The organism is Corynebacterium choanae (genome assembly GCF_003813965.1).
Taxonomy (GTDB): Bacteria; Actinomycetota; Actinomycetes; order Mycobacteriales; family Mycobacteriaceae; genus Corynebacterium; species Corynebacterium choanae.
Window position 1 is genome coordinate 2,595,221 of sequence record NZ_CP033896.1, and the last position, 391,553, is coordinate 2,986,773.

Genomic DNA, 391,553 nt, shown 5'->3' on the forward strand with positions numbered 1-391,553 from the left:
GACCGCGGACATGCCTCGCTGCACCAGCATTGGGGTGTTGGGCATGACCCGCACAATTGCGGTGCCGGCACTGACCACATCTTCCAGTGTCGCTAACGGAATACCGGCTGCCATCGACACCACCACAGTGTCTTGATCATTGTCGTCGAGAGTTTCCGCGATCTCTGCGAGCACCTCTGCTGTCGCATAGGGTTTCACACACAAAAACACGACGTCAGCGTCGGTCACCGCCTGCTTGTTGTCGGTCAGTGCGGTCACCCCGTAGGTGTCGCTAAGCGTCTCGTTGCGGTCTTCCCGCCGATTCGTGACGCGAATCGTTGCCGGGTCTGTGTCACCGGCAATAAGTCCGGCGAGGAGTGCTTCGCCGATTTTTCCGCCACCAATAATCGCAACTGTGTTTGTCATGCGCCCCACCTTGCCAGACATCTGCGGCAATCGCACCCTAGATGGCATTGCACCGCCGGGTTTTGTTGCCTTTCTCACCGTGGCCGCCGCAGGTGCGAGATTGTCACCGAGGCGGCGAGTTCGCAAAAACGGAGTGTAGACACTCCACTAGTCGCACACGGGGCAGGGTGTTTTGGTGGTGTGTAAAGCTGTCCGCAGCGTGGGGTCTGCGACGACGTGTGTAAGGTGGTGGATTTTTTATCTCGTGCCGGCGGAAACCAAGCCTCATAAGGTAGCTTCCGCGCAGGTTGTGTGCACCGGCAGCAAGGAGTTAGCCCGACGATGGGCGGCGAAAGGTGTGTTCCGCTGTCGGTGAAGACACCACCACCCCGTGGGGCGATGCTGCATCATCTAGGTGTCGTCAACATCTAGCAACGGGTGCTACACGGGGTGGGCGGGTGAGGCTGCTGCGGTGGTGTGGCGAGTTAAAGTCCTACGACCGCAAGGGGACCGAAGGTAACTGCCAGACCGGCAAGTGCGGCCAACACCATGGAGACGGAGTCTTTCTCGGTGCGCAGTGCATGCACACTGCCCACTACACCACTGGTGACTGCCACTGCGAGCAGTCCGGTGATCCACGTTGGGAAGATCTGCCAGAGCAGCTCGAAACCCTTGAAAATCGCGACTGCAAGCACCAGGGCAATAACTACCATGAGCAGCACCGAGCCGATGGAGATCTTCCGCTCAGCGGCGTCGTCTTCTCCTTCGACGGCTGCCGGATCTGTAGCCGGGGCTACAGCGGTATCGGTAGCCTGCGCTACGGCGTTGTGCTGATCGGTTTTGGGGGTGATGGCACTCTTGAGCTGTTCTGGGGTGACTGCCGGGAACTCACCGGTGGTGAGCTTGGCTGGTGCTGCAGCATCTACGAGTTCCACTGGAGTACCGGCCGGGGTGGTTGTGGTGCGGTTAGATGCACTGCCCGCAGGGGTTGCGTCACCAGCTGGTGTGGTCGCCTTGCCGGCTGCGGTGGCAGGAGTTGTACCAGGTGATGCTACTGTTTGCGCAGCGGTGGATGCAGCTGCCGCCGGAGTGTTGGTATCCTTGCTCGCTGCAGGTTTGCTGCTGCCAGCTGCTGATGCTTGCTTCTCGGCGCTGGTAGACGGCGCAACCTTCGGTGCCGGAATAGTGCCGGAGATTGGGGCTGCTGGCTGCTTGTTTGCGGCGGCAGCATCCTTGGAATCGGCTGCGTTACCACTCTTTGGTGCCGACGTTGCAGGTTTTGCAGCAGGCGTTGCAGGTTTTGCCGCTGGTGTTGCAGCAGCAGATTGTGCTGCTGCCGCCGGCACTGCGCCAGGTGTGGTAGCGGTTTTCGCGCTGTCGTTGCTGCTGCCTGGTTTCGGCGCCAGTGTGGCCGATCCAGGTTGAGTTGTCTCGGATTTTGCCGAGGTTGCCGATCCGGCAGGTTTGCTTGCCGCAGCCGGCTTGGTCTTGTTGTCACCGGCAGCGGTTGACTGTTGTGCCGCCGGTGCCGCTGTGGATTTGTGGCCTACCGGCTGAGCGTCGGCCGCCTTGGACTCTGCTGGCTTAGGCGTAGCTGCCTTGCTGTCTGCCGGCGTATTTGCAGGGGTGCTCGTAGCCTTGGGCTCTGCTGGCTTAGCAGGGGTTGTCTTGGCAGGGTTTTTGGCCGATGCAACCTTGCCGGTGGTGGTCTCATCCGCCGCTGCTGCGGTGGTGCCTGCCGACTGGGGTGTTTTGGTGGCTGCTGCTGCGGCAGCAGGTTGGTTCGCCGGGGCTTCGTTTGCTGCGGGTTGTGCTGCCGCAGGTTTGCCGGCGGTAGCGTTTGCCGTGGCGGTTTTCCCGCTAGCAGCAGTGTTGGAGGCAGGTTGCGCCCCGTTTGGGGTCGGTGCGGCCTTCCCACGGTCGGCGGATTCGGTGTTCGCGGCCGCTGGCTGTTTCGTCCCCGCAGCGGCTGCCGCCTGCTGTTTTTGTGCCGCTAGTGTGCGGGCGGTGACTTTCGGTGTCTGCTTGTCGTCGTCAATTGGTTCCGCGGTATGTTTGGCATCCTCTGGTGCGGCGGTGACCGCCGGCATCGAGCCGGTGAGTTCCGCCACAGAGATACCGCCCTCTTCCAGCGACCGGCGGCGGCGCCGTCGCGGCGCAGCCGCTTCACCACCATCCTCACTCGCGGCACGGGCCAAGAGTTCCGCGACGGTGAGTTTCTTCTCGCTCATGTACGCGTTCCTTTCCTATGACCTAAAAGTTAACCACGGCGGGACGCCAATTGGTTATCGATACGCCGCAAAATCACACCTTCGCGCAACGCCCAGGGACAAATCTGGAGCTGTTCAATCTGCAATGCACGCATCGCGGCCTCTGCGACGAGGGCACCGGCGACAATCTGTTCCGACCGGTGGGCAGACACACCTTCAAGTTCTGCCCGGTCTGCAGTTGTCATTCTAGAGATAAAAGCAATGAGTTGCCGTATTCCGGGGGCGGTGACGGTGCGTGGCACACGGGCACCAGCCGATGAAGGGGCTGCACCTGTGAGCCTAGCAAGTGTGCGGAATGTCTTCGATGTGCCGACCGCTTTTTCCGCAGAACCGAAGCGACGAAACTCGTCAGCGATCGGGGCAAGCTCGGCATCAATATAGTCCCGCAGCAGCGCAATAGTTTTCTTCTCCGGTGGATCGGTATGGATCCAATCGTGGGTAAGCCGGTTTGCCCCCAAGTCCACACTGCGGGCAAGATCAGGGACTTCATCGGTGCCGGTCGATAATTCCAACGAGCCGCCACCAATATCAAGATTGGTGATTCTGCCCGCCGACCAGCCATACCAGCGGCGCACTGCAAGGAAGGTGAGTTCGGCTTCTTTCTGGCCACTTAACACCTGCAGCTGTACCCCGGTGGCGGCCGCAACTTCGGCAATCACCGAATCGCCGTTGCCGGCGGAACGAATCGCCGAGGTGGCAATCGCAAGCATTTCGTCGCAGCGCAGCTTTGTCGCTAAATCCATCGCTTCCGCAGCAGCGGCAAGCAGTTTTTTGCGGCCTTTTTTCGTAATGTTGCCGTCATCATCTAAATATTCGACCAGCCGCAGTGGGGTTTTCCAGTCACTCATCGGCGTCGGATGGCCACCATGGTGGGCATCGACGACGATGAGATGAACGGTATTACTGCCGACGTCTAATACACCTAATCGCACAGCTATAACCATAGCTGTACTACTTTTCCCGCCATAGCTGGTCTACATTTAGCTACTGTGACTGAGCAACGCCCGCGCCGCGTAGCCCTTGGCTATCCGGCATCCTCCCCTGCTGCAGCGTCCATTACCGCCGGGGCTGAACTCCCCCCGCCGGCTGCCCGCGCCTGGCTGGAGATCACTAACCCGGAAGATGATCACCACCTGTTCAAACTCGACCTCACTTGGCTGGAGTCCCACTACCGGTGTGCCTTCGGCACCAGTGCATGCCGAGGGATCGAGGCGCAAACCCCAGCAGTCGGCTGCTGTAACCATGGGGCGTATCTCACCGACGAAACCGATCGGGAACAGCTCCTTGATGCGGTGCGTCGCATGGATCGGAAACGATTTTTTCAGCTCGCCCCCGCGGCGACGGAACACTATCTCAGCAACGCCGAAACCAACCCGGAGGTTGTGGAACCGTGGCTGGTGTGGGATGAGTTAGCAAACGACGACGGGGAGCTGGAACCGGCGCTAAAAACCGCCATCGTCGACGGGGCATGTGTGTTTGCCAACCGTCCCGGTTGGCCAACCGGTCCCGGCTGTGCACTGCACCAATGGGCACTTGCGGCCGGGGAAGATCTCACCGTGGTGAAACCAGAAGTGTGCTGGCAGCTGCCCTTGCGGCGGCTGGAAGCCTGGGAGGACCGCGGCGACGGCGAAGAAATCCTGGTGACAACCATCACCGAATATGCCCGCTACGGATGGGGCAATGGTGGGGAAGATTTCGACTGGTATTGCACCACTGCGCCTGCCTGCCACAGCGGCGGGGTGCCGCTGTATATCACTGCGAAACAAGAACTCATTGCGCTAATCGGTGAGCCGGCCTATCAACTCTTGGCGGATCATTGTGCCGCCCGGATGAAAACTCGGCAGCAGCTTGAAGCACCCGTCGCCGACCAGCTACTCCTCACCCACCCGGCTACCAGCAGTGCCACCGCCACCGACCAACCCAACGGGGATACGACCGACTAAGTAATCACCACACCAGTAAGTAATCACCACACCAGCGGGCTTATCCCTGCACCCTCCCGGTGTGGCGACTGTCCCAGGCAGGCTAAGGTTCGAAACGATAACCCAATCCCCGAACGGTGACCAGATGCACCGGCGACGATGGTTCTTCCTCGATTTTGTTACGCAGCCGTTTCACATGCACGTCGAGGGTTTTCGTGTCCCCCACATAGTCGGCACCCCACACCCGGTCAATGAGTTGACTGCGGGTAAGCACTCGGCCGGCGTTGCGCAGAAGATACTCCAACAGGTCAAATTCTTTCAGCGGCAGATTCACCAGCTCACCGGCAACGGTAACCGTATGCCGGTCAATATCCATCCGCACCCGGCCGCCGGTCAGAATCGTGTTGTGCGGCTCATCTTCCCCATAGCTGTCCGCCATCTCCCCGCCGCGACGCAGTACCGCCCGGATACGGGCAATAAGTTCCCGGGAAGAATACGGCTTCGTCACATAGTCATCAGCCCCCAGCTCCAGGCCGACAACCTTATCGATCTCACTGTCGCGTGCGGTCACCATGATTACCGGCACACTGCTGATGGTGCGCAGGCGGCGACACACCTCAGTGCCGGACATGCCAGGCAGCATCAAATCGAGCAGCACAATATCGAAAGCCTGGGCGGAAAACAGCTGTAACGCTTGCTGCCCGTCACCCGCAATTGTGACGGTGAACCCCTCCTTGCGCAGCAAAAATGCGAGCGGTTCAGCGAGTGAGGCTTCGTCTTCAACCACGAGAATGTGGGTCATTTGCGCATACTCCTTGCAGCAGTGGCACCACAGACACCAGCGTCGTTGCACGCGTTTCCCTATTTTGCCCTTCTCTCACAGGCCCCGAATCGGGGTGCACCGCAGCGAAGAAAGCAGGGAGACAGCAACGAAAACTAGGACGCATCATGCGGCGATAGGCGACGGTTCGACGCGGATCGTTCCCCTGCAACGATAGTCGGTGCGGTAGCGTTCTGCGGCGCAATCGGCAGGACAATAGTAAATGTTGAACCTGTGCCCGGCCGCGACCACACCGTAATCGTGCCGCCATGATTTGCCACCACATGTTTGACAATGGCTAGCCCCAGCCCAGTGCCACCGGTTGCCCGGGAGCGGGCTTTATCAACCCGAAAGAACCGTTCAAACACCCGCTGCTGGTCGGCTTTCGCAATCCCAATTCCCCTATCCGTCACCCGGATAGCAACCCGCTGGGTTTGCGGATCATCCTCACTTGCCACAATCGCCTGCGAGATCGACACGACGGTGTGCGGCGGCGAATAATGTATCGCGTTACTAACCAGGTTCGATACGGCGGTGATCAGCAGTTGCCGATCCCCTAGCACGATCTGTCCCCGATCCGCGTCGCTGGTCAATGTAATATCCACCGCATCTGCAGCTACCTGGTTGCGTTGCAACGCCGCCGCAATAATGTCATCGACCACAATCGGTGCTGCCTCAGGGAGACGTTCGGCACCTTGCAGTTTCGATAAACTAATGAGCTCATTGACCATTGACGACAGCCGGTGTGCCTCCGTGGTGAGCTGCTGCGCAAAGTGAGTGACCTGTGCGGGATCATCTGCGGCTTCCACCATCGCCTCGCTGAGCAGCGCCATTCCCCCCACCGGGGTTTTCAACTCGTGGGAGACGTTGGCGACAAAATCGCGACGCGCCTGCTCCATTCGCTGCTGCTCACTTTCATCTGTGGCATAGATCGCCACCAGATGACCACTGGCCGTACCGAGCCATTGCACATGGGCGCGAACTGCCGTGACCCGACTTGGCCCGCCCGGGCCGGCAAAGGTGATCACCGTATCCTCGTGGGTGGTGTGGACTTGATGTACTGCTGCTGCAAGCTCGGGACTTAATTGATTGCCGCGGGTTATTCCATAGCGATCGCTGAGCACATTAGAAACCACGACCCGCATGTCCACGTCAACCACACACATTCCGGAGGGGGCGCCTTGCAGTACCAGGTGCAGCATCTGTGTGATATCTGTAACTGCAGGAATTGTGGCAGCGATTGCCTCACGTTGTCCCCGGAACCGGGCAAGAAGCCGCAGCCACAGTGGTGCGCTCACACCTGCCAGCACTACTCCGGTGACTAACCATCCTGCCGCAAATACCGGATCCACCCATTCACCTTCTCATCATGTCGTCGCTGTGGTTCACGATAGCGGAGATTGAAAGAATGAAAACGAAAACATCAAAACCCGCAAGCCGCACCTGTGCCTCGAAAATAATCAGCATCGGACAATCAAGATCCCACCGCAGCTGCAACGGCATAGGTGAAATGCGAAGTGGCGGTAGGCAGTGAAACATCAAATTCACTACCTACCGCCACATGCTCTTCGCCAAATGGCTCCCTGTGCCGGCGTGGTCTCGCTGCCAGTTTTTCGCTCAGTACTGGCAGGTTTCGCCGCCTAGATCAGCTAGTTGCGCTTGCGGCGACGACCACCAAACAGCAGCGCTGCACCGGCGGCAAATGCCATGGCAGCCAAGCTCAACAGATAATCCAAACCACCAACACCGGTAACTGCAAGAACCGGCTGCTGACCATGGTGTGCACGATCAACCGCAGGGTCTTTCACCACGTCACTTGGTGCCGGTTCGGGTGCAACATCCACAGGTGCAGGTGCCACCGCCGGAGCGGTTGGCGCTGCACTGGACAAGGCAGGTAGCAGAGTTGCGACAGCCGGGATGGCCAGCAGCGGAATTACTGCCAGTGGAAGCAGAGAGCTACCACTGTCAGAAGAGTTCTTGCCGCTGCTTGCGCTGCTGCCATCTGTGCCTTCAGCATCTGGCTTCGGCTTCACTACGCCGTCACCGGACACTGTCACCGTCACCGTATCAATGATCTTGCCATCGCTATCAGTGACCACCACAACAACCTTATCCCCCGGCTTCGCATCACCATCCGGTGTCACCGTAATCACACCAGTATCAGGATCCAACTCCGCAGAACCATTCTTACTAGGAACCGTCACCGACGTCCCAGGGACAACCTTCCCACCATCATTCGGCAGATCAACCGGTTTCCCAGCAGGCGTAGATGCATCATTCCAATCCGGATTCACAACCGACGCCTCAGGTGCGGTGATGGTGATCGTCGCGGTAATGGTGTCCTGTGATCCATCCGGATAGGTGACAACGACCGGAACCTTCACGTCACCGGTAAAGCCACCAGGAACCTGAGCAGTGATGGAACCATCAGAATTCACAGTCACCCACTCCGGAATGTCTGCAGTCTCATCCTTAGCGTAGGTCGAACCTGCTGGCGGCGTAACCTTTGCGGGATTCGTTGGAGTCGAAATAGTAACCTCCGACCCTGGGGTTCCCTTACCCGTTTCGTAGACAAATCCCTTGTCAAAAGGAGTCACCGTCACCGTCGAGGTAATTGTCCGTGGCGCCTCACCAGGCACAGTGACAGTAATCTTCACCGGATAATCGCCAACCGGCACGTCAAAGCCTGGCTTGGCAGTAATGGAACCATCATCATTGACCGTAATCCACCCGGGAAGATCCTCAGCAGGAGCAAAGATCGTTCCATCAGGCAACGAGCCACCACCATCTACTTTCGGAGCAGGAATAGTCAGCTCCCCACCCTGCTTCACCTCACCACTATCAACAGACGGGCCAGGATTCGCGGTGATGGTGATCGTCGCGGTAATGGTGTCCTGTGATCCATCCGGATAGGTGACAACGACCGGAACCTTCACGTCACCGGTAAAGCCACCAGGAACCTGAGCAGTAATGGAACCATCAGAATTCACAGTCACCCACTCCGGAATGTCTGCAGTCTCATCCTTAGCGTAGGTCGAACCTGCTGGCGGCGTAACCTTTGCGGGATTCTCTGGAGTCGAAATAGTAACCTTCGACCCTGGGGTTCCCTTGCCCGTTTCGTAGACAAATCCCTTGTCGAAAGGAGTCACCGTCACCGTCGAGGTAATTGTCCGTGGCGCTTCACCAGGCACAGTGACAGTAATCTTCACCGGATACGTGTTGGTTGGCACATCGTAGCCTGGGGTTACGTTGATCGAGCCATCACTGTTGACCGTGATCCACGAAGGGAGATCCTTTGCAGGGGTAAAGGTCGTACCTGGAGCTAACGGCTGACCATTTTCCCCGGTTGGTGCGGGGATTGTTGCATTGCCACCTTGTTGCACCTTGGCGCTTTCATAGGTGGGCGCTTTGTTGTCAATTACGCTCACCTTGGCGATGGTCGTCGCCTGGGTACCATCCGGATAGGTAACAACTACCGGCAGTTCAACCGGCGAGTCAGTCGGCTCAACGTTGTAGCCGGGACGGACGGTGATTGCACCAGTTGTGGTGTCAATATCTGCCCACGATGGCCAGCCGTCACCTTTCGCGAAGGTTGTGCCGTCCGGCAGGCGATTACCGCTGCCGTCAGTCGGTGCATTACCGGTCTTTTTCTCACCCTGGCGGACGTTCACGTCCTCATAAGTGGGGGTCAGCGTAGCTTTTTCGACTTCCACAGTAACGGTGAATTGCTGCGTCGTCTTCCCATCGGGATAGGTGACCGTCACAGCAACGGGGTAGCTCCCCTCCGGAACGGTAAAGCCAGGCTTAGCAGTGATAACCCCTGTTGCTTCATCAAAGGTCATCCAGTCTTTCAGCTGTGCCGGATCGTTGAGCGCAAACCTCGACCCGTCAGGCAGGCTCTCATCGTCGACACTCGTCGGTTTCTTACTGCTTACTGCGTTGTCGCTACCCTGCACAACCTGAATCGTCTGGTCCTGCGGCACATACGGGTTAGTGACGGTGATCGTGGCCTTGACCGAGTGGGTTTCCTCGTCAGGGTGTGTCACCAATACGGTGATCTCACGCGGCCCTGGATTCTCAGAGGAAGGGGCGGTGACGGTCAGTTCACCGCTGTTCTTATTAATCCTGATCCACGGATATTGTTGCGCATCTTGCTCACTGAGTGCATACCGGGTCCCCTCAGGTTCCTTCGCTGTGGGGGGAATTGTTACCTTCGTATTCCACGGTGCATCTGTTGGCTCATATTTGGTCACGAACGGTGCTGGGGTGACTTCAACGTTCAGCCGCAGCTTCGATGTCACACCCCGGTTGGTATAAGTGATACCGATTGGAATGGTGTACTCACCTGCCGGAATATCAAAGCCGGGCTTCACGGTAACTTCGCCGGTAGGGGACACGCTTTCCACCCAGTCGGGAGTACCGTCAATCTTGGTAAATATTGCCGGGATAGCGGCAAGATCCAGCGGTTGGCCACCCTTGCGTGGCGACTCGCTAGTAATCGTATCCCCCTGCTGCACTCTCACCGGCTCATAGCACAGCCGGTTCGCCGTGATCTTGGCGCTCGTGATGGGCCGAACCTTATCGAGATTCAGCGGCCCGTTATCCGGTGAGTTCAACGAGAATTGTGCCAGGGTAAACGACCGGGCTGGCAGGAAATCGAGCGTTAACTCAGCCTTCGGTTCGTTGACATGCACCGTTGAGACTTGCCAGTTGTAAAAGTCAGCCTCTGGACCTTCGACAATATGCCGCGGCACTTTATAGGGTTCACCACTGGCGTCAAGCGGCTTGTAGCCCTGCACAAAGAGCACTCCCTGCTGCGCATCGGTGGCAAGCCGTGGCTCGATTTTGTAGGTTTCGCTGGCGGTAAATTCCAGCTTTAAGTCGAACAGATCTTCCCCGGTGGACAGTGGAATGCGCGCGTACATGGTTTTGCTATTTGCCCAGTGCTGCATCTGACTCGACACCTGCGTGCCATTCGAATCAGAGCCCGGTGCGCCCACCTGATAGAGGAATCCGTTCACTGACCAGGACAGCGGCCCACCCCCGCGGTAGTTCTCGATGGTAAGAAAGGGATCATTCGCCGCAGAGATAAACCATTCCAGATCGCAGGCTTCAGCCGAGTTATTGCTGGAGTCGCCATTTTTCGACTGCAGCACACCGTTGACTACGTCGTAGGTTTCCCCGCCGATTTCATAGGTTCCGGTGTAGTCATTCGCAATAGCGCCCGCCTGAGGTGCCAGCACAACAGGGGTCACTGTGGACAGCCCAAGCATGATGGCTGCGGACAGCGACACCTGGCGTTTCGCCTGATTGCCGCGTTGTTCGTGTTTCATGTATCTCTCTTCCAGGTCTCGTGATGGACATAGGCTCCCAGAAACATTATTGCGAATAATGAGCCTTACGCCTAGGCGGCAGCAGCACTTTCTCGGGCACAGCCTCGCTTATCTAACCCTAGCGAGAAACACATCTGGTTCTTTGACTGGATTCAGGATGTACCAAACCGGGGCAGGCGTTTGTCGACTAGGAGTTTTCCTGAATGGGGAAAAGTGTTAGCCCACCATTACAACGAAAGTGTGATCTTCACCACAGCTACACACTTCATGGGGTGATTCCAGCACTTTTGCTGCCCTGTCCGTAGTGCCGATTGGAAGCCCGAAGGTGCGATCGCCCGCCCCTCGTTCTTTGCCTGCGTTTGTGCCAACGAACCATTACTTCCAATGGCGCTAACCCCCTCGGCTCTCCGCGCGCACCAGCTGGCGCGCGCACGCTCGCCGGCGAGCACACCCCGCGGTAAAGCGATAATGAACCTTTCCTCACAGCCGAAAAAACCCAACCTGCCAGGAGATTTCCCGAGCAGGTTGGGTGTTTCAAGAAGGTGACCGGTGCCTACAACACCGGAACGAATTAACTACTTAGAGCCTTGGTTGGCCACTGCAGCAGCACCAGCGGCAGCAGCTTCCGGATCCAGGTAGGTACCACCTGGGTTCTTCACGGAACCGTCAGCGGCGATTTCGTAAACGAGCGGGATACCGGTTGGGATATTGAGCTCTGCGATGTCCGCATCGGAGATGCCGTCCAAGTGCTTGACCAGGGCGCGCAGCGAGTTACCGTGGGCTGCGATGAGCACGGTTTCACCGCGCTTTGCCCGCGGCAGGATTTCTTCTTCGAAGTAGGGCACGAACCGCTCGACAACATCCTTCAAGCATTCGGTGGCCGGAACTTCGTCAAGGTTGCTGTAGCGCGGATCGTTGGCTTGCGAATACTCGGAGTCGCTGGCCAGCTCTGGTGGTGGAGTGTCGTAGGAACGACGCCATGCCATGAACTGGTCGTCGCCATACTTTTCTTTGGTTTCGGCCTTGTTCAGACCCTGCAGCGCACCATAGTGGCGCTCGTTGAGACGCCAGTCACGAATGACTGGAATCCACAGCCGATCAGCGGCATCCAGTGCCAGATGGGCGGTGCAGATTGCCCGCCGCAGCAGGGAGGTGTACAGCACGTCCGGCAGCACACCTTGTTCTTTCAGCAGTTCGCCACCGCGACGAGCTTCTTGCTCACCTTGTTCGGTCAGCGCCACATCAACCCAGCCGGTGAACTGGTTGGAGGCGTTCCACTGGCTTTGGCCGTGGCGAAGCAGAATCAGTTTTCCTTCACTCATGTCACCAATTGTGACACACAACAGCAATCTTTGCTGATGTGGCGCGTCACGACAGCAACAGTGCTGTGCCGGTTTTTCACTCCGCAGGATCGACCGGTGTGGCTCGCAATAAACATTGCTCTACCTGCTGTTTAGATCATCTTGCAGGGCAGATTTCTCGGCCGGCGTTGCGGCATACGCCGCCGTTTTATTGCCGTTTCACGGTGCCACACATGGTAAGCATCACAACAACACCACTGCCAGTGGTTGGCAGATTGTGCAGCGTTTCCCTGCACAACACGCACAATCACACAACAAGGACTTGTGGCGACACTTCTCCATTCACCCTCGTTGCCGCGCGCCGCGTTTCACATCCAGATAGTCACCGCACAGGCGAGAAATCCTTCGCCTGTGCGCGCTGCACCAACTGCTGCTCGTCTATTCTTCGCCGCGGCACTGTTTGTTGACCCCTTGGAGAGGACAATTAACTGCACCATTGCCGCCCCGCGGTGAGCCAGGGAGTTTGGGTGCAACCTTAAGCAACTGGTGGATCCTTGAAAAGCTTGCCCAAGGGATCAATCCCAAGGCCAGGTTTCTAGGCCCGGTTTATGGTGTTTCCAGCAGCTTTTCATACCAGTCGACCGACTCCTGTGCCGTGTTATGCCAGGAGAGTTCTTGTGCCCGCATAACCGCCGCTTGACCCATCTGTGCCCGCCGCTCATCGTCAGTGAGAATATCGGCTAAAACTGCTGCCCATTCATCCGGATGGTGACTGTCCACCAGCAGCCCAGTTTCCCCGTCGCGCACCACAATCGGTAAACCACCCACATTGGCGGCCACCACCGGGGTGCCGGTTGCTTGCGCCTCTACTGCCACCAGCCCAAAGGACTCGTTATAGGAAGGTACAGCCACCACATCAGCTGCCCGGTAGAGATCTACCAGTTCTTCCGGTGGACGGGGCTGCAAAAACCGAATCACATGCGACACCCCTTGTTTCGCGGCATACTGCCGATAGGTTTCCGCCGTAGCGTCCGGCCCGGAAGGTCCGCCACACATGATGACCCGCAGCGGCAAATCAGGATGATGTTCAGCCAATTGCGCCACCGCATCAATGAGCACATGTGGTCCTTTAAATTTTTGCAACCTGCCCACAAACAACACCAGACGGGCATGTAAGGGTACTCCAAGTTCGCGCCGGCACCGTTCAGTTGCCCGGTCACTACCAGGGGAAAACAGCTCCGTGTCAGCGCCCGGTGAGATTACTGCAATACGTTCGATTGGGGCATCGTAGTGCCGCTGCAGGTTGCGCTGTTCCTCCACTGTGTTGACGACAAGCAGCTCCGCATTATCGACGATCTGCTGTTCACAGATTCGTCGAGCTTCGCTTTCTTCGGCATCATCGGCTGGTTTTGCCAAGTTTTTCACCGCTGCAAGTGTGTGCGCAGTATGCACCCACGGCAGATCCAACACGTCACTGACGAGCCATCCAACTTGGCCGGCCAGCCAATAGTGGGTGTGCACAATGTCATAGCTGAGATTGTTGTGTCGAATGTGAGCAAGCATGCCGCGGGAAAACGCCGCAAGCTGTGTGGCGAGATCTTCCTTCGCGATCCCGTCATAGGGGCCGGCCACAATATTGATCACCCGATAGCCGGGGGTGACGGTGATGATTTCCCCGGCACAGCGGGAGGTTGCCCGGGTGTACACATCTACTTGGTGGCCAAGTGCTGCGACGTTGCGTGCCAGGGCGGCGACATACACGTTCAGGCCGCCTGCGTCGCCGGCTCCTGGCTGGGTCAGCGGAGAAGTGTGCATCGAAATCATCGCAATACGCATAGGTGTCACTATATGACGCGATACAGACGCAACACAGTTTTCTTTGTGTCTCGTTGTTTTCTTTGTGTCTCTTTGTGAACTTCCCACCCGTAGCTTGGTGGTGTTCCCACCCGCAGCAGTGACAACACGATCGCCACCGTAACCACCCCTTGGTCGAGATACGGCAAAGCCACCCGTCGCCGGGGTGCATCGCACAGTGCACTCAATGAGAATGGGGCTGGCGCCGGTTGATGACAGGTGAAACGAGTAGGTGCAACGAGTAGGTGAAGCTCGAAGGTGAAACTAGAAGGTAGCTGTTTTGAGAAGGATCGTTGCCGGAACAGCTGCACGAGGTGACGCGCGCCGCGGGCAAGCTGACCGACGCTTAAGGTGGATGGCGGTTACACTTGAACCCCGATAACCGAACATCCACCAGCCAGCGCACGGCTGCCTCCCCCCTCGGGGGATTGTCCCTGATACGTCAGTGCAGCAACAACCGTGGCAATACTGCCACAGTGGGCAACAGCCTATGCGCTAGCCACTTGCTTTTTACTGCTGGCTGGTGTGACCTGGTCGAAGCTATTGCAGCACGCATCCAAGGAGACCCTGATGACCGCATCCACCCCCACCGAGCAGGATCCGATTTGGTTGGATTCCTTTGCCGAATGGACACCTGCCCATTTGGAGTATGGCGACCGCACACTGCTCGATATCTACGCTGAGAATCTCGCCCGCAATGCGGAAAAACCAGCCTTGTATTTCTTTGGCCGGGTCACCACCTATTTGGAGATGGATATTCAGATTCGGCGTGCCGCAGCCGGGTTGAAAGCCTTCGGTGTACGCCCCGGTGACAAGGTGGCGCTGGTGATGCCGAACTGTCCACAGCATGTCATCGCGTTTTGGGCAGTGTTGAAACTTGGTGCCACTGTGGTGGAACACAATCCGCTCTACACCGCCCACGAACTCACCCACCCGTTTAATGATCACGGTGCCCGAATCGCGATCTGCTGGGATAAGTCGGCGCCGACCCTCGAAGAGCTGCGGGAAACCACCCCCCTGGAAACCATTATTGCCGTCAATATGGTTGAGGCGATGCCACGCAGTATGCGGCTGGCCTTAAAACTGCCGATCCCTGGGGTAAAGAAGAAGCTAGAAAAGCTGACCGGCGCAGCCCCGAACACGGTGCCGTGGGAGGCGCTGGTGGGTAACGCTATCGGTGGCGACGGGCATGATTTCCAGGATGCGGAAGGGATCACCACTGATTCGGTGGCGTTGATTCTCTACACCTCAGGCACCACCGGTAATCCGAAGGGCGCCCAGCTCACCCACGGCAATCTGGTCGCCAATATTATCCAGGGACGTTCGTGGGTGCCGGGTCTGGGCGAAGAAGATGAGATTCTGCTGGCCGCCCTGCCAATGTTCCACGCCTACGGGATGACGATGAATATCACCCTTGGCATGCTGATCGGCGGGGAGATTGTGCTGCTGCCAGCCCCCGACTTGAAACTCATCATGCAGGTGATGAAGAAACACACCCCCACCTGGCTGCCGGGTGTGCCGACCTTGTACGAGAAAATTATTGACACCGCCCAAGAGGTTGGCCTCAACATCGACGGGGTAACCAATAGTTTCTGTGGCGCATCGTCGCTGCCGCCGCGGACTGTCGAACGGTGGGAAACCCACACCGGGGGGCTGCTCGTGGAGGGCTATGGTCTCACCGAGACCGGACCGGTGATCGTCGGTAACCCGATGGACGGTAACCGGCGTCCCGGCTATGTGGGGATTCCTTTCCCCGACACCTATGTGCGGATCGCGGATCCTGATGATTTGGACAAGACGCAACCCTACGGCACCGAAGGGGAAATCCTGGTCAAAGGCCCGCAGGTGTTTAAAGGCTATCTCAACCAGCCGGAGGCCACAGCAGCCTCCTTCCACAAGGGCTGGTATCGCACCGGCGATGTTGGGGTGATGGAAGAAGATGGCTTCATTAAAATTGTTGCCCGCATCAAGGAAGTGATTATCACTGGCGGATTTAACGTCTACCCCGCAGAGGTGGAAGAAGCCCTGCTCACCCATCCCGATATTGAAGCCGCCACGGTCGTCGGTATGCCGCGGGAAGACGGCAGTGAGAACGTTGTTGCGGCGGTCACCTTAACTGAAGGTGCAGCGATGGATCCCGATGGATTGAAAGCCCACTGCCGGGAGCTGCTCACCCGGTATAAGGTGCCGCGCACCTTCTATCACTTTGATGAAATGCCCACCGATCAAATCGGGAAGGTTCGCCGCCGCGAAGTGCGTGACCAGCTCATCGAACGCTATGGCTCCGACGAAGATAAAGCCCGCCTGGCTGCCCGGCGCGCCAAAGAGCAGGGCTAACAGGACTGGGAGCGGTGGCCGGCGGTCTGGTGTCTGTTGTGGGCAGCTACAGCTGCCCGCAACAGACCCAGTGTGCCGCTGATGTGGCTGATTGTTCCTAGGTTTTACTCCACCCCATACGCATCGCCTGGTACAACGCCTCAAGCTACACGCTGCAAGCTCTAAGCTGTTTGTCGTAGCAGGCGTTTCTCAGAACCTATGTGGGCGGATGCGATGGGGTGGTGATGCATGTGTACTTCAGGAACAGTATTGGTGCTGTTCCCGGATCGTCGGCGACGACGCTTGCCGGGTTCGGCGATAGGCTGCGTTGGTGTTGTTTAACCAAGCGGCAGTGGTGCAAGTCCCACCCACACCGGTTCCGGGATGAGGGTCACCTGAAAGGTGTCATGCACGCCTTGTTGAATCGTTGCGGCAAGCGCCACAATGTCGGCGGCAGTTGCCCCGGCATGGTTGGTAAGCGCCAGGGTGTGTTTGCTTGATAGGCGAGCTGCACCGGTGCCGGGATAGCCTTTCTTGAAGCCTGCTTGGTCAATGAGCCAGGCGGCAGATAGTTTCACCCGTCCATCCGCGAGCGGCCAGTGTGGGATGGAAGCAATCAGGTCGGCTTGCGACTGGTCCGTGTCCGGTGCCGGATGGGGCTGCCGTTGCCGGATGACTGTTTGCACATGGGCGAACTGTGCTGTGGAGACTTGTGGATTGGTGAAAAACGATCCCGCTGATGCGGTATCAGGATCGGCGGGATCAACGACCATCCCTTTACCGCGGCGTAACGCGAGTACCGCGTCCCGCACTGCTTGCACGGGGAAGCGTCGCACCGTGGCTGAATCGTCGTCGGTCGCCCCCAGGGTGCGGGCAAGTTCCCCGTAGCGCAGCGGTGCACTGAGTCCGTCTGTGGTCAGCTGCATGGCGATTGCGAGAACGACTGCCCGGCCGGTGAATTTTAGATTGGAGTAGCGGTAGGCCAGCTCGAGGGATTGTGCCTCAACCCATTCGATGGCGCCGGTGTGCCGGTTGTAGAGCTGTACTTTCGTCAATACGTCAGCGATTTCGGCACCGTAGGCTCCCACATTTTGTACTGGTGTTGCCCCGGCACTGCCCGGGATACCGGATAATGCTTCAATTCCTCCCAGCCCGGCTTCGACCGTGGCTTGTACAACCGTGTCCCAGGTTGCCCCTGCGGCAGCAACAACTTCCCCTGTTGTCGTGTCGATGGTGACCGTGTCTGCTTGGCAGATGACGGCGACCAGTGGCAGTGGTTCATCGCTGATCACTAGGTTGGAGCCGCCTCCCACTACCAGCACCGGCTGGTTGAAGCGGTCACAGGCGGCAACACAGTCGGCGATCGCGGCAGTAGAGTGCGCGGCAACCGCTAGTAGCGGTTCGCCACCGACCCGCAGGGTGGTGACGTCAGCAAACCGGAAGTGTGGAAGGACTTCCACATCGGCAAGCGTCGCTAATGCGGCAACCAATTGGGGATCCAGGGTTACTGTTGATGATGGTTGCATGGCCGGGGCGGCTGCTGCTTTATCCTTGCTGTGGTCGGTCATCGCTGTCACATATCCTTCACCGTTGATCACCAGGAAACACCATCACACGTTGGCTGCAGCGCCCTGGGTTGCGTCACCAGCGCCTGAGGGCGGTAGGGTAGTTGCCATGTCGAATCGTACCGAAACAACCGTAACTCTTGCGTTCCCACCGGCTAAAGTTGCCGAAGCGCTCACCAGCGAAGCGTATTGGAAATATAATGTAGCCAATCTTTCTAGCGAACCAGGTGAAGTGCACCAGTTCACCACCAGTGAGGGCGGCTGTGAGGCCGTGCTGTATGAAGTGATGCCAATGGAGCTGCTCCCAGAGGCGGTGCGCGCTATGGTCAGCCAGTCGTTGAAGATTAAGCGGGTGGTCACCTGGAATTATTTGGACACCCCTGCCCCGACCGGTAATTACACCGCTGATGTGAAGGGGGCTCCTGTCGATTTCGCCGCTGAAATGTCGCTCACCGGTGACGACAACACCACCACCATCACCTATCAGAATGTGGTCAACGTCAACATTCCATTCATGGGTTCTGCGATTGAGCCGAAGGTCTCTGAGGCGCTCGACGAATTGACCGCGAACGAAGCACGCCTGACCGAAACTTGGATCAAGGAAAACCTGGCCTAGCACTATCAGACCGTTCCCGTTGCTCACGCACACGCTGTGCGGCGGCGCACCATCGGTGCCCTGTCCTACAGCGACTGTGCACCGCAAGGGTTTTCTTCCTTGACCGCTTACCGCCCCAGGAAACAGTGTTGCGCTGAAGCATTGTTTCCTGGGGCGGTGGCGTGCGCTTGAGTCTGAGCTACGACAGTATCGGGGCATTCGGCGTTACGCGCAGCGGAGCGCCGCCGTGACAGACACACATCCTTTCTTTCACACATCGATTCTTTCTGCACTCGCAGGGAATGCCCGGGACTTCCAGCCGAAGATGTGTGCCGCCGTTGCTGATTTCGCGACTTCGTGACTCAACGGCGCACTGGTTGTCTTAAGTGCCAAATTTTTCCTTTTCGCTATATCATCACCGTTGCGCAGCATCAGTGCATACCCCAGCCGTTAAGGAGGGCACCGTGGCATATCATGGCCATAACCAGCGGGCATCGTTTGCCACCCGTGGCCCGATAGGTGCCATCACCCGCGGCACGACCAACAGTAATCGGCTGCGGCGCTGCGACAGGTGGATGCGCTACAACCTTGAGATTCAACAGCTGCTGCTGCACGCTGACGCGCCGCTTGCCATCGATGTGGGCTATGGGGCGTCACACACCACAACCTGTCAATGGGCCAGGTGGCTGCGCCAAATCCGTCCCGATATTGCGGTGCTTGGGTTAGAGATCCATCCCGATCGGGTCCTACCACCCCGCGACGGTGTCGAATTTGCGCTTGGCGGCTTTGAGCTGGCCGGCCACCGGCCGCACCTTGTCCGTGCCTGGAATGTGCTGCGGCAATATGATGTCGCCCAAGTTGAACAAGCCTGGGCGACTGTAACCCGCAATATGGCCGATGGTGGCCGGTTTATCGAAGGGACCTGCGACGAACTCGGGCGTCGTGCCACCTGGATTACGTTAACTCAAGACGGGCCTGAAACCTTGACCTTGGCGTGGGATCCACAGACTCTTGCCCGGCCAAGTGATATTGCTGAACGACTGCCGAAGGCGTTAATTCACTGCAATACGGAAGGCTTCGCAATCCATGCGGTGCTTAAGCAGCTCGACCAAGCGTGGCTAGCTGCTGCGGCAACTGCCCCATTTGGGCCACGGTTTCGCTGGCAGGCAACGTTACAACTGCTCGCCGAGCAAGGTCTGCCTTTTCGTCATCCGCGTCGGGCAATCCGGGATAACCTCATCACCTTGGACTGGTCTTTGGTCAATGGCCGCATTAGCGGCTAGCAGACCGGCTGGATAACGGGTGCTGAGATGTAAGGTGCCACAAGTATTTCGCAAAAGGTGACACGAGGGCGACGATAAGCATCCACTCGCACACGACCCACCCGGTGAAGCAGCGCCTTAACCCAGGGCAACGGGCACCAAGGGCAGTCGGTGACGGTTGGTCATTGCATCGTCGCCCAAAGATGACAGCGTGAACAATGTAGGGAAGACTGGTACGCACTATGAAACGATCTACTTCTTCAATTGTGTGGACAGTGTTGCTGGTTATTGTGCTGCTGCTAATCGGCGGTGTGGTTGCCGGCGAATTTATCGCCCGGAATGCGGTAACCAACCAGGTAAAGCAACAGTTTTACGCACAGCAGCCGGCGATCGCCGGCGGGGAGCAAGCGCCGGAACCTACCGTTGAGCTCAGCAACACGCCGCTGTTGTGGTCACTGGTAACTAAGGAACTTCCGCATTTGGCGATCACCACCCCAGAGACCTTGGCGATCACCTACCCCGATGGGGAAGACGGCCTTCCCCAAATCGCTGGTTTGCCAGCATCCCAGGTCACTATCGATGATCTTGATCTGCACAATATGAATGATCCGGTTGCCGGCCATATTACGGTCACCACGGCGGTGCCAGATTCCATGCTGTTGGCGCAGGCTAAACAAGAAATGGAAGCCCAATATCGGCAAGCGGGTGATGGGCTGGCCGGAAAATTACTCCGCAAGGTGGTGCGGGTCACTGATGTGGATGGCAATCCACAAACCGAGACGCTCGACATTGTATTTACCGATGGGGCTGCTACGTTGGGGCTGCGGCCGGTAGTCGCGCAAGGACAGTTGACCTTTGTCGCCGATAAGGCACGGCTACTCGGGTTTGATATTCCGGCACAGATCACTGATGCACTCACCGAAACAATGGCGCAGCAGGCGGCAGGGTTTTCTGTGGACGGACTACGTTTCCAGGCCGTCGATGTTACCGATGATGCGATGCAGCTGACGTTAGAGGGCAGCAATATTCCCCTACGGAGTATCAACGCCGAGTTGTAGGCGACATACCACTGGCGACTGCGCGGCGTCGATGCGGATGAAACAGCTGTATCGACGCCGCGCTGTTGGTTTTACAGCACACCTTGTGCCGATTGGGGCTGCACTGCGAAAGCGACGATGCTGCATAACCTGCCTGATGCGGTATGGCACAGAACATCTCCTGTGACCTACTGTGGTGCGGTGTGATGCGCTGCGGTGCGGTGCAATACGGTGCGATTCGGTGCGGTGCGGTGCCGGCATCACATCTTTCGCACAGCGTCTGCGCACGCTGCAAAGGCAAGCAGTGCCACCGGATTGGATGGTACGTAAACTGTCGCCTCTTGCCTTGCGGGTTTTGCGCACTGCACCGCATGTGGCTGCCAAGGCAGGGTGACGCACCTCCCCTGTTGTATTAAATGGAACGATACAAGCCGGTAACGCCCGCCATCGCGAGCATATCGCTACTTAACGTCTTCGCTTCCTGCTCATCAACAATCAGCGCCACCCCACTGCCCCGCACCTGTGCTGCCGCCGTGAACGCCGAGCGCCCATCGCTCGTTGCTAACTCGCCAAACAACCAAATACCTTGCACCCCTGCCTGCAATGCCTGATGCAGGGCATGGTTGAGTTGGTCGGCAGTGAGTCTTGCCGGGGCAAACAGAATTGCAAGCGGCAACGGCTCCGGCACTGCTTCCCGCAGCGTCACCAATTCCGAGAGTTGCCGATTCCACTCCTCGCCCACAATGACCGAATGTTGGGCGACAGCCACAATACCTGTCGCCCCGCCAGCCAAACACAACCGTGCTTCAGCGGCTTTGACTAACTCATCCTGACATCCTGCCGGGTAGCCAACTACTGCCAGGGTTGCCGCATATTGCGGCAGCTGTGCCGCCACAGCCTGATGGGTGAGCAGCGGAGGAAGACACACCACCGCCGGTTGCACTATCTCCTCTGGGGCATTGGCGTTGGTTGTCACTTGCTGCAGTTCAGGACTCCTCATCACCTGCGCCAAGGAGGTTGCCACCGCAGCCGGGGCAGCAAAGGGATCCTTGGTCAGCACATAGCGAAGTGGTGGGGTTTTCGGAAGCGTAGGAATATTCGGAAGCACGCCCCCAATCGTAGCGTGACCAAACCGCTGCAGTTCCAAGGAAAGAACACTGTCACACGCACGGCACCCCAACCCGACCAAGCACATCAAACCTGCCGGCAGGGTGTGCCCACGGCGCACAGCACACCAGCGCAATGCAAATGTTCACGCGCCCGCCATATTGCCAAATACTGTAACGAGGCTGCGATAGCAGGCGACTGGTAGTGCAGACCAACAGGGTGACATGCTCTTGCGGCACAGTAGTTGCTGAACAGGCAGAAGCGGCACGCCACAGCCCTGTCGATCCCCGCAGCGAGCCGCAGCAACGTACAATTTGAAAACTAGACGGCGGCAGACCATGTCGTCACTTACCGCATTGTTACCGACGAGATCATCGACGATTGTTAAAAAAGGGAGAACAACCATGGCTGTGCACAATCGCGCCGAAACCGAGGCACGACTCGTCGATGCCGCTCGACGAGTCATCATCGAAGCCGGGTTTGAAGGCTGCACCCTAGAGCGGATCTGTTCAGCGGCAGGATTTACCCGGGGCGCGTTCTATTCGAACTTCTCCGACAAAGAAGCATTGTTCACCATGCTGGTGGTTGACGAATACAGCCAGATTATTGAGCGAGTGAACGAAGTTGCCCGGGATTGGGACGCCAACCAGCATGACGCCGGCGCCGAAGAGCTCCTCAATCTTGCCGCCACCGATGACGTCCAGGCACAAATGGCGGTGTATTTGGCAGAGATTCGCCAACGGGTAGGTATGGATCGCAACTTCCTGATCCTGCACAACGAACTGCTTGCCCGCGCTGCCCGGGAGCCGAAGTGGGCACTGCAGTTCATGGAGATCAACCGGGAGTTTGTCGTTGGCATCGGTAAAATTTTAGAGATGATGCTTGCCGAAGTTGGTCGTGTCGCCACCAAACGCAGCGAAACCCTCGCCCAGGCTGTCATCGGGATTGCTATGCGCTACACCGGGGTGAGCGTGTGGAAAGACCATCTGCAAGACCTCAACCCTGAACATGAGGTGCGGGGCACCCTCCTGGAGCTTTCCGATGTTCTTGAGATGACTGTGACGCTGCTGCACGCATCTTCGAAACCCTTAGATGCCGCAAGCTAGCCTGTAGCGCCTCCCCCAGCGTCTTCACCAACGCTGCTCTGCTGCACCTGGTGATGGAAGTGTTGTTTCCATCGCCAGGTGCAGTGTTTTTTATCCCTACTGCCCCACACCCGTGGTTTTCTGCGGCACATATGTGCCACCTGCTTGGTGTCACCCGTTTAATCCAACGCACGCTGAAGTGGGCATATCAACTACCAGACTGCCGGGTTATGCGAGTTTGGGGAGTGCGATCTGCGACTGTCTTATACGACGGCAGCGCAGCACCACCGCCGGGCGGGCAAGATAGCGAACACACTGAGGCCTCGTATGGGGGCGCGGTTCCCGCATGTTCCACCGCTGTGAACGATCGCCGTAGCCCGCGAACGGCAGCCAATCCACCAACCCCAGAATTGTGTTCTTGGTCACATAAGACCGGCTGGCAAGCCTGAGACGCGAGCCCACCCCACGCTATGGATACATATTCGTATCAATTTGCCTACACCCTCCCGCTGGTAATACAAAACAGTTTCGTATCATCCCGATACAAAATCGTTGCGGCATACATTTTCGTATGCCAGCAGGCAGCAGTAAGCAAATATTACCTACATACATGTATGCATCCATTATGAGTCACAAAATGGCTTACTACCTGGCCTTATGCAATGACAGCTAAGGGGGTTCGCTCAGCAAAATAATGCTTGAGGATACAATTTTGTATGGAAATTGTTACCCAATTTTCAATACTGTTTCGTATTGGACGAAATAGCTTCGTTACTTTTACCATTCCCCGGTAACTTCCACAGCTGTCACAGTGCGCTGTGTCTGGCCGCCCATTCGGGTGCGCGCAGCTGTGGAATCCCGGCGCCATCTTTATTCCGGTTGTCTTAACCAACCATCCGATGGCGCCCAGCAACGTTTATCGACATCGATCAACAATATTCGCCAGGAGAACGGTTCAATCGTGACTATCGGTACCCAGACAAGCCCAGCCAACAAAGTCGGTGCAGTTCCACTGCTGAGTTTTACTGCCCCCGGAGTGCTCTTTGCCGGGCAAGCATCCCAATGGGTCGAAGCACTCGCCGACTGTGCCAGCGACGTGGCAACAGTCGCCTTCCTTAACGAGGTGCTGTCGCAGGCACGGGCTAGGATCGCCCCCGTGGCGCGGCATCTTGCAGTTGCTGTTCCCGGCGCGCAGGAACGCCTCAGCGCCCTCGTGGGGGGCACCGCCACCACCCGGACAGCGATCGATTCACAACCAGCTGTTTCAATCGCCGGAATTACTTTGTCGCAGGTGGCGATCGTGCATCAGCTGCAGGGGCTGGGTTTGGATATTCACAACACCCGCTTCGCCGGTCATTCGCAAGGCTGCCTCGGGGTGGCTGCCGCCCGGGCGCTCCGGGACGATGATCTGCAAGGGCTCGTGGATGTGGTGGCGTTTGCTCTCATTATGGGTGCAGCCACTTCTGTGGAGGCTCGCCGGTTAGGGTACGGCGCCACCGAGGAAGCCATGGTGTCGATCAAAGGATTTGATCGGGCAACCATTGATGCTGCCCTTGCCGAACTTGGCGGCTCCGAGGTGGAGGTTGCCTTGCGCAATGCGGCAAAACATTTTGTGCTCTCCGGACGGCATGCCCATCTGCAGCAGGTTGTCGCAGTGTTGGAAGAAGCCGCAGCGAAGGAAAATAAGGCTGTTGAGGCGAAGGAGCGGGGCGGGGCGCTGGTGTCACCACAGTTCACTTGGCTAGCGGTTGCTGCCCCCTTCCACCACAGTTCGATGAGTAACGCCGTTGCGCAGACTTTGGCGTGGGCTGACGCTTGTGGTTTGGATGTGCCCGAGGCGGAGGCGTTGGCTCGCTATATTCTTGTTGATCATCACGACTGGACTGCGGAAATCAACGGCTATCCGAAACAGTGCAGTCATCTCATCACTACCGATCCGGGTGGATCGTTGTGGCGGCTAACCGAACCGCTGATCGCCGGCCTTGGGGTGCAGCTGGTTGATGGGGCAACGGTTGCTGCCCGGGAAAAGCTGGCCACTGCTGGCACTGCGGTGGATCAAGCCCCTGACTGGTCACAATTCGCCCCGCGACTGATCACCCTGCCGACCGGGGAGACGAAGGTGGCCACCAAATTCACCGCGCTCACCGGCTATTCACCAGTACTGCTGCCGGGTATGACCCCGACTACGGTAGATCCCGATATTGTGGCGGCGGCAGCAAACGCCGGCTATTGGGCAGAAATGGCCGGTGGCGGCCAATATTCCGAAGAAGTGTTCACCGAAAACCGGGAAGGGCTAGTCAAACAGCTGCAGCCGGGGCGGGCAGCCCAGTTTAACTCGATGTTCTTTGACCGCTACATGTGGAATCTGCAGTTCGGGGCGCAGCGCATCGTGTCGAAGGCGCGTGCCGCCGGGGTGGCAATTAACGGGGTGACGGTGTCTGCCGGTATCCCGGAGGTGGAAGAAGCAACCGAGTTGATCGCTTCCCTGTCCGGGGAAGGTTTTCCCTATATTTGTTTCAAACCGGGCACTGTCGAGCAGATTCGCAGCTGTTTGGCGATTGCGGACGCAAACCCAGACTTCCCGCTGATTATTCAGGTGGAAGATGGGCATGCCGGTGGTCACCATTCGTGGGTGAATTTGGATGATCTGCTGCTGGCAACCTATGGTGCAATCCGGCAGCGGGACAATGTGGTGTTGTGTGTCGGTGGCGGTATCGGCACCCCGGAGAAAGCTGCCCGCTGGATGCTGGGCACCTGGGCGCATGATCATGGATTGCCGGCAATGCCAGTCGATGGGGTGCTCATTGGTACAGCCACCATGACCGCCCGAGAAGCGAAAACCTCCCCGCAGGTCAAACAGCTGTTGGTCGATACCCCCGGGGTGGAATTAGACGATGCCGGCGGCTGGGTTGGCCGGGGTGCTGCCCGCGGCGGGGTGACCTCCGGGTTGAGCCATCTGCACGCAGACATGTACGAGGTGTATAACGATTCGGCGCGCTGCTCTGAGCTGTTAGCTTCCCTGGATACGTCCTCCCAAGAGGCGGTTGATGCCCGCCGGGAGGAGATTATTGCCGCCTTAAACAAGACAGCAAAGCCCTATTTCGGTGATCTCACCACCATGACCTATGCCGAAGTGTTGGAGAAGTTCGTTGCTTTGGCGCATCCTTTCCAGGATCCCACCTGGACGGATCGGTTCCTTGATTTGGTGCACCGCGTTGAGGCACGCTTACATCCTGCCGATCACGGGCAGATCGAAACTGACTTCCCCGATGTGGACAGTGTGGAAGACGGTCCGGCCGTGGTGGCGGCACTGCTTGCCCGCTACCCGGAGGCCGCCGAGATCACTGTGGGTGCGCGCGATGCGAAATGGTTTGTCGGGTTGATGCGCAAGCATCACAAACCGATGCCGTGGGTGCCGGCGATTGATACTGATGTTGCCCGCTGGTGGGGCATGGATTCGCTGTGGCAGTCCCACGACGAGCGCTATGCTGCTTCCGCGGTGCGGGTGATTCCGGGGCCTGTGTCCGTTGCCGGTATCACCACCGTGGATGAGCCGGTAGCCGATATTCTTGGCCGTTTTGAACAGGCCTGTGTTGCGGCACTCGCAGCAGAACACACCCCGCCGCAGGCGGTGTATTCCCGCCTGGGGAATGTGGAAGATGCGGAAACCTTCCTGCGCACTACTCCACATATTGTGTGGCACGGGCATTTAATCGATAACCCGGCGGCGGTTCTCGACGAGTCCGCCTTCGAACTCATTGCGCCTGACAGCGATGAGCAACCGTGGATCATCCGGATTCTGTGTGATTCCTATTGGGACAATCTGCCGGGGGATCATCCCTATGTGGTGCAGCAAGTTGATATCCCTGTGGAGCTGTCCGCCGACTGTGCAACGGGCGCTTCCCCACTGGTTAGCCACGAGCATCTGCCGGCAGCCGTCTATCAGCTGTTAGCTGGTGTTGCCGGTGTTGGTTCGGTGTCGGCGGGCGGCGACGAGATCACCGCAGTGCCAGAAGTCCACGATGATCCGGACACTGTGTTCGGGGTGGTGAAAGACTCCTTCACTTTGCGTGCCCAGCTGTTTGAGGCGCATACCGGGGTAACCGGGGCAGCACTACCAGGGGTGACCACCGCCGCCGGCTGTGCCGATGCACTCGTCGGCCCCTGCTGGCCGGCGATCTATGCGGCACTGGGTTCCGGGAAGCTGGCCGACGGCTATCCGGTGATTGAAGGGCTGCTCAACGCGGTGCATCTTGACCATGTCACTGATCTGCAAGTGCCAGTGGCAACGTTGATGGATGACACGGTGCGCACCATCGCCGTAGAGGCCCGCACCCGGGCGTTTGACGAGTCCGCCTCGGGGCGGATTGTCACCGTGGATCTGGTGCTCACCGACACCGCCACCGGTGAGGTGATTGCCACCATGATCGAACGCTTCGCCATCCGTGGACGGGTGACCTCCGCGAAGCAGGCACCACTTGCCCCCAGCTTCGGGAACACCGGGGCCACCGTCGTAGACACCCCGCGCAGCTTTATTCGCCGTACTACCGTGACCGCACCGGCCGATATGACCCCATTTGCGATGGTCTCTGGGGATTACAATCCGATTCACACCTCCAGCAACGCGGCAAAACTCGTCGGTTTGCAAGCCCCCCTGGTGCACGGCATGTGGCTTTCCGCCACCGCCCAGCATTTTGCCTGTGCAGCAGACAACACCGATCGTCCTGCCGCACTGCTCGGCTGGACGTATTCGATGTATGGCATGGTCCAGCTCAACGACGAAGTCGAAATCACTGTTGAACGAGTAGGCCGGGTAGGCGTCAACCCGGCCGTCGAGGTCACCTGCCGGATCGCCGGCCAGGTGGTTTCCCGTGGCCAAGCGATTCTTGCCGCCCCCACCACAGCCTATGTTTATCCTGGTCAAGGCATTCAAGAAGCGGGCATGGGGGCTGCCGACCGGCAGCGGTCTGCAGCCACCCGGGAAGTGTGGCAGCGTGCCGATGCACACACCCGTGCCACCTTAGGTTTCAGCATTATCGACGTGGTCGATAACAATCCGACCGAGCTGACAGTGGGCGATACCACCTTCCGTCACCCCGCCGGCGTGCTGTATTTAACCCAGTTCACCCAGGTGGCTTTGGCCGTGGTCGCCTATGGGCAAACTGCCCGCTTAAGCGCGGAAGACGCACTGGTACCGGGAGCCATGTATGCCGGACACTCCCTGGGCGAATACACTGCCCTCGCATCAACCGCCGGCATTTTCGAACTCGAAGGGGTCATCGATGTGGTGTACTCCCGCGGGTCAGCGATGCATTCCCTGGTTCCCCGCGATGAGCAGGGGCGCAGTAACTATGCGCTGGCGGCGCTGCGGCCAAACCAATTCGGTATGGCTGATGCGGAAATCACCGACTATGTTGCCGGGATTGCCGAATCCACCGGCGAATTTTTGCAAATCGTCAACTTCAATGTTGCCGGACAACAATATGCCGTCGCCGGCACCTTGGCTGGGCTGGCCGCCCTGCGTGAGGATGCGGAAGCCCGGGCTGCCGCCCACGGCGGCAGGCGCGCCTATATTCAAATCCCCGGCATCGATGTGCCTTTCCACTCTGCGGTGCTGCGCCCCGGTGTGGCGGCGTTCGCCGAAAAACTCGATGCGCTGCTGCCAGCAGAACTCGACGTGGACGCGCTCGTTGACCGCTACATCCCGAACCTCGTCGCCCGCCCCTTTGCGTTGACTCGGGACTTCGCCGAATCCATCCTTGCCGTCGTGCCGGCAACCCCGGTGGAAACCCTGCTGGCTACCCCCGGCGAATTTGAACAGCGTGTTGCGCGTGAACCCGGCAAGGTTGCCCGGATTTTGGTGATTGAACTTCTCGCCTGGCAGTTCGCCTCCCCGGTGCGGTGGATTGAAACACAAAACCTACTCATCGGCGACGATGGGGTTGACCGGGTGGTGGAAGTCGGATTGGCGAAATCCCCCACCTTGGCGAACCTGCTGGCACGCACCCTGGAACTGCCTGAGCATCGCGCCCACCAGGTGGAGGTTTATAACGTCGAACGTGACGAGCAGATCATCTACTTCCTGGATGCGAAAGAAGCCCCCCAGGCAACCCTTGACGACGCTGCTACTAGCCCCGGGGAGACGGCAGCCGGCGAGCACACTGCCGCTGACGAAGTACCTCGCGTTGGTACCGATGCCACCCCGATAGCACCGGCGGCTGACGCTGCAGCCGGTGACAGGATCGACCCCGATTCGCCGGTGGCCGGTGCCGCTGTGGCGGGTGCCGCCCCGGCGGCCACCCCCAGCCAGCCGCAGGGCGCCCCGGCGGCAGGCCCTGCCCCCGAGTTGAAGTTTGACGCCGCCGATGCGATCTGTGCCCTGGTGGCGGCGCAAAACAAAATCCGTCTTGACCAGATCACCGACCAAGACACCACCGAATCGCTCACCAACGGGGTGTCTTCCCGCCGCAATCAGCTGCTGATGGACATGGCCGGTGAACTTGGGGTACCCACTATTGACGGTGCCGCGGAAGCAGACATTGCCACCCTGCGCGGCCGCGTCGTGCAGGCCGCCCCTGGCTATAGTGCCTTTGGACCCGTGCTCGGCGAACTGGTCACCAGCCGGCTGCGAACCCTTGCCGCCCAGGCCGGGGTGAAACCCAACCGGATCGCTGATCGTCTGGCAACTACCTGGGCACTACCTGCCTCGTGGACTGCCCCAGTTGAGGTGGAAATCGTCCTGGGTCTGCGGGGGGAAGAATCGGTGCGCGGCGGCGAACTGGCCACCATCGCAGCCGGGGAACCCTCCAACGCCACCGAATTTGATGCCGTCATCGATGCGGCGGTGAACAATGTGGCAGCGGCAAACGGTACAGCTGTGCAGCAGGCCAGTGCCGGTGGTGCCGCCAACGGCGGCGGCGTGGTCGACTCGGCCGCACTTGCCGCATTCGCGGAAGAAGTCACCGGCGAAGAAGGGGTGCTGGCCACCACCGCCCGCACCATGCTGCAAGCTTTAGGGTTAGCCACCACCCCAGCAGTCACCCAAGCCGAAACAGACACTGCTCTGCTGCAGGCGGTGGAAGCCGAACTGGGTGCCGGCTGGCTGGCCAGTGTCACCCCAGTGTTTGACGCCACCAAAGCAGTGCTCTTCGACGACCAGTGGGCTCTTGCCCGGGAGGCGATTGCCCGCATCGGTGCCGGCGCCACCACCGGGGAAGCCCTGGCCGCTGTTGATCCTTCCCGCTTTGCGGGTCTTGGTTCTGTGGCTGCTGGACAAGCCCGCTGGTGGGCTGCCCGCTGTGACAACACCACAGCCGCCACCCTGCTGGGCGACATTGCGGATGCCTGCGAAGACACTGCTGCCGCCGACCAGCTAGCCTTCGCCGACGATGTGGCGCTGGTTACCGGTGCTGCCCCTGGTTCGATTGCGGGTTCACTGGTGGCGAAACTTCTCCGCGGCGGGGCGACGGTGGTGATGACCGCCTCAAATGTGGGGCAAGCCCGCAAAGAATACGCCCGCACCCTGTTCCGTGACCATGCGGCCGGTGGCGCGAAACTGTGGCTGGTTCCAGCTAACCTCACCTCTTACCGGGATATTGATGCGCTGATCGCGTGGATTGCGCAAGAGCAGAAAACCACCGTCGGCGAAAACACTATTGTCACCAAACCGGCACTGGTGCCCACCTTGGCGTTCCCATTTGCTGCGCCGAGCGTGTCCGGCACGTTAGCGGATGCCGGCGGCAACACCGAAACCCAGGCGCGACTGCTGCTGTGGTCAGTGGAACGCACCATCGCCGGACTGGCGGACACGGTGGCGAACTCCCGCAGCAACACCCGGGTCCATATTGTGCTGCCGGGTTCCCCGAACCGGGGCACCTTCGGTGGCGATGGCGCCTATGGTGAAGTGAAAGCCGCCTTTGATGCGATGCTTGCCAAGTGGCAGGCAGAAACCGGCTGGCCGGCATTCGTCACCTTGGCACAAGCCCGCATCGGCTGGGTGCAGGGCACCAACCTTATGGGTGGCAATGATGCGATCGTGCCAGCGGCGAAAGAGGCCGGTATTCACGTCTACACCCCGGAAGAGATCACCGATCATCTCCTCGGGTTGGCGAGTGCCCAATCCCGCGCCGAAGCGGCACAGGCACCGTTGGATGCGGACTTCACCGGCGGCCTTGCCGACTTGGAAGTGTCCTTAAGCGAGCTGGCGCGCACCGCACAGGCTGCGGCCGCAGCCAACACCAGCAACAGCAGCGACACTGCAGCACAGGTCACGATTGCTGCACTGCCGAATCCGCCGCGTCCCACCCAGCCGCAGCCGGTGGAATTGGGGCAAGTCACCGCATCACTCGATGACATGATTGTGATCTGTGGTGTGGGCGAAGTGTCCTCGTGGGGTTCGGGTCGTACCCGGCGCGAAGCCGAATACGGTATTCGCCGCGACGGGACGGTGGATCTCACCGCCGCCGGGGTAATGGAACTTGCCTGGATGATGGGGCTGATCACCTGGAGCGATGAAACCAATCCAGGCTGGTACAACGCGGAGGGCCAACGGGTGGCGGAAGAAGATATCTACGACACCTACCGCGATGAGGTGGTTGCCCGCAGCGGTATCCGCACCTTTGTCGACGACTTCACCCTCGTCAACCAGGGGTCGATTGATGTCGAGTCGGTGTATCTTGACCGGGATATCACTTTCACTGTCCCCACCGAGGCAGCTGCCCGTGACTATGTGGCTGCTGATGAGAAAACCACCGAAATCCAGCAGACCGCCGACGGTGAATGGTTGGTCACGAAACGAAAAGGTGCTAAGGCACGCATTCCGAAACGGGCATGTTTGACGCGCACTGTGGGTGGCCAAATGCCGACCGGGTTTGATCCGGCAAAGTGGGGAATCCCGGCGACCATGGTGGATGGTCTTGACCGGATTGCCTGCTGGAATCTGGTCACCGCCGTCGATGCGTATCTCACCCAAGGGTTTAGCCCCGCCGAATTGCTGCAAGCTGTCCATCCGGCCAATATTGCCTCCACACAGGGCACCGGTATTGGCGGTATGGAATCACTGCACAAGGTGTTTGTCAGCCGTTTCCTCGGGGAGGAGCGCCCCAGCGATATTCTGCAGGAAGCCCTGCCGAATGTGGTTGCCGCCCATGTGATGCAGTCCTTTGTGGGCGGCTACGGGTCGATGATTCACCCGGTGGCAGCGTGTGCCACCGCTGCCGTGTCGGTGGAAGAAGGCGTCGATAAGATCAAACTGGGGAAAGCCGACATTGTGGTGGCCGGCGGTATTGACGATATCTCGGTGGAATCGTTGACTGGTTTCGGCGACATGAATGCCACCGCCAAGTCGCAAGACATGGCCGATAAGGGTATTGATGAGCGGTTCTATTCGCGGGCGAATGATCGCCGCCGCGGCGGTTTCGTCGAGGCGGAAGGGGGCGGCACGGTCGTGCTCGCCCGGGCACGAGTGGCCGCCGAATTGGGGCTGCCAGTCTTGGCTGTTGTTGCCCACGCCCAGTCGTATGCGGACGGCACCCACACCTCGATCCCAGCCCCTGGTCTCGGCGCACTGGCGGCTGCCCGCGGTGGAATCCATTCCACGTTGGCGAAGTCGCTGCACACCCTCGGCCTCACCCCGGATGATGTGCGGGTGGTGTCAAAGCATGACACCTCCACGAACGCAAATGATCCAAACGAGTCGGAGCTGCATTCGCTGCTGTGGCAGGCGGTTGGTCGCGACGAACACAATCCGCTGTTTGTTGTTTCGCAGAAAACGTTAACTGGCCACGCCAAAGGTGGTGCCGCCCTCTTCCAGATCGGTGGACTCACCCACATTCTGGCGACCGGTGAACTGCCTGCGAACGCCGCACTTGACTGTGTTGATCCCGCTATTGAGCCGAAGGCAACCAACCTGGTGTGGCTGCGAGAAAACCTCAACTTAGGGGCGGGTCAAGTGAAAGCTGGGGTGCTTACCTCGCTGGGCTTCGGTCACGTGGCGGCTGTGGTTGTTTTGGCGCACCCATCCTGTTTCGAACAGGCTGCAGCCAATGCTGGCGTCGACGTCGACCAGTGGCGCCGGCGAGCCACCGCCCGCCTGCAGGCAGGTGCCCGTCACCTGGAGGCTGGCATGATCGGTGCCCGCACCCTGTACGAGGTACCCAATGCCCGTCGTCTCCCGGAGAAGGGTGCGCACGAAGCAGAGATCAATCTGCTCCTCAACGAGGATGCTCGCCTGCAAGACGATGGAGTGTTCCCGGCTGCGACAAGCTAGCCAGTAACACTGGCGCCGACGATCGCCCACACCACAGGCTCGGTATCGACACTTTGATGGTGTGCCAACTACTCGCGCGGCGCCCACAGCATCGAATAATTGCATAAGACCTAGCTGCCCTTCAGTGATTCCCCACTGGAGGGCAGCTGCCGTTTTGTCACCGACTGCCGCAAACCAGTAACCAGTGTCGTCACCGCACTGCAGCACCACACTCCGCACCAGTGCCATCGTCTAGCGGCGACACCACACTCCGCACCCCTTGCCCGCTAGATCCCTGCGGCAGTTGTAGTGAAACAAATCCGACCATTGCCCGAATAGTGAACCATTGCTCGAATAGTGGTTGGTTTATGAGCGTTCGCACATCATCTCTCCCGGAAGGTAGGATCAATGCCCATGACTGCACAGGTTCCTGCTTCTGTTTCCCCGCTCGCCGACCGCCAACTCGTGGTCACTCTCGGCTGTCCTGACAACACCGGGATTATTGCGAAACTCGCTGGATTTGTCGCCTCTGTCGGCGGCAGCATTGTGGAGGCACACTATTTCTCTGATCCAGCATCTGGCTGGTTCTTCACCCGGCAAGCAATCCGTGCCGAGTCGTTGAGTGTCTCGGTGGAAGCATTCACCGAAAGTCTGCAAGAGCTCGCTGAAGAAATCAGCCCACAAGCCCGCTGGCGGGTGTGGGATACGGCGAAACCAAAGAAAGCAGTGATTCTGGTTTCCAAGGAAGGCCACTGCCTGCATGATCTGCTTGGCCGGGTGGCGCAGAACGAATATCCAATGGAAGTCGCGGCAGTGATCGGCAACCACGATGATCTGCGCAGCATCGCGGAAGCCCACAATGTGCCATTTCATCATGTGCCATTTCCGAAGGATGCAGTCGGCAAACGGCAGTCCTTTGACAAGGTTGCAGCAATTGTCAATGAGCACGATCCCGACGCGGTGGTGCTTGCCCGCTTCATGCAGATCCTTCCGCCTGACTTGTGTGAAATGTGGGAAGGCAAAGCGATTAACATCCACCATTCCTTCCTTCCATCGTTTATGGGGGCGCGCCCGTATCACCAGGCATATCAGCGTGGTGTGAAGCTCATCGGCGCTACCTGTCACTATGCGACGAGCGATTTGGATGACGGTCCGATTATTGAACAAGACGTTATCCGGATCACCCACCGGGAAACCCCCACCGATATGCAGCGGCTTGGTCGTGACGCAGAGAAAATTGTGCTGGCTCGTGGTCTGCGCTTCCATTTGGAAGATCGAGTGCAGGTCTATGGCAATCGCACGGTGATTTTCGACTAGTACACAGCGAATAATTTCATCCATGACACACCCCGAGCACCCGTAGCGCACCCCAGCGCCGCCTGCTCGGGGTGTGCGCATTCCCTGCGGCGCAGGAGCCTCCGGCAGGATCTCATCGATGCAGCAGGCACGGTAGTGTGGAGGCCATGACTGAAAAGATGAACGTCGAATCCTTTAATCTTGACCATCGCACTGTTATTGCACCCTATGTGCGCATCGCCGATCGGAAAGCGCTGCCGGGCGGTGACGTGCTGATCAAATACGATGTACGGTTCACCCAGCCGAATACTGATCATCTCGAGACGAAAACGGTACATGCCCTTGAGCACATGGCCGCCGAGTTTATGCGCAATCACACTGACAAACTCATCGACTTCTCCCCCATGGGCTGCCGCACTGGTTTCTATGCCATTACCTTAGGTGTGGAACCAGAGGACTTCTTCCCCATCCTGGAGAAAACCTTCGTCGATATCACCGAGGCCACGGAAGTCCCTGCCGCCAATGAGATTCAATGCGGTTGGGGCGCCCACCACGATTTGGAAGGGGCGAAGGCTCAGGCAAGGCGAATGTTGGCGGAAAAAGATTCCTGGTCGATTGTCACTGCCCAATAAAAGTAGCCACGACGAGCTGTGAAGCCAGCACCAAAACCCAGGTGCTGGCTTATTCACGTCAATACAGCAACAAGGTGTTTGCAATCGCTGACACAACTAGCATGCATACCTACCACCTACTACCAGCAGCGAGTATCCGGCACAGTGCACGCAATGGCCGCTCTGGCAACGTGAGTAGGATTACATCAACGCGGTGACGGTGAGCGAACTTACGCCTCAACGCCGGCCAGATTGGCGAGGCACAGCACAATCCACCTGCCATTTGCTACCCATCAAACCTGCACATTGCGCATCATTCCCCCACCTCAGCACCACTATTGCACGGTTGCCCTGATGCAGAGAAGTCCATCTTCAGGCCAGCAACCCCAGCATGTGCTGCACTGTGACGAAATCCTTACCGACGGGACGACTCGGAAAATTCAGCAATGCTGCGATGACTGCCCGAAATCTGACTACCGCTGCGGCAATTCACAGGCTACTATTGCGCAAGGCCTATCAAAGATACGGCCATTGTTAGTATCATCTTTTTACCGTAAGGGATCTCTGTGCTTAAAGGCTTCAAAGACTTCATCATGCGCGGCAATGTCATTGACCTGGCTGTTGCTGTCGTTATCGGTGCTGCATTCACCAGCATCGTCACCGCTTTCACCGAAAACTTGGTGAACCCAATTATCGCCTCTTTCGGTTCCGTGGAACTCGGGGGACTTGGAGTCCAGCTGCGCGAAGGTAACTCAAATACGTTCATCGACCTTGGTGCCATCATCACCGCCGCGATTAACTTCCTCATCGTCGCCGCAATTATCTACTTCATCTTTGTGATGCCGATGAACAAGGTCAAGGAACGCCAGGCAGCCCGCCAGGGTGTCGCCGAAGACGAAGAAGAAAAGGCACCAGTTGAGGTTGAGCTCCTCACCGAGATCCGCGACCTGCTGCGCACCCGTCAGCTGTAACTATGCTCGTGCGGACAGTGTGACGTTGTTTTTTCGCCGAACTTCACAACCAAAACCCTAGTTTGCCACCAAGGCAACCTGGGGTTTTGTCGTATCACGGGATCAATAATTTTCCCCCAAACTGCCACTTCCCGCAGACCACGTTGACCGAAATGAAAAGGCTCGTGGATTTTTGCAAAGCCGTCACTTGTCAGCATCCCCCGAGGCTTTGCCATTAGCTGCCGCCAGCTTTTCAGCGCCGAGCAGCCGTTACCGGTTCCCCTAGTCGTCAATAGCTAGGAACAAATCAGCATTTCACATGCTTGCACCGCGTGCGCAGCACTCGTGTAGCGACATTTTGGATAGGACACTCAGCAACAGCCACCAAGGGACGGTTCAGCGATAGACCACGCCGTATCCCACCACGCAGGTTGTAGATGAAGATATCGCTAAACTCGTTCTGCCAGGTCAGGCGCAGGCCGTCGGCAGTGTTGTCATCAACGAAAGAAGAGTCCGAGATGAAGGCGATCACGCCTTCATCTCGGATGCGATCGGTAGCCCAGCGGATAGCGCGGAAGTATGAGTCGCACAAGCTGTTTTTGTTGGTGCCGGTGGAACGCTCCACATACGTGGACTCGATGCGCTTATCGAGTACTGGGTATTTGTGGTTCTAATTATTGTCGTCCGCACTCGACTGCCGAGCACTATAGGGCGGATTCCACGTTCGGTGAGCGTTGATACGATCTAACGATGCACCCAGTTTGCTCCTGGGGTGGGTGCATACGGTTGTTCGGCTAGATTTCGCCGTTATCAAGGTACTCGCCTAAGTACTTGCCATCTTTGTCGCGCCAGAACACGCGAGCGTTCGCACTGTTGCCCTTGACAAACTCACCGGCCTTGTTCGGGGACGGGAGCGCAATATCAGCGACAGTCACATCACCGATGACAGATTTGGAGTGGCAGTCACGTAACTTGGCCGCATGATCTGCTTTGACACGGCCTAGCCAACTGCCTTTTTTCAACACCCACTCACCACCACTTTTGACAAGAACTGCTCGTTTTTCTTCTCGGCGGTGAGAGTAAAACTCCGGACTCACTTCCCTGATAGGAGCGCGGGATTGGACTGGGTCATCTTCACTTTCTCCCAGAGTGACATCAGGTTGCGTTGCTGTGGGAACATGCGGTTCAAGAACCATGATGCCCATGGTGGCCAGCATAAGGCGGGTGTTAGACACGATCATGCCAATGCGGTTCTTCAGGTGCTCATGGACTTTGCCCGCGTGAGCCCCAGTCCCATTAGCCATGTTGGTTCGCCCCGCTTCACGAGCCAACGTAATGAATGTGTCCTCAAGCATCCCTAATTCGGTAGCTGAGAAGTCTTCGGGTGGTGCAACGAGCAGGACGGCTTTACGGCAAAATCGGTGCTTACCGTTGCGCATGTTTTCCAGCACATGCTTAATGGTGCCGTCATTGTTTTTACGCACCGCAGCTTTACCGATGTAGAGGTTTTCTTCCTCACCCGTCAGATCGCCTAGAACGAAGTAGATACCGGCCAGGTTCATCTTTTTGTGGCTGCGGTACGCCTCTAACGAGGTCACTGGCAGGATGTATAGGTCGTATTTCGTGTCAGGGATCTGGACGTGGATCGGCCCGTCTGCCCGACCCTCAAGGAGAAGAAGGTCAATCCCTAACTGTTGATGCGCACTGTGCACGGCAAACCTGGTCCTTGAAAATAAAGAGAAGCTTCCTGCTAACTATTGTGACAGGAAGACTTCTGCTTTTCTCCCAAACAACCCGAGGGCGAAACGCTGCGTTTCCCCTTGTGACCTCAGGATCGATGGCGGTGATTTCTACCGGTTGGGTGAAGTAGTGGTGAGGGTGTGGAGTACCTCGAGAGTCTTTTTCGCGGTGGCTTTGGCTGACCCTGGGTTTTGCCCAGTAACCAGACGCCCATCGACTTGGGTGTAGGAGGCAAACGGCACCAGCCCCTTGGAATAGTTGGCACCTAAGTCTTTCATCCGCTGCTCAACGTTATAAGGCACCAGTTTCGCCACCCCTGCTAGGACTTCCTCACGCCAGGAAAAACCAGTGATGCTTCGATCTTTGACCAGTGGGGTGCCATCAGACAAGGTGGTTTCCAACAGGCCGCAATAGCCGTGGCAGACGGCTGCTACCACGCCACCTTGCTCGTAAATGTCGCGAGTGAGTTGCTGCAGGCCTTCACTGCCAGGAAAGTCATACATGACAGCGTGGCCGCCGGTAAAGAAGATCGCATCAACATCAGCAGCATCCACCTCATCTGGGTTCTTCGTGTGCTCGAGCAGTGCCATGCGGGTTGGATCGTTCAGCCAAGCTTTAGCTGAAGCATCCAGATTAGGGAATTTAAGTGAGCGTGGTTCAAGTGGCGACTTGCCACCCCGGGGGCTGACAATTATCTGCTCAAAGCCGGCCTGCTCGAAAACCTCGTAGGAGTGGGTGAGCTCGGACAGCCATAGGCCCGTGGCATGTTTGGGATCAGATTCATAGGCATCAACATTGGTGACAACCTGCAAAATTCGCCTCGTTGTATGCATATCGTCCATATTCTCCAATTCTTTCCTGCTGTGCATGTGTGTTTAGCGCCCGGCGTTTCGGCGCTGTAGCCAGGTGCCATAGTTGCGGTTGGCTTTTTTCGTTCCCAGTTGGCTCAGGGCCAGTGTGATGCGCGGATCCATCCACAAGATGGGTTGTTTATTTTTCGACAGTCGTTTCATTTGCCAGCGCACCCACGCCATGGAAGCAGCCGAGGCAATCGCTTTGTTAGCGATCCGCGTGCGAGGAATAGCGGGGCTGGCCTGAGGGTCTGTGTTCCAAGTGTTGACCAGGTTGGGGTCAGCAGCCAGCGCGGTGCCCATCCCCACCAGGGTCACACCCGATTCAAGGACCTGGTTGGCGACACTTTGACGCACTACTCCGCCGGTGACCATCAGCGGCAACGGTGAGGTTTCAAGCAGCTGCTGGGCCATGTCAAGGAAGTAGGCTTCACGTGCCTGGGTTCGCTCATCGGCAGAGTTACCAGTCATGGCTGGGCTCTCATAAGAGCCGCCAGAAAGTTCCACTAGATCTGCCCCGGCCTGGGCCAGGATGTCAATGACCTGCCTAGCATCATCCACACTGAACCCACCACGCTGAAAATCGGAGGAGTTGAGCTTTACCGCCACCACGAAATCCTTTGGCACCCGCCGGCGAATCCCAGTAACAATCCGATCGAGCATTCGGGCGCGATTCTCAAGAGTGCCACCCCACTCGTCATCGCGCTCATTAACCAGTGGCGACAGAAACTGCGACAAAAGGTAACCGTGCGCCGCATGTACCTCAACTCCATCAAATCCTGCCTGAAAAGCCAACGTGGCTGTGGTGATGAACATGTCGATTACTTGCTCAATCTGCTCACCGGTCATTTTGGCAGCTGGGGCAAACTTTGCACGCGCAGAGCCCACATCAACCTGACTGGTACTTGGCGACCACACCACCCCAGGCTGACCCGACAAGACCTGACGGCCTGGGTGGTTAATCTGCATCCAAATCTTGGCTCCGCCCTCATGAGCAACCTGCGCCCAGCGTTTGAACGGCGCTAACGGCTGGCGCTCATCAAGCACAATCGCTTGAGGGCCAGTTAGCGCCGCATCGTGAACCATCACGTTGCCGGTAATCAAGGTTCCTGTTCCCCCACGCGCCCAGGTGCGATAGAGGGTAAACACCGCATCGCCTGGCACATGAGCGCCAGCGCCTAAAGACTCTTCCATTGCGGCCTTGACTAAACGGTTAGGTACACGTGCACCTGAGGCAAACACATACGGGCTGAGTAGTTTGCTCGACATTCGAATCCCCATCTACTAAAGTTTACGCTGTAAACATACAGGGTAGAACGGGATGTGTACAGTGTCAACATTAGGGCGTGGTTCTTACCATCACGGCGACCTTCGAGCAGCGCTGCTATCACAAGCGCGTTCCATGCTCGCTCAATCGTCAACGTTGTCTTTGCGTGCTCTAGCCAAGGAAACTGGCGTTACACCTACAGCGGTTTACCGCCATTTCGCAGACAAGCAAGCCCTTGAATCGGCGCTTGCTGCTCAAGGCTATGGCGAACTGTTGCAGTGCTTGAAAACCGAGCATGAAACCAACGTTGACGCCCGCGAGGATATGTGGCGACTTGCCTGGGCTTACATCATCTGGGCACGTGACAACGAGCCTTTGTTTTCCCTGATGTTCACCACCCAGTGCGACCCCACTGCCCCTGAACGAGTCGAAGCCGTCAAAGACTTGACCGCCTTCTTATCCAGCCAAGTCCACCACTGGTATCCCCATCACGCTACCGACACGTTCCTAACCGCACTGTGGGGATTCGTCCATGGCATCACCACGTTGTATCTGCAAGGCAAAATCCTCACCAGCGCCACCACAGCTGGAGCCCAAGACGTTGACCTAGAAGAACAAGTCCACTGCCTGTGGTTAGCCTTTATCAGCCCGCTCCCGCTCGATCACTAGCGGCCCGATGGTGATGCCGGCTTTGAAGATGAACTCGATACGCCAATCTGGGTAGATGGTGGCGTGTACGATGAGGGTGAACCATAGGGCGTGGGTGAACGTGAGCGCTCCCAGGGCCAGGGATACGAGGTTGTCGAGGTAGTTCTGGGCTAGGGCGAGTGGCTGTTAGGCCTGGGCAATCTGGTCGGCCTGCGGGTGAGGCATTTGCTCTGGGTGCTTGCGCGTGTCTTTGTTATTGCACTGCGAGATGGTGCGCCGATAGGGGGCGTTGGAGTGCCAAGTCTTAGACCCCGTCAATCCCGCCGCACACTGTGCACTTGCGTGTCGCGGTGAAGGGGGTGGGAAGCGCAACGCCCCTTCCTGGCATCCATGATGAGTTAGACCAATTGCCAGGTGTCCGGGTCGATGATGGCTGGGTGGGAACCTGACACGTAGTACTGGGGAATCTTGCCCTTGGTTTTTCATCTGCTCCTTGGCCAGGAAGTCTTCCACATAGGATTGTGGCAAGAGGGCGTCGCCCTGGTACTTCTCGTTGGTCAAAGTCGAGAGGATGCCGCTGTAGGCCCATTTGCCCTGGGTTTTCTTGCCCCCGGCCCTTTCCGGGTTAGGGATTCACACTTCGGTCAGCTGCTTGGCGATAGACCCACACGTCATTCCGGGCAAAGAGGCTCACTGGCCCTGAAGTCGATGGTGGGTGGGGTGTGTGGGGTGAGAGCAGTCGTGGTCATGACAAGAATCCTTAAGAATCAGAGGGCGTAAAACGGGAAGATCTCCACCAACACGGGTGGAGATCAAAGAGAGAAGCGACGAAAGCGGAGCCGGCTTGGTTAGCGGTTCTGCAAGAGTCGTTCCATCGGGTCTGATGGCAGGGGTGTGGAGCCGGTGGCGCAGTTGGCTTTAACGATGTCGAAAATCTCGTATCACAACGCATTCGTCTGCTTCTGATAACTCTGGCTCATGGCCACAAACGGGCTGGCGATAGCAGCCCCAGTTGTTGGAGGTTTACCCAGCAGGTCGAAGTCACTGATGGCTTTTTCGCATGAGATGAAGCGGGCGAAAGACTGCGCATACGCTTCAAGGAGGCGTTTGGAGATGAACTCTGGATGCAGCCCTTATCGGCCAGCCACGCCCTCGTCTCACGGTAAAACGCATCAGCCCCAAGCGGGCTACCATCCTGCTGTTGTGCCGCAAGGTATGCGGAGGGCTCTGGCATGTCCACGCCCGCCAGGAGTGCACCTTCGTGCGTGTCGGTGCCGGTGAAGTCCTATGGCTCCGGCGGACCATCAACGCTCTAGATGCGTCCGGTGCGGCCATTGGTCAGGAGGTCTGTGAGGGGGTCGGGGTTGGTGCCTGCACGGATGCGGCGTCCGCCCCTGTTCGTACCATCACGAGCCATCAGGTCATTTACTTCCTACTAGGAGGATGGCGAGCAAAAGTGGACAATAATGAGACAAATAGTTGTGGTTTGGGAGGAAGACTTTCCCTATGAGCCAGAACAAATTTGGAAGGTAGTCACAGATTTAGCAAGCTGGCAATGGCGTAGCGATCTGGCTGACTGCAAGGTCATTGACGAGCGCAGATGCATCGAGATTCCAAAGAAGGGCAAACCTGTCCACTTCCTTGTTGTTGTCGCAGCTCTATCCCACTCCGTTGTAAAGCGAGACACCCATGCAGCACAGCACAACTAGTGCGACACGAGTTGCCGAGTGACGTTGGCGCAAAGCACAGCACAGGATCCGCTCCCCCGTTGTTGTTTCACCAGCTGGAGCAGCAGTCTTTAAGGGGGGGAAATGGCCAAAGCCTGGAACGTGTTCGGGCGAAGAAGATCGTTGCGCAAACAGCTCCAGGCTTTGTGGCCTGCCGGGCACCGGTAGGTGATAAATCGGTAAGACCTCATCATCTGCCGAAGGTGCCCGGCATCTGTATTGAGTTATTGCTTAACCAGGCAGCTTCCTGCCACCCGGATGGTCACTACTGCTGTGTTTTCCGCCGCCGGGAAGCAACCAGCATGAGCGCGAACCCACCAACAACTGCCAGCAGGCTGACCAGCGCAAGTGTTTCCACATTGGCACCGGTGCGCGCCAACAGATGCTGCCCCGGATCGTGAACTGGCTGCTCTACCGGTTGCTGCGGTGCAGTGTCGGCTGCCGGCTGCTCACTTGGTACAGCTGGTGGTGCAGTAGGTACCGACGGTGCCGGCAGTGAAGGAATCACCGATGGCAGTAGTGGCAGCACAGCCAGTGGTGGGATCAACCAGGTCCACCACGGCAGCTCACTCGAGGAGGACTCGCCTGGTTCCTCATCAGGCTTCGGCTTCACTACGGACGGCTCCTCCGGCTCACCAGGTTCCTCTGGGGTAGTCGTTGGCTCCTCCGGCTCCGGAGTGGTTTCTTCATCCGGGTTTGGTTTCGTGTGCGTTTCCTTCTGGTAGCCGAAGTTCACATCAGTGCTGGTGTTGCCTTCAGTGACGGTTACGGTAAAGGATTCGCTGAGTGCACCGTTATCCGGATCGGCGGATTGCACCATTCCGTCTGGGGTTTGCACCACGACCACATAGTCACCGGCAGGAAGCGTATCGAAGTGATAGTAGCCGTCCTGATCAGTGGTGGTGGTAGCGATCACTTTGCCGTCAGCGTCGTGCAGTTCCACGGTGACATCGGCAATGCCTGAATCCTGCGGATCAAGGCTGCCGATAGTTTCCCGATCTTCGAAGATCGTGCCGCTAATCGCACCAGGTTGGGGTGCTTTCACCGCAGTGTAGAACGCATCAGCAGCGGTGAGCGGCTGGTTGCTATCGCTGTTGACACCGGTGACGGAGAGACCATGGTTGATCACACCGTCGGCACGACCATCAATAGTGACTGTGGCAGACAATTCCTGTCTTGGTAGCAGCACCAGTGGGAGCAGGGTTTCGTCGCTGGAGAACACGATCTCCCCCTCCGGGGTGACCCGCAGGATCATTCCTGGCTGCGGGGTACCGGTAGTTGGGGTCGCATCGCCGGCGAGGGTGAATCCTGCAATTGCTGCCGGATTAACACCGTCGACTGCCACGGTGACACCGGCCAGTGGTGACTTACCAGTGTTTGCAATGGTGATCGCGGCCGTGATGGGGGTGTTCGCATCGACGAGCACTGCTTCCTTAGCGGTTTGCCCATCACCGAAGGTCTCCCCGGTGGTGGCCTCGGCGTTGTCGGCGAAAATCTTGACACTCAAGCCGGCTTCACGGGGAGCCAACGGCACCTTCACCGAGGCGGTGGCTTCATCAGACTCCACCCCACGGAAGCTACCGCGGGCGGTTGCCGTGTTGGTAAGCGAATCTTGTTTTATCTGCTGCTGAGTGACGGTTTCTTCGCCGACACAGGTGATCTTCTCACCGGCGGCCAGACGACCCTGGCCGGTGGTGAACCCTGGCCGCGGACAGGTCAGCGAGCCGCCGCGTTCCGCCAGATCCTTGTCGGCCACGGTGATCTTCTCCACGGGGATGGTGCCAGGGTTGGTCACCACAATCTCATAGCGGATCACTTCACCGACCTGATAGGACCGTGACTCGGTCACCGTCTTACTGATCGTCAACGCGGGGCGTGCAGTATTCACTGTCGCCGTCGACTCTTGTGAGGTCACCACACTGCTGTCCACGGCGATGGTCGCATCCTCATTGGATACTTCCCGCAGCGGCACAGTCGCACTCACAGTTGCCACATTGTTGATCACACCTGCTTCGACATCGGCGTCAGTGACCGACAGCTTCGCGGAACGACAGATGGTGGTTTCCCCTGGCGCCAGCTGAGTTGCGGCACAGGTGATCGCCACCTGCCGGTCAGTGAGCAGTTGATCGTTGATCACCAAACCGTCAACGGTGACATCGCCTTCATTGGTCACCGTGAACCGGTAGGAAACCTCGTCGCCGGCAACATAGTAGTCCTGCGGCTCGTCGACTTCCTTAACCAGTGAGATCTTCGGATCGTGGCCGAGGTTGCGGTGCACAGTCGCTGTCACCGGGTCGATTGTTTTCGTCCCGAAGCTTGCCTGCGCTGCAGCGGTATTGCTCAACCCGGCATAGCGGTCAACATCCTTTTGGCTGATGGTGTAGCGGTAGGTGCACGATGTGTCATCCCCGATAGCGAGTCCAGCAGTACCGTTGAGCACTGCTTGATCTTCACAGGTGACATCAGATACCTGTGGGCTGTCCAACATGGCATCAACGAGCTTCACGTTTTCAGCCGGGGTGGTGCCCACGTTGCTGATCGTCACCGTGTAGGTGATCACATCACCGGCGTGGAGGGCAGCCTCCGGGGCAACATCACTGGTTTTCGTGATCGCCAAGGCTGGTACACCGGTGGCGAACTCGACCGTGTCTTCATCCCGGACCCGGAATTCGAAGGGGGTGTCATCGGCCATCTTCGGGGTAAGCCCGGTGACGGTGGCGGTGTTGCTCACCTTCCCGGCGGCAGCCTCATCAGCGGTCACCACATGATCTTGGGTGCCGCATTCCACGATTTGCCCCGGTTTCACCGTCGCCGGTTCACAGGTGAACACGGCTTCGCCGAACTTCGGATCGATCACCTTCACATTGTGCAGGGTGACCTTGCCGGTGTTCGTTGCGGTAAACCGGTAGGTGACCGTGTCCCCTTCGATGTATTGCTTCCGCTGGTTGTCGATGGTTTTTTCCAGCTGCAGGGCAGCATCCTCAACCACGGTGATGGTGGCGGTGGCGGTGTCGTCTACCGGCACCCGGTTGGTGGTCTCCTCGGGGGATGATTCACCGTCGGCAGCAATACCAGTGGTGTAGGCGTCCACCCGGGCAGTGTTGACCAATGCATCTTGGGCATCGACTTCGTCCTGGGTGATGGTCTTCTTCCCCCGACAGGTCACCGAATCACCCTGTTTTTCCAAGGTGACCCCGGTGGTGGCGGCTGCCGGCTGGTCGCACTCCAAGGATTCGGGGCTAAACCACGGATCCTTGATCACCACACCAGCAAGTGGGGTGGTGCCCGTGTTGGTGGCCGTGAGGGTGAAGGTCACTTCATCATCGGCAGCCCAATCACTGGAACGGTCAGCTTCCTTGGTGAGCTGAATCGACGGCCGACCAACAGGAACTGTTACCTCCGCATCACTACCCACACTGCCACCGGTCGGGATTTCCGTCCCGTCCTCGGTGGTGAGGTTGCTGCGATCTGCTGGGGTTACGGCAGTCACCGTGGCCACATTGAGCAGTTCACCGGAGTCGGCGGCTGCTTCCGCAGCGGTGACCCGGTGCGGCGGGGTGACACATTCCATCTGTTGGCCGGGGGCAAGAGTGGCCTCCGGGCAGGTGATCGGATCGTCGCCGAACATCGGGTCGGTGACAACAATGTTGTCCAATGTCACCGTGCCAGTGTTGGTCACTGTCAAGGTGTAGACCACCTCGTCGCCTTCCACATACTGCTGCTTGGCCGTGTCCGCACTCACCGCTTTGGCCAAGGTGATCCCAGCCAAGGTGGCGGTTGGCACAGTTGCAGTCGCCTCCGGGGAGGTAACGGTTTGCGGGGTGTCGTCGCCACTGCCGTGCACATTCCGGGTGACTGTCGCCGTGTTGATCACCGAATCGCTGGCATCCACTTCTCTTTGGGTGACAGTGGTGATCGCAAAACAGGTGACCGTGTCGCCGGCGGCAACAGTGTCAATTGCCTGCGGTGCAATCCCGTCCGCCTCTGGGCGAATATAGCGTGCTTGCGTTGCCGCATCAGCGGTAGCATCCCCTGCGGCTTGCGCCGGCAGGTTCGGATAGCAGGCAATATCGCTGGCATCAGCGAACCGTGGATCGTTGATCACCACGCCCTCAGCGGGGGCGTTACCACTGTTGGTGACAGTGATCGCCCACTCGATCCGGGAACCGGCACTGACTTGGTCATCTCGGACTGGGTCCGCCGCAGATCCATCATCTTCAGCGCTGCTGCTTGCCGCATCCGATTCGAGAATGCGGGAAGTTTTCGCAATGGTCAACGACGGGGTACCGGTAGCGACAACAGCTTGCGCCGCATTGCTATCTACCGTGTTATCCTCCGGATCAACACCATGGGCGGTAGCAGTGTTCACCAATTCGTTGGTTTGTGCACCGGTGGCAGCATCCTCATCGGTGATGACATAGTCACCATGGCAGGTCACCGTCTCACCTGCGGCAAGACCATCTTGCAGGACTGTCTCATCACAAACAATGTCGACACCAGCTTGAGCGAGCATCGGATCGTCAATGGTGAGATCCTTGATGGTGCGCTGGCCGGTGTTTTCCACCGTGAACTCATAGCGGACAGTATCGCCCGCCTGGTAGAGCCCCTGCTTGTCCGCAACCTGTTTCTTCAAGGTCAGCCCAGTGTCTTGCCGCAACGTTGCTGCAGCGGTCGCCTGGTCTTTCACCACCGGCGCCTTGCGGGTGCGACCCTCCACGGATGCGGTGTTGTCAATGCTTGCCCCGCCGTCAACATCGGCCTGGGTGACAGTTAATGCTGCGCTACATTTCACCGCCGCACCCTTGGCGAGCGTCCCACCGTCAGCGCTGGTCAATGCCGGATTCTCAGCACATTCCACAGCGGTGGCGGAATTGTCACCGCGTCGCACCCGTTCATCGATGAGCGCGTCGACAAGCTTGACATTCGTCAAGTCCGTTTCGCCGGTGTTGCGCACGGTGAGCTCGTAGGCGATGGTGTCGCCAACGGCATAGTTTTCCTGCTTATCGGTGATGGTCTTGTCCACCGCAATACCAGGAGCAACCACGTTGTCGCTGACCGTATTCGACTCGCCGGTTGGCGCATCGATATTAAAGGACTGGCTTGGCAGCATGCTGGTGTAGCTGGCGGTATTGGTCAGTACCCCAACGTCTGCTGGCTGCACCGTGTACTCCTGCGAGGTGCAGGTGTAGTGCTCACCGGGTGCCAGTGTCTGCGGAGTGCAGTCAAGCGTTACGCCACGGTTGGTCAGCATCTCATCGGTGATAGTGACATCACGCAGGGTGACATCACCGGTGTTGGTGACGGTAAAGGTGTAGGTCACCGTGTCGCCTGCGACAAGATCACCGTCCGCATTCGAGCTTTTCGCCAGGGTGAGACCCGCATGTTCTAGGGTTTCCACAGCGGCCGTGGCGGTCGCGTCGGGCACAGCTTTGCCGTTGGCATCGCTGCCTTTAGCCACCACCGTATTACTGATGGTGACGGAAGCATCAACATCTTCTTGGGTGATGTCGATAGTCGCAGCACAGGTAACCACTGTTTGCGGATCCAATGCTGGCAAGCCGTCGAATCCGTTGAAAGTGTCCTCTTGACCCGGGATTTGGCATTCCAGGTTGGTGACGCCACGACTCTTGAGCATGTCGTCAACGATCGTGCCGCCGGTTAAGGTGGCAGTGCCGTTGTTGGTGACCTGAATCTGATAGGTCACCTGGTCACCAGCCCGAAGCTTATTCAGATCCGCGCCACCCACACCAATCGGGGTTTTGGTCACGGTCAGATTCGGCGCCCCCGTCGGCAGGGTCACTGCGGCCTCGTTAGAGGTCACCGGAGTTCCGGTGATTGTCTGGCCACTAGCGGTTGCAGTGTTCACCAAGCTGGATGCCACTGTTGCCGAAACATCGCCTTCGGTGACCGTATAGGTTCCCGAGCAGGTGATTTGTTGCCCAACGGCAAGATTCGCAGCACCATCCGCAGGACAGGTGACATCCTTCAGCTTTTTATCTTCGATGGTGATCTGGCGGATCGTGGTGTTTCCGGTGTTGGTGACATCGAAGTAGTAGGTCACTTTATCACCGACCAGCAACGGCTGACGTGTGTCTTCCGCGGCGCGCTTTACCAGCAGCAATTCCGGCTTCGCGGCCGGTGGGGTCACTGTTGCAACATTGTCTTTGTCGCTGACCGCACCTTCGTTAAGTACCGGATTACCGTCCTCGTTCATGACGAGGACATCACCGGTGACGTCAACCGTGTTGACCAAATCGACCTGCCGGTCGAGATCTTCTTGCGTATAGGTCAACGGCACAAGACAGTACACTGTTTGACCTGCGGCAAGGGTAAACCCATTGTCCGCAGCAATCTCCTGGCCTGTGGCTTGATCGGTGCAAGTTCCTGCCGCGAGCGTCTCTTCTTGTGCCCGGCCGCGCAGCGTGTCGGCAATGGTGATGTTGCGAACTGCCACGTTGCCGGTGTTTTTCACCGTAATCCGATAGGTGAGTGCACCTTGGTTTTCCAGGGTGCCATCAACCTGCGCGGAGAAGGCTTTCCCATCCAGGGACACTTCCTTGGTGGCGCTAATCGCCGGTTCGGCCACCACTGGGCGCACCACAGCATTGTCTGTGGCCGTGAGTGTTTCTTCGCTCACCGTGTCATCAGCTTGACGCACAAGGGCTGTTGCCGTCACGGAGACCGTGTTGGTTTGTGCCTGCTGCGCATCAAGGAACGCCTGATCAGCGGTGAATTCGGTAACACATTCGAGTTGCTCATCAGGGGCAAGAGTCAGCATCGTCCGGGTGGACTCAGTGGCATCGTCGGCATTCAACGGGGTGGCATCTGGCCCACAGACCAGCTTCATCGGCTGTGTTGAACCCCCGGCGACGGTCATCACATCAGCAATGCCCACATTTTTCAATGTCACATTGCCGGTGTTGCGCACTGTGATAGTAAACCGTCCCGTTTCGTTAAGACCGAGTGTCGCCGACTTTTCCTCATTGACCGTCTTGGTGACTTCCAATGCTGGTTTCGCCGCAACCACCGGATAGGTTGCCGTGTCCTCAGCGGTCACTTCCTCCCCGGCTTGTTCACCGCGAATCGAGGCAGTGTTGTTCAGCAGTTGCTGATTATTCACATCCTCTTGGGTGGCGGTAAAGGTCACCGTGCAGCGATAGGTGTCGCCCACTGCCAGCGTCGCACCATCTTCACTATTCAGATCGCCGCGGAGGTTCGTAACATCCTCACCAGTAGCGCTGGTAATCGTGCATGCAACAGTGGCGTTGCGTGAGGCGATCCACGGCTCAGTGAGCTGAACCTTGCTCAAATCCACATTGCCAGTGTTGCCACCGGTAAGGGTGAACGTCGCCGTCTTATCAACGGCAAGCTCCGCTGTGGAATCGGCAGTCTTGCTCAAGCTAATGCCGCGGCGAACCTCGCGCATCGCAAAGTCCACATTGGGCACGCTGCGATATTCAGCTGGATTGAGCTGTCCTTCGCTGTCGCGGCCAGCAACAGTAAACCTAGGGGTGGTTGCAACCGTATCGTTCGACGCTGGCGCACCACCGTCAATAATGTGCTCAGCGCTGATGGAAGCTGCAGTGGTGTCGGCAGGTGCCCACACATACTTTTGCTGTACCCGCTTTGCCGCAGCTTCATCGTCACTGATGCTCAGGCGAACCTGATAGTCACCAGGGACAACCTTCGGGAAACGATAGCTGCCATCGGCATTCACCGGCACGGTGAGGATTTCCCCATCTTCTTTTGGCAATCCCGTCGCCGGATCAACACGCACCGGTTCACCATTTGCGTCTAGCAAGGTAGCAACCAAATCGCCCGTTTCCAGCCCGGTCACCCGCGGGGTTTCAGCATCAAGTGCCGTTTCCTCCCCCAGGTCAAACACCGAACCACTAATGGATGGGGCAATAGTTAACTGTTGTGCGTCACAGCCCAACACGGAACCAATGTCGGTTTTCGTGCCACGCGAAGAACCTTCAGCAGCTACCTGGTCAGCAGTCTTCGGCTCACAATTCGGCGAATTCGAATGGGTAACCGTTCCACCAACAGCAGTGTTGGTGACGGTACCGACCACACCGTCGGTGATCCGCAGTTTCATCGTCACCACCGCGGGTCTTACTGAACCGTTGTTCTCATGCACGCCTTGATCATTGAGCGGACCTGGCTGCCACACCACAGTGGAGGACGGGTTGAGGCGCTTCTGATCTTCCGCGGAAAGCGTATTGCCGTGATCCTCATAGTCGGTGAGCACCTGGCCAACCGTATGTTCTGGCACCGTTGACACATATTCCAACCCTTGCGGAATAAAGTCCCGAATCACCGGGGAGGCAATGAGCGCCGTATTCGGGGTGCTGACCGAAATCTGGAAATAGACTTCGTCCCCCACACCCAAAAGATGATCTTCTTCCGGATTGTCACCATCGTGCAGGTGGGCTTTCGCCTCTTCATACGACTGGCCCTTAGCCGGAATAATCATCGCCTTATTCACCGCCAGCTCTGGCACATAGGCCACCCGGGCAACAGCAGGTTCTACCGTGCCCAGGTCGCTGCCGGTCACCGAATCGGTGGCACGGGTTGCCACCCGGTTAACAGCAATATCCCAGTCTTCAATGCCATTTCCGTCAGTGGAATTTTCCGGCATGGTCATACGCACTGGCAGATCAAACGTGCCCAGCAGCGCTGTTGTGAACTCAACACGCAGATACTTCACCTGCGAATAGTCGAAATCGGCGCCGAGTTCTTCAGCAGTCTTCCATTCACCATGAGCGTTGAACTCAGTACAGCCACTGCCGGCAGGGAATTCTTTCCCGTTGCGGGACATCTCTGGACGGCACGGGTTATCGCTGGTGGAGTAGAACACTTCAGCAGGCATGGGTGCTTCCACCCATTTCTTTTTCTGCTCGTCAAAATACCGATAATTAGGCAGCTCTAGCGGACCTGCCAACAGTGGCACGAGATCGGTGCCATTGGCGACATTCTCCCGAGAGACCGCACCATTTGCGTCGTACTCGGTATGGGTTCCAGCCATGGTGGCCTGATCGCGGCTCAACTCGTTGAGCGGAATCCAAGATGCTGCCGGAAGCGCGTCGTAGAGCACATAGTCCTTGACCGGGATTGACCCAGCTGAACCCACGTTGAGGAAGAACGTCGCATCGTGCGTAGCATATGAGGTCTCCCCCAACTCGTCATTGCCGGGACGAAATGCTGTCCACCGCTCCTCGACCGGGTCGAGCGACGAAGCTACCTGCACAGTAGTGCTGTTGTCGCCTTCAACATCGCTATTATCGAGCACCGAATTTGGAACGGTCGGATCTGTGGAATCAGGCGCCGGTTTCGGATTGATCACCGGAGTTTTCCCAGAGGAAGAGGTGCTCCCCCCAGGATCGACTTCTTGCCCAACATTGTCATCAACTTCGGCTGCAGGGACGCCATCCTTATCGCCTTCAGCATATTTCTTCACGTTTGCTGTGGCATAGGACTGCACAGAAGCACTCACTGTTACCTGATTCCACCGAACGCTGGAAGCTTTGCACAGCTTCCCGTCCCGGCCGCAGCCCAGCTTATAGTCGGAGTTGTCGGTGTACGTCCGGGTTTTGTCTGACAGCGATATAGGGGAATCCGGATCGGCGATCGTGATAAGGCTGGCGATCTTTGGAAATTCGGATGCAAGATTTTCACTGTTGTAGTCACCAGCTTTGGCGCCTTCCGCCCACAGCTTGCCCACTACCTGACAATTATTGTCATTGGAATTAGCGGGCAACACCATGTTTTCTGGTACGGTCCATGACCACACTTCCCCACCACCGGGGGAGACTTCGCTGAGTCGATACCAATACACAGCTCGTGGGTCGAAAGGTACTTTCCCTTCCGCATCGCCCAGCAGTTCGGTGTTTTTCTGCACGCAGCGTTGTGCCTGATTTTCATTTGGCTGCTTCGGGACGAAACGGAAACCGTGTGGAAACGCGAGTACGCCATACGGGCGATAGTATGAGTCCTGTAATTGCGCAGCGTTGACTGGCCGAATATTCAACGTTGTGGTGTCAAGCACTCCATTGTTGGGTGAACCAAAACGACTGTCGCCAATAGTCACCACATGCAACGGTTCAGGCAGGCTTTGCCGTACAGGCATAATCGCTGTCTTGTTTGCGGTTATCCGCTTATCTTCAGTCTGCTGGTATTCGCCCACCAAATCGTTGGCAATATACACCAGCGGATGCATCCCGGTGCCGTCATCTTTAGCGAAGAGTCCCGCCGGAACCACGGTCTTGCCGAACACGCGTAAGATGACCTGCTCCTGAGAAAGAACCTCTGGATATTCCACTTCCATCTTCGCAACAACGAAATCCTCTGGCAGCGAAACGTTCCACCGATAGGTAGCCGAAGTCTCAATCGGACCGATGTTGACTACTTCAGTTCGGCCGTCACTGGCAGTAAACGTCACCGTGTGCGGCGGAATACCTTTCACTGCCTGACGAGTGGTTTCATCGAGATAAACCAGTGATGGCTCAATAATATGCTGCGGGCGGAAATAATAGCCCTGATCCGCATCTTTATCGGCGATCTCGCATTCCGCATTGCCCGCCACATTGTTGGCATACTTCACGCAGTATTGGGGTCGGAAAGTATCGGTGAGCTTCAGCGGACCGGTTTCGCCATTACGCACCGCAATGTTGAAGTATCCAGAATCCGAATAGTTCAACACACCCTCAATGTTATTGACCTGATCCAGTGTCATACCGTAGGCGGCTTTACCGACATTGCCGGCTGAACCGTCAGATTTCTTCACCGACCTGGTCACCTCCGGCGCAATGTCGCTCGAGTCTGCCCGTTTCCCATCCAAATAGGTGACAGTGTCGTTTTGCCACTTGAACGTGTTATCCCAAGTCGATCCGTTAGCAGGCTCGCCGACGATTTTCAGCGTGTACCGCACACTCAGACGGTGCTGGGGATCCTGTCGGAGCGCATTGTCCAGATTTTTATCAACGGTAATCCGAATTTCTCGTGTGTTTTTATCACATGTCCCGTTGTCACAGCTGACATAGGTTTTCGAGAGCAACGACAGTTGGTTGCGGTCAACGATTTGGGAAACGTTTCGCACATCTCCTGAGACCGGGTCAATTTCTGGTGTCACCTCAGGAAGGGTAGCGATACTGACTAACTCCATGCCTGCTGGAATCGTATCGACGAGCGTGCCCAGCAGACCGGTGTTGCCCTTACGATCCATTTTCAGCTCGTAGGAGACATAACCGTTTATCGCTTGCTTCGTTTTGCTGGTCTCTTTCATCACCGTGTTTTTAGGGGTACCGGTGATGGTGACGTGCGATTGCGAAGACAGTGTGGTCTCCCCGTGAGTCATTGACCATGCAATATCAGACTCACCGGGGTAGGCCGGGTTATCCCCCACAACCCAAGAAAAACTCAGCTTATTTTGGGAACCAAGGCCGCTCACCGTAATTGTCGGGTTTGGCCCTCTCGCGTCTTTGATGGAAAACGACCCAGGAGCACTCACCTGAAGCTCCGCATCCGGGTCGACGTTCTTTGGCCGTTCAATGCTAAAAGTAACTGCGTCACTGCAGTCTACCGAGGCACAGTTCACCGTCGCATTGAGCGTCAGCACCGAGTCCGTACCCGTGGTTGCTGTCGCATCAGCGAAGCTGACAGTTATCCCCCCACCGGACATGGTGGACGTAGCCGCGGCTGCCTCACCAGCAGCAATAATCTGCACACTGGTGAGTGTGAGCACAATGGTAAAGAGCGTCGCTGCGAGTGTTCGCAGCCGCTGCCATCGGCTTTTGTTCAAGATTGTTAAAGGTTCGTGCATGGTCACCTCTCGTGGGTCAGCCGGCCTATTCACTTAAGGATCCAGCTGAAGGCAAAGTCTCCCCACGATAGCAAGTGCTGTAGCCAGGCTCAATACGAGAAAGTATCCACATCTGGGTATTTTTATTGTTCTTTTAGGCTCCTTATATTGGCCTTATGTAGCGGATTTACGTCCCGCCCCTGTCCTGCATTAATAAGGGAACTTAACCACTGTGGTAGCACTTGCTGAGAATGCCGGGTGATGAATTTCACGCACAGGATTCTTGTTGTGTCACAGCACAGGAATGCTGCTGATTGTGGCCTGTTTCGTCCGTGATCCTCCCGGAGCACAAACACCAAAACCCTGCCCAGATTCCTGGACAGGGTGTTTGCTATTGCGTCACAGTGTGCTTTAGTAGGCGCTGTTGCCGGAGAGCAAATCTTTGATCTGCGGGCGGACATCAAAATAGTAGATCCCAATAATGACGACGCCAACGATTGACAGCAGCCAAATCTGGGATACCACTGCCAACGTGGAGAGCGCCACCATGGCGAACCATTGCCATTTCGGTTTCCGGTCAGCAGCAGTAAATGCATCATCGCGGGTGAACGCAATTTGGGTGGCGCCAACAATACCGGCAAGGGTGATTGCTAAATGCAACGCCAGGATGATAAGGCCAAGCGGACCTATTGCCTGCAGCCAGGAGATCATCGGCGACCATATCCTTTCAACGGTGTGTCTCGCGGTGTACTGCCCCACTGCGGCGTGCACCTACTTTGTAAAGCTGTGAACTGGTGCCAGCGGGCAGCGCTCGGGATGTTGTTGGCGGTGACCACACAGTGCACCGCATCCGGTAGCTTAACGATGTTGTTGCTTCTCGTCGACCTCAACGACATAGGTGTCAACAATATCGCCGTCATCGCTAGTGGCAGTTTGCTGCGCGCCACCGGGAAGATCCAGACCAGGAAGCGCCACCCCCGCTTCGCGGAGTTTCCCACCAACAAAGTCCCCTGCCCGATAGGCCAGTGATGGGCCATGCTGCAAATCGTCGACAGTGGCTTTCGTGCTGGCCACCAGCTGTTGTACCTTCGCAACCGGTGCAGTGTGGGCAAGGGAAGACTGGCTGATTTTCTCTGCTGCCGCACCAGCGACACTACTTGCTATGAGTCGGGATTTGTCAGCGGCTTTACGAACCGTGCGCTTTGCTGAGAACGCCATAGGATCTCCTGATGACTAGAAAAACCGCACCGCGGCCAGTAAGCATGCGGCTGTGTTGCATGTGGAACTAGCGTAGCGCATGGGTTCCATCTGTTGGCAATTATGGCATCAACCACGTTCCACCACGGTTTGGCGGGATCTCACGCAGCCACCGGGATGAATAACCCGATGTGCCGGCAGGCTACTCGCAGCAATACCCCAACGGGGTAAACACAATGGTGCTACAAAAACAGGAAGTGGCTCACGGTATAGATCGCCAAACCGGCCAGGGAGCCGACGATGGTGCCGTTGAGACGAATATATTGCAGGTCTTTGCCGACCATCAGCTCGATTTTGTCGCTTGCCTCATCCGCATCCCAGCGGGCAATGGTCTCAGAGATAATGCTGGTGATGTCCTCGGCATAGTTGTCGGCGAGGAAGGCAGCCGCGCCAGTGACCCGCTTGTCCAAAGATTCCCGCAGATCGGCGTCGTCGAGCAGATTCCCACCCCAGGAAAGGGCAAGCTCTTGCAGTTTTACCCGCAGCACACTGTGCGGGTTTTCCGCGGCAGCGATCAGCCCTGTGCTGGTTGCCCGCCATATTGCTGCCGCAGCACCAGTCACCGGGGTGGAACCCATAATGTCGTGTTTGATCTCTTCCACCCGCGCCATGGTGGTGGGGTCTTCCTGCAGATCACGGCTGAGTTTACGCAGGAATTTCCGCATTGATTCGCGGGCAGGGTGATGGGTGTCGTGGGCGACCGCCCGGGTAAAGGTAACCAATTCCCGATACACCTTGTCGCCAACCATTTCGTTGAGAATTTTCGGCGCCCACGCTGGGCGACGCTCATCAAGCACCCGAATGATCAGCGCTTCGCTGGCCAGCGCCCGCCGATGCAGCCAATCTGCCAGCTCATCAACCACCGGTTCGGTTTTTCCTTCGTCGATAAGCTGCGCCAGCAGCCGCCCGGCGGGCGGACCCCACTGGGGGGTGAACGCCCGCGCAATCAGCTGCGAATCAATCACCTGGGCGGCCTCGTGCGGATCGATGGCCCGCACAATATTCGCGGTGAGTTTCCCAGCTTCCAGCGACACTTTGTCAGCGTTTGCAGGAGTAGCCAGCCAGCGGCCAAGTTTCTCAGGGACACCTGCCGCCCGGACTTTTTCGGTGATCAATGTGGCGTTAAGGAAGTTTTCCCCGACAAACCCCGACAGGGAATCCCCGATCTGGTCTTTCTTATTCTTCACGATCGCCGTATGTGGAATCGGTAATCCGAGTGGACGGCGAAACAGTGCAGTGACCGCAAACCAGTCCGCCAAGCCACCGACCATGCCCGCTTCGGCGGCGGCACGCACAAACCCCACCCAGGTGGGCAGCGGATCAGCGGTCGCTTCAATCCACCGGCATCCTAAATAGATCGCTGCTGCAACCAGCAGCAGGGAAGTGGCCAACGCCTTGTAGCGGCGCAACGATTTGCGCCGGGCAGCTTCCGCCGCCGGAGATGGTCCAGGCACCGCCAATGGCGACAACGCCGGTTGTTCCTTGGCACTATGCGCCCCCATAACCATCCTTTACTGTTGCAGACAAAGCAGTAACGCCAAACTCGTGGAAAACACACCGGGCGCACCGGTGAGCGATGCTGGTCAACAACCCGTTCACCATCCCTTGGCAGCAAGATCAATAACCAACGCTGCCAAGGAGTGTACTTACCAGCAAGCACCTGCCCGCCGGGTAAGGCGGAACACTGAAAAACGTGACGGGCAACACCACGGTGCGTGACGGCCAGAAGTGCAGCAAAGCCATTCCGGGCTGATCTATCCGGTGACAGCCAACAATTGTGCCCCGCGACTGATAAACGTCAACGCAATGAGCACCGTGAGAATAGCCGAAAGCACCAGCGCAATGATTCGATATTTATCCACGTCACTAACCTAGTGGAAGATAGCAAAACAAGCACCCCGTGACAATGAGGGGAACACCATGAAAGCTGCAAGTTGCACAACTTTCGTGAAGGAATTTCCCATCATCAGCCACGGGGTGTGTGGAGGTGACAAGACTTGCAATAGCGGGTGAACGTGGTTCACCCCGTAGCCGGCACAGCGGCAGCTATCGCAGTATTGCGGAATATACGCCAGGTACTAGTGGCGACCGGTACGAGCCTTGTACTCGCGGTCACCCTTGCGGCCAGAGTAAATCAGGGCTGCGCCACCGATCCACAGTGCCAGCATGAGCACCACACCGATGATGACGAAGGTCATGCCATTGTCAGCCATGATGCCGTCACGTTGCACCCCAAGGCCGAACACCCAGGTGCCGATGCCGATCACGGAGCTCAAGATCATTCCCATCCCGATCCAGGTGGAGCTGCGCAGCAGCGCGGAGTGGGGGGCATCGTAAGAGCTCGGGACGTAACCTTCAACATAGTATGGTTCGCCATCGAAGGAACGGGCCGGCGCTAAGCGGGAATCTGCAGGTACATGGGAGGACATAGCTGCCTCTCGCCTTTCGTGTGGTGGTAAGTATGGAAAAAACTCAGTAGTGTGCACTCCCCCACCATCATCACTATTACCTTAGATGAGGTTGGCGGGGAGAAATTTGCCCTGCACACCGTGCTGCCATGATGCCGCGGCCACCAGCTGTGGTGGACGTGGCGTGTGTCTACACGGGTGCACTCTAGGGTTGCACTTTGAGTACACACGATATCACCCATATTCAGCACAACAGGTGAGCAATATAACGCAACGGACTCCCCTTTTCGGGTGAGTGTGCGCCGCTGTTGCGATCGCTGTCCTGCCGAACGGCGGGTGGTGGGTGAGTGGGGTTTATCCACCGTCGGGAATGTGTCGGCGTGCACCGTGCGGATCCACGCCATATTTCCGACGGTGGGAAAACCACCGGTGATGCGGTTTAGTTGTCCTTACCGCGGAACGCTGCACGGGCACGTTCCTTGTTGATGGCTGCAACCGCAGTGAGCGGAATAGCAGCTGGGCACACATCGGCACATTCACCGTAGAGCGAGCAAGGACCGAAGTTGGTTTCCAACTCGTCGATCATCTTGCGGGCACGCTTGCCGCGCTCTTCCTTACCCAGCGGCATGAGCGACAGATGTACCAGTTTCGCACCGGTGAACAGGTGTGCTGCACCATTCGGGCAGGCTGCCACACAGGCACCACAGCCGATACATGCGGCGTGGTCGAGGGCGAGCTCAGCGGTCTCGTGGTTCATGTGCAGGGTGTCGGCATCCGGGGCGGTACCGGCGTTGACGGAGACGTAACCACCCTGCTGCATCACCCGGTCAAGGGCGGAACGGTCAACGACCATGTCCTTGATGACCGGATAGGCGTTGGAGCGGAACGGCTCCAGCTTGATGGTGTCACCGTCGGAGAAGTTGTACAGACGCTGCTGGCAGGCAGGCTTGTTCTTCTCCGGGCCGTGGGGGCGGCCATTGACATACAGGCCACAGGTACCGCAGATACCTTCGCGGCAGTCAGAGGCAAACGCGAACGGCTCTTTCCCAGCTTCGATCAACCCCTCATTGACGTGGTCGAGCAGCTCCAGAATGGACATCTGGGCAACAGCGTCGTCAACGTCGTGGCTTACGAAGTGTCCTTCGTCGTTCGGTCCTGCCTGACGCCAGATCTCAAGATGGAGTTTCATTACTTGTAGTTCCTTGTCATAAGTGGGATCGAGTCGAAGACGAGGGGTTCAGCGTGGCGGATGAAGGTGCCGTTTGCGCCTGGTTCCCAAGCAGAAACGAAGCACCAGTTGTCGTCGTCACGCTCGGCCTCGCCGTCGTCGGACAGGTGATCGTCGCGGAAGTGAGCACCACAGGACTCGTCGCGGTCGAGTGCGTCGACGCACATCAGCTCGCCCAAGTCGATGTAGTCCGCAACCCGGTTGGCGTATTCGAGCACCTGGTTCATGGTGTTCTTATCGCCCGGGATGTAGAGGTTTGCCCAGAACTCTTCACGCAGTGCGCGAATATCTTGGATACCCTTAGCGAGATCTTCCACGTTGCGGGCAACGCCACAAGAGAAGTAGAGGATATCGCCGAGCTTGCGGTGGAAGTATTCCGGACCGTGGGTGCCGTTGATGCTCATCAGGCGATCCAGGCGAGCCTGTGCCCGCTGGATGGATGCCTGTGCAGCCGGTGAATCTTCCGGCAGCCGCTCGGAGCCGAGCTGGCCGGCCAGATAGTTCGGAACCGAGAACGGCAGGGTGAACCAGCCGTCAACCGAGGCCGAAAGCAGCGAGTTAGCACCGAGACGGTTGGCGCCGTGATAGGTCCAGCCCGACTCACCACCGGCAAACAGACCCTTGATGGAGGTCATCATGTTGAAGTCGCTCCACAGGCCACCCATGGTGAAGTGGCAGGTCGGAGCAATACGCATCGGGGTCTCGTAAGGGTTCTCGCCGATGGTCTCTTCATACATTTGGAAGAGGTTCGAGTAACGCTCTTTGATGGTGTCCTTGCCAAGACGCTGGATAGCGTCCCGGAAGTCAAGATATGCCGAGTTGTGCATAGGACCGACACCAAGGCCAGCGTTGATCTGCTGAGAGATCGCACGCGAGGCCACGTCACGCGGCACGAGGTTACCGAATGCCGGGTAGCGGCGCTCGAGGAAGTAGTCGCGATCTTCTTCTGGAATGGTGTTCGGATCCCGATCATCCTTTGGCGTCTTCGGCGACCAGACACGGCCGTCGTTACGCAGCGACTCGGACATGAGGATGGTCTTCGACTGCCATTCGGAGTTCACCGGGAGACCGGTTGGGTGGAACTGGATGAACGACGGGGAGGCGAAGTATGCACCGTGCTCGTAGGCACGCATAATCGCCGAAGCGTTCGAGTTCTTCGCCAGCGTCGACATGTAGTAAACGTTGCCGTAGCCACCGGTACACAGGATGACGGCGTGGCCGGTGTGGGCGGTGAGTTCGCCGGTGATGAGGTTGCGCATAATCGCACCCTTACACACCTTTTCACCGTTTTCTTCCACCACGATGAGATCAACCATCTCGTTGTGGGTGAAGATTTCCACGGTTCCTTCGTGGATTTGGCGCTGCAGGGCGGCAGCAGCCGACAGCTGCAGCTGCTGGCCTGTTTGGCCACGGGTGTAGTAGGTGCGGGAGACCTGCACACCACCGAAGGAACGGGTTGCCAGGGTACCGCCGTATTCGCGGGCGAATGGGGCACCGATAGCGTTCATGTGGTCGATAACGCGAACCGACTCGTAGGCCAGACGCCAGCAGTCAGTTTCGCGGCAACGATAGTCGCCACCCTTAACAGTGTCTTTGGTGTGGCGGTAGGCGCCGTCGTTGTCGACCTTCTTGCCGCGGGCAGAGTTCACGCCACCCTGGGCTGCGATCGAGTGTGCACGACGTGGCGCGTCGTGATAGGTGAAGGCTTTCACGTCGTAGCCAAGTTCACCCAGTGCTGCCGCAGCACCTGCACCGGACAGACCGGTGCCGATAACAATAATGCGGAACTTGCGACGGTTCAGCGGGCTGACCAGCTCATAGTGAGCCTTCTGCCAATCCCAAGCTTCTTTCATCGGCACATGCTTTGGCGCATGGTCATTGAGCACAGAGCCGATTTGAACCTCAGGGAGGACACTGCGCGGGGCGACGAAACCCTGCGGAGTGAAGTCAACAGCAGATGCGTGGTTGCTCATAGTATTCCTCTCTATCCCTTATCTTTAGCTGATCAAGCCGGTGGCGATAGCCAACGGGATCGAGATGTTGCCCACCATGACTGCCGCTGGCACCAGGTAGGAGATGAACAGAAGCACCGCACGCCAACGGTGACCGGTGATACCCAGGTCACTGACAGCGGTGAACAGGCCGTGGGACAGGTGCAGGAACAGCACCACCATTGCCAGGATGTACCAGATAGCCACACCTGGGCGGCTGAAGCTGGCGATCATGTTGGCGTGAATTGCGCCTTCTTCGAAGCCTGCTGGGGCAGCTGGCTGCACGCCCATGGTGAGATCCAGGATGTGGAAGATGATGAACAGCAGCAGCACAACGCCGGTGACGATCATCGTCCGGGCGGTAAAGGAGTTCAGGCCACCCATCAGGTTCTTGCGAGCAAACTTGCCGCGGGATACGCGAGCCCGGCCGTGCAGTGCGAAGGCGCACCAAATGTGCAGCACAATGGCGACGAGCAAGGTAATACGGAAGATCCACAGCACAGTTTCTTCTGGCAGGATCGGCGCACCCATAGTGCGCAGGAAGTGGCCGTATTCGTCAATGTGATATTTGAATTCGCCACCATCAGTGATCTCCGGCATGAAGATCTTCAGGTTACCGATCATATGGACCAGTACGAAGCCGCCGAAGATGATGCCCGTGATGGCCATGGTGAGTTTCATGGCCCAGGTCGGGAATCCCGGCTTTTCGCGGAGCGGCTTCTCAGTAATTTTGCCGTGACGGATTGAGTCACGATCGATATCTTTTACAGTCATGGCACCTCCAGTGTCGCTATAACCTTAACAGTCCTGCAGGGGGTGTGAACCACTCAAAAAAGTGTCAGGTGACGCACGACACATCTGGATTTTCACCCCCGTTCCGGGGAACAAAGGTAAGCCTAAACTGCTATTTCCTTTTCCGGCCGCCCATATTCCCCGCTCAGCCGGGGTTAAGAAAAGACGCTTCGATAGGTTCCTTTTCGTAACTTCCTGCACTGTGCTCACAAATTGCACCTTTGACTTACCCCAGGTGTAGTCATACAAAAGTTTTAAGCAGTGACGTGATACCGCCCACGTTGGCGGCAAGTGACAAGGACAGTTACCCGCCCGCGACTAACGATTGCAACGGTTGAGCCCAATCCCTTGACAGGCAGCAATCCTGCGGCAGCCCCCCTCATGCAAAGCCACTGCCTTTGCGTGGAGTGACACAACACAACACCGCCGCCTTGCCTCTCGTCGACACGGAGGTAAGGCGGCGGTGTTAGTGCCCTGCGGCAACCCTCGAACTTGGCCCGATAGCCCTGCACACTCCCCCGGGTTTCCACCGGTTGACGCAGGGCTACTAGGGCTGCAAGTTACAGGTTGATCATGTGGCCAGCGATGCCTTCACACGCTTCCTTCATTGCTTCAGACAGCGTCGGGTGGGTGTGCACATTGCGGCCGATCTCTTCTGCGGTGAGATCAAATCGCTGGGCGAGGGTGAGTTCCGGCAGCAGCTCGGACACATTGGAGCCGACCATGTGTGCCCCGAGCAGTTCCCCGAATTCAGCATCGGCCACGACCTTGACGAAGCCGGCCGGCTCCCCCAGACCTTGTGCTTTGCCGTTAGCCGAATATGGGAAGGTCGCCACCTTGATCTCGCGACCCTGCTCCTTGGCGATCTCGCGGGCCTTCTCTTCGGTGTAGCCGAAGGAGGCCACCTGCGGGTTGCAGAAGGTAGCCCGCGGCATCATCATATAGTCGCCGAGTTCCATGGTTTCTGCACCAGCGATCGTTTCCGCAGCAACCACACCCTGCGCTTCCGCAACGTGCGCCAGTTGCAGCTTCGCGGTCACGTCCCCGATAGCGTAAATATGGTCGACGTTGGTGCGCATCCGCTCGTCGATGTCGATCGCGCCACGCTCGGTCAGCTTCACACCGGTGTTTTCCAGGCCGTAGCCCTCCACCCGTGGTGCGAAGCCGATCGAAACCATCACCCGGTCACAGGTGATCGTTTCCTTGTTCTTGCCATCCTTGGACTCGACATCAACTTCCACCGAGTCGCCATTGTCGCGAACCGCCGTGGTCTTGTGACCGGTCAGCAGTTTCACACCAAGCTTCTTGTATTGCTTGGCGATCTCCTTAGAGACGTCGGCATCCTCGTTTGGCAGCACTCGATCCATGAACTCGACGATGGTGACATCCACCCCGTAGTTGGACAGCACATAGGCAAACTCCATGCCGATAGCACCGGCGCCAACGATCACCATGGACTTGGGCAGCTCTTCGCTGAGGATCTGCTCTTCATAGGACACCACATTTCCGCCAAGTTCCACACCAGGCAGGGAACGCACTACCGAACCGGTGGCAATAATGCAGTTGTCGAAGGTGATCTTCTTGCCCTTGTCGCCACCTTCAACGACCTCAATGGTGTGGTCGTCCACGAAGGAGCCAAGACCGTCGATCTCGGTGATCTTGTTCTTCTTCATGAGATAGTGCACGCCCTTAACGATCCCGGAAGATACCTTGCGGGAACGCTGGTGGGCGGTGGCGAAGTTGAAGGTCACGTCACCTTCAATGCCGAAGAGTTTCGCCTCATGATTGAACGTGTGGGCAAGTTCTGCGTTCTTCAGCAGCGCCTTGGACGGGATACAGCCCACGTTGAGGCACACCCCACCCCAGTACTGCTTTTCAACAACAGCTACTTTTTTCCCAAGCTGGGAGGCACGAATTGCGGCCACATAGCCACCAGGGCCTGCGCCGAGTACTACTACGTCATAATGATCAGTCACAAGCAACAAGGATACGGCCTTTAGCGCGCACATGTCGCTAGCGGGGCACTCATCCCTTCCAAGACCACCCAAACAATCCGCCATTGTCGCAGCTCATGACACGTTACGTGGCCTATTGTGCAGGGTTGTTTCACTGTGCCACCGATAACCATCCCCCTGTTGTGGGGGTGCTCGGTGGGGTCAGCAAGTGGCACACCTTGCGGCCAGCAAAATCCTGTATCCCCGCCCAGCATGGGGGTATATCAGTGCGCAACGTCAAGATCATCAAAGGATCCTGTCCGCATCCGACAATAAACCAGCCAAGCTGCAATGCAGGCCAATGTATCGGTTGTGGGGGCGCAAACTTCCCGGCAAAACCGGCGATCAGATGGTCGCCGACACACAGAAAGCCTGCAGGCAGCACAGATGGCTGGCCTGCAGGCTGGGCAACATAGGCAGTCTCGGCGACTGCAGGATTTAGAACAGATTCAGCCCCACAGAGAACGTGCTCACCATAGAGGAACCTGCGTTAATGAGGGTGCCGAGGACCGTGTTGATTTGGATGATGATGGGTTCTAATGCCTGCATGGTGAAGCTTTCTCTTGACGGAATATAAAAAACTGGAATGCGTGCCGCGCAAGGCGCGTATTGGATACAGCTCAACAACGGGTTGAAACGTTACATTGCCGGCGAGCAATGTTGCGTTCCCGAAGGGCAGCAGTATGCCGGCTGCGGGTGTGTTTCTACACCATTGTGCGGCGCGCCTCGTTGCGTCCTGATACCTACCAGGTACCGTAGATAACAATAGTCACAATTTTCACAACAGCCACAGTGGGGCGGGTTGGTGAGTATCCTGCACCCCCACTGAAGGTTGCATTCTTCCGTAACACTACCGGCCGGCACAGCGACAATCCCGCTAGGTAACAGCAATCGTCTGGCATCAGCAGTGCAGCATTCGCCGCAGCCACGAAACCCGGTATATTACGGAAACAATACTGCTGTAGCAGGCAAGCATTCCGGTTGCCCGGTTGCCCGCAGCACAGGGACAATGTTGCGCCACAACATCCCCTGCCGGACGAGACACAACACAACTTTTCAAAAAAGAAACGCGGTTAACTCATGAGACTTTTCTCCCGAATTGCAGTCCCCGTTGGTGCCACCATGCTGGCATTGGGCTGTGTCACAGTTCCCGCCGCGCAAGCAGGCACCCCTGCTGCTGTGGTCGCCGGGGACACGAAGCTGGCAACAGTCACCGATGCAATCGACCTCGCCGGCACCGGCCGCCCAGTGAGCAGCACCCCCGGCTGGGTGCGGGACAATTTAGGGAGGAAAACCGATCCTCGACTGCAGGAACGGTGGGCATATTCCCCATCGATGGACCGCCAGATTCCGCTGTTCGTTATGGCACCGAAAGACAACTCGGTACCCCGCCCAATCATCTATGTGCTCAACGGTGGTGACGGCGGCGAAGGACGCGCAAACTGGCTGTATCAAACCGATATCATCGAGTTTTACCGCAATAAAAACGTATGGATCGTCATGCCAATGGCCGGCGCGTTCTCCTACTATTCCGACTGGGTAAACGAATCGCCTGCCCTCGGCGGCAAACAGAACTGGGAAACCTTTATGACCAAGGAACTCCCCGGGGCGATGGAAGCCAAACTGGGCGCATCCGACAAGCGTGGCATTATCGGCATGTCGATGACCGGCACCACCACCCTGTTGTATGCCGAACACCAGCCGGGATTCTATGACGCAGTCGGCTCGTTCTCCGGCTGTGCAGAAACCTCCCGTGGTTTGCCGCTGGAATACTTGCGGATCACCGTCAACCGGGGACAAGGCAACCCAACCCAGATGTGGGGTCCGGTCGATGGGGAAACCTTCCGATATAACGACGCACTCCTCAACGCTGCCCGCCTCAAGTCGGACACTCAGGTGTATGTGTCCTCCGGAACCGGGCTGGCCGGCCCATATGACCTGTGGAACACGAAGTTCACCGAGGCCGATTCCGGCTCTGTGTTTATTCACGTTTTCAACGGCGGCATTATCGAAGCAGCCACCAACAAGTGTGCCCACGATCTGAAGGCAAAAACTGACGCAATCGGGGCAACCAACATTGAATACAATCTGCGGCCGGTCGGCACCCACTCGTGGGGCTATTGGCAGCTAGACCTGCGGGATTCGTGGCCGACTTTTGCTCGTGCCTTCAATATGGATCCGGGTGCGCCAGTGCCGATGAACACCACCGACGTTCCAGCCGTAACTCAAGAGGCCATCACAGAGATCTGGCAAGCAACCTTAGGTGGCGATCCACGTCTTGCACAGCGTGACACACTGCCGCTGTCACCTGCCGATGGGGGCGAGGTTGCTCCACTGCCGCAACCTGCACAACCGACTGCACCACAACCGGCTGCACCAGCGGATGACCCTGCCCCACAAGTCGATGCACCAGCACCTGCCGCAGTTGAAACTCCTGCAACCGATGAGTCCAATGAGGTAGTTCCGGCTGAACCGGCGACGGCACCGACCCAGCCGGCCACAGCTACCGCCTAATGGCACCGCGCATCTCTCAGCGCAACAGGTGATGACACTTCGTTGCAGGTGTAACGATATGCCGGCCAATATCGTCCAACGTGATACGACGTAGTGCCGGCGCATCGTTTCATCACCTCTGAGAAATGCGCAACAGCCTCCAAGCAGCCCACCCCGATTATCACCACCAGCCCTGTGATCGTGAACGGAAACAATTCCGCCGAGCGGTGCACACCCTTATCTGAAACAAAGAAACGGTTAGATTAGCGACGATGAAGTTGACAACCCGCCTCGCCAGCACCCTGAGCGCTGCCGCCATGATTGCAGCCTCGTTCACCGGAATACCTGCTGCCAACGCCGGCACACCGGCCGCCTCGGTGGCCGGTGACACGCCCCGTGCAGTTGTGACCCAAGGTGAAAAAGAATTATGGGGATGGCAGCCCCGCTGGCGCGATATTATCGCCACAAACCCGGAACGTCTCCACGAAGTGTGGGCATATTCCCCGTCGATGAACCGGGATGTGCCGCTGTTTGTGATTAGCCCTCGGGATAATTCGGTGCCCCGCCCAATCGTCTATGTGCTCAACGGCGGCGACGGCGGCGAAGGCAACGCCAACTGGGTGAAACAAACTGACATTGTCGACTTCTATGCCGACAAAGACGTGTGGGTGGTCATCCCGATGGCCGGAAAGTTCTCCTACTACACCGACTGGGTGCAGGATTCCCCATTCCTTGGCGGGAAGCAGAACTGGGAAACGTTTATGACAAAGGAACTCCCGGAACCGCTGGAACGGGCACTGGGCGCTAATGGTCAGCGCGCTATTTTGGGCATGTCCATGTCGGCGACCACTACCCTGCTTTACGCTGAGCATCAGCCGGGGTTCTACGACATGATCGGGTCGTTTAGTGGCTGTGCACAAACCAGTGCCGGTGCACCACTGGAGTATCTCCGGCTGACCCTCAACCGCGGCAAATCCACCCCAGAGATGATGTGGGGACCAGTTGGCGGTCCAACCTTCGCCTACAATGATGCGCTGCTTAATGCGGAAAAACTCCGCGGCCAGCAAATGTATATTTCGGCAGGTACCGGCACTGCCGGCCCGCACGATCTGTGGTCGACGCCCTACACCCAATACGGTGATTCCCTGCAGGTTGGGGTGCATGTGATCAACGGCGGCATTATTGAAGCGGCCGTGAATCGCTGCACCCACGATTTGAAGGCGAAACTCGACAAGGCTGGTATTGGGGCGGATTGGAACCTGCGCCCTGTCGGTACGCACTCGTGGGGCTACTGGCAGGATGATCTGCGCCTATCCTGGCCGGTGATTGCCCGCTCGTTTGGCTGGCAGCAGTAACCATCACTAGCGGCGGCGGGATGCCCACGGTGACTCAACCGGGGCTGGTTTGACGCAGGAATTCTCGCACCGCCGCAAAGTAGCGCACTGTTTTGACGGGGCTATTTGCCGAAATCTTGACGCAGCATAATGTGATGCACAGCGGCTGCGCTGGGTTTTCCGGCGAGTGGCCCCGTTTGCTGTTTGCTTATTACCCGTCGCTCATGCAGTTGTGGTTATCAGTTCAGCTGGCCGTTTGCCCCCAAGTCATGGTCAAAAGGTTTTGATGTGCCGCCGATATCGGTGTTACGCTGCGGGTTTGTTGATTTTATAGGGTTGTTCCTGGCCGGAAAGGAGGCATGCGTGCGTGCGTTATCGGTTGCAACCGTGGTGGCTGCGCTGAGTGGTTTCTTTATTTTGTTTGCCGCCACCTGGACGTTGTCGGCAACGGATGCGAGTGTGTTTCTTGCATATTGGGGGCTGTTTTTTGCGTTGACTGGCTGTATCGATGGGGTGATGCAGGAAACTACCCGTGCCGTGTCGGCGAAAGAGTCCAAGCCCGGATTCCAGCGTGCCCGGCACGGGGCACGACCGATACTGGTTGGGGCAGGTATTGGGCTGGTGATTGCCGCTGTGGTGCTGGTTACGGCACCGTTGTGGATGGGAGCGATGACCGGTGATTTTGTCACCGGTGCGACCATGTTGTTTGCTGCTGGCCTTGCCAGCTATGCGGTGCAGGCGGTGGTTGCTGGTGCGGTGAGCGGCACCAAGGCTTGGCTGCCGTTTGCGTGGCTTGTTGCAGTGGATTCACTGATCCGGGTGGTTGTGGTGGTGGCCGCCTGGTGGGCGGGCTGGGGTGTGCATGTGTTTTTCATTGCCACCGTGATTGGGGCATTTACCTGGCTGGGGTTGGTGGCGGGTTCCCCGGCGACACGTGCCGCACTGCGGCGACGAGCCGATGTCACCGTGCCGATGTTTCTGCGGCAAACGGTCACAGCTATGGCTGCCACCGGGGCAACTGCCCTGCTCATCACCGGGTTTCCGGCGTTCATGAAAGCCACCGCTGATGAATCGATTATTGTGCTGCCTTCCAGTGTTGCCGGCGGTGAACACACCGTCACTTTAGCCGCGCTCATGTTGGCGGTGATGCTGACAAGGGCTCCTATTTTGGTGCCGCTGCAACGATTCCAACCTGCCCTTATTGTGCGGTTTGTGGAAGGCCAGCAGGTACGCCGGGTACTGCTGAAACCGGCGCTCATCTTGGGGGCTGTCACCGCAGTGGGTGCTGCTGCAGCATGGCTGGTCGGACCGTGGATTCTTCGCCTCGTATTCGCCCCGGAGATGTTTGTGCCAGGTGCGGTGCTTGCCATGCTTACGATTGCGGCTGGCGCAACTGGCATGGTGATGATCACCGGCTGTTTCGCCCTCGCCACCGGGCAGCATCGGCGCTATGTTGCCGGGTGGGCGGTAGCATCGGCGGTGGCTTTTGGCTGTTTAGCGCTACCGATAAATCTGGTGGCCACCACTGTCCTTGCCCTCATCACAGGCCCTGTGGCAGGTATTGCAACGCATCTGCTCGCCCTGCCATCACCCCGCCACACCAAAAGCCGTTTCACCCCGGCAGGACAACAAGCGCAACCCGCCCCCTAACCGCACACACCTCAGTGTTTGCGGCTGTTGCAAGTGTGCGGCAGCGTCCAAGCGACACGATCCTTCGCTACACTTACACCCCATGAGCCCCCGGCATGACGATGCGGAACACGCACAGGCAGCCCACCCCGACGCCGCAGAACCGACGGTGAGTGTGCTGCTGACGGTGTATCACGGCAATACTGCCAGCCAGCTTGGGCAGGCGTTGGATTCGCTGCGGCGACAAACCCGTCCCGCCGATGAGATCATCATCGTCATCGATGGTCCGATCGGCCAGGATCTGCAGCAGGTCATTGCCACCTTCACCCGGCAGGTTCCGGTCGCAACAGTGTTGTCGAGGGGAAAAAACGAGGGTGCCGGCATTGCCTCAAACGCAGGGTTAGCACAGGTGAGCAGCATGTGGCTTGCCCGCCTTGATGCCGACGACATCGCCTATCCGGCGCGGCTGGAAAAACAGTTGCGCTATCTTGCAGCCCATCCCGATATTGATGTGCTTGGCACCGCCATGGAAGAGTTCACCGGGGATGTCAACAATGTGGCCGGGGTGCGTCGCCTCCCGGAGACACACGCTGACCTTGCCCGCTATATTCGGATAAATTCACCGATCAATAATCCTTCGGTGATGATGCGCACCGCTGCGGTGCGGGCTGTCGGCGGCTATCGGAATGTGCCAAAGATGGAAGACTATGACCTGTATGCACGGCTTATGGCGGCCGGCTACCGCTTCCACAATCTGTATGAGCCGCTCACCTATTTTCGGCTGGATCCGGCCGTGTTTACCCGGCGCACCGGCACCGATGTGCTGCGCAGCGAAGTGTCGATGCAGCGCACGCTCGCCCAGTTAGGGCTGGTGTCGTGGCCGCGGGCAATCGCTAATCTCATTGCCCGGACAGGCTACCGGCTGCTGCCGAAACGTCCCCTGCAGCGCATCTACAGTCGGCTTTTTCACCGCTAGCTGGCATCCTCATCCCGCCGGCCGCACACTGGCATCACTGATTCTTCGCCCATAAGAAACATCGGGCTGAAGCCAGCGTTGCCGATGGAGCGGCTCTGCTTGGAAGACTGGTGTTGCCCAGTTTTTCGCCGCCACCCCGTGGGGCATTGCCCGGATACGGCGGTGCGCCGACTATGCTTAGACTCCATCATGACTGCGCATCCTTCCACTTTCCCGGACACGTGGCTGATCATTCCCTGCTACAACGAAGGCACAGTGATCGGTGATGTTGTCGCCCATGCGCGAAGCGTATTTCCCAACATTGTTGTTGTCGACGACGGTAGCGCCGACGGCTCCGGGCAGATTGCGCACCGTGCCGGGGCGCATCTGGTACAGCATCCGGTGAATCTGGGGCAAGGTGCAGCAATCCAAACCGGGATTGAATATGCCAGACGCCAGCCTGGGGCGCAGTATTTTTGCACCTTCGACGCCGACGGGCAGCATCAATGTGCAGATGTGGTGGCAATGCGCGCCGCGCTAATCGAGCGGGGGTTAGACATTATTGTGGGCACCCGCTTTGGTGATCACCACCGGGAGGTTGACGAAGTCCCGTGGCTAAAGAAGCTGGTGTTAAAAACAGTGGTGGCGTTTTCCCCGAAGACTCGCCGGCTGGGGTTGACGGATGCCCACAACGGGCTGCGGGTGTTGAACCGGACTGTGGCTGATGCGATCAATATTCGGATGAATGGCATGTCGCATGCCAGTGAGATCATCAGCCTGATTGATGCCCATGGTTGGCGTGTCGGGGAGCATCCGGTGACGATTCTTTACACTGAATATTCCAAGAGTAAAGGCCAGTCGCTGATCAACGGTGTCAATATTTTGGCCGACGGCATTGTTGCCCGCCGGCTATAACAACCCCGGTGCGTCACCTGCTGCTGCCCCGGCGGTGGTAGACCTGGGCGCGGTTTCCCGGTTCGGTTGTTGTTGAAAGTTCACAGGATTTTTCGTTCACACCAGTGGGGTGGGAGTTTATGGGACAGCTTGCGATTCAATTGTTGCTGCTGGCAGCGACCACAATGCTGGTGCTGTATTTTCTGTCGAATCGCCGCAAAGCCCGGGCGAAAGCCGGGGTGAAGCTGGGATTTGTTGTCTTTGTCGTGGTGGCGTTGTGGGCAGTGATCCGCCCCGATGATTTGACGGTGGTGGCGCGCCTGGTTGGTGTGCAGCGGGGCACTGATTTGCTGCTGTATGGGGTGACTGTGGCGTTTATGTTTACCACATTGTCTTCGTGGATCCGGTTCCGGGAACAGGATTTACGCTACGCGCAGCTTGCCCGGGCAGTGGCGCTGCAAAACGCTATTACCCCGGATGAGCCGTATTCGATGCGCTAAACCCGACCCGGCTGGCGGCCATGGAACATTTGTGCCTGCCGTGGCCCCACAAGCACCACAGCTGCGCGCACAGCATTCTGTGATGATGTGCGCCGCCTGCGGCAGGGATTGTATCCACCAACAACAGCCGACCGATGGGGGTTGATGGTGGCCTCGCCATCGCCGGCCGGTAGGGTGGGGATCGTTCCCCGGTGTGATGCCGACCAGTGTTACTGCTGTCCACCGGCGGCCGGTGGCGTGCTGCTACCGGGCCAGGGAATGCTACTGCTGATTTACCAAGGAGCCGTACGAAGCGATGACGACCGAAGTTGAAGCTGCAACAACCACCAGTGAGGAAAGCAAACGCCCTGTGGGGGCGATCATCATTGCGGTGATCGCAGCGATTGTGGCATTAGGGATTTTCCTCGACGGAAGAATCCCCTTAACCCCCAGCTATGCGGCAACACCACTGGCTGATGGCACCTATGACGCCGAAATGTGGGGCCCACAAGCACCGCCCGCAACCGCGGAACAGATCAGCCTCTTGGCACGCCGCGACCCGACTGATCCCTTCGCATTAGGGGCAGTCGACGCACCAGTCGTACTCGTGGAATATTCCGATTTTGAATGCCCGTTCTGTGCAAACTGGGCAAACACCATTGAGCCGACGCTCATCGCCGACTATGTCAACACCGGCAAGCTGCGGATTGAATGGAATGATTTCCCTGTCAACGGTGCCGCCGCAGTCGCGGCAGCGAAAGCTGGCCGTGCTGCCGCTGAGCAGGGAAAGTTCAACGAGTTTAAAGCAGCACTCTATGCTGCCTCAGCCGATGTTTCCGGCCACCCCAACAACGACATTGACGACTTTGTTTCCTTCGCAGCGACCGCCGGTGTACCGGATTTGGCGAAGTTCCGGGAGGATGCCACCAGTGACAAATACGATGATGCAGTAACTGCCGCCCGGAACTTTGCAATCATGATCGGAATCCAGGGCACCCCCACCTTCCTCATCGGAGACACGCCTTTTGGAAACACTGATGATGTAGAAGCAGTAAAAGAAGTCATTGATGCCCAGCTGGCAGCGATCGAATCGGGTAAGAAAACCCCCACCGAGGTTGGGGACACTGATGGCCGCGACTATCCGGAGCTGGTCGCCCCACCGGTGGCAGTCACCACCGAGGATGCCCCTGCTGATCAACCTGCTACCGAAGCCAAGTAGCACCGAAAAGTTGGCAGCAAACACCAACCAGCAAGGCATAAACAACTGCAGGTAACAGTCCTGCCCGGTAACCCACACCCCACGGCGACGATGATGGCACCCCACGCCACCCGTCCAACCCGTGGGGTGTTTGTTGTGGGATAGCCGCGACCCACCGCAAAGCTGGAACTGTGCACACCCGGTAGCCACCAGCCGACGAGGGAAACTGATCCACGCAACCCAAAACGCCAGCAACAGTATGTGTCAGTGCAAATTGCACCACTTTGCACCCCCTCTGACCTGCGAAAACACCACCCCCATTTGAGATACCCACCCGCATTATCCCGTCCCGCCCACCTTTACGGGAACCTAAGACATGCCGGCTAAGCCCCCAACAATGCACGCATCATCATCACCTCTTCCCCACCCGGCAACGCCATCAACCGGGCGCGACCCCCATCGCCAATACGACATCCAAACCCCAATACGAACCAACCCGTTGACACCAAACAACCAACGCAGCAGCGCGCAACCAAGGGCCACCAACCAACTAGGGTGGGCAGCCCTAGTCAACCCCCGCCAGCCTGGAAGTAAGCACCGCCCATCACACCAAAACGCCAGCAACAGTATGTGTCAGTGCAATTTGCACCACTTTGCACCCCCTCTGAACTGCGAAAACACCAACCCAATTTGAGATACCTACCCGCATTATTCCGTCCTGCCCACCTTTACGGAAACCACCGACATGCCAGCTAGGGCCCCAACAAAGCACGCATCAAAATCACCACTTCCCCACCCGGCAACGCCATCAACCGGGCGCGACCCCTCGCCAATACGACACCCACACCCCAACACGAACCAACCCGTTGACACGAAACAACCAACGCAGCAGCGCCCAACCAGAAGCCACCAACCAATCAAGATGGGCAGCCCCAGTTGGCCCCCAGCCTAAAAGTAAACACCGCCCATCACACCAAAACGCCAGCAACAGTATGTGTCCGTGCAATTTGCACCACTTTGCACCGCCGCTGACCTGCGAAAACACCACCCCCATTTGAGATAACCACCCGCATTATCCCATCCTACCCACCTTTTCGGGAATCTAAGACATGCCGACTAAGCCCCCAACTTTCACCTTTGACCCCTCCACTGGGTCCGACTTCCATACCCAAAAAAACGCCATATCCGAGCAAGCCGGGCGCGCCAATCTCCGCAATCTTGGTGCAGCCGGAATGACCACTAGCCGATGAGCTTGTGTCACCGCCACCTCCTCCTAAAACATCAGCGCCGGATCGCCGCCAAACGCATCAAATCGGCAGCAAAAGTATGTGTCCGTGCAATTTGCACCACTTTACACCCCCTCTGAACTGCGGAAACACCACCCAAATTTGAGATAATCACCCTTATTATCTTGTTATGCCAACTTCACAGCCACCCGCTGAATACGCCCTGAAATCAGCCCGCCCCGCGCCCAATAGCAGTCAATCCGGGGGTATATAAAACCTGCCCGGCAGAACACGGTCAACAATCCCCCACCAGCCGGATGCCGCGACCGCAGTGGACCTGTTTTGAGTCACAGAACGAACCAGCGCTGCACGGAAAATGGTTGCAAAGTATGTGTCGGTGCAAATTGCACCACTTCGCACCCCCTCTGACCTGCGAAAACAATACCCCCTTTTGTGATAGATACCCGCATTATTCCCTTAATTAGGCAACCGCGACAACTGTTACATACCAGTTCAGCGGCCAACACCAAACCCCTCGCACCCGGATCAACACCAAGCAACCCACCCAGTGAAAAGCTGGTGAGGGGCAACCGATATCCGGCACCCCCGAATGGCAGCCGCTGGGGAACTTGGTACCTCCCCACCGCCGAAAGAACACACTTAAACCACCGAAGCTGTGCCGTGGTTTACGGGCTAGATCAACCAGGCAATCGGATGCGCCGAGCGGGCTTGTTTATCAAATCACAACACCGGCTGTGGGAGCTATGACCACTGCAGCAAGTCCTTGCCACAGCAGCACCCCACAGCCGGTGTTGCGCTTCAATCAGTTACCCAAAACTCTTAGACGGCGCTCACATCGCCGGTCACGACCGTGCCCCGAGCAACCTCTTCCTCATAGACCTTTTCCAGGGAAGTGGTCATCCGGGAAGCAACAAACGCAAACGCCACTAATCCGGCGATCGTGGCTACCAGCCCAGCCACAGAGCTTCCACTGAGTGCCAACACAATGTAGCCGATGAGTGCTGCGCCGCCGCCGATCAATGCGTATGGCAGCTGGGTGGCAACGTGCACAATGTGAGAACAGCCGGCACCGGTCGACAACAAAATTGTGGTGTCAGAGATCGGTGAACAGTGATCACCAAGCACAGCACCAGCCAATACGGCACCGATAGCCGGAACGAGATGGTCAGGAGCCTGCAATGCCACCATTACCTCACCGGCGATTGGGATCAGCAGCCCGAAAGAACCCCACGAGGTGCCAGTGGAAAACGCCATAAACCCGGCGATGAGGAACATCAACGGAATCAGCCAGTTCACGCTCACATTCGCACCAGTGACCAGGCCTGCTAAATATTCGCCAGTGCCAAGCTCCCCGATGAGTGTGCCCAATGTCCAGGCAAGCAACAAAATAGCGATGGCCGGCACCATCGACTTGGCGCCGTCTAGTGAGCCTTTCACCATCACTTGGCTGGTAAATTCCGGGTTGGCTTTCGTCGCCGCCAAATAGCACACCACAGCGGCGATAAATCCGGCCGTACCACCGATAATGAGCGATTCGTTGACAAGCGTATTGGCGAACACGTCGAGCAGCGACCAGGAGTCGCCGGTAATCCCGCCGGTGATAATCATCGAGCCGATCACGCCCACAACGAGCACAATAAACGGAATGATCAACGCCCGAATCTGACCCGGATTATGCACGGGCAGATCTTCGCTCAACTCCCCGGGAATATCATCGTCCGCTGAGAACGTCTCCCCTTTGGCAACAGCCCGGTGTTCCTCGCGACGCATCGCCCCTAGATCAAGATGGAAGAACACCACCAGCAGCACCAAGACGACCGCCCCGATCGCATAATAGTTTGTTGCCGCCGCCCCGAGGAATGCTTGCATCGGGCTGCCGGTGTAGGCGGACGCCACAACCACTGGGGCAAGGAGGCCAATAATGGATGCACCCCATGACGAGAATGGTGCAAGTACCGCAATCGGCGCCGAAGTCGAGTCGATAATATAGGCGAGTTTCGCACGAGCTACCCGATATTTGTCGGTGACAGGTTTCGCGATCTGACCGACGGCAAGTGCATTGAAATAGTCATCGATAAAGATGGCAATCCCCAGCAGCACTGCCAGGGTTTGGGCGCCGCGCCGGCCAGTGATTTTCTGTGCCGCCCACTGGGAGAACGCAGCAGAACCGCCACTCATCAGAATCAGGGCTGTGATCGCACCGAGGAGCAGCAGGAAGATGATGATGTACAGCGAGCCGGTGTTGATCGCACCGTCTTGGTAAAAATTGCCGGCGAACGCCACCCAAATATTGCTCAGCGATGCGACCGGGGCAAAGTTTGCCAGCAGAAAACCCGCCACCACAATGCCCAGCCCGAGGCTGAGCAGCACCTTGCGGGTTAAGATCGCCAAGGTAATCGCCAGAATTGGCGGCAGAATCGTCAACACTGGATAGTGCTCGACCATCGAGACTCCTTATTCATCTTCACAGTTTGTTACTTCACCAGTCGCACAGGTATCCGGTGCCCACCAAGGGAACGTGCAGCTTGCGGCCATTGCCGAACAATCACCGCCCTTTTTGCCCGCTGGTAGCTGTGCAACATCCCTTCACAGACGGCAAGTCCTGCGTCGCCGCACGCGACACTGCCTCTTCGCGAAGGTCATACGATACTGCACAGATCGTACCGGGCATCACCGAAGATGTATATTTACTTAAAAAGGGTGAAGAATTGGTTTACTGGCCGGGGGCTTTATTGCGGCGGCACAGTTCAGCAGAAAACCGAACCAGCAGTCAGCGACAGTGTTGTCTGCGAATCCGCTATCCATACCGTGGCTCGCGCACTGAGCGACCCTCACAACGTCACCGGAACCGTCTGACTGTGCACAGTGGGGTATTGGTTCCCGGCGCGCCTATCATCCCTGCACTAGAGCGACATGCCGAACCTGGGAAACACTGCGTACCAAATTCGGTGTGGCTGCCGCTTGGGGCTTGCGTTGTGGGTTATTTGTTGTTGGGTTGTTTGGTGACGATGAGGATGGCCACCATTGAGGCTACGGCGACGACACAGCCCACGCCAAGCATGACTGGGTAGGGGAAATAGATGCCGAGTTTTGTTAATACTGCCGGAAACAGCATGCCGGTGTAGGTGAGACAGTAGAAAATGCCGGTGAGTGCTGCGAGTTCGTCCGCCGGGGCGATACGCTGGACGAAACTTAAACCCGTAAACAGGCACACGCCGTAGGAGAGACCTAGGACGATGCTGGTGAGGGCATGCAGTCCGATCATTGGGGTGACTGATGCGTAGGCCGATAAGGCCATGCCGATGGTTACTAGGGTGAGTGCGATGAGCGGTCCGCGGCGGAGCCCGTCGCCGATGACTTGGGGGCCGATTTGTTGAATGGCGAATCCGGTGCCGAGGGTGAGTGCGGTTGCGATCGCAGTGTAGGCGATGGGGAATTCGACATGTTCTTGCATGCGGGCGGGCAGGATGGCGTTGGCGGTAAACGCTGCCCCGAATACCCATGGTGCTAGTGGGGCGACGATAAATGCGAAGGTGCGGTGGAACACGGTGCGGGTGGCCAGGTCGGCAAGAATGGAGCCGTTGCCGTGCAGGCGGGCGGTTTCGGGGATGTGGCGCATCTGTACGATCCACAGCACAGACAGTATCCAGTGCAGCACGAATGGGGTTTTCCCCGGATATGGCCCCCATTGGGCGAGGAGTCCGGCGGCCAGCGGCCCCATGGCGAATCCGGCGGTCAACGCCATGGCTGCCCGTTTCGCCCCGGCACTGGGGGCAACCCCTGGTTCAAAGGTTGGGGTGGACAGTTCTTTGATCCATGATCCGCCGGCGGTCATGGCCATGCCGACTGCTAAACCGGAGAGCATTCTGCCGACTGTCATCAGCAGTGCCGAGTGTTCCCCGAGGAAGATTGCGAGCGACCCGGCCATCGCGACTAGGGGCGCGGGCATCATCACTGCCCGCCGGCCGTAGCGGTCGGAGGTAGGTCCTGCCCCGAGCAGCCCGCAGGCCACCCCGCAGGCGTAGCTGACCAGCATAAGGTCGACGAAAAAGTCGCTAAAGTCGCCGCTTTGCCGGTAGAGCACTAGCAGTGGGGTGAATTCGTTGCCGCCCCATGCGGCGGTAAACATTGCCAGCGCAATCGGCAGCCAAAGATGGTTGCCGGTGGTCGCGGTGTGGGGGGCAGCAGTCACCCTGCACGGTTCCTTTCCTCCAGGTGGGTACCACAGCACTTGGGTTTTCGATTCGGTAATCCACCGCTGGGGGACTGTCGCGCTCGATGGTGACAGTCACGTTCGGACGGGTGGGTACGGTGCAGTGGGCACATCGTGGTGTGTGCAGATTGTGCGAAAGAGTGTAGTGCACACTCCCCTGGTCTGCGGGATAGTTCGCCTGCCCACTGTGGTGTTTTTCTTGCTTTCCTCCCCAAGATGGAGGGAATATGCGTATGGTTTCCATCCTCCTGCGGGGAAGATGCAGCGGTCGCATCTGCCCTATCTCACGGCGCGGCGTGCAGGGGAGCCGAATCAGCGGGTTGCCGCGCCCACCAGCACTGGGATGGTTACAAGCTGTGTGCTGGCACAAACTCTACAAAGACAGCACTGCAGATATCTTCTTCGTCATAGCCCACCAGGCAGGGATAACACCCATCCCCAAATCCGCTGGTGGTGAGCACCATCGTCGCGGTGTCGGCGGTATTCGGCACCGTCCAACGCAACCAGTCGCCATAGCTGCTGTGCATCCGCGGCTGGGTTACAGCCTGGTGCCGAAGCGGCTCCGCAAATAGCTCGTCGTAGCGGTGAAAAGTGGGCGACGACGCTTGCAACCGTTCACAGTGCGCAAGATAGTGCCGCAGGGTTGCCGCATCCGCCAGAGCCGCCATTCCCGCATCGACGCAGCAGGATATCGACTCGAAGGTGTGTCCATCCGCCGTGCCCCGGGCAGGGGCAAGGCGGATAATAGGCCTGGGCGTGATCGTCACTTTCGCGGCAAGATAACAAGGATCATCAGGAACACCACTCACCGCCAACGTGACCGGATATGTCCCAACAGGCACCGTGATACCAGGAACAGCAGCACGATCACGCACCACCATCGGATCAAAGACCATCAACGACCCGCTTGGACAGGGCAACAATCCTGCATCGACAAGCGTGACAGGTTGCGGCAATGTTTCCGGTGCTGCAAAAACTGTGGCGACAGAATGCATAACGCTCCCAAACTCGTGCAAGCAGTGCTGGACACGGCAAGCCTAGGCCGATCAAACCGCCCCGGCTACCGTGCACGCGAGAACATCACTCCAGCACACGACGTGGACTGCTGCATCAACCACCTGCTATTTCGTGGGATAGGCATCCAAATCAACCTGCGGGGTTGGTTGTAGCTGCGCGGTTGGGGTGTTCTCCACTGTCGGATGATGGAAATCAACATGGGTATCGTCTGCGGTTTCCACATACGGGATTTTCCCGTCGAGCACATCATGCACCCGCTGCTTGTCTACAGTGCCAGTCCATCGACCAACCAGCAGTGTTGCCACCGCATTCCCGGAGAAGTTCGTCAACGCCCGAGCCTCCGACATAAACCGGTCGATACCGACAATCACACCGACGCCATCCAACAGTTCGGGGCGGTGGGCTTGCAAACCAGCTGCCAGAGTTGCCAACCCAGCACCGGTAACACCAGCTGCCCCCTTGGAGGCGATGATCATAAAAATCAGCAGCGAGATCTGTTCGGCCATGCTCATCGGATTATTCATCGCGTCAGAGATAAAGATCGCGGCCATCGTCAAATAGATTGCCGTGCCATCCAAGTTAAAGGAATAGCCGGTAGGCACAACAATGCCCACCGTCGACTTGTCGACACCGATATGTTCCATTTTCCGCATCAGGTTTGGTAGCGCCGATTCGGAAGATGAAGTGGCAACAATGAGCAAATATTCCCGGCCAAGATATTTCGCCAGCTTGAAAATATTGAAACCGCCGAACACTTTCAGCACCAGACCAAGAACCCCGAACACAAACAGCAAACAGGTGATGTAGAACGCCAGCATCAAAATCGCCAGCTGTTTGACCGCCTCAAAGCCGGTGGCACCCACCACCCCGGCGATCGCACCAAAGGCACCAATTGGGGCAACCCACAAGATCATGGTGAGCATTTTGAACACCAGCACCTGCAGATGGGCGACACCCCGCAGAATCGGTTCACCCCGCTTGCCAAGTGACTGCACCGCAAAACCCACCAGCAAGGCGATAAATAACGTTTGCAGCACCGAACCGGAAGTAAACGCCGAGATCATCGTCTCTGGGATGATGCCCATAATGAAGTCAGTAGTGCCATGGCCACCCTCGCCGGCGGCTTTCGTAAACTTTTCGGCCGCCTTCGCCGACGCCTCAATGTTGAGCCCGTCACCAGGTTGGATGAAGTTCCCGACAACAAGACCGATCGCCAGCGCAAAGGTGGACATGAAAATAAAGTAGGCGAGCGCCAACCCGCCTGCTTTCCCCACCGAGGCGGCTGCGCGCACCGACCCGATGCCGAGCACGATCGTGCAGAAAATCACCGGGGAGATCATCATTTTGATGAGATTGACGAACATGGTGCCAACCACTTTGAACTGCACTGCCATGCTGGGGGCGACAAGTCCAAAGATCACACCGGCAATCACTGCAATAATGACGCCGATGTACAGCCAGTGTGTGTTGTCCTTGTGCCCGCCTTTCGGTTCGGGAATCTTCGGACCTGTTGCCACTTGTGCCATAGGTGTTGCTCTTTCCGCATCGTTGTTCCCCACGCCATCAGTTGGCCGGTGATCAGCTGTGTAGATCACCGTAAGTATTGCCGTTCCACAGCGGGGTTCTTTACCGGTTCAAAGCGTAAACTTTTCATAAGAGATGTGTTAAAGAAAACCCTTACATACCCCCATTGCTTGGGGTAAATCGGCAAGTATTCCCCAGTACATCCACCATAAATACGACCTTTCAATACCCCCGATATGATCGTCAGCAACCCTGCCCTATCGCCGCTGGCCAAGAGGATAAAGTTGGCAAAAACGGCAACGATATCGACCGTGGGAGAGCCACCCTAAAAACAGGTAGACAGTGTGCAGCAATATGCTATGTGAGTGATATTGGCAGCAATATCACCTACTGCTTTCTCCCCACTTCCACACAAGATCAGCTCCTCGCCGCGCCGCCTCCCCCGAACATGGCCAGGGGAATTCGCAGCACTGCCGCCCACCACAAGATGTACCCCGACAGACACCGGCAACCATTCCGGCACCCAACTGCATCCACCAGGCAGCTTTCATCCACCAAACACCGGTGCGGTTGCGCCTACCTGCAGCAGCCTGCGGCAAGGTGGACACTGCAAGCCAAGCGCTGCTATTCGCTACAGTGGAACCATGATCTTGATCAACGCGAAATTCACTGTCAAAGACGAATATGTCGATACCTTCCTCGACCGGGTCGCCGACTTCACCGCCGACACCCGCGCTGAGGAAGGCAACATATTCTTCAACTGGTATCGCTCCACGGAAGAATCCAACGTGTTCTATCTTGCGGAAGCCTTCGCCGATGATGCGGCGGAAGCCCATGTGACCTCTGCGCACTTTAAGAAAGCACAGCAGGAGATCCCACCGCTACTCGTTTCGACACCAGATGTCATCAACACTCTCATCGAAGGCAAAACCGAGTGGGACAAACTCGGCGAATTTGAAGTGAAATAGCTTTGCCCTACACCGCGACGCTACGGCGGTGGGGCAACGTTCACCCCACCGCCAGCGCAACACCCCAGGTACCCGTTATCGGCGCCACACTGCCACAGGAGGCGCACACGGATCTGGGGTGTTGTTTTGCTTTGAGTTACAACTCATCAATCACGATGTTGCGCATGCCCATGAGCTTTGCATAGGCGTTGGGGCGCTGCATGAACTCGGACAGGTTGGAAGGCACCACCTGCCAGGCCAACCCGAATTTATCCCGCAACCATCCACACCGCTCTGCCGCAGGATCGGCGGAAAGTGCATGAAAATAGTGATTGATCGCGGTCTGATCGTCGGCGTTGACCATTAGCGCCACCCCGCCACCGAAGTGAAATGGTTGCTCCACAGCTGAATCCATCGCCCCGAAAAGCTGCCCCTCCAGGGTGAACGTGGCAAATACCACCGAGTCGCCGGTGATCACCCCATTGTCGCCTTGCCCCATATCCTGGTAGGTCACCTTGTTCAGAATCTCACCAGAGAACACCTCGGTGTAGTGCGTCAGTGCTTCAGCCGCACGATTCTGTGCCGCCCCACAGAACATGATGCTGGGATAAATCGCGGGCAGATCCACCGGTTCCTCATGGGTGAACAGCTGCCAACTCACCCCGAATTTATCCTCTACCCAGCAGTAGTAGGGGTTGAAGTCGTATTCCTGCAGCGGCATCATGACAAACCCGTCCGCAGCAAGGCCTGCGTAGAGCTGCTGCGTAGCTGCCCGATCAGGATTGCTCACCATCAATGAGATCGTCGGATTTGGGGTGAAGGTATCGTCGGCGTTGATGAGCAGTAACCGGAATCCGCGAATGGCAAGCTCAATGGTGAGGGTTTTGCCTGCGAAGGGTTGTTGAAAGTCGAGAAGACCCTCTTCCGGATAGCGCTGGTGATCGATAATCTCAACGTCGCCAAAGACGTCACGATATTGTGCGGCAACCTCGTCAGCGTTGCCATTACACCAAATAGTGGGGACGATACATTGTGCGGCTGCTGTCATGACTGCGAGGCTCCTTGCCCGTGCGATGAACCAGTGAACCCCCAGTGTAGACGCACACCACTGGTTTCTTGTGTTGTCCAACGCTGTGGCGCAACCTCGGATGTCGTGGAAATGTCGTGCAAGGGTGATGCAACGATCACTAGCACTGAAGGTGGGTTTTGGGCACTACAAAAGCCCCCTACCTGACGGTGCAGAGAGGGGGCTAGGGAGCCGCCTGCGAGAATCGAACTCGCGACCTTTTCATTACGAGTGAAATGCTCTACCGACTGAGCTAAGGCGGCGTCGATGCCAACATCTGTGATGGGCATCGGTGATGAAATATACCGCACGGTGTGGCGATATGTGAAACTGGCACCGTGTTGCGGTTGAAATCTGCTTGTCACCGGCAGCGTTGATGCTAACGGCGGCAGGCGATCCGCATCTTTGCCAGCATGGCGTCGAGTGCTACTTGATAGCCGGTGTTCATCGTGAGCATGGTGCGGCATTCACTAATGGCATCGAAGCAGGCGATGAGACTTGCCGGGCTGTAGTTGTTGGCAAGTTTGTCGATGATGGGTTGCTTGTCGGGGTTCATTGGTGCAACACCGGCGCCGGTGGCTTGCGCTAAGCCGTCGCGAATTATCCCGGCAAGGTCGGTGAGCGACATGTCGATCGCATCGGTGTGGAAGCGTTTCCGACGTTTCTTTTGTTGTTCTTCCAGGTTTTTCAATTCGGTTGCTGTCCCCCGCAGTGCGGCACGGGTTCCTTTGCCGGTCGCTTCGGTGCCGAGGGCGGTTTTGAGTTTTTCTAATTCGTGAGTTTCTTTCGGCTTAAGGGATTCGTCGGCTTCTTCTTCAATGATGCGAATCAGTTTGGTGACTTGCAGGAATGCTTCACTGCCGCTGGTAAAGGTGTTGGCGATAGCAAGTACGGCGTCCCGGCGCGCCCGGGCATTAGCGGAGGTTGCCAGGTGGCGGGCGCGTCCAATGTGGCAGGCGCTGGCGGCGGCAGCTGTTTCGGCTTGGGCGCGGCTAAGATTCGTGTTGTGTTGCAGCTGGTCGGCGACTTGGCTCACACTGGGGGTGGGGATGTAGAGCTGTCGGCAGCGGGAGGTGAGGGTGACTGCAATGTCGGCAGGGTCGTTGGAGGGGGCGCACAGCATGATGATGGTGCGGGCGGGTGGTTCTTCGACGGTTTTTAGCAGTGCATTGGCGGCCGCATCGGTGAGCCGGTCGGCGTCTTCGATGATGATGACACGCCATCGGGCGACGGTGGGGGCGGCATAGGCTTGCCGGATCACTTCCCGCATTTTCGCCACAGAGATGCTCGCCTCGGCGGGCACAATGTGCAGCACGTCGGCGTGGCTGCCGGTGCGGGCTGTGTGGCAGGCGTGGCAGCTGCCGCAGCCGACTGTGGTCGGGTCATCGCAGACGAGGGCGGCAGCGAATGCGAGGGCTGCGGTGGAGCGTCCCGCACCGGGGGGACCGGTAACGAGCCACGAGTGGGTCATGGCGGTGGCATCAGTGGGAAGGGGGCACCCGTCGGCGATGCGGCGGGCGGCGGCAGCTGCGGCCGCCAGGGGCGCGACGGTGTGGCTGCCAGCGGCTAACGTGGCAAATACCGGCGGGAGTTGCGGCTGTTTTCCTGATTGATGCTCAGACACAGTATCTACCCTAGGCGGTAGATCGCTGCTAAGAGCATTCCTAGACGTTAAAGTAATTGTTCATGACCCGGTTGAGGACTATTGCTGCGTGGCTAATGACAACTTCCTGGCCGCTGTATGCGGCAATGGTGGTGGCCTCAAATGTGGTGGGGGCGTTTGCCACCATTGTGTTTATCCGGGTGCTGCTGCCGGTGGGGCAGCTGTCGGCAAATCCTGCCCCGGCCACGCCGCTGACGAAGCATCTCCCCATGATTGCTGTGGGTTATCTGCTGGTGGCGGTGATTGCGCTGCTGGCGGCCACCATCTGGTTGCTTGTGCCGGTGTGGCGGTGGCAGCGACATCCGCAGGCCCATGATCGCAATATGGTTCGTCATCTGGTGTTGCGAATTCCGCTGTATCAAGCAGGGATTGCAGCCTTGTTGTGGCTGATGGGTTTTACCCTTGCCACGATCCTGGCGGCTGTTGGCGGCGACCGGCAGCTGGCGATCGTCATCGCCGTTGTTTCCCTGCTAGCAACCGTGGTGGTCACGGTGCTCACCTATTTGGAGGCGCAGCGCCTCATGCGGCCGTTTGCGGTTGCTGCTCTTGCCCGCCGTTTCGAGGATTCCTCCCTTGAGCCGCCGATTCGGCAGCGGCTGTTACTCACCTGGATCACCACCACCGGGGTGCCAATTGTTGGGGTGCTGCTGCTGATCACCGGTCAGCAGACCGGGTTTTTCGCCGGTAGCGCCGCCGATATTTTGCCTGCTATTGCCGCGTTAACCACGGCGGCACTGGTGACCGGGGTGATTGCCACGATGCTGGTGATGACCAGCATCGTTGATCCGATCCTGGAGCTTAAAGGGGCGATTGGGAAAGTTCGCCGCGGCGAAACCAACACGATGGTCGATATTTATGACGGCTCCGAGATTGGTGTGCTGCAGGCCGGATTCAATGAGATGATGCGCGGCTTGCGGGAAAGGCAGCGTGTCCGGGAAATCTTTGGCCGCTATGTTGGCACCGAGGTTGCCCGCCGCGCCCTTGAGGAGCGTCCCACCCTCGGCGGGGAATCCCGCCGGGTAGCAGTGCTGTTTGTGGATGTGATTGGCTCGACCACGTTTGCGATGAACCACACCCCGGAGGAAGTGGTGAGCGCCCTCAACGAGTTTTTTGAACGGGTTGTCGCGGTGGTGCACCGCAACAAGGGCATTATCAACAAATTCCAAGGGGATGCTGCGTTGGCGGTGTTTGGTGCACCGCTGCCTTTAGCAGATGCGGCCGGCTATGCGCTTGCTGCAGCCAGGGAACTCCGCCAGGAGGTGCGGGGCATGGAATTGTCTTGCGGGATCGGGGTGTGTTCCGGCACTGTGGTTGCCGGCCATATCGGTGGTCATGATCGTTTCGAATACACCGTGATCGGGGATGCGGTGAATCAGGCTGCACGGTTGACGGAACTCGCCAAAGACACCCCCGGCCGGGTGCTCACTAATGCGGCAACGCTGCAGAGCGCAAATGAAGCGGAACAAGCCCGGTGGACAGTGCTCAAGTCCGTCGAGCTGCGCGGACGTACCGCACTCACCCAGCTTGCCCGCCCTATCCGCCCCACTCTGGCAGACCGCAGCTAGCTTCCCACTCGTATCGGGTGAACAAGTGCTACTCCCAGTGTTAAGGCAGCAAGTGGCACAACCCGCACCAGTCCAAGCGTGTTTCACACCCCGCATCGATAATTGCCGCATCTATTGCCCCGCCAACAGGGCAACACTGCCACGAGTGAACCCCACCCAAGTGACCCAAGCAAGGCACTAAAAAAAGGGCACAGAGCACAACACACCCTTGTGTCCCGGAATGCACCGGGGCGTAAGGGTGTGTGGGGGCACGGCAAGCTGTAGTTTCTTGGCCGTGTAGCGTGCTGGCGTTTAGCTGCGGGATGCTTTCACAGTCCGTTTCGTCAGCGTTGGTTTACTGGCTTTCTTGGCAGCTTTCTTCGTAGTTTTCTTCGCCGCCTTCTTTGTGGTTTTCTTCGCAGCAGTTTTCTTGGTCGTCTTTCGACTGCGTTTCGTACCACCCGGATTCTCGGCTTCTTTAGCTCGCCGCTCAGAAAGCAACTCGCACGCCCGCTGATCTGTCATCGTCTCCGGGGTGTCACCCTTGCGTAGCGAAGCATTCGTCTCCCCGTCGGTGACAAACGGACCGAACCGACCATCTTTAATCACCATCGGTTTGCCGGAGACATCGTTGTTACCCAACGTTTTCAACGGTGGCTGCGCCGCCTGCCGGCCGCGACGTTTCGGTTCCGCATAGATCGCCGATGCCTCATCGAGCGTGATGCTGAAAATCTGCGCTTCACTCCCCAGCGAACGGGAATCATTGCCCTTCTTCAGATACGGGCCATAGCGTCCATTTTGTGCATAGATCATTTCCCCGTCGCGCGGATCGGCACCAACTTCCCGCGGCAGCGCCAACAGCTGTAACGCTTCGTCCAAGGTTACGGTTGCCGGCTCCATCGAGGAAAACAGCGACGCAGTCGCCGGTTTCAACGTTTCTTCCAAAATCTCTTGAGTACGCTTTTCTTTCTGCTTCGCAGCAGTTTTCGTATCCCAATTCTTGGCGCGTTTCCCTTCGGCGGCACGTTGCGCATCTTCCGCATCCCGCTCCGCCTGAATCGTCGACTCGGCGATTGTAGCGACCTTAGCCTGCTCCTCGTCGGTAACAATCTCAGTCACATAGGGTCCAAAGCGGCCGTCGCGGGCAACAATCATCCGCCCATTTGCCGGATTGACGCCGACTTCCCGACCACCAGGTGGGGTAGCAAACAGTTTCTCAGCAAGGGCAACAGTCAACTCGTCTGGGGTGATAGTGTCTGGCAGGTTCGCCCGCTGATGTTCCGGCTCGCCGGTGTCTTTCACCCCAACTTGGCGTTCCAGATACGGCCCGTAGCGACCAACCCGCACAAACACCGGACGTCCCTCAGCATCATCAAAGACATGCAGCGAGTTCACGGTGCGGGCATCAATCAACTCCAGATTGTCGCCAACCAGCGCCTTCAACCCGCCCAACCGAGCAATAGACTCGGCTGTTGCATCAGAGGCCTGATCGTTGCCGAAATAGAATGACTGCAACCATTCGGTGCGGTTTTCGTTACCGGCGGCAATATCGTCGAGTTCATCCTCCATCGAGGAGGTGAAATCATAGTCCACCAAGGAAGCAAAGGACTGCTCCATCAGGCCAACCACGGCAAACGCCACCCAAGTCGGCACCAGCGCATTGCCACGGGGATACACATAGCCGCGGTCTTGAATGGTTTTAATAATCGACGCATAGGTAGACGGACGCCCAATACCGAGCTCTTCCATCTTTTTAACCAGGGATGCTTCCGTATAGCGGGCAGGCGGATTCGTCTTATGGCCTTCCGGCGTCAAACTGTTTGCAGTCAACGCATCACCTTGCGCCAGCCGCGGCAGTGCCGCAGTCTCCGCATCACCATTGCGTGATTCCTCAGCCACATCGGCGTAGGCCTTCAAAAAACCGGGGAAGGTGATTGTCCGTCCGGTGGCGGTGAACGCGGCAGTTTCCCCCGCCGACGAGGAAGCCTCAATGGTCACCTTCATCGACTGGCCTTTCGCATCTGCCATCTGGGAGGCGACGGTACGCTGCCAAATCAGTTCATACAGCCGGAACTCTTCAGTGTCCAACACGCCAGAAAGTTGACCAGGTGTGGCAAACGTTTCCCCGGCGGGACGGATAGCTTCGTGTGCTTCTTGGGAATTTTTCACTTTGCGGGTGTACTGCCGGGGAGTTTCGGCAACATATTCCCGCCCATAGAGTTCCAGCGCCTGTGCCCTGGCAGCTTGAATACCGGCCTGCGACAGCGTCGTCGAGTCGGTACGCATATAGGTGATATGCCCGTTTTCGTAAAGCCGCTGCGCGATACGCATCGTCCGCTCAGAGGTGTAGTGCAGTTTCCGACCGGCTTCCTGCTGCAGCGTAGAGGTCATAAACGGCGGATAAGGCTTGCGAGTATAGGGCTTGTCTTCAACCTCAGTGACAGCAAATGGGGCGCCGCTGAGCGTATCGGCTAACGCCTCTGCCCGCTGCTGATCAACAACCACCACTTCGGCAGCTGATTTCTGCTTCAACTCACCGGTGTCCGCAAAGTCACGGCCAGTTGCTACTCGCCGGCCGTCAACCGCAGCCAACCGGGCTGCAAAGGTCGTTGGATTGGCACTATCAGCCTTGGCGCCGGTGGCCAACTCGGCCACAATATCCCAATAGTCGGCCGACACGAACGCCATCCGCTGCCGTTCCCGCTGCACAATCACCCGAGTTGCAACAGACTGCACCCGTCCTGCGGAAAGCCGTGGCATCACTTTCTTCCACAACACCGGGGAGATCTCATAGCCATACAACCGGTCAAGGATACGACGGGTTTCCTGTGCATCAACCAAGTTCGTATCCAGCTCACGGGTGTTTTCCGCAGCCTGCAGAATCGCCGGTTTGGTGATCTCGTTAAACACCATGCGCCGCACCGGCACCTTCGGCTTCAACACTTCCAGCAGATGCCAGGCGATCGCCTCACCTTCCCGGTCGGGGTCGGTGGCAAGGAACAGCTCGTCAACCTCTGCAAGTTTCGCTTTCAGATCGCTGACCTTTTTCTTCTTATCTGGACTGACCAGATATAGCGGCGCAAACTCGTGTTCCACATCCACCCCGAGACGTGCCCAAGGTTCCTTTTTATATTTCGCCGGAATATCGGCCGCACCCCGCGGCAAGTCGCGAATATGGCCGACTGATGCTTCCACAACATAGTTGTCGCCCAAATATGGCTGGATTTTCTTCGCCTTCGTCGCCGACTCGACAATCACCAGTCGTTTCTTCTGGGCTGAAGCTTCTTTTGCCACTGGCGTTCCACACCTTCCGCGAAAACATCAATCTGCCGGTTAGCAACAATCTTCATCGTCGCTAACGTCTGTGCCTACCGTACACATAGTGGGTCACATGTCAGCACCACAAGCATATTCACCATGGCGCGATACCTCTTATATAGGAGCTGCTAGGAAAAGATACCAGTGGGCAAACCTGCACGTTGTCGTGTTTGTTCAAGCTGTTAGACCGCCGCAACTTAACGGGGGATTCCTGCGGGGGTAGTGAGTGCTCTTTTCCCACCCACCGAAACAGCTGGGATTCCACCGGTGTGGTGCTATCGCACAGCACACCTGCCGCCCCGCCCGCAGCTGCCCGCTGCTGCACGCAGCTTCCCACCACAGTGGTGATGCTCGTATCGTTGCGTCGCGGTAATCGTTGCACCCCGATGATGACAATCCACCCCAGGGTAGCAATGCAAAAGGACTTACCCAGCTGCTGTGAAACACAGCATCTCCTGGATAAGTCCCTGAAAAAGGATGCCGCCATCAGGTGGCGGGCATCGCTGCAAAAGTCCAAGTGCACTGCCTGCAACGCAGTTTCAATGTGCCGCTGCGATAATTCGCAGCAACCCACCGCAGTGACGTATATTCACGCAGGCACCAGGTCGCGGAGGCGATTAGCCGATGACGGTAACCTTCTGCGCCTGCAGACCCTTTTCGGTCTCACCGATTTCGAATTCGACCTGCTGGCCGTCTTCGAGGGAACGGAAACCATTGCCCTCAATCTCGGTGTAGTGCACGAAGATCTGCTTCGAGCCGTCAGCTGGGGCAATGAAGCCGTAGCCTTTTTCTGCGTTGAACCATTCAACGGTTCCCTGTGCCATGTGTTAAACCTAACGTAATAAAGCGACACCGCTATCCAAACAACACGGATATGCAGTGGGTACATCGGCGGTGAGGAATCTCAGCCGACCCCAACCTAGTTTCCGACCTTGACGTCGGTGACATAGTGTGGGGTGCCAGCGATAAAAATCGCTGGTCGATTGAACCGCTGCCCAGTGTGTCACGTTTTCACCACCAGGGATAGTCCACCGGCTGGAAAACCTTGTTTTCCCTGCTCGGCCGATAACTGCGGGTGTATTTATTCCGGGAAAAGGGGGTAGCTGTGGATATTCCACCATCAATTACTGACGCTGCTGGTTTTTCCAGCGGACCAGCTGACGCTGGTGCACTGTTTGCGGCTGCTATCGCCACAAATTTGCCGGATTCACAAGCAACTTCCATCACCCAGGTGCCGGGGAAAACTGCGGTATTTGCACCGTGGCCACAGTGGGTGTCGGCTGGCACGCGAACGTTTCTCGCAGATGAACGCGGCATCGGGCAGCTGTATCGCCACCAGGCAGCAACTGCCGAATATGCGTTTTCCGGGCAGCATGTCATTGTGGCGACCGGTACCGCCAGTGGGAAGTCCTTGGGCTATCAGCTGCCGATGATGGAAGCACTCATCGCCGATCCTGCTGCTTGCGCATTGTATTTAGCGCCGACGAAAGCGTTAGCGAACAATCAGGTGCAGCTGCTCAACAAGTGGTCTGCCGCAGTGCGGGGCGATGGTTTGAGTGAGGTTGCCCCAATTATGCCGTCCACCTATGACGGCGATACACCCAGCAGCGCCCGGCGCAGTATCCGTGACCATTCCCGGCTGCTCATTAGCAATCCGGACATGGTGCACACGTCACTGTGTGCCCGGCATCAGCAGTGGGGTCGAGTGCTACGAAATTTACGGTTTATCGTGCTTGACGAAGCCCATGTGTATCGGGGTGTGTTTGGGGCGAATGTTGCACTGGTGGTGCGGCGAGTGTTGCGGCTGGCGAAATACTATGGTGCCGAACCGGTGGTGGTGTTGGCGTCGGCGACAACGGCCGATCCAACCAGGTTGGCACAACAACTGGTGGGAGAGAAAGTCACTGCGATCACCGAAGATGGTTCCCCGCGTGGTAAACGCACCATCATGCTGTGGGAGCCGGGATTTGTTGATGATGAGCAAGCTGCCGGCCGTGGCTCGGGTGGTAGACAGTCGACGTTGCTACCGTCACCGGGTGACGGGCGTCATCGAACTGGACAGGATGCTCAACAAGGTGCAGCACACGATGATCCGCTTGCCGCTGAGATCCAAGAAGGGATCGACAGTGGGTTCTTTCCTGCTTCAGCCTTAAACGACGATGACGAGCTTGCGTTTTGGGGTGGGATTGCAACTGTTGATGACAGCTGCGAGGAAGGACACGCTGGTCCCACTCCTGCGGGTCAATCCGTGACACAGCGAACCAGTTTCGAAAAACCACGGCCGCGGATTCCCGCCTGGCAGGAGGCTGCCACAATGATGGCGACCACGATTGCTGAAGGTGGCCGTACAGTAACCTTTGCCCGGTCGCGCCGGCAGGCAGAAATTATTGCGCTGCGCGCAACGGAATCGCTGGTGGGTCGAGGATGTGTGGAGGAAGCCCGCCGGGTGAGTGCGTATCGTGCCGGCTATTTGGCTGAAGATCGTCGCCGTCTTGAGCAAATGCTCGACTCTGGAGAACTCCTCGGGGTGGCTGCCACCAATGCGTTAGAACTGGGGGTGGATATCGGTGGACTTGATGCAGTAATTGTCTGTGGCTGGCCGGGGACAGTCGCTAGCTTCTATCAGCAGGCTGGCCGGGCAGGTCGCCGTGGCCAGTCGTCACTGGTGGCTCTTGTTGCCCGGGATGATCCACTGGATCAGTATCTCATTCACCACCCGGAGACCATTATTGGTGGTTGTGTTGAAGCCACTGTGTTTAATCCGGCAAACCCCTTTATTCAAGCAGCGCATTTGTATTGCGCGGCCGTAGAGCTTCCGCTCACCGCCGACGAAATTGTCACCCTTGACGCACATGACACCGTCGAGCAGCTCAGCCGCTGCGGATTAGTGCGCTGGCGGGGCGACAAACTCTATGCCACTCCGCGGCCACTTGGTGTCGACGATGGTCTACCCACCCCAGAAACTGCCCATGCCCAAGTATCGTTGCGCGGTGCAAGTAGTGATTCCATCACTATTGTTAGCCAAGCTGACGGCACCATACTTGGTGATGTCAATGCTGCAATGGCAGCCTCCCATGTGCATCCGGGGGCGGTGTATCTGCATCTTGGCCGCAGTTATGTGATTACCGCGTTGGATTACACCGACGGTATTGCACTTGCCGACCCAGCAGAACCCGAATTTTCCACCCATCCGCTATCGACAACAGATATTCGCATTATCAACGATCCCACCGATCAAGAGATTGCCAATCCGGCACCCGGATTGTGGATCGCCGCAGTTGATGTGGAAGTCACCACTGCTGTCACCGGCTATCGGAAACGCTATTTTGCAACGAACAAAGCCGAAACTGTACCGCTTACTGTGCCGCCACAAACCTTGGTTACCCGAGCAGTGTCGTACACCCTTGATCCGCTGGTGTTGGATGCGTTGGGCATTCGCGCCGGGGATCTTCCTGGTGCGTTGCACGCTGCGGAACATGCCGCGATCGGTTTGTTGCCGTTGATTGCTGCGTGCGACCGGTGGGATATTGGCGGGGTTTCCACCGCTGAGCATCCCGATACAGGATTGCCGACGGTGTTTGTCTATGACGGCCATCCGGGCGGTGCCGGATTTGCCGATGAAGGATTCCGCCGTTTCCACCAGTGGATTACTGCCACCTTTGAGGCGGTGTCGAAGTGTAGCTGTGCGCAGGGTTGCCCGTCGTGTGTGGTGTCGCCGAAATGCGGCAATGGGAATAATCCACTGGACAAGCACGCTGCTGCCACAGTGTTGGGTGCGTTGGTGGCGATGACTGCCCCTGATCCAGAAAAGTAAGCGTGCCGCGGGTATGCAACCGGGTTTTACCACGACGATCCATCGGCGCACGCTGGGTGATGTTGTCACCCACAGCAGGCACCGACGTCCCACTGACTCCAGGGCATTCAACGCAGCTGACTTACCTTGATACACACAGTGTGCTGCATGTGGTCCATGTGGGTATATGCGGCTCGTCTATCAATTCCGGGATGTGCATCAGGTCCGGCATGTGCACCCGCTTCCAGCGCGGGATGTTTGACCCGCATTACCAGCCCAGTTGAATCGGTTTTTTGGCGCTTTAATCGCAAACGATGCGACCAACTGGCCTAGCGGGAATCAACTATGGCATGCCCGGCTACTGCCCGGTAGCTAATGCAGCAGGCCCTGCCCGGGACTTCAGGAGCTGTCCCCCACTGCGCACTGTCACTGTGGCGTTCATGCCATCGTCCAGTTCACAATCAACCAGGGTGGCATGATGTGCGGTGGCTATTTGTGCTGCTACCGCGCACGCATCCGCGTCCCACCAGGGTGCGGTGGCAGCCGAAAGCGCAGCGCAGTCAGCAGCGACTTGCAGTTGATGATGCACGATGCGGTTGTGTGCGGCGTGCAACAGCAGCAGGGCTGTGACCACCAAGACTGCAATCATGCCAACGGTTGCCACCGTGGCACTTCCCTGCTCATCGGGGAAAGCTTGACGGTGCAGGAAACGCGGTATGCAGTAATACTTGCGCCGCAGATGGCGTGAGGTGGTGATGGGATCCATGGTGTGTTCCTCGGGTCGAATCTAGCGGGGTTCAGCAAGTACTGTTGCGGAAGCCACGATGTCACCAAAGAGTGATTGGTAGCGAACAGTGGCGGTGACCATCATGCCGTCATTGTCGATGGTGACTTCCCCCTTGCGGGGCGTGTATGGTTGCCCGATTGCGGCAGCCCGGGCGGCAGCACCTGCCGCATCGATTGCGGCAATCCGGGTTCCTACCGCCACCAATCCCCCAAATAACACCATGGTCACCACCAGTAGACTCATCACGCCGAAGGCAGTCTCTACCGTGGCGGCCCCGCGTTCGTTACTGACACAGTCCCTGGCATGGCCGATGATTCGGCGGAATTGCTCGACCAGTTTTTTGATATATACAGATCGATACAGTTTACAATGTTGCATTGGGATTTCCCTCGATCACATTGCAGCGTAAGAGGCTGCGAAGCTGTGCTGATGGTGCATTCAACGCGTTCTTAACCACGGCACGCTGCCGCGGCAGCCATCGATAAGCGCCGTGATTATGGTGCACAATTCGGCTGGTTCCGCTGTGGTCTTCCATCACTTGATTCCAACCCACGCCAGCAGACTGACTGATGCTGTGATACCCCGTACCACTATCTCTGTGGTGCGCCTGGGCTGCCGGCTGGTTGGTCGAGTATCGCACCGGGGCACAGCAATGGCGCACCCGGCTGCTGCAACCAACCAGCAGCATCGTCGAATAGCAGCAGACTATACGGGGCTCGAGTTCAACGCCCGATCAATGATGCCTTGCAAAGCCTGCTGCACATGATCAGAGGTCACCACCGCATATAGCACCGCGGCAAGGGCCGCTGCAGCTAAGGTGCACATGGCGTATTCGATAGTTGATAACCCTTGTTCGTTGCTGTGTACCCGGCGCAGCCGGGCACCCACGCCGGTCGCAACTGCGACAATCTGGGCTGGCAGGAGAGCGAACAGGGACCAAAGCTTCATGGCGAAAGTCATCGAAGACTACCTTTCTTCATCAAAAATCGTTGTACTTACATGAATCTGGAATGCCGGTACCCCTCGTGGTTGTACCGGCAGGGATTGGGGAATACCTGCTTTGCGGTGGGCGGGCTTCGAATGCTCATAGCAGACCTCCGGCGAGGGAGAACACCACTGGCACAAGTCCCAGCACGATAAATGCCGGCAGGAAACATAAACCCAATGGGATTGCAATCATCACCCCGGCGCGTTCTGCTTGGGCGATGCATTCGTCGGCTGCGGTTGCCCGCAGTTCCTGAGCGATCGCGCGCAGCTGGGTTTCTATCCGGGCACCGATGATGGTTTGTGTTTCGACTAGTTGGGCTAGGGTGTGCAGTCCTTGACTGGTGGCGAATTGTTGCCAACATCCACCAGGTTCCACCCCCAGTTCCAGCAGGGAGTGGAGAAGCCGCCACGGGTTAGCGGCGTGGGTGTCGCTGACTTCTGCGACTGCTCCGGCGGCGGCCGCTGATGTCATACCGGCGCCTATACAGGCACAGTAGATTTCTAATTCGCTGGGCAGGCCAAGTCGCCGGCGGGAACTGGTGGTGGCAGCGGTGTTACCACCTGCTTGCTGCCGCGGTAGCCGACCTGTCGGGTTGGCAGTCCACAGCAGGCTTGCAACACTCCACAGCCCTATCAGCAAGGCAACACTGTGCATCGGTTATCCTTCCCTGCTGCTTGCTGGCGTTTGGTGCAGGGGCTGCCGTGACAGTCCGGGGGTGTGCATGGCTCGACCGATGATCCAGTCTGCACACAGCAGGCCACCGCTGAGTAATACACACCCCACGACGGCGAGCAGTTTTCCTGTTGGATCGTGGATGAGAAACGCTAACGGCTTCGCACCAATCACACTGCCCAATCCAATTCCGGCTATGGGAAGTGCTGCCAGCACAGCGGCGCTGGTTCGCGGCCCGGTGAGTTGGGCGGCAGTGTTGCGGGCATGGCGAACATCTGCGGCAGCACTGTGGGCTGCCTGGACAAAGAGTTCTGCAGCCCCGATGCCGTGCAGTGCTGCTACTTGCCACAGTGCCCCGGCGACAGTGACATATGGCAGCCGATCACCGGCTTGTATCAGTTCGAGATATCCTTCCCGACCAAGTGCTGTGGCGCGTGCTGCTTGGCGAAATACTGCCGCGATAGGGCTGGAATGCCGGTTGTTTATTCGGTGACTGTCAGCGACCCGGCCAAGTGCCACATGCATCGGCACACCTGCCCGCAGCTGGTATGCCACTGCGCTGAGCATCTGGGCACTGCATTCGTTTCTTTCGATCACTGCACGAGCGGTGATGGTGCGCCATCCCACCCAGGTCACTGCGGCAATCACCAGGCACACACTGCCGCACAGTATCCAGGAGTGCAGCGCGACCCGCAGCAGTACCCAACTGGCGATGAATGTGGCGATTATCTTCACCGATAAAGCAGGCGCCCGGGTGGGTGTCGCGGCACCAGTTTGCCCAGGTATTCGCCGTGTCGGTGCATGTTCCCCGAGGAGCAGACTCAGCGCTGCAGCCACAACTAGTCCCCACATTGCTTACTCCGCAACGTGGTAGTATGCGTTTCGCCGTCACAGGGGGCGGCTTGCTGGGTGAGGCTGCGACAAAACGTGGAAAATCCTGCTGCCGGGCCGGTTTGCCAGTCCCACAGTGGGGTGATGGTAACTGGTGGGCCGGGGTGTACCTGGCCGATTGCGGCGAGTTTGCGTCCCTTGCTGGTGCGCACAAGACAGAACACCACATCGATTGCGGCAGCCAGCTGGGAGTGTAAAGCCTGGCGGTCGAGTCCACCGAGTGCTGCGAGTGCCTCCATGCGGGCAGGGACTTCCTGCAGGCTGTTGGCGTGCACTGTACCTGCTCCACCGGCATGCCCGGTGTTGAGGGCGGCGAGAAGGTCGACGACTTCTGCGCCGCGGATCTCTCCGACGATAATCCGGTCAGGTCGCATCCGCAGTGCCTGCTGGAGCAGGGTTGCCATGGTGATTGCACCTGCCCCTTCGGCATTGTTTGCTCTGGTGACGAGCGTGACAACATGCGGATGATGTGGGCAGAGTTCTGGGGTGTCTTCGATTAAGATCATTCGCTCGGTGGGGGCTACTTCCTGCAGCAGCGCAGAAAGCAGGGTGGTTTTCCCGGTGCCGGTGCCCCCGACGATGAGCATTGCCCGGCGCGCCTTGACGACTGCGCGACAAAGTTCGGCGATGTGCGCCGGCATGGTGCCGGTTCCAACCAGGTGGTCGAGGTTTTTATTGGCTTGCCGAAGGATACGCACACTGATTTGGGTGTGTTGTTCACTCGGTGGGCTAAGCAGACCGTGGATGCGGATGGCGGTGCCGTCGGGACGGTTGAGGCGACCATCGGCGTAGGGTTGTGCGTCGTCGAGACGGCGTCCACAGGACAGCATGAGGCGGGTGGCGAGTTGGCGTACTTGCCCGTCATCGTGGAATGTCACCTGGGTGTGTTCCAGGCCGTTGCCGCGGTCAATATAGACCCGGTCGGGAGCGGTGACCACAATGTCGGTGACGCCAGGGAGGGCAAGCAGTGGTTCAAGTACCCCCAGTCCGGTGGAGTCGTCGCTGATACGCCGTAGTACTGCAAGTAGTTCCATGTCGCTGATCGCAGGGATGACTTTGCGGATGATTGCAGCGGTGGTGGTTTCATCGCAGTGTGGATGTTGTGCCATGTGGCGATGAATGGTGGCCATGGTCGCCGGTGACAGCGTCACTGTGGCAGGTCGGTGCGGAGTCTCTGCCGTGATGGCTGTATTTACTGGTTGCGCCGTGGTCACTGGTTGCATCTGGGCGACTGATGGCGCAGGGTTGCCAGGAGGTGGCGGGTGATGTATTGCCGGTGCCGAAGGCTTGTGGATGTCATCTGGTGGCGGGTGATGGGTGGCGTGTTTGGGGTGTGCGATGGCCCCCGATTGGGTTGCTCTGTGATGCTGCTGATACATGGTTACTTGTCGCTTTCTGATGCTTGGAGGTGATGTAGCCAAGCAGTGTGGTTTGCTGGCTACTTGTTGTGAGCTGTCAATGCAGGAGGCTGTGTGGATGGGTCACGGTGTGGGCGCCACTGCCGTGTTCCCACATCGGTTACAGCAGGTCAAGGAATTGTTGTAGGGGGGCGGTTACTGCTTTCGGTAAGTGTCGGGGCAGTCCGCTGGTTTCTATTGCCCGGTGCAGGCTGGCGATCTCTGGGATTACGCCGAGGTATCCGTTGCCGGCTATGGTGCGGAAGGTGGATTCATCGACCGTTGACCAGCCGCGCGGCCGCGCATAGACCGCTGTTGGCATTTCAATTGCTGAGAGATAGCGCAATACCGTGGTCGATATTGTTGCGGCACGGATCTCAGGAGGGATGAGCACGACAACTGCATCGCAGTGTTCGAGCACCGGATCCCCCAGTGTTGTAACGTTGCCAATATCACAGATGACGGTGTGTCCTTCGCCGGCAACACTGCTGATAACACTGACACAATCGGTGTTGCGTCCACTGTGGGCAAACTCCCGCAGATACCGCCACCGGGGTGTGTTCAGCATTTGCTGGTTGGCAGGTGCGTCAAGTGGATAGGCGGGGGCGCCAAGAATATGAATCCCGTCGCTGGTGGCAGGCAGTGCTGCCAGCAGTTCCCGGCTGTCAATCATGCCGCCATGAGGTTGCACATCACCCCAATAAGCCTGGGTGTGGGTTTCCATACCGAAGAGCAGATCAGCCTCCCCTGGCCGGGCATTGCAGTCGAGAAATAGCACCGAGTCGGCAACAAGCCGAGCAAGGATTCCGGCGGTGACGGTGGCCCCTGCCCCACCGACTGCACCAACAACCCCAATGACTATCCCGGGTTGTACTGGTTGCCAGGAGCCCAGCTGCTGCTGCAGTTCACGCAGCAGACGAAGCAGAATCCCACCTTGCTCAGGCAAGGCAATAATTTGCGGCGGGAAAGCGCCATATCCGAGATAGCCTTCCGATGCGGGGTGTTGCCTCAGTATTGTCTCGTCCAGGGATCCCACCCCTGCGAGTGCACGGGGGTCGCTGCCGGTACGATCCGGGAGGGTGCGGGTTATGCCGATGATCGGCAATGTCGGATCAACACTGCGCACAGAAAAGTCATCGATCCCCTGCTCGACGACAATACAGTTGCAGCCCCGCCACTGTTGCGTCGCCGCAGCAGTACGAGTCACCCAGCCGGCAGCGGCAATGACATGGGCTGCGTCTTGTGCCAACATCGGGTCGGCAACCTGCAACACGCAAGTTGCCGGAAGGTGTGAATCTTGCATGACACCCACTGTGCAGCAACGCGCAAGCCCACCCCGTGCAAAGGACAGCTACCGCTGTGGAAAACAGCTACAGGCAAGATTTTTCTCCACAGCATCGGTTTGTTCGTCAAGCACAACCCTCGCCTACTACACGCCACCGCTCTAGCACCCGTCACCTCGCCGCATCACCACAGGGCCGTCGATCCTCTCACCGGGGACAGACACACTCCACCGGGCAACGAACGCAACGCTCAGCACACAGCAACACTGTTGCTACACAGAAACAGGTAGGGTGGGCAGGGTGAGTGAGCATGCCGCGCAACCAGCTGCCACACCGACGAATGTGGCAGCCTTCTTTGATCTCGATAAAACGCTCATAGCTTCGTCGTCTGCTCTCGCGTTTAGCCGGGAGCTGTTTGGCCATGGCCTGATCTCTGCGACCGACGCCGCAAAAATTGTGTGGGCTGAGGTGATCTATCTCGCCATCGGCCACACCGAAACCCGCATGGAACGGCTAAAAACCGCCATGATGAACATGATTGACGGCTGGGATGACGCCGAGATCCGCAGCCTGCTCGGCGATGCGATAAACCGGGTGATCACCCCGACGATTTATGCGGAAGCAAAAGAACTGCTTGATGCGCATCGAAATCTCGGCCATGATCTCATTTTGATCTCTGCGTCGCCGCTGCTAGTCGTCGAACCAATCGCGGAACTGTTGGGCATACCGACCACGGTTGCCACCGAACTGGGTTTGCAGGACGGTATCTATAACGGCACGATTCATTTCTATTGCAAAGGACAACGCAAAGCCGAAGCCATGCAGGCGATTGCTGCGGAACGCGGCTATGATCTGTCGCGCTGCTTTGCGTATTCGGATTCGATTGTCGATCTGCCGATGCTCACCACTGTCGGCCATCCTGTGGCAGTCAATCCTGATCGATCATTGCGGAAAGAGGCCGCTGCCCGGCATTGGCCGGTTCGCCGCTTTACCCATCCACTGATGCGGCGCAGCATTACGAAAGCAGTCCTGCTCGGGTTTGTTACCGTGATTACCACACTTGCTGCAGGTTGGGCTCTGATTCGGGAATCGACTTCCGCAAAACAGCCAGCGTTTCGTATTTTCCGTTTCCTGCTGCGACAGCACTAGAGCACGGGGACGCCAATCAGCCAGGGCAGCTGGTCCCACCTGGGGCAGATGCAGATCACCGAATAAATACGGTTGCAGTGTCCACACCGGCGAATACTCACTGCCCGCGAGCATCGCAACAGTGTTCTAGCGGTGATTACGCGCAATATCGGCGATTGCCCGCCCATCAGCGGCGCCTGCTGTCACCGCCTGCAGATGCAATGCCACAAATTCGCCCGCAGCCTCCCGGCTGGCAGCGAACTCAAGTAGTAATGCTTCATAGTCTTGTTGATGATCAAACAGATAACGTTCGGTAACCCCCATCATGAGTGGATCATCCCCGCTCAGGTGGTGGATGACCCGCACTGTTGGCAGGGCTACCAGCAGCGAAGAAGAACCAAAGGGCGCCGATGAGGCCAACAGTCCGTGCACGATGGCACCGATAATCAAGGGGTCAATTCGGTGCGCGGCCGCATGTGGCGCCGATTGCAGCAGCTGTCCAGCAAGTTGCACAACTGGCTGATGCGCGCGAGGGATTCCGCGCAGTTGTGCTGATTGATTTGTCTGCTGTGCAAGAGCTGCGGCCGGATCCGATGCTGACGGTGATGAAGCATCGGCCGCCAAAACCGCTTGTGTATCGCCCGCATCTGTCAGCGCCGCCGATGCGGGATCACCGAGACTAGCGGTTACATCGTGCAAACCTGATGCTGGATGTGCCACAGCCGGTGATTGATTCCCCACAGCTGGCGCTTGCTTTGGGGTCACTGCATAAGTCCCAGCTGACTTCGATTCCTGTGTGGGGCGCGGATCGACAGGTGGCCGCTGGCCGCCGGCATGAACGGCAAGCTGGGCAAAGATCCCTAACGGTCCGGTAGTGGCGGCGCGGGAAAGATTACCTCCCGGTGGCGACAACAGCACACTATAGCTATCGACAGCTGCTGTAAGGAGTGGATGGGTTGCCGCTTGTGGACTGGTTACCGGATCGGTGAAGCCTTGCAGACGGGCAGCATAGAGTGCCCCTTGTAGGTTTGATTCGGCTGTAATGTGTTCCGGTTGGCGTAGTGCGGCCGGATGGCGATGGGCGGCAAATAATGCGGCACGAGTAGCACGGGCGGTTTCCGCTATTCCCGGGATTGATTGCACCGGTTGCACGACCATCTGCCACAGCGCCTGCATTGTCATAGTGTCCAAGGTTGCCATATTCTTCGCCGGTACCATAGACGTCCCGGCACACGGTTGGTGTGCCAAGCTGGCTGCCGCTGCCGGGCTCAGCACTATGTTCGGCCAGATCTGGGCGTGGGGTTGGCACACGCATTCGTGGGGATAATTCCCAAATTGGGGGGTTTTCTGGCACGATTGGACTGTTACTGCATTCTTGTATCGCAGCAGCCGACCCCTCGGGCGTAGTCCCGTTAGTGGACGGAATGTTGCCAAGATGAGCTATTTTCAAGAAGGATCTCGATTACCGTGAGCAACTCTAACGGACTTTTCACCGACGGTTCCGACAACTTTGTCCCGCAGGTGGATTCGATTCCGCTGCGTGAGGTGGACTCCCGCGCCGCCGGTCAGGGCTCGATTGGTGACCTGGTCAGTGATGCAACCGCCCAAATCTCTTCGCTGGTGCGCAGCGAAGTGGAATTGGCGAAAGCTGAGCTGGCCAAGGAAGCGAAAAAGGGTGCGATTGGTGGTGGCCTATTTGGTGTCGCCGGGGTAATTGCCCTGTACTCTTCGTTCTTCTTTTTCTTCTTCCTCGCGGAACTGCTCACCAAGTGGATGGATTCCTGGGCGGCATATCTCATTGTGTTCTTGGTGATGCTGGTGTTGGCTGGCCTGTTGGCACTGGTCGGCTACGGCAAGGTGAAGCAGATCTCCAAGCCGGAACGCACCATCGAATCAGTGCAGGAATTAAAGAAGCTGGTACCAGGCAAGGCTCAGCAGCGAGTAGCCTTGCGGGAAACTCCCGGTCTGTACACCGATCGGTAACCAACGTTCTTCCTAGCCCCTTGCACCGGGCAGGCAGTGGCTACTGCCCACCGGGGAGACCATCGACTCGGACTCCCCACCGCCAATATGGTTGGCGATGGTGGCATATTCCTGTGTGATGTGGCAACGGGGCTGCACTCCTTCCTACTGGCACCGGCTTGGAGTGCCCAGAACGCTTCCCAGTTAGTCCTGGTTCGCCGGTGTATTTTCGTCGGTGTCATTCTTTTCCGCGTCGTCTTCGCAGATTGCACGAGTGTTTTCGCTGGTGCGACGGTCTGCGGCGGCGCGGTGTGTGCATTTCTTGGACACTGTTTTTTCGCCGAAGGCTGCTATTCGGTGCTGCCCAGCAGATGCGGCTGTGCCCGGATTGATGTGCCACTGGTGCCAGGTTTCTTGCATTTTCCGCTTTCCCGCTGGTGTCCACTGGTGTTGTTATCCCCCACAGGTAGTGCGGGAGTGGCGGATTCCTCTGTTTCGGTGTGCAATCCACCGGGATGTATTCATTGTTGAAGTAAAGGCGACCTTTTTCGTGGCAGGTTTTGGTGTTGAGGGCTCTCTGCCCCCGGAACAACTCGCAGTCGACGGCCGGTTTCAGCATGAATATGTGCACTGTCGGGGTTTACGGCTGCATGTTGCTACCGCCGGCGATCCGGATGCCCCGCTGGTGATGTGTCTGCACTCAGCATTTGGTGGCTGGTTCGATTATTTGTTGCTCATCGACGAGTTAGTGAACCACGGTTTTCGGGTGGCCGCAGTGGATTTGCGGGGCTTCGGATTAAGCGACAAACCCCCTGCTGGCCGTGATCTGCGCAGTATTGCCGGGGATGTCTCAAGTCTGATCAGTGCGCTCTCCACGACCCCGGCTACGGTGCTGGGTGCCGGTGCCGGCGGAACGATCGCCTGGACTGTGGCGGCATATTATCCGGCGAAAGTTGCCGCACTGATAACTATTGCTGCCGCCCATCCGGCGGATATGTGGCATGCCGCCTGGCGGCAGCCCTGGTCGCATGCCACCCCGCTTATTCGTGGTGCTGTGTTGCGACTTCCTGCAGCGTTCGTTGCCCGCAAAGCTGGGCTTCTTGCCCATCTTGATTTGCTGGAACACGCCGGGGTGAATACGACGAAAACTTCGCCGCCTTTGCTGCAGCAGGCACAGCTGCGGCGTCTTTCCGCACAGGTTGCCGGGGTGCCGGCGGCGATGGTATCCACTGCCCGGTTTGAACTTGCCCGAATTCCCCGCTTGTGGGCGAATAAACCGGTGTCGTGTCCGGTGTTGAGTATTCATCAAGGCAATGCCACCTGGGCGGCGATTGCCCGCCAGTCAAAAAAACGCGCCCCAGATTTCACCGAATGCACAACACTTGCCGGACGGCATCTGCCGCACATGCTGTTCCCGGAAGCGACTGCGGCAGTAATTGCCGATTTCCTTCACCGCCGCCTCTAAAAGCTGGACGATACCTGCCGTTTGCTCGCTTGAGCGTTCACCGTATGCCGGAAGCAACACCATCGGCTAACCGGCTGCACTGGCCGACTGCTGGGCGGGTATGGCACCCGTACGGCTTGAAGGATGTGCACCACCACCGCGCGTTGCCAACTCGAAAAGGAGAAATACCTTCAACACAGGCCGGTGCCAACGCGCACCACACCCCAGATACACCACACTCAAGGCACAGAGCGTCCAGCCGCGCACCACACCCAACACACAGGGCGCCCAAGCCAAGCATCTCGACACCGATCCGTGCAAGCGAATACCTTCGCCACAAATCCTTGCAAGCAAGCACCCCTGCGACACAAACTTGGGGCAACCCGAGATCCCTGTTCAACACCCGCCACCGGCGGGTAAAAGCAACGCCGCCGGTGGGCAAGCAACCACACGGTGGCGGTGCTGCACTGTGCACGGCAGTGCTGAAAATAGGTTGCGCCGCCGTCTCCTAAAAACACCAGGCCCAAAGCAAAAAACGCTTGTGCTGGGTGCTGTCGCCATATGACAGCACAGGCTGCATACGCAATCACACGGCTTAGCCCACAAAAGTCGTGGTAGATATTCCAAGGGTTGCCAATACTTCCCCGGAACCGTTCGGTGGGTTACTCACCCACGCAGCGGCCAGTATCCACCGGCAGCCGATAGGTGGACACATCCCCGAGGAGTTCTTGAACTTCCGTCCCGGCAAGCACAAAGCCTTCCTGGGCATGATGAATCTCGTCGGCGAACACCACACCCAACACTTCACCGGCGGCGTTAATCATCGGCCCGCCGGAATTCCCGCGCCGCACATCCCCGTCGATGCGATAAATAGCACGAACATTCGCCGTTTCCCCGTAAATATCCACCCCACTAGTCACCCGCAGCGACACGATCCGCGCCGGGACGGCAGTAAATGGCCCCCCATCGGGATAGCCGACAATAGTGACTGTTTCGGCAAACATTGGCATCGCTGCGGCCCAATCCAGGGCAGGAAGCCCAAGATTATCGCTGCGCAGCACCGCAATGTCTTCATCCGGGTCGTATAACACCACCGTGGCAGGTTTTGTACCGGTCACAGTATCGACAGCAACCTGGTTTGTGCCGGCCACCACATGGGCGTTTGTGACAATGAGATCATCGGCGATCACAAACCCGGTGCCGCGCATCCCATGGGTGCAACGATCCGCCACGGCTAACACTTGCACCACTGCCGGGCGCACCGCTGCCACCAAGTCATTGTCCACGGAAAGATCAGCCACCGGTGGCAGCTTGTCGGGGGCGGTGACAGCAAACGGGTCACTGGGCGGCTGCAACAGGGAGTCAGCCAGCAGTCCGGCGAACTGGTCATCGACCGTGTGAACACTGTCCGGGATGAGCTGGTTCACCCCAAACAGCAGCCGTGACTGGCGGAGTTCACCGGCGATCGTCCCCCCGGCGATACTTGCCACCGGGGCGAGCAGCAGATAGCTAAAAACCAGTGCCACTACAGGACTGACGAGCATGCCGACGAATTTGTCTTGCCGCATCGTGGAATGATGTTTCATTCGTGCCCGCACCCGGTTACTCACCGCGGTACCAAGCACACTGGCGATACCGGTGAAAAACAGCAGGAGCGACAGGGCAATGAGCCACCGCAGCAATGCGGTTTGTACCATGGCCATCACATAGGGGGCGATTTGCAAGGCGGCAACAAACCCCAAAATCACGGCAAGCCCGTCGATCAATGTCGCTATTGCGCCTTGCCGCCAGCCGAATCCTACGGCGATGAGGAGCACACACCCGAGCAGCACGTCCACTGCACCGACAGCCTGTAACAGATCCACGGCTGCCTCCTCGTCACCTGGGGTCATTGCTTTGGGTGTGTTGCGATCATCGTCGCAGAAAAAATGGGGTTATGCCGCGCGGGCAATGCCTGCCGGTGCGCCGCATCTCATCCTACAGGCATCCTGCGGCAAGGAACTTATTGGCGGCCGTTTTTCACGAAGCTTGCTTCTTAGCCGGCCGGCCGCCGACAGTACAGGGGAAAAGCTCACCGCTGATGCTCCACAGCACACCCTCTCACGCTGCAGGAAAGGGCCACAACTGGCCACGCCACCCCACTACCACGGTCTGCGCTGACTGGTGTTGAGCAAACACCAAAACCCCAAAGCCATCAGCGCAACCACCAAAACCCAAGACGTGCAGCGCAATGACGAAGAGCACAGGCAGGTGGTCACAGCTGCAGCATTGCGGGAACCACTCTGCTCCAAACTGCAGCCCTGCTAGTCCTGCAATGGCCGCTCATTGTTGCCGCTGGCCGCCAATGCCGCCGACAAGTCTACTTCGGGGGCGCGAAATCCTGGTGCTTCAAACCCGCCGGCACGCAACATTGCCTGCAGCACAGCGGCAGTAAACCCCCACACCAGATAGCCCTCCACATAGAAGCCAGGACCGGTAAACGAATTCCAGCGAACCGTGACACGACTATCGGGGTCTAACAGTTGCGCGATTGGGGTATGAAGTATCGCATCGGTTTCATCACCATTGACGATGGGAAGCCGGCGAGGCTGCTGCCAAAACCCGATCACTGGGGCGACCGGATAGCGGGCAGAGCGAACCGGGAAATTATCTGCCACCGCCAAGGGTTGAATTTCTGTCGGTACAATGCCGACTTCCTCAAAGGCTTCCCGCAGGGCGGCGGCAGTAACGTGGGCATCAGTCGGATCAATTCTTCCACCGGGAAACGACACCTGTCCCGCATGGGCACGCATGTGTGGTGGCCGGTGGGTAAGCAGAATCTGTGCATCATCCGGCAGTGTGGTGGCAGTCGGATCACCGTGAAAGAGGGCAAGCACAGCTGCCCGGGCAGGAAGTTCACGCAAGGCTGCGCCGAGGTCCCATTCGGGAAAATAGGTGTGTAGTTTGCCGTTGTTTGCAACTGTCACCAGTGGGGCGAGCCAAGGCGGCACACGATGTGCAGCGGCTGGCTTGCTGGTGAAGTCATGCTGTTGGGCTTCCACTGCGCTCCTCCTTCGTCAACGTGATGCTGTGGTGTTTTTCTCTCAAGGTGTTCACCCACCGCGGCGAAGCAATGCCATCGTTTCGGCAGGGTAGGGATTCCATCGTTATTCGCCCCTATCCGAGACTGCCGGTGAGACCAGGTTGCCCAAGATAGCATCGAACAATGTGGTTCCGGTGAATCTTCCTACCCAATGCGAGCAGGTAACACGGTGTATTAGCACTGTGAAGGCATGAAGCGCGGTGCACCAAAAGTGTCGCAGTAAAGCGTTGACACACCGGCAATGTGTGCCGTGGAGTTGTAGCTGGGCTTCTTCGCAACCGCAGTGCACAATCCTGCCACACATCACCTGGTGAGTATTTGCCACACATCATCCAGTGATATTTTCCATCGATTATGACCGGTGGTTTGTGAGCACCAGATTAGTGAGCATCACTGCACCCTGCTGGCAGCAACCCCAACCGTGGGAGTGAGGGGATCGCTTCTCGTCCGCGGAATGCAAAGCAGGACACGCCTTCCCACAGAACAACGATCTATATGGCGGGTGCCGCGTGTAACAACCTCCAAGATTCATCGCCACCGACGAGGAAATACTTGTCCCCCGACAAACACCGTAGCCCGCGTTCAATGTCACATATTTCGCCGCAGGATCTCCCGCACAACGGCACTCGACACAACGCGTGTGGAGTAAATGCTTAGCTATCGACAACGCAGCTGGCGTGAGCGCGCCAACAAGCCACCTAACAGCACCGCAGCAGCACACCACCGCACCTCATGACAACACCGCACCGCACTGCACCACCACATCGCTCCACCACATCACAACACCACCAATTGAGTGACCGGCTATCTTCCCTACAGCTTGCGGGCACCAGTACCTCTGGCACTTACTGTAATACCACCAGCACCACTGGCACTTTTCAGCGATGCCATGAATAGCTCTCACACTGGGGAGAACATGCAGGGCTAGATTTTGATCGTTGGCCATGCCAGCGACAACAGGTCAGCGGCCGCATCATCTCAGCTGCCGAAGAAGGGATGGTTTATCCCTGCAAAGCTCCCGCGACAGCAGTGGCAATATCATCCGCCGAGTTCGGACTCAAGGTAAGCGTCGCTACCTTGTTTCCATTGGCATCAAAGACCACCAGTAATGGAATCACATTCGGCAGCCCCACAGCTTTCGCCAAATCCCCACGACTATCCAGGAGGCTCGGCAGCCGCACACCCAATTCATCCAGCAGATCAGCACCGGCTTGCGGGGTCTGGTCAGCATGCATCCCAATGACTTGATATTCCGGGTGGTTTGCAGCAAATTCCGCGAGGAGTGGGAGTTCTTTCACACATGGTTTACACCAATATGCCCACACTGCCACAACGGTCGGTTGCTGTATCGGTAACTTGGCGGTCTTGTCAGGATGACCAAGACAGGGAAACTGTATCCCGGCGATCGTGGTAACTGGACATTCCGGAAAGTCGGGTCGAAACGGATTGGCACGCTCGGTGAATGCGGTAGTGGAAGAGTCTTCACCTGTGTCTGCTGGGGTGGTGGTAGGGGCGGCCGCCACTGCACTGGCCGCTGGTTGTGCCGTGAGGTCTTCTGCTGGCTCATTGCTGGTGAGTTTGGTGAAGGTGACCGTGACGAGAATCGCTGCCACTAGCGCCATACCGATAATGGATGCCCGCACGGTTGTGTTCATGTGGTGTCTTTCTTTCCCTGTAGTTGCAGTGGCTGCGCAGTAGTGACAGCAGTGATCGCACCTGTTCATGTGCACGATGCTGATAGTGAACGTCTCTATTATGCCTGTGGTCAACCACGTTTCGCTGTCGCTAGCAACGATAGCGATGGTGCGAGCTATACCGGACATAAACACGCTGAATTTGAGTCCATCTGCCGCGCAGTGGTATTCCTCGGTGGTTGCCGCATTGATTGCCCAGGGGGGGACGCTACAACAAAGCTGGGATACCGGTTTTTTCGATGCTGCCGGGGTGCGCCTCAGGCGCTGTTTTCTCTTGTGTACTGTCTTTTGTGCGCCGCACAACCATGCTTGTCTTAGGATCTTGCAAGCTGCAGGTTTCGTTGGCACACCGTAAGCATTCTTCCCTCCACTCGTCACACCGTTGCAACCCACGCTGTGACATCCCATCACTGCTAGGACTAAGCCCAGCCACATCATGGACGACTGGAGTGGCGGCGCTATCAGTGTGCGACACATCTACAGGGCGAATGAAGTTTGGGCAGGACGCGTAGTGGAGGGCAACTAAGCTGTGGGGTTTGCCTAGCTGGAACCTCGAATCGTTTCCAACACTGTCCACTTTGCAGCGTTTATCACGATTCTTGTTCCCGACCCCTCCTAGCAGAGCGCGTGTTGCCGACTCTGCTTAAGAGAGCTGCTGCAGATGGCGTAAATAGTCTTGGGCATGCGGGCCGGTGACGTGCTGTAGTGCGATGTGGTGATCTTGTTCCCCAAGTGTGGTGCTTTGCGGACACCAGGTGGCAAGACCACAAGCGGCACAGGCGGGTCGTTTTGCATGACACACTGTGCGACCGTGCCAAATAAGCTCATGCGACAGTTGCCCCCACCGGGTTTCCGGCACAAGTGTGCACAGTTCACGTTCGATGGCCGTTGGGGTGGTGGTGGTCACCAGCCCTAGACGCTGCGCGACCCGACTCACATGGGTGTCGACGGCAAATCCTGGTATCCCAAATCCGTTTGGTAAGACGACGTTTGCTGTTTTTCGCCCCACCCCAGGCAGGGCTTCCAGCGCAACTCGGTCGGCGGGGACTTGCCCTTGATGTTTGTCGAGCAGTTCTGCCGATAATGCGATGATCGCTGCTGCTTTGTTGCGGTACAGTCCCAGCGGTCGGATTATGGTCTCAACGTCTGTTTGATGCGCTCCTGCTAATTCCACCGGGGTGGGATAGGCGGCAAAGAGTGCAGGGGTGACACTGTTGACGCGTATGTCGGTAGTCTGTGCGGACAATACCGTGGCGATGAGTAGTTCAAAGGGGTTGGTGAACACAAGGTCACAGGTCGCTTCAGGATAAAGCTCGCTGAGACGATCCACGATGGCTGTGCGGCGTTGCTGCTCACTGCCAGCAGGCGCGGTGGTTTCGGGCTCATCCGATGACCGATGCTGCTGAGATGACACAATTCTTCCCTGTCGTCGAGACGCTGAGGCGCAAATGGTTGGGGCTTGAGTTGCCACGGCTAACCCTAGCCTCATTAAGCGGGCAACTGGGAGTCCGGCGTTCCATACAGTAAGAGCAGCAACAGCAACAGCAACAGCAACAGATGGACTGTGTACCCGCTGCGGTGGGAGTCGCACCACTGCAACACCTTCACTGTCAATAGTGCTTTCCTGCTACACCGCGCGTGGCTACCGTAAGCTCCTAGTCGTTGTAGTCGGAAACGTCCGAGTCGCTAGCCGGTGGCTATGAGCTACTGCGCCACGTAAGGGTGGCTGCTGATCGTCACAGTTTCCAGACAAACAGTAAAGCGTTACAACCGCAGCGGTGACAATAGCGGGCCTACCCGGATAGCGATCCAGGTAAGATCAACAGCTATGTTCGCTTTTATTGCCTTTGTTGTTCCTATTGCCCTGGCAGTCTTCGCCATGCAAATGGAGCGATTTGAGAAAAAACTGACTGCCTAGTTTCAGCTGTGACAAGCCCACAGCGCTACTGCCTCGCAGGTGCTCGCCCCGGCGATCCCTGCCAGGGAAGCGTTGATTGACGAGCTACCCTCTTTGACCGCCTATCTTGCGCGGCAAAGAGGGTGTTGTCGTTTATTGCGTGTTTTCGGCCAATTTTTTGGGTGAAACTGCGAAAACAGACACTCATCCCAATGGTGTGACCTATTCCGCAAAATGGCGCAATCCGACAGGCTAATCCCCAGGGGCCGCCCCCGAAAAATGGCAATGAACTGCCAATTTACAGATTTGCCGCAGTCAATCCTTTTACCCCATAAGCATACCCCCACATCCCTGGTGCTCACAGGAAGATGGTCGAGGTGATCTAGAACATAGTAGAGTGTAACGCGAAGAACACTAATGTCGAGTTTTAGTCACACTGTGCCCACATTGTGGAACATCTGACAGTTATGGCATAGCGATGATCTCGACGTTATTGGCCGTCACACAGCTCTCCCAAAACAGCCCAAACCCCGGATTGCACTGATACACCCGGGGGTCGCTGATTGGTAGCCGTGGAACGGCATCCTGGAGACATCCAACAACCCAGGCTGAACCCCATTACTCGAAACCGCTAGAAAGCGGAATCGTTGCAAGCTAGAGGAGTCACAGTGGACGCAGTACACGATATTTTGTCGCGCGCCGGAATTTTCCAAGGCGTTGATCCACAGGCCGTCGAAAACCTAATCAAGGAGCTACAAACGGTTCGCTTCCCCCGCGGCACCGTTATTTTTGATGAGGGTGAACCCGGCGACCGGTTGTACATCATCACCCAGGGCAAGGTGAAACTTGCCCGCCACGCTGCCGACGGTCGCGAAAATCTTCTCACTGTCATGGGTCCGTCAGACATGTTTGGTGAGTTGTCAATCTTCGATCCAGGTCCGCGCACGTCGTCAGCGGTGTGTGTTACCGAAGTGTCTGCAGCCACCATGGATTCGGACATGCTGCATAAGTGGATTGATGCACACCCAGAGATCTCTGAACAGCTGCTGCGCGTGCTAGCTCGTCGGCTTCGGCGAACAAACGCAGCATTGGCCGATCTCATTTTCACCGATGTTCCCGGCCGTGTCGCAAAGACCTTGTTGCAGCTGGCAAACCGTTTTGGTTCGCAAGAAAATGGTGTGCTGCGGGTTAACCACGATCTGACCCAGGAAGAGATTGCCCAACTCGTTGGCGCCTCCCGCGAAACGGTGAATAAAGCGCTTGCCACCTTCGCTCATCGTAACTGGATTCGCCTCGACGGGAAGTCTGTCGTTATCTGCGACACTGAACACTTGGCTAAGCGCGCCCGCTAAGCACGTCGCACACTTCCATACACCTATCCCACCTGTTGCCAGCCACACTACTTGGCGACAACAGGTGGGATATTCATTTGCCCGGATCGTCCGCGCAGCCTCAACGATGTGCATTTGACGCAGGGGACACAACCGAATCTGCTGCTTGTAAGACAGTCGCATTACTGTGCGGACACTAGACGAAGCAAGCGACACAGAAAGGACGTGTCGGCGACAGCATTGTGGTGCGTCAAGAGACACTTTTCTCACTCACCGCTGCGAACACGCATATTCCCCAGACGAAGCGGATCCACTGCAAATGAGGCAGAAACCAAAAGGGGCGTGCTGACACTCAGCACGCCCCATACGGCTCTACCTCCCAGCTTCGACCCGAAGAATTCTCAGGTCACTCCGGGAAAAACCGCTATCGGTCATCCCCTGCCCTAGGATGCACGCTTTCGGCTGGCGACAACGGCACCGCCACCGAGCACCACAAGCAGCACTGCAAGAAGCGCAATAGCGTCTACATTCGCACCTGTCCGAGCTAGTTTCGGAATCCCCTTCGTTGGTTGCTGCTTAGCGGGCGTAGGGGTGGTGGTAGGTGCAGGCGATTCAGTTGGGCTGGGTTGGACGGGTGGCATCGGCGGTTCTGGCACCTGCGAACTTGCCGATCCGAGAAGAAAACCGCCAATGATGAGCGGAATTAACCCAAGTCCAATCTCGGCACTCGAACCGGGTTCTAGTTCTTCACCAGGCTTCGGCTTCACCGTAGTTGGTGGCGTTGGTACTTCGGGTTTCGGCTTCGTTAGCTCATCTTTAGCGTCGATTGAGACGTTGTACACCCATGCCTTACCTTCCGCCCCGACGGGGAGGATAAGCAGACTCGGAACCGTATGATAACTGGCTTTCTCAGTTTCGCGTACTTCCTCACCGAGGAGGTAAACACCCGGGCGCAAGCCACCAAAAACTGCTTGGCCTTGCGCATCTGTACGCTGTTTGTAGGTATTAGCGATAGGCAGATCCTGTGCATCTAAGGTTGTGAGCTGCTTTGCGCGCTCATAATCAGCCGGGTCGCTGACATTAAAACCAGAGAATTCAACGAGCAAGAGTTCGCGACCGACGTTCGTGTGCGGCTCCATATCTTCGGCGGGTTCGTCGAAGGGATTTCCAGCATCTTTATTCACCGTCAGCGTCACTGTCCGGTTCAGATCAATATCCGCTGGATTTAAGCCAGTGACGTCGCCGGTGATGGCAATCGCTTGCGCCTGCGGGAGCTGGGTACCAACAGGAAAGAACGTGGCACTGACACCGAGAAACACTGCTGTCATCACAGTTGCCCACCGGCGGGCGACGAGTCTCTTCTGCATGATGGTTCTCCGGTTCCTTGTTACTTACTTACTGTTGGTTCGCCAGGATTGGACGGCCCCTGGTCATCCGTTTGATCAATGAATGTATCCGATGATCCGTCCAGCTGTGCCAACGGTGCTTCTTCATCGTCTTGTTCATCACGCTTGCGCCGCCCGAGGATGCCTCGCAGCCACCACAGCAGGAACAGCAGCGCAAGTGCGGCAACCGCAATTGCGATCCACATCCACCATTGCCACACAATAGCGGTTGCTTCGTCTTCTACCTTTGCAGCTTCTGCTGCATCGATCGGGACGCGCTCAGCTGTCACGAGGAGGCGGTGGCTGTTAATACCGTACGGGGTGCAGGTGATCAGCGTAATGAGATCTTTGCCTGGGACGACGTCAAGACCGCTGGTTTCTTCAGGAAGCACTACCCGAATCTCATTCACCTGGTATTTAAGGGTTTCCTCATACACCTTGAGGTAGATGCTGTCGCCCTCTTTGACATTGATGAGATTGTCGAAGAGCGTGGCATTAGTAATTCCGGTGTGACCAGTGATCACGGCATGGGTGGACGGTCCACCGACTGGCATCGAGGAGCCGAATAAGTGGCCGGCACCGTGCTGCAGCACCCATTCATCGGAGCCGTGAAACAGTGGGAGTTTCACGGTGATTTTTGGAATAAGAATCGTTGCCATCGGCACGCGTTCACCGTTGCCGAGAATCCCGAGATATTCCTGGTAGGCGCGGTTGTCTTCACTCACCCGCGCAAGCCACGGATCAAAAACGGGTCCGGTGGTGTTTTGTGCGTTATACGCTTGTGCTTCGTCGAGCGCCGCTGCCCGTTGTTCTGGGGGAATTTCCTTCGACAGGCTGGTGTACTGTTCAGCGACATTCATCTGCCGGACGTTGTTCCACTGCGTCGCAACAACCGGATACAGCACAATCATGACACCCAAAAGCACCAACACGATAGGCACGATGAGTGACCGGATGCCCTGTTGCTGCTTCCGGCTCTCGCCTTTAATCGGCTTCGTAGGGGTGTCAATAGTCACGGAAAAGTCTCCTTCAGACAAGTAGCGAGTTCCCAGTTCGCATGCGATGCGACCAGGGTGCACAACCCGTTATGTCTGTGCGTGGTGCAACAGCGGTTGCAACGGGAAACATCAGCCCACCAGCGAATACGGCAGCCTCCTTGCGGAGGAAGCCATGTTGCTCAATAGCAAAGCATGTCGTAGGTGGCGATGTATGGAATTGGAAGGAATAAACGAATACCCAACTCAGCGGGCTAATGCTGCGACCATTGCGTTAGACAATGGAGCAGTAAAAGTAAATCAGTATTAAGTGATCGGTGAATCATAGTCAACCCACCAAAGGGTGGCAGGGAGCTGGCGTTGTTGCACAACGCCAGCACATCCTCCCGTTAGGTAACAGGCAACGTTACCCGTTGCCGCCCGAGGAGAATCCTCCCCGGGCGCCAAGCCTGATTATCCGTTTCGCAGTTGCGAGTATTCACGGATAATCATGGCGAAGAGATTAGCTGCGGCTGGTGCGACGTGCCCACAGGACACCGGCACCGGCAAGAGCTGCACCGAGAGCCATCAGCAGGCCAACACCCATGCCACCGGTAGCTGGCAGGTGGAAGCCGTTGTCATTGGAATTGACGTTCTTCACTTCCATGCCGGCAGCAACATCAGACTTGTTGTTTTCGGTGATACGGAAGAAGTACGGGGAAGGAAGGAGTTCGTAGCCAGAAGGAGCCTGTGCCTCAACGAGGCAGTAACCCTTGGTCTTATCGGATTCCCAATCCTTGACCAAGCGAAGAGCGTTGATGGTGGCTTCACCCTTATCGTTGGTGGTCCACTCCGCCTGGTCGTTCACCTCCAGCTTATTGCCAACAAGTACAGCCTTGGCTGAACCGGCTGAACCATCGACACCGGTCTCACCGTTTTCCTTAGTACAACGGAAAACATTGAACTTCGCATCCTTGAGTTTGGTTGCGGAGTCACCGGCGTCAACCTTGTTGATCTTGACTGGAACCCAGGTTTCCGGATCAGATTTGTCAACGCCAGGATCCTCCGGGTCAACTGGGTTTTCTGGATTCCAAGAATCGTCGGGGTCAGGATCGGTTGGGTTTTCCGGAATCGGCTGGCCCGGATCGATTGGCTTTTCACGATCCTTGGAGGTGTACTTCAAACCACCGAGGTTCACTGGGCTGATGGTTTCATCATTTGCGCTCACAACCTTAAATGGGAAGGTTGCGGTGATCTTGGTGCCATACTGTGCCTGGGTAACCTTCGTTGCACCAGTCTTGGTGAAGACAACGCCAACGCGAGTGCCGTCGGCGGAGGTCACAACCGTGTAGTCAGTATTTTCTTCAAGATCGGTGTCACCGATCTTCACGACTGGCTTTTCGTCCGATTCTCCGTATTTGAAGTTTGCCGGTGCCTGGTCGTAGAGCGTGAAGGAATCGATGTAGGAACGATGACCATCGATGGCCGGACGATCAGCACTCACGGTGTAGTGAATGACGTCGCCAACGTTTGCCTGCTTATCCTCATCAGTGTCAGTCAGGGACTTGCTTACCTGAGTCTGGGTGTTCTTTGGGTAAGCAACGACGTCGTAGTTCCATGCATTCTGGTTGGTGACATCGGTCATCGGCAAGAACACGATGAAATCCGGGGACAGAGTGATGTTCTTGTTTTCACCGGCAGAGGTTTCCTGAACCAGGTAAGCACCAACAGCGAGATCCGTGAACGAGGCCTTACCTTCGCTATCGGTCACCTGCTCCTGAGGTGCACCAACAAGGTGCTTCTCCGTCACTTTCGCCGGATCCAGCTTACGAGCTGCATCGAGGCCAGCAAAAGTCGTGACGTCGAAGTTAAGCTTTGTGATTTTGAAGGTCACACCTTTGAGTGGGGTACCACTAACATTGCCGTCTTCCTTACCGGTCGGGGTGCCACGATTCTCAGGATTCAGTCGCTTGTACAGAGTCAGCGATGCTTTTTTAGCAGGATCGATGTTGGCCGGGTTCACATCTTGGTCCTGAGCAATTGCCGGGGTAGCCAGCTCAACAGCTGCGAAACCAGCGGAGGAGAATGCGAGGCCTGCGATCATCGCGTGAGTCGCGACGCGGAGGGAAAGCTTCTTGGTAGTCATGAGGGGTTCCTTCTTGTTTTTCCTTCAAAGGTTGACTGGTGATCCAGTCCTTAGATGTTTTTGATGATGACGCTGACGGGTAGCAACAAGCTCCCAACAGGTTTCCCTATCAGCGTTGCTTCATCGCCTAGGGTGGATCCAGCCCACCACTTGCGTTGTGTCGAGTTTTCGATCTCATTTAGCGATTCACCCCCTGGGTGTTTCGCCGCATGAACCAGCCTGCAAGGAGGAATGCTGCAAGCCCAGCACCGGCGAAGCCGCCGATGCCACGTCCACCAGTATCTGGCAGGGTTCCGACAAGAGCTGGAATACGTTCAGCCCAAGCATCTGCAGTTACAGGACCGTTTGTAGTGAGGGTTCCGCCTGCGGTATCAATTGCCGTGGTGACACTCACCTGGTTGCCGTGGATCGTCTCCTCGGCAGCGAACAGCTCATCGATCGAAGCGATAACCGTGCAGCGCAGGGTGTGCCCTGGCTCCAAACCGGATTCCCCAAGATCAACTTCACCTGCAGGGGCAGTGAGACCGGCACGGACAACCTCATCGGTTGCACTCGAGATCGTGCATGTCAGCGGCTGCGCTGGCTGGAAGGACTGATCCTTCCGGGCTCCGAAGATGTAGTTGTCAGCAACATTGACACGCTTAATCGGTGCAGTACCTGTGTTGTGCACTACGTATTCAACTTCTGCTGTGGTGGCCGCCGGCATGATTGGCACAGCCTGCTCTTGCGTCTGTGCTTCTTGCCCGTCGATGAGCTTTGCGATGGAAGCTTCATAGACCCCAACACTCGTGCAGGCCCTACTATCCTCAGAACCTGCGACTCGGGCAGCATTCACCAGGCCGGAGTTCGCGTCCGATTCGTTGCACTGCAGTGCTGCACGATCCTGTGGATTGCTAAGATCCATACCAGTAAGGCTGTTGGTTACTTCCACGTCGAGGCAAGCGCTCTGACCACCAGGGATCTCAGCGAGTTCAGTGCCTTTCGGAAGTCCCCAAGAACCGGTCCCGGGATCCTTCACCAACGACACTTCCCCAGATTCATTTAGTGCTGGAACGGTACAGCTCGAAGAGGAACTAACCTTCACTGAGACAACGTCGCCGGACGGCCGTTCGATCAACGCTTGTGGTGCACTTGCAAACGCAGAGCCGTTCGTGATTTCCACCTTGTACTTCGTTGTGACGGTCTCTGCGTCTGGCAGCACGATCACCTGCGTATCAGTCGCCGTCTTGTTCACTGAAAAGCTCGGCTGAATACTCATCCAGGCGTTATCGGTGAACTGAGTATCAGATGCACCACCTTCGAAGGTAGGTGTTACCTGCACCTGATCGCCCAACACTTCATTGTCAATAAATTCCGCCAGAGCGCTATTACTTGCAGTAACTTCGGTAACGGGAAGTTCCCAACTGCAAAGGAGTGATTTAGTTGGTGCGAGCGGAGATGCCAGCGTCACAGTGCTGCCATTGACAGTCGCGCCCTTACAAGTGAGCTCGTTTTGGCTGAACTTGGTAACAGTTGCCTCGTCATTTGGTTGAAGGGCAACGTCATCAATCAGCAACGAGGTGACAGGAACCTCACCGGTGTTGGTGATCTTGTAGGCAACAGCGACAGTATCGTCATCGGGATTGACGATTACTGGCTTGCTGCGAGCAGTAGAGGCGTTGCCATTCAAGGACTTTTCCACGGTGATCCCAGCCGGCTTTAACGAAACACAAGCCTCTGCGCGTGGATTCGAGTCATCATCGTTGATGGTCACCGTGTTCCGCAGACCACCATCAGTTACGTCACAAGTCCAACCGCTGGTCTTGTCAGCAGCATCAATGGAATAGCTGACTACGACATCAAATACACCAGTTGTGTTCGGCGCAAGTTCCTTCAATTTATCAGCAGGGATCTCGTACACGCCCCCGCCACCGGTGAGCTTCTCTTCAGTGGATGCCTTCAGCAGCTGTACCTGGCCTACTCCCAAGGTAGCTGCCGGCTTCACCGTCACCGAGGTGATAGTGGTACCAGCCGGTGCGGATGGCGTTTCCTGCAGGGCAGGCACAGCAGCCGTCAGCTCATTCGGGTTCGAAACTGCGATGGTGTATTCGACCGGCTTCGTGGTTCCGGGAACACCAGCCACAGGCGCGTCTTTCTTGGCGTTCTTGGACACTTGAAGCGCCTTCTTCTTAACCGGCTCCAAGCTGGTACAACCAGTGGTTTGCCGCAAGTCTCCGACCTTCGTCGAACTGAACTGAGAATAGTTGATGGTGTTGAGCACACCATTTCCCGATTCCGATGCCGGTGACCCGCAGGTTCCGCTTTCCTGTGCATAAGACTGAACTTTGGCTAAGTCGTCGACCCGGTAGGTGACGCGAGCGTATGCAAACTTTGACTGATCAGCAGGCACGCTCGCGAGATCGCTTACATTCGCCAACGTGTAGCTGCCGTCGTCTTGAGCCTGCAACCCGACACTTCCGGATGTGACCAGCGTGCCAGGCTCATCCTCGTAACCCGGGACAACATTGGACAGCTCTACCGATGTGATCGTGGTTCCGGGGATAGTGGACGGATGTTCAACGAACTGCGCCAGAGACCGCTCACCTGTGGATTCCTTCGGGTTGCTAACGGTAACCTTGTAGGCAAGGCTGAACTCTTTATCAGCGAGGGAAACACCGCCAAGGCCTTCTTTCTCGACCTTCAACTCGGTCGGTTTGTTTTCGACAGTACAGACCGCACGCTGGTTCACATCCAGGTTTGACAACGTAAACGCGCTTGCTTTACGGGAAGTGCTAAACGTTACGCCTTCCTGCGGCAATCCGGCCGGGAAATCCCCTGTTTTAGGATCTTGTTTTCCTGGCTCTAGCGTCCCGTTGAGGGTAAACGTTCCATCCGACGCAATGGTATAGAGATCACACGTGGCAACATCTTCATGTGCTAATTCGTAGCCCTCACGTTGGATCTCGGTAATCGTGATATTTGCAGGTTTCGTCCGGTTGTCAGCAATAAAATCGACAACTGGAGGGGTACCCGTTGTTTGCTTAAAACCAGCGATTACCGTTGGGTTTGCGGGGTCTTTGGAATTCGGGTCGAGCGCCCGGTCAGCCATAAATTCAAATCCTTTGGCTGCCTCAGCGTCCTGGTCAGTAACAACCTTTTGCACTCGGACAAGCCCGTCACAGGCACGGTATTTACTGGCAATAAAAGTTGGCAGACTCGCGAAATCTTCTACTGAGTAATACGAGTCAGAAATTCCTTTCAGAAACTCTGCCGAGTTGAGAACGTTCACGCCGTATGCGCGCGGCGGAATCACCCGATTCTGGATATCGTATTCGCGAACAACCACCCATTCGCCGAAAAGCTTCTTCACCCTCCCGTCATATTTGTTCTTATATGTGCCAGTCTCGTCGGGCTGCAAACCGATCCAGAAATTAACTCCCTGACTACTGTACTGATAAGCCCAACCAGCTTCGATACCGGGGATGGACTTGCCATTGGTGGCCGTATATAGAGCCACGCTGGCTCGATCGCTGTATGTCACCAGCGAGCCACTGTCCGGATAGATAGGATTGAGAATATTCAAACTGTCATCCCAAAACGATTCCGTCCCCCGATCTTGGCCACCGATACCTACGGTGTAGATCGACATGCCGCCGTCACGAGCCGCCACGGCCGCCTCGTATGCGTCAACGACATCAGATTTGTTGATACGAGTTCCGGTAGTAGTGTCACTCGGCCGTGCGGTCGGCGCACCATCGGTGATGATAATGGCCGATTCGTACCCTAAGTCCTTGGCACGCTTGATTGCGCCCGCCAGGTTAGTGCCAGGTTCTGCTGGTGTTTTCCCGTTGATCGACGTGAGGAGATCAATCTTATCTATCAGCTTTTTGAGGTCCGAAGCAGGCAACGAACGTGCTGTGTCCGTAGCACCGTTATGGGTCGAAGGAGAGGTCTTATCAAAGGTAATCAGACCAATTTGCGAACCGGGCCCTGTCAGCGAGGTAACCAACTGCTTAGCAGCAGATTTCAGGGCGCTCATCTCGGTACTATCAATAGAGTCCGAGGTATCAAGAAGAACTGCAATTGAACCCGCAGCACATTCACGTGCAGGATCAAATTTCGGCAGTTTCTCCGACTGAGCCTCCGCATTCGACCAAGGCACAGCGGTGCTAACAGCGACGACAGTAAATACTGCGAGCACTATCGCTGCAATGCGACGCAACAAAGGTGCGCTGGGTTGCCAAGACTCGGTTCCGAGCACGATGCTGCCTTCCTTGACGGCAAAGCAGTATTACTGGCGTATCAATTGACTCAGTAAACACTGCAAGCAGGGCTCCCACTCTGCTTGCCATCTTCCCAATAAATGAACCTGACAAGGATAAGTACAACGTCCGAATCTTCCACGCTCTCCCAAAGTGCGGGTCGGACGATCTTTGATGAGACCAATGCTATCGGTCACGACCGGCAAAAGCACGACTAGCAGCGAACTTATCCCACTCTTCCACTAGAGCAATAGTTCATTGGAAGGCAAAACAATACAGCTAACAAGCTTAGCTTTTCACCGCAAAATTGCACCCCGGTGAATACCTCGCCACCCTTGGGCAAAACCTTTTGTCATGCTAAGAAAACCTTTTTCCTGCGGCACCCTGCCACAATCCCTCTGCCAGGGGAATAAGCCCCGTTTGGCGAACCCGCCCTTCGATCGATCCCATCGGCTTCCACCAAAATCGACACCAAAATTTGCCGCCTATCCACTGCTGGATAACGACAGAGGCCTCACATTTGTTCATTGCATTACCCCAGAATGACCGCGAACTCCGCTAAGTTACCCCCACTGTCAAAAATTCGCTAGAGATTAGATGTGGATAATTACCCCCAAAAAGTGGCCAGCGATTCGACATGTCCAGATTCTATGATCTTCATCACAATGGTGGAAGTAACGGCAACCGAAGCGTTGCTTACGGCAAAATTTCACAATGCTAAGGAACAGATTCACTGGCCTCGTCCAGTTGCTCCGAGTCCTGGGCAGACCCGGAAAGTAGCATCGCTTGCGGTAGTGGGCTTCACGGGAAACCAACCATAGGTAGGCACGATTGCCTGTGATTGAGCCACCCGACAGGAAGGTACGGGCGCGAAACGATAGTGAGTTGCTGTGCACACCACCGCAGTGAGGACCGGTGGCGAAGTACAATACGCAGTCAAGCCTGCCAATTGGCTTCCACCAACTTTGATCAGCGGTGTATTCCCCCAGTTCTTACCCATCTTGCACTTGCCCAGAGCGACAATAGCCGCCCAGCAACTGTCGAGTTAGGCTCCCATGAGACCTTGAAAAGGGATTAGGTGCAGATGGCAACATGGCACCACCATAGTTTGCACCACACACGGAACCAGCAATACTGCGGTGACGCAGTGTTTTCACAACGTTCGCACGCTGTATTTCAACCGCATCACTGCCGGCAAAGACCATAAGTTTCGCCTAAACATGGCCGCCTCACCACAGTCGCCTACTCGTACCCACGACTGGTAGCACCGCCCCACCTGCATACCTGCCTGGTATTGCTCGATAGGCGAAGGAGTTATACCGGTTTTCTTCCTCGGTAACTGCCTTACGTTCCGATCACCTCTTTATCGGCTCGTCTCCCCCGCTTCCGCGAATAAGTCACATGACTTTAAAACCCGGGGCCTTTGCAAAACTCTTCCCGGATGCATATAGCAGCGAGAAAACCTTGATACGCGACCAAACCGCGATCCGTAGCACGCCCCTTAGGAACATCTCGCTAGCGGGGAGTGTCATTCGACGGCTTTCCCTCAAGCAGCTGCTGCAACGTTTGCATGTCGCCAGATTGGTGACAGTGAAGGTGATCGTGTGGTGGTGTCCTGGCTGACTGAACTAGGCAACCAACCGATTGACTGAGGGGAAGATCAGCGACGTTGCGGATCCACCTGGCAACTTCACCGGGAACCGCCAGCCTTGGCGCACAATACTATTGTGAAGCTACTGGTTAGCGGAGTCTCTAGCGAATGCACCGTCTTCGAAGCAACCCGTCACACGCGAGAAAATTTGACCGTCTCGCCGTTGGTGCGTCAGCAATCCTCTGCTGCCACCAACACTGGCAACTATCCAAGCATCGGCAAGTCACGCTGGTGAGAAGCAAGATGTCAAGCTCGCTCTACCGGTAAACCGGCACTACGCCAATCAGGTGACCAGTTGGAGATGAGTTCAGCAAAGATTGACCTACCACTTCTACCGGATAGCGATTTGCGATTTGGCGGCATACGCCGTGGTAGTAAGTAGGTGGAACACAGCTCGTGTTCTTCAAATCCAATGCCACCAACCCTAACGAGACGAAACGCCGCAAGAATTCGCTGGTAACCTCGCGTAACAGGCCACTAAACACACCAACGCCACAAGTGCCGCCTATCCCGGTGTGTAACAACAACACTCCTAGGCGACACTTGTGGTGTGTGTAAACCGACTGCGACAATGAAGTAACCAGCTACGGGGGTTACCGGAAACTTGCCGCAACATGCTGGGATTGCGGAACCCTTGGGATCCCTAGATCTCACCCTGTTCTTTGAGATATCGCAAAGTGACCCGGGTGGACTGTTCCGCAGAAGCACCACGCAGCACCGGATCGACATCGGTGTAAATCTCGTCGACGATGGCTTTCATCGGCGCATCAGCACCCAGCTTCTTTACGGCAGCCCGGACTTGGGCGAGCCGCTGTTCACGACGGTCTAAATATTTCCGAGCCAACGCGGAAGTATCCGGATTCTCTGGACCGTGTGCTGGCAGCAGCATGACATTTTTGCCGCGATCCTCCAACACATGGAGCGAGTTGATGTAATCGCCAAGATTACCGTCGGTCTCAGAGATCATCGTGGTGTGCCGACCGGCGATCGTCGACCCGGTGAGAATACCTTCGAGCTCTGATTCACCAGGCTCACCGCTCCACAGGAAGAAACACACCGAATCAGAGGTGTGCCCTGGAGTGTGGACGACCTCGAGGGTGGGGGTAACTCCTTCAACGCGAATGATTTCGCCGTCGACGAGCGGTTCCGCACCGCGACAGAATCGTTGATCAAAGCCGCGTACCGCAGTCCCGTTCAGCTGGCGGAAGCGAGGCGCCCCATCGGCACTGTCATCATGCCGGTGGGTGAGTAACGTCACCGCTACCGGGTCAGCCTTCGCATTGAGAACATTCAAATGTCCTTCTTCTTCAGGACCTGGATCGATCACAATCGAGGCGGTGTCCCCTGGTGCACGAATAATCCACGAGTTCGTGCCTTCCAAGGCGGTGTAGCCAGGGTTGGGACATAAAACAACGGACGCCGACCGGGTCACCGGCCGTAGTTGGCTGTAGGCGGGATGCTCCATGTGCTCTAGCTTAACTTCCCCTGCAGGATTTCGTGGTGTTTGTGCAAGTTACTTCCCAGTTTCGGTGGCGATTTCCACCACAATCTCCAGTTCGACGGGGGATGCCAGGGGCAGTTGTGCTACCCCAACTGCGGAACGAACGTGGGCACCCTGCGCCCCGAAGATCTCCCCGAGCAGATTCGATGCCCCATTGATGACTGCTGGCTGGTCGGTGTATCCGTCCGCGGAAGCAACAAATCCGGTGACTTTCAACACCCGGCTGACATTGTCAATACCGACAAGTTCATCAATCGCAGCCAGTGCGTTGAGGGCGGCTGTTTGCGCAAGCTGGGTTGCCTGTTCAGTGGTGACTGTGTCACCAACTAGCCCGGTAACTTCGAGTGCACCGTCCACAAACGGCAACTGACCGGAAGTCCACACTTGATTACCGACTTGGATTGCGGGCACATAGGCGGCAACAGGTGCGGCCACCTCAGGAAGTTGCACACCGAGTTCTTGCAGTCGTTTGGTGGTTTGTGTGGTGCTCATGTGCTGCTCGTTTCTGTAACAGAGTTGTGTGGTGGTGGTTGTGGTTGCAGATCGTGTTGGTAGGCGGTCGAGATCACAGCTGTGGTTGCCGGCACGCGGGCTGCGGCACACAGCTGCGATCTATCTTAACTGGCGAAAGATCACGGTGGCTGCAAACCAACTGGTTCACACCGAAACATCCCGCATGCTGCTGGCAAGGCTAGTGCTGGGTGATCGATTCACCGGGCGCTTTGGATCCACCGGGCGCTTTGGATCCACCGGGCGCTTTGGATCTGCCAGGATTTTCCTGGCACTGGTGCTTATGCTGCTGTGCCCCGGTGCCGGTGGTTTGCATGGCTTTCGCCTGGTTGCGAACTCACCGTGTTGACGGGGTTACTCATCAGTATTGGATTCCGTGACACTGCTATGAGCACCGCTATTGGTGACATCTATTCATGGCACTGCCATCTATTTGTGGCCCTGTTGCACGCTAGCGAATGAATAATCCCGCCGCATCGGATCGATGGGCGGGATTATTCCAGCGCCCTTGGGGCGCGTGAGTTGTTTGGAGTGGTTGTTCGCAGATGCGGTGGCCGGGTGGTGCAGGTGTTGCTTTCGCCGCGATCCCGCTGTGCGGGGATGGATTAGCTAACTGGGCGCTTTAAGAAAGCGACCATGTTCTCGGGGTTTGGCCCTGGTGTGACGCTCACAAGCTCCCAACCATCCTCGCCCCAGGTGTTGAGAATCTGGGTGGTGGAGTGGGTCAACAGCGGTACGGTGGCATATTCCCATTGTGTTGTCATGGGCTATAAGCCTAGCGGTTGGAGCGGCTCATTGGTTACCCCCGGGGTGCTCTCGTCGTTGATCCCCCTAACCAGAAAGCAAATCCTTAGTTGCGGACAATCGGACACAAATGGTCATCCCTTTTACGCGCGGGGGTGATTTTCACCACGCCCAACCCCCTACCCCCCTTCTTATCTTTTTCTTAGCTTTGACAGCGGTTTTGTCACAGCTTTGCCGACATTTTGGACCCATTTGCGGATATAACACCACAATCGCTGCCGCAACTGCACTTGCTTTCCGCCAACTGCGGACAATTCCCGCAGCTCAAGGCCAGGTATTGCCGTGCCAATTCCCCGTTCCCGAATGGTGAGATGGCCCGTTGCATCACCCCAAGAAAGCAATAAGAAATCCAGGTTTAGCGATACTTAAGCAGCCTGGTCGGGAACAAAGAAAAACACCCGGGAAGTCAGTGCATGACTTCCCGGGTGTTGGCCCAAATAGCCCCGAAACGGGTAAAGCATTTTAGGCCTTAACAAGTACTGCGGTAGCAGCCGTTGCTAGATACCTTCAAGCTCACCGCCGGCAGCCAGATACTCTGCCCAGCTGGTGATATGCGGATTCTTCCGCAACAGTGCCCTACGCTGGCGTTCTGTGAGACCGCCCCACACCCCAAATTCGACTTTGTTATCCAGCGCATCCGCGCGACATTCCAAGACCACCGGGCAGCGGCGGCAGATCGCCGCGGCACGCCGTTGCGCGGCACCGCGCACGAACAGCGCATCAGGATCGCCATCGCGACATTTCGCGCGGGTTACCCAATCCCCGCGATCCACCAATTTATTTGAGGGAACTTCAATTTGGTCGGCAGTCAGGCCTGCAGTACCCGCGAGTGCGTTCGTCATAATTACTTGGTTCTCCTCGTTAGCGACAACACGTCGGTGTCCCTTAGTGTAAACACAGGAACGGGGGTAAGTCGAATAGGACGCAACGGGGGTAGTGCCGTCGTATTTACCCGGCGCGCGGAAGTTGCGTAGGGTAATGGAGTGGGCATTGTGAAATCGTTGTCGAAAGTTGCCGCCTCGACTGCCGCAGTCGGAGTGATTTGTGCTGCTGCGCTGTCCCCCGCCGCCGGGGTCGGTGCAGTGGCAGTTACCCGTACGCAGGCAACTATGCAATCCAATTTGAAAGACCTCACCGGTGGGGATTCCCCTGGGGTGACCACTATTTTGGATGCTGCGAGACAGCCCATTGCCTGGATTTATGATCAGCGCCGATATCCGGTGGGGGCGGATCAGATCTCCCCGCTGATGAAAGCCGCAATCGTCTCAGTGGAGGATCGACGCTTCTATTTTCACGACGGCGTGGACTGGCAAGGCACGTTGCGGGCTATGATCACCAACACGGTGTCCGGGTCGGTGCAGCAGGGGGCATCCACCCTTGATCAGCAGTATGTAAAAAACTATCTGCTGCTCGTCGATGCGAAAGACCAGGCAGAGCAGGCAGCCGCAACAGAAACCTCCTATGCCCGTAAACTCCGGGAGATGAAGATGGCCTCCGATTTGGAGAAGCATCTGTCGAAGGATGAGATTTTAACCCGCTATCTCAACATTGTGCCGTTCGGTAACGGCGCCTTCGGGGTGGAGGCTGCCGCCCAAACCTATTTCGGTATTCCCGCCGCTGAGCTGAATCTGCCGCAGGCCGCAATGCTTGCCGGTATTGTGCAGTCTTCCTCGGTGCTCAACCCCTACACCAATGAGGCTGGTGTTATAGAGCGGCGCAACACAGTCTTAGACACAATGGTCGCCTCGGAGGCGATTAGTGCGCAAGAAGCGGCAGCAGCCAAGGCTGCCCCGCTCGGTGTGCTGGAGCAGCCAGGGGATCTTCCAAACGGCTGTATCGCTGCTGGGAACCGTGGCTATTTCTGCGACTATGTGCTGCAATATCTCGCCGGAAAAGGCTTTGACCAAGAAAAACTCAAAGCCTCCTCGTACACCATCACCACCACGCTAGATCCTGCACTCCAAGAGATCGCCCACAATGCGGTGACCGCACAAGCAAATCCGCAAGCCCCCGGGGTGGCTGCAGTCCTCGACATTGTCCAGCCTGGTCCAGATTCCCGGAAAGTACTGGCGATGACCTATTCGCGGGACTATGGGCTGGATGCGGAAGCCCACCAATCGGTGCTTGCACTGCCCTACACCCAGCATGGATCCGGTGCCGGATCAATCTTTAAACTCTTCACTGCCGCAGTCGCCCTGGAGAAAGGCATGGGCACCGAGCAGATGCTGCCGGTTCCTGCCCGTGTTGAGGTGAAAAACATGGGTGCCGGTGGGGCGGCGAACTGTCCTCCGGACACCTACTGTGTGGAAAACGCTGGCGTATATAAACCAGAGATGACCCTGGCTGATGCACTTGCCCACTCCCCTAACACCACCTTCGTCAAACTCATTGAGCAAGTCGGTGTCGCCGACACCGTCCAGATGGCGATCCGGTTAGGACTCACCGACTTCACCCTGCCCGGCTCGTTTAACGGCCAAGACTCTGTCGCCGACTATGTCACCGCGAACAATCTCGGCTCGTTTACGCTAGGTCCTACCGGGGTGAATCCGCTGCAGCTGTCGAATGTGGCAGCAACGCTAGCCTCCCACGGGGTGTGGTGTGAACCCAACCCCATCGAAGAGATGCTCGACGCATCCGGGCGGGCAGTTACCCTGCCCCAGCCGGCATGTACCCAAGCAGTCGCCCCGGAACTTGCCGACAGCCTCGCCCAAGCGATGAGTCACGATACCACTGAAGGCACTGCCGCGGACTCGGCACGAGCATTCGGCTGGGGCACCCCGACTGCCGCGAAAACCGGCACAACAGAAGCGCATTCTTCAGCCGCGTTTTTAGGATTCAATAGTAATTTTGCTGCTGCCCCCTATGTGTTTAACGACGGGGTGGAAGTCCTTCCACTCTGCACGTCGCCGCTGCGGCAATGCGCCAACGGTGACCTCTATGGCGGTATGGAACCATCACGGATCTGGTTTGGGGCAGCAACCGCAATTGAACAAGCCCGGACCGGGGGGCTTGCCCCCGCCGCCGAGAAATATCAACGCGGCATCACCGCCGCTGATCTTCCCCGGGTTGACGGCCTCACCGAAGCCGATGCCCGCACGCGACTAGAAGACGCCGGATTCTTAGTCACTGCACAAACCGTGCCCGGCAACGGCATACCGAAAAATCGGGCGGTACGAGCTGTGCCGAAAGGCCCCTATCTGCTCAAAGGCGACGCAGTCTACCTGCAGATATCCGACGGGTCGAAACAAGTCACACCACCACCGGTGACCACTGCCCCGGCAACCATCGACACCCGGCAAAACCCGTACGGTGAGCAACAATTCGATCAATTCGGCAACCCGCAAAACCCGCCGCAACAACCCCAACAGCCCACCACCCCACCAAACACCACCGGCGGCACCCAAGATGATCTCATCACTCTAGAGGACGTCATCAACGGGATTTTGAACAACTAGCTTTACCACTGCAATAGCCCTGCTTATCGCAACAGCCCCACTGACTGTACAGCCGTTCGCTCGCACAGGCAGTGGGGACAGCACCCGCTGCATGGTGATCTGTCGGCCCCTGCACACCATCCGGTTATTACTGGCTGCACCCCAATACGGCTCAACGTCACCGCCACAGCTATGTTTCGGCACAGCACCGCTCCGATAGTGCAAACCGTGTACGGTCCCGGCAACTTCCCCCACACTGGTGCGGTGCACATAAGGAATAGAAAACACCACTGTTTTCCTTTGTGTGGTGTGCCGCAACTTCCTTAGTCTGGTGTGCCGCAGTCTGCCTGGAACTAGTGCCGATAGTGAACCCGGATACGGGTGTCGGCACGCTGAAACGTATCCGGTGCACAAGCCAGCCACAGTGCAGTGGAATCTACTGTTTCCAAATTGGTTGGCACATCAGCCACAGCAATAGGCTGATAGCCGCAGGCTTTTGAGACCGCAATCGACGACGCATTTTCGGGATGAGCACCAGTGATGGCAAGTGTTGCGCCAAGATAGTCAAAGGCGAAAGCCAACAACATGCGGCGCATTCGTTTACCGATTCCTGCGCCCTGATACCGCTGATCCAGCAATGAACCGGTAGAGATCACCCGGTGTTGAACAAAATCTACAGCCCGCAGATCTTGTTGCCCCACAATGGTGGTTCCCCGCCGCACTAGCAGAGGAATATCGCAACGTTCCGCGGTGATGGCAGCAACCTTTTCCTGCAGGCGATCCCAACTGGCATGGGCACCTGCCTGGGGATCACGCAAATGCTGGCGATACCAGGGAAAAAAGAAGGGTGCCTGCTCATTGCCGACGAAAAGCTGCAGATCCTCCATAAACGCCACATAGTCGTCCGCATCCTCCGGGCGACAGGACGTCAAACTGATCTCCCCGTCGGTGATGACTACCGTGCGCAATGCCTCTTGCAGGTCACTTCCTGCACACAGCGGTGCAATAGTGGGTTCCATGCTTTCCTTTCACTAGAAGAAAACCAAAACCGTAAGATGCGTGAACACGCTAGTGAGTATGCGGCCAATGCCGCAATGCATCACGCATTCACAGCAGGTGGGTCGACCCACGAAGGGGTTTGCAGCAACTGCAACAGGTTCACCCATCGATCATGCAAGAAGATCCTGCAACATCAGCCACAAGATCATGGTAAATATCACGTTCCACCATAGGCACCAAGCTTTGCCGCACAGCAAGGTGAACGAGCCTAAAACATGGCAACCTTACCCGCCTGGTCGAGGTATTCTCCCAGTGCAACGCCGATTTTTAAGAGCCGCGGCCACGATGCTTCCGCAGCTTGCAACGTTCGCTACAGGATGCTGTGTCGCGCCGCAGTAGCTGAGATATTCAATGCACAGTGTTGGCTTGCGACCTCCCGGCGCACCATACTAAACAGTCAACAATTCACTTACTGGAAAACCGCTGACATCAGCGCAATCATGCCCATCGACAGCGGCACGCCTGGCGGCGATGAACGGTCATCGGGTGTGCCCACATGGCCTGATGCACAGCTTGTGCGTAATTCACTATTGCGTAATTGAAAAGAAAAGGGAAGATCATGCTGCAACTCAACACAGTCATTGCCGGTCTTGGCGGTGCCAACAACATTCGGGATATCACCGGCTGTATCACCCGGCTGCGCTGTCTCGTCCACGATCCACAACGAGTCGATGAAACACTGCTCCAAGCCGGTGGTTGCACAGATATTCGCCGCAGCGGGGATCGCATCCAAATCCCCGTCGGCCTGGAGGCGGAAGTTATCGCCGATCAGCTCAACGACGCGTTGGGACGATAGCCCACAGAGCTTTTCGACCGCGGACTGAAGTGCCGGAAGTTGGAATCGTCCTCACGCAATGGATGCGGATACTGTGCAGCCTAACGCTGGCTTAACCATTGACTGTCTACCCGGCATAGGACACCGCACCGGCATGCCGCACGCACACGCAAGCGGCGGTGTTGTTGTTTGCCATGAGCACACTAGCGCGGCGAAGATAACCGCCTCCACCCAGGTGGGGAACCCGTACTCTTTACAGGCGGAACTTACCGCTTGCCGGGAGATTCTTCCATTGAGAAAAGATCCTTGCAGTACCTTCCAGCTGCTTTCCGCGAATTTTTCTAATCGCAGCGGCAAGCACCGCGGAATAACCGCAGGTTCCATTCAAGACGGCATCCCAAACACGAAGAAGATTGATCGTGTCACTGGCTTCATTCATGGTTGGAACAAGAAGCAAACAGCCCCCGTCCTGCACGATCTAGCAGATGCGTGCGGCGGAGGCTGTGTTGCTGGCTTATTCGTCCTTGTCGCACCTTTGCGCTGATTGCTAGTTCACCTGCTCTCCCGGAGAAGATGTTGTTGCACTACAGCGACGGTTTGCGAGGTTTTCTCTAATCCCTCCACCAAAGCGGCACATGCAACTGCAACAGGGACTGTCGATGTCAATGTCACCGGTGACCAGACAACGACTTCGTCGATGATGACAGGTTCCCTGTCTGGCTCCGGTAGAAAACGTTGCGGCGTTAGTTACCGCCGAGGGCGCGCTTCACCGCAGTCGACAGACGCTTGCCGTCAACCCGGCCATCTGCTTTGGCAGTGGCTTTCTGCATAACTTGACCCATCATGCGCATCGACGGCTGATCATCACCAAAGACATCTGCCACCACTGATTCCACCAGCTGATCGAGTTCCTCATCGGTGAACTGGGCTGGCAGATAGCGGGAGAACACTGCTGCTTCTTCCCGTTCAGCGGCAGCCAGCTCGTCGCGACCATTTTGCGCATACACCTCGGCAGATTCGTTGCGCTTTTTAATCTCCCGGGCAATCAGCCCCTTCACCGCAGCATCATCGACTTCATGCTTGGAACCGCTGACCGATTCGGTTTGAATCGAGGCCAGCAGCATCCGCAAAGCCCGCTTCGTAACCTCATCTTTGTCCTTCATTGCCTGCTTTAAATCAGCACGGATTGTTGTAGTCAGTTCACTCATATCGCCTAGGATACCGCGTCACCGGCGCAATCCCGTTACAGTTGTTGCTATGACACGCGCGTCACGACAGCAATCATCGCCCCTGCAGTCCGCTACCCGCTGGGTGGCAACGGCAGTAACTGCGGCCACCACTGTGGGGGCTGTCGCCGCCTATGCGAATCGGCAAGCAACCCAATACTCCCTCCGCGAGATCGCTATTGCGTGTCTGCGGCCGGGAAGCCTGCGGGGCAAAGACAGCTTCACCGTGTTGCATCTTTCCGATCTCCACATGACCCCCGACGATGAGGAGAAAACCACCTGGCTGCGCAGCTTGGCTGAAAATGATATCGATCTCGTCGTCAACACCGGCGATAACTTAGGCGACCACTATGCAGTGCCAGCCACCCTGCGGGCACTGTCGCCACTGCTGAACAAACCAGGGGTGTTTGTCTTCGGCAATAACGACTATTTCGGACCGCAACCCGTCAATCCGTTGCGCTATCTCGTCGGAAAGAAACAACCCCTCTCATCAGAAACCATGCCCTATCAAGGGCTACGAGCAGGATTCTTAGAGCGCGGCTGGGTTGATCTGAATAATGCCTGCGCGGATTTTGCAGTGAACAAAGTCAAACTCACCGTCGCCGGAGTCGACGATCCGCACACCGGACAGGCTGTCCTTGATCAAGACACTCACACCCCAAATCCGGATGCGGACGTGGCCATTGCCCTATCCCACTCCCCGGAGCCGAACGTGTTGCGGCATTTCGCCGCCCAAGGGTTTGACCTGTTATGTGCTGGACACACCCACGGGGGACAGTTATGCCTACCAGGTGGCCGACCACTAGTAAGCAATTGCGGACTACCAGCAGGGCGTGCCCGTGGACTGTCGTATCAGCGCGATATGGCCGTGCATGTCAGCCCTGGTGTGGGAACGAGTAAATATATGCAGTTCCGTCTCAACTGCCCGCCGGAAGCGACGTTACTGCATCTCATTGAGCGGTAACGCCGAACCTACCTGTCACCCAGCGATACGCAACGGCCTCCTCCCTGCCCCACACACGGCATCAGCAGTGCTCTTGCCGCTGCATCTGCTTTTTGAGTAGGTGAACAGGACTTTTGCGCAAAGACCGGTCCTCGTCTAAAGTTTTAGCGGTACGACGAACGTCGTTCACGGGATATGGCGCAGTTTGGTAGCGCGCTTCGTTCGGGACGAAGAGGTCGCAGGTTCAAATCCTGTTATCCCGACCACGTTGATGAGGTCAATGACCAGCAAACTTACTTTTGCAGGTTGTTGGCCTTTTCGCATGTCTAGGCAGCGGTGGCTAAGAGGGAGCCAGGGGATAGAAATTGGAATGCCATAGCATTCGCCGCATTCCGCTTGTCACCTGCTTGTCACCCGGGTCGTAGCAGATGCGGCCGATGTGAGGATACGGTGTCACCGCCCCCAATCGGATATTCGCACCCGGAAATCACCTGGGAAACTGGTTACCGTATGCCAGCAGCGAAGCGGTGGGGTGCCCCGCAATCTGCGGGATAGTGCTGTAGCGTTGCCGCCGGGTCACGACTGGGGCGACGATAAACCGGCGGCTCACCGGTCATTACCATATAGGCTGGCGGATCGATCTTTTTTCAACGCTTGCCACAGCCCTGCTGTGAACCTCTGATTTCGCAGCAATACCAGCTTGCAGGCACTACCCCACCGGTCACCGCGTTGGGGCCGGTGGGGTGGGTTGGCCGGGTAAGGATGCTTACTCCATTTAGCGCTAGCTGGCTGCTGCCGCCACGCGGGCAAGCATGTGGTGGTTTTTGCACAATATGCTGCACGGTATGGGCAAGTGATCCAACCGGGTGTTGCTGGCTTTTCCTGCCCGGCAGTTTGCCACTGTCCAAGCTGAGGATTGCCCGGACTACCAGCTCTTTTTCAAGGTTATGCTTTGTCGCGGGGTAGGGTTTCCGGATCGTTGACAGTATCGTTTATGACGATAGTATCCGGCGCCACTGGGGTGGTGAGTTCTGCCGCAATGGGACGGGCGTCGTCAACGTTGCCGGTGTCAATACCGCCGTCACGAATCGCAGCAACCTGCTGCTCATGATGTTTGCGCTCGAGGGGGTTGGAAACCCCGTAGAGCCGATCAAGTTCTGCAATCGCCGCCAGTTCTTTATTGTCACCGACGAGTTTGCTGCTAATCAGCGAACCAATAATGGCACACAACACAATGGTGCCGGTGAGCACAGCGAGCGCTACCGTGATCTGTGCTGTAGGGGCGCCATTACCGATCGCGGTCAGCGCTGCGGTGGGATAGTGCAGCGGCATCGCATGAACAAGCACAGTTGCCACCGTTGACAATTCTTCATGGGCGGCTTGCTTCCATGCCCAAGAAACCACTGCTACCTGAGTGAACATGCCAACAATAATCGCGATCCGGCCAGTGTTTGCGCCAAGGGCAGTAATCGCCACCCGCGCTAACCCACTTGCCGCCGCATAGGAAAGACCAATTGTTACCAGCATCATGAGGGCTGGTAGCACACCGGGGAATCCGGCAACGATACACAGCAGCACCACCGTGGTGACAGTCATGCCGACCCCGGCGGTGATTTGTGGGCTAGTGAAAAACTTACGCATCGGCAGTCGATGCCAAGGGCGGGCAATCATCCAAGTGGCGGCACCAGCAAACATGATGATCGCGGCGATAAGCAGGGCAACCAACGGGGAGAGGACGCGTTGCTGCATCGCATCGGATTGTGTGTCCTGTTCGGCAGCGGAAGTCTGCTGTGTCGCATTTGCCCCTGGTGTTGCCGTGGTGGTTGGGGCGCTGGAGGCAGCAGCCGATTGCTTGCTGGTTGACGACGAGGCGTTAGGTGCTGCTGCCGCTGCCGCCGGTGCCCCCGGTAAACTCCGGGAGATCGCAGTGACATTGTCCTGGTTTTGTTTCGCCATTTGGGCAATACGATCAGCACCATTATCAAGTTTTGTGACCGCGTCGGAAAGTTTGCTGGTTTCCCCACGGGCACTCTGCAGGCCGGCGGCAAGCTCTTTGGCGCCTTTTGTCGCAGTATAAATACCGTCATGATACGGCTGACCGGGAGTGTTTAACTGGTCGGCCACCTGCCGGGAACCGGTTTTTAACTCCCCGAGTTTGCCAAGCATCTCTGGGGGGATCTGCAGATTCACCAGCTCGGTGCGGGCAGCGATAAGTTTCAATCGGGCATCGGCAATCTGTGGATCTTTCGAATCGGCAAGCAGCGTATCCACCTCGGCGATCGCAGCGAGCATCTGATCCCGAATTACTGGGATTTGGGCGACCTGATCAACAGCAAACCCCACCCCATCGGCTACTTCGGTGGCACCACGACCAAGCTCAGCAGTCCCGTTTTGCAGCTGCACCATACCATCGGCTAACGCCTGCGCCCCATCGGCGGCCTCGTTGGTTTTCGTGACAAGTTCTGGGGCGGCATCAGCAAACTGTTGGGTGCCGGCGGCCAGTTCACCGGTTGCGGTGGTTAAAAACCCGGCTTGCGTGTGAGCAGTTGCCACAGCCCGTTTCGCAGGGGTGAGCGCTTGCGCATCGAGCCCGGTCGCACCCGGGGCAACCGGGGCCCCAACTTCGGTGTCCACTCCTTTTGGTGTCCACGATGCCGCCAAGGTGGCATTGGTCGTGACTGCCCACAGGCAGCCAGCTAATACAGGTATTGCCACTAGCAGGGCAAGAACAATCCGAAGGGTGGCGCGTACCGCAGAGCTCATAGGTTAAAGTGTGTCCTACCGTGCACCAACTAGCCACGGTGACACACCGGCAAGCCCCCCAGTTTTTCCGCTTGCCGAATCCTGCTCCCCGCGGCGGCCCGCACAGGGGACAAGGGATACAACAGCGGCTCCTTTCGGGGCAGAACATCGCAGCATCCGTGCTGCCGACTGACCAAAACTGCTGCTAGCTACTATTCATACTGTCGCTTATTACTGCTGTCGACACCGTTGGTTTATACGAGAAGCAAACAATTCCGTGTCGGGAAATGGCAGCTTTTCGCAGCAAACAGGAACATTTGAGCTGCAGCGCGACGCGGTGTTCACCTGTCAGTAGTGGCCAGGCGAGCACAGCGGATTGGGGATAACAGCTGTACTGAGCCGGGGTGAAACGTGGACTTGGTTGGGTGGGGCTGTGGTTGCTGGTTGGATGGGGCTGGGGTGCAGTGCCGAGGAAGCGGGCGGCGGCAAGACGGCTCCTCGCTCGGCAGCACTAGGCTGTGACTTCTGCATTTCTATGTTGCACAAGTGGCGCCCGATATGTTTTCGTGTAAGGGATTAACTACGTTTGCATCAGCTGCTTCTGGGCGGATATGTTCCCCGCACATGAGCGAAATCGCCGGTGCAAACCGTCGGTGGCTGGCGCGGGTAAAAACAACCACGGACATCACCACGACGTGGTGATGGCGACACGATCCATCGCTCAGCGGTGGGGTGCACACAACGTGGAAGACTGCACCTCTTCCCCGGTGGGAGACCACCGGTTGGCCAGAGTTGTTGTGAAAGCTAGTTCTTTCCCGCCAACGCATCTGACTTGGGAAACGTGTTCGCAAGTCAGCGTGCAACCAAAGGTTTGCCGCTGCCGGCGTTCGATAACTTCGCGGTCACTCACGTATCGCAGCAGACCAGACTGTTTTTAGTACCACAGTCGACTGCTGCAGCTTGTGATATGTGGGAAGACTTGCGTGCCCGTTGCCATATTGGTGTGAGGAGACGCTTGTGACACTCATTTGGGTGCTCGCGCTGGCAGGATTAGCGGTGCTGCTGGCCGCCCCGGCGGTAGCCGTGTTTGACCGGCGCGCCGGCTGGCCATTATCGCTGCTGTTTATTGCAGGGGCGGTGCTGCTTGGACGCGAACTGCCGGATATTTTCGCCGGCCAGCCGCTCACCTATGAGATGGTGTGGGCGAAAGACTTCCTAGGGCCTGGCATTGATGCCACCTTCGCGCTGCGCGGGGATAGTTTGAGTGTCTTTTTCGCCATGCTGGCACTGGTTATCGGTGCGGTGGTGTTTATCTATTCGGCGAGCTATCTGCACAACAACGCCGGAAACTTGACGTTCTACCTGTTTATGTCGGGGTTCTCGCTGGCGGTGCTGCTGCTGGTGCTGGCCGATGATGTGGTGGTGCTGTTTATCGCCTGGGAGCTGGTGTCGATCGGCTCATTTTTGCTGATTGCCCGCTCTGGTTCGGGGGGCGAAGCAGGTTCGATGCGCACCCTGATTTTGACGTTTACCGGCGGGTTAACACTGTTGGCAGCGTTAGCGATGATGGCAACGCAGGCTGGTTCGACGCGCCTGTCGGAGATTCTCGCCGCCCCGTTCTGGTTTACGCAGCCGCATATTACGACCGCGTTGGCGCTGCTGATTGCGGCTTCGGCGTTTACGAAAGCCGCCCAGTTCCCCTTCCATTTCTGGCTTCCGGAGGCGATGGCTGCCGCCACCCCGGTGTCGGCGTTTCTGCATGCGGCTGCGGTGGTGAAGGCCGGTATTTATGTGCTGCTGCGGTTTTCGACAGTGTTCTACGATAATCCGCTGTGGCATGTGCTGCTCATTACGGTCGGTATGGGCACTGCGGTGATGGCGTCGCTGTTTGCGATTCAGAAAACTGACTTGAAAAAGCTCACCGCCTATTCGACGGTGTCGCATCTGGGGTGGATTGTTGCCACTATCGGGGTGGGTACCCCGTTTGCGTTAGCTGCGGCAGTGATTCACACCCTGGCGCATGCCCTGTTTAAATCGTCGCTGTTTATGCTCATCGGGGTGATTGACCACCAGGCTGGGTCGCGTGATGTGCGCCGCCTGGGGGTGTTGTGGAATAAGCTGCCGTTTACGTTTACAGCCGTCACGATTGGTGCGCTGTCGATGGCAGCGGTGCCGCCAATGATGGGGTTCATCTCGAAAGAGGGGATGTTAGAGGCGTTTCTGCAGGCACCGTTGCCGCATGGGGCACTGGTGGTGCTGCTCATTGCGGCTGCTGTGGGGGCAGTGTTTACCTTCACCTATTCGGCACGTCTGGTCACGGGGGCGTTTTTTGACGGTCCCCGCGATATGAGTGCGGTCAAAGAAGCCCCGGTGAGCCTGTGGCTGCCAGCTGCCCTGCCGGGTGTGTTGTCACTGCCGCTGGCGTTTGTTGTCACCTATTTGGATGAGCCAGTGGCGGCTATTGTGGCGGCGATCAACGGCACTGATCCGCAGCTGCATTTGGGGCTGTGGCATGGTATTACGGTGCCGCTTTTGATCTCTACTGCGGTGATGATTGTTGGTGTCGTCGGGGTGATTATTCGCCGCCGGTTGTATGCCACTGTTGATCCGTTAGAGTTCTTCCCTGTCACCGGCAATGAGGCGTTGCAGCGGTTTATTCTGCTGTGCGCCAAGTGGGGCAAATCCTGTGCCCGAATGGCAGATTCGTATAGTCCTTCCCGGCATTTGCTGTATCCGCTGCTGGTGATTGTTGGTTTCGGTTATCTGCTGCTGCTCACCACAGGTGTGGATGGGGTGCTGTTGCCGCCGAAGATTACCGGTATTGACCGGCCGCTGGATATGTTGCCGCTGGTGATTGTGGCGATCTCTGTGGTGGGGCTGGTGCGTGCCACTTCCCGGGTGTATGCGGTAGTGCTGCTGGGTACCGCCGGTGTTGGGGTGACGTTGCAGATTTTGATGCTCGGCGCCCCCGATGTGGCGCTCACCCAATTCTTGGTTGAGATCCTTGTCGTGGTGATCATGATGATGGTGATTCGGCAGCAGCCGTCGGTGTTCCACGGTACGTCTGCGCGGCGGCAAACCTATGCGGCAGCGCTTGCGCTGGCCGTGGGTGGGATTACCTTTGCTGCAGTGTGGGGGCTTATCGGTCGGCATCCCCGCCCGGAGATCGCCACCTGGTATTTGACGCAAGGACCAGATATCACCGGCGGCGACAATGTCGTCAACACGATCCTGGTGGAGTTCCGTGCCTTGGATACCATGGGTGAACTGACCGTATTAGGTATGGCCGGGGTGGTGATTGCGGCGGTGATCGCCTCCATTCCGCGGCATCCATTTGCCCGCGGCACCCATCCGATTCCGCTGCTCAACCCGCAGGCGAATGCGGTGCCGCTTACCCAGCTTGCCCGGTTTGTGCAGCCGCTGCTGTGGGTGATTTCTGTGATCGTGTTCTACCGGGGTCATAATGCCCCCGGTGGCGGGTTTATTGCTGCGCTGATTGCCGGGGCGGCAATCATGCTCAGCTATGTGAAAGCTGGCACAGATAAGCCGGTGGTAAAACCGCACACCCCGTATGTGCTCACCGGGCTGGGGATTCTCATCGCACTCGGCGACGGGTTCTTAGGTCTGGTTGCCGGGGATTCGTTCCTTTACGCGCTGCATGTGCACGCCCTGGGTCAGCATTTCTCTTCGGCCATGATTTTCGACCTCGGGGTGTATTTAGCGGTGCTGGGCATGGTCACCTTAGGGATTAACGGCTTGGGTGGCTATCTGCGGCCGGGCAACGATAAACCGTTGCATCCGCATGCCCGGGGTGGGGCGCAAAATACTGGTGCCGCCGCCACAGAGGAAAACCGGCAAGTGAAAACGAAACGGGATGAAGATGACCATCACCTGCAGGCGTCCGCGCCCGTGGTCAACCAGGAAACGAGCCGGCCATGACGTATCGAGATGTTATCGGTCGGCAGGCAAACGGCTGGATGGTTCATATTCGCTTTTCAATCCTTGGGAGGGCAGCAGCATGATGCTGGCACTAACAATCGCAATCCTGGCAGCAGGTGGTGTGTTTCTTATCCTGCAGCGGGGCATGGTGCGCATTGTGCTTGGCATGGGGTTGATTTCTCACGCGGCGAATTTGACGATTTTAGCGGCAGGTATTCCCCGCTGGCGCGGGGAACCCTTCCCCTCCCGCACCCCGCTAGAGGCGGCAGCTGATCCGCTGCCGCAGGCGTTTGTGCTGACCGCAATTGTGATTACCATGGCGACGACTGCGTTTATGTTGGCGTTGGCTGCGCTGGGGCGCAGCGACGACACCCGCAGCGCAGAGGATCCGACCGAACAGTCTCCCCTGGAGACTCGTGCCCGGTCGGCGAAACCGATGCCGCAGGCCTCCCATCGGGTGGCGCGGGTCAGCCAGCGGCTGAGCAACAGTAAATAGGGCAAGCAGTTAACGAAGGATTGGAAACCTTATGCACGATCATTCCTGGGTTGTCTCCACGGTTGCTGCAGCCCCCGGCACCATCCTTGCCGCCGGTGACTCGGCAGGCATTGTGCCTGCCGGCGTATCGGCTGGCACCTGGCTGCCGCTGTTTGTGGCGGTACCGTTGCTGGCGGCAGCACTGTGTGTGCTGATTCCTGCCCGCCGCCTCCGGGAGGCGATCCACATCGGGGTTCCGGTGGTGGTGATGGTTGCCGCGTTGTGGCTGCTGCAAGTCACCGCCACGGAAGGCACGATCGCCACCGGGGTGGGACGCTATATCGGCGGGATTGCGATTCCCTTTGCCGCGGACGCGTTTACCGCACTCATGCTGGTGGCGACCGCATTGGTGGCGGCGGTGTCGAATTGGTTTGCAACCGCCGCCAATGAGACAAAAGCCCGGTTTTATCCAGCGCTCACCCTGATGCTGATTGCTGGCGTCAACGGCGCGCTGCTCACCGCGGATCTGTTTAACCTGTTCGTGTTTATCGAAGTGATGCTGCTGCCCTCCTACGGGTTGATGGCCATGACCGGATCGTGGGCACGGCTGGCCGGTGGCCGCACCTTTGTGTTGGTGAATCTGTTGACCTCAACGGTGCTGCTGGTGGGGGTGGCGTTCGTCTATGCGGTCGCGGGCACCGCAAATATGGCGGTGTTGGCTGGTGCTGCCGCCGGGAAAGGGCCGTTGACTGCCGCCATGGGGCTGGTCATTATTGCCCTGGCGGTGAAAGCTGGCACCTTCCCGGTGCACACTTGGCTGCCGCGCACCTATCCGGCAACCTCCCCTGCGGTGATGAGCCTCTTTTCCGGCCTGCACACCAAAGTCGCGGTGTATGCGATTTTCCGCATCTATACCGTGATTTTTGACCTGGATGGGCGCTGGGCGTGGCTGATTGTGGTTATTTGTGTGATCTCTATGCTGGTCGGCGGCTTCGCCGGCCTGGCGGAGCATTCCATGCGCCGCATTATCGCCTACCAGATGGTCAACGGCATGCCGTTTATCCTTGTGGTGTTAGCGTTCACCCAAGTCGATCCGACCCGGGCGCTGGCCGCCGGCATGCTCTATATGATCCACCACATGGTTACCGTCGGTTCCCTGGTGCTGTCGGTTGGTGCGGTAGAGGAAACCTACGGCACTGGCATGTTGTCGAAGCTGCATGGTCTTGCCCGCCGGGAGCCGCTGATTGCCACCATTGTGGTGATGGGATCGTTCTCTATTGTGGGGTTCCCCCCATTTTCCGGTACATGGGGCAAACTGTTTTTGGTGATGGCTGTGGCGAAACCAGCGACCTGGCTGTCGTGGGTGGTCATTGTCACGATTATTCTGGCGAGCTTCGGTGCCCTGTTGTCGATGCTGCGACTGTGGCGGGAAGTGTTTTGGGGCAAGAATCTGAATCCGAAACGTTTCCCCGATCAGCTGCTGGTGCCGCTGCGGCTCGCCCTGCCCAGCGCACTGCTAGCGATTGTGTCGGTGGCAATGTTTTTCCTCGCCGGAACCATGATCGCCGTGACCACTACCGCCGCGGAAGGTTTGGTGGATGTCACCAGCTTTAGCACCGCGGTACTCGGCAACCCCGGTGAGGCGATCGGTATCAGCGGGGTGGATGCGGTTGCCGGGTTGCGCAGCGACGCCGCGGTCGATGTCCACAACGAGTATGTGCACCAAGGGGCGTTCACCACGGAAACCGGGGTCACAGCTACCACCACAGGGAAGGGACACTAACTCATGCTGCATGCGGTGAAATATCTCACCTGGCTGACTGGCCAGGTGATTGCCGGCGCGGTGGCGGTCGCCGTCGACATGTGTCGGAAAGAAACCAACATGGATCCGATTGTGGTGGAATATCCGCTGCGGATCACCGACGATTTCCTCATCGCGGTGTTTACCACCTCGATCACAATGACCCCGGGGACGATCTCCTGCGGGGTGATCACCCCGGATCATGACGACGAGCCAACCATTCTGCTGGTGCAGGCAGTCTACGGTAATGATCCCGCTGAGGTGATTGCCGGCCTCGCCGAGATGGAACAACGCTTATCCCCGGCGATTGCCGACGTCGACTATGGCGCCCCTGGGCAGGGCAGCGGCGACCCGCAGCGATCCACTGCGGTGGTTGGCCACAGCGACGACCATGTCGGCCCCACCGAGACCGACAATCATCACATTCGCGGCCCGCATGAGCAGCCCCACAAGGTCGCCACCGACACCCGCACCAGCGACAACAATCTTCCTGGACAGTCCCGGATTGTTACGCAAGCAACCGGGGATCACGCTGATGCTGACACCACCGCCACTATCTCGGCACATGCCGCCGCTATCGGCGGCTATCAGGTGGATCGGGCAGCGCTTGCCGGCACCGGCAACCATGTGGAACTCGACGATGCCCGCATCGACTCCTATCCGCAGGATGATCCACAGCCGGATACATCCGGCAGCCACCGGTCACAGGCCAGCCCACCGGCAGCCCCAGCGATCACCAAGGCTGCACCATCCCACGCGCATCCGGCCGACCAGCCGGACACCAACCCCGGTGGGGTAACTGTCGCCCAGCTGCAGGCACGCGCCGGCGCGGCCGACACCCGGCCGCGGCGCCGCCGCGCCGCGGAACCCACCGATACTTCCCAGCCAGATATTTCCCCGGCAGCCTCACAGGAATAGGAGCCCCCCATGGTTAATCTCGTGCTCGCCGCCGACAACATTCCGCGGGTGCCAACCACCACCGAGCTTTTCGGCAGCACCTTCGACGCTTCGCCATTTGCGTTGACCATCTATTGTGCGATCATCATTATGGGCATCGCCTTGCTCATGTCGCTGGTCTTGTTGGTGAAAGTCCGCAATGACACCTCCCGCATTGTGTTAGCTGATGCCGTGTTTTATCCCATGCTGGGGATTTATCTGGCATGGAGTTATTTGCATGAAACCCAAATCGCCTATGAGGTGGTGATGTTCGGGGGTCTGCTCGGGCTGCTCACCTCGGTGTCGCTGGCCCGCATTGTAACCAAGGGCCGCCGCTAGCCCGCCGGCGAAGGCTTACCAGCAATACCACTGCTATCACCCAATCAGCAGCGCCTGGCACATACTCCAGGCACCGCCAGCTGCCCGCTGCACCCATCGCCTGCACCACGTAACACCACCACCCGCACCCGCAACGCACACTCGCCCACCAGGCAACTCGTCGCCGTACAGAAACGAACCTAGGGAACAACGCTGACATGGACACCACAACTTTGGCCGAAATCATCATCGGAGTGATCGTTATTGCCGCCGCCCTTATGGTGCTCACCACTGCGGTGGCAATGTGGCGTTCCCCGAATGCGCTGACCCGCGCAAACCTTATGGGTCCTGCCGTGTGTGTCGGCCTGCCTTTGCTGATTATCGGCAAGCTCGGCTACGACATCATTCACGACGGGTTTAGCGTGGTGAACCTGCTGCGCGGCATTATTGCCATCGTTGCGCTGCTCGTGGTGGCTAATGTTGCCTCCTACTATGTGGGGCGTGCCGTCCACGGCGTAGAAAAAAACATTATCGTCATTGACCCGCCGAAACAGTCCAAACTCGAGAAATACACTGCGTTAAACACCCCAACCTTGGTGCATGCCGGGCAAACGGTGCACACCGCCCGCAATGAGGCGATTGCCCAGGCCGCTGACGAATCAACAAATCGGGGTAGGTTGTCGCGGCGCCAACAAAAACGTCGCCATCAAGCGCATCATCGGGACTACAATCCCTTCGCCCCGGAGAAACACCCGAACGAAGAGTAGCAACCCCGCATCACCGCAGCGACGCTTCCCCTTTGATCCAGATGTTTCGCCTTGCCGCACATCACCGCCGCGCCGGTTCTGTCCCGGCACGGCGGTGTTGGCTTTTTCCTGCCCAAATCCCCGGCGCGCCTAGCCTTGCAGCCATGGGTGGTACTCCGTCTGCAGGCCTCGTAACTGCTATCGAAGTGGTGTCGCCGTGATGCTGGCACAGTAAGACGAGGTGACGTTCCAGATCGTCGACAGTCCAACATGCAATATCGCATGAACACCATGTCACTAGACTGCACAGTGTTGGCACTCACACTGCAACATCTGCACTTCACACTTTCACACTGTAAAAATTGACGGCCATTGCAAGAATTTGTCAGCTTTCACCCATTCCCACCTGCTGCAACGTGCCTGCTACGCCGCGCGACAACCACAACATTCCATATCACAGCGGCTTTTCCAGTCAGCTGGCAGTCATCTTCTGTTTCTTCATTCGTTGTACTGGGATGCTGCAGGAAGCGCCGTTTTCAGCGATGATCTGGACATTGCGCAATCTGGTGGAAGCCATCCCGTCAGCACACTGGGAAATCGCGGACAATGTGGCTTAGCGAGCAACGAGCCGGTAGCTCACAAGATGCCCCTTGTGGGGTGGTGAGGATGTTTAGTCAGTGTTGCGCCGAGGAACCCGTTGATTCCGGATGGGGTTCATGGCTGCCACATCGACGAGGTGCCGGTCACGGTCATGTTCATCGTGCGACCGTTGCGCACCGCGGAGGTCACACTACTTTGCCCAACTTGTCGAAGCTGCACGGTGCATCCATGTTTCGCCCCTGATGTCACGCAGTGCACAGACGCCACCGCCCCACTGACAATGCTTGTCAGTGGGGCGTCTGTATCAGGGATGTGACTTAGCCGGTGCAGTCAGCAGCAAAACCTTGCGGCTTTTCACGCTGTATTCCCAGCTGTCCTGCGGAATGCTGGCGACTTCAAGTCGTTACTTGTTCATCTCGGCGAAGCGTTCTTTGACCCGGTTGCCAAGCCAAGCGTCAACCTTCGTCCAATAGTCGTAGCATTGCTGCTCTACTTCCTTGGTTACCCCTTCCATTGCGCGGGCAATGTTGCCGGCGAGGCGTTCCCGTGCCGCATCGTCGAGGACTTCCCGCACGAGGATTCCTGGCTGCACAAAGTCGTCATCTTCGCTGTGCTGCACATAGGCGCTGCGGGTGAAGTCGGTACCGTGGGTGTGGTCGAAGAGCCCAAGATCACCGGCGACACCGAGGGTTACCCGGGATCCAGAGGTTTGTCCATCATCGGCAAAACCGGCCTGGCGGTCAGTCTGGTTCGGGGAATAGACCGGCTGATCGGCGGGATCAAAGTGGAAGGTCATTGCTCCGTCTTTGGAGTAGGAGTTCACCGGGCACAGCGGCTGGTTTACCGGCAGCTGTTCAGCGTTGGCACCGACCCGGTAGCGGTGTGCATCGGCATAGGCGAAGCCACGGGCGATGAGCATTTTGTCCGGGGAGAAACCAATGCCGCGCACCACGTTCGACGGGGCGAACGCTGCCTGCTCGATTTGGGCGAAGAAGTTTTCTGGGTTGCGGTTGAGCTCGAAATATCCAACGTCGATGAGTGGATAGTCCTTGTGCGACCAGACTTTGGTGAGGTCGAATGGGTTGAAGCGGTAGTCTTCCGCCTCATCTAGGGGCATGATCTGCACTTTGACATCCCAGCGTGGGTAGTCGCCGCGCTCGATAGCGTTGTACAGGTCTTCCCGGTGGGAATCCGAATTGGCGCCGACGAGTTTTTCAGCTTCGTCGTCGGTGAGATACTTCCAGCCCTGCTGGGTTTTGAAGTGATATTTCACCCAGAAGCGTTCGCCGGCTTCGTTCATCCACTGATAGGTGTGGGAGCCGAATCCGTCCATGTGCCTAAAGGATGCGGGGATGCCCCGATCCCCCATGAGATAGGTGACTTGGTGGGCGGATTCTGGGGTGCGCGTCCAAAAGTCCCACTGCATGTTGTTGTCCCGCAGGCCAGTGTCAGGCAGGCGTTTTTGCGAGTGGATGAAGTCGGGGAATTTGATACCGTCGCGGATAAAGAACACTGGTGTGTTGTTGCCGACGAGGTCGTAGTTGCCTTCTTTGGTGTAGAACTTCAGGCTGAAGCCGCGCACATCCCGCCAGGCATCCGGGGAGCCTTGTTCACCGGCGACGGTAGAGAACCGGGCCAGCATTGGGGTAACTGTGTTGGGCTGGAAGAGTTGGGCGCAAGTGTATTGGGAGACGTCGTTGGTGACGTGCAGTTCACCGAATGCGCCGGAGCCTTTCGCGTGCACGACCCGCTCCGGGACGCGTTCCCGGTTGAAGTGGGCAAGCTTTTCCACGAGATGGAAGTCGTGCAGCGAAACAGTGCCTTGCTGGCCTTGGGTAATTGAGTGGTTTTCACTCGCAACCGGACAGCCCGCAAGTGAGGTGGTAGGTCCTTGTGGGGCGGGGCGCCGACCCCGGCTCGCGATTTGTTCAACACCTTCGTTGCTGACGCGATCTTGGGCTGTGGTTGGTTTCTTGTCTGTCATCACAACTGCTTTCTTAATTGTCGTTGATGTGGTGGTTGCTCTGGGCAACGGTGGATTGTCTTGTATTCAATGCAGCATGGTGCGACAACCGGATGCGCGCCTTATGGCGGCAACTGGTGGGCTGCGGGATGCAGTGTCCGCATCGCACGGGCAAGGAATGGTTGCCTCACCTGCATTGAGAATAAAAACTATCCAATAATCTCAAACCATTTAGTTCTTCTTATAATCTACGCTGCGTGACATCACCATGCCAGGGTGAGCAACCATCCCCAGTGGCCGAACTGGGAAAATGCGGTGAGCTACAGCAGGAATTTCAAACTTTCGTATGACCATTGCGGCGGCCGTTTTCCGCCTCACATTTGATCGTCGGCAGCTTTGGTGGCGAGGTATATGCAGCCCGGCGCGCCCACCCAACACCCGACACGGCACATGGCAGCCTTGCAGCCAGTGCACCCATTGACCTGTTTGCTACCATCGTTAAGTTGTGAGCAACTACGATCCAGCGGTCGACGACCGAGTTACCGCACTTGCTTTACAAGCAGGTCGCGGGGATCGTGCTGCCTTAAGCGAATTCATCGCAGCCACCCAAGGGGACGTGTGGCGACTCCTTGCTCATTTAGGTGGCCGAGAGATCGCTGATGATCTCACCCAGGAAACCTATCTCCGGGTCATGAGTGCCCTGCCGCGCTTTGCTGCCCGTTCCTCGGCACGCACCTGGATTTTGTCGTTGGCACGGCGGGTGTGGGTGGATAATATTCGCCACGATATGGCTCGTCCCCGAAAGTCGGCGACCCGCTACGAAGATGCAGCAAGTGAGCATGCAACCAATAATTCGTGGGCGGAACTGGTTGATACGCGGCTGTTACTTGATGCGCTTCCCCCCGAGCGCCGGGAGGCGCTCATCCTCACCCAGGTGCTTGGCTACACCTATGAGGAGGCAGCAAAGATTGCTGGCTGCCGCACCGGCACAATTCGTTCCCGGGTGGCGCGTGCCCGCGCCGACATGATCGCCGCTGTTTCCCAGGCACAGCATGCGACCGCAGCAGATCTGAACCCAGCTGCAGCAGACAATCCGCAGGCCAGCGCTTCTTAGCATGGCGCTATGACCTAGCACCAGTATCTGTACTATTTATCTGCATTATTCACTGGTTCCATCGGCATAATGTGTGGAAAAACGGTGCGTGATAGCGATACGCCAACGTGTGCAGAGTCCAACTGGAAAGTCCAACTGTGAACATTTGGGCAGCATAGCGCGAGAACACCCCCTACCCCAGGCAGCAGTCGCTTAAGGATGCACAGCCACCAGACTGTTGCACGGCAGTGCGAACACACACATCCCCCGGCGTCGATCCAAGTGCTGCCCCTTGGAAAAACTCTCACAAGCAGCACACCGACGGTGCAATCGATAGAGCCAACCCCTGCAAGGGCTGAGCCTTTGATACTGCCAACAAGCGATGAGCTGCCGTGTCATATCGGGTAAACACCATGCCCACGCCCACAGGTGCCAACCATCATCACACCACCATCACCCCTTGCCACCAGGGCGACGGTTGACGGCGTGGCCGGGGCGCCCACGATCGTCACACACCAGCAATGCTGCATTAGTGAATTAGTGGCCTGGGCAATAAGATCTACAGGCCATACCCATATGCGCGGGCAACACCAGCACCACATGGTTACCTTGCTTGCCTTTGACCTGCACAACGTCACTGGTTCAGCAATGCGTCAGGTGGCAGGATCGCTGCTTTCGGCAACTGCACCCTGTGTGCTGGTGATACTTCCCCGCCGCACCACTGGTGACTTCTCGTCCCCCATACTGTTAAAGGATTGCAATGACCACTATTGCTGTTGTCGGTGCCACAGGCCAAGTTGGTCGCGTGATGCGCGCCATTTTAGAGGAACGCAATTTCCCGTGCGACAAGGTGCGATTCTTTGCATCTGCTCGTTCCGCCGGTTCGACGCTGCCATTCCGCGGCGAAGAGGTAGTCGTCGAAGATATCGCCCAACAAACCGTCGAGTCGCTGCGTGGTATCGATGTGGCAGTGTTCTCTGCGGGTGGAACCGCATCAAAGCAGTGGGCACCAGTCTTCGCCGAAGCCGGTGTGGTGGTGGTCGATAACTCTTCTGCTTGGCGCAAAGATGACGAAGTTCCGCTGGTTGTTTCTGAGGTCAACCCGGAGGCGATAAACGATCGCCCGAAGGGGATTATCGCCAACCCGAACTGCACCACCATGGCAGCCATGCCAGTGCTGAAACCACTCCATGATGCGGCAGGATTGACTCGTCTGCATGTGTCGTCGTATCAGGCTGTGTCCGGTTCCGGGGTGGCTGGTGTGTCCACCCTTGCCCGGCAGCTGCGGGACAATGTGGATGTGCTCGAAGAGCTCACCCACAACGGGCAGGCGTTGCAAGCAGGTGACCTTGGCCCCTATGTTGCCCCTATCGCTGCCAATGCGCTTCCTTTCGCCGGTAATCTTGTCGAGGACGGCTCCGGGGAAACCGATGAGGAACAAAAACTGCGCAACGAATCCCGCAAAATCCTTGGAATCCCGGAACTGCTGGTGGCCGGTACGTGTGTGCGGGTGCCGGTTTTCACCGGTCACACGCTCACCATTCACGCCGAGTTTGACAAGCCAATTACTCCGGCGGAAGCCACTGAACTATTGAGCAATGCCCCTGGGGTGAAGGTTGTTGATGTTCCTACCCCGCTGGAGGCGGCAGGCACAGATCCGTCACTGGTTGGCCGTATCCGGCAAGACCAGTCCGTTGCCGACAATAAGGGACTGGTACTGGTGGTTTCTGGGGATAATCTGCGCAAGGGTGCTGCACTCAACACCATCCAGATCGCTGAGCTGCTCGTCAAGGCGTAGCTGACCAGGACTTCCCACCCCTGGTAGTGCGCTAGCCACCGACGAGGCACGCTGGTTGCACGATGTGTAAAGCTTGCAGCAATCTTGCTTACTGCAACCATTGAGCGTTGTCGCTGTGGGTGTTTCCTGCCCGCGGCGGATTGCACAAGGCATCGACTTACCCGGCAAGTCGGTGCCTTGTGTCATGTTTGCACACATTTCAGCCATCCCCAGATCGCTTCTGCGCATCCGGTAGGTGACAATGTATCGGTAGATATTCAACCGGTGTACACGGCGCATTGCGGCGCTGCGACGAAGGTTGACGACTGGCTCGGCTGCGCCAATGCGAGCAGGCAGCCGGACTGATCAAAGAAACGCAAACCCGGACGAACTGTGTCACCACTGCGTCAATAGCAGCAATTCGCACAACACCGTTGTTGTAATAACGCTGTACTGCCGCACGGTGACGCCCCGCCCCAAGCGCACAGCGGAGTTTGGCAAGCCGCAAAGTGGCACCGGGTATCCCCAGGTGCTGGCAATTGGTGGGTCTTTTGGCACATGTGCGGGTGCATCCACCGCGCCGCTGGCTGCACACGGGAAAGGAAAAACTGGCCGGGACATCCCACCCTAGGTGGGATGTCCCGGCCAGTTGCTGTGTGCAATCCGCCTTGAATGACGGTAGCCGTCCAGTTTTCGTTGTGCGATGGTGACCGGTTTAGCGGCCAGTGCCGGCGTAGACGGTGGCTTCCTCGTCGCCGCCAAGTTCAAACGCTTCATGGATCGCCTGTGTTGCAGCCGCCACGTCTTGTTCCCGCAGCACCACAGAGATACGGATCTCCGAGGTGGAGATCATCTCAATGTTGATGCCAGCGTCGCGCAGTGCTTCGCAGAAGATCGCAGTCACCCCAGGGTGGGATTTCATCCCTGCCCCGACGAGGGAAACTTTACCGATCTGGTCATCGTAGAGCACATTTTCACACACGCCTTCAGCCTGCAGCTTCTTGAGCAGCTCTAAGGCCTGCGGGCCGTTGGAACGCGGGCAGGTGAAGGTGATGTCGGTGCGGTTATCCTCCAGGGAGGAGATGTTTTGCACGACCATGTCAATGTTGATCTCAGCATCAGCTAACGCCCGGAACACCCGTGCCGCTTCGCCCGGATTGTCGTTGATCCCAATCACCGAGATCTTCGCTTCCGTCACATCTGTCGCGACACCGGTGAGTACTGCTTCTTCCACAGGAATATCCTCCATTGAACCGGTCACCAGGGTGCCGGGGTCGTTGCTATAAGACGAGCGCACCCGGATAGGTACGCCGAAGGCGCGCGCATATTCCACGCTGCGCAGCACCAAAATTTTCGAACCAACTGCTGCAAGCTCCAGCATTTCTTCGAAACACAGCGAGTCAAGCTTGCGGGCGTTTTTCACGATCCGCGGATCGGCGGTGTACACCCCGTCCACGTCGGAATAGATTTCACAGACATCGGCGTTGAGCGCCGCGGCAAGCGCCACCGCAGTGGTATCCGAACCACCGCGACCCAATGTGGTGACGTCCCGGGATTCTTTGTTCACACCCTGGAAACCGGCGACGATACAGATTGCCCCTTCGTCGAGGGCTTCCCGCACCCGTGACGGGGTGACATCGACAATACGCGCATTGCCATGCCGTTCCGTGGTGAGCACCCCAGCCTGGGAGCCGGTAAACGACCGGGCGGTCGCCCCGAAGGATTCGATCGCCATGGCCACTAGCGCATTAGAGATCCGTTCCCCGGCGGTGAGCAGCATATCCATTTCCCGGGCGGGTGGCACCGGGTTGACTTGGGCAGCAAGGTCAAGCAACTCATCGGTGGTATCCCCCATTGCGGAACACACCACCACCACATCGTTGCCTTGCTTTTTTGTTGCCACGATTCGTTCGGCAACGCTGCGGATGCGTTCCGCGCTTTCCAGCGATGATCCGCCGTATTTTTGTACAACCAGGGCCACTGTCAGCCCGCCTTTCGCTTCGAGGTTTTGGCCTTCTGAGCCGACCACAGGGTTTCTGGCAATTAAATGTATCGTAACCACCGCCAACAGCAAAGAAGGCGACACTGCAACCCATTGACAACCCATTGACACTGCAACCCATTGACAACCCATTGACACTGTCACCACTATTACTCGATCACCACTGTTACACGGCGGCGCTCAAGTACTCGGCGGCGCTCAAGCGGTGTGCACACGTTCGCGCCCACGGCGACCAAAAGCAGCAGTGAAAATCTCAGCTGGCATAGGGAAGCAAACAACCAATCCGAAGCGCCACGCCTAGCTAGCCCCATCTGTGGCGTGAAGCGGACAGCTGCTTCCACTAGCCACGTTGGTACTTGCTACGGGTGCGTGGAGTTTTGCGCCGTGCCTCCCCCGCACCGGGGTTTCCCTGATCGGCTATTGCGGCACAAACCAGTACACTAACTACCGATGTCTCACTCGCTTTTGGCCGTGTTTTTCGGTTTACTGTCCTCCCTCACTATTGCGTGGGGTACCGTGGTGCGCCACAATGTGGCCGGCGGAGTCACCGTGGAGGAGAAATCTTCCGGTGCCGCAGCCAAAGCAATGGCTGGTAAACCGATCTGGTGGGCGGGAACATTCCTGGCACTCCTCGGCTACGCGCTGCAAGTCGTCGCCCTCGGATTTGGCACACTGCTCATCGTGCAACCAATGCTCGTGTTGTCACTGGTGTTCACACTGCCGCTGTCAGCGTGGACATCTGGGCGTCGCATCTCAAAGGCGGAAACCTGTTGGGCATTGCTGCTCTCACTGGCGGTCGCCGTCCTCGTCCTGGTTGGTCGCCCAACTGCGGGTGTGATCCATCCTCCGCTCAGCCGCTGGATTCCCGCACTCGCGATCGGCATTGTGACCTTGTTCCTGCTTGACCGCTATGCGCACACCCAGCTCCGACGACGCAAGGCAGTGATTTTAGGAATTGTCACCGGCGGGATCTACGGCTATGTGGCACTGCTTTCCAAAGCCGTTACCGATCGGCTTGTGCATGACGGTATCAGTGAGTTACTTGCGTCGTGGGAATTGTGGGCATTAATCGCCGGGGCAGTAATTGGCACCGTCGTGCAACAGTCATCGTTTAGTGCCGGGGCATTGAAGCACTCCCTGCCGGCAATGACGATTGTGGAGCCGATTGTGGCCTTCGGTCTAGGGTATGCCGTCTTAGGCGAATCCTTTGCTGTGCAAGGTATCGGCTGGCTCGTACTCTTTGCCGCCCTGGCCACCATGGTTGTCGCCGCAATCCTGTTGAGCCGTCACTCTGTTGACGAACCAACCACCATCCAATTAACCAACCGTTCACAACACACCAGCGGCGAACAATCAAGCAACCCCGAATCCACAAAGCAGGCTGCATAGTCGCCGTGCCCAGCACCAGCACGCCGAAAACCAAGCACACCAATTCCAGGCAAAAGCCCATGGACTTACCTGGACTGCAGCAGCGCAGCTGAGTTAGCGTTTGGCGAGCGCCACAAAACCTCACCGGCAATCCGCACCACGCGGTGCACTCATTGCTCCCAGCAGTGCTCCGAAGAACACTGCAACACCCCATGTGAACCCAGCAAGATTCCGCCCCCGGCAAGAAACTATCCCCACAAGAACACCGGCAAAACCCCACAAGACCACCGCAGATCCCGTCAGCGCTTCAATCTGCCAAGAGCAAGCGGAAAGCCACCGCAACACGGATACATCACGGATACATAGGGCAAAGCAGCACATAAAAAAGCTCCCCTTGGGGGCGGAGAAAATCCGCACCCCAAGAGGAGTTCAGTTGCAGTTATGCGGGGCTCACCCGCTTACCTGCGCCACGTAGATTGCGAGTGTCACCTACGGTGCACAGTTAGCTGTTGCGCCGCCGCCGGGCGAAGACGAGCAATCCACCAAGCACCATCGCCAGCAGACCTGCCAGACCAACACCGGTGACGTCAGCACCAGTGACAGCCAGTACTGCGTTCGATGCACCTTCACGGCTTGGTTGCTTCACCACGCCCTTACCGTCTTGTGGGGTGTCTACCGGTGCTGGCTGATCCACAGCAGGTGCCGGGGTGTCCACCACTGGTGCTGGTACACCGGGAAGGAACTGGCCACTGCTCATCGCAGCGAGATCAGGATTATTGGCGATCAAGCCGACAATCCCAGCCAATGCACCAAGCCCGAGCACGATCGGCAGAATGCTGCCAGCAGACGATCCTGCCGAGGATCCCAGTTTGCCGGTGAGATCAGAGGAGATGCCACCACCGGTAGATGAGTTCGTCTCGTCGTTGCCCTTTGGTTTGGTTTGCGTCTGATCGTTCAGATCAGCGACACCATTGGCGTTCTCATCGGTGATATCGGTGTTCCCCAAGCCGTTGCCGTTGGTGTCAACAACCGAACCAGGTGGGACCTCTGACTCTTCAGCATTCGATGCACCGTCTTTGTCCATGTCCCACGAACCGTCGTCGCCCTTGTCTTTATCAGTGACAGGGTTCAGCGGATCAAGACCGGTGGCAATCTCATCGTCGTTGTTGACACCGTCACCGTCTGCGTCGGGATCGTTCGCGTTAGCGATCCCATCGCCATCACGGTCACCGGTTGCATCGGTTGCTACGGAATCATCGGAATCGGTGAGATCAGCAACACCATTGTTGTCACGATCGGTGATACCAGGATCGGCGATGCCATCACCGTCGATGTCCGTGGCCGGAACTTCCGTGAGGTTGCCATCCTCATCCCGCTTGGTGGCAACGAAGGATTCCTCAGCATTGGATTTGCCGTCTTCGTCGGCATCCTTTTCGCCATCAGTCTTGCCGGTGTTACCGGTGTCCTTATCGAACGGATCTAAACCAGCTGCGATCTCATCGGAGTTATTCACCCCATCGCCATCAATATCCGGATCCTGCGCATTCGGGATACCGTCACCGTCAAGATCACCCTCCGGTGCAACAGCTGCCGCATCATAGACAATGAACTCAGCCACAGTCTTGGACACCTGACCAGAAGTAAAGGTGACAATCACCGGCACGGCAAGCGGCGCGGTCTCATCATAAAGACCAGCACCACTGGTCACAGTCAACACCACGTTGCCATCAGCGTCCACCGTGGCAGTAACCCCTTGTGGCGCGGTCCACGACGGATCGATCTTCACCGACTCAACACCAGCAGGCAACGCACGGGTCACCGTCTCCCGCTTGATCACCAAACGGTTCGGCACCGACTCGTTGTCACCCGACTGTGGCCGAGCCACCGCAATCAAACCATAGTGCGCAGACTCAGTGACAAAACCGACCGGCTTTTCCACCACATCAGAGACATCATTGCCATCCGTATCGGTGATCCCTGGATCACCCATACCATCACCATCGGTATCGGTAACAGGAATGTCCTTGCCAGTATCGTCCTGCTTGACCTCGGACTCGGTGGCGTTGTCCACCAGGTCACCGTCGCTGTCTTTCTTGCCATCATCAGAAGGCTGACCAGTTTCCCGATCATTCGTGGTCGGATCATAAGGATCAAGACCCGCAGCCTGCTCATCGGAGTTATTCACCCCGTCACCATCAATATCCGGATCCTGCGAGTTCGGAATCCCGTCACCATCAATATCACCGTCACCGGTGGTATCAACCGTGTCGTTCAGATCAGTGATATCAGGCTTGCCGTTGTCATCACGATCAGTGACACCTGGATCAGCCATCCCGTCACCGTCAGTGTCCGTTACCGGCAGATCCTTACCATTCTCATCCTGCGGTACGAACGACTCTTCGGCATTGGACTTGTCGTCACCATCGGAATCAACGTCACCGTCGGCGTTTTCATCACCATCGTTGGTGCCGTTGTCGTCAGTGTCAGGATCATACGGATCAAGGCCCGCAGCCTGCTCGTCGGAGTTATTCACCCCGTCACCATCAATGTCGGGATCCTGCGAGTTCGGAATCCCGTCACCATCAATATCACCGTCACCGGTGGTATCAACCGTGTCTTCCGGATCAGTGATATCCGGCTTGCCGTTGTCATCACGATCAGTGACACCTGGATCAGCCATCCCGTCACCATCAGTGTCCGTTACCGGCAGATCCTTACCAGTTTCCGGATCCTTCGGCACGAACGACTCATCAGAGTTCTTCTTACCGTCACCGTCGGCGTCTTCATCACCATCACGGGTGCCGTCACCATCGGTATCAGGGTTAAACGGGTTAAGACCCGCTTCTTTCTCATCGGAGTTGTTTACCCCGTCACCATCAATATCCGGATCCTGAGAGTTCGGGATTCCATCCTTGTCGAGGTCACCATTTGGATCGGTAACCGAATCTTTTGGTGTAACAGTGATCTTCACTGTTACATCGTCCTTGGTTCCATCGGGATAGGTCACTACGACAATCGCAGACTTCTCACCTGTTGAAGAAGTATCCACTGCCTCTTTGAACTCATACTTCGTTCCCTCTGGCAGATCAGAATTGTTGGCGATTGCATCATCAGCACGCGGGGTGGAATCCTGCTCAACAGTAAGATCTTGACCCTGCGGCGAGTACTTGTCGGCATCCGTCAGCTGAGCATCCTTTGCCACAACCTTCACAGGAACCTCGACGTTGTCGACTGAGCCGTCGGGATACGTCACCTTCACCGGCACCGTGTAATCACCAGGATCCACATCAGTACCCGGATTCACCGTGATCGAACCATCAGGATTTACCGTCGCCCAATCAGGAACACTGTCACCTGGAGCAAACTTCGTTCCATCAGGGGTATTCGTCGGAGCCGCAATAGTCCCCTTATCACCCTGCTTAACCGTTGTGTCCTTGGCATAGTTCGGATCAACAGACTCAGCCTGAGTCTGATCCTTCACCACAACCCTCACAGGAACCTCGACGATCTCAGACGAACCGTCAGGATACGTCACCTTCACCGGCACCGTGTAATCACCAGGATCCACAGCAGTACCCGGATTCACCGTGATCGAACCATCAGGATTTACCGTCGCCCAATCAGGAACACTGTCACCTGGAGCAAACTTCGTTCCATCAGGGGTATTCGTCGGAGCCGCAATAGTCCCCTTATCACCCTGCTTAACCGTTGTGTCCTTGGCATAGTTCGGATCAACAGACTCAGCCTGAGTCTGATCCTTCACCACAACCTTCACAGGAACCTCGACGGTCTCAGACGAACCGTCAGGATACGTCACCTTCACCGGCACCGTGTAATCACCAGGATCCACAGCAGTACCCGGATTCACCGTGATGGAACCATCAGGATTTACCGTCGCCCAATCAGGAACACTGTCACCTGGAGCAAACTTCGTTCCATCAGGGGTATTCGTCGGAGCCGCAATAGTCCCCTTATCACCCTGCTTTACTTCCGTATTCTGGGCGTAGTTCGGATCGACGCTGTCAGCAGTCTTACCCGGGGTCGACTCAGTAACCTCAAACGGCACCGTCACCGTATCGGTCGAACCATCCGGATACGTCACAACCACCGGAATCTCATACGAACCAACCGCAGCATCCGAACCAACCTCAACAGTGATCGAGCCATCCTCGTTCACCGTCACCTTCGCACTATCAGGCAACCGCTTTGCAGCATCAACAACCGAAGCATCACCAAGATCGAACGTTGTGCCGGCAGGCATGTCAGCTGCAGTGTTGTTGTCATCTTGCTGCACAAACGTTGGTGCAGCAATATCTACCGTCTTACCCTGCTCGCCGCTTGCGGTCTCATACTTCGGTTCCACAACACTTGCGGTCTCACCGGTCACGGTGACTTCATTGGATACTTCCGGGTTCTCAAAGCTCACCTGGGTGACTTCAGAACCGGACTTCTGCTCCGGGGTGTACACAGCGATACGAACTACATCACCGATGCTCAATGCACTGCTATCAACCGAGAACGAGCCATTCTCTGACACAGTTGCGTCGGCGACTTTTTGCCACTCATCGCCCGCTTTTTTCTGCAACTCGATGCGTCGACCAGGCAAGTTTTCCTTGGTCTTGTCGTCAAAGACGAGCAGTTCAGCGGACTCGTTGGTGATGGTCTTGACCTCAGTGGTGACCTGGTTGAGCTGAGGTGCTGCAATCAACGGATCGGTGAGGGCGTTGAGTACTTCTTCCCCATCGAGCTTGCCATCACCGTCGGTGTCCGGAATGCATGGATCCGAGTCGACGTTGACGTTCAATTCGTAGCGATCAGGCAGTTTGTCGCCGTCACTGTCCCGCAGGGGAACATTGACGTTCGCAAACGAATTGTTCACTACCGGATTGCCCTGGGTGCCCTTGGCGTAGGAGCGCATCTCCCAGCTGAATGGCAGGTTAACTTCGCCGGCGTTGAGACCTTCCGAGTTCTGTGGAATGAGGGTGTAGAGATCCTCATCGAAGGTCAGCTGCATCGAGGTAGTACCAGTTGCTGGCCAGGCAGCAGCCCAGTCACGGCTAAAGATACGGGTGGCACCAGAGTGCACAATTCCCTCACCGACGGAACCGACAAGCCCTTCACGGCCCTCGACGGCACCAAAGACGTTGACGATAAGCTCACCGGTTTCAGGGTTGAGGGTGGTGTCATCAATCGGCACATCGAACATGCCACCCACTTTGCCCCATGCTTGGAGCTTCGCCGAGGTCAATCGCTTCGCGACAGCTGGATCCATGGTGATCACGAGCTGATATGGCTTCGGACCGATTGCCAGGGCGTAGGTGATGGTGTTGGTAAAGAACCCGGTGATCGTCAGGGTTTTCGTGCTTGCGTCGTACCCTTTTTCCTCGTTGAACTCTAAGCCGGCGCCGTTAATGAAGTTCTCGTACTTTTTGATGTAGTTGACGTTTTCAAACGGAATGATGCTCTCGTTGCCGAAGTTGCTGATGACGTCACCCTGTTCCTGCCCATCCCTGGGCCCGAACTGTGCGACAAAATCCACGCCGATTGGTGCGGCAGTTGCAGGATCAATACCCGCAGCTTGCAGCACTTCACTCCAGGGGCGATCGAACTTGATCCGCGGGGTGAAGTAGTTGGGGTTATCGCCGATCCAAGTCTGGGAGAGAAAACCGCCGTTATTGAACTGGTCTTTATCTAATGCCATCAGTGGCACACGCCAGATGCCGGTGCGTTCGGTTGCCGCCTGTGCAGGGGTCTTAAGATCTTGTACCTCAGTTGCCTGCTTTTTGCCGCCATATCCGTCGACGATGACTGTCTCAACATATGGGGCAATGCGCGGATCGACGATGATGTTGTAGCGTCCTTTATACAAGTCGTAGGGCGTCACACCGGTCTGGAAGATCCCGGCGAAGCGTAGTTCGCGCATATCGTCGCTAAAACCGTCGAAATACGACTGCAGTCGCGTTGTCGAAGTTGATTCACGGTACACCGTGTTGTCGACTGCGGCACATGCAACTGCACTGGTCGCGTCTGCTGCCTGGGCAGCTGGTGCAACGGCAGCGATAACACTGCTTCCTGTTGCAAGGGAGAGACTCAATGCCGCGATTGCACGGCGCCCGGCTTTACGTTTCAGGCGATTGTTTTCCAATGGAGTACCTTTCAGCGTTTCGGTTACCTCCTCGCATGCCGAAAGATCAACGACGGAGGCAACACCGAATGACCCGCAGACACCCAGTAGTAAAGAGTGTGTCGGGGAATGTGTGAATTAAAAGCTCAAGGAAGGTATTGGTGATGCGAAGTGCGACCGCACTAGCTTGTCTAGTGCGCTTGAGTCCGGATTCCCCGATCGCGTAGAAAAATCCACTGCCCGATCACCTTTATTGGGGCTATCTACTCAGTGGCGACAGCAACCGTGAGCCGGAAAGAAATGACCAATAAGTTCCTTGCAGAACGATTTGCACTCTAGCACCAGGATCAAGTCTTCATTGTCTGACAAATATAGGAACTCAAATACTTATTCCCCTTTAGCGAACCGCTCGAAAAGCATGCAAATCCCCTCGTTACGACACCCCTAGACCCACTGACGCTACCTAAATCAAAGATAAGAATTGTCTGATTCGCACAGCTGACATAACCGCCAATTCTCAAAAAGTAACAGCGTGTCACTATTGCTATTACTTACAAATTTCCTCTCAAACATGTCCCTAAGTGGCTACGGTCACCCCTTAACGGTTGTTACTTCATGTGACCAATGTCATATTAATTGGCGGGTTTTTCGTAAGACTTGACCAGAATGGTTTCACCTTCCGCGGCAACGCTGAATCCCCACCTTGCAAAACAACGAGGCCGTGAAAGGTGTATTGACACCCCTCACGGCCTCTATCGAGTGTATGAAGTTATTGAACTTCCCCGGCATCACCAATCCGTCCAACGGGGTGATGCCGAAAAGAGTTCGATATTAGGAGTTGCGGCGCTTCCGGGCGAAGACCAACAGACCACCCAGCACCATCGCCAGCAGACCGACCACACCAACACCTGTGACGTTGGCACCAGTGACCGCGAGCACAGCATTCGACGCACCGTCACGAGCAGGCTGCTTGACAAGACCCTTAGACGGGCCCGGTACCTGATCAGCAGGTGCAGGAGCCGGAGCAGGTTCCACCGCGGGTGCTGGTGCACCAGGCAAGAACTGGCCATTGACCATAGCCACCAAATCAGGATTGTTGGCAATCAGGCCAATGATCCCAGCCAGGGCACCCAATCCGAGCACGACCGGCAGAATCGAACCGGCGGACGAACCACCAGCAGAACCCAGCGATCCCTTGATCTTGGAGGAAAGGCCACCATCTTCTTCCGGTTCCCCGTCAGCAATCGCCTTCACCGAATCCTTATCAACGAGATCTGCGATACCGTTGCCGTTTTGATCGGTGATCCCTGGATCAGCGATCCCGTCACCGTCTGTATCTTCAACGGATCCGGCAGGAACATACGATTCCGAATCGTTGTTCAGGCCATCTTCGTCATTATCCTTGTCACCATCGGTCTTCCCGGTGTTACCGGTGTCCTTATCGAACGGATCCAAACCAGCCGCGATCTCATCGGAGTTATTCACCCCATCGCCATCAATATCCGGATCCTGCGCATTCGGGATACCGTCACCATCAAGATCACCCTCCGGTGCAACAGCTGCCGCATCGTAGATGATGAAGTCTGCCGTGACATTCGAAACACGACCATACGTGAAGGTGACGATCACCGGTACCTGCAGCGGTGCGGTCTCATCGTAAAGATCAGCATCGTTGGTCACAGTCAACACCACGTCGCCATCAGCGTCCACCGTGGCAGTAACCCCTTGTGGCGCGGTCCACGACGGATCGATGACCACATTAGACACCGTTTCAGGCAGTGCCCGAGTAACTGACTTCTTCTCGACAACCAGCACGTTCTTTGCTGAGGTGTTCGCCCCCGTAGCTGGACGGGCTACCGCGATCAGACCGTAGTGGACCTGAGCTTGCACCACATCAGAGACACCATTGCCATCCTTATCGGTGATCCCTGGATCACCCATGCCATCACCATCGGTATCAGTAACAGGAATGTCCTTGCCAGTATCGTCCTGCTTGACCTCGGACTCGGTGGCGTTGTCAATTCCGTCACCGTCGGTGTCTTCGTCACCATCGGTGACACCGTCACCGTCACTGTCGCGGTTGTACGGATCTAAACCAGCAGCAACCTCATCGGAGTTATTCACCCCGTCACCATCAATGTCGGGATCCTTAGAGTTCGGGATACCGTCACCATCAAGATCACCATCCGGATCAATGACCGTCACCTTTGTGTTGGTGGTGTCCTTCGAACCATCCGGATACGTCACCGTCACCGGAACCTCGATCTTAGTTCCAGCCGGAACACCATCACCGACCTCAACAGTAACCACACCGGTCTCCGGATCGACCGAAACCTTCACACCCTCAGGCAAACCGGAGTCATCAATCGTGACCTTCGTACCCTCAGGCAGACCCTCGCTGCCATCCTTATTAGAAATATCCGGCTTCAGATCAGTAGACTCGCCCGGCTTCACAGAACCCGCCGGATAAGAAATATCGGTGTTATCAGCACCATCCTTATCAACAAGATCAGCCTTGCCGTCGTTGTCCTTATCCGTCACATCCGGATCAGCCAGACCATCATTGTCCTTATCCTCAGACTCACCAGCAGGAACCTCAGACTCCTCAGCGTTGGTCTTACCATCGCCATCAGAATCCTCGTCACCATCGGTGACACCGTCACCGTCACTGTCGCGGTTGTACGGATCTAAACCAGCAGCAACCTCATCGGAGTTACTCACCCCGTCACCATCAGCATCCGGATCCTTAGAGTTCGGAATACCGTCACCATCAAGATCACCATCCGGATCAACAGTCGAGGGCGATCCATCCTTCTTGTCAACCTTGACGGACGCAGTCGTGGTGTCCTTGGAACCATCCGGATACGTCACCGTCACCGGAACCTCGATCTTAGTTCCAGCCGGAACACCATCACCGACCTCAACAGTAACCACACCGGTCTCCGGATCGACCGAAACCTTCACACCCTCAGGCAAACCAGAGTCATCAATCGTGACCTTCGTACCCTCAGGCAGACCCTCGCTGCCATCCTTATTAGAAATATCCGGCTTCAGATCAGTAGACTCGCCCGGCTTCACAGAACCCGCCGGGTAAGTGACGTTGGTGTCCTGAGCCTGGCTATCGTTCAGATCCGGCTTCTTGTTGTTATTGGTATCGGTGATACCAGTATTGCCCAGCCCGTCACCATCAGTGTCCGTTACCGGCTGATCCTTACCATCCTCGCCCTTCGGCACGACGGATTCATCAGAGTTCTTCTTCCCGTCATCGTCGGTGTCTTCGTCACCATCACGAGTGCCGTCACCATCGGTATCGGGGTTAGCGGGGTCAAGGCCAGTAGCAAGCTCGTCATCATTGTTGACGCCGTCACCATCAGCATCCGGATCTTCGGAATTCTTGATGCCGTCATCATCAAGATCACCATTCGGATCAATCTTATCCTTGACCGTGATTTTCACAGTTTCGGTGGTCTTGTTACCCGCAGCATCGGTAGCAGTGATCGTAACGGTGTAATCACCAGCAGAACCGTCAGCAGGAGTACCAGAAATCACAACACTGCCATCTTCCTTCACCGTGGCAGTAACACCATTAGGAAGACCATCAACAGTCGCAGTTACACCCGGCTTATTATCGCTGACCTTAGCAATTGTGACATCCTCACCAAGACGAGCACCCTCGTACAGAGTCTTGTCTTGGGTATCAGAAATCACCGGGTTAGTGCTATCGCCCTGTTCAGCCGAAGCCTTATCCTCCACCGTCACCTTTGCGTTGGTGGTGTCCTTGGAACCATCCGGATACGTCACCGTCACCGGAACCTCGATCTCAGTTCCAGCCGGAACACCATCACCGACCTCAACAGTAACCACACCGGACTCCGGATCGACCGAAACCTTCACACCCTCAGGCAAACCAGAGTCATCAACCGTGACCTTCGTACCCTCAGGCAGACCCTCGCTGCCATCCTTATTAGAAATATCCGGCTTCAGATCAGTAGACTCGCCCGGCTTCACAGAACCCGCCGGATAAGAAATATCGGTGTTATCAGCACCATCCTTATCAACAAGATCAGCCTTGCCGTCGTTGTCCTTATCCGTCACATCCGGATCAGCCAGACCATCATTGTCCTTATCCTCAGACTCACCAGCAGGAACCTCAGACTCCTCAGCGTTGGTCTTACCATCGCCATCAGAATCCTCGTCACCATCGGTGACACCGTCACCGTCACTGTCGCGGTTGTACGGATCTAAACCAGCAGCAACCTCATCGGAGTTACTCACCCCGTCACCATCAGCATCCGGATCCTTAGAGTTCGGAATACCGTCACCATCAAGATCACCATCCGGATTAATGACCTGGAATGTGGCGTTGGTCGTGTCTTCCGTCTTATCGGTGTAGACAACGGTGACAGGCACAGTCACCTTGCCAGCCGGGAATTCCTTACCCGGAGTAATGGTCACTACACCAGTCGCCGGATCAATGGTGACAAGCGCCTTAGTCGGGTCTTTCTTCGCAGCCTCAGGATCGCTCGTGACACGCTTGGGGAGTTCGCCAAGCGTGTATGATTCCACCGGCTTGTCGCTGTCAGAAACCGGTGAGCCATCTTCCTTTGTCAGCTGAGGAGCGCTGGTCTGGGTTTCGCCCGAATTCACCGTAACGGAGTCTGGGTAGGACACCTCGAACTTGGTGTTCAGGTCAATGCTGCTGATCTTCACCGGAGTCGTGCACGACGGAAGCGTGCTTTCAGCAGCAGCGACGGCAACAAGTTCGTAGTCCGCCTCTGTGATGCCGAGTTCCTTCAGCGTCTTTCCAAAATCAACAGTAAAAGTTCCGCTGTCTTCAGCAATCACGGTGCCAAGCGTCTTGGACTCATCCGGATTCTTGGTGTTGTTGGCTACGATGGTGACCTTCGTGCCAGGAGTAGCCGTACCGGAGATGGACTTGGCAGTGTCCTGAATCTTCCCCGTCGTTCCATCCTCATCCGCGGTGGTGATGGTGGGGGCGGGAGTTGACTTCACGGAGAAGTAGGAATCGGCGAAGCCGTAGCGGATAGTCCGCTCAACGCCCTTTTCGCGATCGGTAATCCAAGTGTTGATCTCACCGTTGACCACAGCACTGGCATCACCACACTGCAGGCTGGTTAGCTTGGAGAGGTCGAGGGGTGCATCAATAACCGTGGAGGAGTCCGCCGGGCTGGAAGCTTCAGGATTAAACGCACGTTTATTCAGTGAGGGGTCGTCAGATTCGTAGAAGAAGACGCCCGGCTTGCCTTGCATTTCGGGGCGAGTCGTGATGATAACCTCACCGCCATTTTGCTCGAACAGTTCCGGATCAATGATCAACGGAACTTCGCCAGCCTCACCGTCAGGCACAGCGCTTGATCGGTAGAACTGAGACACCCGAACCGGGCCTTTCAGTGCATCGACAAGGTTAGGTGAAAGTCGCACGTGGAAGTCGAGTGGCTTGTTGATTCCCACAGCAGTCCTCATCGATGCGACACCGTGCGGCTGAACCATGTCGACGCGCATCACCGTGGTGTCAGCGTCACTTGTCTGACGCTGCTTCTTATCCGGATCAACCATCTGGCCCATGTAGTTGAAGCTCAACTTGTTGTACGCCTGGGCAACAAGCCAGTTCGAGTCCCCTGCCATCGGGCCTTGCTCAGTGCCAAAGTTGATGGTCGTACCGCGGTTGAAAGAATCCTTATCTACCGAAACCTGGTTTTTGGCAGGCTGATTACCCTGCCAGCGAGACTGAGCCCAGAAGATATCGTCGCCAACTTCTTTGACGATCTCATCGATCGGCTTCGAGAGCTTGACGTCAATATTGGTCGTGTAGTTCGTGCTCTGTAGCGGCAGATTCGAGTAAATACCCCAGTTACCACTCACCAAGGTACGCTTCGTGGGGTTCGTATTACCCAATTGCGCCCGGGTGTGGTGCGAGTCATTAACAAAGCGCCAGACGTTGCCATCATTGGCGTACGGATCTTTCGCGTCGCCTTCAGGGGCACCAGTAGTCCAGTTAATGGTGGCTGGCGTATCGGGAGTGACTTTCTCACCAAAACGCTCATAAAGAACGTCGACGCCGCTGCCGGCTTGTCCACTTGCTTCAGTCTTGCCATTAATGGACTCAATGTACGGTGCCAACCGAGGGTCGAATCGCAGATAAACCCAGTTGATGCCCTGAGCTTCAGGGGATGCCGCCGCACGATAGTTGAGCTGCATCCGGAACGCGTCAGCAGCAGTTTTATCGTCATAGGTGATACCGGAGCCAATGATGGCACTGTCAACAACAGTGGCATTAGGTGGTAGCTCCCAGGTGCTGTCCGCTTCAGCCGGTGTCATTGCGTATGCCGGCACTTGGAGGGAAGGGGCAACCATCACTGAGCCTGCTGCAATCGACAAGGATGCGACAAGGCTGACGATGGCTCGTTTACCGACCATGCGGGTTCGGTTTGGTTTCAAAATTCGATCCTTTCAAGATCAACAAGACAGACGAGACTGGCAAGCCGTCGAACGATGTTCTGCCCACGGTGGAGCATGTACGCACGACCGACACGACTGGATTGACTCGAAATCTCTCTCGCCTTGCAACGATATTGCGCCCACCCTGGCACTGACAGCCGATGGAGGGGCAATCAAAATTGCAGCTAAATTCAAATCGCAAATAGCTTATTAGCCACTAGCTCACTCTTAGATCTTCATTAAAAATCTGCTATGCCGCTAGTTATCCCATAACCTTTCACCCCCGCTCATTCCCACAAAACCCCTCTCACCTGGAGAGAGGCTGCATTAGCACTGCTAGCAATGGGGTAAGTCTTAGGGGATGCTTCACCTGGGAAGGTTACAGAACTTGGCAAAATTGAGACCGATCTCACTCAAGTCAGCAATCTTGGGCTGGTGTCGCTCGAAAAAGGTAGTATCCGACAACTACTCGGGAATGGTTAGCCTATGGCTTATTCGTCACGTTAGTTCGTCACCAAGGATCTAGCACCAGCTCAAAGTACCGATATGGCCGCCAGAACCGCCAAGATCGGCAGACAGGCTACAAGGAACACCGTGAGGAGAGAACTTCCTGAACTACCAGCACTTGCAGCAGATGCAGTGCTTGACAAAGCGGTGAGCGCTCGGGTGGGTGACGATGTCTCCTTCGGCTGCTGCCGTGACTCCGCTGGGATCAGTCCGGTGGGGAACTCGGTCAGTTGTGTCCAGGCAGGGTCAATAAAGTCTGGGACAGTGTTGCGATTGGTGTCGGTGAGGATCGTTTGTCCTCGCTTGCTGCCATCAGCAAAAGTATCTGCCAATGCATCTTCGTCGGTGTCGATCACTGGGAACCGCAGATCAGGGACGAAAGACTGTTCCCTATTTGCAATCCCATCGCTATTGGCATCACCGTCACCGTCAGTTGCATATTCATCAAAGACGTTGGAATCCTGCTTGAGCGGATCGAAGGCATACACCACAAACCCTGCACTGTCAGTGACACCAGCTGCGAATCGTTCGTCAACGTTGTTAATACCATCGCCGTCCGCGTCAGCATCTTGTGCATTAGGAATACCGTCGCCATCCGCGTCGGAAGCAGGTCCTGCTAGTTTCGTTGCAGATTCGACAAGATCAGCCACCCCTGTGCCGTCCCGGTCAGTAATCCCAGGATCTGCAAGATAGTTGTTGTTGGTGTCGTTGAACATTCCCAACGGAACGAATGATTCCACGGCATTCGACAGCCCATCAAGGTCGCTGTCGGTGTCGCCGTCGCTGCGCCCATCGCCGTCAGTGTCGCTGTTTAACGGATCCAATCCGGCGGCGATTTCGTCATCGTTGTTGACACCATCACCGTCGGCATCAGGATCAACTTCGTCCGCTAATCCGTCCGAATCCAAATCACCACCGGTTCCGGCATAGTCTTGCTGGGCCGGATCACTAGTGCCGTCACTGTTGATATCGGTGATGGTTTGTTCACCGAAGCCGTCACCGTCACTGTCTGTGAGAGGATAGTCCCGCATAGTTGCGCTGAGATCGTCAAAATACCGGGGAACAAAGGACTCAGTTGCATTCGACACCCCGTCACCGTCGGTGTCGGCTAACCCATCGGATGATAATCCGGTTGCCGCTACCTGTGCACTGCAGAAAGCCAGTGGGTTTAACCCCATTGCTTGCTCATCCGTGTTGGCAACACTATCCCCATCAATATCCGGGTCGAGCCCGTTGACGACTCCATCGCGGTCAAGATCACCGTCGGGATCATAGTCGGCAACAACAAACGTGGGTGCCACATGGGGTTGCGAAACCGTCGTTGTAGAACCATCCGCAAAGGTGACTGTTACCGGGATAACCAGCGGATTGTTCTTCGCCCACTGTGCCGCCTGGGCAGTGGCTCGAACTGTTACCCCACCGTCGTCAGTTACCCGAGCTTGGATTCCCACAGGCAGCGCACGATCGGCTAGACGAACAGTTTCTACCTGCCGAGGGAAAGCTCTGGTTAGCGCCTTTTGATAGATACTCAAGTCACTGGTGACTGACCACGGACCTGTTGATGTGCCCGCACTAGGTGTTGGTCGTTGCACAAAACTATGGCTGTATTGCACCTGCCAACGGCCAGCATCACGCGCAGAGGCATCATCGGCATCATCCGGGAAATGGCCGGATCCGCCATTAATTCGGCAGGTCACCACCCCAACTACGGTAGCATCGGCCGTCGACGGGTCGAAATATGCCGGTTGGCCTTCGGGCTTCAGCGGTGTGCTTGTCGCAGTATCGGGTGAATATGGGGTAGGAACCCGATAGATAGTCACGGCGACATCTGTTCCCGCAACTGTGCCGGTGGTCGCAAACGATGTCACGGTGAGCACACCGGTATAGGGATCGATCCGAAACCGCAACTGGTCGTGGTGAATATTGCCACCGACAAGCTGAAAGCGCAGATACGGGATTTGGGTCTCATCTCCTACTGGCTGACACTGTGCAGTCTGCCCCACCCCAAGCTGCAGCGGCGCATAGTGCACCGGGAGCTCGGAAGCCTCGGCGGCAGGTGCCCTAAAACGCTCTGCAACAGTGCGTAATGCTGACTGTTCAATGTGTTCATCGGCGTGATCGCTGACTGTGTGCAGCGCCAACATCACCCCAAGCGTTGTGATGCCAGCGACCATTCGTCGGCTACGTCGGATAGCCCCCAATGATCGACACGATGCATCGTGGATAGGACGAGTCACCAGTGCTGTCCTCCTTCCAACGCCGAAAACCTGATCAACAACTATTTGCCAGTAGTACACCAACCATATGCCCGTGCCACTGAAAAGATATTGGGCATCGTTGTGTTACCGGCTGTCGCCTGAACTTGCCAGCATGGCCGGCGGCTAAGTTCCACCTTTTTTGAGGGAGCAACGTGGTTGCATCCTCTTCTTTAAAAAATACTGAAGTTTTCCAAGTACTGTGGATCGCTTGGCCAACAGCCCGTAGAAATACAGCAGATCCTGTATTTCGCAACAACCAGCGCACACTACCGCTCACTATTTCGCCGGAGAGGCAACGAGCTCATTGCCGCATCACAGCGGCATAGTTACGGCTGCGGTAGCAGCTACCGCAGGCGGCAGACTCGATGACAGCATCATGGTGCGGTGACAGTACCCTCAGCAATTCGGCGCATTGCGCATCGAGTGTTTTACCCTACGACATGGGTACCTCATTGAGGGCAATATTTCGCGACGTTGCACCACGAGTGTTAGCAGCCACCGGCGTGCGAGAGGGTGGCGATTCTTCTTCCGCCGCAACATGGTCACAATGTTGCCGTACAAAAACTGGTACTGCATCATTCGCAAGCGCACAGTTATGGAATAGAAGGAGCGACACCGCAGCAACTTATGGACGCAAACGGACACCTTCCCCGAATATTCCGACAACTGCAGCGCCCCTTGGCCGCAACTTCCAATATCCCCACTGTCCTTTTCTACCGCTTGGCTTCCACATCGCCCCGTATTTGCAGACCAAGGGACAATCTGACCCTGCCCGATGTGCCGACTGTCTCCATCTCTTGGTAGCGGCATTCCCTTTATCGTAGCGTCACCGCCAATGACAATTGTCCGCTTGCCCATCAGCTACACCAGTACATTCCGTCACACCACCCTCCGGGGTGGGACTGTGTCGATAACAGCAAGCTATTTCACGCACTCCGACCTCATCTGATTCACTGCAACACACCGTAAATCCTCAGCGGGAGCAAAGGGCATATATGGCCATCACATTGTTTCTTGCCTGCACCATGCTCCCCACTGCTGAACAAACCACGCCGCCACATACAGGCTGTTCCCATATTATGAAACACTAGTTCCTATATTATGGGAACTATGGTAGGCTGCTACCCATGCATTCAACGAGACACGAGCTTCCATGCCGCGTCAGGGTTTCGCCCTAGGTCAGCACCGCCTGTGCTGATATGCCAGGGCCTGCCGTACACCTTGGCGCGGTAACGACCCCTTTGTGCATGTTGTGAATTTGCGCAATTCGGCATCGCCCAACTCCACCACTGACACGGCACTGGTCAAACAGTGCGCCGGGATGGACGATCGCGCTGGTCTGAAAAACAACCGTTCTCATAGCCACCACCGTGGATATAGACATCCCGCCTGGATGGTATTGAGGGCCGGTGAAGCGCACGGCTACAACACACTGTTGCACACGCCGCCGAGAAGGTTTCCTGCGTTGCATATGCCAAGTCCAGTACAGGTCTTCACCCCGCTTACCGCGCCGGTGAAGTGGTACTGCGCAGACAACCACGGTGCGGATTATGGATTCGACGCACACCGGTGTGAGTCGCGACTACTGTCCACCTGGTCGATGGATCCTCACACGCATCAGCCGAAGGGACTCCCGGCCACAGGCAGCATCTTCCCGGATTAGTCACGGCTATAAGACACACCCGGTGGCGGTACGGCAGCGGTTCTTTTGCCCGCACCGCCGGTACTGCACAGGCAACTGTGACAACAGTCGTACAGGGCATGGTTGCATCAGGGTGAGGCAATACAGGTGCAGTGTGCAGCTGGCTGACATGCAGATGTCCGCACCGCCACCACCAGGTGCACCAGTTGGGCAGTAATACGGCAAACCAACTGATTCTTGGCCTGCTTGCCCATAGGCTAGGACAAGAGATCCCTAGTGGCGACAAGCCAGCATCAACCATAATTTCACAGCAACATAACTTCACAGCGGATGATCGTCGCCAACCAGCAGGCCTGCTGGAAGGGCAACCTGTGTCAGCCGGCCTCTCCACAGTGCCGCAAGCACACCTCCCACCTTGCCCCAGCAAAGTTACCGCCGAGCAAGATTCTCGGCAGTGTCCTTGCCAGCACGTCAAGGACGTTTGGGGTTTGTCCACCTGCGGCCCGGTGGAGTAACGACCCGGTTGTGCAGTCCTTCCACATCACCACGATCAGATTGCACCTGGTCTCCACCATTTGGTGGCACATGGCCTCCAAGAACACCAGGTGGGTGGTGTTGTAGTGGGAAGCGGTGGCGACGAAATAGTGCCGCTGCGACACAGGCAGCGCTGCAACATCCTTGTGTAGCCGCCCCACGGCAGGCGGTATCAGCACCGCCACGCTAGTTGCATAGTTTCAATTTTTCCCGTTCCAATTCAATGATCGTTCCCAACAAGAAAAGAGCACAACCAATGAGCTATCTCGACACCCAAGACTCGTTTATTCAGCCACCAGCGCGAATCATCACCCCGACCGGCGAGCCGCGGGAGAATCAACCGCATTGGAATCTGCAGCGCGGATCCTCCATGCCATATCACCGCTATCAGGCCTTCGCCGATGAAGTGGAACGGATCGATCTGCCGGATCGAACCTGGCCGACAAAAACCATGACCCACGCCCCCCAGTGGTGTGCCGTGGATCTGCGGGACGGCAACCAGGCACTGATTAATCCCATGTCCCCGGAGCGGAAACGCCGCATGTTCCAGCTGCTCTGCGAAATGGGCTTTAAAGAGATCGAAGTCGGTTTCCCGTCGGCTTCACAGACCGATTTTGACTTTTGCCGCCAGATCATTGAGCAAAACCTCATTCCTGACGATGTGACCATCCAGGTGCTGGTACAGGCCCGAGAGCACCTCATCCGGCGCACCTTTGAAGCCTGCCAAGGGGCAAAAAATGTCATTGTGCACTTCTACAATTCAACCTCGATCCTGCAACGGCGAGTCGTGTTCCGAAAAGACAAGCAGCAAATCAAACAATTAGCCACCGATGCAGCCGAGTTAGTTAAGTCGCTGGCAAAAGAATATCCGGGCACAAATTGGCGGTGGGAATATTCCCCGGAGTCCTATACCGGCACCGAGCTGACCTACGCCAAAGAAGTCGTCGACGCTGTGACTGCGGTGCTGGAGCCGACAGCAGAGAATCCGATGATTATCAACCTGCCCGCCACCGTCGAGATGACCACCCCGAATGTGTATGCCGACTCCATTGAATGGATGCACCGAAATCTTGCCCGGCGCGACGCGATCGTATTATCGCTGCACCCGCACAATGATCGGGGCACCGGGGTGGCAGCCGCCGAATTAGGATTTTTAGCAGGTGCCGACCGAATCGAAGGATGCCTGTTCGGCAACGGGGAGCGCACCGGCAACGTGTGTCTGGTGACATTGGGGTTGAACATGTTCACCCAAGGTATTGATCCGCAATTGGATTTCTCTGATATCGACCATATTCGCCGTACCACCGAATATTGCAACCAGCTGCGTGTTCCGGAACGGCATCCTTATGGCGGTGATCTGGTATTTACTGCCTTTAGCGGTTCCCACCAGGACGCTATCAACAAGGGGCTTGATGCGCTGGCGGATTCAGTGAAACCTGGGGCTACTCATTCCACTTTGCCCTGGGAGGCGCTGCGCGGCGCCCAATGGGAAGTCCCGTATCTGCCGATCGATCCAAAGGATGTGGGTCGCACCTACGAGGCGGTGATTCGGGTGAATTCCCAGTCCGGTAAAGGTGGTGTCGCCTACATTCTCAAGACAGATCATGGTATCGATCTGCCCCGGCCGCTGCAGGTTGAGTTCTCCTCCATTGTGCAGCAGGTGACTGACTCTGAGGGCGGCGAGGTTGCCTCGGATCGCATGTGGGAGATTTTCGCCGGTGAATATTTGGATCGTCATGATGTCGTCAAACCACTCGACGTCTCGCTGCGGTCTATTGGCAGGGAGGGCGACGAAGCTCTCATTGAGGTTGATGTTATCTACCGTGGCGAGCAGCAGACGATTACCGGTCACGGCAATGGGCCGGTTGCGGCCTGGACTAATGCTCTGGAACAGATCGGTATTGACTGTGAAATCCAGCAGTACAGCCAGCATGCCCGGTCGGCCGGTGACGATGCGGAAGCTGCAGCTTTTGTCTTCGCGGAAGTCAACGGGGCGAAAGCGTGGGGTGTTGGTGTAGCAGGATCGATCACCTACGCTTCGCTCAAGGCGGTGACCAGTGCCGTCAACCGGGCGTTAGCACTCGACTAGGCACGATTGCTTCCACCGGCACTTCCCTGCTGTGGAGTGCTTTGTGGAGTGCTTGCAGTGCTGCTGTGCTTGGTGGAGCACCGGGTGTTTGTGTGCCGGTTTGATGCCGCTGAGCTGCCTGCTGGGTTTTGGTGTTGACGCTGTGCAGCGCTGAACTCCGCGGGCAGCTTCGGGAGCACTGGTTCCGCACAATGCGACAGTGTTGTGTTTCCAGACCTCGGTGTGTCAATAAACCTGCTAGTTCCTCCCAGTTTTCTGGCAACTAGCAGGTTGTTTGTTGCCGCTGCAGGGTGGTTTTTTGTGCTGTAGTCGATTGAAGTGTGTTGTAGCTGGCTGGGGTGCTCTTGCAGCACCGGGCTGCTTGCCACCGGCGAACGAGCCGTATGCTGCTGTGGCCTGTGTTTCAGTGCAGGACTTTTCGGCAATGCGGTGTTGTGCTTTCCTGTTGGCTGCCGCGTAGTGCAGTGTCATAATCCTGCTGGAAGCGCAGTAGGTGATCTTTAGGCTGTTGGGGGGAGTGTTGCTGGCTGTTATGTTGCGTCGGTGGATTCGGCGGCAACCTTCCGTACCGCCACCATGATGAGATCAAGTTTGACATCTAATGCTTCCCGGGCCAGCCGGGGCTGCTGATCCGGGGTGTGGAATTGGGCATCTTTGATTGCCGCTGCATACTCTTCCGGATCGTCAATCAGCTCATAGGTGTCATTCGTGATGCGTCCCCGCGGAATAACAGTAGGATCATCCGCGTCCAAGAACCCGGCCTGTTTCCGCCGTTCCGCGGCATCCGCATTAAATAACGACTGGGTGGTGGACACCCCAAGATGGGTGGCGACCACGGTTTCTGTCACAAAGTCGAACACAAGAGTGGCGACCCGTCGATCCAGCCCGGCGCGCACCAGCAGATCGATCATGCGGGTGAGTGAGTGTTGGGTGGGAAGAAATACCCCGGGGTGGAGGAACAGCTGCGCATCCATGCCTTTGTAGGTTTCACATACCTCCCAGACCCGTTCCGCCCAGCTTCGTAATGCTTGTTCCCAGGTGGTGCCGGGCATGATCTGCCATTGCAGGCGGCGGGCGCAATAGTCGACGCAAGCCCGCACAAGATCGTCACGGCTGTCGAAGATCCGATACACCGCGGAGGTAGCGACCCCGATTTTTTGGGCGATTTGGGTGAGGGTGAACTCCCCGATCCCTAACCGCAGAGCGGCGACAATGACGTCGGCTTCGGTAAAGGTTGGCTTCGGCCCGGTTTTTCGACCTATCCGTACAGGTGGGCGAAAATCACCCGCTGTCATGTCATTGGGTTTCTTGTGCCGCGCAGCCATGCGCCTATTGTGTCACAAGGGTGTGACGGAATCCCAGGGATATAGGTGGGAGGAGCGCAGCAATCTTCCCGCCCTCATGTGAACTAGCGCACATATCTGGGGGTGAGGGGCAATTTACAGACCAGGGGAAAGGTTTTGCAATATCACCAAAACGCACCTATTCGGGGTTAATAAACCCACATTTCAAGAACATAATCGCCTGCTTTGCTTCTGTGTGGCGTGAACTGTCTCTTCCGCGTAGGAACAGATGTGGTGGTGACATGCAGCGCACTCGCGGAGGTAGTAACAGAAGGCGCAGTGGGAAGGTGGAAACAGGCGGCGCAGTGGGGATGCCCAATGGACCGGGCGTGTTGGGAATTTCTCCCTGCACTACGCTGCTTTCCGCACCGCATCTACCACCACAGGTGCCATGCCATCATCCGGCGACTTGCCGCTGAGGCGATCCCCGAGTGGGCGGCGATGGGGTGAAACCCCCTGTTGCGGTCTTTCCTGCTGTCTGGCTGCGACTCCATCGTTTAAAGTTGAGCAGCGTGAGTAAGCAAACCCCGTCACCCAAACCGCGACCGCGAACCATCCCCAGCCCGGGTGATCTTGCCGGTTGGTCAACCAACCGTGCAGCCGACTCACAATCGTCGCAGCGTCCATCGCCACACCCTGACACAGCGCCGGTGGTACCCAACCCCACAGCGGCCACACCACCGCGCCGCATCACCCCAGCTGATGTGGCACACAACCAAAGCCAAACACCGACTACCGGCCCCCTGTCACAGCGCCTGAACAGTAAACTCGCAGCAATCGCCGACGACCTGCAGCGGCAACAGTCCACCCCCCAGCCAAGCAACACAAGCAAACCAAGCAACACAAGCAAACTAAGCAAACCAAGCAGTACACCGCCCGTCACCACCGAAGCAGTGGATAACCCGGCTGCCCCGGCAGTTCCCGGTGAGACGACGAACAACCCGGCCACCCCGGCAGTTCCCGCCCGCCCCCAGTCGACCCCCATCCCATCTGCGGCAACCATCACCCCTACCCCTGCCCGGCGCATCAACACCCCACCGGGAACTGACAGTCAACCTGCTGGTTTGTCGAATCCGCGTAAACCAGTTCCCCTGCCAACCACAATGCCGCGGGCAAAACGTGTTCGCATACCAGGCCAACCCGAAGCCTACGAAACCTATACACAACAGCTTGCCGTCGACGACGAAGCAACAACCGGGCATCTGCCCGCCACAGCAATCGACCGCAGCGAATCCCCCTATGCGGTACTCACCCTGCAAACCACCGGTATCCACCCGTCAACCTCCCGGATCGTGGCTGTCGATGTGGTGATCTTCGACCAAACCGGGCGTCGCGTCGACACCTATCATGCGGTGATCAACCCAGGCTGCGACACCGGCCCTGCCCACGCCCACGGACTCTCCGAGGCGCAAATCCTCGCCGGAGATTCCCCAGAAACCGTGTTAACACACCTCATCGACGTATTACACTCCCGCACACTCATCGTGCACAACGGGCCACGCACCTGGGGATTTATCGTGGCCGAAGCATATCGGGTGCGGAAAAGCCACACCATCGGCAACACCCTTCATCGCCGTCAACAACCCCCACTCCTTATTCCCACAGTCCCGAAAATTATCGACACCCTCGCCTCAGCACGCCGCCAAGGTGTCCGCATCGACGACGAACGGATCCGAGGGGTAGCCCGTGCCGTCGGCCTGCAAGCCCCCAATCCGCGTGCCTCCATGCGGCGGCAACGCATCCCCGAAAAACGCTTTACCCGCCAATCCTCCATGCTGGTGTGGAACACGTTTGTCGCCCTACAGCACGGCACCCTCGCCACTATGGAACCAACCGGTTTACGCGGCGACCGCTTCGGGCTGCAACGCAGCATCCTCCGTGTCGACGCGCACGATGCGGAACGACGATTCGCCAACCCGGGACTCTGGACACCCGGCACCCCACTGATTGAAGGGATGGAAGTCGTCGTATCCCCCGACATTCGCCGCGACCCCGATGAGATTATTGCTGCAATCGTGGCCACCAACCTGGCATATAGCGAAAAACTCACCCGCACCACCTCCATTGTGGTGACCAACGAAGATAATGCACTCTTCGGCAAAACCCTGCACGCAAAACGCAAAGCAATCCCATTTGTCTCCGACGACGAATTCCTGGAACTCACCGACTCGGTGGCGCCCGGCACCCGCCTCACATAACTGCTCAAAAAAAGAGCACGCACCTGCTTTCTGCACGGCCGAAGTCTGCACTTACCCGCCAAGAAGGGAGAAGTCTGCACTCACCCGCCAAGAAGGGAGAAGTCTGCACTCACCCGCCAAGGCCGATGTTTGCTTTTTCCTCGGGGCATACCTGGACTGAACATGCCCAGGCACCTGAACACTTTTCTGCAGGGTGTACAACATTCCAACGAATAACAAACACCACACCGGATGGCACACCACACATCGATCGATTAGCAAGCAACACTTCACAGAACTAGCAACCAGCAGCCCCTGCGCCGATTCAACTTTTGTTGTGTTGCTGGTGATTATTGACCGTTATGCTGCCGGCGCATTCGCCAATACACCACCCCTTGAACCCTCAACTGCCGACCACAGAACCCGGGTAGCAATGTGCGCTCGACGTACCGTACAGGTCACTGCGCTGCTGTTGTGCCAGATTCCTGCCCGCATACTGTGCTACTAGGGACAAGCCCGTCAGCTGCACTAGAATGTCCGCATGACTTCTCACCGGTCGCTTCCAGGTATTGCCCCCTTGCCAAAGGCTGTACGCACCACCCTTGGTACCGCCCGCACCAGCCTTGCTACCGCCGCCGCCCGGGCAGCCACTTGGGCGTCGCAAACAACCGGGCGGGGATCAGGGGGAATGATCGGCGGCCTGGTGGCTCAAGCAATCGATCCAGATATTCTCGCGGGACTCATCCGTGGCCGGGACGTGTATCTTGTCACCGGCACCAACGGGAAATCGACCACCACCAAAATGTTGACCACCGGTTTACGCACCCAATACACCGTGTGCACCAACAGTGGCGGCGACAATATGGACGCCGGGATTATTGCCGCCCTGCTCGGGGATCATGGGGCTGACGCGATAGTGCTCGAAGTTGACGAACTGCATGTGCCCCATATTGCAGCGGTCACCAACCCGAAAGCACTCGTCTTATTAAACCTCTCCCGCGACCAGCTTGACCGCGTCGGGGAAATCACCCGCCTCGAGCAGGCGCTGCGGCAAACTGTTGCTGACCATCCCGACTGTCACATTATCGCCAACTGTGACGATGTGGCAGTAACTTCGGTGGCATACGATGCACAGCACGTCACGTGGGTGTCGGTGGGTCGCGGCTGGATGGGTGATGCCGTCTCTTGCCCCCGCACCGGATCTTATATTGTGCACGACAACAACGGGCATTGGGCGGCACACGCCCCCATGCCGGATGGGCGCCAGTTTGCCCGCCCAACCCCCGACTACACCGTCACCGACGACGGGCTTGTCGACCGGCAAGGTACCACTTACCCCTTTACGCTCACCATTCCGGGGCGGGCAAACCGCGGTAACGCCGCCCAGGCAGCTGTCACAGCCCATCTCGTCGGCGGTATTCCACTTTCCGCAGCACTCGCCGCAGTGAGCGAAGTTGCCGATGTTGCCGGCCGCTATGCAACCCACCACTATCACGGCCATGATGTCCACATGTTGCTGGCGAAAAACCCTGCCGGCTGGCAAGAAGCCCTCTCGATGGTTGACCGCAGCGCCGACGGGCTCGTAATCGCCGTCAACGGGCAAGTCGCCGACGGGGTTGACCTGTCATGGCTGTGGGATGTGAGCTTCGAAGACTTCGACAACATCAGTGTGCTTGCGGCCGGGGAACGCGGCACAGATCTCGCAGTTCGTTTGCAATACGCCTCGATTTCCCATGAACTCATCCACGATCCGCTTGCCGCAATCGACGCCTGCCCACCCGGACGAGTAGAAGTACTCGCCAACTACACCGCATTTCGGGACCTTAACCGGGCACTCCTCCGAGAAGCGAACAATCCACATGCCACACCTCAGCAAGCAGACAAACCCGCCCACATGGGCCCCACCACAGAGAATCTCCACGGCAATCCACCCCCTGGCACCGCGACACTGATCGACTCGCCGGCAGGGCACATGCTGGCGAATATTCCCCTGCTTGGCCACCTGATCACCAGCAGCCCAGTCACCGCCATCGCCACCCGCATCGCCCGACCACTGCAACACGTCGCCGGAATGATCGACGATCTTCGGCACGACCTCAAACATCGACGTACCGGTCCGGCAACCCTGCGGCAGCAAACACCGGATCATCCCGCCCATCCAGCCCCCCGCAAGGAGCAGTGATCATCACCATGAGCACACTATCCATTGGACTTCTTCTCCCCGAAGTATTGGGAACCTACGGTGACGACGGGAACGCTCGTGTACTCCAAGTTCGGGCGAAACAGCGCGGTATTGACGCGCAGATCCTTCCCATCAATCTGGGCGATGGGGTACCCGAATTACTTGATATCTATCTCATTGGCGGCGGGGAAGACACCGCCCAAATCATTGCCTGCGAATATCTCCAACAACATCCCGGGCTCTATCGTGCCGCCGAAAACGGCACCCCAATATTGAGTATTTGCGCCGGCATGCAAATCCTTGGCCAACAATTCCGCGCCGCTGGACGCATGGTCGATGGGCTGGGCTTGCTCGATATCACCACCGGCACAATGGCGGCACGTGCTATCGGTGAAGTGGTCACCACCCCCACCGGGGTGGGGGTGACCGCTGAGCTCACCGAGGCTTTAACCGGGTTTGAAAACCATATGGGTGCCACGCTGCTTGGGGAAAATGCGAAACCGTTAGGGACACTTGCCCGCGGGGTGGGCAACACTGATCAACAAGCAGCAGCCACCACTTCCGATCCGGCATTCCAAGTCAGCGCCGAAGGAGTCGTGCAAGGATCAATCATCGCCACCTATATGCACGGGCCAGCGTTAGCCCGAAACCCACAGCTTGCTGATCTGCTCTTAGCGAACGCCACCGGTGTGCCGCTGCGCTCACTTGCGCCTTGCCCCGGCGATGAACGCATTGCCCAACTGCGCAGTGAACGACTCGCGGCAAAAGCGTAAAACATCGCAAACCACAGTCAACGCTCCCCTAGACACACCCCGAAACACGCACCACAGTTCGATGCTGGGAATCGCCGTGGCTAAGCTGGATACCCCTGCAACAGCCGGTGGGCACAGGTGATCACTTGTGCCCACCGCTGAGTCGCGGAAGCTGCCGGTGATACCACCGGTGAGATGCCGGCAAGTGAAGATCACACCACATCAGAGACCCGCGCGGGCGATACAGGTATCAAACACTGGAATCTTGCCGATTGATATCTCGCGCAATGTGGCCTGCCCATAGTCAACGCAACAGCAGCAAATACTTCCTACGCTTGCCCCCATCCGGATATTGCTACCGCTATCGGCAGGAAAACCGTTGCTACATCACTAAACGGCCGTTGAGCGCCCGGGACAAGGTGAGTTCATCAACGAACTCCAAATCGCCGCCAAGCGGCATCCCTGAAGCAAGACGAGTAACTTTCAATTCCGGGAAGTTTTTCAACATGCGCGCAAGATAAGCCGCTGTAGCTTCCCCTTCCGTATTCGGATCGGTCGCTAAAATCACCTCAACCACATCCGGGGTTTCGTCATACACCGGGGCCTCTGGGGTGGAAGCGGCCAGTTCACGATCCGGCAATGTTCCCCCGATGCGCTGCATTAACTGGGTGATCGACAAATCCTTCGGTCCGACATTGGCCAGCGGATCTAACGCCCCACCAAGCACATGGTAGCGGCCGCTATATTCGCCGGTGCGCTCAATGACCTGAATATCTTTCGCTTCCTCAACCACACAAATAAGCTGCGGGTCACGGGAGCTATCAGCACAAATACGGCACACATCCTCGCGCGCAATATTCGAACAAATACGACAAAAATGCACCCCTTGCGACACTGCGGTAATAGCTGTCGCTAGCCGCACATTATCTTCAGGTTCAGCACGCAAAAGATACAGTGCGATGCGCTGCGCCGATTTCGGCCCCACCCCCGGCAGACGGGACAGTTCATCGATGAGGTCTTGTAATGGTCCTTCAAACACGACGACACCCGTCCTTATACTCAATCGTTAGTGTTCTTCATTGCTGCCTGCACCAAGCTTGTTACTTCTCGACCGAAGGATCTTGCAGCCGTGGCAGGTGCGGCACCACATCCTACTGGTAATTGCCACCCATTGCGCCCACCAAAGGACGCTCTGCGCCCCGACACCGGTGGCTGATCGCAGACACAGGAATACTCCCCGGGGAAGGTGCTGATTTTTTCGTATCAACAACCCCCGGGGAGTATGCCGTTGTTCACCGTCACCCCAAGTGCAGCTCATCGCCGTCACTATCCGCCAACGTGAAGCAAGGCGGCAGGTGAGCGGTGAATGCAAAACAGTGATTTACATACCGCCGAACACGTCGCCGATAGCGCCGCCACCCATCGCCTGGTTCAGCGGACCCATCTTTTCCTCAGCAACCTTGCTGATCTTGTCGTGCGCATCACCAATAGCGCTGACCAGCAGATCCTGCAGGGTTTCCACATCGTCGGCGTCGACAACTGCCGGGTCGATTGCAATGTCGGTGACCTTGCCGGTGCCGGCCATGGTGACCTTGATCTTGCCGTCGAGTACTTCACCAACCACGGTGGAGTTGACGATTTCCATCTGTGCCTGCTGCAGCTGTGCCTGCATGGCCTGTGCCTGCTGGAGGAGCTGGTTCATATCTGGCTGAGTCATCTGTGTGTTATTCCTTGGATCGTTGTTGAGTAGTGCATGTGTTTCCTGCACCGGGATAACCCAGATGCATGGAAAACACGGTAAAAAACTATCCGGGTTCGGATATGTCTTGTTGTCACCGGTTTGTGCCATCTTTGCAACAAGGTGGCCTGGTACCCACGACAAGAGCCGCAATCGTGATGCTGCTGCACTCATTGTAGGCAAGCAGTGCTGCACCGCGACAACCCTTGTTTGGGAAGGGTTGTGTCGATGCAGTTATCATCCAGCGCATCGCGATGGTGTCGGTGCAAGGTGTGCTCCACGGGCTGTGGATACTGTTGACCGATCCTCCCCGATGCGAAGACATGTAACGGTGTTAACCCTAGTCGGGAATCGGGTGAAACACCGCCCCGGCGGCGCCATGTTAGCGAGCAGCGAACACAACACCGCCCCGCCGCTGCATTGTGCCGCTAGACCACCTCGCCCCCGAAGAACTCTTTGACCATATCGACTGCAACTTCGAGACTATCCCGATGATCGGATTCCCCGGCGTTTTGTGCCTGTTCGATCATCTCCTCCATCTCTGAGGCTTCATCGAGCACATCGCTTGCTGTAGCTGACGACCCTTCCGTGTTTTCGGCGGCGGGGGTAACGATTGCGCTAGGCACCGGGAACGGGGCAGAGGGCTTGGGGTGCGGCGATGGGGGTGTCATCGGCGCAGCCGCAGAAGCGCTGTCTGCAGGGGCAGCAGCCTGGTTGCTTCCCGGATAGGTGGAACCTGGTGTGGTAGAAGAAGGAGCTGGTTGCGGTGAACTACCAGCAGCGGTGTCACCCACTTGGGGGATTGCTGCGGCGAGGTTGAGCACCTGATCCGCCAGAGCAACTGCCGCACTCAACTCCGACTTGGGTTGCGTATCATCGGCTGCAGCTGCTGCCACACTTGTTGCAGGGGGACTGGTGGTCTCAGCTGCCGGTTGAGTCGTCTGATCCGCAGTGGATGCAGCTGACGATGACTGCTGTGAACCTGGTTGCGATGCGGCCGGCTGTGCCGCTGGGTTGGCAGCAGCGGACGACTCAGGGGTGGATACTTCGTCTGCTGTTGCGGTGTGGGGGGTGTCCTGCTGCGTGGTTGTGGTGGTGTGGTGGCCACCGCTCCGGAATGGATGGTCGACACCTTGTGCAGCAGCACGCGGCGGATGTGGAACAGTTGGCGTGGCGCCGCTGATTTGTGGGTCTTCAAACGGTGGGGGCGCGTCAAAGTAGTCGACAGGTTCCTCAGGAAGAGGAATACCATCATCGAAGGTCGATGATTCCGATGCCGCGGCATGATGGGGTTGCCCCTGGGCTGCGGGCAGATCCTGGCCATCTGTTTGTCCCTGCGATGGCAGTGACTGCTCCACGGCAGCATTATCTGCATTATTCGCAACAACACTGTTTTCGGTGGGGTTGGAAGGATCCTGCTCAGTTTCTGCCTGCACAGTGTCTGCCTGCACAGTGTCTGCCTGCGTGCCAGCATCCGGTGCATGGTCGGTCGACAAGGCACGGAATGCAGTTGCGGCATCGTCGGCAGCAGGCACCACTGTGTCTGCTAATTGGCCTGGTTGACTGGCGGTGGTTGGATCTGTTTCCTTTTGGATTGCCGCGGCGTCAGATGGTGTAGCTGGTGGTGCACTACTGGGCTGTGGCGCATCTTCCGGGGCGGAAGATTGCACACTGGACTGTGCCTGTTGGCGTTGCCGGGCGGCAGCAAGTCCCCCATCACCAAGTGCTGCCGGCTCCGGCCAATCAGTTGCATCCGGGGCAGTTGCCGTATCAGCTGCGGCAGCAGTACTCGTTGCCCGCTGTGCTGATGCTACCTGGTGCGGTGATTGTGCTGGTGCTGGCTGCTGCGGTGCAGGTTGATTGGGTTGAGTGGTTGACCTGCTTGGCGACTGAGTGTTCGGTGCAGGGCGCGGACTGGTACTTGTAGCCTCCACTGCAGTTGAGGCAGCAATGCGACCACTGTCAGCGATCTGTGGTGGGGAAGCTGGGTTGCCATTGCGTGCTGGTTGCTCTGTGTGCTGCTCGCTGCCTGGAGAGGGTGTTTTCTCCCGGCGGCCACGATCAAAAGGGGACTTTGGTACCTCACAGACCACGCGATGTTGCGTTCCGGTGAGCGTGGTGAGTGCCGCTTCGACGTGGGCCAGATGCTCCGGCTGGCTGAGTTTGCGTGCCAGCGGCCTGGTGAGGTGTCGCAGATAGATCACCTCATCGGTCACTCGATCCACCGTCACCGATTGCATCAGCACCCCGGTGACCGGGTCGTTGTCCGCGATGAGGGTCTTTACTGTCTCCCAGTGTTCTTCGAGTCGCTGCTTGACCTCATCTGGTGTGGTGGCCGCCGCAGGTTTGCCGTCGGCACCGATGTGGTCATCATCGTCGAGGGACACAACCTCTTCCACGGTTGCGGCGATCGCTTGGTCTTGCTGCTGTTGGGTTGCCTGCGGTGATGTGCTGTGGTCGGCGGCGGCAGGCTGCGCTGTGTTGTCCGTTGCTCCCTTTTCCGATGGGACGGTGGTTTCCGCACCGCGCGGTGCCGGTGCGGTATCGGATGCTGTGGTACCAGTCGGCGCAGGAGCGGTGGTTGCCGGTGCTGGTGCCTGCGGCTGACCGGTGTGTTGGGAAGCATGCTGCTGTGGGGATGATTGGCTTTCAGACCCAGATGGTACGGTTTGCTGCGCAGACTGGGATGGCTGCGGTGCTGGCTGCTGGGTGGGCTGCTGTGCCGCAGTGCTATTTGGCTGCGTGTGGCCACGCCCAGGAGCAGATCGTTGACTTGCCCGACGCGCCGCCGCTAGTGCGGCCTGTGCAGCACTGTGCACCGCCATATCTGGCTGGGAGGTGCCCTTTTCTTGATCGGCGGTGACACCGGGTTGGGTGCTGTGCGGGGCTGGTTGGGTGGGCTGCTGTGGGGCGGCGCTGGTTTGGCTACCGGGGTTGGGGGGTGCGGTTACTGGGGTGTTGCCGATGGCGAGGAGTCGTGCCGCCAGGATTTCTAACAGTAGCCGGGGAGCAGTCGCCCCGCGGAAGCTGCCCAGTTCGGTGGCGACCAGGGTGGCTAATGCGGACAGGGTTTGGGCAGGAAATGCGGCTGCCTGGGTGCGGAGCTGTTCTTGCACACTGACTGGCACGTCGACGAGCCCTTGGTTAAACGGGTCATCGACGGCACGAACTATCAACAAGTCCCGCAGCCGGTCGAGGAGGTCGGTGACGAAACGGCGGGGATCGTGGCCGGCGGCAATAACTTGGTCAATGGTTTGGAAGGCGATTGCTGCATTGTGTTCAGCAAGGGCGTGAATAATGGCGTCGATCAGTGCCTGGTCGGTAACGCCAAGCAGTGGCACTGCCATCGCATAGGTGAGATGCCCTTCCGGGGCACCAGCCAGCAGCTGGTCGAGTACGCTCAGCGAGTCGCGAGGGGATCCGCCACCGGCACGAATCACGAGCGGATACACATCGTCGTCAATAGTGAATCCTTCGGCACTGGCCGTGTTGCTCAGCAGGGTGCGCATATCCGGTGGGGTGAGCAGCCGGAAGGGATAGTGGTGGGTTCGTGAGCGGATGGTGCCCAACACTTTTTCCGGTTCGGTGGTGGCGAAAATAAACACCACATGGGCGGGGGGTTCTTCCACAATTTTTAGCAGCGCATTCGCCCCAGCAGCGGTAATCATATGTGCTTCGTCGATGATGAATACCCGGTAGCGGGATTCGCTGGGGGCATAGAGTGCCCGGTCGCGCAGTTCCCGCATGTCTTCCACACCGTTGTGGCTGGCGGCGTCAAGTTCGGTGACATCCAGGTTGCCTGGGCCACCCGGGGCGAGCGCCACACAGGAGGAACAGGTGCCGCAGGGGGTTGCGGTCGGCCCTTGGGCACAGTTCAGGGATCGAGCCATGATCCGGGCGGAGGAGGTTTTCCCGCAGCCGCGCGGTCCAGAGAACAAATACGCATGGTTGACATGCCCATTGTTCAGGGCGTTCATCAGCGGACCGGTGACATGTTCCTGGCCGATGACTTCAGCGAAGGTTGCCGGACGATACTTGCGATACAGAGCCACGGTATCCAACCCTACCGATATCGTCGCACTTGCCCGCTATCGCGCCCCCATGCGGTGCGTGCTTGGCCTAGCAGTCATCCGAGTTTGCCCAGTTCAGCATCTTAAAAGGTGGTGTTGCCGGTGGCTGGTGTGACTGGCGGTGGGCTACCGGCGCAGATCCATCACCGCAATGCGTTGTTCCGTGAGGGCTTCTTGCAAAGCAGCGACCCCATAGGTGACGCCGTAGTTGTATTCGTCGTCGGTCAGCAGCAGCAGCTGGCTGATGACGGTGATCCGGCCAAGCTGCGGGTCTTGGGTGTCGCGCATCGCGTCGATCGATGTGGCAGCAGAGTTATCAAGACAAAACAGATCCACAGCCCCAGGTTGTTCCACCACCTGTGGCACACCTTCCGCCCATAGCCAGGGGGCGATGAGCAGCCCGTGTTGGACGGTGATAGTGGGATCAACGTGAAAACCGGCGGCACTGCCAATACCGGGCAGAAGTTGCCCCGGTTGGGCGGAAAGCCGTGGGGTTGCCTGCCCGATAAGCATGCTGGCGGCAGCCACTGCCCGAATAAGACAGTCAATATCGCGGTGGGTCGCCTCCGGGTGGCTTACCACCGGCGTCGCCTGGCCGCCATCTTGGGATAGGCCGGGATGAGAACCGGCAGCAACACACACTAATTCACAGCGCACATCCAGCATTCCAGCGAGACGATGATGCGCATCAGGGGTGTGTTGTTGATCGGCTGGGGTTGCCCCGGCTGCTGCTTGCTGTTTGGTGCTTACGATCAAATCGGCGAAGGAAAAACCACCAGCTTGGGCGGAAAGATCACCGGCGCTAGCAGGAGGTTCCCGCCGCACACCGGTAGCTGTCGGGGTGCCAGCAGCAGTAATCCCACCCTGGTTTTCTGCACTGGCAGATCCCCGATGTTCCTCCGGGAGATGAGCCAGAAGCCCCTGGTCACAGGCCGCAAATCCGACTGTGGCCGCCACACTGAGCTGCTGCGGCGGATCATAAGCTGCCCGCACCAACACCGGCCCTATCTGATGCATGGTTTGCTCAGGGGCAGGCGGCAGCAGCTGATCTATCCAATACAGGGTTTGTGACCGATCCATTCACACCCACTCCTTTCACAAACACTGGTGCAGCAAAACCAGGGGCAGGCGGGAATCGTGCCACAAGCAACCACGCTATGAACCACATTGCAATGCACAACAGCGCTGAAAAAAAACAGCGCAACAAAAACAGCGCAACGAACTTCCCACCCTCGCAAGCAGCGGCACACTCCAGCCGGATTGTGTTCCCCCTATTCGGTGACCCCTGCCTCATCGATAGTGTTACTTGCCGCGGACACGCTAAACAGCGCCTCATCAACCCGCTGGCCTTTATGCTCCCGGGAGCCTTGCATTACCCCTTCCAACACAAAATCCAGGTTCTGCAGCAGCATCCGGGAGGCAGTGTTGCCAGCCTGGGTGGAAACCTCCACCCGGCGGGCACCGTGGGCGAATGCATAATCCCGGGCAAGTTTCACCGCATGGGTCATCACTCCTTTGCGGCGTGCCCACGGGGCGGTGGTAAACGCTAATCCGACGGTGCGGGAATTCGCTGCAATAAGACGAATCTCGAGGTTGCCTGCATAGCGGCCAGGTTCTTCCGCCAATTCGATCGCCCACATCACCGTATCCGGATCGGCGGCACGCGCCTGTAGATATTCCACTGCCATCTCATGGGTGTAGTCGGCAGGGACTTTTGTATATTTCTGCGACTGTTCATCCTGTGCGGCCGCGGTGAGATCATCAGCATCATCAACCACCGGCTCCCGCAGCGTCACATATCCGTCGCTGAGCTTTACCAATTCCATAGGCCAGGTCATCGTAGTCACACAATCCAGCTTATGTCAGACATCTCAGCAACCGAAACAGCCAACCCGTGGACGCCGACATCTGCCACCCCCAAGTGGGCAAACCCGGCTGCGGATTGCCGGCCTGCACCACCTTTTCACCCGGCAACAGCGGCATACACCGCCAGGGGAACTCGGCTGTGAACATATCTCCACTGGCCGAGTATTTCCCTGGCAGTCACCTGCAAAACTACGGCTACTGGTTGAGCAGCTGCTCCGCGGCGGCCAGCAGCACACAAGTTGCCACACCATCCATTGCCACCTTGACTTCCTCTACTGGCGGCAGCGACGGCGCAAGGCGGATATTGCGGTTGTTGGGATCCTTATGCAGCGGGAAGGAAGATCCGGCAGCAGTCAAGGCAATCCCTGCCTCCTTCGCTAACTCCACCACCCGGGACGCAGTCCCATCGAGTACGTCAAGGGAGATGAAATAGCCACCTTCAGGTTTCGTCCACGACGCAACACCTGCAGCAGTGAGACGCTCGTCGAGGATGCGCAACACGGCCGCAAACTTTGGTGCGAGCGAGGCGGCATGCTTAGCCATATGTGCTTTCAGCCCTGCCGCATCACCAAAGAACTGGGCATGGGCAAGCTGGTTGATCTTATTCGGCCCGATGCCGCGCACCGACGCATGGTTGGAATACCAGTTGAGGTTGTCTTTCGATGAGGCGAAAAACGCCACTCCACTCCCAGCGAAGGTGATCTTTGACGTCGAGGTCATTACCCAGAACCGGTTTGGGTTGCCGGCCTGTGCGGCAAGTTCAAGGACGTTGACCACTTCTGGGAAGGTGTCGGTGAGGGTGTGCACTGCGTAGGCGTTATCCCAGATAATGCGGAAATCTGCGGCGGCAGCATTCATGGACGCGAGTGCTTCACACACTTCCCGGGTGAAGGTGATACCGGTGGGGTTGCCGAAAATCGGCACACACCACATACCCTTAATCGCCGGATCTTCAGCGACCAGACGGGCACATTCGGCAACATCAGGCCCATCAGCGGTCATCGGCACCGGGATCATCTCGAAGCCGAAGTGTTCAGTGATGGTGAAGTGGCGGTCATAGCCTGGCACGGGACACAGCCACTTGATGGTCGGCTCATCTTTCCACGGGCGGGACGAATCCTGGGTACCCCACAGATAGGCAAAAGAGATGAGGTCGAACATCATATTGAGGCTGGAGGAATCACCGGCGATGATCTCATCGATTTCCACCCCAAGCAGTTCCGCATAGACCTTCCGAATATCGGTGATGCCGAAAAGCCCGCCATAGTTGCGGCAATCGGTGCCGTCCGCAGCAATAAAGGTATCCCCCGGCAGATGGCCAAGCTCATTGGAGAAGTCCAGCTGTTCGGCGGAAGGCTTCCCGCGCGTCAGGTCGAGGGAAAGCTGCTTTGCTTGCAGCGCCTCATAGGCGGTGCGCATTTCCTGGTAGAAATCCTGCAATTCGGATTTCGACATATCGGCAAGGTTCATCGGTTCCAACCCATCGTCGCAGTGATACTGCCCTATCGACAGTGATTCGGCGGTGTATAACCATCAACCACCTGGCAGCATTCTAACCCCTGCGACCTAGCTCACGCACGAGGTAAACCCGTTTGTGCCATCCGCGTCCTGCCGCGCGCAACCGAAGAAGTCGCATTGTGCTTGTCGCAGCGACCCTACCGACACCCCCATCGCACACTGCAACACCCCAGTAGCAGCGACCTGCAAGGCCTGATCGAATCCTTGAAGCCAGCATTCCCGACCAGGTAACACCCCAAAGACCTTGGTTGTCCCTAGCCCCACAACCCTGCTGAAAGAGAAATAAAAAAAGGGGATCCCGCGCACCCGCTAGAGCTCGCTGACCCTTACTGCATTCCTGCCCTGGGGGAGTTCACAAGATAGACGCCGCACGGAATCCTGCCAACACTATAGCGCACGAGCATTGCGACCGCGCAACTTTGTGCACGGTTTCGACCCATCAAGAGAAGAAGCCACCATGGCTAGCAGCCCCTTACCGCCTGTATCATCGCTGACACATCGGCGCGCAACCAGTGCAGCAAGCAATCATGCGCGCCACTTCCCCAGCGGTTGCACTACGCGCCAGACCGTCTCACCATGACGTTTTTGCGTCCGCTAAAGGTTTCCGGTATATTGATTTAGCGCTGCACGCAATGTTGATGCATTGTGCGCCGCAAACCTGTGGAGGATTCGACTAGCGGCCTATGTCGCACGCCTGGAACGCGTGTTGGGAGCAATCCCTCAGGGGTTCAAATCCCCTATCCTCCGCCAAACATAAAACCCCTGCTCATTTTTGAGCAGGGGTTTTTTGTATTATCGCTGTTCGCAGCGCTGTTCGCAGATTCCAGTAACCCCCAAGGCTTGGACGATGACACGGTGATGGCACGCCGCAAGAATGATGGCTCACCTGCTAAAGGTACGCAAACGGCATCACCTCTAGCCGTTGTCACGACGGAATCACCGCACCATATTAGGGAACAATCCGTGCACCCTTCCCAGCGCAAAGTGGGGTAACTGCTAGATGGCACGTTATCGTTCCCCAGGGCATCGGACTGCCTGCATGCTTCGCCCCGCCTGTGCCAGTGCTTCTTCAGTGAATGTGTATGATTGCGTATCTAACAGTTTTGGGTCAATGACTTCCGGCACATCGCTCAGGCTTGCTAACTCTGTAAAACCGAGTGAGTCAAGCAACAGCCGTTGCACCCCCGCAAGACCGACACTATCGCGCATCTGTTGCAAGGTGACTGCCCCATCCCGCTTCGACAGGCGACGCCCTTCACCGTTGACCACCAACGGCACATGCACATACTGTGGCACCTGTACACCGAGGAGCCCTGCAAGATACGCCTGCCGGGGTGCCGAGTCCAACAGATCAACACCCCGCACAACCTGATCAATCCCCTGATAGTGGTCGTCAATGACCACCGCCAGATTGTAGGCAAAATCCTCATTCGCTCCACCCCGCCGCAATACGAGATCATCAACGAACGCACTCGTCTCCCCGTACAGCAGATCCCGCAGATGAACCTGACTGTTGTCACTTTTCAAGCGAAACGCCGACTTGCGATGTTGTGCGGCAAAATCGGCGAATCGTTCCTGCTGCTCAAGCGGTGAAAGATGCCGACAGGTACCCGGATATGCCCCCGGCGGCAGATGCGGCGCTTCAGCCGCATGACTGATGTCTTTCCGGGAACAAAAACAGGGATAAACCAGGTCTTGTTCGCGGAGATACTCCAACGCTGACTCATAGACTGCAAGCCGCGCCGACTGGGTGATTATCGGCTCATCAACATCAATACCCAGATCGACTAAATCCTCGATCTGCCGGGTGGCGAAGGTTGCACGACTTCGCTGGGAGTCAATATCTTCAATACGAAGATAAAACGCCCTGCCCGTCGCCCGGGCTATCGCCCACGCCAATACCGCTGTGCGCAGGTTCCCAAAATGCAATTCCCCACTAGGAGAAGGCGCAAACCTGCCCGCCCCAGCAAAGTTCGACTCGTGAACCGCAGGATGCTGCTGTTGAAACAGTGGTGTGGAAGAACTCCTCACCGGCGCAGTGTCAGCACCGGGTGCAGTGTGAATACCGGGCGCAGGGTCAGTACCCGTTGGGGTATTAGCGCCGATCGTTGTATCACGCTCACCAGCCATCAACGTTTGTCCTTACATCAGGTTATTCGCAGCACGCCACACTCTCTTGCCCACCTAATACCGCCCGTGGCATGGCCACCAACGCAAGTAAAGCAGGCAGTATCGACGATACATTGCAGATGCTATTGCCGATGGGTTCCAGGGTGTGGCTTGAACGATCCGTGGTGGACTTAAAAGCGCACCTGTCTTCACGAACGCCCATGAAATAACGTCCAATCATTGCACACTCATTGCCATATAGACGCAAAAAGCAGCAGTAAGACCTTTCAAATTGCCTTCGCCGAGCCTAGATAGACCGCGCCCGCTGATGTTTTTCAGCAGCCACGGATCACAGCGTAGGGATTGCAACCATGCCTGCCGGGATATGAACAAACCTAGATCATGTCTTTGCGCTCCTGCTCGTTTGCCGATCCGCAGTGCGTTGTGCTCTGGCAATGAGCCACATTGTTTCCTTATCCATCAAGGATGCCCAAGGGCAAATCTGACGCGAGGAACGCTCCGCGATCCGATAACTTTTAGCAGCTGCGAAGTTCTGTATTATCAATGCCGCTATGGCAACATAGTTGGCTATGTCGAATATTTCTGCATCTGGGCAGGGCGCCTCGACTACTCACGTCGACGCGTCCGGTAACCCCCGCCACATTCCCATTCCAGCCACCATCTACCCGGTGTTGGTCGCCCTGTTTGTGACCGTATTTTTGATCTCAAACATCACGGCCACCAAAGGCGTTCAAATCGGCCCTATTATCACCGATGGTGCGTTCTTCCTTTTCCCCATTGCCTATATTCTCGGCGACGTGTTAAGTGAATGCTTTGGCTTCCGTGCCACCCGCAAAGCCATTTGGATCGGCTTTGCCGCAATGCTCATCATGACCGTGACATTCTATGTCGCCATCGCATTGCCACCCGCTGACTTCTACGACTCACAAGAACAATTCGCCCTCATCTTAGGTCTCGTGCCGCGCATTGTTTTAGCCAGCCTCTGCGGCTACCTAGTCGGACAACTCCTGAACGCCTGGTCGCTGGTTGCTATTAAAAAACGCACCGGGGAACGTTCCCTGTGGGCACGTCTACTTGGTTCCACCATTGTCGGCGAATTCGGCGATACCCTCGTGTTTTGTCTGATCGCCGCACCCGTTATCGGCATCACCACTGTCGGCGACACCGTCAACTACACCCTGGTTGGGTTCTTTTGGAAGACCCTCGTCGAGGTTGCTGTTATGCCGGTCACCTACCTGGTGATCCGCTGGGTGAAGCAGCGGGAGAACTATTAATCTTTCGCCGCCCTATGGCATCGCGCCGCGACCACTGCTGCGCGCGACCACCGCTTCGCCGGTGGTGTTCAGCACACGAAAACCTACCTGCATAGATCCGTATCCCGGGACAGTCACAGTGACTGCTCCCGGGTTGTTTGTTTTTCATACCCGGCTTTGCCCCACTGCGCGCTGCTCGTGGAGACACTTTGGCTGCCACCGAATATGGATACGGGGACGAAAACAAGCCAGCAGTACACGCATTTTTCTGCGGCGGCGCATAGCAGGAGTACCGGTGCCTAACTGTTCGTGGTGCAGCCCCCTAGCGTGCCAGGGTCTTGCGTGCTGTCGTTGTGCAAGAATGCCGCAATCACAGTGCCCACAGCCATCGCCGGGGTGTGACTAGTGGCTGCGCGTCAACGGGGTTGCAGCAACGCGGCAGCGCTGGGGACACAGTGGGGTGAACCGTTCGAAACTAGTGGACACTTATTTACCCGTGGCCTGGGTGATGATCTTCCCTGTCGAATAATGCCGCGGTAGCTGCAGGAATCTGGCGATGCGCAAACGACCCATGGCTGTGTCAGAAGATATCTTCCGACACAGCCATGGGTGTTGTTATGCAGTTTTCGTTATCGTGTCCCGCCGCCTATTCAACAGGCAAGTTGCGGAATCCGGGCACAAACCTGGTTGGCTTAAGCCTGTTCTTCCTCTTCGCTGCGGCGACGACGCCAGGCGATAAGGAATACACCGGCCAGCAACAGCAACACTGCAATGATCCCTAAGGTGATCACGTTTGCACCAGTGCGTGCCAGCAGCGTGGAATTGCTGCCATGCGGCGACTGTGGTGCAGGTTGCTCAGGAACTTCCACTACTTCCGGTGCCGGGTTCGGGCTAACCGGTTGTGGGGTCACCGCAGGTAATGCCGGGACTGGCAGCTGTGGCACGAGCACTGGCAGTACCGCCACTGCCGGGATGAGAATCAGCCACCATGGCAGCTCAGGGGTCACCGACGAGGTGTCCTCATCGCCTTCGCTTGGCTTCACCTTGTCTGGTTCTTCCACATCCTTGACCGTGTACAGCGGATCGGTGGAGGCAACTGGAATGTCACTGTCAACACCAACTGCTGTCACCGTGATCGGAGTATTCCGCGGAATATCCCACGAGACTTCGAATTCGACGCTACCGCTGACCTGTTGGCCAGGCAGCAACTGCAGCGGGGCGAGGGTCTCATCGGCAGAGAACACAACCTTGCCATCTGCAGTAACCCGCAGCATCGCGCCGGTGGCTGGCTTGCCAGCAGCTGGTGCAACCGGATTACCTTGCGCATCGGTGACAGTAAAGACAGTTTCGTCGGTGATCGGGACATCAGCAATGGACGGCACAATGTTGACCAGTGCTTCGTCACCAGTGTTGCGCAACGTGATCTCGGCAGTCACCGTGGTTGCACCCGGTTCCGGGGTTACAGCCGTATCGGCGGTCTGCCCGTCACCCTTGGCAGCCTCGTCAGCGGTGATTTCACCGACGAAGATCTTCGACTCAATCGCCGGCTGTGGCAGCGGCGGTGGGGTTTGATCCACGTGCACCGTGTAGAGCGCATCAGTGGCAGCAACCGTAATATCGCTGTCGACACCAACTGCAGTCACCGAAATCGGAGTGTTCTTCGGCTCAGACCAATTCACTGCAAATTCGACCCGGCCAGCAATCGTCTGACCTGGTAGCAGATTCAGCGGAGCAAGGGACTCATCAGCGGAGAACACGACCTTGCCATCCGCAGTAACCCGCAGCATTGCACCTGCAGCCGGCGCACCAGCAGTCGGCGCAACAGGGTTGCCGGCAGCATCGGTGAGCACAAACTCGGCGCCCTCTTCAAGGGTGACACCCTCAACAGCCGGAACAATCTTCGTCAACGGTTCTGCAGCAGTATTCGACAACTGGATTGTTGCCTGCGCCGGTGTATCGTCGCTGAACTGCACCGCCTTCTCCGGGGTTTGGCCGTCACCCGTCGCACCGCCCTCATCGGTGGTGTCACCGACGAAGATTTTCGCATCAATCGTTGGTGTTGGCAGTGTAGCTGCTTGGGTGAAATACGGGTCGGTTGCCGTGACAACCTCACCGGTGAGCTGGTCTGCTGCAGTGACAGTGATATCAGTCTGCTTACCAATTTGGCTTGCTGCCACCTGCACCATGCCGGTCACCGACTGGCCAGGGGTGAGTACCACTGCCGGGAGCTGCGTATCCGCGGACAGCACCACATTGCCGGACTTGTCGACACGCAGCACCAAACCTGGAACTGGTTTCGTCAAGCCACCGGAGTTTGTCGTGGTAGTGATCGCATTGCCTGCCAGTGGCGTGCCGTCGGCATCCACCACCGTATAGGTGGCACCGGTGACATCACCGTCAGTGACAGCAACCGTGACACCAACCAAATTCACCGCCGAGGTGTTGGTCATCGACACATTTGCCATAAATGGTGTGTTTGGCTTCACGGCCACCGCAGTAGCTGCCGTATTCGCGTCAGCTGTTTCAGGTGATTCGCCAAAAATCTTGGCCGTAATCGCAGGATCCCGGTTCACGGAAGTAAACAGCGGATCGCTGGCGGACAGCCCTTCCCCAGTTTCCTGGTTGGTGGCAGTGGTCTTCACCACTCGTTCCACGAGCGGATCAACCTGGCCGGGAACCTCCGCGGAGACACGCACAGTCTGTCCGGCATCAAGAATCAATGCTGGGAGGGTGGCGTCATCACTCAACGCCAACGTGCCATCAGGGAGCTGACGCACAACCAGACCGGTGACAGGCTCGGTTGCCGGGTCGGTGATCTTCACCGAGTCTGCTGTAACAGGTTCACCACTGTCGTCAAGCACAGTCACCGGCATTCCAGCAAAGTCCACACCGTCAACCGCAAGTGCAACCCCGACCAGCGGCGCGTCACCGGAGTTGGTGGCGGTAGCAGTAATGGTCGTTGCGGTGTTCAGTGGCAGATTCACTGCTTGTTTCGCCGTGTTCCCGTCGCCAATGCCTTGGGTTTGTTCAGTTGCTTCGCTGATAAACAGCTTCGTGCTCAACGCCTGTGGCCGTGCGGCCACGCTGACATGAGCCTTTGCCGAAACAGGTGCTGCATCAACATCGCCGAATCCACCAGTTGCTGCAGCAGTGTTCTCCAGCGGGGAGGCTGCCAGCTTCGCTGGGGTGATCGTTTCGGTAGCGGTACAAATCGTCGATTTGCCCACCGCGAGACGACCTTCGCCGCGCTCGAAAGCCGGATCGGTACAGGTGATCTTGCCGCCGCGACCCACAATCTGGTCGTCCAAAACACGGATGTGCTCCACCGGGGTGTTGCCCGCGTTCGTGATCACAATCGAATAGTTGATTGTGTCCCCAACCAGTGCGTTTTCGGTCTTGTCAGCGCTCTTCGTGATCTCCAACTTCGGCACGCCTGAGGTAAACGTGGCGCTGTCAGTTGCGCTGACCCGCGCCTCGGCAGGGGTGTTCTTATCCTGCTCGGGGGTAAGACCCGTGGCGGTAGCCGTGTTGACTACTGTGCCTGCCTTCGCATCGTCGACGGTAACCACATGGGTTGCCGAAGTACACGACGCGGTGGCCTGCGGTGCAAGGGTACCTGGGGTGCACTGCAACGATGTGTCACCGAACATCGGATCGGTCACGACAACATCGTGCAGGGTTACGGAACCTGTATTGGTCACCGTGAAGGTGTATTCCACCTTGTCACCTGCGGCATAGAGTTCCTTGGCATCCTTGATGGACTTCTCCAGCAGCAGTGCGGGTGCACCACCAACGGTCACCGTTACCTCCGCCGAAGCAGTGACATCGACAACGTTGTCTTTGTCCTTTTCATCGGTAGATTCCACCGGCACACCATTGGATGTCGCCTTTACCGTTGCCGTGTTGGTGAGATCTTGTTTAGCATCCACCTCATCCTGGGTGATGATCTTTTCCGCTTCACAGGTCACCTTGTCGCCATTGGCAGCAAGTGTTGCACCAGACTTCGCGGCCGCTGGATCATCACAGTTCATCTCGTTGGCGCTAAACCACGGATCGGTGATCACCAGGTTCTCTAGCGGAGCATTACCGATGTTGGTTGCAACAATGGTGTAGGTGACCTTGTCACCAGTTACCAGACCACTGGTTGTATTGGCGGTCTTTTCCAGTTTCACCGCAGGGGTTGCAACCGCAACAGCCTTGTCATCCTCATCGGTCACGGTTCCACCAGGGGTGATCGGGGTACCGGTTTCCGAATCGATAAGGTTGCTGCGATCAGCTGGAGTAACACCGACAACCTTGGCCGTGTTCAGCAGCACACCGTTATCGGCGTCTGCTTCTTCCACACTGACCACATGCACCGGGGAGGTACAGGTGGTGGTAGCACCAGGTTCCAGTTTCGTGGCAGCACAGGTCATCGTCACCCCGGCGAACATCGGGTCGGTGACTGCAATATCGCTCAAGGTCACCAGACCAGTGTTGACCACGGTGAAGGTGTAGCGCACCTCGTCGCCTGCCACGTAGAGATCCTTCTTGGTCTCTGGGGTGACATCCTTGGTCAGGGTGATCCCCGCCTTGGTTGCGGTTGGCACCGTGGCGGTTGCCGCTGGCGTGGTGTCACGCAGTGGCGTGCCATTGTCGTCACCACTATTCGGGATGGTCCGCGACGCGGTGGCGGTGTTGATCTTCTCATCGCCGCCGTCCACCTCGTCTTGGGTGATCGTGGTCTGCGCGAAACAGGTCACGGATTCACCGGCTGCAATGCTGCCGATCGCATCCGGGGCAACCCCGTCTGCGGCCGGACGGATACCTGCCTCGATATCGGCTGCAGACACATTCGGATAGCAGGCAACATCGCTCGCACCAGCGAACTGCTCGTCGGTGACAACCACATCAGTTGCCGGGGCGTTACCACCATTAATGACTGTGACAGCCCATTCCACAACGGAACCAGCATTTACTTCACCATTGTCGGTCCCGCCGGAAACAATCCGCGATGCCTTCGTGGTGGCCAACTCGGCAGAGCCGGCCACAAAGCTGGCCTTCGCCGGATCAGAGGTGATCTTCTCCCCGCGGGGGTTCTCACCGCTGACCGTCGCCACGTTTTCAATCGTGTTGACAGCCTCGCCTGCAGTAGCATCCGTCTCGGTGACGGTGTAGGTCGCAGTACAGGTACCCGACTCGCCGGCGGCAAGACCCGGGCTGGTGAGTTTGTCTTCACAAACAATCACACCACCAGCAGCAGGAGCAGCAGCATTTGCATCCTCATCGGCCGTGCCGTCACCGGTTGTCTCGCCCGCATTCGTGGCGGCCGCAGCTTGCAGCATCGGATCGTCGACGACAATACCTGCCAGCGTCCGCTGACCTGTGTTCGTCACCGTAAACCGGTAGGTGACCTTGTCCCCTGCCAGATACAGTGCCTGCTGGTCAACGATTTCTTTCACCAGGGTGATGGCATCATCCTGGTTCAACCGTGCCGACTGCTTCGCAGTTGCTGAAACCGGCGGGGCGTTGCGGGTAGCACCGCTGACGGTTGCAGTGTTGTCAATGCTGTTGCCAGCATCAACATCAGCCTGAGTGACCACAATCGAAGCCACACAGGTGACCTTGTCACCAGGTTCTAAACTGCCACCAGCAGCAGATACCAGCTCCGGCTTGTCGGCACAGGTGACCGCGGAGACTTCCGAATCCGCGTCACCGGCAGCAGCAGCCACCCGATCAGCCACAAGCTGATCGACGAGCTTCACACCATCCAGCTTCGTCTTACCGCTGTTGGTGACCACAAACTCATAGTCGATACGGTCACCGACCCGGAAGACCCGGTCAGCTTCCACATTGATGAGCTTCTTTTCCAATTCGATGGCAGGTTGTGCCGTCGGATCGGTCACCTCATTGGAGTCGCCCTTCGGCGGGGTGATCGTAAACTCGCTGCTCGGCAGCACCGAGGTGTAGCTGGCGACGTTCACCAGATTGCCAGCGGCAATATCCTCAGCGGTTACCGTGTACGGATCTGAGGTGCAGGTGTATTCCGCACCTGGTGCAAGCTCGGTAGGCACACAGTTGATCGCCACACCCTTTTCGGCCAAGGCCGGATCGGTGATGGTGACATCCTTCAGCGTCGTCTTGCCGGTATTGCGGATGGTGAAGGAGTAGCTCACCTGGTCACCCTCCACGAGGAGTTCGGTCGCAGACGAGGTCTTCGCCAGCTCCAGCGATGCATCCTCGATGGTGTCAACCGTGGCGGTCGCTTCAGCCGGATCGGCGACGTTGCGGTTCGCATCGGTGCCGGTTGCCACAGCAGTGTTGCTGATGGTGACTGACTGATCGACGTCATCTTGGGTGATCTCGACGGTGGCGATACAGGTCGCGACCTCACCAGGTGCGAGGATCCCGAGTTCTGTAAAGCCGTTGGTGGCCTCGCGGCCGGCAACGGTACAGGTCAACTCGGTTACCCCACGGTCGCTGAGCATCTGGTCAGTGACCTTGCCATCCACCAGGGCTGCGGTACCGTTGTTGCGCACCGTGATCTGGTATTTCACCAGGTCACCAGCCACCAGGTTCTGCAGGTCCACACCTTCCTTGCCTGGCAGGGCAAGCTTTTCCACCACAATGCGTGGTGCACCAGTGTTCACCGTCACCGAAGATTCATTCGAGGTCACCGAGCTACCCTGCGGTGACGTACCACCGGCAGTTGCCGTGTTCGTCAGCGTCGACGGTTTTTCATTGTCGTTGCTGACATCAGCGGCCTGCACCTTGTAGGTGCCAACCAGTTCGACCGTCTCGCCAACCGGCAACACCTTCACCAGCTCGAGGCAGGCGGCATTGTCATCAGCACAGTGCACATCGCTAATCCGCGGATCGGTGATGGTCACATCCTTGATCGTGACATTGCCGTTGTTAGTCACTGTGAAGGTGTACGGCACTTCAGAACCAACGAGCAGGGTTTCATCAGCCTTTACCGTGGTGCTCTTCAGCAGGGTGAGCTGCGGTTTCGCTGCCGGCGGCGTCACCGTTGCGGTGTTATCGCTGTCGTCAGTATCAGACACTGTCTGCGCGGCAGGATTGCCATCCGTGCCGATGACCTTGGCGTTACCCGCGACGTCAATCGTGTTGGAGAGGTCTTTCGCGGCGTCAATATCGTCTTGCGTGTAGGTGACGGTAACACTACACACCGCGGTCTGACCAGCAGCAAGGTTCAGCGAACCGGAACCGCCCAGCACCGTGGTGTTGTCGCTTGCGTCAACACAGCTCTCGACCGCCAAGGTTTCTTTCTCAGCACGTCCGCTTAGCGTGTCAGCAATGGTGATACCGGTTACGGCCACATTGCCAGTATTGGCAACGGTGATCTTGAACTCGGTAGCACCACTATTTGCGAGCGAACCCTCGGTAGTGGTACCCCACTGCCCTTCACCGGTTGCCACTTCTTTCTTGGCTGTAATGCTCGGCGCAGCTGCTACTGGATCAACGGAAGCGGTATCAGTCTTCGGATCTAATTGCGTCAACGTGACAGAACCATCTTCGCCCGGCTTGTCGTAGCTAGGAACCGCGGCAGCAGTATTGACTTCCCGCTGCTGCGCATCAACGAATGCCTGGTCAGCGACATATTCGCCAACACAGAAGCGAGAAGCCTGCGGCGGAATCGCGGCAATGACGACAGTATCCTGCGCCCCAGCAGAGGGGTCAAGGTTTGCAGCATCTTCGCCACACACCAGAGCCACAGTGTTATCGGCAGAAGTAAATGTGTCATTGATCGCCACATTCTTCAGCGTCACATTGCCGGTGTTGGTCACCTTGATGACAAAGCGCGCTTTCTCCCCGAGCGTTAACGTTGCGTTCTCTGCACCATTGACCGTTTTTTCAATGGTGAAATCAGGTGCAGCATCAACAATCTGGTGATCTGCCGATCCGGTTGCGGTCACAGGTTCACCGTTATAGCTGCCGGTGATTGAAGCCTCGTTGTGCAGCGCCTGCTGACCGTCCACATCATCCTGGGTAACCGTGTAGGCAACCTTACAGGTGTAGGTGTCACCAACCGCCAAGGTGCCGCCCGGCGCCTGGGAAATATCGCCACGCGCAGTGGTCACATCTTGCACTGCTGCATCGACGATCGTGCAGGTGACCGTCGCACTATGCGCGGTCGCCCACGCATCGGTGACGACGACGTCCGCCAGCGGCACATTGCCGTTATTCGAGCCGGTGATCGTGAAGTTAGCCTCTTCACCGACGGTCCGCGCCGACGTAGGCTCATCAGCCGATTTCGTCAGCGTGACAGAACGCTTAACGGCACGTACAGCGAAGTCAACCGTCGGCACACTCGCCACCGTCGTCCCGTCAATGGTCCCGTCTTCCCGCAGGCCAGGAACCGTAAACGTTGGAGTAATCGCCGCAAACGGGTTATTCGCTTCCACCCCACCGTCGATCTGGCTGGCAGCGCTGATCGGTTCACCCGACTCAGCATCAGCGAAGAAGAAGCTCCGCTTAAAGCGCTTGCGTGCCGCATCATTATCGGCAACCTCAAACTTCACCTGATACTCGCCCGGCTTCACCTTCGGGAAGATATAGGTACCATCGGCCTTCAACACCGTCGTGACAGGCTGACCACCCTGCAGCACAGGGTTTCCTTGCGCATCCAGCAGGTGAACAATGATGTCACCGTCCTGCAGTTCGGTCACCTTCGGGGTATCAGTACCGATACCACCGGTGGTGGTTTCGCCTAGGTTAAACAGCGACCCGGAGATGCTTGGCGCAATAGTGATCGCCTGCGAATCGCAGCCATAGGAACCGGCACGGGTCGGCACACTATCGTTGGATTCAATGGTCTCCTCTGAGGAAGCTTCACAGCCAACTTGGCCGATGACCGTATTTGAGCCACCAGACACATGGTTGGTTACGGTACCGACTGCATCGCCAGTGACCTGAAGCTTCAGGGTAACAACAGCCTTTTTCTGCTTGCCGTTTTCCTCAACACCTGTCTTGGTCAGTTTGCCCGGAATCCACACAATGTGATCACCGTCGACGATTGGCGATTCACCAATCGCAGAAATCTCGGAAGCATTGTCATGGTTGTAGTCCTCATAGATCGTACCCACGGTTGGTTGTTCCGTGCCGACATATTTCAGACCAGCTGGAATAAAGTCACGGATCACCGGGGAGGCCAACACAGCGTCATTCTTCGTCGACACCGAGATCTGGAAGTAAACGAAATCACCTGCACCGATGAGATAGTCGGCTGGATCCTGACCGTCAACCTTCTTCTTTGCATCAGCAAAAGATTCACCGTCGGCAGGAATAATCACCGACTTGTTCACCTTGATCTCTGGGACATAGCTCACCCGTGCGACGGATGGCTTGATGGTGCCCAGATCCTGATCATTCATCGACTTCGAGCGGTTAGCCACCCGGTTGATTGCGATATCCTGATCGTCAATGCCGTCGCCGGATACATCGTTATTCGGCATGTTCATCGTGAACGGCAGATCAAATTGCCCGATCAGCGGCTTGTCAAAAGCAACGCGGAAGTAACGCACCTGTGACCAGTCAATGTTGTCCGGCTTGGTCTCAGCGGTAAACCACTGATTCTTGGCATTAAATGTGCTACAGTCGCTACCTTCTGGCCAAACGCTCTGCCCAACTGGAGCCATTTCTGGACGACACGGATCAATCTCGGTGGTGTACCAGACGGTTGCCGGCGCAGGACCGGTTTCCACGGCTTTCTGATCATTCAGATAGTTCACTTCAGGCAATGCAATGGGACCCGTTAACGTCGGGATGAGCGTTGACGAGTTAACAGCGGACTCATTAGTAATGTTGCCCTTGTCATCAAATTCAAGATGGGTTCCCGCCATTTCCTCCTGCGAGCCGCTGAAGGTATTCATTGGAACCCAGCGTTCAGCAGGAAGCGCATCGTAGAGTACGAAATCCTTAATCGGATTCGAGCCACCGGCTCCACCACGAATTGTCCACTCAACCTGCTTGGTTGCATAGGAAGTGAGTTCGCTGGAGTCTTTACCCGGCAAAAACTGCGTTGGGTTTTGATCGGTCTCGTCCTTATCGCCCTTGGCGTACTTGGAGATCGTGGACGCACCGAAAGCAAGTACCGTGAGCGTAGCCCTCTGTGGATGCCAACGTACTCGCTCATTACCGGGTGCAGTGCAGAGGTTGCCCTCAGGGCCTTCACAACCGACATTTTCAGTGTTATTGATATTGTCGGTGTTTGCAGCTATCGGCTGTTTTGGATCGGCCGTAGTGATCATCGAAAGTACCCGGCTGAACTTGTTGGTCAGCGATTCCTGATTATAATTTCCGGCTACTGCACCATCGTAATTAATCCAGATGCTAAACCCGCAATTACCATCATTTTGGCCAGCCGGCAGCTCCATACCTTCAGGAACCGTCCAAGTCCAGACTTCACCGCCGGAAGGTGAGACTTCAAACTCACCATCACTCGTCTTCGCCCGCGACCAAGTGACCTGACGTGGATCAAACGGTTTCAGCTCCGAACCAGCTGGGAATTTACCGTCTTGTGCAGCAACACAAGCGTTCGCGCTGCTGTCATTGGGCGAGTGAGGACCGCCGAAGGTGAAACCCTTTGGAAAAGCGACGACACCATACGGCCGATATGAATCTGGTGCACTTTTTGCCAAGTTCTGCGGCCGAATCGTAAGGGAAGCACGGCCACCCACATCACCGAAAGTGGTTGCACCAACGTAGATATTATGACGTGGCTGCGAAAACGATTCACGCACCCGCAACCTGGCAGTGCTATTAACCGAGTTCTGTCCATTTCCAGATTCGGTGGCTTCGCTTTGTTGATAGGTGATCGTCGCATCATTTGCGATTTCAACAATGTACCGCCGATCCAGCTCTTTGCCGTCAATAGCGTAGATATCTTCAGGCACATCAACATTTCCATACACCCGGAACGTCTGACGAGCAGAACCAAGCAGATTTTCAACATCCATCGTGAACCCAGTCGCCACAAAATCAGCTGGAAGTTCGATGGGGTAGCTCACAGAACTTGAGCTTTCTTGCTGCTCACCTTTGACGACAAATTCTTTGCCACCTTCACCTTTTACAGTAAGGGTGAACGCGGGAACACCCTGGTAGAGCTCCACTTGCCCGTCTGCGCCCTCAACCTTCTGCAAGGACAGGTCCATGACAAGCTTGTTGGGTTGGAAGTAGTAACCACCATTTGCCTGGTCATCGGCTTCTTTACAAGCACTGGACTTGTATTCTGCGTCTGCCCAGGTAGCACAAGTTTGCGACCGGAATTCGTCAACAATATTCAGCGGACCGTCCGCGCCGTTTACGGCAGAGAAACTGAAGTAAGGATTCGTCGTATGGTTGAACTCTGATTTCTGTTGCGTGACGGGATCCAACGCGCCACCAGAAGCACCTTTTCCGGCGCTACCATCGACTTCTCCCTCCTGCACCGAGGCAGAGGCATCAGAAGACACACCCTTCGAATTTTTCGTCAGCGGTTCCCCACCAATAGTTTTCAAACCGTCAGGGGCCCATCCCCAGGTGTTATCCCAGGTGTTAGTTTCATTCGTTGGCTTCTGCGTCGTACGAACGACATATTTAATTCGGAAACGGGCCAGCCCAGGGGTATTCACCGCATTATCAAGTTCTTTCGTCACATTGACGCGAATCTGCCGGGTGCCAGGATCGTAGGTAAAGTTTTCCTGGCTCAACATGTACGAGTTATCTTTCACGATAACTTGCCCCACATTCGATACATCGCCCGTAGCTGGGTTAATCTCCGGCTTCGCACCATGTGGATTAAGGAACCTTACCAGCTCGACACCCTCTGGCAGCGTGTCAACCAGCACACCGGTTACACCTGTAGTTCCCTTACGGATGTACTGCAGCTCGTAGGTGACATACGCACCCACTGGAGCCTTGCGCATATCTGCGCTTTTTGTCACCAAATTTTCAATAGTGCCGGTCAGCTCCATTTTCGCCGAACCGGTTTCTTGTTTCCCGTTGTAGGAATAGGTGTAGTTATACTGCTCCGAACCTGTAACTGTCGGGTTATCGTCCGACTTCCACACAACGGTAAAGGAGTTCTGACCGGCGGAAAGGCCCGTAAACGTCAAGGTCGGAGTAGACGAATAGGAATCTGCAACCTTGATCTGCCTATTCGCCGCAATGAGTCGAGCATCCGGCGCCAAAAGCGACGGCCGGTTCAGCTGCACGGTCACCTCCCCAGGGCAACCATTGCCACAGTTAATACTGATGGGAATCTGTATGTCTTCATTCCGACCAGTCTTACCCGATGTATCCCCTACCGATACCGTGACGCCATCGATAGCGGCATGCGCACTGGGGGCGGCAACGACTTGTCCAGTGAGGATGAGAATAAAGCTAAACAAGATCGCCGCGACCGTGCGGCTCAAGGCCTTGAGGTCGATCGACCCAGCAGATCCCTGTGGAGACATAGTGTCCTTTCGGTGGCACCAGGTGGTGCACAGGCAAGACGAACATTCGACTGAGCAAACTGATAAGTAGCTTCAATAGATTTATGACCTACTTATACAAATTTAACCTCATTAACCTACCACGTCACACCTAAAAGACATAGCCAAATACATGGCCTGACCACGGCCGATACACTGTTGTACCCCCCGAAAACGAACCCCTACCCGGTTGGCCGACCTTAAGCGAAAGCTAAAAAGGAGTACCAAAAATCGGTATTTAACTGGATGTTTAACTGAACCCGAGAGTCACCTCCACGGCTGGCACATCCAGCGGCACCGTAAGTCACCTACCCCCGGATTGGTGCGAAATACAGTAGTTCACTGCCCATTTAAGGGGATTTACTGTGCTCGGTTGTTACACCGCCGATCTACCCCCGACCAGCGGAACCTGTCAACTATCCCTTTCTTAAGAAACTGTTCGCCGCCGCTGTCTCACCAGATACCTTCATACCGTAGGCACCTGCCCGCCCGATGATTCCGGTGAACCACCAGCCGTCAGCCCGAAAGAAAAAGTGTAGTGGCATTGGAACAACAATATAGACAGTGTGTGGCGTGTTTCCTTGTTCCGAGGGATCGGCTACGCACCGGCGAGTGGTTTTCTGCATGGGCAAAGCCGCAGCGATGACAGGCTCATCTTGCAAGCTGCCCCCTCGTGCCATCAGAGCGATTGTATGGCAGCGGCATCCGATGTCACCGCCGCACAAGCAGCGACAAGCAGCCGTACTCGGTTCGCTGTTTGCACTAGTCCTCTGCTGCTGCGCGGAAGTCTCTGGTGTCTCGGTCCAAGATGGGCTTGCAGTGTTGGGTGGGCTTCAAATGTTCTCAGCCTCGCTGAGTCGCTTTCTCCAGGGCACCTCAACTGGATGGTCGCCAGTAACACGGTGGTGTGTTGCTGTGCTGGTCTCGGAATGGCCTGCACACCTTAGCAAACAACACCATGGTCACACCCTGCTACCGGCGGCGGCAAACCACACAATAAAAAAGCAGAGACATTTACAGTCGCCTAGTGAAGAAATCACCGACCCAGATTGCTATCACCCACAGCAAGAAACAACCCACCAACCCCGTTACTTCCCATGAGACAAGCAAAGGAACCCGGTGCCCAGGAGCCGAATCTTTCCCCCGCCCCCAGCTGACCCTAGAGTCCTTCCATCCAATCACTCACTTTGCCACCATGAGCTGCATGTTCGACGCTAGATCCCGAACGGGAACGAGTATCGGAGCGCGTGCCGCAGCCGTCTACGTCGCCTGCCACAGTCGTAGCCGTATTGGGAAATATTCTGGGGATCGGTACAGCGCCACAATCAACAACAGGTTTGCTGTAGCCGGCAAAATTCAACACAAAGAGTCCACTAATCGCTCAAACTCAACTCATAGAAGTCCGTCAATGGGCAGCACTGCCAGCAATGCCCGCCGCGCTAACAGAACAACAAACACGCGGGGACGAGATGATCTCATCCCCGCGTGATGTTCGCGAATAGTGGTGTTAGATCACTGCACCGCTGCCGTGTCGGCTGATACGACGTCGAGCGACAACTGCCGCACCGACGAGCAGCAACATGGCGCCAATGAGCGACAGGGTGCGCACGTCAGCACCTGTTTGAGCAAGGAGTCCCTCCTGCCGGTCACGTTGCGGCTGCACCGGTTGATCAGGGGCCGGTGTTGGTTCCTGGTGGGGCGTCACACTTGGCTTCGGCGCAACAACAAGTGGCGGCGCTGATGGCAATGCGGTGGACGATTCCACAACGCCAGTTAGCACCGGCAAGGTAATGATCCCCACTGGAATCAACCATGCCCAACCAGGCATCGACGAGGAGTCCTTACTCGATGCTGGTGGCACTTCAATCGGATCAGTCGGCTTCACTGATGTTGTCGGAACGGTGGATGGTTCCTCTGTTGGTTCCGGTTTCTCTGTTGGTTCCGGTTCCTCTGTCGGTTCCGGTTCTTGTGTTGGTTCCGGTTCCTCTGTTGGTTCCGGCGTAGGCTCTTCGCCGTTCACCTGCACATGCAGCGGATCCGTGGCAACTGCAAGCTCCTGGCTTTGCGTTTCCGCAATGCTACTGACCCGCAACTCGAACTCGTAGGTGTTCTGTGCCCCAACCGCTGGTTGTGGAGGCGTGAACGAAAGTTCGGTGCGCAACATTTCACCGGCACGCAACACCAGTGGGAGCAGGTGCTCATCGCTGGAGAGCACCACTTGGTTTTCTGGTGTCACCCGCAGGATCATTCCAGGGATCGGCTCACCGGTGGCAGGGGTGACGGTCTGCCCCGCGGCATCGCGGATCGCAAAAGGATGCCCTGGTGCAATGGTGAGTCCATCGATGGTCACCTGCAAACCACGAATAGCGGTGTTGCCAGTGTTGGTGATTGCGGCAGTAATCGTTACTGGTGTTTCCGCAGGAACAATCACAGCATGGTCAGCGGTTTGACCATCGCCACGACCATCGGTGGTATCGGTCGGTGCCCCGATGTAGAGACTTGCTGTCATGCGCGGATCAGCTTCTGGTACCACAGGCGCCTTTTCGGCCACGGTGTACAGCGGATCTGTGGCGACTACCTGTTCACCATCGTCCATACCCACTGCTTGCACCTCAACGGCATAGTCATGCAGCGCATCATCTTGGGCAGGCAGGATGACCGCAAAGGTGGCTGTTGCCCCGGCCGGGAGCAGCACCACTGGGAGTTGGGGATCATCACTGATCACGATCGACCCGTCAGCAGCTTGCCGCAGCAGCGGTGTCGCTAGCAGGTCAGGATAGGTGGCAGCAAAATCCTTCGCAGCTTCAAGGGTGGTCACCGGCTCCCCGGTGGCACTGGTTATCGTGACCGGCACACGTTGGTGTGCAAGCGACACACCACTGATCGTCGGTGCGACACCACCAACCGGTGCCACACCGGTGTTCGTAACAGTAATTGTGGCTTGCGCCTGATCGCCACGGGGCAGGACAACCGCCGACGTTGGCTGTTGCCCGTCACCTTCACCATTGGTGGTGGCAGTGGCGGATCCGATGAAAATCTTTGCGGCCAAGGTGGACGGCCGAGGAGTGATCTTCACTGTTTCGGTTGCATCGGCAGATACTGTCGCCGTGCGGGTGGCCGCTTGGACACGTGCCGCGTTAGTGATCGTCCCGGTGGTGAGATCTTCCGCAGTCACCGCAGTCGTGCCGAAACATTCAAGGATTGCTTGCGGGGCTAGGGTGATCGCATCACCAACTGTTGTTACCCCATCATTGCTGCGATCACAGACAAGACTCCCACCCCGGCTGGTCAGCCAGTCATCGGTGATGGTCACGTCAGTCAGCGTGGTAGGTCCGGTGTTTGTGACAGTAATCGTGAAGGTGACATTCGTATCTACTGTCGCAGTCGCCACATCGGCGCGTTTCATCAACGCAATGGCCGGTTGGGCGGTTTGCACCGTGGCTGTTGCTGTCGCTTGTACCCGCTTGTCCACGACCAAATCATCCGGATCACTGGGGGTTAAGCCGGTGGCAGTTGCCGTGTTCGTCAACAGGGGCTGTGCCACATCAGCGCTGGTGATCTCATATGGCGCAGCGGCAGCACAGTCAGTTGACTCGCCCGGGGAAAGCGTAGTGGCAGCACACTCAATATCGGTTGCGCCAAGCCGCGGATCGGCAACGCGAATATCCCGCAGCGTGGTCGATCCAGTGTTGGTCACTGTGAAGGTGTAGTCGATAGTATCCCCGACCACGGCCGCCGGATAGTCGCCGACGATGGTTGCCCGCTTCACTAGCTGCAACGCCCCCGCGGTCCGGTGAGGCACCGCAGCGGTAGCCTCGTTACTCACGTTTCGATCAGGCTGCCCGGGTTGCGGATAGGCCACCTTGTCACTTGCAGTCGCCGTATTCACGGTCGAGGCGGCCGCATCAATCATCGCCTGCGTGATCGTTGTCGTGTACACGCAGCTGACATTGTGGCCACTAGCAATGGAACCAATAGCAGAAACCGGAACGGAATCGGTTGCGGGAGTATTCCCGGCAAGCAGATCACTTACCGCCGCATCCGCATAACACTTCGGTGTGTCATCCGCGGAGGCAAGCATCGCATCGTGCAGCTGCACATCTTCGGCGTCCGCATTGCCCTGATTGGCAATGCTGACTACCCAGCGCACCTGTGAGCCGGCCTTAGCAACAGTGTGCTCTTCACTGCTCGCAGCGTCACCAGTTGTCGAATCCTCTGGGGTATTCCCCGCTGATGCAAGCAGTTTCGCTTGCTTTGCCACCACAAGTTTCGGCTTCCCTGCTTGGAACTTCGCCAGCGCAGGTTTAGTTTCGATCGCGACACCTTGCGATGTCGTACCGGTAGCTGTGGCCGTATTGGTCACCACATTCGGGGTGCTTCCCACATTGGCGTCAGCCGCTGTGACCACATAGGTCGCGCGACAGGTCACCGACTCACCGGCGGCCAGCACCACATTCTGTGCCGTGGCTGTGTTGTCACTGGTGGTGCCATCATCGGTGGCCGTAGCGGCATCGCTATTGGCCGTATCGGCATCGCTGTTGGTCGTAGCCTCGCCACTATTGGTGGCTGTACCGTGTGCAGCAGTGCCAGGATCTGCAGGGCTGTCGCACACAATTGGGACACCGGCGGCGGCAAGCCGCGGGTCGTCAATAGTAACCTGGTGTGCAGTCACCTCACCGGTGTTAGTGACCCTAAACAGGTAAGTAACCGGCTCCCCGGGGCGGAACACATGATCATCCGCCGCGTCGACGTCTTTCCGCAGGGTCAGCGCCGCATCCTGCCGCAGCGTGGCATGAGCATCATCTTCTGCTTCTGCGGCAGCATTGCGCGTCGACCCGGTCACCACAACCATATTGTCGAGCTGCTCACCTCGATCGACATCAGCTTGTGACACCCGGATCTGCGCATAGCAGGTCGTTGTCGCACCCTGTGCAAGCTTGCCCCCGGGGAAGTCGGTGAGTTCCCGGTTATCAGGGCAAAACAGCGGTTCAACACTGGTGGGATCGGCAACATACCGCTCGTCGACCTCCGAGTCGATCAAAAGGACATCGTCCAGGTCAGTGTCGCCGGTGTTTTCCACCACAATCTTGTAGCTGATGAAATCGCCGACCTTGAAACCATCATCCGGCTGGTTTGTAATGGTCTTTTTCACGCGCAGTGCCGGTTTCGCTACCTGCACCGTCACCGTGTTTGACTCCCCACTCGGGGTGGGCAGCTTATAGTTCGGGCTCGGTGCCGTAGAGGTAAACGAGGCAGTGTTGACAATCTCACCGCGCACCAAATCCTCTTCGGTGACCACATGGGATGGGGAAACACATTCATACTGCTCCCCTGGGGCGATACTAAACGGGGCACAGAAAGCTTGTGGATCATAGCCGAGCTCAGCAAGCACCGGATCGGACAGCGTGACTTTATGCAAGGTCACCGCACCGGTGTTGGTGAAGGTGAAACGGTAGTAGATCCGATCGCCGACAACCACCTTCGAGCCTGCCGGAATGTTCGTGGTTTTCGCCAAAGTCAAACCGGCCAGGGTGGCGACCTGCGCCACCGCTTGCGCCGACGGGGTGTTTGTCGGATTGTCATTGTTGTCGGTGCCGGAAACACTGGCCGTGTTGATAATTGGCAGGGATTCATCGACAACCCCTTGCGGCACATAGCCTAAAATGCCGCATTCGACATGGGAGCCGGCCGGAAGCGGCCCAAAATCGTGAAAGCCGTCAAACACCTCATGCACATTGCCGTCCAAAATGCAGGACAGCTGTCCGGCACCCCACTCTTTCATCTGTGCATCATCGATAACAACAGTCTTTAAATCGGTGGTGCCAATATTTTCCACCCTGATGAGATAGACCACTTCATCATCGGCTTTGAGCGCGTTGATATCAGTTTTCGACTCATCCAGCGGAATGATCTGCTTCGTAATCGACAGATAGGGTTTCCCGGCGCGCACATCAGCGCGTGCTATTTCAGAAACAACCTTCTCCCCGGTGACGGTTTTCGCCTGCGCCTGGGCAGTGTTGATAATCGTGCCTGGCTGTTCCGGGTCGGTGATATCAGCGTCCTGGACGGTGTAGCTGGCGGTGCAGGTTACCGTCGCATTAGGGGCAAGCTCAGCAGTCTTGGTGTTGTCGCAAACAATCGTATCGACCCGATCATCAGTGATAGTCACCTCCCGGAGGGTGACATTGCCGCTGTTGGTGACGGTGAACTGATAGTTGACGACATCACCGACCAGCAGCAGCTGGGTGGGGTCACCGGTGGTTGACTTGGTGAGCTGCAGGGCAGGCGTGAGTGTCGGCGGGGTGACGGTGGCTTGTTGTGCGCCTTCGCTGACCGGAGTGGCTTTCACCGCAACCGGGCGAGGATTGCCATCTTCCCCGATCGTGTTCGCACTTCCGGTTGCCGTCATGGTGTTGAGATATGTGTTTCCCCGATCCACATCTTCTTGGGTGTAGGTCAACGTCACCGTACACGATAGTGTTTTGCCCACGTCGAGCTGCAGGTTGCCGTTGCTTCCCTTGGTCTCTTGGGTGTCCGGGTCGACGCACTTGCCAATGGCGAGCTGCTCATCTCGTTCACCGGCGGTGGCAAGCACATCTGTGACGCTAATGTTGTTGACCTGCACATCACCGGTGTTGCGAACATTTAACCGGAATTGCACTTCCCGGTTTGCACCACCGACGGTGGTGTGTTGCCAACGGTCGCCGTCTTGCACGAGTTTTTCCACGCTGAGCTGCGGATTACTTGCTACGGGACGAATCGATGCTTGATCGGTTTGCACGGCCAGCGGGGTTTGCACCAATTCGCCGGCATCATTGCGCGCCATATAGTGCGATTTGGCGCTGGCCACATTGGTTTCTTCCCGCTGGTTGTCGAGGAATTGTTGGGTTGCTTGGAACTCGCCAACACAGTGCACGGTTTTCCCCGGTGCCAATTTCGGAATCGTCACGGTGGTGTCGACCGCCTGGGACACCTCAAGGGTGTTTTTTACCAGCCCACAGACCAGCGGAATGTGTTCATCCCCGGAGAACACGTCGCTGATCGCGGTATCGATTAAGGTCACATTGCCGCGGTTTTCCACAGCGATATGGAAGCGCACCATATCGCCTTCCTGCAGCGGGATACTCGGATCCCGCGCATCAAGTGTCTTCGTGATGCTAAACCCGGGGTTCGCTGCTGCGACGGGCTGGTTGGCGGATGCTGTTGCGGTCACCGTTTTCCCGGCATAGCTGCCAGTGATGCTTGCCGTATTAGCAATCGACTGCGCATCAACATCGGCCTGAGTGGCTGTAAACGCTAAGGTGCAGCTGTAGGTGTCACCCACCTGTAAAGCGACAGAGCTTGCCGTCAGTAGGTTCCCGCGGAAGGTTTCCTGCTGTGCCTGGTTTTGCACCACACAGTCAGCGACCACGTGACGATCCGTTGCCCACTTGTCGACAAGCTGCAAGTCGCGCAGCGGCACATTGCCGTCATTACTGCCGGTGATGGTGAAGCTGGCCGGTTGCCCGACAGTAACCGGGGCGCTGCTATCAGCGGTTTTGTCAATACTGATCGCCCGGTTGACTTCACGAACAGCAAAATCAACATGGGGCACATTGGCGATATCCGCCACATCCCCGCTACCGGGCACAGTAAACGCCGGGGTGATCGCCGTGGTACCGACCGGATCATCACTCCCGCCATCAATATGATGCTCCTCAGCGATGGTTGCCGGGTCGATGGTTTCCGCGGCAAGCCACAGATATTTCTCGTTGAAGGTTTGCTGATAGTTCGCAGCAACATCAAGACGCACCTGATAGCCGTCTCCGGGCAGCACCTTCGGGAAACGATAGGTGCCGTCAGATTGCACAGCAACCACCTGTGGTGTTTCCCCAACGACGACTGTGTTGCCTTGTGCATCCAACAAGGTGGCAGTGAGCGCATCGGCGGGAAGGCCTTGCAGCTGCGAGGTTTTCCCTGTGACTGCTTCTTCGGTCGGATCAAGCAGGAACACCGTCCCCGCGACACTCGGCAAAACCCGCAAGGTCTGCTGGTCACAATTCGCCCCGGAGTCAGCACCAGTGATAGCTGCCGCATCCTGCGGCGGGCAATCAGCAGAGGTAGGAATTTCGGCCTGTTCATGGGTGGAGCCAAACGCAAAGTTTCGCAGCACACCCACAGGTGCACCGGTGATCCGCAGCCGCATCGTCACCACTGCAGGCTTCGCCGGCGCATCCGGCCTGGTTGGATCAATCACCCCCTGGTCATTGAGCACACCGGGAAGCCAGACAACTTTCTTCGTCGGTTTGCTTGGCAGCGCCGAATCATCGCCGACTTCCGCCAAGGCCGCATCCGCCGCCGGATCACTATAGTCGGTGTAGACTTGACCGACGGTTTCATCGGAAAGAATTTCTTCAAAAACCAATCCTGGCGGAATAAAGTCCCGAATCATCGGGGAGGCAAGCACCACCCCAGGTTGCTTCCCAGAGACGGTGATCTGAAACAGCACCGTATCACCAACACCGAGGAGATAATCCTGCGGATCGGTGCCATCAATGTGCTGTTTCGCATCGGCGAAACTACCCCCCGCATCCGGGATAATCACCGACTTGTTGACCTCTAGCTCGGGGGAATATTGCACCAGTGCGGAAGCAGGGGTGAACGTCCCCAAATCTGACCCATTCGATGATAGTTTCGCCCGGAATGACACCCGGTTTACCGCAATATCCCCGTCGCCAATACCGGTACCTGCCACCGTGTTTTTCGGCATCGCCATCTCAATTGGCACATCATAAGAGCCGCTTAACGCATGATCGAAGGCGATCCGCAGATAGCGCACCTGGGAAAAGTCGGTGACCTCCTCTGCTGTCACCCACTCGTTGCGGCCGTTGAAGTCCACACAGGACGCCGCATCTGCCGGGTAGGGATCCGTCCCGGATTCCCCCATCTCCGGGCGGCACGGATTTGTTGAGGTGGAATACCACACCGTCGCCGGCAGCGGCCCTACCTTCCACCGTTTTTCGGTGTCATCAAAATAGCGGCCAACCGGCATCGTGACAGGACCGGTCAACGTGGGCACCAGTGTCGTGCCATTGGGCTCATCGTTTCCTTGCTTCCCAGTTGCCGGATCATAGGTGTGATGGGTTCCAGCGATCGTTGCCCGATCGGGTTCCCGCTCATTGACCTTCACCCACGGACCTGCAGCGGGCAACGCATCATAGAGCACATAGTCATCGAGCGAATTCGACCCGATGGTACCGATCCGCAGAAAGAACTTCACTGTGTTCGTCGCCCGGGAAACACGCGGCAGATCCGGGTTTTCTGGATATTGCGTGGACCGGAAATCCAGCGCAGGATCTTTATCCCCCCACGCATATTTTGAAATTCCCACCAGCGTATAGGGGCTGACACTCATCGACCCGCGCGCAACCGACCACCGCCTAGTGTCCACACACTGCGCCGAGGTGCCCTCCGGGCAGCCGATTGCAAACGGATTATCCACATAGCTGCCGGCGGTATCAAGCTGGCGGGTGTCATCAAAGGTGGTAAGCATCAACGCAATTGCCGGACGAGCCGCATCCAACCGGGAATCGTCATACACCCCGGCAGGAGCCCCAACTGCGGTGACCTCATAGTCGATATAGCAATTCGAGATCTCCATATTGGCTGGCAGCACCACATTCTCAGGGACGGAAAACTGCCAAATCTGCCCACCCGACGGGGATCGCTGCTCCAACAGCGTCCAAGTAAGATCAGCGGGATTATAAGCCTTCTTCCCTGGTGGAACCTGCTCACCTTCACCGCAGCGCACATTCGGGCCAGTTGGCACAGCATCATTCGGGGAAATCTCTAACCCACCGGGCATGACCAGATAGCCGTACGGACGAAACGGCGCCGCACCCAGATTCCGCAAACCCAACCGGAATTTCCCGTGCTTGTCCTCGCCTACTTCCCGCACTGTTGTATAGAGAAATGCCTCAGGCTGCGGCTTGGGATTATGCACATTAAGCAGTGCCGCCCGGTTTAACACCACCGGTTTACCAGCCAAATTGTTGTAGGTGATCTTCGCATCATTGGCGATCTGCACCACATCCCGCTCCCCACCGTCACTGGTGTTATAGAGACTGTCGGGAATGTCGGTGCGGCCGGCAAGCTTCATCGTAAACCGTGCCCCGGAAGCAACCTCGTCAATCACTGCAGTAAAACGCACCGGTGTGAAATCGGCAGGCAGCCCAAAATCATGCTGCACCGACTCTGCTTCCTCATCTGACGGGAACGCTACCTCGTGGACTTCACCGGCAAGATTCGCAAAACTCAGACGAATCGCCGGATGGCCTGTGCGCGGCAGCGCATCCGTGCTTCCCGGGGCCGGGGTGCGATCGACCTGATCGACAATAAGTGAGGTCGGCACATAGTGGATACCACCATCACCACCAGGGTCGGTACAGGTCGCGTTTTGATAGAGCGCCTTGGCATAGGTCAAACAGGTCTGTGGCCGCAGCACATCCTCGATCGTGATCGGGGCAGTGCCATACCGGGTGACCATAAAGGAAAACTTCTGATCATCTTGATGATTGACATGCGTCGAACCATAGGCGGCTTTCGCCGCCGAGCCATTGCTTGCCTTCGTAATCGTGACGGTGGCATTAGCAGGCCTGGCAACCCCCGGGCTGTCAGCCGCAATAGGGTCTCCTGCTAAGTCTGTGAGCGTTGCTGGATCGAATTTCGCAGTGTTGGTCAGCGTAATATCTTTGCCGCTGGTTTCCACTTCATCGGTGATCACTTCGGCGACATATTTCACCCGCACAGTGCGGCCAGCGACTTGGGTTGCCGCCCAGTCAACCACCCGATCAACAGTGATCGAAATAGTTCGACTGTTTTCGTCATAGTGCACATAGTCGCTGCTCAACAGGTTGCTGTTGGTTGTGGCAAGCACCTTGTCCACTGGATAGTCGGCCGCAGCATAGGAGGAAAGATCAAACCTGGAATCCGGGGTGAGATCCGTATTTCGGAAGGCAACAAAACGCAGTCCGGCAGGCAGCGTATCGACAATAGTGCCTTGCAAACCGGTCAAACCAAGGGCTGTATTGCGTTGATACTCCACCGTATAGGTGACGTATTGTCCCTTGATAGCTTTGCTGCTTTCCACAATTTTCGCCAACGAGGTGCTGCGCTCAGCGGTGACGGTTTGCGTAAAGGTGGTGTGAGCTTTCTCGCCGTTGAGCGAAATATCTGCGGTGAGCTGGTGTGAACCGGGCGTGGTGTACAAATCCCGGGTATCCCACTCAACGGAATAGGAGACACTCGGCTCGGAAAAATACGGCATCGTCATGACCACCGGATCAGCATCCGGATCGGCAACTTCGATCTGCGGTAAAGAAACCTGCGCGGAACCCAATGCGCCGGGAGGTCGCGGAATAGCGATCTGCATCCCAGTGCAGTTGGTGTCACATTTCACGGTGACACCGACCTGCAGTTTGGCGCCCAGCTTGGTGGTGACGTCATCAATAGTCACTGCAGCTTTCCCGCCAGCCAAACTTGCTGTTGCCGCTGTGGCCAGTGGCGGCGCGATCACCTGAACACCGGTGACACATAACACGACCGTGGCCAATATCGCGAGTATCCGCCTTAAAAATGCACCCGCCATCGACCGGGTGGGAAGTTCACTGTGTTCAGCAAACCGGTTCATGCTGGACCGTCCTTCGCGCAGGGGAGACAGCACTGCCACACCTGCACAACTTGGAACAGTTTGAACACTGGCGTGCGCACACCATCAGGATTGCTCCCATGGATCAATACAGCCAAGAAGGCAAGGACAGCAGTGGTAGCAATTGCTCTAAACCTTAAAGTAACACTGCCTTGCCTGGGCTGTTGTGCAACGTGATGAATCTCAATTCTTTTCAAGAGGTATTAACTTTCTCCTCGCTTCCCTCGTCACTGTGCTGCAGGCTCGCCATTTGCCGAATGTTTGCTGACGTTGATCCGCACAACACGAAACCCCGGATGGTGTGGGATACACCATCCGGGGTTATTAGCTGGAATCAACCAGCTCTTCGCACCATGCACTGCTCGTAACGGCGGTGCTTTGTGATGCTGTTATGCGCTGCGGCGACGCAGCACAAGCAGTCCACCACCAAGGAGTAACAGCAGCAGTGCGACAAGACCTAACTGATCAACGTCTGCACCAGTGCGTGCCAACAAACCATCACGAGGCGGTTCAGGCTGCACAGGCTGCGGTTGTTGTGGAGTTTGCACCTCGCTTACAGGTGGCTCTGGTGGCGTCACTGGGCCCGGAGTACTGGTCACCGGCGGCAACAGACCACTGTTGATCAGCCCGCCGAGGATTGGCACGGTGACAATAACACCAGGGACGACGATGATCCACCACGGCACCTCTGAAGAGGAACTGCCTGGTGCTACCGGTTGCGGTGGCTCTGGGGCAGGATCTGTCGGGTCAACCGGCGGATCGGTCGGATCAACCGGCGGATCGGTCGGATCAACCGGCGGATCGGTCGGGTCTACCGGCGGATCTGTTGGATCCACTGGCGGATCAGTCGGATCGGTTGGGTCTACCGGCGGATCTGTTGGGTCTACCGGCGGATCTGTTGGGTCTACCGGCTGCTCTGCGGCGACAAGCCAGAGCGGATCAGAAGCGATCACCGGAGTTGATCCATCAGGGGTCACACCGGTGACGGTGATCATCGACTCGACGGATTCGGTGCCAGTGATTGTCACAGTGGTGGTGGCGACAATCGTTTGCCCAGGCTGTAACACCACCGGATCAAGCGTTGCATCATCGCTGAGCACCACCGTGCCGTCGCGAGTGACTCGCAGCATGAGCCCATCAGCGTGTTCCCCAGTGTCGGGAGCAACAGCGTTGCCATCTTCATCAACAAGCTGCCAGGTCGCATCATCCAAGGTGACCGGACCTGTAGTGCTTGGATACAGGTGGGTCAGCGGCTCACTGGCGGTGTTCGTCATCGCTGCGCTGATGGTGACTGGGCTACCGGCTAAGACAGGGACGGCAGTTGCCGAGGTTTGCCCATCAACTGCTGGATCAACATTGTGATCAGCCCCAGGAAGCGTGTCACCCACATACAGTTTCGTTACCAGCTGGGCATCACCCGCACCGCGCACATAGAGCGAATCTGTGTCCGTTACTTGCGTGGCAGAGGATGTTCCCTCACCGGATACCGCCAGCGGATAATCCCGCACTCCTGCGGCTTGTTCCGGCAGCACAATCGATGCCTGCAGCTCTTGGCCAGGTTGCAGCACGACCGCGGGCAGTGCACTGTCGCTACTGAGTATCAAGCTGCCGTCCGGTTGCTGGCGAAGAACATTGCCTTCGACACCGGTTGCCGTGGTGGGTGTGGAAACTAGTTCACCGCCTGCAATCTTTAGGGTAAAGACCGGGGCTGTCGTATCCGTCTCGGGGAGGGTGAGCGCAAGCGAACCGATCGGCTCATCGCCAGTATTGGTAATGATCATCGTCGCAGTTGGCGTGGCCTGCTGCGGCACCACTACTGCTTGCTCCACGGTATCCCCGTCACCGCGACCAGCGGTCGCAGTGGTTGGCTCATCGACAAAGATCTTCGCACTAAGCGCCGGGTTAGTTGCCGGCGGCGGGGTGCTTTCCGCAGTGGTGTAGAAGTCATCCACTGACTGCACTTGCGTGCCGGTAATCGCATCGACAGCTGTCACTGTCTGCTGGGTGTTCTTCCCGATCTGGGAGGCGGCCACCGTCACCGAACCGGTGATCGTTGCCCCAGGTGGCAGGAGAACCGCTGGCAGACTCTTATCCGCCGAAAGCACAAGCTGCCCATTGCTAAACCGCAGCACTACTCCATCGACCGGCTTCGCGGAAGTGGGAATATCCTTGCCTGCCAGCGGATTACCGGCAGCATCAGTCATGGTCAGCGTCAACGAGTCGGCCAGGGCGCCATCCACGGCGATAGTGATCGCTGTCAGTGGGCTCGTGCCAGTGTTGGTGACGGTAATTGCAGCCGGGAATGGTTTCCCAGCGGGAACAGCGACCGCCGTCGCCGGTGATTGCCCGTCATCGGTGGTCACCGAGTCACCGAAAATTTTCCCGGCCAGCTGCGGGGTCGTCGCAGCAACCGTGTACAGCGGATCGTGGGCGGTAGTCACCGGCTGGTTTGTTTCCGCATTGATTGCAGACGCATCCACCGGATAGCTTGCCTCTTTTGCTGTTTGTGCAGGAAGCAGAACCTCTACGGTTGCTGTAGCACCACTTGGCAGCACAACTGCTGGCAGCGTTGCATCCGCAGAGAGCACATAGCCGCTTTCCGCTTGGCGAATCACCAACCCTTCGATCCCGTCAACCGGGTGCAGATTATCCACAGTGTTGCCGGCATCGTCGGTGATCGTCACCGGCAGATTGGTCAGTGACGCAGCCGGGTAACCGTCGATCGTGATACCCACCCCAACCAGTGGTGCGGCACCACTGTTGGTGACCGTCACCGTCGCGGTCGCCTGCGTCCCATACGGCACTGTCACAGCAGTATCGGCGGTTTGCCCGTCGCCACTGGATGATTGTTCACCTTGGGTGGTGTTGTCGATAAAGATCTTGGTTGCAAGCGCCGCATCGCGGGCTTGCACCGTCACCGTCGCCGTGGAGGTGGCTTCCGGGGTCTTCTGCTGGTGGTAAGAGCCGGTCACTTCGGCAATGTTGATGAGTTCCTTTTCCGCAAGATCAGCGGTGTTAACTTCGACGCTGACTGTGCACTGGAACATTGCCTGCGGGGCAAGGGTCTTCTCACCGGCAGCGATTGCAGGATCATCACAATTAACTTTCGCACCACGCTCGGCCGCCAGCTTATCGACCACACCAATATGCTCCACGGGGGTGGTGCCAATGTTGGTGACTTCCAGGGCAAACTTGACACTGTCGCCAACCTGAGCGGATTCGGCCAGTGCAGTTTTTTTCACCTGCAGGCGCGGCAGACCAGTATCAACCGTCACTGAGGCATTCGCGGATGGACGCTCAGCAAGTGGCGTGTCCGCCGTCTGGTCAGGTTTCAGCCCGGTCACGGTCGCCGTATTCTCCACACTGCCGTTCGCTGCATCAGTGGAGGTGATCACATAGGGTGCAGCAGCGGCACAAGGAGTTGACTCACCTGGGGCAAGCACATCCTTCTCACAGGTGATAGCAATACCATCCAACTGTTGGTCAACAATCGCCACATCATGAACCGTCACCGAGCCGGTGTTGCGCACCGTGAAGGTGTACATCACCTGGTCACCGGTGGTAAGAATACCCTCCGGCGCAGCCTGCTTTTCCAGCGTCAACGCTGCCGCCGTAGTGGGCGACACGGTTACTTGCGCAGTATCGGTGACCTGCACGCGATCGTTTGCATCATCCGGATCAGTGGTGCTGGTTGGCACCCCATTGGAGTAGCCGGTTGCTGTGGCCGTGTTGGTCAGCGGCAGTCCAGCATCGACTTCCTTCTGGCTGATGGTTTTTGTTGCGTAACAGGTGATGCTGTCACCAGGTTGTGGCAGCTGCACACCCGCAGCAATATCACTGATGGGCTCACCACTTGGACCAGTACAGGACAGCTGATCCGCCGCAAACCACGGATCGGTGATGGTGACCTCCTCTAAGGGAGTATTGCCAGCATTCGTTGCCGTCAAGGTGTAGGTGACCTCAGCGTCGGCGGCAAGCTGAGTAGTCGGTTGTGCCAATTTCTTCAGCACAAGCTTCGGCGCACCAACAGTCACCGTCACCTCATCATTGGCAGTCACGGTGTTGTTGTCATCAACCCCGCTGAGATTATCCCGCCCAGCCGGTGCCACACCAGTAACACTTGCCTCGTTGAGCAGCTGTCCTGCATCCCGCGTCGCATCACTGTCGGTGACAATGTACGGCTCAGCAAGACAGGTGGTCGACGCATCCGGGGCAAGGGTGGTCACCGGGCAGGTGATCTGCAACCCGGCAAGCAGCGGATCAGTAATGCTGATATCGGACAGGGTGACCTGCCCAGTGTTGGTGACGGTGAAGCTATACACAATGCGGTCACCGGCCACATACTGTTCCTTCTTCGTCGCCGCCGTGACTTCCTTGGTCAGCGAAATACCCGCCGCAAGCGCATTTGGCACCTTCGCGGTCACTTCCCCGGTGGTCACCGTCGGCGCATCATCGGCACCCGGATTAGCGACACTGCGCGACGCCGTCGCAGTGTTGACCGTGGTATTGGCAGCATCAACATCATCCTGAGTGATGGTGGTAGTCACCACACACTGCACCGCAGAACCGGCGGGCATGGACCCGAGCGCGTCAGGTGCCAGCGTTGCCGGTTCACCAGGAGGCGTCTGCACAGTTGTATCCGCATTACCTGGTGCACCAGTGGCGGTGACCGGTGTGCACACCACCGTGTTCGGGGCGGCAAACATCGCATCGTTGAGCGTGACATTGTCTGCTGGCGCATTACCAGTGTTCGTCACGGTTACTGTCCACTCCACTGTGGAACCGGCAACCACCCGGGTTTGCTCGTCGTCCCCGGTCACGCCGCCGCTGACAATCTTGGCAGTTTTCGCCACCACAAGATTCGGGGTGCCGCTGACAAAATCGGCAGCGACCTGTGGCGCCGATACTGGCAAACCATCGGCGGCAACACCATCAGCACTGGCAATATTGCGGATCGTATTGGGTGTGCTAGCAGTAGCAGCATCCTTTGCAGTCACCGTATAGGTGGCGCTACATTCAGCATGCTCACCTGCCCCCAACCCCGGTTTGGTCACCTGCTGCGGGCACACAATATCCACGCCCGCATCGGCAAGCATGTCGTCACTGATCGTAATGTCATGCACCGTCAACTGGCCCGTATTGGTCAACACGAACCGGTAGTTCACCGTATCGCCAGCCTGGTAGATCGGCTGCTCATTGTCGATCGACTTCTCCAACAGCAGCGACGTTTCACGTTTCAGCGGTGCCGTCACTTCCGCCGCCGCCCGCGCACTAGCCTGACGGGTATCACCGGTGGCATACGCGTTATTCAACAGTCCGTTGCCGTCATCCACATCAGCCTGGGTGACCTGCATGGTGACCGTACAGCGCACCGACTCGTCAACCGCTAACGTGCCGCCGTCGACACCAACGAACTCTGGCCGATCACCACAGTCAATCGCGCTCGCCGACGGCGTTTCGGCGGCGCTGCGCTGGGCAGCTACCGGATCCCGCAGCTTCACCCCAGTCAATGGGGTAAGGCCGGCGTTGGTTGCCACAATGGCGAACGTCACCGTATCCCCTACCCCGTAGCCGTCGGCAGGTTCATCCACAATGCTTTTCACCAACTCGATACGGGGCACAACAAGCTTGTCGGCGACAATATTGGACTCGCCGGTAACCGGGTCAGTGTTGGTGAAGTTTCCACTCGGCTTCAACGAGGTAAACGCGGCCTGGTTGAGCAGCTCACGGCCAGCAATATCGCGCGCGTCAATAGTCACCGGCGGGCTATAGCAGGTGTGTGTCTGCCCCGGTGGCAGATCGAATGGGGCACAGAAACCGGTTGCCGATGCAACATCGATACCACGCTGGGCGAGCATGTCATCGTGCAACGTCACCTGTTTTAAGGTGACATCCCCGGTGTTTGTGAACACAAAGGTGTAGACGACCGTGTCCCCTTGAACCATATATTCCGGCGCATCAGAGGTTTTCTGCAGCGTCATGCTGGCCGCCTCAGAGGTTTCCACAGTCGCGGAGAAACTCGGCACATTAGAACGGTTACCGCGCGCATCTTCCCCTTCGGCGCTGGCGGTATTCACAATCGGCAACGACTCGTCGATATCTTCCTGCGGAATTTGGACGAGCGCCACACAGCGGGCATATTCCCCAACTCCGAGGGCAGGGATCCCTTCTGGAGAGAAGCCGTCGAATTGATCCTCTAAATTGTCGCCCACATAGCAGGGCAGATTCTTCGCCCCCCACAGGCGCAGGGTGTCATCATTGACGTGCACATGAAACAGTGGTGCGGTGCCGTTGTTCGTCACCGTAATCTGATACACCACCGCGTCCCCGGCTTGCAGATTGTCAATATCGGCACCGTCATAGCCGCGGGCTTCTTTCACAATTGCCAACCGTGGCGCACCAGTTTCAATACTCGTCGAGCTGTCATTGGACACCACCGGCTGGTGTTGCGGATCGTGACCGTGCACGCGGGCAGTATTGCTTAATGGTTTCGCGGACTGATCGTCGCGGGCAACATCGTCGGCGGTGACCGTATAGGTTCCGCTGCAGGTGGCTACCGCACCAGGACTGAGTGTTTTCACATCATCCGGGCAGGTCAGCTTCACACCCGCGAGATCTTCTTCCAAACGAACATCGTTAATGGTGACATTTCCGGTGTTTTCAATCCGGAATGTGTAGGTGACCTCATCGCCGGCAAGCAGCAGTGTGTCAGCTGGCTTGTCGCTGGTTTTATCCAGCTGCAGGGCAGGGCTTGCCGCCGGTGGGGTGATGGTGACCGTGTTGTCGGCCAGCTGGTCGTCGCTTTCAGTTACCTCAACTTGCACCGGCTTACCGTTGTCGTCGATAGATTTCGCAACACCAGTGACCGTCACCTGGTTGGTTAAGGTTTGTTGCTGATCAACATCCTGCTGGGTGTAGTGCATGGTGACTTCACAGGTCACCGCCTGCCCGGCGCGCAACGCAATCGATCCGTTACCGGCAACAACCTGATTGTTTTCATCGGTACAGATTCCTACTTCGAGGTTTTCGCTGTGTGCTCGGCCAGTTAACGTGTCGGTGAGGGTAATCCGTTGGACTTGCACATCACCGGTGTTGCGGACAGTCAACCGGAAGGTGAGCTGACCGCCGTTGTCGAGGGTTCCTTGCCGGGTGTTGGCATAGCTGCCATCATCGGTGCGGACTTCCTTGGTGACTTGCAGCTGAGGATTCGCGGCGACTGGCTGCAGGCGCACTTCGTCTGACTTGGGTGCCATCGGCACTTCCACCAGCTCATTGTCCTCGTTGCGGGTGGAATAGTTCGGGATGACTGTAGCGACGTTCACTTCCTGGGATTGGTTTTCCAGGAACTCCTGGTCAGCGACGAATTTCCCTAAACAGGTGTAGGTTACCTGCGGCGGAATTGCCGGAATGACAATAGCTTGTTTCGTTGCATCGTCAACGGTGAGCTTGCTGCGATCAAGACCGCAGACAAGATTGGTTGGCTGTGACTCGTAGGAGAACTGGTCGGCGACCGCAACATTAGTCAATGTCACATTGCCGGTGTTTGCTACTTCGATCACGAACAACACTTCGTCGCCAACGTGAAGTTGGGCGCTTTTCTCGACGGGAAGTTCGACGGTTTTCGTCACGGTAAACGCCGGTGCGGCAGTATGCACATCAATACTCGCGGAGTCGGTTTTCTCCACGGTTTTCCCGGCATATTCGCCGGTGATTTTTGCTTCGTTGCGCAGCGGGAGCTGCTGATCTAGGTCGGCTTGGGTGACCTGGTATCGAACTTCACACGCGTAGTTGTCACCCGGCTGCAGAATGGCACCCGGGTCGCTGAGCAGATCACCACGCTGGTCGGTAACTGTCTGCCCAGCCTGATTAGTGATGGTGCACAGTGGGGTGACCTGGTGGCTGGTTGCCCACTCATCGGTCAGGTGGACGTTGCTCAGTGGCACATTGCCAGTGTTGGCACCGCTGATCGTAAACGATGCCGTATCGCCAACATTGCGGGGTTCGGTTTCATTCGCCGATTTCACCAGTGTCAGGTCAACAATGTTGGCTTTGACCGCAAAGTCAACATTGACCACATTGGCGCTGCCGACACCTGCCGTACCGGGCACGGTAAAGACACCGGTGACTGCCCGCGGTGTGCTGCTTGTCGTATCGATACCGCCATCGATATGGTGCGGTTCGCTGATGTCGCTATCATCGCTGCTGCTCTCGGCAGGCATGAATTGGAAACGCTGCGCAAAGGTTTCCTGATATGTGTCACTGACAGTGAGCGCAACCTGATATTCGCGGCCGGGATACACCTTGGGGAAGACATAGTTGCCTTCCTCGTCAACATCAACAGTCACCGGTTTACCGTCGATGAGTACCGGTTGCCCGGTTTCGTCGAGGAGCTGGGCGACGACTGCCCCAGCGGGCAGCTTGGTGACTCGGGGGGTGGTTTCGGTGAGTCCATCGCCTGGCGTCGTACCAAGATCAAACAGTGATCCGCGAATCGACGGGGCGATGGTGATGGTCTGCGAATCGCAGTTGTTTTGGGTGGCGCCGTCGGCGATCGCTTGAGCATTTTGCTGGTTACAGCTGTCTTGCGTGGGAATATTGACCTGTTCCCGGGTGGTGCCGAAGGCAAAGTTTTGGATCACCCCAATGTTGTCACCGGTGACTTGCAGCCGCATGGTGACTTTCGCAGGTTTATGGGGTGCGTTTGGATTATTCGGGTCGATCACCCCGTCGTCGGTGAGCAGACCAGGAAACCACACCACTTTACTGGTGGGGTTGGTTGGCAGCACCGGGTTTTCGACGGCTGCAGCCGCCTCGTCGGCAACCGGGTCAGCATAGCTGGTGTAGACGTGGCCGGTGGTTTCATTCTCCAGGACGTCGACAAATTTCAAACCGGCGGGGATAAAGTCGCGAATCATCGGTGATTCCAACACCACCCCGTCATTTTTGCCGGTGACGCTGATTTGGAAGAGCACATAATCGCCCACCCCAATGAGATAGTCACCAGGGTCGGTGCCGTCGAGTTCGCGGCGCGCATCGCCGAAGCTGCCGCCGGTGTCGGGCAGGATGAGGGACTTGTTCACTTCTAATTCGGGTACATATTTCACCCGTGCCACAGCCGGGGGCAGTGTGCCAAGGTCGACGTCGCCATTCGGGTTGGCGGCACGGAACGCCACCCGGTTGATAGCAATATCGCTGTCGCCGATACCAGTGCCGGTGGTGTCATTTTCGGGCATTTTCATCGGCACAGGAATGTCGAATTGGCCGGTGAGCTGGGTTAAGAATTCGATCCGCAGATAGCGGATGCTTGCCCAGTCACTCACCTGGTCGGCGGTTTTCCATTCGTTTTCCCCGTTGAAGGTGGCACAGGCTGGCCGGTCGGTGGGATATGCCCCGGCGCGGGTCGCACCCATTTCGGGGCGGCAGGGGTCGGTTGCCGCCGAATAGTAGATTTTTGCCGGGACTGGACCGATTTTCCACCGGCGGAGGGTTTTGTCGTAGTAGGAGACGTCGGGCAGCACGATCGGTCCGGTGAGGGTAGGCACGAGCGTGTTGTTGTTCACTTCACTGCCGGTGACTTCCCCAGTGGCTGGATCATAGGTGGTGTGGGTGCCAGCAGTGGTTTCTTGGGACAGTTGCAGCGAGTTCATTGCTGTCCACGGCCCTGCCGCCGGCAGCGCGTCGTAGAGCACATAGTCTTTCAGCGGCACCGACCCGGAGGTACCTACCCGCAGGAAGAAGGTGACGTCTTTCGTCGCCCACGAGGTGGTGGCCAACTGGTCATCGGCTGGCAAGGCGGTGGTGCGGGTGTCCAGGCTGGGATCCTTGTCACCCCAGGCATATTTGTTGATTTCTGCGGCCACAAAAGGATCCACACTGACCGTGGCGGTGGAGGTTCGCCACCGTTTCATATCCCGGCAGCTTTGCTCGTCGGGGCGGCAACCAATGCCGTAAGGGTTGGTGGCAAATGCCGGTGTGGCGGCAAGTGGCTGCTCCGGGTCGGCGGCAGTCACCATTGCTTCTATGGCAGGAAATTCGTTGTCCAACACCGGATCGGTGTATTTCCCGGCCGGGGCACCCGCAGCGAACACATCAAGATCGACTTGGCAGCCGTTGACGGATGCTTTCCCTGGCACAACCACCCCTTCGGGGGCGCTATATTTCCAGATTTCACCACCGGACGGGGAACGCTGCGCAAGCCGCTCCCAGCGGAGCATATTTGGCTGGTAGACGGTTTGTCCTTCGCCAACGGTCACCCCCCGGTTACACACCGGATTGTTGTAGGCGGCAAACACTTTGTCAGGATGGATCTCCCAGCCGTTGGGCATGACAATATAGCCGGTGGGCTGATACGGCTCATCCGAATCGTTTTTGAGGGTAAACCGCACCTTGGCAGGTTGCTCATCGGAAATGTATTTCTCCACCTTAGTTTCCAAGGTGATGCCCGGATTGGCGAAGTTTTCATAAACCGTCATGCGTGCCGCGGCGGTGCGCACAATCGGTTTGTTTCCAAGGTCTGCATAGTCAAAACGAATATCGTTGATGAGATTGATATTCTCCAGGCGGCTGCCATCTGGTTTTTCGAAGAGCCGGTCGGGAATATCGATCCGGCCGGTGATATACCCTACTTGCCGCTCCCCGGAAGGCACCCCGGTGAGCACCGCGGTAAACCCAACAGGGATAAACCCGGCTGGGGCAGTAAGCGCGATGCGTTTGCGGTCCGTGTCGGTGTCTGCCGGCACTTCGGGCAGTTCATGTGTTTGCCCAGCGGCGTTGACGAGGGTGATTTTTGCGGCCGGGTGGCCTTGCACAACTTGGAAATCGTCGCCGCTGCCTTGATAGATCGTCACCGGCTCAAGAAGGAACTCTTGCGGCACATAGTGCACCTTCCCATCGCCGCCGGCCACGCTACAGGGTTGTTCCTTGCCTGGCTCTTGATAGACAGCGTTGGGATACTGCAAACATCCTTGTGGCCGCAGCCGGTCGCTGATCGTGATCGGCCCGTTGCCGTAGCGCAGCACGGAAAAGTTGAAGGTTTGTTTATCGCGATGATTGAGCTGGGTGCCCACCGGGCTTTTCCCAACCGAACCGGCACCAGCTTCAATAACGCGAATAGATTTCACCGCATCTTTGACAGTGTTGGTAACCGGGTTGCCGCCCAGATCGGTGAGGCCTTCGTTTCGCCAACCGAAACTGTTGTCCAAGTTTTGGTTTACTACCGCTTCTTCGGTGACTCGGGCGACATATTTTATGCGCAGCACCTGCACACGTTGCGCGGCCGCATCCACGGTTTTATCCACGGTGAGCTGGATTGTTCGTGTTTCCGCGTCGTAGCGCAGATAGTCGCGGCTGATCAGCCGTTCGTCACGGTTGTTCACTGCTTTTAAAAACCCGTTGGCATAGTCGTCGACAATGTCGTTGAACGTTGCCTGCCCACCTGGGGTGGGGTCGGTGTTTAAAAATTTCACAAATTCCAGACCCGCCGGCAGCTGGTCTTTGATCACCCCAAGACTGCCGGTCACCCCTTCGCCGCTGTAGCGGAAATACTCGGCGACATAGGTGATGTATTGGCCGTGTACTGCCTGGTTGACGGATGCAGATTTTCTGAAGGTGTAGCTCGGGCTACCGGTGATCGTGGTCGGCACAGTACCTGTGGCAGTCTGCCCGTTGAGCGCAACGGTAAATGGCACGTCTTGTTTGCTGGGATAGCTAAAGGGGTCTTTCGTCGGCCAGGAAACGGTGACACTGTACACACCGTTGCCGGTCTCCCCGAGCTTCGGGAAGGTGATCGTCGACTGCTCCCCGGTGGGGGTGGTGATGGACGCCCCGGGCGGGGCGGCGGTCACTGCGCCTTTCGGCCAGGCCGCCGCCGGGCGGGGCATGGTAATGCTGATCCCGTTACAGCTTTGCTGACAGTTCAGATTGAACGTGTAGCTGATACTCGTGCCGACTGCGGCAGTGGTTTCCACCGGCGGGGTGACCGTCACCCCACTAATCGTCCCAATAGGGGTCGCGGCAGGCTCCGCGGCCCGGGCTGGGGCAACAGTAACCTGTAATCCAACGGTAACCAGCATGATGGCGCAAAGCTGTGCCAACAACACAGCCACAGCGTGTGATCCTAGCCAGTGCCGATCAGACGATCCTTTAAGGTGCCGCATAACGGGTGCCTTTTCTTTTGGGGAACAGTGTTTCGCTTCCCCATCGATCGTGCTGCCGCCACGTGCCATAGCTGTGCAGCTGAGTGTGAAAACGACAGAGAAGTTTCACCCTCAAAAATATCACCAAATTCAAGCTACCGGTGACTGAAAAAATGCTGCATAGCTGCTATATCCACCAGGGAAAGCAGCAGACAGCCGTGGTACTCAGTGCCCCGCGCCGGCGCCCTACCAGGGATTACCAGCGGCACGATAAGCCTGACAGGGGTCGATCCTTGCCCGGTGACAACCCGGACTGATGGTAAGCAGTATCACCTTCCCACCGGATGGGGGTAGCGACCCCCGCCACCCCGTTCCGCGATCTGCGCTTAACCACAGCCGCCCCGACCCAAACTTCTCAGCATGCTCCGAAGCCGCCGGCAACGACCGGATTATTGCCGCTGCTGCCCGGCATAGTAGCGGCCTAAAAACTCTTGCTTGTACTCGGCGAAATAGCCGCCATCAATCGATGCGCGAATATTATCCACCAAGGTCACCATGAAAAACAGGTTATGAATGGTGCACAAGGTGCCGGCTAAAAATTCTTTCGCCTTAATAAGATGGTGAATATAGGCGCGGTCAAAGTTTTCGCTGACATAGCCGCCAAGTTCCGCATCAACAGGGCGGAAATCCCGCGTGTAGCAGGCTTTCTTCAGATTTGTGCGACCATCAAGGGTGTACACGCCGCCGCGGCGACCCAGCCGGGTTGGTGCGACACAGTCAAAGGTGTCCGCACCGTTTTCGACGGCCACAAACACATCATCTGGTTCGCTAATGCCAAGCAGGTGCCGTGGCCGGTCAGCCGGGAGCTCATCACACACCCAGCCGACAATGGTGCCCAGGTTTTCTTTCTCCAGGGCGCCACCGATGCCATAGCCACCAAACCCGCGGCGGCCTTCCGCCTCGAATTCTTGACTTAAACCGACCAGTCCCCGGGTGGCGATACGCCGCAGATCCTCATAGTGGGCACCCTGCACTACCCCCCACAGCGACTGGGGTGGTTTGCCGTGACGTGACTCGGTGAGCTCATTATGGGCAGTTAAACAGCGCTTCGCCCATCGGTGGGTGCGTTCAACAGACTGTTCCTGATAGCGGCGGGAATCCACCAATGTCGTCAGCTCATCGAAAGCAAACATGATGTCGGCACCCAATTGGTGCTGGATCGCCATCGACACCTCTGGGGTGAAACGATGCTTTGAGCCGTCGATGACACTGCGAAAGTTCACGCCTTCTTCATCCACATGCGCCAGCCGGTCTTTTTTCTGTCGCACCTCATCAGCGGACACTTCCCCGGCAGTCATCGAAATCACTTTCTTGTAGCCAGCCCCCAAACTCATCACCTGGAATCCACCGGAGTCGGTGTAGGTTGGCCCATCCCAGCGGGCGAACTTCGCCAACCCGCCTGCCTCATCCACCAAATCGGCACCGGGCTGTAAATACAGATGGTAGGCGTTGCCGAGAATCGCCTGCGCACCGGTGAGTTTGATCTGGTCAGGGGTTAAGGTTTTCACGGTTGCTTTCGTCCCCACCGGAATAAACGCCGGGGTGTGAATATCGCCGTGAGGGGTGTGAATAATCCCGGTGCGGCCATGGGCGGAACCGGCCAATGCGGTGCCAAGGGTGAATCCTTCCCGGAACCCGGCCGCTGATGCGGGCTGCGCGGCAGCAGCAGCGTTACCACCCACCTCGGTGTGCCCGTCGCCGGCGGCAGGAATGCCAGAAGCTTCGGCACTCGCAGGTGCGGCGGAAGATGACTGATGGTCAGGTGTACGTTGCGGCTGCTCCATTCGATCGAGTGTAATCATCAGCAACACTGGGACGCTAGCCGCCCGCCGGATCACCCAACCATAAGCCGGCAACCCGCTAGATCGCCCAACTATAAGCCAGCCACTCATCGGTGAAACGACCAGCCAATCATCGGTGAAACCATAAGCCGGCCACTAGCTTACGGCGGCACACACGATATTGTCCTTCGCGACGGGGACAGCCGCCGCGGACTAGAGGGTGTCTGCCGCCGACGATGCGTTGCGCCGCGCCCACTTGCGACGGCCACGAGCCTGTGACTCTTTCAACTCCCGGTCGGCCGTGGAATCCTGTGCTTTGCGCAGCGTCTCAAAGGTGTGCGCCAGCGCCTCACCTTCAATATCGATCCGCGGCAGAAGACGATCCAACCATTTTGGAATCCACCACGTTGCCCGGCCCAGCAAAAACATTGTTGCCGGCACCAACCCCATGCGCACCAGGAACGCGTCACAAAACACGCCCACAGCCAGGGCGAAACCGAAAATTTTGATAAACGGCAGCGGCTGGGAGATAAACGCCACGAACACGCTGATCATAATCAACGCGGCAGCGGTCACCACCCGCGACCCCATGGAGAACCCTTCGATCACGGACTCTTCGACCGCATTGTAGGCCGGATTGCTGCGCGGCCGATCTTTCGTTGCCGCATAATGCTCCCGCATCCGGGATACCAGGAACACCTGATAGTCCATCGCCAAGCCGAACGTCACCCCGATGAGGAAAATCGGCATGAAGGAAATAATTGGGGCAGGAGTGTTCACCACACCCCACAGGCCTTCCTGCCAAAACAGCACTGTGAGCCCAAAAGCGGCACCGACGCTGAGCAAAAATCCAAGGCCTGCAATCAGCGGCACCATCACCGACCGGAACACAATGAGCAGCAGCAAAATCGCCAACCCCACAACAACCCCTAAATAGGCTGGCATCGCATTCGCGAGGGTTTCGGTGATATCGGCCTGAATAGGGGTGAGGCCAGTAATACCCATGCGGACACCGGTGGTTTTCACCAGCTCTTCTTGCGCATAGCGCAACGACCCCAACACTGTGGTGGTCTCCGGGTCGGCAGGACCAGTCCGTGGCGTCAGCAGCATCTGTGCCGCCATCCCATCGGTAGATATCCCAATAATTTGGATATGTTGCACATCCGGATTAGTGCCAAAAAGTTGCAGCACACGGGCAAACGCAAACCCGGCAGCAGCCTGGGTTACCTGTGTAGAGCTCAGCGGCGCATTCGCCGCGATCCCGGCCTCGATCGCCCCATCCACCAGTGGGGCAATAGCTGGTGCCTGTGTATCCACCCCGTGGGCATCAACCACCACTAGGAAGGGGGCGTTGACCCCAGGTCCGAACCCTTCCGCCAACAAGTCGGCGCTGCGCCGCTGAGTGGTGGTGGTTTCCTGGGTGGAATCCGACGGCAAAGCCATCTCCAGATCGAGGGCTGGCAGCGATAATGCGCCTAATCCTAAAACAACAAATGCCATCACCAGTGCCGGATAGCGGTGCACAAACCGTGCCCAGCGCTGCCCCTTTTTCACCCGGGCATCTTCCCGCGCCTGCGCCTGCTCATCGGTTTCATCACCGTCCAAATCCCGCGGCCGCGGATTACCGGCAATACCAGGGATTTTCACCCCGAACACAAACTTGCCGCACAGCCCGATCAGCGCCGGCAGCAGCGTCAACGCCACCGCGACCGCAATCGCCACCGTAAATGCTGCCGCCAACCCCATATAGGTCAAAAACGGGATCCGTACCAGCGCCAGTGCTGCCAGCGCAATGATCACCGTCAATCCGGCAAACACCACCGCTGAACCAGCGGTGCCGCAGGCAATACCCACAGCCACATCACGCGGATATTTCCGATATTCCGTGCGGAAACGAGACACAATAAACAGCGCATAGTCAATACCGACAGCTAGCCCTAGCATGACCGCCAACACCGGGGTGACATTGTTTAAATCCACCACCGCTGTCGCCAACACAATCGACAGCGAACCCAAGCCGATGCCGACCACCGCAGTCACCAGCGGCAACCCTGCCGCCACCACCGAACCGAAGGTGAAGATCAACACAATAAACGCAACCGCCAAACCGATCGCTTCAGAGGTGGAACGAATCTCGATCGGATCACCAAACCCGGAGCCGCCGGTTTCCACGATAAGACCAGCATCCCGGCCATAATTCATCGCGTCACGAATCGCTGCCCGCTGCTCGTCGGTCACCGCCATAGAATTCGGCGCATCCAGCTCGAAACTGGTGAACCCGATACGCCCATCCGGGCTTAACACCGCAATATTCGCCGCATCGGCTTCCGCGGTTTCCCGCGGCAGTCCCATCGATGTTTCCTGCTCAATGATGGTTTTCCGCAATGCGGGATTAACCAGCACCGGATTGCCGAAACGCTGATCAGGAACAAATCCGGGCACCTGCTCGAGACGGTGCACAACAGCGTCGACCGCCTCAAAATAGGTGGGCTCATCCAGCCGATGCCCATCAGGGGCTGCAAATACTACAGTCACCCCGGCAACCAGCAGCGGATTTTTCTGTTCGGGGAAATTTTTCTCCACCAGATAGGAGGCGTCCTCCGATGGTGTTCCCGGAATAGAGAACACATCATTGAACCCTTTTTCAAACGCAGCCGATGCGCCGCCAACCCCAGCCAGCAGCAGCACCCAGGCGACGATCACCGTCCATTTGCGGCGGTACGAAAACCGGCCCAACTGATATAACCAGTGCGCCATACTTCCTCTTCTCCTGGATCATCGGTGCCCGAACCAACAACTACCAGCCCTTGCTCAAGCAATAGCTGCCGGCAATAGTGTTGCTCAAAGTCTAGTGGTCACAATCCTTGTGGGGGTAAGCGCGGCAACGCCGCAGGTGAAATCCCCTGCAATAGCCACCGGGCAGGAAGCCCTACGGTATCTATCGCACCACCGGTGACCGGAAGTTACATAGTGGCCTGCCCACATCCCCGCACCAGCTGCCCACACCCTCGCATTAGCTGCCCGCAACTCCGCGCTCATTGTCCACAGAACCACAGTGAGTCGTGCCGGCTGCCTGCGCACCGAATCGAAAACCCGGTGCCACTGTTGGCTGCAACACCGTTTCCCTACCAGCCGGCACTCTTCAGCAAACCAGGCTTTGCCTCACACAGGTTGTAATCGCACATATCATGCGAAGAAGCCCCCAGAATCGGACTATCGATCCTGGGGGCTTCTACTGTGGCGGTGGCGGGGGGATTTGAACCCCCGGTTGGGGATTACCCAACACTCGCTTTCGAGGCGAGCACCTTCGGCCGCTCGGACACGCCACCGCGAAGTAGCTTAAAAGAAACCGCCCCAAGTTCCAAATCCTTCCCATGTCCCGGTGATGCAACAGTCCACGGGAGTATCACCAGGGGCAGCTACCGGCACTCTGTGCGATGTGCGGCTACTACTTGGTGTGATGGTCTTTGTGCAGGACTTCCTGCACCTTGCCAACCACATCCTTGGCTACTTCCTCAGCTTTGTCGATGGCATCTTTGGCGACATCTTCAGCCTTGTCGACCACCTTCTTCACTTCAGCTTTCACCTGATCGGCTTTGCCTTCTGCTTCCAGCTGGTTGTTATCGGTTGCTTTGCCAAGGCCTTCTTTCACCTTGCCGCCAACTTCGTCAAACTTGTTTTCAATATCACCCATGTCAGGCTCCTTCATTGTTATTCATGACACCCGGTGCGGTGTGCAGCACTCCGATGTGCAGCAGTGCCCGCACCCGGTGACTCCACTGTAGCTGCATCGACGCGTGGACGACGTGCACCGTAGCAACGACATAGCGCCCACCAGCAGTTTCATCGTCGCCGCACACTGCTGTAACCCTGCCGAATCATTCCCTGCAACACCACACACCCCTGACACCCCCACCGCAGGCAAATTCTTCTCGCCATGCGGGTGTGGTATTGCTGCGAAGTGCAGTCGGATTCTCCCCGCGGTACAGGTGGGTTATTCCCCGCCAGCTTCCTGGTCGCGTAAAGCACGAAAGAATGCTAACAGCAGCTCCGCGCAGGCAGCTTCGGCAATCCCACCCCGCACTGCCACATCAGTGATCCGTCCCCGCCCCCGCAGCAAATCCACCACCGAACCACACGCACCAGTTTTCGGCTCATATGCGCCGAAATACACAGTTCCAATCCGGGAGGCTTGAATAGCACCGGCACACATTGCACAAGGCTCTAACGTCACCACCAGAGTGCAATCCGCTAACCGCCACGAATCCTGCAGGTGCTGTACTGCCTGCCGGATCGCCACAATCTCGGCGTGGGCGGTGGGATCACCAGTTGCTTCCCGCTGATTCGTGCCGCAAGCCACCAGATTGCCGGAGGGGTCAACAATGATACAACCGACTGGAATATCCCCCGCCGGTGTCTGGTGAGCCACCTCCACCGCCTGCTGCATCAACGCCTCAGCCTCATGCAACCACACCGGCTGCGGAAGAAACCCGCCGATCACCGATTCGGTCACCCGGTCAGACTGGGTGCGGCGACTACAGTTCACCAAGGTCGAATGTTTCCGCAAGCAGGTCAGCAAAACCAACCTCGTCGGCAATGCGCAACAGCTGATCGGTTGCCCACAGTTGCGAATCGGCACAGATAACATCCATCACCTGTGCGGAAACCCCCAGATCGGCGAGGATCTCAAAATCGCCTTCCGCCCACGGCTCCAACTCGTCAAGATCATCATCGTCAATATCTGGCAGTTCAGCACCGATCTCGCTGAGCGCATCGGCAGCCAAATCATCAACTAATGCACGGGTCGCATCCGACAGCAGCACCTTCACCCCATCAGGTGTGGGGCGAACAATGATAAAGAAATCATCGTCTAGGCACAGCAGTGCAAACGCCGGCCCTTCAGAGCGTTGTTTCCGCACTTTGGCAACAACCCGGTCAAGCGAATCTGGAATATCCACCATCTCGGTGACGATCCACTGATTGTCCCGGGTGGTAACAATGCCGATAAACGACTGCGGATCGAAATCGTCATCATCATCGTCATCGCCATCGTCATCATCGTCGTCGTCATCAGCGAAGTCGTCGTCTTCGCCGTCTACGAAATCATCGTCATCGCCATCGTCATCATCGTCGTCGTCATCAGCGAAGTCGTCGTCTTCGCCGTCTACGAAATCATCATCGTCGGCAAAGTCATCATCGTCATCGTCACCAAAATCGTCGGTGTCGTAGTCGTCGTCAGTAGCCGACTCGTCGACAGCAGCTACCCGATGATGGGTGGGATATTCGGCCTGCTGTCCAGCGGCAGAAAACTGGGCTTTCGGTTCCGTCATCTCTACCGGACGCGGATTATGCACAGGCGAAGCAGTCGACGCCTGCGCGAAACCGTCATGGGCTGCCGCACCATGCATCGGTGAGCCCTGGTCACGACCGCTATGTGCGCCTGTCACATGGCGGGTTTTGCCGGCAGTGGTGGCGCCAGTATGGGAAGGGAAAGTTGAGCCGTGACCTTGTGCGTCCATGGAAATCAAAAATAGTCGCAAATTCTCCACTTGTCAGCCATACTTGGGGCGTGACTGTGTCTTCGCTGAATCGTGACGTCTGTATCTTAGGGCTCGGCCTTATTGGGGGAAGTCTGCTGAAAGATCTGCAGGCTAGTGGCCATTCCGTATTCGGCTACAATCGTTCCGCTGCCGCCGTTACGGCCGCCACCAGTGAAGGCTATGCCGCAGACACCGATTTAGCAGCGGTCCTCACTGCTGCCGCGAAACGGGATGCACTCATTGTGATTGCCACCCCCATGCCTGCAGTCGCCGCGATGCTAGATGCGATCGCCACCTATGCGCCCACCTGTTCGTTTACTGATGTGGTCAGTGTGCAACAAGCAGTCTGTGACCTGGTGGTTGAGCGTGGCCTGCAGGATCGCTATGTGGGAAGCCATCCAATGGCGGGAACTGCCCACTCCGGCTGGGAAGCCGCCCAGGAAGGCCTGTTTCACGACGCCGCCTGGGTGATCGGATTTGACGCTGCAGCAGCCGCCTTCGCTTCCAACGAGCCTGTTCCACCACAGTGGATTACCACCTTCGTCGATGTGGTCGCCCTTGCCCACACAGTTGGCGCCCGCGTTATTCCAGCAACCGCAGCCCGTCACGATGCGGCTGTGGCACGGATCTCTCATCTACCGCATGTGCTTGCCGAAGCGTTAAGTGTGGTGGGTGATCAAGGTGGTGCGTTAAGTTTGTCGCTGGCCGCCGGATCCTATCGGGATGGAACCCGGGTCGCTGGAACCCAACCAGCGTTAGTACGGGCAATGTGCGAAACCAATCATGCTGCACTATTGGATGCGCTTGATGAAACAATCACGTTGCTTTCCGAGGCCAGGCACACCTTGGCGGCACAGCCGCCCAGTGTGGAGATCCTCGCGGAGGCCGGATATCGAGCCCGCACCCGGTTTGCTGCGCGCAGCTTAGCGGATGGAAAAACTCGTCCGGTGATTCGTCTGCAGCCGGGGGCGGATGATTGGATTCACCAGCTCATGCACGCCGAACATACAGGTGCAGTCATTGACATCTTCGCCCCGCGTCCCGAAAACTCAGGAACACACCCTAACGAGCAGCCAGATACCCTGCGGTAAACCGTTTCCCGCCGAAGGGCGGGCTACCCGCTTACCCGGTTTCATCACACGGCCACCACTGTCATGTGCCCACAGCACACCCTTGCACAAGCCCACCGTCCTTCCGCAAAGGCGACTCACCCTAGTCGCACCTGCGGAAATATTTGGCTTCCATGCTGGGTCATAGCACTTGCCCCACCTGTGCAACGACACACTGTGCGCTAGACATCAATTGTGTGCGCTGAGCATCAATTGGCCGATAGCAGTCCCACACCACTTAAGGGCAGGACAAAACGAAAACACCCCAGTTCCTGCTGTAAAAGCAAAAACTGGGGTGTAAGTGGTGCGCCCGGAGGGATTCGAACCCCCAACCTTCTGATCCGTAGTCAGATGCTCTATCCGTTGAGCTACGGGCGCATGCTGCGCTAGGCAACGAAGAACGATGTTACACCGGCCGGGGGAAAGCTACAAATCACCGAAACTCACCCCGGCAACCCCATCCCCCGGCACCGATCTCCCCGGCGGGTCTCCTCACAGCGGAGGTAAGGACAGCTATTGCCGACAGCAACCATCCGCAGCGCAGCATCCATCAGTGAAATCGCCCTCTGCATCCGCAGCGACATCGCCCCCTGCACTGTCATCCTGCGAAGACGGCGACTGACTCGATGAACCCGCAGCCACCTCGGAGTTTTCGCCGCGCAGTTGGGCAAATGCTGCGTAAAACACTTCCTCAGGTTGTGCACCGGATACCGCAAACCGATTGTTGAAAATAAACGTTGGCACACTAGTGATCCCAAGCTGAGCAGCCACCGCCTCATCCTGGCGAACCGCCGCCACATACGGTGCATCGTCGGCAATCGCCGCCTGTGCACCGGCACGATCCAGACCAACCTTCACCGCCACATCAACCAGCACCGCCGGATCACTAATGAGTAACCCCTCCGAAAAATAGGCCTGAAATAAGGCCTCCATCAGGGCGTTTCCCAAACCGTGTTCCGCAGCATAGTGCGCAAGCTGATGTGCCCGCAGTGTGTTGGTGTGTTTCATCGCCGCAAAGTCATAGTGCAAACCAAGCTGTGCACCCTGGTCGGCAATAGAGCGGTTGATGCTGCGTGCCTGCTCGAGAGGAATGGAATATTTCTTCGCCAGCAGCGCCTCAATCGGGGTGCCGTCATAGTCGTGCGCCTGCTGATCCAGTTCGAAAGAACGCATGGTGATCTGCACTTCATCGGCAAGATCAAGCTGGTCAATAACGTGCTGCAGACGCTGCTTCCCGAGATAGCAGAAGGGGCACACAATATCGGAAAAAATATCAATAGTGATCATAGAATTACTCGTCTTTGTTGAAGGTGGAGTCGGCTACCGACGTCGATATCGACAAACCCGCAGTGTGGTCTCTGTCTTGGGCTATAACGGCCACACTCCCCTGTACTATTCCCCAACCCACCAGATACACATGTTGCCCCTTGAGCTGTCAGGTGTCATGACTTGCGTGGCTTATGTTTGCCCCTTCACCCAATCTGCGGCAAGGCTACAGGTTCCCCAACGCGAAAACCTCCAAGAACGCAAGGTTCTTGGAGGTTTCCATCATGTGCGCCCGGAGGGATTCGAACCCCCAACCTTCTGATCCGTAGTCAGATGCTCTATCCGTTGAGCTACGGGCGCATATTCATTTATCAACACAACGTTGGAATACTCCAACAGTGTTGCGCGGAGGCGAGAGGATTTGAACCTCCGGTCCGCTGTTAGGCAGACAACTCATTAGCAGTGAGTCCCAATCGGCCGCTCTGGCACGCCTCCAGCCGGTGAACTTCACCAAGTATGGTGAAGATCCGACGATGGGAGATACTACCGTGCCTCTACACGCTTACGCAACATTGCAGGCCAATGCGGGATCTCGCAGGACGACCGGATGGGCAGCATGCTGCATTTATTACTGCCCACACCGCCATTGGTAGGCTCTTCTACCATGACGTTCACCCTGCGCGATGATCTTGGCCAAATTCCTCCCTATGTTCCCGGTAAACGGGCACCGGAAGCGGTGAAGTTATCGTCGAATGAGGTGCAGTTGCCGCCACTGCCAGCCGCAGTAGCAGCAATGGCCGACGCGGCCGCGACCGCCAACCGCTATCCCGACATGTCGGTGCATGAACTAAAACATGAGCTCGCCAACCATCTTCACATTGACGCAGCACAGGTGACCTGTGGCTGCGGATCATCGGCACTGTGTCAACAACTCGTGCAAGCCACCTGTCGCCCCGGTGAGGAAGTCATATTTCCGTGGCGTTCATTCGAGGCCTATCCGATTTTCGCAATGGTCACCGGTGCCACCCCGGTGCCTGTTCCACTCACCGACAGCCACCACGTCGATCTCGTGGCAATGGCGCAGGCGATCACCGACCAGACACGGCTAATTTTTGTCTGCAATCCAAACAATCCCACCGGCACAACAGTCACGAAACAGGCTTTTGCCGAGTTTATGGCGGCAGTCGGCTCCAATATTGTTGTGGCGCTTGACGAGGCATATTTCGAATATGTTCGCGACGATGACACCCCCAATGCTGCGGAACTTTTGGCTGTATATCCCAACCTGGTGGGTTTGCGGACGTTTTCGAAAGCCTACGGTCTCGCCGGTGTGCGGGTTGGCTACGCCTTCGGCCACGCAGAAATCATTGCTGCTGTCGAACGATGTGCACTGCCATTTGGTGTTTCCGGGGTGGCACAAGCAGGAGCGCTGGCTTCTCTTGCGGCACAACACGAGCTGCTTGCCCGCACTGATGTGACGGTGCGGGTACGAGACACCTTCCAAACAGCAGTCGGGGCTGTGCCCTCACAGGCGAATTTTGTGTGGATTCCTACCCCCGACGCTGTAGACATTGCAGCTCACCTCGCCGCACGAGGGGTGCTAGTGCGAGCCTTCCCGGAAGGTATTCGCATCACCGTCACTGATGAGCGGGAGATGGATGTCGCATTGCAGGCTCTCCAAGCCGTCATAGAGGACACGGGGGCGTTACAGCAGTAAGCGTAGCTTTCCGCAGTGTCCCGCCACGGTTTCCCGCCGCAGCACCATGATTGCGTTCCGCCACGCTTAGCTCCAATGTGGAAAGCGGAGACAGCTTCACCATGCGAAGCGCAGCGATGGTGACGGTTGCTGGCAGCGGGGCAGGACTATTCACGAGCAATGCCACGGCTGAAAACCCGGCACCTGCATGCCATAACCATGCCGTAGCGAAGGGTTTTTTCTCTTCCCTAGGGTCTGCACCCGCTCATTGCATAACTTGGGTTTCACCAGCATCAACACAACACCACCCCTGTTCAATGATGAACAGGGGTGGTGTGTTTGGCGGAAGCAGGGGGATTTGAACCCCCGGATGGTTTCCCATCGCTGGTTTTCAAGACCAGTGCATTCGGCCGCTCTGCCATACTTCCTTGCCAGAAAAACCTTAGAGCGCTGCGGCCGTTTTGTCATATACCCTGCATAGAGCGGGTGTAACTGTGGGGGAACGGTTACTCGAGCAAACCGGTTGCCTGATTGATAATCCACGCGTCGCTAAATGCAGTTTGCCGCCACGACTCGTAACGGCCAGACACCCCGCCGTGGCCGGCGGCCATCTCTGTTTTCAGCAGGAATTCACCACCGGTGGCAAGATCCCGCAGTTTTGCAACCCATTTCGCAGGCTCAACGTAGAGCACCCGGGTGTCGTTGAGGGAGGTCGTCGCCAAAATGTTGGGATAGCGCTGCGCAGACACATTGTCATAGGGCGCATAGGAGGCCATGTACTCATAGACCTGTGGATCGTGCAGAGGATCACCCCATTCTTCCCATTCGGTGACAGTCAACGGCAGTTCAGGCATGAGCATCGAGGTGAGCGGATCGACGAACGGCACATCCGCTTCAATAGCGGTGAACTTCTCCGGGGCCATGTTGGCAACCGCACCCATCAGCAGCCCACCGGCGCTGCCGCCAGAGGCCACCAGCATCTCCGGGGTGGTGACCCCGCGGTGAATCAGATGGTCAGCAGCCGCAATAAAGTCGGTGAATGTGTTGCGTTTGGTGAGCATTTTGCCGTTGTCATACCACAGACGACCCATCTCCCCGCCGCCGCGAATATGCGCAATCGCCACAATCATGCCGCGATCCAGCTTGGACAGGCGAAACGCAGAGAATCCTGGATCGAGTGTCACCTCATAGGAGCCATAGCCGACAAGCAGCAGCGGATGTGGGGTGTTCATGTCCAGATCAGCGCGATGAATCAGCGAGATCGGAATGCGGGCACCATCTTCAGCTTTCGCCCACAGGCGGGTTGCCTTGTAGTCGTCAGGGTTGTAGCCGCCGAGGACTTCCTGCTCCTTGATGATGGTGCGTTCACCAGTGTCAAGGTCGAGCAGGAACAGTTTGTGGGGCTTGGTGAAGGTTTCCACACTCATCCGCAGCGAACGCGCATCCCAATCCATGTTCGTGGACGGACCGGCACTAAAGAGTTCCTCGTCGAAGGTGACTTCCTCAAAGGTAGAAAATCCGTCGCGAACATCCATAATCGCCATTCGGCCGATGGCACCCGCCCGGTAGCCGAGCAGAATCTGGCTGGCGAAGGTGTCCAATCCGGTGATTCGCACATCGTCGCGGTGCGGAATTAGTTGGGTGAGCTTGTCGAAATCAAACGGGATCGATAGCGGGGTGTAGCCGATCTCGAAGTTAGGGCCTGCCGTATTGTGCATCACCAGCCAGTAGGGGTCGCCGCCAACTTCGGCATAGGCGACGGAATATTCCACCTCGGGGCGGCGGGGTGCGAGACATTGCGGCTCGTCAGTGGGCGACGCGAAGGGGATAACATGCACCTCTGAGCTGAGTTTCGAAGCCGATTCGATGTAGATGTATTGTTCTGCCCGGTCGACGGATACTCCCAGCCAAAACCGCTCATCGGTTTCTTCGAACACGAGCACATCGTTGGCTGGATCATCACCGATCTTGTGCCGCCACACTTGGTTGGGGCGCCACATGTCATCGACTCGACAGTAGAAGAAATAGTCTTTACCAGCCCAAACCACCGATCCGGCAGTGCCTTCGATGACATCATCCAACAGTTCCCCGGAGGTGAGGTCTTTGACATAGATGGTGAAGCGTTCATCGCCTGCCGCGTCGGTGGAATAGGCGATGAGATTGCCCGGCATGACCACCGCCAGTTCCGCGATTTGGAAGAAGTCGTGACCTTCAGCAAGCTCGTTGACATCGAGCATGATTTCTTCGCGTGGATGCGGGGTGGTTGGTTCGATAACAGGTGGTACTGTTTCGCCTCCTTCCGCCTTGATGCGGCAGCTAATCGGATAGCTTTGCCCTTCCACAGTGCGGACATAGTAGAAGTAGCCCTTGTAGTACACCGGCACGGACATGTCGGTTTCTTTGATGCGGGACTTGTATTCCGCGAACAGTTTTTCTTGCAGCGGAACAAGGTGTTCAGTGCGCTGCGAAGTGTATTCGTTTTCCGCCTCAAGATAGGCGATGGTTTCTGGATTGTCTTTGTCGCGCAGCCACTCGTAGTCGTCGACCATCTCATGGCCGTGGAAGCTGCGGATTGCAGGGATTTTCTTTGCTGATGGATGGGGCAAACTCATGCCTGGCAGTGTACTTCGCGCACTGCACCAAACGTGGTTTACGCCCCCTGGTCTTCTTCCGGCTGGGATGGTGATCCCCCTGGAGATAGTGAAGTTCGCTAGGCTGGGAGCTTATGAAAGCTATCACCTTGCAAGATCCCGCTGATAAGACTTCTCTTGTCCTCACTGAGGTTCCTGATCCACAGCTGCGAGCAGGGGAAGTGTTGGTTGAAGTCCATGCAGCAGGGGTGAACCGGGGTGATTTATTGCAGGCCGCCGGACACTATCCGCCACCCCCGGGGGCAAGTGAGATTATGGGGCTGGAGTGTGCCGGGGTCGTTGTCGATTCGGGCGATACCCATGTGCCGGTCGGCAAACAGGTGTGTTGTTTGCTTGCCGGTGGCGCCTATGCGGAAAAGGTGGCGGTACCGGCCGAGCATCTCCTGGAGATTCCGCAAGGCTATTCGATGGTGGATGCTGCGGCTGTGGTGGAAGTTGCCTGTACGGTGTTTTCCAATCTGGTCATGTTGGCTGGTCTTCGCCCCGGGGAGACGGTGCTTATTCACGGCGGTGCGGGCGGTATCGGCTCGTTTGCGATCCAAATGGCCAAGGAGCTGGGCTGTACGGTGATCACAACCTGTGGCAGCGCGGAGAAAGCGGAGTATTGCCGCAAGCTGGGTGCCGATGAGGTGATCAACTATCGGGAAGAGGATTTTGCCGAGGTCGCCAAGAATCGAGCGAATGTCATTTTGGACATTATGGGGGCGAAGTATTTGGCGGGCAATATTCAGGCGTTGGCTAACGATGGCCGGATTGTCATTATTGGTATGCAAGGCGGGGTGAAAGGGGAGTTAAATATCGGCAAGCTGCTGCAGAAACGGGGCACGATTATTACCTCTGCGCTGCGCAGCCGCCCCCTGCAGGACAAGGCTGAAATTGTTGCCGCCACCCAGCAGGCAGTGTGGCCGCATTTGGTGGATAAATCGATTTCCAACTCGATTTCGAAGGTGTTTCCGCTGGCAGAAGCAGCCCAGGCGCATGCTTGGTTAGCTGGTGGGGAAAATACAGGCAAAGTGGTGCTGCAGGTGGTGGACAACGAGTAGTCGAAACTCAGAGTCGTCCAGGTTCTTGTACCGCAATCACCCTGTCTGCGGCGCTGGTGTCAGCAATCGGGCAGGGTGATTGTTGTTGCTATCACCCCAAGCGGTGGTGGCCGGTGTTTTTCGCCGCCTGCAGACTGTGGTGGGGCGGTGGGTTCCCCGGGGAGCGGATGGAAAAGTTACGTATCCAAGCCGCGGGCGATGTCGGTGAGTGCGGCGATCAGGGCTGCTATTTCTTCGCTGGTGTTTGTCGGGGTGAGGTGGATGGCAACATACTCGTGTTGTGTTGGACTGTCGTCAGTGCTGTCGGTAAATGGGTCTTGATCGCAGATAATGCCATAGTCGGCGAGCGCTGCGGCGAGTTCCGCAGCGGTGTAGCTGGCCATGCGGATCGCTACTGTGCCAAACAGGGCAATGTCGCCGTCGCGAGTATCCGGTAGATCACCGAAGATGTGCACCTGGGGGATGTCGCTGATCGCGTCGCTGAGTTCAGCCAAAAGTCCTTCAATATGTTCTTGCACCGCAGTGAGGTAGCTATAAAGCTGTTCAGGGCGGTCAGCCTGCGGAAGGCGTGCCAGTGAGGCTAAAAAGTCGACGAGCACACATACCCCTGCAGCGGCTGATCGGCACACCTCATTCGGGGTGATCTGCGGCCAGGATGCTGGTTGTGCAGATTGTTTGCGGTACGGCTGTGCCGGCTGTGGGGGTGTTGCCCCCGGTGTGGTTGTGGATGATGCCAGCCGGAAGCTGGTGTTTGCCCCAGTGAGCTGGTCGGCCACGAATTGATCCCGGCACACTACCGCGGTGATTCCCGGCGCGCCACAGGAAGCTAAATCAGCGAGGAGAATGTCGCAGCCGAGTTCGTCAACGTTGAGCGGCAGTCGCCCGACCAGGGTACTGACATCGCAGACGATCCACAGTCGATGCTGGCTGCGGAGCGTTTCGGCGATCACTGGGAGGGGAGAGACCACGCCGGTGTGCAGATGTGATAAAGCAAGGACTGCCAGGCGAAGTTGGGGGTCTGGTTGAGGGTTGTCGCCGGATGGGAGGTGTCCGGCCGGGTTAGTCGTCGAACCGGTGTGGTGAATGCTGATAGCGGCACCAGTGGCAGTGGCAGCAGCCCGCATGGTGTGTTCAACGATGGGGTCGACGTCGGCGCCGAGGAGGAGTCCGCCGCGGGCAAGACGGGATTGGCAGCCGGCGGCGATTGCCACACTGGCGAGTTGTTTTGTCGCATAGAGCAGGACACAGTCCCGGTCGGCGAAGAGCAGTTCAGCGACTGCGGCGCGGGCTTGTTCGATAAGGGTGGTGTGGTCGGCGGTGCTGGTTGCCACCGGGGTGTTGATGAGATTGGGGTGGCTTCTGTCTTGGCTGGTTGTTGTTGCTGGGGTTAGCAGTGGATGGGTGAGGAGTGCCTGCCGGTGGGCGTCGGCGACGACCATGGGGAGTTGTCCAGTGCCGTTGGTGGCGAAGTCGATGATGCCTGGATGCAGGCCGGCAGTTGCTGCCCGCAGGGATTGGATAAGGATGCCGCGTTGCGACATCGGTGCGGTAACTCGAGTGTGGCTACGCATCATGGTTCCCGGCGATCCTCCCGCGTCGCGACACCGCTGCCAGTGGTGGGCTGTTGTTGTCCTGCAATGGTCGTAGCGTTGGTGTGTTGCAGGGCTGTGCAGCCTTCTCGAGGGGTTGCAAGGTGTCGATGATCTCTGTGGTTCCACTACCCGATCCCCGCAGCGGTGACTTCAGGGTTGGCCAGTCACCACATCCGGGCAAGCAGTCCCGACGGTTGTGCCGGTGGATGATCGGCAAGGGTTGCCACAGGCTGCACCGGTTGTTGGGTAGTGCTGTTCACACCTTACCGGTTGGCCGCACATCGGCGGGTGTTACCAATATCGGATAGGTGTCTTTTCACAGGTCACTGGCATGGTGTTCCCTATTTTCCGTACTGTCGTAAGTTGCTGTGTGAACCGAGTTTTTCAGAAACCTGGGTGGTGATGTCACTGCCGGTGGGCAGCTGTGGCGCTAAGCCGCCCGGGGTGTGGCGGTGTGCTGATCGGTCGGGGGTTCGTCACCGGTTGCCCGGAAGGTTGCCGGGGTGGAAGATCTCACTGGGGCGTGCTACCGGCTAGGGTTAATCACTGTGTCCGACAATCGCCAACTTCACCGCCGGGAACTCGACCTTGCTCGCATGACGAGCAGTACTGTGCAAGCCCCGCATCCGAGCGAATCCACCACATTGAAGGCTGCGTGGAATGATTTGGTGCGCGGCTTTGGTCAGCATCAGCTGTGGCTGCAGCTGGGCTGGCAGGATATTAAGCAGCGGTATCGACGCTCCACATTAGGGCCGTTGTGGATTACGATCGCCACCGGGGTGATGGCGTTTGCCTTAGGAATGTTGTATTCGGTGCTGTTTAAAATCCCGGTTGCCGAGTTCTTGCCGCATGTCACCGTCGGGTTGATTATGTGGAATTTTATCTCCGGGGCGATTAAGGACGGGGCGGAGATTTTCATCGAGAACGAGGGGCTGATTAAACAGCTGCCGTCAGCGTTGTCGGTGCATGTGTATCGGCTGGTGTGGCGTCAGCTGCTGTTTTTAGCGCACAATATGGTCATTTGGGTGATCCTCATGGCGATCTTCCCCCGGCATCTTGGTTGGCAGGGTTTGCTTGCGTTCCCGGCGCTGCTGCTGCTGGTGGCAAACGGGGTGTGGGTGGCAATGTTCTTCGGCATTATCGCTACCCGCTATCGGGATGTGGCGCCACTGCTGGAGGCCCTGGTGCAGCTGCTGTTTTATGTCACCCCGATTGTGTGGACGACGCAGACCCTCTACGACCAGGGTGGGTCGATCTCTGAACGGGCGAAGCTGGCGATGCTCAATCCGCTCTACCACTATTTAGAGGTGTTCCGGGCACCGCTGATTGGGGCACCGATTGTCGCGTTGAACTGGTGGGTGGTGTTAGGCTGCACCGTCGCTGGCTTGCTGATTTCCCTGCTGGCGATGAAACAGTGGCGCTTCCGGGTGAGCTACTGGGTGTAATACTCAGCTTCTTTCCCCGCAGTGCAATGCCACTGTTTTTCCGCTTTGCTTCCCGCAACTTCTTGTCTTTGTAAGGAACACGATTATGGTTGCCATCGACACCTACAATGCGTGCGTCGACTTTCCAATCTTCGATGCGAAGTCCCGTTCGATGAAAAAGGCGTTTCTCGGCGCGGCCGGTGGAGCGATTGGGCGTAACGACAACAATGTGGTCATTGTTGATGCGCTGCGGGATATTAATCTGCACCTCCGGGAGGGGGACCGGGTGGGGTTGGTTGGCCACAACGGGGCAGGCAAGTCGACGCTGCTGCGGCTGCTGTCAGGGATTTATGAGCCGACTCGGGGATCGGCGATTATTGATGGCCGGGTCGCACCGGTTTTTGATCTTGGGGTGGGGATGGATCCGGAGATCTCCGGCTATGAGAACATTATTATTCGTGGTCTTTTCCTGGGGCAGACCCGCAAACAGATGAAGCAGAAAATGGATGAGATCGCCGAATTTTCCGAATTGGGCGAGTTCCTGTCGATGCCGCTGCGCACCTATTCCACTGGTATGCGGATTCGGCTCGCCCTGGGGGTTGTGACCTCGATTGAGCCGGAGATTCTGCTGCTCGATGAGGGGATCGGGGCGGTGGATGCGGCATTTATGGCGAAAGCCCGCAAGCGCCTGCAGGAGCTGGTGGAACGGTCCGGTATTTTGGTGTTCGCCTCTCACTCCAATGATTTCTTAGCCCAATTGTGTGACTCGGCACTGTGGATTGACCACGGGGAGATCAAGCAGGCAGGACCGGTAGTCGATGTGGTGCGCGCCTATGAGGGGGATGGGGCGGCTGATCATGTGCAGCGGCTTATTGACCGGATGACGAAAGAGGATAGTGCGGACACACCGGGCACAGTGGATTAGTCTTAGCGGCGCTGCTGGCAATCTGCCCCGCTGCTGCAAGGGTAGGTCACCCGGCTGATTCGCAGGCGCAAGGTGCTGTGTTATCGACCACCTATGCGGCCGGGTTGCGGGGGTTTCCCGGCGAGCAGCAACGAGCGCACCTATGGATGTCGTCTGGTACAACTCAAAGATGCTCGCCACGGGCACATTGCGGGAGGCAGCGACGGCGCGCACCACAGCGGGATAATTGGGGGTGGGTGCCGGCAGTCGTGTCGGTCGCGGCTTAAATCGCCCAGCTATTCCCAGGTTGGCTGGGGCATGGTGACTGCAGTAGGCAAGCTAGTGCAGGTCAGCTTGCAGTGCTTTGGCCAGGGGGCGATAGTGTTCGATGACTGCTTTCTCATAGGCGGCGACATCGCCTTGGCAGGCGGCGCGCAGCATATCACCGTGTGCCCGGGCTGTGAGCAGCAGGCCTTCCGGGTTTTCGATGCCGAGTTTCGGCACGACTTGTTGATGCACCCGCCACATGGAGCTCACCAGCTGGCGGACGACTTCGTTGCCGGCCAGTGCCAGAATCCCGTCGTGGAAGGCCATATCGGCTTCAGCGAAGGTGGCGCCCCCTTCGGCGCGTTCAATCATGGCATCGACGAGGGCTTCTAAACCCGGTTGGGAGGTGCCGCGCAGGGTGCGGCACACTTTAGTGCCCAGCCCCAGGTCGAGGGTACGGCGCACCTCCACGACTTCTTTCAGGGTTTGCCGATCCCCTTGGCTGGACAGCAGTGCTTTAAACGCTAATGCTTCAACCAGCGGGGACATTGACATGGTGCCGACGAAGGAACCGGCCCCTTGCCGGATCTGCACAATGTCGAGGGCTTCCAGCCGGCGGAGTGCTTCCCGCACCGAGGAGCGTGATACGCCGAGTGCTTCACACAGCTTTGCTTCACCGGGGAGTGGATCACCCGGCTTCAGGCCATGGGTGAGGATATATTCCTTGATGGCCTCGGTGGTGGCGTCAGTCCGATTGGCGGTAGCCATCCGTGACGCGCGCGCAATCATTGGCGAGAGGTGGTGTGGCGTACCCATACTTACAAAAACTATCACAATTGGTCTGACAACCATTGCCCATGGGTGGGGTATTTAACGTGAGAGTCGCCATAGGAGTACGTGACCCAAGCCACGTTCACGGAAGTGCACAGCAATCACAGTATCCCCACCCGCCTGCAGCGATAGCGAAAACACCTGCAGTGAAGTTCGGATACCCTCACCATGAGACACCCCCACAATGGGGTGAGCCTGTGACTGAAACGGGTGCAATTTCGCCTGCTGAGCACCGTTTAGGTAACAGAACGGCAACAGTTGTAGTGACGTGGATAACTTTCAAGTGACAGAGTGCCCTACGGCGCGTTACCGTGTGCACATAAGTTGTCTGACAATTGATTTGCCGTTTGTTCCACTCTGTGGAACGGCGAGCAGTTGCCAGACCTTGTACTCACGTTATGTTCCAACTCAATTGCCGCACCGCATTCGCGTCCGCGCCACCGGTTTTCCGCGTAAGGGACATTCCCACCCGCATACCGGCGTAACCGCGCTGACGCAGCCGATGCGGCAACTACCGCAGCAGACCTCTGGCCTGCTACCAGCCAACACGGATAATGAGCTCCCCCGTTGAGCAGATTGTTCCCGCTGACTGTGTGGCACACCTGGCAAACAAATGTTTGCGGCACTACGGCGGATGGTTTTTCCACCACCACCGTCTGCTGCGCTTCCCAAGGAGATACATCAATGCGTTCTGCTATTCTGCGCCGTCGCGCACTGCCGGCTGCTGCCATCACGTTGAGCTCTGCGTTAGTGCTCGCCGCCTGCGGCGGCGGCGTCGATGCCCCAACCTCGTCGTCGGATACCGGCTCCGGTGATAAGGCTGCCAGCGGCGAATCGATCATCAAAGCAGCTGTCGCCTACGACACGGACAACTATGATCCGTCGAACACCACCTCGGCACTGGCACTCGCCGCCAACTGGCACACCATGGAAGGGTTGACCGAACTCGACCCAGCCACCCGCGAAGCCTATCCGGCACTGGCTGGTGCCCTCGCCGAACAAGTCGACGACCTCACCTGGGAAGCCACCCTGCGTGACGGCGCCAAGTACTCTGACGGCACCGACGTCACTACCGACGATGTGGTCAACGCCTTCGAACGCACCATGGAAGGCTTCTACGCCCCATTCCTGTCCTTCATCGACAAGGTAGAAAAGAAGGACGAAAAAACCGTCGTCATCACCACCAAGTTCCCATTCTCCCTGGTGAACGAACGCATCTCGCTGGTGAAGGTATTCCCGAAGGACGCCAGCGAAGCCGACCTGAAGTCGAAGCCAGTAGGCTCCGGTCCATACAAGATGACCGAAGCAATCAAGTCGAAGTCCGTCGACTTTGCAAAGAACGAATACTACAACGGCTCCCGCCCAGCCGGTGCCGACAAGATGCACTGGGACATTCAGGTCGATGACACCCCGCGTGTCACCTCGATGACCACCGGCACCGTTGAGGCCATGGAATCCGTTCCAGCCATCAACGAATCCCAGCTCAAGGACGCTTCCGTCCAGGTGGAATCCGTGCAAGGCTTCGGTCTGCCATTCGTGATGTTCAACACCAAGAAGGCACCATTTGACGATCCACGTGTTCGCCAGGCTGTCCTCTACGGCATCGACTCCCAGCAGCTCATCGACAATGTGCTCGCCGGCAACGCAAAGCCTGCCACTTCCTTCCTGCAAGAGTCGCACCCGAACTATCACCAGGCTTCGAATGTGTACTCCTACGACCCAGAAAAAGCCAAGGCACTCCTGGCGGAAGCTGGTGTCAGCGACCTGCACTTCACCCTCAACACCACCGACCACCCATGGATCAAGCAGCTAGGCCCAATCATCAAGGACAACCTGGCTAAGGCAGGCATCACCGTCGACACCATCGACGCACAGGCCTCCGGCTCGATGTACTCCAACGTCACCGACGTCGACGATCCACAATTCGACGTGGTTGTTGCCCCTGGTGATCCTTCCGTCTTCGGTAACGACCCCGACCTGCTGATGAGCTGGTGGTACGGCGACAACGCCTGGACCCAGAAGCGCTCCCAGTGGAAGGACTCGGAAGGCTACACCAAGCTCCACGACCTCATGGAGCAGGCCGTCCGCGCCTCCGGGCAGGAACAGCAAGACCTGTGGAACCAGTGCTTCGACCTCATCAGCGAAGAAGTACCGATCTACCCGCTGTTCCACCGTTCAGTCACCACCGCCTGGAACCCAGACAAGCTCTCCGGTTTCAAGCCGATCGCACTGACCGGTATGTCCTTCCTGGACGTCACACCACAGTAAGCATCCCCGGTGGGTAACCACCCACCGGCGAAGCCGAAACTCCCCCTAACTGGAATACACAACCGGTACCCCAATTCCACCGTGCGGGCAACAGCCGTTAACCATGACGCTCGTTGCCCGCACCGCAAAAACCGTCACCGACAGTGGACGCACAGTAAGAAACAACAACCAACACTGTGCGTCCCTCCGGTGACACAAGGAATGAAGCGTCGCCAGCGGCACACACCAACAGCGACACTGCACCGGGTGGGATCATCCACGGTGGATCACCAGACCATGCGCGTATCTTCCGAATCTCGGACGAGTCGTCGAAGATTGGCATGACCGCTTGACCTACCGCTGCAGCAACAAGCGTGCATCCATTGCACGGGTGCTGCTGCAACGTGCAGGCGTTCATGCCATTCTTTTTGCCGAAAAAATCACATCTTTTGTCAGACAAGCTGACCTAAGCAGGGGATGGCTCAAGGTAACGAACCTTCCGCAATCCCCTGGTGAAACCGGACAATTTTGACTTACACCCCTCCCCCCGCTGATCTGATCTCTGCCGAAAAGAGCCCGATAACTCACCAAATGCCAACACCCTCCCCGGATAGTGGCGCGACGGGATTGTTGTTCACCGCATCCTAGCCGCAATCGACACTGGTGCTACCCCCCGCGACGGGTTTGGCAACCTGGCCCACAACTCGCATCATCCACCGGCTTGGGATAGCCTCTTCGCCCCGCGCAGCGGCTAGCCCACACCCAACACCGCACACCGCAGCCCCCATCGACAACCCGGGGTGGCGACATACTGGTTTGCTGGATCCCCCGGTGCATCATGGCGCGGTTACGAGCCGCAACACACGTTCAAGAAAGGCCACGATGTAGCAGTGAGCAATCTGATACGCCTTATCGGACGGCGCCTGCTGGCGCTACCCATCATGGTGTTGGGCATCACCTTCCTAGTGTTCTTTGTGATGTCCTTCAACCCTGTCGACCCCGCCTACGGTGCGCTTGGGGAAGGAGCCACCGAAGAACAAATCGCCGCATACCATGCCGAATACGGCTTAGACGAGCCGCTGCTGACCCGCTACGGAAACTTCCTCGCCGGGTTACTGCACGGCGATCTGGGCACCTACACCTCCCAGCGGCTTCCCGTCACCGAACGGATGGCGCAAGCCTTCCCTGTGACGATCTCGCTGACGTTCTATGGGCTGATCATTGCGGTGATTATGGCACTGATCTTCGGTGTGCTTGCCGCCCTCTACCGGGACAAGTGGATCGACCAGGTCATCCGCGTGGTTTCGATCATCTTCGTGGCCACCCCCTCATTCTGGCTGGCTGTGCTCCTGATTCAAGGGTTCACCTTGAAGTGGAATATTTTCCCCGCCGCAGGTCCGCTCTATTCCTTCGACTCGGATCCGAAAGCCTATCTCATGCGCATGGCGATGCCCGCCTTCGCCCTCGGGGTGCCGGTTGCCGGATCCCTGATCCGTGTCGTGCGTACCTCCATGGTTGAAGAACTCGACAAAGACTATGTGCGCACTGCCCTTGGTGCAGGTATCCCGAAACAGGTGGTGGTTTCCCGCAACGTGCTGCGCAATGCACTGATCACCCCGGTGACGGTGCTAGGTCTGCGGGTCGGCTACCTCATCGGTGGCGCGGTCATTATTGAAATCATTTTCGCCCTCCCCGGGATGGGTCAAGCCATCCTGGAAGGGATCACCTCCAACTATCCGGATTTGGTGCAGGGAGTCACCCTGACGGTGGCACTAGCATTCGTCATCATCAACATTGTGGTGGACATGCTCTACATCCTCATCAATCCGCGGATCCGCTCAGTGTAGTGGGGATGTGGAGATAACAATCATGCGTAAACAACTCACCGAACGTCTCTCCCAGCCAGGATTGCGCTTTGGCCGTCTCAAAGCCATGCCGCTTGCCAGCCGAATCTCGCTGCTATTCCTGTCGCTGCTCGTCCTCGTGGCAATTATCGCCCAGCTCGCCAGCTGGGGGATCCTGCCGATTACCGATGTCCCCTACACCCCACTGCACGACCCGTATGCCATCGACATGCCCAACAAGGCACCCAATGGCGACTACTGGTTTGGTACCGACTATCTCGGCCGCGATGTGCTTGCCCGCATGGTGTTCGGCGCGAAAGTCTCGCTGATCATCGGCCTGTGTGCAACCGCCTTCGCCCTGCTGTGTGCCGCAGTGTTAGGTTCGCTGGCTGCAGTGTCAGGCAAATGGGTCTCTGAGATCATCATGCGCCTGCTAGACATCATCATGTCCTTCCCCGGTATCGCCCTGGCGGCGGTGTTTATTGCCGTGTTCGGCAACTCGGTACCGGTACTGATCGTCACCATCGGGTTCCTCTACATCCCGCAGCTCACCCGGGTGGTGCGCGCCAACGTCCTCGACCAGTGGGGCGAAGACTATGTCTCTGCTGTGGTGGTTTCTGGGGCGTCAAAATTCTGGATTTTGACCAAACATGTGGCCCGCAACTGTATCGCCCCAATTCTGGTGTTTGCGACGGTGCTCGTCGCTGACGCCATCGTCTTCGAAGCATCCCTGTCGTTTATCAACGCCGGTGTTCCAGAACCGGAACCATCCTGGGGTTCGATTATTGCCCACTCCCGGCAAGGTGTGCTGGTTGGTTTCTGGTGGGGGGCACTATTCCCCGGCTTAGCCATTATGCTCACCGTGCTGGCCTTGAACATTTTGGCCGAAGGCATCACCGACGCCCTGGTCGCTGCACCATCGAAGGCCGAAGTGAAACCAAGTGATACCGGCAATCGGGAAAAGGATCAGATCCTCACCGATCCAGTGGCCGCCTACCGGGAGCAAAAAGCCTCCCTTGAACAGCGGCTGGCAGACCTGCGCGAAGTAGAGATGCAACGCACCGACCGGTTTGAACCCGATTTAAGCGTGCCACCTCTGCTGGAAGTGAAAGATTTGTGCCTGCGCTTCCCCCGCCACGGCGATGTCAACGTCGTCGACCATGTGTCCTTTAGTGTGCGACCCGGGCAAACCATGGCGCTGGTCGGTGAATCCGGCTGCGGCAAGTCCATCACCTCCCTGGCGATTATGGGGCTGCTCGACAAGGAAGCCACCATCGAAGGTGAGCTGAACTATGACGGCACGAATCTGCTGGATTTACCCCCCAAGCAGCATGCTTCGCTGCGCGGCCACGAAATCGCCATGATCTATCAGGATGCGTTGAGCTCCTTAAACCCGTCGATGCTGATTCGGGCACAGATGAAACAGCTCACCAAACGGGGCGGTACCCGCACCGCGGAAGAACTCCTCGAACTAGTGGGGCTCGACCCGGAGCGCACCTTAGGGTCGTATCCGCATGAGCTTTCCGGCGGCCAGCGGCAGCGTGTGCTCATCGCTATGGCGCTGACCCGCGACCCGAAGCTGGTCATCGCCGACGAGCCAACCACCGCATTGGACGTCACCGTGCAAAAGCAGGTGATCGAACTGCTCAACAATCTCCGGGAGAAGCTGGGCTTTGCCATGATTTTCGTCTCCCACGACCTGGCGTTGGTTGCGGAAGTCGCCCACTCGATCACAGTCATGTACGCCGGCCAAGTTGTCGAACAAGCCCCCACCAAGGAGCTGATGACCAACCCGCAGCACGAATACACGCGTGGCCTGCTCGGGTCGGTGCTGTCCATCGAAGCAGGATCGGGTCGCCTCCACCAGGTGCCCGGTGTGGTGCCAAGTCCGAAAGACTTCCCCGCCGGCGACCGGTTCGCACCCCGATCCTCCCATCCAACCGTCGGCCTCGACACCCGTCCTGTGCTCACCGAACTTCCGGGCGGCAAGGAGCACTTTGTGGCAGTGCAGCCTGGTGAACTTGCCGCTTCGTCGACCGTGCAACGAGGAGAGTAACCGTCATGGCGGAAAACACAACCACCCCCATCATCGAGCTCAAGGACGTCTCGGTGACGTTCCGCTCCCGCACCGGCGGCATTATCAAACCCACCCTGGTGCATGCGGTGCGGGGCGTGAATATGAAACTCATGCCCGGCCAAACCCTTGGCCTGGTCGGCGAATCCGGCTGCGGCAAGTCCACCACTGCGAAAGTGATGTGCGGCCTGCAGCAAGCCACCTCCGGGGAGGTGTACTTCAAAGGTCGTAAAGTCACCAAACGCACCGGCAAAGATCGCGCCCAAATCGGGCGGGTGGTCTCGGTGGTGTTCCAAGATCCGGCCACCGCACTCAATGCGCGGATGCCGATCAGTGAACAGCTCATCGACCCGCTGGTAGTGCACAAAATCGGTGATCAGGCAGCCCGGCAGCGGCGGGTGAAAGAACTCATCAGTTTTGTTGGCCTGCCTGAGCAAGTACTCGCCGCCCTGCCCGGTCAGCTTTCCGGTGGCCAGCGGCAGCGTGTCGCTATTGCGCGTGCCCTGTCGCTCAACCCGGATGCGATCATCGCCGACGAACCCACCAGCGCCCTGGATGTGTCCGTGCGGGCACAAATCTTGAACCTGCTCAGCGACCTGAAACAAGAACTGGGTTTGGCGATGGTGTTTATCTCGCACGACATTCAAACCGTGCGGTATGTCTCCGACACGATCGCGGTGATGAACGGCGGCCAAGTCATCGAGCAAGGTGACGCCAAGTCGATTTTGCGCAACCCGCAAGACCCCTACACCCGCACCCTGCTCGGTGCAGCCCCTTCGCTGCTCCATCCGGCAGAACTCGTCTACAAGTAGCGGCTGCCCGGCCGCACCTGCCACCACACAGCGGCAACAGGTCAACCCAGCGCTGTGCGCTCCACACCGCTGTCAGCTCCCTGCCTTATAGGTCACTCCCGCGACAAGCTGGGGTGGCCTGGGGCGGGCGCCGGTGGCCGGTGTGGTGTTTCCCTTCAAGTTTTTCGTTCCTATTTGTTGTTTACCGAAGAAAAGAGTCATTCTCATGCATACCTTCACAGGTGTTGTTCCGCCGGTTGTCACCCCCCTGCACGCCGACGGCAGCTTTGACAAAGCTTCCTTCACCCGCCTGCTTGACCGGCTCATCGACGCTGGTGTCGATGGTCTGTTCATTCTTGGATCATCCGGTGAAGTAGCATTCTCCGACGATGAGCGGCGCGGGGAAATTATTGCTGCCGCCGTCGACCATGTGGCCGGCAAAGTACCAGTCATGGTCGGCTGCATCGACATGGAAACCAAGCGGGTGATCGCCCACGCCAAGCAGGCGAAAGAACTCGGCGCTGATGCGATTGTCGCCACCGCCCCGTTTTATGCACTCGGCGGGCTGCGGGAAATCGAACGCCACTTCCGGCAAATCCACGCCGCCTGCGATCTGCCACTATTCGCCTACGACATTCCAGTGTGTGTCCACACGAAACTGCCCGGCGCGCTGCTGCTGCAGCTCGGCAAGGACGGGGTACTCGCCGGGGTGAAGGATTCCTCCGGTGACGATGTTTCCTTCCGGTTCCTGGCGCAGGAAAACACTGCCGCCGGCAAACCGCTTGTGCTGCTCACCGGTCACGAAGTTGTCGTCGATGGCGCCTATCTATCCGGCGCTGACGGGGTAGTTCCCGGTTTGGGCAATATTGATCCGGAATCCTATGTCAAGCAGTTCAAGGCATATCAGGCAGGCGACTGGGATGAGGTGCGGCGCCTGCAGGATCATCTCACCGAGCTGATGCGCATTGTGCTGGTCACTACCGGGGCGGTCGGATTCGGTGCCGGTGTTGGCGCGTTCAAAACTGCCCTGGCACTGCTGGGTGTTTTTGAATCCAACCGGATGCCGGAACCAGTGCCCACCCTGGTTGACGACAATGTGCAGGCCATCGCCGATCAGCTTGCCCGCTGCGGTTTCCAGCCCACCCGTACCGCTGCTGAAGTGTCCTGCGGCGAATACGCCGGCGAATAGTTCTGTGCAGCCACCTCCGGGGGGTGCTTTGCAACCCGCGTAGTGCTGCAGTTTCCCCTCCCGCGCAGAGAGTGGCGCAATGCCGCACTGTTCTGCGCGGGTCAAGACTTTGTGCAACCCGCGCATGCCACGTGGCTGCGCACGCGACACGTTCCAACCCTTATCTACACCACCGTTAAAGAAGAAGTGCCATGCTTACCCGTGAAGAACATCTTGCTGCCCTCCGCCACGGTCTCGTAGTGTCTTGCCAGGCATATCCCGGTGAGCCGCTGCGCCGCGCCGATGTGACTGCTGCTATGGCGCAGGCAGTCGTCGAAGGGGGTGCTTGCGCTGTGCGGGTGCAAGGCACCGCCGATATTGCGGCCACCCGGCAAGCGGTCGATGTGCCGATTATTGGTCTGATCAAATACGGTCACGACGGGGTGTATATCACCCCGTCGGTGGCGCATGCCCGTGCCTGTGTGCTCGCCGGTGCTGACATTGTTGCTATTGATGCCACCTTGCGGCCACGTGGAAATAATGAAACTTTCGCGGATGCGGTCACCGCTATTCATGAAGAATTCCCGTGGGCATTAGTGATGGCGGACTGTGCTTCCTTGGAAGATGCTGTTGCCGCCGAGGCTGCCGGTGCCGACATTATCGGTACCACCCTGGCCGGATACACACCCGGCTATGCGCATGCCCGGGAGAAAACTGCCGGCCCTGATGTGGAATTCATCAAGGAAGTGATCGCTCAAGTTCACGCCCCGGTGCTGGTGGAGGGGCGTCTCCACCACCCAGAGGATGTGGAAAACGTTCTGGCACTTGGCGCATATGCGGCCTGTGTCGGCACTGCTATCACCCATCCGACCACAATCACCAGCTGGTTTGTTCCCGGCAGCAACAAGTAGCCAGCACCTACCGCCACCTGGCTGCCCGGCCGGGCGAGCGGTCGCTGATACATCGTTGCCGCCAACACACTGTTGTCTCGCATGCGTGACACTGCTGTGTGCAAGCCCCGTATCGCCGTATGATCGCCGATCGATACAAGGCACCTGGTCGCCACTGGGCATCGGACGACTCGACGCCACCAGTACACTGCCCTGCAAGCTGGTGGCGTTTAGTGTGCTGCAAGTTGGTGGCGTTTAGTGTGCTGCAAGCTGGTGACGTTTAATGTGCTGTAAGACGCTGCAGCCTTCGGCACGCAACCGGCGAACCTGTGGAACAATATCGGGTATGTCGTTTGTTGCTGATCCGAATATCGCAGCTGTTATTGTCACCCACAATCGGCGCGACATGGTCGCCGAATCGTTGCGTATTGTTGCCCAACAGCGCACCGCCCCCCGCTGGATCATTGTTGTCGATAACGGTAACGATCCGGCGGTGCGGGAACTCGTGACAGAGATTTGCGGTGAACGCGGCATCTGGCTTGGCAGTGCCACCAATCTTGGTGGCGCCGGTGGTTTCGCATACGGGTTTCTCCACGCCCTCGCACTTGGTGCCGATGCGGTGTGGTGTGCCGACGACGACGGGCGCCCCGCTGACGATACAGTCTTAGGCACTCTGCTGGAATGCGCCTACCAGCATCAGCTTGACGAAGTTTCCCCGGTGGTTGTCGATAAACAGCAGCCCGAACTGTTAGCGTTCCCGCTGCGGCGGGGCACCACGTGGCGCCGTACCCGGGCGGAACTTATCGACCCGCAGCAGCAAGAATCCAATCTGCTGCCAGGGATCGCCTCCTTGTTCAATGGGGCGTTGCTCTCTGCCACAGCCTTAGAGCGGATCGGGGTACCCGACTATCGACTGTTTATCCGTGGCGACGAAGTGGAATATCACCGTCGTCTGGTGCGCAGCGGTCTTCGTTTCGGTACCTGCCTGACCTGCGCATATCTGCACCCGAACGGGTCGGAGGAATTTAAACCAATCCTCGGCGGCCGCATGCACACCCAATATCCGGATAATGCCACGAAACGGTTTTTCACCTATCGCAACCGCGGCTATCTCATGAACCAGCCGGGGATGCGTCGCCTTATTCCGCAAGAATATGCCCGTTTCGCCTGGTTCTTCCTGATTCAACAGAAAGACCCGGCCGGATTTTGGCGCTGGTTTACCCTGCATCAGCAAGGACGCAAGGAACAGTTCCGCCGTCCTTAACCCTGCAGGAACATCACGCAGTAATTTGCTTGGCAACAATTTTTTCCTGGCAAGGGAACCGGTTGCTATCCGCAGCAGACTAACTATTTCAGGCCGGTATTCCTAGCCTGCCAGCAACGAAAATACATCGAGAACATCTTCTCTGCTGGTGGGATACTTACCGACAGCCTACGTTTCGTCATCTACGCCACGTTTGGAGGCACCGCACATTATGGACGAGCATTCCTCGTACACCCCATCCGGATCGATCAATCCCTGGACTATGCCAACCACCGGTATGCAATGGTGTGATTGTGGTGCAGACTGCGAGCTTGAACGAGAAGAAGTCGCGGCAATGTTCACCGACCTCGGGTTTGACGACGGCAATCTTGTTCCGGTGGACGTGGTCGCCGCAATCATTCAACACATTTGGGATTACGAGTCGGTGTGTGTGTTTTTTGTTGACCATCTGCGCCGCAGCCTGAAAGCCATCCACGGCTCGATGGAGACGATGGTGTTGTTTGCTGAGGCAGTCGATATTGTTGGCTATTTCACGAAAACGTGGCAAGGCTGCCCAGAGCTTGACGAATGCACCGACACCATCAATTTTCTTCGGATTTTTGATTAGCACGACCGGGTACAACCGCCCCCAAGCGCGCCCTGTGGGTAGGCAGGCTACTGAGGCTGTGGGGGCGCCGCTGCAGCCGGTTGCAAGGTGGGTGGCGGCAACGGGTGCACGCTGGCGGTGAAGGCGCGATGCGCCAGGGTTTTCAACCTGGTGTTGAGGTGTGGCAAGTCGGGTTCGTCGCGGCCAATGGATCCTTGCGCCCCGACGCAAAGCAGACTGTGTTCTTCTTCCGCGGCGGGAATAGTCAGCACCGCTTCGACGGTTATCGTCCACAATCCCACATCGAAACGGTCCACTGCCGCAGGGGAGGCGAAAAACTCGGCTACCGTGCACGTTTCGGTGCTGTGATCAGCGGGAAGACTGGGAACACTATTCGCGGTGACAGGCGGGGTGGGGGCGAAACTCATCCGGACTGCCTGCCGCAGCAGCGTCATTGGCGCCCCGCCACTGATGCCAATGAGTCGGGAGATTTCTTCCCGGCTGTGCACTATCCCGGCGCGCACAATGATGATCGTGGCTGCCGGTGAGGTGGCATGTTGTGCATGGTGGTGATCCAGGATGGCGACGTCGGCTATCCGCTGATCTGGGCTCATACTGTGTAAGCGTAGCGATATTTCGACGATCCTGACCGCACCGGCAGCTTCCGTGGTGAGGCGAACGCCACCGGGGCGGTGCTCTTCGGCTTCACGGGCATCGGCTGGTTGCGTTGCGCGAGGGGATTATTACCGGCTGTAAGGCTACTGTTGCACCCCTGGCGTCTGTTCGCCGAGGGGTAGTGGGCGCGGATGTTCACCGAAGCTGTCGCGCAGATAGCTGCGCCGCCGCCGGGCTGATTCCACCGCCAACCAGGCGTCAACTATTGCAGCGACTTCCATGGTGGCAACAAAACAGTTGGCGGCCAGTGGTTCCCCGCGGAAACTGGTAGCAAACGGGGCGTTATCAATGGGGGCGATCGGGTCGAAGGCGAATGTTTTCAACAGGGGGGTGGTCATTTTCCCGGTGGTGGCTTTTTCTTCCCGTCGCAGGGTTTTCCGCCGGCTGCTTTCCGCCCGGATGGCCTCGTTGAGCTCGGCGACGCCTGCATTTGCTGCGGCATACACGTCGGCGATACCACCGATTGTGGTGGCGGTTGCAAGCGCTGCCGCAAGCTGCGGGGTGTGCACATTGGTGCGGTCGGTGACGATAACCGCTGTGTGACGCAGCAGTGATTCGAGTTTTTCTTCATCACTGCGATGATCAGCGGTAGCGGCAAGCAGCTGTGCGGTGACTTCGCTGTCCGCGCCTGAGACGTCTGCTGCCGGGTCGTTTTCTGCTGCTGATTGCGCCGGATCAGTGACCTGTTCGACGGGGTGGGATTCCGGCTGCTGTGTTTGCGACTGCCCAATCACCCATGCCCCGTTCAAGCGACCGGTGATGGTTTGCGGCCCGGTGTGTACATGCCACACCACCACCGGCGCGGTGGGATCGTCACTGTTTTGGTCAATCACACTGATTACCGGATAAGAACTTGCCGCCGGTCCTTGCAGGAGCAGTGGCGTTTCGGATACTTGGTCATCGGCTGCCATGTGATTCACTATAGATTGGTGTGCGGTCGTTGCCGCGAGATTGGTAGATGGTGGATACTCCAAGGTGTTGGCCAAACCGTGCCGGGAGCAGGATTTTTCGGCAGGAGTGCAGCCGCTTGGTACGCCTGCCCGAAGCAGGTGCTTGCTTGACTGCACCTGCCGGTGCGGCAACCGCTAGTGTGCAGGGAAATCAAAAGAACGAAAGCGGTGAGGTGTGGTGACAGTATCCCCGGAGCGTGCCGGTGCTGCGCAGCTGATTGTGGTGGGGGCGGTGATCTATGACGCGGCCTGCGATGCGGTGTTGTGTGCCCAACGATCAGCCAAGATGAGCAACCCGCTGCTGTGGGAATTTCCTGGCGGCAAAGTGGAACCGGGGGAAACACCAACAGCCGCCCTAGTGCGGGAACTGCACGAAGAACTCGGTATCGTCGCCACCCTTGGAGCGGCGATCACCACCACTGTGTTCACCGTGGGACAGCGAACAGCAGCACTGCACACCTGGTGGGCAACCATCACCGCCGGGATGCCGCAGCCGCACGAACACGCACAGGTAGCGTGGATTCCCCGCAGCACCCTGCACACGTTAGCGTTTTCACCAGCAGATATTCCCACTGTGCAGCTGGTACAAAATGCACCCCCGGAACAACACCAGTGACCTGCTGCTGCGGCAGCAAACTAGCGAAGATGATGAGCCGTGAGGCGCACAGTGGCCGCGTCACACAATATCGGCAGGATGCTCAACTTCTTCCACCAAGGCACGACCGACCTGCAGTTTCAGCTGGTCAGCACAAGCAACAAGCACACCCGCATCAAGCAGCGCTAACACCGTGTACGGTTTGGTGACGCCGACCTTGCGCAGCAGCTTCGCCAAAGGATAAGACAACAGACGGTCGGCGGCCACACCCAGCAGCAACGACACGCTGATCACACTGCCGGCGGTCAGCAACGATCGCCACGAAAATTGTTCCCCAACGAGCGCGAACTGATCCTTCAACCGGTCGGCGAAAGAGGTGCGGGAAAGACCGGATTCGGCAAAAATCGCGGCGGCTTCTTCCCGAACTTGCTGATCAATATCCACCACCCCAGTGACGTCCTGCTCAGAGGCGCTCAGCACAATCGGATCGGTTTCCATCGTGCGCACGATCAGCGCGGTAGCAACCACCCCGGTGGCACAGGACAGCAAGCCGATAAGCGACCAGCGGCGCGCCGGGGCAGGCACATAGTCGCCAAGTGCAACACTGCCGAGATACGAGCCTGCCAGGGTGAGTTTCACACTGGTGGGAAGGTCGTAGGACTTTTGCGCAAGAAGCCGTTGTTGCATACCAGTCATCCTATAAGGATTGATCCGCCGATGAGTATGGCGGTGGGGCTTGCCCCTAGGATAGGTAACCATGCTGGGAATGTTTAAAAAGAAAAATGACCACGATGTGCATATTGCCGCAGAGAACACGAATCTGCCACTGTCGAATGAGTTGACGCTGATGTTGGCGCAGGAGATCCCGATGCTGGATTCGGTGGCACGTGGCCGGGTGTATCGGATTTTGGAAGCGTATGACGGTCCAACGATTACCCGGCAAGATGATTTGCCGAAAGAAATCCGCGACTTGTTGGATCTGTACTAGGCGCCGACCGGACTCGCAGCTGGTCACAGTGTGCTGGCGGTAGTGCAACTGACCCGCGATCGACACGCACTAGCTGTTACCGGTGTGGCGGACTCGTGCATGCCCACCCACCCAATGTTTGATTGTGTCCGTTTTTGTCCGACTACTTCCGGTTTGTGGTGGGTTTTTCCGGTTTGTGGCTAAGTTCACCGCACTCCTCTTGCCGGCTAGAAATATTGGTGTTGTGCAGCAGTTTTACCTGAGCGGCAGAAGGGGTGTGCGGCTGGCTGTTGGGCGCGGGATTGCCCGGTAGACAACCCAACCGAGTAGCCTGGTGCCCGATGACTAGCACGACGGCCACGTCCAGCTCCGCTGCTTCGAGCGGTGCCTTCGGAGGCTTAGACACAGAAGCGCAGAAACTCACCGGTTGGGGTCGCACCGCCGCCACGACTGCCCAGGTGCTCTCAACGCCGGACTTGGACACTATCGTTGCTGCCGTACAGCAGGTGGCCGATGAAAACTCCACCAAACCAGATCATCTTCGCCGCGGTGTCATTGCCCGCGGCATGGGTCGCTCCTACGGGGATCCGGCGCAAAACGCCGGCGGCCTGGTCATCGACATGCAGCCGTTTAACCGGATTCATTCGATCGACACTGCGACCGCCATCGTCGACGTCGAAGGTGGGGTTACCCTCGACCAGTTGATGAAAGCTGCCCTCCCCTACGGGTTGTGGGTGCCGGTACTGCCCGGTACCCGCCAGGTCACCATCGGTGGCGCGATCGGGCCGGATATTCACGGGAAAAACCACCACTCGGCTGGTTCCTTCGGCGACCATGTTGTTTCTATGGAGCTGCTCGTTGCTGACGGCCGCATTCTCCACCTGGAGCCGGAAGGCACCCCAGATGATCCGGATGCGTCGCTGTTTTGGGCAACAGTCGGCGGCATGGGGCTCACCGGTATTATTCTGCGCGCCCGCATCAAGATGACCCGCACCGAAACCGCGTATTTTATCGCCGACGGTGATCTCACCCAGTCGTTGGATGAAACCATCGAGTTCCACTCCGACGGTTCCGAGAAGAACTACACCTATTCTTCCGCCTGGTTTGATGCGATTTCTGCCCCACCGAAGCTGGGACGTGCCGCCATCTCCCGCGGTTCGCTGGCCACCTTGGCACAGTTGGAAGAACTCTCCCCGAAGCTGGCGAAAGATCCACTGAAATTCAACGCCCCACAGCTGGTGACGGTGCCTGACATTTTCCCGTCGTTCACCATGAACAAACTGTCCATGATCGCCATCGGCGAGCTGTGGTGGCTAAAGTCCGGCACCTACCGCAACCAGGTGCAAAACCTCACCCAGTTCTATCAGCCGCTTGACTTGATCGGCGAATGGAACCGTGGCTACGGCAAGAAGGGCTTTTTGCAGTATCAGTTCGTGGTGCCACGCGAAGCAGTCGAGCCGTTTAAAGACATCGTCCGCGATATTCAAGCCTCTGGCCACTATTCGGCACTCAACGTCTTTAAACTTTTCGGCGAAGGCAACCGGGCACCGCTGTCCTATCCGATGCCGGGCTGGAATGTGTGTGTCGACTTCCCCATCAAGAAGGGTCTTGGCGCGTTCCTGGACGACCTGGACAAGCGCGTCCACGAATTCGGTGGCCGTCTGTATCTGGCGAAGGAATCCCGCACCTCCCCGGAGATGTTCCATTCCATGTATCCGCAGATGGGTCAGTGGCTCGAGACTCGCCGGCGGATCGACCCGAATGGGGTTTTCGCCTCCGACATGTCGCGTCGCCTGGAACTGCACTAGTTCCCCCGTTGTATAGCTGGCACCCAGCGTGGTGCCGGCAATATGGTGCAGCCGTTGCGGGTGACACAGGAGACAAGACCTCTGGGGTTGCCCGCCCTGGCTGTGCTCGACAACAGTGTTGTTGACTGTTTTTTGATGATTCTTCTCGAATGAACTTCTGCTATTTAAGGAATAACGAATACGATGCGTGACGCAGTTGGTAAGGTGCAGCGGATTTTGCTGCTTGGTGGTACTAGTGAGATTGCTCGAGCAATCGCTGTGGAATATCTACACGCCGGCCCGTGTGAGGTGCTCGTCGCTGCCCGTGCAGGTTCCGCCTCGCTGGCTGCAACCCGCACCGAGTTGGAATCCCACGGTGCCACCGTGGTGGAGTATGCGTTTGATGCGCTCGATTTTGCTTCCCATCCGCAGCTGATCGACGACGCGTTTAGCCGCGGCGATGTGGATATTGCGGTTGTGGCCTTTGGCGTATTGGGTGATGCGGAACAATTGTGGCAAGACCAGCCGAAGGCAGTGGAGGCCGCCCAAACCAACTACACCGCCGCGGTGAGTGTGGGTGTGCTGCTGGCGGAGCAGTTTAAACGCCAAGGCCACGGCTCTATTGTGGCGATCTCCTCGGTTGCCGGGGTGAAAGTACGTCGCTCGAATTTCGTCTACGGTTCGACGAAAGCCGGCTTCGACGGGTTTTACACCCAGCTCGGGGAGGCGCTGCGCGGCAGCGGTGCCCAGGTTGTGGTGGTGCGCCCCGGCCAGGTGCGCACGAAGATGACTGCCGACCTTGATGATGCGCCGTTGACCGTCAACCGGGAAGATGTGGCGAAAGCAGCGGTGAAAGCGGTTGAAAACGGTACCCCGGTGGTGTGGTGCCATCCTGCCTTCCAGGCAGTGATGACCGTGCTGCAGCATGTGCCCGCCCCGATTATGCGGAAACTGCCCATCTAGCGTAACGACCACGCCACGGGTTTTTGCACAACCGTAATCTACCCGGTGAGCACACAGCCGATATTTACCTGGTTAGCACCTGTAACGATTCGACCCGCCGCCACAACTGTGGGGCAGTTAGATATCGTTGCAGGTGTTTGCGTATTTCGTCGCGCCCTGCCCGCAGTTGCCGGTGCAATATGCGAAACTTAAATGCATGTCCCATCCAGTCGCTTCCGCTACGACACCACCGACCGTGCAACTGCCGGTTTCTGACCGGCAAGAATATGTCACCGATCTGCCTGGGGTTGGTAAAACCATTGCCAGCATTATTGCAGCAGGGCTGCTGGGCGGATGCGGCACTTTACTGTGCTGGCTGGTGCTGCAGCGCACCCATCTGCCAGCGTTCGGCTCCTCGAATGTGACTCGGGCACTGGCAACCTACGGGTCGGTGTGTGTGGTGCTGATTGTGGTGGCGTTGTGCTGGTGGTGGATTGCCGACGAGCATAAAGATCCCGCCGGTGATGATCCAGCAACGTTTTCCGACGATTTCCGTTTCGCACCGGTGCGTCCCCGCTGGCGGGTGTGGCTCACCACCGGATTGTGTTGGCTTGCCCCAGCAGGGCTGGTGGTGACTTGTTTGGCGATCCCGTTGGCGGCTACCCGCCTGTATTTGGATGGGATCACGGTCGATCAAGGGTTCCGCACCCAGTTTTTAACCCGGTTAACTGATTCGTGGCGGCTGTCAGATATGAACTATATCGACATGCCGTCGTTTTATCCGGCCGGCTGGTTTTGGTTAGGTGGCCGGCTCGGCAACCTATTGGGACTGCCCGGCTGGGCCGTGTTTCAACCGTGGGCGCTGGTGTCTATGGCAGCGGCGTGTTCCATGCTGGTGCCAGTGTGGCAGCGGCTCACCGGTTCCCTGCCGGTGGCAGCAGCGATTGCCCTGGTATCCACTGCAGTCGTGTTGGTGGTTTCCGCGGAGGAGCCATATGCGGCGATTGTGGCCGCCGGGATTCCGGCAGCTACCGTGCTGATTCGCCGGGCGATGGAAGGACACCGGGCGGCACTGGTTGGGTTGGTGCTGTATTTGGGGGCATCCGCTTGCATGTACACCTTATACACGGCGGTGATGGCACTGTCGGTGATGATTTTCAGTGTGCTGTTTGCGGTGATCGTCGAAAAATCGTTGTGGCCGGTGCTGCGGATGATTGTCGTCGGGGTGGCGTCGATGGCGATCGCCGCATTGGTGTGGGCACCATATGTGCTTGCCCGCTACGTCACCGAATTGCCGTCGTCGGGGGCGACCGCCAACCACTATCTGCCCTTTGAGGGCACCGTGGTGCCGCTGCCGCTGTTTTCTTTTTCTGCCATCGGGGCGCTGTGCCTGCTGGGCACAATCTATTTGGTGATGCGCGCCTATGATCCCGATGTGCGCGCCATGGGTATTGCCCTGGTTGTGTTTTACGGCTGGGTGTTGGCGTCGATGATTATCACTATCTCGGGGCGTACCCTGCTGGGATTCCGCATGGATGCGGTAATTACTATGCAACTCGTTACCGCCGGGGTGTTGGCCTTGGCGGAGCTGCGGCTCACCGGGGTGAGCAAACTCTATCCGAATCGGATCTCTACCCAGCTTGGTCGCCGTATCACGGCGGTGATGATGGTGCTGTTGGCGCTGGCCGGGATCGGCTATGTGCAGCTGATTCCGCAGAAGAATGCGCCCGGACTGGATTTGGCGTACACCGACACTGATGGCGCCGGCAACCGGGCTGATCGGAAACCTGCCGACGCTGCCCGCTACTACAGTGAGATTGATGCGTTTCTCCAAAACCATGGGCTTTCACCGGCATCTACAGTGGTGCTCACCGACGAGTTGAACTTTTTGTCCTACTATCCTTATCGCGGTTTCCAAGCAATGACGTCGCACTATGCGAATCCACTTGGCGAGTTTGATAAACGCAATGAAGCGATTGAACAGCTTGCCCTCGACTCGTGGGGGCCGCTGCAGCAGCCGGCCGCATTCCGGACAGCCCTTAGCGGGCTGCAATGGACTGCCCCGCAGGTGATGATATTCCGCGGCAAGATCGACGATTTCGACACCGGCTGGAAGTTTGACTTGGCGGAAGATATTTATCCCAATGATCCCAATGTGCGTTTCCGGGGCGTCTATTTTTCCCCGGCAGCCTTCGCCGACGGGTGGGATGTGTCTCAGATTGGGCCGTTCGTGGTGGCCGTGGCGGGTACTTAGCGCAGTTGTGAACTAGACTAGGGCGCCGTGACTGCCCTTACTGCCACACCAAGCCAATCCACCCCGCCGCGAACAGCCAGCGCGGGTTTGAAACGATTCGCAACCATCGCTGGACTCGTCGGGTTTGTGCTGTTTGTGCTCACCCCATTGTTGCCGGTGCAGCAGACGCAAAGCTCGTTTGACTGGCCAACCGGCGAAGTGTCGTCGGTGACTGCGCCGCTGATTAGCTATACGCCAGAGTCCTTAGCGTTGACGGTGCCACTGTCAGCGGTGAGTGATTTACCGCCCGGGGTGACAACGGTCGTATCGACGTTGCCGGGGGATGCCAAAGAAGCCACGACGCGTGGCATGTTTATTCGTTCCACGGATGGCGATTTGGATGTGGTGATCCGGGACAAGGTGCCGCTGGAGTTGACTGCGGAGACGCTGGAATCACTGCCCGCTGAGGCAATGCTGTCGATTTCTTCCACATCGAAAGCAACCACGTTGCGCCTCACCGGGGTGTCGGCTGCGGTGGCTGCACAATACGACACCACTGTGGATGAAGATGTGCGCCCCCAGCTCACCGGTATTTATACGGATCTGCCCAGTGATGATTCCGAGTCGTTGATTGCGGCCGGGCTGGCCGCCCATGTAGAGATCAACTCCCGGTTTACATCCTCGCCGTCGCTGGTGAAATATGTGGCGATGATCGCCGGGCTGCTCAGCCTGCTGGCTTCACTGTTTGCATTGGCGAAAATTGATGCGCTGGACGGGCGGGGGCATCGCCGGTTCTTCCCCGCGAACTGGTTCCGCCCCACCGTGTTAGATGGCCTGGTCGTTGCTGGGTTGTCCTATTGGTATGTGTTCGGTGCGAATACTTCCGATGACGGCTATTTGTTGACGATGGCCAGGGAGTCCCAGCCGGCCACCTATATGGCGAACTATTACCGCTGGTATGGCGTGCCCGAGTCGCCATTTGGTGCCCCTTACTATGATCTGCTGGGGTTGATGACCCAGGTGTCGACCACTTCAATGTGGATGCGGCTGCCGGGCTTTTTCGCCGGGGTGCTCACCTGGTGGCTGATTACCAAAGAGGTGCTGCCAAGGCTGGGGGCAGGGATTGCGGGGCGGAAGGTGGCGCATTGGACTGCCGCTTCGGCATTCCTCGCGTTTTGGATGATCTACAACAATGGGCTGCGCCCGGAGCCGGTGATTGCGCTTGGCGCCCTGCTGACCTGGTTGTCCATTGAGCGGGCGATCGCCACGTCACGGCTGCTGCCGTTTGCGGTTGGCGTGATTGTGGCAACGTTGTCGCTGGGTGCAGGCCCAACCGGGTTGATGGCGGTGGCCGCCTTGTTGGCTGGATTGTCTTCCCTGATCCGGATTGTGTACCGGAAACTGCCCCAGGTTGGCTGCCAGCCGGGTGCCACCCGCCGCCAGGTGTTTGCCGGTGCTGCCCCACTGTTGGCGCCGATTTTAGCGTCCGGTACCGCGATTTTGGTGGCCGTGTTTGGTGATCAAACCTTGGCGACTGTGCTCGAGTCGATTCGGGTGCGCGGCTGGATTGGCCCTTCCCTGAAGTGGTATGAGGAATGGGTTCGCTACTACACGCTGATGCTGCAGAACCCGGATGGTTCGTTTACCCGCCGTTTCCCAGTGCTGATGCTGTTTTTCTATTTGGCGGTGGTGTTGGCGAGTGTGTTAAAAAATGGGCGGGTGCCAGGTTCGGCGCCAGGTCCTGCAAACCGGCTGCTGCTGGTGTTCTTTGGCACATTGTTCTTTATGATGTTCACCCCCACGAAGTGGACGCACCACTTCGGGGTGTATGCCGGTATTGGGGCGGCGCTGGCAGGGCTTGCCGCGGTGGCGGTGAGCCAGTTTGTGCTTGCCCGGCCGCGTAATAAGACACTGTTTATTGCCGCGATTTTGTTTGTGCTCGCGTTTTCCCTGTCGGGGACGAACGGCTGGTGGTATGTGTCGGCCTTCGGTATCCCGTGGTATGACAAGACGGTGCAGTATCACCATGTGCAGGCCACCGACATTATGTTGGTGATCGCGTTGATTGTGCTGCTGGTTGCAGCTGTGCAAAGTTTCCGCTCCGATGTGGCGCAGGCAAAATATGCGGCCACCCATCAGGGGCAGGCATTGCCGGCGCCGAGAAGGCGTGCCCGCAGCCGCCGTTTCGACGGACTGGTTGCCGCCCCACTAGCGGTGGCCACCACGCTGGTGGTGTTGTTCTCGATGGCGAGCCTGGCGAAGGGATTTGTTGCCCAATATCCGGCGTATTCGGTGGCATTGGGTAATCTTCGCTCCCTGACAGGGAACACCTGCCAGTTGGCCAGTGATGTGATGGTGGAAACTAACACGAATGATTCCTTCCTCACCCCGGTGGGTGGGGTGCCGCTCGGCGATTCGCTCAACGCCGGTGATCTGCGCGGTTTTGAGGCAAACAAGCTGCCGCCGTCAATTACCGATGAACTGTCCCAGGAGCCGATTCCGACGAATACTGCTGGCGCCCAAACCGGGGTGACTGACGGGTCGAACGATCCGGAGCTGGCCGGTCAGGCCAGCGGGAAAGAAGGCGGTATCCGTGGGGAGGTCGGGATTAACGGCTCTGTGGCGCAGCTGCCATTTGGGATCGACTACCGGCAGGTGCCAGTGGTCGGCTCGTGGACTGACGGTCCCCAATTCCCCGCCGAGGACACCACCGTCTGGTTTACGCTGCCTGCCCGCAGCGAAACCACCCCGCTGCTGGTGGTTAGTGCCGCCGGCCGGATTGCACACCACGACTACAACGGGGTGGAGCAGGACGGTCAAAAACTCGTCATCGAATACGGCACCATGGATGATCGGGGTAATGTCACCGACATCGACGAAATTGAACCGTTTGATGTGGGCAAATCGCCCCAGTGGCGCAACCTGCGCATCCCGTTGGATGCCATCCCGGAATCGGCCAATGTGGTGCGTATTGTGGCCAGTGACTTGTCACTCGACAAAGACCAGTGGCTGGCGTTCACCCCGCCGCGGGTTCCGGAACTGCAATCGCTCAACGGCTATATTCCGGCGAATTCGCCAGGCCTGATCGACTGGACTACGGCACTGCAATTCCCCTGCCAGCGTCCCTTCTTCCACTATGCCGGGGTCACCGAAATCCCGCAGTGGCGGATCAGTCCTGACCATGAGGCGAAAGAAACCCACTCCCAGTGGCAGGGCTACGACGGTGGCGGCATCATGGGTGTGGCGCAGGCAGTTGCCTCCTCCATTGAGATTCCTACCTATCTCAACGAGGATTGGCATCGTGACTGGGGTTCCCTGGAACGGTATGTGACCCGCGGCAATAATCCGCAGCCAGCTGACATTAAGGAAAACACTGTCACCCGTACCGGCTGGTGGTCACCAGGTCACATGTGGCTGCCGGAAGAACGCGGCTAAGCCCCAAGCGAACCCTGCCGCCGGCACCGGCATAGCAGGGCGGAGGCACCATAGTTTCACCCCGCCGGGGCGAACCATCCAAACAAGGTCGGTTCGTATCGGCGGGGTTGTTCATTTCTGGGTGCAGCACCGCCACACACCAACCCACCCCGGATGGCCACCGACCGCAACCAAGAAGTACAGCACAGCCGGCCTAGCTGATCACACCGTAGATGCTCATCAACCCCAACGATGTACTGCTGATGGGTGTGCTCGTCCGGCACCGGCATGACCAAGCGTCGAAGTCGCGCTTCCCCAACGAGCGACGTGATCCTCGCCGGGGCGGGTTGCTCACCGTTGGTAGATGCTAATGCTGGGCTATCCCCGAAAAGGAGCGAACACATGCCCTGCACGGCCTACTGGGTGAGCAATGCGCCGGATTCTCCTGGTAGTGGAAACCCCATCACCTTCAAGGATGCGAAGCGAGTATCGCCGCAACGCGAACGGCCACGCCGCGCCTTCTTCCCCAAAGGCGCGACGTGGCCGTGCACGTTATCGCAACGCTGCGCGGTGCAATGATCTGGCAGCGTGTATTCGACAAGGCTGCCTTATTCACCTTGTTAAGGTGTGCGGCAAGCCTGCGGTGAGGCTAGTCCAACGCGGCTTTCGCCCGTTCCACCTCGGTTGCGAGTTTTTGTGCGTTTTGCAGCAGGATCATCAGATCCCCGATGGTGAAGTCACCTTCCGCCGCCATGGTCTGCAGGTCACCGATGGGCAGATTCCCCGATGCGAGCAGCGACTGCACCAGATCGGCGATCGCATTCGCCGGCCCTAAATCAAGTCCTTGTGAACGGGCAAAGGTCACCAGTGCGCCAATGCCGATCACCCCGGCGGCAACCGCAAGAATGGCACCAACGAGTTCCCGGTTGTTTTCGCCGAAGGCTTTGAGTTCCATCGCAGTGCCAATGACCCGATCCGGGGAGATTGTGCCTTCAATAAGCGTGCCAAGGGGCAGATCAAGGCCGGCGACAAAGTCATCAAGCTGGCTGGGTGAGCCGTTGAAGTAGTTAAAGTCGGCAACCCCAACAATGCCCGGGATTTTCGCTTTGTCGGACTGCTGCCAGAAAGTCATATAGTTCCAGCCGCCGGGAATATCGGTCGGCACAGTTTCCTGATAGGCGGCCAGCCACAGTGGATAGTTCGTGAAGCTGGTGGTGTTGGCCATGTTGTGCTGCCAGAAGTAGCGATAGGTGTAGACGATCGGTTTACGGCCGGTAAGGGTTTGCAGCTCAGTGAGGAATTCTTGCGTCCAAGCTGTCAGTTGGCTGGGGCTTAAGCCTTCGTCAACTTCCAAGTCAAGCACTGGGGGCAGCGACGGTTGTGGCTGTGCCACCAATGCTGCGGCATATTCTTTCGCCTGCAACGTCGCGCTCTGGGAGGGGCGGGCATAGTGGTAGGAACCGACGATAAGCCCGTTTGCGGCGGCCTGTTTCGAGTCGGCAATAAAGTATGGGTTGACATAGCCTAGGCCTTCGGTGGCTTTGACAAAGGCAAAGTTGTTGCCTGCATATTTCACCTGTGACCAGTCGATGGCGGCGCCACCGACGTGTTGCCAGGAGGCCACGTCTGGACCGGTGGGATAGTCCCCCTCGAATGCGCCGACGCGTGATGCGTTAGTAAGTCCGGCAACCAGTGCAATCACGGTTACCACTGCGGTCATCACCACTGCCACGGTGCGCCGGGTGGGCGCGGCGGCAGACTTGCCCCACAAAAATTCCATGCTGAATAAGCTACATGACTGTCACAGTTTTCTCATCTTTCACACCAATCACATCAGCATCAGGCGGATGGGTTGCCGCCTTTTCCCTGGTATCGGACGTGCTAGCCAAACGACAGTGCCCTCCAAGCGGGGGCAATCGCCATCTGTGCTCATCCACCACGTGCCACCCACACAGCACAACTCGCAGCCCACTCGACCGACCCTCTGCCTTCCCCACCCCGAGCATCCCAAAGACACGTGCCGCGTAGCAGTAAGCCGACTTATCAGTGGCCTGCTTGTCCACTGCGGGTCGGGCTTTTTACGCCCTCAGCGAACAACAGTGCTGGCTACAAGCGACACACCACCGCCACGGTATTGTGGGGAACATGAAAGACCTCTACACCTTTATGAACGGCACCTATCTGGACGAACACGTCATCCCCGACGATCGGGGTATCGATGGCATGTTCGTCCAGTTACGCGACAAATCCGAAGAAGACATCCACACCCTGCTGAAAACCAACGAAGGCCCAGCCGGTGTGCTCTACCGCAGCTTTATGGATGTTGCCGCCATCAACGCCGCCGGCACCACCCCAATCCATGGCCTGCTCGACGAGGTAGTGGCTGTAAGCGAGGCAAGTCAACTCCCAGGTCTGTTCGGTAAACGGGATCGGGAAGGCTACGGCGCCCCCCTGGGGGTGTTTACCGCCAAGGCACCCGACGATGAGATGGAAGTGCCCTATCTTGTCCAGTCTGGACTTTCCCTTCCCGACGAGGCCTACTATCGCGAAGAAGCACACGCCGAAATCCGCGCCAAGTTCCAGCAGCATCTCGTGCGGATGCTCGGCTTCCTGCCGGAACAGTATCTGCTCGGCAAGTCGGTGGAAGAAGCAGCCCAAATCATCTTCGACCTGGAGACTGCGATCGCTTCCCACCACTGGGATGTGGTGACCTCCCGCGATGCGTTGAAGACCACCAATCCGATGGACTCCTCTGAACTGCCCTTAAGTGCGCAGACCATCCTGGAGGCTATGCGAGTTCCCCAGGGGCGGGTCATCAACTGCATGCCAAGCTACTTCATCGAACTCGATGGATTGCTCAGCAAGGAAGATCTGCTGGCCTGGAAGCTTTACCTCATCTGGCACACCCTGTCCGGTTCCGCCGCAATGCTCACCGAAGAGATCGCCCGGGCAAACTTCGACTTCTACGGCCGGGAACTCGTCGGCTCCACCGAGCAGCGGGAACGCTGGAAGCGGGCGGTCAGCCTCGCAGAGAGCAAAGCCGGCGAAGATTTGGGCAAAGCCTATGTCGCCGAGCACTTCCCACCAAGCCACAAAGCAGAAATGGAAGAGCTCGTCCGCTACCTGCTCGCCGCATATAAAGAGCGGATCGAAAAGCTGGAGTGGATGACGCCTACCACTCGGGAAAAAGCACTGGAGAAACTCTCGAAGTTCCGGGCGAAGATTGGCTATGCCGATAAGTGGCGCGACTTCTCCGGGCTGCAGCTCACTGAAGGTGGCGCACAGCTGGTAGAAAACGTTCGCCTGGCATCTGTGTTCAACCACGACTATGAGATCGCCAAGCTGGGGAAACCAACCGATCGCGATGAATGGTTGTGCACCCCGCAAACCGTCAACGCCTTCTATAATCCGAGCGTCAACGACATCACCTTCCCTGCCGCTATTTTGCAGTGGCCGTTCTACGACCCAACCAGTGATGCCGCAGAGAACTTTGGTGGCATTGGTGCAGTGATCGGCCACGAGATCGGTCACGGCTTCGACGACCAGGGCAGCCAATATGACGGTATCGGCAACCTGGAATCGTGGTGGACTGATGAAGACCGTGCTGCATTCGAAGCACTCACCTCGAAACTGGTCGGCCAGTTTGAAGGTCTCGTACCGCGTGCCCTGCGTGAAGCGGGTATCGAATCGAGTGGCGTCAACGGCAAGTTCACCCTCGGGGAGAACATTGGCGACTTAGGTGGCCTCGGCATTGCGGTTGTGGCCTACCGTAACTGGCTGAAAGATCAGGGACTCACGTTTGCCACTGCCCCATCGTCGACCACGAAGGCCGAAGGTGCTTCCCCAGAGGTTGAAGGTCGTGAGTTCACCGGTTTGCAGCGGCTATTTATGGCCTATGCCCGGGTGTGGCGGTCGAAGGTTCGCCCGGAATATGCCGCCCAGGCGCTGGCTATCGATCCGCACTCCCCTGCCGAGTTCCGCTGCAATGTTATTGCCGCCAATGTCGACGAATTCTATGAAGCCTTCGATGTGGAAGAAGGCTCCATTGTCTGGCTCGACCCGCAGGATCGCGTCACCATTTGGTAGGAGCCATCCACCGGCTCACCAGGCTGATTGCCTACAACCACTAGCACTGCGCTGGTGTTAGTTATCCCCCCACGCAGCGTTGCCTTTGATACCGCTTAACGGCGGAAAAGGGCAACACTGTGTGGGGTATGTTCGTGCATGCAAACCCTGGTGGCAGAATCAGTATCCGGCGATGCTGCGAATGTTAAAGCGACGAGTTTCCAAACTTTACCGTGGGGAACGCGGTTTGAATAACCTCCCTGAGCTTTGGATCAAGTCTGGTCTCATAGTAGTCAGCTACGTATCGTTCAAATGCCGTCATGAAGTCGGCAAATGCTCCAGGTTCTCCGGTGCTCAACGCAAATAGCTCCGGTGCGCCGATGACCCGAATCGACTTCGCCAAACCCGAGCTTGTTCGGCGTCCAAACACCGTGGTAGGGACGTTTTTGGATGATCTGGATTAGATACTTGTCATAACCTTTATAGGCACTTTGCTTGTGCAGAGCCTGAAAGTTCTGGAACAGGTTAGCTGCGGAACTCGAGTTCATTGTGTTGTATTTTGCTTTGACTTCACCGACAACGGGTCGCTTGCGCGGACCAAATGGTTCACGGTGAATGACATCAAACGCCTCACCATTTCGCCCCGATGATTCCCAGCCGGGAAGTCCTCCGATGATTTCTTGGTGGAAGGCCCCCAACCGGTTCGTCAACGTTTTATTGAACGCACGCTGGTTCTCCTTCCCTAGCCAACCGGCGTAACCGTCACCACTGCTATAGCCCTCGACCAAAGCACTGAACGGGTCTTTGATTTCTTTATTCCCAGGATTGAAGTTGAGAAGGTTGTCGATCTGGCGCTGCAAAAAGCCCGGTTCGAAAAACGGCAGATCAAGATAGTCATAACTCATGAGTATTGGGATTCCCTACATCGTGGATTGGACATATTCCTCTTCGCGAGCCGCCTCAATAAAGTCAGCATTCGCAGCCACGGCAGCCTCGTCGATCATTGCTTCGACGCATTTTCCAAGGTAATACCCAAGATTCACCGGTACGGCATTGCCGATTTGTTTATAAGCCGCACCCATTCCCCCTTGGAATTCCCAGTCGTCGGGGAAGGTTTGGATGCGGGCATATTCCCGAATGTTTAACGGTCGGGTTTCTTCCGGATGGCAGCGCTCAGTTTGTTTTTGGGCGGGTGAACAGGTCAAGGTCAGCGACGGTTCATCCCAGGACAAACGCCTAGCCATGCCCGTCTTCCCGCCGGAAAGGTGAAATGATCCACCGAGATAACGCTGCTGTTCTTCGACGGGCAGATCACGCCAATAGCCGCCCGGTGGTACTTGTTCCAGAACGCGTCGTTTCGACTCCGGATAGGTCGCACCGGGTGATTGTGGTCGATCCCCGATCGCATCCCACAGACTGACGATATAGCCGCGTTCTTTAGGGAAGTACAGGGTAGAGCCAATATCATTGCGCACGCCCATGATGATGAGACGTTCCCGCTTTTGGGGAACATCGTGATATTGCGAGCGGACAACCCGGTAGCCGAAGGTGTAGCCAACCCCGTTTTCGTCGGTAATGGCCTGCAATGTATTGCACATGGTGGCCAGCGTTCGCCCACGGTCGTGGCGAAGCAGCCCTTTAACATTTTCCCCGATAAATGCCTTCGGCATAGTTTCCTGGATTGCGCGGGCGAACTCGAAAAAGAGGGTGCCGCGGGTATCGGCAAAACCACGGGAGTGGCCAGCGTAGCTAAAAGCCTGGCAGGGAAAACCACCTTCAACGAGGTCAACTTCCCCGCGGTAGGGGCGGAAATCAAGGTTAGCTACGTCCCCTTCGATGACGTTCCAGTCTGGTCGATTCGTCCGTAGCGTTGCGGAAGCGTGCGGGTCGAGTTCCGCAAGGAGGATGTGGTCGAATCCAGCGTGGTCGAGACCAAGGGCTGTTCCACCACCACCGGCAAACAGGTCAATTGCCCGCAGACCATGCCGATTGTCGTCGCGGTAGATAGTGAAGGATCGTTCCCCCTGACCGGTGGAGCGGGATTGCTGTTTCGCAATGACTCGCGTGATTTCGTCGAGATCGAAGAGACGGTGGCCACGGGGGGATCGACTGGCGCGGATAACCCCGCTTTTATCCCATCGGCGCAGCGTGTCTATTGATACGTCGAGTATTTGTGCCGCTTCAGAGATTGGCAACCGTTGTTTCACTTGAGTCACGCCAGCGAGCGTACCGAAAAACCCTTGCCTATGTAAAGGTTATCTCCGAGCGATAGGTTCATTCCCAGGCTGTGCTAAAACTCTTTGATCGTAGTAGCAACCCCGCACGCAGGAACTCCCCCTATAGGAACGCCTGTTCGATCTCCCGACCATGCACTGCGGTTTTCCCATTTCAGCACGCGTCATTGTGTGCAATCCGTCACGTTGGATATGGCAGCTTATGGGTACCGGCCACATTCCTATCCCCTTTACTTACCGAGTAAGTCAGGGTAACTTACTCGGTAAGTTACTGAGTAAGTTACCCGGTATGCACTACCCAGCAGCACCACAAAGACCATAGACAAAGCACTGCCATGCTGTTGCTACCCGGTGGTGCGCTGGAGCCAAGCGATGTGGAGGCGCACATGAGTATGAAAGATGCGCTGCTCTATCTGTTAGATGACCAACCGCGGGCGGTTGCTCAATTGAAGAAAACCTTCGAAACCATGACCCAAGACCTGTTTCCGGTCAATGTGGGTCAGGTGTATCAGACAGTGCAGCGATTAGAACGTGATGGTCTCGTCGTGGTTGCCCACGATGAGCCGGATCCGGCCACCGGCCGACCCGTGTCGGTGTACACCACCACCCCGCCAGGCCACGACGCCGCACAGGCGTGGCTGAGCAGCCCAAGCATTCAGCTTGCGACAGCCCGCGACGAGTTGGTGATGAAAGTGACGCTCACCATCGAATCCGGTGGTGACCTGCCGGCGGTCATTGACCAAGAACGGGCTGCGGTGCTCAACGCTATTCGCCAAGCCATGGTGCAGCGATCAACCGCTACGGATCTCACATCGGCAGTACGGCTCACAGCCGAAAAACGGATCTACGACCTGGAGGCCATCGCCCGGTGGCTGGACTTTATCGATAACGCCTGGGCGCAGCATGCTGCAGGTGGAAAGGGTGCATCGCAATGACCGATACAACACACAACACGCCCCTTCACCCCGCATTGCAGCTGACCGGAGTGAGTAAACACTATGCCGACGGCAACCACACCATTGCCGCCTTAACCGACGTAAACTGCACCCTTTACCCCGGACAGATGGCCGCGATTTTAGGTCCTTCTGGGGCGGGAAAATCGACTTTGCTGCAGGTCGCTGGCTGTTTAGACGCCCCCACCGCCGGGCAGATCACCATTGCTGGTACACCGGTTGCAACAAACAAGGAAGCCGTGCGGGCAAAGATTCGGCGGGAACATGTCGGCTATGTGTTTCAGGAATACAACCTGCTTGAGGGACTCACGCTCGGCGAAAACGTGTCCCTCCCCTTAGAACTAGACGGTGTGGCTAGCGCGACAGCGTTGCAGCAAGCATCTGATCTTCTCGAGCAAATGGGCTTGGCGGACATGGCGCACCGCTTCCCCGCGGAGGTTTCCGGCGGCCAGCGGCAGCGTGCCGCTATAGCCCGGGCACTGGTTGGCAAGCGCAGCATTATCTTGGCTGACGAGCCTACTGGCGCGTTAGATACCACGACTGCAGAACAGGTGATGGCAGTGATTCGGCAGCGCGTCGATGACGGTGCCTGTGCCATTGTGGTCACCCACGAGCCGCGGCTGGCCGCCTATGCCGATGTTTCCTGGGTGCTGCGCGGCGGGGTGCTCAGCGATGGTGTTGCAAGGGGTGGAATGTAATGCGCACGCTTCGCTATCAGGCACGGCTCGCCTGGCGGATGATCACCCATAATCGTCGCTCCAGTGTGCTTGCAGTGATTTTGATTATGCTGCCGATGCTGCTCGCCATGAGTTTCATCTCCCTGATCGCTGCACCATATGAAGGTGTTCGAGTGGCAGCCCAGGCATTGACCAGTGCCCGAATTGATCAGTCACCCTGCATCCAGGACAGTGAACTGCTGGACGATCACCGTAACGGCACTGATCTGTCGGCGATTGGCAACCATCACCAAGGGTTTGGCAGATTCAGCAGTATTGCGGATTGGACCGCGCTGCCGCCATGCCCGGCTCCGCAGGACACCCCAACGGGGACTCAGCTGGTAGCAAAGCTCAACACGCTGATCCCTGACGCCACGTTCGGGCCGAGTTTGCACAGTTCCTTGCAACTGCGGCGGCTTCCGGCACCATTCAACGACAACGGATCTCTTCCTGCTGCAGCACAGGATTTCGCCGACCACGCGGTGGACACGCACTATCCCCGGCTGGGTTCGATGGAAACGACGTTGGTGGATGCGAAACAATTCGCATTGCTCACCCAGCAGCTCCCTGCGGCTGCCGGCGAGCATCCACTGCTGTTGCTTCCGGCGCATGTTGCCCCTGCTTTTGATCTCACCCCTGGTGAGCAGCTGCTGGTGGTGCCCACCGAGTTGCCGCATGAAGCCTTTTCATGGGAAAACCCTGGTATTTTCTTCGACGACAATTCCTTAGAGATAGACGGGGCGCCCACTGCGGAAAGTGACAATCCTCCCAATACAGATGCCGACAGTATTGACCAGCACGCTGCTGCACCCACGCTGCCTGCAGCACTTGCAGCTGCCGGTATCACCCCGGAGCTGGACGCCCCCTTCATTGCCCAGGTTAGTGTCAGTGATTCGGTGAACAGTCCAATGCTTTCCCTTTCCGCATTGCCGCGGATGTCGGCGCTTGCCGACGCATTATTGAGCATGCCGGTTGGTGTCAGTGAACTCTACGGCGAATCGAGTTTTGTGTCCGCGACGAGTAATCCGGCTGTCGTCGACGTTGCCGCGGACGAGCCGCTGCTGCCGGGCTTTAGCGTACGTATTACTCCGTCGACGCAGCTTGCAGCCGGTGTAATACAACCCCTACCGCTATTGAGCCGCGAAGCGATGGAACTGCGCAGCCTCTCCCTCAGCACACTGCTTGGCATGTTGTTGCTGCTGCTATTTGTCGCGGCCGTAATTATGCCGGTGTTCGCTATTCGCGCCCGGCGGCAGGTGAAACAGTTCGCAATTCTGCGCTCCCAAGGGGCTACTTCCCGGGATGTGTTGCTGCTCTCACTGCTCCAGACCGTGCAGCTCACCGTGTTGGCTCTGCTCACTACAGCACTATTGCTCATTCCGGTGACCTGGTCACTTTTCCATCTTTTCCAGCTTACGCAGGTCTACACCTTACCGATATATCCGCTGCTGTTCCTTGCCGGCGGTGGGGTGTTTGCCGCCTTACTCGCTGGGATTATTCCGGCCTGGTGGGCAAGCAATCTGCCCCCGGCGGTTGCGTTGCATGGCGGTCGACCAACTGCGATGAACAAACTCCACATCCACAACTGGATCGGGCCGCTGCTAATTGTTGGCAGTCTCGGAGTGTTTGCGATCAGCAAACTCATACAGCCCGCCACAGTGTTGAAGGAGAACCCGCAGTCGTGGGATGCCGAAGACAGCCTTATTGTGCTGCTGGTAGCGCTGATTGGCCTGCTGCTCTCCGGGCGGATATTGGTGTATGTGGTCAGTCGTATCAGTAGCCGACTGCCGGTGTTGACTCGGATCGCTGCCCGGGATTTGTGGCGTAGCGTGCACCGCACTGGACCTGCAGTCGCAGCGGTTGCGGCGATTACTGTGTTTGTGTTTGGTGGCCTGGCTATGAGCGCTTCCACCTTTGGGGGCCGGGAGTCCGATCGGCTTTTTGAGCGAACGAATCTGGTCGTCTCCCCGGCGCTGTATCCGGCGGCACCTGCCAGCATTGACCCCTTTACTGACACTATCGACACGATTGCCGATGCCCTCAACCATCCACCATCGGTGACCCAGTACCTGGCGGACTATCCGACCGGGGCAGCTGTAGTGCCTTTGTTGGCGCAAAATACCGTCGCCCCGGGGGACAGCCAGTGGACTGGGATCGGCGACGAGCAGTATTCTGGCGACACAGCAAACGATAGCTCGCTGGTTGCGGAACAAATCCATGGTTTTCCGTATTCGTTGAGTTTGCACAGTCTGCGGATTGTCGATGATGGGGCGGCCGAAGATGCACCCGGCGATGCACTATTGACCCAGCTGCACAACGGTTATGATGCGCGGATCGCAGCCGCTGTGGCCAGCGGCAAAGTTGCGGCCGATTATCGTTTCGTACATGACGGGATGATCAAACTTGCGGTGTTAGCACCAACCTTGGCCGCTGATCCGCAGTGGATTGATGAGGACTCGCAAGGCCTGGTTGGGGAGGACGGATTTTTCCATCTCACCCCGCAGCTGCCGGTGACTACATATCTCACCCTGCCGGCGGTGCCGGTTGATCCGGCGTTGCTGCACTATGAGATTGGTGTGGCACAGCGATCCCTTGTCGAAGCAGCAGGAATCCACACCAGCATGGAGCGGGTGGTGTTCCTTCCCGACCATGAGGTGAACCCGGTTGCGTTAGGGAAGCTTAAGGAGATCGCCGAGTCGGCGAGCCCGTCGCTGTCGATCTGGCAGGCAGGTGCTTCGATCTATGAAGAGATTATCACCGTGCTGGTGATCGCCCTTGCGTGGCTGCTTGCGCTCGGCGTGATTGCGGTGGTCATCGGGTTGGCGGCGGCGGAACATCGCCGCAATCGGACGATCCTTGCCGCACTCGGACTGTCCCGCCGTGAGCTTGCCCACTTCTCCGGGATCCAGGGGTTACTGATTGCATTTACTGGCATGATCGGCGCCATCGTGACTCTTGGTGCATACGCACTGGTCGCCAATGCAATGCAGGCGCTGCCGCACAGCCTAGGTGCTGCTGCGTTCACCCAAGCTCACCTGCTTGCTTATTTTCTTCTGGTTGCGGTTGTGGGGTTTGTGGTGTTGCCGGTAGGAAGCTATCTCGTGGGGCGTATCTTTGGTGGCCGCGGTGTTGACCTGCAGATGCTAAAACGCATCGAGTAGCAACCTGCCAACACGCCGATACGCTGGCCTCGTGCAATCCATCGCTGACGCAGTGCCCGTGTAGTTTCCCACCCACCTGCCGCAGGTTGACCTTCTGCTCACTGCCCCGGCAGGTGGGTGGTTGTGTACAAGCCACTAGCAGCGCCCCGGATACGGAGCGAACAATGTCAGAAAGCATGCCGCGTACACAAGGAATCTAGCCGAACACAGGTCCAGATTCTGTAGTATTCCGATCAGTTCAGCAAGGGGTGGTTATACCTGGTGCTCCGTCCCGCCTTCTAAGGCAAGGAGGGCACGTTTGACGGCCACATCGTAGGCGTAGCCACCAATCCCGTTGGCGCCGACCACCCGGTGACAGGGGATAACAATGGCGATCTTGTTTGCCCCGACTGCCCCACCAACAGCCCGGGAGGCACGCTCATTCCCGCGCAGCAGCTGGGAGACCTCCCCGTAGGTGACAGTTGCCCCGAAAGGCACCTGCTCGTAGAGGGTGTGCCACACTTGTCGGCGAAATGGGGTTGCCTGCTGCCACACGGCAGGTGCGATAGGGACAGTGAATCGTTGCAACGTGCCGCGCGCATAACGCTGGAGCTGTTTACACAACATGCGACAGTGCGCCGCGGCCAGCCGCGTACCGGCGCTGCGCAGCACATAGGGCACCGGTTCTGTCGGCTCAGCTGGCGCCAACTCGGGATCTGTTTCATTCCCTACAGCATCCGGATCATCGTTCGTCACCAGCCCCGTGGCAGGGGCGCCTTGTTCGGCTGTGTTTTCGCTGTCTGATGTTTCCACCGGATCAGGATCGGGAAGGGTGAGGATTTCCACATGTTGGATTCCGTGGGCACAGCAGCGCACCAGCACTGGGGCGAAGGGAAGAATGACCAAATCAGCTGCCCAAGTGTCTTCCGCACAGCACAGCGGTGCCGTGTTCACAGCAGTGGTGTTACTCATCGGGGCAGTGACCTCCCGGGGCAAACCCGTATGCGGGATGTGCAAGGTTGACGCTAAGCAGCCTAACAGCATGCTGCTGCGCGGCATTGTTGCTGCTCGGTAGACTTGCACACTATGACTGCAGGCGAATCTTCCCATCCCACATCGAATATCCCGGCGACGAATAGTGAATTTGTGGTTGGCGGGCATGAAACTGGCCTTCCCCCCGCGGAACGCTATAGCCAGCTGCGCTGGTATTTTGCGCAACACTATCCGCTGCCCGCACCGTTGGAAGAACGGTTAACCGCCGCACACCCCACTACGGCGGCACTGGATGCAACATTGCTGCAGGAAACAAACCAGTGGCTGCGGTTGCTGCCGGATCGTCTCACCCACACCGCCATGGTGATGCTGGGGGCGGCAGTCGATCACACCATGCCTGGGGTGGCGTATCTGCGGGGCGCGAATGTCACCGTCGAACAGCAGGACGAAATCACGATGCTCACCCCGGAATCAGCTGCCGCCGACACGCTCATTGTCAATGTGTATGCCTTTGATGGCCGCTGCGGGAACGGCCAGGCCGGTGAAGACCGGCACCTCCCAGAGATGGCAGCACTTGCTGTGTTAAGTGGCTGCCGGGTCGCGGTGGTGGACTGCAGCAGCAGTGCCGTGCAGGCGCTTAAGGTGCAACAAACCCAACTTGTCCAGATCGTGAAGAACTTGCGGGAAACCTATCAGCCAACACGGCTGGCGCTCATCGGCAGTGACGCCGGGGCGCTCCTTGCCGCCTGTGTCGCACCAGCCGCCGATGTGGTTATCTTCGACCAGCCTTACCAGGGTGCACTGGCCGACAGTACTGTCGAAGCCGCACTGGCGGCTGCAAGCACCTGCGAGCAAAAAACCACAGTGGTAGTAACCCATCCCACCGCAATATCCGCGGCCGACCAGGACATAGTCAGTGGACTCCTTGCTGCGGCACAACCCGTCGGCGGGGCTGCAGTCCACACCTTCCCCGGTGATCCGCTTATTATCGAGCCAGGTATTGCGCGCCAACGGCTGCTGTGCTGGGCGCAACACATAACTGGAAAAACAATCACCGATCCGCGGCAGGCAGTAGAGGAGCAAGTCGCTGCTGCCCGTGCCGCGGAAGAAGCAGAAGCAACAGGCAACGCCAAGCAATAAAACTACCACCAAGTAACTGTGTCGTCGGGAAAATACAGTGCACAGTGGGTGAGTAGCATCAGCTAGCAAGCCACCCGCAAACCCATTGCCCGTCACACTCCCAACCGGCACAGTCGTGGGGAGGTCACAGACTACAAGCCTGCGACCTCCCCAATTATTGCGGCAAGTAAACTTAACGGCCGGATTACTTGTCTCGCGGCGCATCCGAATTCAGCGGGGTGGTATCAATCCCCATCGCCTCCAGATCAAACTCGCCCAGCGGATCCCCTTCGTGCGGTTCCTCCACCGGCATTGGTGCCTCACAGAACGTCACCGGGGCACCCGTTGGATCGGTCGCCACCAACATCGGCCCGAAGGGGGAGTTCATCGGCCCGGAAACAATCTCCCCACCGTGTTCGGTGATCGCCTGGGCGGCCGCCTGCAGATCCACCACCCCCAGGAAGGTCTGCCAGAAACTTGGCATATCCTTCGGGAATTGCCCCTTGGCATCCCACAGGCCAGCGAACGCCATCCCGTCTTTGGTTGCCACGCCATACTGGTTGCCGGACTCGTCAGTATTAATGTCAATCATCCAGTCAAAGAGTTCCGCATAAAACTCGACAGTCTCTTTGAAACTGGTGACCACAGCCAGCTCATGCCAAACAGCACAGCCAGGTTCGCCGCCGGCGACAAACGCATGTTCCGCTTTTGCTTCCATAATGCCCACCAAGGCACCCGCCGGATCGGCAATAATCGCCATACGCCCGTGTTCCACCGCTGTGGGTTCAACCAGCACCGGCGTATCCCGTTTTTTCGCATCAGCAAGCAGCGCATCTAGGTTGTGGGTGTAAAAGTAGGTCATCCACGTGTCGGTGAGATGCTCTAGCGGTTTCGGTAAAAACCCAGCCACCGGCAGCCCTTGATGACGTGCCATCCGCCACCCGGATTCATATTCGCTGACCTCCCAGCCGAGGACTTGATGATAAAAGTGTGCCGATTTGCGGGGCTCACTTGAGAGCATATCCAGCCAAAACGGCATGGTTTCTTCAGCGGGGAAAGCAGGCATAGTTGAAACAATTCCTATCAGAAAAAAATTGGGAACATGAGTGCAAAGACGGCCACACACCAGCGCCGGGACGGAAGCAAGCGGCAAGGCCGGGGATGGTACTTCACTCGAAGGTGACGTTGCGCCAGCGCTCCGGATCGAAATCGTCGCCGGCGGTAGCCTCATCAAAATAGTCGTCATCGTCGTCGGCGACAACGATCGCCGTGGATCCTTGGAAACCCACCTCGTCACCGACATGCAAGGTTCGGCCGCGGCGGGTGTCAACATCGCCGTTGACACTCACCAGACCCTCAGCAAGGACTTGTTTTGCCTCGCTGCCGGTGTCGACAAAATTTGCTAGTTTTAGCAGCTGGCCGAGTTTAATCGTCTCATCTGCGATGGGAACTTCGATGCGGATGCTCGTCATGCCCACAGTGTAGCTGGCACGCTGCCGGCAACGAACCTAGGCGGCGGCTTCCCGCAGCGTCACTGCGGTGCCAGTCACCGACACCATCACCATGGTGTTGCTGCTGCCCAAGGTGAGATAGTCAACTTGGACACCCACCACCGCATGTGCCCCTAAGGCGGCGGCACGTTGCATCATCTCCCCGGTGGCTTGTTGACGGGCATTGACCAGTTCCTGCTCATAGGAGGCTGACCTGCCGCCGAGCACATCCCGAAAACCTGCTGCAAAATCTTTTATCGCATTCATGCCGACCACGGTTTCCCCGGCCACGATCTGCAGATATCCGTCGATGCTATAGCCTTCAACGCTATTAGTGGTGGTGACGATCACGACTTACTCCCTCATGCTTGTTCGTCCAAGATATGGTTCACAACGGGACGTGCAATGTTGTTCAAGTCCCCGGATCTTGTTGCCGCCCAGCATACGCCTTATGTGGCGAAAAGAACCGTGCTCAGTTCATGAGAAGATGCCCCAGTATCGCGGCCGCCACCCCACAGAACACCACTCCCGCCAATATGTCGATAACCCAGCCAAAGCGGTTGAGGAATCGTCGCATCGCCCCGGCTGCGCAGGCTACCCCAACAAACCAACACACTTGAATAATCAGCATGGTGGCCACGACAAGGGCAGTGGTTTGCAGTGACGTACCGTGGGGCAGCAGGGAAGAAAACACACTGACAAAAAACAGGATTGCTTTAGGGTTCGACAGATTCGTCAATAGTCCGATGCGTAAAGCCTCCCACCAGCGCAGCTGGCCACCTACCCTTCCAGCGGTACTCGGTGCCTGGCCGCCGGAAGATACAGGACGCGGTGGCTGTTTGGCGCCTTGTCGTGCAGCTATTCCACCCCGGACAGCAGCAACACCGATATAGGCCAGGTACGCCGCACCGGCGATTTGCAGCACAGTAAACAGGAGGGAACTGGCCGTGATCAGTGCAGCCAATCCACTAATGCTCAACGCAATCCACACCACATTGCCGAAGCAAATCCCTAATGCACACCAGACACCGGCAGCAAAGCTTCGCGCCGCCTGCCGCAGAATCTGAAACACATCGGGGCCTGGGGCGGTAATTGCCACCACCCAGATCACGGCAGTGGAAAGCAGGAGAGAAGTCACCCTCATCATCCTAGTAAGGGGCATCCAACCAGGACACGTCCCCTTGATGCGTGCTCAGCCCATCGGCGGCGAACAGCTACCCACTGCGAAGGTGTTTATTAGGAAAACACTTGATGCACCGGTGTGAGCTGAATGTCGTCGATATTGACATGCTCTGGCAACGAGGCGACCCACCGGATCGCTTCCCCTACATCATCGGCTGTAAGCGACACGTTATCGGCATAGACAGCCTCTGCTTTGTCCTGATCTCCCGCGAACCGCACCGCAGAAAACGCGGTGTGCACCCGACCAGGATCAATCTGGGTAACCCGCAGCGGCGAATCAGCAGTCTCAAGGCGCAAGACTTTCATCATTGCCCCTAGGGCATGTTTCGCCGCGTTGTATCCAGCCCCGCCGCGGTAAGGATAGCGGCCTGCCACGGAACCGATCGTGATGATCTGCCCGCCGGGATGATCTAACAATGCCAGGAACTGCTGGGTGACCCGCAAAGTTCCTAACACGTTGACTTCATACATGCGGGTCCAGTCGTCATGGTCACCGTCGGCAACACTGTCAAGCCCCAGCGCCATTCCAGCATTGTTCACCAGCAGGTCGAGACGATCAAACTGGTCACGCAGCCGTCGAATCGATGCTTCATCGCTGATATCAACCGGCCAGTAGTGACAGCCTAAGGCTTCCGCTGTTGCTGCGAGCGTGGTTTCATTTCGTGCCGCAATGGTAACTGTCCAACCGTCGCGAAGCAGCGCCTGCGCGGCTGCTTTGCCAATCCCTGCCGAACCACCAGTGATCAATGCAACCTTTCCTGTGCCGGGTTGTGGGCGGGGATAGCTGGTTGTCGGATAGTCGGGGGCGTCAGGAAATTCCATGAAGTTCTCGTTTCACTTGGCACCAAAGAATCGGTGGCCTTTCAAGGGGGAGACGTTTGCGATTGTAATCGGATTCCGGGGCATGGAATGCGCATAGTTCGAAGTCACACCACACCCAATGATCGACCAAGGTGAGCTAGACGACGCAAAAACTGCTAGAGGTGCGACCCTAGGGCTTCTACAATGAAGCTATGACTGCGCAAACCCCAGATTCCGGCACCCCAGCGAAGGTCGATCCATTGCCATGGGTGGAAGCCCAGATCGCGAACAATGCGGTCTTAACCGAGCCCGAGATTGTCGAAGCCACTGGTGCCGATCCTGGTGATGTGGACTCGTTGATGCGGTTTTTAAACCTGCTCGGTCATATTGTGAAAGACCCCGAAGGGCCGGTGCGCGGCCCTGGTGTGCGGTGGATCCGCAAACCAGGCACATAATTGTTGTCATCGTCGTAGCTTGGCGCAGCGATGACCAATTACTTGCGCCACCCATCCACAGCGATTACTGCGACGCGGTGACATCGTAAATCTTGCGGAAGGTCGCAATGTGCTCCTGGCCCGGCAGTTGATCGCCGCCGCGCCAGGGGCGGAGCAACAGCATCTCGTCACACCGCCACGTGCCGAAAGACTCAGCTCAGCGCAATCAAGTCGTTTACGAGTCTGTGGTAACCACTAAAAGATACCAATCCCACACGGGACATACGCCTGCCCAGTGCCACCTACTGCAGACAGCTAGCATCACGGATTCTCCCTGCCCAAAGCCTCGTAGCGAACACGGAAGATGCTTGGCTACCGCCGTTTAGGCGAACCCAAACGAGATGTGCGTGCAATTTGCACCACTTTGCACCCACTCTGACCAGCGGAAACACCACCCCTATTTGAGATAGCCCCTAGCGTTATTGTGTGACGTCCAACATCACGCAACCAACCGAGCACCTCGTCAGTCGGCGACCCGCATGAGCGCCGCCGCCCACAACCCGCCCCCGCGCTCACCAGAACCAAATAGAAACAAGTAAGCCTAAACAAGTCCAGTCACCAATCCGCCAGATCCAACCACGGCCACCCACTGGACGCCTCAAAGGGCACAGCGCCCGCCAAGAGCCCTGAGCCCACCAATGTTCATTAGGCGCACCAGATCCACACCCAACTTCAGCCCTAGGTACGGCCAAAATTAGACAAAACAGGCACCAACAGTGTTGCACGTGCAATTTGCACCAATTTGCACCCGCTCTGACCAGCGAAAACAAGACCCCTATTTGAGATAGCCCCTAGTGTTACTGTGTGACGTCCAACATCACGCAACCAACCGAGCACCTCGTCAGTCGGCGACCCGCATGAGTGCCACCGCCCACAACCCGCCCCCGCGCTCACCAGAACCAAATAGAAACAAGTAACCCTAAACAAATCCAGTCACCAACCCGCCAGATCCAACCACGGCCACCCACTGGACACCCCAAAGGGCACAGCGCCCGCCAAGAGCCCTGAGCCCACCAATGTTCATTAGGCGCACCAGATCCACACCCAACTTCAGCCCTAGGTACGGCCAAAATTAGACAAAACAGGCACCAACAGTGTTGCACGTGCAATTTGCACCAATTTGCACCCACTCTGACCAGCGAAAACAAGACCCCTATTTGAGATACCCCCTAGTGTTAATGTGTGACATCCAACATCACGCAACCAACCGAGCACCTCGTCAGTCGGCGACCCGCATGAGTGCCACCGCCCACAACCCGCCCCCGCGCTCACCAGAACCAAATAGAAACAAGTAACCCTAAATAATTCACCCCGCAGAAGCCCCCAGATTCATTCATCCAGCCCCAAACCCCAGCCCTAAGTACGGCCACAAATCGACAAATCAGGCACCAACAGTGTTGCACGTGCAATTTGCACCACTTTCCACCCACTCTGACCAGGGAAAACAAGACCCCTATTTGAGATACCCCCTAGTGTTACTGTGCGACATCCAACATCACGCAACCAACCGAACATCTAGTCAGTCGGCATCCCAACAATGCCGCCGCCCACATTCCACGCAAACCCGCTACAGCCAAATAGGGTAGAGCGCCGACAAACAGTCACACCTGCAAGCCCACGAGTGGAACACTCGTCGCCAACCGAACCGCCAAACAGCACACAATAGTAAACCCACACTATTGCCCCTGCGGCAGCTTTCAGACCCATCAACCCGGCATCCAACTTCGGCCTTAGTTACGGCAAAAATGGAAAATCAGGCACCAACAGTGTTGCACGTGCAATTTGCACCACTTCGCACCCACTCTGACCAGCGAAAACAAGACCCCTATTTGAGATAGCCGTTAGCGTTATTGTGTGACATCCAACATCACGCAACCAACCGAACATATAGTCAGTCGGCATCCGAAGAATGCCGCCGCCCACATTCCACGCAAACCCGCTACAGCCAAATAGGGAAGAGCGTCGTCAAACAATTCGAACCTGCAAGCCCACGAGTGGGACACTCGTCGCCACAAGAATCGCCAAACAGCACACAATAGTGAACCCACACTATTGACCCTGCGGCAGCGTTCAGACCCATCAACCCGGTATCCCACTTCGGCCTTAGTTACGGCAAAAATAGGCAAATCTGGCACCCACAGTGTTGCACGTGCAATTTGCACCACTTTGCACCCGCTTTGACCAGCGGAAACACGACCCCTATTTGAGATAGACGCTAGCTTAATTGGGTTGGCCTAGGACTGTGCGATAAACCTTGCTACCCGTGCGCATCGCTACCGCTGGAGCGTGCATCGCAAGCGATGCACCCGTAATGTTGCTGATTGCCACAGCGCCGGAAGACGGTAAGCCGCTTGCCAAGCAAGAGCCCGGGGGCACTTATTCTGCTGCGCGCGCAGGGGAGATCGGATATTGGATACGGGGATGCTCTGCCGCTATGGCTGCAACCGCTTCATCTTCATCAATACCGATCATGGCGAGCGAGGCCTCCCAGGCGTGGGCGGTGACAGCTCTGTCGTAGGCAACACTTGATGTTTTCGCTAGTCGATTGTTTTCATAGTAGCCACCGGGGATGATCTCTTTGCCGATTTCCCCGTCGGCTAAATAGACGAGCCGGCCGGCGGCTTTGCTCGGCGGCAGTAGCCAAGGGCGGGTAAGTTTCGATCGGTAAAACAGCCCTAGCCAGGAGCGGTCATCGCTTGCGAATTGAGAGGACACAAGACCGGGATGAAAGGAGACGCCGAAGATTCCGAATCGGGAGAACCTGCTGCTTAATTCCCGGGCAACCATTGCGTTGAGGAGTTTGCTGTCCGAATAGGCCGCAAGCGGCTGATAGCGGCGCCGCTGGCGGTTAAAGTCGCTGGCGCGATAGTCGTGAAACCATCGACCTGCCACCGATGAGGTCATCTCCACGATGCCTTCACCGTTGGCAAGCAGCGGTAACAGGTGCATGGTCAAAAGTAGCGGACTTAAGTGGTTAACCTGCAGAGTGGTTTCGTATCCGTCACCGGTAAGCGCAAAGTGGGGAACGTGGCGACCCGCATTGTTGGCCAGTACATCGATGTGGTCGGTGCGATTGCTGATGGCCTGGGCAAGGGCACGAACACTGTCGAAATCGGTGTAGTCACAGGTGAGCCATTCGTTCCCGAGCAGGTCGGCGAGAGCGGTAGCGGCGGCTGTGTTTCGACCAACGCCGATGACCCGATGACCGCGCTGTAGCAAGATTGTCGTTGCAGCAAGACCAATGCCGCTGGTGGCGCCGGTGACGACGATGGTTCGTGGACGATTTGTGGGGTTGTGATCAGACGCGTGAATTCCGGCAAGCATCATGTTCACCGTCCTTTCATCGACGTGCTGTTGGGTGCTGTGGGCACGGAATCCGGTGGCGGAGTTTCCGGCGAGCCGCGTTGCGTTGTGTGGCGTAAGTGACACCAGGAGTACCGGGCGGCAACCTATTGTTTCCAAGACAAAACTTAGTTGCTTGGCCGGTCAGCTTCAAGGATCATGTCCGACTGAGATACATTTCCGTATCGAACGAGGTTGTCATTAGTGGCCGGAATTTCGCCGGGCTGCTCCACGTTTTGGCAGGTCACAGGAATTACAGTGCCCGCTGCGGTGAAACCTGATCCAGCGCTGTCCCCAATACCCCCTAAATACCCCTAAGCATTTTTCTTCCCAGCCATGATGATCCCGCCATCCAGACGGCGTGGCGCCCGCGTTGCGGCATGTAACCCCCCTGGGAAAGTGCTGTCTCCTTTTGTGTGTTTTGCGTCGCCGCCAGCGCAGTTCACCGGTGACGAAGTCACCTAATGACGGTGCTGGCAAACTCGCACAGCATTGCGGCTTGGTGTTGGGCGCGTCCACAGCGCCCATACTGTTCCATCGACAGATGGCGCAGTATGGGCGTGTGAGCCTATTTGCCACCTATGGGCGTCGGAAGCATGCACCTACTTGTGTCGTTGCGAATAACACAGCGGTGGGGTGGTTAGTGTTTAGCAGCGGCAGCCAGTACCACGTCCCGCAGAATACCCATTGGGATGGATCCTTCCGCGAGGGCAACCGAATGGAATGTGCGCTGATCCATTCCGGCGGCTACAGCTTCTTCCCGCAGCTTGTGCCAGAGTTGTTCGCCGAGTGCATAGCTGGGGGCTTGCCCGGGCCAGCCGAGGTAGCGGTGGAGTTCGAAACGCAGGTTCGCCTCCGACATGGCAACGTTTTCGCGCAGGAATTTCCAGGCATAGTCATAGTCCCACACGCCACCTTCGTCGGTGGCTAGGCGCAAGTGCACACCGGTGTCGAGGACAACACGGGCGGCGCGCAGCCGTGCCGCATCCAATACGCCCATCATGGTGGCCGGATCATCGTGATAGCCGAGTTCGGCCATGAGGGTTTCCGCGTAGAGTGCCCAGCCTTCGCCGTGGCCGGAGTTCCAGCAGGCGACCCGGCGCCACAGGTTAAGGTTGTCGCGTTCGCATACGGCCTGCCCGCACTGCAGGTGATGGCCGGGTACCCCTTCGTGATAGACGGTGGTGAGTTCTTGCCAAGTGTGAAAAACGGTTTCTCCCGGTGGTACCGACCACCACATCCGCCCCGGCCGGGAGAAGTCGTCGCTTGGACCGGTGTAGAAAATTCCACCGGTGCCAGCCGGATCAATCATGCATTCGATGGTGGTGACTGCTTCCGGGATGGTGAAGTGCTTATCCCGCAGATCGGCTACCGCCTGGTCGGCGACGGTTTGCATCCATTCCTGCAGGGCGGTGGTGCCTTCCAGGCGATAGTTCGGATCCTCGTTGAGGCGCCGCATGGCTTCTTCCACATCGGTGCCGGCACCGTAGAGGGTTTCCGCGATAGCGGTTTGCTGCGCGACGATGTCGGCGAGTCGCTGTTTTGCCCAAGTGTGCGCCTCATAGGGGTCGACGGGGAAACCCACATATCGGCGCAGGAAACGGCGGTAGCGTTCTTCCCCGACAGCATCGTCGGCCGGGGCGTGGGGGAGTAGTGATTCGGTGAGATATTCACCGAGTGCACCGAAGGCACGTGCGGCGGCTTCGACTGCCTGTTTGCCGTCCTCCCCGAGCTGAAGATCGTGGAAGAAACCGTGCGGATCGGCGACAACTTGGCATTGTTCGGCGACGAGGGCAACCTGCCGCCGGGCAGCAACTAGGCCTTGTTCTTTCGCTGCTTCTAAGGATCGCTGATAGCCGGCTAGTGCCTGGGGCACTTGCCCTAGCCGGGCAATGATGGTGGCTTTGTCTTCGGCGGTGTCGTTGGGCATAAAGGAGAACACGTCACGGATCGACTGCACCGAGCTGGCGAGGACGTTGAGGCAGCGGAGATCTTCGCCGGCTTCGTAGAGTTCCACATCTAACCCGATGCGGTCGCGCATCACCGCCGCAGTGACCTGGTCGACTGCATCGAAGCTGATGGCTGGATCTTCCGCGGCGGCGGCAACAAGCTCATCGATATCGGCGAGCATTGCCCGATTCCGGTCGGCGACGGCCGCATAGAATTCCGGAGAATAGTCTTCGAGTTCGGTTTCGTAGCCGTCAATACCCCAGGCGCTGGCGGCGGTGGGGCATAGTTTTGCAAGATCGTGCACATAGGCTTCGGCGAGCATGTCGAGCCGGGACGGTGCCCGGCGCGCAGCAGTGTCAGCCGTGTCAGGGTGCTGTGTGGTGTCAGTCATACTGCCCAAGTGTAGGGCACTGCCGCGGCCGGGTTTTCACTCATGTCGCCTGTACCCCCGTCGGGGCGGGCGGGCGGGCAGCTATTGTGCCCGGAGCTGACCGGCGACCCATTTCGTGCCGGGGGAGCGCCATTGTTGGAGGGCTGCCGGGATCGCTGCGGGGCTGTCGACGGTGAGTATCGCATCCACATAGCGGGCGGGGATAAAGCCGCAGGCGGCCATGTGTTGGAGGGCTTCGAGGAAGGGCTGCCAGTAGCCGCCAATGTTGAGCAGTACCACCGGGCCTGCCCCGGCGACGAGCTGCTGATTGGTGAGGACTTCGGTGAGTTCTTCCAGGGTGCCGATGCCGCCGGGGAGGGCAACATAGCAGTCCCCTAATTCGATCATGCGCGCTTTGCGGGCGGCCATGGTGGGGACTACTTCGACTTCGGTGAGTCCGGGATGGGCGATTTCTTTATCGACAAGGTAGCTGGTGATCACGCCGTGGACTTCCCCGCCGGCGGCCAGCACACTGTCGGCGAGACGTCCCATCAGGCCGATTTTCCCACCCCCGTAGACGAGACGGTAGCCTTGGTCGGCAATAAGCTGCCCGAGGGTGTCGGCGGCGGCCGCATAGGCAGGGTCGTGTCCGAGGCTGGAGCCACAGTAGACGGTGATCGATTGGTAATGGTGCGGCAGCTGATAGTACAACACGTCGCTGTCGCTGGCGGTGTCCACCGGATATGGGCGAAACCCTAGGTCGTGGGCGGCGGCCTGCAGCAGCGGATTGCTTTGCAGCAGGCTACAGCCAGGAATGCCATAGTCGGCCAGCAGCCCGATGGTTCCGGCGAGCAGCTGCGAATACGCCGCTGGGTCACTGGGGGCGTCCGGGGTGGTGTCCGCCACCAGCAGCACCGGGATCGCATCGTCAATCGCCCCAGGGATGCTGGCGGGCGCCACGAAATGCAGCCAGCCGATCAGCCCGGCAGCAGCAGGGTCAGTGGCAGTGGTGGTGGCCGCGGGCTGGGGATCACTGGTTGTCACCACGAGATCGCCGCGGATCAGATCAACTGGTTGGGTGCGGCACCAGTCCGGCAGCTGCGGCCGGATACGGTCGACTGCCGCGATAGCGGCCTTGTCTTGCAACACTGTGACCTGCGGGGTATCGGCTGGTGCTGCGCCAGCTGACTTGGAAGCATATTGTGCACTATCACCCATGACCATTGATGGTAACCCGCACCGTAGGAAAACACCGCAATTGGTGTGACCAACGTGGCGGATGCCACCCTTTTGCCCCTTGCCGCAACCCGGCTATCAGGTGCTGGTGGCTCGCTACGATAGATGGGGTGAGCATCAACACTGTGGCATCCGGCACCAACAACCCTCCCGAACACAGCAGCAGCACAGCCACTGCCCACAGCAGCAGCGAGAATGTGGCCACGCCACCTGCCGATTCCACCCCCAGGGCAGCTCAACCTTTCCTGGCTGCTGCCGCAACGCCTACCACCGCATCGGAGGGCGGCACGGCAGAGCAGATAATCCTGCCACCGGCGAGCTGTGCACAGCTGGAGGAAATCTTGGCCGGCTGTCGACGGGTGGTCTTTTTTACCGGTGCAGGGATTTCCCAAGAATCCGGTATTCCGGTGTATCGCAACGACGACACCGGCCTTTGGGAGAACGTCAATCCCGAAGAGCTCGCCAGTATTGCGTCGTGGCGCAACGATCCGGCACCCATGTGGGCGTGGAGCATGCTGCGGGCACGAACCGCAGCGAACGCCACCCCGAATGCGGCGCATCAGGCAATCGGCCGGCTTGCCGCCGACGGCAATGTTGCAGTCACAGTGGTAACGCAAAACATTGATGATCTTCATGAACGGGGCATCACCATGTTTTGTCCCCCGGAGCATGCCACCTATCCTGCACTGTTGCATGTGCACGGTTCACTGTTTCACTTCCGCTGCACCGACTGTGGTCAGCCACCGGCTGTTGCCCCTGTCATCCCGCCGCAGGTTACTGCCCGTCGCCTGGCCCCGCCGGTGTGTGACTGTGGGGGAGTGATCCGTCCCGGGGTGGTGTGGTTTGGGGAGCCACTCGACGAGGAGATCATGGAGCAGGCCGCCACCGCAATGCGCCTTGCCGATGTGGTGATTATTGTGGGCACCTCCGGGGTGGTGATGCCAGCCTGTCAGCTGCCGCTGATAGCCCACAACCGCGGTATTCCACTCGTAGAGATCTCCCCGCAGCCAACCGCGTTCACCCCACTGGTTGATGTGCATGTGGCCACCACTGCCGGCCGGGGAATCCCTGCTGTTGTTGACCTGCTGCTCGCCGATGCACCACATGCCACACCACCGCCACCGGTGACCGGCACTGCCGACAGATAGCAAAAAACCCGTGACGCTGCACCTGTTCGCAGAAAGCAGCACCACGGGACTTCCGGCGCGAAACAACACCCACCAACCAGTGGCAACAGATGGCAACCAGTGGCAACAGCCAGCAGCAGCGCCGCCGCTACTGCACCGGGTGTTGTCGAACTGTGGCAGGAAACCGCACATGGCGCACCGCCATGGTCATGGCGAAGGCGACGAGCACCCCGCATAGCGCCACCACAATGACCGAACCGGTGCCCCCGGCAAGAGCATCAATGTGGGTGAATCGCAGCAGTGACGCATCCACCTGGCCGCCAACAAACGCACCCAAGCCAATAGCAATGTTAAACGCCCCCGAGTTCAACCCGTTTGCCGACTCGGTCACCTTCGGTGCAACCTGAATCACCCAGGCTTGGGTCACCACCGAAATCATGCCGGCAAACAGCCCCCACATCAGCATGCCAAGAATCCCGGTGACAGGATTGTGAACGACAAGCATCAACACCAGCAGCGCAATGCTGATACCGCCGGTCATAATCATCATGGTGCGTGCAATATTGCGGTGAATCAACGGTCCGGCAAGGAAGTTACCGCAAATACCGGCGACACCGAACGCCAACAAGCCGACAGCCACCTGTTCCACACTCATGCCGGCTTGCTCCTGCAGGATCGGTGACGCATAGGTGTAGGCGGTAAATTGGGCGGTCACCAACAGCAGCGTGAAGATGACTGAAAATTTCACCCCCCGAATCCGCCAGGCACGAACCGTATCCTTCATAGTGGTGGGGATGCCTTGCCGCATCCGCGGCACAGTAAATAGCACCGCCACAGCAGTGATAAGCACAATCGCAGAACAGATCGCGAAGGCTTCCTGCCAACCAAACCGGGTACCCAGCCAGGTGGCAAAGGGAATCCCTAACACCAATGCCGCCCCCGACCCGGAGGAGGCAACGGTTAATGCCCGCGCCATATCCGCCGGCCGGGAGATCCGTGCCACGGTTGCCCCGAGCAGCGACCAAAACACGCCGAGCGCTAATCCGACAAAAAGTCGAGAGAACAAAAACAGCTCAATCGTGGGCGCGATCGCGCTGAGCATCCCGGAGAGCGCCGCCATAACCAGCGCCACCGACAGCAAAATACGGCGATCAACTTTCCCCAGCAGACCCGGCGCGACGACCGCGATCACCCCGGCAAGGAAACCGGGCACCGTCACCCCGAGCCCGACAGTGCCGTTGGCCACCTGATAGTGTTCCGCAACCAGGGTCAGCACCCCAATGGGAAGTTCTTCCATGGTGGTCATCATGAAAATACCGAACCCGAGAGTGATCACCCCAAGCCATGGGGTGGTCTGCTGGCCGGGTCGGGCAGGCGAGTTGTGTGCCACTGCCGTCACAGCCCTTTCTGTCGAAGCGGATATGATCCTGCATCCGCACCCGTAGCCACTACCGTAGTAGCACCACTATCGATAGTGACCAAAGGTACAAATGCAAAGCAGATCACTGTACTTCGCCCAACCAGCGAAGGGGAAGTTAGCACAGCTTTCCCCGGCTAACCATGATTTGTGTAGCACCCCATGCGCCGCTGACAACAACCGCTAGTAAAGCCTCACCCTTCGGGGTCTGCGACCAGTTCCCGGTGCCGCAGGCAGCAGTACTCAACACAAAGCAAGCTAATAACGGCTGCTCACTATTCGCCGGTGCAGTCTTCCCGCCGCAACGGTTCACCCAGCTGGCTGTGCGCCTTCCCTAAAGCCACATATTTCGCCGCATGGGGAATAAACGAGCCGGACTGTTCATCGCTTAATTCGCGGCGCACCTTCGCCGGCACACCCGCAGCCAGGACTTTATCGCCGATAGTTTGCCCTTCAAGCACGACCGCACCAGCCGCAATAAGTGCACCTTCCCCCACAACGGAACGTGACAGCAGCGCTGACTTCATGCCGACCAGGGTGCCGTTGCCCACAGTGGTGCCGTGCACGAGTGCCATGTGACCGACGGTGACATCATCGCCCAGGGTGCACGGCGCATCACTGTCAACATGCAGCACACTGTTGTCTTGAATATTGGTTCTTGCACCGATGGTGATCCGGTTGACATCCCCGCGCAGCACCACCCCATAGAAAATGCTTGCATCAGGTCCGATATGCACATCACCGATAATCGTGGCATTGGGTGCCAAGAATGCAGAAGGGTGAATCACCGGGGTTTTGCCGTTGTACGCATAAATGTGAGCCATACCCACTATTGTGACGCAAAACCGGTACACCGGCAGGGATACCGCAAGAAGTAGCCCCGGGGATTGCAGATTACTTACCGCCCCACACCACCGCCAAACGCACCCTGCCGAGTCGCGCCGGGCTATCGGTGCTCACCGGGGAGCTTTCAGGCCGCAGCTACACTTATCCCGCAAACCAGCGGGGAAGAACGCCGCTTCCTTGCTGGCCTGAGTGCACAAAAATCCAGCACCGCTGCTGTGTGCACCATCTGGTTCGACATACTGCCACCCGTCATCATATTGGTTGGAACGTCGATCGCAGTAGCCTGCGAAGAAGCTGCCATTTCATCTTCCCGGGATATGCGGACACGACGCCCCCACCACATCGCACAGTCTACTGGGACGCAGGAATCATCGACACGTCATCGCAACGCACCTGATGTATTTTCCACTGGTTCACGACACTCAAACACATACAACACCAAAAGGCGGGCTCCGCAGACGAAACGAACGTCAATATCGACAAGCACACTGACTGCTTGATTGATGCGCTGCGCCAGCCATTGAGCGGCGAGGTCGGTGCCTATCACCTCACCGGTGTTATCTACGAACCCAATGAGCAACACTCCACCACCGGAAGCGTGTGCGAACGCATGCAACCCCGTCCGCAATCTTTGAAACCGCCCCGGAATTCGTGTTTTCACCAGGAAGAATCCCATCTTGTATGCGGCGAACAGCCTCTTTTTTAATACTCGAGACCGTTGCTTTCCTTGCTGTTGAAGACACTTTCTTTTGCGGCGGCCTGGCAAGCATCCCCTACGAGCCGTTTCATTTCCTTCCGGTGTTCCATCCACTGCATTGCGCTGCCCGGAAAACAGCCGAAAACGGCACACTGACCAACCATGCAACAGGTCGCGTGACGAAACGCCCCGCAGTCTTCAACCTAGACGCCACGGGTGATGAACACCTACCACTGATCAGCAAAACCAGGCCGTTAACCAGGGGCAGTACAGGCTTGTCGAGCATCAAAAGCCTCAGCAAGATTCCTAGCATCCGATCACCAAGGAACCGTGCCAGCCCAGCTGCGTATTCACCAGTGCGCTGTGCATCAGTTCCTGGCTAATCCCGCACCCCTGCAATACCTGTCAATCAGTCATCGTCTGCCTGCCGCAATCTGTGGTGCGGGGCAGCTGTATTTCCCCCTTTGTCACCCCTTAAGGGGGATGCCCACCGCACACAACCGAGTGAACCACGATGGTGGGGGAGGCTGTGCGCTGCAGCAATAGCGATATCCACCCCGGATTGATCGGTGATATGCGATGCGGAAAACCTGGTGAAACGGTAGGCTCACCTGTTGGAATACTGTTCATCACACACACCTGCGGGCAGCTACCCCCGACACGGATATCCAGGTGAGTATCGCTGCCCTCACTGTTCGACACGAAAAAGGATCGCCCCTGATGCGTCAATCACGTTTTGGCCACTTCACTTCAACGATGGGGGCAGTCGCTGCTGCTTCTGCGCTGCTGGTTGCGGGGGCTGGTTCCGCAGGTGCAGCAGTCACCGTCAGCCCTCATAAACTTCCTGCTGAAACGACCCAAGTAGTGAAGTTTGCTGTTCCGCAGGGCTGTGATGGTTCCGCGACGACGAAGATCGCTATTGATTTCCCGGCTGATGTCACCACGGTGGTGCCGACCCGCAATGTGTTCTGGGAGATTGAAACTACCCACAGCAAACTTGATGAACCTATCGTTGACCAGCAGGGGAATCAGCAAACCGAACGAGTAAGCCGGGTGGTGTATGAGGCTATTCGGCCGCTGCCATATGATCAGCGCGACACCTTAGAGGTGTTGATTGCAACGCCGGCCACCAAATCCGGCAAGGTGCTGTATTTTCCGGTGATCCAAACCTGTAAACAGGGGCATGTGAATTGGACTGATATCCCGCAGGGTGATGAGCGTTCCGCTGAGCTGAAGCATCCTGCCCCCAGTGTGGTGGTGGGAGCAGCGGCTGCTGGTCGCGCCGCAGGATCAGCTGCCACCGGCAATCATCAGCGCGGTGACAAGTCTTTCGCGGATGATTTCGAAGCTGATCTCGATGAGGTCACCGCTCAGGTGAAAGAGGGCTCAGCTAAGGTGAAAGACCAGGCTGCGGCGGCTGCGGGGGCGGCTTCGCGGGCAGCGAAGGATCTTTCCGACGAAGTGAGTGACACCTATTCGGATGTAAAGTCCGATTTGGCTGATGAGCTTGACGAATATGTAGCGGACGAGGATCGGGATCATGACCGTGACGGTCGTGACGATGACCGATATGACGATCGTGACGATGACCGGGATCGTGACGTGCACAGGTATCAGGATCGGGATTCGCGGGACGACCGCGATGAGCACCGTTATACAGATGAGCATGTTGATCCGATTACTGCCCAAGCCCGGTCAGTGGATCACGGGGGTGCCGGGGTGTGGATTCCGGTGCTGCTTGCGATTATCGCCCTTGGCGCGGTGGTGTTGTTAAGCCGCCGTCGCCGGTAGTGCTAGACTGTCAGTGTCGGCTTGCAACATAGCATGAACCAATCCACCGGATAGTGATAGAAATAGCAGCGGGAATCCATACATCATTGATGGATTCCCGCTGCAATGTATTTCTTTGCGACGTGTGCTCGGCAGGGTAGCTGCCGCGATGGGTGCAACCTCCCTGTGCGCTCCCCGCAGTGATCCTCACCGGGTCGCTGCGAGTTGATCAACGCGATCCTTGTTTCAGCTGCGAGGTAGCAAGGGCGGCAACACGGCATTGTGTGTGCAACGCATCCCGGATGCCGAACCATGCGGCAATGAGTGATGCACTAGTCGTTGCTGGACTCTGCTGCTGCGTCGACGATGCGCTGCACACATGCAATACCGGTGAAACGCACCGCGTTCATCCCAGCTTTGCGGGCGGCAGCAACATTGTCGATGGTGTCATCGAAGAAGGTGATTGCTTCTGGTTTTTCACCGAGCGCAGCTGCTGCTACTTGATAAATCTTCAAATCTGGTTTGGCCAGTCCCAGATCGCAGGAGAACAGCACAGCGTGGAAGGTTTGTAAAAATTCGTGGGTTTCGGCAACCTTGTCGGCAAGGAACTGCGGAATGTTGCTTAGTAACCCCACCTTGTAGCCGTCGTTTACCAGGTTGGAAACATAGGCAACCATGGTTTCGTCCGCGTCAAGCCAACTGTCCAGATCAGCTGCAATGACCGCGTCAACATCATAGGAGTGGGGATCGACACCAAGATCCCGGGCAACAGTTGCCCAATAGTCGGCCGGGGTGAGTTCACCGGCGTCGAAGGCTGCCCGATGCTGCCAGTAGACCGGCCAGAGTTCATCACCTACTCCTAGGGTTTGCTCGATGCGGCGAAGCTGCGCGGGGGTTTGCAGCTGCAGCAGCACACCGTACAGGTCAAAGAGCAGCACTGGTTTGGTCATGAACTTTCTCCCAATCGGGTTGATGGCGGTGTCGCTAGCAGCAGCCGGAAGAGGTTGCTGTGTCGTGGGCAAACAACGTGGAAACAGCGGCAGCTAGCAGGTGTGGAAACACACTTCAGCTGTGAAGCACACACCGTTTACCCTTGCCAGCTTAGCAACCGCGAAGTATCGCAAAACCTTATCCGGTGAGGGTGCTTGCACTGCACCGCACCTTGGTTGGCAGCCTGATTGGGGCAAGCGACCCGTCACCACATCCCAGGCACCGCAATCGTTATGGCGACGATGCCTGTTGGCGCGGTAGGCCCGTGTCACTGGGGTAACCAGCACCCGGTGACACGGATCCACTGGAGTCACTTGGGGGTTAGGCGTCGTAGCGGTCGTTGATGCGCCGATTTGCCTGCCGGCCGGGATGTGCCGGGGTTTCCCCCGGATAGCCCATCGGAATCACCAATGCGATCGCCCGATCATCCCGGTCACCCAGGCCGAGGGCTTCTTTCACCTTTTGTTCATCCCACCCGGTGGCAGGACCGGTTGCCAGCCCTTCACCTTGCGCGGCGATGAGTGCGAAACCAGCCATCAGCATCGCGTCTTTCATCGCATCTTCCCGCAGTTGGCTGGCGTTGCGTTTTTCCTTATAGGTGGCGATGTAGGTTTGCCGTTCCACCGGCATGATGTCGTCGATGTCCTCTGGGAGGGCTTCGACCCGGGCAACCGCCACCAGCACAACCGGGGCGGCAGCAAACTGCTGCTGGCCGGAGTCCTTAGCGAGCTGGTCTTTGATTGACTGGTCGCGAACCACTACCAGATCCCGCAGCTGCAGATTAAACGCAGACGGCGCTTCCAATGCGTGGGCGACAACCCGATCAAGAACAGCATCAGTGACCGGGGTGTCCGCATAGACGCGGGTTGCCCGCCGGGAGGTGATTGCTTCAGTGACGGTAAGCGACATGGTGTTTGAGTCCTTTTTCTTTTCGTGAACAGCAAGGTCAAGAGGTGGATTGTGCAAACTGGCAACAACAATCACGCGAGCCGGTGGGTCTCGCCGGAACACGGTTGTTGCCGTGGCAGCCGCAGCAGCGACACCCGTCTTACACACCTGGTGCGGCAGCAGCACCGCACCGGGGTGGCGAGGAGGGATAACCCCACCACAAGTATTTGCACACGCAACATTCAAGTGGTTTGCGGCGGCAATTATTCCCAACCCTTACCAGCGGACTACATTGAACCCATGCCTGAAGGTCACGTATTGCATCGTCTTGCTGGTGAGCTCAACCGTCGCTTCGCCGGAAAAGTATTGGAGATTTCTTCCCCGCAAGGCCGCTTCCAGGCGGAAGCTAACCTCCTGCAAGGGGTGCCCTTCGACCATGCTGAAGCCTACGGCAAACAACTGTTTTTACATTTTGCAACCCCCCAACCGGAACGCATCATCTTCATTCATCTTGGGCTCATCGGGAAGTTTCGTTTCTATGAACACACCCCACCCGCCGGGATCATTCGCCTGCAGCTGGTCTCTGACGACACCTATGCAGTGTTAACCGGGCCGCAATGGTGTCGACTCATTGACGAACCCACCCGGGAGCAGGCCATCCGCAAACTGGGGGCGGATCCGCTGCGTGCCAGTTCCGATCCGGGAGCAATCTGGCCGCGAATAAAACGATCCAGCCGCCCCTTCGGGGAACTGCTCATGGATCAGTCGCTCTTTGCCGGGGTGGGCAATATTTATCGTGCCGAAGTGTTATTTCGCGCCGGTATTGCCCCGAAACGTAAAGGGAAACGGATTCTGCGCCGCGAATTCGATGCAGTCTATGCCGATTTGGTGGAACTTATGGCTCTTGGGGTGCGCGATGGTCGCATTGATACTGTTCGCCCTGCGCATCTTCCCGAAGCGATGGGGCGCCCACCCCGTGACGATGCGCATGGTGGGGAAGTGTATGTCTATCGTCGCGCCGGTGAACCCTGCTATGTGTGTGGCACCCCGATTCGCCACGAAATCATGGGCAACCGCAACCTGTTTTACTGCCCAACCTGTCAGCATTAATCCCACCTATTACCCCCACCTGGACTGCCGCCACAGTGCACCAACTACACAGGCTGCGCTAGCCCAGCGAACCATGACAGCGCCGCCAAGCTGCGAAGAAACCAATACCCCCCACAAAAACCACCCCCACAAAGACCACCACACACCGCAAGCCCACCCAGGCTACACACTCCGCGGTAGTCGACCACACACTCCGGGTAATCGACCACACACTCCGGGTAGTCGGCCACGGTTGTAGATGGTTGACAAACCCACCGACACCGCATGTACTGCATGGCTGCTGCTTCCAGCAGGAAAACATTGCTGTGCAACAGCATCACACCGGCACTGGTACCCAGCGCACGATAACGACATCGATGCCCGCTACAATCAGTGACGACTGTTTTTCACCGTTGCCGGTTACCCCCACCCCCAACTGTGCTGCCACAATATGTGGCGGTAGTTGTCGTGCAATGAACCTGCAACGTTTAAGCTATAAATCCAGCGATATTCGCCACAGTCGGCATGTTGTTTGCGGTGGTGCACCACCGGCGCAACGATATGTATCGGCAACTGGTGATCCCTTAGCGGACGCTGAATAAGTACTCTGAGCCGCCCCAGTTTGCCATAGCTGACATGCCGCGAAGAGAGCTAAACAATCCATATAAACAATGCTTGCCGGCGTTTTGTGAAAGTAGTGTTGAACCGACCATGTCTCAGGCCACCATGCTGGAAAAATGGATGACGTCGTTCATCTACGACTATCTCATGCCCACACCAGCGGCAGTGTTTGACCCGAACGATCCGCAAAGCAACTGGCCGGCTGTACCAATGAAGGTGGTGCGGCAGCTCCCAGTATCAAGAGACCGGTTCGAACAGGCCAGGAAACAAGCCCGCACCCATCACAGTTTGTATATCAACACCCTCGACGAGGCGTTGCTGCAACTGTGGGCAGTCGACCAGCTGCTAGCCCGTGACGATGTGATGGGCACTGCTGCACAATTTTCCGAATCGACCCGAAACGCCCTGCATATTTTGTTTACGCTGCGGCTGCGCATCGAGCAGGAGCAGGATGCCAAAATTATCATCACCGATGCGGAGATCCGGCGGCTGCTCAAGGAAGTTGAACTCGACCACGACACCCCCTAAGCGGTGGTGTCGCACCTGTAGCAAAAAACGGGCAGGAGTCTTACCCGGCTATGCCGGTGCGGTGCGGGCCGGGCAGATGCAGGTTTTTCGACACTGCTAGCCCGCAAAAAACTAACCGGGCTACAGTAGTGCTTCAACCCCCACCGCCTAACCAAGTGCACTGTGCGCACCAGGGATGCAAACAACTTGCCCTGTGATGGGCTCGAGCCCGTAACTGCGACGATCCCAGAGACTGGAATTGTTCAACCACCCGTGGGTTACTGCGATCCGAAGCGGGACAGCATCGCCTCGGCAGCCAACCGCCCAGAGACCATCGCCCCATTGATGGTTCCGGAATGTGTCCAGTCACCCGCCAACGCAACACCGTGATGGAAAAACGGCTCGATTGGTTCCCGACCCGGCAGCTGTGTGGGAAGTGCATGAGCGATGTCATCGCGTGCGATAAGCTCCAGCGAAGACTTCGGCACACCCCAAATAAACGCGAGATGTTTGCGGGCTTCCTCTTCCCCGGCGGGATGCTGCCCATCAAAGAGTGCCGATCCTTGCACCAAACTCATCCCAACCGGCGCATACAGCGGATTCACATTCGACATCACCGCCGAATTCACCAGCGGCCCGCGCAGATGAGGATCCATGGCAAGCAGTTTCTCCCGGGGCAGCTCTTCACTGGTGGCATACCAAAAAGTGGTTAATCCGCGGGTGCCAGGGGTTTTCACCTCCCAAAAGTCGGTCACATCTTCCTGCCCGGTTGCCAACACCACAGCATCAACCTGATAGGTTTCCGCCGCGGTGCGAACCGTAACCGGTCCGGTTTCCGCAGGCGCTAGCGACTCCACGGGAGTGTTGAACACAAACTTCACCCCGAGTTTGCGGGCTGTATGTTCGAGCTGTTTACCAATCGACCCCATCCCCAACCCGGGCAGGGCAGGGGCTGCGGCGGCGAAGAGTTTCACCATGGCACGAGCATAATTGTTGGAGGTTTCGCCCCGGCTTTCCCCCAGCACACCGGCGAAAAACACAAGCATCATGTCTTTTGCGATTTGATCAAACCCGGCGCGCTCAAGGGCTTCGTCGAGGGCAATGTCTTCCCGCCGGGCAGGGAATGGATAGTCGCGTTTCTCGGTGAGAATCGGTGCGAGCCATTTGATGACGGCAGCAATCCCGGAGGCGGTGACGAGATCTTGCTGCGCCAGTCCACTCAACGTGTTTTTCAACGTGCGAATATTGTGAAAAGGATTGACCAGTTTCGACATTGGCTCCTCTGGCATGCCTTTGACGAGGAGTCCTGGATCGAATGGGTGCAGATCAAGGGCGGGCAGGTCGAGGAATCGTTGCGCCTCCGGATATCCCGGGTTGAGGAGCTGAAATCCCCGGTCGAGGGTGAATCCGTCAATAACCCGACTGCGTTGGCGTCCCCCTACTTCGTCTTCCCGTTCGATGACTGTGACTTGCACTCCTTCGCCGGCGAGACGAAGTGCTGCGGTCAATCCTGCAAGACCAGCACCAATGACGACTACTTCCCGGATTGCTGTAGCCACACGTTGCTCCTTTGATTGGTTAGCATTCCCACGCTGGTGGTGTCGGGGTGACCACCGCAATGATGTGGTGAAGCGGATTGGGGAAACCCACTAGTTCACCATGGTTTGGCGGGAATGTTTTTGGCTCGTCTTCCTATCTTTGCACATTGCCCCAGCAGGGGAGGGAGTTCTGGGAAGGGATGCTCCTGCGAAAACCCCCACACCTGTGCAGGGAAGCATGAAACACCGGTGTGGCGGCAGTATCAATGCGCTGCCTGCCGCAGTCTGCTAGTAGTCTGCTAGTAGTCTGCTGCAGTCTGCTAGTGATAACAATCATTGCCGCAGCGGTGAAAAGAAACTACAACCAACCACATCGCACCGGGGAACACTAGTGCCGCGCTAAACAGCGATCCCATTAGCCTGTCGACGTTGCTTCAAGGGGGGGCAACTCGTTGCCTCAAGGGGTAAGAGCATTGCCGCACCAGGCGAGCACTCTGTGAGTGGAACAATTGCTGTGTAGAGCGCGATTATGATTCTTCGCTGTCACCGCGTGTTCTGCTACCCAAGCGCCCACAGGAATGCCGGCACCACACCTGTCGGTGGGCAGGTGTGCACCCTGAAGTATTCAGTCGTCTCAACTGCCTACCGAACAGGTTGATAACACATCCAACAATGCCGGGTTGCGCAGCATGTGTGCTCAACCCGGCATGATGTAGTGCTATGCAGGTTTCCACCGGAGGTCATCGATTCCACCGGGGTCATGTATTCCCAACAGGCCACCTGACCCTGGCAGCCGGGCAGCCCGGCGACGATGATGTCCTTGTCCCAGGGTGGGAGGGCTGCGCCCCTGTGCGTCACCACAGGATCAAACGAAGGGTGTTCACCGGGGCACGGCAGAAGGGAACTATTTCACCACAATGTTGATGATCCGGCCTGGCACCACAATAGTTTTCACCACTGTTTTGCCATCCACATAGCCAGCAATCTTGTCATTTGCCAGTGCTGCTTCTAACAACGCATCCTTGTCCGCATCGGCAGGAACCTCGACGGTGGCACGCACCTTGCCGTTGATCTGTACCGGCATTTGGATGGTGTCATCGACAAGATACTGTTCATCGGCCTCCGGGAAGGAAACATAGGTGATGGTGTCCGCCGCACCGCCGAGGCGGTGATACAGCTCTTCGGCGATATGTGGGGCAATCGGGGCAAGCATCACCACAGCTGGTTCCACGAGGGCTCGTGGCGCCTTACCCGGATAGGTTTTCGTCACATAGTTGACGAACTCGATAAGTTTCGCCACCACGGTGTTCAGTCGCAACCCACTGTAATCATCCCGGACACCAGCAATCGTGCGATGCAGCATCTTCAAATCATCATCGGTTAACGCCCCATCAGTGACGGTGACTTCACCACTGGTTTCATCAACCGCCAGACGCCACAGCCGCTGCAGGAAACGCTGTGCACCGATAACATCCTTCGTTGCCCACGGCTTCGAGGCTTCCAACGGCCCCATCGACATCTCATAGACACGCAACGTGTCTGCACCGTATTCTTCACAGAACTCGTCCGGGGCGATCGCATTCTTCAGCGACTTGCCCATCTTGCCGTATTCCTGGGTCACCGGCTCACCGTTAAAGAAATACTGCCCGTCGCGTTCTTCCACTTCCGCCGCCGGCACATACACACCGCGTGCATCCCGGTAGGCGTGCGCCTGAATATAGCCCTGGTTAAACAGGCGACGATAGGGTTCTTTACTGGTGACATAGCCCAGATCGAACAGGATCTTATGCCAGAAGCGGGAATACAGCAGGTGCAGCACAGCATGCTCCACGCCACCAACATACAAATCGACGCCACCCGGGTCTTGTGGACCGTGCAGCTCAGGGCGCGGACCTGACCAGTAGGCTTCATTGTCCTTGTCGCAGAACATTTCCTCGTTGGTCGGATCGATATACCGCAGCTGATACCAGGAGGAGCCAGCCCACTGTGGCATCACATTCGTATCCCGGGTGTAGGGTTTGAGCCCATCGCCTAAATCAAGTTCGACCTCTACCCATTCTTTCGCCTTCGCTAGTGGTGGCTGCGGGGAAGAGTCTTTATCATCCGGGTCGAAAGACACCGGCTTATAGTCAGCAAGCTCGGGAAGATTCACCGGCAGCATAGCTGCATCTAGACCGTGGGCAAGACCGTTTTCGTCATAGACGATCGGGAAGGGCTCACCCCAATAGCGTTGCCGAGCAAACAACCAATCCCGCAGCTTGTATTGCACCTTTTCTTGGCCAAGATCATGTTCGACAAGCCAGGCGACCGCGGCAGCGATTGCTTCCTGTTTTGCTTTGCCGTTTAAATCCAAACCTTGCTCGTTGGCGGAGTTCACACTCACCCCCGGATCGGTAAACGGTGCCTCATCAATGTTGCCGCCGGCGACCACTTCCCGAATCGGTAAACCGAAGGCCTGTGCAAAGGCATAGTCACGGCTGTCGTGGGCAGGAACCGCCATAATCGCCCCCGTGCCATAGCCGGTGAGCACATAGTCGGCGATAAACACCGGAATCTGCTCCCCGTTGACCGGATTAGTGGCATAGGCACCTAAGAACACACCGGTTTTGTCTTTGTTTTCCTGCCGCTCCAGATCGGATTTCGCCGCAATCGATGCCCGATATGCAGCCACTGCACTTGCCGGATCAGCTTGCCCAAACGTCCAGCGGGAATCAATCCCGTCATAGGAACCAGTCCCGGTGGAAACAAGTTCATCGACGAGTTCATGCTCCGGGGCAAGCACCATATAGGTCGCACCGAAAAGGGTGTCTGGACGGGTGGTAAACACCTCAATGGTGTGGCCTTCACCGGCAGCGAACTTCACCTGTGCACCAACGGAGCGACCAATCCAGTTTTGCTGCATCGCCTTGACCTTTTCCGGCCAGTCCAGATAGGCCAGATCGTCGACGAGCCGATCAGCATAAGCAGTAATCCGCATCATCCACTGGGTGAGTGTCTTGCGGAACACGGGGAAGTCGCCACGCTCACTACGCCCATCGGCGGTGACTTCTTCATTGGCCAAGACAGTCCCCAACCCGGGGCACCAGTTCACGGTGGTCGATGCCCGATACACGAGCCGATATTCATCGACAACAGCAGCCTGCTGCACCTTCGACAGCGTCGAATAGTCGTCTGTGCCGAACTGTTCAACCAGATCTGCCGGTATTGGGCGATCCCCTGATTCGAGCAGCGGAAGAAGCTCTGCAATGGGGCGCGCAACCTGGGTTTCCGGATCAAACCAGGAGTTGAAAATGGTGAGGAAGATCCACTGTGTCCACCGGTAATAGTCCGGATCGGTGGTAGCGAAGCTGCGCCGCTTGTCGTGGGCGAAACCCAACAAGTCGAGTTGGCGCTGCATATTGTCAATGGACTCTTTGGTCTTGACTGCTGGATGCGTACCGGTTTGGATCGCATACTGCTCCGCCGGCAAACCGAAAGCGTCATAGCCCATGGTGTGCAGCACATTCCACCCGAGCATTCGGTGGAAACGACCATAGGCGTCGGTGGCAATATAGCCGAGCGGATGCCCCACATGCAGCCCCACCCCGGAAGGGAAGGGGAACATGTCTTGCACAAAAAGTTTCTTTGCTGGGACAGCTGCCCCATCAGCAGGCGCCAAATCCCCCACTGGGTTCGGGCTTGCGAAGGTTGCATTGTCCTGCCAATACTGCTGCCATTTGTGCTCAATGGTGCTGGCAAGATCTGGGGTGTACCGGTAGGCCGGATTATCGCTCGGGGTGGTCATGAGGCCTTATTCTATACGCCCCAAATCATCCCGCGAAGATAATAAGGCTCTGGCCATCTGCCCATACCACGATGTGGAATACACCCGGCTGGGAACCATCGAAAACTTGCCCTCTACGAGCCATCGCACAGGGCGGGGTGGGGTTGCAACACATAAGCCAAATGACACGAAGTCCACGCTGCGGCAACCACCTCCCCGGTGGCCACACCACTACGTGCGGCTGAAGAAAAGCGAGCGAAAGCCACCGATGAATTGATCTGCACTGTGGCCTGAGTAAACCAGCCGGCGACGTCTAAAACCAAGCAGCGTGCGACATCAGTGGTCTGCCTTAGGATTTTTCAGACCACGACACTAGAAAGTCTCCTACCACGCATTAACAGCGGTAATGTTCGTTCCGAATGCTTACCAATAGCGTGATGACCACTGGACAACAATCCGTGGCGCAGGCCATCCGCAATGAAACCTCGCTGAATACCTGTCCGAAGCAAGATGGCACATGTCTGCTCACGAAGTTGGCATCCTAACCTGTTCCGCTGCCGCCTTTGTGATAGCCCAGGATCAGTGCTTTTTGTCTTGAGGTCATGGCTGGGGTGGTAGGGGACAAACTGCTCAAGGCGAAGAAGGACTTAGCGTAGCTCCTTCAATCACATCACATGGCTTTCAGAACAACGGGGCGCTGCCGAACTGCATCGAGACAGCTAAAGGTTACCCGGCACCTGGAACCGGGAAGGATTTTTCTGCACGAACATCCAGATCAGCATCCCGCGAGAGCTTCACTGTTCACCCGATCACATTCCACGATCCGGCCACATTCCACCAATGATGCCTACTGCACCTGTCGGAACAGCTCGTCTAATATCTGATCAATCTGCTCCAGCTCGCAGACAAACCACTCACTGGGATGTGAATCCTTGCCGCCTGCCTCGTGCGCTTCAATCTCCAAACGGAACTGCGCGAATGCCGCGTGTACTTTTTGCTCGACGATCGATGGCTGCACGTTAAACAACTGGTAGTCCGCAACGATCTCTACTGGTGCGAAGAGGTAGGTTGCCGAGTCTTGCGCGCCCTTGATTCGCTGCTCCACCGAAGTGGTAGTAAATCCAATCTTGTATAGATTGTCGATGGAAGATATTTCCGGATCATCACTTAAGGATCGCAGCACATAAATATGCCCTGTTCCCTTGTCTTCGGCGAAGATATCTGCGGTTTCAAGGGTACGTTTCGCCAACACCTGGCCTTCTTCTTCGTAGATCCGCACCGCCAAAGACTGCACGTACATCCGAGACTCGGTGCCATTTTCAAAAATGACGTGCAACCGACGCTTTGGTTCACCGTCAGCGGCCTTGCCAGCATTTGGTTCGGGCTCGAAGATTGCAGCGACATACGCCAGCATGCCGCGAATGAGATAAAAATTACCGACTTTGATCGTCGATTCACCAGCAAAGCGACGCGGTACAACTTCACCGGCGCGCAGCAGCTCGTGCTGCCTCGCGAACAGTGGGCGGAATTGGTCAAATTCCTGCGCTTTGACGCGATTCGCCCGGGATTCTGGAGACTTCACAGAGGCACGCGGTAGCGCACTTAAGTCGAAGAGGTCATCGTTTTCGGCGAGCAGATCGCCTAACACGTCGTCGGGTTCACCGGTGAGCAGTTCTTCGACTGAACCTGCCTGCGTCTGTTTACTTAACAGTCCTTCGGAATCAAGGTGTTCCAAGGCGGTGATCTTGGCGTCACTTCCCCGAATACCAACGAGCCGGGCGCCAAGTTTCCGTTCGCTAATATCGCGGGTGTCAGCAGAAGGCTCCCGGCCATGAATCTGTACGAACTCAATCACTTCCAAGAACGCCCGCTCGAGACGGTCATCGGCGGTAAGTTGCTTTGGTTTCTCAGGAGTGTCAAGCAGACCATCGACATCGGAGTCGAAAATCGCTGCAAACGCTGCATCAAGATCCGACTGGGGAGCTCCATCTTCGTTACTCACTTGCAGCTCCTTCCTGCTGGTCGCGCATCCTGCGCTTCTTGTCTCGCAGATACAGCAGTGCTTCACCAAGTCGGCGCTCGATAGCGTTCTCGGACCGGGGATTGGGTTCCTTGCGGTTCATCTTGACAAAGGATTGAATCTTCGGCCACAGCTGCATAGCTTCTTCGTCGGTGATTTGCAGCTTCGAGGTGGTAATCGCATCCTGGATCGAAGCCAGTACCCGCGGCGTCACTGATTTGCTCATGACCTCAAAGGCACGTTGGAAGGGATTGATGGAGTCAATGAGGTTGATGTTGAGCTTTTCAATATCAACAAATTTGTCGGCCATGCGGATAAAACGCTGATCACCAACTTCACGGACTTCACCGTTTTTGATCACCGAATCAGCGATGACCTGTTGACGAACTTGCTCTACCTCCCCCTCGGACAGCTCAGGATAACGACGTCGAATAATCTTTGGAATCAACACCTTGTTTGTGGTCTCTGGATCGAGTGAACCAGCTGCCGCCTTGGCAAAGGTCTCATCCTGCAGAATCGTCGCTTTGAGATCGTTTAAGTCAGTGGCAACGATCTGCCGCACACGATCGGTTGTCGGCTCCTTAAAACCAATGATCCGAACGGTATTCTCGTCGTCTGAGGAATCTTGATCATCATCGGAAAGCTTGGCTTTGAAGTTGAAGTTCGGCGCCAACACCTGTTCCATCAACAATGATGCAGTAATCGCTTTCAACATGTTATTGACGGCGATCGTCACATCATCATCGTCAGCATCAGGCTGAGCAATGAGATTCGTGAATTGAGCATGGGTTTTCCCCGGTGCGTCACGAGTCACCCGCCCAATGATTTGAATAATCTCTGTCAGTGATGCGCGATAGCCGATTGTGAGAGCTTCCTGCGCGAAAGGCCAGTCAAACCCTTCTTTAGCCATGCCCAGGGCGATAATGATGTCCACCGCATCCGGGTCTTTGGAAGCAACCGTAGACAGATAGTGCAAGACCTCCGCACGAGCTTTCTGATCGAGATCATCGACAAGGTCGGCAATGCGAAGAATCTCCCCGTTGTCACGCCGCCGTACAAGATAAATGCCATGCTCGTCGTGGCCTTCCACCACACCAATGGCATCCATAATCTTGCCGACTTCCTCGAACTTATCTTTCGTTGAGTCACCGGACTGCACACTCGGGATGTGAATGATCGTCTTGTGCTCAAGGTTAAGTGCTTCAGCAATCGAGTCGGTGTACTGCCCTTGATAGAAATGGTGGCCGATACCGAGCGACTTCAGATGCTCATAGCCGTTGAGCTGGTCATAGTAGTTGAAGGTGACTGGGGTGAACTTTGCCTCATCTTCAGGATCAAGCACCGGCAAAGAATCGCCCCGGAAATACGATCCTGTCATCGCAATGACATGCGCATTCGAGTTCGCCATGATGCTGCGGATCAATTTTCCGAGTCGGTTATTCTCGAGATCGGCGGAAACATGGTGGAACTCATCGATGGCCACCACACAATTGTTGAACGCCTCTGGTTGCAACGCGTCAAACGCAAACCGCAACGTCGCATGGGTACAAACCAAGATAGGATCTGACCCTTCCATAAACCGGCGAAAAGCCTCCACCTTGCCGGCAGAAGATCCTGGATTACACAGGTTGTTTTCTTCTTTCAACACCCAATCGGCGAAGAAGCCGTGCTCGGTGAGATTGGTTGAGGCAAACGATCCACCGATGGAACGTTCCGGGACAGCAACAATAACTTTCCTCAAGCCCTGGTTAAACAACTTATCCAAGCCGACGAACATCAACGCACGCGACTTACCCGACGCAGGTGGAGCCTTGATTAATAGATACTGCGCACCGCGGGCCTCGTACACTCGCTGCTGCATCTCACGCATTCCCAGCTCGTTGGTCGAGACAGACTTACCAGATTGCGCATATTCAACGTTGACCACATTGTTCTGTGGTCGGGCATGGTCAATCACTTCCGGGCTCCTTTGCGAGACTTTTTCTTTGGTGCAGCGGCTGCCTCATCAGCAACCATTTTTTCGTAAAGCTTGAACAACACTGCCAGCCGCTGCTCATCGGAGTCGAAACCGTCCTTGCGGTAGATCGAGTCCACCAGCACATCATTTTCTTCGTGTGCCTCAAACAGGAGCTCTGGCATTTTCTTTGGGTCGTAGAGCTCGGCGAGGGTGTGCTCGCAGAAATATTCTCGAACATCCAGGATGCGCAGCGCGGTCTGAGTGAGTGCTTCTTTCATATTCTTGCTCAACGGTGGCACCGGGAAGTTGTTGTACACAATTGTGTTCGAATAACGGTAGTCTGTCTTCATCCGTCCGCCAACGGCTCCCAGCCACGTCATGTGCATCTTTGACGTGAGCAGCGCGAACAGCCAAAGCTCTGCATCGTAGACTGCGAAAGCAGCATCAGAAATGACGGTGTCAGGTCCAAGGTAGCCCATCGGAACATAAGTCCTAGCCTCGGATGAAACCCGGGGCACTATGATGGAATTTGTGGGTTTATGTTGCTCCCGGAACCGCCAAGGTACTTCTGCGAGTTTTAGAGAATCCTTCGTTCCTAGTTCGATTCGGTGTCTTTGCGTTGCTTCAACTCGATCCCGTATCCAAGGGATTGAAAGGGCGTCCAGGAGATCAGCTTCGAGGATCCAGATAGCATAACGGTCGATTCCATTGATGAACTCGTTTGACCCATAAAATTTCCTGAGATACTTAAAGCCCGGTGCATTGGAAGTTAGGAGCAAATGCCGTTCATGGGACATGAGCAGGAGGTTTCCGCCATCGTATGCCATCATGCCGAAATTCATTGAAGGAATTTCCGCGATAGGGTTTCGCCGTCTGGAGATTATCGATGACGTTTCCTCAGAAAGGTAGGGGCTGATGATTTTCACAGTTCTGGCAACTCCAGACTGAAATAGATGCTTTGGTTTGCCAGACATTGTGCGCAACCCAACAACGACAACCGACACACCTGGGTTGTGTTTAGCGTTGTTTGTCCACTTAAAGGACGGGTACGCGTATCCGATTTCCAGACCCATATCGAACAGGAGCGGGAACATCAGCCCAACATGCTCGCCCTGGACTATCGAGTTGGTGGAGATAAACGCTAGCTGAGCACACGATCCCTGAATGTATTCTCCTCCTTTAATAAACCAAGCCGCAACGTAGTCGAGATTTTTAGAAAACGGGCGGTCGCCGATCGCGATTTCAAGATCCATCGTCTGTTCTTTTGTCCGCTTCCTGCCACCCACGTACGGAGGATTCCCGATCAGATACACCTCCTCCTCGGGGCTGTGGGGGCAGACCTCATTCCAGTCGATCCGGGTGGCGTTCGCACACTTGACCTGAACCATGCTCTTCAGCGGGATCATCGGGAGTTCTGCGCCGAACTTCTCCTTAAACTCCATATTCATCTGGTGTTTGGCGATCCACAGAGCCAAAATGGCGACCTCGGCGGCGAAGTCATCGATCTCGATTCCGTAGAAAGAATCGACTTTAACCAACGAATCGCTAAACAACGTCATGTAATCTCGGGAAAGCACAGAGAGCCGGTCAAGGATCGCATGCTCAAGGCGACGCAGCTCCTTGTAAGCGATGACCAGGAAGTTGCCGGAGCCACAGGCAGGATCAAAGATCTTGATCTTGCCAATTCTCTCCAGGAGTTTTTTCAGTTTCTTCTCCGAGTCGTAAGCCCGCTGGAATTCATCGCGTAGCTCGTCGAGAAACAGCGGCTCAATGGTTTTTAAGATGTTCGGTACAGAGGTGTAATGCTGACCAAGTTCACTGCGGGAACCGGTTGCGACCACGGCTTGGAACATTGAGCCGAAAATATCGGGATTAATATCCCTCCAGATCAGTCTGCCCAGTTTGAGCAGAAGAGTGCGTGACTGCTTATCGAAGGTTGGGACGACATAGTTCGCCTCATGGCTAAACAGCCGACCATTGACATAGGGGAACGGCTGCAAATGAGCAGGCAGGTTTTTCTTGTCGGCCACATCGAGGGCATCGAAAATGTTGGTAATCACCTCTGCCGTGTCCGAGCCATCTTCCCTGGTATGGGAGGCAACTGACTGGGTGAACAGTCCCTCGTCGAAGAGTTCGGTGTCCTCGGCGAAGTAGCAGAAAAGCAGGCGAGTGAAGAAAATATTGAGGCTATGGCGGCTGTCATCTGTGGCGACGAGATCCGGATTGGCCGCAACAAGGGCATCAAACAGCTTCGCCATTTCTGCCGCGGCCTTGGTATCGGCTGGTGCTTCTGCCACATATTGTGCCTTTTCCATACCAGCCCAGGGCAGGAAAAATGCGGTGTGCTTGTCGATTTCAGCCAGCGGAATGAGCCGGTTTTCGCCAGTTCGCGTATCAACAGCTGCCATCCACTGACCATCATGGACGATGACAAAGCGGATCTTGTGTCGCACGACTATTTCATGGGTGCGAAGCGCTTCAACTTCGGTGAGTAGATTGGTTTCGCGTTCACCGGTTGTGGCTGGCTGGGGCTGACCGGCAAGACTACGGAAATAGAACACTTCCTTCTGCGCATACTCACCGTGTTCCGGATGAGCGGCCACATTGATCTGCCCTGACCGAACACGGGTGTTATTCGACTTTGACCGTCCATATGCCAGCAGCAGCTCGAAGATAAAGTCGTCATCGTATTCTTCGCGCCCGGCAAGTGCTTCAACGCGTTCTTCAATGGTTTTTAAGCTCAGCGGCGGCAATGGACGACCTCATCCCTTCGATCTGCAGCAACACGGATGTTTTTTGCTGGTCTGCAGAGTTTACGGCACGCAGTGCACCTGGAGTGCCAATACCGTTCCAATCTTTCGAACAGGTCTGCTGCTGTGTTATATGACATATCGCTCGGCTTAAGTGCTGAGGCTGATAGAAACAATCACAGATTGTGGCTGTTCGTTACTTGCAAGAGTTCACGGCGTACGTGGTGCGCGCAGCTCTGGGTCGTGGAAAAGGCATCACCCTTGTACAGATCGCCCATGATTTCGTTTGCCACGAGATGACGCTGTCGAAGTGGTTTCGTGCCCATCGCACTGACGAAGGAAGCAGCGCAGCACTTGGCTCAGCGATAAAATCCCAAGCTTTGCGTTTTTACCCCTCAAGAACTCTGCGTTCTTTCACGGCCTTTCGTGTCCATGCCCTTCACATTTTTGCGCCAGTTTGCTCTGACGCCTTAAGTAACGCCCGGTTCGTCAGCGATCTCGACGTTGCTCATTCCGGTAGAGGCTATCCCGCCTGTGCGCTGTAGTTCGCGGACGATCTGCTTAAGGGGAAACCAGTTTTGCGGGTCATGAGGTTCCCCTAGAGGAGTGATGAGGCTTTTTAGTCATTGTTGTGCCGAAAACTGGACGGTTCCGTAGATGTTCATGGCTCTAAAACGGAGTACCAGTAACATCTGGCAGACTTAACGATCATGAAGCTCCCGGCGCGCACCATCCAGTTGTTCTTAATCGACGGGGATCCGAAGTATCGCATCAAGGCCACAGTGAGCAATTGGACTGGTCTGGTCTTACTGCTGCCCCGCACATGTCTTGATTGGAAACCTAGCCGTTCCGACCTCAACCAAACCGGGGTGTATTTACTCTTCGGGCGCAATGAAGACACCCAGTTTGACCAGGTCTATATCGGGCAGTCATGTGAACGGGACAATGGCAACGGGATCGCCGGTCGACTGGCCGAACACATGAGAGATCCTAGGCGCGACTATTTCACCCATGTCATTGTGGTCACCACCCAAAATGACTCCTTTGGCCCGACAGAGCTCAACTACCTCGAGCATGTCTTCTACAAGCTGGCAAAGCAGGCTGGTCGTTATGAAGTGACCAATGGCCCCTGCCCTGCAAAAGGCAAGGTGACCGAAGAAAAGGAAGCAGAGCTCAACGAGTTCATCACCTTCGCCCAGATTGTCATTGGATCCTTGGGCTATAAGGTGTTTGATCCGCTTGATGGATCACATTCCGGGTCGGGTGCGCTCACCCAGGAGGCACATCCTCCCCAGGAGGAAAAGTTGACAATGCGCTACAAGGATGTGGTCGCCTATGCCCGACAAAGCCCTGACGGGATTGTTATATTGCAGGGGAGTCAGATTAATCCGAATCTCACCGCCTCGTGCCCGGATGGTGTTCGTCTGGCGCGAAAGAAACTTGCGGATTTTGTTGGGAAAGATATGCGCACAACTCAGGATCTGCTCTTTTCCTCCCCGTCAGCGGCAGCATCATTTGTGGCGGGTGCTTCCCAGAACGGTCTTACCCAATGGGTGTTACCTGACGGTCGAACGTTAAAACAGGCAGAGACTGACGAAAGCCAACGCGCCGCAACAATAAGCAACCTGCACGATTGCCAGTGATGCGACCTGGTGCCTGGTAAACGGCTTGCTTATCTTTTTTCAAACGGCAATCGACCCGGCATAATGCGTTGGGCGCGGCACGGGAACTCCGTGGTGTTTACCATGCCAGCTAGGGCACAATGAATTATCCCAGTGAATTTATCCCCGTGGAGCACCTATCGCATCCGCAGCTATAGAGGCTTATCCAACCCCGTAATGAATGGCTTACAATGCATGATCTATATCCGCCAGTACCGCATGAAGAGTAAACGCTGTACTAGCGCTGCCAGCGGCACTAGCGTTGCTGGATTTAGCGGATTTACTAGGCGGATCGCCACAGTGCTTGCCACCTTGTCGATAACTGCAGGAACACTGCTCACACCTGTTCCATCGCACGCCGATGTATCGAATACGGTTGCGATGCCGACCCCGCAGCCGTTTCCAATCACCGCGTATTTGCCATACCTGTCGGATCGTTCATCCTATGGCAGCGGGGTGTATAGCGAAGTGCTTGCAACGTATCCCGCGCTGCAGCGCAATGAGCAGGTGATGGCCAGTAATGTGGCACAGGTAGTGGCGATTAATAACAATGCCAGCGCAGAACTTGTTGACGATGCGTTAGCTGATGCGGCAACACTCCACCGCGGGGTGCTTGACCTGGTGGCCGATGGGTTAGGTCCACGCTTGGGTTCCTATTTTCTGCAGAGTCTCAACGAAGGGCGGCTACCGAAAACACAGATGATGTTTGGCGGGGTGATTGCCCGTGCTGGGGGAGTGGCAAATTCCACCGGGTTTGAAAAGCTTTACTTCGCCACACCGCGACCATTTGTGGCTCACCCGGATTTGATTCGCCGACATGGTGCCGGTGATGGACGAATCTATAAGGCCTATTCACCCTCGTTTCCATCCGGACATACGAATCAAGCAACCTGGCCAACGACACTTCTTGCCGTGGTGCTTCCAGAACTTGCGCCACAACTGCTAGAGCGTGGCTCCCGGCAGGGGTATCACCGGCTGGTGCTCGGGGTGCATTATCCACTCGATGTTATCGGCGGTCGAATGACTGGGATGGCTGCCGCTGCTGATAGGTGGAATGATCCCGTTATGCGTGAACACTTGCGGGCTGTTGGCGACGAGATCCGCGCAGAGCTTTCGTGGCGGTGCGGAAAACCGTTTATGGAATGCTTTGATGGTCTAGACACTACGGCAGCGGTTAGCGACTACACCTACCGGCTGAACTATGACTTTGCGCCGATTGCCGATACACACCAACCAATCCGGGTACCAGTTGCCGCCCCTGATCTTCTGCTTGGTCGCTTCCCTAACTTGGACTATGACCAGCGTGCCCAAATCTTGGCACAAACAGCTCTTGCTTCTGGGCTACCGCTGGATGATCCGCAGGCTTCTTGGCAGCGGTTGAATCTCAGCAGGGCAATGACTGCGACTGTCCGCATCAATCCGGATCACACGGTGACAGTCCTTGGTGATGCGACGGGCTCAGATGACAACGTCAGCAACGCCACAGCAGCAGGAGACAAGTCGTCAACGCTGTAACAGGCGATGCCATGACAGGCGGCAACGCGAAGAACCTTTTTGTCAGCGCGAGCTTACCGTCATTGTCGATGTGGGGAACTGCTGCTCGGTAAGCAGACAGGGTGGACGAGTGCATGATTGTGCGGCGCGGGTACAGCAGCAGCGGAGCGGGAATACATGTGGCGTGTTCACCCACTCATGTCATGGATGCGCAGCCTTATTGAGCCAGACTTACTGTGCTATTGAGTACAGGACAGGGGGTGCTGTCTTGGGGCAGGGTAAGCAGCCGTGGTGGTTATCACCGTGGTGGTTATCCGTGGCGCGAAGATCAGTATCTGTGAGATCTCTGCTGGTGCTTTTGCCCCTAGCACCTGCCCGTCGACGTTTCGTCGACCGCATGGGTTACCAAGACTCCCTGGTTTGTGTGATGCACTTTTCCCTGCTTTTTCGTTTGCTACCATGTCTTTCGTCGCGTTCCCAGCCTTCCCACAATCACAGGTAAGTCCCCCACCATGACGCATCACATCAACGACACACCTCCCACCTTCGACTGGGCAACGCTTGCTGACGGCGACTATTGGGATCGCACCTACCAGGGTGCGTCAACATCCTTCCCCACCAGTCGTGAAGCAGCAGCACAGCTCTACACGGCGATCAATAGCACGGGTTTCTACCAGCACATGGGCTATGTCATCGATCTTGCTGCATCCCCGGTGTTTACCCGTGATGCCGACTGGTGTGTGGCCACGTTCTCCCTGGTGTATCCCCTGTTAGCGCCCGGTGACTTTACTGACAAGCAGGCGAGCTTCACGACAGATTTGGATCTGGAACTGTGGAATTGTGGCCGTTTCAAAGGCTTCGGGGAGATCAGGTTTTCCGCCGATACCTCAGACAGTACGGCTTTAGCATGCAATCCGAAAGCGTTCTATCAGCGGGCTAGTCACCGCTATCCTTCCGACTTCGCTAAGACGTTAAGTACTGCCGAAGTCGAGCAACTGCCTTATCGCACCGTCAACACTACAAACAGCACAGCGCACACCAGTCCACAGTCACCGGCCACAGGGAGTAGTACCAGCTCCAGCAGCAGTAACACCAACGACAACTGCCGGGCGTATCATCTTCTCGTCCGGGATGAAGCGGGGATTACTGCCTTTGACCTGGCCGAAGACCCCGCAATAGGCAGCAGTGACCCGCATACACCCGCAGGACGCTTACGGCTCATCGCCGTTGAGCTCGTCGAGCATGCAAAAGCGATCAAAGCCAGCGAGACAACTGCCCATATTGATCGCTTCCTGACCATGCACTTCGTGCTAGAAGGGCCAAGCAACACCATCTTGGAACGGACTTCTGAAGCGCTGCACCGCCCCCGCAATGAACTGCGGCTTACTCCTTCAGCAGCGCGTGCACATTCGCGGTTTACCGACCAGGTGCCAGCACTGAAGCAACACACGAACAAGTACGATCACACGACAGTATCCGTGCTGCCCTACTTCGTGGAACTCACCCGCGAACTGCTCAACCTTCGCGATGGTTGCCCAACACCTCACCAGCACAACACCACAGCGAATACGCACGCTACTCGATCCGCTCCTGCCAGTGGTGATGTTACGCAGCGCACCACTGCAACCGGAAGCCTTTCCACTGCTCGTGAGCTGTTTCAGTTTCAGCTTTCCCGCGGCAACAACCTCGAATACAGCCAAATCATTGACGGTTCACCGCAAAGCCTCGACCCACCGCACCGGCAACCGATTGCCTATCGGATGGTGTGTGCCGTGCCGAATTGTCTCAACCTGGGGTTGCCACAACTGCTGGCATCCACTGACGGGAGTACACCGGTGGAATCTTGCGCACCGGAGATTGCGCTGGGGGCTTGGGGGTGGAAGCTTGCAACCGGTGCCGACCAGTATTTTGAGAACATTCCTGACATCACAGATGAAACCGGTTTTGGCCAAGTTGATACCAGATCACGCTTTTGGTCGGTGTACAGCGACCAGGCAGGTATCGCCTTTGTCCGCAAACCGTTACGCCCCGCAACGTTGCAATCAGGGGAGTGTGCACCACGGTGTAATGTCACCTCAGACCCGAAGAACTATATGCTCGTGGCGACAGTGTTTCTTGATCTTGCTTTGCTCGCTATCCGCAGCGAAATGGCTATTGCTGTCATGCAGCAGCAACTCGACTGCGATATGCTCACAAGTCACACGCTGACAAAAACTGTCGACAGCCACGACGTCAATAAGCTCGCAGTTGTGCTCGATAATCTGCAGCTGATTCACCAGAATCATCTCGCATTTCGCCGTGACCTGTGGTTCGAATCCATCCCCGGCCATCGCTTCGACTTCCTCGTCATGCAGGCGATGATCCGCAGCCGGGGAGTCAAAGCCGCGTATGAAGATTTCCAAAACGAACTCACCTTGCACAAAGAGATCCTCGAGACCGCTTTCCAACGCCAAAGTGACTTGCAGCATGCCGAGGAGCAACACACCCGGGAGAAGCAAAACCAGATCCTAGGTGTGGTGGCCACAGTCCTGGCAGTCCCAGCCTGGATCGAGCTCTCCGGGGCAAATTTCAGTGTCCCCACACTCGTTATCGGTGCACTGATCGCGGCACTCCTTGCAATGATCACCTGGAAGGGGCTCAATTTCCTCGCCCGAAACAAGTAACAACAGACGTCTAACCTGCAACCTTCCCAGCTGGTAGAAGCATCCGTCGGCTCGGCAGCAACGGAGCAAACAGCCCTAGTACATGGCCCGACAAGGCTTGCGTTACAAAGCAAGAAAAGCGGCTACAACCAGTACAAACTTCTGCCCTGCTCGAGGCCCATTCACCGGGAGTGAGCTTGGTATCCGCCTGTGCACCACGATGCCATCCCCATCTGAGGCACAGTGGTGCGCTGTGCTGTTGGCAGGTGTTTTCCTACGATGCGCGAACATTATCTCGTTGCGTGAACCTCCATGAAAATGCTTGCCGGCACATCAGGAATTTCTTAGTATGTTCCTATGAAAAAATTCAGTTACGCCCTACTCGCGGTTGCTACCGCTACTGCCATGTCCACCGCTGCTATCGTTCCTGCTAGTGCAGCAACTAGTAGCAGTGAGAAGAAGGTCACCGTCAACGGTAATGAATTCCCGTGCACGCTAGTCACCGATGACCAATCGGACTACGAGATGCTGAAAGAGCTCTCGGCAGGCCGAAAGTATTTCGAGGATGATTATAAGAACGCAGACGACGAAGAGAAGAAAAAGCTAGCAAAGCAATATCAGGTCGATGCTCGCATTCTGTCTTCCTGTGGCCAGCTTTCTAGCGCAACAGCAGTGACCTTAAGCAGCCCAGCAGCCTCAAGCGCTGGCAGCAACACCACCACTCTCATCGCGGTACTCGCAGTAGTGGCAGTACTTGGCGCTGGTGCAGTTGCCTCCAACCCAGCACTTGCTGCACAGCTCAACCTGCCACTGCCGCAGTAACATCATCCAGAGTGCATTAGTTGCACTGATCTGTTCTTCCAAAAGCAACAGCGCCTAGTGTGTACCGAGTTCCGCTCGGGTAACACCAGGCGCTGTTCGCATCCCACCATCAGCTCACCCTGGGTTATTACGCTGCTTATAACCTAGCGGCGGTTGCCCTGCGATACGGCTCTTAAACCTGGCTCAGGCCAGTGCGTTCGCACAAATATGTCGCTTCCCAGGGTGTAGTCTTCCCTCGGCTTAGCACCGGGGAGCCGTATTGCTTGCAGTAAGAAGATTACTACTATCTGTGACGTTCTGGTTAACACACAAGTTGCAATCTCGGCAGCCCTCCTGCCGACAGAGCGAAAGCGTAGGATTTCTAGGCATTAACGGATTCGGAAGGCTCAACCATTCGCTGCAGGGTTCACCGTTGGCAGGTTCACAGAATCGTCGGATACAGGTGGATACATTGCACCGTTCGCGGTGTTGCGCTGTTTCTAGCGGATTCTAGCTGCTGCTGACTCCTTCTAGCTGCTGTTGGTTCTTCGGCCACAACTGGCTGCTTTTGTTGGCTTTGGCTCCTGTACGTTGCGATTGGCTACTGTTGGCTGCTGTTGATGGTTGTTCAGCAGATCGCACTGGTTGCGGTGGTGTCAGGAATGGTGTTTTTTTTCGACATCCGTATCTGGTTCAAGTTCTTGTTCTGGTGTTAGTGCTGCACCAGTAACCATTCCTGCCGCAACCATTCCTGCTACTCGCAGCTGTGCCTGCCACCCGCGGTTGTACGAGCCCTGTCTGCTGTGCGCTTTCACCCGCTAAAAGCTTCGCGGACCTGGGGGAACTGGGAGACCTTGTTGGTGGAGCGCCCAGGGCCGTTGCTCTGGTGGGGCAAGCCGTAACGAGCCTGGCAGATCGGTGCGAATAAATACCCGGTCGGCATCGGTAATTGGCGGATAGGCTGCTGGTGGTGCAACCTGTGCCGGTGCCTGCTGTGGTGTTGGGGTGCACTGGGGCAACAGATTCACTAACAATCCGATATTGATTGCTGCGGCAGGTATGTGTGATGAGCCTGGTGGCAGACAGTGCAGGCGTGCCTGCACCACGGTCGGATCAACTCGTTCAAACGGGGCATACGCTTGAGCACTACCAAAAGCCGGTGCCTGTGCCGTCTGCTGTGCCTGCGGCGTCACTGTCCTTGTGCGAGGACGCTGATGTCCGGGCAGGGTATGCGCATTGCCGGGTAGTGCGCCAAGGCTTGCCAGATCATTTGTGAGTTGTTCTTTACTGCCGGCGGTGCGGGCAGCCACCACAAAATCTGGACCAATAGAGACCGATGCGTTGATACGCCCATCGTCGTCCCAGCCGAACTTGGTTGCCCAGGTGCCGGGAATCGTGGCTGTGCCATAGTCTTGGGGGTATCCGTCGGCTGCAATGGGTGTAGCTTGCGCCATCGCGTCAATAAGTGGGCGGGCTATGGGATCGTGTTGGATTGCTGCCACGAATCGAGCGACATCGTTAACACTGGTATTTCCCCACCCCCAGGTTGCACCCGCAGTCGTGTGCCGCAGCTGATAGCGGCGAATAGTCCACACAATTGCGCCCGGATATTTCCGATCAAGCCGATCGGCAATGGCATCATCACTCGTGCGAATCATCTGTGCGACAGCTGGCGCATCCGCCGGATCGCCCGCTGCTAGCACCGCATACCCTAAATACAGTTTCGCCAGTGACAAGGATGCCCCGGAAAGATCCCCCAAAGAGTTCGTCATCACACCGGTGCTGGTGTCGATCACGCTGACCTGGGTGCGTGCCGGTGGTGCTTGGGTGATTGTCAAAGCTTCCGCCGGAGTAGGGAAGGCACTGATGGAACCCACTGCGACAGCGACTGCCACGCCGAATGCGCTCACTGTACGCCGTACCGGCGAAGCATGGTGCTGAACTGTTGGCCGCAGGATCCCCCACCGACCATTTGAGGTGCTTCTCATTGTTCCTATTTTAGAGCGTATGACAGTGGCGCCGGGTACTGCCCTCGGCAGCCGCAGCAATCCCCGCCTGCCAGCTGTGCAAGAACCGTTCCCATCCTGCGGAGGAACTTGATCCTATTCAGGGAGCAGTCACACGCTGCTACCTGGATACCGCAACTGTTCGTCCGTAACGCAGGACGCTGTCCACTTCTGCACATTACGCCAGCCGCAGCTGGTTGCGCCCGGACTGGACTGTACCAAGGTGACATGGCGGCGAGTACATGGAGCACATGCGTTATCACTGGCGTTTTTCAGTGGTGCCGCTGCAGATGTCTGCAATGACCGTGGTGGCTACAGGGGGAAGAAATGACACCACCCGCAGCGCCCAGGATGGGCTGCTGCGGGTGGATGGCTGCGGGGGCGCGGAACGTGATTCCGCGGTCAGCGGCTGGATTGTTGCCGCCGGCCACAGCAGTTGTTGTGGTGGAACAAGAATTCGCTACCTGCCGGGGGTGCGGGTCGCGGCACTCTCCGCCGTAGCAGGCGGCACATCAGCGGCCGGATCAACATCTTCTTCGATAAAGGAATCAATCTCGAAACCGGAGCCTTCAGCAAGTTCCGCCCGGGAGATCCCACCCTTAGCGAAACGATTCACCAGCAGCGCAATCGCCCCGTCACCGGTGACGTTGCACGCAGTACCAAAGGAGTCGATCGCAATATAGGCGGCGATCATGAGTGCCTGCTGCTCCGGGGAGAATCCGAGCATCGAGTCCAGCAACCCGACAGCAGCCATAATCGCGCCACCCGGAACACCAGGGGCGGCAACCATCGTCACCCCAAGCATGAGAATAAACCCGAAGGCCAGCGCCGGGGAGAGCGCCATGTTATCCATCGACATGATCGCAAACGCAAACAGGCAGATCTTCATCATCGACCCGGCCAGGTGCGTGGTGGCACACAGCGGAATGGTAAACCCGGCAACTGAAGGAGCCACCCCGTTTTTCCGGGTGCACGCATAGGTCACTGGAATTGTGGCGGCTGATGAACTCGTGCCTAACGCAGTGCCGTAGGCCGGCACCATATTGACGAAGCTGCGCCACGGGTTCACCCCGGCGATAAGACCAGCCAACACGAATTGGATAAACAGCAACACGATGGTCATCACCACTGCGAGCAGCAGCACTTTACCGAAGGTGGCTAGGGTGTCGGTCAGGTTGCCGTTCATCCCCATGCCGAGGAACATGCCGAAGATATAGATCGGCAACAGCGGGATGATGAACTTGGTAATCACCCGCATAATGACCCGTTCCAGATCACGCACACCCGCATACAGCGTGTCGGATTTCACTGCGGTCATTGCCACGCCGAGCGTAAACGCCAACAGCAACGCGGTCATCACCCCGATTGGGGCAGGCATGTCGATGGTGAACAGCGGCGACAACGCCCCTTCATCAACATCTTTGGCCGTCTGTGTGGTTTCCCCGGCGAGCAGCCACGGATACACCGCCCAAGAGGAGACATATGCCAGCGCCCCAGAGAACACCGTCGACGCGTAGGCAATAGCAGTAGTCACGGCAAGCCACTTCCCGGCACCCCGACCAATACCGGCAATAGCAGGCGTAATCAACGCAAAGATCAACACCGGGATAAAGAAGCCAAGGAAGTTACCGAATAGCCCGTTGAACGTGATGAAAATACGGGCAAACCATTCCGGCAGGAAGAAACTCCCGGCAATACCTAAGATGATCGCCACAATGATCTTAAAGAGCAGCGACGAAGTAAATCGTTGTTTCGTTTGAGGAGCAGCCATCAGGCGTATGCCTCCTTACATACCTTCCCGAAGCAGGAACAGGTGAGAGTGTGGACATATGACACAATCTGCGCCGACCAAGGACACCAGCATCGACAGCAGCGCGACCACCCGAGAAGATGGGGCACGTGAATGATCACCCAGCAGACCACCATCAGCTTGGGCACGATCGCCAACAATGGGCACCCTGCTGTGGGAACTCATCCGCACTGTGAACCGCGCCACGTCCTGGGAAGAGCAGCAGATTAACGCACTCATCTTAAGCCCTCACAGCAAATCTTCAGCAATTTTCGCTGCGGTTTTCATACTGGGATCGGGGCAACGACCACGCAATCATCGGCTTCATCACATCAGGGCACCGTGTATCGTGTGGCACCCAATCACCCGATAACACTGCTGCTGACATCAGCGCAGCGCACCATCTTGGTGCAACCCGTGTGATTTTGGTCGTGGCTATTCCACCGGCGGGCGGCTCCCCGGCGGACTGTTGCGATGTCGATATTGTGGCGTACACCCAGTGCACTGCACTTACTTGACACAGGATGCAAGCTTGGCAATCACTCACTGCTACAGCCCTAACGGTTGGTCAACACCACCGGATCGCCCCTGTGTCAGCAGTGACACAGTTGCAGCAGTCCACCGGATAAATCCTGCAGCTATGCACTGCTTCATGGCAGGTCAACGGCAACCGTGCTGCCAATGGACACGAAAACTGCTCGGCAACCTCGCCACAGGCGGTGTACAAGGACACGGCAAAAGGACAAGTTGAGACCCACTGGCAATGACGCGCTACAGTAGACAACCATGGTCGTCATCGCTTCGATATTGCTCCTTCTTGCTGTTGGTCTCATTGTGCTTGGGGCACTTGCCTGGGCAGGGAAACTGCCCGGCAACGGGATTGTTGGTATTCGTGTGCCTGCCTCCCGGAAGCGGCAATTCTTGTGGGATGTGGCACATAAGGTTGCAGGTCCGATCTGGGTGGTCGGTGGTGTTGCTTGGCTCCTCGGCGGACTCGTCGCCCTTCGCGCCGAAGGTTGGCTGTGGATCATCCCTGCACTTGCCGCGATTGCTGGTTTCATCCTGTTTGGCACTGGTTCGGCAATGGGTGCCAACGCAGCCACCACCGTGGCAAAGAACACTCCTGAACCTGCCCCAAGTGGCTGCTGTTCGGCAGGGGATACCACAGCAGGTGACAACGCTGGCGTCAGCGGCACATCGCCGGAGGGTTCGTGTGGCGGTGATTGTTCCGGCGGCGGTTGTGGCAGCACCGCAGCCCCCAATATTGATTTGGCCGCAGCAAGGAAAGCAGCCGCACAGCGCGACAACGCGGAAGGCTAAACACCGTTATCTGCTTGCGGATTCTTACAAGGCCGCCCGGGATATTCCCGGGCGGCCTTGTGCGTTTGTTGCTGGCTGTCATTTTGTGTGTCTTCGGCGGGTGTTCGCTTTTCGCTGTGACACGTCTTGGTTTCCGATTGTGCCGGTCGGAATAGTGCGGGTCGCTAGGTTTGCCTCAAGGCGTCGCGCCTAGCGGGGCAGCATTCCGTTTCCCGGTGGAAGAGCAACCACTGCCGGCGGCAGGTTATAGCGGGCGCCAATTTCATAGGCGAGGCGAAGGTTGTACTCGTTTAACCGCTGCTGAATGAGTGCCGCATCGATCAGCCACCAAATACCGCAGCCGCCGGCGGTAAGCAGTTGCGCAGCCCCCACCCCAACATGCCCCAAATAGAAACGGTGTCCACCCATGATCCCAACGAACAGCCACAGCAGCCAGAGAATCAGAGGATTTTTCGACTGTGTTGCGTATTCCGCCCGCGCAGCATCAATGATCTCCTGCTGGATATTCCGCTGGGCTGGGGGCACCGACCCGACCTGGGCGCGTGCTTGGGCAGACAACGCCTGTGCGGCTTGTTCGGGGGTCATCGCCGGCCAACTGGGAACAGCAGTATCAGCTGTCGGCCACGCGGATTGTTGGGGAGTTAGCGGTGATTGTTGCGGCGGTGGTTGCACACCAGGATTCGGTGCTGCGTCGAATGCGGCAGCGGGATCGAATGTTCCGGAGCGGAAAAAGTCCGGCTCGTCCTCCGCCGAGGGATGATTCCCCTGTGCGGGTGGAAAGGTCATCGCTACACTCCTTATAGTGCCTCAATAGAATTCCACTGTAGCGCACCATGCAACCGGTCAGGTGCGCAGCGTGCAGTGATATGCATCCTGTGGTGATACCAGCAACTGCCAGGTGGTTACAGCCCTTTGATAGTTTCATAGGCGGCAAGTGCCTGTTTGCGGGATTCACCCACAGCAACCATTGGGGTGGCCGGATAGCACGGGGCGGCAACAGCCGCGTTGGCAGGTTGCTCGCTTCTTGGGTGCGCCACCGGGTTGCCATCAGATACCGGGTCACTGTCCGGAAAACTCAACGGAAGCTCATCCGCTGCGCTCTGTGCGGCCCTTTGCACTGCAGTTTGCCCTGTGCATTGCGCTGCGTCGGGCAGGAAATACTGCTGATAGGCACCGGAAGCATCAAACTTTGCGGCTTGGGTGAGGGGATTAAAAATCCGAAAATAGGGTGCGGCATCGTCGCCACACCCAGCAACCCACTGCCAGTTAAACGGGTTGGCAGCATGATCAGCATCCACCAGCGTCTCCCAGAACCAGCGTTCCCCGTGCCGCCAGTCGATGAGTAAATTTTTCGTCAACCAGCTTCCCACTACCATGCGAATCCGGTTGTGCATGGTGCCAAACAGCCACAACTGTCGCATACCTGCATCAACGAGTGGCACACCGGTCAGACCAGCCTGCCAACGGCCAAGTTCAATCATCAACTGCTGGCGGGGGCTAACACCCCCGGCCGCATACACATTGGGCAATGTAATGGCGGTGGTGATCGCTTCCCGGGAGGCAGCAAACGCGGTGTGCGGCTGTTCCACTGCAGGCATCCACGTCCACGGGAAGGAGGAAAATTTCTCCCGGACTGGTGCATCAGCCATCGTTGGATGTTGCCACAGGCGCGACCAAGCAAAATCACGCCACAACAGTTCCTTGAAAAAGGTTGCCGCCCAACCACTGCCGACGAGTTCATCCGCATCAGCACGGCTAGTGGTTTCCGCAACGATACGGGCAGGGCTGATCTCCCCGAAGCGTAAATGCGGTGACAATTCACTTGTTGCAGGTTGACTTGGCACATCGCGTTGCGCGGCATAGTCCCGCATCGCAGCCTGCCGAGCAAGGAAGCGCTCAAGTCGCTGCTGTGCCCCGTGTTCGCCGGGGGTGTGATAGGAGCCAAAGTAGCGCCACCAGCTGTCCTGGTGCAGCGCAAACGGATGTGGCACAGCAATCTGCGGAAAATGCGGTAGCGGTGACTGTTGCGTCGGAGCAGCGGTGCGCTTTCCTGCATCGGGTGCATCACATGCAGCAGGTGCAGCACATGCAGCAGCATCGTTCGTACTTATAGCAGCACTCTGCGGTGCAGCAGCATGGTGCAACACTGTCTCCGGGTCGGCACCAGCAGCATGCCCTCGGGCTGCAATTGTTTGCGGAATCCCAGGGATCTCTTCGCCTGTTCCGGGCAAACCAAGCGCTTCAATAGCCGCGTGGACGTTTTCCCGGTCCACCGTGTCCCGGGGTTGGGAACTGCTAGTAAATGGTGGAAACGCGGCTGCCTCCCGCAGCACATGATGCGCCACCCCACAGTCGTCTAATTGCCGCAACGCCGCCTTGGAATATGGGGTGTAGACCTGAAAACTGCCGCCGTCGGCTTTGGTGATTTCCCACGGCTCGTGCAGCGTAAACCCGGGAAAGGATTGCACGCTCATCCCGGCAGTGGTGAGATGCTCTTTTATCCACCGGTCAAGCGTTGGCGCATGCGGCATGTAGCGGCGCTGCCAGGCGACATGGGTTACCTGGTGTTCCTGGCAAAACTGGGGAATCTGCTGGGCTGGATCACCCCGCAGAATGTAGAGGGTGATATTCCGATCAGCGAGTGCTTTAGCGTGTGCATGCAGGCTTTGCCGCAACCACCAGCGGCAGGCAGCCCCCATTGCCCGGGGCAGTGGCAACAATGTTCTCCCTGTTGCCGGATCTGCTTCCTCATAGCAGTACAACGCAGAGATCCGTGCCGGTGCCATGTCATAGGCATACGCAAGAGGACCGTGATCAGCTATCCGCAGATCATCGCGGTACCACAGCAGCACATGGGGTTGGTTGTGGTCGGCCATGCGAAGGCAATGCTCCTCTCCGGGGGTGCTGCGACAACAGGGGAGGGGAACTGTTCCACCCCTCAACGACCCTTAGCTGCGCCGCGACCACCAGCATAGCGACCCGGTCATTGGCACCACAGCACCTCCAGGCATCCCCGGGAAAGCCTCAACGTGCGTGGCGCCAACGTGGCGCCAATAACACGAAAGGCGGGCAAGGCAGTAAACAGCAACGATAACAACGCAAACTCAACAGGCATACGGCAACAAGCAACAGGACGCTCATCGGCCCCTTGCTCGACTGTGCGCCGGGCGGCGGCATGCCACAGCCCGGGCGGAAAATGGATGGTGCGCCGCGTCCACCACGAATATGCAATCGCTGTGAGGTCGGCTACCAAGATGGGCAGCAATCCTTGTTCTGGGGCGTTATGCGGGTACCTATCGTTTTTTGTAGTGGTATTTCCGCTGGTAGCAGCGTTGTGAAAGTGGTGCAATTTGCACCGACACGGTTCTAGGTCACACTCGGTGGTGCTTTCCAGCCTTCTGTATGGGCAAGTGCACCGGCCGTATTTATCCCCAGTCTGCACGCAAGTCAGCCATAGAAACACCAAAGTCCCCCTGGTTGCGCTGTTCGTGGAAAGCGTTCCCTGAAGGATTCATGCAGGGATAGCTGTGTTGGTCACTGCCGATGATCTACCGCCCACAACCGGTACGGGCACACACGCAACGTGGCCGCGTTGCTCGTTGACCTTGATCGCGGTGGCGACCTTAAAGCTTGGGGCGGTTGCAATGAAATGTGCGGTTGACGTGCCCACCCGCCAGGAATGCTGCCCGCCGCCACCTGATTTGCTCGTATTCGACCTACAGGTCGTCGCTTGGCTGATCGGCCAGCCGAACATCACGCACACCCTCCAGACTGGCCACCGCTTCCGTAAGGAGATGAATCGGCTGTTTGCCTTTCAACTCAAGGTCGGTGTGCATCACACGCGGCTCTTCATCATCATGGGATGCGCGCGCATTGGCAATAGAGACTGTAAACCCACGGTTGGTTGCCAACGTCAGGATCTGTGGCATGATCGCCCGCCCGACTTCATAGTCAATGTGCAGATTATTGGTGCCGTTACGTTGCGGTAACCGGTGCATAATCGGCCCTACGGCAAAGACAAGCAGATAATGCATGATTGTCACCACCGCAGCAAGCGGAACCATCGATGCCCCACAGGCCATCCCGACGGCCGCCGCCACCCACACGGTTGCGGCAGTGGTAAGTCCCCGTACCGTGTCGTTATTGACAAAAATCACCCCGGCGCCCAAGAAACCAATCCCAGAGACTACCTGTGCCGCGATACGGGACGGATCAAACCGGGCGATACTCGACGGATCAGGGTTGAACCCGTAGGCCGAAACCAAGGTGAATACACAGGCACCCACCCCGACAAGCACATGCGTTTTAATACCCGCATCTTTTAAGTGCATATGGCGCTCCACCCCAAGGAGGAGACATAAGACAAATGCACTGCCGACACAGGTAAGTTCGGTGGAGAAGTGAGAGAAGTTAAACAGCGTTTGTAAGGTGTTCATAGTGTAAGGAATACATCTTTGCTAAATCATGATTCGGTGTTGTGTTGCCACCTGCACACACCACCAAAAACAAGCGGCACAACAGGGCAGGTGGCCGCGGACTGCTACGTCCTCTACGCCCTGCTCAGCGGCGGGATACGCCGTTTCGGAGTGGCTATGCAATAGTGTGCAGATAGCTGCTTGCGCAATACCCTGCCACCAAGTGGCAGATACTGGCCTTCTCCCACCGCATCTCTCCGCTTTCGCAGAGGGGATGGGGTGGGAACTATTCTGGCGAATGAGCGTACTCCTTGTGGTCTGACCACTGAAACAACAGCTGGTCACCACCATCGTAAAACGACCACCGCCGGACAGATGCCTGTGTGGCGTTCTTACCTACCTGGTGTCACATTCCCGCGCGGCCGGTGGCCAAGTGGTGCCATCCGAACAGCAAGAGGTCGGCCAGCAGCTGGTTGGCACCGGTGGCGCCCATAACCCACATTGCATTGGGCTCTTGACGCACGACATTGCGCCATTGCGCGTTGTATGAGCCCCGTTACGCACTGCATTGAGCCAAGGTGCGGCCCGCGATCAGGGTTCCTTCATAGAGTTCCCGAACAGGTTCGGCAGGAATATTGCCTGCCAACAGCTGTCCCATAACGGCGACTGCTTGTTTCGCAACAGTGTCAAGCGGATTACGCACCGTGGTTAGCCCACTTAAGGCAACTGCCTGCCCGATCCCATCGAAACCGGTAACGGAGCATTCTTCCGGGATGTGTAGCCCCAGCTGCTCAGCCATGATGAGAAAGTCGATCGCCCGCGCATCATTGGTGAACATCAGCGCCGTCACTCCTGCCGGAATGAGTTTGTCTTTCAGCAGCCGCACCAGGGCAGCATGGTCATGCAACACTACCGGATCGGCAATAGTCGACACTGTCACCCCAGCAGCCTGCAGGGTTTCGCTCATCGCCTGGGCACGCAGACGTTCGGTGGCACTGACTTCTTTCGCTAACAGAGTGACAGCTACATGCCGATGCCCGGCGCGCAACACTGCTTCCGCAATAATGCGGCCATCAGCAACTTCGTCATAGCCAATAACATGGAGTTGTTCGCAAGGATCTGGGCGGGGAACAACAATCGTTGGAATCTGCCGTGCGAGCGGAACAATACTGTCACTTGGCACCAACCCCGAGGAAACAATCAACCCGGCTGGCCGCAGTTGAATGAGCTTGTCGAGTACGGAGACTTCGCCGAGTTTCACACAAGCCGGATCCATTCGCCCCGTAGAGGCGGTGACCACAAACATGTCGTGGGCGTGTGCCTCCTGCAAGAGGTGATCCTGCAGGTGGGCATATGCCGGGTTGATAGCGTCGCGCAGCAACAATCCCACCAGGTTTGAGCCGCGCATCGCCAACTGGCTGGCCGCCGCATTGCGCACATAGCCGAGCTCTTCCACTGCGGCAAGCACTTTCGCTTTTGAGGCAGGTTCGACATAGTCTGCGCCGGAAAGTACTCGTGACACTGTCGCCCGGGATACACCGGCATGCTGGGCTACTGTCTGCATAGTGACGCTCAGACGCTGCATGACGTGATCCTCGTGACGCTGTGAAAAAAAGGGAGTGGTGCTTTCCGTTTGGGCGGTGGGCACCTGGCGCGGCAAAACGAATGTGCTGTGTAGCTACCGCGCCCCGCACACACCTGACAATAATTGGTTCGACGGGTTTTCACCGATGACTGTTATCGTACCCGCCACAGTGCCGCCAATTCGGCACGCCCTCCCACCAACCACACTGCCTGTGACCTGCACTACAGCAAACAACGCAGTTGTCTGCATCCCTGTGCTGAAGGAGTCGGGTCTACACAGCACAGCACGAGACTTTACAACGAGGACACGAACCCTTGAGCAGGTGGTCAATAACCACCAACCCTGCCCCGGTTCCGCCACAACCCTGCCCCGGTAGCGTCACAACCCTGCACCGGTAGCGTCACAACCCTGCACCGGATCAACACCTTGGCAATAGTGGGTACACCTTGCCTTCGTGCCGATATCCAGTGCAGTGCTGTGCGGTAGCTATTTCACACCAGTTGTGCGTTACGGTGATGAGGTGGATGGCTGCGCGGCAAGATAGTCGGCTAACAGCCGCGGCCAGTCGGTTTGGATAATATCCGCGCCGTATTCCACCAGTTTGCCCCAGCCGCGTGCCGGATCGTCCAGGATTGACGTGTGATCATCAAACCCACAGAACAAATCTTTCAAGTTCTCCAGGTTTAACGCGTTCAACCAGATGAGCAGGCCTTGCTCTCGCAGCTCAGCGATCCGTGCAGGATTCGCCAGAGGGCTGTACACATCCGCGGCGATAAGCTCCACGCCGATGAGATTGATCGTTGGATACTTCGCCTGCGCGGCGAACACTCTTGCCAGATCGTCCTCGGTGTGCACAATCGGCATATAGGGAAGCGCTACGCTCGCCTGCGCCAGTGCGGTTAGCCAACGGTCTTCCGCCGGGGATTTCACAACCAGCCGCTGCGGATTGGTGCACTCGGCTAATTGCTGTAACAGTCCGTCTTCCCAATAACGCCAGGAGCGGTCAACGTTGATCAGCGTGTCCGGCAGCGTGTTGATCAGCGGAAAGAACTCGTCCACGGTAGCCACCCCGGGATGGTGGAAAACCTGCCCGTAGGGGTGGGTTGCCACCTCACTGGCGGTCATCGCACTAATCGGGGTTGCCGTAGCAAGTTCTTTTTCCTCGTAGCCATCGTGGAAAGAGAAGTACACCCCATCCTTGGAACGCACAACATCAAGCTCAACAATGTCTGCGCCGTGGGCGAGTGCTACTTTCGCCGCCGCTAACGTGTTGGGGAAAATGCAGCCCCCTGCGGTGCCGCGGTGTGCGGCAATCAATGCTCGCCCAGCTTGCTTTCTGGCTTGTGCAAACAGATTCATAGTTTCCGTCCTCCGCCGCGCAGTGCCGCAATGCGGCTCTTCAACTTTGTGTGATCCCCATAGACTGCCCAAATCGTGATCGAGGCGACGATCATGAGCAGCACGGTGTAAACGAACACCAATGCGGTGGTATCGCGCTGCACCTCACCTTGGGTGGCCTGTTTAATAAACGGACCCAACGGCTGCAGGAGTGGATGGGAGACAAACACCGACATGTCGAATTCGGTGAGCAGCGAGTTAAACGACAACGCGCCCACAGCAAGCCCCGTCGGCAGCACCAATGGCAGCAGCACTTTCCGAGTGGTGTAACTATTCGACGCACCCAGCATCGATGCCGCCTCCTCTAGGGAGGAAGAGATCCCGCTAAACGAGGCTTTCATCAGACGGAATGTAAACGGAATACGTTCAGCGATATAGCCAAACAGCAACAGCAACGAGGTGCCGGTCAAAATAATCCCGCCAACCAACGGACTTGGCTTCGAATAGGCAAGCACCATACCGAGGGCGATAAGAATACTTGGCAACACCCACGGAATATGCAGCAGATACTCCAACACGACGGTGATCACGTTGTGATATTTGTGCACAATGCGCGCCGCCAACGTGATCATCACCACCACGGTGACCGATGCCAACGTGGAATACACCAGCGACACCAGCAGTGGCTTATAGCCAGCCGGATTCGTGAGCGCATAGGCATAGTTTTCCAGTGTGAAATCGGACAGATGAATCGAGGCGGTTTGAATAGCCTGCGCCCGCGTAAAGGAGAAGATCACAATCATCACTGGCGGAATCATGTAAATAACAAACAGCGCATAGGCAGCAATGTGGACGAGGACATTGGCAACCGGATTGGTGATTTTCTGCTTTTGAATAGCGCTTGGCACCTTCGACACAGAGAAATACTGCCCTTTGCGCTCAAGGCGATTAAGCAGCATCACCAGCAGCAACGTGGCAATACCTAGCACCACTGCAAGACCAGCGGCCAAATCCCGTGACTGCGGGGATCCGGCGAAGGTCAAAATCATCGGCGCCACTGTTTGGAAGTTCTCCCCACCTAAAATCAGCGGTGCCATCAGCGCATTGAGCCCGCCTAGGAAGGTGAGGGTGGTGATCGCGAAAATCATCGGCTTTAACGTCGGCAGCACCACCCGGATCAGTGTCGTCCAAGCACTCGCCCCCATCAGCCGGGAGGCTTCCACTGTCTGATAGTCGAGTTTGGCAATAGAACTCGATAAAAACAGCATGTGATTGCCGGTGGTAGCGAATGTCATCACGAAGACCACCGCGAACATGCCAGAAAACCAGTTGGGGTCAAGACCAGGGTAGATATTGCTCAACAGCTTGGTGATGTAGCCATTGGAGCCGTAAATCGTTTTATATCCCGCAACCAGCGTCACCCCACCGTAGATCAGGGAGGTGGCATACCCGGCCCACAATATTTTGGCACCTTTAATATCGAAGTAGCGGGTGACCAACACAATGAAAATACCGGTGAGATTCACCGTCACCGAGAGAATGATCGCCAACATGAAACTGTGTTTCAGCGACGCTACTGCCTTATCCGAGGCGGCGATCCGACCCACCACCCGGGTGGTGAACTGCCCGTCAGGGAAAAAGGTCTGCTGCAGCAGGGTGAACGTTGGCACGATAAGGAAAGCAAGAATAAACCAGCTTAAGATCGCCAACACCACAAGATTGAGCGGGGAGCGCAGCATCGCACCGATGCTGCGGCGTTGTTTTTGCGCCCGTGTAATCGCCATTGCCTAATTCCCCCTATAGGTGAGGAGGTCTTCGCCAGCGATTGCGACGCGTACCTGCTGCCCTGGATGCAAGACGAGGCGGCCATCATCCTTGATAACGACCGACAGCGGTTTTGGCTGACCAATATCGATCGCATAGGTGGTCATCACACCCTCATAACGGCTGCCGGTCACGTGACCGTCGAAATACACCGAGCCAGGAACAACCGGGGTGGTTGGGTCACAAAGAGCAACCCGTTCGACCCGCACATAGGCAGAATCGGCATCCAATGCTGCCCCCTGTGCGCGCAGTTCAGGCACCGGCAGTGCATTGACATCACCGATGAAGTTACACACAAACTCGGTGGCTGATGCCGAATACACTTCCCGCGGAGTGCCGACTTGTTCAATCCGGCCTTGGTTAATCACCGCGATGCCGTCAGACATTGACAAGGCTTCTGTTTGATCGTGGGTGACATACACCGAGGTGATACCGAAATGCTGCTGCATTTCTTTCAACTGAATACGAAGCTGGCCGCGGAGTTTCGCGTCCAAGTTACTCAGTGGCTCGTCAAGCAACAGGATCTTTGGCCGCATCACCAGTGCACGGGCAATGGCGACACGCTGCTGTTGTCCCCCGGAAAGTTCTGCGACACTGCGGTCGAGTTGTTTATCGGTGAGCTCCACTTCCCGGGCAATATCCGCCACCCGTTGGGCGATCTCATCGTTGCCGACCTTTTTCACTTTCAATCCGAAGGCCAGGTTTTCCCGGACAGTCATTGTGGGAAAGAGGGCATAGTTTTGAAACACCATGCCGAGCTGTCGTTTGTCGGATGGCAGTTTCGTAACATCTTGGCCGTCGATAAAAATACGGCCTTTCGTGGGTTCCACAAGTCCGGCTAGCGCCCGCAGCGCGGTGGTTTTCCCACAGCCTGATGGGCCAAGCAGGGTAAAGAACTGTCCCTCTTCAATTGTGAGGTTCATATTCGGGATCGCGACGAAGTTGTCGAAGGCGACCTCGATGTCTTTGAATTCGATCATGGGAGTGTCCCAAACTGTGTATGCGCCACCGGCGGCCGGATGATCCGACCGCCGGTAACAGGTGGCTTACTTGACGTAGTTGAGCTGGATTTCTTCGATCCAGCTGTCCAGATTGTCGGCAACGAACTTCCAATCAAGTTTTTGTTCTTTGAAGGATTCGGTGAAGGCGATTGCTTCCGCGTTGCCGTCAGCGATGGCGTCTTTGTTCATTGGTGCGGTAGCGAACTGCTTCGACCAGGCAGCCTGCACTTCCGCAGAACCGAACCAGTCGATGAACTTTTTCGCCTGCTCTTCGTGTTTGGTGCCGTTGACCAGTGCCACCCCTTGGCGCACCATCGGCACCCCGATTGCCGGATGGGCAGCACTCGTGGTGATCTCATATTGCTTTTCGCGGGTTACTTTGCCGGCCTGCCACATTTGACCGCAATCAACCTTGCCGGTCTTCATTTGTGCATACAGGTCAGTGCCCTGTTCGGAGCGGACACCGTTGCCATACCATTGGCTAATGGCATTCCAGCCGTCGTCGCTGATCCCCAGTTTGCCGTTGGGATCCTCGTAGCGGGTCAAAATCCCGGAGATCACCATCTGGACGGTGGCACCGCCAAGGGAAGCTGGTACCTCGTAGCGGTTGTGGAATTGTTCTTTTTCCCACAGGTCTGGCCAGTCTTGTGGCATGTCTTCTGGCTTGGCGAAGGCCGCATCGTTGCACACCAGCATGATGGGTTCGCGGACGATCGGGTAGTACATTTCGGAGGGGTCGACTGCGTCGGCGTCGATCTTGTCAGCCCAGGCTGGGGTGTACTTTTCCAGCACATCGTTGTCGACGAGTTTTTGGAAGTACACGTCGTTCATGCCGAAGGTGACGTCAGCGATCGGGTTGGCTTTCTCCGCGAGCAGACGGTTGTACACATCACCGCCGCCCATGTCGACGATCTGCAGGTCGAAACCTTGCTCGGCGGCTTGTTCTTTCAGCCAGTCGCCGCGCCCGTCGGAGACGGAGTTCGAATAGATGGTGAGGCTTTCGTCCCCGCCACCGGGGTTCACAACCGAGGAACAGGCAGCAAGGGTTCCTGCGGCAAGCAGGGTAGCGGTGCTGGCGATGAGCAGCTTACGGGGGTGAGCCATGATGGGTCTCCTAGGGTTGGGTGGCTGGCCGACAGCAGGTGCCCTGGCGGCAGCCAACGTTGTTGTGGTGCGTTTTGCTGAACAACAGCTGTGAACGCGCGTACATGGTTAAAAATAAACCCCTGGAACCGGCTTAGGAAGGGTATTTCCGCATATCAACGCTGCAGTACCCCCGCTAGATCGCAATCACACCCCATTCCCGGATTGCTTCCCCAGGAGGGTTTGCTGCCAAATTTTGCCCAATCTGGCGGGTGGCGCCAATCCTTGGAACTCCCCACCAAGGTTCCACTTTCGCCAGCTCAGCGGCACTTTCTTGGCAAAAGTGTAAGCGCGATGCATGTACGCGCGTTCAGGCAGGGTGGTGCGCCATGAAGTGGTGCGAATTCCCACACCCGCACAGCAAGCAGTGTGGTTTTTATTACGTCTCCCATTGCCTCAAATTACCCCCGCCAATAGCCAATGATTATGCGATAGAGGCTTCCTTATTTATTTCTGGTGTGCCAAGCCAACACCAAGCGCACTGATCCATGGCACCGAAGACGCAACGATCACTAGAATCCGCCAAGTGCACAGCACACAGCAATGCCCCCACCTACCGCCAGTAGCGGTAGGTGGGGGCAGATTGCAGACCCTGCAACGGGAGGGACCGCGTTTTTTACCCGCCTTGCCCCAGCAGCACAGCTGCATGCGGGACAAGGGAAGCAGTCACTGGACTACTTGTCGTTTTCCAGATCTTCCTTGATACGGTTGTGTGCTTCCCAGATGCGTTCCGGCATATTCGGGAACTGGTTGAGGTGCTCCTCGCGGGAAGCCATTTCCTGCATCCAGCGATCATGATCGATGGTGAGGATAGCGTCCAGGTCTTCCTTCGAGCCCTTGAAGCCGGTGAGGTTGAGCTCTTCCGCCTTTGGAATATAACCAACCGGGGTCTTGGTGCCTTCCACTTTGCCGTCTTTAAAGTCGAGCATCCACAGCAGGGCACGCAGGTTATCGCGGTAGCCCGGCCACATATAGCGGCCATCCTCACCACGCTGGAACCAGTTGACGTGAGCGAAGATCGGCATCGCCTCGTCGCCGCCCTTTTCCTTCACCTGGTCAAGAATGTTCAACCAGTGCTGGCCATACTTGCCTTCCGGATACGCCATGAATGGCCGCATCGACATCGGATCGTAGCGCAGCTGGCCGGCAACCCCCTCTGCAGCGGCAGTTGCTTCCGCCCCGAGGGTCAGGCCGTCGTAGACACCTTCAGCTGGATCACGGAAGGCGCGGATCAGCGGTTCACGGTCGCGGACACGGCCACCAAAGATGATCGCGTCAATCGGCACACCCTGTGGCTCTTCATAGTCAGGGGCAATATTTGGCACATTCGACAAGGTGGTGGTGAAGCGGGAGTTCGGGTGTGCCCACGCGTCTTCCTTCTTGCCGGACTTTTGCTTCTCGACGGGACGGTCAGCGATACGCTCACCCTTCCAGTCCAACCAGCCGTCAACATCCTCAGGGAAGTCTGGGGTGAGGCCTTCCCACCACACGTCGTGGGTCTTTTCGTTGTAGGCCACGTTGGTAAAGATTGCCCCCGTGCCAGGGCCGATTGCCTCAATAGCGGTCGGGTTGGTGTTGGTGTTGGTGTCTGGTGCCACACCGAATGCACCATACTCGGGGTTCATACCGTAGAGACGGCCATCTTCGCCGACCCGCAGCCACACAATGTCGTCACCGTAGAAGTAGACGTTGTAGTCTTCCAAACCTTCTGGTGCCAGGGTCATTGCCAGGTTGGTCTTGCCGGAAGCCGACGGGAACCCACCGCAGACATAGCGCTTCTCGCCGGTCTTCTTGTTTTCAATGCCGATGAGCATGAACTGTTCAGCCAAGAATTCACCCGATGCCCAGCCGTCGTAGCAGGCCTGCCGCAGACCGTGCGCAATCTTGCCGAGCAGAGCATTGCCGCCATAGGAGGAACCAAAGTGAAGGATCGTCCGATCGTCAGCAACGGTGGCGAAGCAACGCTGATCGTTGTCGGTGCCTTGGCCAAGGTTTTCAATGTCACCGGTGACGTGCACGGATCGTTCGAAGTGTGCTGGATCTTCCAGATCGGAGAGATAGTCGATACCAACCCGTGCCATGCGGATCATCTGCAGGGCAACAGAGCGGTTGTCGGTGAGCTCGACACCTGCCGCCCACTTGGCAAACGGGGAGTCCTTCGGGCTCATGAGGTAGGGGAGGACATACATGGTCTTGCCCTTGTATGCGCCCTTCATCTTCTCCAGCTGGGAAGCCTTAATGGTTTCCGCGTCACGCCAGTTGTTGTAGGCGCCCTTGTCCTCTTCCGAGTGGGTCGCTACCACCGTGCAGGACTCGTTGCGGGCAGTGTCCTTTGCATAGGAGCGCGAGTAGTAGAGGTTGTCACCTGCTGGCAGCATTTCGCCATCGGCGAGGCAAGCCTCAAGTAGTCGGTCATTGTCCTCCGCGGTGATGACCTCGATGGCCTCCGGCTCGAGAATTTCTACCCATTCCTTGACGAAGTCGACAATGTGGGAATTGTCTACCCCTGCTGCGGAAAGGATTTCAGAAACATTTAGATCGGACACTGATGTTTTCCCTTCTCTGGCCGACGGTGAGCTGCAATATGCTGCGCAACCAAACAAGATGTTGGGTGTCTTGGTATCGGTTGTGCCACCAAGGGTTGGTGTGCGGATGGTTCACGCCGCAGGTGGTGTGAATGTCGGCCAGCTGTGAAATTTGGTTACCGTGTTCAGAGGTTACCAGAGACACCCCTAGCCTCAGTTGCAAATTGCAAAACTTTTCCAGCGTTCTACCCAAATAATCGGGGGGAGTTCCCCCACCACCTCCCCCCGCTAACGTCACCGGCGCCCACCCCCTATTGGTGCGACTATTTTCGCAGATGACATGCTTATTTCAGGTCACAGGCTTACACCGTTGCGGATTTTGTCAGGTTACGCTCGACGGATGCGGAAGTAGCTGACAGCTTCACAACTCCACTCCCCCCATTGACAGCATGTTTCACCCCAGAATGCAAGCTTTCCACATGAATCTCACACTGTTATTTCAACCACAGGATGCGGTGGGTGGTTGGTACTCATGTCGCCGCTGCACACAGCACCGCCGCGACCCTGTTCTTCTTACGGCTGACGGTGCATAACCCCACTCTGGCATTGCGGGTTGTCTAACCGCAGTCGACTCCCCGCCATCGACCAGCGGTGTCGACGCACGACCCGCACAGGGCACCTGCTAGTTTTGTTACCAGCATCATGAACCCTGTGCTGTTGGTTCTCTTCGACTGGTGTTGATGGAATTGGCTTGCTGCCGTTGACCGGGCAGGCACTATAACCACACCAGTGACCACTGCACCTGGGTGCAGCACTGGGCATGTGTACTGCCGCAGCGTTGCGCTGCCCAGTGGGGTAGTAGCACCGGGGTTCAAGATCGTGAACATACACGCCGTAGCTGGCAGCAGATGAGTGCGGTGGCTACGTCTTGCAGAAGGTGATTTTCCTGTTATGACCGATGATCAGGTAACAATCCAGCCCGTCTTTGCCGCGGCGACCATTGCCCATAGTGCGGATGCGGCCAAGCTGTTTGCTTGGGTGGGCGGCACGAAGTCCACTGACACGGTTCTGCTGGAAAGCGCCGATATTGCTTCGAAAAACTCCTTGCAATCCTTGCTGGTGGTGAAGTCTTCCCTGCGAATCACCTGCCGCGGCCAACAGGTCACCGTCACACCGCTGACCCGCTCCGGGGAACACATCGCTGCCTATCTCGACGGGAAGCTGATAGCTGCTGGTATCAGCAGGAGCACCACCGCCACCGATCTCGCTGGCGGTACAGCACCCTTTGGCCAGGTGTATTGCTACGATTTCCCCGCTGTAGAGGAAGTCGACGAACGCAAACGGCTCACCGCCACTTCGACGCTGCTGCCGCTGAAACTCCTGCAGCACGACGAGGCGCTGCGTGACGAGCAGCAGCAATGGCCGCTGATTGCCGGCGGGTTTGCCTTTGACTATCTGGAAACCTTTGAAACCCTGCACGAGGTGCCCCAGCAGGCAAACACCTTCCCCGACTATCAGTTCATGCTCGCGGAGATCGTGATCGGCATTAACTATGAAACCCAGCAGGCTGTTATCCGTGCCACTGGGGTGGATGCATACGCCGACGAACTCACCGACTCGGTGACCACGCTCGCTGCGAAGTGTGCAGAGTTTGCAGCACAACAACCAGCCACCGAAACCGCCCCGGATGCGTCTTCCAGCGCTGCACAGAGCGCTGACGATGCATCAATACTGGAAGTGTCGGCCACTATGAGTGATGCCACCTTCTGTGACCATGTGCGGCGGCTGAAAGGTCATATTGATGCCGGTGACGTCTATCAGGCGATGCCTTCCCGCGGATTCGTCACCACCTGCCCGGATGCGTTTGCCGCCTATGGGCAGTTAAAACTCAGCAACCCCAGCCCGTACATGTTTTATGTGCGCGGCATCGCCGAAGGGGAAGTGTATGAACTCTTCGGTGCCTCCCCAGAGTCGAGCCTGAAATATTCGGCAGACACCAACCAGGTTGAGCTGTATCCTATTGCGGGCACGATGCCCCGCGGGCTGGATGCTTCCGGGCAGATCAATCATGAACTTGATATTCGCGCTGAGTTGGCGTTGCGCACCGACGCGAAAGAACTCGCCGAACACACCATGCTTGTCGATTTAGCACGCAACGATCTTGCCCGGGTGGCGCGACCTAGAACCCGGCAGGTTGCGGAATTGTTGAAGGTCGACCGCTATTCCCGGGTGATTCATTTAGTAAGCCGGGTCACTGCCCAATTAAGCGATGATCTTGACGCGCTTGACGCCTATCGGGCATGTATGAACATGGGCACCCTCACCGGTGCACCGAAAATCATGGCCACCAATTTGTTGCGTGACACCGAACAGCAACGTCGCGGCACCTATGGTGGTGCAGTGGGGTATCTCAAAGGCAATGGCGATATGGACACCTGCATTGTGATCCGCTCCGCGTTTGTCACCGGTGGCCAGGCGTTAGTGCAAGCAGGCGCCGGGGTGGTGCGGGATTCCATTCCGCAGCGGGAAGCTGATGAGTCACTCCATAAGGCGTGGGCGGTACTTGCAGCGCTTGCTGCCGCGCAAGGCAAAACGCTGCACGTTACCCGTTAACAGGTCACCGTCCCGGTTGGAACATCACCTGGCAAGACCAGCGAAATCATCATTGAAGAAAGTTGCGTACACGTCATGAATGACCAATCCACGCCGACCACACTGCCGGATCGGCCGGTGAAGGTGCTGCTCATCGACAATCAGGACTCGTTTGTTTATAACCTGCTCGACACCTTTGCCGACCAGGGCTTTGAGTGTGTCGTTTACCGCAACACGGTTTCCGTGGAGCAGGTGCTGGCGACTGACTGTGACCTGATTTGTTTGTCGCCAGGTCCGGCACATCCACGGGAGGCCGGCAACATGATGGCCATTATCGAGGCGTGTATCTCCCGGGTGCCGATATTGGGTATTTGTCTGGGATACCAGGCGCTGCTTGAACATTTCGGCGGCAGGGTGATTCCTTGCGGCCCGGTGCACGGCACCACCGATTCGATGTTGTTGACCGATGCTGGGGTGGAGTCTGGGCTTTTTGCTGGGTTGGAAGATCAGGTTGATCCTGCTGCCTCCTGCACCACCACCCAGCTGGTGCGGGTTGCCCGCTACCATTCGCTCGGCTGCCGCTTCACCCCACCGGGGATTGTGTCACTGGCTGAATGCGATTCCGAGATCGGACCGGTCACGATGGCTGGAATGACCGTGGATCATATGGCGCTCGGTTTACAATTCCATCCCGAGTCGGTGTTAAGCCCTACAGGTCCGGCGATCCTCAGCCGGGCAGTGGAGCTGCTGCTCCAGGCAGCGAACACCACTGCTGCTGCGCCGAATAATCAGCCGTCGGTGAGCCAGCCAGCAGCCCACCCGGTCAATCCGGAATCGTCAGATGATCCACAACTGGCAGCCCAGCAGGCACAAGCCAGTGCGCTGTTGCGGGAGTATCTCACCATCACCAAACCGACTGTGGCACAGGCACGCAATGTGTTTGCACCACTGACGAAGGGCTGGTTCTCCGACGCAGAGATCGCTGCCCTGCTCGTCGCAATTAATACCCGGGGTGCGACTGCGGAAGATATTGCCGGGGCGGCACAGGCGTTTGTTGCCAAAGCAACCCCGCTGCCCACCAGTGGGGAAGGACTGGTCGACTGTTGCGGCACCGGTGGTGACGGGGCGAAAACCATTAATGTTTCCACCACTGCCGGGCTGCTGGCCGCCGCCATGGGTATTGCAATGGTCAAACACGGCAACCGGAGTGTGTCGTCACAATCGGGTTCCGCGGACGTGCTGCAAGCCTTAGGCATTCCTCTTGATCTTTCCCCCGAGCAGGCTGCGCAGGCGGTGCGGGAAAACAATTTCGCCTTCCTCTTTGCGCCCCGCTACCATCCGGCGATCGCCCATGTAATGCCGGTACGAAAAGCCCTGGCAATCCCTACGATCTTCAATATTTTAGGACCCCTCCTTAACCCTGCAGCACCTTCCCTGCAGCTCATGGGTATTGCCGATCCGGCACAAGGCCCGGTCATTATTGAAGTGTTACGCCAGCTTGGGCGGAACCGAGCCTTGGTGGTGCACGGCAGTGGTATCGATGAGATTGCGGTGCATGGAGCAACGACCGTGTGGGAGCTGCACGCTGATGGAACAACCAGCTCCTATGAGCTCACCCCGGAAGCGTTGGGGTTGGAACGCTACGAACTTAGCGATCTTGTCGGCGGTGACGGGGAAACGAATGCCACCATCACCAAAGCGATTCTGGCCGGTGACGGTACACCTGCGCAACGAGCTGCTGTCGCCGCCAACACTGGCGCCCTGCTGTATTTAGCTGGTAAAGCCGCCACCCTCGCCGAGGGTGTGCAGCAGGCTGCTGCCTTTTTAGATAGTGGGCAAGCACTTGCCACCATGGATCTGCTTGCCGGCGCCAACAACTAACCATTACCGAGGTAATCTCCACTCAGCAACATCCACCGGCTGCCCCGCGAACAAAGGGGCAGGCGGTGGATCGTTTTCTTCCGCCTTGCTGGGTGTAGCCAACTGGCGTCCCCCGGCACAACCAGGGTTTGCCAAGCGGTCGTGTTCTTGACGGGCACTGCACTATTTCACCGGTGCAGGATCCCAGCACCTGCACCATCACTTGTTTATCTTCACGTCCACTATCACCTGCACTTTCGCCACAACGAGAAGCGGCGAAATTTCTGCGCACTTTTATCAGCAACGATATATCTGTCCTTTATCGAATAAAGCAGTAAGGGCGCGACGTGCGTGGCTACTGCTCAGCGGATCTCATCCCAGCCCTCGCGAAGCATCCTTGTTTGCCTATCATGTTTGCCATGATCCCCGCCCCAACACTGAGATGCTACTGTCCGATACCTAACGGATGCGTGGGCTGGTGGTGGTTTCATGCGTACCGGTCAATGTGACCGACAGACCCTCCAAGGTCGGGCACTCAGGCAGGACACTCTTCCCCCTGATGGTTAAGCGCCTGGCCGTTAGCGGACGTTGGGTGCGTTGCGGATAACGGACGTTGGGTAGCTATTCGAGTCGTTTACAATGAGTGGGTACAAGTCTGCTGGCGGCAATCGTGGAAATCATCAACACTCCGGAGTTTTCGTTGCTTGCCCTTGCAGCCCTACCGATTGCTCACTGATTGCAAAGGATACCGCTGTATGTCCGGCTCAATGCCAACTGTGCTCGAGAATATTGTTGCCGCCCGCCGAGGCCATTTGGCCGGCATTGCGGATCAGCTTCAGGGCGTTGACCTGCAGGCACTCCCACGCAGCACCCGGTCACTCTACGACTCACTGCGTCAATCAGACCAGCACAGTTTCTTGTCTAGCGAGGGCACAGCAACCGGTGCGCCGCAAGATGCTTCCACCCAATCGGATCGCCTGCCGCGCGGCAATATGCAATTCATTATGGAATGTAAGTCGGCATCGCCCTCCTTAGGTATGATCCGCGAACATTACCAACCCGGCGATATTGCCCGTATTTACTCCCGCTATGCGGCAGGTATCTCAGTGCTGTGCGAGCCGGAACGGTTCGGCGGCTCCTATGATCATTTGGCGACCGTTGCCGCATCGACGCATCTTCCAGTCTTGTGCAAAGACTTTATTATCGACGAAATCCAGGTTTATGCGGCACGCTACTTTGGTGCGGATGCTATTTTGCTCATGCTTTCCGTGCTCGACGACGACACCTACCGTCGGCTCGCTGATCTTGCCGCAACCCTGGGGCTCGATGTGCTCACTGAGGTAGTCGACGAAGCGGAAGTTGCCCGCGCCACCGCTTTAGGCGCAAAGATTTTCGGTATTAATCATCGCAATTTGCATGACCTGTCGATTGACCTGGGCCGGTCAGCACGGCTCGCCCCACTGTGTCCGCCGGATGCGGTAGTGGTGGCCGAGTCTGGTATCCGGAACCATGATCATGTGCAGCAGCTTGCCGCACCGGTGAATGGTTTTCTGGTGGGAAGCCAACTCACCGGCGAGCCTGATGTGGATCACGCCTGTCGCGCCTTGGTGTTCGGCGAGCACAAAGTGTGTGGTTTGACCAGTGGATCTATGGCGCAAGCTGCTCGCGCCGCGGGTGCCGTCTACGGGGGGCTCATTGTGGAGCCTGCATCGCCAAGGGCTGTGTCTCGTGACCAAGCAACAGCAATTATGGGTGCGGAACCAAATTTGCACTATGTTGCAGTGACTCGTCAGCCCAGTGGTTGGGCTGACGTCCTGCCAGCCGGGGTGCACGCCATCCAAATCCACAGCCCACTTGGGACACCTGCCGAAGAGCGGGAACTTGTGCAGGCCGCCCGGAAGGAACTCGCCCGTTGCACTGCATCGCAGAATGCTTCCCAATCTGGTGAGGCCACCAATAATCCCGACACCACCATTGCTGTGTGGCGGGCGTTACCGATGAATGATCCTGCCGCGGCAGCAATTGCCACCATGCTGGTGGAAGAGTCGTTAGTGGACATGCTGGTGCTGGACTCCGGGCAGGGTGGTACCGGCACCGCCTTTGACTGGAATACCATTCCGGACTCGGTGAAATCACACTCGCTCTTAGCCGGTGGAATTGGGTTGGAGAATCTTCGCGAAGCGCTGGCAATTGGGTGCCGGGGTGTCGACTTAAATTCCGGTATGGAATATGGCGCTGCCGCCGGGGAGCATCGCTATGCGAAAGATCCCGGCAAGCTCCTTAGAGCATTTAGCGTTATTCGCCGGTTCCACCCAAGCGCTCAGTAGGCTGAACCTTCCCACTCCGCGGGGGAGGGGAGTGGTTGGCCTAGCCCACCCGAACCCATAGCGGTTGCTCCACGAACTCCCTTAGCCTGTTCTCCTGAGCTCCCTGTCCGTACGTTCCTAGCCAACCAATCCGGGGTGCGATGTTTCACGTGAAACATCGCACCCCGCCGTCTTTCGCGCCACCTGCCATAGGTGGCAGGTGGCAAGAGATGCGGTGGAGGTACAGACGTAGAGTGCAGCCACAGGGCAGTATTGCGCTGCCGCATTCATCCAGGATTTCGCTTCTTCCATGCTTCGTTGGCTCACAGTGATCCGCACAATTGGCACAATATATGGGGTTTGACGCTGTTTACCGCAGTGACACTGGTGCGGCGGTATCGGGCACCGATAGGCGACGAAAAAGGCATGACAGTTCTCCTGCCATGCCCATCTTCGCTTGGCCAAGACTGACGATGCTTCGCCGCCTTACATCGGTGCACTGTGCTCGTTGGCGCCCAGACGATCAACAGTAAAAATCACTCCCGCACAGTGGCGCAGTGCATAGCTTGGTTGATAGTCGGCGATGGTGATGCTTGGTAGATAGTCGGCGATGGTGATGCTTGGTAGATAGTCGGCGATGGTGATGCTTGGATGAGTGTAGACCTACACGGGGTAGCTTTCGGATATGGTCGCAGACAATACTGTCGAAGGTGACGCTGCAAAGCCGGAACTAGTGAGCGGATGTGTCTAGTTGACCCCAATGGCAGTGGCAAAACCACATTGATACAACTCGTGAGCGGCCAGCTCAACCCGGCAGATGTCGAATTGTTCACCGCTGATCATTTGCTCATTACTGGCGGCAATGATGCTGGCAAAACCACCCTGGTGGAATGGATTGCGGCGAGCGTCCCACCTAGTACCGACGCCCACGGTGCAATGACTGCGCCCGGCACTGTAGGGTTTTGCCTCCAATCCCTCCATAACCGGAATTCCCCGGTGACCGATACCGTGCTTGGCGACACAGGGAAAGGGTGGATTTATCCGCGACTGTTTCAGCAACCACTGCGGGGACTCTCGGACGGCAATCGTCGACGCATGATGCTTGCTGCTGCCTCTGCCAATAATCCGACAATCGTCATCATCGATGCACCGACGAACTACTTGATGTGGAGACCGATAAGCAACTGGAGGTCGCACTGCGCATTTGGCCAGCACTCTTTATCCTAACGCCCCATGACCAGTGGCTTATCGACCACTGGGAGGGCTAAACATTACACCTCACCGCAGTCGAGCAATCGTCCGCCGACGCAACACTGTGAGATGCTTTGTTTCACGTGAAACAAGGCATGTTCCGGCATTGCCACAGGCTTCCGCCCGGGAAGTAATGCACAGCACAAAGCGGGGCATTGTTTCACGTGAAACAATGCCCCGCCGATGATGAAATTGAGCAAACGCCTGCAGCAGGATCCGGATGCTTTCCCGCGAGCAGGATTATCCGATCTGACTTCGAACAAAGCCCGTAACCGCGCTGGACGTTGACCCTAATTACGCCGCGTCGCGGCTTTCATCGCTTGCACGAAGCTGGTGAGTTCATCGGTTAGGGCCTGCGGGTCAGCAACAGTACGAACAGCAGGATGTTCACCGGTGAGATGCTTGCCAATAATCCGCACTATTGCCGAACCGCTGATAGCACCTGCAGCACCAGCCTCCACTGCATCGCGCACATGCTGCGGTGTGGAGATACCAAATCCCAACAGCGCCGGTGCACCCTGGAAACTGTGCAAATAGTCCACTAGTTCCCGCAGACCAGTGGTGGAAGCAGCGGTCTCCGCGCCGGTCACTCCGAGCCGGGATACGGCATAAATATAACCGGTGGAATGTGCTGCCACACTGGCAATAGTTGCCTCGCTGGCACTTGGGGGTGCGATGAAGATTTGATCGATTCCGTGTGCATTAGCTGCCTGTTTAAATGGAGTACCTTCCCGCACCGGAATATCGGGGATGAGTACCGAGTCCGCGCCAACAGCGGCCAGGTCGGCATAGAACTCGTCCAATCCACGGCTGAACGGCACGTTGCCATAGATCAACAACCCAATGGGCAGATCAGGGTGGGCATCACGGATACGTTTCACTACGCTGAGTGCACCGCGGAGATCGACACCGGCATCCAATGCCCGAATGTGCGCCTCCTGAATGGTCGGTCCATCGGCAACCGGATCGGTGAAGGGGACACCGAGCTCTAATGCATCAGCGCCGGCGGCAATAAGAGTTTCGATAATCTCGAAGCTGGTCTCTAAATCGGGATCACCGATCATGACGAAAGGAACAAATGCCCCTTCATTGCGGGCTTCAAGTTTGGCAAAGAGCGCGTCGTAACGGGTCACTGGTCTTCCTCCAAGCGGTATTCCGGATGTTCTGCCAAGGTACGTCGAATGTGGTCGACATCCTTATCGCCCCGCCCAGAGAGCGACACCAAGATCACTGTTTCCTGCTTCTTACGTTCAGCTTCTTCCGCTTCTTTTAACGCATATGCCAGTGCGTGGGAGGATTCCAACGCCGGTATGATCCCCTCATGGCGGCTGAGCAACTGGAAGGCTGCAAGCGCCTCACCATCGGTAATACCGACATAACTGGCTCGTCCGGAATCATGCAGATAGGCGTGCTGTGGCCCCACACCGGGGTAATCCAGACCGGCAGAGATCGAGTAAGATTCTTCAACCTGACCGGCATCGGTGCGCATGAGATAGGAATGTGTGCCGTGCAAAATACCGAGTTTACCCGCATAAATAGGGGCACCATGATGGCCTGAATCCAGCCCCTCACCGGCAGGCTCAACACCCACGAGGCGAACATCCTCTTCATCGATGAAGTCGGCGAACATACCAATGGCATTTGATCCGCCACCGACGCATGCAGTAACCACATCTGGGAGGCGACCAATCCGCTCCAACATTTGCGCTTTCGCCTCCTCCGAGATCACCCGGTGGAATTCACGCACAATCGTTGGAAATGGATGCGGTCCTGCCGCAGTACCAAGCAAGTAATGGGATTCATGGAACGAAGCAGTCCAATCTCGAAGCGCTTCGTTAACCGCCTCTTTCAGCGTGCCACGGCCGGCGTGTACCGGAATAACCTTGGCACCCATGAGCTCCATGCGGTACACATTCGGTTGTTGCCGACGTACGTCCTCCGCACCCATGTACACAACACATTCCAGGCCAAGCAAGGCGCAGGCTAGCGCGGTTGCTGTACCGTGCTGGCCGGCACCAGTTTCGGCGATAATCCGGGTCTTACCCATTCGCTTCGCCAATAATGCTTGCCCAATGACCTGATTGGTTTTATGGGCGCCACCGTGGACAAGATCTTCACGCTTCAGGAAAATTCGCGCATAGCCGCGTCCCTTGCCCGGCAATGGAAGATTTGAGCATTCGGTTAGGGGAGTGGGACGTCCAAGATAGTCCTGCAAATAACGGCGAAGTTCTGCCTTGAACTCCTCGTCGGCCATTGCCTCGACAAAGGCGCGCTCGAGCTGGTCAAGTGCCGGAATAAGAAGCTCTGGGACATATTGTCCGCCAAACTTGCCAAAATACGCCGGCAACAGCGTCGACCCGCCACTGGTATCAGGTGTGTTGTTGTCGTTCATCACAATTTTTCTCGTGTTGTTTTTTTCGTGCCGTGCACGCACACAGTCCAGCTTATGAGATTGAATGCCATGCACATCGGTGCGTACCAGCCTACAGCACCCTGCAACCACCCCAATGCATCCCCAGCATGCAACATTGCCCTCACACGCCACCGTCCCAGCATCCGGACAACTGTATCTTTCCGAAAGAAACAGTGAACAGGAATAGAAACGGTGGATACGCAAACCTACAAGCGGTTCCAGCATTACACAAATATACCCAACCCCATCCGCACTAGAAGGTCACAGTGACATATTTAGCTTTCCTATGAGGTGGGCAAAAATTCGGCCGAAAGTCGGCTGTTGCCGTGTATGAGCGCAAGCATCGCCAAACCTGCCCACTCTCTACACGCGCCGGAAGCCGAGTCTTGGCGTCGCGACAAAATACAGCGAACCACTAAAGCAGCGTGGGGAGCCAGCCCTCGGTTCACCTTTTCGCGTTTAACGGTAACCAATAGCTATAAATTGCAGGGTAAAATAACCCACTCAACAAAGTGCGCGCGATACATTTTCACAAAAGCGAAGCGCGGTGAACCTCTGCCGAACCTCAACACGCAATGCAGTATTGCGAACTGCTATCACCCTTCGACGGAAGGCTCATCACACGTTTTGCAATAGGTACCCATGAAAACCTTTCAACAATCCGCACCGCCCCTTCAGTGGAACACTCCACACCCCTTCTTGGGAAAGCTAGCGGTCATTGCAAATGACATCACATGTGCCAAAAAAATCAAGACATGCCGTGCCCGCAATGTGGCTAGCTACAGTCACAAGTTGGTTCGTTACCGCCAATCCAACCACCGAAAAGCCGGACAACCATCGCCGCGGCTACCTTCATCCCGCAAACCGCAAATTGATTCCTCCTGACTTGCTCAATGAGAGTTCTGTGTCGCAGGCATTGCTGATACGACAGTCTCCCATCTCTTCAAAGCCCATAACCGATCAACTCCTAACATCCCTTACGTGAAAACAGTTGGCAGGCAATTACGGCGGAAGCGAGTTTTCTCACCCAATTGTCGTTGGATGCCTGTAAAGGACAGGCGCTCCCGCGCGCTCCTGTCCCAGGCTGGTTTACTCAATCCGCGGCTGCAAAATGGTTGATCTATGCCGCAAGAATTGATTATCCAACCTAATTCGTTGCAGCACAGCGTTCGCACGCACCTGATCGGATTCGCGTCTAGATTCCGCCAGCTGCTGCTCTACTCGTCAGTCACATACTGTCCACCGCTGGGGTAGGGGAGCGGTTTAACGGCGCAATAACGCGGCAAAAGTGGGTTGTGTTTCACGTGAAACAATCACCGGTTCGCGTCAAGTAAGCCCAACGACCCGCACCATTCCTTGATTGGCGAAGCGGTAAAACAATCGCTAAAGTCTCTTCAATTCAAGGGTAAGTCCTCGGTAGCGTCAGATTATTCGTGCGAGGTATTCACCGCCTTGTGGACTCCGATGGGCGCAAGGTGATGGAGTGATTGGGGGTTGCATCGCAACACCATTGGACAACTCGGGACGATGCGTCGACGACCAGCGTGCGACGCAACAGCCGGAAGGTCTGCAGTCCGCCGCTTCAATACAGTGCTTCCAGCGCCCTTACCGCCACAATGTTTCACGTGGAACAAGCAACAATCACTGTTCTACGAAGCGAACACAACAGGTGTGAAGCATTATCGTTGCTGGAGAATCAGACCCGATGTTCTCAGTGCTCTTCATCGCAAGAATGCCTGTGGGCAAGGTGAGTCCACGATTCCCATCGAAAGTCACCGGACACAGCTACAACAGGAAAATGACCCATCGACTCCAGGCTCTGAATCGGCTCCCACCGCAGCAGCACATCCTTCAAGCAGCGCCTGCCTTGGTAGTCGTTTTGCGCTAAGAGGCTGGCCAAATTGCAACCGATTTGGCAACCTTCCAACCTTGTTCATCACTCCCAACTGCGTGGATTAGTCGCAGTTGGTCGCTGCCTCAAACCGACACATGACTGGAAACCACTATCCTTGGCAACCGGGTGCACAGTCGTAAGCCCTCATTGCCACAGCCCACCCTGACCTCATACTGTCAGGGATTGATTCCCCAGGGGACTTTAGCCGCGTTAAGCCAAGTCCCCTCAGCCCTTATCCCACCGCCACGCATCGCTCTTATCGCAGCTGACATCCCTTCTAATGTCCCAAATACAGCTCCCGTAGCCCCGATTACTACCAGGAGGGCTCGTGAGCGTTTCAGAGCGTTGTAGAGCGCCTATCTCGGTCTTTGAACGAGCTTTTGGTGCCAACCCAGGACAAGCTACTGCAGCATCTCCATCCAGCTGCTGCGTCGCGATATGACGTTCTGCCAAACCGTGTTGCAATCGATGAATTCACCAAGCGATGTAGCTTGCTGCTCGAAGCATTCCTATTGGCATCGGAAGGTTGAGATCCCTGCCTGTATGTGAGTGGTGACTAGACACCATATCCAGGCGAAGCCAGGGAGGAACGTCAGACACCGCTACGCCAAGCCCACTGTGCGTTTATCAAAGTCGGTCAATCAACCATTCTTGTGGCGGCCAAGATGCCTCGTTCTTCAACTCACGTCCCGCAAATGCACTTGTGCGGACTTCGTTTGGCCGGATGTGTTTCACGTGAAACATCCTTCCCGGTGGGGTGAGCGGGCTGCCTGATCACCACCGAAAAGTAGGTCGCTGCAAACAGCGGGAGTATAGGCCGCGAAATAGAAAACCCCCAGTTCGTGAAGAACTGGGGGTTGCAGTCATCCATCGTACAAACATGACGTCATCATGTGAGCGATTTGTTGGTTAGGTGTTTGCTGGAGCGTTTCCTGCGGGCGCTTTACCCGGCTTCCACATCGTGTCACCGAGTAGCTCAAATAACGCGGGAACAACCAATGTCCTAACCAGGAATGTGTCAAGCAAAATACCAATACCAACGATGATGCCAACCTGCGTCAAAGTGATGAGCGGGAGCACACCGAGAACAACAAATACCGCGGCAAGCACGATACCGGCACTGGTAATCACGCCGCCGGTAAGACCGACGGCACGAACCATCCCATATTTCGTTCCATGGGTATCGGCTTCCTCTCGGGCACGCAACACAAGGAACACTGTGTAGTCGATACCAAGAGCAATGAGGAACAGCACCGCATACAGTGGCGCTTCGTAGGCTAGACCGGGGAAATCGAAGACGTACTTGGAAGCGAGCGCACCAACACCGAGCGCTGCCGCAGTCGACAACGCTGCCGCGCCTAGCAGGAGCACCGGTGCCACCAGCGCCCGCAGGATCATCACAAGGATGAGGAACACTGCAAGGAAGATCAGCGGAATGACAACCTTCATATCGCGAATCGTCGCATCGCGGGAATCCAAGGTTTGTGCCGGTTCGCCGCCGACAATCGCGGACGGTGCATTCGCCTCAAGATCGGCACGCAACGCGGCAACTTTATCTAGTTGTTCTTGACTTCCCGGATCCCCTGGAATCGCCACCACTAGCTTGGTGAGGTTACCGTCGACGGACTGCGTCGGAGGACCGAGGGGCCGCAGCTGGTTTGCTTCGACTACCGTTGAGGCGGCGTCGAGCTCTGAAGAGTCGACAACAATCTGTGCCGGCCCGGAAGCAGACATTCCGGTTCGTTCCGCCAGCAATGTTTGACCATCTACAGCCTCAGACTGGGTACGGAATTGTTGCGTGGTCGACAAGCCGAATCGGGGCGCTGCAATACCGAATGACAAAGCACCCAACAGCACAACCATAATTGCCAACACCGCGGCAGGCTTCTTCGCTACAGTTTTCGCAACTCGGTAGAACGCGCCATCAGCATCGTTCTCAACAGCATCTGTGTGGCGTGGGATCTTCGGCCAGAACAAGAAGCGCCCGGTGACGGCCAACAGCGCGGGCAACAGCAATAGGCCAAAGCTTAACGCAAATAGCAATCCGATAGCGCTAGAGAGGCCGAGGCTGCGATAGGAAGGAATCGTGGCCGCCAGCAACGTCAACAACGCAATAACCACTGTCAGATTGGAGGAGACAATGGCCGGCACGGTTCCCTTCAGCGAGGCAGCTAACGCTTCACGATGATCTTCATAGCGGCGAAGCTCCTCGCGATAGCGGGACACTAGCAATAGGGCATAGTTAGTGCCGGCACCGAACACCAACACCGAGGTAATCCCCGCGGTGGAACCATCCGCTTGGAACCAGCCGGTGGTTTCGGCCAGCCAACTGGTAAACGAGCTTGCGGCACGATCAGCTAGCCCAATTCCCAACAGGGGCACGAGCCACAGGGTAGGGGATCGGTAGGTCAAGATAAGCAATACCGCAACAACTAATGCAGTTACTGCAAGCAGAGTGAAGTTCGCACCCTTGAATGCTGCTGCCGAGTCGGCGGCGAATCCTGCCGGACCTGATACATAGGCTGTGTCGCCTTCTGGTAGTCGGGTACGGAGTTCCTCCCGCACTTGCTCAACAGCATCGGTGAGGTCGGTGCCGTCAATGTCGCCAGGAAGTTGCACTGCAGCCTGGCCGAGGTTGTCTGCCACCGGAATAAATTGCACCGGGGCGTCACTTGCTGCCAACCCGGTCACATCCAGCGTTTCGGTGACGGCAGCAGCCAAAGTATCCAATTGTGGTGCTACAGGGTTGTCTCCGGTGTCGACGATAATCGTGGCAGCGAGTGTGTCGCTGCCCGGGAATTCGTCACTGAGACTTGCAACAGTTGCAGAATCACTATTGTCTGGCAAGGTTTGCGGCGCGCTACTTGAGTCGTCGGCTTTCAATCCGACGATAAGACCCAACGCGATAGCAACGAACCCGACAATGACTGCCCAAGAAATTGACTTCTTTAAGACAATAGGGGCGAAGAGGGACGGTTTTCGTTTGACAGATGTTTCACGTGAAACATCTGTTGGAGGCACCGCCGTGTCGTGTGGCGGTGAATGATGCGTAGTATGCATGTCCACCAGTGTGCCACAAATTGATACGACCATTCACTTAGGGATTTGCCTCTATGATCGTGGTATGCACGTTCGTTCCATCCCCTGGCTTCGGCGACCCCGGGATCCGCTCATAGCCCTGATACTTGGCGCAGTCGTTGTTGCGATAATTTTCCCGATACACGGTGCTGCGGCCGACTGGTTCTCCATTGCCACGAAGATCGCTATCGCTCTGCTGTTCTTCCTCTACGGCGCACGACTCTCGCCACAGGAAGCACTCAAAGGGTTAACCCACTGGCGACTGCACCTCACGATCCTCGGCTTTACCTATGTAGCCTTTCCACTCATCGGGCTCGGCTTCATGTTGCTGGAGGGACATTGGGCGCAACCGCTCCTTCCCGGACTCGTGTATCTCACCTTGGTGCCATCGACGGTTCAATCATCTGTCGCATTCACTTCCATTGCCCGGGGCAATGTTGCCGGCGCAATTGTCAGCGCATCACTTTCCAACCTTCTAGGCGTAGTGTTCACACCGCTATTGGTCATGCTGTTCATGTCACGGGGTGGGGTGCATATCGATGGAAGCGTTTTTGTCGACATCGCCATCCAACTGCTTCTGCCCTTCGTCCTTGGACAGCTTGCCCGACCTTGGGTGAAAACCTTTGCGGCAAACAAGGGCACCAAGATTGTGGATCGCGGTTCCATCACGATGGTGGTGTATTCCGCATTCTCCGCAGGCATGGTGAACGGAATTTGGAGTAGCGTCTCAGTCTCATCAATTCTGGCGTTAGTGATCTTCTCCATTGTCCTTGTTGCTTTCATGCTGTGGTTAACACGAACAGTCGCTAACCTTTTAGGGTTCCCACGGGAAGATATGCTTGCGATCCAATTCTGCGGAACGAAGAAGTCACTCGCCACCGGCTTACCGATGGCTGCCGTGATCTTCGCCGGACAATCCGTGAGTCTTCTCATCTTGCCGTTAATGGTGTTCCATCAAGTACAACTGATGATGTGCTCGGCACTAGCAAGCCGCTATGCCGCACAAGGCTCGAAGCTATAAAACCTGCGCCCCAATGCAACACCAACACAGAACGCCACCGGATAACCCGGTGGCGATTCTTTTGATCCGGCTATCCGCTACCACACCTCGTTTCACGCGAAACATTCCAGGGATACCGACACCACCCCAGCTAGTGATCCAACGCCAAACCCTTCGAGCAAACTTCGCGTAGTTGACTGGGATGGCTTACTGGCAACCATCAATCCGCCCATACAAAATCTTCAACGTTGTGGCACTGTGAACACCGTTAGAGCCCAGCAGCATTCTCCCCACTTAAGATTCTGTGGGGTAGGGGAGTGGTCAGTAGTCGACCGGAACCAAGACACTGCACATTGGCATCACCAAGTCGCCCAGCAATGCCAGCACACCATAACGGGAATATTGGCCTCTGCTCGCAGCCGCAAGCTCAAGCGGTTACAACAACTGGCGATACTGCTGCCGTCGCCAGGTACCGCCGCTCGGGTTCCTCCAGTGTTGCCCTTCACCGCATCGAAAACCACTCATTCGCAGAGTGGCAAAAATTCTTCCGGCCACGCCAAGCGTGGACAGGTGCGCTAAGCCGGGAGCCCGGTTGCCGGTGGGACAAATATGGAAGTTAGCCATCGGGGAAGACTGAAAAGTTTCACGTGAAACACGACCTGGGTACTTCACTCATTTCGCCCCTCACCCATCCCGTTAATAGCTTCATCTCTAGCCGGACACCTCATTGTTTAGCGGGTTGCTGCCGCCACTTCCATCCGCATAAACAACAAAAAACCCGCTCACTACGCTTTGCGACCGCAATTCGGACAAGCAATGCTATGGATCGCAGGTGCGCCGCATCCCCACATACGACTTACAAATCGAAGTCCACGGTTCTATACGGGTGCCTGCGAACTCCGGTAGTTGGCCATGATGCAAAGCACTTTCAAGGAAGTTGCTCAGTCTTTCCAATTCCGGGACACCACATATCGGATTCCGAAAATTGGTAGGAGCCCACAGGATGCGTCCTCTCCGTTTTGGAGTTGCTCCTGTATCGCCTCAGATCGGTGCGGCTTAAAAGAGTGGGACTTAAGAATTTTTCTGCCTGTTCAACATGCAGAGGACATGCCGGCAACCGTGCGCATCCGTTGAATGTTTCACGTGAAACACAGGTATGGGGAAAACAAAACATCACGGATGAGTTAATCTCAGCCATTATCGAGCACAGACTTGTGTCGACCCTCGTGCTTAGTCGGTCAGCATGAAATACGGATTGAAGGTTCAGCGACGACTGAGTGATCCAATTGTCGCACCTGGTCTTGCGAAACTATGTAGCGAACCAAGTGACCGTCAAACAATGGGAATGGTGAAGGAGGAATGCACACCTTGGGGGAACATCATCCTTCAATCTTCACGCTCGTCCAGGCCACCCAATGACGTTTCACGTGAAACACTATCCGACAAGTCCCAATGCGCCCCCGGTTGCACGTTCAATCTCAATAGTTTCTTTTAAGGGTTTCATTGTTCATAGCCGCTTCACTGATGAAGCGAAGTTGTGTTTGGGCACGCCAGGCGAGAGCAGTCTTAGCCGCCAAGAGAGCACAGCATCGGAGGGGCCTGCACATTACAGACCTGAACGACTGTCAGTAAACTTTCGGCGCGGATGGTGTGGACATTGAATGTTAGTGTGCTGATTGTGCCTGCAAGCGCTGTATGGTCACGAGGTTGGACGTTGTGGCGAGCCGGAATGTTTCACGTGAAACGATTGGAAACTCGAAAGGTTCACCGTTGCGCTCGGAAAGGGGAGCCAGTCGGGTCAACCGCAGGAGGCTATCGATGTGGCGATGTAGGCTTCCGCACACGGCTGCTTAATCATTGTTTCCGTTCCATGTTGCTCGACAGGCATACGTGCACAGGTGCTTCGAGCGCTATCAGCCGTCGCGAGAGTTGGGGAGCTCGGTATCAATGTGGACTAGCAGTCTGATGCAAACATTTTGGAAGTTGTAACTCAGGGAATGGTCTCTTACTTTCGGGCTGTCTATCGTTGCTGCGACCTGTCGTTTGGGGATGTCCGATTGTTTCACGTGAAACAAGGGGAGTGCAGCGGCTCGTGGGGGTTGCGCTTTCAATCAATACCGGTGAGGAGATTGGCCACACCCTTTGAATAACGACTCGGTGTGTGAGCCATGGTGGTGCCGATAAAGGACGAAGACGAACTCTTTCGCGGTTTCCTGAAGTCTGTGTTTGGAGAAAGACACCGTTTTCCACCCGAACCAGTTTCAACCCCTCGCAACAGACAAATGTAGCGGGAAGGGATCGCTAGACACTCGGCAGGAAAACCTTAGTAGAAACCAGAACGGATAAACCGCATTGGATACCGCCATGCGTGGTGTCAGCACCCTGGTACGGCGTGTTGGTCGGTTTGCTGTGGCCGGGCATTGTTTCACGTGAAACCATCGATCCGGAACCGGACGTACGCTACACAAAGTCTCCCGTTCAAGCCGCGGCCACAGTACACAATGAGAAGAACCAGTCGGCGCCTTATGTGTATGCGGGTGGGCGAAAGGTGGCTGTGCACCGGCCAACAACCTTGGCACGATGAGCAACTCAGATTCTTCATGATTTTTCTCGCAACCGACCCATAGGTTCGCAAACAGAGCGACAGTGGGGAACAATGGTGCCATGACTGAAATGATCTACACCAAACTCACCATGGAGATTCCGGAACTGGGAACTGTCGCCCATGTCGCCGAGCTTCAGCCAATGGCAGAGAACACTGGCATGTGCCGGATGGTTCGGCTGATTGAACTCAGCGATGGGGAAGTGCCATCAGGTGGATGGGTTGGGGGAAAGAGTCGTAACCTTGCGACCCCGCCTCAAGAAGTGGTGCCACACCCCGATACGTTTGATGATTTCCCTGAGGTGCAATCCGAGATATTGACGGGTGTCGCCTTCGACGAGTTGTGGGAGCAGATTGTAGCAACTTACCCTGATCTGGCGGACTAGAGACTAATTTGGCCGATTTTTGGTTCACTTCTGACCATGGGACATATTGAGCACCTTTTCGTCACTTGACATATTCATGTTATGTCACTTTGGGTTAGAGCATCGACTCGTTGGCCAAAGGTGAGTGGTTTACCCCACTACATTGCTCAACGAGAATCGGCCTATAATGATCAACCGTGGATAGCGCACGCGAAAAAGGCCAAACTCGAATTCTCCTTTACTACTGCTTCGCTCCAGTAGATGACCCACAAGCTGTCATGCTGTGGCAGAAAACGCTCTGCGAGATGTTGGGACTCAAGGGAAGAATCATCATCTCCAAACATGGCATTAACGGAACGGTCGGTGGTTCGCTCACCGCATGCAAGATGTACACTCGCCGCACCCGCGAATTTGCCCCATTTAAAAACATGGAATTTAAATGGTCACAAGGATCGGCCGACGACTTCCCACGGTTGTCGGTAAAGGCGCGTGACGAGATCGTGGCTTTCGGCGCCCCAGATGAGATCAAGGTTGACGAGCAAGGCATTATCGGCGGCGGTGTCCACCTCAAGCCGGAGGAGCTCCACAAGTTAGTGGAAGAACGAGGCGACGAGCTCGTATTCTTCGATGGACGCAATGCCATGGAAGCAGAGATCGGCAAATTCAAGGACGCTATCGTTCCTGATGTCACTACCACGCATGACTTCATTGCGGAACTTGAGTCTGGAAAATACGATCACCTGAAAGATAAGCCGGTGGTCACCTATTGCACCGGCGGTATCCGCTGTGAAGTGCTCACCCCCCTGATGAAGAATCGGGGCTTTCAGGAGGTTTACCAGCTAGATGGCGGTATTGTCCGCTATGGTGAACGCTTTGGCGACAGTGGCCTGTGGGAAGGCTCTCTCTATGTGTTTGACCGTCGCATGCACATGGAGTTTTCTGATGAAGCCAAGCAGCTCGGCCAATGCGTGCACTGCGAAACGCCGACCAATGACTTCGTGAACTGCCACAATGAAGCGTGCCGGAAACAGACGTTGATGTGTGCATCGTGTGCCGCAGACGAGAAAAAAGCCTATTGCGAACGTTGTGTAGGCACGGCCGCAAATCAGTAAAGCGGCTCACTGCTGCACCGCTTACCATAGGGCGCGACATGCAGATGTGGCGCCCTATTTTTGCAGGCAACAATTTTCGATAATGATTAGCTTTCGGTTCTCTCTTTTCTCTTTCAACCGGTGTCTCATGGCGGCGCGGCACAGTCGGGTGCACTATGACAACGTGTCGCTCCCTCAAGCTTCGTCACACGCGGGTCATACTGGGAATCATGCCGGACTTGCCAGCACCACTCGAGGAGCAATCAGACACAGCCGCAGCACTGCTGCATGTTTTAGCCTCGCATGCACCCGCCGAGTTACGAAATGACCGCGGCGAAGTCGACCCTGAAGCGCTGTGCTGTGCACTCGAGATCCTCGCTGAGCAACAATCCCCCACCGGCGAAGGCTATAGTTTTAGCTGGCCGGGAAAACAGCAGGCACAACAAATCGCTTCACCTGCACAGTTACAGCAGCAATCACGGCTGTGTCGTGCCGACGGTGCCGCGTTCCAGCCTGCGACACCACTGGATCATCATGCGCTCATTGTTGGCGATAACCTCTTTGGGCTTGCCCACTATGAACACTTGACCAGCGAGCAGCCGGAAGTTATCTATATTGATCCGCCATATAACACCGGTGGCAGCATGGTGTATGCAGACTCATTCCACGATAAGCGCCGTGCCCGCGGCACCGAACCGGTTGGGAAACATGCTTCGTGGCTGAGCTTGATGCTGCCGCGGCTCCGCCTTGCCCGGGATATTCTTGCCGATAATGGAGTGATCTATGTCAGCATTGACGATACGGAAGTAGCGCAACTGCGCCTAGTGATGGATGAGCTATTCGGGGTACGGAATCATCTTGCAACCTTCGTCTGGGAGACGAAACGTGCCGCCCGAGGTGTCCCACCAAAACACCTGGTGATGACGAATCACGAATATGTGTTGGCCTATGCCAAACATGCTTCCCACTTCCAGTTTCGGGGGGTGGAACGTGAGATTGACGGCTTTCACAATCCGGATGAGGATCCCCGCGGGCCGTGGCGCTCTGAATCGATGAAAGCAACAGATCGGCGCAGCAATGTTTTCACCATCACCGATCCGGTCACGGGACGCCGCTATACGGGGAATTGGGCATTTACGCAAGAGACCCTCACGGCAATGATCGCGGACAATCGGGTGGTGTTCCCTGCTGATCCGCAGGGCACGCCACGGCAAAAGAAGTTCTTTGATTCTTATCGAAATCCCCGCAAAGCCTTTGTTACCCAACTTGGCTGGTACTCGACAGAAGCTGCTACGAAAGCGCTACAGCGTCAATTCGATGGTGTGCGGGTGTTTGACTTCCCTAAGCCGCAGGCATTGCTGCAATTTTTGCTCAAGCAGGCGACGGATAATGGCATTGTGCTGGATTTTTTCGCCGGCTCCGGATCCACCGCCGAGGCTGTGGTGGCGTGTAATGCTGCCGATGGCGGGAATCGTCGAGCAGTGTTGATGCAACAACCGGAAATATTGCCGGCCGATGCTGCCGCCCGCCAGCTGGGGCTAGAAACCATCAGCGATATCACCCGTGCCCGTTTTGAACGATGTCTTGCGGTCTCGAATTCTGACCGCTCCGGAACCGGTGCGTGGCCGTTGCAAGTATATGAGATAACCTACTAACACAGCTTTAGCCGACAGGTTATCCTTCGCCCTGGGCGGACGATCGGTGTTGCAGTGCATGGTTTACGGTGCTGTTGTGTGCCTGATGGCGCTGGTAGCGTTGCTGCCACCACATCCCAGCTGGTTGCGCACGGCACCCTGGAGTGCGGCTACACTGGGCTGTTCAGCTTACCGAGTGTGTTTCCGCCTATACTTCAACGAGTGTTCCTTACCCGGTGCGCTGGCTGTTGTCGAAGAACAAGGAATGGTGTGTTATGGCCTATGACGTTACTGCTGCCCCGTTTGTCGATATCTATCGGTTGTATCTCGCCAAAATCGAGCGGAAGGGACGCACTGAGGCGGCGCTACGGGCAGCGCTGTGCTGGGTGACTGGTCTGACTGATAAGTCCCTGCAGGAACTTCTCGATGAGGGTGTCTCTGTGCGTGACTTTTTTGCGACTGCACCGATGCCAGAGGAAGCAACCGAGCTGATCACTGGCACTGTGTGTGGTGTGAAACTTGCCGAGGTCACCGACCCGTTGATGTTGGATATTTGACGTGTCGACAAGGTGGTGGACGATTTAGCGAAAGGCCGTGACCTGCCTGCCTGGTATCAGCGCTAGGTGCACGGCTGTGCCTGCTCTGTCTGAGATTACTTGCGGTAAGTAAGCGCCCCGGAGCTGGCTCGGTTCAGTCTGGGGCGCTTGCTTTCCCCATCCAAATTCCCTTATCTGTCGGATACAAGACGCGTCAGATTCCCGACTGGTGAAAACATTGTCTCATTATCTGTATCCTTGGGAATATAACTGATTCGGTTGAGGGGTTGGCTACTGCTGCCGCTGTTCCCACCACTGCAGTAGCCGGGCCGTTGCTTCCTCCGGCTCCATCGGACCTTCTTCAAGGCGCAATTCCTTCAAAAATGCCCACGCTTGACCAACCTCTGGACCTGGGCGCAGATCAAGCAGCTTCATAATGGCATTACCATCCAGCGCCGGACGTACCTGCGCCAGCGATTCTTGTTCTTGAAGCTCAGCGATCCGCTGCTCCAAATTGTCATAGGCACGCGCCAGCCGGGCTGCTTTGCGCTGATTACGGGTTGTCACATCGGCACGCACAAGTTTGTGCAGTTTCGGCAACAAGTCACCGGCGTCGGCCACATAGCGGCGCACCGCCGAATCAGTCCATTCACTTTCCCCATAGCCATGGAAGCGCATGTGCAAGAACACCAAATCGTTGATGTCGGAGATCATCCGTTTGGAATACTTCAACGCCCGAAAGCGCCGCCGGGCAAGTTTCGCCCCCACACTTTCATGCTGGTAGAACGTCACCCCACCGCCGGGTTTCGCCGCCCGCGTATCCGGCTTGCCAATGTCGTGGATCAGCGCCGCCCAACGCAGCACCAGATCAGGGCCGTCCTCTTCCTGATCGATTGCCTGCTGCAGCACCTGCAAGGAATGGCGGTACACATCCTTGTGGCGCATATGTTCATCCGGGGTGAGCTGGAGCGCGGGAATCTCCGGGAAAAAGTAGTCACACAATCCGGTAGACACCATGACGTCGACACCCTTGACCGGGTTAAGGCCAAGCATCAACCGGTCGAGTTCATGGGCGATCCGCTCCACGGAGATCCGGGTGATCTCCCCGGCCATCGCCGTCATCGCAGTAGCAACCCGATCGCTTAAATCCATGTCAAGCTGGCTGACAAACCGCGCCCCACGCAGCATTCGCAGCGGATCATCCCCAAAGGAAATCTCTGGCGAATCAGGGGTGTCGATCAGCCCCGCAGCAAGATCCTCCAAACCTCCTAATGGGTCGTGGAATGTGTAGCTGCCATCAGCATGCACCTCACAGGCCATCGCATTAATGCGGAAGTCACGGCGAATCAGGTCACCGCTGAGCGTGTCGCCGAATTGCACCTCCGGGTTGCGGGAGTTGCCATCATAGGTGTCCGACCGGAAGGTAGTGATCTCTAGCTGGTTGTGGTCATGCTCCCCAGAGACGGTGCCATAGGCAATACCGGTATCCCAGATACTGTCGGTCAATGTGCCTAGCGCGGCAAGAATGGCGTCTGGGCGCGCATCTGTTGTGAAGTCCAGATCATGACCAAGTCGGTCAAGCAGCGCGTCACGCACCGAACCACCGACGAGATACAGCTTGTGTCCACGGGCAGCAAACGAGGCGGCAAGCGGCTGCAGCGTCTGTTGGACAGGGCGAAGCGCATCATCAAGTCGGCGAAGCACAGCGGCTTCGTCGAGTACGGACAGGGTATTGTCGGCTGTTGTTTCCTCGGACACGGGTGTAAGTCTAGCGAGCATCGGTGATAAAACCATGTTGCTCACCCGGACGTTGGTTCGTTGGTCGCACACCGCACCACCGGGCGGGTCGCACCACAGCTGCGACCAGCACTGCCCCAGGTGCGGCCACGTTCGCAATCCTTAGCACTGAAGGTTTCGGCTCTTGGTGCGTGTATCTGCCACAATGAACGGTCAGGGCAGAGGTTCACAACGCTCTTGCTCTTGCTTGTTTCAAGTCCGCAAGCAGTCCCTCCAATCATTTCCCATAAGGAGAACCTGTGCAGCAGCATTCCACCGGTGCAGGCAGGCTTGCAGTCTGCGGTGCGATAGCACTGCTCACACTCAGTGGTTGTCAGGTCGCCTCCTCATCCAGTCCCAATCCGGGAGCAGCTTCCCCGACACCGTCAACCGGTGCCACATCGCACCCGCAAGGGCTCACGAATCGGGAAGTGTGGGAAGCAACAGCATTTGCCTATCAGCCATCTTCCAGCGGTGATGGGGTAGCAATTCGTGGTTTCCGCAACGACACCAACCCGCATCCAGGGCAGCCGGTGGTGTTTCCCGACACTGATCCCACCGGCCAGCCCATCACCGAGATCGCCCCATTGGCGTTTTGCTATACGGTGTGTGGTGATTTCATCACCGATGACACACAAACCGAGATGCCATTAGCAACCCCAATACATGAACAGCGTATGATACTGGCAATTGATCGCTGGCCTGCCCAGTTGCGGCGAATCGGAGATGGGGCATTTACCTATAACCAACTGCAGCATATTCCGAACCACTGGGGAACCATTACTCATATTGGTGCCGCCGCCTTTGAAGGCAACCATCTGCAATCCCTACCACAGTCGTGGGAAGGTGTAGTTGACCTCGGGGAATCCGCATTCGCCGCAAATAAGCTAACCGCAATTCCGGCCTCTTTTGGGGTGTTGACCACCCTGCCCGCATGGGTGTTTAGCGGCAACCAGCTGCAGGCTATTGCAGGCGATTTTGGCAATGTTACTCAGATTGGGGCGGGCGCTTTCAGCCATAACCAATTGCAGCGTCTGCCGAGGAATTGGGGCAGCATTAAAACTCTTGCGGATGGCGCGTTTGCCGATAATGCGCTGGAAACCCTCGCCCCGGCATGGGATGGGGTGACAAGCATTGGCCAGTCGGCGTTTGCAGGTAATGCTCTTCGCGCACTTCCTCAGCAGTGGGGGCAAGTGCGCTCCTTGGGTGCTGGTGCCTTCGCCGACAATGCGCTGCAAACCCTGCCTTCTCACTGGGGTGAGCTGCAAGAAATTCCGGCTGAAGCATTTGCCCGCAACACCATTACTGCACTGCCGGCCACGTTTGGTGCGGTCACCCACATTGGCGTGGGTGCCTTCCAAGGCAATCAGATCATCGAAGTTCCGGCGGCACCGGCGCTTGCTGTTGATGACTATGCATTCGCTGACAATCGTCTCCTCACCGTGCCGTCATCATGGGAACAGGTTCTAGCGCACAGCGAAGGAAGCATCGCCGGCAATCCGCTGTGCGGGCAACAGCCCACCGACACCCCAATTATGACTGCCGACGGGGCCCGCATTGCCCCTATCGCCTGCGGCTACTATCCGGAGCCGGCTGTGCTACCAGATGATGAACTTGAGCCCGAACCGACCAACGCCGATCTTGCACAAACCAGATAGATGGCAGCAGCCATGCAACGGCGCTGTGTTCGCTGGAGCGCTAGAGTAAAATAGTTGCACTTGCCCAACATTGGGCAGTGCTGCTGTTGGTTTTTTAGCGTTTTGCTGCTGTCCTTCTTTGCTTCCTTGTCACTAGTCGTACCTCGAATAAAGTTTTGCTGCTATGTCTCACTCACCGCATCGTCGCCGTCGCCGACGTGGATCACGCTCCCGTGGCCACGGCGGTCACGGTGCTGTCGCACGTGAGCCGCAGGCAGACTCGTCACAACCAGGATCAACGACTGCCCCAACTGGTGCTGCATCTGCTGGTAAAACCGGCGAAAAGCCGGCGGCGCAGGCAACCGGCAATACTGCCCGGTCGGGACGAGCATCGTCTCGTCGCCGGCAACGCGACGCAACCGGAACGACACGGCAACAGCAGACAGCGACGAAACCATCATCCGGTCACGGCACCGGGCAGCGTCGCAGTAGCACCGCCAGCGGGGTTGCACAGCCGACACAACAATTCGATAGCAGCGCAGCTACACCATCCTCCCGCCGCTCCTCCCGGCGCCGCAGCAGCAGTGACCGTAGCCGTCCCGGTACTGCCCCCACCCCAGCTAGCAGCTCCACCAGTCAATCATCATCCCAAGGAGATCATCCGCAGCGGCACACCGCTGCTAGCGGCAATCCTGCCCGGCGGCAACGCCGCCGCGGTGCCGACTCCCGGCGGTCACCGCGCCCAGCCCGCCAGCAGCGCAAAGGGCAACCCTCGGCGGCACTTCCCCCCGAGATAAATGTGTCACAACCCGACACCAACACCGCTACCGCAACCACAACCAACCCGGTACCGGCAACCGGTAGCGCCGTGCAGTCCACCCCGCCGCGGGAACGGCGCCGCGGCCGACGTGTCCGCAACCGGCGCAACCAACGACCCCATCGCAGCAGCAACAGCCACACCACCGGTGACGACCACAGTCAGCCCTCGCGCGAATCCCGCAGCAACAATCGTCCCGGACGCAACCGAAACCGGCACACCACCACCGGCAGTCGGACACCCCGCGGCAACACCAGAAGACGACAACCAGCCCGGCACACCACCACCAGCCGGGGCAATACGCGCAGCCTCACCCGGGAAGACCCCCAACAGCTGCGGCTACCAACCGTGGCCGAAACCAGCGCCGGCGGCCTGGTGCTTTCCGGACTCGCCGAAGCAGTAGGACCAAATGGGGAAGTAAACATGGACAAAATCTATGTTGCCCTCATCGGCCGTCTTGACCGGCGTGGACGTCTGTTGTGGTCAATGCCCAAAGGACATGTAGAAAACAATGATTCGCTGCGGGCAACCGCTGAACGCGAAGTTTGGGAAGAAACCGGACTCACCGCCACCATCATCGACACCCTCGGGGTGATTGACTATTGGTTCGTCTCCGGGGGTAAACGCATCCACAAAACCGTGCATCATCATCTCCTGCGCTATGTGGATGGTGACTTCAACGATGAAGACCCGGAAGTCACCGAAGTTGGCTGGTTCCCCGCATCCCAACTCGCCGAAAAACTCACCTACGCCGACGAACGCTATCTGGCGCATCGCGCCGAAGAACTGTTGCCCGACTGTGCCCGTCGGGAAAAAGCTGCAGGACGGGTGACGCCCCGATGACAAACACCAGGCTTAGGTGGCGGCGTCTACTCGGATGCTGCGCCGCCACCGCCCTGCTCAGTTGGAGCAGCCCGGCAGCAGCCACCCCTGCCGTTTTACCATTCCCACAAACCGAAACGAACCTGCCAGCCGCCGAACAGTGGCTCAACAACACGCTGCGACCTGTCGAAACCACCAGCGATATCCGGCTGCACATTGAACAAATCACCACCCTGGAATCCCCCAAGACCGATGACAGAGGGGTCCTCGAACAGCCACTGGGGCTTACCGTCACCATAGAAAACCACAGCAGTCAACCCGTCAGTGATCTCACCGTTCGACTGCAGCACGCCGGCGAAGTCACCACTGCTGCCGCTGGACTGTCTGCCCTTGGACAAGACCACAACTCCTATGGTTGGGCAACCGACTTTGTTGATATTCCCGGCACTATCAAACCCGGTGATCGGCGCACCTTCCTGCTGCACACCACCACGCAGGTAGCCACCGAAACCCCCGCAGCTTCCACCGCGACACCAACTGGCCGCGCCACACAATCAGGCAACCCGACACCCAGCGAACCGTTAACCAACACCGCACAGCGCAGCGACAAACTAACCACTACACCGCTGAGCTTTCCCAATCCTGGCACCTATCCGCTGCTGATCAATCTCAACGGTCGCATCGGGGATGAGGCGATCCGCTATCTCGACTCGGATCGGTGGCTGACCATCGTTGGCACACCACCGGCGCAAACTCCCCGCCAAGTTGGTGTGATGTGGCCACTCACCGGCGACACCGGCCTGCTGCCGGGGGCTACCGGCCAGGCACCAGATACTGCACCGCTGTATCTCGTCGACGATCATCTCGCCACAGAACTCGCCGAAGGTGGACGAATCTGGACGTGGCTGCAAACGTTCACCGCCGCAATCAGCGGCCCCGGCGGCGAGCAGCTCCAACAATCGACCTGTTTAGCAATCGATCCCGCACTGCTTGATGTCATTGATCGGATGCGTGGCGAATATTTCATCGCACAGCAACGCCCCTCCCCGGTTGCCCCCAGCCCCCAGCTGCGGGACTTATTCCACAGCACCTCCAAGCAGCTTCCCCCCACCACCCCGGGCAGCGGCCAAGACGCCGCCACCGCATTTATCGCCGCATTAAGCGACGTGGCGCAACACACCTGTGTGGTGGCGCTGCCCTACGGGAATGCGGATATTAACGCAATTAGTGCGATTGGTGATCTTGACTTGTTGCGGCTTGCCACCGCCGGTGGGGCTGCCCGCATCGAATCAATTCTGCACGTCCCTGTAGCACCACTGACCACCAGCCCAACCGGCTGGATCGCCCCGAATACCGCTAAAACCTTCGGATTTTTAGAACAATTTGCGGCCGCCTCCACCACCTGGCCGGCGTTGCGTTCAGCAACCTCCAACACCCCCGAAGGTCTGCTTGTGGCCAGCGGGGAGCAGGAAGTCGAAGGGGTATCAACCATCACCTATGATGCGGCGCTGGCACAGCTGCTGGCCGCGGTAAACACCCAGCCGTTGTCGCTGGCAACTACCCAGCCGGATGGCCGCTTCGATCCAACCTTTGATTCCCCCACCGCGCGACGGATCACCGCTGCGGCGGCGGTAGCCACTGCGGTAACAGCCGACCCGTCCACCCCACTGGTGGTGCTACCACCAGCAGAAATCGACGATCCAGCCGCGCAACCCTTGCGCACTATTGCGGAACTATTTGCCACCGGGGCAGCGCTTCCTGCCTCCCCGGCAACACTCTTACAACAAACCCGCGCCCAGCAGCCCCCAAACCCAATCGATTGGGCGGCCACCACACCGACTAATAGTGACAATCATGGTGCCACCACCGCTGGGGACAGCATCGACGTTACCGCCCCCACCGAGTTGGAGATTCGCCGCGCCGCCCAGCAGGCAACCTACACCATCGATCTTGCGCGGCTGATGGTGCGGGATCCGAAAATCGCCCTCACCCCGGAAGGATTTATCAGCCCCCTGCTCAGTGACCTGTTTCTGGCGTTAACCATGAATGGTCGACAAAATCCGGTCACCTATCAGCAGGCGGTAGCTGCCGCTGACTGGCGGCTCACAGAAAACCGGGCAATGGTGCAACGACTGCGAGCAAGTGTCACGTTGCTGCCGCCGGGTGCCGTCTATACCCGGATTAGTGACGAATCACCGCTGCTTATTGTTGGCCGTAACGGGCTGCCCTTACCGGCACGGGCAACAATCGGCTGGCAGGCACCACCAGGCACAGTGCTTGATGTGCCCGCCTCGACGATCATTCCCGCCAAAGGATCGCTAACCATCCAATTTACAGCGACCGTCCCCCAGCAGCAGACCACCACCCGACGGGGTGCTATCAGCATGTGGCTAGCCAACGTCGACGGGGTGGCGATTAGTGATCCGGTGAAAATCACGGTGGAAACCCGTGCCGGGATTACCGGCTATGCACCCTCCACGCTGCTGCTGGTGTTGATTGCGACAGTCTTCGGTTATCGCCTGGTGCGTTTCTTCCGTCGCAAACACAACGATGGCACACTGCTGAAACATCAACCCTAACCTCCGCCCCGAACCGGGCGTATGCCCACGCATCGAACACGCAGCTAAACAGACCGCCGGAATACTGACCCGACACTTAGCTTGCCGGATAACCCGCCCAACTCCAGTAAGCGATGCGTTTCGTGTGGAAGGTGCAAAAAAACATCATTGCCTCCTCCCGCGAGCAGACGCCCCACGTTGCGTAGTGGCTATTGCCCCGGGTAGATCACCGGGTAGGCAAGTGTGACCCATATTTTCCCGCCAGCTTCAGGCGGCAAATTTCACCCGTCTAAACATGGTGAAACAGGAAAAAACCCCTGCTGAGCGCATATGTTGAGGCTGTTGAGTGCAGGCTAAGCTAGTGCTGAGCGCAGCAATGTGACCATGTGGTATTTAGCTGTGCCCGGCGCTAAAGTGATCCGAAAAAGCAGCAAGCCCGTCACCTGCATCTGTGATGATGCATTTTCGGTGGCGGCTTCCTGCTGTTGTATGCGCTGTGTAGCGCTGCTGCAGTGGGTCAAAGATACCGGCACCGGCAGGTGTGGGAATTCTTTATGCACACCCGGCACACCGAGATGATGCGACAGGTCATCTGGATGGTGTGGTGTTGCTGCAAATTTTTTCTACGTTTCTTATCCCTTTTTCGTTGACGTGTGCTGTCAACAATGACCGAGGACAGCGGTTTATCACACATATGCATGCTGCAGATGGTTCATCCAATTCCCCGGATCGTGGGCTTCGACATCGGATTCGTCCCGCTGCCGATCCTGCACCGGTTCCTCAACCTCGTGCCCGCACAGTAGCGCACCCTACTGGTGGGATTATTCGTGTTCCTAACCAGCCGCAGACCGGTGGTGAGGCAACAGCTGCGGCGGCAGCAACTGCCACCGAATTGTTGCCAGGTCCCCAGGCGACAGTCACAGAGGTCGCTAGTGAACACGACTCGCATGAGCAAGGCTCGCCGCAACACGATACTTCTGATGCACAGGTGGTGCGCTCCACCGGGTCGATGGCACTTGCGACGCTCGTGTCGCGAATCACCGGTTTTCTGCGCACTGTTGTCTTAGGTGCGTCGCTCGGTCCTGCGGTTGGTTCGGCGTTTAATACTGCCAACACGCTACCGAACCTCATCACCGAGATTGTGTTGGGGGCGGTGCTCACCTCGCTGGTGGTGCCGGTGTTGGTGCGCGCCGAGGCAGAGGATCCCGATCAGGGGGCGGCGTTTATTCGCCGATTAATGACTTTGTCGCTGGCACTGTTGGCTGGGGTGACGGTGTTGGCGGTGATCGGGGCGCCGTGGCTGGTGTCCATCACGCTCGGCTCGGATGGCAAAGTCAATGTGGTGCAGGCAGAACAGTTCGCCTATCTGTTGCTGCCACAAATTTTGTTCTATGGGATGTTTTCCCTGTTTATGGCGGTGTTGAACGTCAAAGGGGTGTTCAAACCGGGGGCGTGGGCACCGGTTGTCAACAATATTGTGGTGCTGGTGGTGTTTGGCGCCTACTGGCTCACCCCTGGGGTGCTGTTGCCGGATGATCAGCCGGGAATCCTCGATCAGCATGTGCTGCTGTTGGGGTTGGGGACAACCGCCGGTGTGGTGATTCAAACCCTGATTTTGCTGCCGTATATCAAGTCGGCAGGCATCGATATCCGTCCCCTATGGGGGATTGATGATCGGTTGAAACAGTTTGGTGGCATGGCACTGGCAATTGTGGTGTATGTGGCCATCAGCCAGGCCGGTTATGTGATCACCACCCGGATTGCGGCCGCAGCTGATGCGCGGGCGCCGCTGATTTATCAGCAGGCATGGCTGCTGCTGCAGGTGCCGTACGGCATCATCGGGGTGACGATGCTCACCGCGATTATGCCGCGCCTGTCCCGGAATGCGGCGATGGGTGACGACAAAGCGGTGGTGAAGGATTTGACGCTGGCCACCAAGTTGACGCTGGTGTCGCTGGTGCCGATTATTGTGTTTTTCTCGGCGTTTGGCGTCGAGATCGCCACCGCCCTGTTTGCCTATTCGCGTTTTACTGCTGCTGATGCCCGAATTTTGGGTTGGACATTGTCGTTTTCAGCGTTCACGCTGGTGCCGTATGCGATTGTGCTGCTGCATTTGCGGGTGTACTACGCCCGCGAGGAGGCGTGGACTCCGACGTTTATTATTGCCGGTATTACGTCGACGAAAATTGTGTTGTCGCTGTTAGCACCGCTGCTTGCCGCATCCCCGTCGAAGGTGGTGATTTTGCTGGGGGCAGCAAACGGCTGCGGGTTTATTGCTGGTGCGGTGATCGGGGCGTTGTTGCTGCGCCGCAAACTCGGGCCGTTGGGGCTGGCAGCAATGAGTCGTACACTGCTGATGACTGTGGGGGTGTCCGCGGTGGCGGCAGCAATCGCCCATGGGGGTTTGTTTGTTGTTGATCGTTTGTTCTTTGCCCCAGATCATGTGCCGTCGAGTATGGGCTATTTGCTGCGTACCGCGGTTGCCGGGGTGGTGTTTTTAGGTTTGACCGTGCTCGGGCTGGTGCTGGTTCGTCTTGAGGAGATGAGCTATGTAACTGGCATGTTGGCACGTATTCCGGTGGTGGGTTCCCGCATTGCGGCTGTTCACCAACCTACAAGTGCGCAAAATGAGGTGCAGGCTGATCCGTTAGCGGCGGCGCTTCCCGCCGTAGAGGCGAATGTGAATTCGCAGGCGATCTCGGTGGAGGCGTTTGCAGCCTCCCCGGTGCCGCCGCCGCTGTCGGCTGGGGTGGTGCGCGGCCCGAAGCTGGTCCCTGGTGCCCCGGTCGCCGACGGCGCCTATCGGCTGCTGGCCGATCATGGCAGTGTGCCTGGTGCCCGGTTCTGGCAGGCGAAAGCGACTGCCACCGGTGAACTGGTGGCGTTGACCTTTGTCGACACGACTGGTTCGTCGCCGCAGGCGCCGTTGCAGCCGGCGGCGGCAGCCGCCGCAGCCCAGCAGGTGTTAACTCGCACACAGGCGTTAGCCGAGCTCCATGAGCCGGCGATCCCTGAGATTATCTTGATGCGGGCCTACCGGTCGGGATGTTTAATTGTTGCCCGCTGGCAGGATGGTTCACCGCTGAAAACAGTGGCTAGCCAGCCAGTTGATCCGCGGGGTGCGGCGTGGGCACTCACCGATTTGGCGAAAGCTACCGCCACCGCACATCAGGCTGGTCTTGCTGTCGGTATTGATCATGCCGCCCGGATTCGGATCACCCCCGCCGGGCAGGCGGTGCTTGCATTCCCGGCGGTGCTTGCAACAGCATCACAAACCCAAGATGTGCGCGCTATTGGTTCGGCACTGGCGCTACTGTGCGCCCAGGCGCCGGATGTTCCCGCCCCGGTTGCGGATCTTGCCGCCACCGCCAGCCGGGCAACCACAGTTACTGACAGCAGTGCATCGGCAACTGATGTGCAAACAGCGGCGAAACCGGGGTCGGGTATGTCAGCGGCCACCTTGTACCACCAGCTGGTGGATAAGTCTTTTGCTGGCACAGTACCGCCAGCCGACGACGATCGGGAGCCGCTGCCGGTGGAAACCCAACCAACCCCCCATCCGGAGCAAACCTCTGGCGGATTCGGTTCTGCCGGCTACACCCGCAAGGGCACCGCGATTCTCTTTGCCCTGTCGGTTGCCCTGGTTTTGCTTGCTGCCGCGCTTGCTCTCTACGTGTTTGGACTGCTCAACGGCGACGAACCTGACGCGCCAGTGAAACAAAACCCGATCGCGAATGTCACCGGAAGCAGCGATTACACCGGGGACAGCAAACCGGTGGGGCAAACCGTTACCGGCCCGGTGGCAATTACCGGGGTGACGGAGTGGCAGCCGCAACCTATTGCGCCCGGATTCACCGACAACCCAGAGCTTGCCCCGCTGGCGGTCGACAATGATCCTGCCACCGGCTGGACCACCGATGTTTACGCCAACCAATTCGGTGCAACCCCACCGGCCACCAAACCAGGCATTGGGCTACTGCTCACCTTGGCTGAACCGGTGCCAGTAACCGCGGTAAGTATCACCAGTCCAACACCGGGGGCGGCCGTCCAACTCTACGAGGTGGGACCTGCCACCCCCGCTGACGGGTTCACTACCCTCAATCAGGCACTCCTGATCGGGGGCGGTGTGCTGGAAGAAGGCACCACCGAAGTGGACACCACAAGCAGACCAGTCGTGAATCGGATACTGGTGTGGGTCAATGTGCTGCCGGATTCACGCCAGGCAGCCATCAACGAGATCACCGTCACCGGTTTACTGCCGGTCGCCGACGATAATCCACCAGTTGATGCGAATCCCCGCACCCCGGCGGCAGCAGCTGTCGAATAGTCGACACGCGGCAACAACTTCACCTTCATACACCCGCGATTACCACGAGCGCCCTTCCCAGCGCCGGTTCAATCGCGGGTGTTTGTGGTGCAGTGCCGGTGCCAGCCACGCACCAGCCAGATAACCAATGACCGCCATCGGATCTGCAACCCCCACCTGTCATCCGTTGACGAGGAATCAGCTGGAACGGTTCCCATCACATTTCCCATATACCTATAGCAGTCATAGGTATCGACGGCATGGGGGTGTTTCAGTGACACTAGAGCGGAATCTTGTAGACACACTCAGGGGGAAGGAACCGCCCACCACACCGGCCACACCACCACACTGGACACGGGGGTGCCAGCAGTGGCCACACCACAATTGGGCAAACCACCATGACACAGCACACCAACACCACCACCAGCGTCACACGACCAGCCTGCAGCAACCATCCACCAACAACCACCCGCACCGCCCAAGGATTCCCGGTAGCAAAACGCCACCACGCCAGCGCACCCAAAACAGCCACCGGCCACTGCCGAACCACCACCCAACAGCCAGTCACTCACCCACCCACCACAACCCCACCAACACCCCACCGCCCCACCACAACAAGCGGCAGCCACCACCACGACCCCGACACCCACCTGGTGCACCGTTACTGCGAAGGCGAAACCTCCGCCTTTCGTGACATTGTGGCCCGGCACGAAGAACACCTGCGCTGGGTGGCGCGCAGATACGCCAAATGTGAACAAGACGCCGAAGACATCATGCAAGATGCGTTGTTCTCTGCATCCCGAGGGCTGGCAAAATTCCGGCAAGACGCAAAACTGTCCACCTGGCTCTACCGGATTGTCGCCAATGCTGGCTACGACCATGCACACAAAAACTGGCGCGGCGAACAACTCATTCTCGACGACGACAGCAGCGGCCGCACCCTGCTCGAAGTGTTAGAAAGCACTGAACCCACCAGCGATCAAGCCCTGTCGATCACCATGCAAGCAGCATTGCAAAAACTCTCCCAAGAACAACGGGAAGCCATTGTGCTCATCGACATTATTGGACACACCGTCAACCAGGTAGCCGCCTATCAAGGTGTTCGCCCAGGAACAGTGAAAAGCCGCCGATCGCGGGCGAAAGAGATCCTACGCAGCGAACTTACCCCCATCTTCGACGACTAGGAGCCGCCGCGCGACCGGCAAACCACCGGCTACACCAACCAGGCCACAGGAGCGCGCCGGGAATACTGCGCGCACCCAGTGAAGTTATACCGATGGCAGCAGCACACCGGCGACCGCACTACCCCGGCCACACACCAGCGGCGCAACGTCGCCTATGCTTAAACCTTCGTAACCCCCTTGTGCTGCAGGGCGAATCCCGGTGCTCATCGCGGTTCGCCGAAGCAGCTCATACCCTTCACGCAAAGGATTGTTCACCCCATGGCTGACATTCACGATCTCATCATTATCGGCTCCGGCCCGGCCGGCTACACTGCAGCGATCTACGCTGCCCGGGCACAGATGAACCTCGTGATGTTTGAGGGCATCGAATACGGCGGCTCCCTGATGACCACCACCGAGGTGGAAAACTATCCTGGTTTCGCGGAGGGGATTATGGGTCCTGCGCTCATGGAAGAGATGCGGAACCAGGCGCTGCGTTTCGGCGCTGATCTTCGGCAAGAACTCGTCGACGAAGTTGCACTATCCGGTGATGTGAAAACTGTGCACGCCGGCGGCGAAGTATTCCATGCCAAGACCGTGATCTTGGGCATGGGTGCAGCCCCCCGCTATCTGGGTGTTCCCGGTGAACAAGAACTCCTCGGCCGCGGTATTTCGGCCTGTGCTACCTGCGATGGTTTCTTCTTCCGCGACCATGATATTGCGGTGATCGGTGGCGGCGACTCCGCGATGGAAGAAGCACTCTTTTTAACGCGTGTCGCCAAGTCTGTCACTATTGTGCATCGCCGTGATGAATTCCGCGCCTCGGCAATCATGTTGCAGCGCGCCCAGGACAACGAAAAAATCCGTTTCCTCACCAACACTGTGGTCACCCAGGTCAATGGGCAAGACAAAGTAGAAAACTTACACGTGAAAAACACGGTCACCGGGGAAGAGTCCACCCTCGATGTCACGGCAATGTTCGTTGCCATCGGCCACGATCCTCGTTCGCAGATTGTCGCCGGACAGGTTGATCTTGACCCGGCCGGCTATGTCCAGGTGCAGCATCCCTCTACGGCCACCAATATCCCTGGGGTATTTGCTGTCGGCGATCTTGTCGATTCGCACTACCAGCAGGCGATTACTGCTGCAGGATCCGGCTGCCGGGCAGCAATCGACGCGGAACAATATCTCATGGCGCAAGAAGCCGCACAGTAAACCATGGGTGGCTGACACAAAGCATAGAATCTTCGTCGCTGACAGCCGACTACTAATGTGTACTGGCCGCATTACTTATTCACCGATCGTGTGCCGCAACCAGCCGTGTAGCAGCGATGCGTCCCCGGCAATGCGGTGACCAGTAGTGGATTTGCGGTCTGCACGAGCGAAGCAATCGTGACTAAGATAGATGGTCACACCAAATATTGTGACTGTGGTGGCAGCAGGTAGCTTGCATGGCAGCGTCCAATTCTGCGGCGACATAACCCATGCCAGGTCACCTTTTCATTGCCATAGTCATAAACCTCTCCGTGCTGCATGCTGTCACGTTCCATGTGCTGTGTGCAGCCGCCTTTCGACAGCCCCTGTCGAAAGAACCCCGCAACCGCAAGGATTGATGAAACACAAATGACCGCACCTGTGACTATCACCGCCGAGAACTGGTCGACCACTGTCCTTAACGCCGACAAACCAGTGCTCGTGGACTTTTGGGCCGAATGGTGTGGCCCGTGCCGTCGCATCGGACCGGTGCTGGAAGAGATCGCCTCTGAATATGGTGACAAGTTCGTCATCGGCAAAGTCAATGTTGACGAGCAGCGGAGCCTCGCCGCCATGTGGCAGGTCATGAGCATTCCGGCGTTGATGTTTTTCTCCAACGGCAACAAAGCCGGGGAGCTCATTGGTGTCCACACCAAGGAAGACATTGTCGCCAAATTGCAGTCGCTGGCCTAACACCACCACCGCTGGGTTTGCTTCGCGAAGCCACTGCAACCGGTTACGTCGGCAACAGGTGGGGATCCGTGGGTTGCCCGCACATCGCTGGTTGAGTTGTACTATCACACCAGGGGCGATCCGCTGCCTTGCACGGTGATAATTCCATCACCTGCTCACACCTACTGCAGTTTTCCCTGGCACATCTCACACCAACAACACAGAGGATGCCCGGGAACTGCGGTAAAGGGTGAAAAACCCTGGTCGTGGTTCGGCGCCCTTCGCAATACAAAACCGGCGACTGCTATTGTTTTTCTGATCGTTGTTATTCCTCCAAGGAGCGTTTTCGTGCACGAAGTTTTACGCGTTGGCGACCGGTCTCCTCGGATTGCCGAGGTCCGAGCCACCTTGGCCCGGCTCGGGCTGTTGGACGGCTATGCCGCCGACGTCACCGGCAACGGTCAAATGACCTACAGTGATGCCGACACTATCTATGACGATCAGCTGGCTACAGCAGTGCAAGCCTTCCAGCAGTCCCGCGGTATTGTTGCCAACGGCTATATTGGCGAAGCAACATTAACCGTGCTGCGGGAAGCGTCGTACACGCTGGGTGCCCGGGTGTTGAGTTTCCAACCCAATAATGTGCTCGTCGGCGACGATGTGGCGCAGCTCCAACAGCATCTGCTCGAGCTCGGGTTTTATGCTGGCCGCTTGGATGGCCACTATGGTGCCGACACCCATAATGCGGTGCGCACCTATCAGCTCAACAGTGGTTTGACTGACGATGGTATTTGCGGGCCGAAAACGATCCGTTCGCTGAAATATTTGGGGCGCCGGATCACCGGCGGTAATCCGCATGCAATCCGGGAACGGGAACAGGTACGCCAGGCAGGTCCACAGCTTGCCGGCAAACGGGTGGTTATTGATCCTGCCCTGGGTGGCACCGATTCTGGGCGCATGGTGCAGGGACGATTCGGCGAAATCAGCGAGGAAGAAATCCTGTGGGATTTAGCGACCCGGTTAGAAGGTCGCATGATTGCCGCAGGGATGGAAACCATCAAGTCCCGTCCCCGATTTGATAACCCTTCCCATACGCAACGGGCTGATATTGCCAATGCTTTCGGCGCCGATGTGATGCTGTGTCTGCGATGTGACAGCTATCAGAATGAGAAAGCTAATGGCTGTGCCACGTTTTTCTTCGGCTCTGAGCATGGTTCAACCTCGCTGTCGGGGGAGCATTTATCTGGGTTGATCCAGCGGGAGATTACTGCCCGAACCGGTTTGAATAACTGCGGGAATCATGCCCGCACCTGGGACATGCTGCGGTTGACGCAAATGCCCACCATTGAGATTGTCACCGGCTATGTGACCAGCCCTGACGATGTGGCATTACTGACCGACCCGCAGGTGCGTGACGCGATTGCCGAATCGGTGGTCGTGGCAGTGAAACGGTTTTATCTATTGGATTCCGACACGTTGGAAACTGGCACCTATAAATTCGCTGATTTGCTCGCGGAAGAAGAACTACTCGACTAGCTTGTCGTGCTGCCGCACCGCGCCGGATTTCACCCGCCGATGGCCGATACTGGATGTGCTGGCGGCTAGCTGATGGGGAATTCGTTGTCGGCAAGTAGTGTTGTCGAGGCTGCCTCGTATAGCAATCCTTGGGTGGGGGGTAGCTCGAGGCGCATCCGCGGCACAATCGGATGGTCTTGCGCAATGTGAAAGCCTGCCTCAAGCAGAATCTGAAAGTCCAGAAGCCCGATTTTTCCGGGATGCAGCAGCGCGTCAGCGACTTCTTTCCGCAATGGCTGCGACATCGTCTCCGGGGCGCTGTGGGTGGCTGTATCGTCTGTGCAGAGCTGACCGCGGCGGCGAGTACCGGAAAGATTCCGAAATGCGAACATCTCCATTGCAACAACCCCGCGCTGGGTTAACTCGTCGGCGACAGCAGCAAGCAGAAGCAGTGCTTGGCGTTGCCCTTCCGAACTGTCAGGATAGGCGCAAAACAGGCTGGTGACGAGTTCCGCATCGTCGCTCACCGGGGCAGTGGGCATTAATGCGGCACCGGGTGCGAGTTCCGCGGGACAGTACAACACTGTGCCGATTGCTTGGTCACTGTCCCCATCGCGGTCAGCGGAAACCAGATTGAAACCGCAACATCCCCTGGTTGATAGCATGCGCGCGATCCATGCCTCTTTTTCCAGCACAACATCATGCTGTTCAGCAATAGCAGCAGCACAAGCGGTGTCTGCTTCCCAAAACACGGTGTGTAATGCCAGCGGAATAACACTGCTGGTGTTGGCTGGTGAAAGCGGTAATGCGAAAGCAGTCATAGCGGAAAAGGTTTTCTTCGGCGCGGACGACAGGATTACAACAGTACTTGCGACAATACCGATTTCTTGGCGGCCGTGAGGGCGCCCTGCGCGGTGCAGATGACCGTCGGCAGGGTGATACTTGCAAAAATATCGGCGCAGCGGAACAAGCGCTGCTTTGACGCCGATCGGGCCGGCTTTAATCCAAGGGGATGAGGCTGGTGGGTTCGCCGACTACGGTGATAGCCAGCTCGTCGCGGGCACGGGACGCCGCCACATAGAGCAGGGCACGTTCCCGTTGCAAGGATTCGTTTTGTTCCGCCGGCGGACAGCCCTCATAGAGGCCGAGTTTTGACATGGAATCTTCCGACATGTCGGCGAGCAGTACGTGGGTAAATTCCATTCCTTTGGCATGGTGCATGGTGTGCGCCGACACTTGCCCATCCCAGGGGGTTTTCCCGGATCGTTTGGTGACACAGTCAATGCCGTGATCGGCTAACGTGGCCACGATTTCACTGATTTGGTCACGGGTACGGGCAAGGATCCCGATATGCGTATTGGGTTCATTACGGGATAACCAGTGGCGTACCTTGTCGACGATCGCCTGCTGCTCATCGGTTTTTGAGGCTGCCCGCAGCATTTGGGGATGCGGCCCGTGTCGCAGTGACCGGTAGCCTAATGTGGTGTCGGCGAAACCGGTGGAGTCGAAAAATGTTTCTTCCGCCAGGATTGCTGCGGCAAAGTCGAGGGTTTCTTTCGTGGTGCGATAGTTGTGCCGGAGCCGGTGGCTGGCTTGCCCCCGGGTTTCGATGCCGAATCGGGCAAGTGACAAACGGTTACCGTAGATCCGCTGATGGGAGTCTTCGGCGAAGAAAATATCGTTCGGTCCTGGTTGGACGGCGGCCCGAATAAATCGCCAGTGGCCGGCGTGGAAATCTTGCGCTTCATCAACGATGATGTGGTCGAGCAGTGGTTCTTGGCGTGCCTCAAGGATGGCTGCCGCAAGCACCGCATGGGCCGCAAATGGTAGCGCCGCAAGCTGCCCGCAGCGGCGCAGGAACTCTTGTGTGATCGTGAAGATGATGGCGCGTTCCCGTTTCGACAGCTGGGTGCCGCGACCGATACGGGCAGTGGTGAGATAGTCCTGCTGATTGTTGAGATCAGTGTGCAGGAGTACTTCGGTGAATTCTGCCCGCAGGAACAGCGGATGCTGCTTCGTTGCCGGCAGATCAGCGCCATAGACGGCGGCAGCTTCCCGCCACAGCTGGTCGGCGGTGCGGTCATTCATCACTGTTGGTCGATAGTCGCCGCTGTGCCCAAATAGTTGACTGCGGCACCGGTTGACTTCCGCGGCCGGGGCGTGCCGCAGAAAACTACTCACGGTTGCATCGATACCGCTCACTGCTAAACCGGGCAACCCCGGATAGTTGGCTTCCGGAAGGTGCGGGTTGAGTTCGTTGAGTTGCGTTTTCAACTGTTGGGCGAGCGGCCGGGTGAAACTGGTGAGCAATACCCGGGGTGGCTGGGCGGCTACCGGATTGTGCAACAGCCGGTTGGTGCGATGCAGCAGCACCACGGTTTTCCCGGTGCCGGCACCGCCAACAACCCGAGCCGATCCGGAATGGTCACAGTCAACTGCGTGCTGTTGTGACGGGTGGAGGAACAACCGCCATGCGGCGAAGCTGCCGTGTTCAAGCATCGCCTGCAGGGTGTGTTCATCAGGTTCGCAATAATAGTTCGAGGCCTGCAACCGGTCGACAAGACCCCTGTCGGTGGTTGGATCAGTGGCGAATTGAGAGTTGTCGACGTGCAGCTCGGCGGCGATCTCATCGATGGTCAACCCTGCCAGCAAACCAATGACTGCGTCTTTCTGCCAGCTGGGGGCATCAGCAATCATGGCAAGCAGGCTCGCTTCGTCGACGCTTGTGCGTAACGCTGCAATGACTGCTTGGCTGCAGCCAAGTTCGGTCGCCAGCAGGGAAGCGGTGATCCCGGATTCTGCCAGGATTTCCCACGGGGTGAGTTCGAAATTATCTGCGGGATAATCAGCGTCGGTATCGGTTAAAGCTTCGCTGGTGGCCGGCTGGCTTGCAGCACCCGCCGAGGCATCGGTGTTCCACCCCTGGTCGACGGGATTATCCCAGCCGGGCGTGGCAGTGAGGAAGGGTTCGATGTGGCCACTGACGGGATTCGGGGCAAGGTGCACCTGTTTGGCATAGTCGATGGCGTCATCATGGTTTTTTACTGCAAGCAGCACATAGGTGACTTCACCGGGTTGGGGGCGAAGTTCCAGCAGCACAGCCCGATAGTGCAGATCGATTGGGGCGGTACGAATCCGCGGATCCCGACTGTTGTGTAGCGGTGCAATATGAAGCGATGGATGCTGCGGGTCACGAACTAGCATCGTGAACCATCCGCCGATGCGTTTCCGCAGCTCAGGGGTGAAGGTTTGATCGCTGATAATCACCTTGGTGGTCATAGTGGTCATCTTCCCCTGTCGTGTGACGGCACGCTCGTCAATGGGCAATCCGAACGCTGCGTGTTGTACTCCTACCGGTAGCTGCTAGTGACTTTTAAGGATGTTCCCGCAGAATCCCCATAATCCGATTGAGGTCATCTTCGCCGGCAAATTCGACAATGATTTTGCCCCGGTTTTTCTTCCCAACAGCTACTGTCACTTTGGTGTCGAGTCCGTCGGCAAGCCAGTCGGCTGCCCGGCTGGCGAACTCAGGAACGGGGCGGGGTTGCCGGCCAGGTTTCGGTTTCACCGGGGTTTGACCGTCCGCGTTGAGTAACACCACCGCTTCTTCGGTGGCCCGCACTGATAAACCTTCAGCGATGATACGTTTGGCGAGTTGTTCTTGAGCGGCAGCACCCTGTTGCAGTCCCAGCAGTGCCCGGGCGTGACCGGCAGACAACACTCCTGCGGCGACGGGGCGCTGCACAGCAACCGGTAGTTCAAGCAGCCGAATCATGTTAGAGATCACCGGCCGGGAACGGCCTAGTTTTTCGGCAAGCTGCTGATGAGTCACCCCAAATTCCTCCAGGAGCTGCGCATAGGCGGCGGCTTCTTCCAGCGGGTTGAGTTGGACGCGGTGAATGTTCTCCAGGAGAGCGTCGCGCAGCATGTGCTGGTCAGAGGTGTGGCGGACGATCGCCGGGATGGTGGAAAGCCCGGCGAGTTTCGCGGCACGGAGCCGCCGTTCACCCATGATGAGTTCGTATGCGGCGGGCTGATCATCACCGGTGGGTTGTTGCCGCACAATGATCGGTTGCATGAGACCGAACTCGGCAATGGAGTGCACCAGCTCTTCGAGGGCGTCTTCGTCGAAGACTTGCCGCGGCTGTTTCGGGTTCGGGGTGATCAGCCTGATCGGCAGTTCTTTATACACTGCCCCGAAGGTGTCGGTGTTGGTAGTGTTGACTTCGTCAAGCACCGGTGACGGGCTGGGTTTAACGGGTTTGCCGGTGTCTTGTTCGGCGGCGGCTGCAACACGTTTCGCAAGATCAGCTGGGGTGGGTGCTGATCCCGGTTTGCCCGGGTGGGCAGGCTTTGGGGTGTTGTTGCTGCCGGGGCGGGGTTTGCGGTCACCGAAGAGGACATCGGCCGCATCGTCACCGATGGCGGGGCGGCGTTTGTCGGAAGGGATGAGGGAGGCCAGGCCGCGACCTAATCCCCCTTTGGGCTTTTCGGTAGCCATAACAACAACGACTCTTTCTTCACAACGATTGTGGTGGTGAGGTTTGCTTCTTGCGCTGCTTCCGCATTCCCCGCGCCGGCTATGCCAGATCACCTGCTGGTAATAGTGGTAAACACACCACCGCAGGCGCGACTGACCGGACAGACTTCGCTTTAGATGGTACACATGCCACCGGCGCTACGCCCCTGCGATATGTGTGTTGTGCAACCCCACCGGTGGCGGCGGGGTGCAGCAGCGCGGCGCGCGGTAAGCATTGCAACCCTCATCGGGCAGGTGCACGTTTAAGATTATCGCCCGATGTTCGGCAAGAGGTGTGCGACTTTCCAGCAAGCTTGTGGAAAACCCCGGTAGTGCGAGGAGTGTTCCACAAGGGCGGGTGCTGCCAGCTAACAATGTTGGGCGGCGGCCGCACAGCTGCCAGCACATATTTGGCTGGGAAGACACTTAGCTGCTGGGGGCACGCCCAATAGGATCGTCGGCGTCGAGCGGCACATAGTCGCCGCGTTTGCCGAGTTCGATCGCCGCATCAAGATACGCCATTGCGCCGCGGGAACCGGGATCATAGTCGAGGACTGTTTGCCCGTAGCCGGGTGCTTCAGACACTTTCACCGAGCGGGGAATAGTGTTGGTGAGCACTACCTCCCCGAAGTGGTTGCGCACTTCGGCGGCAACCTGTTCGGCAAGTTTGGTGCGGGCATCATACATGGTCAACACAATGGTGGAGATGTGCAGCTGCGGGTTGAGATGCGCCCGAATCAGGCTGATGTTGTGCAGCAGCTGGCCAACCCCTTCGAGGGCATAGTATTCACACTGGATGGGGATGAGTACTTCTTCGACGGCGCACATTGCGTTGACGGTGAGCAGGCCCAGCGACGGGGGACAGTCGATAAACACATAATCGAAGTCGTAGCGGGCAAGAAAGTCGGCATTGATCGCGTCGGCAAGCCGAAATTCCCGATTGTCTAGGTTGACGAGTTCGATTTCGCTGCCGGCCAGATCAATGGTGGCCGGAATGCAGTACAGGTTGTTGTGGTTTGGCGATTGTTGCATCGCCTCATCGGGGGTGATGTCCCCGATGAGCACCTCATAGGAGGAGGGGGTGCCGGCCACATGTTCCGCGCCGAGTGCGGTTGACGCATTGCCCTGCGGGTCAAGATCGATAACCAGCACGTTCATGCCGGCAATCGCTAAACCGGCGGCAAGATTGACGGTGGTGGTGGTTTTCCCGACGCCGCCTTTTTGATTAGAGATCGTAATCAGCCGTGGCCGATCTGGTTTCGGCAACGATGGGGTGCGTGGTGAACGAATCCAGGCGGCGCGTTGCGCGGCCGCCGCAATGGGCGTGTCAGCGAAGTTCGTGTCGTCCATTTTGTGTAAGTCCTGTAGTCTCCCCGTGATGTGGTGGCATCCATCGGTGCAGGTGGCACGGTGGATAGGCGGATTAGACGAATCATTGGCGATCATCGGCGATGACGCTGCCCGCTTATAACCTTCTCTAGTGTAGCGAACAACCCGCACCGCGCCATGCCCCTCCACGGTGCGGCAGCTGTTGCTGCTGGTTATCAAGGGGCGGGGCGGTTAGCGTTTCTTGGTGCGGCGCGGGTTTTTGGTTATTCGCACCACCGTTGCAGGTTCGGCAATGGTGTGTTCCCCGCAGCGGAGAATCGTCGGGGTGTTGCCGCCGAGGCGGGTAATCGCCGCGCTGTCGCGGCTGATTTCTGCTGCTGCTGTTTCCCCTTTGAGGGCATCAATCCGCCCGGTGGCGTGGATCAGCGGCATACAGTAGCCCACCAGGGTGGCCAGCGGGGCAACAGCCCGGGAGGTGGCAACATCGGCGCCGCCGACTGTGTCGATCACTTCCGGGTCTTCGGCCCGGCCACGGATGACCCGCACATTGTCGAGCTGTAGCGTGTCAACTACTTCGGTGAGGAAGACGCTGCGTTTGAGGAGGGATTCAACCAGGTCTACTTGCAGATCGGGGCGGGCGATAGCCAGCGGGATGCCGGGCAGTCCCGCCCCGGATCCAACGTCGACAAGATGCTCATCGGGATGCAGGATTTCGGCCACAATTGCACAGTTGAGAATGTGCCGATCCCACAGGCGGGGTACTTCCCGCGGACCGATGAATCCCCGCTCATATCCGGCGGTGGCAAGCAGCTCATGGTAGCCGATTGCTTTGTCGAGGTTGTCGCCAAACAGGGTGGCGGCATAGGCCGGTGGGGTGGGCGTCGAGGAAGTCACGATGTGCAGGTTTCCCGTCTGTGTCGAATGAATGAGGCCAGGCGTCAAAGAGTATTGCTAGATAGGGTTGGCATCACTGGCGGCAGGGTGCCGCAAAGTGCAGTTGGCCAGCGCCCTGGATGAGCTTTGGTTGTTACGATACAACGTTGTTGCGTCACATTGGGGTGTAGCGGTAGTTCGATCCGCGAGAGTTACTTCCACCTTTGACCTATCCACCGGTGGTCGATTGCGTAGCGCTGCGACAGGGGTGGAAGCAGAAAACCTCGCAAAGCTATGGTGTCTTGTTGCTGGTTTTCTCATGCTAATGCGCAAAAACAGTAGCTGCCCACTAGGGAAGATCAATTCCCTGCACTGTGGCACATGCACCCCACACCCACCATATTTGGAAAGCACAGCACACCTTGCCACCACCGGCCCGCGGATAGCCGTGTCGGAAGGGATGCGGCGCAGCGCAGCGAAAGGTTGCTCTGGTGTGGTCGGTGGCAATGTGGTGGCCTGCACGATGTGTGGCAGATTTGCACAGTCCTGCTTGGTTCTGCTTGACCGGAGTGTTGAGCGCAAAACACCCACCTTGCTGCCGGTGCAGTGTTTTTCGCCTCTCCGGCGGAACACTTGACAGAAGATGGGTGTTGGGGGAAGAGAAGAACGCGCAGTTAGCGGCGTTTCTTCTTCCGGTTTCGTTGCGGTTTCGCCCCCGGCTTCGGGGTGGTTGCCGACTGTCCGGAGGCAGTCTTGGCGGCTTGTTTTTCGGCTGCGCGGGCGAGGGCTTCCCGTTCGGCGTCGGCTTTCATCTGTTGGAATGCCGCCCGGAAACCGGTGGTTTTCTTACCACTGTCGTTTCCCGGCTGCGTCAGGGTTGCAGTGCCGCTTGCTGTTTCACCAGTGGTGTCACTGTCCACGGCCGGGGTGTGGGTGGCTTTTTTCCCTTGTTTCTTCGGGTTTACTGGTTTCACACCGGGACGCGGGGCAGTTGCCCGTTTGGCGTCTTTTTTCGCCTGCAGGGCGGCTGCTTCTTCCCGGTCGAGTTTCGCGAACATCCACCGCTGCTGGAAGAAGGTCCACAGGTTGTTGGCCATCATGTAGAACAGCAAACCGATATGCCACACCGCACCGGTGAACACGATCATGAAGGGGAAGAACCACACCATCATCTTGTTCATCATTTCGGCCTGCATCTGCATTTGGCCGCTTTGTGGTGTTTTCGACAGGCCTTGGGCTTGGCGACGGCGGGTGCGAGCAACCGAGTGGCGACCGTTGAGGTGGGTTGCCAGGGCGATGATGATAATCAGCGGAACCGCCACCATCATGATGGTGGTGCGGGTAAAGTCCACCGGCTGGAAGGCCTGATACATGTCTTCCGGCATGGTGATGTAGGCACTCAGCGGCACCCCGAAGAAGCGGGCGTCGAGGAAGGATTGCACATCTTCCACGGAGAAGAAATAGTTCGGCAGATTCCGGTTTTCCTCAATGGATAGCCCTAAGGCACCAGGACCGTTACCGGTGCGGTTAAATGACCGCAGCACGTGGAACAGGCCGATAAACACCGGCATCTGCACGAGCATCGGTAAACAGCCCGCAACCGGGTTGACCCCGAGTTCTTTTTGCAGCCGCCGGGTTTCCTCGAGTTGTTTTTGCTGATCGTTTTTGTAGCGCTCTTTGATCTCTGCGAGCTGCGGCTGCAGTTCCTGCATTTTTGTCATTGACCGCATCGAAGAGATCATCGGCTTGACGAGCAGGGCACGAATGGTGAAGGTGAGGAACATAATCGCCAGCACCCACGACCATCCGGAACCTGGGTCGAGAACGAGCGAAAACACTTTATGCCAAAACCACAGCACCACTGAGATTGGCCAGTAAACAAAGTTAAGCACGGTGTAAGTCAGTACTCCTTATTCGATCCGTGTGGGTCCGGCTGCGGGGCAGGCTGGCACAGATTGAAGGGATAAGGGGAAAACGAATGTTGAGGCAGCTGTTGCATCACCGCAACGTGATGTGTTGGTGGCTGCTGTTGCATAGCCGAATGGTCAGCCGGGCAGCCGGCGGCTGCACTGGTGACCGAAAACAGTCTGCAGCATACCCTACCTGCTGGTGGTGAACATTCCATGTTGACCAGCTCTGGTGGGTGCCGGCTCATGCCGGGGGATCTGGGGCTGCCTCGTAGAGTTGGGAGGGATCCTGCCAGCCGGGTGGGGGATCGAAGCCGCCGGGATGCCACGGCCCGCATTTGCTGATGCGGGCAATGGTGAGCAGGCTGCCTTTGAGCGGCCCTGCAGTGGTGATTGCCTGTAGTCCGTATGCTGAGCAGGTTGGCTCAAAGCGACAGGTAGAACCGTTTTTTAACGGGCTGATGTAGTGCTGATACCAGCGGATGAGCCGGATGATGATGCGCGTTGCTGGCCGCTGTGGGTCACCGGCCACGACGGTAGGCTTTCTGCGCGCAGCGAAACACTGTGGCGTGAAGTTCGTCGTAGCTAAGTTCGGCGGCGCCGGCGAGTGCCCGGATCACAATGTCGACGGGCTGGTCGAAGGTGGTGCACAGCTCCCGGCTGATGTCCCGCAGTTGCCGGCTGACCCGATGCCGGGTGACAGCGTTACCGACTGCTTTGCCGACCACCAGCCCGATGCGGGTGGTGCGACTGGTGGTGAGTTCTGCGGTTGATAATCGTTCGACTTGCCGCAGTAGCTGTGCCGCTGACAGGTCGGTGTCTGCTGCCGCTGCAGGGGTGGCGGCGTCGTGTTGCTGCTGGCGCTGATAGGCGGCTACTGCGGCGGGTAGGCGATGGGGGCACACATAGACCACCAGGTGGGGGGTGCCGGCGCGTTTGCCCCGCCGGATGACCTGTTGGAATTGCCGCGACTGGGTGAGCTTGTGGTGTTGCGGCAGCATCACGTCTCCTTCGCGGTCAATCAGCAGGAACTAGGGGAATCTGCAGGAAAAATAGCACAAGCCGCAGCGTAGCGTCGCCCCGTCACACACCGGTGCACATCATGACAATTCATGGTGGCTTGGTGGTGGGTGGGGACAGCGCCAGCAGCGGCTTGTGGGGGCTGCCGGTAAAAGGATCTCACCGGCAGCATTGAGGCGATAATCGTGCGCCTTGTTGCGGGTGGCAACAAGTTACACGGTCAGCGACTTACGTCCCTTCCGACGACGCGCACCGATGATGGCACGGCCGGCGCGGGTACGCATGCGGGTACGGAAGCCGTGCACGCGTGCACGACGGCGATTATTCGGTTGGAATGTCCGCTTGCCCTTGGCCACGGCGATTCTCCTTGCAATTGGATGTTCAATAGTAACAGTGCACAACATCACCACCAGGGGTGCTCGCATACGGTGCTGGTGCTTGTCGCCCCCTTAAAACAGCAAGGGGTCACCAAACCTTCCAGAGGTCGAGACGGCGCAGATCGATGGATCATGTTGTGGCAGCCGGTGGCATCGTCCCGAATCGGCGACCGCATACCGCGCTGCACGTTGTAGAAGGTGATTCCATCACAGTTGTGGTGGATTCACCGGTGCGACACGCGATACCCGTCCGCGGATCAGGCGGGGATACCTCATACCGGTTGCTTACCTCCAGCTCACGCTGTGGGTAAGCAGGTTGTACGGGTAACACTGCAGGCGACAGTAGGCGAGTATGAACACCTGGTAAGAGGCGACAATATTCGGTGCAGCATCGGCGGCCGGCGGGATGGGCAACTACGGAAGTCCATCCTGATCGGCGGCAGCTGATGTTGCGGCTGTCATGGCATGGCGAAACCATGCCAGTGTTACTGGCACAACAAACTTCTGCCCAAGACTACGTGGATTTGACGAAAAGGTACAAATCTGGGCGGCTCACCCGGGCGGGGGCACCTGTAACCACACGCTTGTAATTAACCTGCAGGCAGGGGGCAAAACTTCCACTAGCCAGCAGGATCACTCAACGGGTGGCAAATGGGGCAGGAGTGTGTGGCAGAAACCTGTGGAGAACTGCTAGACAGCAGCCCGGAATAGCGAGTAACAATAACGGTGCAGCGCCACGCCGCAAATCCGTGCTTCAACAGCGTTGCTGTGGATAACTGTTAGACTTCACCCTCAAGTACAACTTGATACCCGCATTACTGCAGGTAGGGACCAAGTTTTCAGTTTCCACAATTATTCACAGGGCACTGCGTTTGCTGTGGATAACTTGCCGAAAGGGAGTTATCCACAGGTGTGAATAACCCTGTGAATAACCAAGTCAGACAACTTTTCTGCTTGTGTATGAGACAGTGGACAGTGTTGTGTAAGAATTAACTTGGAACTTCACTAGTGACTAAGGTCACTAAACCGGATGAGCTGCGGACCTGCCAGCGCGAGCACAGGTGCCGCAAACACTCCACAGCTGTGGACAGTGTGCTGTCAACAGCTCATCCACAAGGTTTGCCAAGTTTTCCACAACCTGTTGGTAACTGGCGGCAACCTGGCGGTGGGTTATTCCATCGCCGGGGATAATTTCATGCTTTTTCTGCTCGTTGTTGCTCGATTAAAGCGGCAGTGCGTCTGGATGTTCAACGGTGGGTTCACCGTGGTGTCGTCGCCGGTGCGACGGTACTGATTCGCGCTGCCCCATGTGTGTACATATAAGGACCATCCC

226 protein-coding genes, 8 tRNA genes, 1 other RNA gene and 4 pseudogenes (1 of these 239 cut by a window edge) are annotated in these 391,553 nt (G+C 57.4%); 100 read left to right on the forward strand and 139 right to left on the reverse strand.

Features of this window, described 5'->3' with window-relative positions:
* The 3 genes from proC to CCHOA_RS09415 all read right to left on the reverse strand — a co-directional run.
* On the reverse strand, window positions 1-405 hold the 5' portion of the coding sequence (proC, locus tag CCHOA_RS09405; RefSeq protein ID WP_123929901.1) for a pyrroline-5-carboxylate reductase. 408 nt of this gene lie to the left of the window's left edge; only the first 405 of its 813 coding nucleotides appear in the window; its start codon is at window positions 403-405; the stop codon falls past the left edge of the window.
* Between the two features lie 464 nt (window positions 406-869).
* Entirely contained in the window at window positions 870-2,615 is a 1,746-nt protein-coding gene (locus tag CCHOA_RS09410; protein WP_123929904.1) for a hypothetical protein, read from the reverse strand.
* Between the two features lie 29 nt (window positions 2,616-2,644).
* Window positions 2,645-3,586, reverse strand: a complete 942-nt coding sequence (locus CCHOA_RS09415) for a Ppx/GppA family phosphatase (RefSeq protein ID WP_123929906.1) — start codon at window positions 3,584-3,586, stop codon at window positions 2,645-2,647.
* Between the two features lie 57 nt (window positions 3,587-3,643).
* Here CCHOA_RS09415 and CCHOA_RS09420 point away from each other — a divergent pair, with 57 nt between their 5' ends.
* Window positions 3,644-4,597, forward strand: coding sequence for a DUF3109 family protein (locus CCHOA_RS09420; protein ID WP_123929908.1), 954 nt, complete (start codon window positions 3,644-3,646; stop codon window positions 4,595-4,597).
* 82 nt (window positions 4,598-4,679) lie between these two features.
* Here CCHOA_RS09420 and CCHOA_RS09425 read toward each other — a convergent pair whose 3' ends face one another.
* The 5 genes from CCHOA_RS09425 to mshA form a co-directional block, all read right to left on the reverse strand.
* Window positions 4,680-5,378 carry a response regulator transcription factor gene (locus CCHOA_RS09425; protein WP_123929911.1) on the reverse strand — a complete coding sequence of 233 codons (699 nt, stop codon included), beginning with the start codon at window positions 5,376-5,378 and terminating at the stop codon, window positions 4,680-4,682.
* 134 nt (window positions 5,379-5,512) lie between these two features.
* On the reverse strand, window positions 5,513-6,748 hold the full coding sequence (locus CCHOA_RS09430; protein WP_206425789.1) for a sensor histidine kinase: 1,236 nt from the start codon (window positions 6,746-6,748) through the stop codon (window positions 5,513-5,515).
* Window positions 6,749-7,045: 297 nt separating this feature from the next.
* Window positions 7,046-10,729, reverse strand: a complete 3,684-nt coding sequence (locus tag CCHOA_RS09435) for a Rib/alpha-like domain-containing protein (protein ID WP_123929914.1) — start codon at window positions 10,727-10,729, stop codon at window positions 7,046-7,048.
* Between the two features lie 575 nt (window positions 10,730-11,304).
* The gene (locus CCHOA_RS09440) at window positions 11,305-12,051 is read right to left on the reverse strand and encodes a phosphoglyceromutase (RefSeq protein ID WP_123929917.1); all 747 of its coding nucleotides are present in this window, start codon (window positions 12,049-12,051) and stop codon (window positions 11,305-11,307) included.
* A 585-nt stretch (window positions 12,052-12,636) separates the two neighbouring features.
* Complete coding sequence (mshA, locus tag CCHOA_RS09445; protein ID WP_123929920.1) at window positions 12,637-13,866, reverse strand: D-inositol-3-phosphate glycosyltransferase; 1,230 nt, start codon at window positions 13,864-13,866, stop codon at window positions 12,637-12,639.
* A gap of 588 nt (window positions 13,867-14,454) precedes the next feature.
* On the opposite strand from mshA, the gene CCHOA_RS09450 reads away from it, so the two are divergent.
* Window positions 14,455-16,221 carry a long-chain-fatty-acid--CoA ligase gene (locus CCHOA_RS09450; protein ID WP_123929922.1) on the forward strand — a complete coding sequence of 589 codons (1,767 nt, stop codon included), beginning with the start codon at window positions 14,455-14,457 and terminating at the stop codon, window positions 16,219-16,221.
* A 317-nt stretch (window positions 16,222-16,538) separates the two neighbouring features.
* On the opposite strand, the gene CCHOA_RS09455 is transcribed toward CCHOA_RS09450, so the two are convergent.
* Window positions 16,539-17,726 (reverse strand): UDP-N-acetylmuramate dehydrogenase, encoded by a 1,188-nt coding sequence (locus CCHOA_RS09455; protein WP_123931142.1) that lies wholly within the window; start codon window positions 17,724-17,726, stop codon window positions 16,539-16,541.
* 148 nt (window positions 17,727-17,874) lie between these two features.
* Here CCHOA_RS09455 and CCHOA_RS09460 point away from each other — a divergent pair, with 148 nt between their 5' ends.
* From CCHOA_RS09460 to CCHOA_RS09470, 3 genes are all read left to right on the forward strand, one after another.
* Window positions 17,875-18,381, forward strand: coding sequence for a DUF2505 domain-containing protein (locus CCHOA_RS09460; protein WP_123929925.1), 507 nt, complete (start codon window positions 17,875-17,877; stop codon window positions 18,379-18,381).
* 443 nt (window positions 18,382-18,824) lie between these two features.
* Window positions 18,825-19,643 (forward strand): class I SAM-dependent methyltransferase, encoded by an 819-nt coding sequence (locus tag CCHOA_RS09465; RefSeq protein ID WP_123929928.1) that lies wholly within the window; start codon window positions 18,825-18,827, stop codon window positions 19,641-19,643.
* A 221-nt stretch (window positions 19,644-19,864) separates the two neighbouring features.
* Window positions 19,865-20,680 (forward strand): LmeA family phospholipid-binding protein, encoded by an 816-nt coding sequence (locus CCHOA_RS09470; protein ID WP_123929931.1) that lies wholly within the window; start codon window positions 19,865-19,867, stop codon window positions 20,678-20,680.
* A 391-nt stretch (window positions 20,681-21,071) separates the two neighbouring features.
* Here CCHOA_RS09470 and CCHOA_RS09475 read toward each other — a convergent pair whose 3' ends face one another.
* Window positions 21,072-21,767 carry a beta/alpha barrel domain-containing protein gene (locus CCHOA_RS09475; RefSeq protein WP_123929934.1) on the reverse strand — a complete coding sequence of 232 codons (696 nt, stop codon included), beginning with the start codon at window positions 21,765-21,767 and terminating at the stop codon, window positions 21,072-21,074.
* 403 nt (window positions 21,768-22,170) lie between these two features.
* Here CCHOA_RS09475 and CCHOA_RS09480 point away from each other — a divergent pair, with 403 nt between their 5' ends.
* From CCHOA_RS09480 to mscL, 5 genes are all read left to right on the forward strand, one after another.
* Window positions 22,171-22,872 carry a TetR/AcrR family transcriptional regulator gene (locus tag CCHOA_RS09480; RefSeq protein ID WP_164472458.1) on the forward strand — a complete coding sequence of 234 codons (702 nt, stop codon included), beginning with the start codon at window positions 22,171-22,173 and terminating at the stop codon, window positions 22,870-22,872.
* A gap of 940 nt (window positions 22,873-23,812) precedes the next feature.
* Window positions 23,813-33,118 carry a type I polyketide synthase gene (locus CCHOA_RS09485; RefSeq protein ID WP_245992128.1) on the forward strand — a complete coding sequence of 3,102 codons (9,306 nt, stop codon included), beginning with the start codon at window positions 23,813-23,815 and terminating at the stop codon, window positions 33,116-33,118.
* Between the two features lie 393 nt (window positions 33,119-33,511).
* On the forward strand, window positions 33,512-34,414 hold the full coding sequence (gene purU, locus CCHOA_RS09490; RefSeq protein ID WP_123929940.1) for a formyltetrahydrofolate deformylase: 903 nt from the start codon (window positions 33,512-33,514) through the stop codon (window positions 34,412-34,414).
* A gap of 146 nt (window positions 34,415-34,560) precedes the next feature.
* The gene (locus CCHOA_RS09495; RefSeq protein ID WP_123929943.1) at window positions 34,561-35,025 is read left to right on the forward strand and encodes an S-ribosylhomocysteine lyase; all 465 of its coding nucleotides are present in this window, start codon (window positions 34,561-34,563) and stop codon (window positions 35,023-35,025) included.
* 545 nt (window positions 35,026-35,570) lie between these two features.
* A complete protein-coding gene (gene mscL, locus CCHOA_RS09500) occupies window positions 35,571-35,975 on the forward strand; it encodes a large conductance mechanosensitive channel protein MscL (protein ID WP_123929946.1) in 405 nt (134 codons plus the stop codon).
* Between the two features lie 286 nt (window positions 35,976-36,261).
* On the opposite strand, the gene CCHOA_RS10825 is transcribed toward mscL, so the two are convergent.
* The 4 genes from CCHOA_RS10825 to CCHOA_RS09520 form a co-directional block, all read right to left on the reverse strand.
* Window positions 36,262-36,579: a hypothetical protein gene (locus CCHOA_RS10825; RefSeq protein WP_206425790.1), complete on the reverse strand. Its 318-nt coding sequence runs from the start codon at window positions 36,577-36,579 to the stop codon at window positions 36,262-36,264.
* 169 nt (window positions 36,580-36,748) lie between these two features.
* Window positions 36,749-37,552, reverse strand: coding sequence for a hypothetical protein (locus CCHOA_RS09510; RefSeq protein ID WP_123929948.1), 804 nt, complete (start codon window positions 37,550-37,552; stop codon window positions 36,749-36,751).
* 252 nt (window positions 37,553-37,804) lie between these two features.
* Window positions 37,805-38,536 (reverse strand): type 1 glutamine amidotransferase domain-containing protein, encoded by a 732-nt coding sequence (locus CCHOA_RS09515; RefSeq protein ID WP_245992129.1) that lies wholly within the window; start codon window positions 38,534-38,536, stop codon window positions 37,805-37,807.
* 33 nt (window positions 38,537-38,569) lie between these two features.
* Complete coding sequence (locus CCHOA_RS09520) at window positions 38,570-39,826, reverse strand: NADH:flavin oxidoreductase/NADH oxidase family protein (protein ID WP_245992130.1); 1,257 nt, start codon at window positions 39,824-39,826, stop codon at window positions 38,570-38,572.
* Window positions 39,827-39,947: 121 nt separating this feature from the next.
* Between CCHOA_RS09520 and CCHOA_RS09525 the strand changes: the two genes are divergently transcribed.
* A complete protein-coding gene (locus CCHOA_RS09525) occupies window positions 39,948-40,481 on the forward strand; it encodes a TetR/AcrR family transcriptional regulator (protein WP_164472491.1) in 534 nt (177 codons plus the stop codon).
* A gap of 1,971 nt (window positions 40,482-42,452) precedes the next feature.
* Here the strand turns inward: CCHOA_RS09525 and CCHOA_RS09535 are convergent.
* The 9 genes from CCHOA_RS09535 to lpdA all read right to left on the reverse strand — a co-directional run bounded on the left by CCHOA_RS09535 (window position 42,453) and on the right by lpdA (window position 63,639).
* Window positions 42,453-53,987: a DUF7507 domain-containing protein gene (locus CCHOA_RS09535; RefSeq protein ID WP_164472459.1), complete on the reverse strand. Its 11,535-nt coding sequence runs from the start codon at window positions 53,985-53,987 to the stop codon at window positions 42,453-42,455.
* A gap of 411 nt (window positions 53,988-54,398) precedes the next feature.
* On the reverse strand, window positions 54,399-54,698 hold the full coding sequence (locus CCHOA_RS09540; RefSeq protein WP_123929957.1) for a DUF2516 family protein: 300 nt from the start codon (window positions 54,696-54,698) through the stop codon (window positions 54,399-54,401).
* 147 nt (window positions 54,699-54,845) lie between these two features.
* Window positions 54,846-55,205, reverse strand: a complete 360-nt coding sequence (locus tag CCHOA_RS09545) for a hypothetical protein (RefSeq protein ID WP_123929960.1) — start codon at window positions 55,203-55,205, stop codon at window positions 54,846-54,848.
* A gap of 221 nt (window positions 55,206-55,426) precedes the next feature.
* Window positions 55,427-56,746, reverse strand: a complete 1,320-nt coding sequence (locus CCHOA_RS09550; protein WP_123929963.1) for a DUF445 domain-containing protein — start codon at window positions 56,744-56,746, stop codon at window positions 55,427-55,429.
* Window positions 56,747-57,322: 576 nt separating this feature from the next.
* The gene (locus CCHOA_RS09555) at window positions 57,323-57,673 is read right to left on the reverse strand and encodes a hypothetical protein (RefSeq protein ID WP_123929966.1); all 351 of its coding nucleotides are present in this window, start codon (window positions 57,671-57,673) and stop codon (window positions 57,323-57,325) included.
* A gap of 418 nt (window positions 57,674-58,091) precedes the next feature.
* Window positions 58,092-58,841: a succinate dehydrogenase/fumarate reductase iron-sulfur subunit gene (locus CCHOA_RS09560; protein WP_123929969.1), complete on the reverse strand. Its 750-nt coding sequence runs from the start codon at window positions 58,839-58,841 to the stop codon at window positions 58,092-58,094.
* The gene (locus CCHOA_RS09565; protein ID WP_123929973.1) at window positions 58,841-60,853 is read right to left on the reverse strand and encodes a fumarate reductase/succinate dehydrogenase flavoprotein subunit; all 2,013 of its coding nucleotides are present in this window, start codon (window positions 60,851-60,853) and stop codon (window positions 58,841-58,843) included. Before CCHOA_RS09565 ends, CCHOA_RS09560 begins: the two co-directional genes overlap by 1 nt.
* Window positions 60,854-60,877: 24 nt before the next feature.
* The gene (locus tag CCHOA_RS09570) at window positions 60,878-61,645 is read right to left on the reverse strand and encodes a succinate dehydrogenase cytochrome b subunit (RefSeq protein ID WP_123929976.1); all 768 of its coding nucleotides are present in this window, start codon (window positions 61,643-61,645) and stop codon (window positions 60,878-60,880) included.
* Between the two features lie 578 nt (window positions 61,646-62,223).
* Complete coding sequence (gene lpdA, locus CCHOA_RS09575; protein ID WP_123929979.1) at window positions 62,224-63,639, reverse strand: dihydrolipoyl dehydrogenase; 1,416 nt, start codon at window positions 63,637-63,639, stop codon at window positions 62,224-62,226.
* A 1,098-nt stretch (window positions 63,640-64,737) separates the two neighbouring features.
* Here lpdA and CCHOA_RS09580 point away from each other — a divergent pair.
* The 4 genes and pseudogenes from CCHOA_RS09580 to CCHOA_RS09595 form a co-directional block, all read left to right on the forward strand.
* Window positions 64,738-65,829 (forward strand): annotated as a pseudogene (locus CCHOA_RS09580) (alpha/beta hydrolase); the annotation flags it as partial.
* A gap of 593 nt (window positions 65,830-66,422) precedes the next feature.
* Entirely contained in the window at window positions 66,423-67,505 is a 1,083-nt protein-coding gene (locus tag CCHOA_RS09585; protein ID WP_123929984.1) for an alpha/beta hydrolase, read from the forward strand.
* A gap of 342 nt (window positions 67,506-67,847) precedes the next feature.
* Window positions 67,848-69,134, forward strand: coding sequence for a hypothetical protein (locus CCHOA_RS09590; protein WP_206425791.1), 1,287 nt, complete (start codon window positions 67,848-67,850; stop codon window positions 69,132-69,134).
* Between the two features lie 82 nt (window positions 69,135-69,216).
* Window positions 69,217-70,089, forward strand: coding sequence for a glycosyltransferase (locus CCHOA_RS09595; protein ID WP_123929988.1), 873 nt, complete (start codon window positions 69,217-69,219; stop codon window positions 70,087-70,089).
* Here the strand turns inward: CCHOA_RS09595 and CCHOA_RS09600 are convergent.
* Window positions 70,086-70,280 (reverse strand): hypothetical protein, encoded by a 195-nt coding sequence (locus tag CCHOA_RS09600; protein ID WP_123929991.1) that lies wholly within the window; start codon window positions 70,278-70,280, stop codon window positions 70,086-70,088. The genes CCHOA_RS09595 and CCHOA_RS09600 overlap by 4 nt on opposite strands.
* Between CCHOA_RS09600 and CCHOA_RS09605 the strand changes: the two genes are divergently transcribed.
* The 3 genes from CCHOA_RS09605 (at window position 70,279) to CCHOA_RS09615 (ending at window position 72,660) form a co-directional block, all read left to right on the forward strand.
* Window positions 70,279-70,983, forward strand: a complete 705-nt coding sequence (locus CCHOA_RS09605) for a glycosyltransferase family 2 protein (RefSeq protein WP_123929993.1) — start codon at window positions 70,279-70,281, stop codon at window positions 70,981-70,983. The genes CCHOA_RS09600 and CCHOA_RS09605 overlap by 2 nt on opposite strands.
* Window positions 70,984-71,102: 119 nt before the next feature.
* Entirely contained in the window at window positions 71,103-71,462 is a 360-nt protein-coding gene (locus CCHOA_RS09610) for a DUF2304 domain-containing protein (RefSeq protein ID WP_123929996.1), read from the forward strand.
* Window positions 71,463-71,757: 295 nt separating this feature from the next.
* Window positions 71,758-72,660, forward strand: a complete 903-nt coding sequence (locus CCHOA_RS09615; RefSeq protein WP_123929999.1) for a DsbA family protein — start codon at window positions 71,758-71,760, stop codon at window positions 72,658-72,660.
* A gap of 2,045 nt (window positions 72,661-74,705) precedes the next feature.
* Here CCHOA_RS09615 and CCHOA_RS09620 read toward each other — a convergent pair.
* From CCHOA_RS09620 to CCHOA_RS09635, 4 genes are all read right to left on the reverse strand, one after another.
* A complete protein-coding gene (locus tag CCHOA_RS09620; protein ID WP_123930001.1) occupies window positions 74,706-76,331 on the reverse strand; it encodes a Na+/H+ antiporter NhaC family protein in 1,626 nt (541 codons plus the stop codon).
* A 535-nt stretch (window positions 76,332-76,866) separates the two neighbouring features.
* On the reverse strand, window positions 76,867-78,078 hold the full coding sequence (locus CCHOA_RS09625) for an MFS transporter (protein ID WP_245992131.1): 1,212 nt from the start codon (window positions 78,076-78,078) through the stop codon (window positions 76,867-76,869).
* 368 nt (window positions 78,079-78,446) lie between these two features.
* Window positions 78,447-79,094: a DUF4241 domain-containing protein gene (locus CCHOA_RS09630; protein ID WP_123930005.1), complete on the reverse strand. Its 648-nt coding sequence runs from the start codon at window positions 79,092-79,094 to the stop codon at window positions 78,447-78,449.
* A gap of 126 nt (window positions 79,095-79,220) precedes the next feature.
* The gene (locus CCHOA_RS09635; protein WP_123930008.1) at window positions 79,221-80,642 is read right to left on the reverse strand and encodes a cation:dicarboxylate symporter family transporter; all 1,422 of its coding nucleotides are present in this window, start codon (window positions 80,640-80,642) and stop codon (window positions 79,221-79,223) included.
* Between the two features lie 642 nt (window positions 80,643-81,284).
* Here CCHOA_RS09635 and CCHOA_RS09640 point away from each other — a divergent pair.
* The gene (locus CCHOA_RS09640; RefSeq protein ID WP_123930011.1) at window positions 81,285-81,608 is read left to right on the forward strand and encodes a putative quinol monooxygenase; all 324 of its coding nucleotides are present in this window, start codon (window positions 81,285-81,287) and stop codon (window positions 81,606-81,608) included.
* Window positions 81,609-81,744: 136 nt separating this feature from the next.
* Here CCHOA_RS09640 and CCHOA_RS09645 read toward each other — a convergent pair whose 3' ends face one another.
* The 3 genes from CCHOA_RS09645 to CCHOA_RS09655 form a co-directional block, all read right to left on the reverse strand.
* Window positions 81,745-82,635 carry a VOC family protein gene (locus CCHOA_RS09645; protein WP_123930014.1) on the reverse strand — a complete coding sequence of 297 codons (891 nt, stop codon included), beginning with the start codon at window positions 82,633-82,635 and terminating at the stop codon, window positions 81,745-81,747.
* Between the two features lie 208 nt (window positions 82,636-82,843).
* A tRNA-Thr gene (locus CCHOA_RS09650) sits at window positions 82,844-82,916 on the reverse strand.
* A gap of 116 nt (window positions 82,917-83,032) precedes the next feature.
* Entirely contained in the window at window positions 83,033-84,277 is a 1,245-nt protein-coding gene (locus CCHOA_RS09655; RefSeq protein WP_123930017.1) for a DNA polymerase III subunit delta', read from the reverse strand.
* 62 nt (window positions 84,278-84,339) lie between these two features.
* Here CCHOA_RS09655 and CCHOA_RS09660 point away from each other — a divergent pair, with 62 nt between their 5' ends.
* Window positions 84,340-85,881, forward strand: a complete 1,542-nt coding sequence (locus CCHOA_RS09660; RefSeq protein ID WP_123930020.1) for an adenylate/guanylate cyclase domain-containing protein — start codon at window positions 84,340-84,342, stop codon at window positions 85,879-85,881.
* Window positions 85,882-86,172: 291 nt separating this feature from the next.
* Here CCHOA_RS09660 and topA read toward each other — a convergent pair whose 3' ends face one another.
* A complete protein-coding gene (gene topA / locus CCHOA_RS09665) occupies window positions 86,173-89,154 on the reverse strand; it encodes a type I DNA topoisomerase (protein ID WP_123930023.1) in 2,982 nt (993 codons plus the stop codon).
* A gap of 641 nt (window positions 89,155-89,795) precedes the next feature.
* Window positions 89,796-90,002: a cold-shock protein gene (locus CCHOA_RS09670; protein ID WP_123930026.1), complete on the reverse strand. Its 207-nt coding sequence runs from the start codon at window positions 90,000-90,002 to the stop codon at window positions 89,796-89,798.
* A gap of 281 nt (window positions 90,003-90,283) precedes the next feature.
* Between CCHOA_RS09670 and CCHOA_RS09675 the strand changes: the two genes are divergently transcribed.
* Entirely contained in the window at window positions 90,284-92,992 is a 2,709-nt protein-coding gene (locus tag CCHOA_RS09675; RefSeq protein ID WP_123930030.1) for a DEAD/DEAH box helicase, read from the forward strand.
* A 337-nt stretch (window positions 92,993-93,329) separates the two neighbouring features.
* On the opposite strand, the gene CCHOA_RS09680 is transcribed toward CCHOA_RS09675, so the two are convergent.
* From CCHOA_RS09680 to CCHOA_RS09710, 7 genes are all read right to left on the reverse strand, one after another.
* Window positions 93,330-93,737 carry an Rv3654c family TadE-like protein gene (locus CCHOA_RS09680; protein WP_123930033.1) on the reverse strand — a complete coding sequence of 136 codons (408 nt, stop codon included), beginning with the start codon at window positions 93,735-93,737 and terminating at the stop codon, window positions 93,330-93,332.
* Window positions 93,738-93,758: 21 nt separating this feature from the next.
* Entirely contained in the window at window positions 93,759-94,136 is a 378-nt protein-coding gene (locus tag CCHOA_RS09685) for a TadE family type IV pilus minor pilin (protein ID WP_123930036.1), read from the reverse strand.
* 327 nt (window positions 94,137-94,463) lie between these two features.
* Complete coding sequence (locus CCHOA_RS09690) at window positions 94,464-94,706, reverse strand: DUF4244 domain-containing protein (RefSeq protein WP_206425792.1); 243 nt, start codon at window positions 94,704-94,706, stop codon at window positions 94,464-94,466.
* Window positions 94,707-94,842: 136 nt separating this feature from the next.
* Window positions 94,843-95,400: a type II secretion system F family protein gene (locus CCHOA_RS09695; RefSeq protein ID WP_123930041.1), complete on the reverse strand. Its 558-nt coding sequence runs from the start codon at window positions 95,398-95,400 to the stop codon at window positions 94,843-94,845.
* Between the two features lie 3 nt (window positions 95,401-95,403).
* Entirely contained in the window at window positions 95,404-96,255 is an 852-nt protein-coding gene (locus CCHOA_RS09700) for a type II secretion system F family protein (protein ID WP_164472461.1), read from the reverse strand.
* A 2-nt stretch (window positions 96,256-96,257) separates the two neighbouring features.
* On the reverse strand, window positions 96,258-97,439 hold the full coding sequence (locus CCHOA_RS09705) for a TadA family conjugal transfer-associated ATPase (protein ID WP_123931157.1): 1,182 nt from the start codon (window positions 97,437-97,439) through the stop codon (window positions 96,258-96,260).
* Between the two features lie 388 nt (window positions 97,440-97,827).
* Window positions 97,828-99,009, reverse strand: coding sequence for a CpaE/TadZ family protein (locus CCHOA_RS09710; protein WP_123930048.1), 1,182 nt, complete (start codon window positions 99,007-99,009; stop codon window positions 97,828-97,830).
* A 280-nt stretch (window positions 99,010-99,289) separates the two neighbouring features.
* On the opposite strand from CCHOA_RS09710, the gene CCHOA_RS09715 reads away from it, so the two are divergent.
* A complete protein-coding gene (locus tag CCHOA_RS09715) occupies window positions 99,290-100,138 on the forward strand; it encodes an HAD family hydrolase (protein ID WP_164472462.1) in 849 nt (282 codons plus the stop codon).
* Between the two features lie 126 nt (window positions 100,139-100,264).
* Here the strand turns inward: CCHOA_RS09715 and CCHOA_RS09720 are convergent, their stop codons facing one another.
* Entirely contained in the window at window positions 100,265-101,308 is a 1,044-nt protein-coding gene (locus CCHOA_RS09720; protein WP_123930054.1) for a hypothetical protein, read from the reverse strand.
* A gap of 276 nt (window positions 101,309-101,584) precedes the next feature.
* Between CCHOA_RS09720 and CCHOA_RS09725 the strand changes: the two genes are divergently transcribed.
* The gene (locus CCHOA_RS09725) at window positions 101,585-102,100 is read left to right on the forward strand and encodes a phage holin family protein (protein ID WP_123930057.1); all 516 of its coding nucleotides are present in this window, start codon (window positions 101,585-101,587) and stop codon (window positions 102,098-102,100) included.
* A 183-nt stretch (window positions 102,101-102,283) separates the two neighbouring features.
* On the opposite strand, the gene CCHOA_RS10830 is transcribed toward CCHOA_RS09725, so the two are convergent.
* Entirely contained in the window at window positions 102,284-102,499 is a 216-nt protein-coding gene (locus tag CCHOA_RS10830; RefSeq protein ID WP_206425793.1) for a hypothetical protein, read from the reverse strand.
* A 130-nt stretch (window positions 102,500-102,629) separates the two neighbouring features.
* Here CCHOA_RS10830 and CCHOA_RS09730 point away from each other — a divergent pair, with 130 nt between their 5' ends.
* Window positions 102,630-103,544: an alpha/beta fold hydrolase gene (locus tag CCHOA_RS09730; RefSeq protein ID WP_164472463.1), complete on the forward strand. Its 915-nt coding sequence runs from the start codon at window positions 102,630-102,632 to the stop codon at window positions 103,542-103,544.
* Window positions 103,545-104,185: 641 nt separating this feature from the next.
* Here the strand turns inward: CCHOA_RS09730 and CCHOA_RS09735 are convergent.
* From CCHOA_RS09735 to CCHOA_RS10745, 3 genes are all read right to left on the reverse strand, one after another.
* Window positions 104,186-105,415 carry a MarP family serine protease gene (locus tag CCHOA_RS09735; protein WP_123930063.1) on the reverse strand — a complete coding sequence of 410 codons (1,230 nt, stop codon included), beginning with the start codon at window positions 105,413-105,415 and terminating at the stop codon, window positions 104,186-104,188.
* A gap of 411 nt (window positions 105,416-105,826) precedes the next feature.
* The gene (locus tag CCHOA_RS09740; RefSeq protein WP_123930065.1) at window positions 105,827-106,564 is read right to left on the reverse strand and encodes an NUDIX hydrolase; all 738 of its coding nucleotides are present in this window, start codon (window positions 106,562-106,564) and stop codon (window positions 105,827-105,829) included.
* Between the two features lie 1,042 nt (window positions 106,565-107,606).
* Window positions 107,607-108,260: a TlpA family protein disulfide reductase gene (locus CCHOA_RS10745; RefSeq protein ID WP_164472465.1), complete on the reverse strand. Its 654-nt coding sequence runs from the start codon at window positions 108,258-108,260 to the stop codon at window positions 107,607-107,609.
* 85 nt (window positions 108,261-108,345) lie between these two features.
* On the opposite strand from CCHOA_RS10745, the gene CCHOA_RS10750 reads away from it, so the two are divergent.
* Window positions 108,346-108,654, forward strand: a complete 309-nt coding sequence (locus CCHOA_RS10750; RefSeq protein WP_164472466.1) for a hypothetical protein — start codon at window positions 108,346-108,348, stop codon at window positions 108,652-108,654.
* 288 nt (window positions 108,655-108,942) lie between these two features.
* Here the strand turns inward: CCHOA_RS10750 and nth are convergent, their stop codons facing one another.
* Entirely contained in the window at window positions 108,943-109,713 is a 771-nt protein-coding gene (gene nth, locus CCHOA_RS09750) for an endonuclease III (protein WP_164472467.1), read from the reverse strand.
* Window positions 109,714-110,864: 1,151 nt separating this feature from the next.
* On the opposite strand from nth, the gene glxR reads away from it, so the two are divergent.
* Window positions 110,865-111,548, forward strand: coding sequence for a CRP-like cAMP-activated global transcriptional regulator GlxR (glxR, locus tag CCHOA_RS09755; RefSeq protein ID WP_123930073.1), 684 nt, complete (start codon window positions 110,865-110,867; stop codon window positions 111,546-111,548).
* 422 nt (window positions 111,549-111,970) lie between these two features.
* Here the strand turns inward: glxR and CCHOA_RS09760 are convergent, their stop codons facing one another.
* The 8 genes from CCHOA_RS09760 to CCHOA_RS09795 all read right to left on the reverse strand — a co-directional run bounded on the left by CCHOA_RS09760 (window position 111,971) and on the right by CCHOA_RS09795 (window position 125,581).
* On the reverse strand, window positions 111,971-112,894 hold the full coding sequence (locus CCHOA_RS09760) for a hypothetical protein (protein WP_123930076.1): 924 nt from the start codon (window positions 112,892-112,894) through the stop codon (window positions 111,971-111,973).
* Between the two features lie 20 nt (window positions 112,895-112,914).
* Window positions 112,915-113,928: a class C sortase gene (locus tag CCHOA_RS09765; RefSeq protein ID WP_245992133.1), complete on the reverse strand. Its 1,014-nt coding sequence runs from the start codon at window positions 113,926-113,928 to the stop codon at window positions 112,915-112,917.
* 481 nt (window positions 113,929-114,409) lie between these two features.
* On the reverse strand, window positions 114,410-116,032 hold the full coding sequence (locus tag CCHOA_RS09770) for a SpaH/EbpB family LPXTG-anchored major pilin (RefSeq protein ID WP_123930079.1): 1,623 nt from the start codon (window positions 116,030-116,032) through the stop codon (window positions 114,410-114,412).
* Between the two features lie 178 nt (window positions 116,033-116,210).
* Window positions 116,211-120,236, reverse strand: coding sequence for a vWA domain-containing protein (locus tag CCHOA_RS09775; protein WP_123930082.1), 4,026 nt, complete (start codon window positions 120,234-120,236; stop codon window positions 116,211-116,213).
* A gap of 2,331 nt (window positions 120,237-122,567) precedes the next feature.
* Complete coding sequence (locus CCHOA_RS09780) at window positions 122,568-123,389, reverse strand: MBL fold metallo-hydrolase (RefSeq protein ID WP_123930085.1); 822 nt, start codon at window positions 123,387-123,389, stop codon at window positions 122,568-122,570.
* A 48-nt stretch (window positions 123,390-123,437) separates the two neighbouring features.
* Window positions 123,438-123,917: a RidA family protein gene (locus CCHOA_RS09785; RefSeq protein WP_123930088.1), complete on the reverse strand. Its 480-nt coding sequence runs from the start codon at window positions 123,915-123,917 to the stop codon at window positions 123,438-123,440.
* 623 nt (window positions 123,918-124,540) lie between these two features.
* Window positions 124,541-124,699: a Sp36 family protein gene (sp36, locus tag CCHOA_RS09790; RefSeq protein ID WP_123930090.1), complete on the reverse strand. Its 159-nt coding sequence runs from the start codon at window positions 124,697-124,699 to the stop codon at window positions 124,541-124,543.
* Between the two features lie 537 nt (window positions 124,700-125,236).
* Window positions 125,237-125,581 (reverse strand): WhiB family transcriptional regulator, encoded by a 345-nt coding sequence (locus tag CCHOA_RS09795; protein WP_123930094.1) that lies wholly within the window; start codon window positions 125,579-125,581, stop codon window positions 125,237-125,239.
* A 141-nt stretch (window positions 125,582-125,722) separates the two neighbouring features.
* Between CCHOA_RS09795 and CCHOA_RS09800 the strand changes: the two genes are divergently transcribed.
* Window positions 125,723-128,194 carry a transglycosylase domain-containing protein gene (locus tag CCHOA_RS09800; protein ID WP_377739635.1) on the forward strand — a complete coding sequence of 824 codons (2,472 nt, stop codon included), beginning with the start codon at window positions 125,723-125,725 and terminating at the stop codon, window positions 128,192-128,194.
* Window positions 128,195-128,526: 332 nt separating this feature from the next.
* Here CCHOA_RS09800 and CCHOA_RS09805 read toward each other — a convergent pair whose 3' ends face one another.
* Window positions 128,527-129,192: a GNAT family N-acetyltransferase gene (locus CCHOA_RS09805; RefSeq protein WP_123930100.1), complete on the reverse strand. Its 666-nt coding sequence runs from the start codon at window positions 129,190-129,192 to the stop codon at window positions 128,527-128,529.
* Window positions 129,193-129,791: 599 nt separating this feature from the next.
* Here CCHOA_RS09805 and CCHOA_RS09810 point away from each other — a divergent pair.
* Entirely contained in the window at window positions 129,792-130,028 is a 237-nt protein-coding gene (locus CCHOA_RS09810) for a PTS sugar transporter subunit IIB (protein ID WP_123930102.1), read from the forward strand.
* 232 nt (window positions 130,029-130,260) lie between these two features.
* Here CCHOA_RS09810 and CCHOA_RS09815 read toward each other — a convergent pair whose 3' ends face one another.
* Window positions 130,261-130,446: a hypothetical protein gene (locus CCHOA_RS09815; RefSeq protein ID WP_123930105.1), complete on the reverse strand. Its 186-nt coding sequence runs from the start codon at window positions 130,444-130,446 to the stop codon at window positions 130,261-130,263.
* 304 nt (window positions 130,447-130,750) lie between these two features.
* Complete coding sequence (locus CCHOA_RS09820) at window positions 130,751-131,215, reverse strand: GatB/YqeY domain-containing protein (RefSeq protein ID WP_123930108.1); 465 nt, start codon at window positions 131,213-131,215, stop codon at window positions 130,751-130,753.
* 49 nt (window positions 131,216-131,264) lie between these two features.
* Between CCHOA_RS09820 and CCHOA_RS09825 the strand changes: the two genes are divergently transcribed.
* Together CCHOA_RS09825 and CCHOA_RS09830 are read left to right on the forward strand one after the other, a co-directional pair.
* Entirely contained in the window at window positions 131,265-132,197 is a 933-nt protein-coding gene (locus tag CCHOA_RS09825) for a metallophosphoesterase (RefSeq protein WP_123930111.1), read from the forward strand.
* A gap of 168 nt (window positions 132,198-132,365) precedes the next feature.
* Window positions 132,366-132,442 (forward strand) — tRNA-Pro (locus CCHOA_RS09830).
* A gap of 679 nt (window positions 132,443-133,121) precedes the next feature.
* Here the strand turns inward: CCHOA_RS09830 and CCHOA_RS09835 are convergent.
* A complete protein-coding gene (locus tag CCHOA_RS09835; RefSeq protein ID WP_123930114.1) occupies window positions 133,122-134,939 on the reverse strand; it encodes a hypothetical protein in 1,818 nt (605 codons plus the stop codon).
* A gap of 996 nt (window positions 134,940-135,935) precedes the next feature.
* Between CCHOA_RS09835 and CCHOA_RS09840 the strand changes: the two genes are divergently transcribed.
* The 7 genes and pseudogenes from CCHOA_RS09840 (at window position 135,936) to CCHOA_RS09870 (ending at window position 143,750) form a co-directional block, all read left to right on the forward strand.
* Complete coding sequence (locus CCHOA_RS09840; RefSeq protein WP_123930117.1) at window positions 135,936-138,857, forward strand: DUF4040 family protein; 2,922 nt, start codon at window positions 135,936-135,938, stop codon at window positions 138,855-138,857.
* A gap of 79 nt (window positions 138,858-138,936) precedes the next feature.
* The gene (locus tag CCHOA_RS09845) at window positions 138,937-139,353 is read left to right on the forward strand and encodes a cation:proton antiporter subunit C (protein WP_123930120.1); all 417 of its coding nucleotides are present in this window, start codon (window positions 138,937-138,939) and stop codon (window positions 139,351-139,353) included.
* 31 nt (window positions 139,354-139,384) lie between these two features.
* Window positions 139,385-141,010 (forward strand): annotated as a pseudogene (locus CCHOA_RS09850) (monovalent cation/H+ antiporter subunit D family protein); the annotation flags it as partial.
* A 108-nt stretch (window positions 141,011-141,118) separates the two neighbouring features.
* Window positions 141,119-142,051: a monovalent cation/H+ antiporter subunit E gene (locus CCHOA_RS09855; RefSeq protein WP_123930125.1), complete on the forward strand. Its 933-nt coding sequence runs from the start codon at window positions 141,119-141,121 to the stop codon at window positions 142,049-142,051.
* A 9-nt stretch (window positions 142,052-142,060) separates the two neighbouring features.
* Window positions 142,061-142,408 (forward strand): cation:proton antiporter, encoded by a 348-nt coding sequence (locus CCHOA_RS09860; protein ID WP_123930127.1) that lies wholly within the window; start codon window positions 142,061-142,063, stop codon window positions 142,406-142,408.
* Window positions 142,409-142,605: 197 nt separating this feature from the next.
* A complete protein-coding gene (locus CCHOA_RS09865) occupies window positions 142,606-143,154 on the forward strand; it encodes a Na+/H+ antiporter subunit G (RefSeq protein WP_123930130.1) in 549 nt (182 codons plus the stop codon).
* Between the two features lie 341 nt (window positions 143,155-143,495).
* On the forward strand, window positions 143,496-143,750 hold the full coding sequence (locus CCHOA_RS09870) for a hypothetical protein (RefSeq protein ID WP_123930133.1): 255 nt from the start codon (window positions 143,496-143,498) through the stop codon (window positions 143,748-143,750).
* A gap of 386 nt (window positions 143,751-144,136) precedes the next feature.
* Here the strand turns inward: CCHOA_RS09870 and CCHOA_RS09875 are convergent, their stop codons facing one another.
* Window positions 144,137-145,717 (reverse strand): catalase, encoded by a 1,581-nt coding sequence (locus tag CCHOA_RS09875; RefSeq protein WP_123930137.1) that lies wholly within the window; start codon window positions 145,715-145,717, stop codon window positions 144,137-144,139.
* 484 nt (window positions 145,718-146,201) lie between these two features.
* Here CCHOA_RS09875 and CCHOA_RS09880 point away from each other — a divergent pair, with 484 nt between their 5' ends.
* Together CCHOA_RS09880 and CCHOA_RS09885 are read left to right on the forward strand one after the other, a co-directional pair.
* Window positions 146,202-146,810, forward strand: a complete 609-nt coding sequence (locus CCHOA_RS09880) for an RNA polymerase sigma factor (protein ID WP_123930140.1) — start codon at window positions 146,202-146,204, stop codon at window positions 146,808-146,810.
* Window positions 146,811-147,549: 739 nt separating this feature from the next.
* On the forward strand, window positions 147,550-148,587 hold the full coding sequence (locus CCHOA_RS09885) for an aspartate-semialdehyde dehydrogenase (protein ID WP_123930143.1): 1,038 nt from the start codon (window positions 147,550-147,552) through the stop codon (window positions 148,585-148,587).
* 694 nt (window positions 148,588-149,281) lie between these two features.
* Here CCHOA_RS09885 and CCHOA_RS09890 read toward each other — a convergent pair.
* Window positions 149,282-150,547 carry an aspartate kinase gene (locus CCHOA_RS09890; RefSeq protein WP_123930146.1) on the reverse strand — a complete coding sequence of 422 codons (1,266 nt, stop codon included), beginning with the start codon at window positions 150,545-150,547 and terminating at the stop codon, window positions 149,282-149,284.
* A 471-nt stretch (window positions 150,548-151,018) separates the two neighbouring features.
* Between CCHOA_RS09890 and CCHOA_RS09895 the strand changes: the two genes are divergently transcribed.
* Window positions 151,019-151,957 (forward strand): DMT family transporter, encoded by a 939-nt coding sequence (locus tag CCHOA_RS09895; RefSeq protein ID WP_206425794.1) that lies wholly within the window; start codon window positions 151,019-151,021, stop codon window positions 151,955-151,957.
* 481 nt (window positions 151,958-152,438) lie between these two features.
* Here the strand turns inward: CCHOA_RS09895 and CCHOA_RS09900 are convergent, their stop codons facing one another.
* From CCHOA_RS09900 to CCHOA_RS09910, 3 genes are all read right to left on the reverse strand, one after another.
* A complete protein-coding gene (locus CCHOA_RS09900) occupies window positions 152,439-158,030 on the reverse strand; it encodes a Rib/alpha-like domain-containing protein (protein ID WP_123930149.1) in 5,592 nt (1,863 codons plus the stop codon).
* Between the two features lie 861 nt (window positions 158,031-158,891).
* The gene (locus CCHOA_RS09905) at window positions 158,892-164,519 is read right to left on the reverse strand and encodes a YPDG domain-containing protein (RefSeq protein ID WP_123930152.1); all 5,628 of its coding nucleotides are present in this window, start codon (window positions 164,517-164,519) and stop codon (window positions 158,892-158,894) included.
* Between the two features lie 533 nt (window positions 164,520-165,052).
* Window positions 165,053-167,263 (reverse strand): hypothetical protein, encoded by a 2,211-nt coding sequence (locus CCHOA_RS09910; protein ID WP_123930156.1) that lies wholly within the window; start codon window positions 167,261-167,263, stop codon window positions 165,053-165,055.
* Window positions 167,264-169,716: 2,453 nt separating this feature from the next.
* Between CCHOA_RS09910 and leuA the strand changes: the two genes are divergently transcribed.
* Window positions 169,717-171,549, forward strand: coding sequence for a 2-isopropylmalate synthase (gene leuA / locus CCHOA_RS09915; protein WP_123930159.1), 1,833 nt, complete (start codon window positions 169,717-169,719; stop codon window positions 171,547-171,549).
* A gap of 530 nt (window positions 171,550-172,079) precedes the next feature.
* On the opposite strand, the gene CCHOA_RS09920 is transcribed toward leuA, so the two are convergent.
* On the reverse strand, window positions 172,080-172,874 hold the full coding sequence (locus CCHOA_RS09920; protein WP_123930162.1) for a TetR/AcrR family transcriptional regulator: 795 nt from the start codon (window positions 172,872-172,874) through the stop codon (window positions 172,080-172,082).
* Window positions 172,875-173,404: 530 nt separating this feature from the next.
* Here CCHOA_RS09920 and CCHOA_RS09925 point away from each other — a divergent pair.
* The 3 genes and pseudogenes from CCHOA_RS09925 (at window position 173,405) to CCHOA_RS09935 (ending at window position 178,024) form a co-directional block, all read left to right on the forward strand.
* Window positions 173,405-175,090: a hypothetical protein gene (locus CCHOA_RS09925; protein ID WP_123930165.1), complete on the forward strand. Its 1,686-nt coding sequence runs from the start codon at window positions 173,405-173,407 to the stop codon at window positions 175,088-175,090.
* 520 nt (window positions 175,091-175,610) lie between these two features.
* Window positions 175,611-176,924: pseudogene (locus tag CCHOA_RS09930) on the forward strand (MurT ligase domain-containing protein); the annotation flags it as partial.
* 335 nt (window positions 176,925-177,259) lie between these two features.
* Window positions 177,260-178,024, forward strand: a complete 765-nt coding sequence (locus CCHOA_RS09935; RefSeq protein ID WP_123930171.1) for a type 1 glutamine amidotransferase — start codon at window positions 177,260-177,262, stop codon at window positions 178,022-178,024.
* Between the two features lie 361 nt (window positions 178,025-178,385).
* Here CCHOA_RS09935 and CCHOA_RS09940 read toward each other — a convergent pair whose 3' ends face one another.
* The 7 genes from CCHOA_RS09940 to ffs all read right to left on the reverse strand — a co-directional run bounded on the left by CCHOA_RS09940 (window position 178,386) and on the right by ffs (window position 187,578).
* Window positions 178,386-179,042, reverse strand: a complete 657-nt coding sequence (locus tag CCHOA_RS09940) for a recombination mediator RecR (RefSeq protein WP_123930174.1) — start codon at window positions 179,040-179,042, stop codon at window positions 178,386-178,388.
* 342 nt (window positions 179,043-179,384) lie between these two features.
* Window positions 179,385-179,720: a YbaB/EbfC family nucleoid-associated protein gene (locus tag CCHOA_RS09945; protein WP_123930177.1), complete on the reverse strand. Its 336-nt coding sequence runs from the start codon at window positions 179,718-179,720 to the stop codon at window positions 179,385-179,387.
* 449 nt (window positions 179,721-180,169) lie between these two features.
* A complete protein-coding gene (locus CCHOA_RS09950) occupies window positions 180,170-183,793 on the reverse strand; it encodes a DNA polymerase III subunit gamma and tau (RefSeq protein ID WP_123930181.1) in 3,624 nt (1,207 codons plus the stop codon).
* Window positions 183,794-183,937: 144 nt separating this feature from the next.
* The gene (locus CCHOA_RS09955; RefSeq protein WP_123930183.1) at window positions 183,938-184,891 is read right to left on the reverse strand and encodes a hypothetical protein; all 954 of its coding nucleotides are present in this window, start codon (window positions 184,889-184,891) and stop codon (window positions 183,938-183,940) included.
* Between the two features lie 191 nt (window positions 184,892-185,082).
* Entirely contained in the window at window positions 185,083-185,637 is a 555-nt protein-coding gene (locus tag CCHOA_RS09960) for a GNAT family N-acetyltransferase (protein WP_164472468.1), read from the reverse strand.
* A gap of 235 nt (window positions 185,638-185,872) precedes the next feature.
* Entirely contained in the window at window positions 185,873-187,132 is a 1,260-nt protein-coding gene (locus CCHOA_RS09965; protein WP_245992134.1) for an aspartate aminotransferase type Ic, read from the reverse strand.
* 347 nt (window positions 187,133-187,479) lie between these two features.
* An RNA gene (gene ffs / locus CCHOA_RS09970) (signal recognition particle sRNA small type) lies at window positions 187,480-187,578 on the reverse strand.
* Between the two features lie 279 nt (window positions 187,579-187,857).
* Here ffs and CCHOA_RS09975 point away from each other — a divergent pair.
* Window positions 187,858-187,945 (forward strand) — tRNA-Ser (locus CCHOA_RS09975).
* Window positions 187,946-188,203: 258 nt separating this feature from the next.
* Here CCHOA_RS09975 and gluQRS read toward each other — a convergent pair.
* Window positions 188,204-189,325 carry a tRNA glutamyl-Q(34) synthetase GluQRS gene (gluQRS, locus tag CCHOA_RS09980; protein WP_123930193.1) on the reverse strand — a complete coding sequence of 374 codons (1,122 nt, stop codon included), beginning with the start codon at window positions 189,323-189,325 and terminating at the stop codon, window positions 188,204-188,206.
* A 569-nt stretch (window positions 189,326-189,894) separates the two neighbouring features.
* Here gluQRS and CCHOA_RS09985 point away from each other — a divergent pair.
* On the forward strand, window positions 189,895-190,599 hold the full coding sequence (locus CCHOA_RS09985) for a queuosine precursor transporter (RefSeq protein WP_123930196.1): 705 nt from the start codon (window positions 189,895-189,897) through the stop codon (window positions 190,597-190,599).
* 671 nt (window positions 190,600-191,270) lie between these two features.
* Here the strand turns inward: CCHOA_RS09985 and CCHOA_RS09990 are convergent.
* The 9 genes from CCHOA_RS09990 to CCHOA_RS10030 all read right to left on the reverse strand — a co-directional run bounded on the left by CCHOA_RS09990 (window position 191,271) and on the right by CCHOA_RS10030 (window position 234,213).
* Window positions 191,271-203,015: a DUF7507 domain-containing protein gene (locus CCHOA_RS09990; RefSeq protein ID WP_123930199.1), complete on the reverse strand. Its 11,745-nt coding sequence runs from the start codon at window positions 203,013-203,015 to the stop codon at window positions 191,271-191,273.
* A gap of 1,525 nt (window positions 203,016-204,540) precedes the next feature.
* Entirely contained in the window at window positions 204,541-214,701 is a 10,161-nt protein-coding gene (locus tag CCHOA_RS09995) for a DUF7507 domain-containing protein (RefSeq protein ID WP_123930202.1), read from the reverse strand.
* 407 nt (window positions 214,702-215,108) lie between these two features.
* Entirely contained in the window at window positions 215,109-226,823 is an 11,715-nt protein-coding gene (locus CCHOA_RS10000) for a DUF7507 domain-containing protein (protein WP_164472469.1), read from the reverse strand.
* 479 nt (window positions 226,824-227,302) lie between these two features.
* On the reverse strand, window positions 227,303-228,697 hold the full coding sequence (tgt, locus tag CCHOA_RS10005) for a tRNA guanosine(34) transglycosylase Tgt (protein ID WP_123930207.1): 1,395 nt from the start codon (window positions 228,695-228,697) through the stop codon (window positions 227,303-227,305).
* Between the two features lie 210 nt (window positions 228,698-228,907).
* Window positions 228,908-231,451 (reverse strand): MMPL family transporter, encoded by a 2,544-nt coding sequence (locus CCHOA_RS10010; RefSeq protein ID WP_123930210.1) that lies wholly within the window; start codon window positions 231,449-231,451, stop codon window positions 228,908-228,910.
* 481 nt (window positions 231,452-231,932) lie between these two features.
* Window positions 231,933-232,023: transfer RNA gene (locus tag CCHOA_RS10015), tRNA-Ser, on the reverse strand.
* A 119-nt stretch (window positions 232,024-232,142) separates the two neighbouring features.
* A complete protein-coding gene (locus CCHOA_RS10020; protein ID WP_123930214.1) occupies window positions 232,143-232,388 on the reverse strand; it encodes a CsbD family protein in 246 nt (81 codons plus the stop codon).
* Between the two features lie 300 nt (window positions 232,389-232,688).
* Window positions 232,689-233,240 carry a nucleoside deaminase gene (locus CCHOA_RS10025; protein ID WP_377739522.1) on the reverse strand — a complete coding sequence of 184 codons (552 nt, stop codon included), beginning with the start codon at window positions 233,238-233,240 and terminating at the stop codon, window positions 232,689-232,691.
* Entirely contained in the window at window positions 233,230-234,213 is a 984-nt protein-coding gene (locus tag CCHOA_RS10030) for a tRNA adenosine deaminase-associated protein (RefSeq protein WP_245992135.1), read from the reverse strand. The genes CCHOA_RS10025 and CCHOA_RS10030 overlap by 11 nt, the downstream gene beginning before the upstream one ends.
* Window positions 234,214-234,263: 50 nt before the next feature.
* Here CCHOA_RS10030 and CCHOA_RS10035 point away from each other — a divergent pair, with 50 nt between their 5' ends.
* Window positions 234,264-235,325: a prephenate dehydrogenase gene (locus CCHOA_RS10035; RefSeq protein ID WP_123930217.1), complete on the forward strand. Its 1,062-nt coding sequence runs from the start codon at window positions 234,264-234,266 to the stop codon at window positions 235,323-235,325.
* Window positions 235,326-235,645: 320 nt separating this feature from the next.
* Here the strand turns inward: CCHOA_RS10035 and CCHOA_RS10040 are convergent.
* The 4 genes from CCHOA_RS10040 to CCHOA_RS10055 form a co-directional block, all read right to left on the reverse strand.
* Window positions 235,646-235,721: transfer RNA gene (locus CCHOA_RS10040), tRNA-Arg, on the reverse strand.
* 135 nt (window positions 235,722-235,856) lie between these two features.
* Window positions 235,857-236,630, reverse strand: a complete 774-nt coding sequence (locus CCHOA_RS10045; RefSeq protein WP_123930220.1) for a DsbA family oxidoreductase — start codon at window positions 236,628-236,630, stop codon at window positions 235,857-235,859.
* A gap of 266 nt (window positions 236,631-236,896) precedes the next feature.
* Window positions 236,897-236,969, reverse strand: a tRNA-Arg gene (locus CCHOA_RS10050).
* Between the two features lie 46 nt (window positions 236,970-237,015).
* Window positions 237,016-237,104, reverse strand: a tRNA-Ser gene (locus CCHOA_RS10055).
* 169 nt (window positions 237,105-237,273) lie between these two features.
* Between CCHOA_RS10055 and CCHOA_RS10060 the strand changes: the two genes are divergently transcribed.
* Window positions 237,274-238,326 (forward strand): histidinol-phosphate transaminase, encoded by a 1,053-nt coding sequence (locus tag CCHOA_RS10060; protein WP_123930224.1) that lies wholly within the window; start codon window positions 237,274-237,276, stop codon window positions 238,324-238,326.
* Between the two features lie 319 nt (window positions 238,327-238,645).
* On the opposite strand, the gene CCHOA_RS10065 is transcribed toward CCHOA_RS10060, so the two are convergent.
* Together CCHOA_RS10065 and CCHOA_RS10070 are read right to left on the reverse strand one after the other, a co-directional pair.
* Window positions 238,646-238,733, reverse strand: a tRNA-Ser gene (locus tag CCHOA_RS10065).
* A gap of 78 nt (window positions 238,734-238,811) precedes the next feature.
* Window positions 238,812-240,917 (reverse strand): S9 family peptidase, encoded by a 2,106-nt coding sequence (locus CCHOA_RS10070; RefSeq protein ID WP_123930227.1) that lies wholly within the window; start codon window positions 240,915-240,917, stop codon window positions 238,812-238,814.
* 113 nt (window positions 240,918-241,030) lie between these two features.
* On the opposite strand from CCHOA_RS10070, the gene CCHOA_RS10075 reads away from it, so the two are divergent.
* Window positions 241,031-241,999, forward strand: coding sequence for an NAD(P)H-quinone oxidoreductase (locus tag CCHOA_RS10075; protein ID WP_123930230.1), 969 nt, complete (start codon window positions 241,031-241,033; stop codon window positions 241,997-241,999).
* A 176-nt stretch (window positions 242,000-242,175) separates the two neighbouring features.
* Here the strand turns inward: CCHOA_RS10075 and CCHOA_RS10080 are convergent, their stop codons facing one another.
* Window positions 242,176-243,573, reverse strand: coding sequence for an aminotransferase class V-fold PLP-dependent enzyme (locus tag CCHOA_RS10080; RefSeq protein WP_123930233.1), 1,398 nt, complete (start codon window positions 243,571-243,573; stop codon window positions 242,176-242,178).
* Window positions 243,574-244,187: 614 nt separating this feature from the next.
* Between CCHOA_RS10080 and wzm the strand changes: the two genes are divergently transcribed.
* Both wzm and wzt read left to right on the forward strand, forming a co-directional pair.
* On the forward strand, window positions 244,188-245,036 hold the full coding sequence (gene wzm, locus CCHOA_RS10085; RefSeq protein ID WP_123931168.1) for a galactan export ABC transporter permease subunit Wzm/RfbD: 849 nt from the start codon (window positions 244,188-244,190) through the stop codon (window positions 245,034-245,036).
* An 85-nt stretch (window positions 245,037-245,121) separates the two neighbouring features.
* Window positions 245,122-245,940, forward strand: coding sequence for a galactan export ABC transporter ATP-binding subunit Wzt/RfbE (gene wzt / locus CCHOA_RS10090; RefSeq protein WP_123930236.1), 819 nt, complete (start codon window positions 245,122-245,124; stop codon window positions 245,938-245,940).
* A gap of 318 nt (window positions 245,941-246,258) precedes the next feature.
* Here the strand turns inward: wzt and CCHOA_RS10095 are convergent, their stop codons facing one another.
* Window positions 246,259-247,002 carry a FadR/GntR family transcriptional regulator gene (locus CCHOA_RS10095; RefSeq protein ID WP_206425795.1) on the reverse strand — a complete coding sequence of 248 codons (744 nt, stop codon included), beginning with the start codon at window positions 247,000-247,002 and terminating at the stop codon, window positions 246,259-246,261.
* Window positions 247,003-247,701: 699 nt separating this feature from the next.
* Between CCHOA_RS10095 and CCHOA_RS10100 the strand changes: the two genes are divergently transcribed.
* The 9 genes from CCHOA_RS10100 (at window position 247,702) to CCHOA_RS10135 (ending at window position 257,902) form a co-directional block, all read left to right on the forward strand.
* On the forward strand, window positions 247,702-249,285 hold the full coding sequence (locus tag CCHOA_RS10100) for an ABC transporter substrate-binding protein (protein ID WP_123930239.1): 1,584 nt from the start codon (window positions 247,702-247,704) through the stop codon (window positions 249,283-249,285).
* 176 nt (window positions 249,286-249,461) lie between these two features.
* Window positions 249,462-249,617: a hypothetical protein gene (locus tag CCHOA_RS10755; RefSeq protein WP_164472470.1), complete on the forward strand. Its 156-nt coding sequence runs from the start codon at window positions 249,462-249,464 to the stop codon at window positions 249,615-249,617.
* 537 nt (window positions 249,618-250,154) lie between these two features.
* Window positions 250,155-251,111, forward strand: a complete 957-nt coding sequence (locus CCHOA_RS10105; protein WP_123930242.1) for an ABC transporter permease — start codon at window positions 250,155-250,157, stop codon at window positions 251,109-251,111.
* A 22-nt stretch (window positions 251,112-251,133) separates the two neighbouring features.
* Entirely contained in the window at window positions 251,134-253,164 is a 2,031-nt protein-coding gene (locus CCHOA_RS10110; protein WP_206425796.1) for a dipeptide/oligopeptide/nickel ABC transporter permease/ATP-binding protein, read from the forward strand.
* A 5-nt stretch (window positions 253,165-253,169) separates the two neighbouring features.
* Window positions 253,170-253,994: an ABC transporter ATP-binding protein gene (locus tag CCHOA_RS10115; protein WP_123930245.1), complete on the forward strand. Its 825-nt coding sequence runs from the start codon at window positions 253,170-253,172 to the stop codon at window positions 253,992-253,994.
* A 205-nt stretch (window positions 253,995-254,199) separates the two neighbouring features.
* Window positions 254,200-255,162 (forward strand): dihydrodipicolinate synthase family protein, encoded by a 963-nt coding sequence (locus tag CCHOA_RS10120; RefSeq protein ID WP_123930248.1) that lies wholly within the window; start codon window positions 254,200-254,202, stop codon window positions 255,160-255,162.
* Between the two features lie 191 nt (window positions 255,163-255,353).
* Entirely contained in the window at window positions 255,354-256,052 is a 699-nt protein-coding gene (locus CCHOA_RS10125) for an N-acetylmannosamine-6-phosphate 2-epimerase (RefSeq protein WP_123930251.1), read from the forward strand.
* Window positions 256,053-256,377: 325 nt separating this feature from the next.
* Window positions 256,378-257,295 (forward strand): galactofuranosyltransferase GlfT1, encoded by a 918-nt coding sequence (glfT1, locus tag CCHOA_RS10130; RefSeq protein WP_123930254.1) that lies wholly within the window; start codon window positions 256,378-256,380, stop codon window positions 257,293-257,295.
* A 211-nt stretch (window positions 257,296-257,506) separates the two neighbouring features.
* The gene (locus CCHOA_RS10135; RefSeq protein ID WP_123930257.1) at window positions 257,507-257,902 is read left to right on the forward strand and encodes a hypothetical protein; all 396 of its coding nucleotides are present in this window, start codon (window positions 257,507-257,509) and stop codon (window positions 257,900-257,902) included.
* A 47-nt stretch (window positions 257,903-257,949) separates the two neighbouring features.
* Here CCHOA_RS10135 and CCHOA_RS10140 read toward each other — a convergent pair whose 3' ends face one another.
* Both CCHOA_RS10140 and CCHOA_RS10145 read right to left on the reverse strand, forming a co-directional pair.
* Window positions 257,950-258,495, reverse strand: coding sequence for a hypothetical protein (locus CCHOA_RS10140; protein ID WP_123930260.1), 546 nt, complete (start codon window positions 258,493-258,495; stop codon window positions 257,950-257,952).
* Window positions 258,496-258,639: 144 nt separating this feature from the next.
* Window positions 258,640-259,467, reverse strand: coding sequence for a DUF6218 family protein (locus tag CCHOA_RS10145; RefSeq protein WP_123930263.1), 828 nt, complete (start codon window positions 259,465-259,467; stop codon window positions 258,640-258,642).
* Between the two features lie 217 nt (window positions 259,468-259,684).
* On the opposite strand from CCHOA_RS10145, the gene CCHOA_RS10150 reads away from it, so the two are divergent.
* Window positions 259,685-260,122, forward strand: a complete 438-nt coding sequence (locus tag CCHOA_RS10150) for a (deoxy)nucleoside triphosphate pyrophosphohydrolase (RefSeq protein ID WP_164472471.1) — start codon at window positions 259,685-259,687, stop codon at window positions 260,120-260,122.
* 60 nt (window positions 260,123-260,182) lie between these two features.
* Here the strand turns inward: CCHOA_RS10150 and CCHOA_RS10155 are convergent, their stop codons facing one another.
* The gene (locus CCHOA_RS10155) at window positions 260,183-260,788 is read right to left on the reverse strand and encodes a hypothetical protein (protein WP_123930269.1); all 606 of its coding nucleotides are present in this window, start codon (window positions 260,786-260,788) and stop codon (window positions 260,183-260,185) included.
* Window positions 260,789-260,858: 70 nt separating this feature from the next.
* Here CCHOA_RS10155 and CCHOA_RS10160 point away from each other — a divergent pair, with 70 nt between their 5' ends.
* The 5 genes from CCHOA_RS10160 to CCHOA_RS10180 all read left to right on the forward strand — a co-directional run bounded on the left by CCHOA_RS10160 (window position 260,859) and on the right by CCHOA_RS10180 (window position 269,465).
* The gene (locus CCHOA_RS10160) at window positions 260,859-261,089 is read left to right on the forward strand and encodes a hypothetical protein (RefSeq protein ID WP_123930272.1); all 231 of its coding nucleotides are present in this window, start codon (window positions 260,859-260,861) and stop codon (window positions 261,087-261,089) included.
* A gap of 320 nt (window positions 261,090-261,409) precedes the next feature.
* Window positions 261,410-262,876, forward strand: coding sequence for a decaprenylphosphoryl-beta-D-ribose oxidase (gene dprE1, locus CCHOA_RS10165; RefSeq protein ID WP_123930275.1), 1,467 nt, complete (start codon window positions 261,410-261,412; stop codon window positions 262,874-262,876).
* Window positions 262,877-263,059: 183 nt separating this feature from the next.
* Window positions 263,060-263,818 carry a decaprenylphospho-beta-D-erythro-pentofuranosid-2-ulose 2-reductase gene (gene dprE2 / locus CCHOA_RS10170; RefSeq protein ID WP_123930278.1) on the forward strand — a complete coding sequence of 253 codons (759 nt, stop codon included), beginning with the start codon at window positions 263,060-263,062 and terminating at the stop codon, window positions 263,816-263,818.
* 196 nt (window positions 263,819-264,014) lie between these two features.
* The gene (locus CCHOA_RS10175; RefSeq protein WP_123930280.1) at window positions 264,015-266,051 is read left to right on the forward strand and encodes a galactan 5-O-arabinofuranosyltransferase; all 2,037 of its coding nucleotides are present in this window, start codon (window positions 264,015-264,017) and stop codon (window positions 266,049-266,051) included.
* A gap of 27 nt (window positions 266,052-266,078) precedes the next feature.
* Window positions 266,079-269,465, forward strand: a complete 3,387-nt coding sequence (locus tag CCHOA_RS10180) for an arabinosyltransferase domain-containing protein (protein ID WP_123930283.1) — start codon at window positions 266,079-266,081, stop codon at window positions 269,463-269,465.
* A gap of 628 nt (window positions 269,466-270,093) precedes the next feature.
* Here CCHOA_RS10180 and CCHOA_RS10185 read toward each other — a convergent pair.
* Window positions 270,094-271,224, reverse strand: a complete 1,131-nt coding sequence (locus CCHOA_RS10185) for a glycoside hydrolase family 25 protein (RefSeq protein ID WP_245992136.1) — start codon at window positions 271,222-271,224, stop codon at window positions 270,094-270,096.
* A gap of 365 nt (window positions 271,225-271,589) precedes the next feature.
* Between CCHOA_RS10185 and CCHOA_RS10190 the strand changes: the two genes are divergently transcribed.
* Entirely contained in the window at window positions 271,590-273,530 is a 1,941-nt protein-coding gene (locus CCHOA_RS10190; protein WP_123930286.1) for a M13 family metallopeptidase, read from the forward strand.
* Window positions 273,531-273,817: 287 nt separating this feature from the next.
* On the opposite strand, the gene CCHOA_RS10195 is transcribed toward CCHOA_RS10190, so the two are convergent.
* Window positions 273,818-274,414 carry an Eco47II family restriction endonuclease gene (locus CCHOA_RS10195; protein ID WP_123930289.1) on the reverse strand — a complete coding sequence of 199 codons (597 nt, stop codon included), beginning with the start codon at window positions 274,412-274,414 and terminating at the stop codon, window positions 273,818-273,820.
* A 15-nt stretch (window positions 274,415-274,429) separates the two neighbouring features.
* A complete protein-coding gene (gene dcm, locus CCHOA_RS10200; RefSeq protein ID WP_164472472.1) occupies window positions 274,430-275,725 on the reverse strand; it encodes a DNA (cytosine-5-)-methyltransferase in 1,296 nt (431 codons plus the stop codon).
* Between the two features lie 404 nt (window positions 275,726-276,129).
* On the opposite strand from dcm, the gene CCHOA_RS10205 reads away from it, so the two are divergent.
* Genes CCHOA_RS10205 through CCHOA_RS10215 form a run of 3 tightly spaced genes read left to right on the forward strand, consistent with a single transcriptional unit; the run spans window position 276,130 to window position 280,573 of the window.
* Window positions 276,130-276,678: a PadR family transcriptional regulator gene (locus CCHOA_RS10205; protein ID WP_164472473.1), complete on the forward strand. Its 549-nt coding sequence runs from the start codon at window positions 276,130-276,132 to the stop codon at window positions 276,676-276,678.
* On the forward strand, window positions 276,675-277,394 hold the full coding sequence (locus CCHOA_RS10210; RefSeq protein ID WP_123930295.1) for an ABC transporter ATP-binding protein: 720 nt from the start codon (window positions 276,675-276,677) through the stop codon (window positions 277,392-277,394). The genes CCHOA_RS10205 and CCHOA_RS10210 overlap by 4 nt, the downstream gene beginning before the upstream one ends.
* Window positions 277,394-280,573 (forward strand): ABC transporter permease, encoded by a 3,180-nt coding sequence (locus CCHOA_RS10215; RefSeq protein ID WP_123930297.1) that lies wholly within the window; start codon window positions 277,394-277,396, stop codon window positions 280,571-280,573. The genes CCHOA_RS10210 and CCHOA_RS10215 overlap by 1 nt, the downstream gene beginning before the upstream one ends.
* A 252-nt stretch (window positions 280,574-280,825) precedes the next feature.
* Here CCHOA_RS10215 and CCHOA_RS10220 read toward each other — a convergent pair whose 3' ends face one another.
* Window positions 280,826-281,524, reverse strand: coding sequence for a methylated-DNA--[protein]-cysteine S-methyltransferase (locus CCHOA_RS10220; protein ID WP_164472474.1), 699 nt, complete (start codon window positions 281,522-281,524; stop codon window positions 280,826-280,828).
* 114 nt (window positions 281,525-281,638) lie between these two features.
* On the opposite strand from CCHOA_RS10220, the gene CCHOA_RS10225 reads away from it, so the two are divergent.
* Window positions 281,639-282,685, forward strand: coding sequence for a hypothetical protein (locus CCHOA_RS10225; protein ID WP_123930303.1), 1,047 nt, complete (start codon window positions 281,639-281,641; stop codon window positions 282,683-282,685).
* A gap of 184 nt (window positions 282,686-282,869) precedes the next feature.
* Here the strand turns inward: CCHOA_RS10225 and CCHOA_RS10230 are convergent, their stop codons facing one another.
* From CCHOA_RS10230 to CCHOA_RS10250, 5 genes are all read right to left on the reverse strand, one after another.
* On the reverse strand, window positions 282,870-283,730 hold the full coding sequence (locus CCHOA_RS10230) for a VOC family protein (RefSeq protein ID WP_164472475.1): 861 nt from the start codon (window positions 283,728-283,730) through the stop codon (window positions 282,870-282,872).
* 103 nt (window positions 283,731-283,833) lie between these two features.
* Window positions 283,834-284,136 carry an RNA-binding S4 domain-containing protein gene (locus CCHOA_RS10235; protein ID WP_123930309.1) on the reverse strand — a complete coding sequence of 101 codons (303 nt, stop codon included), beginning with the start codon at window positions 284,134-284,136 and terminating at the stop codon, window positions 283,834-283,836.
* Between the two features lie 36 nt (window positions 284,137-284,172).
* Complete coding sequence (locus tag CCHOA_RS10240; RefSeq protein WP_123930311.1) at window positions 284,173-284,505, reverse strand: YbjQ family protein; 333 nt, start codon at window positions 284,503-284,505, stop codon at window positions 284,173-284,175.
* A gap of 121 nt (window positions 284,506-284,626) precedes the next feature.
* Complete coding sequence (locus CCHOA_RS10245) at window positions 284,627-285,292, reverse strand: LysE family translocator (RefSeq protein ID WP_164472476.1); 666 nt, start codon at window positions 285,290-285,292, stop codon at window positions 284,627-284,629.
* A gap of 98 nt (window positions 285,293-285,390) precedes the next feature.
* Window positions 285,391-286,158: an SDR family NAD(P)-dependent oxidoreductase gene (locus tag CCHOA_RS10250; RefSeq protein WP_123930317.1), complete on the reverse strand. Its 768-nt coding sequence runs from the start codon at window positions 286,156-286,158 to the stop codon at window positions 285,391-285,393.
* A 191-nt stretch (window positions 286,159-286,349) separates the two neighbouring features.
* On the opposite strand from CCHOA_RS10250, the gene CCHOA_RS10255 reads away from it, so the two are divergent.
* Entirely contained in the window at window positions 286,350-286,592 is a 243-nt protein-coding gene (locus CCHOA_RS10255) for a hypothetical protein (RefSeq protein ID WP_123930320.1), read from the forward strand.
* Window positions 286,593-289,007: 2,415 nt separating this feature from the next.
* On the opposite strand, the gene CCHOA_RS10260 is transcribed toward CCHOA_RS10255, so the two are convergent.
* From CCHOA_RS10260 to CCHOA_RS10270, 3 genes are all read right to left on the reverse strand, one after another.
* Entirely contained in the window at window positions 289,008-289,958 is a 951-nt protein-coding gene (locus CCHOA_RS10260; RefSeq protein ID WP_123930323.1) for an SDR family NAD(P)-dependent oxidoreductase, read from the reverse strand.
* 655 nt (window positions 289,959-290,613) lie between these two features.
* Complete coding sequence (locus CCHOA_RS10265) at window positions 290,614-292,314, reverse strand: DUF885 domain-containing protein (protein WP_123930326.1); 1,701 nt, start codon at window positions 292,312-292,314, stop codon at window positions 290,614-290,616.
* Window positions 292,315-292,395: 81 nt separating this feature from the next.
* The gene (locus tag CCHOA_RS10270; RefSeq protein WP_123930329.1) at window positions 292,396-293,511 is read right to left on the reverse strand and encodes an LOG family protein; all 1,116 of its coding nucleotides are present in this window, start codon (window positions 293,509-293,511) and stop codon (window positions 292,396-292,398) included.
* 128 nt (window positions 293,512-293,639) lie between these two features.
* On the opposite strand from CCHOA_RS10270, the gene CCHOA_RS10275 reads away from it, so the two are divergent.
* Window positions 293,640-294,677 (forward strand): NAD-dependent deacylase, encoded by a 1,038-nt coding sequence (locus CCHOA_RS10275; RefSeq protein ID WP_245992137.1) that lies wholly within the window; start codon window positions 293,640-293,642, stop codon window positions 294,675-294,677.
* A gap of 127 nt (window positions 294,678-294,804) precedes the next feature.
* Here CCHOA_RS10275 and CCHOA_RS10280 read toward each other — a convergent pair whose 3' ends face one another.
* The 3 genes from CCHOA_RS10280 to CCHOA_RS10290 form a co-directional block, all read right to left on the reverse strand.
* Complete coding sequence (locus CCHOA_RS10280; RefSeq protein ID WP_123930335.1) at window positions 294,805-296,055, reverse strand: MFS transporter; 1,251 nt, start codon at window positions 296,053-296,055, stop codon at window positions 294,805-294,807.
* 293 nt (window positions 296,056-296,348) lie between these two features.
* Complete coding sequence (locus CCHOA_RS10285; protein WP_123930338.1) at window positions 296,349-296,897, reverse strand: gamma carbonic anhydrase family protein; 549 nt, start codon at window positions 296,895-296,897, stop codon at window positions 296,349-296,351.
* 401 nt (window positions 296,898-297,298) lie between these two features.
* Window positions 297,299-297,535, reverse strand: a complete 237-nt coding sequence (locus tag CCHOA_RS10290) for an AlbA family DNA-binding domain-containing protein (RefSeq protein ID WP_123930341.1) — start codon at window positions 297,533-297,535, stop codon at window positions 297,299-297,301.
* An 801-nt stretch (window positions 297,536-298,336) separates the two neighbouring features.
* Between CCHOA_RS10290 and CCHOA_RS10295 the strand changes: the two genes are divergently transcribed.
* Complete coding sequence (locus CCHOA_RS10295; protein WP_123930344.1) at window positions 298,337-299,407, forward strand: YcnI family copper-binding membrane protein; 1,071 nt, start codon at window positions 298,337-298,339, stop codon at window positions 299,405-299,407.
* A gap of 311 nt (window positions 299,408-299,718) precedes the next feature.
* Here CCHOA_RS10295 and CCHOA_RS10300 read toward each other — a convergent pair whose 3' ends face one another.
* Both CCHOA_RS10300 and CCHOA_RS10305 read right to left on the reverse strand, forming a co-directional pair.
* Window positions 299,719-300,336 (reverse strand): HAD family hydrolase, encoded by a 618-nt coding sequence (locus CCHOA_RS10300; RefSeq protein ID WP_123930347.1) that lies wholly within the window; start codon window positions 300,334-300,336, stop codon window positions 299,719-299,721.
* A gap of 361 nt (window positions 300,337-300,697) precedes the next feature.
* Window positions 300,698-301,285 (reverse strand): nitroreductase family protein, encoded by a 588-nt coding sequence (locus CCHOA_RS10305; protein ID WP_123930350.1) that lies wholly within the window; start codon window positions 301,283-301,285, stop codon window positions 300,698-300,700.
* A gap of 279 nt (window positions 301,286-301,564) precedes the next feature.
* Here CCHOA_RS10305 and CCHOA_RS10310 point away from each other — a divergent pair, with 279 nt between their 5' ends.
* Together CCHOA_RS10310 and CCHOA_RS10315 are read left to right on the forward strand one after the other, a co-directional pair.
* Window positions 301,565-302,374, forward strand: a complete 810-nt coding sequence (locus tag CCHOA_RS10310; RefSeq protein ID WP_123930353.1) for an Fpg/Nei family DNA glycosylase — start codon at window positions 301,565-301,567, stop codon at window positions 302,372-302,374.
* Between the two features lie 690 nt (window positions 302,375-303,064).
* Window positions 303,065-303,502 carry a hypothetical protein gene (locus CCHOA_RS10315; protein WP_123930356.1) on the forward strand — a complete coding sequence of 146 codons (438 nt, stop codon included), beginning with the start codon at window positions 303,065-303,067 and terminating at the stop codon, window positions 303,500-303,502.
* 257 nt (window positions 303,503-303,759) lie between these two features.
* Here CCHOA_RS10315 and CCHOA_RS10320 read toward each other — a convergent pair whose 3' ends face one another.
* The 5 genes from CCHOA_RS10320 to CCHOA_RS10340 form a co-directional block, all read right to left on the reverse strand.
* Window positions 303,760-305,040 carry an FAD-dependent oxidoreductase gene (locus tag CCHOA_RS10320; protein WP_164472477.1) on the reverse strand — a complete coding sequence of 427 codons (1,281 nt, stop codon included), beginning with the start codon at window positions 305,038-305,040 and terminating at the stop codon, window positions 303,760-303,762.
* Between the two features lie 883 nt (window positions 305,041-305,923).
* Window positions 305,924-308,803, reverse strand: coding sequence for a leucine--tRNA ligase (gene leuS / locus CCHOA_RS10325; protein WP_123930363.1), 2,880 nt, complete (start codon window positions 308,801-308,803; stop codon window positions 305,924-305,926).
* Window positions 308,804-309,629: 826 nt separating this feature from the next.
* Window positions 309,630-310,784 (reverse strand): GIY-YIG nuclease family protein, encoded by a 1,155-nt coding sequence (locus CCHOA_RS10330; protein ID WP_245992138.1) that lies wholly within the window; start codon window positions 310,782-310,784, stop codon window positions 309,630-309,632.
* A complete protein-coding gene (locus tag CCHOA_RS10335) occupies window positions 310,777-312,756 on the reverse strand; it encodes a DEAD/DEAH box helicase (RefSeq protein ID WP_377739540.1) in 1,980 nt (659 codons plus the stop codon). Before CCHOA_RS10335 ends, CCHOA_RS10330 begins: the two co-directional genes overlap by 8 nt.
* Window positions 312,756-315,512, reverse strand: coding sequence for a DNA methyltransferase (locus CCHOA_RS10340; protein ID WP_123930369.1), 2,757 nt, complete (start codon window positions 315,510-315,512; stop codon window positions 312,756-312,758). The genes CCHOA_RS10335 and CCHOA_RS10340 overlap by 1 nt, the downstream gene beginning before the upstream one ends.
* 182 nt (window positions 315,513-315,694) lie before the next feature.
* Here CCHOA_RS10340 and CCHOA_RS10345 point away from each other — a divergent pair, with 182 nt between their 5' ends.
* The 5 genes from CCHOA_RS10345 (at window position 315,695) to CCHOA_RS10365 (ending at window position 322,128) form a co-directional block, all read left to right on the forward strand.
* Window positions 315,695-316,054 (forward strand): hypothetical protein, encoded by a 360-nt coding sequence (locus CCHOA_RS10345; RefSeq protein ID WP_123930372.1) that lies wholly within the window; start codon window positions 315,695-315,697, stop codon window positions 316,052-316,054.
* A 165-nt stretch (window positions 316,055-316,219) separates the two neighbouring features.
* A complete protein-coding gene (locus tag CCHOA_RS10350) occupies window positions 316,220-317,152 on the forward strand; it encodes a GIY-YIG nuclease family protein (RefSeq protein ID WP_123930375.1) in 933 nt (310 codons plus the stop codon).
* 213 nt (window positions 317,153-317,365) lie between these two features.
* Window positions 317,366-318,685, forward strand: a complete 1,320-nt coding sequence (locus CCHOA_RS10355; RefSeq protein ID WP_245992139.1) for a phosphatase PAP2 family protein — start codon at window positions 317,366-317,368, stop codon at window positions 318,683-318,685.
* Between the two features lie 491 nt (window positions 318,686-319,176).
* Complete coding sequence (locus CCHOA_RS10360) at window positions 319,177-321,327, forward strand: magnesium transporter CorA family protein (RefSeq protein WP_123930378.1); 2,151 nt, start codon at window positions 319,177-319,179, stop codon at window positions 321,325-321,327.
* Window positions 321,328-321,663: 336 nt separating this feature from the next.
* Window positions 321,664-322,128: a hypothetical protein gene (locus tag CCHOA_RS10365; RefSeq protein WP_123930381.1), complete on the forward strand. Its 465-nt coding sequence runs from the start codon at window positions 321,664-321,666 to the stop codon at window positions 322,126-322,128.
* Between the two features lie 797 nt (window positions 322,129-322,925).
* On the opposite strand, the gene CCHOA_RS10370 is transcribed toward CCHOA_RS10365, so the two are convergent.
* Together CCHOA_RS10370 and CCHOA_RS10375 are read right to left on the reverse strand one after the other, a co-directional pair.
* Window positions 322,926-324,002, reverse strand: a complete 1,077-nt coding sequence (locus tag CCHOA_RS10370) for a hypothetical protein (RefSeq protein WP_123930383.1) — start codon at window positions 324,000-324,002, stop codon at window positions 322,926-322,928.
* A 571-nt stretch (window positions 324,003-324,573) separates the two neighbouring features.
* Window positions 324,574-325,884, reverse strand: a complete 1,311-nt coding sequence (locus CCHOA_RS10375; RefSeq protein ID WP_123930386.1) for a dicarboxylate/amino acid:cation symporter — start codon at window positions 325,882-325,884, stop codon at window positions 324,574-324,576.
* Window positions 325,885-326,688: 804 nt separating this feature from the next.
* Here CCHOA_RS10375 and CCHOA_RS10380 point away from each other — a divergent pair.
* Window positions 326,689-327,222 carry an SdpI family protein gene (locus tag CCHOA_RS10380; RefSeq protein ID WP_123930389.1) on the forward strand — a complete coding sequence of 178 codons (534 nt, stop codon included), beginning with the start codon at window positions 326,689-326,691 and terminating at the stop codon, window positions 327,220-327,222.
* Window positions 327,223-327,411: 189 nt separating this feature from the next.
* Here the strand turns inward: CCHOA_RS10380 and CCHOA_RS10385 are convergent, their stop codons facing one another.
* The 9 genes from CCHOA_RS10385 to CCHOA_RS10425 form a co-directional block, all read right to left on the reverse strand.
* Window positions 327,412-328,008, reverse strand: a complete 597-nt coding sequence (locus CCHOA_RS10385) for a TM2 domain-containing protein (protein ID WP_206425797.1) — start codon at window positions 328,006-328,008, stop codon at window positions 327,412-327,414.
* Window positions 328,009-328,124: 116 nt separating this feature from the next.
* The gene (locus CCHOA_RS11080) at window positions 328,125-330,098 is read right to left on the reverse strand and encodes a cryptochrome/photolyase family protein (RefSeq protein WP_123930392.1); all 1,974 of its coding nucleotides are present in this window, start codon (window positions 330,096-330,098) and stop codon (window positions 328,125-328,127) included.
* A gap of 840 nt (window positions 330,099-330,938) precedes the next feature.
* The gene (locus CCHOA_RS10395) at window positions 330,939-331,658 is read right to left on the reverse strand and encodes an MgtC/SapB family protein (RefSeq protein WP_123930395.1); all 720 of its coding nucleotides are present in this window, start codon (window positions 331,656-331,658) and stop codon (window positions 330,939-330,941) included.
* A gap of 535 nt (window positions 331,659-332,193) precedes the next feature.
* The gene (locus CCHOA_RS10400; RefSeq protein ID WP_123930399.1) at window positions 332,194-333,222 is read right to left on the reverse strand and encodes a LacI family DNA-binding transcriptional regulator; all 1,029 of its coding nucleotides are present in this window, start codon (window positions 333,220-333,222) and stop codon (window positions 332,194-332,196) included.
* 507 nt (window positions 333,223-333,729) lie between these two features.
* Window positions 333,730-334,581 (reverse strand): glycerophosphodiester phosphodiesterase family protein, encoded by an 852-nt coding sequence (locus CCHOA_RS10405; protein WP_123930403.1) that lies wholly within the window; start codon window positions 334,579-334,581, stop codon window positions 333,730-333,732.
* A complete protein-coding gene (locus tag CCHOA_RS10410; RefSeq protein ID WP_123930405.1) occupies window positions 334,578-336,344 on the reverse strand; it encodes an ABC transporter permease in 1,767 nt (588 codons plus the stop codon). The genes CCHOA_RS10405 and CCHOA_RS10410 overlap by 4 nt, the downstream gene beginning before the upstream one ends.
* 3 nt (window positions 336,345-336,347) lie before the next feature.
* Window positions 336,348-337,364: an ABC transporter ATP-binding protein gene (locus CCHOA_RS10415; RefSeq protein WP_123930408.1), complete on the reverse strand. Its 1,017-nt coding sequence runs from the start codon at window positions 337,362-337,364 to the stop codon at window positions 336,348-336,350.
* 66 nt (window positions 337,365-337,430) lie between these two features.
* The gene (locus CCHOA_RS10420; protein ID WP_123930411.1) at window positions 337,431-338,489 is read right to left on the reverse strand and encodes an extracellular solute-binding protein; all 1,059 of its coding nucleotides are present in this window, start codon (window positions 338,487-338,489) and stop codon (window positions 337,431-337,433) included.
* Between the two features lie 713 nt (window positions 338,490-339,202).
* Window positions 339,203-341,074, reverse strand: a complete 1,872-nt coding sequence (locus tag CCHOA_RS10425) for a phosphoenolpyruvate carboxykinase (GTP) (protein ID WP_123930414.1) — start codon at window positions 341,072-341,074, stop codon at window positions 339,203-339,205.
* 930 nt (window positions 341,075-342,004) lie between these two features.
* On the opposite strand from CCHOA_RS10425, the gene CCHOA_RS10430 reads away from it, so the two are divergent.
* The 5 genes and pseudogenes from CCHOA_RS10430 (at window position 342,005) to CCHOA_RS10445 (ending at window position 349,038) form a co-directional block, all read left to right on the forward strand.
* Window positions 342,005-343,666, forward strand: coding sequence for an anthranilate synthase component 1 (locus CCHOA_RS10430; RefSeq protein WP_123930416.1), 1,662 nt, complete (start codon window positions 342,005-342,007; stop codon window positions 343,664-343,666).
* A 75-nt stretch (window positions 343,667-343,741) separates the two neighbouring features.
* A pseudogene (locus tag CCHOA_RS10985) lies at window positions 343,742-344,398 on the forward strand (glutamine amidotransferase-related protein); the annotation flags it as partial.
* Window positions 344,399-344,497: 99 nt separating this feature from the next.
* Entirely contained in the window at window positions 344,498-345,526 is a 1,029-nt protein-coding gene (gene trpD, locus CCHOA_RS10435; protein WP_377739538.1) for an anthranilate phosphoribosyltransferase, read from the forward strand.
* 734 nt (window positions 345,527-346,260) lie between these two features.
* Window positions 346,261-347,832 carry a bifunctional indole-3-glycerol-phosphate synthase TrpC/phosphoribosylanthranilate isomerase TrpF gene (gene trpCF / locus CCHOA_RS10440; RefSeq protein WP_245992140.1) on the forward strand — a complete coding sequence of 524 codons (1,572 nt, stop codon included), beginning with the start codon at window positions 346,261-346,263 and terminating at the stop codon, window positions 347,830-347,832.
* A 771-nt stretch (window positions 347,833-348,603) separates the two neighbouring features.
* Window positions 348,604-349,038 (forward strand): ATP-binding cassette domain-containing protein, encoded by a 435-nt coding sequence (locus CCHOA_RS10445; RefSeq protein WP_164472478.1) that lies wholly within the window; start codon window positions 348,604-348,606, stop codon window positions 349,036-349,038.
* A gap of 314 nt (window positions 349,039-349,352) precedes the next feature.
* On the opposite strand, the gene trpA is transcribed toward CCHOA_RS10445, so the two are convergent.
* The 3 genes from trpA to CCHOA_RS10460 form a co-directional block, all read right to left on the reverse strand.
* Window positions 349,353-350,195, reverse strand: coding sequence for a tryptophan synthase subunit alpha (gene trpA, locus CCHOA_RS10450; protein ID WP_123930425.1), 843 nt, complete (start codon window positions 350,193-350,195; stop codon window positions 349,353-349,355).
* Window positions 350,192-351,454: a tryptophan synthase subunit beta gene (trpB, locus tag CCHOA_RS10455; protein ID WP_123930428.1), complete on the reverse strand. Its 1,263-nt coding sequence runs from the start codon at window positions 351,452-351,454 to the stop codon at window positions 350,192-350,194. Before trpB ends, trpA begins: the two co-directional genes overlap by 4 nt.
* 2,824 nt (window positions 351,455-354,278) lie before the next feature.
* A complete protein-coding gene (locus tag CCHOA_RS10460) occupies window positions 354,279-356,429 on the reverse strand; it encodes an MMPL family transporter (protein WP_123930431.1) in 2,151 nt (716 codons plus the stop codon).
* A gap of 64 nt (window positions 356,430-356,493) precedes the next feature.
* Between CCHOA_RS10460 and CCHOA_RS10465 the strand changes: the two genes are divergently transcribed.
* From CCHOA_RS10465 to CCHOA_RS10485, 5 genes are all read left to right on the forward strand, one after another.
* Window positions 356,494-357,468, forward strand: a complete 975-nt coding sequence (locus CCHOA_RS10465; RefSeq protein ID WP_123931195.1) for a bile acid:sodium symporter family protein — start codon at window positions 356,494-356,496, stop codon at window positions 357,466-357,468.
* Between the two features lie 2,643 nt (window positions 357,469-360,111).
* The gene (locus tag CCHOA_RS10470; protein WP_123930433.1) at window positions 360,112-360,435 is read left to right on the forward strand and encodes a hypothetical protein; all 324 of its coding nucleotides are present in this window, start codon (window positions 360,112-360,114) and stop codon (window positions 360,433-360,435) included.
* A gap of 176 nt (window positions 360,436-360,611) precedes the next feature.
* Window positions 360,612-361,526, forward strand: a complete 915-nt coding sequence (gene trhO, locus CCHOA_RS10475) for an oxygen-dependent tRNA uridine(34) hydroxylase TrhO (RefSeq protein ID WP_123930436.1) — start codon at window positions 360,612-360,614, stop codon at window positions 361,524-361,526.
* A 209-nt stretch (window positions 361,527-361,735) separates the two neighbouring features.
* Window positions 361,736-363,160, forward strand: coding sequence for a site-specific DNA-methyltransferase (locus CCHOA_RS10480; protein WP_164472479.1), 1,425 nt, complete (start codon window positions 361,736-361,738; stop codon window positions 363,158-363,160).
* Between the two features lie 254 nt (window positions 363,161-363,414).
* Window positions 363,415-363,696 (forward strand): DUF2200 family protein, encoded by a 282-nt coding sequence (locus CCHOA_RS10485; RefSeq protein ID WP_123930442.1) that lies wholly within the window; start codon window positions 363,415-363,417, stop codon window positions 363,694-363,696.
* A gap of 270 nt (window positions 363,697-363,966) precedes the next feature.
* Here the strand turns inward: CCHOA_RS10485 and CCHOA_RS10490 are convergent, their stop codons facing one another.
* A complete protein-coding gene (locus CCHOA_RS10490; RefSeq protein ID WP_123930444.1) occupies window positions 363,967-365,454 on the reverse strand; it encodes a CCA tRNA nucleotidyltransferase in 1,488 nt (495 codons plus the stop codon).
* Between the two features lie 257 nt (window positions 365,455-365,711).
* Here CCHOA_RS10490 and CCHOA_RS10495 point away from each other — a divergent pair, with 257 nt between their 5' ends.
* The 6 genes from CCHOA_RS10495 (at window position 365,712) to trxB (ending at window position 377,969) form a co-directional block, all read left to right on the forward strand.
* A complete protein-coding gene (locus CCHOA_RS10495) occupies window positions 365,712-367,109 on the forward strand; it encodes a leucine-rich repeat protein (protein WP_123930447.1) in 1,398 nt (465 codons plus the stop codon).
* 163 nt (window positions 367,110-367,272) lie between these two features.
* Window positions 367,273-368,748, forward strand: a complete 1,476-nt coding sequence (locus CCHOA_RS11230; RefSeq protein ID WP_123930450.1) for an NUDIX hydrolase — start codon at window positions 367,273-367,275, stop codon at window positions 368,746-368,748.
* On the forward strand, window positions 368,745-371,306 hold the full coding sequence (locus tag CCHOA_RS10505; protein ID WP_123930453.1) for a hypothetical protein: 2,562 nt from the start codon (window positions 368,745-368,747) through the stop codon (window positions 371,304-371,306). Before CCHOA_RS11230 ends, CCHOA_RS10505 begins: the two co-directional genes overlap by 4 nt.
* Window positions 371,307-371,979: 673 nt before the next feature.
* Entirely contained in the window at window positions 371,980-375,612 is a 3,633-nt protein-coding gene (locus tag CCHOA_RS10510; protein ID WP_206425798.1) for a murein biosynthesis integral membrane protein MurJ, read from the forward strand.
* Between the two features lie 377 nt (window positions 375,613-375,989).
* The gene (locus CCHOA_RS10515; RefSeq protein ID WP_123930455.1) at window positions 375,990-376,775 is read left to right on the forward strand and encodes an RNA polymerase sigma factor; all 786 of its coding nucleotides are present in this window, start codon (window positions 375,990-375,992) and stop codon (window positions 376,773-376,775) included.
* Window positions 376,776-377,033: 258 nt separating this feature from the next.
* Window positions 377,034-377,969: a thioredoxin-disulfide reductase gene (gene trxB, locus CCHOA_RS10525; protein ID WP_123930461.1), complete on the forward strand. Its 936-nt coding sequence runs from the start codon at window positions 377,034-377,036 to the stop codon at window positions 377,967-377,969.
* 75 nt (window positions 377,970-378,044) lie between these two features.
* On the opposite strand, the gene CCHOA_RS11085 is transcribed toward trxB, so the two are convergent.
* Complete coding sequence (locus CCHOA_RS11085; protein ID WP_281273274.1) at window positions 378,045-378,167, reverse strand: hypothetical protein; 123 nt, start codon at window positions 378,165-378,167, stop codon at window positions 378,045-378,047.
* Between the two features lie 210 nt (window positions 378,168-378,377).
* Between CCHOA_RS11085 and trxA the strand changes: the two genes are divergently transcribed.
* Window positions 378,378-378,701 (forward strand): thioredoxin, encoded by a 324-nt coding sequence (gene trxA, locus CCHOA_RS10530; protein WP_123930464.1) that lies wholly within the window; start codon window positions 378,378-378,380, stop codon window positions 378,699-378,701.
* 327 nt (window positions 378,702-379,028) lie between these two features.
* Entirely contained in the window at window positions 379,029-380,216 is a 1,188-nt protein-coding gene (locus CCHOA_RS10535; protein ID WP_123930467.1) for an N-acetylmuramoyl-L-alanine amidase, read from the forward strand.
* A gap of 65 nt (window positions 380,217-380,281) precedes the next feature.
* On the opposite strand, the gene CCHOA_RS10540 is transcribed toward CCHOA_RS10535, so the two are convergent.
* The 9 genes from CCHOA_RS10540 to rpmH all read right to left on the reverse strand — a co-directional run bounded on the left by CCHOA_RS10540 (window position 380,282) and on the right by rpmH (window position 390,199).
* Window positions 380,282-381,016 (reverse strand): hypothetical protein, encoded by a 735-nt coding sequence (locus CCHOA_RS10540; RefSeq protein WP_123930470.1) that lies wholly within the window; start codon window positions 381,014-381,016, stop codon window positions 380,282-380,284.
* A 178-nt stretch (window positions 381,017-381,194) separates the two neighbouring features.
* Window positions 381,195-383,483: a 3'-5' exonuclease gene (locus CCHOA_RS10545; RefSeq protein WP_123930472.1), complete on the reverse strand. Its 2,289-nt coding sequence runs from the start codon at window positions 383,481-383,483 to the stop codon at window positions 381,195-381,197.
* A gap of 85 nt (window positions 383,484-383,568) precedes the next feature.
* On the reverse strand, window positions 383,569-384,696 hold the full coding sequence (locus CCHOA_RS10550; protein ID WP_123930475.1) for a ParB/RepB/Spo0J family partition protein: 1,128 nt from the start codon (window positions 384,694-384,696) through the stop codon (window positions 383,569-383,571).
* A gap of 444 nt (window positions 384,697-385,140) precedes the next feature.
* The gene (locus CCHOA_RS10555) at window positions 385,141-386,064 is read right to left on the reverse strand and encodes a ParA family protein (protein ID WP_123930478.1); all 924 of its coding nucleotides are present in this window, start codon (window positions 386,062-386,064) and stop codon (window positions 385,141-385,143) included.
* Between the two features lie 210 nt (window positions 386,065-386,274).
* Window positions 386,275-386,937, reverse strand: coding sequence for a 16S rRNA (guanine(527)-N(7))-methyltransferase RsmG (gene rsmG / locus CCHOA_RS10560; RefSeq protein ID WP_123930481.1), 663 nt, complete (start codon window positions 386,935-386,937; stop codon window positions 386,275-386,277).
* Window positions 386,938-387,590: 653 nt separating this feature from the next.
* The gene (yidC, locus tag CCHOA_RS10565; protein ID WP_123930484.1) at window positions 387,591-388,808 is read right to left on the reverse strand and encodes a membrane protein insertase YidC; all 1,218 of its coding nucleotides are present in this window, start codon (window positions 388,806-388,808) and stop codon (window positions 387,591-387,593) included.
* A gap of 259 nt (window positions 388,809-389,067) precedes the next feature.
* Window positions 389,068-389,355 carry a membrane protein insertion efficiency factor YidD gene (yidD, locus tag CCHOA_RS10570; protein WP_123930486.1) on the reverse strand — a complete coding sequence of 96 codons (288 nt, stop codon included), beginning with the start codon at window positions 389,353-389,355 and terminating at the stop codon, window positions 389,068-389,070.
* The gene (gene rnpA / locus CCHOA_RS10575) at window positions 389,345-389,824 is read right to left on the reverse strand and encodes a ribonuclease P protein component (protein ID WP_164472480.1); all 480 of its coding nucleotides are present in this window, start codon (window positions 389,822-389,824) and stop codon (window positions 389,345-389,347) included. Before rnpA ends, yidD begins: the two co-directional genes overlap by 11 nt.
* 231 nt (window positions 389,825-390,055) lie before the next feature.
* Entirely contained in the window at window positions 390,056-390,199 is a 144-nt protein-coding gene (gene rpmH / locus CCHOA_RS10580) for a 50S ribosomal protein L34 (RefSeq protein ID WP_123930493.1), read from the reverse strand.
* Window positions 390,200-391,553 lie beyond the last annotated feature (1,354 nt).

Coding starts and splice junctions, on each gene's coding strand:
- CCHOA_RS09410 (WP_123929904.1), bottom strand. CDS start 2,615: ATGAGCGAGAAGAAACTCACCGTCGCGGAACTCTTGGCCCGTGCCGCG.
- CCHOA_RS09425 (WP_123929911.1), bottom strand. CDS start 5,378: ATGACCCACATTCTCGTGGTTGAAGACGAAGCCTCACTCGCTGAACCG.
- CCHOA_RS09435 (WP_123929914.1), bottom strand. CDS start 10,729: ATGAAACACGAACAACGCGGCAATCAGGCGAAACGCCAGGTGTCGCTG.
- CCHOA_RS09440 (WP_123929917.1), bottom strand. CDS start 12,051: ATGAGTGAAGGAAAACTGATTCTGCTTCGCCACGGCCAAAGCCAGTGG.
- mshA (WP_123929920.1), bottom strand. CDS start 13,866: ATGCGTATTGCGATGATTTCGATGCACACTTCTCCGCTGACCCAGCCA.
- CCHOA_RS09450 (WP_123929922.1), top strand. CDS start 14,455: ATGACCGCATCCACCCCCACCGAGCAGGATCCGATTTGGTTGGATTCC.
- CCHOA_RS09455 (WP_123931142.1), bottom strand. CDS start 17,726: ATGCAACCATCATCAACAGTAACCCTGGATCCCCAATTGGTTGCCGCA.
- CCHOA_RS09460 (WP_123929925.1), top strand. CDS start 17,875: ATGTCGAATCGTACCGAAACAACCGTAACTCTTGCGTTCCCACCGGCT.
- CCHOA_RS09470 (WP_123929931.1), top strand. CDS start 19,865: ATGAAACGATCTACTTCTTCAATTGTGTGGACAGTGTTGCTGGTTATT.
- CCHOA_RS09480 (WP_164472458.1), top strand. CDS start 22,171: ATGGCTGTGCACAATCGCGCCGAAACCGAGGCACGACTCGTCGATGCC.
- purU (WP_123929940.1), top strand. CDS start 33,512: ATGACTGCACAGGTTCCTGCTTCTGTTTCCCCGCTCGCCGACCGCCAA.
- CCHOA_RS09495 (WP_123929943.1), top strand. CDS start 34,561: ATGACTGAAAAGATGAACGTCGAATCCTTTAATCTTGACCATCGCACT.
- CCHOA_RS09515 (WP_245992129.1), bottom strand. CDS start 38,536: ATGGACGATATGCATACAACGAGGCGAATTTTGCAGGTTGTCACCAAT.
- CCHOA_RS09520 (WP_245992130.1), bottom strand. CDS start 39,826: ATGGGGATTCGAATGTCGAGCAAACTACTCAGCCCGTATGTGTTTGCC.
- CCHOA_RS09525 (WP_164472491.1), top strand. CDS start 39,948: ATGCTCGCTCAATCGTCAACGTTGTCTTTGCGTGCTCTAGCCAAGGAA.
- CCHOA_RS09540 (WP_123929957.1), bottom strand. CDS start 54,698: ATGATCTCCTGGCTGCAGGCAATAGGTCCGCTTGGCCTTATCATCCTG.
- CCHOA_RS09545 (WP_123929960.1), bottom strand. CDS start 55,205: ATGGCGTTCTCAGCAAAGCGCACGGTTCGTAAAGCCGCTGACAAATCC.
- CCHOA_RS09550 (WP_123929963.1), bottom strand. CDS start 56,746: ATGGGGGCGCATAGTGCCAAGGAACAACCGGCGTTGTCGCCATTGGCG.
- CCHOA_RS09555 (WP_123929966.1), bottom strand. CDS start 57,673: ATGTCCTCCCATGTACCTGCAGATTCCCGCTTAGCGCCGGCCCGTTCC.
- CCHOA_RS09560 (WP_123929969.1), bottom strand. CDS start 58,841: ATGAAACTCCATCTTGAGATCTGGCGTCAGGCAGGACCGAACGACGAA.
- CCHOA_RS09565 (WP_123929973.1), bottom strand. CDS start 60,853: ATGAGCAACCACGCATCTGCTGTTGACTTCACTCCGCAGGGTTTCGTC.
- CCHOA_RS09570 (WP_123929976.1), bottom strand. CDS start 61,645: ATGACTGTAAAAGATATCGATCGTGACTCAATCCGTCACGGCAAAATT.
- CCHOA_RS09585 (WP_123929984.1), top strand. CDS start 66,423: ATGAAGTTGACAACCCGCCTCGCCAGCACCCTGAGCGCTGCCGCCATG.
- CCHOA_RS09595 (WP_123929988.1), top strand. CDS start 69,217: ATGAGCCCCCGGCATGACGATGCGGAACACGCACAGGCAGCCCACCCC.
- CCHOA_RS09605 (WP_123929993.1), top strand. CDS start 70,279: ATGACTGCGCATCCTTCCACTTTCCCGGACACGTGGCTGATCATTCCC.
- CCHOA_RS09600 (WP_123929991.1), bottom strand. CDS start 70,280: ATGATGGAGTCTAAGCATAGTCGGCGCACCGCCGTATCCGGGCAATGC.
- CCHOA_RS09610 (WP_123929996.1), top strand. CDS start 71,103: ATGGGACAGCTTGCGATTCAATTGTTGCTGCTGGCAGCGACCACAATG.
- CCHOA_RS09615 (WP_123929999.1), top strand. CDS start 71,758: ATGACGACCGAAGTTGAAGCTGCAACAACCACCAGTGAGGAAAGCAAA.
- CCHOA_RS09620 (WP_123930001.1), bottom strand. CDS start 76,331: ATGGTCGAGCACTATCCAGTGTTGACGATTCTGCCGCCAATTCTGGCG.
- CCHOA_RS09630 (WP_123930005.1), bottom strand. CDS start 79,094: ATGCATTCTGTCGCCACAGTTTTTGCAGCACCGGAAACATTGCCGCAA.
- CCHOA_RS09635 (WP_123930008.1), bottom strand. CDS start 80,642: ATGGCACAAGTGGCAACAGGTCCGAAGATTCCCGAACCGAAAGGCGGG.
- CCHOA_RS09640 (WP_123930011.1), top strand. CDS start 81,285: ATGATCTTGATCAACGCGAAATTCACTGTCAAAGACGAATATGTCGAT.
- CCHOA_RS09645 (WP_123930014.1), bottom strand. CDS start 82,635: ATGACAGCAGCCGCACAATGTATCGTCCCCACTATTTGGTGTAATGGC.
- CCHOA_RS09660 (WP_123930020.1), top strand. CDS start 84,340: ATGACCCGGTTGAGGACTATTGCTGCGTGGCTAATGACAACTTCCTGG.
- CCHOA_RS09670 (WP_123930026.1), bottom strand. CDS start 90,002: ATGGCACAGGGAACCGTTGAATGGTTCAACGCAGAAAAAGGCTACGGC.
- CCHOA_RS09680 (WP_123930033.1), bottom strand. CDS start 93,737: ATGGATCCCATCACCACCTCACGCCATCTGCGGCGCAAGTATTACTGC.
- CCHOA_RS09685 (WP_123930036.1), bottom strand. CDS start 94,136: ATGCAACATTGTAAACTGTATCGATCTGTATATATCAAAAAACTGGTC.
- CCHOA_RS09690 (WP_206425792.1), bottom strand. CDS start 94,706: ATGAAGCTTTGGTCCCTGTTCGCTCTCCTGCCAGCCCAGATTGTCGCA.
- CCHOA_RS09695 (WP_123930041.1), bottom strand. CDS start 95,400: ATGCACAGTGTTGCCTTGCTGATAGGGCTGTGGAGTGTTGCAAGCCTG.
- CCHOA_RS09705 (WP_123931157.1), bottom strand. CDS start 97,439: ATGGCCACCATTCATCGCCACATGGCACAACATCCACACTGCGATGAA.
- CCHOA_RS09710 (WP_123930048.1), bottom strand. CDS start 99,009: ATGCAAGATTCACACCTTCCGGCAACTTGCGTGTTGCAGGTTGCCGAC.
- CCHOA_RS10830 (WP_206425793.1), bottom strand. CDS start 102,499: ATGCAAGAAACCTGGCACCAGTGGCACATCAATCCGGGCACAGCCGCA.
- CCHOA_RS09735 (WP_123930063.1), bottom strand. CDS start 105,415: ATGACCCCAGGTGACGAGGAGGCAGCCGTGGATCTGTTACAGGCTGTC.
- CCHOA_RS10745 (WP_164472465.1), bottom strand. CDS start 108,260: ATGAACACAACCGTGCGGGCATCCATTATCGGTATGGCGCTAGTGGCA.
- CCHOA_RS09760 (WP_123930076.1), bottom strand. CDS start 112,894: ATGCAGAAGAGACTCGTCGCCCGCCGGTGGGCAACTGTGATGACAGCA.
- CCHOA_RS09770 (WP_123930079.1), bottom strand. CDS start 116,032: ATGACTACCAAGAAGCTTTCCCTCCGCGTCGCGACTCACGCGATGATC.
- CCHOA_RS09780 (WP_123930085.1), bottom strand. CDS start 123,389: ATGGAGCATCCCGCCTACAGCCAACTACGGCCGGTGACCCGGTCGGCG.
- CCHOA_RS09785 (WP_123930088.1), bottom strand. CDS start 123,917: ATGAGCACCACACAAACCACCAAACGACTGCAAGAACTCGGTGTGCAA.
- sp36 (WP_123930090.1), bottom strand. CDS start 124,699: ATGACAACACAATGGGAATATGCCACCGTACCGCTGTTGACCCACTCC.
- CCHOA_RS09795 (WP_123930094.1), bottom strand. CDS start 125,581: ATGACGAACGCACTCGCGGGTACTGCAGGCCTGACTGCCGACCAAATT.
- CCHOA_RS09805 (WP_123930100.1), bottom strand. CDS start 129,192: ATGGAACCCACTATTGCACCGCTGTGTGCAGGAAGTGACCTGCAAGAG.
- CCHOA_RS09810 (WP_123930102.1), top strand. CDS start 129,792: ATGCTGCAACTCAACACAGTCATTGCCGGTCTTGGCGGTGCCAACAAC.
- CCHOA_RS09815 (WP_123930105.1), bottom strand. CDS start 130,446: ATGAATGAAGCCAGTGACACGATCAATCTTCTTCGTGTTTGGGATGCC.
- CCHOA_RS09820 (WP_123930108.1), bottom strand. CDS start 131,215: ATGAGTGAACTGACTACAACAATCCGTGCTGATTTAAAGCAGGCAATG.
- CCHOA_RS09825 (WP_123930111.1), top strand. CDS start 131,265: ATGACACGCGCGTCACGACAGCAATCATCGCCCCTGCAGTCCGCTACC.
- CCHOA_RS09835 (WP_123930114.1), bottom strand. CDS start 134,939: ATGAGCTCTGCGGTACGCGCCACCCTTCGGATTGTTCTTGCCCTGCTA.
- CCHOA_RS09845 (WP_123930120.1), top strand. CDS start 138,937: ATGATGCTGGCACTAACAATCGCAATCCTGGCAGCAGGTGGTGTGTTT.
- CCHOA_RS09855 (WP_123930125.1), top strand. CDS start 141,119: ATGCTGCATGCGGTGAAATATCTCACCTGGCTGACTGGCCAGGTGATT.
- CCHOA_RS09860 (WP_123930127.1), top strand. CDS start 142,061: ATGGTTAATCTCGTGCTCGCCGCCGACAACATTCCGCGGGTGCCAACC.
- CCHOA_RS09865 (WP_123930130.1), top strand. CDS start 142,606: ATGGACACCACAACTTTGGCCGAAATCATCATCGGAGTGATCGTTATT.
- CCHOA_RS09875 (WP_123930137.1), bottom strand. CDS start 145,717: ATGACAGACAAGAAACCAACCACAGCCCAAGATCGCGTCAGCAACGAA.
- CCHOA_RS09885 (WP_123930143.1), top strand. CDS start 147,550: ATGACCACTATTGCTGTTGTCGGTGCCACAGGCCAAGTTGGTCGCGTG.
- CCHOA_RS09895 (WP_206425794.1), top strand. CDS start 151,019: ATGTCTCACTCGCTTTTGGCCGTGTTTTTCGGTTTACTGTCCTCCCTC.
- leuA (WP_123930159.1), top strand. CDS start 169,717: ATGAGCTATCTCGACACCCAAGACTCGTTTATTCAGCCACCAGCGCGA.
- CCHOA_RS09920 (WP_123930162.1), bottom strand. CDS start 172,874: ATGGCTGCGCGGCACAAGAAACCCAATGACATGACAGCGGGTGATTTT.
- CCHOA_RS09935 (WP_123930171.1), top strand. CDS start 177,260: ATGAGCACACTATCCATTGGACTTCTTCTCCCCGAAGTATTGGGAACC.
- CCHOA_RS09945 (WP_123930177.1), bottom strand. CDS start 179,720: ATGACTCAGCCAGATATGAACCAGCTCCTCCAGCAGGCACAGGCCATG.
- CCHOA_RS09955 (WP_123930183.1), bottom strand. CDS start 184,891: ATGGATCGGTCACAAACCCTGTATTGGATAGATCAGCTGCTGCCGCCT.
- CCHOA_RS09960 (WP_164472468.1), bottom strand. CDS start 185,637: ATGGAATTGGTAAAGCTCAGCGACGGATATGTGACGCTGCGGGAGCCG.
- CCHOA_RS09965 (WP_245992134.1), bottom strand. CDS start 187,132: ATGTCGAAATCCGAATTGCAGGATTTCTACCAGGAAATGCGCACCGCC.
- gluQRS (WP_123930193.1), bottom strand. CDS start 189,325: ATGGCTGGTGAGCGTGATACAACGATCGGCGCTAATACCCCAACGGGT.
- CCHOA_RS09985 (WP_123930196.1), top strand. CDS start 189,895: ATGTCGAATATTTCTGCATCTGGGCAGGGCGCCTCGACTACTCACGTC.
- CCHOA_RS09990 (WP_123930199.1), bottom strand. CDS start 203,015: ATGTCTCCACAGGGATCTGCTGGGTCGATCGACCTCAAGGCCTTGAGC.
- CCHOA_RS09995 (WP_123930202.1), bottom strand. CDS start 214,701: ATGAACCGGTTTGCTGAACACAGTGAACTTCCCACCCGGTCGATGGCG.
- tgt (WP_123930207.1), bottom strand. CDS start 228,697: ATGGAGCAGCCGCAACGTACACCTGACCATCAGTCATCTTCCGCCGCA.
- CCHOA_RS10010 (WP_123930210.1), bottom strand. CDS start 231,451: ATGGCGCACTGGTTATATCAGTTGGGCCGGTTTTCGTACCGCCGCAAA.
- CCHOA_RS10020 (WP_123930214.1), bottom strand. CDS start 232,388: ATGGGTGATATTGAAAACAAGTTTGACGAAGTTGGCGGCAAGGTGAAA.
- CCHOA_RS10030 (WP_245992135.1), bottom strand. CDS start 234,213: ATGGACGCACAAGGTCACGGCTCAACTTTCCCTTCCCATACTGGCGCC.
- CCHOA_RS10045 (WP_123930220.1), bottom strand. CDS start 236,630: ATGATCACTATTGATATTTTTTCCGATATTGTGTGCCCCTTCTGCTAT.
- CCHOA_RS10060 (WP_123930224.1), top strand. CDS start 237,274: ATGACGTTCACCCTGCGCGATGATCTTGGCCAAATTCCTCCCTATGTT.
- CCHOA_RS10070 (WP_123930227.1), bottom strand. CDS start 240,917: ATGAGTTTGCCCCATCCATCAGCAAAGAAAATCCCTGCAATCCGCAGC.
- CCHOA_RS10075 (WP_123930230.1), top strand. CDS start 241,031: ATGAAAGCTATCACCTTGCAAGATCCCGCTGATAAGACTTCTCTTGTC.
- CCHOA_RS10080 (WP_123930233.1), bottom strand. CDS start 243,573: ATGATGCGTAGCCACACTCGAGTTACCGCACCGATGTCGCAACGCGGC.
- wzm (WP_123931168.1), top strand. CDS start 244,188: ATGACGAGCAGTACTGTGCAAGCCCCGCATCCGAGCGAATCCACCACA.
- wzt (WP_123930236.1), top strand. CDS start 245,122: ATGGTTGCCATCGACACCTACAATGCGTGCGTCGACTTTCCAATCTTC.
- CCHOA_RS10095 (WP_206425795.1), bottom strand. CDS start 247,002: ATGGGTACGCCACACCACCTCTCGCCAATGATTGCGCGCGCGTCACGG.
- CCHOA_RS10100 (WP_123930239.1), top strand. CDS start 247,702: ATGCGTTCTGCTATTCTGCGCCGTCGCGCACTGCCGGCTGCTGCCATC.
- CCHOA_RS10110 (WP_206425796.1), top strand. CDS start 251,134: ATGCGTAAACAACTCACCGAACGTCTCTCCCAGCCAGGATTGCGCTTT.
- CCHOA_RS10115 (WP_123930245.1), top strand. CDS start 253,170: ATGGCGGAAAACACAACCACCCCCATCATCGAGCTCAAGGACGTCTCG.
- CCHOA_RS10120 (WP_123930248.1), top strand. CDS start 254,200: ATGCATACCTTCACAGGTGTTGTTCCGCCGGTTGTCACCCCCCTGCAC.
- CCHOA_RS10125 (WP_123930251.1), top strand. CDS start 255,354: ATGCTTACCCGTGAAGAACATCTTGCTGCCCTCCGCCACGGTCTCGTA.
- glfT1 (WP_123930254.1), top strand. CDS start 256,378: ATGTCGTTTGTTGCTGATCCGAATATCGCAGCTGTTATTGTCACCCAC.
- CCHOA_RS10135 (WP_123930257.1), top strand. CDS start 257,507: ATGGACGAGCATTCCTCGTACACCCCATCCGGATCGATCAATCCCTGG.
- CCHOA_RS10140 (WP_123930260.1), bottom strand. CDS start 258,495: ATGAGCCCAGATCAGCGGATAGCCGACGTCGCCATCCTGGATCACCAC.
- CCHOA_RS10145 (WP_123930263.1), bottom strand. CDS start 259,467: ATGGCAGCCGATGACCAAGTATCCGAAACGCCACTGCTCCTGCAAGGA.
- CCHOA_RS10155 (WP_123930269.1), bottom strand. CDS start 260,788: ATGCAACAACGGCTTCTTGCGCAAAAGTCCTACGACCTTCCCACCAGT.
- CCHOA_RS10160 (WP_123930272.1), top strand. CDS start 260,859: ATGCTGGGAATGTTTAAAAAGAAAAATGACCACGATGTGCATATTGCC.
- dprE1 (WP_123930275.1), top strand. CDS start 261,410: ATGACTAGCACGACGGCCACGTCCAGCTCCGCTGCTTCGAGCGGTGCC.
- dprE2 (WP_123930278.1), top strand. CDS start 263,060: ATGCGTGACGCAGTTGGTAAGGTGCAGCGGATTTTGCTGCTTGGTGGT.
- CCHOA_RS10175 (WP_123930280.1), top strand. CDS start 264,015: ATGTCCCATCCAGTCGCTTCCGCTACGACACCACCGACCGTGCAACTG.
- CCHOA_RS10185 (WP_245992136.1), bottom strand. CDS start 271,224: ATGGAATTTTTGTGGGGCAAGTCTGCCGCCGCGCCCACCCGGCGCACC.
- CCHOA_RS10190 (WP_123930286.1), top strand. CDS start 271,590: ATGAAAGACCTCTACACCTTTATGAACGGCACCTATCTGGACGAACAC.
- CCHOA_RS10195 (WP_123930289.1), bottom strand. CDS start 274,414: ATGAGTTATGACTATCTTGATCTGCCGTTTTTCGAACCGGGCTTTTTG.
- CCHOA_RS10205 (WP_164472473.1), top strand. CDS start 276,130: ATGAGTATGAAAGATGCGCTGCTCTATCTGTTAGATGACCAACCGCGG.
- CCHOA_RS10210 (WP_123930295.1), top strand. CDS start 276,675: ATGACCGATACAACACACAACACGCCCCTTCACCCCGCATTGCAGCTG.
- CCHOA_RS10215 (WP_123930297.1), top strand. CDS start 277,394: ATGCGCACGCTTCGCTATCAGGCACGGCTCGCCTGGCGGATGATCACC.
- CCHOA_RS10220 (WP_164472474.1), bottom strand. CDS start 281,524: ATGAGTAACACCACTGCTGTGAACACGGCACCGCTGTGCTGTGCGGAA.
- CCHOA_RS10225 (WP_123930303.1), top strand. CDS start 281,639: ATGACTGCAGGCGAATCTTCCCATCCCACATCGAATATCCCGGCGACG.
- CCHOA_RS10230 (WP_164472475.1), bottom strand. CDS start 283,730: ATGCCTGCTTTCCCCGCTGAAGAAACCATGCCGTTTTGGCTGGATATG.
- CCHOA_RS10235 (WP_123930309.1), bottom strand. CDS start 284,136: ATGACGAGCATCCGCATCGAAGTTCCCATCGCAGATGAGACGATTAAA.
- CCHOA_RS10250 (WP_123930317.1), bottom strand. CDS start 286,158: ATGGAATTTCCTGACGCCCCCGACTATCCGACAACCAGCTATCCCCGC.
- CCHOA_RS10255 (WP_123930320.1), top strand. CDS start 286,350: ATGACTGCGCAAACCCCAGATTCCGGCACCCCAGCGAAGGTCGATCCA.
- CCHOA_RS10260 (WP_123930323.1), bottom strand. CDS start 289,958: ATGATGCTTGCCGGAATTCACGCGTCTGATCACAACCCCACAAATCGT.
- CCHOA_RS10265 (WP_123930326.1), bottom strand. CDS start 292,314: ATGACTGACACCACACAGCACCCTGACACGGCTGACACTGCTGCGCGC.
- CCHOA_RS10270 (WP_123930329.1), bottom strand. CDS start 293,511: ATGGGTGATAGTGCACAATATGCTTCCAAGTCAGCTGGCGCAGCACCA.
- CCHOA_RS10285 (WP_123930338.1), bottom strand. CDS start 296,897: ATGGCTCACATTTATGCGTACAACGGCAAAACCCCGGTGATTCACCCT.
- CCHOA_RS10295 (WP_123930344.1), top strand. CDS start 298,337: ATGCGTCAATCACGTTTTGGCCACTTCACTTCAACGATGGGGGCAGTC.
- CCHOA_RS10300 (WP_123930347.1), bottom strand. CDS start 300,336: ATGACCAAACCAGTGCTGCTCTTTGACCTGTACGGTGTGCTGCTGCAG.
- CCHOA_RS10305 (WP_123930350.1), bottom strand. CDS start 301,285: ATGTCGCTTACCGTCACTGAAGCAATCACCTCCCGGCGGGCAACCCGC.
- CCHOA_RS10310 (WP_123930353.1), top strand. CDS start 301,565: ATGCCTGAAGGTCACGTATTGCATCGTCTTGCTGGTGAGCTCAACCGT.
- CCHOA_RS10315 (WP_123930356.1), top strand. CDS start 303,065: ATGTCTCAGGCCACCATGCTGGAAAAATGGATGACGTCGTTCATCTAC.
- leuS (WP_123930363.1), bottom strand. CDS start 308,803: ATGACCACCCCGAGCGATAATCCGGCCTACCGGTACACCCCAGATCTT.
- CCHOA_RS10350 (WP_123930375.1), top strand. CDS start 316,220: ATGAAGCTCCCGGCGCGCACCATCCAGTTGTTCTTAATCGACGGGGAT.
- CCHOA_RS10355 (WP_245992139.1), top strand. CDS start 317,366: ATGATCTATATCCGCCAGTACCGCATGAAGAGTAAACGCTGTACTAGC.
- CCHOA_RS10360 (WP_123930378.1), top strand. CDS start 319,177: ATGACGCATCACATCAACGACACACCTCCCACCTTCGACTGGGCAACG.
- CCHOA_RS10365 (WP_123930381.1), top strand. CDS start 321,664: ATGAAAAAATTCAGTTACGCCCTACTCGCGGTTGCTACCGCTACTGCC.
- CCHOA_RS10375 (WP_123930386.1), bottom strand. CDS start 325,884: ATGGCTGCTCCTCAAACGAAACAACGATTTACTTCGTCGCTGCTCTTT.
- CCHOA_RS10380 (WP_123930389.1), top strand. CDS start 326,689: ATGGTCGTCATCGCTTCGATATTGCTCCTTCTTGCTGTTGGTCTCATT.
- CCHOA_RS10385 (WP_206425797.1), bottom strand. CDS start 328,008: ATGACCTTTCCACCCGCACAGGGGAATCATCCCTCGGCGGAGGACGAG.
- CCHOA_RS11080 (WP_123930392.1), bottom strand. CDS start 330,098: ATGGCCGACCACAACCAACCCCATGTGCTGCTGTGGTACCGCGATGAT.
- CCHOA_RS10395 (WP_123930395.1), bottom strand. CDS start 331,658: ATGAACACCTTACAAACGCTGTTTAACTTCTCTCACTTCTCCACCGAA.
- CCHOA_RS10400 (WP_123930399.1), bottom strand. CDS start 333,222: ATGCAGCGTCTGAGCGTCACTATGCAGACAGTAGCCCAGCATGCCGGT.
- CCHOA_RS10405 (WP_123930403.1), bottom strand. CDS start 334,581: ATGAATCTGTTTGCACAAGCCAGAAAGCAAGCTGGGCGAGCATTGATT.
- CCHOA_RS10410 (WP_123930405.1), bottom strand. CDS start 336,344: ATGGCGATTACACGGGCGCAAAAACAACGCCGCAGCATCGGTGCGATG.
- CCHOA_RS10415 (WP_123930408.1), bottom strand. CDS start 337,364: ATGATCGAATTCAAAGACATCGAGGTCGCCTTCGACAACTTCGTCGCG.
- CCHOA_RS10420 (WP_123930411.1), bottom strand. CDS start 338,489: ATGGCTCACCCCCGTAAGCTGCTCATCGCCAGCACCGCTACCCTGCTT.
- CCHOA_RS10430 (WP_123930416.1), top strand. CDS start 342,005: ATGACCGATGATCAGGTAACAATCCAGCCCGTCTTTGCCGCGGCGACC.
- trpCF (WP_245992140.1), top strand. CDS start 346,261: ATGTCCGGCTCAATGCCAACTGTGCTCGAGAATATTGTTGCCGCCCGC.
- trpB (WP_123930428.1), bottom strand. CDS start 351,454: ATGAACGACAACAACACACCTGATACCAGTGGCGGGTCGACGCTGTTG.
- CCHOA_RS10460 (WP_123930431.1), bottom strand. CDS start 356,429: ATGCATACTACGCATCATTCACCGCCACACGACACGGCGGTGCCTCCA.
- CCHOA_RS10465 (WP_123931195.1), top strand. CDS start 356,494: ATGCACGTTCGTTCCATCCCCTGGCTTCGGCGACCCCGGGATCCGCTC.
- CCHOA_RS10470 (WP_123930433.1), top strand. CDS start 360,112: ATGACTGAAATGATCTACACCAAACTCACCATGGAGATTCCGGAACTG.
- CCHOA_RS10480 (WP_164472479.1), top strand. CDS start 361,736: ATGCCGGACTTGCCAGCACCACTCGAGGAGCAATCAGACACAGCCGCA.
- CCHOA_RS10485 (WP_123930442.1), top strand. CDS start 363,415: ATGGCCTATGACGTTACTGCTGCCCCGTTTGTCGATATCTATCGGTTG.
- CCHOA_RS10490 (WP_123930444.1), bottom strand. CDS start 365,454: ATGCTCGCTAGACTTACACCCGTGTCCGAGGAAACAACAGCCGACAAT.
- CCHOA_RS11230 (WP_123930450.1), top strand. CDS start 367,273: ATGTCTCACTCACCGCATCGTCGCCGTCGCCGACGTGGATCACGCTCC.
- CCHOA_RS10505 (WP_123930453.1), top strand. CDS start 368,745: ATGACAAACACCAGGCTTAGGTGGCGGCGTCTACTCGGATGCTGCGCC.
- CCHOA_RS10510 (WP_206425798.1), top strand. CDS start 371,980: ATGCATGCTGCAGATGGTTCATCCAATTCCCCGGATCGTGGGCTTCGA.
- CCHOA_RS10515 (WP_123930455.1), top strand. CDS start 375,990: ATGACACAGCACACCAACACCACCACCAGCGTCACACGACCAGCCTGC.
- trxB (WP_123930461.1), top strand. CDS start 377,034: ATGGCTGACATTCACGATCTCATCATTATCGGCTCCGGCCCGGCCGGC.
- trxA (WP_123930464.1), top strand. CDS start 378,378: ATGACCGCACCTGTGACTATCACCGCCGAGAACTGGTCGACCACTGTC.
- CCHOA_RS10540 (WP_123930470.1), bottom strand. CDS start 381,016: ATGACTGCTTTCGCATTACCGCTTTCACCAGCCAACACCAGCAGTGTT.
- CCHOA_RS10545 (WP_123930472.1), bottom strand. CDS start 383,483: ATGACCACTATGACCACCAAGGTGATTATCAGCGATCAAACCTTCACC.
- CCHOA_RS10550 (WP_123930475.1), bottom strand. CDS start 384,696: ATGGCTACCGAAAAGCCCAAAGGGGGATTAGGTCGCGGCCTGGCCTCC.
- CCHOA_RS10555 (WP_123930478.1), bottom strand. CDS start 386,064: ATGGACGACACGAACTTCGCTGACACGCCCATTGCGGCGGCCGCGCAA.
- rnpA (WP_164472480.1), bottom strand. CDS start 389,824: ATGCTGCCGCAACACCACAAGCTCACCCAGTCGCGGCAATTCCAACAG.